The organism is Variovorax sp. Varisp41 (assembly GCF_047325085.1).
In the GTDB taxonomy this organism is placed as follows: domain Bacteria; phylum Pseudomonadota; class Gammaproteobacteria; order Burkholderiales; family Burkholderiaceae_C; genus Variovorax.
Genome location: NZ_CP168540.1, coordinates 3,286,056 through 3,736,346, shown reverse-complemented (window position 1 = coordinate 3,736,346; position 450,291 = coordinate 3,286,056). Strand labels below are relative to the sequence as shown.

Sequence of the window (450,291 nt, the reverse complement as noted above, 5' to 3'; positions counted from 1 at the left end):
CGCGTGAAGGCGCGCCACCAGGCGCGCACGCGCTCGCGCAGCTCGGGCCGCGCCTCGATGGCGTCGAGCAGCAGCAGCACGCGGCCCATGGCCGCCTGCGGCGAGGCACGGTCGCCGCGCAGCCAGTCGAACAGGTCGATGAGCCAGATGTGGCGCCGAGCCACGTCGGCGGAAGGATCGAGGCCGGCGAGCAGCCCCTGCAGGTCGCGCGAAGCGGCAGCCATGGGAAGAGGGATCGAAAAGGGAGAAGAGGAGGGCGATGCCGCAGCGGGAAGGTGTCCGTGCGGGTGCCCGGGCGGGGGCTAGTGCAGCACGCGCGAGACCGGCGCGCCGCCGACGTCGGCCTCGAGCACGAACATCGGGATCGGCACGTCGAAGCGCTCGCCGTCCTCGGTCACCACGAGGTAGCTGCCATGCATGGTGCCGCTCGCGGCCTGCAGCCGGCAGCCGCTGGTGTAGCGGAAGCTCTCGCCCGGCGCCAGCAGCGGCTGCTGGCCGATCACGCCCAGGCCCTTGACCTCCTGCGCATGCCCCGAGGCGTCGTTGATCAGCCAGTGCCGCGCGATCACCTGGGCACCGGTGGAGCCGGTGTTGGTGATCGTGATGGTGTAGGCGAAGGTGTAGATGCCTTCCTTCGGCGAGGACTGGTCGGCGAGGTAGCGCGGCTCGACCTCGATGGAAAGGGGGCTGTGTGACATGCGCGCGATGGTAACTGCTGGTTTTTGGCGCGGGGGGAGCTTCCCGGTGCCGGGCCGGCTTTCTTGCGGAAATGGCGAAGAAGGGATAATCTGGTCGGTATGACCAGAATTTCTCTTCCAGGCCATTGGCCGCTGCAGGACGCCAAGGCGCGCTTCAGCGAACTGGTGCGCCGCGTCCACAGCGAGGGGCCGCAGCACGTCACGGTCCACGGGCGCGACGAGGTCGTGGTGATCGCGGCCGAGGAGTTCCAGCGCCTGCAGGGCGCGCGCACGGGCCAGGCCCTGGTCGACATGCTGCAGGCGTCGCCCCATCGGGACATCGAGCTGTCGGTCGGCGCCTCCGAAGCCTCGCCGGTGCGCAGCGTCGAGCTGTGATGCCGTGAGCGGCTTCCTGCTCGACACCAACGTGCTGTCCGAGCTGCGGCGCCCGCGCCCCGAGCCCCGGGTGGTCGCCTTCGTCGCGGCACAGCCGCTGGAAAGCCTGTTCGTCAGCGCCGTCACCTTCGCCGAAATCCGCTTCGGCATCGAACTGGTGGCCGACATCCACAAGCGCGCCCAGCTCAACGACTGGCTGCAACTGCAGCTGCGGCCGCTGTTCGGCTACCGCGTGCTGCCGGTCAGCGAGGACGTGATGTTCAAGTGGCGGCTGATGGTCGAGCAGGGCCGCAAGGCCGGGCGCACCTTCTCGCAGCCCGACCTGATCATCGCCGCCACCGCCGCGCAGCACGGCCTCGCGGTGGTCTCGCGCGACGCGGCTGGTTATGCCGGCACCGGCGTCGCGCTCGTCGATCCCTGGCAGGCGTAGAAGTCCGGGAGCTCCGCTGCGCCTTTGGCCGGCTGCGACAATCGCCGCCCATGACCTTCCGCATCGCCCCCTCCATCCTTTCCGCCGACTTCGCCCAGCTCGGCCAAGAGCTCTCGGACGTGATCGCCGCGGGCGCGGACTGGATCCATTTCGACGTGATGGACAACCACTACGTGCCGAACCTGACCTTCGGTCCGATGATCTGCCAGGCGCTCAAGCCGCATGCCAAGACGGCCGACGGCACGCCGGTGCCGATCGACGTGCACCTGATGGTGCAGCCGGTCGACGCGCTCGCGGCCTCGTTCGCGCAGGCCGGGGCCGACTACATCAGCTTTCATCCCGACGCCACGCCGCACGTGCACCGCAGCATCCAGGCGATCCGCGCGGCCGGCTGCAAGCCGGGGGTGGTGTTCAACCCGGCGCGCGGGCTCGAGGTGCTCGACTGGGTCATCGACGACATCGACCTGATCCTGATCATGAGCGTCAACCCCGGCTTCGGCGGCCAGAGCTTCATCGACTCGGCGCTGCGCAAGATCGAGCAGGCGCGCAAGCGCATCGAGCAGAGCGGGCGCGACATCCGCCTCGAGGTCGACGGCGGCATCAAGGCCGACAACATCGCGCGCGTGGCCTCGGCCGGCGCCGACACCTTCGTGGCCGGCAGCGCGATCTTCAACGCCAAGGACTACGGCGCCGTGATCTCGCAGATGCGCACGCAGCTCGCGGGCGTGGCCGCCGCCTGAGCGGCCGCGGGCCTTCGACTCAGCGCCTGGACTGCTCGCCGACCTTGTCGGCGCGCAGCCCCTGGTCGGTGTCGACCAGGCCGCGTTCCACGTCGTCATGCGCGCGGCGGCCACGTTCGGTCGGCTTGCCGTCGCGGGTCTGCTGGCTGTCCGAGGACTGGTCGTGCTCGTGCGGCAGCCGCGGCGACGACTCGCCGCCCTGTTCGACCTTGGTCTTGCCACCGCCCGCATCCTGCTGCGGATCGGCGGGCTGCTTGCGGGGCGCGGTGTTGTCCTTGGCCATGGAGAATCCCTTCGGTCGTTGATCGACATCCAGCTTGCGCGGCCACCCGCGGGCACCTGGTAGGACAGTCCAGGGGGCCGCTGTAGGCTTCTGCTTTCCACGTTGCCGCGAGGATCGACGCTATGAAAAGAGGAGCATCTTTGCGCCCGTCATGGCGCCTCCCCATAATCCCCGCATGGCTTCCTCTCCCTTCGACGCCGTCGCGCACGACAGCATCCGTCTCCACGCCTTCGCCTCCCTGAACCCCGGTCCCCGGCTGCTCGTGATGGGCGGCGTGCATGGCGACGAGACCAGCGGCACCGCCGGCATCGAGCGGGTGCTGGCCGAATTCGCGGCGGGCGAGCTCGCGCTCTTGCGCGGCGAGCCCACGCTGGTGCCGGTGGCCAATCCGCTGGCGCGCCGGCGGTTGCAGCGCGAGGGCGAGCGCAACCTCAACCGGCTGTTCAAGCCCGCGGCCGAGCCGGCCGACTACGAGGCCCGCGTGACCAACGTGCTGGCGCCCGTGATCGCGCGCCACGAGGTGCTGCTCGACCTGCATTCGTTCCAGAGCGCGGGCGAGGCCTTCGCGATGATCGGCCCGCGCGACAACACCGGCACCCTCGAGCCCTTCGCGCGCGCCGCCGAGGAAGGCCGGCTGGCGCTGCACCTGGGCACGCCGATCGTGGTCGAGGGCTGGCTCGACATCTATGCCGCCGGCCTCGCGCAGCGCGGCGCCGCGGTCGACGAGGCCGCCATCGACTTCGGCCGCGGCACCAACGAATACATCCGCGGCTGCGGCGGCTACGGCGTCACGCTCGAATGCGGCCAGCACCAGGATCCGCAGGCGCCCGAGGTGGCCTGGCGCGCGATCCGCCGCACCTTGGCGCTGCTGGGCATGGCGGCGCTGCCGCCGGGCCTGTCGGCCGGGCCCGACGTGCCGCCGCGCCTGCTGCGCCTGGCCAGCGTGACCGACCGGCTGCATGCCGACGACCGCTTCGCGCGCGACTGGGCCACCTTCGATCCCGTGCGCCGCGGCGAGCTCATCGGCACGCGGCACGACGGCACGCCCGTGACCGCGCCCGACGACGGCTGCATCGTGTTCCCCAATGCGCTCGCGCTGCCGGACACCGAGTGGTTCTATTTCGCGCGGCCCAGCGAACGGCGGCTCGACGGCACGGCCTGAGCGCGAGGAATACACGGCGCGCCGTCGCGTTCCTACATCCGCGGCCCCGGGCGAGCACGAACATGGCGGACCAAGGAAACGAACCATGGCCGCCGACCGCCAGCCATCCACGCCGCGCATCACCCATGCCGACCGCCTCGTCGACGCGAAGAGCGGCATCGTCAAGGGCGAGCTCGCCGCCTACTACGCGCGCGTCGCGCCGCTGATGCTGCCCCACCTGCGCGGCCGGCCGGTGGCGCTGGTGCGCGCGCCCGACGGCATCGCGGGCGAGCTGTTCTTCCAGAAGCATGCGCAGCACGGCGAGATGGCCGGCGTGGGTCTGCTCGACCCGGCGCTCGATCCCGGCCACGCGCCGCTGCTGCAGATCGACACGGCCGAGGGACTGCTCGGCGCGGCGCAGTTCAACGTGGTGGAGTTCCACACCTGGAATGCGCTCTCGCGCGCCTTCGCCCAGCCCGATCGCATGACCTTCGACCTCGACCCCGGCGAGGGCGTCGAATGGCCGCGCATGCAGGAGGCCGCGCTGCTGGTGCGCACCCTGCTCGACGAGCTCGGGCTGCCGTCCTTCCTCAAGACCAGCGGCGGCAAGGGCCTGCACGTGGTGGTGCCGATCCGGCGCGCGCACGGCTGGGACGAGGTCAAGGGCTTCTCGCAGGCCATCGTGCAGCAGCTCGCGCGCAGCGTGCCCGAGCGCATCGTCGCCAAGAGCGGGCCGCGCAACCGCGTCGGAAAAATCTTCGCCGATTACCTGCGCAACGGCTTCGGCGCCACCACCATCAGCGCCTGGTCGGCGCGCGCGCGGCCGGGCCTGGGCGTGTCGGTGCCGCTGGACTGGGACGAGCTGTTCGAGGTCGACAGCGCCGACCACTGGACCGTGGCGACCATCGCTGAGCGGCTCGACATCGGCAACGCGCCCTGGGCCGCGATGGAGCGCAGCCGCAAGGGGCTCGGCGACGCGATGCGCAGGCTCGGTTACCTGGTGAACTGAACGCTCTCGTCCTGCGCGGACGGCTGGCCGCGATCGCGCTACATCACATCGAATTCATCGATGTGTAACTCCCATTCCATCGATTGGGCAAATAAGCGGGTACTCCTAAAGTCTCCGTCCACGAGCCACCCACGATGAAATGCGGCGCTTCCCGCGGCGCCGGCCGGAGACAAAGAACACCATGGAGCGATCCTTCGCCGAAGAAGTCAAGCGCCTCTCGCTGGGCGCGAACGAGGAATTCCACGGCGAGGGCATCCTGGCCGTCACCAAGGCCCTGCTGCAATCGGGCGTGAGCTACATCGGCGGCTACCAGGGCGCGCCGGTCTCGCACCTGATCGACGTGCTCGGCGATGCGCGCGAGCTACTCGACGAGCTCGGCATCTACTTCGAGAACAGCGCCTCCGAGGCCGGCGCGGCCGCGATGCTCGGCGCCTCCATCAACTACCCGGTGCGCGGCGCCGTCACGTGGAAGTCCACGGTCGGCACCAACGTCGCGTCCGATGCGCTGTCCAACCTCGCCTCGGCCGGCGTGCAGGGCGGCGCGCTGGTGATCCTCGGCGAGGATTACGGCGAGGGCTCGAGCATCATCCAGGAGCGCACCCATGCCTTCGCGATGAAGTCGCAGATGTGGCTGCTCGATCCGCGGCCCAACCTGGGCTCGATCGTCGACGCGGTGGAGCAGGGCTTCGAGCTGTCCGAGGCGAGCCAGACGCCCGTCATGCTGCAGCTGCGCATCCGCGCCTGCCACGTGCACGGCAGCTTCGTCTGCAAGGACAACCGCGCGCCGGCCATCTCCACGCGCGAGGCCATTTCGCAGCCGCGCTTCGACTTCGCCAACATCAACCTGCCGCCCTCGATCTACGCGCAGGAGCGCATGAAGATCGAATCGCGCTGGCCGGCCGCGCTGGCCTACATCCGCGACGCGCGGCTCAACGAGCGCTTCGACGGCGACTGCGCCGACGTCGGCCTGGTGCTGCCGGGCGGCCTCTACAACGGCACCCTGCGCGCGCTGCAGCAGCTCGGCCTGGCCGATGCCTTCGGCAACAGCCGCATTCCGCTGCAGGTGCTCAACGTGGTCTACCCGATGGTGCCCGACGAGCTCGTCGATTTCTGCCGCGGCAAGCGTGCGGTGCTGATGGTGGAAGAGGGCCAGCCCAACTACATGGAGGACGCGCTGCACGCGATGCTGCGCAAGGCCGGCTGCGACACGCGGCTGCACGGCAAGGACATCTTCCCGATGGCCGGCGAGTACACCGGCGAGGTGCTGGTGCGCGGCCTGGCCGAGTTCATCCGCCAGGCGCGGCCCGAAGCGCTCGGCGACCAGGGCGCCATGCGGGTGGCCGACAGCGCCGCGCCGCTGGCCGCGCTCAAGCCGCGCGCGGTCGAGGCGCTGGGCGTGCCCGTGCCGAGCCGGCCGCCGGGCTTCTGCATCGGCTGTCCCGAGCGCCCGGTGTTCGCCGCCATCAAGCTGATGCAGAAGGAACTCGGCAGCGTGCACGTCAGCGCCGACATCGGCTGCCACACCTTCGGCACCCTGCCGCCGTTCAACACCGGCAGCACGGTGCTCGGCTACGGCCTGGGCCTCGCGAGCTCCTCGGGCATCGCACCGCTGATGGGCAACCGGGTCGTCAGCATCATGGGCGACGGCGGCTTCTGGCACAACGGCTTCACCAGCGGCGTGGTCAACGCGGTCTATAACGGCCAGGACTCGGTGCTCGTGATCCTGAAGAACGGCTACACCTCGGCCACCGGCACGCAGGCCATTCCCTCCTCGCCCACGCAGCCCGCGGCCAAGCCGCTGACCTTGGACATCGAGGCCGCGCTCAAGGGCGTGGGCGTGGGCTGGGTGCGCAAGGTGCGCAGCTACAGCGTGGCCGAGATGCGCGACACGCTGCAGGAGGCGATGACCACCGAGGAGGGCGGCCTCAAGGTCATCATCGCCGACGGCGAATGCCAGCTCGAGCGCCAGCGCCGCATCAAGCCCGTCACGGCCGCGAAGCTCAAGCGCGGCGAGCGCGTGGTGCGCACGCGCTTCGGCATCGACGACGACGTCTGCACCGGCGACCACTCGTGCATCCGGCTGTCGGGCTGCCCCTCGCTCACCATCAAGCCCAACCCGAGCGCGCTGCGCACCGATCCCGTGGCCACCGTCAACCAGGGCTGCGTGGGCTGCGGCCTGTGCGGCGAGAACGCGCACGCCGCCATCCTCTGCCCCTCGTTCTACAAGGCCGAGATCGTGCAGAACGCCGGCACCTGGGAGCGCCTGCTGCACCGGCTGCGCAGCGGCGTCATCGGCCTCATGGCCGGCAAGGCGCGCGACCGCGCGGAGGCACTGGCGGCATGAACGACACCCCCTTCGAAGACGCACCGCGCATCGTGACCGTGCTGGTCGCCGCCATGGGCGGCGAGGGCGGCGGCGTGCTGGCCGACTGGCTGATCGCCGCGGCCACGGCCCAGGGCTTCCCGGTGCAGAGCACCTCGGTGCCCGGCGTGGCGCAGCGCACCGGCGCCACCAACTACTACATCGAGATCTACCCGGCCGAGGCCGCGCGGCTCGGCGGCGCGCGCCCGGTGTTCTCGCTCACGCCGAGCCCGGGCGACGTCGACATCGTCGCCGCCTCCGAGCTGATGGAGGCGGGGCGCGTGCTGCAGGGCGGCTTCGTGCATCCGCGGCGCACCACGCTCGTGGCCTCGACGCACCGCGAGTTCGCGGTGGCCGAGAAGTCCGCCATGGGCGACGGCCGCTACGACGGCCGGCGCGTGAGCGAGGCCGCGCGCGAGCTCGCGCGGCACAGCCACCTGTTCGACATGCGCGCGCTGGCCTGGCGCCACGGCACGGTGATCAACACCGTGATGTTCGGCGCCATGGCCGGCAGCGGCGCGCTGCCGTTCTCGCGCGAGGCCTGCGAGCAGGCGATCCGCGCCTCGGGCAAGGCGGTGGAGGCCAGCCTCAAGGGCTTCGCGGCGGGCTTCGAGCAGGTGACGCGTCCCGCGCCGGATGCCGCCGCCAGTGCCGCCGCGGCGGCGCCGCGCGCGCCCGTCGACCCGCGCATCGCCGCCATGCCCGAGCCGCTGCACGAACTGCTGGGCCACGGCCTGCAGCAGGTGCTCGACTACCAGGACGCGCGCTACGGCGCGCTCTACCTGCAGCGCGTCGACGCGGTGCTCGCGCTCGAGCGGAACTTCGGCGGCGAGCTGCCCGTGACGCGCGAGACCGCGCGTTATCTCGCGCTGTGGATGAGCTACGAGGACGTGATCCGCGTGGCCGACCTCAAGACGCGCGGCGAGCGGCTGCAACGCGTGCGCGAGGAAGTGGGCGCGCGCCAGGGCGAGCCGCTGCGGCTGACCGAATACCTGAAGCCGGGCCTCGACGAAGTCTGTTCGCTGCTGCCGCCGCGCGCCTCGGCCTGGCTGCGCCGGCGGCTGGCCCACAAGGCGCACCGGCTCAACGTGGGCCTGCACATGCGCACCGACACCGTGCTGGGATTCGCCATGCTGTGCAGCCTGCGCTCGCTGCGCGTGCTGCGCCGCGCCGGCGCGCGCTACGCGATCGAGCAGGCCATGATCGCGCGCTGGCTCGACACCGTGCGCGCCGCGCTCGCGCTGAGTCCGCGCCTGGCCTACGAGATCGCGCTGTGCGGCAACCTGGTCAAGGGCTACGGCGAGACCAGCGAGCGCGGCCACCGCAACCTCGGCGCGGTGCTCGACGACATGCAGGCCCGGTTCGCCGCGCCCCCCGGCGATGCCGCCGCGCTCGCCCTGGCGGCCGAGCGCGTGCGCGCCGCGCGCGAAGCCGCGCTGGCCGACCCCGAGGGCCGCACCCTGGCGCGCGCGCTGGGCCTGCCGCCGCCCGCGCCGCGCGTCCACCCCATCCACATCGTGCGGCGAAAGCCGGCGCGCTGAGGGCCCGCATCCCTTCCCCCCAGAGAACGACGACAGGAGACAAGACGATGAGAAACAGCAAGACTTCCACCTCCCTCGGCCGCCGCGCCGTCAACGCGCTGCTGGCCGGCGCCCTGCTGCTGCCGCTGGCCGCGCAGGTCCATGCGGCCGGGCCGATCAAGATCGGCGCCGTGGTCTCGGCCACTGGTCCGGCCTCCTTCCTCGGCGATCCGCAGCAGAAGACGCTCGAGATGTACGTGCGCAAGATCAACGCGGCCGGCGGCGTGCTCGGCCGCAAGCTCGAGCTGGTGCTCTACGACGACGCCAGCGACGCGAACAAGGCCAATGCCTTCACGCGCCGCCTGATCATGCAGGACGAGGTCGACGCGATCCTCGGCGCCTCCACCACCGGCTCGACCATGGCGATGGTGCCGCAGGCCGAGGCCGCGAAGATGCCGCTGATCTCGCTGGCCGCCGCCTCGGTCATCGTCGAGCCGGTCAAGCCCTACGTCTTCAAGATGCCGCACTCCGACCGCATGGCGGCCGAGAAGGTGCTCGGCGAGATGAAGAAGCGCGGCTTCACGCAGTTCGCGCTGCTGTCGGACACCGGCGGCTTCGGCAAGTCGGGCCGCACCGAGACGCTCAAGCTCGCCGAGACGCTGGGCCTGAAGGTGGTGGAGGACCAGACCTACGGCGAGAAGGACACCGACGTCACGCCGCAGCTCACGCGCATCAAGTCCTCGGGCGCGCAGGCCGTGTTCGTGTTCGGCACCGGCCAGGCGCCGGCCATCATCGCGCGCAACCACCAGCAGCTCGCGATGAAGCAGCCGCTGTACACCTCGCACGGCCAGGCCTCGACCGAGTTCATCCGCATCGCGGGCAAGTCCTCCGAAGGCATCCGCATGCCTTCGCCCGCGCTGCTGATCGCCCAGGCGCTGCCCGATGCCGATCCGCAGAAGAAGGTCAGCGTGTCGTATGCCAAGGACTACGAGTCGACCGCGAAGATGGACGTGTCGACCTTCGGCGGCTACGCGCACGACGCGCTGTACCTGCTGATCGACGCGATCCAGCGCGCCGGCGGCACCGACAAGCAGAAGCTGCGCGACGCCATCGAGGCCACCAAGGACTTCGTCGGCGTGAGCGGCATCTACCGCATGTCGGCCACCGACCACATGGGCCTGGACGTGTCCGCGTTCCGCATGGTGGAGATCAAGGACGGCAAGTTCGTGGAAGTCCGTTGAGTTCGCGCGCATCGACGGAGAGCGCATGAATCTCAATGCGAACGATCGCCGCCGGCAGGCGCGCCGGCGGTTGCCGCGCTTCGTCTTCGACTACGTCGACGGCGGCGCGGAGACCGAGGACTGCCTGCGGCGCAACGAGGCCGACCTGGCCGCGCTGCACCTGGTGCCGACCGCGCTGCGCGACACCCGCCATGCCGACCCCGGCATCACGGTGTTCGGCCGGCGCTGGGCCGCACCGCTGGGCGTGGCGCCCGTGGGCTTCTCGGGCCTGGTGCGCCCGCATGGCGACACCCTGCTGGCCTGCGCGGCCGCGGCCACCGGCGTGCCGCACGTGCTGTCGACGCCATCGAACGACCGGCTCGAGGCGGTGCGCGAGGCCGCGCTGCGGCGCGACCCCGAGGCGCTGCAATGGATGCAGCTCTACGTGATGGGCGATCGCGCCATCGCCGAGCAGCTGGTGCGCCGCGCGCGCGCCGCCGGCTATTCGGCGCTGGTGCTGACGGTCGACGCGGCCGTGAGCGGCTTGCGCGAGCGCGACGTGCGCAACGGCTTTCGGCTGCCGTTCCGCTTCACGCCCTCGACCCTGCTCGACCTCGCGCTGCATCCGCGCTGGTCGCTCGCGATGGCGATGCAGGGCCGCTCGCCCTCGTTCGTCAACCTGGCCGAGGCCGACGACGGCGCCACCTCGCCTCAGCTGCAGGCCGCGCTGCTGTCGCGCACCATGGACCGCACCCTGGCCTGGGAGCACCTGGCCTGGCTGCGCCGGCTGTGGGACGGCCCGCTGCTGGTCAAGGGCCTGCTGCATCCGGGCGATGCCGCGCTGGCCGTGCGCCACGGCGCCGACGGCATCGTGGTGTCGAACCACGGCGGCCGCCAGCTCGACGCGGCGCCCTCGACCATCTCGGTGCTGCCGCGCATGGTCGATGCCGTGGCCGGGCGCATCCCGGTGTTCGTCGACGGTGGTTTCCGCCGCGGCAGCGACGTGGTCAAGGCGCTGGCCGCCGGCGCCACCGCGGCCTTCGTCGGCCGCGCCGCGGTCTGGGGCATGGCCTGCGACGGCGAGGCGGGCGCGCGCGGCGTGCTGGCCGGCCTGGTCGACGACATCGCCCGCACCCTGGTGCTGCTGGGCGCCGACCGCGTGGACGAGGTCGCGCCCCATCACCTGCTCGCCAACCTTCCCTTTCCCGGCAGCGCCGGGCTTTCCCACGCCGGAGCACGCCATGGCTGACTTCATGCAATTCGTCTTCTCGGGACTCACCACCGGCGCGATCTACGCGCTGGCCGCGCTGGGCTTCTCGCTGATCTACAACGCCAGCGGCGTCATCAACTTCGCGCAGGGCGACTTCCTCATGCTCGGCGCCATGATCACGGCCGCGCTGCTCGGCGCCAGCCTGCCTTACGGCGTGGCGGTGGCCGGCGGCGTGCTCGCCACGGTGGTGGCGGGCCTGCTGCTGTACCGGCTGGCGATCAAGCCCGCGGGCGAGGCCAGCGTGGTGTCGCTGATCATCATCACCATCGGCGCCTCGATCTTCATCCAGGGCGTGGTGCAGATCGTGCTCGGCAAGAACCAGCAGACCCTGCCGGCCTTCAGCGGCGACGCGGCGCTGTCGATCCTCGGCGCCTACGTGCTGCCGCAGAGCCTGTGGGTGCTGGGCACGGCCGCGCTGCTGGTGGCGCTGTGCTTCGCCTTCTTCCGCTTCACCATGGTGGGCAAGGCGATGCTCGCGGTGGCGGCCAATGCGCTGGCCGCGCGCGCGGTCGGCATCCCGACCTCGCGCGTGCTGCAGCTCTCGTTCGGCCTCTCGGCGCTGCTGGGCGCCGTGGCCGGCGTGGTGGCCGCGCCGATCACCACCACGGTCTACGACATCGGCCTGATGCTGGGCATGAAGGGCTTCGTCGCGGCCACGCTGGGCGGGCTCGGCAGCGCGGGCGGCGCGGTGGTCGGCGGCCTCATCGTCGGCCTGCTCGAGGCGCTGATGGCGGGCTATGTCTCCTCGGCCTACAAGGACGCCGTGCCCTTCGTGCTGATCGTGTTCATCCTGCTGGTCATGCCGCACGGCCTGTTCGGCAGCAAGGCAGCGGAGCGCGTATGAAGGCGTCCTCGCGGGCGCTGCTGCGTCCCTCCCTGCTGCTGCTGGCCCTGGTGTTGGCGCTGCTGCCGCTGGCCATGCCCAACAACTACGTGATCGACGTCGCGGTGCGCATCGCGCTGGCGGCCATCGCCGCCATCGGGCTCAACCTGCTGATGGGCTTCGCGGGCCAGATCAGCATCGGCCACGCGGCCTTCGTCGCCATCGGCGCCTACGGCAGCGGCATCGTGACGGCGCGCTTCGGCTGGCCCGCGCTGCCGGCCATCTGCGCCGCGGCCGTGGGCGCGGCGCTGGTGGCCTGGCTGATCGCCAAGCCGATCCTGCGCCTCAAGGGCCATTCGCTGACCATGGCCACGCTCGGGCTGGGGGTGATCGTCAACATCGTGCTGATCAACGAGGTCGACTGGACCGGCGGCCCCGACGGCATGCCGGTGCCGCCGCTGGCGGTGGCCGGCTTCGCCTTCGCCAAGGTGCTGCACTGGTACGCGCTGGCGGCGGTGCTGCTGTGGCTCGCGGTGCTGCTGTCGCTCAACCTCTACGAATCGCCGGCCGGGCGCGCGCTGCGCGGCCTCAACGGCTCCGAGGTGGCGGCGCGCGTGATGGGCGTGGACGTGGCGCGCTTCAAGGTGCGCGCCTTCGTGGTGTCGGCCGTGTTCGCCGCGGTCTCGGGCAGCCTCACGGCGCACTACCTGGGCTTCATCAGCCCCTCGCTGGCGGCCTTCACGCATTCGGTGGAGCTCGCGACCATGGTGGTGTTGGGCGGCATGGCCTCGACCTTCGGCGCGCTGCTCGGCGCCGCGCTGCTGACCGCGCTGCCGCAGCTGCTGGGCGGCCTGCACGGCTACGAGATGGTGTTCTTCGGCCTGGTGCTGATGCTCACCATGATGTTCCTGCCCAAGGGGCTGGTGCCCACGCTCGCGCTGCGGCTGCGCAGGAAGGGCTGAGCCATGCTCGAAGTGAAGAACCTCAGCAAGTCCTTCGGCGGCGTGCACGCCATGCAGGACGTGAGCTTCAGCGTGCGCGCCGGCTCGGTGCATTCGGTGATCGGGCCCAACGGCGCCGGCAAGACCACGCTGTTCAACCTGATCAGCGGCGTCTACGAGCCCACGCGCGGCGAGATCCTGCTCGACGGCGAGAACGTGGCGGGCATGGCGCCCGACCGGCTCGCGCGGCGCGGCATGAGCCGCACCTTCCAGAACCTGCAGGTGTGCATGAACATGACCGCCTGCGAGAACGTGATGCTCGGCGCGCACCTGCACACGCGCAGCTCGCTGCTGGGCGGAATGACCGGCGCCACGCGCCGTGCCGACGCCGCGCTGCGCGAGGAGGCGCTGCGGCTGATCGACTACGTGGGCGTGGGCCGCCATGCGCATGCCCATGCCACGCAGCTCTCGTTCGGCCTGCTCAAGCGGCTGGAGATCGCGCGCGCTCTCGCGAGCCGGCCGCGCCTGCTGCTGCTCGACGAGCCGGCCGCGGGCCTCAACGACACCGAGACCCACGAGATCACCGAACTGATCCGCAGCATCGCCGCCTCGGGCGTGACGGTGCTGCTGGTGGAACACGACATGAAGCTGGTGATGAACATCTCCGACCACCTGCTGGTGCTCGACTACGGCCGCAAGCTCGCCGAGGGCACCGCCACCGAGGTGCGCGCCAACCCGCAGGTGATCGCGGCCTACCTCGGCACCGAGGCGGAGGCGTCGGCATGAGCGATGTCGCACTGGAAGTCAGCGGCCTGCGCGCCGGCTACGGCCGCATCGAGGCGCTGCACGGCATCGACCTGCGGGTCGGCGCGGGTGAACTGGTGGCGCTGGTCGGCGCCAATGGCGCGGGCAAGACCACGCTGTTGCGCGCGGTCTCGGGCCTGATCCGCGGCAGCGTCGGCAGCGTGCGCCTGTTCGGCCGCGAGATCGCGCGCGACAGCGCCGACGCGCGCGTGCGCGCCGGCCTGGCGCAGGTGCTCGAGGGCCGGCAGGTGTTCGGCCCGCTGTCGGTGCAGGACAACCTGCTGCTGGGCGGCTACACGCGCGCCGAGCGCCGCGCGCAGCGGCTGGACGAGATGTACGCGCTGTTCCCGGTGCTCGGCGAGAAGCGCCTGCTGGCGGCCGGCACGCTGTCGGGCGGCCAGCAGCAGATGCTGGCGATCGCGCGCGCGCTGATGTGCGAGCCGCGCATGCTGCTGCTCGACGAGCCCTCGATGGGGCTGGCGCCGCTGCTGGTGAAGGAGATCTTCGGCGTCATCGCGCGGCTGAAGTCGCGCGGCATCCCGATCCTGCTGGTGGAGCAGAACGCGCATGCCGCCCTCTCGGTGGCCGATCGCGGCTACGTGCTCGAGACCGGCGCCATCGCGCTCGGCGGACCGGCCGCGCAACTGCTCGGCGACGAGCGCGTGAAGGCCGCCTACCTGGGCCTGTGAGGAACGACGCACGCATGAACTCCATCCCCGATACCGGCCTGCGCGTGGCCGACGTGCAGGCGCGCTGCGTCAACGTGCCGCTCGAGCATCCGGTGCGCACCAGCGTGGGCGTGGTGGCGACCGCGCCGCTGGTGCTGGTCGACCTGCACGCCGACGACGGCACCGTCGGCCATGCCTACCTGTTCACCTACACGCCGCTCGCGTTGCGCGCCACCCGGCGCATGGTGCTGACCCTGGGCAGCGTGCTCAAGGACCAGCCGCTCGCGCCCTTCGACCTCGACCGGCTGCTGGCGCAGCGGCTGCGCCTTTTGGGCCGCACCGGCATTGCGCTGATGGCCGGCGCCGGGCTGGACATGGCGGCCTGGGACGCGCTGGCCAGGGCGCGCGGCGTGCCGCTGGTCGAGCTCTTGGGCGGCACGCGCCGCGCCATCGCCGCCTACGACAGCCACAGCATGGACGGCCTCGCGCTCGGCACGAAGCGCGCCGCGCTCGCGGCGGCGCAGGGCTTTCGCGCCATCAAGACCAAGATCGGCCATGCCACGCTGGCGGAGGATCTCGAGGTGGTGCGCGCGCTGCGCGCCGTCGTCGGCGACCGTGTCGAGCTGCTGGTGGACTACAACCAGGGCCTGAGCGTGCCCGAGGCGGTGCGCCGCATCCGCGCGCTCGAGGACGAGGGCGTCGGCTGGGTCGAAGAGCCCACCTTGCAGGAGGACTACGCGGGCCATGCTCGCATCCGCGAGCGCGTGGCGCTGCCGCTGCAGATGGGCGAGAACTGGTGCGGCCCCGAGGAGATGGCCAAGGCGCTGCAGGCCGGTGCTTGCGACCTCGCGATGCCCGACGCGATGAAGATCGGCGGCGTGACCGGCTGGCTGCGCGCCGCCGCGCTGGCGCAGGCGCACGGCGTGCCGATGTCGAGCCACATCTTCCAGGAGGTCAGCGTGCACCTGATGGCGGTGACGCCGACGGCCCACCTGCTCGAGCGCATGGACCTGGCGGCGCCGGTGCTGGCGCGGCCGCTGGCCTTCGAGGACGGCATGGCGACCGCGCCGGCCGAGCCCGGCACCGGCATCGCGTGGAACGAGGAGGCCGTCAGGCGCTGCCTCGTGTGAGGTTCAGAGCTTGCCGAGCGTGCGCACGATCTCGTCGACCAGCCAGCGGTGCGCCGCGCTGTACTCGTGGCGCGCATGCCAGTGCGCCTGCACCTGGAAGTCGGGCAGCGCCAGCGGCAGCGGCAGCGCCTTGAGCCCGCCCTGGCGCACGTAGAGGTCGGCCACGCGCGAGGGCAGCAGCACCAGCAGGTCGCTCTGCGACAGCAGCTGCGGCAGCACGGTGAACTGCGGCACGCGCGCCACGATGTTGCGGTTGATGCCGCGCTCGGCCAGCATGTCCTCGATCAGGAAGTGGCCCGAGCGCGGCGACGACACCATCACGTGGCGCGCCGCCGAGAAGGCCGCGAGGCTCATGCGCTCGCCGATGCTCGGATGGCTGGCCGACATCAGGCACACGTAGTGCTCGCGGAACAGCAGCGCGCCGTGCATCGGCGAACCCAGCGCGGGGATGTTGCCGACCGCCATGTCCAGGCGCCCGGTCGACAGCTCCTCGCCCAGCGTGTCGGAGATCTGCGCGATCTCGATCTCGATGCGCGGCGCCACCTCCTGGAAGCGGCGCAGCAGCGGCGGCACGAAGTACAAAACGCCGATGTCCGACATCGCGAGCCGGAAGCGCCGCGTCGAGCGCAGCGGATCGAAGCTGGCGTTCTGCTCGAGCGTGCCCTCGACCATGGTCAGCGCCTCGCGAAAGCGCTGGAACAACTGCTCGGCCATGCCCGTGGGCACCAGGCCGTCGCTGCCGCGCGAGAACAGCCGGTCGAGGTAGACCTTGCGCAGTTTCGCGAGCGCGTAGCTCACGGTCGACTGCGTGACGTCGAGCCGCTCGGCCGCATGGGTCACGCTGCGGGTTTCGTAGATCGCGACGAACACGCGGACGAGGTTGAGGTCGAGGTGGCTCATGCGCGGCTTGCGGTTCGTGGGGCGGCGCCTGAATGTGCCACAAGGCGGGCCCCGCGGGCCGCCGGCGCTAGCGCTCTTCTTCCGTCGTCACGTCGAAGCGCGCCAGCGTGTGCGCGCCGAACATCATCGTGATCGGCACGTCGGCCGCGTCGCGCCCGCGCGCCACCGTCACGCGGCCGATGCGGCGCTGGTTGTGGCGCGCGTCGAAGGTGTGCCAGCGGTCGCCGAGGTAGACCTCGAACCAGGCGCTGAAGTCCATCGGCGAGCGCACCGGCGGCACGCCGATGTCGCCGAGGTAGCCGGTGACGTAGCGCGCCGGGATGTTCATGCAGCGGCACAGCGTGATCGCCAGGTGCGCGAAGTCGCGGCACACGCCGGTGCCCTCGCGCAGGCCCTGCGCGGCGGTGCGCGTGGCGCGTGCGCTCGCGTAGTCGAAGCGCAGGTGGCCGTGCACGAAGTCCGAGATCGCCTGCACGCGCGACCAGCCCGGCGCCACGCCGCCGAAGCGGTCCCAGGCGAACTGCAGCAGCTCGCTGTCGACCTCGCAGTAGCGGCTGGGCAGCAGGAAGGCCAGCGTCTCCACCGGCAGCGCGGCGGGGGCGTGCTCGACGGCGTCGCGCTCCACCGGGTCGGGCGTGCCGGGGTCGGCGATCACGGCCTGGTTGCGCAGCCGCACGTTCGTCACGCCCGCGGGGATCTGCACGCGCGCGCAGGCGTTGCCGAAAGCGTCGAAGTAGTGGTCGGTGAACAGCGGCGGCTCGAGCGTGAGCTGCTCGCCGCCGCCGCGCAGGTCCGCCACGCGCGAGGGATGGACCTGCAGCATGTAGACCAGCGCGGTGGGCGCGATGGGGGCCGTGGCGAGCGCGAGCTCGATGTCGAAGCCGATCCGGATGAGCATGGGTTCTTTCGCGGGGGAGATTCCCCGACACCCATCTTGGGGTCGAAGACATGCGCGCGCGCGGGGCCAACGCGCGCATCGCTCGTAGTCCGTCGCGCTGTCGGCGTCTTCCTACCGCAGCGGCGTCCGCTCTCCCACAGACGGGGGCGGGGCGCCACTACGGGTTTCGCGCGGTGCGACCCCTACGCTCGGTCTCCGCCCGTATCGAAGCCAGGCAGGGAGAGGTCGCAAGTCCTGGCCAGAGCGATCCATATCGCACGGGCGCGTTCAACCGGTCCGCTGGAGGGAATCATGGAGTTTTCGTCGCTGTTCGACTCGTTCGCCACCCATTGGGGCGACGAGATCCTGATCTGGTCCGTTGCCGCCGTCGCCGGCTGCATCTGCCTGGTCGCATTGGTGAATGTGCTGGACATGCTTCTCGACAACGGCGGCGCCGGATGAGCCTGAGCTCCTTCCAAGACACCCAGAAAGCCCCTCGATGACGCCACAGAACAAGGCCGCCGCCCGGCGCGCCAAGCCCGCCAAGACTTCCAGAGCGGGGGACGCCAGCGATGCCAAGCAGCAGCAGCTCGAGGGCTTCACGCTCGACCACGGGGCCGAGCTGACGACCAATCAGGGCCTGCGGATTCCCGACAACCACAACTCGCTGAAGGCCGGACGGCGCGGACCCACGCTGCTCGAGGACTTCATCCTGCGCGAGAAGATCACGCACTTCGACCACGAGCGCATCCCCGAGCGCGTGGTGCATGCGCGCGGCGAGGCGGCCCACGGCTACTTCCAGGTCTACAAGTCGATGTCGCAGTTCACCAGCGCCGACTTCCTGCAGGACCCCGATGCGAAGACGCCTGTGTTCGTGCGCTTCTCCACCGTGGCCGGTTCGCGCGGCTCGGCCGACACCGTGCGCGACGTGCGCGGCTTCGCCGTCAAGTTCTACACCCGCGAGGGCAACTACGACCTCGTGGGCAACAACGTGCCGGTGTTCTTCATCCAGGACGCGATGAAGTTCCCCGACCTGATCCATGCCGTGAAGCCCGAGCCGCACCACGAGATGCCGCAGGCCGCGAGCGCGCACGACACCTTCTGGGACTTCGCCTCGCTGATGCCCGAGACCACCCACATGCTGATGTGGGCCATGAGCGACCGCGCGATCCCGCGCAGCCTGCGCATGATGGAAGGCTTCGGCGTCCACACCTTCCGCCTCGTCAACGCACGCGGCGAGAGCCACTTCGTGAAGTTCCACTGGAAGCCCAAGCTCGGCATCCACGGCCTGGCCTGGGACGAGGCGCAGAAGATCGCGGGCAAGGACCCCGACTTCCACCGCCGCGACCTCTGGGAGGCGATCGAGAACGGCGACTTCCCCGAATGGGAGCTCGGCGTGCAGATGATTCCCGAGGGCAAGGAGGGCACGCTGGGCTTCGACCTGCTCGACCCCACCAAGCTGATCCCCGAGGAGATGGTGCCGGTGCAGAAGATCGGCCGCATGGTGCTCAACCGCAACCCCGACAACTTCTTCGCCGAGACCGAGCAGGTGGCGTTCCACCCGGGCCACCTGGTGCCGGGCATCGACTTCACCAACGACCCGCTGCTGCAGGGGCGGCTGTTCTCGTACACCGACACGCAGATCTCGCGGCTGGGCGGCGCCAACTTCCACGAGCTGCCGATCAACAAGGGCGTGTGCCCGTTCCACAACTTCCAGCGCGACGGCATGCACCGCCAGACCATCGCGCGCGGCCAGGTCGCCTACGAGCCCAACACGCTGGGCTCGGGCGCCGAGTTCCGCGTGGACGGCGACAGCGCCGGCTTCCAGAGCTATCCCGACGCCGACTACGAGGCGCCCAAGCTGCGCCGCCGCAGCCACACCTTCGACGACCACTTCACGCAGGCGCGCCTGTTCTTCGAGAGCCAGAGCGCGCCCGAGAAGGAGCACATCGTCGCGGCCTTCCGCTTCGAGCTGTCGAAGGTGGAGGTGCCGGCGATCCGCCAGCGCATGGTCGACAACCTCGCGCACGTCGACGAGAAGCTGGCGCGCCGCGTGGCCGAGCCGCTGGGCATCGGCGAGCCCGATGCGCGCGCGGCCGCCGGGCGCGCGGGCTTCCGCGAGCACCGCATCCACCTGCCGATCGAGGAATCGCCCGCGCTCAGCATGGCGGGCACCGGCGACGGCTCGATCCGCACGCGCAAGGTCGCGATCCTGGTGGCCGACGGCATCGACTCGGCCTCGCTCAAGCCGATCCGCGAGGCGCTCGAACAGGCCGGCGCCCAATGCAAGGTCGTGGGCCCGCGCCTGGGTTCGGTGGTCAGCGGCTCCAAGCGCCAGGTCGACACCGACGCCACCTTCGCCAACATGCCCTCGGTGATGTTCGACGCGGTGCTGGTGCCCGCGGGCGCCGAGGGTGCGCGCGCCCTGGCCGCCAGCGGCGACGCGGTGCACTTCGTGCTCGAGGCCTTCAAGCACTGCAAGGCCGTGTGCACGGTGGGCGAGGGCGTGCAACTGCTGTCCACCCTGGGCATCGCCGCCGACACGCCGGCCGACAGCCTGCCGCCGGGCGTGGTGGTGGCGGCCACGCCGGTCACCAACCTCGGCGACACCAGCGCCGCGCAGCAGATCGCGCAGGACTTCGTCGCCGCGATCGCGAAGCACCGGCACTGGGACCGGCCGAACATCGACGCCGTGCCGGCCTGAGCCCGCTCAGACCCGTGCCGAACGCCGCAGCTGCTTGAGCAGCAGGCCCAGGTACGGGTTCGGGTCGGCCTCGCGGTAGCCCAGGTGCAGCGCCGACACGGCGCTCTTCTCGCGCAGCCGCTGGTAGACCACGCCCTCGAGCCGGATCGACTCGGTGCCGCTGGGCACGATCGCGAGGCCCACGCCGGCCGACACCAGGCCGACGATGGTCGAGGCGTCGCGCGCCTCCTGCACCATGCGCGGGCGGAAGCCCGCCTTCGAACACAGCTCCTGCACCTTCCAGTACAGCCCGATGCCCGAATGGCGCGGGTAGAGGATCAGCGGCTCGTCGCGCAGGTCGGCGATGCGCACCGGCGCCCGGCTCAGCGGGTGCGTGGCCGGCACCGCCACCATCAGCGGCGCCTGGTACCAGGCCTCGATCGCGATGCCCGCGGGGATCGGCACGTTGGGATGGCGCAGGATGCCGAGGTCGAGCTCGTGGCCGTGCACCGCGTCGAGCTGGTCGAGCGAGGTCATCTCGTGCAGCGCCAGCGCGATGCGCGGATGCGCGGCCTGGAACTCGCGGATCGCGGCCGGCAGCGTGGCCGACAGCATCGACGAGGCGGTGTAGCCCAGCGCGATCTTGCCGATGCCGCCCGTCGCCGCGTCGCGCGCCTCGCCCTTGGCCGATTCCACCGAGGCGAGGATCGCCTGCGCGCGCTCGAGGAAGTGGCGCCCGGCCTGCGTGAGGTGCACGCGGCGCTTGTCGCGGTCGAGCAGGCGCACCTGCAGCTCCTCCTCGAGCAGGCGGATCTGCGTGCTCAGCGGTGGCTGCGCCATGTGCAGCCGCTGTGCCGCGCGCGTGAAGTTCAGCTCCTCCGCCACCGCCACGAAATAGCGCAGATGCCGTAGTTCCATCGATATCTCCTGCGTATGGGAATCTGTGAGCAATCAGTATTTCCAAATATAAGGCCGACTGCCTACAGTCGCCGCCATGGAGACAAGAGACACCCCTTCGCCGGCCTCCGCCGGCAGCACCAGCCCCGTGATGCAGCGGCTCGCGCGCCGCCAGTGGGTGGCCGCGCTCGGCGTGCGCCATGCGCGCGGCGCCGAGATCGCGCGGCTGGCCAAGGCCAGCGGCCACCATGCGATCTGGGTCGACCTCGAGCACAGCGCGATGCCGATCGACGCGGCCGGCGCCATCTGCGCCACCGCGCTCGACATCGGCCTGGTGCCCTTCGTGCGCGTGCCCGAACGCGAATACGGCGTGATCGGCCGGCTGCTCGACGCGGGCGCGGCCGGCATCATCGTGCCGCGCGTGGAAACGGCCGAACAGGCGGCCGACGCGGTCGCGGCCTGCCGCTTTCCGCCCGAGGGCCATCGCTCGGCCATCGCCGCGCTGCCCGCCTTCGGCTATCGCCGGCTGCCCGCCGCCGAACTGCGCGAACGCGCCAACCGCTCGACCGTGGTCAAGCTGCTGATCGAGAGCCCGCGCGGCATCGAGAACATCGAAGCCATCGCGCGCGTGCCGGGCGTGGACCTGCTGGCGATCGGCAGCAACGACCTCGGCGCCGAGATGAACCTCGCGGGCGGCCCCGCCGTGCATCCGCGGCTGCGCGAGGCGCACGACGCGGCCCTCGCGGCCTGCGCGCGCGCCGGCAAGCCGCTGGCCATCGGCGGCGTGGCCGACATCGCCTACGTGGCCGACTGCATCCGCCGCGGCGCCGCGCCCTTCCTCATGACCGGCATCGACACCGACCTGCTGCTCGCCGTGCTGCACGAGCGCGTGGCGCAGGCGCTCGATTCGGTGCGGCCGCTCGACGGCGCCGTGCTGCTCGACTGAGCTTCTTCACATATTCGATCCGACCTTTTCCATGACCGACCAGATCCTCGTTTCCAAGCCGATGCGCGACGCGCAGACCCTGACCCGTGCCGCCTTCGAGGTGCCCGCCGGTGCCTGCGACGCGCACGTGCACGTGTTCGGCCCCGAGGCGCGCTACCCGCGCGTGCCCGCGCCGCACTACACGCTGCCCGACGGCGACCTGCCGCAGCTGCGCGCCGCGCTCGGCGTGCTCGGCCTCGAGCGCTTCGTGATCGTGCAGCCCAGCTTCTACGGCACCGACAACCGCTGCATGCTCGATGCGCTCGACGTCGCGGGCGATGCCGCGCGCGGCGTCGCGATGGTCGAGGACGGCACCTCGGCGGAGGAACTCGCCGCCATGCATGCGCGCGGCGTGCGCGCGCTGCGGCTCGACCTGTTCCTGCGCTCGGGCCTGCCCACGGCCGAGCTGCGGCGCTTCATCGCGCGCAGCGTGGAACGCACGCGCGCGCTCGGCTGGCATGTCCAGTTCTACACGCCGGGCTGGGTGGTGCGCGACCTGATCCCGTTCCTGCCCGAGATCGAGAGCGACTTCGTGATCGACCACATGGGCTACATGCTCGAGAGCGACGGCCTCACGCGCGCCGACTTCGACCGCCTGCTGCGCGCGGTGCACGACGGCCGCGGCTGGTTCAAGCTCTCGGGCCCGTACCGGCTCGCCAAGGACGGCAACTACGAACGGCTGCGCCCGCTCGCGCAGGCCATCGTCGAGGCGGTGCCCGAGCGCGTGATCTGGGGCAGCGACTGGCCGCACATTCCCGAGGGCGGGCGCGACACCGGCGAGCTGCTGAACCTGCTGGGCGACTGGATCCCCGATGCCGCCGCGCGCCGGCGCATCCTGGCCGACAACCCGGCGCGGCTGTTCGGGTTCTGAGACCATGGATGCCTCCACGATCGAAAGCGCGGCCATGCAACTGAACTGCATCCAGGAACTCGCCACCACCGGCGCGCGCGCGGTGGCCGGCTTCGTCCACGGCGGCACGCGCTACCTCGCGGTGCCGCAGCTGGCGCGCGACGCCGAGGGCCAGCCCGCGAAGATGACGCTGGGCGACAGCGACCTCGAGATGCCCGTGTACCGCTGGGAGGGCGGGCGCTTCGTGCCGCATGCCAGCCTGCCGGTGCCCGGCGGCGAGGACGCCGAGTTCTTCCGCATCGGCGAACGCGCCTTCCTCGCCACCGCGAGCCTGCGCAGCGGGCGCGATCCCTACACGCTGGCCGTGCCGTCGACGATCTTCGAGCTGGTCGACGGCCGCTTCGAGCCCTTCCAGCGCATCGACGGCTTCGCGGCCAAGCAGTGGCACCACTTCGCGATCGGCGAACGGCACTTCCTCGCGCTCGCGCAGGGCGTGACCCTGCCGGGCGAGCAGCCCGCGCGGCCGGTGTCGTCGTGCCTCCTCGAATGGGACGGCGCGCGCTTCGTGCCGTTCCAGGACGTGCCCTCGGCCTGGGGCTACAACTGGGCCTTCTTCGAGGTCGGCGGCGAGCGGCTGCTGGCCCATGCCGACCATGCCGTGCCCTCGCTGCTGCTGCGCTGGAACGGCGAGCGCTTCGAACCGTTCCAGCAGCTCGACGGCCAGAGTGGCCGCGCCTTCTGCTTCTTCGAGACCCAGGGCCAGGCCTGGCTGGCCTTCGCCAACCTGCATGGCGACACGCTGCTCTACCGCTGGCAGGACGGCGGCTTCGCGGTCCACCAGGTGCTCGCGGGCCCGGGCGGGCGCGAGTTCGCCTGGCGCGGCGATGCCGAGGGCGGGCACCTGGTGCTCGTCAACTTCCTGCACGGCACGCGCGAGGCGCCGATCCCCGAGCTCGAGTCGGTCGTGTTCCGCATGGACGACGGCCGGCTGGTCGAGGCCGCGCGCTTCGCGACCTCGGGCGGCACCGACGCCGCCTTCTTCGAGGCCGACGGCGCGCTGCATCTCGCGGTGGCCAACAGCCTGAGCGCCGCGGTGCGCTTCGCGACGCCCAGCCGCATCTACCGCGTCGACGGCCTCGGCGCCTCCATCACGGGCTGACCCGCCATGGCCACCTACGCACCCCACGAAAGCCCCGAGCTGGTCCGCCTGTTCGAGACCTACACGGCCGGGCCCACGAGCATCGGCGCCACGCTGACGGCGCGCACCGCGGCCGCCAGCGCGCACGATCCGCTGATCGTCGCGACCAGCACCGACATCGTGCTGTTCCCCGGCGGCGGCCGGCCGCCCGAGATCGAGGGCTTCCGCATGTCCACGCGCGGCTTCAAGGAGCTCGCGGGCATCTCGCACCACGGGCCCGCGGTGGCCTCGCTGCTGCGGCTGCGCGAGCTCGATCCCGAGGGCGAACTCTGGCGCGCGGAGACCCGACGCCTGATCGACAGCACGCGCGCCGCGCGCGCCGCCAACTCCGAGGCGCTGTGGCGCGACACCGTCGCGGTGCCCGCCTACCGCGGCCGCGAGGCGCGCATCGCGCAGCTGGTCGACTATTCGTGCGCGCTGACCGAGCGCTACCTCGAGCGCGCGCTGCGCGAGCCCGAGAGCTTCACCGCCGCCGACATGCGCGAGCACTACATCGAGGCGCGCGGCGATGCCGTGGGCGCCACGGTGCCGATGAACGCCGTGATGATCGCCACCTTCTTCCTGGTCGGCATGGACACCGGCCACCGCGTGATCGGCTGGTTCGACCGCCATGCGATCGACTGGTCGCGCGCCATGGTGCTGATCGTCGGCCGCCAGGGCCGGCCCACGGCCGGCGTGACCTGGACCACCAATTCGGTCGCCGCCATGATCCTCGCGGCTTCGGGCCAGCGGCTCGCGCTCGACCGGCTCTACATCGCGCCGCACGGCCCGAGCTTCAAGGTGGCCGAGCTGCCCGACCTCGCGGCGGTGCGTGCCTTCGAGGAGCCGCTGCGCCAGATCTGGGCCCACACGCGCACGGTGAGCGAACTCGGGCCGCTGATGTACGAGGGCTATCCGCGCTTCGAGCCCGGCGCCGCGGGGCGGCCCCGCATCGACGCGCGGACGGAGTCGGTCGGCGAGATGCCGGCGATCGCGAGTCCCGACGACTGGTTCGCGCTCAATACGCGGCTGCGCGTGGTGCTCGAGGATCCGCGGCAGCTGCTCTCGGGCTGCGTGGTCGACTACGCGGTCGACCAGCTGCGTGCCAACGGCAACGACCCCGCGCGGCTGGTGGTGCCGGGGCTGGACAACGTGAGCTATCCACCGTTGGTGCCGCGCACCGGCGGTTGAGTGGACTGCGGCGGGCCGATCGGGCTCGCGGAGGCGGGACAACCAAAGAAGAAGAGCAGGACGGCAGGCACGCCGGCGGCGACGTCGCGCGCATTCGATTCATAGAAAAGAGAACGGAGACAAGACCATGAGAAAACTCGCAACCCTGTGGGGCGCCGCCCTCGCGCTGACGCTGGCCAGCGCCGGCGCGCAGGCGCAGTCCGGCGCCTGGCCCCAGCGCCCGATCCGGATCGTCACGCCCACGCCGGCCGGCGTGGGCTCGGACGTGTTCGCGCGCGCCTATGCCGAGCGGCTCGGCCAGATGCTCAAGACGCCGGTGGTGGTCGAGAACCGCCCCGGCGCGCTCGCGGCGATCGGTACCGATGCGGTCGCCAAGGCCGCGCCCGACGGCTACACCATCCTGTTCTCGACCAGCAACCCGTTCACCATGACGCCGTTCCTGCTGTCGAAGCTGCCCTACAACCCGCAGACCGACCTGGTGCCGGTCACGCAGGCGCTCAAGGGCGGCTCGTTCATCGTCGCCAACCCCTCGGTGCCCGCGAAGAACCTGGTGGAACTGGTGGCGCTCGCGAAGAAGGACCCGGGCCGCGTGAGCTTCGCCTCCTACGGCTCGGGCAGCACCGCGCACCTGGGCTTCGAACTGCTGCAGGATGCCGCGGGCATCGAGCTGCTGCACGTGCCCTACAAGCAGAGTGCCATGCCCGACGTGATCGCGGGCCAGGTGATGCTGGGCTTCGAGCCGCCGATCTCCGCGTTGCCCAACATCCGCGCTGGGCGCATCAAGCCCATCGCCTACACCGGCAGCCAGCGCAGCGCCGCGCTGCCCGACGTGCCCACGCTGGCCGAGCGCTATCCGGGCCTGGAGGTGTTCACCTGGCTCGGCTTCTGGCTGCCCGCGAAGACGCCGCCCGAGATCGTCGACCGCTTCAACCGCGAGATCCGCGCGGCCACGCAGTCGCCCGAGATGCAGAAGCTGATCGCCGAGGCCGGGCTCGAGCCGATGGGCACCACGCCCGAGGAGACGCGCGCCATCGTGCGGCGCGAGGCCGAGGCGATGGGCAAGCTCATCAAGGCCAAGAACATCCGCATCGACTGAGTGCCGGGGCCGGGCTTCGCCCCGCGCCACCTCGCAAGCCTTTTCCATTTCGACCGCGCCGCGCCGGCCCGAGGGCCGCAGCGCCGGCTTTCGCTCGCCCATTTCTCGGAGACACCCATGCGCAACATCCCCTTCGCGTTCCGCGCCGTCCTGGCCGCCCTGTTCCTTTCGTCCCTGCCGCTGCTCTCGCAGGCCCAGTCGAGCGTGCAGGTGTTCGGCACCGTCGACCTCAACTTCACCTACAGCAAGGCCGGCGGCAAGAGCGTGCGTGCCATGGACCAGGGCGGCAACATCTTCCCGAGCCGGCTGGGCTTTCGCGGCAGCGAGGACCTGGGCGGCGGGCTGGTCGCGAGCTTCTGGCTCGAGTCGGCGCTGCTGCCCGACACCGGCGAGTACCAGGGCGTCTACTGGCACCGGCGCTCCACGCTGAGCCTGTCGAGCCGGACCTGGGGCGAGCTGCGGCTGGGCCGCGACTACGTGCCCACCTTCTGGAACGTCTCGCAGTTCTCGCCCTTCGGCACGGTGGGCGTGGGCGGCTCGGCCGCGATGGTCGAGGGCTGGCCGTTCGGCCTGGGTGGCGCGCGCACGCTGGTGCGGGTCGACAACTCGGTCGGCTACTTCCTGCCGCGCGACCTCGGCGGCTTCTACGGCCAGGCGATGTACGCGATGCCCGAGGGCGCGGAAGGCATGCGCTATGCGGGCGCGCGCCTGGGCTATGCCAGCGGCCCGCTCGACATCGCGGCCGCCTATGGCCGCACGCCGGTGGCCAACGGGCAGGTCTACCGCACCGCGACCGTGGGCGGCACCTACGACTTCGGGCCGGTGAAGCTCTACGCCAACTACCACCGCCACCAGACGACCAACGACCGCCAGGTGCACCTGATGGTGGGGGCGAGCATGCCGGTGGGCCCGGGTGTCATCAAGGTGTCGGCCGCGCGTGCCAATCGCAGCGGCCCCGGCCTCGATGCCGACGACGCGACCCAGTTCGCGGTCGGCTACGTGCACTGGCTCAGCAAGCGCACCGCGGTCTACACGGCCTATTCGCGCATCCGCAACCGCGGCAACGCGGCCTACGTGGTCGCCGATTCCTCGCCGGCCGGCTCGCCCGGCATGCCCTCGAGCGGGCTGCAGTTCGGCATCTCGCACAACTTCTGAGGCCGTGGCCCTAGTCCATTTGCGCTAGACCGTATTGCGAATAGGCGGGGGTAGGGGCCGTCCCTAGACTTTCCCCACGAGGCCAGAACGGCGCGCACTTCCGCGGCGTCGATGCCCGCCAAGGCGGGCATGCCGGCCGCGCGCGGGGGTCCAATGGCGAGGTTTTCGAGAATGGGATGGGCGCTGGGATGGGCCGGCGTGGTGCTGCTGACGCAGCTGTCGCCGGCGCAGGCGCAGGAAGGCCCGAGCGCCGAGGCCGCGGCCAGCAAGATGGAGCAGGCCCGGCTCGCCGACACCGACACGCTGCTGGCGCTGACCAGCGAAGGCGCGGTGCTCTACGGCCAGGACAACGTCAAGCTCTCGGGCTACCAGTACTGCAGCCAGGCGGTGGCGCTGGCCGAGTCGGGCGAGTTCCGCCAGAGCGTGCGCGCCGCGAGCAAGGCGCTGCACCTGGCCAACACCACCAACGACCCGAACCTGCGCGCCATGGCCAACCGCGACCTGGCCATCGTCTACAGCTACTCGGGCCAGCTCGAGAAGGCCGAGCAGTTCGCCCGCGAGGCGCTCAAGAGCGAGGCGCGCGACCCCAAGCTGGTGGTGGGCCCGGTGCAGAAGGTGATCGGCGACGTGCGCACGCGCCGCGCCGACTACGAGGGCGCGATCCTCAGCTACGACGAGGCGCTCGCCAACAGCTCGCCGCGCTATGCGCCGCTGGTGCAGGCCTCGCTGGTCAATGCGCTGATCGAATCGGGCACGCCGGCCAACACGCAGCGCGCGCGCGAGCTGATCGGCACGCTGCCGCAGCCGAAGGACGCACCGCTGGCCGCGCAGCTCGACCGCACGCGCGCACGGCTGCTGCTGGCCGAGAACAAGCCGGCCGAGGCACGCGACCTCTACCGCACGCTGGCCACGCGCCAGGTCGGCGCGGACAGCGGTTACTACCAGCTCTGGGCCTGGGACGGCGTGGCGCGCAGCGAGGTGGCGCTGGGCCAGAAGCAGGCCGCGGCCGAGGCCGTGGGCCGCGCGCTCGATGGCGTGGACAAGGTGCGCGCGAAGTTCCGCAGCGAAGAATTCAAGATGGGGTTGTTCTCCGACCTGCAGTCGGTGTTCGAGCGCGGCGTGGCGATCTACAGCGACGCGGGCGACAGCGCCCGCGCCTTCGAGGTCAGCGAGCACAGCCGCTCGCGCGCGCTGCTCGACGCGGTGCGCGGGCGCGCCAAGCTCAGCGAGCAGGCCGCCGCCACGGTGGACCTGGCGACGCTGCAGCGCACGCTGGCCGCCGACGAGCGCGTGGTGCAGTTCCATTCGCTGCCCGACCGGCTGATGGTGTGGGTGGTGAGCCCCGCGGGCATCGAGAGCAAGACGATCCCGGTCAGGCGCGAGGAACTCAACGAACTGGTCGAGACCTTCCGCAACACCATCGTGCGCGGCCGCCGCACCGCGATCACCAACGCCGACAAGCTCGGCGCCGCGCTGCTCGGCCCGCTGAACCTGCAGCCCGGCCAGCGGCTGGTGATCGTGCCCCACGGTCCGCTGCACTACCTGCCGTTCCAGGCATTGCGCCTGAACGGCCGCTACGTGATCGAGACGCACCCGGTGGCGGTGGCGCCGTCGATCAGCATCGCGGTGCAGCTCGCGCAGCGCACGCCGCGCGTGAACGCCACGCTCACGGCCTTCGGCAATCCGCGCATCGAGGACAAATACGACCTGCCGGGCGCGGAGAGCGAGGTCAAGCAGCTCGCTCAGTACTTCCCGAGCAACAGCGTCTACATGGGCGCGGCCGCCACCAAGACGCAGTTCCGCGACGTGGCCGCGCGCTCGCCGCTGATGCACGTGGCGGCGCATGCGGAAGCCGACGAGGTCGATCCGCTGTACTCGCGCATCCTGCTGGCCAACGAGGGCGGCAAGCAGAATTTCCTCGAGGCGCACGAGATCCTCGAGCTGCCGATGCAGGGCACGGCCCTGGTGACGCTGTCGGCCTGCGAGTCGGGCCTGGGCCGCATCGCGCAGGGCGACGAGGTGCTGGGCTTCACGCGCTCCTTCCTCTCCGCGGGCAGCTCGAGCCTGATCGCCTCGCTGTGGCCGGTGTCGGACGACGCGACGGCGGTGCTGATGAGCACGCTCTACGGCGAACTCGCGAAGGGCCGAGACCTGCAGAAGGCGATGCAGGCGGGGCAGCTGGCGGTGCTCAAGGATCCCAAGATGTCGCATCCCTTCTTCTGGGCGCCGTTCAATCTGATCGGCAACTGGCGTCTGACGGTGGGAGGCTGAAATGAAACACCAACAGCCGGACGCAGAGGACGCGAAGATTTCGCAAAGGGCGCGAAAGAGAAATTCAAAAATTTTCTTGCCTTCCTTTTGCGTCCTTCGCGCAACCTTCGCGTCCTCTGCGTCCGGAAGTCCGCTTTCGTTTTCGACCCCGTCCGTCGCTTCATGCGATGCGGGTGGAACGCAGCGCAATGGATAACTGAGATGCGAAACGAAAACCTCTCGAAAAGCCCGCGCCCCGATGCGCGGCGGAGCATCCCCATGCGCGTCCTGCAACGCTCCACGCCGATCGCCCTCGCCGTCTCCGCCCTGTTCGGCGCCGCCTTGCTCGTGGCCGCCCAGCGTGCCCATGCCACCGAAGCCGAGGAGACCGCCTTGCTGCCCACGCAGGACCCCTGCGGCAGCTGCAACCGGCCCATCGCCCAGGCCACCGGCGGTGTCGCGCCGCAGACCCTGCCCGCGCCGTCGCGCAACACCTCCGCCACCGGTGCCTTCAAGCTCAACGACCTGCGCCTCAATGGCGTGAAGGCGCTGAGCAACGAGGAACTGCAGTCGATCACCACGCCCTACATCGGCCGCGACGTCACGCTGGCCGACCTCGAGGAGCTCGCGAAGGCGATCACCGCGCGCTACAAGGAGCGCGGCTACTTCCTCGCGCAGGCCGTGGTGCCCGTGCAGACCGTGCGCGACGGCATCGTCGAGATCAGCGTGATCGAGGGCCGGCTGGGCCGCGTCGACGTGCTGGTGGCACCCGAGGCACCGATCGCCGAGGCGCGCGTGCGCGGCTTTCTCGCGCCGCTGCAGCCGGGCGAGGCCGTCAACGCACCCGCCTACGAACGCGCGATGCTGCTGCTGTCGGACCAGCCCGGCGTCAAGGTGTCGTCGGCGTTGCAGGAGGGCACGCAGCCCGGCACCACCGATCTGTCGGTCGAGGTCGCGGCCGCGCCGCGCTGGGCCTTCACCGCCGAGGGCGACAACCACGGCACCAAGGAGTCCGGCCGCTACCGGCTCGGCGGCACCGTGCGCTGGCTCAGCCCCTTCGGCATCGGCGACAACCTCGATGCGCGCGTCATGGTGTCCGACAGCAATGCGCTGCAGTACGGCCGCATCGCCTACGAGGCGCCGATCGGCACCAGCGGCCTGCGCGCCGGCATGGGCCTGGCGCGCGTGAGCTACGACCTCGGTGGCCAGTTCTCCGACCTCGACGCGCAGGGCCGCGCCGACGTGCTCGATTTTTCGCTCAACTATCCGCTGATCCGCCAACGCCAGCAGAACCTGTTCCTGCGGCTGACCGCCGACTTCAAGGACCTGCGCGACGAGATCCGCGCCGTCGACTACGACGTCAAGAAGCGCGTGCGCGGCATCGGCCTGGGCTGGACCTGGGAGCGGCGCGACGAGGTCCTCGGCGGCGGCTACTGGGCCAGCACCGGCACTCTTTACCACGGCTCGCTGTCGATCCGCGACCCGCAGACCCTCGCGGCCGACCAGGCCTTCGGCGGACGCCAGACCGAGGGCGGCTTCACCAAGATGAGCTTCCAGCTCTCGCGGCTGCAGTCGATCGTGCCGCGCCACTCGCTCTATCTCTCGATCGGCGGCCAGTGGGCCAGCAAGAACCTCGATGCTTCCGAGAAGCTCGCGCTCGGCGGCGCGCGCGCGGTGCGCGCCTACCCCTCGGGCGAACTGCTGGCCGACCAGGGCGTGATCGGCACCGTCGAATGGCGCTGGTCGGTCAACGAGGAGCTCACGCCCTTCGTGTTCTACGACGCGGCGCGCGGCAAGCTCGCGCGCCATCCCTCGCCCTTCGACGGCGAGAACTCGCGCAGCCTGCGCGGCTACGGCATCGGCCTGAGCTGGTCGCGCCCGGGCAATTTCTCGATCAACGCGACGCTGGCCTGGCGTGACGGCACACCGCGGGCACAGACCGACGGCGGCGGCCACAACCCGCGGCTGTACGTCCAGGTTCAAAAGGCGTTCTGACCATGAAGCAACGCACGTCTCCTCTTCTTCGCGCCACCGCGCGCCGCCTGCGGCTGCGGCCGGTCGCGTTCTCGCTGATCTGCGCGGGCGCCGTGCCCGCGATGGCGCAGGTGCTGCCCACGGGCTTCCTGCCCTCGGCGCTGCCGGGCAACATGGTCTCGATGACCCAGGCCGGCAACATCATGAGCATCGTGCAGGGCAGCCAGCGCGGCATCGTCAACTGGACCACGTTCTCGATCGGCGCCAAGAACATCGTCAACATCCAGCAGCCCAACGCCTCGGCGATCCTGCTCAACCGCGTCACCGGCAACGAGCTCTCGACCATCGCGGGACAGCTCAACGCCAACGGCCGCGTGTTCCTGATCAATCCCAACGGCGTGCTGTTCGGTTCGGGTGCCAGCGTCAACGTGGGCGGGCTCGTGGCCTCGACGCTGGGCCTGACCACCAGCGACGCGAACTTCCTCGGCGGCACGACCAACTTCAGCTTCGAGCGGCTGAACGCCAACGCCAAGACGGTGGTGAACGACGGCGGCATCACGGCCACCGGCGGCCCCGTGGTGCTGATGGGCGCGGGCGTGAGCAACACCGGCACCATCACGGCCGACGGCCAGACCGTGGCGCTGGTCTCGGGTCGCAAGATCACCTTCGACCTCGCGGGCGACGGCCTCACCAACATCGCGATCGCATCCGACTCGATGGCGACCAACGCCTCGGTCGGCAACACCGGCACCGTGCAGGCCGACGGCGGCAAGGTCGTGATGGTGGGCCAGTCGACCACCCTCGGCGAACTGGTCGTGAACCAGGCCGGCGTGGTGCGCGCGCGCTCGCTCGGCACGAAGAACGGCGAGATCGTGCTCGGCGGCGGCGCCGACAACGAGGTGCATGCGGGCGGCACGCTCGATGCCACCTCCACCGGCACGGCGGTGGGTGGCCGCATCTCGGTGGCGGCGGGCAGCGTGCGCGTGATGGATGGCGCGCTGCTCGACGCGAGCGGCGACGCGGGCGGCGGCTCGGTGCAGCTCAAGGCGCTGAACGGGCTGTCGATCGCGTCGGCCCCGCCCGCCGCGCTGCTGGCGTCGGGGGCCGTGGTGCGTGCCGATGGCCGCGCCGGCAATGCCGCGGGCGGCGAGATCCGCATCGAGGAGGCGAGCTACGGCGCGCTGCCCGGCACCGGCAGCGAGGCGCCGCCGGCCACCCGGCTCGGCATGCACCTGTCGGGCACGCTGTCGGCCAAGGGCGCCGGCTCGGGCGCGGGCGGCAGCATCACCACCAGCGCCGATGCGATCCAGGTCGGCAGCGACCTCGCGCTGTCGGCCGCGGGCGGCGCGAACGGCGGCGCCAACGGCAAGTGGACGCTCAACTCGAACAAGCAGATCGTGGTCACGTCCGAGGCGCCGAACTACGACCCCGGCAGCTATCCCAGCGCCGGCGGCATGGCTTCCAGCCCGATCAGTTCGCAGGCGCTGGGCCGCGCGCTCGGCCAGGGCACCGACGTCACGCTCGCGAGCGGCGCGGCCAATGCCGAGGGCGGGCAGGAGATCTTCGGCGTGGTGTTCGACACCGCGGCCCAGGTGGTCAAGAACGAGGGCGGCAATGCCTCGCTGCGCGTGGATTCGGCCACCGGCATCGCGATGCTCGAGCGCTCGACCATCCAGTCGAAGACCGGCGCGCTCCACGTCGACTTCAACGCCGATGCCAACGGCCCCGCGCTGCCGGCCGGCGACGCGCCGATCGTCGGCGAGGGCGCGGCGCGCATCGCGCCGATCCAGATGACCGACGCCGTCATCGAGACCAATGGCGGCAACGTGCGCTTCTATGGCCAGGGCGACGCGCAGAACGGCCGCGCGCTCGGCTATGCCAACGTCAGCTTCTCCAGCCTGCCCTTCTCCAGTGCCGGCGTGCAGGTGACCGGCGGGCGCATCTCGACCTGCGCCATGGGCGCCGCGAGCTGCGCGCAGGGCGGCGAGATCAGCCTGCGCGGCGCGGGCCAGACCGTGCTCTCGAGCTCCTACCTGGTCGGCAGCACCGGCGTGCTGCTCGCGAGCACCGAGCTGATCAGCGGCAGCGGCGCCATCACCGTCGATGGCACGGGCGGCCTGGCCGCCACCGGCGTGGCGATGGGCCAGTCCTCCTCCGGCGGCACGCCGGGGCCGCGCAACCGCATCGCCTCGGCCAGCGGCGACGTGACGGTGCGCGGCAGCACGCGCGGCTGGACCGCGGGCGAGGACGTGGAGCGGTTGCAGTTCGGCGCCAGCGGCGCGGGCGTGCGCCTCGCGGGCACCGACATCGTCACCGGCGGCAATGCGCGCGTGGAAGGCAAGGGCGCCGACCTCGGCGCGCTGCTGGCCGATCCCGGCTTCGCCAAGCTCTCGGCCTCGTCCACCATCAATGCCTCGCACGGCGTGCTGATCGGCGACACCGGCATCGCGGCCGGGCAGGGCCGGCGCATCGACATCGTCGGCACCGCCGGCAGCGCGGGCCTGACCTACGACTTCAACGGCGTGCCGACGCCACCGCCGGCGGGCATCAACGAAGGCTTCACGCCCACGGCGGTGTGGATCCGCGCCAGCGGCGCCGGCCAGGGCCTGCGCGCCGAAGGCGGCCAGATCAACATCGTCGGCGGCAATGGCGACGTGCTGCTGCAGCGCGGCGCGCAGGCCGATGCGCTGCTGAGCACCGCGAGCAACAACGTCGCCGGCGGCGCCATCGCCGTCACCGGCCGCAACATCTACGGCGGCGGCCTCGCGGGCGCCACCGGCACGCTGGCCGATGCGAGCGGCGCGGGCACGGGCGGCAGCATCCGCTTCGAATCGACGGTCAGCGACAAGACCGGCGGCATGCTCGCGCTGGCCACGGGCATGACCCTGCGTGCCGACAGCACCTCGGCCAGCGGCAACGGCGGCGACATCCGGCTGCTCGCGGGCGACAGCCTGCGCGCGCACGGCACGCTGTCGGCGCGCGGCGGCAGCGCGGGCGGCAACGGCGGCTTCGTCGAGACCTCGGGTACGCAGTTCGACCTGACCGGCATCCGCGTCAACGCGGGCGCGCCGGCCGGCACCGCGGGCCAGTGGCTGATCGACCCCTATGCGGTCACCATCGTCAATGGCGCGGCGGCCGGCACGCTGCCGACCAACCCCTTCGATGCCGTCACCAACTCCACGATCCAGGACGGCGACATCAATGCCGCGCTCAATGGCGGCGCGAGCGTGAAGATCACCACCGGCACCGGCGGGCCGGGCGCGGGCAGCATCACGCTCGCGAACAACGCGCTGATCGACTACACCGCCGCCTTCGGCCCGCTGAGCTTCGAGCTGGCCTCGGGCAACAGCATCCAGGGCGGGCTGGGCACGGTGATCCGCTCGTCGGGCAAGGGCGGGCCGCTCAACGTGCTGTTCAACGCGGGCGTCAATCCCGACGGCACGCCCTCGGCCACGCCCGGCTCGATCAGCTACAACGGCACCATCGCCACGCGCGGCGGCAGCGTCACGATGAATGCGCGTGGCGATGGCGGCCCCACCAGCGGCTTCATCCAGATGAATGGCGCCTCGGTGCAGACCGATGGCGGCGCGGTCACGCTCTACAGCGGCCAGCCCGGCGCGCCCACCGGCTACGTCACGCTGGTCGACAGCCAGATCGACACCCGCGTGGGCCAGACCGATGCCGGCGCGGGCGGCGCGGTGCAGATCGCCGGCGGCAACGTGACGCTGGCGGGCGCGCAGATCGCGACGTCGACCGGCAACGTCGACATTCGCGGCAGCTCGGCCGACTGGAACAGCGGCGTGGTCATCTCCGACGGCCGCACGCCCTCGACCATCTCGACCACCAGCGGCAACGTCACGGTGCAGGGCGTGGCGCGGCGCCAGGCCTCGTCGACCTTCGCGGCGGCGCACGGCGTGCTGGTCAACGGCGGCAGCAGCATCACCACCGGCAGCGGCAGCATCGCGCTGCGCGGCTACAACTTCAAAAACGACACCACCGTGCCCGCGGCCGCGCCCGATTCGGGCGTGCGGCTGGAAAACGGTGCGCGCATCGTCACCACCGGCGGCGGCGACATCGAGATCACGGGCCGCTCGCAGAACGGCGGCAGCGGCGTCTCGATCGAGGCCGGCGGCTCGCCCAGCGTGCCCGGCGCGGCGCCGGTGGTGCAGAGCAGCCGCAACCTGGTGCTGCGCGCGGTCAACGACGGCAGCACCGACGCGATCGTCATCGGCACGCCGGTGAGCGCGGCCACCGCGATCAACCTGCGGCCCGGCGGCATGGACGCCAGCTTCGCGGTGTCGGACAGCACCAATGCGCCGATCGTGCTGGGCGGCGCGGGCACCGGCGGCTACTCGGTCTCGAGCGCGGAGTTCGCGCGCCTCGCCGCACCCACCATCGTGGCGGGCAGCGCCACCCATGCGGCCGACATCACGGTGGCCGGCGCCATCGCCACGCCGGGCGCGCTCACCCTGCAGAACGACGCGGGCGGCAACATCGCGCTCAACGGCACGGTCGGCGCCTCGCAACTGGGCCTGCTGTCCGACGGCAACATCACGCAGTCGGCCGCGGGCGCGATCACCGCCACCGGGCTGCTCGCGCGCTCGAGCGGCGCGGGTGTCGACCTGCGCAATCCCGCGAACAACGTGGCGACCGTGAGCGGCGGTGCCGAGGGCGGCTTCGCCTACGTCGACGCGAACGCCGTGACCGTCGGCGCGCTGAGCGTCAACGGCTTCGACGCCGCGACCAACCAGCTCGCGCCGACGGCCACCACCTCGATGTCGGCCGGCACGGTGTTCGTGCGCACGCTCGCGGGCGACCTCACGCTGGGCACCAGCGTCAACGCGAGCACCAGCGCCGACCTGGTGGCGGCGGCGCGCTTCCAGAATCCGGGCAGCTTCACCATCGGCGCCGGCACCTGGCGCGTCTGGGCCGACACCTGGATCGGCGAGACGCGCGGCGGCCTCGCGGGCTCGGGCCCCTTGCCCAACCTCTACCACTGTGCCTACCTGGGCCTGTGCACGGTGACGGTGCCGGCCACCGACAACCACTTCATCTACGCGCAGCAGCCGACCGCGATCGTGACCGTGGGCAATGCCTCGCGCCAGGAAGGCGCGCCCAACCCCAGCTTCACCTACAGCGTCAGCGGGCTGATCCTCGGCGACAACGCCTCGAGCTTCAGCGGCACGCCGGGCACCGGCGCGAACGCCTCGAGCCCGCCGGGCAACTATCCGATCGACGGCGCCTTCGCCTCGGCGGCCGGCTATGCGATCCAGGTGGTGCCGGGCAACCTGCGCGTCGATCCGGGGCCGCCGCCGCCGCCCGCGCCCCCACCGCCGCCGGTGGCGCCGCCGCCACCGCCCTTCGTCTTCCTCGAGCGGCCCGAGCTGCCCTCGGTGGACGTGGTGCGCGACCAGCCCTCGACCTACCTCTACGACCGCAACATCGGCCAGGCGCCGATCTGCGTGGCGACCGGGCCGCTGGATGGCGACCGCGCGGCGCAGGGCGGCGACGTGCTGGCGCGCGAATGGTCGCGCGTGCGTTCGCGGCCGAACCTGCTGAGCTGCGTGAACACCGAGCGGCGCAACGGCTGCGCCGATTTCTAGGCGTCTCGCGCCGTGATGACGAACAGCTGCGCCATCAGGTCGGCCAGCAGGCGCAGCTGCGGATCGTCGGTCAGCGCCGCGTGGCGGTAGCCGGCCACATGGGCCTCGAGCCCGTCGATGGGGCCGGCGAAGAACAGCCGCCGCAGCGCGCCGCCGAGCGCGTCGTTCTCCGCGGCGCGCGGCCGGTCGTCGATGGTGCTGTGCGCATGGCTCTCGAGCCGCGGCGTGGCGAGGAAGGGGGCGAGCACCGCCGCGCGCAGGCGGCCCTCGGCCACCCAGCGGTTCAAGGCCATGTCGAAGGCCTGCGCGGGGCCTTCGGCCAGCGCCTCGCGCAGCAGCGGCGGCAGGGCGCGCAGTCCCTTCGGCGTGACAAGGTAGGCGACCGCGCCCCAGTTGTAGAGGCCGCGCGCGTCGAGCACCTCGATGCCGGCGATCGCATCGCGCGGCGCGGCCGGGTCGGCGGGCAGCTGCTTCTTCAGCGCCCGCCACAGCGCGAGCAGGCTGTGGGCCGAGGTGTAGGGCAGGCATTCGAGGAACACCAGGTCCCGGTCGGCGAGCTGCGCGAGCGCCTCGGGCCGCAGCAGCGGCGGCAGCGCGCGGCTCAGCAGGGCGTCGTCCTCGAGCACCAGGAAGAAGTCATCGGGCGGCGCGCCCTCGAGCGCGCGTGCGTGCGAGAGGAAGCAGGCGCGTTCGCCGGCGCTGGTGGCGGCATCGGGGCCCACCGCGGGCAGGGTGGCTGCGTCGATCGCCTCGAAGCGCGCCACGCCCTCGATGCCGAGCGCGCGCAGCTGCGCTTCCATGGCCGTGCGGCGATCGCCACTGCGTTGCAGATTGATGAAGCAACCGTTCATGATGCGGGGATGAAGCAGGTCCTGCCATTGTCTCCCTTGTCTTGCGCCATCGCGCCGATCGCCGAGAGGCGGACCGCATGATGCTCAGCGTGGTGCTGCCGTTCTATCGCAAGCTCGCGGAGTTCGAGCGCGTGGCCGCGCTCAACGCGCCGCACTGGTCGCGTCCCGGCATCGAGGTGGTGATCGCGCTCGACGAACCGGCCGAGGAACAGGGCCTGCTGCAACTGCTCGCGCGCTTCGAGACGGTGTGCTGGCGCGTGGTCGTCAACGACCGGCCGCATGGCTGGCGCCCGCCCTGCCGGGCCATCAACGTCGGCGTGCGCCATGCGCGCGGCCGCTTCGTGCTCGTGCATTCGCCCGAGTCGGCCTATGTGGACGACGCACCCGCGCTGGCGCTGCAGGCTGCGCTGGCGGTCGAGCGCGGCGTGGTGCTGGGCCGCGTGGGTTTCGCGCGCTTCGACGCGATCGACGGGCCGCTGCCCGTCCTGTTCGCGCGCCAGGTGCCCGAGGCGCTGTTCCTGCGCACCTTCTATGGCTCGTTGTGCGGCCCGCGCGAGGCCTTCGAGGCGGTTGGCGGCTACGACGAGTCCTTCGCCGGCTGGGGCGGCGACGACGATGACTTCCGCGTGCGGCTCGAGATGGCGGGCTGGCGGCTTTTGGCCTGCGCCGAACTGAAGCTGCTGCACCTGTCGTTCGAGACGCGCGACGGTGCCGAGCAGTTCGATCCCGACAACGACTGGCGCAAGTGCACGCCCGCGCAGGCGCGCGCGAACGGCGAGGACTGGGGGCGCGATTTCGCGCGCATCGCCCGCGACGATCCGGCACCGGCCGATGCCGGGGCCGTGCCCGCATGGCCGCAACCCGCGCCCGTGTTCGCGATGGGCTCGCGCCGCCAGTGCGAACTCTGCGCGCGCATGCTGCACCACGAGCCGGCGCCGCACTACTTCTGCCCGCGCTGCAGCGCCGAGCCGCCGAAGCCGCTGGCAGCGCGGCCGCGCATCGTCTGCGTGCTGCAGCTGCGCGACGAGGCGCGGCTGCTCGAGGGCTGCCTCGACCACCTGCGCGAGCATGTCGACGGCTTCATCGCGCTCGACGACGGCTCGACCGACGACACCGCGCGCATCCTGCAACGCGAACCCAAGCTGCTCGAGCTGCTGTCGAATCCGCCCGGCGGCGACTGGAACGAGCCGGACAACAGGCGCCGGCTGCTCGAGGGCGCGCGGCGCCATGGCGCGGGCTGGGTGCTGGTCTGCGATGCCGACGAGCGCTACGAGCGCCTGTTTCTCCAGCACCTCGGCGCCATCGTCGATTCGCTGTCCGACACGCCACTCGGTTGCCTCTCGCTCGCGGTGCGCGAACTCTGGAATGCGCCCGACCGCTTTCGCGACGACGGCCCCTGGGGCGCCAAGTCGCGCGTGTGCCTGTTCCGGCTGCCGCGCGAGATCGCCTACGACGCGGCACCCGCGCTGCACGGGCCCTGGTATCCCGACGCGGTCGCGCAGCATGGCCGGATGTTCCGCAGCTACTTCCGGCTCTACCACCTGCGCATGATCCGGCGCGAGGACCGCATCGCGCGGCGCGACCGTTATCGGCAACTCGATCCCGGGCACCGCTGGCAGGCCATCGGCTACGACTACCTCGCCGAGGAGGGGCCGGGACTGCGGCTCGAGAAGATCGCGCCCGATCGCGGCTACGACCTGGAGACCTTGCCGGCCGGTCTGCGTCAGGCCGACGGCCCGGCGCTGGCCGCGAGCGAGCGCGCGTAGTCGCCGCGGTAGACGCGCGTGCCGGTGTGCGTGAGGCGCGAGCGCGTGTCGACGAAGACCTGGCCGCCGATCGATTGCCAGCGGCGGCAGAAGGCGAAGTCCTCGCTGAGGTAGCGGCCGTTGCCGGGCTCGGCCCAGACGTCGAAGAAGCGGTGGTGCGGCCAGGCCGCGGCCGCCTCGTCCTCCATGCGGTCGGGCGTGTAGCGCAGCTCGGGCAGGGCCTGCGCGAGCCGCTCGAACACGGAACGCTCGATCAGCATGAAGCCGGTGGGCGCGTCGAGCACCTCGACGAAGCCGTCGGCGTCGACGCGCGCCGCCACCTCGGGTCCCGTGAGGTTGACCGGGAACACCGCGTGCCGCGCCTCGAAGTCCTCGCGCGTGCTGCCCGCGGGCAGCGGCTGCGCGAGCCCGGCGCGCGGCCAGCCGTCGTTCTTGTGCGGATAGGCGCCGGCCACCACCGCGTGGCCGGCCAGCAGCAGGCGCAGCGCGGCCTCGGGCTCGAAGCCGATGTCGGCATCGATCCAGAACAGGTGGGTCCAGCGGCTGTCGGCCATGAACTCGGCCACCAGCCGGTTGCGCGCGCGCGGGATCAGGCTGTCGCCGTCGAGGAAGCGCGTCTGCATCGGGAAGCCGTGGCGCCACGCGAGGTTGACCAGCCCGAGCAGGCTGCGCACGTAGTCGCTGGTCATCGCGCCGCTGTAGCTGGGCGTGGCGATGAAGGGGCGGATGTCTTTCAGGGCGTCGATGGACAGCATCGTGGTGGAGCAATGACGGTGTTCATGCGGGCTGCGCATGCCGCCGCGTCGACAGCAGCGCCCGCAGCTTCGCCGGTGCCACCGGCTTCGTCAACAGCGTCGCGCCGCTGTGGCGCAGCCGTTGCAGCGCATCGGGCCCGGTGGCGCCCGAGACCAGCACCGCGAGCGCCTCGGGCTGCAGCCGCTTGGCGGCGTCGATCACGTCCATGCCGTCGGTGTCGCCGGGCAGCTGCAGGTCGCACAGCACGGCGTCGTAGGGGATGTCGCCGGTGCCCAGCCGCGCGATCGCCTCGGCGCCGGTGGCCACGCATTCGACCTGGCAGCCCCACTGCTCGAGCAGCGCGCGGCTGCCGTCGAGGATGGCGGGGTCGTCGTCCACCACCAGGCAGCGCAGGCCCGCGAGCGGCGCGGGCGCGGGCGGCGCCGGCTGCGGCGGCGCGATGTCGGCGGCATTGGCCGCGGGCAGGGTCAGCGCGAAGGTGCTGCCGGCGCCGAGCGCCGAGCGCAGCGCGATGCGCGTGCCCAGCAGGGTGGCGATGCGCGCGCAGATCGCGAGGCCGAGGCCGAAGCCGCGGCGGCGGTCGCGTTCGGTGTTCGCCACCTGGTAGAACTCCTCGAAGATGCGCTGCTGGTGGATCGGCGCGATGCCCACGCCGTTGTCGCGCACCTCGATGCGCACGCCGCGCCCGCCGTCGGGGCCGCTGCGCGCGCGGCGCGCGGCCACCAGCACGGTGCCGCCCGCGGGCGCGTGGCGCAGCGCATTGCTCACGAGGTTGCCGACGATGCGCTTGAGCAGCGCCGCGTCGCTGCGCACCGCGAGGCCGCGGTCGCTCCAGCGCAGCCGCACGCGCAGCTCGCCGGCGCTGGCCGCGTGCTGGGCGTCGAGCTGGTCGAACAGCGCGGCCAGCGAGACCTTGGCGATGGCCGGCGTGAGCACCTGCGCGTCGAGCCGCGAGATCTCGAGCAGGTCGTCGAGCAGCACGCCCATGAACTCGGTGCTCTCCTGCAGCCGCAGCACGGCCGGGCGCTGTGCCTCGCTCGCGCCGGGCAGCAGGCCGTCGATGAACAGGCCCATGGCATGCAGCGGCTGGCGCAGGTCGTGGCTGGCGGCGGCCAGGAAACGCGCGCGCGACAGCGCGGCCTGCTCGGCCTCGGCCATGCGCTGCAGCGCGACCGCGGTGGCCTCGCGCACGCGCTCCTCGCTGACCTGGCGGTTGTGCTGCAGCCGCTCGGCGAGGCGGTCGATGTCGTGCGCCAGCATGGCCAGCTCGTGCGTGCCGCGCGAGCCGCCCTCGACCACGCCGCAGCGCATCTCGAAATGGCCGGCCTCGAGCGCCGCCACGGTGCGCGACACGCGGCGCAGCGGCCGCGCCACCGTGCGCGCCATGTGGCGCACCGAGGCCCAGGCCGCGAGCAGCGCCACCATCGCGATGCCGATGCCCGCGAGCAGCGAGCGCGTGCGCTCGCGCGAATAGGCGGTGGTGTCGCGGAAGGTCTGCACCAGGCCGACCGGCGTCTCGCCCGCGGCGGTCGAGCCCGCGGGCGCGAAGGCGCTGGCGCGCGAGGCCTCGCGCAGCGTGACCGGCGCGGTGAACATGCGCAGCTGCGCGAGCGAGCCGGCCTTGGGCCCGGCCGTCACGTAGACACCGGCGCTGTTGCTGATCTCCACGCGCATCACCTGGCCGCCGCGCAGCGCGGCATTGGCCACGTTCTGCAGCGCGGGCAGGTCGCCGGCATAGAGGCTCAGGTCGGACATGGCCGCCACCTGGCGCGCCACCGCCTGGCCCTCGGCGTCGAAGGCGGCCTCCAGCGTCTGCAGCCGGTTGTGGGTGAACCAGGCGGTGAGCGCGAGCGCCACCGCCACGCAGGGCACCACGCCGAGGCGGAACAGGTCGCGCTGCAGGTTGCCGCGCACCACCAGGGCACCGGCGATGGGGGGCACGGCCGAACTGGAATCCGCGCCCTCGGGCGGCCGGGTGGCGCTCATCGCGTGGCGGTCAGGCGCTCGGTCAGTTCGCGTTCCTCGGGCAGCCGCAGCCCGAGTCCGCGCGCGACGGTGGGATTGATGCGCACGGTGGCGGGCGTCGCGGCCTCCACCAGTGGATTGCCGCCACCGCCCGCACCGGTGCCGCCCGCGACCTTCTGCGCCAGCAGCCGCGCCTGCTGCGCGAGCTGCGCCGGCGTGGAGACCGCGGCCGCGAGGCCGCCCGAGCGCACCAGGCCCTCGCTGGCGCCGAACACCGGCAGGCCGGCGCCCGCGCCCGCGCGCAGCACCGACAGCGTGGCGGCCTGGTTGTCGCCGATCAGGTCGGGCAGCACCATCAGCGCATCGCTGCGCGGCACCACGGCGCGCAGCGCGGTGGCGAGCGAGCGCGCGTCGGGCGTGTACTCCACCTGCAGGTCCCAGCCGCCGCCGGGCTGTGCCTGCGCGGCGCGCTGCAGGTCGCGCACCAGCGGTTCGGATTCGGGCGTCGCGACCACGCCGAGGCGATGGCGCTGCGCCGGCAGCACCGCGCCCACCAGCGTGAGCTGGTCGGCCATGGCCGGGTCGCGCAGCAGCACGCCGACGCGGCGATCGGCGCGGCGCAGCGCGGGGCTGGCGCGCAGGCCCTCGTAGTCGAGCCGGCTCAGCATCGCGAGCACCAGCGGTTCCTGGCCCGGGCGCTCGATGGCGGCGCGTGCGGCCGTTGCACCCACCGCCATGGTCAGCGAGCCGCCGTCGGCGCTCGAGATCGAGGGCCGCATGCTGCGCGTGCGCACGCTCACGTTGACGTCGCCGGGCTCGGCGGCCGCGCTGTCGGAGGCATTGGGCGCGCCTGGAGAAAGCCGCACCAGCTCGAAGCGGCTCGCGGGGTCCAGCCCCTGGCGCAACTGCTGCACGAATTCGGCATGCGCGGCGAGGTCGTCGCCCATCAGGACCGTGAAGCCGCCGGCCGACGACAGCGCGGCGCCCAGCAGCGCGGCGCAGGCCAGCAGCGCACGCATGGCGCCGCGCAGCAACCGGGTCGTGCAGGGGAGGATGGGAGAGGGGTTCGCGGCGACGGACATGAAGGCTTCTGCCACTGGGGGGCGATGGTTCAATGTACGGAAGCGCCCCCCTTCGCGCGATAAGGCGGAGGGCTTATGCCCGCGGCGCGCACCCTGCCGGGCTGTGAGGAAGTTCACGCGGCAACGGCCGCTTGGCCTATCTCCGATGGCGTATCGCCACCGAAGCCCGTTGCCCGGCGCGTTCTCAGGCCTGCACGGCCCGCGCCGCGGCCGCGCGCTGCGCGAGGATCGCCTGGCGCAGCACGCGCGGCGACACCGGCTTGTAGAGCACCGTGATGCCCGCGCTCTGCACCTCGCGCAGGCGGTCGGGCTTGGTCTCGCCGGTGACCAGCAGCCGCGCGGTGCCGATGCCGATGCCGCGCGGATGGCGTTCGAGCGCGGCGATCACGTCCAGGCCGTTGTCGCCGCCCTGCAGCAGCAGGTCGCTGACCACCACGTCGGGCGGCACGGGCCAGGTGTCGGCCATCGCGAGCGCCTCGGCACGGGTCTGCGCGGCCAGCACCTCGGCGCCCCAGTTCGACAGCACCACCGTCAGGCCTTCGAGGATGGTGCGCTCGTCGTCGATCACCAGGATGCGCAGGCCGGCGAGGCAGTGCGCGTCGTTCTCGAGCACGGGCTGCGCGGCCGCGGCCGGCGCGGGCAGCCCCGCGGGCGCCGAGCGCACCAGCACGCGCACGCAGGTGCCCCTGTTGACGCGCGAACTGAGCTCCACGCGCGTGTTGAGCAGCTCGGCCAGCCGCTGCACCGTGGCCAGTCCCAGGCCCATGCCGCGCGTGCCGCGCGAGGCCTGGCGGCCCGAGGGCTCGACCTGGTAGAACTCCTCGAACACCCGCGCCTGGTGCTGCTGCGCGATGCCCACGCCGGTGTCGACCACGTCGATGCGCACGCCGCGCCCGCGCTGGCGCGCGCCGATCAGCACGCCGCCCTCGAGCGTGTGGCGCAGCGAGTTCGACACCAGGTTGTTGAGGATGCGCGACAGCATCACGTAGTCGCAGCGCACCCACAGGTCGGTCTTGCGCGCCACCAGCCGCAGGCCCTGCTGTTCGGCCACCGGGCGGAAGTTGCGGCTGATCTCGTCGAACAGCCGGTCGAGCGGGAAGTCGACCCACTGCGGCTGCAGCACGCCGGCGTCGAGCTGCGAGAGGTTCAGCAGCTCGGAGAACAGCCGGTCGAGCGAGTCCACGCATTCGCGGATGTGGCCGATGCGCTGCAGCCGCAGCGGATCGGTCTCGCCGTTGGCCAGGCCGTCGGAGAACAGCGTGAGCGCGTGCAGCGGCTGGCGCAGGTCATGGCTGGCGGCGGCCAGCAGGCGGGTCTTGGCCTGGCTCGCGACCTCGAGCTGCTGGTTCTTGCGCGCCAGTTCGGCCGTGGCCTCGGTGATGCGGCTCTGCAGCAGCCGGTGGCTCTCGGCGAGCGCGCGCGCGGCCTCGTTGAAGCCGCGCTGCAGGTGCTGCACTTCGGAGGTGCCCTCGATCGTCACGCTCGCGGCCTCGCCGGCGCCGAGCCGGTCGACCGCCTTGCCGAGCGCGCGGATCGGCTCGCTGATGCGGCGCGCCGCCCACCAGCCGGCCAGGCCCACGCCCACCAGGCTGGCGCCGAGCACCAGCACCACGTTGAGCCAGACCGAGCGGCGCGCGTTCTGCACCGCGCCGAGGCTGATCTCGACCATCACCTTGCCGCTGGCGCGGCCGTCGTCGCCGACGATCGGCACCACCACCTGCAGGCCCTCGCCGCGCGCGCGGTCCATGGTCTCGGAATTGGCCACGATCTCGCCGTCCTCCGACCAGATCTGCACCTGCTGCACATGCGGCTGGTAGGTGCCCGACTGCGCGGTGCGCTGCAGCGCGCGCCGGTCCATGCGCACGATCGGCGCCTGCGCCACCGTGGCCACCTGCAGCGCCACCGTCTGCGCATTGGCGCGCATCAGTTCGGTGAGGTTGTCCAGGTGCTGGCGCGTGAGCACCGTGATCGCGACCAGCGTCGCCACCATGGCCGGCAGCATCGCCAGCAGGATCAGCTGCTGCGCGAAAGTGAGCCGCGCCAGGCCGCGGACGACGGCGAAGTTCCAGTTCATGGACGCGGGAAGGGCATGGCGACCGAGCCTACGGAGGCCGTGCGAGGCAGGGAAGACGGGAAAAACATCACGAAAACTGCTTCTGGTTGATATCTAATGGCGTCCGCTTCGCCATGTTAGACCGGCCGGTTCGCTGCGGCCGTCCTCGCCCGTCCAAATATGCCGGCTTTCCTGCGCTGTTCCCCAGGCCCCTCCGAGCCCACCGGTATCCGTCGCCCCGCCTGGCGGCGCTGGCTGGCGGCGGTACTGCTGGGCGCCTCGCTGCCTTGGGCCGCGATGGCGCAGGGCCCGGCGGCGCCCTCGCTGCCCTCGGTCTCGAACATCCCGCCCTCGGCCCAGTCCACGCCGGCCCAGACCGTCAAAGGCGGCTTCACGGCCCCGGGCGGCCATGGCGCCGAGGCCGCGCCGATGCGCTTCGGCATCCTGCCGCTGGGCGGCGCCTTCGAATCGCGCAGCGACTGGGATCCGCTGCTGGCCGAGCTCAGCCGCGCGCTCGGCCGGCCGGTGGCGGTGCTCTCGGTCAATTCGTACGAGGCGCTCGAGCAGGCGATCCAGCGCGACGACGTGGACATGGCCTTCCTGTCGGGAAAGATGGCGCTCGACGCCGTGAGCCAGCGCCGCATGAAGGTGGTGGCGCAGGTGGTGCGGCACGACGGCCTGCCCGGCTACCGCGCGCTGCTGCTGGCGCGCAAGGCGCCGCCCTTCAACACGCTGGCGGGCCTGCTGGCCGACCCCGACCGCTGGCGCCTCGCGCGCGGCGAGAAGCAGTCGGTGTCGGGCTTCATCGTGCCGCAGCTGCAGTTCTTCCTGCCCAACCACATCGCCATGGAGACCCGCTTCGCGAGCGAGGTGGTGGGCACGCACCAGGTCACGGCGCTGGCCGTGGCCAACAACGAGGCCGACGTCGCCACCAACAACACGGCCGACTTCGAGCGCTTCAAGCTGCGCTTCCCGGCCGAGGCCGGCCGGCTGCAGGTGCTGTGGGAGTCGGAGCTGATCCCGCATGCGCAGATCGTGATGCGGCGCGACTATCCGCCCGAGCTGCGCCAGCGGGTGCAGGCCTTCCTCGTGGCCTACGGCCGCGCCAAGGGGCCGCGCGGCGATGCCGAGCGCGTGGTGCTGAAGTCGCTGCACGACCTCGCGGGCTTCGTGCCGGCCGACAACAGCTCGCTGCTGCCCGCCGCCAAGCTGGCCTACCAGCTCGCCACGCAGAACGCGAAGACCGCGCAATGGGTCAACGACGCCGCGCGCCAGGCCCGCCTGCAGCGGCTGGACAGCGGCTATGCCGAGCAGGTCGGCGTGCTGAAGGACGTCTCGCCTTGATCGCCTGGCTGCGCGCCGCGTGGCTGGCGGTGTTCGCCGTGCTGGCCTGCGCCGTGGCGCCCGCCGCGCTGGCCACGCAGCCGGCGCCCGTCAAGGGGATCCGCTTCGGCGTGCTGCCGCTGGGCGGCGCGGTCGAGTCGCGCGCGCTGTGGACGCCGCTCTTGGCCGACCTCGGCCGCGCCATCGGCGTGCCCGTGAGCGCCTACTCGGTCTCCTCGTACGAGGAGCTCGACCGCGCCATCGGCCGCGACGAGATCGACATGGCCTTCCTGTCGGCCAAGATGGCGCTCGATGCCGTGACCCAGGGCCGCATGAAGGTGATCGCGCAGATCGCGCGCCGCCCCGGCATGCCCGAGCACCGCGCCGTGCTGCTGATGCGCAAGGCGCCGCCCTTCAACAGCCTCGAGGCGCTGCTCGCCAAACCCGAGCAGTGGCGGCTCGCGCGCGGCGACAGCCGTTCGGTGACCGGCTTCCAGGTGCCGCAGAGCGAGCTGTTCCTGCCGAACCACATCGCGATGGAAACGCGCTTTCGCAGCGAGATCGTCGACACCCACCAGGCCACCGCGCTGGCGGTGGCCAACGGCGATGCCGACGTGGCGACCAACAACACGACCGACTTCGAGCGCTTCCGCGAGCAGTTCCCGGTCGAGGCCGAGCGGCTGCAGGTGGTGTGGGAGTCGCAGCCGCCGCCGGGCGCGCCGATGGTGGTGCGGCGCGACTGGCCGCCCGAGTTCCAGGCCCGGCTGCAGTCCTTCCTGACCAGCTACGGCCAGGGCAAGGGCGCGCGCGCCGATGCCGAGCGCGAGGTGCTCAAGACCTTGCGCGCCGGCTTCGGCTATGCGGCGGCCGACGACGGCGCGCTGCTGCCGCAGGCCCGGCTCGACCGCCAGCTCGGCCGCCAGCGCGCGATGGCCGCGCAGTGGGTCAACGAGGCCGCGCGCGAACAGCGGCTGCAGCGCATCGAGAAGGTCTACGCGGACCAGGTGCGGCAGCTGGGCGGTACGGCCGCGCGCTGAGGCCCGCCGGGCGGCGCCGGCGCAACCATTGTTCGCAGTGCAAACGCGATGGCGCTTGCACACTGCGCGACCTCGTTTCTCTGGAGGTCACGCCGATGTCGAATCTGCCGCGCACGCTGTCGGTCTCCGGACCGGCGCTTCCCCTTGTCGATGGCCAGCCCGCGCTGCGGGCCGTGCGGCTGTCGGGCCGCGAGGGGCTCGATGCGCTGTTCTGTTATGAGCTGCTGCTCGAGTCGCCCGATGACACCGACCTCGACCTCGATGCCTTCGTCGGCCGCGAGATCCATTGCCGCATCGCACTCGACGATGGTGCGGACGGCGTGCGCGAGATCAACGCGCTCGTCACCGAGGCGGCCTTTCTCGGCGAGGCGGGCCGCCACGCCCAGTACCTGCTAACACTGCGGCCTTGGCTGCACCTGGCCGAACTGCGCACCGACTGCAGGATCTTCCAGGACCTGACGGTCGTGCAGATCCTCGAGGCCCTGCTCGCGCGCTATACCTTTCCCGTGCGCTGGCGCCTGGCCGAGCACTATCCGCCGCGCGACTACCAGACCCAGTTCAACGAGAGCGACTTCGCCTTCTTCGAGCGCCTGTGCCAGGAATGGGGCATCGGCTATCACTTCGAGCATGCGGACGGGGCGCACCGGCTGGTGCTCGGCGATGGGACCGGGGCTTTTGCGCCCGCCGCCGGGCGTTACCGCGACCTGGACTTCCATCCGCCGGGCTGGAAGCTCGATGCGGAGTACGTCCACGGCTTCGTGCCCATGCACCGGATCGCCAGCGGGCGGTATGCGAGCCGGGAGTACGACTACATGCGGCCGCGGGCCGACCTTTCCGTCGGCCAGGGCGATTCACAGGCCGAGGTCTACAGCTGGCACGACCCGGTCGGCGGCAGCCACTGGGCGCAGCCTCGGGCCGGGCGCGGGGGCTTCGAGGAAGCCGCGAACGATCCTTTCGCCGAGGGCCGCCAGCTGGCGCTGCTTCGCCTGCAGGCCCTGCGCGCCGAGGCAGTCCGCGCGCGGGGCTGCGGACCTCTGCGGGGCCTGGCCCCTGGACACACCTTCCGCCTGCACGGCCATCCGCGCCAGGAGGTCGGGGCCACCGAGTACCTCGCGCTCGACACCCGCTTGCTGATCGAGGAGGTCGGCGCCGACAGCAACCGCCGCGCGCACTGGCGCGTGAATCTCGACTTCACCGCCCACCCGCTGGCCGAACCGCTGCGCCCCGCGCTCGTGCGGCCCAAGCCCGTGGCCGTCGGCCCGCAGGTCGCAAGAGTCGTCGGCCCCGCAGGCCGGAACCTCTGGACCGATGCCCTGGGCCGCATCAAGGTGCAGTTCCCCTGGGACCGCGAGGGCGCGCACGACGCCCACGGCAGTTGCTGGCTGCGCGTGAGCGCGCCCTGGGCGGGCAACCAGCTCGGCGGCGCCTGGCTGCCGCGCATCGGCCAGGAAGTGATCGTGAGCTTCATCGGCGGCGATGCCGACCTGCCGATCTGCACGGGGCGGGTGCATGACCGGGACAACCTGCCGCCGTGGGCCTTGCCGCAACAGGCCGCGCTCAGCGGGTTCAGGAGCCGGGAGCTGACCGAGGGCGGCGGCAATGCGGCGGCGGGGCGCAGCAACCACCTGGTGCTCGACGACACGGCCGATCGGATCCAGGCGCAGCTCAGGAGCGACCACCAGTGCAGCGTGCTGAGCCTGGGGCGCTTCGCGCGCATCGAGGACCATGCGGGACGCAAGGAGGAGCGCGGCGAGGGCTTCGAGCTGCGCACCGACGGGCACGGGGTGCTGAGGGCGGCACGGGGGATGCTGATCACCACCGAGGCCCGGCCGAACGCGGCGAACCATGCGCTCGACATGGGCGAGACCACCGCGCGGCTCGCGAATGCGCGGGCGCTGCACCGCGGGCTGGCCGAAGCCGCCCTGGCCGCGAAGGCTCAGGATGCCGGCGACGACCAGTCGCGGGTGGCGCAGGTGTTGGCAGCCCAGAACGATGCGATCCGTGGCGGCCCCGGCGATCCGGCCGCTGGCCGTTGCCCCGAATTGCAGGCGGCGCAGCTGCTGCTCGCCAGCGCGGCCGGCATCGCCGCCACCACGCCGGGCAGCCTGCACCTGCAGGCCGGCGGTCCCTTCGCGCTCACGAGCGAAGGTCCCGCGAGCTTCAGCGCGCTGCGCCGGCTGCTGGTCGCCGCGCGCGAGGGCGTGCGCCTGTTCGCGCTGCGCCACGGCATGCGGTGGATCGCGGCCAGCGGCGCGGTCCGCGTCGAGGCGCGCGCCGGCGCGATCGGCCTCGAGGCTCGCGGCGCCGTGCGCATCACCAGCAGCACCGCGGACATCCGCATCGCGGCGCCGAAGCGCATCGTCGTCAACGGCGGCGGCAGCTTCAGCGAATGGAGCAACGAGGGCATCGTGCACGGCACGCCGGGCCGCTGGGTCGAGCACGCGGCCAGCCACGTCAAGACCGGGCCGGTCGGTCCTCCCTTCTGAGCCCGCGTCTACTCCCTTCGCCGTACGTCCTCGAGCGCCGCCTATGCCGTTAGCTAGGCCTTAAGGCGGATTTGCCCATGACTTCTCGCGCCGGAAACTCACCGCTTCTTACAGGCAGCCCTTGCCGTTGACGGAGTGCGAGCGGATGAGTTGGCGAACAAAAGTGGTCTGGAGCGAGGGGATGCTGCTGCAGCCCCAGCACCTGCAGCAGAGCGAACGACATGCCGATCACGCGCGGCACGTGCTGCTGCGCTCCACCACGCCCTATGCCTGGGGCTTCGCCGAACTGGAGATCGACCAGGCCGCGCTGACGCTGGGCAAGCTGGCGCTGGTGCGCGCGGTGGGCGTGTTCGGCGACGGCACGGTGTTCGACATGCCGGCGGTCGATCCGCTGCCCGAACCGATCGACATCCCCCAGACCATGCGCGACGAGGCCGTGGTGCTGGCGCTGCCGCTGCGCCGCGCCGGGGCGCGCGAGGCCGATGCCGAGGAGTACGAGGAGCTGGTGCGCCACCGCGTGCTCGAGTCCGACGTGCCCGACTCCAACACCGCGGGCGAGCGCACCGCGATGCTGCAGCTGGGCCAGCTCCACACGCGGCTGATGCGCGCGAGCGAGGCGACCGATGCCTGGACCACGCTGGGCGTGGCGCGCGTGGTCGAGCGCCGCGTCGACAACCAGGTGCAGCTCGAGCGCGCGATGCTGCCGCCGCTGCTCGACGTGGCGGGCCATGCGGTGATCCGCGCCTGGCTCGACGAGCTGCTGGGCCTGCTGCGCCAGCGCGGCGAGGCGCTGGCCGGGCGCATGACGCAGGGCGGCACCGGCGGCGTGGCCGAGATCGCCGACTTCATGCTGCTGCAGACCGTGAACCGCAACGAGGCGGTGTTCGCGCATCTCGCGAAGAGCGCGATGCTGCATCCGCAGCGCTTCTTCGAGCAGGCGCTGGGCCTGGCCGGCGACCTCGCGAGCTTTCGCGACTCGCGCCGCGTGGCGCGCTTCGGCCCCTACATCCACGACGACCTCGCGATGAGCTTCCGGCCGCTGATGGACGACCTGCGCCGCAGCCTGTCGATGGTGCTCGAGCAGTCGGCGATCCGCATCGACCTGCACGACCGCAAGCACGGCGTGCGCGTGGCGGTGGTCAGCGACGTCGAGCTGCAGCGCAACGCCACCTTCGTGCTGGCCGTCAACGCGCACATGCCCAGCGAGGCGCTGCGCGCGCGCTTCCCGACGCAGGTCAAGATCGGCCCGGTCGAGCGCATCCGCGACCTCGTCAACCTCGCGCTGCCGGGCGTCACGCTGACGCCGATGCCGGTGGCGCCGCGCCAGATCCCGTTCCACGCGGGCGCGAACTACTTCGAGCTCGAGACCCGCAACAGCGACCTCTGGCGCCAGCTCGAGCAGTCGGGCGGCGTGGCGATGCACATCGCGGGCGACTTCCCGGGCCTCGACCTCGCGTTCTGGGCGATCCGTGGCTAGCCACCGGCAAAGGACGGACACACCATGACCACACCCGACCCCTTCGCCGCCTTCGAGTCCGAACGCACGGTCATCAAGCCCAAGCCGCGCACGCCGGCCAATGCGCCGGCGGCCTCGGCCGCGCCGGCGCCCTTCTTCCCCGCCACCGATCCCACGCCGGTGGCCGACCTCGGCGAGCTCGGCCTGCTCAATCCGCTGGTGTCGGCGGCCGGCAAGCTGCTGGTGCTGATCGGCAAGCTGCGCAACCTGGTGCAGCCGCCCAACGTGCCGGCGCTGCGCGCCTCCACCGCCGAGGCCGTCAACCAGTTCGACCAGAACGCGCGCCGCGCGGGCGTGGGCAACGAATCGGTGCTGGCCGCGCGCTACGTGCTGTGCACCGCGCTCGACGAGGCGGTGGCCAACACGCCCTGGGGCGTGCAGGCCGGCTGGAACAAGCAGAGCCTGCTGGTGCAGTTCCACAACGAGACCTGGGGCGGCGAGAAGGTGTTCCAGCTGCTGGCCAAGCTCGCGCAGGACGTGCCCACGCACCGCCAACTGCTCGAGCTGATCTACAGCGTGCTGGCGCTCGGCTTCGAGGGCCGCTACCGCGTGGTCGACAACGGCCGCGCGCAGCTCGACTCGGTGCGCCAGCGGCTGGCCGACCTGATCGCCAAGGACCGTCCCGCGGTCGAGCCCGAGCTCTCGCCGCACTGGCGCGGGCAGGGCGCGGGCACGGTGCGGCTGCGCGAGTCGCTGCCGCTGTGGGTGTTCGCGGCCGGCTTCGCGCTGCTGCTCGCGCTGGCCTGGTTCGGGCTGCGGCTCACGCTCAACTACCGCTCCGACACCACTTACTCGGCGCTGTCGAGCCTGCGCGTGCCCAACATCCAGATCGCGCCGCCGGCCGCGCCGGCCAAGACGCCGCGGCTCGCGCGCTTCCTCGAGCCCGAGATCAAGCAGGGCCTGGTCACCGTGACCGACGAGGCCGACCGCAGCGTGGTGCGGCTGCGCGGCGACTCCTTCTTCGGCTCGGGCAGCGCCGACCCGATGGCGCAGTCGCTGCCGGTGCTGCGCCGCATCGGCCAGGCGCTGGCCGAGGTCAAGGGCGAGGTGCTGATCACCGGCCACTCCGACAACCAGCCGATCCGCTCGCTGCGCTATCCGTCGAACTGGCACCTGTCGGCCGCGCGCGCCGACGCGGTCAAGGGCGCGCTGTCGACGCTGGTCGATCCGGCGCGCATGCGTTCCGACGGCAAGGCCGATGCCGAGCCGGTCGCGCCCAACGACTCGCCCGCCAACCGCGCGCGCAACCGCCGCGTCGAGGTGGTGCTGCTGACCGAGCCCGAGCGCCTGGCGTCGGCGCCCGCCGCCGCCGCGCCGCCTGCGCCGTCGCCCGCCACGGGAGCGAGCAAATGATCAAGAAAATCTTCGGCTTCCTGTTCAGCCCGCTGCTGCTGACGCTGCTCGCGCTGATCGTCGTCGCGCTGCTGATCTGGTGGATCGGCCCGCTGGTGAAGATCGGCGCGCTGGCGCCGCTCGAGAGCGAGACCGTGCGCGCCATCGTCATCGGCGTGATCGTGCTGCTGGTGCTGCTGCGCGCCCTCTACCGCCGCTGGCGCGCGCGCCGCGCCAGCCAGCACCTGACCGACGGCCTGATGAAGGCGCCCGCGGCCAAGGCCGGCACGCCGGTGGCCGGCGAGCAGCAGATCCTCGACACGCGCTTCAACGAGGCGGTGGCCACGCTCAAGCAGATGAAGCTGCACGCGGCCGGCAAGAAGCCCGGCTGGCGCGACTGGCTCTCGATCTCGGGCGGCAGCTATCTCTACGACCTGCCCTGGTACGTGTTCATCGGCGCGCCGGGCGCGGGCAAGACCACCGCGCTGGTCAACTCGGGCCTGTCGTTCCCGCTGGCCGAGAAGTTCGGCCCCGGCGCCATCCGCGGCGTGGGCGGCACGCGCAACTGCGACTGGTGGTTCACCGACGAGGCCGTGCTGATCGACACCGCGGGCCGCTACACCACGCAGGACAGCCACCAGTCGGAGGACAAGAGCGCCTGGGAAGGCTTCCTCGGCCTGCTCAAGAAGGTGCGCCCGCGCCGGCCGCTCAACGGCGTGTTCCTCACGGTCAGCGTCGGCGACCTGCTGAGCCAGGGGCCCGAGGCGCGCTCGCAGCTCGCGGCCTCGATCCGCGCGCGCCTGCTCGAGCTCGACGGCAAGCTCACGACGCGGCTGCCGGTCTACGTGCTGGTCACCAAGAGCGACCTGCTGTACGGCTTCACCGACTACTTCGACGACCTCGGCAAGGAGCAGCGCGCGCAGGTGTTCGGCTTCACGCTGCCGCCCGAGGAGAACCAGCAGGTCGACGAGAAGGGCCTGTCGCTGGCCTTCCAGCGCGAGTTCGCGCTGCTGCACCAGCGCGTCAACGACGGCCTGATCGCGCGCATGCAGCGCGAGACCGACGGCACGCGCCGTGCCGCGATCTTCGGCTTCCCGGCGCAGTTCGGCGCCATCGGCCCGCTGCTGTCGGACCTGCTCGACCAGGTCTTCACCGGCTCGCGCTTCACCCAGCCGCCGTGGGTGCGCGGCGTGTACTTCACCAGCGGCACGCAGGAAGGCAGCCCGATCGATCGCGTGATGGGCAGCCTGGCGCGCAGCTTCGGCATCGAGCGCGCGATGCTCGCGCCGCAGAAGTCGAGCGGGCGCAGCTACTTCCTCACCACGCTGCTGCGCGAGGTGGTGTTCCCCGAGCAGCGCCTGGCCGGCGCCGACGTCAAGCTCGAGCGCCGCCGCCACACGCTGCGCTTCGCGGCCGTGGCCGCGATGACGCTGCTCACGGTGGGCTTGCTCGCGGCCTGGGGCTACAGCACGCTGCGCAACATGGACTACCTGAAGTCGGTCGAGGCGCGCGTCGATCCGGCCAAACAGAACCTGGCCGCGCTGCCGGCGCGGGTGCAGAACCTGGTCGAGGTGGCGCCGGTGCTGCAGAACCTGCGCGACATCTGGCGCACGCCCGAGAACCGCCTGGGCGACGAGCCGCTGGCCATGACCCTGGGCCTCTACCAGGGCGACAAGCTCGATGCCGCCGCCATGCTGGTGCACCAGCGTGCGCTCAACGAGGCCTTCCTGCCGCAGATCGCCAAGCGGCTCGAGGACCAGTTGCGCACCGCGCAGAAGGACAACCTCGAGTACACCTACGAGGCGCTCAAGAGCTACCTGATGCTCTATCAGCCCGAGCACTTCGATGCCGAGGCGCTCAAGGCCTGGATCACGCTCGACTGGTCGCGCAGCCTGGACCGCGGCATTCCCGAGGAGCAGCGCAAGCAGCTCGAGGACCAGCTCGACGTGCTGATCGCGCAGGGCCCGCCGCGCTCGCCGCTGAAGATGGACGAGAACCTGGTGCGCAGCGTGCGCGCGGTGCTCGCGAGCTATCCGCTCGAGCAGCGCGTGTTCAGCCGCCTCAAGCGCCAGCGCGCCTCCCGCGACATCCCGGCCTTCAGCGTGGCGCAGGCCACCGGTCCCTCGGGCCCGCTGGTGTTCGAGCGCATCAGCGGCAAGCCGCTGACCGAGGGCGTGCCCGGCATGTTCACCTACGACGGCTACCACAAGCGCTTCCAGAACGAGGTGGTGGTGCTGACCGGCCTGCTCGCGCAGGAGGACCCGTGGGTGCTGGGCCAGGACCGCAACACCGCCGACCGGCTGCGCGACGTGGCCGCGCTCGGCGAGCTCACCGACCGCGTGCGCCGGCTCTACCTGGCCGAGTACGTCAAGCAGTGGGAAGCGCTGCTGGCCGACGTGCGGCTGATCCGCGTCACCGGCCTCGACAAGAACATCGAGACCGCGCGCATCCTCTCGGGCGTGGATTCGCCGCTCGCGAACTTCCTGCGCGCGGTGGTCAAGCAGACCACGCTGATCCCCGCCGCCGATGCCAACAAGGACGTGGTGAGCAAGGCGACCGAGACCGTGCGCAACACGCGCAAGGGCCTGGAGGACCTGTTCGGCGGCGACCCCGGCCGCCAGGTCGCGCCGGGCAAGCGCATCGAGAGCATCGTCGACGACCGCTTCGAATCGCTGCGCCGCCTCGTCACCGCCGGCGGCCCGAACCAGCCGGCGCCGATCGACGACGCGCTCAAGCTGTTCAACGAGGTCTACGTCTACCTCAACGCGGTCGACACCGCGGTCAAGGGCCGCACCTCGCCGCCGCCCGGCGACGTGGCCGGCAAGCTCAAGTCCGACGCCGGCCGCCTGCCCGAGCCGGTGCGCAGCATGATCGAGAACCTGAGCCAGACCGGCGCTACGCAGGCCCAGGTGGCCGAGCGCGGCAACCTGAGCCAGGACCTGCGCCCCGTGGCCGAGTTCTGCGCGCGCGCCATCGCGGGCCGCTATCCCTTCGTGCAGAACAGCAAGCGCGACGTGCTGCCCGAGGACTTCGGCCAGATGTTCGGCGCCGGCGGCCTGATGGACGACTTCTTCCAGAAGCGGCTGGCCGCGCTGGTCGACACCAGCACGCGGCCGTGGCGCTACAAGCCCGTGGCCGAGCGCGGCGCCATCACCACGCAGGCGCTGGCGCAGTTCGAGCGCGCGGCGCGCATCAAGGAGATCTTCTTCCGCGGCGGCGGGCGCGGTCCGTCGATGCGGCTCGATTTCAAGCCGGTGGAGATGGACGCGAGCATCACGCAGTTCATCCTCGACGTCGACGGCCAGCTCGTGAAGTACGCGCACGGCCCGGTGGTGCCGATGGCGGTGCAGTGGCCCGGACCGAAGGGCAGCAACCAGGTGCGCGTGCAGGTGAGCCCGCCCTCGGCGACGGGCAGCTCGGGTTCGGCGGTGGATGGGCCGTGGGCGCTGTTCCGCACGCTCGACGACGGCCAGCTCGAGGCCGGCGACGCGCCCGAGAAGTTCTTCATCACCTTCCAGGTCGGCAACCGGCGCACCCGCTTCGAGGTGACGACCAACAGCGTGCAGCACCCGATCCGGCTGAAGGAACTGCGCGAGTTCTCGTGCCCGGAGGGCTTGTGAACCTTGCCTCGTCCCCGTTGTTCGCTTCCACGCAATTGCCGGGATGGTTCGGCAAGTTGCCGGGGATGGGGGACTTCGCGCATCGCCGGCTGCCGGAGTCGTTCCGGGGCGTTTGGGATGCGTGGCTGCAGCGCGGGCTGGCCCGGTTGCGGGATCGGCATGCGGACTGGACTTCGCACTACCTCGAGGCGCCGGTGTGGTGCTTCGTGCTGGGGCCTCGGGTGGCGGGGGAGCGGGGGTGGATCGGGGTGTTGATGCCTTCGGTCGATGGGGTGGGGCGGTACTTTCCTTTCACCGTGGCGGTGGAGCTGGAAGACCCGTTGCTCTCTGAGCTCGAGGGGGCTGCGTTGGTGGCTGCCTTGCGGTGGTGGGGGGTGGCTACTCAGGCTGCTCTGGAAGGGCTGGAGCTGGATCTGGATGCGGCGCGGTTCGATGCGGCGCTGGCTCGGTTGTTCGGTGCTTCTGGTTCGGATGCTTCGTCCTCTGAAGGTGCGTTGGCTTTGCCTTTGGAAGGGGCCTCCTTGTGGATCGGGGATCCTGCCGTTGAAAGCGGGCTGCGGATGGTTTGCGTCGGGCTTCCGATGGATCTGCAGTTCGAGGCGCTGTTTCTTGGGGGAGGGGAGTGAGCTTTGTCTTCCTCTGATTGTTTTGTTGAGGCTGTCGGCCGGGAATTCGCCCCGGCGGGCGAGTCACTTTCTTTTGTCTCGCCAAAAGAAAGTAACCAAAGAAAAGGCGACCCCACTGTCTGTGTCCCTTCGCTTCGCTACGGGCAACCTGCGGTGCTCGGAGAAAGCGGGGGGCCGCAGAACTCGCTCCACTTCGTTGCGCTCAGACAGCTGCGGCCCTTATCCCGCTTTCCCCTGCGCTCCTCGGCACAGCCAGAGGGGAGTGGTTCGGGCCATCGCTGCGCTCGGCCCAGCATGCCGAACAGGCCTTCGCTTCGCTCGGCCGGAGTGAAAGGCCCAGGGCCTGCCCATCCCTACACCCCATACAAGTACGCGCCATGGCGCGTTGACTCTCATCCCCTCTGGCTGCGCCGAGGAGCGCAGCGTTTCGCGGATAAGGGCTCGCAGCTGTTTGAGCGAAGCGAGTTCTGCGAGACCCCGCGAAACGCGAGCACCGCAGGTTGCCCCGGAGCGCAGCGAAGGGGTCGCAGACAGTGGGGTCGCCTTTTCTTTGCCTACTTTCTTTTGGCGAAGCAAAAGAAAGTAGGTCGCCCGCCGGGGCGAGACCCGGCCGACAGCCTCCCGCCAGGAGCAAGCCCCGAAGAGGCCCGGAGGACCCGATGACCGAAGAAACCAAACCCGAAGGCAGCGACGACCGCACAAGAGTCGTCCCCCGAACCACGCCCCTGGACGACAGCGCCACGGTCATCACGTCCGGCCAACCCACGCGCACCAGCAGCCCGCTGTTTGCGCCAACGAACCCACCGACGAACCCCACCACAGGCCCGTCGCAAGCAGGAACGCACGAAGCCGGCCTCCTCCCCGTAGGCAGCCGCCTCGCGGAATTCGAGATCACCCGAGTCATAGGCCAGGGCGGCTTCGGCGTCGTCTACGAAGCCTGGGACCACACCCTCGAACGCGTCGTAGCGATCAAGGAATACCTCCCCTCGTCCCTCTCCACCCGCCAGAACGACGGCAGCGTCGTCCCCCTCTCCGAACGCCACCGCGAAACTTTCGACCTCGGCATGCGCAGCTTCATCAACGAAGCCCGCCTGCTCGCCCAGTTCGACCACCCCTCGCTGCTCAAGGTCTACCGCTTCTGGCAGGAGCGCGGCACCACCTACATGGTGATGCCCTTCTACCGCGGCGACACCCTGCGCCAGGCACTGGTGTCGATCCCCGCGGGCGTCGACGAGGCCTGGCTCATCCGCATCATGGACGGCGTCACGCAGGCGCTGGGCGTGATGCACGGCGCCAACTGCTACCACCGCGACATCGCGCCCGACAACATCATCCTGCTCGAAGGCTCGGGCCGGCCGGTGGTGCTCGACTTCGGCGCGGCACGGCGCGTGATCACCGACAAGACGCAGGCGATCACGGTGATCCTCAAGCCGGGCTATGCGCCCATCGAGCAGTACGCCGAGATGCCCGACATGTCGCAGGGCGCATGGACCGACGTCTACGCGCTCGCGGCCGTGATGCACGTGGCCGTGTGCGGCCGCGCGCCGCCGCCGTCGGTGGCGCGCCTCCTGTCCGACAGCTACGTGCCGCTCGCGGGCAACGAGATCCTGCGCCAGCGCTACAGCCCGCAGCTGCTCGAGGCGATCGACGCCGGGCTCGGCGTGCGGCCCGAGGCGCGGCCGCAGTCGATGGCCGAGCTGCGCGCGGCGCTCGGGCTCGAGACCAGCCAGAGCATCGCGCCGCCCGCGCATCCCTCGCAGCACGCGCGCGGCACGTCGGCGGCGCCGGGGCCCAACAGCCGCAGCGGCGGTGGCGGCAAGACGGTGGTGCTGCCGCCCGCGCCGGCACCCTCGGCGGGTGCGCGAGCGGGCGGAAACAACACGGCCGTGGCGCTGGTCTCGGTGGCGCTGCTCGCGGCCGCGGCCGGCGGCGGCTGGTGGTGGTTCCAGGGGCGCGGGCATGGCGACACGCCGCCGATCGCGAGCACGCCGCCGCCATCCGGTGGCGACACGCAGCAGGTCGCGCAGACACCGCCGCCTCCGCCACCCCCTCCGCCCGCGCCGCCCCCGGCACCGCGCACGGCGCTCGAATCGCTGCAGTCGCTGGCCGGCGGCGCCGCGGCCGGCTTCGATGTCACGGCCTCGGCGAAGAAGCCCGAGGTCGCGATCGGCAAGGACAAGCTGGCCTTCGAAGTGCGCAGCAAGCGCGACGGCTACGTCTACGTGTTCCTGCTGTCCAGCGGCGGCGAGATGTTCCTGCTGTTCCCGAACCTGCTCGACAAGTACAACAAGATCACCGCCGGCAGCCCCCTCGCGCTGCCGCGTGCCTCGTGGCCGATGGAGGCCGGCGGGCCCGCCGGGACCAACCAGTTCGCGGTGCTCGTCAGCGAGCACGAGCGCGACTTCGGCGCCTCGGGCGTGCAGAACGAGGGCGTGTTCCCGCAGTTCCCGCTGCCGGTGCTCGCGGCCCTCGAAGCCACCCGCGGCAGCGGGCCTTCACCGCTGCTGGGCAAGCCTGTGTGCGCGCCCGGCACGCCCTGCGACGACGTCTATGGCGTCGCCAATTTCAAAATCGTCGAGAAGTAATCGTCTGTAGAGCGTGACCCGACGGGCCACCTTTCCACGAAGGAGATCTTCACCATGAACAAGCACCTTCCGGCCCTCGCGCCGACGCCCGCGCCGGTCCTGCACCGCGCCGCCGTGGCCGCCGCGACCGCCGCCGCCGCCTTCCTCGCGGGCTGCGCCGTGCCGCCGCCCGCCGCCGCCCCGGCCCCCGCCCCCAGCACCGACACGGCCGCCGCGGCGCCCGCGCCCCCGCCGGCACCGCGCCCGCCCGCCAGCGGCAGCGTGGCCGGCCAGGCGCGCACCTTCTCGACCCAGCTCGCGACCTACACCGCGGTCGGCTTCGACGCGGTGCCGGGCTGGACCCGCGACGACTTCGCCGAGACCTGGCCCGCCTTCCTCGGCAGCTGCAAGGTGCTCAACGGCCGCGGCACCGAATGGAAGTCGGTCTGCGACCGCGCGACCAAGGTCGACGGCAAGAGCAATCCCTCGATCCGCAACTTCTTCGAGACCGAGTTCTCGGTCTACCAGATCCGCGACGACGACCGCCGCCCCGACGGCGTGGTCACCGGCTACTTCGAGCCCGAGATCCAGGGCAGCCGCAGCTACGCGCCGCCGTTCATCTACCCGGTGTACGGCCAGCCCGAGGACATGCTGTTCGCTGACGCGCGCAAGCTGCCCGCGGGCGACGGCACCGTGGCCGCGCGCGTGCAGGGCCGCAACGTGGTGGTGCAGACCGGCCTGAGCACGCGCGACATGGGCGCGCCGGGCCTCTACGCGCTCGACCTCTCGGGCATCGTGCGCGACACGCTCGACCGCAAGGTGCGCCTGCGCATCGAGGGCAAGCAGCTGCTGCCGTACTACACGCGCGAGGAGATCGAGACCAAGGGCGCGCCCAACGCCAAGGTGCTGGCCTTCGTCTCGAGCGCCACCGCGCTCTACGAGATGCAGATCCAGGGCTCGGGCCGCATCCGCCTGGCCAGCGGCGAGATGATCCGCGTCGCCTACGCCGAGCAGAACGGCCAGCCGTTCCGGCCCACGCTGGCGCAGGCCGCCAACGGCAAGCCGCGCAGCCCGGTCAAGGTGCGCGGCTCGTCGATCGAGCTCGACCTCGACGACGGCGACGACGACGATTCGGGCAACGTCTCGACCACCATCCGCACGCGCGGCTTCACGCTGGCGCGGCCCGCCGCGAGCGGCGCGGTGGTGGTGCCCGGGCGGCGCGCGGCCGGCCCGGTGGCCGGCACCGGCATCAAGGACCCGAGCTACGTGTTCTTCAAGGAGGCGGCCACGCCCGGCGGCCCGGTGGGCGCCTTCGGCGTGCCGCTGTCGGCCGGCCGCTCGATCGCGGTCGATCCGCGCAGCACGCCGCTGGGCTATCCGGTGTTCGTCTCGACGCGCACGCCCGGCAGCGGCGCGCCGATGCAGCGCCTGACCATCGCCCAGGACACCGGCGGCGCGATCCGCGGCGCGGTGCGGGCCGACTATTTCTTCGGCAACGGCCAGCAGGCCGCGACCAACGCGCGCCGCATGAAGGAACGCGGCCAGCTCTGGATCCTGCTGCCGCGCGGCCTGGCGGTGGCGAGCGCCGCGGCGTCCTCGGCGATCCGCACGCGCGGTGGGCCGGTGGGCGCCGGCCTCGCGCAATGCCTGGTGCCGACCGAGGGCGTCTGCGAGGACGACTGAGGAGACGACAGCGTGAATGCCGCCACGAGGCCCGGCCCCGGCCGTTGAATCCATGCAGGAAACGCTGTCGTCCGAGGAAAGCGGCGAACTCGTGCGCCTGTGGCGCCGGCGCCAGACGCTCACGTCGAACGACATGGGCCGCATGTACCGCATCGTCGGCGACGCGCTGGTGGCCTGCAATCCGCCCGAGCTGCAGGTGCTCGGCGAAGGGCGCCAGGAACTGGTGGCGCAGTTCATCTACGTCAAGGTGCTGCGGCTCGATGCCGATCCCGACGAGGCCGAGGAGCGCGCGGGCCACAGCGCCCCCTCGACCGCCTTCGCGCTGTGCGCGTACTTCCGCCGCTACCTGATCGACTGCACGCGCTCGGCCGCCTTCAAGCGCAAGCTGTCGATCGGCGACCAGATCACCGAGGCCCAGCTCGAGGACGAACTGGGCGCCGACGAGGACCTCGAGGGCTGCCTGGCCGAGCATGGCCTCAGCAGCCTCGCGGTGCAGCAGGCGGCGCGCGCCTTCATCGCCGAGCTGCCCGAGCCCGAGCGCATCCTGCTGTGCGAGGGCTTCGGCAAGGAGGCCGAGGGCGGCCTGTCGGGCATCGCCTCGCGCCATGCCATCGCCTCCTACCACTACCGCGCGGGCCGGCTCGGCCTGGTGCACAAGCGCGAGGGCCTGACCGCCGACTACGCCAGGACCCGGCTCGGCGGCTGGATCCAGGGCACCCTGGGCATCGCCATCGAGGCCGACAACATGGCGGCGATCCTGCAGGTTTTCAAAATCCTGGGCGCTGAAGCGTCTTATGCCTGAAGACATAGCCATTCAGGAACAGACGCCATGACCACCCATCTCTGGCCACCGCTCAGCGCGATCCGCAGCGCCTTCGAAACCGGGCCCGGCGCGGCCGCGGCCTTCGCGCCCGAGACGCCCGGGCTCGCGACCGTCGCCATGCCCGGCACGCGCGCCGCGGCACCCGAAGCGGCCGCGCCGCCGCCGGTGGACCTGCTGCTGCCGCTGGCCGAGCTCGCGCGCCGCCGCGAGGCCGTGGCGCAGCGCAGCTTCGGCGCGCGCTGGGCGCCGGGCCGGCTGGTCAGCGTGGTGCACGAGGGCCGGCTGCTCGGCGTGCTGCTCGACCGTTGCATCCACGGCGAACTCTGGCAGGGCTGGATGGCGGCCGGCGAGGCCGACTGGGCCTCGGCCTTCGACGTGCTGCTCGAGCCCGACGACGAACCCTTCGAGCCGGCCTTCGGACTGATCCAGGCCTGGAACGTGCTGACGCTCGAGCCGAGTCCGCAACTCGCCGCGCGCGTGCTCGGCGAGGTCTCGGCCACGCGGCTCGCCGCCATCCGCGCGGTGCACGACGAGTGGGCCGCGCAGGCCGCGCCCGCCATCGCGCCCGAGCCCGGCCGCATCGCGCTGCGCACCGTGGGCGGCGTGTTCGCCGTGCTGTCGGGCACGCCGCTCGGCCCGAAGGATCCGCGCGTCGACTACCAGTCGCTGTACCGCGACGCGGCGTCGCAGCTCGGTGCGGCCTGGCTGCCGGCCGCGCGCAACGCATCGGGCCCGGCCGCCGCGCCGCGCGCGCGGCCCCAGCCCGGCCCCGAGGGCGGCTGGTGGGGCAGCGTACGGCGCTGGCTCGGCGCCGACGGCTGGATGCGGCCCGCGTTCGCGGTGCTGGCCCTGTGCGTGGTGGTGCAGAACGTGGGCCTGTTCGGCGGCCACGAGGCGCAGGACGAGGTGCGCTTCCGCTCGGTGCCCACGGCCCCGGTCGCGGCCGCTGCCGATCTCACGGTGCGCTGGAAGGATGGCGTGCGCGTGGACGAGGCCGACCGGCTGCTGCAGGCGATCTCGGCCGACGTGGTCGGCGGCCCCGGCAGCAACGGCGTGTGGCGGCTGCGCGTGCCCGACGTGGAGAAGAGCCTGCAGGTGCTGGCGGCCTCGCCGCTGGTCGAGGCGGCGGGACGGGCGTCGGAGCGGCCATGAGCCCTGTCGCGCGGCGGTCGATGGCGACGCGGGAGGCCTGGCTTTCGTGGCTCCTGCTGCTCGCGCTCGCCTGCCTCGCGCCGCGCGCCTTCGCCACCCAGCGCGCGCTGCTGGTGGGTGTCTCCGAACTCGTCAACCAGCCGCAGTCGCTGTGGCTGCAGGCGCCGCGCAACGACGTGGCGCTGATGCGCGACGCACTGCTCCGGCAGGGCTTCGGCGCGGGCGACATCACGACGCTGGCCGACGGCGTGAGCGGCGCCGCGCTGCCCGAGTCGCAGGCCATCCATGACGCGCTGTCGCGGCTGCTCGCGCAGTCGCGCAGCGGCGACTTCGTGCTGCTCTATTTCTCGGGCCACGGCACGCGCTGGCGCGATGCCACCAAGCGCTACCAGGAGCCCGACGGGCTGGCCGAGAACTTCCTCGCGCGCGACGTGCGCGGCGCCGTCGGCGTCGACAGCGCGCTCGCGGGCGGCGTGCGCGACGTCGACTTCGACGCCTGGGTGCAGGCCTTCCTCGCGCGCGGCGTGTTCGTCTGGTCGGTGTTCGACACCTGCGCCGCCACCTCGATGACGCGCAACGCCGGCGCCGCCGTGCCCGCGGTCGCCGAAGGCCCGGCCGACGACGAGGTGCGCTGGCGCGGCCTGCGCGCGGGCCAGCTGCGCGCCGCGCCGGCGGCCGTGCCGCCTGCCGCCCCGGCCGCGCCGCCCATGGCCGAGCGTGTGGCGCGCGCGCGCTACGTCGCCTTCTTCGCGTCCGAGAGCCACCAGATCACGCCCGAGCTGCGGCTGCCGCGCCAGGGCCGCAACGCGCGGCCGCAGGGCCTGCTGACCTGGGCCGTGGCCGGCGCGCTCGAACGCCGGCCCGCCACCTGGCGCGAGCTGTTCGACGGCGTGCTCGCGCTCTACCCGCCGGTGATCGACGAACTGGCGCAGCGCTTCCCGACCCGCGAGCTGCCCTCGCCGGTGGCCGAGGGCAACCTCGACGCGCCGCTGTTCGCCAACAGCGCCGGTGCCGTCTCCACCTTGCCGGCCTGGCGCGCGCAGCGCAGCGGCGACAGCCTGGTGCTGCAGGCCGGCCTGGTCGACGGCCTGCAGCCGCAGCAGGAACTGCGCATCAACGCCACGCTCGAGGACGGCACCGTGCGCAGCGCACCGGCACGGGTGCCGCAGGTCGATAGTGACGGCGCGCGCCTTCCCGTGCCCGCGGCGCTGCGCGAACTCTCGGGCGGCGCGCTGTGGAGCGCCTCGCCGCTGGCCGCGCCGGCCGCGTTCGCGTTGCGCGTGCGCGGCAACGAGCGTGGCCTGCCGCAGCGGCTGAGCCTCGACTATCCGGCCTCCGTGCTCGCGCTCGGCGCGGGCGACACCGCCGCGGCCGATGTGCGCTGGACCGACCTCGGCGCCGCCGGCCAGCGCATCGAGGTGCTGTCGGGCGCGCTCGGTGCCGGCACCCAGCTGCTCGCCGACGTGGCCGCCGCGCGGCGCCGCATCGAGACGCTGGCGCGCCTGAAGTGGTGGAACCAGCTGCTGGCGATGAGCCAGGCCAGTGCCTCGCCGATCGAGGGCTTCGAGGCCGTGTTCGAGGTCTGGCGCGGCGACCGCCTGCTGCGCAGCGAACCCGCGCAGCGCGCCGCCGCCGGCCAACTGCTGCCGTTGCGCGAAGGCGAGCGCGCGGCGCTGCAGGTGCGCAATGCCAGCGGGGCCTCGGTCGACATGGTGGTGGTGGGCATCGATGGCCAGGGCGGCCTGCGTCCCGTCTATCCGGACGACCCCGGCGAGACCAACCGCTTCGAGCGCGGCACGCGCGAAGCGCCCGCGGCCAAGCGCTTCGAGCTGCCGTGGCTGGAGGCGCCCGGCGGCCGGTTGCTGGTGCTCGCCACCGTGGCCAGCCCCTACACCACGCCGCGGCTGTTCGGTGCCGCGCCGCTCGAAGCCGCGCTGCCCGAGGTGCGGGTGCGCGGCCAACTGGCCCCCGACAAGGCGCGGCAGACCTATGCCGCGATGGTGCGCTGGACGGGCGAGGGCCCGTCCGCGCGATGACTGTTTCTGTTCTCAGGAGATCGACATGAGCTGGACATACGACGGAAGACTGGACCCCGATGAGGCGCTGCGCCTGCTCGATCACCTCTCGGGCGAATCGGGCAACGACTTCGCAATGATGATCGAGAGCAAGGGCTCGCCCATCGAGGGCGAATCCCAGCGCACCTACGAGGACGGCAAGCAGCGCATGGAGATCGGCGGCTACTCGTACAAGACCGACGTGATCGTTCCGCCGGGCTCGAGCAAGGGCAAGCTGCGCAACTATCCCTTCATCGTCATCCGCGACTGCGATGCCGCCACCGCGTCGATCGCGAGCCTGCTGAAGAACCAGGACGCGGACCTCAAGGTCACGGTGTCGGTCTTCAAGGCCGGCGGCGACAGCTCGAAGGACCAGCAGTCGCACCTGGAGTTCGTGATGGAGGGCGCGCGCGTGCATTGCCACGCCATCGTCACCGGCGGCATGCCCAAGCGGCCCTGCGACATCATCTTCTTCAGCTACCGCAAGCTCGAGATCCGCTCGGCGCCGCAGCAAAAGAGCGGCGCGCGCGGCGCGGTGCGCACCTGCACCTTCGTCGAGGCGGCAGCATGAGCGCCGCCGCCGAACTCCTCAAGGGGGCCGATCCGGCCGCCGCCCTCAAGGCGCTCAGCGACGACGTGCGCGCCAGGCCCGCCGACAGCAAGCCGCGCGTCTTCATGGCCCAGCTGCTGTGCGTGCTGGGCCAGTGGGAGCGCGCGCTCAACCAGCTGACGGTCGCGGCCGAGCTCGATGCGCTCGCCGTTCCGATGAAGCAGGTGTACGGCGAGGCCGTGCGCTGCGAAGGCCTGCGCGCCGAGGTGTTCGCCGGCACGCGCACGCCCATGATCTTCGGCCAGCCCGACGAATGGCTGGCGCTGCTCATCGAGTCGCTGCTGCGGCAGGGACGCGGCGAGTTCGAGCTGGCCGAAGACCTGCGCCGGCGCGCCTTCGAGGCGGCGCCGGCCATCGGCGGCAGCATCGACGGCGTGCCCTTCGAGTGGCTGGCCGACGCCGACATGCGGCTGGGCCCGGTGCTCGAGGCCTTCGTCAACGGCAAGTACTACTGGATTCCCTATGCACGGCTCGCGCGCGTGAAGATCGAGCCACCCGAGGACCTGCGCGACTGCGTGTGGATGCCCGCGCACCTGGACTTCGAGAACGGCGGCCAGACGCTGGCGCTGATCCCCACGCGCTACGAGGGCAGCGAGAAGTGCGAGGACGGCGAGCTGCAGCTCGCGCGCAAGACGGCGTGGCGGGAACTGCGTCCCGAGGTCTGGGCCGGTCACGGCCAGCGCGTGCTCGGCAGCGACCAGGGCGAATACGCGATCATGGACGTGCGCGAGATCGTCTTCGCGTCGCGGCCCGCCGAGGCCGAGGCCGAGGCCGGGGACGAGACGGACGACGGCGCGGCGACGGCGCAGGGCCGCGACGGTGGCTGAGCTCGGCGCGCAGGAGCGGCTGCAGCCCTCGCTGCTCGACCGGCTCGTCGACAACGCGCCCGACGAGAAGCGCGAGGGCGACGAGAAGCGCACGCTGACCAAGCAGGCGTTGCGCGCGGCCGTGCTGCGCGACCTGAGCTGGCTGTTCAACGCGACCGGCTACGGGCTCGCGATGGACGATCGCCAGTACCCGAACGCCGCGCGCTCCGTCATCAACTACGGATTGCCTATGCTGTCTGGCCAGTTCACCTCGTCGGTTCAGCGTGTCAGCATGGAACAGGCTTTGAAGAACGCAATCCTGCAGTTCGAGCCTCGCATCTTGTCACGCACCCTCGAAGTGGAACTGGTCATGGAAGGCCCCGCCCTGGACTCGCACAACAGCATCGGCCTGCAGATCCGCGGCATGCTGTGGGCGCAGCCCGTGCCGCTGGAGTTCCTCATGCGCAGCCGGGTCGACCTGGAGGAAGGACGCATCGAGATCGAGGACATGGCGCACCCGCAAAAGTAGTCATGGATCCACGGCTGTTGAACCTGTACGAGCAGGAACTGCGCTACTTCCGCGAAAGCTCGTCCGAGTTCGCCCGTGCCTTCCCGAAGATCGCGCACCGCCTCGGCATCGAGGGCCAGGAGGTCGCCGATCCCTACGTCGAGCGCCTGATCGAGGCCACGGCCTTCCTCTCGGCGCGCGTCAACCTCAAGCTCGATGCCGAATACCCGCGCTTCACCGGGCATCTGCTCGACATCGTCTATCCGCAATTCCTCGCGCCCACGCCGGCCATGGCGGTGGTCGCGTTCTCGCACGATCCCGACGATGCCAACCTCGCCACCGGTCCGACGCTGCCGCGCGGCGCGGGCCTGCGCGCTCGCCATGCGGTGGGCCAGAACACCTATTGCGAGTTCCGCACCGCCGGCGCGATGCGCCTGTGGCCGCTCGAGGTGCAGCGAGCCCAGTACTTCACCTACGCGCCCGACCTGCCGCTGACGACGCATGCGCAGGCGCGCGCGATCCGCGGCGGCCTGCGCCTGGTGCTGCGCACCACCGCGGGCCTGAACTTCAGCCAGATCGCGCTCGACGAGCTGGTGCTGCACCTGGGCGGCGCCGAGGACGTGGCCTGGCAGTTGCAGGAATGCGCGCTGGGCCAGCCCATCGGCGTGATGGTGCGGCCGCTGGGCGCCGGCGGCGCGCTGCAGGGCGAGGCGCGCAGCCTGCCGCCGAGCGCCATCGGCATGGTCGGCTTCGAGGACGACGAGGCGCTGCTGCCGGTCACGGCCACGGGCTTCTCGGGCTTCCGGCTGCTGCAGGAGTACTTCGCCTTTCCGCAGCGCTTCCAGTTCCTCAAGATCGCGGGCCTGCAGTCGGTGCTGCCCTCGATGCCGGTGACGCAGGTCGAGATCGTGCTGCTGTTCTCGCGCGGCGATGCCGCGCTCGAGAAGCTGGTGAGCGCCGAGAACCTGCAGCTGCACTGCGTGCCGGCCATCAACCTGTTTCACAAGCGGCTCGACCGCGTGCCGCTCGGCGAGGGCGTGAGCCAGTTCCACCTGGTGCCCGACCGCACGCGACCGCAGGACTTCGAGGTGCATACCGTGACCGAGGTGATCGGCCACGGCGCGCCGGGCGCCGACCGGGGCGCGGCCACCGAGCAGCCGTTCCGCCCCTTCTATTCGGCCTTCCACGGCACGCGCCACAGCCATCCGGCCTACTACACGACCACGCGCGAGCCGCGCATGCTGTCGGTGCGCCAGCGCACCGAGGGCAATCGCAGCAGCCACATCGGCTCCGAGGTCTACATGCAGATCGTCGATCCGCAGCAGGCGCCGTACGCGGCCAGCCTGCGCCAGCTCGCGGTGTCGGCGCTGTGCACCAACCGCGACCTGCCGCTGCTGCTGCCGATGGGCCGCGACAACGACTTCGACTGCGTCGACTCCTTCCCCGCGCAGCGCGTGCGCATGGTGCGCGGGCCCTCGCGGCCGGTGTCGCCGGTGGTGAGCCAGGGGCTGGGCTGGCGCGTGCTCGACCACCTCGCGCTCAACTACCTGTCGATCTCCGACAGCACGCCGCAGCAGGGCGCGGCCGCCCTGCGCGAGACGCTGATGCTCTATGCCTCGCATGCCGACGAGATGCGCCAGGGCCAGGTGCGCGGGCTGCTGTCGGTCACGAGCAAGCCGGTGGCGCGCCGCCTGCCGATGAAGGGACCGATCGCCTTCGGGCGCGGTCTCGAGGTCACGCTCGAGGTCGACAAGGACGCCTTCCACGGCCACAGCGTGTTCCTGTTCGGCGCCGTGCTCGCGCGCTACCTGGCGCGCCACGTCGAGGTCAACCATTTCGTCGAGACCGTGGTGCGCATCGCGGGCAAGGGCGAGAACATGCGCTGGAGGCCGCTGTGCGGGACGCGCCAGATCCTCTAGCCGCGCCCGCGGCGCCCGAGGGAACGGTGGCCGCGCGCGTGGATGCCGCGCTGCGCCAGTGGTCCGACCAGCCCTGGGCCTACGACTACTTCGCGGTACTGCGCCGGCTCGAGTCGGCCGCCGCGACCACGCCGCGCTGGGGCCGCGCGCTGCTGCCGAGCGCCGAGCCGGTGCGCGTGGGCCAGGAGCCCTCGCTGTCGTTCGCGCCCGCCGCCTTCAGCCGCTTCGAGCCGGCCGGCGCGCATTCGCCGCCGCGGCTGCGCCAGCATTTCTTCGCCTACATCGGCCCCAACGGGCCGCTGCCGGTGCACCTGAGCGACTTCATCCGCGAGCGCAGCCTGAACCATGGCGACCCGACCTGGCTCGCCTTCCTCGACAGCTTCCTGCACCGCTTCTCGCTGCATTTCTACCGCGCCTGGGCGCAGGCGCGGCCCGCGGTCGCGCTCGACCGGCCGGGCGAGGACCGCTTCCGGCTGCAGATCGGCGCGCTGGTGGGCATCGGCACGCCGGGGCGCATCGGGCGCGACGAGATCCACGACGACGCGCGGCTGCACTTCTCGGGCTGGCTCGCGCGCCGCGTGCACAGCGCCGAGGGCGTGGAGTCGGTGCTGTGCAGCTACTTCGGCGTGCCGGTGAAGCTCGAGCGCTGGGTCGGCCACTGGATGAGCCTGCCTGATGCCGAACTCACGCGGCTGGGCCGCGGCGAGAGCTCGCGCGCGATGGGCCTGGGCGCGATGCTCGGCACCCGCGCCTGGGACCGCCAGCACCGCGTGCGCCTGCATGTCGGGCCGCTCGACCTCGCGCGCTACCGCATGTTCCTGCCGATCGGCGATGCGCAGCCGGTGCTGCAGCGCTGGATGCTGCAGCTGCTGGGCGGCGAGCTCGAGTGGGACGCCGAACTGGTGCTGCGCAAGGAGCAGGTGCCGCCCACGCGGCTCGGCCAGCAGCGCGGCAACGCGCCGCGGCTGGGCTGGATCTCGTGGCTCGGCGAGCGGCCGCGCTCGCGCGACGCGAGCGACGTGCGCATCGCGAGCCGGCCCGGCGGCGAGGCGCATCCGCGCGCGCCGGCTTTTCAATAAAAAACCCTTTCGTTCGTCTTGAAGAGATACGGAGTCCTCCATGAGTGAAATCAGCCGCACCGCCCTGTTCGGGAAACTCAATTCGCTGGCCTACAAGGCCATCGAAGGCGCGACCGTGTTCTGCAAGATGCGGGGCAATCCGTACGTCGAGCTCGAGCACTGGTTCGCCCAGCTGCTGCAGGCGCAGGACTCCGACCTGCACCGCGTGATCCAGCACTACGGCCTCGACGTCTCGGTGATCGCCAAGGACATGACGGCCGCGCTCGACCGCCTGCCGCGCGGCGCCACCGCCATCAGCGACTTCTCGCCGCACATCGAGAACGCGATCGAGCGCGCCTGGACCTACGCCACCCTGCAGTTCGGTGAGGCGCAGGTGCGCACCGGCTACCTGCTGGTGGGCATGCTCAAGACGCAGAGCCTGCGCAACCCGCTGTTCGGCCTGTCGAAGCAGTTCGAGAAGGTCAAGGTCGAGGACCTGGCCGAGAACTTCGTGAAGATCTGCGATGCCTCGCCCGAGGCCCAGATGCGCGCGCAGGACGGCACCGGCATGGGCAGCGGCGCGCCCGGCGAGGACGCGGGCGCGATGGCGCCGGCCGCCATGGGCAAGGGCGATGCGCTCAAGAAGTTCGCGGTCGACCTGACCGAGAAGGCGAAGAAGGGCGAGATGGACCCGGTGACGGGCCGCGACGAGGAGATCCGCCAGATCGTCGACATCCTGATGCGCCGGCGCCAGAACAATCCGCTGCTGACCGGCGAGGCCGGCGTCGGCAAGACCGCCGTGGTCGAGGGCTTCGCGCAGCGCCTCGCGCGCGGCGACGTGCCGCCGCAGCTCAAGGACGTGAAGCTGCTCACGCTGGACATCGGCCTCTTGCAGGCCGGCGCGAGCATGAAGGGCGAGTTCGAGCAGCGGCTGCGCCAGGTGATCGACGAGGTGCAGAGCTCGCCCACGCCGATCATTCTCTTCATCGACGAGATCCACACCCTGGTGGGCGCGGGCGGCGCGGCCGGCACCGGCGACGCGGCCAACCTGCTCAAGCCCGCGCTGGCGCGCGGCAACCTGCGCACCATCGGCGCCACCACCTGGGCCGAGTACAAGAAGTACATCGAGAAGGACCCCGCGCTGACGCGCCGCTTCCAGGTCGTGCAGGTGCCCGAGCCTGACGAGACCAAGGCCATCCTGATGCTGCGCGGCGTGGCCAGCGTGCTCGAGAAGCACCACCGCGTGCAGCTGCTCGACGAGGCCATCGAGGCCGCCGTGAAGCTGTCGCACCGCTACATTCCCGCGCGCCAGCTGCCCGACAAGGCCGTGAGCCTGCTCGACACCGCCTGCGCGCGCGTGGCCGTGAGCCAGCACGCGACGCCGCCCGAGGTCGAGGACTGCATGCGCCGCATCGAGGGCCTGACGGTCGAGCAGGAGATCATCGGCCGCGAGGAGGCGATCGGCATCGACGTCACCAGGCGCGCGGCGCAGGTGTCGGCGCTGCTGGCCGAGTCGAAGGCGCAGCTGGAAGTGCTCAATGCACGCTGGCAGGAAGAGAAGGGCCTGGTCGACCGGCTGCTGGAGCTGCGCGCGAAGCTGCGCACGGGGAACAAGCCGGTGGATGCGCCGGCCGGCACCGAAGCCGCGCCCGCCGAGGCCGCGCCCGACCGCGCCGCATTGCTCGCCGAACTGCACGAGCTGCAGGCGAAGATCCACGCGGTGCAGGGCGAGTCGCCGCTGATCCTGCCCTCGGTCGACGAGCAGGCCGTGGCCTCGGTGGTCGCCGACTGGACTGGCATTCCGGTCGGGCGCATGGTCAAGAACGAGGTCGAGGCGGTGCTCAAGCTCGCCGACACGCTGAACCAGCGCGTGATCGGCCAGAAGCACGGCCTCGAGATGATCGCGCGCCGCATCCAGACCTCGCGCGCGCGGCTGGACAACCCGCAGAAGCCGATCGGCGTGTTCATGCTGTGCGGCACCTCGGGCGTCGGCAAGACCGAGACCGCGCTCGCGCTGGCCGAGGCCCTGTACGGCGGCGAGCAGAACATCATCACCATCAACATGAGCGAGTTCCAGGAGGCGCACACCGTCTCCACGCTCAAGGGCGCGCCTCCGGGCTACGTGGGCTACGGCGAGGGCGGCATCCTGACCGAGGCGGTGCGCCGCCGGCCCTACAGCGTGGTGCTGCTCGACGAGGTCGAGAAGGCGCACCCCGACGTGCACGAGATCTTCTTCCAGGTCTTCGACAAGGGCTGGATGGAGGACGGCGAGGGCCGCATGATCGATTTCAAGAACACGATCATCCTGCTGACCACCAACGCCGGCAGCGAGCTCGTCATGAGCATGTGCCGCGATCCCGAGCTGCTGCCCGATCCGAACGCGCTGGCCGATGCGCTGAAGGCGCCGCTGATGAAGGTGTTCCCGCCCGCGCTGCTGGGCCGCATCGTCACCATTCCCTACTACCCGCTGTCGCCCGAGATGATGAAGAAGATCGTGCGGCTGCAGCTGGGCCGCATCAAGAAGCGCGTCGAGACCAACCACGGCGTGCCCTTCGAGTACAGCGACGCGGTGGTCGACCAGGTGGTCGCGCGCTGCCAGGACCCGGAATCGGGCGGCCGCGTGATCGACGCCATCCTGACCAACACCGTGCTGCCCACGATCTCGGTCGAGTACCTGCAGCGCCTGGCCGCCGGCGGCGAGATCCGCCGCGTCGCGCTCGACGTCAAGGACGCCGATTTCACCTACGCCTTCGATTGAGGCTCCCCGAAGAGATCCACCCATGGCCGACCACGAGTTCCGCATCGAAACCGATTCGCCCGCCAAGGACGACCTGATGTTCTGGCGCATCGTGGGTCACGAGGCGCTGGCGCGCCCTTCGACCTACGAACTCACGGTGCTGTCGGAGAACAGGGCCATCGATGCCACGGACATCCTCGGGCGCGCCTTCGACCTGGTCGTCGAGTTCGAGGACAAGGATGGCGGCAAGCACGAGCGGCACTGCCAGGGCCATGCGGTGCGCTTCGTGCGCGCGGGCCACGTGGGGCGCCACTTCGAGTACCGCATCACGCTGCGATCGTGGTTCTGGCTGCTGAACAAGCGCATCAACTCGCGCATCCTGCAGGACAAGAAGGTGCTCGAGGTGCTCGACGCGGTGTTCGAGGACAGCCCGATCAAGCGCTTCAAGAAGACCAAGACCGGCAACGTCATCGGCACCCACAACCCCCGCCGCTACTGCGTGCAGCACCAGGAGAGCGACTACCAGTTCCTTTCGCGCCTGATCGAGGACGAGGGCATCTACTACTGGTTCGACGCGCACGATGCGCCGGGCACCATGCACCTGTCGGACGCGAGCGATCTCGCGCACGAGAAGCTGCCCGTGGCGGCGACGCTGCGCTACGTGCTCGGGGGCGCGAGCGAGGCGCGCCACGAGGAGATCTGGCACTGGACCCACGCGCGCCAGTTCGACACCGGCAAGCAGGCCTCGCGCGACAGCGACTTCAAGGCGATCCGCAAGAAGCTGGGCGCCGCCATCGATGCCTCCGACAGCCACGAGCTGGCCGATTTCGAGGCCTTCGAGTTTCCCGGCGGCTACTTCAAGGGCGACGAGGCCGAGAACCGCACCAAGCTGCGCGGCGAGGAGCTCAACGCGCGCCGCGACCGCCACTGGGCGCTGACCGGATGGCCCGACGTGGCGGCGGGCCGCAGCTTCAAGTTCGAAGGCGATCCCGACGGCACCCGCGACGGGGACTACCTGATCGCGGCCTGCACCTTCATGCTCAGCCACCCCGGCTACGAGAGCGCGAGCGCCGACGCCACCGCGCCGCGCAAGCTCTACACGGCGCTGGCCGAGGCACTGAAAGACGATGCGGTGAACGCCGACACGCTGCAGGAACTCGAGAACCTGATCGCCGAGACGCCGATGCTCGAGGGCTCGCAGCCCGGGACCAGCGTGTTCCTGATCACCGCGATTCCGCTGGAGCGCAGCTACCGGCCGCCGCGCCTGACGCCCCGCGTGACCATGCCGGGGCCACAGACGGCCATCGTGGTCGGCCCGGCGGGCGACGAGCTGCACGTGGACGACCATGGCCGCGTGAAGGTGCATTTCCACTGGGACCGCTACGACGAGAGCAACGAGAAATCCACCTGCTGGGTGCGCGTGTCGCAGCCCTGGGGCGGCAAGGGCTGGGGCGGCTACTTCATCCCGCGGATCGGCCAGGAGGTGATCGTCGACTTCCTCAACGGCGACCCCGACCGGCCGGTGATCGTGGGCCGCGTCTACAACGACGACCAGCCCATCCCCTACAAGTCGCCCACGCAGAGCGGCTTCCGCACCCGGTCCACGCCCGGCGGCGGCGCGAACAACTACAACGAGATCATGTTCGAGGACAAGAAGGGCGAGGAGAACATCACCATCCACGCCGAGCGCAACATGAGCCGCAGCGTGGAGCTCGACGATTCGACCTCGGTGGACCGCGACCAGACGGTGACGGTGAAGCGCGACCAGACCTCCACCGTCGTGCGCGACCGCAAGACCACCGTGGAGAACAACGACACCACGATCATCCAGCAGTTCCAGAAGCTGACCGTCGGCAAGAACCAGGACAACCACGTGGTCGGCTACCAGACCACGAACGTCGACATCGACCACGCGCTGCTGGTGAAGGGCCACCACAAGATCCACGCGGACGGCAACCGGACCGATTCCACCGGCGGCAACGAAACGCGCTCGGTCACGGGCACGCAGACCATCACGGTCAAGGGCGGCGTGAAGTACAAGGCGCCGACCATGCTGTTCGAGGCCGGGCACATCGAGTTCAAGGTGACCGGCGGCAACTCGATGAAGATCGATGCCAACGCCGCGCCTTACGCGGCGGCGTTCCAGAAGTACACGCTGGTGAGCAACACCGAGCTCAACATGGTGGCGATCGGGAACATCAATACCGTGTCGGTGGGCTCGAACACCACGGTGCTCGGCCCGAACACCAGCGGCTACATCGGCAACAACACCGACTTCAACCTCGGCGTCGCCCGCTCGACCTTCATGGGGCTGAGCATGGAGAACGCGCTGGGCGTGGCGATGTCGAACTTCCTCGGATTGAAGATCGAGAACACGCTGGCCGTCACCATGGAGTCGACCGCGGGCCTGAAGATCGAGCGCGACGGCACTTCGGTGCGCCAGGCGCCGCTGCATTCGATCATGCCCGGTGCGGGCGCCGGCGCCGGCACCGACGCCACGGCCGCGATGGCGAACGCCGGCACGGTGGGCGCCGTCGCGGGCCTGGGCTACGGCATCGTCTCCATGCTCAGCGGTGCCGCGTCCCTGGGCTCCCAGTACGGCGATGCGCGCAAGATGCTCAACGAGATCCTGTCGAGCCCGGACGTCGACAAGATCCCCGGCATGCGCGGGCGGCTCGAGCGCATGCGCAATCTGGTGGGCACCAATGTCAGCGACGGCCTCGCGCTGATCCTGACGGGCGGTGCCGCCGGGCCGGTCCTGGGCCTGCTGGGCATGGTGCCTGGCGTGGACGCGGTCGGCAGCGAGCGTGGCGCCAACGAGCTGCTGGAGCGGGACGACAGCGGCAATCCCAAGAACTGAACGGGCAGGCAGCCGCGCGAGCCACCATGCAAGTCGTCAAACCCCAGGCGCTGTGCCTGAGCACCCGACCGATCGAGTACCGCAAGCGCTTCGGCCTGTGCGTCACGGCCATGCTGCACGTGCCGTTCGCGCAGGCCGAGGGCGGCACGGTCTGGGGCGAGCAGTCGGCCTGGAACTTCATCGGCCGCGAGATGCCGGTACCGCTGGTCGACGAGGGCGTGGCCAAGCTCACGTCCGAGTTCCTGGTGCATGGCAAGGCCTTCGCACCGGCCGCGAACCCGCAGGCCTGCGCCGTGCGCGCCCGGCTCGGCGACCGCAGCAAGACCCTGCTGGTGTTCGGCGACCGCCGATGGGACGGCGCCCAGGCGACCCGGCCATCGGCCTTCGAGGCGATGCCCATCGACTGGGCACACGCCTATGGCGGTCCTTCGGTGCCGGCCAATCCCGAGGGCATCGGCGCGGCGGCCGAGAACGGCGTGCACCGGCTGCCCAACGTGGAGCGGCCCGACCAGCCGCTGCGCGATCCGGCGCAGGCCGTGGCGCCCGCGGGCTTCGGCCTGCGCGGGCCGATGCATCCGGAGCGCGCGCGCTTTCGCGGCACCTACGATGCGGACTACCTCAAGGAGCACGCGCCGGGCTTCGCCCCCGATCTCGACTGGCGCTACTTCAATCTCGCGCCCGAGGACCAGTGGTTCGACGCGCCGCTGCGGGGCGACGAGACCTTCCAGTTCGACCACATGCACCCGGACAAGCCCTCGATCGAGGGCCGGCTGCCCGGCCTGCGCGCGCGCGTGTTCGCCGACTACCGTGCCGCGGGGGCGGCCGAGCCGCGCCTGCGCGAAGTGCCGCTGCGGCTGACGACGGTCTGGTTCTTTCCGCATGCGGAGCGGGCGTTGCTGCTGTTCCAGGGACTGGCGGAGGTCGCCACCGACGACGGCTCCGACGTGCATGGGCTGCTCGGTGCGATCGAGCGGCTCGATGCAGCGCGCTCCGATGCCCACTACCTCGATGCGCTCGCGCGCCGCGCCGATCCGCGCTGGGGCGGGGTCGAGAGCCTGGACGACGGCGACCTGCTGCCCGAGGGCATCGACGCCAGCGACCCCGAGGCCGAACGCGCCGCCGAGGCCTTCGCGAGCCAGGGCCTGCAGGCGCAGGCGCAGTACCGCCGGGCCGAGATCGACGTGGCGCTGGCGCGCGAGGAACTGCGTGCCAGCGGCCGCGATCCCGACGCGCTGGGCGTCGTCATGCCCCCGCGCGAGCAGCCGCCCGCGCCCGCGCAGCGCGTGGCCTACCTCAAGAAGAAGACGCTCGAGGCCGAGCAGCAGAAGCTGGCGGCCATCGACGACGCGCTCGATGCGCTCGAGAAGGCCGTGGCCACGCACAAGGCGAACAAGGCGATGAAGCCGCTGGAACACCGCGGCCCGCCGGTCTTCAATGCCGACGTGGCGCTGGAGCGCCTGAAGGCCGCGAACGCCGGCGCCACCGGCGGCTTCGACCTCGCGGCCACGCATGCCCAGTTGCTGCGACAGGAGGCGATGGAGCGGATCGGTTACCTGCAGGGCGCGCACGAACAGCTGGCCGCGCCCGCGATGCAGGCCGCGCAGGCCGCGACCTTGAAGGAGGGCATGCGGCAGGCGCTGGCCGGCGGCTTGCGCTTCTTCGTCGGCATGGACTTCACGGGCGCCGATTTCTCTGGACTCGACCTGCGCGACGTCAACTTCACCGGCGCCTGGCTCGAGGCCGTGGACTTCAGGCAGGCCAATGTCTCGGGCGCGAACTTCTCGGCCGCCGTGTTGGCCCATGCCTGCCTCGAGGGCGCGATCGGCATCAAGGCCACGCTGCGCACCGCGAACCTGGGGCGCTCGCGCTGGAAGGGGGCGGTGTTCGACGAAGCCGACTTCACCGACGCCCAGCTCTCGCATGCCGACCTCGGCGGGGCGTCCCTGCGCCGCGCGCGGATCCAGGGCGCGATGCTGATCGGCACCCGCTGGGAGGGCGCCGATGCGCATGGGCTGCAGGCGACCGAGCAGCTGTTCTACCGGCTGTCGCTCAAGGGCCTGTCGTTCGCCGAGGCCGCGCTCGCGGCCTGCCAGTTCGTCGAATGCGAGCTCGCGGGGGCCGACTTTCGCGAGGCCGACCTGACCCAGGCCAACCTCGTGTCCTGCGCGCTGGACGGCGCCAGGTTCGGCGGCGCGCAGGGCAAGGGCATGGTGTTCGCCCGGAACTGCAGCCTGGTCGAGGCCGATTTCTCGGGGGCCCGGATGCAGGGGGTCAATTTCGGCGCGGCCGACATGTCGCGCGCGCGCCTGGTGGGCAGCGTGCTGGACGGCGCCAACCTGTGCGAGGCCGGCCTGTCCGACAGCGATTGGCGGCTGGCCAGCGCCAAGGGCGCGCTGCTGCGCCGTACCGTGCTGCGGCGCGCCCGGCTGGCCGGCGTGAACTTCAGCGAGGCGATCCTGCAGCATGCCGACCTGCGCGGCTGCGACCTGCGCAACAGCAACCTGTTCGCGGCGGACCTGTCGCGCGCGCGGCTCGATGGCGACGTGCGCCTCGAAGGTGCGCTGCTCAAGCGCGCGCGCACCTGGCCGCGGCTCACGCCCGAGCAACAGGCGGCCGCATGAGGAGCGCGATGCCATGAATGCCACCACGCTCGCGCTGGCCGTGCTGCTCGGCGAATCGATCCCCGGCCTGGACCTGTCGGGCGGGCACTACGCGCAGGCGCAACTGGCCGGGGGCCTGTTCGACCGCGTCGATTTCTCCAAGGCCGACCTGCGCGGCGCCGACCTGCGCGAGGCGGTGTTCAACCAGTGCGACCTGCGCGGCGCGCTGCTGGGCGGCGCGCGGCTGCAGCGCGCCGTGTTCAGCCAGTGCCGCATGGACCACGTCGACCTGAGCGCGGCCGCGCTGCACGCGGCCGTGCTGAGCGAATGCCAGGCGCCGCATGCCGATCTGCGCGAGGCCGACCTCAGCATGCTCGCCTGCACCAAGACCCGGCTCGACCATGCCACGCTGCGCGGCGCGCTGCTCGATGCCTGCGTGCTGAGCGACAGCAGCCTGCTCGACCTCGGTGCGGAGTCGACGCGCTGGGTGCATGCGACCGTGGCCGGCTGCGACCTGCGCCACGCGGCATGGCGCGGCGCCAGCATGTTGCGCGTGGCCTTCTCGACCACCCGGCTCGCGGGGCTGTCCTTCGACGGCGTGACGCTCGAGGGCTGCCAGTTCGCGGGCGCCGACCTGCGCGGCGCGCAGTTCAGCGGGGCGCCGCTGCGCCAGTGCAATTTCCAGGGTGCCAAGCTCGACGAGGCCCGCTTCGACCGCATCGACGCGCCGCTGGCCCTGTTCTGCGAGGCCGAGGGCGCCGGCGTCGATTTCTCCGATGCGATCTTGACGCAGGCGCTGTTCACCGGCGCCAGGCTGCCGCAGGCGAAGTTCGGCGGCGCGCGCCTGCATCAGGCCCATTTCGCCGGCGCCGTGCTCGATGGCGCGCACTTCGCGGGCGCCGACCTCGGCTATGCCGACCTGCGCCACGCGCGCCTGCACCGCGCCGACCTGCGCGGCGCGACCCTCGTGCGCGCCTGCCTGCACCGCGCCATGACCGAGGAGGCGCAGATCGACGATCGCGCCCGCGCGCTCGAGACCGACCCCCAGCTGGCGCAGTCCGAGGACTGGCGCCCGGTGCCGGTCTGACCGACGGCCGGCACCGGCTTCCTCCCTTTCCACCGATTTCCCCGCAACGGAACTCCCGCCATGAAGACCACCGCCCACCACTCCGCGCGCCGCCGCACGGCCGCCGCGCGCGGCACCCGACCGACCGAGACCGAGACGCCGTCGCCGGCCGCGCTCCCCGAGCGCTGCTGGACCGCGTTGCTGGAGGCCGGGCCCGATGGCACGCCGTGCATCCGCGAGGGCGGAACGCTCCGGCCGGTGCGCGCCGCCGCGGGCTGCCTGCTGGTGCCGATGGCCGGCGACACCGTGCTGTGCTTCGGTGCGGCCACCGGCGAGCGCTGGGTGCTCTCGGTGCTCGAGCGCGGCGCGGGCGCGCGGGAGCGGGTGCTGCGCTGCGAGGGCGACACTCGGCTCGTGGTCGAAGGTGGCCGGCTCGCCCTGGAGGCCGAGCGGCTGCAACTGGGCGCGGACCACCTGGCGCTGCGCGCGAAGACCGCCGCGGTTTCGCTCGACACGACGGAGTTCGTCGGCGAGCGCGTGCGCATGGTGGCGAGCACCTTCAAGCTCGTGGGCAGCGTGCTGAGCACGGTGATGGACCGTGTCAACCACTTCAGCCAGCACTACCTGCGCACGACCAAGGGGCTGGACCGCGTGCACGCGGCCCACATCGAGCGCGATGCGTCCGAGCTGCTGCACCTGCGCGGCGAGCACGCGCTGATCAACGGTGCCAAGCTCGTGAAGACGCGCGGCGCGCAGATCCACTTCGGCTGAAGCGCCATGTTCGCCAACTGCCAGCTGATGGGCATGGACATGGGCTTCCCCGATGTCTGCATCACGCCCGCCGCGCCGTCGCCGATCCCGGTGCCGTATCCCAACATCGCGATGGGCCCGATGGCCATTCCGAACTGCCCGACGATCCTGTTCATGGGCATGCCGGCCCACAACCTCGGAACCACCATTCCCATGACCAACGGCGACAACGCGGGCGTGCTGCTGGGCGTGGCGTCGGGCACGGTCATGGGGCCCAGCCGCCATCTGACGGGGGCCTTCACGGTGCTCCTCAACAGCATGCCGGCCACGCGGCTGACCAGCAGCTCGCTGCAGAACAGCACCAACTGCCCGGGCGTGCGCACGGTGCCGAGCCAGACGCTGGTGCTGCTGCTGGCGCCCTGAGCGCCGCGGCGGGAACGGCCTATCTCTTAAGGCGAGATTGCCAAGGCGTCTTGCGGAATGAATACTCCTCGCGAGATTCTTCGCGTGCTCGTGCGCAGTTGTATGGGCGTCGCCCTGGGGGCCGGTTCATGATCCAGATCACTGTTGTCACCCGTCAAGGCGTCCCGGCGGGACCGTCGCTGTCGGCGGACTTCGGCCCCAATGGCGGCACCATCGGCCGCGCCGACACCAACACGCTGGTGCTCGACGATCCCGACCGCACGGTTTCGCGCGTGCACGCGCAGGTGCTGTGCCGCGACGGCCGGTACTTCGTGATCGACCGCGGCAGCAACCCCATGCAGTGCAACGGCGTGTCGCTGGGCGCGGGCAAGGAGGCGGCGCTCGCCGATGGCGCGCGGCTGGTGGTCGGCAGCTTCGAGCTCGTGGTGCGCGCGCAGGCGGCCGCGAGCGCGCCGGTACCGGCCGCGGCGCCGCTCGCGATTCCCGAGACGATCATGGGCCTGTCGGGCGCGAAACCCGCGGCGGCCGCGAGCGACGATCCCTTCGCCGACCTGCTCGCTGGCCTCGCGCCGCCGGCGGCACCGGCCGCGTCGCCCGCGCCTTCCCCGGCCGCGCCGGCCGCCGCGGATCCGCTGCTCTTTCCCGATCCGATGGCCACCGGTTCGCGCAACGCGCAGGCCGCGCAGATCGATCCCTTCGCCAACCTGCTCGGCCCCGACCCGTCGTCGGCGCCCGCGGCCGGCCGCGGCGCGCTCGACGACTTCTCCGACCTGGGCCGGCCGCCCGCGCACGGCAAGGCCGCGAGCATCGACGACCTGTTCGGTGGTGCGCCGGGCACCGGAGGCATCGGCGGCGATCCGCTGGCGCTGTCGCCGCTGGCCGACCCGCTGTTGCAGCCCAACACCGCCGCCGATGCCGATCCGCTCGCCGCGCTGCAGCGCGCGGCGCCGTCCACGCCGCTGCCGCGGCCGGACCACCTGCCGATCGAGCAGTTCGGCTTCACGCCGCCGCGGGCCGTCACGGCGCCGCCCGCGCCCGCGCTGGCACCGCCGCCGCCGGCCGCGCCGCCACGCCCGGTGCCGCTGGCCGAGCTGCCGGCCTTCGACGACATGACCGGCCTGCCGATCCGCATCAGCGGACCCGACACGCCGGCGCGCGAAGCGCCGCCGCTGCCGCCGCCGCCCGCGCCGGCCTTCGCGTCCCAGGCCGCGGCGCCGGCCGCGCGCAGCGCGAGCGACGACGAGCTGCTGGCCGCGTTCCTGCGCGGCCTCGGCGGCACGCACCAGCCGCCCGAGATGCTCACGCCGGGGCTGATGGAGCGCATCGGCGCGATGCTGCGCAGCGCCACCGAGGGCACGCTGCAGCTGCTGCTCACGCGCCAGGAGTTCAAGCGCGAGGTGCGCGCCGAGGTCACGATGATCGCGGCGCAGGCCAACAACCCGCTGAAGTTCTCGCCCACGGTCGAGGTCGCGCTCGCGCACCTGCTGGGGCCGGGCGTGCGCGGCTTCATGCCGGCCGAGGCCGCGATGCGCGATGCCTTCGACGACCTGCGCGCGCACCAGTTCGGCGTGATGGTCGGCATGCGCGCGGCGCTGGCGCACGTCATCGCGCGCTTCGAGCCCGACGAGCTCGAGAAGAAGATCAGTTCGAAGTCGGCGCTCGACGCGCTGTTCTCGGCCAACCGCAAGGCCAAGCTCTGGGACCAGTTCGTGGCGCTGTACGGCGGCATCGCGACCGAGGCCGAGGACGACTTCCACAACCTGTTCGGCAAGGCCTTCCTCGAGGCCTACGAGGCCCAGATGGCGCGCCTGAAGTCCGACGCCTGAGGCGCGCCTTCGCACCCGACAACACCCGATCCCACGACAAGAACGCCCGACGCGAGGAGCCCGCTTGGAAATCGAAATCGTCACGCTGTCCCGCCAGGGCGGCCGCAGCTACAACGAAGACGTTCATGGCCACTGGCACGACGATCGCCACGTCGCCTGCCTGGTGGCCGACGGCGCCGGCGGCCATGGCGGCGGCGACGTGGCGGCGGCCACGGTCCGCGCGAGCGTGCTCGGTGCCTTCTCGGCCGGGCCCAGCCTCGACGAGGGCGCGCTGCGCGGCCTGATCGAACAGGCCAACCGCGACGTGGTGGCGCGCCAGGCCGAGGGCGGCACGCTCGCGGGCATGCGCTCCACCGTGGTGTTCGCGGCCATCGACCTCGAGGCCCATGCACTGGCCTGGGTGCACAGCGGCGACAGCCGGGCCTACCTGTTCCGCGGCGGCGCGATCGTCGCGCGCACCACCGACCACAGCCTGGTGCAGCAGATGGTGGCCGGCGGCATGCTCGACGAAGAGGGCGCGCGGCTGCATCCGCAGCGCAACATGCTGTTGTCGGCGCTGGGCTCGCTCGAGGAAGCGCCCGACATCGCGGTGTCGGACCGCATGCGGCTCCTGCCGGGCGACGTGCTGCTGCTGTGCAGCGACGGCGTGTGGGAACCGCTGGGCGACGAGTGCCTGGTCGAGACCCTGCATGCCTCGCGCACGCCGAGCCAGTGGACCGAGCAGCTCGACGGCCAGATCAAGGCGCGCGCCAAGCCCGGCCACGACAACTACACGGCGCTCACGCTGTGGGTCATCGCCGATCCCGAGGACGACGAGGCCACGCGTCTGATGCCCGAACTGCTGCCGGCGCAGGGGCCGGCAGCGGGTTCCCGGGACGACGGCTAGAAGCCGTAGTCGAACCAGCTCTGCGGCAGGATGAATTCCCAGTACTCCTTGAACAGGGTCTCGGGAATGCCGTTCTTCTTGGGGCTGTTGCTGCGCGCGTAGTTGAGGGCGCGGATGTAGGCCGCGCGGTCGTTGGCGTCGAAGGCGTCCTCGAGCATCGAGGCGCCGGTCATGAACAGCGGCTTGTACTGCACGTGCCGCCCGACCTGCGCCGACAGGCAGCCGTCGAGCCGCAGGCCCTTGACCTCGGTGAGGTACTGGAAGTACTGGCAGTGCACGCCGAGCGAGAACTCGCGGTCGCCGAGCATTTCCTTGGCGAGCCGGTGGTAGTCGGTCTCGACGCCGGCCCACTCGTAGAAGTCCTTCTTCTCGGGATTCTTCACCTCGAGCTGGCCGAAGCCAACGCCCAGGCCGCTCGGCGTCTCGGCCTGCTGGATGTTGCAAAAGCCCGTCTCCTCGAAGCAGATCACGGCGATCATGAAGTAGGAGACCGGGTGTTCCCCGGGATGCACGCGCTGCAGCGTGCTCCAGAACGTGGGGAAGTCGTAGGCCGCGACCTGGTTCCAGGCGAACGGCGTCTTGCTGACGTGCATGGGGTACTCGCTTTCCTGAAATGAAAAACGGCGGCCGGGAAACGAATCCGCGGCCGCCGCCTGGGGAGAGGAGGAGAGGAGCTTGCGCTCAGACCTTCTTGTTGGCGGCGATGTCCCAGCCGGTTTCCTTGGTGCCGTCGCCCGAGCCGTCGGCCTTCTGCGGCGTGTACTCGTACTTGAACTTCGAGAAGTTCAGCGTGATGGTCTCGGTCAGGCGGTCCTCGCCGCCGCTGCCGCCGGTGCTGATGTGGGTCACCAGGATGTCGTCCATCGACAGCTTGATGTACTCGAGCGGCGTGGCGCCGGCCTTGCGCACCGTGAGCACGCCCTTCTTGATGTGGGCGCCGTTGCAGCAATCGAGAAGCAGCAGGTGCGAGGACGAGTCGACGTACTTGGTGATCGACAGATCCTGCACGCTGACCTTGCCGGCGCCCGAGCCGCCACCGACGTGGCCGGTGCCCGACTGTGCGGCACCCCAGCTCCACGACAGCACGTCGATTTCCTTCTTGTGCGAATCGTCCTTGGATTCGCCGTCGACGCCTTCGAGCTTCAAAAACATGTCTGCAGCCATGATGCTTACCTTTCAGTTGTGTGAGAGTCGGAAAAAAGGGCTTCCGTGCGGTGCCTAAGCGTTGGTGCCCGGGAGCTGTCTTGAGAACGAGCGAGCGGCGTTTTTTTCAAAAGGCCGCGCACCCGTTTTTTTCTTACTTGCCGCCCTTGGCGGACGGCAGCTTCGACACCAGCCGCAGCGAGACCGTGAGGCCCTCGAGCTGGTAGTGCGGGCGCAGGAAGAACTTCGAGCTGTAGTAGCCCGGGTTGCCCTCGACTTCCTCGACGACCACCTCGGCGGCCGCCAGCGGCTTGCGCGCCTTGGTCTCCTCGGAGGAGTTGACCGGGTCGCCGTCGACGTAGTTCATGATCCATTTGTTGAGCCAGCGCTCCATGTCGCTCTTCTCCTTGAAGCTGCCGACCTTGTCGCGCACGATGCACTTGAGGTAGTGCGCGAAGCGGTTGCAGGCGAACAGGTAGGGCAGGCGCGCGGCCAGGTTGGCGTTGGCGGTGGCGTCGGGGTCGTCGTATTCGGCCGGCTTGTGCAGCGACTGGGCGCCGATGAAGGCCGCGAAGTCGGAGTTCTTGCGGTGGATCAGCGACAGCAGGCCGGCCTTCGAGAGCTCGGCCTCGCGCCGGTCGCTGATCGCGATCTCGGTCGGGCATTTCTGGTCCACGCCGCCGTCGTCGCTCGGGAAGGTGTGCAGCGGCAGGTTCTCGACCGCGCCGCCCGACTCGATGCCGCGGATGCGCGAACCCCAGCCGTAGAGCTTGTACGAGCGGTTGATGTTGGTGGCCATCGCATAGGCCGCGTTGGCCCAGGCGTACTTGCCGTGATCGGCACCGGCGGTGTCTTCCTCGAAGTCGAACTCCTCCACCGGGTTGGTGTTGGCGCCGTAGGGCGTGCGCGCCAGGAAGCGCGGCATGCACAGGCCCAGGTACTTCGCGTCGTCCGAGTCGCGCAGCGAGCGCCAGCCGGCGTATTCGGGCGTGAGGAAGATCTTGGTGAGGTCGCGTGGATTGGCGAGCTCCTGCCACGACTCCATCTGCATCAGGTTCGGGCTCGCGCCCGTGATGAAGGGCGCGTGGGCCGAAGCGGCGATCTTGGCCATCTCGCCGAGCAGCTCGACGTCGGGCGGGCTCTGGTCGAAGTGGTAGTCGCCCACCAGCGCGCCGAAGGGCTCGCCGCCGAACTGGCCGTACTCCTGCTCGTAGATCTTCTTGAACATCGGGCTCTGGTCCCAGGCCGCGCCCTTGAACTTCTTCAGCGTCTTGGCCAGCTCCTGCTTGGAGATGTCCATCACGCGGATCTTCAGGTGCTCGTCGGTCTCGGTGTTGTTCACCATGTAGTGCAGGCCGCGCCATGCACTCTCGAGCTTCTGGTAGTCGGGGTGGTGGATGATCTTGTTGACCTGCTCGGTGAGCTTGGCGTCGATCGCCGCGATCATCGACTGGATCGACTTGGTCACGTCCTTGCCGATGACCTCGGTGTTGGCCAGCGCCTGCTGGGCCAGGGTGAGCACGGCGGCTTCGACCGCGCTCTTGGCTTCGTCGCTGCGCGGCTTGAATTCCTTCTGCAGCAGCGACGAAAAGTCGCTGCCCGCGTACGCGACGTCTTTCAACGCGCTCTGTTCGAGTGCTTCGGCCATGGTGGGTTACTCCTCGTGAACCGGATGTGGATGGCGGGGTGTGGAAGGGGTCAGGCGGCCGGCGGGGTGGCGCCGTCCTCGGGCTTCTTGGTCGCGGCCAGCGACTGCAGCAGCGCCGGGTCCTCGAGCACCTTGGCCAGCAGCTCCTCGGCGCCGTTCTTGCCGTCCATGTAGGTGACGAGGTTCGACAGCTGGGTGCGCGCCTCGAGCAGCTTGTTGAGCGCGCCGACCTTGCGCGCCACGGCGGCGGGCGAGAAGTCCTCCATGTTCTCGAAGGTCAGCTCGACCTTGAGCTCGCCCTCGCCGGTCAGCGAGTTGTCGACCGCGAAGGCCGCGCGCGGCTTCATGGCCTTCATGCGCGAGTCGAAGTTGTCGACATCGAACTCGAGGAACTTGCGGTCGGCCACGGGCGCCAGCGGGTCGGCGGGCTTGCCCGACAGGTCGGCCAGCACGCCCATCACGAAGGGCAGCTGGATCTTCTTCTCGGCGCCGTAGAGTTCGACGTCGTATTCGATCTGCACCCGGGGCGCCCGGTTGCGGGCGATGAATTTCTGACTGCTCTTGGCCATGGCGATGCTCCTTGCGGGGGTGAAACGGGGTGGGTCGATCCAGGGATGGAAAGGGGAGGGGACGAGGAAGAAGAGGCGCGGCCTTATTCCGAAGCGCGGCGGCCGGTCACGTTCTCGATCGTGTCGAGCGCGTTCGGCGCGAGGTTGGCCATGATCTCGAGGAAGCTCACGCCGATCAGCTTCTTGGCGCGCTCGATCAAAAGCGGAGCGGGATTGCCGGGCTCGGTGGTCTCGAGGAAGCGGATCACGCGGTCGAGCATCTGCAGCGCGTCCTGGCGGGTCTGGATCTCGCCGCGCGCCGCCGCGGGACGCGCCCCGCCGCCGCCCGCGGCGCCGTCGACGCCTTCCTCGGTGCCTGCCTCGCCGGCCTCCTCGGGCGCGCCGAGGGCGGCGCTGCAGGCTTTCTGCAGCGTGCGGGCGATGCCGCGCAACGCGGCCAGGTCGATGGCGTCGGCGCGGCCGGTGCGTTCCACCAGCAACGCCTGCAATTGGTCGATCAGTGCCGGCGCGCCGATCGCGGCTTCGATGCGCTCGGGCTGCTCGGCCTGCAGCGCCTCGAGACCGCCCTGGATCTGCGCCGTGGAGTAGGCGGGATCGCCGCTGGCGGCGAGCGCGCCGGTGGCCACCGCGATATCGCGCACGCGGATCGGGCCGACGCCCGGCGCCATGCCGACCTGGGCGTCGTAGAGGTCGCGCAGCACCATGCTTTCGTCGCTCAACGGCGCGAGCGCGTTCAGGCGCATCGTCGGGTCGTTGTCGTCGTCGGCATCGAGCATTGGATGTATGCCGTCCCAGAAGCGGTCGAGCAATCCGGTCAGCAGGCGCAGGCCGGCGACGAAGCCCGTCACGCCCTGCAAGCGCGTGGAGGCGCGCAGCAGCAGCACCGCCGCGCGCACGTCCTTGCTGCGGCGCAGGATCGCGTCGGACTGCTCGGCCACCTCCCGCCATTCCGGCTCCACCGCGGGAATGACGGTGTCGCCGAACTGCTGTTCGGGCTTGCCCTGCGACGCGGTCACGAGCGCGGTGAAGTCCGCGTCGTACTCGAGGTCGGCTCCGCTCGGCGCGCTGTCGCCGATCGGTGTGAGCAGTGCATCTGCGAGTTCGTTGGTGAGCATGTTGCCTGTTGAATGTGGCTGGTGATAATCAAAGATGCCTCTCAACCGGTCAATGCAACGAAGGGAATAGCATGCGAGCGCTCGGTACACACCATTCGTCCTATGGAGGCCTGCTGGCCACGGCTTCGCGCCGGCACGTGGCGGCCTTCGGCCTCGCTGCCGCGGGGCTCTTTCTCGCGGGCTGCGCGAGCAAGCCGCCACCCGAGGTGAAGACGCCGGTGTCCCTGACGCTGGTGGCGGGGCCCGATGCCAATCCCGACGCGCGCGGCCGCGCATCGCCGCTCACGGTGCGGGCCTACATCCTCAAGACGCCAGGCGCCTTCGAGGGCGCCGACTTCTTCTCGCTGTTCGAGAAGGACCAGGCCACGCTCGGCGCCGAGATGGTGCAGCGCGAGGAAGCGCTGCTGCGCCCCGGCGAGAGCCGCAAGTTCGATTTCGTGCTGCAGCCCGACGCCAAGACGATCGGCGTGATGGGCGCGTTCCGCGACCTCGACCGCGCGCGCTGGCGCGAGGTGCGGCCGCTCGAGGTCGGCAAGATCAACACCATCACCGTGACCTACGGCGCGCGCCAGATCCGCATCGACCAGAAGGCGGAGCCGATCAAGAAGGAATAGCCGTCGCGCACCGTGCGCGCGGGCGGCGTTCACATCGCTTCCAGTCCCGCGTCGCGGTCCTCCGGCGGCAGCCGCCCCGGCCGCGCGAGCGACTGGTCCGCCGGCAGGAAGCGATCGAACAGATCTGCGACGAAGGCCCCGTTGCCGCCCGACGTGCCGGCCGCCGCGCTCAGGTAGAGGCCGCGCCAGCGCAATCCCCTCGCTTCGCGCGCCTTGCGGCCATGGCTTTCGAACAGGGCCTCGGCCGCGAGCCGCAGGCCCGGCCGCAGCGAGCGCACCCCCTCCACGAATGCATGCACCGCGAGCCGGCCCGCCGCGCCGGGCTGCTCGCGCTGCAATCCCATGCGCAGCGCATGCAACCGGGTGGCGATCGGCTCGAACACCGCATCGAGCCTGGCGCCGCCGTCGGCCTCGGGTGCCGCGTTTTCCAGCGGCAGCCGGTGGCCCAATGCCTGCGCCAGCACCTCGGGCGGCAGCGCGCCGCGCAGCGCGCCATAGCCTTCGAGTCCTTCGAGGCCCGTGACCACGAGGTAGAACGGCAACTGCAGCCGCAGCGTGCGGCCGATCTCCTCGACCAGCCGGCGCAGCCGCGCGATGCGCATGCGGAAGGCGACCGCGTCGGTCGGGGCCTCGCGCAGCGCCTGCGCGCCGATGCAGGCCACGATGCCGTGCAGTGGAATGCGTTCGCGGCGCTCGGCCAGCGCGAGCAGCGACGCGAGCCACAGCGCGCGGGCCTGCGGCGCGTCGGCCACGTCCTCGAGCACGCGTGCGTCGATCTCGATGGCGGCCATCGCGCCGCCGGTCCACCAGCGCCAGCCGTCGCGCACCGGGCCGGCCGGTGCGTCGTCCGACGGGTCCGCATCGAGCGGCGATGCCGCGAGCAGCCCCGGCAGCCCGGCGGCCGCATCGCCGAGGAACAGCAGCCACGGCGCTCTCGGCGCCGCGCCGCCGCCGAAGTCCCCGTCGTCGGCGTTCTCGCCGGCGGCACGTGGGCGCGGCGCCAGCCGCAGCCGCTGCTGCGCGCGCGCCATCGCCTCGTGCAGGCGCTCGACGGCCTGCGCATCGGCCGCGCGCGCGGGCGGCCGCAAGGTGGCGATGCGCTGCTTCAGCGCACGCTGCCGCGCGCCGCGCCCGGCGTCGCGCACCACGGCGCAGAGCACCGCGAAGCCGAGCGCGCACAGCGCGAGCAGCGGCCAGAAGAGGTGGGCGGGCGGCAGGGTGTGCATGGCGGCGGCGCGGTCCTCAGCGCGCCTCGGTCTCGAGGAACACGAAGTCGGCGATCAGCCGCTCGCCGCCCTTGTTGGCCGCGAGCGCCTCGCGCAGCTGCAGCAGGTAGGCCGAGGCCAGTTCGAACGGGGGCCGGTCGGCGGTCTCGTGGAAAGGCATCGGCGAGGAGATCACGGTCACCAGCACGCTGCCGAAGGGCGGGCTCACGAGCCAGCTCGAGGGGATGTCGCGCCCGAGCTCCAGCTTCTCGCCGGCGCGCAGCCGGGTCGGCGCCTGGCCCGCGTTGAGGTGCATCACCGAGCCGTCGGCGGTGTAGTAGTCGACCCACAGCACGCTGTCGTGGCGCGGCGCCGTCACCTCCACGCGCACGGCGTCGCCCTCGCGCAGGCGGCCCTGCCGCGCGGAGGGCAGGGCCAGCCCGAGGCCGTAGGCCTTGTCGGCATTGCGCGCCTGGTAGGGCTTGAGGATCGCGAACACCTCGCAATGCGGCCACACGCGCACGCCGAGCTCGAAGCGCGGCGCCTTCACGCCCGGCAGCCGGCCCACGTCGTGCTGCACGTTGGCGACGTCGGCCGGCAGCGAGACGAAGCCGCTGACCTTGAGCGCGCCCTCGGCATCGACCGTCACCGCGAGGTCGGCGCAGGCGTAGCTCTGGAGCTGCTGCTCGACGCGCTGCGCGAGGTCGGCCTCGGGCCGCGGCGCGCCGGCCAGCCAGGCCCACAGCAGGTAGAGCAGCGGCACCAGCAGCGCCAGCGCCGCGCTCGCGCGCAGCAGCGAGCGGTCGCGCCGCCGCATGTCGATCGGGGCGGGCGGATCGGGCTCGGCATAGGGCTGCGGCGTGATGCGCTGCTGCGCGAGGCTGCCGAGCGCGAGCGGCGCAAGCCGCAGCTGGCGCCCGTGCAGCTCCTTGAGCTTGCCGAGCTCGCCGCGGTCGCCGTGCTCGAAGTAGTACTGGCCCTTGAAGCCCAGCGCCAGCGCATGCCAGTAGACCTCGCGCACCTCGTCGTCGCGCGCGCCCAGCGCCGACAGGTGGTGGAAGAACTCGCTGTGGGCGTTGTTCGAGGCGAACAGCTGCACCTGCAGCGGCGCCGCGCCCCGGGCCGCGCCCGGGTGGCGCGCGAGGATCTCGTCGATCCAGGCGACCATCGCGAAGGCGGCCGATTCGAGTTGCGCGGGCGACAGCGGTGTCGCGTTCGCCCGCGCGCATGCGCGCGCCTCGTCGAGCAGAAGGCGGGCCTGGCGCTGCGCGGCGTCGTGGTCGAGCGTGGGGCGGTTCGCGGCGATCGCGGCATCGAGCGCGAGCCCGAACGAGACGAAGGCCGAATGGCAGTCGATCAGGCGGGCCATGAAGACACGCGCGCCGGCTCAGGCCGCGGCGAGCCGCCGCGCGAGAGCTGCCCTGCACCGGCGCCTGCTTCGTTGGCACATGCCCATGTCTCGCTTCCTTCGGGTTGGCGATCATTCTTCTCAGCGGCCCCGGGGCGCGCCATATCGCTTGGGGCCTATGCCGTTCGGGCAGCGCACCAGCCTTGCTGCGCGGGGCATTCGCCGGTATCGTCGGCGGTCGCTGAGTCAATGCACGCTGGGGTTAAGCCATGAAAATTCTGATCGCCGACGACCACCGGCTCGTCATCGAGGCGGTCAAGGCCAAGTTGTCCGAGCTGGAGCCCGGCATCGAGTTCGTGCTGGTCATGAGCGTGGACGAGCTGCTGGCCGGTGCCACCGACGACCTCGACCTGGCATTGATCGACCTCAACATGCCCGGCGCCGACGGGCAGGCCCACATCGACGAGATCCGCCGCCGCCACCCGGCCGTGCCGGTGATCGTGCTGTCGGGCTACGAGGATCCGGCCATCATGCGCGCCGCCCTCGAGCGCGGCGTGCTCGGCTTCATTCCCAAGGCCTATTCGCCCGAGGTCATGCTGTCGGCCGTGCGGCTGGTGCTGGCCGGCGGCGTCTACGTGCCGCCGATGATGCTGACCGCGCTGCCGCCCGGCATCGTGGCCGGCGTGGCGCCGCAGCCCGGCGCCGACGCCGCGCGCGCGCCCGGTGCCCCGGCCGCCTCGCAGACGCTCGAGCACCTGCGCAACGTGCTGACCGAACGGCAGGTGGAGGTGCTGCAACTGCTGTCGCAGGGCAAGCCCAACAAGCTGATCGGCCGCAGCCTCGGCATCAGCGAGGGCACGGTCAAGATCCACCTCGCGGCGATCTTCCGCGCGCTCAACGTGCGCAACCGCACCGAGGCGGTGGTGGCGGCGCAGGCCTTGACCGAAGCGCAGGCCTGACCCAGACCCGAGACCGTTCGGGCCGCCCCTCTCGTTTCAGCGCCGTTGCGCCGCCTGCGCCACCGCGCGCGGCACCTTCACCCGCATGTCGAGCAGCATCTGCCCCATGCCCTTGCCCAGCGGGTCCATGCGCATCGACGAGGGTCCGCCGCCGTCGAGCGCCCCGTGCAGCAGCAGGTTCATCGCCGCGATGCCCGGCAGGTGGAAGCGCTCGACCTTGCCGTGCACCAGGTGCGCGAAGTAGGCGCCCACCGCCTCGGGCGTGACGCGCGACCACAGCAGCGGCAGCCAGTCGGGCCGGCGCGCCACCAGGCCGATGTTCGAGAGGTCGCCCTTGTCGCCGCTGCGGGCCCAGGCCAGGTCGATGAGCCGCAGTTCGACCTGTTCGCCGCCGTCGTCGGCCAGGGGCGGTGGTTCCGCCATCGGCGGCGCGGTGCCATCGCCCTCGCCGGACGGGATCGCCACCGCCCGCCGCTCGCCGTCGATCTCGAACCACACCGGCACCTGCGCCTTGTCGAGCAGGAAGGCGAAGGGCTTGACCAGCGGCGACACCGAGGGCCGGCCGCCGCCGGGCCCGGTGGTGCCCGGCGACCACGAGGTGCCCGCGGGCGCGATCTCGCGCGCGAAGATCTCGAGCGCGGCCTTCTGCGGATGGTCGACCGCCACGCGCATCATCGCCTCGCGCACGCCATGGGTGCGCGCATGCGGGCCGTAGAGCGTCTCGGCGCCGATCGCCTCGATGTGGCTGCGCGTGAAGGGCGCGAGGCCCAGGCGCGCGAGGATGCCGCCGGTGCGCTCGAGGATCGCCTCGGCCGTGCGCCGTGCCTTGCGCTCGGCATCGATGCCCACGATCACCAGGCTGCCCGCGCAGCGGAAGCCGTCGAGCTGGGTGGCCGAGACCTTGTAGGCCGGCGTCGGCGCGCGGCCGCGCGCGGGGCTCACGCGCACGCGGTCGGGGCCCTCCTGCTCGATCGTCACGGCGCGGAAGTCGCAGCTCACGTCGGGCAGCAGGTAGGCGCCCGGGTCGCCGATCTCGTAGAGCAGCTGCTCGGCCACCGCGGCACGGATCACCTTGCCGCCCGTGCCCTCGGGCTTGGTCACGACGAAGCTGCCGTCGGCCTGGCATTCGACGATCGGGTAGCCGATGTTCGCCCAGTCGGGGATCTCTTCCCAGTCGGTGTGCAGGCCGCCCGTGGCCTGGCAGCCGCATTCGATGATGTGGCCCGCGAGGCTGCCCGAGGCCAGCCGGTCGAAGTCGCCGGGCTGCCAGCCGAACTCGTGCATCAGCGGGCCGAGCGTGACCGCGCTGTCGACGCAGCGACCCGTGATCACCACGTCGGCGCCCGCGGCCAGCGCGGCGGCGATGGGCAGCGCGCCCAGGTAGGCGTTGGCGCTCAGCACCTTCTCGGGCAGGGCCTCGCCCGTGAACATGTCGCGCGTGCCGGCGGCACGCAGTTCGGCCATGCGCGCGCCGAGGTCGTCGCCCTCGACCACCGCGATGCGCAGCGGCACGCCCTGGGCCTCGGCCAGCGCGCGCAGCGCGGCGGCGCAGCCCTGCGGATGGATGCCGCCCGCGTTGCTCACCACCTTGATGCCCTGGCGCTTGATCTCGGCGAGCACCGGCTTCATCGCGATCTCGACGAAGTCGGTGGCGTAGCCGAGCTCGGGCTTCTTCGCGCGCGCCGCGGCCAGGATCGCCATCGTGGTCTCGGCCAGGTAGTCGAACACCAGGTAGTCGAGCCGGCCGTGCTGCACGAGCTGCGGCGCGGCCACCATGCTGTCGCCCCAGAAGCCCGAGGCGCCGCCGATGCGGACGGTCTTGGTCGGTGCGGCGGTGGATGAAGGCATGGCGGTCCTCGGGTGGCGGATGGAAGGGCCAGCTTAGCGAGGCGGCCGCGGCGCGGCTTGCGTCGAGTCGCTGCGCCTCGCGTCGCCGGGCGCAGCCTGTTGGCGCAAGACCCGACCGGCGCCCGCCGCTAGCCTCGTGCGCCAAGGAGACACCATGGAATTCCTGGACGCCCCACCGCTGCCCTTCTACTTCTCCGCCGAGCACGAAGCCTTCCGTGCCGGCCTGCGCGCCTTCGTGGCACGCGAGATCGCGCCCTTCGTGAGCGAATGGGACGAGGCCGAGACCTTCCCGCGCGAGCTCTACCGGCGCGCGGCCGGGCTCGGCGTGCTGGGCCTGGGTTATCCCGAGGCGCTCGGCGGCACGCCGGCCGACCTGTTCTATCAATTGATCGTGGCTGAGGAATTCGCGCGCTGCGGCGCGGGCGGCGTGCAGGCCTCGCTGAACTCGCACAGCATCGCGCTGCCGCCGATCCTCAAGGCCGGCAGCGAGGAACTCAAGCAGCGCGTGATCCCGCCGGTGCTGGCCGGCGAGAAGATCGCCGCGCTCGCGATCACCGAGCCCGCGGGCGGCTCCGACGTCGCGGCGCTTCGGACCACCGCGGTGCGCGATGGCGACCACTACGTGGTCAACGGCGAGAAGACCTTCATCACCTCGGGCGTGCGTGCCGACTTCATCACCACCGCCGTGCGCACCGATCCCGCGAACAAGGGGGCGGGCGGCATCTCGCTGCTGGTGATCGAGGGCGACACGCCGGGGCTCGCGCGCACCTCGCTCAAGAAGATGGGCTGGTGGAGCTCCGACACCGCGCACCTGCGCTTCGAGAACTGCCGCGTGCCCGCGCGCAACCTCGTGGGCACGGAGAACCAGGGCTTCAAGCTCGTGATGAACAACTTCAACGGCGAGCGCCTGCTGATGTCGGCGCTGGCCTGCGGCTTCGCCGAGGTCTGCCTCGAGGAAGCGGTGGACTGGGCGCGGCAGCGCGTCACCTTCGGCGTGCCGCTGGCCGAGCGCCAGGTGGTGCGCCACAAGCTCATGGACATGACCCTGCGCGTCGATGCCGCGCGCACCCTGGTCTACGACCTGGCCTACCGCATCGAGCACGGGCTGGCCGATCCGGCGAAACTCGTGGCGCGCGTGTGCCTCGCGAAGGTGCAGGCCACCCAGGCCATGCAGTTCTGCGCCGACCAGGCGGTGCAGTTGCTGGGCGGCATGGGCTTCATGCGCGGCACGCGCAGCGAACGCATCTACCGCGAGGTCAAGGTGATGATGATCGGCGGCGGATCGGAAGAGATCATGAAGGACCTGGCGGCCCGGCAGCTCGGGCTCTGAAGAACGAGAAGGACGACACCCACGATGAACGATTCGACGAACGGCCCCAACGCGGAGACCGCGCGCGACCTGCGCGACGAGTACGCCGAGCTCGCCGCGCTGTGCGCCACGCTCACGCCCGAGCAGTGGCGCGCGCCCAGCGTGTTCTACGGCTGGTCGCCCTGGGACGAGATCGCCCACCTGTGCTTCTTCGACGAGACCTCGATGCTCGCGCTGAACGATCCCGAGGCCTTCGTGCGCGATGCCGCGGCGCTCAACGCGCAGTTCGCGCAGGGCCGCGAGATCAGCTCGCTGGCGCGCGAGAAGTACGGTGCGCTCGACGGCCCCGCGATGCTCGCGCTGTGGCAGCCGATCTCGATGCAGCTGGCCGACGCGCTCGCGGCGCTCGACCCGAAGGCGCGGCTTCCCTGGTACGGGCCGATGATGAGCGCGCGTTCGTTCGCGACCGCGCGGCTGATGGAGACCTGGGCCCATGGCCAGGACATCTGGGACCTGATGCGCCGGCGCCGGCCGGCCAGCGCGCGGCTGCGCCACATCGCCCACATCGGCGCCACCACCTTCGGCTGGACCTTCGTCAACCGCCAGCTGCCGGTGCCCGAGCCCGCGCCCTTCATCGAGCTCGACGCGCCCGACGGCCAGACCTGGCGCTGGGGCGATCCGGCCTCGGCGGAATCGGTGCGCGGCAATGCGCTCGACTTCTGCCTGGTCGTGACCCAGCGCCGCCACCTCGCCGACACCGCGCTGCGCTGCACGCCGGGCAGCGCCACGCAGTGGCTGTCGATCGCCCAGTGCTTCGCGGGGCCGCCGGCCGATCCGCCGGCGCCGGGCGTGCGCGCGGTGGTCTACGACGCGGAATGAGCGCCGGGCAGCCGCTGTCGCTGGCGCTGCGCGAGGCGATCGAACCGGCGCTCGCGCGGCTGCGCGCGGGCAGCGCCGAGGGTTGCCTGTCGGACCTGACGTTCTCGAACCTCTGGCTGTTCCGCGAGGCCCACGACTACCGCTACATCGGGCCCGAAGACGACGGCTGGCCGCGCATTTCGGGCCGTACCTACGACGGCACGCGTCACCTGGTCCCGCTGTTCGCGCTGCCGCAGGCGCCGCCCGAGGCGCTGGCCACGATGCTCGAGGACCACGACTGCTTCTACCCGCTGTCGCGGCGCGACATCGAAGGTCTGAGCGCCGGCCGCTTCGCGCTGAGCGCCTCGCCCGACGACGCCGACTACCTCTACGACGCCAGCCGCTTCGCCGACTACGCCGGCCGCGCGCTGGCCTGGAAGCGCAGCCAGGTGCGGCAGCTGCTCGCGCAATGCACGCCGCGCGCCGAGGCCTTCGGTCCCGCCTCGGCCGGCGCCGCGCTGCGCGTGCTCGAGGCCTGGATGGCGCAGAAGGGCAAGGCCGCGGGCGAAGCCGACGAGGCGCCATGCCGCGCAGCCATCGCCGATGCGGCGGCGCTCGGGCTCGAGGGCTTCGTGCACTTCGCGCACGACGAGCCGCTGGGCTTCGTGCTCGCGCAGGAACTGCAGCCCGGCGTGTTCGCGATGCGCTTCGCCAAGGGGCTCGACAGCCACGCGGGCATCTACCCGCACATGTTCCAGCACTTCTGCCGGCAGTTCGAGGCCCGGTTCGGCCGGCCGGTGCGCTGGCTCAACTTCGAGCAGGACATGGGCATCGCGGGCTTCCGGCGCAGCAAGCGCTCGTACGCGCCGGCGGCGATGGTGCAGAAGTTCAGGGCACGGTTATTGCGCTGAGCCGGCGTGGCGGCGGGTATTCTTCCGCCGCCCACCGTACCGACCGCATCCGCCGCGAGGAGCCCGCATGACCCGGACCACCGATTCCCTTCATCGACGCTGGACGCGCGCCGCGCTGGTCGCTGTCGCCGCCGGCTTCGCATTCGCGGCCCAGGCCGCCGACTACACCGGCCCGCTGTTCGACACCCACCTGCACTACAACGAGGAGGCCTGGAACGGCAGCAGCGGCCCGTTCCCGCCGGCCGAGGCGCTCGCGCGCATGCAGCGCAACGGCGTGCGTGCCATCGTCGGCAACTCGCGGCCCAACGACGGCACGCGCACGCTCGCGGCGCTGCGCGAGACCCGCGAGGCCGGCGTCACCGTGGTGCCCTTCGTGCGGCTGTACCGCAACCGCGCCGACTACAGCAACTGGTTTCGCGACGAGAGCATCCACGAGATGGTGCTGGCCGAACTCGAGCGCGGCACCGCGAGCGGGCCCTACCGCGGCATCGGCGAGTTCCATCTCTACGAGAGCGCCAATGCCAACGGCCCGGTCGCGAAGAAGCTGATGGCGCTGGCCGAGCGCAGGCAGCTCGCCGTGCTCGCGCACGTGGACGACGAGGCGGTCGACCTGCTGATGGCCAACACGCCGAGCCAGGGCCGCGACACGCGGCTGATCTGGGCCCACACCGGCATCGGCGGCACGCCGGTGGCGCGCGTGCGCCAGATGCTCGAGCGCTATCCGAAGCTGATGGGCGAGCTGTCGTACCGCCCGGGCCTGGTCTGCGAGGGCGGCACGCTGTGCGCGCCGTGGCGCGAGCTGATCCTGGCCTTTCCCGACCGCTTCCTGATCGGCTCCGACACCTGGGTCAACCAGCGCTGGAGCGCCTACGACGAGCTGATGCGCGGCTACCGCGGCTGGCTCGGCGAGCTTCCGCCCGCGGTGGCGCAGCGCGTGGCCTGGGACAACGCGGCCGGGCTGTTCGGCGTGCGCTGATCCCCAGCCACTGGGCACAAGACGCCCCGGGGGGTGCTGCCTAAGCTGCCATGGACTCTTCCGCAGACCCATGGCCACCATCGAATCGACCCTCTCCCCCCACGGCGAAGCCTTCCAGGCCAATCGCGCCCACATGCTCGCGCTGCTCGAGCGCGTACGCGGCTGCGAGCAGCGCGCCGCCGCCACCTCGGAGCGCTCGCGCGAACGCTTCGAGAAGCGCGGCCAGCTGCTGCCGCGCGAGCGGCTGTCGCTGCTGCTCGACCCCGGCACGCCCTTCCTCGAGCTCTGCTCGCTCGCCGGGCTGGGCCTGGACAACCCCGACCTCGACAAGAGCGTGCCCGGCGGCGGCGTGATCGCGGGCATCGGCCAGGTCTCGGGCCTGCGCGTGATGGTCAATGCCTCCGACTCGGGCATCGACGCCGGCGCGCTGCAGCCCATGGGCATTCCGAAGCAGTTGCGCATCCAGGAGCTCGCGCTCGAGAACCGGCTGCCCTACGTGCAGCTGGTCGAGAGCGCGGGCGCCAACCTCATGACCTACAAGGTCGAGGAATTCGTGACCGGCGGCAGCCTGTTCCGCAACCTCGCGCGGCTGTCGGCCGCCGGCCTGCCGGTGCTGACGGTCACGCACGGTTCCTCGACCGCGGGCGGCGCCTACCAGACCGGCTTGTCGGACTACATCGTGATGGTGCGCGACCGCTCGCGCGCCTTCCTCGCGGGGCCGCCGCTGCTGAAGGCCGCCACGGGCGAGATCGCGACCGAGGAGGAACTGGGCGGCGCGCTGATGCACAGCTCGGTGTCGGGGCTCGGCGACTACCTGGCCGAGGACGACCGCGACGCGATCCGCATCGCGCGCGAGATCCTCGCCCACATCGACTGGAACCGCGAGCTGCCGGCGCCGGCGCCGCGGCGCTTCAAGCCGCCGCGCTTCGATGCCGAGGAACTGCTGGGCATCATGCCGGCCGACCTCAAGCGACCGGTCGACATGAAGCAGGTGATCGCGCGCATCGCCGACGACTCCGAGTTCCTCGAGTTCGGCGCCGGCTACGGCAGCGCCACCGTGGTCGGCCACTTCAAGATCGAAGGGCTGCCCGTGGGCGTGGTCACCAACAACGGCCCGATCGACAACGCGGGCGCCACCAAGGCCGCGCACTTCATCCAGGCCTGCTGCCAGTCGCGCACGCCGATCCTCTACCTGCAGAACACCACCGGCTTCATGGTCGGGCGCGCGCACGAGGAGGGCGGGATGATCAAGCACGGCTCGAAGATGATCCAGGCCGTGACCAACGCGACCGTGCCGCAGATCACGATTTACTGCGGCGCATCGTTCGGCGCCGGCAACTACGGCATGTGCGGGCGCGGCTTCCATCCGCGCTTCTGCTTCTCGTGGCCCAACGCGCGCACCGCGGTGATGGGCGGCGAGCAGGCGGCGCAGACCATGGTCAACGTGACCGAGGCCGCGATGCGGCGCAAGGGCGGCGAGGTCGACCGCGCGAAGCTCGCGGAGATGGAGCGCCGCATCGTCGAGCGCTTCGACAGCCAGATGAGCGTGTTCACCACCAGCGCGCACGTGCTCGACGACGGCGTGATCGATCCGCGCGACACGCGCGCCGTGCTCGCGAAGCTGCTGGCGGTGTGCCGCGAGGCCGAGCTGCGCGAGCCGCAGCCGATGCAGTTCTCGGTGGCGCGGCCATGAGCGAGGGGACGCAGTCCATGACCTTCCACAAGATCCTGATCGCCAACCGCGGCGAGATCGCGCTGCGCGTGATGCGCAGCGCGCGCGCCCTCGGCTACCGCACGGTGGCGGTGTATTCGAGCGCCGATGCCGGCGCGCGCCACGTGCGCGAGGCCGACCAGGCCGTGTGCATCGGCGAGGCGCTGCCCGCGCAGTCCTACCTGCGCATCGAGGCCATCGTCGAGGCCGCGCGCCGCACCGGCGCCGACGCGGTGCACCCGGGCTATGGCTTCCTGGCCGAGAACGCCGCCTTCGCGCGCGCCTGCGAGGAGGCCGGGCTGGTCTTCATCGGCCCCTCGGCCGAGGCCATCGAGGCCATGGGCCACAAGGCCGGTGCCAAGGCGCTGATGCAGGCCGCGGGCGTGCCCTGCATTCCGGGCTACCAGGGCGAGGATCAAGGCGAGGAGCGGCTCGCGCGGGAAGCCGCGCGCATCGGCTTCCCGGTGATGATCAAGGCCACGGCCGGCGGCGGCGGGCGCGGCATGCGGCTGGTGCCGTCGGCCGAGGAGTTCGCACCCCTGCTGCGCAGCGCGCGTTCGGAGGCACAGAGCGCCTTCGGCGATCCCGAGGTGATCCTCGAGCGCGCGATCGCGCAGCCGCGGCACATCGAGATCCAGGTCTTCGCCGACCGCCACGGCCATGCCATCCACCTCGGCGAGCGCGACTGCTCGGTGCAGCGGCGGCACCAGAAGCTGATCGAGGAGGCGCCTTCGCCGGCGGTGGACGCCGCGCTGCGCGAGCGCATGGGCGCGGCCGCGGTGGCGGCCGTGAAGGCGATCCGCTACGAGGGCGCGGGCACGCTCGAGTTCCTGCTCGACGGCGGCGGCAACTTCTACTTCATGGAGATGAACACGCGGCTGCAGGTCGAGCATCCCGTGACCGAGGCCGTGACCGGCCTCGACCTGGTGGAACTGCAGCTGCGCGTGGCCGCGGGCGAGCCGCTGCCTCTCGCGCAGCAGGACGTGCGCTTCGAGGGCCATGCGATCGAGGTGCGGCTGTGCGCGGAAGATGCGGCGCAGGGCTTCGTGCCGCAGAGCGGCACGCTCGCGCTGTGGCGGATGCCGCCGCGACTGCGCGCCGAGCATGCGCTGTATTCGGGCGCCGAGGTGCCGCCGTATTACGACTCGATGATCGCCAAGCTCGTGGCCCATGGCCGCACGCGCGAGGAGGCGCGGCGCAAGCTGGCCACGGGGCTCGAGGATGCGGTGGCGCTGGGCGTGACGACCAACCAGGCCTTCCTGCGCGCCTGCCTCGTGCATCCGGTGTTCGCGGCGGGCGGTGCCACCACGGCCTTCATCGGCGAGCATCAGGCGGCGCTGCTGCAGGCCGACGAGGCCGCGGCCGCACGCGCGGCGGCGCTCGCGGCGGTGCTGCTCTACGAACGCGCCGACGACACGCAGGCGCGGCGGCTGCCGCACAAGCTGCCGATCTCGCTGCGCTTCGAGCTCGCGGGGCAGACGCGGCATGCGAGCGTGGTGCTTACCGGGTCGCGCCAGTTCCAGGTCACGCTCGATGCGCAGCCCTTTGCGATCGAACTGATCGAGCACGGCGACGACGGCGTGCGCTTCGCCTGCGATGGCGTGCACGAGAGTGCCGCGTACTGGCGCGACGGCACGCTGCTGTGGCTGCAGTACCGCGACCGCGCGCTGCGCATCGAGGACACCACGCGCGCGGCCTCCGCGCGCCAGGGCGGCGCGGGCGGCGGCGACGGCAAGCTGCGCGCCTCGATGAACGGCCGCGTGGTCGCGGTGCTGGCCGAGCCCGGCCAGGTCGTGCGCGCGGGGCAGCCGCTGCTCACGCTCGAGGCGATGAAGATGGAGCACGTGCATGCCGCGCCGGTGAGCGGCCGGCTGGCCGCGCTGCATGTGCGCATCGGCGACCAGGTCGAGGCACGCCGTGTCGTGGCCGAGATCGAGGTCGATGCCCCCGTTGCCGAAGGAGTCGCGCCATGAGCACCGCCGCCGTATTGCACGAGAAGCGCGACCGCGCCTTCTGGATCACCATCAACCGTCCCGACAAGCGCAATGCGCTCAACGCCGAGGTAGTGGCCGGCCTGCGCGAAGGCTGGCGCCTCGCGCATGCCGATCCCGAGGTGCGCGCCATCGTGCTGACCGGCGCGGGCGAGAAGGCCTTCTGCGCCGGCGGCGACCTGCAGCCCGGCGCGGGTTTCGCGTTCGACCTCGCGCGGCCCACGCTCGACTACGCCGACCTGCTGCGCGAGACGCAGGCCGGCACCCTGCCGAGCATCGCGCGCATCAACGGCACCTGCATGGCCGGCGGCATCGGCCTCCTGTGCATGACCGACCTCGCGGTGGCCGCGGACACGGTGCAGTTCGGCCTGCCCGAAGTGAAGATCGGCCTGTTCCCGATGCAGGTGCTGAGCCTGCTGCAGCGCATCGTGCCGCGCCGCACCCTGCGCGAGTGGTGCCTGAGCGGCGAGCCCTTCGGCGCGGCCGAGGCGAAGGATGCCGGTCTGCTGAACCACGTGGTGCCGGCCGACGCACTCGATGCGAAGACGCAATGGCTGCTCGAGCGCCTGACCGACAAGTCGCCGACCGCGATCCGCCGCGGCAAGTACGCGATGCGCGCGCTCGAGGCCATGTCCTTCGACGAAGGTATCGCCTTCACCGAGGGGCAGATCGCGCTGCTCGCGGGCACGCAGGATGCGAAGGAAGGGTTGGCCTCGTTCAACGAGAAGCGCCGGCCGGTCTGGACCGGGCGCTGAGCGCGGCGGGCAGGCTCACACCTTGTCAGGCGAAGGGCGCGCTGGCGACCTCGTCCATGAGCCACTGCGTGAACGACTGCAACGCCGCGCTCGGCGCGCGGTCCGCGGGACGCACGAGGTAGTAGGCGCTTCCCGGATCGACGGTGTGCGCGAACGGCGCCACCAGCAGTCCGGCATCGAGGTCCTCGCGCACCAGGGCCGTGAAGAACAGCGCGAAGCCATGGCCGTCGAGCGCGGTGCGGCGCAGCGCGTGGGAGTCGTCGATGCGGGTGGTGTCGAGCGGGCCAGCCTCCACTCCCGCCGTTGCGAACCAGGCGCTCCAGTGCGCGGCATCGAACTCGTGGAACAGGCGGCGGCCGCGCAGGTCGCGCGGCCTGGGCTTGCGCGGCAGCGTGGCCAGGAGGGCAGGGCTGCACACGGGCGCGAGCGTGCCCGGCACGACCAGCCGGGCCTCGACGCCGGGCCAGCGCCCGTCGCCCCAGCCGATGCCGGCATCGACCGGATCGCGCAGGAAATCGGCGGGCTGGTAGGCATGGTGCAACTGCAGATGCAGCCGCGGATGCCGCGCCCAGAGCCGCCCGAGGCGCGGCGTGAGCCAGCGCGCCGAGAAGTACGGGGCGACGCTCAAGGTCAGCGTGTCGGGCCGCGCGGCGCGGCGCAGCCGGTCGATCGCGGCCTCGAGGCCCTGGAAGCCCTGGGCGCAATCGGCGCAGAGCTGGCGTCCCTCGGCCGTGAGCTCGATGCGACGGTGCGAGCGCAGCACCAGCGGCATGCCGAGCTCGGTCTCGAGATGGCGCACGTGGTGGCTCAGGGCCGACTGCGTGACGTGCAGCTCCTCGGCCGCGCGCTTGAAACTGCCGTGGCGGGCCACCGACTCGAAGGCGCGCAGCTTCGTGAGCAGGAACAGGGGCAGCGGCATGCCGGCGATCCTAGAAGTGAGTTTGCTTCACGTCAACGCAGAACGAATCAATTGAACGAAGCAAGGCGGCTTCGCAGAATTCCCCTTCACATCAATGAAGGAGATTCACATGAGCAACCAGCCTGCGGCGTTCGAGATCGCGAAGGGACCGCGCCGCGTCATGACGCTGAGCGAAGCCGAGGTGGCGCGCCTTCTCGATCCGCGCGCACTGCTCGACGGCCTGGAGGACGGCTTTGGCGCGCTCGCGCGCGGCGAGGTGCAGTCGCCGGCGCGGCCCGAGCTCACGGTGCCGGGCCGGGGTTTCTCGCTCGCGATGCCGGCGTGGCGCCCGGGCATGCAGATGGCGATCAAGGTGGTCAACGTCTTCGACGGCAACCTCGCGCTCGGGCTGCCGAACCACCTCGCGATGATCCTGCTGTTCGAGCCCGAGACGGGCATGGCCTCGTGCGTGATGGACGGCACCTTCATCACCGGCATCCGTACGGCCGCTTCGGCGGTGCTGTCGGCGCGGCTCTTGGCGCGCCCGGACGCGCGCGTCGCGACCATCGTGGGCGCGGGCGTGCAGGCGCGCGAGCACCTGCGGCTGCTGCCGCTGGTGCGCGACCTCGAGCGCATCCATGTCTGCGCGCTGCATCCCGAGGAGGCGCGGCGGCTCGCGGCGCGGCATCCGCTCGCGCAGGCCGGCGAGGACATCGAGGCGGCCGTGCGCGGCTCGGACATCGTCTGCCTCGCGAGCCACAGCGCCCAGCCGGTGATCCGGCCCGAGTGGCTCAAGCCCGGCGCCCACGTGTCCTCGGTCGGCTACCACCCGCCGGCGGGCGAACTGCCGGTGGCGCTCGCGGGCGAGGCGCGCCTGTTCGTGGAGACGCTCGATGCCTTCGAGCCGGTGCCCGTGGGTTGCGCCGAGCTCGCGGGCTGCGACCGCCGGCGCGCGACCACGCTCGGCGAGGTCGTGCTCGGCACTTCGCCGGGGCGGCGCGATGCGCGAGAGATCACGGTCTACAAGGCCATGGGCATCGCGATGGAGGACATGGTGGCAGCCAACCTGGCCCATGCGGCCGCGCTGCGCGAAGGCGGCGGTGCGGCGATGGCGTGGTGAGGAAGGTCGTCCGACAGCGGGGCTCTGTAAAGTCGCGGGCAGTCTTCGCAACGCCATGAGCCTTTCTTCCTTGAACTCCATCGATTTCGACCCCGCCCGCTTCGACGCCGCCATCGTCGACCTCGACGGCACCACCATCGACACGCTCGGCGATTTCGCCGTGGCCCTGAACCGCATGCTCGAGGACCTCGGCCTCGCCACGCTGCCGCGCGAGCGCATCGAACTGATGATCGGCAAGGGTTCGGAGCACCTGATCCTGTCGGCGCTGCAGTACGTGGCCGCGGCGGACGGTGCCGACGCACCCGCCGCCCTGGCACGCGCGCAGGCGCAGTTCGAGCGCGGCTGGGAGCGCTACCAGCATCACTACCTCGCGATCAACGGCCAGCATGCGGCGGTGTATCCGGGCGTGGTCGAGGGGCTGCGGGCGCTGCGCGACCGGGGGTTGAAGCTGGTCTGCCTCACGAACAAGCCGACGGCCTTCGCGAAGCCGCTGCTGGCCCAGAAGGGGCTCGATGGCTTCTTCGAACTCGTGTTCGGCGGCGATGCCTTCGAGCGCAAGAAGCCCGATCCGCTGCCGCTGTTGAAGACCTGCGAGGCGCTGGGCACGCAGCCCGCGCGCACGCTGATGATCGGCGACTCGAGCAACGATGCGCGTGCCGCGCGCGCGGCCGGCTGCCCGGTGGTACTGGTCACCTACGGCTACAACCACGGCGAGCCGGTGCGCGCGGTCGATGCCGACGGCTTCGTCGATTCGCTGGCCGAACTGGCGGCGCCGCGCGACTGAGGCTTGGCCGCCGCTCAGGACGGCTTGCCGAGCAATGCGTCCTTGAGCTTCCAGTCGGCCGGGCTCGGGCCGAGCCAGATGCGCAGCAGCGCGTTGAAGAAGGCGGGCTCCTTCACGGGATCGGGCTGCGGCACGCCGCGCACCGTGATCAGCGTGCCGGTGCCGGGCAGCCAGTCGATGGTGAAGGTGTCGCCGGCCTTGAGCTGCTTCTGGTCGGCGAACATCTGGCCCATGCGCAAGAGGCCTGGGATCAATTGGCCCATCTCGCTCTTGGGCGAGTTGTCCTCCACGCCCTTGATGAAGAGCTTGCCGAGCTCGTTGGCGTCGATGTCGCGCAGCATGGTGATCGCCACGCGCTTCGGGCCGGGCACGGCCAGCGCTTCCTCGGGGGTCGAGGCCTTGCGGCCCATGTAGAGGCCGGCCGTGTAGACCTTGAGGATGGCCTTGTAGCGCACGCCGGCGCCATTGAGCTGCAGCGGCGTGCCGCGCAGATCGAGGCTGTCCTCGAGCTTGACGCCCGCGACATCGACCGGGGCGGCGCGCGCCGGAGAGGCGATGGCCAGCGCCGCGGCGAGACCGGCCAGCAGGCACAGGCGCGCGAGCGGTCGTGACACGAGCGGAAGTGCGGTCGAGCGTGCGGACAAGGCGGCCTCCTCTGGAATTTGCGAACGGTCGTGCGAATGTATCTTTTCGTTTTATCGCTTCGGCTCCGGGGGAACCCTGAAGCCCGGCCTTGCGCGTGCTGTCGTTTTCGTGGGCTAAACTCCGGCCCTCATGTTCGTTCATCACATCCATCAAACAGGTGAAGGCAGCCGGGGAGCCTGGCCCTGGCGTACGCCATCGACGCTGCCTGTTTGATTGCACGGCGCACGCCGTGCGCCCGCGGTTCCGGACGCATCGACGCCGAACCACCTCCTCTGTTTGTGAATGAGACCGCTCCCGGCCGATGAAAGCGCGCCGGGCCGGCTTTCCGGAGAACGACACGTGATCACCGAACTCGAATTCAAGAGCCTCAGCGCCCAGGGCTACAACCGCATCCCGCTGATGGCCGAGGCCTTTGCCGACCTCGAAACCCCCCTGTCCCTGTATCTCAAGCTGGCCCATTCGCAGGGCGGCGGCAAGCACAGCTTCCTGCTCGAATCGGTCGTGGGCGGCGAGCGCTTCGGCCGCTACAGCTTCATCGGCCTGCCGGCGCGTACCCTGCTGCGTGCCAGCGGCTTCGGTGCCGAGGCCGTCACCGAAGTCGTGACCGACGGCCAGGTGGTCGAGACCGCCGCGGGCAATCCGCTGGACTTCGTGGCGCAGTACCAGAAGCGCTTCAAGGTCGCGCTGCGGCCCGGGCTGCCGCGCTTCTGCGGCGGCCTGGCGGGCTATTTCGGCTACGACACCGTGCGCCACATCGAGCGCAAGCTCGAGCAGAGCTGCCCGCCCGACACGCTGGGCTGCCCCGACATCCTGCTGCTGCAGTGCGAGGAACTGGCGGTCATCGACAACCTCTCGGGCAAGCTCTACCTGATCGTCTATGCCGATCCCAAGCAGCCCGAGGCCTATGCCAACGCCAAGCGCCGGCTGCGCGAGCTCAAGGAGAAGCTCAAGTACTCGGTGAGCGCGCCGATCGTGAAGCCCACGCAGCCGCATCCGGCCGAGCGCAGCTTCGCCAAGGCCGACTACCTCGCGGCGGTGGAACGCGCCAAGGAGATGATCGCCGCCGGCGACTTCATGCAGGTGCAGGTGGGCCAGCGCATCAGCAAGCGCTACACCGAGTCGCCACTGTCGCTGTACCGCGCGCTGCGCTCGCTCAATCCCTCGCCCTACATGTACTACTACCACCTGGGCGACTTCCACGTGGTGGGCGCGTCGCCCGAGATCCTGGTGCGCCAGGAGCACACCGGCGAGGGCGAGCAGAAGATCACCATCCGCCCGCTGGCCGGCACGCGCCCGCGCGGTGCCTCGATCGAGCTCGACAAGGCGGCCGAGGTCGAACTGATCAACGACCCGAAGGAACGCGCCGAGCACGTGATGCTGATCGACCTCGCGCGCAACGACATCGGCCGCATCGCCAAGACCGGCACGGTGAAGGTGACGGAAGCCTTCGCGGTGGAGCGCTACAGCCACGTGATGCACATCGTGAGCAACGTCGAGGGCACGCTGAAGGACGGCATGACCGCCATCGACGTGCTCAAGGCCACCTTCCCGGCCGGCACGCTGACTGGCGCGCCCAAGGTGCATGCGATGGAGCTGATCGACCAGCTCGAGCCCACCAAGCGCGGCCTGTACGGCGGCGCCTGCGGCTACATCAGCTACGCGGGCGACATGGACGTCGCGATCGCGATCCGCACCGGCATCGTGAAGGACCAGGTGCTGCACGTGCAGGCCGCGGCCGGCGTGGTGGCCGATTCGGTGCCCGAGCTCGAGTGGAAGGAGACCGAGGCCAAGGCGCGCGCGCTGCTGCGGGCGGCGGAGCTGGTGGAGGAGGGGCTGGAATGAGCAACGCACCCGATATCCAGAACGATTTCTCGCACGAGATCATCGGCGCCGCCGTCGAGGTGCAGCGCGTGCTCGGCACGGGGCTCGACGAACGCGCCTATGCCGCGGCGCTGGCCATCGAGCTCGCCGAGCGCGAGATCGGCTTCGCGCGCGATGTGCCGCTGTCGGCGAGCTACAAGGGCCGTTCGCTCGGCGAGGTCTATCGCGCGGGCTTCGTGATCGAGCAATCGGTCATCGTCGAACTCAAGGCGGTCGACACGCTGACCGACCTGCATCGCGCGCAGGTGCTCGCCGCGCTGCGCCTGTCGGGCCTCAAGCTGGGCCTCCTGATCAACTTCAACGTGTTCCCCGTCGTCAAGGGCGTGCACCGGATTGTGAGCAAGCCATGAAACTGCTGATGATCGACAACTACGATTCGTTCACCTACAACATCGTCCAGTACTTCGGCGAGCTGGGTGCCGACGTGCAGGTGCATCGCAACGACGAGATCACGGTCGCGCAGATCGGCGAGCTGATCGCCTCGGGCGTGACGCGGCTGGTGGTGTCGCCCGGGCCGTGTTCGCCGGCGGAAGCGGGCGTGTCGGTGGCGGCCATCGAGGCCTTCGCGGGCAAGCTGCCCATTCTCGGCGTGTGCCTCGGCCACCAGGCCATCGGCGCGGCCTTCGGCGGCAGGATCGTGCGCGCGCAGCAGCTCATGCACGGCAAGACCAGCGAGATCACGACCACGCAGGAGGGCGTGTTCGCGGGGCTGCCGAAGACCTTCGTCGTCAACCGCTACCACTCGCTGTCGATCGAGCGCGCGAGCTGCCCCGAGGCGCTGGCCGTCACGGCCTGGACCGACGACGGCGAGATCATGGGCGTGCGGCACACCGGGTACGCGCACGACGTGCGCATCGAAGGCGTGCAGTTCCACCCCGAATCGATACTCACCGAGCACGGCCACGCCATGCTCAAGAACTTCCTGGACTGAAGCCATGACCGACCGCAGCGCCATCGTCGACCTTCGCAGCGACACCGTCACCCAACCCACGCCGGCGATGCGCGACGCCATGATGGCGGCGCCGCTGGGCGACGACGTCTTCGGCACCGATCCGAGCGTGAATGCGCTGCAGGAGAGGATCGCGGCGCTGCTGGGCTTCGAGGCGGCGCTGTTCGTGCCGACCGGCACGCAGAGCAATCTCAGCGCGATCCTCGCGCACTGCGGGCGCGGCGACGAGTACATCGTCGGTCAGATGGCGCACTGCTACCGCTGGGAAGGCGGCGGCGCGGCGGTGTTCGGCAGCGTGCAGCCGCAGCCGCTGGACCACGCGGCCGACGGCACGCTGCCGCTCGCGCAGATCGAGGCGGCGATCAAGCCCGACGACGCGCACTTCGCGCGCACCCGGCTGCTGGCGCTCGAGAACACGCTGGGCGGCAAGCTGCTGCCCTTCGACTACGTGCAGGCGGCGACCGAACTCGCCGCGCGCCACGGGCTGCAGCGACACCTGGACGGCGCGCGGCTCTTCAATGCGGCGACCGCGCAGGTGGCGAAGAACGGAAGCACCGACGTGCGCGCCGAGGCGCGCCGCATCGCGCAATGCTTCGACAGCGTGTCGGTGTGCTTCAGCAAGGGCCTGGGCGCGCCGATCGGCTCGGCGCTGGTCGGTTCGCGCGACTTCATCGCACGCGCCCACCGCATCCGCAAGATGGCGGGCGGCGGCATGCGCCAGGCCGGGCTGCTCGCGGCCGCGGCCGCGCACGCGCTCGAGCACCACGTCGACCGGCTGGCCGACGACCATGCGCTGGCGCTGCGCCTCGCGCAGGGGCTCGCGGGCATCGAGGGGCTGAAGCTCGAGATGCCGCACACCAACATCGTCTTCGTCGACCTCGAGGGCGAGGCCAGGGCGCGCTCGGCGGGGCTGATCGAGAGCCTCGAGCGCCAGGGCATCCTGGCCACGGGCCTGTACCGGCTGCGCTTCGTGACGCACCTCGATGTCGATGCCGCCGGTGTCGACCGTGCGGTGGCCGCGATCCGGGCCTACTTCGCCGCCTGATCCGTCGTTCGAGGAGAGGAGAACGCCATGCCCGATCTTCCCCATCTGCTGGCCTTCATCGCCGCCGGCTGGCTGCTGAACCTGACGCCGGGGCCCGACGTGCTCTACGTGGTCACCAACTCGCTGCGCTCGGGCGTGCGAGCCGGCATCGTCGCCGGGCTCGGCATCACCGCCGGCTGCTTCGTCCACATCTTCGCGGCGGCCATTGGCGTCGGCACGCTGATGGCGACCTCGGCCGCGGCCTTCGCGGTGCTCAAGTACATCGGCGCGGCCTACCTGCTGTACCTGGGCGTGCGCATGCTGCTGTCGCGCGCCGCGCCGCCGACCGACCTGGCGCAGGCCGCGGCGGCCACCGGGGCGCACAGCCTGAAGGCGATCTTCCTCGGCGGCTTCTGGACCAACGTGCTCAACCCCAAGGTGGCGCTGTTCTTCCTGGCCTTCGTGCCGCAGTTCATCGCGCCCGGGGCGGAAAACAAGGCGCTGTATTTCGTGCTGCTCGGCGTGCTGTTCAACCTCAACGCGATCCCCGTCAACGTGGGCTGGGCACTGGCGGCGGGCTGGATGGCGCGCCGCGGTGCCGTGCAGAAGGGCATGCACTGGCTCGACCGCGCCGCCGGCGTTCTTTTCATCGGCTTCGGCCTCAAGCTCGCGTTCACCGACGCCCCCGCGGCGCGCATCGGCCGCTGATTCATCCCGAGGAGACTTTCCATGATCACCCCCCAGGAAGCGCTGCAGCGCACCATCGAGCACCGCGAGGTCTTCCACGACGAGATGCTGCACATCGTGCGGCTGATCATGAGCGGCGAGTGTTCGCCCGTGATGATGGCCGCGCTGATCACCGGGCTGCGCGTGAAGAAGGAGACCATCGGCGAGATCACGGCCGCCGCGCAGGTGATGCGCGAGGTGTCGACCAAGGTGCCGGTGTCCGACAGCAAGAACCTGGTCGACATCGTGGGCACCGGCGGCGACGGTTCGCACACCTTCAACATCTCGACCTGCTCGATGTTCGTCGCGGCCGCGGCCGGCGCCAAGGTCAGCAAGCATGGCGGGCGCAGCGTGTCGAGCAAGTCGGGCAGCGCCGACGTGCTGGAGTCGCTGGGCGTGAACATCAACCTCAAGCCCGAGCAGATCGCGCGCTCGATCGAGCAGTCGGGCATCGGTTTCATGTTCGCGCCGAACCATCATCCGGCCATGAAGAACGTGGCGCCGGTGCGCAAGGAACTCGGCATCAAGACCATCTTCAACATCCTGGGCCCGCTGACCAACCCGGCCGGCGCGCCCAACATCCTGATGGGCGTGTTCCATCCCGACCTGGTGGGCATCCAGGTGCGCGCGCTGCAGCGCCTGGGCACCGAGCATGCGATGGTGGTCTACGGCCGCGACGGCATGGACGAGATCTCGCTGGGCGCTGCCACGATGGTGGGCGAGCTCAAGAACGGCGAGATCAGCGAGTACGAGCTGCATCCCGAGGACTTCGGCTTCCAGATGTCGAGCAACCGTGCGCTGCGCGTGGAGACGCCCGAGCAGTCGAAGGCGATGCTGCTCGGCGTGCTCGACAATCAGGCCGGCCCGGCGCTCGACATCGTGCTGCTCAACGCTGGCGCGGCGCTGTACGCGGCCAACGTGGTCGACTCGGTGGCCGCGGGCGTGACGCGTTCGCGCGAGGCCATCGCCTCGGGCGCGGCCAAGGCGAAGCTCGCCGAACTGGTGCGGGTCACCACCTCGGTCTGAGCCAGGAATCCAGCAGGAGCAAGAGAGAAGCCATGTCCGACATCCTCGACAAGATCGTCGCCGTCAAGCATCAGGAGGTGGCCGCCGCGAAGCAGCGCAGCCCGCTGGAGGCGGTTCGCTTCGACGCCGAAAGCCGCGTGCTGACGCGCGATTTCGAAGGCGCGCTGCGCGCCAGGATCGCAGCCGGCCAGGCCGCCGTGATCGCCGAAGTCAAGAAGGCCAGCCCGAGCAAGGGCGTGCTGCGCGCCGATTTCATTCCGGCCGACATCGCGCAGAGCTATGCCGAAGGCGACGGCAAGATCAGCGCGGCCTGCCTCTCGGTGCTGACCGACAAGCAGTTCTTCCAGGGCGGCATCGACTACCTGAAGCAGGCGCGCGCCTCGTGCGAGCTGCCGGTGCTGCGCAAGGACTTCATCGTCGATGCCTACCAGGTGTACGAATCGCGCGCGATCGGCGCCGATGCGATCCTGCTGATCGCCGCCTGCCTCGACGACGCGCAGATGAAGGATTTCGAGGCCATCGCGCACGGGCTGGGCATGGCTGTGCTGGTCGAGGTGCACGACGCGGCCGAGCTCGAGCGCGCGCTGCGCCTCAAGACGCCGCTGGTGGGCGTCAACAACCGCAACCTGCGCAATTTCGAGGTCTCGATCCAGGCCACCATCGGCCTGCTGCCGGGCCTGCCGAAGGAGCGCCTCGCGGTGACCGAATCGGGCATCGCGACGCGCGAGGACGTCGCCACGCTGCGCGCCGCGGGCGTGCATGCCTTCCTGGTCGGCGAGGCCTTCATGCGCGCCGAGGAGCCTGGCGAAGCCCTCGCGGCGTTGTTCAAATGAGCCGCGCGGATCAGCTGTCGAGCAGCGATCCCGCCGACTGGCCGGTGGCGCCGGGCTGGCAGCCGCTGGTCGATGGCTTCTTCGGCGGTGCCGTGGGGCAGAAGCTGCAGGCCTTCCTGCGCGAGCGTCTCGACGCGGGCACGGTGATCTTCCCGCCGCAGCCGCTGCGCGCGCTGGAGCTCACGCCGCCCGAGGACGTGCGTGTCGTGATCCTGGGGCAGGACCCGTACCACGGGCGCGGCCAGGCCGAGGGGCTGGCCTTCTCCGTGGCGCCCGGCGTGGCGCTGCCACCCTCGTTGCGCAACATCTTCAAGGAGCTTCAGCGCGACCTCGGCACGCCGCCGCCGCCGTTCCCGAACCCGGGCGGCAGCCTGGTGAAGTGGGCGACGCATGGCGTGCTGCTGCTCAACACCTGCCTCACGGTCGAGGAGGCCCAGCCGGCCAGCCATTCGGGGCGCGGCTGGGAGGTGCTGACGGACGCCGTGATCCGCCATGTCTCCGACGGCCCGAAGCCTGTTGTTTTCATGCTATGGGGCTCTCACGCGCAGAGTAAGCGTGCGTTGATCGACGTTGGCCGCCATAAGGTGCTGATGTCGAATCATCCGTCGCCGCTCTCGGCCTTGCGCCCGCCCGTTCCGTTCATCGGATGCGGACATTTCGGCGAAGCGCGCGCCTGGCGCGAGGCGCACCAGAAGGGGGCCTGAAAATTCGCGGATAATCGCCCGCAGTTCATTCCTCGAACGGTTTCCTTCGCTCCTTTCGGTGCTCGGGTTTCTGCATAGTCACAAAACCGTGCTATATTTCGAGGTTCGCCGGAGAGGTGGCCGAGTGGTTAATGGCAGCAGACTGTAAATCTGCCCTCTAACGAGTACGCTGGTTCGAATCCAGCCCTCTCCACCAGCGATGAATTTGGTTTCTAAGAGCGATTGGATCTAGCGCTTTGGGTGCCTTGAAGTGCCCCCGATGCGGGAGTAGTTCAATGGTAGAACCCCAGCCTTCCAAGCTGATGACGCGGGTTCGATTCCCGTCTCCCGCTCCAGAGGCCGAGTTTGATGCAGGTTATGGCAAATGCCCTTTTGGCTCAGTGGTAGAGCACTCCCTTGGTAAGGGAGAGGTCGCGGGTCCGATTCCCGCAAAGGGCACCAGTTTTTCCCAGGGGTTGCAAGAGCAGCGTTGCGACCTTATCTGCGTACGTTGATATCGTTTTTTTTCGGAGTCGAAAAATGGCAAAAGGTAAATTCACCCGCACGAAGCCGCACGTGAACGTGGGCACGATCGGTCACGTTGACCATGGCAAGACGACGCTGACGGCCGCGATCGCGACGGTGCTGTCGTCGAAGTTCGGCGGCGAAGCGAAGGCCTACGACCAGATCGACGCTGCGCCCGAAGAAAAGGCCCGCGGCATCACGATCAACACCGCGCACGTCGAGTACGAAACGGCCAACCGCCACTACGCACACGTCGACTGCCCCGGCCACGCCGACTACGTGAAGAACATGATCACCGGCGCCGCCCAGATGGACGGCGCGATCCTGGTGTGCTCGGCCGCCGACGGCCCGATGCCCCAGACGCGTGAGCACATCCTGCTGGCTCGCCAGGTGGGCGTGGGCTACATCATCGTGTTCCTGAACAAGTGCGACATGGTCGACGACAAGGAACTGCTCGAGCTGGTCGAAATGGAAGTTCGCGAACTCCTCGACAAGTACGAATTCCCCGGCGACGACACCCCGATCATCCATGGCTCGGCGAAGCTGGCCCTGGAAGGCGACAAGGGCGAGCTCGGCGAAGGCGCGATCATGAAGCTGGCCGAAGCGCTGGACACGTACATCCCGACGCCCGAGCGCGCCGTGGACGGCACGTTCCTGATGCCCGTGGAAGACGTGTTCTCGATCTCGGGTCGCGGCACGGTGGTGACCGGCGCCGTCGAGCGCGGCGTGATCAAGGTCGGTGAAGAAATCGAAATCGTGGGCATCCGCCCGACGGTCAAGACCACCTGCACCGGCGTGGAAATGTTCCGCAAGCTGCTGGACCAGGGTCAAGCTGGCGACAACGTGGGCGTGCTGCTGCGCGGCACGAAGCGCGAAGAAGTCGAGCGCGGCCAGGTGCTGTGCAAGCCCGGTTCGATCAAGCCGCACACGCACTTCACCGCCGAGGTGTACGTGCTGTCGAAGGACGAAGGCGGCCGTCACACGCCGTTCTTCAACAACTACCGTCCGCAGTTCTACTTCCGCACGACGGACGTGACCGGCGCGATCGAGCTGCCGAAGGACAAGGAAATGGTCATGCCTGGCGACAACGTCAGCATCACCGTGAAGCTGATCAACCCGATCGCGATGGAAGAAGGCCTGCGCTTCGCCATCCGCGAAGGCGGCCGTACCGTGGGTTCGGGCGTCGTGGCCAAGATCCTCGACATCTAAGTCGGGCAAGAGTAGCGGAGGGGTATAGCTCAATTGGCAGAGCGTCGGTCTCCAAAACCGAAGGTTGTAGGTTCGATTCCTACTGCCCCTGCCACCTAGGGTGGCCTCCGAAAACGACCCGCCGGCCTCCGGCGGGAAGGCAAAAAAGCCCGTCGAGACCCGACGGGCTTCGCCGTCTCAACGCGGCGACATGAATTGAGGCCGAAGGGCCGCAGGAAATCAGCCGAACATGGCCACTTCTCAAATCGAAACCGTGAGCACCGGTGCCGACAAGGCCAAGCTGGCCGTGGCGGCGCTGCTGGCCGTGGGCGCCATCGTGGCGTTCTACCTGCTGGCGCGCCAGGGCTCGCTGGTGCAGTGGGCCGCGCTGCTCGTGGGCCTGGCCGCCGCCGTGGCGACCTTCGGCAGTTCCGAGAACGGCCGTCAGCTCTGGGCCTTCGGCCGCGATTCGTGGCGCGAGGTCAAGAAGGTCGTCTGGCCGACCCGCAAGGAAGCGATGCAGATGACGGCTTATGTGTTCGCCTTCGTGGCGATCATGTCCGTCTTCCTCTGGCTCACCGACAAAACGCTCGAATGGGTGTTTTTTGACCTCATCCTGGGCTGGAAAAAGTAAGAACCAATGACCGACGACGCTGTTGAAACCACGCCGCCGGAGGAAAACGCCTCCGTCCTTGCGCCTGCTGCCAATCCCGATCTGCGTTGGTATGTGGTGCATGCCTATTCGGGCATGGAGAAGGCCGTCGAGCGGAACATCACCGAGCGCATCAACCGCGCCGGCATGCAGGACAAGTTCGGCCGCATCCTGGTTCCGACCGAGGAAGTGGTCGAGATCAAGAACGGCCAGAAGCGCACCACCGAGCGCCGCTTCTTCCCGGGCTACGTGCTGGTCGAAATGATCATGGACGACGAGAGCTGGCACCTGGTGAAGCACACCAACAAGGTGACGGGCTTTGTGGGCGGCGCCAAGAACCGTCCGGCCCCGATCTCGCAGAAAGAGGTCGAGGACATCGTCAGCCAGATGCAGCAGGGCACCGAGAAGCCGCGCCACAAGGTCGAGTTCACCGTGGGCGAACTCGTGCGCGTCAAGGAAGGTCCGTTCACCGACTTCAACGGCTCGGTCGAGGAAGTCAACTACGAGAAGAGCAAGGTGCGCGTCTCGGTCATGATCTTCGGCCGCGCCACCCCGGTGGAACTCGAATTCAGCCAGGTCGAAAAGACCTGATGCCCGCCCGGTCTTCGGATCGGGCCATATTCCGGCAGCGCGCTATCCGACTCGGCGCGCGGCCTTGATCGAAGAGTCGTTCACCCCGGGGAGCCCAGGCCACAGGCCTCGGCGATATCACCCGCAAGGAGCAAAGCATGGCGAAAAAAATCGTCGGCTTCATCAAGCTGCAAGTGCCAGCTGGTAAGGCCAACCCGTCCCCGCCGATCGGTCCCGCACTCGGTCAGCGCGGTCTGAACATCATGGAGTTCTGCAAGGCGTTCAACGCCCAGACGCAGAGCTACGAGCCGGGTCTGGCGCTGCCGGTGGTCATCACCGCCTTCGCCGACAAGAGCTTCACCTTCATCATCAAGTCGCCGCCCGCTGGCGTGCTGATCAAGAAGGCCATCAAGCTCGACAAGGGCTCCGCGCGTCCGCACACCGACAAGGTCGGCAAGATCACGCGCGCCCAGCTCGAAGAGATCGCAAAGACCAAGATGAAGGACCTGACCGCTGCCGACATGGACGCCGCGGTTCGCACCATCGCTGGTACGGCCCGTTCCATGGGCGTGAATGTGGAGGGCGTGTAAATGGCCAAGATCACCAAGAAGCAGAAGTCGCTCGAAGGCAAGGTCGACAGCACCAAGCTGTACCCGCTGACTGACGCGATCACCATCGTCAAGGAAGCCGCCACCGCCAAGTTCGACGAATCGATCGACGTGGCCGTGCAGCTCGGCATCGACGCGAAGAAGTCGGACCAGGTCGTGCGTGGCGCCGTCGTGCTGCCCAACGGCACCGGCAAGACCAAGCGCGTGGCCGTGTTCGCCCAAGGCGCCAAGGCTGAAGAAGCCAAGGCCGCCGGCGCCGACATCGTCGGCATGGACGACCTGGCTGCCATGGTCAAGGCGGGCGACATGCCCTTCGACGTCGTGATCGCCGCTCCCGACGCGATGCGCGTGGTCGGTACGCTCGGCCAGATCCTCGGCCCGCGCGGCCTGATGCCGAACCCGAAGGTCGGCACCGTGACGCCCGACGTCGCGACCGCCGTGAAGAACGCCAAGGCCGGCCAGGTGCAGTTCCGCGTCGACAAGGCCGGTATCGTGCACGGCACGATCGGTCGCCGTTCGTTCGACAGCGACAAGCTGCAAGGCAACCTCGCCGCGCTGATCGATGCCCTGGTCAAGGCCAAGCCGGCCTCGAGCAAGGGTGTCTACCTGCGCAAGGTCGCCGTGTCGTCGACGATGGGCGTGGGTGTCCGCGTGGACACGCAGACCATCGCCGCTGCCTGATCCCAGGCAGGAGCGAAGGCAAAAGTAGATTGGCCCGGCTCCGGTTCCGCAAGGAACGGGGCAGGGCGAATGTGGTGGGTCGCGGCGGCTTCGGTTGCCGCGAGCCATCCAAGACCGCTGGTGTGCAGGTCGCCTGCACTTAATCGCCCGGCCCCCGCCGGGCAGCCAGCGCAGATGGCGATCCCGCTGCAAGGAATTCGAGTTTTCCGACGAATGGGTTCCGAACAGTTGGTCGCTGCATGAGGCGCGGTCCGAGGTTCATGAAACAGCCGAAGACCGCATTGAAAAGGAGTAGACCTTGAGTCTGAATCGCAGTGAGAAAGAAGCGGTCATCAATGAAGTGACCAGCCTCGCCGCAAAAGCTCAAACGCTCGTGATGGCGGAATACCGTGGCATCACGGTGGCCGACATGACCAAACTGCGCAGCGAAGCTCGCAGCAAGGGTGTGAGCCTGAGTGTTCTGAAGAACACCCTGGCCCGCCGTGCTGTGGCTGGCAGCGCGTTTGAGATCGTCGGCGACCAGATGACCGGTCCGCTGATCTATGGCTTCTCCGAAGACGCCGTGGCCGCCGCGAAGGTGGTGGCCGATTTCGCGAAAACCAACGACAAGCTGGTGATTCGCGGTGGCGCATTCGGTGGCAAGGCCCTGGACGTCGACGGCGTGAAGCAACTGGCCAACATCCCTTCCAAGGAAGTGCTGCTGGCGCAACTGCTGGGCTTGATGCAATCGCCGATCTCTCGTACCGCCCGCGTGCTCGCGGCGCTGGCCGAGAAGCGCGGTGGTGGCGAAGCTGCACCCGCCGATGCACCGGCAGAAGCGCAAGCGGCTTGATCGCCAAGCCTTGCGTTTGAAAAATTCAACCCAATTGTTAGGAAACCAAAATGGCATTCGATAAAGACGCATTTCTGACCGCGCTGGACAGCATGACGGTCCTCGAGCTCAACGACCTGGTCAAGGCCATCGAAGAGAAGTTCGGCGTGAGCGCCGCTGCAATGGCTGCTCCGGCTGCCGGTGGTGGCGGTGCCGCCGCTGCCGCGGTCGAAGAGAAGACCGAATTCAACGTCGTGCTGGCTGACGTCGGCGCGAACAAGGTGTCGGTCATCAAGGCCGTGCGCGAAATCACCGGCCTGGGCCTCAAGGAAGCCAAGGACCTGGTGGAAGCCGCTCCCAAGGCCGTCAAGGAAGGCCTGTCGAAGGCTGACGCCGACGCTGCCAAGAAGAAGCTGGAAGAAGCCGGCGCCAAGGTGGAACTGAAGTAATTCGGTCCCCCTCGAGGGCTGGAGGTGCCTGAAAAGGCCCTCCAGCCTTTGCCGCTTTCAGAGCGCACTCAAAAGTCGGCTCGATGCCGGCTTTCCCGAAGACCAGGAGGTCGAGGGAAATGCCAGATCAAGACGTTTTTTGAGTGTCTTCTGACCCCGACTGCAGAAGACCCCTTGGTTCGGGCGATGTGCAACGCATCGCTGTCCGCCAACGGCTGGTAGTGGCCAGCCGCCAAGCAGTGGTGCCGTTCGTCCCGGCATTGCTGACAAGTCGCTGAAGATCTCAAGCACCGGAGCTCTCATGGCCCAATCGTCCGCGTACAGTTACACCGAACGCAAGCGCATCCGAAAAAGTTTCGGCAGCCGCGACAGCGTCGTCGAAATTCCCTACCTGCTGCAGATGCAGAAGGACGCGTACACCGCGTTCCTGCAAGCGGGCATCGCTCCGCAAAAACGCACCGTCGAAGGCCTGCAGGCCGCGTTCGACGCCGCCTTCCCGATCGTCTCGCACAACGGTTTCGTCGAGATGAAGTTCCTCGAGTACAACCTGGCGAAGCCGGCGTTCGACGTGCGCGAGTGCCAGACCCGTGGTCTGACCTTCGCCTCGGCGGTGCGCGCCAAGGTCCAGCTCATCATCTATGACCGCGAGTCGTCGACCTCGCAGTCGAAGGTGGTCAAGGAAGTGAAGGAGCAAGAGGTCTACATGGGCGAAGTGCCGCTCATGACCGAGAAGGGCTCGTTCATCATCAACGGCACGGAACGCGTGATCGTTTCGCAGCTGCACCGTTCGCCGGGCGTGTTCTTCGAACACGACAAGGGCAAGACGCACAGCTCGGGCAAGCTGCTGTTCTCGGCCCGCGTGATTCCCTACCGCGGTTCGTGGCTCGACTTCGAGTTCGACCCGAAGGACATGCTGTACTTCCGCGTCGACCGTCGCCGCAAGATGCCGGTCACGATCCTGCTGAAGGCCATCGGCCTGAACCCGGAATCGATCCTCGCGAACTTCTTCGTCAACGACAACTTCCGCCTCATGGACAGCGGCGCGCAGATGGAGTTCGTCTCCGAGCGCCTGCGCGGCGAAGTCGCGCGCTTCGACATCACCGACAAGTCGGGCAAGGTCGTGGTCGCCAAGGACAAGCGGGTCACCGCGCGCCACACGCGCGAACTCGAGCAGGGCGGCACCACGCACATCAGCGTGCCGGAAGACTTCCTGATCGGCCGCGTGATCGCGCGCAACATCGTCGACCCCGACTCGGGCGAGATCCTGTCGAAGGCCAACGACGAGCTGACCGAATCGCTGCTGAAGAAGCTGCGCGGCGCCGGCGTGCAGGACATCCAGGTCATCTACACCAACGAACTCGACCAGGGCGCGTACATCTCGCAGACCCTGCGCATCGACGAGACGGTGGACGAGTTCGCCGCGCGCGTGGCGATCTACCGCATGATGCGCCCCGGCGAGCCGCCGACGGAAGACGCGGTGCAGGCCCTGTTCCAGCGCCTGTTCTACAACCCGGACACGTACGACCTGTCGCGCGTCGGCCGCATGAAGTTCAACGCCAAGGTCGGCCGCGACGAGTCGACCGGCCCGATGGTGCTGACCAACGAGGACATCCTGGCGGTCGTCAAGATCCTGGTGGACCTGCGCAACGGCAACGGCGAAGTCGACGACATCGACCACCTCGGCAACCGCCGCGTGCGTTGCGTCGGCGAACTGGCCGAGAACCAGTACCGCACCGGCCTGGCACGTATCGAGAAGGCCGTGAAGGAGCGTCTGGGCCAGGCGGAGCAAGAGCCGCTGATGCCGCACGACCTGATCAACAGCAAGCCGATCTCGGCCGCGCTGAAGGAGTTCTTCGGCGCCTCGCAGCTGTCGCAGTTCATGGACCAGACGAACCCGCTGTCCGAGATCACCCACAAGCGCCGCGTGTCGGCCCTTGGCCCGGGCGGTCTGACGCGCGAGCGTGCCGGCTTCGAAGTGCGCGACGTGCACGTGACCCATTACGGCCGCGTGTGCCCGATCGAAACGCCCGAAGGCCCGAACATCGGCCTGATCAACTCGCTGGCCCTGTATGCCCGCCTGAACGAATACGGCTTCATCGAGACGCCGTACCGCCGCGTGGTCGACAGCAAGGTCACGAACGAGATCGACTACCTGTCGGCCATCGAGGAAGGCAAGTACGTCATCGCCCAGGCCAACGCGGCCCTGGACAAGGATGGCAAGCTGACCGGCGACCTGGTGTCGGCGCGTGAAGCCGGCGAATCGATCCTGGTCGGCGCCGAGCGCATCCAGTACATGGACGTGTCGCCCGCGCAGATCGTGTCGGTGGCCGCTTCGCTGGTTCCGTTCCTCGAGCACGACGACGCGAACCGCGCGCTCATGGGCGCCAACATGCAGCGCCAGGCCGTGCCCGTGCTGCGTCCCGAGAAGCCGATGGTCGGCACCGGCATCGAGCGCGTCTCCGCGGTCGACTCCGGCACCGTGGTCACGGCCACCCGCGGCGGTATCGTCGACTACGTCGACGCGACCCGTGTCGTGGTGCGCGTGAACGACGACGAGGCCGCGGCCGGCGAAGTCGGCGTGGACATCTACAACCTGATCAAGTATCAGCGTTCGAACCAGAACACCAACATCCACCAGCGTCCGATCGTCAAGCGCGGCGACAAGATCGCCAAGGGCGACGTGGTGGCCGACGGTGCATCGACCGACCTCGGCGAACTGGCCCTGGGCCAGAACATGCTGATCGCGTTCATGCCCTGGAACGGCTACAACTTCGAAGACTCGATCCTGATCTCCGAACGCATCGTGGCCGACGACCGCTACACCTCGATCCACATCGAGGAACTGGTGGTGATGGCCCGCGACACCAAGCTCGGCGCCGAGGAAATCACGCGCGACATCCCGAACCTGGCCGAACAGCAGCTCAACCGCCTCGACGAGTCCGGCATCATCTACGTGGGTGCCGAAGTCATGCCCGGCGACACGCTGGTGGGCAAGGTCACGCCGAAGGGCGAGACCACGCTGACGCCGGAAGAGAAGCTGCTGCGCGCCATCTTCGGCGAGAAGGCTTCGGACGTGAAGGACACCTCGCTGCGCGTGGACCAGGGCTCGCAAGGCACCGTGATCGACGTGCAGGTGTTCACCCGCGAAGGCATCCAGCGCGACAAGCGCGCCCAGCAGATCATCGACGACGAGCTCAAGCGCTTCCGCCTCGACCTGAACGACCAGCTTCGCATCGTCGAGGCCGATGCCTTCGACCGGATCGAGAAGCTGCTGACCGGCAAGGTCGCCAACGGCGGCCCGAACAAGCTCGCCAAGGGCACCAAGCTCGACAAGGCCTACCTGTCGTCGGTCGAGAAGTTCCACTGGTTCGACATCCGCCCGGCCGACGAGGAAGTGGCCTCGCAGCTGGAGTCGATCAAGAACTCGCTCGAGCAGACGCGCCACAGCTTCGACCTCGCGTTCGAAGAAAAGCGCAAGAAGCTCACGCAGGGCGACGAGCTGCCCGCGGGCGTGCTCAAGATGGTCAAGGTCTACCTGGCCGTCAAGCGCCGCCTGCAACCCGGCGACAAGATGGCCGGCCGCCACGGCAACAAGGGCGTGGTGTCGAAGATCGTTCCGATCGAGGACATGCCGCACATGGCCGACGGCACGCCGTGCGACATCTGCCTGAACCCGCTGGGCGTGCCCTCGCGGATGAACGTGGGTCAGGTGCTCGAGGTGCATCTGGGCTGGGCCGGCAAGGGCATCGGCCAGCGCATCGGCGACCTGCTGCAGCAGGAGGCCAAGGCGGCCGAGCTGCGCCAGTTCATGGAGCAGCTGTACAACGGCTCGGGCCGCGAGGAGAACATCGCCTCGCTGAGCGACGCCGACGTGCTCGAGATGGCGGCGAACCTGCAGAACGGCGCGACCTTCGCGACGCCCGTGTTCGACGGGGCCTCGGAAGAGGAAATCCGCGGCATGCTGAAGCTCGCCTACCCGGACGACATCGCCAAGGCCAAGGGCCTGACCGAGAGCCGCACGCAGGCCTACCTGTTCGACGGCCGCACCGGCGACCAGTTCGAGCGTCCCGTCACCGTCGGCTACATGCACTTCCTGAAGCTGCATCACCTGGTGGACGACAAGATGCACGCGCGCTCGACCGGCCCGTACTCGCTGGTCACGCAGCAGCCGCTGGGCGGCAAGGCGCAATTCGGCGGCCAGCGTTTCGGGGAAATGGAAGTGTGGGCACTGGAAGCCTACGGCGCTGCCTACGTCCTGCAGGAAATGCTGACCGTGAAGTCCGACGACGTGCAGGGCCGGACCAAGGTCTACGAAAGCATCGTCAAGGGCGAGCACTCGATCGAAGCCGGCATGCCGGAATCGTTCAACGTGCTGGTCAAGGAAATCCGTTCGCTGGGTCTCGACATCGAGCTCGAGCGTTCGTAAACGAAGGGGATAGAGTCTTATGAAATCGCTACTCGACCTGTTCAAGCAGTTCACCCCGGATGAGCATTTCGATGCCATCAAGATCGGCATGGCTTCGCCCGAAAAGATCCGCTCGTGGTCTTTCGGCGAGGTGAAGAAGCCCGAGACGATCAACTACCGCACGTTCAAGCCCGAACGCGACGGCCTGTTCTGCGCCAAGATCTTCGGCCCGATCAAGGACTACGAGTGCCTGTGCGGCAAGTACAAGCGCCTCAAGCACCGCGGCGTGATCTGCGAGAAGTGCGGCGTCGAAGTCACGCAGACCAAGGTCCGCCGCGAGCGCATGGGTCACATCGACCTGGCCGCTCCCTGCGCGCACATCTGGTTCCTGAAGTCGCTGCCGTCGCGCCTGGGCCTGGTGCTCGACATGACGCTGCGCGACATCGAGCGCGTGCTGTACTTCGAAGCCTACGTGGTGACCGACCCCGGCATGACCCCGCTGAAGAAGTTCAGCATCATGTCCGAGGACGACTACGACACGAAGCGCAAGGAATACGGTGACGAGTTCATCGCCAAGATGGGCGCCGAAGGCATCAAGGACCTGCTGGAGGGCATCGAGCTCGACAGCGAGATCGAGAAGCTGCGCGGCGACCTGACCGGTTCCGAAGTCAAGGTCAAGAAGAACTCCAAGCGCCTGAAGGTGCTCGAGGCTTTCCGCAAGTCGGGCATCAAGCCCAACTGGATGGTGCTCGACGTGCTGCCCGTGCTGCCGCCGGACCTGCGTCCGCTGGTGCCGCTGGACGGCGGCCGCTTCGCGACCTCCGACCTGAACGACCTGTACCGCCGCGTCATCAACCGCAACTCGCGTCTGCGCCGCCTGCTGGAGCTCAAGGCCCCGGAAATCATCGCGCGCAACGAAAAGCGGATGCTGCAGGAAGCCGTCGACTCGCTGCTGGACAACGGCCGCCGCGGCAAGGCCATGACGGGCGCCAACAAGCGCGCGCTCAAGTCGCTGGCCGACATGATCAAGGGCAAGAGCGGTCGCTTCCGCCAGAACCTGCTGGGCAAGCGCGTCGACTACTCGGGCCGTTCGGTCATCGTGGTGGGCCCGACGCTCAAGCTGCACCAGTGCGGCCTGCCGAAGCTGATGGCGCTCGAGCTGTTCAAGCCCTTCATCTTCTCGCGCCTCGAAGCCATGGGCATCGCGACCACGATCAAGGCTGCCAAGAAGGAAGTCGAATCGGGCACGCCGGTGGTCTGGGACATCCTGGAAGAGGTGATCAAGGAGCACCCGGTGATGCTGAACCGCGCACCGACGCTGCACCGCCTGGGCATCCAGGCCTTCGAGCCGATCCTGATCGAAGGCAAGGCGATCCAGCTGCACCCGCTGGTCTGCGCGGCCTTCAACGCCGACTTCGACGGCGACCAGATGGCCGTCCACGTGCCGCTGTCGGTGGAAGCGCAGATGGAAGCCCGCACGCTGATGCTGGCCTCCAACAACGTGCTGTTCCCCGCTTCGGGCGAACCCTCGATCGTTCCCTCGCAGGACGTGGTGCTGGGTCTGTACTACACGACCCGCGACCGCATCAACGGCAAGGGCGAAGGCCTGATGTTCTCGGACATCGGTGAAGTGCAGCGCGCGCTCGACGCCAACGTGGTCGAGCTGACCGCCAAGGTCGCCGTGCGCATCACGGAGTACACCAAGAACAAGGAAACCGGCGAATTCGTGCCGTCGACCTCGCTCGTGGACACCACCGTGGGCCGTGCCCTGCTGTCCGAGATCCTGCCGAAGGGCCTGCCGTTCTCGAACATCAACAAGGCGCTGAAGAAGAAGGAAATCTCCAAGCTCATCAACGTGAGCTTCCGCAAGTGCGGCCTGAAGGAGACCGTGGTCTTCGCCGACAAGCTGCTGCAGAACGGTTTCCGCCTCGCGACCAAGGCCGGCATCTCGATCGCCATCGACGACATGCTGGTGCCGGCCGAGAAGCACGGCATCATCGACCGCTCGGCCAAGGAAGTGAAGGAGATCGAGCAGCAGTACGTCTCCGGTCTCGTGACCTCCGGCGAGCGCTACAACAAGGTGGTGGACATCTGGGGCAAGGCCGGCGACGAAGTGTCGAAGGTGATGATGGCCAAGCTGTCGAAGCAGAAGGTCATCGACCGCCACGGCAAGGAAGTCGAGCAGGAGTCCTTCAACTCGATCTACATGATGGCCGACTCGGGTGCCCGCGGTTCCGCGGCCCAGATCCGCCAGGTGGCCGGCATGCGCGGCCTGATGGCCAAGCCGGACGGCTCGATCATCGAGACGCCCATCACCGCGAACTTCCGCGAAGGCCTGAACGTGCTGGAGTACTTCATCTCCACCCACGGTGCCCGAAAGGGTCTGGCCGACACGGCGCTGAAGACGGCGAACTCGGGCTACCTGACCCGCCGTCTGGTCGACGTGACGCAGGATCTGGTCGTGATCGAGCAGGACTGCGGCACGCACGACGGCGCGCTGATGCGCGCGATCGTCGAGGGCGGTGAAGTCATCGAATCGCTGCGCGACCGTATCCTCGGCCGTACCGCGGCCGAAGACGTGGTGCACCCCGAGACGCGCGCCGTGCTGGTCAAGGCCGGCGACATGCTCGACGAGGACACGATCGAGGCCATCGAGGCCGACGGCGTGGACGAAGTCAAGGTCCGCACCGCGCTGACCTGCGCCACGCGCTTCGGCATTTGCGCCAAGTGCTACGGCCGCGACCTCGGCCGCGGCGGCCTGGTGAACAACGGCGAAGCGGTCGGCGTGATCGCGGCGCAGTCGATCGGCGAACCGGGCACGCAGCTCACGATGCGTACCTTCCACATCGGTGGTGCGGCTTCGCGCGCGGCTGTCGCTTCGAGCGTCGAGGCCAAGTCCAACGGCGTGATCGGCTTCAACGCCACGATGCGCTACGTGACCAACAGCAAGAACGAGCTGGTGGTGATCGCACGTTCGGGCGAGATCGTCATCCATGACGAGCACGGCCGCGAGCGCGAGCGCCACAAGGTGCCGTACGGTGCGACGCTGACGGTCAAGGCCGACCAGCAGATCAAGGCCGGCCACGTGCTCGCCAACTGGGACCCGCTGACGCGTCCGATCATCACGGAATTCGCCGGCAAGACCCAGTTCGAGAACGTCGAGGAAGGCCTCACGGTCGCCAAGCAGGTGGACGACGTGACCGGTCTGTCGACCCTGGTCGTGATCGACCCGAAGCGCCGCGGCGCCGCCAAGGTCGTGCGTCCGCAGGTCAAGCTGATCGACGCCTCGGGCGCCGAGGTGAAGATCCCCGGCACCGACCACTCGGTGACGATCGGCTTCCCGATCGGCGCGCTGATCCAGGTGCGCGACGGCCAGGACGTGGGCCCCGGCGAAGTGCTGGCGCGTATTCCGGTCGAAGGCCAGAAGACCCGCGACATCACCGGCGGTCTGCCGCGCGTGGCCGAGCTGTTCGAAGCCCGTTCGCCGAAGGACAAGGGCATGCTGGCCGAGATGACCGGCACCGTGTCGTTCGGCAAGGAGACGAAGGGCAAGATCCGCCTGCAGATCACCGACCCGGAAGGCAAGGTCTGGGAAGAGCTCGTGCCGAAGGAAAAGAACATCCTGGTGCACGAAGGCCAGGTGGTGAACAAGGGCGAGAGCGTGGTCGACGGTCCGGCGGACCCGCAGGACATCCTGCGCCTGCTGGGTTCGGAAGAACTCGCGCGCTACATCGTGGACGAGGTGCAGGACGTGTACCGCCTGCAGGGCGTGAAGATCAACGACAAGCACATCGAGGTGATCGTTCGCCAGATGCTGCGCCGCGTCGTGGTCGACAACGTCGGCGACACCAACTACATCTCGGGCGAACAGGTCGAACGCAGCGAAATGCTCAACACCAACGACGCCCTGCGCGCCGACGGCAAGATCCCCGCGACGTACACCAACCTGCTGCTCGGTATCACGAAGGCCTCGCTGTCGACCGACTCGTTCATCTCCGCCGCTTCGTTCCAGGAAACGACGCGCGTGCTGACCGAGGCCGCGATCATGGGCAAGCGCGACGAGCTGCGCGGCCTGAAGGAAAACGTCATCGTCGGCCGCCTGATCCCCGCGGGCACCGGCATGGCGTACCACCAGGCACGCAAGGCCAAGGACGAGATGGACGAGGCCGAGCGCCGCGCCATCGCCGAGTCCGAAGCCGCCGAACTGGCTGGTTCGTCCAGCGATGCCACCACCACGGCCGACGCCAGCGAAGGCGCCGCGACCGAATAACTGGTTAGCATCGCCCGGCCATGACCGGTCGTGAACGCCTCCCGGCCCTCGCGGTCGGGAGGCGTTTTTTCATGGGGGCGCCGGTTTTCCGCCGGCCCTCCCGTCCTTCGTTTCCGCTTTTCCTGGAGTGCCGTCGATGAGCGTGTTGCCCGATTCGCTGGCCGGCTGGGTCGTCGTGGCCGTGCTGCTGTTCTGGTTTGTCGGCGCTTACAACCGGCTGGTGCGGCTGCGGGCCGCGGTCCTGCAGGCCTATGCCACGCTGGACGCCGCGCTGGCGCGCCAGCTCGACTTCGTGCAGACCAGCCTGAGCGCGCCGTCGGCCGCCGAGGAATCGACCGATGCCGCGGCGGGCGCCTCATCGCTGCAGGCCGCGACCACGCAGATGGCCACCCTGCTCGGCGCGACCCGGCAGCGCCCGCTCGAGGCCGGCAGCATGTCGGCGCTCGCGACCGCGCTGCAGGTGCTGCTGACCGCCTGGCAGCGCCGGCATCCGGATGCGGTGACCTCCTTCCATCCCGACGGCACGCTGTCGCGTCCCGCGGGGCAGGCCTCGACGGCGAACGCGCTGGTGCCGGTGGCGGCCGCGGGCGCGATCGCGGTCGAGCCGATGGCCTGGCCCGAGCCGTCGGCCGCCGCCGAGATCGCGCGCACCCAGTTCAACCTCGCGGTCGCCAGCTACAACGCGGCGATCGCCCAGTTCCCGGCGCTGCTGGTGGCATGGGCCGTGCGTCTGAGGCCCGCGGCGCCGCTGCACTGAACTTCGGCCGCCCGTTTCGTTCTTCATATTGCCCGGGTGGCGGACATCCGGGCCCTTTAACATCGCCCGCATTGCCTGCTCTTCCTTCTGACCCCTCGCACGGCGGCGCTTCGCCGCTGCAACCGCCGCTCTGGCGCCAACTGCAATTGACCGCGGGGGCGCTGGCGTCGATCCGCGCCGGCACCTCGGGCTCGGTCGCTTTCGAGGCCGTCGAGCCGGCGTTGCGTCCCGGCGTCCAGGCGCTGGGCTTCCAGGTGCTGCGCTGGCTCGGCCGCGCCGAAGCCCTGCGCCGCCATCTCGCCAAGCGCACGCCGCCGCCGCTGCCCGATGCGCTGCTGTGCACCGCGCTCGGCCTGGCCTGGGACGCGGCGCAGTCGCCCTACGAGCCTTTCACGCTGGTCGACCAGACCGTGGAGGCCGCCAAGCGCAACCCGGCCACGCGCGCGCAGGCCAGCTTCATCAATGCCTGCCTGCGGCGCTTCCTGCGCGAGCGCGACGAGCTCGTGGCCGCCACCGACGCCGAACCGGTGGCGCACTGGAACCATCCGCGCTGGTGGATCGAGAAGCTCAAGCGCGACCATCCGCGCGACTGGCAGCGCGTGCTGCAGGCCGACAACGCCCAGGCGCCGATGACCCTGCGCGTGAACGTGCGCAAGACCGCCGCCGGCCCCTATCGCAACGAGCTTGCGGCGCTCGACATGCCGGCCACGCCGGTCGCCCTCAACGGGCTGCAGCTCGCGCGCGCGCGGCCGGTGCAGCAACTGCCCGGTTTCGCCGATGGCGCCTGCTCGGTGCAGGACGCCGCCGCCCAGCTCGCCGCGCCGCTGCTGCTCGACGGGCTCGCGGCGCCGTCCGGCCGGCGGCTGCGCGTGCTCGACGCCTGCGCCGCGCCCGGCGGCAAGACCGCCCACCTGCTCGAGTTCGCGGGCCCCGATGCCCTCGAGCTGACCGCGCTCGAGGTCGACGCCGTGCGCAGCCGCCGCATCGACGAGACCCTGGCGCGCCTCGACCTGCAAGCCAAGGTGCTGGTGGCCGACGCGGCGCGGCCCGCCGACTGGTGGGACCGGACGCCGTTCGACGCCATCCTGCTCGATGCCCCCTGCACCGCCTCGGGCATCGTGCGCCGCCATCCGGACGTGCGCTGGCTGCGCCGCGAGAGCGACACCGCCCAGCTGGCGCTGCAGCAGGCCGCGCTGCTGGCGGCGCTCTGGCCCCTGGTGCAGCCCGGCGGACGGCTGCTTTACTGCACCTGTTCGGTGTTTCGGGAAGAGGGTTCGCAACAGATCGATGCGTTTCTTGCACACAACACCGACGCCCGATTGCGGCCATCGCCGGGGCATTTGCTGCCTCAAAGCGGGGCGAATGCCCGTGCCGTCCAGGACAATCCCCTGGGTGACCACGACGGCTTTTTCTACGCCCTGCTTGAAAAGCACCCGGGTTGAACCGCGCAAGCCCCGGTGGCTGGTGCTGCTGGCGCTGGTGGTCGTGCTGCTCGTCACGGTGCTGGCGCCGCCCGTGCTGGCCCAGACGCGCAATGCCGCCGCCGTCACCCAGATGCGGCTCGAGCAGTCCGACGATGCCGTCTACCTCAATGCCGCCGTGCAGTTCGAGCTGCCCGCGCTGGTCGAGGACGTGCTCGACAAGGGCATCGCGATCTACTTCGTGGCCGAGGCCGAGATGTTCCAGGAGCGCTGGTACTGGACCGACCGCAAGGTCGCGCAGGCCACGCGCCACATGCGGCTGGCCTACCAGCCGCTGACCCGCCGCTGGCGGCTCAACGTCTCGCCCCTGCCGCTGTCGGGCTCGGCCAGCTTCAGCCTGTCGCTGAACCAGAACTTCGACAGCCTCGCCGATGCGCTCGAGGCCGTGCGGCGCGTGGGCCGGCTGCGCATGGGCGACTCGGCCGAGATCGGCGACGACCCGCTGCACCAGGTCACCTTCCGCTTCCGGCTCGACACCTCGCAGCTGCCGCGGCCGTTCCAGATCGGCGTGGCCGGCCAGGCCGACTGGAACATCTCCGCCGAGCGCAGCGCGCGCCTGGCGGTGGAGAAGCAGCGGTGAGTTCCAAGCCGCGCAGCGGTGCCGCGGCCACGCCCGCCGCGCGCCGCTCGCGCGCGATGCGCTGGGCCGTGGGCGTCGGCGCCGCGCTGGTCACCGCGATCGGCCTGGTGCTGATGTTCCTGCTGGCCCAGGCCACCAACAACCGCGAGCTCTACGAGCGCTACTACGTGCGCCTCTTCGGCATCAACGTCGTGGTGGCGGTGGTGCTGGTGCTGGTGATCGGCTGGGTCGCGTTCCGGCTGCTGCGCCGGCTGCGGCAGGGCAAGTTCGGCAGCCGCCTGCTGATCAAGCTCGCCGCCATCTTCGCGCTGGTGGGCGTGGTGCCGGGCGCGCTGGTCTACGTCGTGTCCTACCAGTTCGTCGAGCGCTCGATCGAGAGCTGGTTCGACGTCAAGGTCGAGGGCGCGCTGAACTCGGGCCTGAACCTCGGGCGCGCCACGCTCGACGCGCTGTCCGACGATCTCGCGGCCAAGACGCGCGCGGCCGGTGGCCAGCTCGCGCAGGTGTCCGATGCGAGCGCGGGCCTCGCGCTCGAACGCATCCGCGACCAGCTCGAGGCGACCGACGTGGTGCTGTGGACCAACGCGGGCCAGCTCATCGCCACCGCGGGCGCGTCGCGCTTCCAGCTCAATCCCGAGCGGCCGACGCCGCAGCAGTTGCGCCAGGTGCGCGCCGACCGCGCCATCGCCCATGTCGAGGGACTCGACGAGCCGCCACCGGGCATCCTGCTGCCGCCGGCCACCGTGCGCGCGCTCGCGATGGTGCAGCGCCCGGGTTTCGACCTCGATGCCGCGCCGCGCTTCCTGCAGGTCACGCGGCCGCTGCCGCCCAACGTGGTGGCCAACGCGCTCGCGGTCGACAAGGCCAACCGCGAGTACCAGGAGCGCGCGCTCGGGCGCGTGGGCCTGCGCCGCATGTACATCGGCACGCTCACGCTGAGCCTGTTCCTCGCCGTGTTCGGTGCCGTGCTGCTCGCGGTGCTGTTCGGCAACCAGCTCGCGCGGCCGCTGCTGGTGCTGGCCGACGGCGTGCGCCAGGTGGCCGCGGGCGACCTGCGGCCCACGGCCGTGTCGCAGGGCAAGGACGAGCTCGGCGGCCTCACGCGCTCGTTCGCCGTCATGACGCAGCAGCTGGCCGAGGCGCGCACCGCGGTCGAGAAGACCATGGGCCAGCTCGATGCCGCGCGCGCCAACCTGCAGACCATCCTCGACAACCTGACCTCGGGCGTGATCGTGCTCGATGCGGCCGGCACCGTGCTGTCGACCAACCCCGGCGCCACGCGCGTGCTGCGCGCGCCGCTGGCCGCCTACGAAGGCCAGCCGCTCGCCGAGGTCCCGGGCCTGGCCGACTTCGGCGCGGCCGTGCAGCAGCAGTTCGAGGACTTCCTCGTCGAGCGCATGCAGCATGGCCTCGACCACTGGCAGCATGCCTTCGAGCTGCATGCCACCGGCACCGACCTGCCACAGCAGGAAGGCGCCATCAACATCGTGGCACGCGGCGCCGAGCTGCCCGGGGCCGCGCGGCTGCTGGTGTTCGACGACATCTCCGAGATCGTCTCGGCGCAGCGCGCGCAGGCCTGGGGCGAGGTCGCGCGGCGCCTCGCGCACGAGATCAAGAACCCGCTCACGCCGATCCAGCTCTCGGCCGAGCGGCTCGAGATGAAGCTCTCGGGCAAGGTCGCCGCGCCCGAGCAGGCGGTGTTGGTCAAGTCGGTGAAGACCATCGTCGACCAGGTCGATGCGATGAAGCGGCTGGTCAACGAATTCCGCGACTACGCGCGACTGCCGGCCGCCGACCTCAAGCCCGTCGATCTCAATGCGCTGCTGGTTGACGTGCTTCATCTCTACAACGCCGAGACCATGCCGATCGCGCTGCGCTTCGAGCCCGACGAGCGCTGCCGTCCGATCCGTGGCGACGCGCAGCAGCTGCGCCAGGTCATCCACAACCTGCTGCAGAACGCGCAGGATGCCGCCGAGGCCGCGGCCGGCGCCACCGGACGGCGCGGCGAGGTCGTGATCCGCACGCGGCTCGGCGATTCGGGACAGCGCGTGCGGCTCACCGTGCAGGACAGCGGACCGGGCTTCGCCGAGAACATTCTCAAGCGCGCGTTCGAGCCCTACGTCACGACGAAAACAAAAGGTACAGGTTTGGGCCTCGCGGTCGTCAAGAAGATCGCCGACGAGCATGGCGCGCGCATCGAGCTGTCCAACCGCGTCGTCGACGGGGCTATAGCGGGGGCGCAAGTCTCGCTATCATTCGCGCTGGCAGGCGAGCCGCAGGCAGCGGCCGCTCACACCGAAGATTCCAAGTAAGTCTTCCGCCGCGCGGCGCGACCGAAAGAGGCCGTCGCACCAACACACCAGCGCACACAACAAGCAGCACTCATGGCAAACATTCTCGTGGTCGATGACGAGCTGGGCATCAGGGACCTGCTCTTCGAAATTCTCAATGACGAAGGCCACAACGTCGAACTCGCGGAGAACGCGGCCGAGGCACGCGCCGCGCGCCAGCGTGCGCGTCCCGACCTCGTGCTGCTCGACATCTGGATGCCCGACACCGATGGCGTGACCCTGCTCAAGGAGTGGTCCACCGCGGGCCTGCTCACGATGCCCGTCATCATGATGAGCGGCCACGCCACCATCGACACCGCCGTCGATGCCACGCGCATCGGTGCCTTCGCCTTCCTCGAGAAGCCGATCACCCTGCAGAAGCTGCTGAAGGCCGTCGAGCAGGGCCTCGCGCGCGAGAGCGCACGCCGCGCCGCGGCCGGTGTCGTGCCCACGCCCACCGGCCATGGCCAGCCCAGCGCCATCACCACCACGGGCGACAGCCTGCTGATGGCCTCGCTCGCGTCGGTGCCCGTGCCCGACCAGGGCCCGCAGTCCACGCAGAGCTTCGATCTCGATCGTCCGCTGCGCGATGCGCGCGACGGTTTCGAGAAGGCCTACTTCGAGTTCCACCTCGCGATGGAGAACGGTTCGATGACGCGCGTGGCCGAGAAGACCGGCCTCGAACGCACCCATCTGTATCGAAAGCTCAAACAACTTGGCGTGGATCTTTCGCGGGGCCGCAGAAGCGCTGTATAATCGCAGGCTCCACACTGCAACACAGTGGTTGAACAGGCCTTCAAGGCCAGGTTCTTCCGGTGAATCGGTGAGGTGCCATCCCAGGCCCGGTAGCTCAGTTGGTAGAGCAGCGGATTGAAAATCCGCGTGTCGGTGGTTCGATTCCGCCCCAGGCCACCAAATTGCAAGGCGCTGCAACTTTCCAGGTTGCAGCGCCTTTTGCTTTGGGCCGTCGCCCGAGGTGGTTCAGCGATAGGCCACGAGCAGCAGCAGAACCAGCGTCAGCCCCGCGGCGAGCATGCCGGCCTTCAGCAGTCGGGCGCCCAGCCCCTGGTGCGGCAGAAACTGCCGGTCCGCCAGCGAACGCAGGTCCAGGGCTTCGGGATCGAAACGCGCCAGGCCGACGCGGCGCCGGGCCTCGGTCTCGAGCAGATGGGCCGTGCCCCTGGCGTGCAGCTCGCCCTCCAGCGCGCGCTTGCGCCAGACACGGGCCAGCTCCTCGAGCTCGCGGTCGGACAGTCCCTCTACGTTTCGCATGCCCCGGATTTTGCCTACGGAATTCCGTCGGCGTTGTCGCGCGCGCTTTCAGGCCCCGGGGCGGCAGGGGCGCGCGGGCCGAAAAAAAAGCCCGCACGAGGCGGGCCGAAGGGTCCGTACTCGCATCGGACCGGGAGGAAAGCCCACCCCGAGGGAGGAGGAGAGAGAGGTGGGCAGGCGGATTCTGGCGGGCGATCTGGGAGACATCTTGTCGTTGCGAGACGCGTCGAACTTGCACGGCCGTGACCGATACTGCCGCGCCGCCATGAACGCCCAGCAGCCACCCGACCCCGACCTTCGCGCCGACGAAGGCCACGACACCGCCCGCGCACGCGGCTCGGTGCTCGAGGTCTTCCTCGCCTTCCTCCAGCTCGGCCTCACGTCCTTCGGCGGTCCGGTGGCCCATCTCGGCTACTTCCGCGCGGCCTTCGTCGAGCGCCGCGGCTGGCTCGACGACCGGAGCTATTCGGACCTGGTGGCGCTGTGCCAGTTCCTGCCCGGGCCCGCGAGCAGCCAGGTGGGCATCGCGCTCGGGCTGGGGCGCGCGGGCTGGGGCGGGGCGATCGCGGCGTGGATCGGGTTCACGCTGCCTTCGGCCGTCGCGCTCGTGCTGTTCGCGGCCGGTGTCGCGCAGTGGTCCGAGCTCTCGCAGTCGGGCGCCGTGCATGGGCTCAAGGTGGTCGCGGTGGCCGTGGTCGCGCAGGCGGTCTGGGGCATGGCCAGGACCTTGTGTCCCGATCGCTTGCGCGCGGGCGTGGCGATCGTCGCGGCGCTGCTGGTGCTCGCGGTGCCCTCGGCATGGGGGCAGATCGCGGCCATCGTCGCGGGTGGCGTGGTGGGTCGATGGGCGCTGAAGCTGGTCCCTCCGCCCGCGGCCCGGCATCGCGACTACGGCGTGGGCAAGACGACCGGCGCCGTGCTGCTCGGGCTGTTCGTCGTGCTGCTCGTGGCGCTGCCCTTGGTGGCCGCCGCATGGCCATCGCCAGGGCTTGCCGTCGTTGCCGACTTCTACCGGGCCGGTGCTCTGGTGTTCGGCGGTGGGCACGTCGTGCTCCCTCTGCTGCAGGCCGGGGTGGTGCCAAGCGGGCTGGTCTCGAACGATGTCTTCCTCGCGGGCTACGGCGCCGCGCAGGCGGTGCCGGGGCCCTTGTTCACCTTCGCCGCATTCCTCGGCGCCGTCATGCCCGCCCCCTTCGGCGGCTGGCTCGGCGGACTGGCCTTGTTGCTCGCGATCTTCCTGCCCGCGTTCCTGCTGGTGGCGGGCGCGCTGCCGTTCTGGGAGACGCTGCGCCAGCGCGAGGGCGTGCAGCGCGCGATGGCCGGTGTCAATGCGGCCGTGGTCGGCGTGCTGCTGGCCGCGCTCTACGATCCGGTGTGGACCAGCGCCATCCACGCGCGCGCCGATTTCGGATTGGCGCTCGCGGCCTTCGGGTTGCTGGTCTGGGCGCGCATGTCGCCGGTGCTGGTGGTCGTGCTGGCGGCTGTCGCCGGCGGGTTGATGGCGCTCTGAGTCAGGCGCCGAGCAGCGCGAGCGTCGCTTCGTCGCGCACCCCGCCGTAGTAGCGCGCCAGCACCTCGCCGAAGACCGGCTTGTCCTGCGCGGCGATCTCGAACAGCGTCATGCACGAACACAGCTTCAGATCGTCGGGCGAGCCGAAGATCTGGTGCGCGCTCTTGCCTTGCACGTCGAGCACGAGCTGCGTGCACTGTCGCAACCGTTGCGAGAGCACCGGATGCGCCCAATAGGCCGCCGCCTCATCGATGCCCTCGAGCCCGAAGAAGCGCGCCGTCGAACTGCGGCCCAGCGCCGCGAGCTGCGGGAACACGAACCAGATCCAGTGGCTGCGCTTGCGCCCCGCGGCGAGTTCGGCGCAGACCTCGGCGTACACCGGGTCCTGCGCGCTCACGAAGCGTTCGAGGTCCCAGGGGGTCGATGTCATCTCGAGGTCCTTGGTGGATGCGGCGTGTGCATGCCCGCATCAGACGCAAGCCCGACGCGCGCGTCAACCCCGCGCGCCGGCTGTCCCGCTCAGGACTTGATGAACGCGAGCAGGTCCGCGTTGAAGCGATCCTTGTGCGTGTCGGTCAGGCCGTGCGGCGCGCCGGGATAGACGATCAGCTTGTTGTTCTTCACGAGCCTGGCCGAGGCCAGGCCGGCGGCGCCGATCGGCACGATCTGGTCGTCGTCGCCGTGCACGATCAACGTGGGCACGTCGAACTTCTTCAGGTCCTCGGTGAAGTCGGTTTCCGAGAAGGCCTTGATCGAGTCGTAGGTGTTCTTGTGGCCCCCTTGCATGCCCTGCGCCCACCACGAATCGATCAGGCCCTGCGAGGGCTTGGCACCGGGCCGGTTGAAGCCGAAGAAGGGACCCGAGGGCACGTCCTTGTAGAACTGCGAGCGGTTCGCGAGCTGCGCCGCGCGCAGGCCGTCGAACACCTCGATCGGCAGGCCACCGGGGTTGGCGGCCGTCTTGAGCATCAGCGGCGGCACGGCCGAGATCAGCGCGGCCTTGGCCACGCGCTTCGTGCCATGGCGGCCGATGTAGCGCGCGACTTCGCCGCCGCCGGTCGAGAAGCCGACCAGCACCACGTTCTTCAGGTCCAGCGTCTCGATGACGGTGGCGAGGTCGTCGGCATAGGTGTCCATGTCGTTGCCGTTCCACGGCTGGCTCGAGCGGCCATGGCCGCGGCGGTCGTGCGCCACGGCGCGGAAGCCCTGCGAGGCGAGGAACAGCATCTGCGATTCCCAGCTGTCGGAATTCAGCGGCCAGCCATGGCTGAAGACCACGGGCTGCCCGCTGCCCCAGTCCTTGAAGTAGAGCTGCGTGCCGTCCTTGGTGACGATGGTGTTGCCCGAGCCGCGCTGGCCCTTGGCCGCGCGCGCGGGCGCGGCCTCGGCGTTGCGCGCGAGGCCCGCGCCGGCGAGGGCCCCGGTCGCGAGCGTGGCGGCGCTGCCGGTCAGCAGGCCGCGGCGCGTGGTGGAAGAAGAGGGGGTCTGGTTCGAGGACATGGTGATTTCCTTTGGCTGGAGGGGAGGGAACGGGTGGACGGGAGAACTAGCGTATGAATGAATATCGCATGCGATATAAATGCCTTGAAAAAAGGCAGCCGGCAACGACTGCCTCGCGAGAGACGGTGGAGGTCATGCGTTCCTGTCGAGGCTGGCACGCAGCGTCTGCAGTTGTTCGCGCAGGCCGTCTATCTCGTCGCCCGACAGCTCCATCGCCTGCGCGACGCAGGCCGGGATGGCCTTGGCCTTGGTGCGCAGCGCGCGCCCTTCGGCCGTGAGCGACACGATGACCTGGCGCTCGTCGAGGGCCGAGCGTGCACGCGCGATGAGCCCGCGGGCCTCGAGCCGCTTGAGCAGCGGCGTGAGCGTGGTGGTCTCGAGCGAGAGGCGGGTGCAGATCTCGGACACGTTGAGGCCGTCGCGCTCCCACAGCACCAGCATCACGAGGTACTGCAGGTAGGTGAGATCGAGATCGCGCAGCAGGCCGCGGTAGACCTTGTTGAGGCTCAGCATGGTCGAGTAGACGGAGAAGCACAGCTGCTCGTCCAGCGTGAGCCGGTCGGCACTGGGGGCGACGGCTCGGGCGGAGGTGCTTCTCTTGGCTGGCATGGGCCGAATATTAGATCGCATGCGATTAAATTGCAAGCGCTTTATTTGCCGGGGTGCGACGCGGGCCCGCCTGCGACGGCGCCGCGCGCCTTTCTCCTACGGCATCGCGCCGCTCGGCCGCTATCTTGAAGCTTCGCGGCGCAGGCCTTCGGCCCTTCGAGCCAGGCGGATCCTCGATCCGCCCGCCGGCGCCATTCCCCGATCCCAGCCCTTGCATCCATCATGAAGACTTCCCGCACCCTCTGGCCCCTGGGCCTCGCCGCCGCGCTCGCGCTCGGCGCCTGTTCCACCGGCACGCCCAAGGTCTCTGCAGTCGACAACCAGGCCGAGCCCACCGTGCTGCTCGTGCCGCTGCGCGTCGAGGACCCGGCGCACGGCTCCGGCTGCTGGGCCCAGTTCTATTCGAAGCGCGACTTCCAGGGCGACGTCGTGACGCTGGTCGGCCCCGCCACCCTGCAGAGCCTCGACAAGGGCACGGCGCGCCAGCTGCAGCGCGACATCGACAGCGTGACCGTGGGCCCGCGCGCCACGCTCGAGGTCTACCAGCACGCGATGTTCCGCGACCGCACCGTGAGCTTCCCGGCCAACAGCCGCGAAGGCGGGCTGATCAGCCGGCTCGGCTTCGGCGGCCGCATCGAGGCGATGAAGCTCAACTGCAAGTAGCCGCCACGCGGCCGCAAAAAAAGAGCCCGGCATGCCGGGCTCTTCGTCGTTCAGGGCACCGCGATCAACGCGCCGCGCGCTCCGCGTTGCGCAGGTCGCGGATCTGGTCATGGTTGCGCTGCGCCCCGCGCGCCTGCGCCTCGACGATCTCGCGCACGCCGGCCGGCAGCATCTGCTTGAGCGCCTTGCGGTAGCGCGCCACGGCCGTGTCCTCGCCGCGCTCGCTCTCCTCGAGGATCGAGAGCCGGCTGTTGGCGCCGACCGCGCCCTTCACATGCACCCAGCCGCGATGCATCGCACCGCTGGCCGTGCCGCCCGCGGCCGGTTGCCCGCCATAGGACTCGACGATGCGCACCAGTTGCGCCGCCGCGCTGGCGCACTCGGCGGAGCGCGCCGCGAACATCCGCTGGAGCTGCGCATCCTCGATCTCCTCGGCGCAGACACGGAAGCCGTATTCGCCGTCGCGGCTGGTCTCGAGCAGGTCGTTGATCACGTCGACCACGTCGTCGTTGGCCAGCGGCGGGCCGTCCACCGCGGGAATCGCGCTGTCCTCGTCGCTGTAGTAGAGGCGGTCGGCGCGTTCCCAGGCAGCCTGCGACGCGGGCCGGGCACGCGTCCAGTCGAGCGTCGAAGCACCGCGGCGCGCTTCCCATTCGCGTGCGAGCGTGGGCTCGACGGACGCGAACTCGTCGTGGCCCGCGGCACGCCCGCTCCAGCCCAGCTCGTAGGCCGGCGCATAGTCGTCGTAGCTGCGGCCCGCCTCGTAGTAGGGCTCGCGCTCATAGGCCGATGCCCAGTGCGCGCGCTCGACGCTCGGGTTCACGCGTTCCGCGACGGCCTTGCCGCCCATGCCGCCGAGCACGGCGCCGGCGATCAGGCCGGCCGCCGCGCCCGCGGGGCCACCGACCGCACCGACCGCCGCGCCGGCCAGCGCGCCACCGGTGGCACCGACGCCGGTGCCCACCGGGTGTGAGCCGGGCTCGCCGGTGATCGGGTCGCGGTGCAGGTTGTTGTTCGTGTCGAGCAGATGCTTTTCCTTGGCCATGTCTGACTCCTTTCGGTGAGTGAGGTGTGTGGATGAGGTGGGAAAGAAACTTCATCCTGGGACCGCACCGGGCGCGCATCGTCGGTGCGCCACCTGCATCGCTGTAGGCGATGGCGCGCGCCGCTCAGGCGCGTTTGGCCGCGGGCAGCGCCGCGGGCGAGCCCATCGATGCGTTCTCGCAGAAGCTCAGGAACTCGTTGATCTCTTCTGACTTGTCGAACACCGCGTCGGCGCCGAGCTGCAGGCATTGCGCGCGGTTCGCGCGCGTGGCCGCGTTGGTCAGCGCGATCACCGTGCGGCCGTTCTTCAGCGGCGCGAGCCACGACAGCACGCCCAGTCCGGTGCCTTGTTGCAGGAACAGGTCCACCACGGCGAGCCGCCAGGCATCGTCGTGCGCCTGCAGCCACGAGATCGCCTCGGCCTCGCTGTTCGCCGACCCCACCACCTCGGCGCCAAGGAAACCGCCGAGCACCACGCGCAGGCTGTCCTGCACCAGCGGCTCGTCCTCCACCATGAAGATGGAGATCGGGCCGCGCGGCGGGCGCGCGCGGCGAGTCGTATCGGGTGCGGTGGGCATGGCGAAGGGCGTGGAGCGGTGTGATGGCACTGTGCGGCCGCGCCCCCGCGCAACGACAAGCCCTTCGTCGCGACAGCACGTAGGACCGCGCCGCCGCGCGCGCCTCAGTCGCCCGGTGCGCCGCGCCACAGCGCGGCCCATGGCAGGCGCGCGAACAGCAGCGCGAGGTCGACCTCGCTGTCCGAGTCGAACGGCGCATCGGTCAGCAGCTCGGTGAAGCCCGCGCCCGCATCGACCGCGCCTTCATCGGACAGCCACACCCGCGTGCCGCGCCAGGCCTCGCCCACCGGCAGCTCCGGCGCGGCCCCGTCGGCCATGCCGCCGCACAGCCCCGCGAAGAAGCGCGCGGCCACCACCACCAGCGTGCGTCCCTCGTGGCGCCGCTCGAACGCGACCACGTGGCGCGCGAGCGGTCCTTCCACGCGCAGCCCGCGATAGCCGGCATCGCGGAAGAACGCGTCCTGCGCGCGGCGCAGCGCCAGCAGCCGCCAGGCGAACCAGAGCTTGGCGCGGCCGTCGTGCGGTGCGCGCGCGAACGCGTCCACGCTCTCGGCGGACCGCGCGCCCGCCGCGCGCTGCTCGAAGTCCTCGAGCAGGTCTTCGCGGCACCCATAGTCCACGGGCCGCCGGTTGTCGGGGTCCACCAGCGTCAGCGGCATCAACTCGGTGCCCTGGTAGACATCGGGCACGCCCGGCGAGGCGAACTTCAGCAAGGTCAGCGAGAGGCTGTTCCAGGCCCCGAACAGCGCGATGCGCGACGCGAAGGCCCGCAGGTCCGCCCACCAGGCGGCCGGCTGCGCCGCATCGAGCGTCAGCGCCACGAAGCGCCGCAGCGCGTCCTCGTAGCCCGCGTCGGGCCGGGTCCACGCGGTGCGCAGCTTGGCCTCGCGCGCGGCCTTGTGCATGTACTGCACGATGCGCTCGCCGTAGTCGGCCAGCGCTTCGCCTTCGAGCCCTTCGGCGGGCAGCGTGCCGACCAGCGTCTGGCACAGCAGGTAGAGATCGGCGCCCGAGGGCGCGGCGGCCGGCGCGCCCTCGGCGGCCATGCGCTCGCGCAGCGGCTGCTGCAGCCGGCGCCAGCGCATCAGCGCGGCGCGCCATTCGCGAGGAATCTCCGACAGCACGTCGATGCGCGTGCGCACGTCCTCCGAGCGCTTGTTGTCGTGCGTCGAGGTCGCGAGCATGGTGTGTGGCCAGCGCGCGGCGCGGTCGGCGCTCGCCGCGTGGAAGTCCTCCACGTCGACGCCGAACACGTCGGGATCGCCGCCCACCTCGTTGAGCGCGGCGAGCGGGAAGTAGCGGTAGAAGGCCGTGTCCTCCACGCCCTTGGCGGCCACCGGCGCGCTGAACTGCTGGAAGCGCACCGCGAAGCGCCGCACCCGGTCGCGCAGCGCGGGGCCGGCCGTGGGCACGGCCTCGCCGCTCAGGGTCTGGCGCAGGAATTCGTAGACCGAGGTGTCGCCGTCGCCGTAGTGCCGCTCGGCCTCGGCCACCGCCTGGTCGATGAAGCGGCGGTCCTGCGCCGAGGGCACGTCGACGATGTAGCTGCGGTAGACCGGCAAGCAGGCCACCACCGCCGCGAGCGCGCGGCGCAGCGTGTTGAGCGTGTGGTCGCGCGTGTCGCGGTCGGCGCGCGCGATGCGCAGCAGCGCGTTCGAGAGCACCGAGAGCTCCGAGGCCAGCGCATGGCGCATCACGGCCGCCTTGCCGTCGCGCACATGGGCCTCGAAGTGCGCGGGCGATCCGGTGAAGCGATGCCACAGCACCGCGAAGCGCCCGGCCGCGGCGGTGTCGATCAGCACGCCGTTGGCCACGTTCGCGAAGCGGTAGCCGGTGGTGCCGTGCACATGCCAGTCCTCGGGCACCTCCTCGCCGCGCGCCACGATCTTCTCGGCCACCACGTACAGCGGCCGCGCCGGACGGCCTCGCGCATCGTCGCCGGCCAGCGGCAGGCCGGCGCGGCGCGCATAGCCCTCCTGCAGTTGCAGGAAGTAGCGCGCCGGGTCGTGCAGGCCGTCGGGATGGTCGATGCGCAGCCCGTCGACGATGCCCCGCGCCGCGAGGTCCAGCGCCATCGACTGCGTGGCCTCGAACACCTCGTCGCGCTCCACGCGCAGTGCCGCGAGGTCGTTGATGTCGAAGAAGCGCCGGTAGTTGATCTCGTCGGCCGCCACGCGCCAGTAGGTCAGGCGCCAGTGCTGGGCCTCGATCAGCGCATGCAGCGCATCGCGCGCGGCGCCGTCGTTGAAGGCGGCCGTGGCCTGCGCCAGTGCCCGCGCCACCTCGGCATGCGTGTCGGCGAGTTCGCCCAGGCGTGCCTTCAGCAGCGAATGTTCGCGCGCGCGCGCCTCGCGCTCTGCGGAATCGGTCGCCTCGTCGGTGCCGGCATCGTCGGCCGGCCACGGCGCCCAGGCCTCGGCCAGCGCCTGCAGCCGCGCGCGCGGCCCGGCGTCCGACACCGCCTCGACGGCGCGCGCCAGCACGCTGGCATGGCTGCGCGGCGCGATCGGGAAACGGTGCTCGTAGTAGCGCAGCGCGAAGCCGGCCTCGCCGCGCGCCGTGCCTTCGCCGCGCTCGAAGTGCAGCACCAGTTCGCCCTTCGAGAGCGCCTCGCCGTAGGGCACGCCGAGCACCGGCAGCAGCACCTTGCCGCGCAGCTCCGGGTTCAGCGGCTCCCAGTCGATGTCGAAGTGCTGCGCGTACACCGAGGCCGGCCCATGCTCGAGCACGTCCATCCACCAGCCGTTGTCGGCGCCGAACACGCCCATGTGGTTGGGCACCATGTCGAGCAGCAGCCCCAGGCCCTGCGCGCGCAGGGTGCGCGTGAAGCGCTCGAAGCCCTCGGCCCCGCCGAGCTCGGGATTGATCTGGTCGTGCGCGACCACGTCGTAGCCGTGCATGCTGCCGGCGCGCGCGCGCTGGATCGGCGAGCAGTAGACGTGGCTGATGCCCAGCCGCGCGAGGTAGGGCACGATCGCCGCCGCGGCATCGAAGCCGAAGTCGCGGTGCAGCTGCAGCCGGTAGGTGGCGCGCGGAATGCGCGCCTCGGGCACGCGCTGCCCGACGTCCTGCGCGGGGTTCGCGCGCGGCCGTTCGGCGGCCAGCCGCGCCGCCACCGCGCGCACCGTCTCGCGCGTGGCCAGGGTCTCGAGCTCGGCCTCGAGCTTGCGCCGCCAGTTCGGTTGCAGCTCGTCGGTGGTGCCCGGCAGGTTCGCCTGGTCGAGCGTGCCCAGGAGGTCCTCGGGCTGCACCATCGCCAGCGCGCAGGGCGTGGCGCCGATGTAGGCATGCACGGCGGCCGTCAGCGCGGCATCGGGCTGCGTGGCCGTGGCGGCCGCGGCCATCTGCTCGGTCGACAGCAGGCCCTGCCGGTGCAGCGCGCGCAACAGGCCCACGCGCTGCGCCGCGCGGTCGGCCTGCTGCTTCTCGAACAGCTCCTGCGAGGGAAACAGCCCGAGCTGCGCGCGCAGCCGCAGGTCGTGGCCCGACCACCAGCCGGCCAGGGTCGCGAGGTCGTGCGTGCCGAAGGTCGCGAGCGCCGCGCCCGGGTAGTCGCCGGGCGGCAGGAACTCGCTGCCGCGCGTCTCGAAGACCAGCACGCGGTACGACAGCACGTCGGCCTGCGCCAGTGCCTCGCGCACGCGCGGCGCCACCGTGCCCAGGTCCTCGCCGATCACCATGCAGCGGTGGCGGTGGCTCTCGAGCGTGAGGATCGCGAGCATCTCCTCGAGCGGGTACTGCACGTAGGCGCCGTCGCGCGGCGAGCTGCCCTCGGGAATCCAGAACAGCCGCATCAGCCCCATCACGTGGTCGATGCGCAGCGCGCCGCCGTGGCGCATGTTGGCGCGCAGCGTGTCGGCGAACAGCCGGTAGCCGCTCGTGCGCAGCCGGTCGGCGCGCAGCGGCGGCAGGCCCCAGCCCTGGCCCTGGGGATTGAACTCGTCGGGCGGCGCGCCCACGCTCGCGCCGAGCGCGAACACCGACTGACCGCCCCAGGCGTCCGAGCCCGCGCGGTCGACCGAGATCGCGAGGTCGAGGTACAGGCCCACGCGCATGCCGAGCGCACGGCAGCGCGCGCCGGCCTCCGCCAGCTGCATCGAGGCCAGCCACTGCAGGTACTGATGGAAGTGCAGCTCGCTCGCATGCGTGCGCTCGAACTGCGCCACCGCCTCCGAGGCCGGATCGCGCCAGGCCTCGGGCCAGCCGGTCCAGCCATGCACCGAGGCGTCGGCGGCATGAAAATGCGCCTGCAGCGCCTCGAACAGCGCATGGCGGTGCAGCGCCTCGCCGCGGTCGGCCACGAAGGAACGGAAGATGCGCGCGCGGTCGCTGCCGGGCTCGGTGTCGGGGCCCAGGTGCGCGCGCTCGAAGTGCGCGAACAGGCAGCGCAGCACCTCGTGCTTGGCCCGGGCCACGCCCGCGCGGTCGACCAGCGGCGCGGCGCGCAGCGCCTTCAGCCGGGTCTGGAACGCGGGTTCGGCGACCATGCGCCGCGCCTCCTCGCATTCGGCGAAGTCGGGCACCGCTTCCACCGCGATGTAGAGCGCGTCGATCTGCTGCCGCGTCGACGGGCTGTAGGGGCTCGCATGCAGCGGGTTGTGGGCGAACAGCGCATGCAGCGGATTGAGGCCGATCGCATCCACGCCCAGCGGCGCCATGCGCGCGGCCAGCTCCGAGAGATCGCCGAAGTCGCCGATGCCCCAGTTGCGCCGCGAGCGCAGCGCGGGCAGCTGCACCGCGAGGCCCCAGGCGCGGCCGCCGCCTTCGGGCGCGAGCGAGGGCGGCCGGTAGCAGCGCCCCGGTGTCGCGATCAGCAGCGTCTCGCCTTCGGCGCCCTCGATCGAGAGCCGGTGGTAGCCCGGTTGCAGCTCGACGTCGAAGGCCAGCGAGCCATCGGTATCGACCCGCGCATCGCCCGTGCTCGGCTCGCCGTATTCGTCGCGCAGGTGCCAGCGGTGGTGGCCGTCGGCCGCGGGCGGCAGGATCGTCGGATCGAGCGCCAGCGACCACGGGGCCTGCTCGGCGCGCACCACGTGCACCGCGGGCAGCACGGCGCCGGTCTCGGGCGGCACCGTGGCCGGGGTGTCGTCGTCCTCGCCGTGCCAGGCCACGCCGAAGGCGGCCAGCAGCGCGCGCAAGGTGGCGCGCGGCACCTGGTGCTCGTGGCCGAAGACGTCGTGGTAGCGGGTGTCGATGCCGAAGCGCGCACACAGCGCATCGATCGTGGGGTGCTCGCGGGATTCACTCGACATCGGACACCTGCAGGCTCAGATGCACCGCGCCGCGCGCGAGGCGCAGCCGTTGCGGATGTTCGTCGGGTGCGCTCGCGGCATCGACCGCCTCGCCGAGCGCGCCGACCGAATGCAGCGTCTCGCCCGGTGGTGCATCGACCGCATGTCGATGCTCGCCGAAGCAGGCCAGCAGATGCAGCACCGCGCCGTCCGACAGCGTCCAGCGCACGCGCAGCAGGTCGTCCTCGACGTCGTATTCGCCGCCGTGCTGGCGGCCGCCGAAATGCGGCACCAGCCGCTCGCGGCGCAACTGCAGCAGCTGCCGCACGCCCTCGAGGGTCTCGCGGTGCGGCGAGCGCTCGCGCTCGCTCCAGTCGAGCTTGGCGAGCGCGAAGCTCTCGGGCGCGTTGCAGTCGGGGATCGCCGCGCGCGCGGCCTCGTCGGCGAAGGCGGCGAAGCGGCCGAACTCGTCGCGGCGGCCCTGCGACACCGCGGCCGCGAGCTCGGGCCCGAAGTCGCAGAAGTAGGGGAAGGGCGTGGCGGCCGCGTACTCCTCGCCCATGAACAGCATCGGCGTGTGCGGCGACAGCAGCAGGCAGGCGCGCGCGGCGCGCACCAGCACCGGGTCGGCCAGCGCGTCGATGCGCTCGCCGAAGGCGCGGTTGCCGACCTGGTCGTGCGTCTGCAGGTAGGACACGAAGGCGCCCGAGGGCAGCGCCGCGCTCGGCTCGCCGCGCGTCTCGCCCTCGCGGAACACCGAGGCCTGGCCCTGGTAGACGAAGCCCTCGGCCAGCGCGCGCGCGAACAGCTCGAGCGGCCGCTGCGCATAGTCGGCGTAGTAGCCGTCGCGCTCGCCGGTCAAGAGCACGTGCGCCGCATGGTGCAGGTCGTCGTTCCACTGCGCGGTGGCGATGCGTGGCCGGCCTTCCTTGTCGCGCTCGAGCAGGTGCGCGAGGTTGCGGTCCTCTTCCAGCACCACGTGCACCTCGCGCGTGCGGCCCGGGCCTTCGCGCAGCGCATCGCAGATGGCCTGCACGATGCCCACGGGCGAGTCGTCGCGGATCGCGTGCACCGCGTCCATGCGCAGGCCGTCGGCATGGAACTCCTCGACCCAGTAGAGCGCGTTGTGGATGAAGAAGTCGCGTACCGTCGCGCTGCCGGGGCCGTCGTAGTTGATCGCGGCGCCCCAGGGCGTGCGGTGCGCGTCGTTGAAGAACTGCGGGCAGCAGGCATGCAGGTAGTTGCCTTCGGGCCCGAAGTGGTTGTAGACCACGTCGACCAGCACCATCATGCCCAGGCCGTGGGCCTCGTCGATCAGCGCCTTGAGCGCCTCGGGCCGGCCGTAGGCGGCATCGGGCGCGAAGGGCAGCACGCCGTCGTAGCCCCAGCCGCGCCGGCCCGGGAAGTCCGCCAGCGGCATCAGCTCGATGGCCGTGATGCCCAGCGCCGCGAGCTCGGGCAGCCGCGCGCGCGTGGCGTCGAACGTGCCCTCGGGCGTGAAGCTGCCCACGTGCAGCTCGTAGATCACCGCCTCGGACCACGGTCGGCCGCGCCAGCCGCCGTCGCGCCAGGCGTAGGCGGCCGGGTCGATCACCTCGCTCGGGCCGTGCACGTCCGCGGGGTTGAAGCGCGAGGCCGGGTCGGGCACCTGCAGCCCGTCGGGCATGCGGAAGCGGTAACGGTCGCCGGCGCGCGCCTGCGCGAGCCGCAGCCGGTGCCAGCCCTCGGCATCGCGCACCATCGGATGCGCCTGCGTGCCGAGCTCGAGCAGCACCTGCGGCGCATCGGGCGCCCAGAAGCGGAAGTCCACGCCGCCGGCGGGATTCGGCAAGGCGCCGAAGGGCATCGCGTGCGTGCGTGGCAGCGTGAGGATCGCGTCGTTCATGCAGTGGCTCCCGTGTTGTCGCGGCCCAGCAGCACCAGCGAGCGGCTCGGCAGCGCATAGGCCGGGCCCTCCAGCTTGCCCGCCTCGCCGGCGCCATCGTCCTTCGTGGTGTCGAGCAGCACGCGCCAGGGCGCGGCGCTCGGCGGCAACCGGAACGGGATCGCGTCGTGGTGCGCGTTGAGCAGCAGCAGGAAGTCGTCGTCGCGCAGCGTCTCGCCGCGCGGCCCGCGGTCGGGCAGGGCGCTGCCCGAGACCAGTGCCGCGAGGCAGCGCACGTGGTCGGTGTTCCAGTCCTCGGAGCTCATCTCGTCGCCGTCGGGGCGCAGCCAGCAGATGTCCTTGGCCGACTGCCCCTCGGGCACGCGGCCCTCGAAGAAGCTGCGGCGGCGGAACGCCGGGTGCCGGCGCCGCAGCGCGATGGCGCGCTGCACGAAGCGCGTGAGCGCGGTGCGCTCGGGCGTGTCGCTCCAGTCGATCCAGCTCAGCGCGTTGTCCTGGCAGTAGGCGTTGTTGTTGCCGTTCTGGCTGTGGCCGCGTTCGTCGCCCGCCAGCAGCATCGGCACGCCCTGCGACAGCAGCAGGGTGGCCAGCAGGTTGCGCTTCTGCCGCGCGCGCAGCGCGTTCACCTCGGCATCGTCGGTCGGGCCCTCGGCGCCGCAGTTCCACGACACGTTGTGGTTGCTGCCGTCGCGGTTCTCCTCGCCGTTGGCCTCGTTGTGCTTGTCGTTGTAGGAGACCAGGTCCTCGAGGCAGAAGCCGTCGTGCGCGGTCACGAAGTTGATGCTCGCGAACGGCCGCTTGCCCGACCAGCCGTAGAGGTCCTGCGAGCCCGTGAGCCGCTGCGCCATCTCGCCGGTGACGCCCGCGTCGCCCTTCCAGAAACCGCGCATGCCGTCGCGGTAGCGGTCGTTCCACTCGGCCCAGCCGAGCGGGAAGTTGCCGACCTGGTAGCCGCCGTGGCCCAGGTCCCAGGGCTCGGCGATCAGCTTCACGCGGGCGAGGGTCGGGTCCTGGCGGATCGCGTCGAAGAAGCCGCCGAGGTTCTCGACCCGGCCCGACTCGCGCGCCAGCGCCGAGGCCAGGTCGAAGCGGAAGCCGTCGACGTGCATCTCCTCGACCCAGTAGCGCAGCGAGTCCATCACCAGCTGCAGCGCGCGCGGGTGCTCGAGGTTGACGGTGTTGCCGCAGCCCGTGAAGTCGTCGTAGTAGCGGCGCTGCTCGGCGTTGAGGATGTAGTAGGAGGCGTTGTCCACGCCGCGCATCGACAGCGTGGGCCCGAGCTGGTTGCCCTCGCAGCTGTGGTTGTAGACCACGTCGAGGATCACCTCGATGCCGGCCGAGTGCAGCGTCTTCACCAGCGTCTTGAACTCCTTCACCTTGCCCGAGGCGCTGTAGCGCATCTCGGGCGCGAAATAGGTCAGCGTGTTGTAGCCCCAGTAGTTCTGCAGGCCGCGCTCGGCCAGGTGGCGGTCGTTGAGGAAGCCGTGCACCGGCAGCAGCTCGACCGTGGTCACGCCCAGGCGGCGCAGGTGGTCGATCACCGGCGCGCAGCCCAGGCCCGCGTAGGTGCCGCGCAGCTGCGGCGGCACCTCGGGATGCTGCATCGTGAAGCCGCGCACGTTCAGCTCGTAGATCACCATGTCCTGCCAGGGGATCGACGGCCGGCGGTCCTCGCCCCAGGTGAAGGCGGTCTCGAGCACGCGGCTCTTGGGCATCAGCGGCGCGCTGTCGCGGCGGTCGAAGGACAGGTCCTCGCGCCGGCCGCCCACCGTGTAGCCGTAGAGCGCGTCGCCCCAGCGCAGCGAGCCCACGAGGTCCTTGGCATAGGGGTCGACCAGCAGCTTGTGCGGATTGAAGCGGTGGCCCTCCTCGGGCTTGTAGGGGCCGTGCACGCGGTAGCCGTAGGCCAGGCCGGGGCGCGCCTCGGGCAGGTAGCAGTGCCACACGTCGTCGGTGCGATCGCGCAGCTCGATGCGCTGCAGCTCGCGCCGGCCGCTCTCGTCGAACAGGCACAGCTCGACCTTGTGCGCATGCTGCGTGAACAGCGCGAAGTTCACGCCCTGGCCGTCCCAGGTCGCGCCGCGCGGATAGGGCTGGCCGGGCCAGACGGCCGAGATGGGGCTGTAGGTGGCCTTCTTCATGAATGGGTCAATGCGAGGAATCGGTCGGGGTCGGGAAACACGAAAAAGGTCGAAGTGCCGATGGCGGCGTTCAGCGCGGCGGCGGCCAGCGCTCGCCGCTGTCGTACGGGCCCGGCGCGTGGTCGCTGCGCGGCGCCACGGGCTGGCGCACGGCGGGCGCGGGGGCGCTCTCGGTGCCGGCGGCGGGCGTCGTCGGCGTGACCGGCGCCGGCGTCACCGGCGTGCGCGCCGGCGCCACCGCGGGCCCGCGCGGGCGCTCGCGCGGCCACCAGTGCTCGATGCGCTCGGCGGCCCAGTCCTTGCCCGCGAGGCCGAAGGCCAGTGCAAGGGCGAGGACGATGCCGGCCAGCATCACGAGGAAGGTCTCGCGCACGATGTCGCCGCCCACCTTCACCTGGTCGAGCGCGATCAGCACCACGAACACCATCACCGCGTACTGCGCGGCCTTGCCCAGCAGCTGGCCGTCCTGCATGCCGGCGTTGCGGCAGTAGGTCTGCACCGCGCCGCCGACGAAGCGCGCGAAGTAGGCGCCGAAGGCCAGCACCAGCAGCGCGATGAAGATGTTGGGCACGAACCAGACCGCGCGCCCCAGCAGGTCGGCGATGTAGCTCAGTCCCAGCCCGTTGAAGGCGATCAGCAGCGCGGCCAGGATCACCACCCAGTAGAACAGCGCGCCCACGATCGCCGAGGTGTCGCTCATGAGCCCGCCCTGGCGCCAGAAGTTGTCCAGCCCCGAGCGCTCGGTCAGCACGTTGAAGTTGAACGCGCGCAGCGCCTTGATGACCGCGAAGCGCACCACCTTGGCGATCAGCCAGCCCGCGAACACGACCACCAGCGCCACCAGCAGCCGCGGCAGGAAGGCGCCGATCTGGTAGAGGATCGCGCGCAGGGGTTCCAGGTGGAAGCCGAAGTTGTCCATGATGAGTTCCTCCTTCTGTGGACCGTCGCGTCAGCGCGCGGTGGGATGGTTCGGCGCAACGAGGGCGAGCAGGCCGTGCAGCGGCACCTCGACCCAGTCGTTGCGGTTGTTGAGCTCGTAGCGCAGTTCGTAGAGCGCCTTCTCGATCTCGAACAGGCGCAGCAGCCCGGCATCGGCCGGCACCGCCTCGGCCGCGCCGGCCAGCGTGCCGGTGTAGGCCGAGAGGAAGGCATCGCGCGTCACGCGCTCCCATTCGCGCACCGCGGCGTCGAGGCGCACCGCCTCCTCGGCGTTCTGCGCCACGCGCCGCAGCGCGGTCCAGCGCGCGTAGTTGAACGAGCGCAGCATGCCCGCCACGTCGCGCAGCGGCGAGGCCTTGGCGCGGCGCTCCTCGAAGTCGCGCGCAGGCTCGCCCTCGAAGTCGATGATCACGAAGTCGTTGCCGCTCACCAGCACCTGGCCCAGGTGGTAGTCGCCGTGGTAGCGGGTCTTGCGGCCGCCGCCCTGCGCGGGCACGCTGGCGGCCACCGCCGCGTGCAGCGCCTCGCGCAGGCCCAGCAGCTGCTGCGCCTGCTCGCGCACCGGGTCGCTCAGCTGGCCCAGCCGCTGCTGCAGCAGCGCCAGCGTGGTGTCGACCTCGGCCTGCGCATGCGTCTGCAGCGCCGTGGCGTCGGCCGCGCTGGTGGGCTCGGGATCGAAGGCCGGGTCGCCGGTGGGGCGCGCCAGCGCGAGGTGCAGCTCGGCGGTGCGCTGGCCCAGGGTCGCGGCCAGCGCCATGAAGCCGCCGTGTGCATCGGCCGGCGCCGGGGCGTCGGGCAGGTCGGCCGGCGCGGTGCGCAGCTCCTCGAGGTAGCGCTCGACGTAGTCGCGCGTGAAGGTCCAGCCGTCGCCCTGGTTCGTCACGTACGACTGCACCATCGCGAGCGCCATCACCTGGCCGTCGTTGCCCACGTACTCGAGCGCGCCGAGCACCGGCACGCAGTTCGCGTACTGCACCACGTCGGTCAGGAAGCGGCCCATCTCGAGCTCGGGATTGATGCCCTTGCGCGCGCGGCGGTAGCCCTTGAGGAACAGCGTGTCGTTGAGCGTCACCACCGTGTTGCTGCTCTGCGCGCTCGGACGGCCCACGGGCATGGCTTCGATGTCCAGGCCCAGCTTCGCGAACGCGGCCGTGGGCCGGAACTGCAGCCGGCCCGCGGCCGTCGGCAGCTCCATGCCCTGCTGGATGGCGCGCACCAGCGCGCGGCAGAAGGGCTCGTCGTAGAAAGCATCGCCCATCAGTCCCACCTGGGCCTGCTGGCGCACCTTCGCGAGGCCCGCCTGCGCGAGCCGGTTCATGCGTTCCTCCTCGCGCTCCTCCCAGGCCAGCGTCAGCGGCATGAAGTAGGTGGCGCTCTCGCGCGGGCCCTCGAGATCGAACAGCGGCAGCAGGTAGCGGTCGGCGCCGTCCTCCCACACCGCATGGTCGGCCAGCCGCGCGCGCGCGATGGTCTCGCCCTTGGAGGCGTACCAGCGCTGGATCTCGATGTGGCGCGGCAGCGTGTCGGTCTCGAACTGCGTGCGCATGCGCTCGGCCATGCCGATGCGCCACGGCATCACGCGTTCGCGGAAGAAGCTGTCCCAGCCGTCGAACAGCACCAGCGTGGGCTGCTCCTGCAGCGACACGCCCTCCTGGTGCCACACCGGCATCTCGGCATCGAGCGTGAGCTTGAACCAGTAGAAGCCGTACGAGGCCAGGGTGAGCAGGTAGGGCAGCTCGCCGATCGGCGGGAAGGGCGCGCGCCCGAGCATCTCCACCGGCACCCGGCCCTTGAAGGCCGAGAGGTCGAGCTCGACCGGCTGCGCCGCGCGCGAGAGGTTGAACACCGTCAGGATGATGTCGTCGTCGTACTCGCTGACGTAGGCCAGGATCTTGCGGTTGCCGGGCTTGAGGAAGCGGCGCCGGCCGCGCCCGAAGGCATGGCTGGTCTTGCGCACCGCGAGCATGCGGCGGGTCCAGTTCAGCAGGGAGCTGGCGTCGCGCGCCTGCGCCTCCACGTTGAGCGCCTCGTAGCCGAACATGGCGTCCATGATCGGCTGCAGGTACAGGCGCTGCGGGTCGGCGCGCGAGAAGCCGGCGTTGCGGTCGGGGCTCCACTGCATCGGCGTGCGCACGCCGTTGCGGTCGCCCACGAACACGTTGTCGCCCATGCCGATCTCGTCGCCGTAGTAAATGATCGGCGAGCCCGGCATCGACAGCAGCATGCCGTTCATGAGCTTCACGCGGTCGAGGTCGTTCTCCATCAGCGGCGCCAGGCGCCGGCGGATGCCGAGGTTGATGCGCGCGCGCTGGTCGGCCGCGTACATGTTGTACATGTAGTCGCGCTCCTTGCTGGTCACCATCTCGAGCGTGAGCTCGTCGTGGTTGCGCAGGAAGATCGCCCACTGGCAGCCCTCGGGGATGTCGGGCGTCTGCTGCAGGATCTCGACCACCGGATGCCGGTCCTCCTGCGCGATCGCCATGTACATGCGCGGCATCAGCGGGAAGTGGTAGGCCATATGGCACTCGTCGCCGTCGCCGAAGTACTCGCGCACGTCCTCGGGCCACATGTTGGCCTCGGCCAGCAGGAAGCGGTTCCTGTACTCGGCGTCGATCGCCGCGCGCAGCTTCTTGATCACCGCGTGCGTCTCGGGCAGGTTCTCGTTGCTGGTGCCGTCGCGCTCCACCAGGTAGGGGATCGCGTCGAGCCGGAAGCCGTCCACGCCCATGTCGAGCCAGAAGCGCATGACCTTGAGCACCGCCTCGAGCACCGCCGGGTTGTCGAAGTTCAGGTCGGGCTGGTGGCTGAAGAAGCGGTGCCAGTAGTAGGCCTTGGCCACCGGGTCCCACGACCAGTTCGAGGTCTCGGTGTCGGTGAAGATGATGCGCGTGCCCTGGTAGAGCTGGTCGGTGTCGCTCCAGACGTAGAAGTCGCGCTCGGGCGAGCCCGGCGGCGCCTTGCGCGCGGCCTGGAACCACGGGTGCTCGCTCGAGGTGTGGTTGATGACCAGCTCGGTGATCACGCGCAGCCCGCGCTTGTGGGCCTCGTCGAGCATCTCGCGGAAGTCCTCGAGCGTGCCGTACTGCGGGTTCACGTCCTCGTAGGCCGAGATGTCGTAGCCGTCGTCGCGCAGCGGCGAGGGATAGAAGGGCATCAGCCAGATCGTGTTGACGCCCAGCTCCTTCACGTAGTCGAGCTTCGCGGTCACGCCCTTGAAGTCGCCGACGCCGTCGTTGTTGGTGTCGAAGAAGGCCTTGACGTTGAGCTGGTAGATCACCGCATCGCGGTACCACAGCGGATCGTCGCTGTTGTCGATCTCGACGGTTTCCAGCGCGATGCGCGAGACGGGTGCATTCATCGCTCTCTCCCTCAGAGGAAGTAATCGAAATCGCGCTCGCTGCGCACGCGCCGGCGCACCACGAGGATGTGGGCGGGCACGCTGTGCGGATCGAGCTTCACGTAGTGGTGGTGGCCGCGCCAGGTGAAGCGCTGGTTGGTCAGCAGATCGTGCACCTGGAACTCCTCGTCGGGGCCGACGCCGATGCTGGCCGGGTCGAGGTGGATCCAGCCCCACTGCGCGTGGTGCGGATCGAGGTTGACCGCGACGATCACCACGTTGGCCTCGAGCGCGTCGTTCTCGGGCGCCGACTCGCGCGCATAGGCCAGCAGCATGTCGTTCTCGACCGGCAGGAAGCGCACGCCGCGGTGCGTCTGCAGCGCGGGGTTGTCGTGGCGGATGCGGTTCACGCGCGCGATGAACGGCGCGAGGCTCTCGGGGTCGTCGTGGTTCCAGTGCCGCAGCTGGTACTTCTCGGAGTCGAGGTACTCCTCGCTGCCGTGCTCGCGCGGCCGGTGCTCGCGCAGCTCGTAGGCCGGTCCGTAGATGCCGTAGCTGCCCGAGAGCGTGGCCGCGAGCACCAGCCGCGCCATGTAGGTCGGCGCATCGCCGGCCTGCAGCTGCTCGTGCAGGATGTCGGGCGTGTTGGGCCAGGCGTTGGGGCGGAAGTAGTCGGCGCCCGGGCCGCTCGACAGCTCGGTGAAGTACTCGACCAGCTCGGCCTTGCCGGTGCGCCAGGTGAAGTAGGTGTAGGACTGCGTGAAGCCCAGCTTCGCGAGCCGGTGCATCACCTTCGGCCGCGTGAAGGCCTCGGCCAGGAAGATCACCTCGGGATGCTCGCGGTTGACCTCGCCGATCGCCCACTGCCAGAACGCGAAGGACTTGGTGTGCGGGTTGTCGACGCGGAAGATGCGCACGCCCTCGCCGATCCAGTGGTCGAGCACGCTCTTGAGCTCGGCCCACAGCGCGCGCCAGTCATCGCTCTCGAAGTGGAAGGGATAGATGTCCTGGTACTTCTTCGGCGGGTTCTCCGCGTACTGCACGCTGCCGTCGGGCCGGCGGCGGAACCACTCGGGGTGTTCCTTCACGTAGGGATGGTCGGGCGCGCACTGGAAGGCGATGTCGAGCGCGATCTCGATGCCCTGCGCGTTCGCGGCCTGCACCAGGTGGCGGAAGTCCTCGGGCGTGCCGAGCGCGGGAAGGATCGACTTGTGGCCGCCTTCCTTCGCGCCGATGGCCCAGGGACTGCCGACGTCGTCGGGCCCGGCCACCAGCGTGTTGTTCGGGCCCTTGCGCTGCTCGCGGCCGATCGGATGGATCGGCGGCATGTAGAGCACGTCGAAGCCCATCGCGGCGATCGCGGGCAGCCGCGTCTCGACGTCGCGGAAGGTGCCGTGTCGGCCCGGCTCGGGCGAAGCCGAACGCGGGAACAGTTCGTACCAGGTGCTGAAGCCCGCGCGCGTGCGCTGCGCCCACAGCGGCAGCTCCGCCGAGGTCACGGCGAGACTGCGGTCGGGATGGCGGCGCGCCACCTCGGCCAGCGTCGCGTCGAGCGCCAGCGCCTGCACCGCGCGCAGCTCGGTCGCGCCATCGGCCGCGGCGCGTGCCAGTTCCTCGCCCCAGCGCGCGAGCGCCTCGCGGTCGGTGCCGTCGGCGCGACCCGCGGCCGCCACGATGTCCTTGGCCGCGGCCAGCGCGGCGATGCGGATGTCCTCGCCCACGCGGCGCGCCATCTCGTGGCGCCACGACTCGAAGGAATCGACCCAGGTGCTGACGCTGTAGAGGTAGCGCCCGATCGCGGGCGGTGCGAACGCGGCCTCCCAGACGTCGTTGCCCAGCGCGCGCATCGGCAGCTCGCGCACTTCGTCGCGTGCCCCGTTGCTCGCTTCGGGGCGCCAGCGCAGCATCACCCGCAGCACGTCGTGCCCGTCGGTGAAGCAGTGCGCCGTGATCGTCGTGCGCTGGCCCACGATGGCCTTGACCGGGAAGCGGCCCTCGTCGACCGAGGGCAGCACCGCGCCGATCACCGCGCGGATGCGGCCGTCGGAGCCGTCGGCGGGCGCGGGGGCATCGGGTGCCGGCGCGAAGCTCAATGGCGGCTCGGGCGGCGGCAGCGAGCGCTTGCGCGCTGGGGCCTTGGTCTCGCTGCGGGGGATGGGGGTGCTTTCGCTCGCGGTCTGGGTCTTGCCCTTGGGCGCCTTGGCGCCGATCGGGGTGGTTTCACGCTTCATCGTTGGCCCTCGGATTGCAGGATCACGGTGGACAGCGGCGGCAGCGTGAGGCTCAGCGAGTGGCGCCGGCCGTGCGAACGCACGGGCGATGCCTCGACCCCGCCGAAGTTGCCCCAGCCCGCGCCGCCGAATTCGGTGGCGTCGGTGTTGAGCACCTCGCGCCAGGTGCCGCCGCACGGCACGCCCACCAGCAGGTTGGTGCGCGGCACCGGTGTCATGTTCACGGCCACCAGCACGGGCGGGCCGTCGTGCGCGGGCTTGCGCAGGAACAGGAACACGCTGCGCTCGGCATCGTCGGCATCGATCCATTCGAAGCCTGCGGGCGTGAAGTCCTGGCTGTGCAGCGCCGGCTGCTCGCGGTAGACGCGGTTGAGCTGGCGCACCATGCGCTGCAGCCCGGCATGGGCCGGCAGGCCGCAGACCCACCATTCGAGCTCGCCGTCGTGGGTCCATTCGCGGCGCTGGCCGAACTCGGCGCCCATGAACAGCAGCTTCTTGCCCGGATGCGCCCACATGAAGGCCAGCAGCGCGCGCAGGTTGGCGAACTGCTGCCAGTCGTCGCCCGGCATCTTGTTGATCAGCGAGCCCTTGCCGTGCACCACCTCGTCGTGCGAGAGCGGCAGCACGAAGTTCTCGTGGAAGGCATAGACCAGCGAGAAAGTCAGCGCATGGTGGTGGTGGCTGCGATGCACCGGGTCGTGGCGCATGTAGTCCAGCGTGTCGTGCATCCAGCCCATGTTCCACTTGAGGCCGAAGCCCAGGCCGTCCATCTCGGTCGGGCGCGACACGCGCGGCCAGGCGGTCGATTCCTCGGCCACGGTGAAGGTGTCGGGATGGTCGCGGTAGACCGCGCGGTTGAGCGTCTGCAGGAACTCGATGGCCTCGAGGTTCTCGCGCCCGCCGTGGCGGTTGGGCACCCAGCCACCGGGGCCGCGCGCGTAGTCGAGGTAGAGCATCGAGGCCACCGCGTCCACGCGCAGGCCGTCGATGTGGTACTTGTCGAGCCAGAACAGCGCCGACGAGACCAGGAAGCTGCGCACCTCGGGCCGGCCGTAGTTGAAGATCGCCGAGTTCCATTCGGGATGGAAGCCCTGGCGCGGATCGGCATGCTCGAACAGGTGCGTGCCGTCGAAGAAGGCGAGGCCGTGCGCGTCGGTCGGGAAGTGCGAGGGCACCCAGTCGAGCACCACGCCGATGCCGCGCTGGTGCAGGTGGTCGACGAAGTACATGAAGTCCTCGGGCGTGCCGTAGCGCGCCGTGGGCGCGAAGTAGCCCGTGGTCTGGTAGCCCCAGGAGCCGTAGAACGGATGCTCGGTCACGGGCATCAGCTCCACGTGCGTGAAGCCCATGTCGCTCACGTAGTCGGCCAGCGCATGGGCCAGCGCGCGGTAGCCCATGAACTGGCCGTCCTCGCGCCGCCACGAGCCCAGGTGCACCTCGTACATCGCCATCGGCGCATCGAGCGCGTTGCGCGCATGGCGCGTGGCCATCCAGTTGCCGTCCTCCCAGTCGTGGCCCTCGCCGAGGCGGTGCACGCGCGAGGCGGTGGCCGGCGCGAGCTCCGACGAGAAGGCGAAGGGATCGGCCTTGTCCTCGACATGGCCGCGCAGGCGCGAGCGGATGCGGTACTTGTAGGTCTGGCCCGGCCGCACGTCGTCGACGTGGCCGTGCCATACGCCGCTGTCGCCGGGCACGGGGCTCAGGGCATCGGCATCGCCGTTCCAGCCGTTCCAGTCGCCCACCACCGAGACCGACTCGGCATTGGGCGCCCAGACCGCGAAATCGGCGCCGCCGTCCTCATGCGGATGGCAGCCGAGCTTGTCGAACAGGCGGGCGTGGGTTCCTTCGCGAAAAAGATAGGCGTCGGTGTCGTCGAAGACGGCGAGGGGGTGGACAGCAAGCACGGTATTTCCTTGGAGCGGTGTCCAGGGCGCGGACCTTCTTTGCGAGGCCATGGCCGAAGACCGTTAAGGCGGGGAGAAATGCATTTCCCCCGATGCGCGCGGGCTTGCGTCGAAGCGTTCACCGCTTCGATTTGTCGGAGAAGAAGCCGTCCGAAAAAATGGAACACCGGTGCGGCGCGCGGGCGCCGCGAAGCAGAGGCCGCGCTCGCGCGACGGCGAGCGGGAAGGAGGAAAGAGGAAGCGCGCCGCGCGGGCTCGCTCGACCGATCAGGCCGCGTCGCGCACCGGGCCCGAGCAGGCGCGCGCCAACGCGCGGTCGAGATCCTCGAGCGCATAGGGCTTGCGCAGCCACACGCTGCCGGCCGGCGGCTGCGCGGGCTCGGGTTCGCCCGAGGCGAAGATCACCGGGATGCGCTCGATCGCCATCAGCTTGGCCGCGAGGTCCTTGCCCGAGAGGCCCGGCAGGCCCACGTCGAGCATCAGCAGGTCGAAGGCGCCGCGCATGTAGCGCGTGATCGCCGACTCCGCGCTGCGCACGCCGGTGGCCCAGTGGCCGAGTGCGCGCAGGGCCTCGAGCGAGGTGGCCATCGCGTCCGCGTCGTCCTCGACCACGAGGATGCGCAATCGGTTCGGGTCGGCGGACGGGGGTGTATCGGAGGACAAGGAGGAAGGGCGGTCGACGAAGCTCGGTGCGTTCGCGGAGGGTGCCGAAGGTGCGGAGGGCGTGCTGGCGTTGGGGTTCATGTCGGGATGACGGAAGTACCGTGAGCCCGGGGCTTCGGCGCGGGACGTCGATGCGACAGGCGGCAGGGCTGTGCCGAATGAATGTGTGTGGTGGATGAAGGGATTGCATCCCAAGCTAACCAGCGTAAGTAGATGCGTCTGTCGGACGGCACCGCGTGCCCGCGCGGGGAATGCGCCGCGCGTCCGAAGGCCGGGCACAGGCGAGAGGCCGTGTCGAAAGCCAAGGAATTCCGCCTTTCCCACCCTTTTCGCAGCCGCGGGCGGTGCCGTGTCGGCGCAGTCCGTCGATCGCGCAAGACGCCGTTCCATTCCCGTGCAGGACAAGGGCCCGTGTTGGGTGCGGGGCCTGCCGGACCGGCCTTCGCTATGGCATCGTTGCGCCCTGCCCGAATTCCGGGCGCCTTATGTGAATGGACCAGGAGAAACGCATCATGATCAAGATCGGAATAGTGGATGACCATGCCGTGGTTCGCGAGGGCCTCAAGGCGCTGTTCTCGGGCTTCGTCGAATTCCGCGTCGCCGGCGAGGCCTCGTCGGGCCGCGAGGCGATCGACCTCGTGCGCACCACCGAACTCGACGTGCTGCTGATGGACCTCTCGATGCCCGGCCAGAGCGGCATCGACGCGCTGGGCATGATCCGCGCGAAGGCCCCCGACCTCGGCATCCTCGTGCTCAGCGCCTACCCCGAGGAGCACTACGCGGTGAACCTGATCCGCCAGGGCGCCTCGGGCTACCTCAACAAGGACTGCGAGCCCGAGGAGATCGCCAACGCGATCCGCACCGTGGCGCTGGGCCGGCGCTACATCACGCCCTCGGTGGCCGAGATCCTCGCCAACCAGCTCGACCGCAAGGACGACGCACCGCCGCACAAGCACCTGTCGGAGCGCGAGTTCCAGGTGTTCCTCAAGCTGGCCAAGGGCGAGTCGGTGGGCAGCATCGGCGACGCGCTGTCGCTGTCGGTCAAGACCGTGAGCACCTACCGCACGCGGCTGCTCGAGAAGCTGCATCTCAACACCAACAGCGATCTCACCTATTACGCGATGAAGGCGCAGCTGATCGACTGAAGCGCGGGCTTCAGAACCAGATGCGCGCCGCGTAGTAGGCGCTCATGAAGAGGCCGGCCGCGATCACCGCGCGCCGCACCGCCCGCGCTGGCAGCACCCGCACCAGGTGACCGCCGGCCCAGCCGCCCGGCAGCGCGCCGGCCAGCATCGCGAGCGTGGCGCCCCAGTGCACCGCGCCCTGCACCACGAAGATGACGATGGCCGCCAGGCTCACGGCGGTGGCCAGCAGGTTCTTCATCACCTTCACGCGCCGGATGTCGTCGGGATCCTCGATCGCCAGCAGCGCGCTGAGCATCACGCCGAGTCCCGCGCCGAAGAAGCCGCCATAGACCGAGACGGCGGCCAGCGCGGCCGTGCCCGCGAGCGCGTTCGGCGCCGCGCCCGCGCGCCGCCGCGCGGCCCGGGCCTGGATCCGCGGCGCGAACGCGAACAGCGCGGTCGCGAGGCCGATCAGCAGCGGCACCGGCTGCAGGAACGCGGCCGCGGGCAGCGCGAGCAGCAGCAGCGCGCCCGCGATGCCGCCCAGCGTGGCGGCCGCCAGCGAGAGCGCGAGCCGGCGGTCGGCCGCTGGCAGCCTCTCGCGGTCGGCCACCGCGGCGAGCAGATGGCCCGGCGAGATCGCGACCGCGTTCGATGCATTGGCCACCACCGGCGGCAGGCCGGCCGCGAGCATGGCCGGAAAGGTGATCAGCGTGGCGCCGCCCGCGATCGCGTTGACCGCGCCGCCCACCGCGCCGGCCGCGAACAGCAGCGCCATGACCCTCGGTTCCATCGCCCACCTCCCGTGCGAAAAGACGGGATGCTAGGAACGCGCGCGGCGCCGATCTAGGACGTTTGTGCGCGGGGCCGCATGCCGCGCCGGTAGCGGCCCGGCGACACGCCGAACACGCGGCGGAAGTGGCGGCCCAGGTGGCTCTGGTCGGTGAAGCCCAGCTCGAGCGCGAGATCCGCCAGATCGGCATCGCCGCGCAGCCGCTCGCGCGCGACGTTGAGCCGGTCGACCAGCCGCCAGGCATGCGGCGGCAGCCCGGTCTGCGCGGCGAAGCGGCGCGTGAAGGCCTCGCGGCTCAGCCCGAGCCGGCGCGCGATCCCCGACACCGGCCCGTGCCACTCGAGCACGCCGGCCGTGCCCGCGCTCGCGTTTTCGGCCGGCATGTAGACGTTGAGGCAGACCGTGCCCTCGTGCGCATGCGCGAGCCCGCGGTGCGCCACGCCCGCCGGGATCGCGAGGCAGTCGCCCGCGCGCAGTTCGAAGCGCTGGCCGCCGGCCTCGACGACGCGGCTGCCGCGCAGCACGAAGCTCAGCTGCGTCTCGCGATGGAAGTGCGCCTGCAGCAGCGGCACCTGCGTGCCCCGCCAGCGGGCAAGCTCGACGCCGCCGTGCGGCGCCGGCGCGTAGTGCCAGCAGGGCGGGGCGGCATCGGGCCTGGTCATGGCCCGATTATTGGCTCGACTCTCGGCGCGGCTCAGGCGCCCGGCGCGCTCGCCGCGGCCGGATCGTGCTGCAGCTGGGGCGGCAGACGCTCGTCGAGCCAGTCCATGCGCCAGGCCAGCACCGCCACCGCGCCGACGATGCAGGCGGCGGCCACCGCGCCCGTGAGCCCGTGCCGCTCGCGGTAGGGATCGGGCGCGATCCGCCGTGCGCCCGGCGGCACGTGCGCGGTCTGCGACAGCATGCCGCCGAGCCGCACGTTGACCTTCATGCGGCCATTGATGGCCCAGCCGCTGGCGTCGAGGATCGGGCCCAGGCTGCGCTGGCGCAGCTTGAGCCAGGCGATCAGCATGCTCGGGCCCGAGATCGCGATCACGATGCCGACCAGCGCCACCGGGATCCACTGCCCCAGGTCGATGAACTTGCCGAAGATGCCGACCAGCACCGCGCTGATGCTGCCGAGCGCCACGCCGATCGCGGCCACCGTGCCGACGTCGACGCGGCTGGTGGCGGGCAGCGGCGGCTTGGCCGGCGCCTTCGCGGGATCGGCGCCCGCGGCCTGGTCGGCGGTCGCGACCTTGCCGGCCAGCGACTGCAGCGCGGTCTGCGAACCGGCCTCGCTCGCGGCCGCGCGCTTGGCCACCTGTTCCTCGATCATGCGGACGAACTTCTTGTAGGGCGCGAAGAAGGCCTGCGCCACGCTGGTCGGGTTCTCGATCAGCTTGGTGATGGTGGCGTCCCAGTCGCGGCCCTGGCGGTCGTAGAACACGCCGTTGCGCCCGACGAACAGGAAGTCCACGTCGCCCGCGGTGAAGGCCGCGACGATGCTCATCTTCTGCCCCTGGCGCGTGCAGTCGCAGTAGGCCAGGCAGGTCTTCGCGAGGCCCGCGAGCACCGCGTGCTTGGCCGTGTCCTGCACCTGCACCGTGAGCTCGCAGCTGCGCCCGTCGAGGTACAGCGTGCCGGCCTGGAAGATCGCGCCCTCGCGCCGGTAGAAGGCCTTGAACGAGACGAAGTTGTCGAGCAGCAGCTTGAGGTCGCGCTGCAGCCGCAGCAGCTTCTCGAGGTCGACCAGCAGCTTGTTGTGGGTCTCGGCCGCCTCGTCCTCGGCGATCAGCGCGAGCAGCGCCTCGCGCGTGGCGAGCAGCGCCTCGATGCGCTCGCGCGGCAGGGCCGCGAGCGCATTGGCCGGCCGCGACGCGATCCAGCCCTCGCAGGCGCCGAGCTGCTGGCGCAGCGCCTGCCATTGCTCGTCCTCGAGGCTGTCGCGCTCGCCCAGCAGCGGCGCGACCGCATCGCGCGCGAAGGCCGCGATGGCCTCGGCCCAGGCCGGATTGAGGCTGGTGCCGCGCAGCGGCAGCGAGCGGTGCGGTGTGATCGGCGCCAGCGGCAGCTCGGCGATCGGGTGTGCGTTGGCATCGAGCGTGTGGCCCGCGAGCGCGTCGTAGGCCTCGGGCGAGGGGTTGAGCGCCGTCACGGCCTGCACGTCGTAGGCCGCCACGCGGCAGCGCGCGAAGAAGTCGTCGACCTTGGCCGCCACCTTGCGCATGGCCTCGGCCGCGGCCAGGGTGCGGTCGCCCAGCGCCAGCAGCGCGGCATCGCTGCCCTTGGCGTACCAGTCGCGCATCGCGGCCGCGTCGGCCATGAAGGCCTCGGCGCGCGCGCGGTCGATGCCGGCGGTCTGCTTGTGGCGATCGGGCGTGCTGCCGTGGCTGCGCATCGCCTCGGCGATGGTCGCGCGCAGCGCCTCGTCCTCGGGGGTCTCGGGCGTCACCACGCCGTCGCCGTTGAAGCGCATCGAGGCCAGCCATTCGCCGCGGTCGGAGATGTCGGCCAGCGTGAGGGTGTTGGTGCCCTCCTTGCCGAGCAGGTCGAGGATGCGCCGGCCCTCCTTCGCGAGCTCGGCGCCGGGCGCCTTCGCGCCATCGAGGTCGTCGAGCGACAGCGTGCCGCCGCCCGAGAGCAGCACGTCGGCGCTGCGCAACCGCTCGCAGGCCCACTGGCAGGCCGCGATCACCTCGGGCGGGCGCACGCGGCCGTCATGGTCGGTGTCGATCAGGTCCAGCGTGCGCGGATCGAAATCGATGCCGCGCGTGGGGCAGGCCAGCGCGACCCAGAGCTTCTGGTCGAGCTCGGCGATGCGCGCGATGTCCTCGCCGTTGCGGAACACCACCTGGTCGACGCCGCCGGCGCGCATGAACTGCCAGCGATGCGGCGCTGGCGCGGGGGCCGTGGCGCCGGGCGTGCCGGCGGCTTGTGCGGTCGTTGCCTCCGTCATCGTTCCGGCTGCCCTCAGACCGCGACCTTCTTGTGCTCGCCGAGGTTCTTCGGCGGTTCGCCGGTGAGGGCGGCCTTGGCCATCTTGTAGAGCTGGACCATCTTGCTGTCGTCCACGTCCCAGTACTCGGCCTCGACCACGTTCACGGCCAGCAGGCCGAGGTTGGGATCGTCCACGCCCTTCGGGAACCAGGCCTCGACCATCTTGCTGAAGAGGGCGCGCTTCTTGGCCGCGTCCTCGCGCAGCTCGGCGCGGCCCGACACCGACACGTAGCTGTCGCTGTCGGTGTTGGCATAGGCGATGTTCACGACCGGGTCGCTCGCGACGTGGCGCGCGATGTCGCCGTTCTTCGGCACGAAGAAATACAGCGTGCCGGCCTCGTCGCCGTCCTTGTTCTGCGTGGTCAGCGGATGGCTGTGCAGCTGGCCGTCGCCATGGCGGTGCGTGAGCATGCCGAAGCGCGTGTCCTTGATCAGGTCCCAGAGCTTGCTTTGGTCGCTGGTGGTGGCGGTCATGGGGTCTCCTTCAAGACGAAAGGGATGGAAGAAAAAAGCGGGGCTCGATCGGCGGAATGCCGAGGCCTGTGGAGCACCGTAAGGTGCGGGCCGGCACGGTCGCGCGGTCACACGGCGCACGGCCGTGTCATCCGATGCCGACAGCGGGCAGGGTGCGATGGAGAACCGGCGCGGGACAGCGGCGCTCAGGCCGCGGTGGCCGTGCGCTGGCGTATCTCGCTGTGCAGCGCGCGTTCGCCGCTGGCGAGCGCCACTTCGTAGCTGTCGGCAGGGTCGAAGGCGCTGCGCAGCACGCGGGGATGACCCCCGCTGTCGTCGGTCTCCAGCAGGCGCCAGACAAAGGATCCGGGTGCCGGCTCGTCCACGATGAGTTCGATCGGATGTGTCATGCGAAGACCTTGATCCGATCCGCCTGCCCTGTCTGTAGGCCGTGGGCGACGAATGTCCTGCTCAGCCGCGCGCCGCGGCGCGGAACTCGCCCGGCGTCATGCCCTTGATGCGCCGGAAGTGCCGGTTGAAGTTCGAGATGTTGTTGAAGCCCACCTCGTAGCAGATGCTGCTCACGTGCTGGCGCGTGGAGGCCAGCAGGCGGCAGGCGCGCGCCACGCGCAGGCCGATCACGAAGTCGGTGAAGGTCTGGCCGGTGGCGCGGCGAAAGCTGCGCGAGAAGGCGTTCTCGCGCATGCCGACGATGGCGCCCACCTCGGCCAGCGACAGCCCTTCGGCATAGTTGTCGCGGATGTGGTCGAGCGCCTTGTGGATGCGCAGCGCGGCGCCATGCTCGCCGAGCGAATCGTCGGTGAAGGCGGCGTCGGCCAGCAGCCGGTACTCGGACCATTGCGAGAGCTCGTTGAGCAGCACCGTGAACTCGGCGAAGCGCGCCAGGCCCTGCAGCATCTCGATGCGCCGCAGCCGCGAGACGATGCCTTCGCCCAGGCCCACGAAATGCACGCCCTGCCGCGCGCGCGCCAGCAGCGGCGCGGCGTCGCGCAGTTCGGGAAAGAGCTCCATGCCGCGGCGCAGCGGCTCGTCGCCGAAGCGCAGCACCAGGCCGCCGGCATTGCCGCCGCCGTGCAGCGGATGGTGCTCGAAGGCGAGGCTGTGCGGCAGCCGCGGCCCCAGCAGCACCAGGCTGCCGGGCGCGAAGCGATGGGTTTCCTCGTCGATGCCCTGGCCCACGCGCAGGCGCGCGGGCGCGGCGCCGATCAGGTGCAGCTCGTGCTCGTGCAGGCAGTTCGTTTCCTGGCCGCGCGCCGACGAGGTGGGCGAGCTTTCGCAGTGGAGGGTGACGCGCGTGTCGGCCGGCTCGGGCGTGGCGGCGGCCGCGTTGCGCCGCGCATCGAGCGCGCGGGCGCGCGCGCCGCCGCGCGGGCGCGGTGCCACCGCGGGCAGCGGCAGCTTGGGGCGCGGCGCGCTGGGCGTGTGGGGCCGGGAGGCGGAGGCCGGGGGGATCGTGTTCAGCAAGACCGAATCTCCAACGGACGAATGGGAATGGCGCCTCAGCTGCGGCGCGGCGGCGGCGGCGCGGCCGTCTGCTGCTGGAACGCGGCCAGCAGCCGGTATTCCTCGCCGAGCTTGCGCGGCAGCGAGAGGTACACCGGCAGCAGCTGCCGGTAGAGCGCGGCGTTGCGCGCGTTGGGCGTATGGCGGTGCGTGGCGCCGACCATGCCCGCCACCACGTCGAGCGAATCGACATGGCCCAGCGCGTAGAGCCCGAGCACCGCGGCGCCGAGGCAGGAGCTCTCGAAGCTCTCGGGCACGACCACCTCGCGGTCGAACACGTCGGCCATCATCTGGCGCCACATGCCAGAGCGCGCGAAGCCGCCCGTGGCCTTGATGTGTGCGCTGCGGCCCGCGATCGCCTCGACCGCCGGCAGGATGCTGTGCAGGTTGAAGATCACGCCCTCGAGCACCGCGCGGATCATGTGCTCCTTGCGGTGGTGGATGCCCAGGCCGAAGAAGGAGCCGCGCAGGTTGGCGTTCCAGTAGGGCGCGCGCTCGCCGGTGAGGAAGGGATGGAACACCAGTCCCTCGCTGCCGGCCGACACGCGCTCGGCGATGCGCGTGAGCACCTCGTAGGTGTCGATGCCCAGGCGCTTGGCGGTCTCGGCCTCGGCCGCGGCGAACTCGTCGCGCACCCAGCGCAGGATGATGCCGCCGTTGTTCACCGGACCGCCCACCACCCAGCGCCGCTCGGCCAGCGCATAGCAGAAGGTTCGGCCCTCGGGGTCGGTCATCGGATGGTCGACCACGGTGCGCATCGCGCCGCTGGTGCCGATGGTCACGGCGACCTCGCCGGGCGACACCGCGTTGACGCCGAGGTTCGACAGCACGCCGTCGTTGGCGCCGATCACGAAGGGCGTGTGCTCGGCCAGGCCGAGCTTGCCCGCGACGTCGGCCGCCAGGCCCTCGACGTGCCAGGTGGTGGGCACCGGCCGCGAGAGCTGCTCGGCGCGCACGCCGGCCAGCGCGAGCGCGCCCTCGTCCCAGGCCAGCCGCTCGATGTTGAACAGACCCGTGGCCGAGGCGATCGAGTGGTCGACCTGCCACTGGCCGAACAGCCGGAAGAACACGTACTCCTTGATGCCGACGAAGCGCTCGGCGCGCGCGAACAGCTCGGCGCGCTCGTGGCGCAGCCAGACCAGCTTGGCCAGTGGCGACATCGGGTGGATCGGCGTGCCGGTGCGGCGGTAGATCGCCAGGCCGTCCCATTCGTCGCGGATGCGCTCGGCCCAGGGCGCGGCGCGCTGGTCGGCCCAGGTGATGCTGGGCGTGAGCGGCGCGCCCGCGCCGTCGACCAGGATCAGGCTGTGCATGGCCGCGCTGAAGGACACGGCGAGCACGTCGGCGGGCGCGGCCTTGCTCTCCTGCACGCAGCCCGCGATGGCCGCGAGCACGGCCTGGAAGATCTGCTCGGGATCCTGCTCGGCGGCGCCGGCCTCGGGCGCGAGCAGCGGGTAGCCGACCGCGTGATGGGCCAGCACGCGCCCGGCGGGGGTGAAGGCCACGGCCTTGGTGCTGGTGGTTCCGATGTCGACGCCGATGACGGTGCGGCCCATGGGTCCTTCCTCCTCAGACCACCATGCTCAGCAGCATGATGAAGACGATGCCGACGACCGAGATCAGCGTTTCCATCACGGTCCAGGTCTTGAAGGTCTCGGCCACCGTCATGTTGAAGTACTGCTTGACCAGCCAGAAGCCCGCGTCGTTGACGTGCGACAGGATCAGCGAACCCGCGCCCGTGGCCAGCACCAGCAGCTCGCGGTTCACGCCCGGCACCATGGTGGCCAGCGGCGCGACGATGCCCGCGCCCGTGATGGTGGCGACCGTGGCCGAGCCGGTGGCGATGCGGATCAGGCCCGCGACCAGCCAGGCCAGCAGGATCGGCGAGACCTGCGCGTTCAGCGCCATGTGGCCGATCGCGTTGCCCACGCCGCTGGCCACCAGCATCTGCTTGAAGCCGCCGCCCGCGCCGATGATCAGCACGATGGCCGCCGTGGGCGCCAGGCTGTCGTCGACGAACTTCATGATCTGCTTGCTCGTGAAGCCGCGCGCATAGCCGAAGGTGTAGAGCGACAGCAGGAGCGCCGCGAGCAGCGCGGTGATCGGATGGCCGATGAAGTCCATCCACTGGCGCACGATGTTCTTCTCGTCGAGCGCCACGTCGGCGAAGGTCTTCAAAAGCATCAGCCCCACGGGCAGCAGCACCGTCAGCAGCGTGACGCCGAAGCCCGGCAGCTCGCGCGCCTCGGGCTCGCGCGCCAGTTGCTCGAGCAGCTCGGGCGAGGCCTCGCCGGGCACGTACTTCGAGATGAACTTGCCGAAGATCGGGCCCGCGATCATCGCGGTGGGCAGGCCGACGATCAGGCCGTAGAAGATGGTCTTGCCGATGTCGGCGCCGAACACGCCGATGGCCAGCAGCGGCCCCGGATGCGGCGGCACCAGGCCGTGCACCACCGACAGGCCCGCCAGGAGCGGAATGCCGATGCGGATCAGCGACACGCCGGTGCGCCGCGCCACGATGAACACCAGCGGGATCAGCAGCACGAAGCCGATCTCGAAGAACAGCGGGATGCCGACCAGGAAGGCCGCGAACATCATCGCCCAGTGCACGCGCTCCTTGCCGAAGGCGTCGATCAGCGTGCGCGCGATGCGGTCGGCGCCGCCCGACTCGGCCATCATCTTGCCGAGCATGGTCCCCAGGCCGAGCACGATGCCCACGAAGCCCAGCACGCCGCCGAAGCCGTCCTGGAAGGACTTCATCACCAGGTCCACCGGCATGCCCGAGGTCAGGCCGAGGAAGCCCGCGGCCAGGGTCAGCGCGATGAAGGGGTGCACGCGCCAGCGCGTGATCAGAAGGATGAGCCCGAGGATCGCCACCAGGGCGTCGACGAGCAGGAACACCTCTTTGCTCATTCCGAACATGTCTGTCTCCTGAAGCCGGGCGCTGCAAAGGCGGCCGGCGGGGTCGGGATAGCGCTATCCTGCACAACCCAAAAAAACCAGCCTCTGAAGCATCCTCGGGTTTTTCCGAGGCGGCAAGGGCCGGGACAGCGCTATCCTAGGACAGCGCTGTCCAATCCCGGATCGGTAGTAACCCTAGATTTCGCCATGGCCGATGTCCCCGAGCGCCCGCGCTCCCGTTCTTCCAGCCGCGTGACCCTCGACGACGTGGCGCGCGTCTCGGGCGTGAGCCCGATCACCGTCTCGCGCGCGCTGCGCGGCGCGCGCAACGTGGCGCCCGAGCTGAAGGCGCGGGTGCAGGCCGCGGTCGACGAGCTCGGCTACGTGCCCAACGTGGCGGCGCGCGCGCTGGCCTCGGCGCGCAGCTCGCACGTGGCGGTGCTGATTCCTTCGCTGACCAACCAGCTGTTCGTGGAGCTGCTCGAGGCGGTGCAGGACACGCTGGCGCCGCACGGCTTCCAGTCGCTGATCGGCGTGACCCACTACGACCCCGCGCAGGAGGAGGCGCTGCTGCGCAGCTACCTCTCGCAGCGGCCAGCGGGCCTCTTGCTGACCGGCTTCGACCGCAGCGCGGGCGCCACGCGATTGCTCGAGGCCAGCGACGCGCCCTGCGTGCACCTGATGGAGACCTCGGAAGCGCCCGGCATCCACAGCGTGGGCTTCTCGCAGCAGGACGCGGGCCGCGCCATCGTCGAGCACCTGCTCGCGCGCGGCCGCCGCCGCATCGCCTATGCCGCGGGCCAGCTCGATCCGCGCGTGCTGCAGCGCCTGGCCGGCTACCGCGAGGCGCTGCGCGCGGCCGGCTGCCACGATCCGGCGCTCGAGTTGCTGACGCCCGGGCCCACCTCGCTCGCGCTCGGCGGGCGCCAGTTCGAGGAACTGCTCGCGCGCCATCCCGACCTCGACGCGATCTTCTATTGCAACGACGACCTCGCCCAGGGCGGGCTGCTGGCCGCGCTGCGCACCGGCGTGCCGGTGCCCGAGCGCGTGGCGATCGCGGGCTTCAACGACCTCGGCGGCAGCGACCAGATGCTGCCGCCGCTGACCACCGTGCGCACGCCGCGCCGCGAGATCGGCGAACGCGCGGCCGGCATGCTGCTCGCGCTGATGCGCGACGAGCCCGTGGCGGACGCGCGGCGCACCGTGGACCTGGGCTTCGAACTGGTGGTGCGGCAGAGCAGCTGAGCCGCGCCCCGTTGCTCACTGCCCGTAGAGGCCCACCACGCTCTGTCCCATCAGCGTGCGGCCCTTGAGCGCCGCCAGCAGTTCCTCGCGCGTGAGGCCCTCGGGCAGCGAGCCCGGCTCGACCTCGGTGGCGATCACCGTCAGCACATAGTGGTGCGGCAGGTCGCCGGCCGGCGGGCACATGCCGCGGTAGGCGGTGGCGCCGGCCACGTTCTTGCCGACGCTGAACTCGGCGTTCGCCGCCTGGCCCTCGCCCTGTCGCAGTTGCCCCTTGGCGGCCGGGATGTTGTAGGCCACCCAGTGCGAGACGCCGAGGCCCTTGCCGCCATCGGGATCGCTCATCAGCACCGCGACCGAGCGCGTGCCCGCGGGCAGGTCGCTCCAGGCCACGGGCGGCGACACGCCCTGGCCGCCGCAGCCCGGCGCGTCGCCCGCATGGATCTTCGGCATGGTCGCGCCGTCGGCGAAGGCGCTCGACCTGACCTTCATGCCCGCGGCCTGGGCGCCGAGCGCGAGGCCGGCCAGCAGGGCCGTGCAGAGGATGCGTGTCGTGTTCCTCATGGCCTCAGACCACCTTGACCGACAGGTTCGGCAGCCCGTCGATGTGGATCTCGATCAGGTCGCCGCGCACCACCGGGCCCACGTTCTCGGGCGTGCCCGCGTAGATGATGTCGCCGGGCTGCAGCTCGAAGGCCTGCGACAGCCGGCTGATCTGCTCGGCCACCGACCAGATCATGTGCTTGAGCGTGGCGCTCTGCTTCGTCTCGCCGTTGACCTTGAGCCAGATCGCGCCGTCGCTGAAGTGGCCGACCTGCGCCACCGGATGGATCGGGCCCACGGGTGCCGAATGGTCGAAGCTCTTGCCGATCTCCCAGGGCTTCTTCTGATCGCCCATGCCGCGCTGCAGGTCGCGCCGCGTCATGTCCAGGCCCAGCGAGTAGCCGTAGACCAGGCCCAGCGCATCGTCGATCGACACGTCGCGCCCGCCCTTGCCGAGCGCCACCACGAGCTCGGCCTCGTAGTGGTAGTTCTTCGTCAGCGTGGGATAGGGGTGGTCGGCCACGGTGCCGGGCAGCACCACCTGCACCGCGTCGGCCGGCTTCTGGAAGAAGAAGGGCGGTTCGCGCGTCGGGTCGGAGCCCATCTCGCGCGCATGCGCGGCGTAGTTGCGGCCGATGCAGTAGATGCGGCGCACCGGGAACACCTGGTCGCTGCCGGCGATCGGGATGGTCGCGGCGGGCACGTCGAACGGCGTCTTCGCGTTGCGCGCGGCGCCCGCGGGCAGCGCGCAGCCGGCGATGGCGCCGGTGGCCATGGCGGCGCCGGCCAGCAGGCCGCGGCGGGAGGAATTGCTCATACGGTGGTCTCCTTCGGTAGTAGCCGGACGATTCTGGGAGCCCGGGTGCGCGCGCTTGCGCACGCATCTACGCAAAAGCAGGACGCAGGCAACACCCGGGGCCCGGGCGTACCATCGCGCGATGCCCGCTTCGAGCTCGAGCCATCGCCTCTACGGCATGCAGGAGCGCGCCGACCACCTCGATTTCGACATCCGCTTCGAGGGCGCGCGCGACGTGCTCGCGCGCCCGCACCGCCACGAGTACTTCCAGATCCAGGTCGGCATCGAGGGCGAGTCGCGGCAATTGATCGGCGGCGCCGCGCGGCCCTTCGGCGCGGGCCACCTGAGCTTCGTGCTGCCGTACCGGCTGCACGTGGTGCCGCATCCGCCGGGCGCGCGCTACGCCATCGTCAACTTCGACCAGTCCTTCCTCTGGCCCGAGCTCGCGGTCGAGCCGCTCGATCTCGAGGAGGTGCCGATCGCGCGCCATCCCGAGCTCGCGCCTTTCCTGTTCCAGGAGTACGTGGACTTCCGCTTCGAGGCCGAGGACTTCGCGCGCATCCTCGGCTGGCTCGAGGAGCTGTCGGCGCTCAACCGCGAAGGGCGCTTCGCGGCCGGCGGCGCGATCCGCGGCATCCTGCTGCAGCTGGTCGCGCTGGCCTGCCGCCGCCACGAGGCGGCGCTGCGCGAACAGGCGGCGCGCCACCGCGGCCACAGCTCGCGGCGCGATGCGCTGCAGCGCGTGCTGCACTACGTGCGCGAGCACCTGGGCGAGGAGATGTCGCTCAACGACGCGGCCGCGGCCGCGATGCTGTCGCCGAACTACCTCGCGCACCTGCTGAAGAAGCAGACCCAGCGCACCTTCACCGAACTCGTGACCGAGCGGCGGCTGGAACGCGCGCGCGAGCTGCTGCTGGCCTCGGACGGCCGCATCGCCGACATCGCGCGGCAATGCGGCTTCGCCGACGCGGTCTATTTCAGCCGGCGCTTCCGGCAGCACATGGGGCTGACGCCGCGCGAGTTCCGCGCGCAGTCGGTGGCGCGGCCCGGCGGGCCGCCGTAGCTCAGGCCGCCGGCGGCTCGACCGGCAGCGCGCGCTTGTGCGCGCTCTTGCGGTGCGTCGCGAGGATGATCTCGCGCGCCGCGGCCGATACCGGCTTGCCCTCGAGGAAGTCGTCGATCTGCTCGTAGGTCACGCCGAAGGCGTCCTCGTCGGGCTTGCCCGGCACCAGCGACTCGAGATCGGCCGTGGGCACCTTGTAGACCAGCGCATCGGGCGCGCCGAGTAGCTGCGCCACCGCGCGCACGCGGCGCTTGTTGAGGCCGGTCAGCGGCGTGATGTCGGCCGCGCCGTCGCCGAACTTGGTGAAGAAGCCCATCAGCGCCTCGGCCGCGTGGTCGGTGCCGATCACGATGCCGTTGTGCGCGCCCGCCACCGCGAACTGCGCGATCATGCGCTGGCGCGCCTTGATGTTGCCGAGCACGAAGTCCTCGTGCGCCGCGTCGCGGAAGGCGAGGTCGCCGGCCTTGAGCGCCGCGAGCATCGCGTCGGCCGCGGGCCGCACGTCCACCGTCAGCAGGCGGTCGGGGCGGATCACGGCCAGCGAGGCCTGCGCCTCGGCCTCGTCCTTCTGCACGCCGTAGGGCAGCCGCATCGCGATGAAGGTGGCCTCGCGGCCCTCGGCGCGCAGCCGCTCGACCGCGCGCTGCGCGAGGCAGCCGGCGGTCAGCGAATCCACGCCGCCGCTGATGCCCAGCACGTAGGTCGACAGGCCCGTGCGGCGCAGGTAGGCGGCGAGGAACTCGACGCGCCGCTCGAGCTCGGCGGCGGCGTCGAACACGGGCGCGACGGACAGCGCCGCGATGATCTCGCGCTGCGTGGCGTCGACGGGGGACAGTTCGGTGCTCATGGAAAAGGTCTCCGTGGGTTCGCGGACATCAGAAGTCGACCAGGCTCAGGCCGATGCTCAACACCGTGCGCTTGCGGTTGTAGTCCACCAGCGTGTCGCCGTAGCCGTGGAACAGCTGCGTGTGGAAGCGCAGGTTGCTCTTGGTCGGGTCGCCGATCGCCTTCATCCACTCGAGCCGCACCGAGCCGCGCCCGCTGTCGCGCAGGTTGTTGCGCACCGTGATGCCCAGCGTGTTGTTGCGGTCGAGGTTCCAGCGGCCGGTGATCTCGGCGCGGCCGATGTAGTCGGCGATGTCGGGGTTGTCGTCCTTCTCCGGGTTCTCCGACAGGCGTTTCCAGATCCGGCCCGTGATGCTGAAGCGGTCGTCGAGCTCGGCGCCGCCCATCAGGTAGACGCGGTTCCAGCTGCGCGACAGCGGCAGGCTCTGGCCGTTGGACTGGTGCACGATGCCCAGCCCGGTGTAGCGCCAGCGCCAGCCGCCCGGCAGCTTGAAGTCGGTCGGGTAGACATACATCAGCTCGGGTTCGTGGTCGGTGGTGCGGAAGGGCCGCGAGATCGCGCCGTTGAACAGCTGCCAGGTCGACTGCTGCGTGTAGGCGAACCACAGCGAGTCCTTCCTGATCGGGTCGTTCTGCGTCAGCAGGCCCTGCGCGAGCTTGGTGCGCACCGACAGGCCGATGCGCATCTCGTTGGCCTGGTAGGCCACCGGGTCGGCGGTGTGGCCGGCCGAGGGCGAAGTGGGCGTGTCGGGCTTGTGGGTCGCGGCCGAGACCGAGACGTTGAGCGGCCGGTAGCCGCGGAAGCCGAAGGTGCCGCAGTCGGTGGCGGTCTCGAGTTCCCAGAAGCGCGACAGCGCCGAGTACTGCCGGTCGCGGCAGCCCTCGGTGGTGGCGACCGAGACCACGCGCGTGGCCGGGATCGAGCCGTCGACCGGCGGCGCGGGCTGGGTGTTGGCGAGCACCGGCGGCGCGACCGGCACCGACACCGAGGGCAGCGTCTGCTGCTGGGCCCAGCGGTCGTAGCAGGCCAGCCGCGCGGCGTTGTCGGCGCCGAGCGCGGCGCAGCTCTGCCAGGTGAGCTGGTTGTCGGCCAGCGGGCTCTTGGGCTGATCGACGGCCTGCGCCTGCGCGGCGCCGGCCAGCAGCAGCGCCGCGGTGGCCAGGACCGCGCGCAGGCGGCCTTGCATGGTGGTGTTCATTTCCCCGACCCTTCCTTTTTCGTCAGCACGAAGGGATGCGTGCTCTCATCGGTGGCATCGCGCCAGGTGCCGCGGAATTCGCGGCCGCAGCCGCCGGGCGCCATCGCGCCGACCCAGACGCCGCTGATGCTGCGCCCGTCGAGCGATTCGTCGATGGCCAGCGTGCCGTCGTCGCCGATGTCGCCCGCCAGTTGCGCTACCGCGGCCGGCCGGCCGGTGGCGGCGGGGCGCGCGACGGTGCCGCGCACGCCGGCGTATTCGGGATGGCGGCCCAGCTGCACGACGGCCACGGCCGGCAGGCCGTCGAAGCGCGCCTCCCAGCGGCCGTAGAGCGCCTCGGGCGGCAGGTCCTGCACGCTCTCGGGGCAGGCGCTGGCTTGGGCGAGCGCGCCGGCCGAAGCCGCAAGGGCGAGGGCCGCGAGGGCCAGTCCTCGAACGGGCCGCTTCATGGCGCGGTCGACGAGGCCGCGGCGGCGGCCGCGCCTTCCTGTGCCTTGCGCGCGAACTCCGCGCGCAGCGCCTTGAGCTTCTCGCGCGGGTCCTCGCGCGTGGTGCTCTTGTCGAGCGCCATCTCGGCGATGAAGCGGCTGGGCTGCGCGAGCACCATCTCGCGGCCCTTCTTGCGGCGCTTGGTCCAGCTCACCGCGAGGCTGCGCTGCGCGCGCGTGATGCCCACGTACATCAGCCGGCGCTCTTCCTGCAGCCGCTCGAGCGTGCTCTCGCTGACCTGCTGCTGGCGGCCGTCGTCGTCGTCGAGCTTGAAGGGCAGCAGGCCCTCGTTGCAGCCGATCAGCATCACGTGCGGCCACTCGAGGCCCTTGGAGGCGTGCAGCGTGGACAGCGTGACCACGTTCTGGTCCTGCTCGCGCTCGCTGATGGTGGACAGCAGCGAGATCGTCTGCGCCACCTCGAGCAGGCTCTTGGGCTCGCTGGTGTTGTTGACGCCGGCCGCGTCGTCGAGCTCGCCGCCGCAGCGCTGCGCCATCCAGTCGCAGAACTCCATCACGTTGGTCCAGCGCGTGGCCGCGGCCTGCTCGCTGTCCTCGCCGTCGTAGAGGTGCTTCTCGTACTCGATCTCCTTGAGCCAGGTGTCGAGGAAGGCACGCGCGTTCTCGGCGCCCAGGGTCTGGCGCGCGCGGTATTCGAGGTCGTTGATGTAGCGGCCGAACTCGTGCAGGCTTTCGAGCGCGCGCTTGGGCATCACGCTGGGCAGCGAGGACGAGAACAGCGCCTCGAACAGGCTCAGCTTGTACTGGCTGCCGAAGGTGCCCAGCGCCGCCAGCGTGGTGTGGCCAATGCCGCGCTTGGGCGTGGTGATGGCGCGCAGGAACGCGGGATCGTCGTCGTTGTTGACCCACAGGCGGAACCAGCCGCAGAGGTCCTTGATCTCGGCACGGTCGAAGAAGCTCTGGCCGCCCGAGACCTTGTAGGGCACCTGCGCGCGCCGCAGCGCCTGCTCGAACACGCGCGCCTGGTGGTTGGCGCGGTAGAGGATCGCGAAGTCGCGGAACTCCTTGTGGGTCGAAGTCTCGCGCAGGCTCACGAGGCGCGCCACCGTGCGCTCGGCCTCGTGCATCTCGCTGTCGCAGTCGACCACGCGCACCGGCTCGCCCTCGCCGAGCTCGGAGAACAGCGTCTTCGGGAACAGCTTGGGGTTGGGCCCGATCACGTTGTTGGCCGCGCGCAGGATGGCGCTGGTCGAGCGGTAGTTCTGCTCGAGCTTGATGACCTTGAGCGTGGGGTAGTCGACCGGCAGCTTGCGCAGGTTGTCGAGCGTGGCGCCACGCCAGCCGTAGATCGACTGGTCGTCGTCGCCCACCGCCGTGAAGTGGCCGCGCGTGCCCGACAGCGCCTTGAGCACCTCGTACTGGGTGGCGTTGGTGTCCTGGTATTCGTCCACCAGGATGTGGCCCAGCGTGGCCTGCCACTTGTTGCGCACTTCCTCGAAGTCGCGCAGCAGCTTGAGCGGCATGCCGATCAGGTCGTCGAAGTCCACGCTCTGGTAGGCGGCCAGGCGCTCCTCGTAGCGCGCCATGATGGTGGCCGTGATGCGCTCGTTGTCGTCGGCCGCGATGGCCTCGGCCTGGGCCGCGTTCAGGCCCATGTTCTTCCACTTGCTGATGGTCCACTGCCAGATGCGCGCGGTGGCGAGGTCGCTGGTGCCGCCCGCGTCCTTGAGGATCTTGGTCACGTCGTCGGCATCGAGGATGCTGAACTGCGACTTCAGGCCCAGCACCGCGCCGTCCTCGCGCATCATGCGCACGCCCAGCGCGTGGAAGGTGCAGATCACCACCTTCTTGGCATCGCGCCCGATCAGCCCCTTGGCGCGCTCGCGCATCTCGGCGGCCGCCTTGTTGGTGAAGGTGATGGCCGCGATCCGCTGGGGCTCGAGCCCAGCCTGGATCAGGCGCGCGATCTTGTGCGTGATCACCCGCGTCTTGCCCGAGCCCGCGCCCGCGAGCACGAGGCAGGGGCCGTGCATGTAGTTGACCGCTTCTTGTTGCGCGAGATTGAGACCGTGGGACATGGAAAGGGGGAGGGGGAGCCGGCAGGGGCCGCGGGGCGCGGCGGGCGCGAAAGCGCGCAATGATACGGGCGCTGCAGGGGCCGCGGCGTCGGCCGATACCGCGATGTGGGAAGCGCGGTAAACGCACCGTAAAGGGGCATCGGCGGCCTTCGGCGAGGGCCGGGGCCGGCGGCGACAATCGCGCCGTGCTGCCCGTATTTCTCGTTACCTTTCCCTTCTTCGCGTTGATCGCCGCCGGCTACGGCGCCGCCCGTGCCCGCATCCTTCCGCTCGATGCGATCCCCGGCCTCAACACCTTCGTCCTCTACTTCGCGCTGCCCTGCATGCTGCTGCGCTTCGGCGCCGGCACGCCGATCGGCCAGCTGCTCGACGGCAGCGTCGCGCTGGTCTGGGGCCTGAGCGCGCTCCTGGTGGTGGGCTGCGTGGTGGCGTTCACGCGCAACGCGCGCATCGGCTGGAACGACGCCGCCTTCGGCGCGCTGGTGGCGGCCTTCCCGAACACCGGCTTCATGGGCGTGCCGCTGCTGGTGGCCATCCTCGGCGCGCAGGCGGCCGGGCCGATGATCATCACCATCGCCTTCGACCTCGTGGTCACCTCCTCGCTGTGCATCGCGCTGTCGCGGCTCGACGGCGCCAGCGGGAGCGGGACGCACCACGGGCCGCGGCAGGCCGCGCGCCAGGCGCTGCGCGGCATCCTGGTCAATCCGATGCCGTGGTCGATCCTGCTCGGCGTGCTGCTGTCGGCCGCGCGCTGGAAGTTGCCGGGCCCGGTGGAGCGCACGGTGGCGATGCTGGCCGACGCGGCCTCGCCGGTGGCCCTGTTCACCATCGGCGCGGTGCTCGCGCGCTCGGCGCTGGTGGCGCGCGAGCATGGCGCGAGCGCGGCCGTGGCCCAGGCCATGGGCAGCGGCGCGCGGCCCCTGCCGAAGGCGCCGCTGGCCGATGTGCTGCCGGTGGTGCTGGTGAAGCTGCTCGCGCACCCGCTGCTGGTGTGGGGACTGGGGCTCGCGGCGATCGCGCTGGGCCTGCCGCTGTCGTGGCCGGCGCTGGTGGCGATCGTGCTGGTGGCGGCGCTGCCGAGCGCGAGCAACGTGTCGATGCTGGCCGAGCGCTTCGGCGCCGACAACGGGCGCATCGCGCGCATCATCCTGTGGACGACGGTGGCGGCCTTTTTCAGCTTTCCGCTGGCGGTCGGCTTGCTGAAGTGAAGCGTCTTACGGGCTCAGCACACCGAGCTTGAAAGGATCGGCATCGGGCAGGCGCTCGCACTTCGAGAAATCGCGGCCCTGCGTGCCGTCGCAATAGAAGGCGTTGTAGATGCGGCCGAACAGCGAGGGGCTGGCGGTGAACAGCACGCCGTGCTCGGGCTGCCAGTTGTCGTGCGCGCCACGGCCGTCGGCCGAGGCCTCGATCACCTTGGGCGCATTGGCGCCCGCCGTGAAGTCGGCCGGTGTCCTGTGCGCGTCGTCGCGCCAGCGCACCGCGAGTTCGGCGGCCGTGGGCCGCGCCGCCACCGGCAGCATCAGGCCGTTGACCTGGAAGCCGTCGCTGAAGCGGTGCGTCTTGCCCGCGAGGAAGGCGTAGGCGCAGGCCGCCATGCACTGGCCGCGCACCTCGGTCTCGACGCCGCTCGCGCGGATCGCGTCGGCATAGGCGCCGGCCGCCTCGGCGGTGCCGCCGAAGGAGTCTTCCAGCACCACGGTGCGCACCGTGCCGCTGTTGAGGTGGTCGATGAAGCTCGCGAGCTCGCTGCCGTCGAGCATGCCCGAGACCAGCAGCAGCCGGCCCTGGCGCTCGATCTCGGCGGCGTGCGCGGCCACGGGTGCGAGCATGAGGAAGCAGGCCCAAGCGGAGGCCGCGACAGACAGAATCCCACTTGCGAAATGGAGAGGTTTCACGAGCGACCTTTGCCTTCCGGAGAGCGGGCTCGATGGGCGCCCAGGGCCCGGAGGAGCGCCGCGTCGCGGACTCCTCCACGGAGTCTTTTGCAGCGCCGCTCGCACGGCGTCAACTCTTTTTTCAGAATTTTTCCCGCGCCCATGCCGGCCGTAAGACATAGCTACCCGATACCACTTCGGATGAATGCTTGAGTTCGCATCCGCGCTGCTAAAGTGGGCCGCAGACCGGAAGATGGCATGGGAGCTCGCACGATGATGGCAACACTGTTCCGAATTCTTTTATGGCTGGCGTGGCTCGCCGGCGCGGGCTGGCTCTGGCAGGCCGGCAAGCTCGGCACGGCGTCGGCGCTCGCGCTCGGCGCGCTGAGCCTGGTGGTGTTCGCCTGGCCCGGCAGCGTCGCGCGGCGGCGCCATGCGGACCGCGAACTGCGCTATGTCGAGATGGGCAAGGAGCCGATGAGCCTGCACTGAGCGCGGGCCCATGGCGACGAGGTTCAGATCCCCTGCGGATCGACGTCGATCAGCCAGCGGATCACGCCCTTGCCCTCGGGCGTGCGCCGCAACGCATGCAGCTGCGGTTGCCACAGCGCGAGCATGCGCTGCAGCGCGGCGCGCGACGCGCTCTCCAGCAGCATCTGCGCGCGCTCCACGTTGGCCACGCGCTGGATCGCCAGCGGCACGGCCGGATAGCGCATCACCTGCGCCGCTCCCTCCAGTCCATCGGCCGCGGCGCTCGCCGCATTGAGAAAGGCCTGCGCCGCCTCCTGCGTGCACGCATCGGCGCGCACCAGCGCCTGGTAGGCGAAGGGCGGCATCGCTGCGGCCTGCCGCTCCTCGAGCTGCTGCGCCGCGAAGGCCGGGTAGTCGTGCCGGCGCAGCGCCTGGAACAGCGGATGCTGCGCATGGTGCGTCTGGATCCACATCTCGGCCGTGCTGCCCTGCGTGGCCAGGTAGGCGGCATCGCGGCCCGCGCGGCCGGCCGACTGCATCAGCAGGCTGAACAGCCGCTCGGGCGCGCGGAAGTCGCTCGAGAACAGCGCGCCGTCGGGGTTCACCGCGGCCACCAGCGTGATGCGGCGGAAGTCGTGGCCCTTGGCGATCATCTGCGTGCCGACCAGCACGTCGACCTCGCCCGCATGCACCGCCGCGAGCTGCGATTCGAGCGCGCCCTGCTTCTTGGTGCTGTCGGCGTCGATGCGCGCGATGCTCACCGCGCTGCCGTCGGGCCGCTTCACGGCCGAGAACAGCTCGGCCAGGTGCTCCTCGAGCCGCTCGGTGCCGCGGCCCACGGGAGCGATGTCGAGGTTGCCGCAGACCGGGCAGGCGCGCGGCACGCGCTCGGTGTAGCCGCAGTGGTGGCAGCGCAGCGTGCGGTCGATCTTGTGGAACACGCGGTAGGCGCTGCAGTGCGGGCACTCGCTCTTCCAGCCGCAGTCGCCGCAGGCCAGCACCGGCGCATAGCCGCGCCGGTTGAGGAAGATCATGCTCTGCTCGCCGCGCGCGATGCGCTGGCCGATGGCATCGAGCAGCGTGGCCGAGAGCACGGTCTTCGCGGGCTGCAGCGTCATGTCGACCAGCCGCACCGTGGGCAGCTCGCCCGCGCCGATGCGCGAGGGCATGGCCAGCCGCACGTAGCGCCCGCCGGGGTCGCCGTCGGCGGCCGGGCGGCTCTGGTGCCAGCTTTCGAGCGAGGGCGTGGCCGAGCCCAGGATCACCTTGACCTTCTCGCGGTGGCCGCGCCACACGGCGAGGTCGCGCGCTGAATAGCGCGCGCCTTCCTGCTGCTTGTAGCTCGGGTCGTGTTCCTCGTCGACCACGATCAGCGCCAGCTTCGGCATCGAGGCGAACACCGCCATGCGCGTGCCCAGCACGATGCGCGCGGCGCCCGCGTGCGCGGCCAGCCAGCTCGCGAGGCGCTGCGGGTTCGTCATGCCGCTGTGCAGCGACACCACCGCCTGCGCGCCGAAGCGCGCCTTGAAGCGGGCCTCGAGCTGCGGCGTGAGGTTGATCTCGGGCACCATCACCAGCGCCTGTGCCTCGGGCGAGCGCGCCAGCAGCGCGGCCACGCAGCGCAGGTAGACCTCGGTCTTGCCGCTGCCGGTGCTGCCGGCCAGCAGGAACGGGCCTTCCTCGGCTTCTATGCGCGCGAGCGCGGCGGCCTGCTCGGGGCTGGGCTCGACCGGGGAGGGCGTGCCGGTGTCGGCCGCGGCCTCGTCGTCGGCCCCCTTGCGCTTGAGCCGGCGCGCGAGCTGCACCGTGCTCAGGTCGCGCAGCTGCGGCGGCAGCGCGGCCAGCGCGATCTCGCCGATCGAGCGCTGGTAGTAGCGCCCGGCGAAGGCCACCAGGTCGCGCCAGGCCGGGCCCAGCGGCGCGAGCGCGTCGAGCGCGGCGCCCACCGGCTTGAGCGCCAGGTCGGGCGCGGCCAGTTCCTCGGCCGTCCGCGCCTCGGCATGCCAGACCACCCCGAGCACCTCGCGCCGGCCCAGCGGCACCCGCACCAGCGTGCCGGCCGGCAGCGGCGCGTCGCCGCCATAGCTCAGCACGTCGCCCAGCGCGCTGTGCGCGGGCGTCTGCACCGCCACGTCGATGCGCCAGGGCAAGGCGGCGCCGGACGTGCCGGGGCCGCCGTTCGTCGGCTCGCCGAGCAGGTCTTCGCTGGGAATGGGGCGGCTTGGGATGGTGTCCTCGTTGGCGGGGTTTGTTAAAGCAGTGTTGAGCAAAGTCACTTAAGTCGTTGATTTTTCAGTGCTTTGCGGCCCGTCCAGAGTTTCTGTGGATAACTTTGTTGAAAACCGGGCTGGACTCGTCGCCAGGCCTTGAAAATCAAGGCTCTGGCTGGATTGCCCGCAAAAAGGGCAAAGTTCAAACTCCATATAAATCAACAACTTAGCTTCGCTATTGCTTTGGTAGCGGCGCCAGGACCGCCTAACGCAATCTTGCGCACTGCAACACGCGTTTTGTGCATAAGTCGGTCGCCGAAGCCCGTTTTGGGCCTTGACAAAGCCGCTGCGCCGCATTCTGGCCATCTTCTTTTCCACATCCGCCGCGCTGGCGGGTGGCTGCGGCCGGCGGCTGGCGGGCCGTGTCAGGCGGGCTGCCGCAGCCGGCGCGATTGCGCGTGCACCGCCTGCACCAGCGCCGACACGTGTTCGGGCGGCGTGAACTGGCTGATGCCGTGGCCCAGGTTGAAGATGTGGGTCGGCCCGGCGGTCGCGCGGTCGGTGTGCGGCGCGCCGAAGGCTTGCAGCACCTTCGCCACCTCGGCCTCGATGCGCGCGGGCGGCGCGAACAGCACGTTGGGGTCGATGTTGCCCTGCAACGCCTTGGCCTGGCCGTCGCTGCCCTCGGCCACGCGGCGGCGCGCGGCGCCGAGGTTCACGGTCCAGTCCACGCCGAGCACCTGGCAGTCGAGCGCGCGCATGTCCTCGAGCCAGAGCCCGCCGCCCTTGGTGAAGACGATGCGCGGCACCGGCTGGCCGTCGGGGCCGTGGCGCTTGAGGCCGGCGAGCACGCGCGCGGTGTAGGCCAGGCTGAATTCCTGGAACGCGCCGTCGGCCAGCACGCCGCCCCAGCTGTCGAACACCATCACGGCCTGCGCGCCGGCGTCGATCTGGGCGTTGAGGTAGGCGGCCACGGCATCGGCGTTGATCGCGAGCACGCGGTGCATCAGGTCGGGGCGGCCGTAGAGCATGCTCTTCACGAGCCGGTAGTCGCTCGAGCCCGCGCCCTCGACCATGTAGCAGGCCAGCGTCCACGGGCTGCCCGAGAAGCCGATCAGCGGCACGCGGCCGTCGAGCGCCTTGCGGATCGAGGCCACGGCGTCGAAGACGTAGCGCAGCTTGTCCATGTCGGGCACTTCGAGCGCGGCCACGGCGGCTTCGTCGCGCAGCGGGCGCGCGAAGCGCGGGCCCTCGCCGGCCTCGAACGAGAGGCCCAGGCCCATCGCGTCGGGCACGGTGAGGATGTCGGAGAACAGGATCGCCGCGTCGAGCGGATAGCGCGCCAGCGGCTGCAGCGTGACCTCGGTCGCGTGGTCGACGTTGGTGGCCAGTCCCATGAAGCTGCCGGCCCGCGCGCGGGTGGCGACGTACTCGGGCAGGTAGCGGCCGGCCTGGCGCATCAGCCAGACGGGCGTGTGGTCGGTGGCCTGGCGCCAGCAGGCTCGCAGGAAGGTGTCGTTTTGCAGGGGGGCGAAGGGCATCGGGCGATTGTCGCAGGGCCCCCGCCGCGCGCCCGTCAGACCGCCGGCACGCGCCGCGCGTCGGCCGGGCTCACGTTGCGCCGGTAGAGCACCAGTGTCGCGACCAGCCCGCAGATCGCGGCCGCCGTCATCCACAGGCCCGGCGCGGCCTTGTCGCCGGTCATCTCGATCAGGCCGGTGGCCACGGCCGGCGTGAAGCCGCCGAACAGCGCGGTCGCGAGGCTGTAGGCCAGCGAGAAGCCGGCGGTGCGCACGCTGACCGGCATCACCTCGGTCAGCGCCACCACCATCGCGCCGTTGTAGCTCGCGTAGAGGAACGAGAGCCACAGCTCGACCTCGAGCATGCGCGCGAAGCTCGGCGCGCCGACCAGCCACTTGAGCGACGGATAGGCCGTGAGGATGGTCAGCACGGTGAACGCGATCAACAGGGGCTTGCGGCCCACGCGGTCCGACAGCGCGCCCATGATCGGCAGCCAGATGAAGTTGGAGATGGCCACGCACAGCGTGACGACCAGCGCGTCGGTGGTGCTCAGGTGCAGCACGGCCTTGCCGAAGGTGGGCGTGTAGACCGTGATCAGGTAGAAGGACACGGTGGTCATCGACACCAGCATCATCCCGGCGATCACCAGGCCCCAGTTGGCGACCATCGAGCGGAAGATCTCGCGCGCGTCGGGGCGGTGCTTGCGCGCCATGAACTCCTCGGTCTCCTGCAGCGAGCGGCGGATCACGAACAGCACCGGCACGATCAGGCAGCCGACGAAGAAGGGCACGCGCCAGTAGAAGTCGCCGATCTCCTGCGCGCTGAAGGTGACGTTGAGCCAGTAGCCGAGCGCGGCCGCCACCACGATGGCGACCTGCTGGCTGGCCGATTGCCAGCTCACGTAGAAGCCCTTGCGGCCCGGCGTGGCCATCTCCGACAGGTAGACCGACACGCCGCCGAGCTCCACGCCGGCCGAGAAGCCCTGCAGCAGCCGCCCGATCAGCACCAGGAGCGGCGCGGCGAAGCCGATGGTGGCGTAGGACGGCACGCAGGCGATCAGCAGCGTGCCCAGCGCCATCAGCGCGAGCGTGACGATCAGGCCCTTGCGGCGGCCCACGCGGTCGACGTAGGCGCCGAGGAAGATCGCGCCCAGCGGCCGCATCAGGAAGCCGGCGCCGAAGGTCATGAAGGTCAGCATCAGCGAGGCGAACTCGTCGCCGGCCGGGAAGAAGGCCTTCGAGATCTGCGTGGCGTAGAAGCCGAACAGGAAGAAGTCGAACATCTCCATGAAGTTGCCGCCGGTCACGCGCAGAACGGTGGCGAACTTGGAGCTGGAGGCAGTCGCGCCTTTGGACGCTGTGGTCATGTGTGGGGTCCCCTGGATGCGCGTGCGAGATGCATGCACCCCAAGGGTAGGAAGGGCTCCCCGACCGCAAGCTGACGCGCGCGGTCAGGTACCTGTCAAAGCCGGCGCCAAAGAAAAAGAGGCGCCGCGGCGCCTCCTGCTGAGTGACGGGCCCGGGGTCGGGCTCAGGTCTTGTACTTGATCGAGCAGCCGTAGGGTCGCGTGCTCGCCGCCGTGATCGGCTTGCTGCCGAAGGCCTCGCCGAGCGCCTGGTTCACGTAGTTGACGGCGGTCTTGATGTCGTCCACGCGCGCCGAGGCGATGGAGTCGATGCCGCCCGCGTACACCAGCGTGCCCTTGGGATCGATGATGAAGATGTGCGGCGTGGTGCGCGCGCCGTAGGCCTGGCCGATCATGCCGTCCTCGTCCATCAGCACCGCGGTGGGCGCGGCCGACTGCGACTTCATCCAGTCGGCCAGCGCGGCCGGCTTCAGGTAGTCGCTGGCGGCGCGCTCGGTGGAGTTGATGGCCAGCCAGACCACGCCCTTGTCGGTGGCGGCCTTCTGGGTGGCGGGCATGTTGCCGCTGCCGTAGTGCTTGCGCACGAAGGGGCAGCCGGGGTTGGTCCATTCGAGCACCACGAACTTGCCCGCGAAGTCGGACAGCTTGTGCTTGGCACCGCTGGTGTCGACGGCGACGAAGTCGGGCGCCTGCTGGCCCACGGCGGGCGCGGCGAAGGCGTTGTTGCTCACGAGGAAGGTGGCGCCCAGCGCGACGGCGGCGGCCATGACGGCGCGGCGCGAGGCACGGCTGAGGGCGGCGCGGGCTCGGCGCGCGGCGCGCACCGAGCGCGAGTCGGGGCGCAGCTCGGTAGACGGGGGGAGGGACATGGGCTGATCGAACTCCATGGAGATATTTCCGAATGACGGCGACAGCTTAGAGCGGTTTTTTCATGTGCCTGTGACAACCCATGTCACAGCCGTGGTCAAAGCGCGGCGAGGGCCGCGCGGACCTCGTCCTTGCCCAGGATCTCGGTCAGCACCACGGGCGGCTTGCCCGGGGCCTGCAGCACGTAGACCGGCACGCCGCTGCGGCCGAGCGCGGTCAGCGCGGCGGTGATCGCGGGGTCGCGGCGGGTCCAGTCGGCGCGCAGCATCGCGACCTTCTTGGCGTCGAAGGCGGCCAGCAGCTCGGTGTCGGACAGCGTGGTCTTCTTGTTGTATTGGCAGGTCACGCACCAGGCGGCGGTGAAATCGATGAACACCGGGCGGCCGTCGCCGGCCAGCTCGGCCACGCGCTCGGCCGACCAGGGCTGCCAGCGCGCTTCCTTCGAGCCCGTGGCGCTCGCGAGCTTCGCGGGCTCGACGGTGGTCAGCACGTTGCGGCCGATGGCGCTGGTGAGCACCGCGGTGAAGCCGATCAGCACGGTGGCGATCACCAGCCGCGAGCGGCCGCGCAGCGTGAGCGCCCAGACGATCGCCGACAGGCACACCAGCAGCGCCAGCAGGGTGCCGGCGCCGTCGATGCCGGTCTGCTGGCCCAGCACCCAGACCAGCCAGGCGACGGTGGCGAACATCGGGAAGGCCAGCAGCTTGCGCAGCGTGCTCATCCAAGGGCCGGGCTTGGGCAGCAGCCAGGCGATGGCCGGCACGAAGCCCGCCACCAGGTAGGGCAGCGCGAGGCCGAAGCCCAGCGCGGCGAACAGCAGCAGCGCCTGGCCGGCCGGCAGGCCGATCGCGAAGCCCAGCGAGGCGCCCATGAACGGCGCGGTGCAGGGCGAGGCGATGACCACCGCGAGCACGCCCGAGAGGAAGTCGTTGGCGATCGGGTGCTTGGCCTGCGCGCTGCACACCGACGAGGGCACGGTGCGCATGAACTCGAACACGCCCACCAGGTTCAGGCCGATCAGCGTGAACAGCGCGGCCAGCACCGCCACCACCGCGGGCGACTGCAGCTGGAAGCCCCAGCCCAGGCCGGCGCCGGCCGCGCGCAGCGCGAGCATGGCGCCGCCGAGCGCGAGGAAGGACAGCATCACGCCGGCCGTGTAGGCCAGCCCGGCCTGCCGGTGCGCGCTGCGGTTGCCGGCCTGGCGCGCGAAGCCCAGCACCTTGATCGCGAGGATCGGAAACACGCAGGGCATGAGGTTGAGAAGCAGGCCGCCGAGGAAGGCGCCGAGCAGCGCGGCCAGCAGCGTGCCCATGGGCTGGGGCGCGATCTCGTTCGAGGCCGCGGCGGTCTTGACGGCATCGGCCGCGTTGGCCGCCAGCGCCGCCTGCAGCGCGGGCGAGACCTGGGCCGCGGGCGCGGCGGCCGCCGCGGGCCAGCTGCCGCTCACGGGCGGTTCGGCGCGCCAGGCGATCGGCTGGCCGGGCTGGCGGTCGGCCTCGGCCAGCGCCACCACCACCGGCATCGCCGTGGGGCTCGCGCTGCGCTGGTCGGCCAGCGGCAGCGTGGCGGTCCAGGTGCCGCCCTGCCAGGATTGGGTCCAGTCCTTGCCGGAGACGGCCGCGGTGCGGATCACCTCGGGGGTCTCGGGGAAGAAGGCCAGCGTCTTTCCCTGGGCGGCCGCCGGCAGGCCCTCGAGGCGCACCTGCAGGTTGTTGCCCTGCACCTCGATCGCGCCCGGCGCGGCGAGCTGTGCCGGCTGGGCGGCCTGGGCGGCGTCGAACTCGGCCTTGTGCAGCGCGGTCGAGCCTTGCACCGGCAGCGCCAGCGAGAACTCGCCTTCCTCGGGAATGCATTCCTTGCGGCAGACCAGCCACGAGGCCTTGAGCCGCACCTGGAGTTCGGCCGGCCCGCCCGCGCCCGTGAGGGCCAGCGGCGGCTTGAAGGTGCTCGCCACCTCGAGCGGCACCGGCAGCAGCACCGTGTCCTCGTAGCCGTAGTTGGCGAGGTTGCCGACCGGGATCTTCTTCGGCACCGGCCAGGCGATGTCGCCGGCCGCCACGCCGGGCGGCAGCGTCCAGCTCAGCTCGGTGGGCAGGCCGGAGTCGCCGGCGTTCTTCCAGTAGGTGTGCCACTCGGGCTGGTGCGCGATCTGCAGGCCGACCCAGACCGGCGCGCCGGGCGTCACGCCATCGGGCGCGTGCGCCACCAGTTCGGCGCGCACATGCGGCGTGGTCACGACCGCGCTCGTCTTCGCTGGAGTCAATTGGGCCAGAGCCGGCATCCAGGCTGCGGATGCTGCTATCAGGAGCGTAGCGAATCGAAGGCGCGGGAAGGTCATGCCGTCAGTCGGAGCGTTCAGGGGAGGCGAAGTTCCGGGCCGGCCTCAGGCCGCGGCCCAGCCCAGCACCACGCGCCGGCTGTTGGCGCTCTTCTTCTCGATCTTGGTGACCACCACGGCGCCGATCTCGGCGGTGTTGGCCACGTGCGTGCCGCCGCAGGGCTGGAAGTCGATCTGGGCCTCGCCCTCGCCGCCGATGCGGATGGTGCGCACCGTGCCCGTGCCGCGCGGCGGCTGCACGCTCATGCTCTTGACCAGCGCCGGGTTGGCGTCGAGCTCGGCATCGGTGATGGCGCCGACGGTCAGCGGATGGGCCGCGCCCACCAGCGCCGCGAGGCCGTGGGTCAGCGCTTCCTTGTCGAGCGGGTCGGTCATGTGGAAGTCGAGCCGCGCGTAGTCGGGCGTGATCGAGCAGCCGTTGACCGGCTGCGGCACCAGGTAGCAGAGCAGGTGGGTGGCGGTGTGGAAGCGCATCAGCCGGTGGCGGCGCTCCCAGTCGATGGTCGCGGTGACGCTGTCGCCGGGCTTCAGCGCGGCCAGCAGGGCCTCCTGGCCCGGCGCGGGCACGTGCACGATCTCGTCGGTGGCGCGGCCCTCGGCGTCCTTGCCCTTGCGCGTGTCGGCGATCGCGATCCCGCCGCCGCCGGCCGGCGCCAGCACGCCGCTGTCTCCGGCCTGTCCGCCGCCCAGCGGGTAGAACACGGTACGGTCCAGCACGATGCCGGCCTCGTCGATGCGCTCGACGCGCGCTTCGCAGGAGCGCAGATAGGCGTCGGCGCGGAACAGGTCGTGGGTCATCCCGGCGATGGTAGCGGCGATGCGCGAACGGGGTGCGCCCACGCCGGAAAGCGCCCACGACCGACAGCCCCCGGGCCGCCGCCCGCCCGAAGATCGCCCGACGCGCGGCGTCCGGCCGCGCCGCAACGCATGAAGGACGGCGCATGAAGACACGGCAGCAAGCACCCACCCCCAAGACGGCCGCGGCCCTGCTGGTGGCGGTCCTGGTCCCGCTGGTGCTGGCGGGCTGCGGCGAGGCGGCCAAGCTCATGCCCGAACTGACCACCGGCCCGCGGCCGCAGCTGGTGGAGCCCAACAAGACCCTGATCCCCACCGTCAACGTCGCGCCCGTGGTCGGCTGGAACGACACCGCCGCGCCCACGCCGGCCGACGGCCTCAAGGTGGCGGCGCTGGCGCGCGGGCTCGACCATCCGCGCTGGGTCTACACCCTGCCCAACGGCGACGTGTTGGTGGCCGAGAGCAACAAGCCGCCCAAGCCCGAGGGCACGACCGACGGCGGCAGCGGCCTGATGGCCAAGGCGCGCAACTTCGTGATGAACAAGCTCATGGCGCGCGCCGGCGCCGGCGTGCCCAGCGCCAACCGCATCACCCTGCTGCGCGATGCCGACGGCGACGGCGCGGCCGAGGTCAAGCAGGTGTTCCTCTCCAACCTCACCTCGCCCTACGGCATGGCGCTGGTGGGCAACGAGCTCTTCATCGCCAACGCCGACGCGCTCGTGAAGGTGCCCTACACCGAGGGCCAGACCTCCATCGATGCCAAGCCCACCGTGGTGACGCCGCTGCCCGCGGGCATCAACCACCACTGGACCAAGAACGTGATCGCCAACGCCGATGGCAGCAAGCTCTACGTGACCGTGGGCTCGAACAGCAACATCGGCGAGAACGGCCTGGCCGCCGAGGAGGGCCGCGCGGCCATCTGGGAGGTCGACACAAAGAGCGGCGAGAAGCGCCTGTTCGCGAGCGGCCTGCGCAATCCCAACGGCCTGGGCTGGGACCCCGACACCCAGGCGCTGTGGACCGTGGTCAACGAGCGCGACGAGATCGGCAGCGATCTCGTGCCCGACTACCTGACCTCGGTGAAGGACGGCGCCTTCTACGGCTGGCCCTGGAGCTACTACGGCGGCGTGGTCGACGTGCGCGTGCAGCCGCAGAACCCCGAGATGGTGGCCAAGTCGATCGCGCCCGACTATGCGCTGGGCTCGCACGTCGCGCCGCTGGGCCTGGCGTTCTCGCGCCCGGGCGGCATGCCCGAGCAGTTCGCCAGCGGTGTCTTCATCGGCGAGCACGGCTCGTGGAACCGCAAGCCCAAGTCGGGCTACAAGGTAGTGTTCGTGCCCTTCATCGGCGGCAAGCCCAGCGGCCCGCCGGTCGACGTGCTCACGGGCTTCCTCGATGCCCAGGAGAAGGCCCAGGGCCGGCCGGTGGGCGTGGCGCTCGACAAGAGCGGCGCGCTGCTGGTGGCCGACGACGTGGGCAACGTCGTGTGGCGGGTATCGCGCGCGAAGCAGAACTAAGGACGCTCAGCCGCCGCGCACCGACGAGGGCCGCGCCACCAGTTGCGCGGCCGGGCCCTCGACCCGATGCCGCGAGACATCGCCGCGCAGGTGGTCGAACAGCAGCGCGATCGCCTGCTGCGCCACCTCCTCCAGGTGCAGGTCGACCGCGGTGAGCGGCGGCACGCTGGTGCGTGCGCGCAGGCCGTCGTAGCGGGTCGCGACCATCACGTCGTCGGGCACGCGGCGCCCGCTCTGCACGATCGCGGCCAGCGCGCCGGTGGCGAAGGCGTCGACCGGTACGCAGAAGGCGTCGATGCCGGGATGGGCCGCGAGCAGCGCCCGCGCCGCCTCGTGGCCGCCGGCCTCGCCGCGCACCTCCTCGATCAGCGACAGCAGCGGCGGCTGGCCGCGCGCGGCCATCGCTTCTTCATAGGCCGTGCGCGCCTCGAGGTAGGAGTTGCGCTGCGCCGCGCCCAGGATCATCGCGACCTGGCGCGCGCCCTGGCCGTGCAGGTGCTCGAGCAGCAGCCGCGTGGTGCGGCCCGAATGGATGTCGACATAGGGCGGCATCACCGGCCCTTCGGCCGGCTTGCCGATGGCCACCACCGGCAGGCCGCGGCGCAGCAGGTTCGCGAGGTTGGGGTCGCCGGCCGAGGGCTCGATGACCAGCGCGCCGTCGACGTCGAGCAGCTCCATCGGCACCAGGCCGTTCTCCATCGCGGGCGCCAGCACCAGCGCGAGCCCGCGGTCGAGCGCCGCCGCCGCGGCCACCGCCGCCACCTCCATCAGGAAGCCCAGCCGCGAGGGCCCGCCCGCCACCGCGAGCGGCATCGAGGACAGCAGGGCGATCATGTGCGCCTGCCCGGTGCGCAGCCGCTGCGCATTGCGGTTCGGCCGGTAGCCGAGCCTGGCGGCCGCGCGCTCGACGCGCGCGCGGGTCTCGGCATCGACCTGCCCGCGCGCGTTGAGGGCGTGCGACACGGTGGTCGGCGAGACGCCGGCCTCGCGCGCCACGTCCTTGATGTTCGCCCGTGGCGTTCGCTCGGTGTTCATCCCGTATTGACCTTCCACGAAAGCGGTGCTTCAATTCCCAAATCGTTTTGGGCGCCTGCCCGGAATGTACTTCACCCGCTGCGGCGGATTTTTTTGCCAGTGCGCCCAAATCGATTTGGGCGCGGACCGATCCAAGGAAAAACGATCATGTCCCGTGCGAACGAGCCAGCGCCCGTCGATGCCGTGCTGCCCTTTTCCCAATTGCTGCTGTTCGGCCTGCAGCACGTGCTGGTGATGGCCGCGGTGCCGATCACCTCGGTGTTCCTGGTGGCCAAGGCGCTGGGCCTGTCGGCCGCGCTCACGGTCAACCTGATCAGCGCCACCTTCCTGCTGTGCGGGCTGGGCACCCTGCTGCAGTCCTTCGGGCCCTGGAAGTTCGGCGCGCGGCTGCCCTTCGTGATGGTGCCGGGCGGCGCGCCGATCGTGATGTTCGTGACCATCGCCCAGCAGCGCGACCTGCAGACCGCCTCGGGCGCGGTGATCCTCACGGCGCTGTTCTATTTCCTGATCCTGCCGGTGTTCGCGCGCTGCCTGCGCTTCTTCCCGAAGATCGTCATCGGCACCCTGCTGCTGCTGGTGTCGATCAACCTGGTGAAGGTCTACGGCGGCATCATCGCCGGCAAGGCCGGCACGCCCACCTTCGGCGACCCGGTGAACATCGGCCTGGCGCTCGCCACCATCGGCTTCACGGTGCTGTTCGCGCGCCTGTTCAAGGGCATGCTGGGCCAGCTCGCGGTGCTGCTGGGCCTCTTGGCCGGCACGCTCTTGGCGGCCGCCTTCGGGCTGATGGACTTCTCGCCCGTGGCCGCCGGCCCGGTGTGGAGCAGCCCGACCCTGCTGCCCTTCGGCCTGCCGCATTTCGACCTCGTGGCCGCGGTGCCGCTGTTGATCTTCAGCGTGATCTCGATGGTCGAGGCCACCGGCCAGACGGTGGCCGTGGCCGAGGTGGTGGGCCGGCCCATCGACCCGCGCGACGCGGTGCCGCGCACCGTGCGCGGCGACGCGCTGGTGTCGCTGCTCGGCGGCCTGTTCGGCACCTCGATGATCATCACCAGCGGCGAGAACATCGGCATCGTGCGTGCCACCAACGTGCGCTCGCGCTACGTGACAGCGATGGCCGGCGCGATCCTGGTGCTGATCGCGCTGTCGGCGCCGCTGGGCCGGCTCGCGAGCGCGATCCCGGCCGCCGTGGTGGGCGGCACCGCGATGGTGGTGTTCGCGATCATCGGCACCATGGGCATCGACATGCTGCGCCGCACCGACCTGCACGAGCGCGGCAACATGTTCGTGCTGGCGGGCGCGCTGACCATGGGCCTGCTGCCGATCCTGGTGCCGGGGCTCTACAGCCGCTTTCCCGACACCCTGCAGCTGGTGCTGGGCAACGGCCTCGCGATGGGCTCGATCACCGCGGTGGTGCTCAACCTGCTGTTCAACCGGCCACCGGCCGAACGCGCGGCGCCCCTGCCGTCGGCGGTGCCGCCGCCGGTCTCGCCGCAGTGAGCTTCTTCTCTTTCCTCTTCTTTCCCGGATCCAGACATGTCCCCTGACCACGAGGCCGCGCCCTTCGCGGCCCCCGAGCTGCTGCTCGTGCCCGACCACCTGATGCTGCGCGACGGCCCGGCCACCGGCCACGCCGTGCACATCGCCGACGGCCGCTTCGCCGACATCGGCCTCGCCGAGCTGCTGGCCGCGCGCCATCCTCGACTGGTGCCGCAACGCCTGCCGGGCCGGCTGCTGATGCCCGGCATGATCGACGCGCACCACCATCTCACGCAGTCCTTCGGCAAGTCGCTGGCCTACGGCGAGCCGTCCGAGATCTTCCGGCGCGTGTGGGTGCCGCTCGAATCCAGCCTCGACGACGAGTTCGTCTACCTCGCGACCAAGCTCGCGGCGCTCGAGTCGCTGCGCGGCGGCTTCACCACCGTGTGCGACGCCGGCACCCGCGCGCCGGGCGACATCGGCGCGATGGCGCGCGCGCTGCACGAGACCGGCCTGCGCTGCGTGCTCGGGCTGATCTGCAACGACGGCGGCAACGAGAGCAGCGATGCCGAGCGCCGCGCGCTGAAGGCGCAGGCCGAGCGCTTCCTCGCGCGCTGGCAGGGCGATGCGCTGGTGCATCCCTCGCTCGCGATCTCGGTGCCCGAGGCGGCCTCCGACGAGATGCTGACGACCGTTTCCGCGCTGTGCGCCGAGGCCGGCACCGTGTTCCAGACCCACGTCAACGAGCACCTGGCCTCGGTCGAGCGCTCGGTGGTCGCGCGCGGCCGGCGCCCGCTGGAACTGCTCGCGCAGCTGGGCGCGCTCGGCCCGCAGGTGCTGATCGCGCACGGCACGCTGGTGACGCCGCCGGAGCTCATGCTGCTGCGCGACACCGACACCGCCGTCAGCTACAACCCGGTCGCGAGCCAGTGGAAGGGCAACGCGGTGGCGCCGGCCCATCTCATGGCCGCGCTCGGCATCCGCTTCGGCCTGGGCACCGATGCCACGCGCAGCGACGGCTTTCGCCTGATGGATGCGGCCGAGGCCGCGCAGAAGATCGCCTTCGGCCTGGCGGTGGGCGATGCCTCCAGCGGCGGCGGCTGGACCTGGTTCGACCATGCGACGCACGAGGGCGCGCGCGCCGCGGGCCTGGGCGCGCGCACCGGCGAGATCGCCGTGGGCAAGGCCGCCGACTTCCTGCTCGTGGACGTCGACACGCCCGAGATGTGCACCTCGGTCGACCTGACCTGGGACCTGGTGCGCCTGGGCAATCGCGACCAGATCGAGGCGGTGTTCGTCGATGGCCGGCTGCGGCTGTGGAAGGGCTGGCCCACCGACTGGGACGCGCGCGCGCTGCAACGGCAGCTCGCGCGCACCGCCCAGGCCGCGATTGCGCGCGCGCCGATCGTGCGGCTGCATCCCACGGCCGCCGAGCACCGGCGGCAGGTCGCCCGATGAGCGCGCAGCACCTCGTGCTGATGTCGCTGGCAGTGCTGGTCGCCGCCTTCGTGCAGGGCGCGACCGGCGTCGGCTTCGCGCTCATCGCCGCGCCGGTGATCGGCCTCGTGCGCCCCGAGCTGCTGCCGGTGTGCGTGCTGGTGCTGATGCTGCCGCTGAACCTCTACGTGGCCTGGCGCGAGCGCGGCGCGATCGACGGCACCGGCGCGCGCTGGATCACCGGCGGGCGCGTCGCGGGCACCGCGGGCGGCCTGTGGGTGCTGGCGGCGCTCAGCGCGGGCCAGCTCTCGCTGTTCGTCGGCGCCTCGACCGTCGCGGCCGCGCTGGTCACCCTGCTGATGCCGGCCTTCTCGCCGGGGCGCGGCGCCTTCGTCGGCGCCGGGTTGGTCACGGGCATCACCGAGACCGCCACCGGCATCGGCGGCCCGCCGCTGGCGCTGGTCTACCAGCACCAGCCGGCGCCCACCATGCGCTCGACCATCGCGCTGTGCTTCCTGCTCGGCGAACTGGTCTCGCTGGCCGTGCTGCTGGCCACCGGCCGCGTCGGCCTGCCGCAGCTGCAGGCCGCGGCGCTGCTGCTGCCGGCGCTGGTCGTGGGCGCGGTGCTCAGCCGCCTCGTGCATCGCCGCGTGAACGGGCGGCTGCTGCGCATCTTCGTGCAGGTGTTCGCGATCGTCTCGGGGCTGGTGCTGCTGGTGAAGGCCTTCTGATTTCAGGCGCCTTGTTGCGCCTGCCAGGCCGCGCGGTCGAGCCGGTAGAGGCAATGGCGGCGCAGCGGATGGCCCTCGGCCAGCAGCGGGTGGTCGAATTCGCCGGCCGGGTCCTCGCGCATGCCCAGGCGCTGCATCACCGCGCTCGAGCGCCGGTTGGGCAGCGCGGTGAAGGACACGATCTCGTCCAGCCCGAGCCGCTCGAAGCCCGTGGCCAACGAGGCGCGCGCCGCCTCGCTCGCGAGGCCCTGGCCCCACCATTGGCGCGCGAGCCGCCAGCCGATCTCCACGCAGGGCGAGAAGGGCAGGGCATAGGCCGGCGCATTGAGGCCGGTGAAGCCGATCAGCTCGCCCGAGTCCCTGTGCTCGGCGGCCCAGAAACCCCAGCCGTTCTGCGCGATGCGTTCGACGAAGCGCGCGACCAGCGCGTCGCTCTCCGCGCGCGACAGCGTGGCGGGAAAGAACTCCATCACCTTTGGATCGGCGACCAGCGCGGCGAAGGGCGCGAGGTCGCTCTCGCGCCACTGGCGCAGTCGAAGGCGGGGCGTTTCGGGTTCGATGAGCGTGCGGTCCATCGGGAGATTCTGGCGCAGACAGACGGCGGCGCCGATCGCCCATTTATGTCATGAGGTGATATATTTGCGCGCTTTCGCGCCACCGGCTTCCGGCCCCTCCATGTCCACCTTCACCCATCGCCGCGGCGACTTCGCGCTCGATGCGCGCCTGCTGCGCATCGCCACCCTGGCGGCCGTCATCGGCGCCGCGAGCACCGCGGCCGCGCGCGTGCTGCTCGACCTGATCCGCTTCTTCACCAACCTGTTCTTCTTCCAGGACTTCTCGCTGGCCGACCGCTCGCCGGCCGGCCACACGATGGGTGCCTGGGTGATCGCGGTGCCGGTGCTCGGCGGGCTGGTGATCGGGCTGATCGCGCGCTACGGCTCCGAGAAGATCCGCGGCCACGGCATTCCCGAGGCCATCGAGGCGATCCTGTTCGGCCGCAGCAAGATGTCGCCGAAGGTGGCGGTGCTCAAGCCGCTGTCCTCGGGCATCGCGATCGGCAGCGGCGGGCCCTTCGGCGCCGAGGGGCCGATCATCATGACCGGCGGCGCCATCGGGTCCCTGATCGCGCAGCACTTCCACCTGTCGGCGGCCGAGCGCAAGGCGCTGCTGGTGGCCGGCGCCACCGCGGGCATGACGGCGGTGTTCGGCACGCCGGTGGCCGCGGTGCTGCTGGCGGTCGAACTGCTGCTGTTCGAGCTGCGCCCGCGCAGCCTGCTGCCGGTGGCGATCGCCTGCGCGGTCGCGGGCTTCACGCGGCCGCTGCTGATGGAGGCCGGGCCGTTGTTCCCGCTGCAGACCGCGGCGCCGGGCCCGCTCGCGCTGCTGTCGTGCGTGGTGGCCGGACTGCTGTGCGGCGCGCTCTCGGCCAGCCTCTCGCTGTCGCTCTACAAGGTCGAGGACCTGTTCGGCAAGCTGCCGCTGCACTGGATGTGGTGGCCGGCGCTCGGTGGCCTCGCGGTGGGCATCGGCGGTTATTTCGAGCCGCGCGCGCTCGGCGTGGGCTACGACGTGATCGGCGACCTGCTGCACAACCAGCTGGCCTGGCAGGCGGTGTTGGCGCTGATCGCGGTCAAGGCGATCATCTGGGTGATCGCACTCGGCTCGGGCACCTCGGGCGGCGTGCTGGCGCCGCTCCTGATGATGGGCGCGGCGCTCGGCGCGGTGCTCTCGCACCTGCTGCCGGGCGGCGACCCGATGCTGTGGCCGCTGGTCTGCATGGCCGCCACGCTCGGCGGCACCATGCGCGCGCCGCTGATGGCCACCGTGTTCGCCTTCGGTCTCACGCACGACAGCAATGCGCTGCTGCCGCTGCTTGCCACCTCGGCCACCGCCTACGGTTTCACCGTGCTCACCATGCGCCGTTCGATCCTCACCGAGAAGATCGCGCGCCGCGGCCACCACATCTACCGCGAGTACGGCATCGATCCGCTCGAGCGCCAGTTCGTGGAAGAGGTGATGACGCGCGAGGTGCGCACCATCGACGCCGCCCTGCCGGTGGCCGAGGCGCTGGCCATGTACTTCGGCGAAGGCCAGGCGCACCGCGCGTTCCCGGTGCTGCGCGGGCGCGAGCTGATCGGCGTGGCCGACCGCGCCGTGCTCGCCGCCTGGAGCAACGGCACCGTCGGCGATGCCGTGGCCGGCACGCCGCCGGTGGTCGCGCTGCCCGGCGAGAACTGCCGTGCGGTCGCCACGCGGCTCGCGCGTCACGGCCTCGAGCGGCTGCCGGTGGTGCGCGATGCCGATTCGCGCCTGCTGGTCGGCATCGTGGCGCGCAGCGACCTCATCAAGCCCTCGCTCGCGCACTTCCACGAGGAGGAGCTGCGCGAGCGGGTGCGCAGCCTGCGCTGGAGACGCTGAGCTTCGTTTTCAGAACCCGGCCAGCACCACCTTGCCCTGGGCCTTGCCGCTTTCGATCAGCGCATGGGCGCGGCGCAGGTTGGCGGCGTTGATGGTGCCGAAGCTCGCGTTCGCGGTGGTGCGCACGCGGCCGGCGTCGACCAGCGCGGCCACCTCGGCCAGCAGCGCGCCCTGCTCGGCGATGTCGGGCGTCTCGAAGCGCGAGCGCGCGAACATCATTTCCCAGTGCAGCGACAGGCTCTTGGTCTTCAGCGGCATCGCGTCGAGCACCTTCATGTCGTCGATCACCGCGAGCTGGCCCTGGGGCTTGAGGCTCTCGATGATCTGCGCGTAGTGCTGCTCGGTCTGCGTGAGGCTCGCGACCATGTCGACCTCGGCGATGCCCGCCGCCTTGAGTTCGGCCGCGAGCGGCTTCGAATGGTCGATGACGAGGTGCGCGCCCAGTTCCAGGCACCAGGCGCGGGTCTCGGCGCGCGAGGCGGTGGCGACCACGCGCAGTTGCGTGAGCTGGCGCGCGAGCTGGATCAGGATCGAGCCCACGCCGCCGGCACCGCCGGTGATCAGCAGGGTCTGGCCCGCGCCGCCGCCCTTGGGCACGCGCAGGCGGTCGAACAGCAGCTCGTAGGCGGTGATGGTGGTCAGCGGCAGCGCGGCGGCCTGGGCATCGTCGAGCGTGCCCGGCGCGATCGCGGCGATGCGCTCGTCGACCGCGTGCAGTTCCGAATTGGCGCCGGGGCGCACGATCGATCCCGCGTAGTAGACGCGGTCGCCGACCTTGAAGCCTTTCACGCCCGCGCCGATGGCCTCGACCGTGCCGACCGCGTCCCAGCCCAGCACCTTGGCCTGGCCGGCCTCGGGCGCGGCGTTCCTGCGCACCTTGGTGTCGACCGGATTGACCGACACCGCCTTCACGCGCACCAGCAGGTCGCGCGCGCCGGGCTGGGGCGCGGGCAGCTCGATGTCCTGCAGCGCTTCGGGGTGGTCGATGGGGAGGGGCTGGTAGTAGCCGACGGCTTTCATGGCGGTTCCTTTGTGGCGGATCTGGAGATGGATCGAATGTAGGGGGACAATCCTGATTTGATAAGACTGGCTAGGCGAGCAACACTTTCAAATGAAGATTGAAAATACCTCGGACCTGCGGGTGCTGGTGCAGACCGCGCGCGCCGGCACGCTGACGGCCGCGGCCCATGCGCTGGGCATCACGCCCGCGGCTGCCAGCGCGACGCTCAAGCGGCTCGAGACGCAGCTCGGCGCGCGCCTGTTCGAGCGCTCCACGCGCGCCATGCGCCTCACGCCGCAGGGCCAGACCCTGCTCGACTACGCGGTGCGCGCCTTCGAGCTGCTGGCCGAGGGCGAATCGCTGGTCACGGCCGACCGCGGCGAGCTGGTCGGCACGCTGCGCGTGGCCGCGCCCTCGGACCTCACGCGCAGCACCCTCTTGCCCTGGTTCGACGAGTTCCTCGCGCTGCACACGGGCGTGCAGCTGTCGCTGTCGGTCGGCGACCGGCCGCTGGACGTGATGCGCGACGAGGTCGACGTGGCGCTGCGCTACGGCGCGCTGGCCGATTCGCGGCTGGTGGCGCGGCCGTTCGCGATGACCAACCCCTTGTTGACCGCCTCGCCCGACTACCTGCGGCGGCATCCGGCGCCGAAGGTGCCGCAGGACCTGGTGCATCACAACTGCCTGATCTTCAACCGCGGGGGGCGGCTGCATCGGGTCTGGCGATTTGCGCAGAACGGGCAGTGGACGGAGGTGCGGGTCGATGGGAACCGCAGCGTGGACGATGCTTCGCTGGCGCGCGAATGGGCGGTGGCGGGGTATGGGGTGACCTTGAAGTCGGCGCTCGATGTGCGTGGCGATATCGAGGCGGGGCGGCTTGTGCATCTGATGACGGATTGGGAGACGGAGCCTTATCCGTTGCATGCGTTGTTGCCTAGTGGGCGGTTTGTTGCGGCTCGGGTTCGGGCCTTGGTCGATTTTTTGGCGCTGAAGTTCGAGGGGTTGGGGCGGGATGTGTTCTCTGCTTAGGCTGTTGGCCGGGACTCGCCCCGGCGGGCGACTCACTTTTCTTGTCTCGCCAAGAAAAGTAAGGGCGGTCTCAAATATCAAGTGCAACACTCTTCAACCCTCAGGAGAGTGATGTATGCCAAGCGGTTACGAGCATTTGAGAGCAGAAGAGCGAGGGGTGATCATGGCGATGAGCCTGCAAGGCGGTAGTGCCAGGTCGATTGGCCGGATGCTGAACCGGGCGCCAAGCACCATCACCCGAGAGTTGCGGCGCAACGGCCACCATGCCGAGGGTGAAGTGGTGTGGGGGCGTCCGCGACGTGTTCCTGGCTATGACGCGGCATCTGCTGGCAAGCGAGCACTGCGAATGAGACGACGTGCCCGCCGCGCGCGCAAGCTTCGCCCGCACACTGCGTTGTGGTCACGCACGATCGAGCTATTGGGAAGGCGCTGGTCGCCCCAACAGATCGCCACTATCCTCAAGCGCGAACAGCCCGCACGCGCCGATATGCAAGCCTCGCACGAAACGATCTACACCGCCATTTACGCTCGCCCCAAGGGGGAACTGCGCAAGGAGTTGACGTCGCTGCTGCGTCAGGCGCGTGGGGCGCGCCGGCCTCACAGCCGCAATGCAGAGCAACGCGGCAAGTTGGCGGACATGCTCAGCATCCACGTACGTCCGCCCGAAGTGACCGACCGGCTGGTGCCAGGGCATTGGGAAGGTGACCTGATCAAAGGGGCACGCAATCAGTCATGCGTGGGCACCTTGGTGTGCCGAAGAACCTGCTTCGTGATGATCGTGAAGGTCGATGGTGCGACGGCGCTGGATGTCTTCAGAGGCTTCGAAACAGCATTTGGCCCGCTGGACGAAGCGCTTCGCAAGAGCCTGACGTACGACCAAGGCAAGGAGATGGCGCTGCACAAGCGGCTGGCCGAGAGCACGGGGCTGACCATTTACTTTGCCGATCCCCACAGCCCGTGGCAGCGGGGGCGCAACGAGAACATCAATGGCCTGATCAGGCAGTACCTGCCTAAAGGCACCGACCTGAGCGTCTACAGCCAGCGCCAGCTCGATGCCATTGCCTGGGAGCTCAACACCCGCCCGCGCAACACGCTCGATTGGAGGACGCCCGCGGAGGCCTTCTTCCAGGACTGCCTCGACCACAATGCGCAGTTTCCAGACGGTGTTGCACTTGGAGTTTGAGACCGCCAAGCAAAAGAAGGCGACCCCACTGTCTGCGACCCTCCGCTTCGCTCCGGGCAACCTGCGGTGCTCGCGTTTCGCGGGGTCTCGCAGAACTCGCTTCGCTCAAACAGCTGCGAGCCCTGATCCGCGAAACGCTGCGCTCCTCGGCGCAGCCAGAGGGGAGTGGCTCGGGCCATCGCTGCGCTCGGCCACAAAGACCCAACGGGCCTTCGCTTTGCTCGGCCCCGGTGGAAGAAGACCCCGGACCTTTGCATTCCCCCACCCCACACAAGGACGCGCCACGGCGCGTTGACCCTAGTCCCCTCTGGCTGTGCCGAGGAGCGCAGGAGAAAGCGGGATCAGGGCCGCAGCTGTTTGAGCGAAGCGAGTTCTGCGGACCCCCGCTTTCTCCGAGCACCGCAGGTTGCCCGTAGCGAAGCGGAGGGACACAGACAGTGGGGTCGCCTTCTCTTTGGTTACTTTCTCTTGGCGAGACAAGAGAAAGTGACTCGCCCGCCGGGGCGAGACCCGGCCAACAGCCTCAACAAAAAAGACACCAGCCCGCCAACCGCAATTCAAATCATCGGCGTAACCGCCCCATCCATCGCCACGATCGCCCCCGTCACATAACTGGCCTTCCCCGAAGCCAGAAACAGCACCGTATTCGCGACTTCTTCCGGCGTAGCAATGCGCCCCAGCGGCAGCCGAGCGGTGGCCCGCTTCAGCGCCTCGTCGGTATCGATGCCCTGCAGCTTCGCATCAGCCTTCATCCCTTCGGCCAGCCGCGCAGTCAGCGTGAGTCCAGGATTCACCGCATTCACGCGCACCCCCTTGGCGGCATAAGCCGCAGCCATCCCGGCACTGACCAGCATCAGCGCCGCATTGGCGGCACCACCGGCCATGTGCACGGGACTCGCGACCTTGCCGCCCTGCCCGATGACATTGACGATGGCCCCTCTGCCGCGCTGCCCCATGCGCTTGACCACCGGGTCGATCATGTGGATGTAGCTGAAGTACTTCGCGTCCATCGCGTCGTGCCAGGCGGTGGGCGTGAGGTCGTCGGGCGGGGTGCGGCGCGCGGCGCCGGCCGAGTTGACGAGCACGTCGACGGGGCCGAAGGCCTGCTCGGCGGCGTCGAGGGCGGCCAGGGCGGCCGTCGGGTCCTTGAGGTCGGCGGCATGCAGCGAGACACGGCCCTCGGCCTGCGCGTGGGCCGCGAGCAGCTCCTTGCGGCCCTGCTCCAGGTTGGCCGGATCGCGCGACACCAGGCTCACCTTCGCGCCTTCGCGCAGGAAACCGAGCGCGCAGGCCAGGCCGATGCCCTTGCTGCCGCCGGTGATGAGTACGTGGCGGTCCTGGAGTTCGAGATCCATGAAGGTGTCCTTGGGTTGGTTGGCGAAGTCGCGTGGATTGAATCACCGCTCTAAGATCGCCGGATGAACGCTCCCACGGTATCCCTGCCCCGCTTCTGGTCACAGCTGTCCACGCGCGACTTCGCCGCGCTCGATGTGGCAGCCACGGTGGCGGTGCTGCCGCTGGGCGCCACCGAGCAGCATGGGCCGCACCTGCCGCTCGGGGTCGACACGGTGCTGGCCGACGGCATCGTCGCGGCGGCGCTGCCGCTGCTGCCGGCCGAGCTGCCGGTGCTGTTCCTGCCGACCCAGCAGATCGGACTGAGCCCCGAGCACGCGCGCTTCGCGGGCACGCTCACGCTGTCGTCCGAGACGCTGATCCGCATGTGGAGCGAGATCGGCGCCGGGGTGGCGCGCGCCGGGGTGAAGAAGCTGGTGCTGTTCAACGCGCATGGCGGCCACGTGGGCGCGATGGACATCGTGGCGCGCGAGCTGCGCGCCGCGCACGGGCTGATCGTCTATTCCGCGAGCTGGTTCAACCTGCCGCTGGGCGAGGCGGGCGCCCGATTCAGCGCGCACGAACACCGCTTCGGCGTGCATGCGGGCGAGATCGAGACCTCGATGATGCTGGCGCTCGCGCCGCAGCTGGTGCGCATGGACGCGGCACAGGATTTCCGCTCCAGCTCCGAGCAGCGCGCGGCCGATTACGCGATCCTCGGCAACGGCAGGAGCGCGAAGCTCGGCTGGGCGATCGAGGACTACAACGCGCAGGGCGCGGCGGGCAATGCGGCGGCGGCCACGGCGTCGGCGGGCCAGGCGGTCGTCGATGCCGCGGCGGCGCAGCTCGCGCTGCTGCTGGCCGAGGTGTCGCGCCTGCCGCTGAGCACCGCGAACACCGGCCCGCTGCCCTGAAAAAGAGCGAGAGAAGAGCGGGGGCCGCTCAGGCCTTCGCCAGCACCTCGGCGAACATGCCCGAGTCGACGTTGCCGCCCGTCAGGCTGATGCCCACCGTCTTGCCGCGCCAGCGTTCGCGCTGCTGAAGCGCGCCCGCGAGCGCGGCGGCGCCCGCGCCCTCGGCCACGTTGTGGGTGTCGCTGAAGAGGATGCGCATCGCCTCGCCGACCTCCTCGTCGCTGACCGCGATCACGTCGTCGGCCTCGCGCAGCAGCACCTCGAGCGACTCGGGCACGGGCACGCGGCAGGCCATGCCGTCGGCCAGGCGCGTGCTCACCGGCGACTCGACAGGACTGCGCGCGCGGAGCGAATCGAGGTAGGCGGTGGCATGGGCCGACACCACGCCGACGATCTTGGTGGCGACGCCGCAGTGCGCGCGCGCCGCTGCCGCGCCCGCGAAGCCCGAGCCCAGGCCGATGGGCACGAACAGCACGTCGGGCGGCGCGTGCTTCAGCGCCTCGAAGAACTCGACGTAGGCGGTCGACACGCCGCGCACCAGCTCGCGGTGGAACGAGGGCACGCGGTGCAAGCCGTCGCGCTCGGCCAGCACGGCCGCATGCTCGGACGCGGCCTGGAAGTCCTCGCCGTGCTCGACCAGTTCGACGCCGAGCGCGCGCATCGCGGCGTTTTTCTCGACCGAGTTGCCGTGCGGCACCACGATGGTCGCGGCCAGGCCGTGCCGGCGCGCCGCGAAGCCGAGCGACTGGCCGTGGTTGCCGCGCGTGGCGCTGATCACGTGGCGCGCCTCGGGCCGCTCGCGTGCCAGCGTCTCGAAGTAGGTCAGGCCGCCGCGGATCTTGAAGGCGCCGACCGGCGTGTGGTTCTCGTGCTTGGCCCAGAGCTTCGCGCCCAGGCGCCGTTCGAGCAGCGGCCAGGCGTACTGCGGCGTGGGCGGCATCGCCGCGTGCACGGTGGCGAGCGCGGCTTCCATTTCTTCGCGGGTGAATCGCATGGGGGTCACTTTCTTTCGGTCAATGCGACACGCACCGCCAGCGCGGCGAGCACGCTGCCCATCACGTAGCGCTGCGCGCGCAGCCAGCCTTCGCTCTTCGACAGCACGGCCGTGATGCTCGCGGCGCCGACGATCATCGCCGTGTTGACCACGGCGCTGCTGGCCATCTGCGCGGCGCCGAGCTGCAGGCTCTGCAGCAGCACCGAGCCGCGCTCGGGATGGATGAACTGCGGAAAGAACGAGAGGTAGAACATCGCCACCTTCGGGTTCAGCAGGTTGGTGAGGAAGCCCATGCGGAACAGCTTGCCCGGCGGGTCGGCCGGCAGCGCGCGGGCCTCGAAGGGCGCCGCGCCGCCGGGGCGCACCGCCTGCCATGCGAGCCACAGCAGGTAGGCCGCGCCCGCGAAGCGGATCGCGTCGAAGGCCAGCGGCACCGCGAGCAGCAGCGCCGTGAGCCCGAGCGCGGCGGCGCACAGGTGCACCAGGAAGGCCATCAGCACGCCGCCCAGCGAGATCAGCCCGGCGCGGCGGCCCTGGATCAGGGTGCGCGAGACGCAATAGATCATGTTCGGCCCGGGCGTGAGCGCGAGCAGCAGCGAGGCGAGCGCGAACCAGGCGATTTCGGTCAGGGTCAGCATGTCAGAGTCCTCGGGATTCCAGGGTGACGGGGCCGCGCGGCGTGTCGAGCACGGCCACGAGGTTCGGTGGGCCGGCCTCGACCTGCAGCGCGCGCAGGCCGATGGCCGAGAGCGCGGCCGACAGCGCCGGCGCGCGCGGATGCGTGGCATGCAGCGAGCGCAATGCGAGGCCCGAGGCCGGCATGGCATCGACCGGATGCACCGGGCCCCACTGGATCAGCGTGGGCAGCGCGCCGTAGAACAGCCGCTGGCCGTCGTCGCGCACCGCGATCTGCCATTCGAGCCGGCCGGCCGCGGTGTCGCGCGAGGCCTCGAGCAGGTGGCCGCGGTCGATGTGCGCATGCTCCTCGCGCGCCAGGGCCTGGATGGCGGCGCGCGCATCGGGCACGCGCGCCACGAAGTGGATCAGCCGCGGGCCGTGCCGAGCGAGCCCGGCCTGCAGCTCGGCATCGTCGAGATCGAACCAGCGGCGCGTGTTCGGGCGCGATGGCGTCTTGCCCGGCTCGATCGCGATGATCTCGGCATAGGCGCGCGGAAAGGTCTCGCTCGCGACCTTCAGCAGCCGGTTGTGGGTGCCCATCAGCGGATGCGCGCCGCCGGGCGCGGGCACCACGCCCAGCGTGGCCTCGCACCAGGCCACGCCCTCGGCCAGCGAGGCGGCGGCGATCACGAGGTGGTCGACTTCGGCGTGCATGGCGCGGTCTTCCGGGTTCAGAGCGTGACGTTGCCGTCGATGCAGGTCACGGCATCGCCGCCGACCCAGATCCGGCCTTCGGCGTCGCGCTCGATGTGGACGCGGCCCGCGCGGCCCAGGCACTGGCCCTGCGCGGCCAGGTAGCGCGCGGGCATGTGGCCGTCGGCGATCAGCCATTCGGCCAGGCTGGCGTTGAGGCTGCCGGTGACCGGGTCTTCCTGCACGCCGACCGGCTCGGCGAAGGCGCGCACCTCAAGGTCGATCTTCGCGCCGTCGTCCAGCGGCACGGCGGGGCGGTTGCCGAAGGCGCGCGCCTCGCGGTTCGAGCGGCCGATCAAGAGCGAGGTGTCGTGCACCGTGGGCACGCCGGCCACGCCGGCCTTCACGCCCAGTTCCTTCAGCGCGCGATGGTCGGGCGCGAGCGCGAGCACGGCGTCGGCATCCTCGAGCAGCAGGCCGAACCAGACCGGGCCGTTGTCGAGCACCTGCGCGGCGATCACCTGCTGCGCCTTCAGGCCCAGCGCGCCGGCCACCTTGGCCAGCAGCGCGGGGCTCGGCGCGCTGCGCTTAAGCGGCGGCGCCGCTAAGGCCAGCCGCGTGCCTTCGCGGCGCAGCGGCACCAGGCCCGCGCCGCATTGCTGCACCACCTGGCCGGAGGCCTTGGGTTGGCCGCCGGCCTGCAGCCAGGCATGGCAGCTGCCGATGGTGGGATGGCCCGCGAACGGCAGCTCGCCGCCAGGCGTGAAGATGCGCACCCGGTAATCGGCCGCGGGATCGGTGGGCGGCAGCAGGAAGGTGGTCTCGGACAGGTTGGTCCACTGCGCGAAGCGCTGCATGGCCGCATCGTCGAGCTCGCTGCCATCGATCACCACGGCCAGCGGATTGCCGAAGTAGGGATGGGCGGTGAAGACGTCGACTTGCTTGAACGGGCGGGATTTCATTTCTTACTCGAGAGGGAGATCGAGCACGCCGCGCGCGCCCGGACGGAGGAGCAGGTCGTTGAACCAGCGCTCGACATTCGGCCAGCCGGGCCGGCGGTACTCGGCGGCCGGCAGGTTGAACCAGCGGTGCGCCTCGCAGCCGATCGGGATGTCGGCCATGGTGAAGCGCTCGCCGGCGATGTAGGGGTGGCGCGCGAGGTGGGCGTCGAGCAGGCCGAACAGCGCCTCGCTCTCGCGCACCGAGGCCTCGATCAGCGCCGGCTGGCGTTCGGCCGGCGGCGTGCGCACCCATTGCACGAAGGCATCGCGGCTCGCGCGGTTGAGGGTGGTCTGCTGCCAGTCCATCCAGCGCTCGGCGTCGAAGCGCGCGGGCAGGTCGGCCGGGTAGAAGGCACCGTGCGAGTACTTGGCGCAGAGGTAGCGCACGATCACGTTCGATTCCCAGAGCACCACGCGCTCCGCGCCCTCGCCGTCGTCGATGGTGGGCACCATGGCGTTGGGATTCAGTGCCAGGTATTCCTCGGTCTGCACCACGCCGAAGCGGCCGCCGGCCTCGGTGCGCTGGAAGTCCAGCCCGAGTTCCTGCGCGCACCACACCACCTTGCGCACGTTGATCGAGCTGATGCGGCCCCAGATGTTGAGCATGTCGTCGTCTTTCCTTGATGTTTGGGGGTTCGTGTTCGGGTCAGTCCCGCATGATGCGCGCGGTGCCCGAGACGCGGATCGAGCTGCCGGGCGCGGCCGGGATGCCGGCGTGCAGGCGCGACAGCATGCCCATGTCCTCGCCCTGCACCACGTCGATCGCGCCGCCGTGCGGCCAGCCGAGATCGCGCAGGTAGCCCGCCAGCGCTGCGGTGGCGGCGCCGGTCGCGGGGTCTTCGTAGACGCCGCCCGAAGCGAAGGGATTGCGCGTGTGGAAGCGCTGCGCGCTCTCGGCATGCAGCAGCACGATGGTCGTGAGATCGAAGCGGGCCATCAGCGCGCGGCCGGCCTCGAGCTCGTAGCGCATCGCCGCCAGCGCCGCGCGGCTCCCGAGCGCCAGCACCAGGTGATCGGCGCCCGCATGGGCGACGGCCGGCGGAATGCGCGCATCGAGCGCGGCCGCGTCGAGGCCGAACAACGCCAGCGCGGCCGACAGCAGGGCCGGCACGGCGGCGGCGCTGCGCGTGGGCGGCGATTGCAGCGCGGCCTCGACGGTGGCGCCGTTGCGGCGGCCCTCGACCGTGATCCGCGCCTGGTTCAGCGTGAGCGGAAACACGCCGTCGCCGTGCTGCAGCGCGAGCGCCGCGCCGAGCGCGATCGTCGCGTGGCCGCAGAACGGCACTTCGGACTGCGGCGCGAAGTAGCGCACGCGCCAGCCGTCGCCGGTGCGCGCGGCGAAGGCGGTCTCGGAGAAGCCCACGTCGGCGGCGATGCGCTGCATCTGCGCCTCGGGTGGCAGGGCCTCGGCGATGACGACGCCGGCGGGATTGCCGCCTTGCTCGCCATCCGAGAAGGCCGCGATCTTCAGGACATTCATGGGGACCTCTTCAGCGCGGCACGGGCCGGTCGAGGAACAGCAGGCGCACCGCGAGCGCCAGCATCACGCTGGCGAGCAGGCCGCGCTGGAACTTCTCGGCGCCGGGGCGGCGTTGCAGCCAGCGGCCGACCTGTCCGCTGCAGGCGCCCAGCAGGGTGTTGAAGCCCAGCGCCGCCAGCGACAGCACGATGCCGAGCTGCACCAGTTGCAGCGGCACGCTGCCGCGCGCGGGATCGACGAACTGCGGCAGGAACACCATGAAGAACAGCAGCGCCTTCGGATTGACCAGGTTGTTCAGCAGGGCCATGCGCACGATGCGGCCGAAGCCGGCCGGCCGCGCCTGCACGCCCGGGCGCAGGCCGCCGCCGCTGCGCAGCGCCTGCGCGGCGAGCCACAGCAGGTACAGCGCGCCCGCGTAGCGAAGCAGGTCGAAGGACGGCGGCCAGGCGGCCACCAGCGCGGTCACGCCGGTGGCGGCGAACAGCGTGTGCACCAGGTCGGCGGCCGAGATTCCGAGCGCCGCCGCGAAGCCGCCGCGCGGGCCATGGGCCACGCCGTGCGAGAGCACGAAGGCCATGTTCGGGCCCGGCGACAGGAACAGCGCCAGCACCGCGAGCAGGAACAGCGAGAGGGTGGCGAGGCCGATCAAGACAGGCTCCGGTGGCTGCGCGCGCTCAGATCTGCGCGGCCGCGAGCTGCTTGTCGCCGGCCAGCGCGAGCTCCTCGCGCACGGTCTGCGCCAGCGCGGCGATCGCGGTGTCGATCTCCTCGACGCTCGCGGTCACGAACGACAGCCGCAGCGTGCGCGCGTCGCCTTCGCCGGCATAGAAGGGGGCGCCCGGCACGAAGGCCACGTTGCGCTCGACCGCCTTGGGCAGCAGGGTCACGGTGTCGATGCCCTCGGGCAGGCGTGCCCACAGGAACATGCCGCCCTTGGGCGCGTTGAACTTCACGTCCAGGCCGGCCATCTCGCGCCTGAGCGCGGCGCTCATCGCATCGCGCTGGCGCTTGTAGAGCGCGCGGATGGTGGGCACGTGGCGCTCGAGGAAGTTGTCCTTCATCACGGCCGACACCATGCGCTGCGTGAAGATCGGCGTGTGCAGGTCGACCGCCTGCTTGGCCTGCAGCAGCTTCGGGTAGATGGACTTGGGCGCCACCAGGAAGCCCAGGCGCAGGCCCGGTGCCAGCACCTTGGAGAACGAGCCCAGGTAGATCACGCCCTCGGGGTTGCGCGCGGCCAGCGGCAGCGGCGGGGCTTCGTCGAACCAGAGCTCGCCGTAGGGGTTGTCCTCGACGATCGGCAGGCCGGCCGCGGCGGCGGCGGCCGACACGGCGGCGCGCCGTTCCTCGGTCATGGTGCGGCCGGTGGGGTTCTGGAAGTTGGGCAGCAGGTAGATGAAGCGTGCATCCTTGGCCTTGGCGACCAGGTCCTCGACGATCACGCCGTCGTCGTCGCTGGCCACGCCCACGGGGTTGGGCTCCATCGGGCCGAAGGCCTGCAGCGCGCCGAGGTAGGTCGGGGTCTCGACCAGCACCTTGCTGCCCGGATCGATCAGCACCTTGGCGACCAGGTCGAGGCCCTGCTGCGAGCCCGTGGTGATCAGCACCTGCGAGGGATCGACGTTCCACGGCAGCATGTCGGCCACGGCCTGGCGCAGCGGCGCGAAGCCCTCGCTGGCGGCGTACTGCAGCGCGGCCTGGCCGTCGTTGTGCAGCACCTCGGCGCAGGCGTCGGCGAAGGCCTGGATCGGGAAGGTCTTGGGCGAGGGCAGGCCGCCGGCCAGGCTGATGATGCCGGGGCGCTCGGTGACCTTGAGGATTTCACGCAGCACCGACGGGTTCATCTTGGCGGCGCGGGCGGCGAGTTTCCAGTTCATGGGAGTCTTCTTTCTGACGGTGAGGGGCGATGCGAACGAACGGGGTGCGGATGCGAGGGTAAGACGGCGGGCGCGATCAGTCCACGGCGCCGACGGGCCCGCGAATGGCGGGGGCGGCGGGCGCCGGCGGCTGCGACAGCCGCTTGCCGACCACCACCGTGGCCACCACCGCGGCCGCGAAGCCCAGCGTGACCACGTCGAGCGGCTCGCCCAGGAGCGGGATCGACACCAGGATCGAGAGGAAGGGCTGCAGCAGCTGCGTCTGGCTCACGCGCAGCGCGCCGCCGAGGGCCAGGCCGCGGTACCAGGCGAAGAAGCCGATCCACATCGAGAACATGCCGACGTAGACGAAGCCCAGCCAGGAGGCGGTGGCGATCGGCTGCACGGGCCACAGCACGAGCGTGGCCGGCAGGGTGACCGGCAGCGCCATCACGCAGACCCAGCAGATCACGCGCTCGGCGCCGAGCGCGGGCGTGACCTGCGCGCCGTAGATGTAGCCGAAGGAGGCGGCGATCACGGCGCCGACCAGCAGCAGGTCGGCCCATTCGAAGCCGAAGCCGTGGCCGTTCTGGCTTGCGCGCACCAGCGAGAACACCACCACCAGCAGGCTGCCCGCGATGGCGCAGAGCCAGAAGCCGAGCCGCGCGCGCTGGTGCAGCACCCAGGCCGCGACCGCGGCCGTGACCAGCGGCAGCAGCGCCGTCACCACCGCCGCATGGCTGGCCGTGACCACGCGCAGCGCATAGGCCAGCAGCAGCGGAAAGCCGATGCAGTTGCCGAGCACCGCGATGCCCAGCGGCCTCCACTGGTGGGGCGCCGGCCGCGGCGAGCGCGTGACCAGCAGGAACACGGCCGACAGCAGGCCCGCGAGCGCGGCCCGGCCGAGCGTGACGAACCACGGCGAGAGCTGCGGCTGCGCCTGCGTGCCGGTGGCCAGCCGCGTCATCGGCAGCGTGACCGCGAACAGCGCGACGCCGATCACGCCGAGCCACATGCCGAGGGTTTCGTCCTTGATCTTCATGGCGGACCTAGACGCGCAGCATCCACCAGGCGGTGAGCACCAGCACGGCGGCCATCGCACGGTTGAACCAGGCGAGGCGCTGGCCCTTCGACAGCCATTCGCGCAGCAGCGCGCCGGCCAGCGCATAGGTGAAGTTGCTCGCGAAGGCGTAGACCAGCATCACGGGCGCGACGATCGCGAAGCGGTGCAGCGGCTCGGCCTGGCCCGCGATCCAGCCGGCGACCAGCGTGAGCGCCAGCAACCAGGCCTTGATGTTGAGGAACTGCAGCGCCACGCCCTGCACGAAGCCGACCGACAGATTGGCATCGTCGGCGCGGCCCAGCGTGGTGCTGGTGGCGAGCTTGAACGCGAGGTACAGCAGGTAGGCGATGCCCAGCGCCTTGATGGCCCAGCGCAGCGCGGGCGCCGCCATCACCAGCGCGCCCAGGCCGGCCGCGCACAGCGCGAGCAGCAGGGTCCAGCCCACGGGCACCGCGACCACGAAGCGCATCGCGCGCGGCAGGCCGCCGTTGGCCGCGAGGGTGGTCGACAGCGTGGTGTTGGGGCCGGGCGAGAAGCTCATCGCCGTGGCCAGCACCAGCAGGGCGGTGAATTCTTGCCAGTTCATGACACACACTCTAAACTTTGGACCATTACAGTTCCAGTACAGATGGTCGTACACACAGTCAATCTGTATCGGGCTTGCGTACAACACAGATCGAACGCCGATGCTGACACGAACCTCGTCCCAGTCGCTGACCGCCCAGCTGGCCGATCGCCTGGCCGAACGCATCCGCAACCGGCTGCTGCTGCCGGGCGCGCGGCTGCCCTCGGTGCGCGAGTGCGCGCGCCAGCAGGGCGTGAGCCCCTACACCGTGGTGGCCGCCTACGACCAGCTCTTGGCGCTCGGGCTGGTGGAGGCGCGGCGCCAGCGCGGCTTCTTCGTGCGCGATTCGGGCCGCGATCCCGGCCGCGACCCGGCCCAGCCGCCCGGCGACCCGCTGCAGGTCAGCGCGCTGTCGATGGTCACGCAGATGATGGCCTCGCGCACGCCGGCCGACGCCAGCTCGCTGATCCGCAGCATGTTCCACCGCCCGAGCGACAAGCCGCAGCCCGGCATGGGCGTGTTCCCGCCCGACTGGCTCGATTCCTCGTTCATGCCGACGGCGGTGCGGCGCATGACCAGCACCGCGATGCTGCAGGAGCTGTCGCTGCAGTACGGCGAGCCCGCGGGCGACGCGGCGCTGCGGCGCAGCCTGTCGCAGAAGCTGGTGGGCATCAACGTGCCGGCCGCGCCCGACCAGATCGTGACCACCATCGGCGCCACCCATGCGCTGGACATCGTGAGCCGCACCATGCTGCGCGCCGGCGATCCGGTGATGGTCGAGGAGCCCGGCTGGGCGCTCGAGTTCGCGCGGCTCGAGGCGCTGGGCATGCGCATCCTGCCGGTGCCGCGCCGCGCCGACGGGCCCGACCTCGACGTGATGGCGCAGTACTGCGCGCTGCACAGCCCGAAGCTGTTCGTCAGCGTGAGCGTGCTGCACAACCCGACCGGCTACAGCCTGTCGCCCAACAGCGCGCACCGCGTGCTCAAGCTGGCCAACGAGCACGACTTCCACATCGTCGAGGACGACACCTACAGCCACCTCGCGCCCGAGCACGCGACCCGGCTCAGCGCGCTCGACGGGCTGCAGCGCACCATCTACGTCAGCGGCTTCGCGAAGATCCTCGCGCCCAACTGGCGCATCGGCTTCCTGGCCGCCTCGCCCGCGCTCAAGGAGCGGCTGCTCGAGACCAAGCTGCTGGCCACCCTGACCTCGCCCGCGCTGTTCGAGCGGGCGCTCTCGTGGTGCATCGACCAGGGCCAGCTGCGGCGCCATTCGGAGCGCGTGCGCATCCGGCTGGAGGGCGCGCGCGCGCGCGCCGCCAAGCTGGTGCTGGCGCACGGCTGCACCTTCGCGTCCGAGCCCGCGGGGCTGTTCGGCTGGGTCGACACCGGCGTCGACACCGACGTGCTGACCCAGCGCATGCTCGACCAGGGCTACCTGCTGGCGCCGGGCTCGCTGTTCCATGCCCGCCGGCCGCCCACCACGCTGATGCGCATCAACTTCGCGAGCTCGCAGGACGCGAGCTTCTGGAAGGTCTTCGCCAGGACGCGCGACGAGCTTTGAGCCGGGCGGGGCGGGCCCTGCCTTGGAGTAAGCTGGCAGCACAACACCCGCCAGACCGGAGACCTGCCGCATGAACAAAGCCAGCCAACCCTTCGATTTCAGCCAGTTCGTACCCGGCTTCGACTTCCTCAAGAACCTCGCGGCCGGCGCGAGCGGCGCCGGTTCCGTGCCCGGCATCCCGAGCATGGCGAGCTGGGTGGCGCCCACCATGAGCGTCGAGGAGGTCGACAAGCGCATCCAGGAACTCAAGACGGTGCAGTACTGGCTCGAGCAGAACGGCCATGCGCTCAAGGCCACGATTCAGGCGCTGGAGGTGCAGAAGATGACGCTGTCCACCCTGCGCGGCATGAACGTGCGCATGGAGGACCTCGCGGGCGCGTTCACGCGGCAGGCGAATGCGGCGGCCGCGGCGGTCAGCCCGGCGCCGGCAGCCGCGGCGCCCGAACCCGAGGTCGAGCTCGAGGACGAAGAGGAACTCGACGCGGAGGAGGAAGAAGAGGAGGAAGAGGCACCGCCGCCGCGCCGCAAGGCCAGGCCGGCCGCCAAGGCCTCGGCCAAGTCCGCCGCGGGCGATGCCGCCGGCGGCGCGGTCGACCCGCTCAAGTGGTGGGGTTCGCTGACCGAGCAGTTCCAGCAGATCGCGAGCACCGCGCTGCAGGACGCGGCCCAGCTCAAGATGCCGGCCGTGACCCAGCCGCTGGCCGACGCCGTCGGCAAGGCCATGGGAACCGCGAGCGCCTCGCGCAAGTCCACCCCCCGCAAGGCCTCGACGGCCGCCAAGCGACCGGCGGCGAAGAAGCCGGCCGCGGCGCCCGCGGCCCGCAAGCGAACGGGCGGCCGACGCTGAGCCGCCTTGTCCTGAACATCGAACGAAGCAGGTTGGCACGATGAAGTTGTTTCCCTCCGGTCACGCCACCCATCCGCAATGGCGCATGGCGGCCGGCCTCGTGCTGGCCCAGCTGCGTGCGCAGATGGCGCTGCCCGACTACGCCTCGGCACCCACCCTCGGGCTGCTCTACATCACCGACCACTATGCGGTCGACGCGCAGGAGATCCTCGACCACCTGAGCGCCGAGCTGCCCGAGGTGACCGACTGGGCCGGCACCGTCGGCGTCGGCGTGTCGGCCAACAATGCCGAGTACTTCGACGAGCCCGGCCTGAGCCTGATGCTCTGCGCGCTGCCGAGCGACCAGTACCGCGTGTTCTCGGGCGTGGCGCCGCTCGCCAGCTCCGAGATGAGCGGCTTCGAGGCCCACACGGCGCTGGTGCATGCCGATCCCGCCACCCCCGACCTGACCGAGCTCATCGGCGAGATGGCCGGGCGCACCGACACCGGCTACCTGTTCGGCGGCCTTTCGTCGGGCCGCGGCGGCGCGTTGCAGTTCGCGGTCGGCGGCAACGGCAACATCCGCGGCCAGGGCGCGGCCGGCGGCGTGTTCTCGGGCGGCCTGTCGGGCGTGGTGTTCGGCGAGGGCGTGCGGCTGGTGTCGCGCGTCACGCAGGGCTGCCAGCCGCTGCGCTCGGGCAGCGCGCGCGAGCGCGAGATCACCGAGGCCGACGGCAACCTGGTGCTGCAGCTCGACGGCGAACCCGCGCTCGACGTGCTGCTGGCCGACCTGCAGGTCTCGCTCGAGCGGCCGCAGGAAGCCATCGAGGCCGTGCGTGCCACCCTGGTGGGCCTGGTCGATGCCGGCAGCGACGGCATCCGCCGCACCGGCGACCTCGGCGCCGACGTGCTGGTGCGCCACATCATCGGCCTCGACCCCACGCGCCGCGGCATCGCGATCGCCGACGTGGCCGAGGCCGGCATGCGCCTGAGCTTCTGCCGCCGCAACGCCCAGGCCGCGCGCGCCGACCTGATGCGCATCTGCGCCGAGATCCGCGAGGAGCTCGAGCCCGAGGAACAGACCCTGGCCACCGCGCGCGCCGTCGCCGCCGGCGAGGCCGAGGCGGCACCGCATCCCGCGCGGCGCATCGCCGGCGCCGTCTACGTGAGCTGCTCGGGCCGCGGCGGCCCGCACTTCGGCGCGCCCGGCGCCGAGCTGCAGATCGTGCGCCATGCGCTGGGCGACGTGCCGCTGGTCGGCTTCTTTGCCGCGGGCGAGATCGCGCGGCACCACGTGTATGGCTACACGGGGGTGCTGACGGTGTTCACGGCGGACGACTGAGCGTCCGCCTTGCTTCGGAGGCTCAGCCCAGCGCGGGCTGGGCAACGCCCGCAACGCCCCTGGGCATCCCCGCGAACGCGAAATCCACCTCCGGCGCCAGCCCGCTCACGATGCGCGCGATCGACTTGCCCGAGCCGCAGGCGTGGGTCCAGCCGAGCGTGCCGTGGCCGGTGTTGAGGTAGAGGTTCGCGAGCTTGGTGCGGCCGATCAGCGGCACGTTGCTCGGCGTGGCCGGGCGCAGGCCGGTCCAGAACTGGGCTTGCGCGGTGTCGCCGGCGCCGGGGAACAGCTGCTCGACGCGGCGCACGATGGCTTCGCAGCGCACGCGGTTGAGGTCGCGGTCGTAGCCGTTGAGCTCGGCCGTGCCGGCGATGCGCATGCGGTCGCCCGACTCCGAGGTGTAGCGCGAGAACACCAGCTTGTATTCGTCGTCGGTCAGCGAGACCTGGTAGGCCTTGCTCGCGTCCTTGACCGGCAGCGTGACCGAATAGCCCTTGGCCGGATAGATCGGCAGCCGGATGCCCAGCGGTGCCGCCAGCAGCGGGCTCAGCGAACCCATGGCCATCACGAAGGCATCGCCGCGGATGCGCTGGAAGCGGCCCTCGGCATCGGTGACCTCGACGTGGTCGATCGCGCCGCCCACCTCGCGCAGCGCGGTGATGGTGTGGCTCATCAGGAACTTCACGCCCGCCTCGGCCGCGAGCCGCGCGAGTTCGCGCGCGAAGCGGTTGGCGTCGCCCGATTCGTCCTCGGCCGTGTAGGTGGCGCCGGCGAGCTGCGGCCGGATATGGGCCAGCGCGGGCTCGAGCTTCACGGCCTCGTCGGCCGAGATCACCTGGCGCTCGCAGCCCAGCGCGCGCATCTGCTCGGCGGGCGCGAGGGCGCCGTCGAACTCCTTTTGCGTCGTGTAGAAGTGCAGGATGCCCTGCGTGCGCTCGTCGTAGCGGATGCCGGTGTCGCGGCGCAGCTGCTGCAGCGTGTCGCGGCTGTAGGTGCCCAGGCGCACGATCTGCTCGATGTTGTGGCGCGTGCGCGCGGGCGTGCATTCGCGCAGGAACTGCAGGCCCCAGAGCCACTGGCGCATGTCGGCGCGGATGCGAAACAGCAGCGGGGCGTCTTCCTTGCCCAGCCACTGCAGCACCTTGAGCGGCGCGCTGGGATTGGCCCAGGGCTCGGCATGGCTCACCGAGATCTGGCCGCCGTTGGCGAAGCTGGTCTCGGCGGCCGGCGTGGCCTGCCGGTCGATCACGGTCACGTCGTGGCCGAGTTGCTGGAGGTAGTAGGCCGAGGTCACGCCGAGCAGGCCGGCGCCCAATACGATCACGCGCATTTCAAGTACCTTTCGAGGTCGAAGCGCTTGAACGGCGTGAAGGTTGTGCTACTGAATAGATAGCGCGCAACCGGACGGCCGTCCAATTGCCGCTCCCCCTGTCCTCGGTACCTGAGAGTTTCATCCGCTGCACCTCGCAGCGGACTTGCTCCTTCGGCGCAGCACGGCCGCGATGGGCGATGTGCTGGCTCTCCAGACGGCGTTTCAGTGGTTGCAGTACAGGCCCCGCGCGAAGCGTGGAGCCGACCTGAGCGTTTATGGGAGTTTGCGCCTTCGGTGGGGCTGCCTGCGCGATGCATGCGGCCCGCTCTCCTGCAATGGGTGGCGATTGTAGGCGGGCCCTGCGCACCGGCCAACCCCGGGATTCGGCCTTGCGCACGGGTGGGATAATCCATGCCCGGCCGCGCCCGCGCGGCTGCGGGCTTCGACCACGCGACTCAGCAATCACACAGCACAGGGGACTCCATGATCCTGGTTACCGGCGGCGCCGGCTTCATCGGCGCCAATTTCGTCCTCGACTGGATCGCGCAAGGCGACGAACCGGTCGTGAACCTCGACAAGCTCACCTACGCCGGCAATCTCGAGACCCTGGCCTCGCTCAAGGACGATCCGCGCCATGTCTTCGTGCAGGGCGACATCGGCGACAGCGCGCTGCTCGACCGCCTGCTGGCCGAGCACAAGCCGCGCGCGGTGGTCAATTTCGCGGCCGAGTCGCACGTGGACCGCTCGATTCACGGCCCCGAGGATTTCGTGCAGACCAACGTGCTCGGCACCTTCCGCCTGCTCGAGTCGGTGCGGGGTTACTGGAACGCGCTGCCGGCCGACCCGAAGGCGGCCTTCCGCTTCCTGCACGTGTCGACCGACGAGGTCTACGGCTCGCTCTCGAAGACCGACCCGGCCTTCACCGAGGAGAACAAGTACGAGCCCAACAGCCCCTACTCGGCCAGCAAGGCCGCGAGCGACCACCTCGTGCGCGCCTGGCACCACACCTACGGCCTGCCGGTGCTCACCACCAACTGCTCGAACAACTACGGCCCCTTCCATTTCCCCGAGAAGCTGATCCCGCTGATGATCGTCAACGCGCTGGCCGGCAAGCCGCTGCCCGTGTATGGCGACGGCATGCAGGTGCGCGATTGGCTCTACGTCAAGGACCACTGCAGCGCGATCCGCCGCGTGCTCGAGGCCGGCCGGCTCGGCGAGACCTACAACGTGGGCGGCTGGAACGAGAAGCCGAACATCGAGATCGTGCAGACCGTGTGCGCGCTGCTCGACGAGTTGCGTCCGCGTGCCGACGGCAAGGGCTATGCCGAGCAGATCAGCTACGTCACCGACCGCCCCGGCCATGACCGCCGCTACGCCATCGACGCGCGCAAGCTCGAGCGCGAGCTCGGCTGGAAGCCGGCCGAGACCTTCGACACCGGCATCCGCAAGACGGTCGAGTGGTACCTCGCCAACGGCGACTGGGTGCGCAACGTGCAAAGCGGCGCCTACCGCGCCTGGGTCGAGAAGCAGTACGACGCGAAGGCCTCCGCATGAAGCTGCTGCTGCTGGGCAAGGGCGGACAGGTCGGCTGGGAACTGCAGCGCAGCCTCGCGCCGCTGGGCGAACTGGTCGCGCTCGATTTCGACAGCACCGACTTCCACGCCGACTTCAGCCGGCCCGAACGGCTGGCCGACACCGTGCGGCAGGTGCGCCCCGACGTGATCGTCAATGCCGCCGCCCACACCGCCGTCGACAAGGCCGAGAGCGAACCGGAGTTCGCGCGCAAGCTCAACGCCACCTCGCCCGGCGTGGTGGCGCAGGCCGCGCAGGAGATCGGCGCGCTGATGGTCCACTACTCGACCGACTATGTCTTCGACGGCAGCGGCACCGCGCCCTGGAAGGAAACCGACGCGACCGGCCCGCTGAGCGTCTACGGCCGCACCAAGCTCGAGGGCGAGCAACTGGTGGCGCGGCACTGCGCGAAGCACCTGATCTTTCGCACCAGCTGGGTCTATGCGGCGCGCGGCGGCAACTTCGCCAAGACCATGCTGCGGCTGGCCAGGGAACGCGACAAGCTGACCGTCATCGACGACCAGTTCGGCGCCCCCACCGGTGCCGAGCTGCTGGCCGACATCACGGCCCATGCCATTCGCGCCACCTTGCAGGACCCGTCCAAGGCCGGGCTCTATCACGCGATCGCGGGCGGCGAGACCACCTGGTACGGTTATGCGCGCTACGTGCTCGAACTCGCGCAGCAGGCCGGTGTCGAGCTCAAGGCCGGGCCGCAGCAGGTCGAGGCCGTGCCGACCAGCGCCTTTCCCACGCCGGCCACCCGGCCGCACAACTCGCGCCTCGACACCTCGAAGCTGCAGGCCGCCTTCGGGCTGGTGCTGCCGCCGTGGCAGAACGGCGTCGCGCGCATGCTGCGCGAGATCCTCTGAGCGCGCATCGCGCGCCGGACCCGAACCCCTGAAGAGAAGACACCAACGATGACCATCCAGACGACGCAGCGCAAGGGCATCATCCTGGCCGGCGGCTCGGGCACGCGGTTGCATCCGGCCACGCTTGCGATCAGCAAGCAGCTGCTGCCGGTGTACGACAAGCCCATGATCTATTACCCGCTGAGCACGCTGATGCTCGGCGGCATGCGCGACATCCTCGTCATCAGCACGCCGCAGGACACGCCGCGCTTCCAGCAACTGCTGGGCGACGGCAGCCAGTGGGGCCTGAACCTGCAGTACGCCGTGCAGCCCAGTCCCGACGGGCTGGCGCAGGCCTTCATCATCGGCGACAGGTTCGTCGGCAATTCGCCGAGCGCGCTGGTGCTCGGCGACAACATCTACTACGGCCACGACTTCGTGCACCTGCTGTCCGACGCCGATGCGCAGGCCAAGGGCGCGACCGTCTTCGCCTACCACGTGCACGACCCCGAGCGCTACGGCGTGGTGGCCTTCGACGCGCAGGGCAAGGCCAGCAGCATCGAGGAGAAGCCGCTCGAACCCAAGAGCAGCTACGCCGTGACGGGCCTCTACTTCTACGACAACCAGGTCGTCGACATCGCCAAGGCCGTCAAGCCCAGCGCGCGCGGCGAGCTCGAGATCACCGCGGTCAACCAGGCCTACCTCGACCTCGGCCAGCTCAACGTGCAGATCATGCAGCGCGGCTATGCCTGGCTCGACACCGGCACGCACGAGAGCCTGCTCGAGGCGGGCCAGTTCATCGCCACGCTCGAGCATCGCCAGGGCCTGAAGATCGCCTGCCCCGAGGAGATCGCCTGGCGCAACGGCTTCATCGATGCCGCGCAGCTCGAGAAGCTCGCCGCGCCGCTCGCCAAGAGCGGCTATGGCAAGTACCTGCAACGCCTGCTGAAGGACGAGGTGCGTTCGTGAAAGTCACCCCTACCGCGATTCCCGACGTTCTCGTCATCGAGCCGAAGGTGTTCGGCGACGCGCGCGGCTTCTTCTTCGAGAGCTTCAACGGCAAGGCCTTCGACGAGGCCGTGGGGCGCCACGTCGAGTTCGTGCAGGACAACCATTCGCGCTCGGCCCAGGGCGTGCTGCGCGGCCTGCACTACCAGATCCAGCAGCCGCAGGGCAAGCTGGTGCGCTGCGTGCGCGGCGCGGTGTTCGACGTGGCGGTGGACATCCGCCGCTCGTCGCCGACCTTCGGCCGGTGGGTGGGCGAGGAGCTCAGCGAGCACAACCACAAGCAGCTGTGGGTGCCCGCGGGGTTCGCGCACGGCTTCCTGGTGCTGACGGAGACGGCGGAGTTTCTGTACAAGACGACCGACTATTACGCGCCGGTGCATGAGCGGGCGATTGCCTGGAACGATGCCGCACTCGGCATCGCCTGGCCGGATGTCGGCATGGCGCCGCAGCTTTCAGCGAAGGACATGGCTGCCCTCTCGCTCGATCAGGCGGAAGTCTTCGCCTGATCCGCGGCTGCGGCGAGCATGCGCCGCAGCGTGTCCTCGAGCGCCGGCTCGGCCAGCGTACGGCCGTGGCGAGCCAGGAGTCCATGCAGCTTGGCGGGATCGCCGCACAGCCGATGGACTTCGTTGGCTCTCACGAAAGCCGGATTGACCTCGATGCGAGGGTTGTGCGAAGTCATTTTCGCCAGCATCTCGATCACCGATCGAAGCGCATGGGGGCGGCCTGAGCAGATGTTGTAGGTTTCGCCGGCCTCGCCGACGCTCAGCAACTCGAGGTAGGCATCGCACACCATCTGCACGTCGTTGAACTCCCTCTCGACGTCCAGGTTCCCGAGGGAGATCGACTCCGAGCGGCGGGCGAAGTGCAGGGCCAGCTTGGGGATCAGGAAGTTGGCGTCTTGCCCGGGGCCGGTGTAATTGAAGGGCCTCGTGATCAGCAGGTTGAGCCTGTCACCGTAGGTGCGGGCCATGTATTCCATGGCCAGCTTGCTCATGCCGTAATGGTTGACCGGCGCCGGCGGCTGGGCTTCCGAGATGGGTGAAGTGGCCGTGTTGCCGTAGATGTTCGCGCTGCTCGCCAGCAGGACCCGGCGTGGCGGAACGGCAAGCCGCGTGAGTGCATTCAGCAGATTCGTCGTTCCGACCACGTTGACCGCATAGAACGCACCATCGTTGGCATGTCCCACGAAGCTGATCGCCGCGAGATGGACGACGGCATCCGGTGCCGCGTTGCCGACCTCGGCGCTCACCGCATCCGGATTCGTGAGATCGGCGTGCAGCGGGATCACCTCGTGGCCCGCCGACTCGGCGTGGCGAACGAACGGGCGGCCGGTGAATCCATCCGCGCCGGTCAGCAGGATTCTCAAAACGAAAATCCCTGCTCGTTGCGGCGCAGGTCGGCCTCCACCATCATCTGGCAGAGTTGCTCGAGCGTGGTGGCAGGTTCCCAGCCGAGCTTGGCCTTGGCCTTGGCCGGGTTCCCGATCAGCAGGTCGACTTCCGCGGGGCGGTGGAACTTGGGATTCACGCGCATCACCGTCTTGCCGGTCGCGGTGTCCACGGCCGTTTCGGCCTCGTTGGGGCCCTTGAAGTCCACGTCGATGCCGGCGCCCTTGAATGCCATCCGCACGAAATCGCGGACGGTTTCCGTCCGGTTGGTTGCCAGCACATAGGTATCGGGTTCGTCGACCTGCAGCATCCGCCACATGCCCTCGACGTATTCCTTGGCGAAGCCCCAGTCGCGCTTGGCATCGAGGTTGCCCAACTCGAGCACGTCGAGCTTGCCGAGCTTGATCTTTGCCACGCTGTCCGTGATCTTGCGGGTGACGAACTCACGGCCGCGCAGCGGGCTCTCGTGGTTGAACAGGATGCCGCTGCAGCCGAAGATGTCGTAGCTCTCGCGGTAGTTGATGGTCATCCAGTGCGCGTACAGCTTCGCAACGCCGTAGGGGCTGCGCGGATAGAACGGGGTTTCCTCGATCTGCGGAATGGCCTGGACCTTGCCGAACATCTCGGAGGTGGAGGCCTGGTAGAAGCGGATCTTGGGATTCATCAGGCGGATCGCTTCGAGCAGGTGCAATGCACCAACACCGGTGATCTGGGCCGTGGCCGCCGGCTGATTGAAACTCACGCCGACGAAACTCTGTGCGGCAAGGTTGTAGATCTCGTCGGGATTCGAGCTTTTGACGAGCGCGATCGAGCTTCCCAGGTCGGTCAGGTCGTATTCCACCAGGTGCAGGTCGGGGTTCTTGTCGATCCCCAGCTCTTCGATGCGCCAGAAATTGACAGAGCTGGTGCGGCGATACGTGCCATAGACCACATAGCCCTTGGCCAGAAGCAGCTCAGCCAGGTAGGCGCCATCCTGGCCCGTGATGCCGGTAACGACGGCGCGTTTCTTTTCCATGGTCATTCTTCAATCACTTTCTCTGTCTAGGGGGCTAGGTAGCTCTCTCGGATACTTTGGATGGCCTCAGGCGCATGCGGAAAATTCGAGCAGCGCAGCCTTGAACTGCTCCGCGCTTTGGCTCCAGGTCAGGTAGGGCATTGTCTCAGAATGGGGGTGGGTTCCCTTCTGGAACTGCTCCAGCCAGCCTCGGATCGAGGCCGCGAGATCCTTGCCGGTGGTTGCATCGAAATAGCTGGCATGGTTCGACGCCACCTCCCTGAAGACGGGCAGATCCCTTGCAAGGATCGGCAGCCCGTGCTGTGCGGCTTCGATCAGCGGAAGGCCGAAGCCCTCCCCCTCCGATGCGAGCAGCAGGCATGAGCAGGACCGGTAGAGGCGTTCCAGGTACTCGTCGCTGATGCCTTCCAGCAAGAAGAGCCGGCGATCGTGCTGTGGATGCTTCTTCAGCCGCTGCACCAGGGCTTCGACCATCCATCCCGTCTTGCCAGCGATCACCAGGTTGGCCTCGACGCCCTCGCGCCAGAGCTGCTCGAATGCGTCGAGCACCTGCTCGTGCCGCTTGCGCGGCTCGATCGTGCCGACCATCAGGAAGCTGGGCCTGGACGAAATGGTCTTGAGCAGCGGCGCGGCATCCTCCGGCATGCCGGAAGTCGGCGAGGAGGAGCCGATGTCGGCGCCCAGGTGAAATGCTCGGACCTGCAGGCCTGCTTCCAGACGCCCGGGCGCATTGGCCGATGCCCAGGCGATGAACTCGTCGGCTACCGACTGCGAGATGGCAAGAACGCCATCGCTTTCGGCAACGACCTTCAGCCAGCGCTCGTGCAGTGCCTTGGCCCCGTCGTAGAACCTGTCGCGCAGCAGGACTGGCAGCAGGTCATACACGACGAAATACGCGCGCGCCCCCAGATCGCGCAATTCCCGATAGAACGCGGTCTGCGTGGGTACGACATGAGGCTGCAGATCCAGCCCGACGAAGATGTCTCCCCCCCTGATGTCGACAGGAGCATCCTCGAGGCCACTGGTGGGGCAGTCGAGGAAGCGCAAGGCGAATTTCCGGGCGTAGAAGTAGCCAACCTTTTCCTTGCGAGCGTAGACCGGTTCGATCCGGAAGCCAGTCGGGGGATTCTTCAAAAGCGCACCGAGAAGGGATTTCACGAGTCGTTGGATGCCGCTTTGCCAATCGTTCTGTACCAACTCGGAGACATCGATGAAAAGCTGGTGCCCTGGGCCTGGCAGCGGTAACGCGCGCGCGATTCCCCGCGCCAAGTTGATCAAGTCTTCTTCGGACTTCGGGGCGTCGCCAGCGATCGAACGAACCAGCCCCGTTCGGCTTTGCGCCCCGGCGCGGGCGAAGTCCTCGATGGCATCGGCATAGCTTTGCGCGCACGCCGCCGGCGCATGCGCCATTTCGATCTGCTGCCTGCCCCGGGCCCCCAGAGCCCTAGCGAAGTCAGGTGATGCTCGAAGCTTTTCCAGGATTTCAATCAATGCTTCATCGGTGAAGGCGTCCGGAAGCATCGCGACCGCGTCGCTCGGGATGAAAGCCATGGAACCGTTTGCATTCACCACCGTCGGAACGCTCTTGCTCATGGCATCCAGCACCGTTCCCGATGTCTCTCCACGGGACAGCGAGCGCAGCTGGACAGCGACGTCCGATGCGTGGAGGTAACGCTGGAAGGTTTCGGAGTCGGTCCATCCAGTGATGCTGACATTCGACCTGCCCTGGTCGCTCTCGATGGCCGTTTCCAACTGCCGGCCATACGGCGTCTTGTCGTTGTCGCCCACGAAAACCAGCCTGCACTTTGGATCTCTTGCCAGGGAGGACCGAAGCCAAGCTTGGAGTAACCGATGGTTCAGCTTGGTCGGACCCAGCAAGCCGAAAGCGCAGACCATGAATTCGTCGGGGTCCAGATTCAATTCGCCGCGAGCGCGAACGCGCTCGCTTTCCACTCCCTCGGATACCACGCGAAGATGAGGAATGAGTGCCCATTTCCGCGCGAGATCGGGTCCATACCATTCGCTGGCAAGTTCCTTTGAATAGGGCGAGTGAACGATGACGCCCGCGGCAAGGCGCAGCACGTCGAAATTGCATGGGTAGCCGAAGACGACCGTTGCAGTGTCCTCCGCGCCGTAGCGCTCGGCCACTGCGGAGTAGCCGTGAGACTCATAAAGGGACTTGATCCATTGGTGCGGCTCGCCCACCGCGAACTCTCGGTGCGCCTGGATACCGCTCAGGTAGAAGTCGTGCAAAACCACGACGCCGGGCACCTCTTCCAGCAAGCTGAACATGTGCTTGTGGAACTCGGAGTTGCCGAAATGGTAGACGACGCGGTCGAATGACCGTGCGTTCCGGCGAAACCAGTCCACAGACCGCAGGGGGAGCGACATACCGATCTCGCGCTCGTCGAGCGCATGCAGATCAGTGATCAACTCTATGTCGTAGAACTTGGAGAGTTCGGGCAACAGTTCGGCGCTGTAGGTCGCGATACCGCTGCGCTCCGGAGGGAGAGGCGAAACGTATGCCAGCTTCGGTTTGTGCGATGCCGTCGTGGACGACCTCGGTGCGGGCCTGGTCTCGGTGGGCCGCGATGCGTGCAGTTGTTCGAAGGCCGCCAGGGCACGTCGAGCCGATTCATCCCAGGAAAACTTCTTCGACTGCCGGGCGCCATGCTCGATCAGCACGTTCCTGAAGTCGCGATCGCTCAGCACCTGTGCGATCTTGGCGGCGATCGCGTTGGCGTCGCGTGGGTCGAACATCGCGTCAGCTCGGCCGATCACCTCGGGAAGGCTGGACGTATTTGCCCCGATCACGGGGGCGCCGCACAGCATCGCTTCGAGGGCCGGCAGCCCGAAGCCTTCGTGCCATGACGGAAACACGAACAAGGCGCAAAGGTTGTAGAGATCGACCAGATCTTCCTCGGGCACGAACCCGGTGATCGCGACTGCGCCGTCGTCGAGCCCCTGTTGGCGGGCCAGCGCCAGCAGTTCGTCCCGGTCCTCGGTTCTAGCGGAGCAGACGATCGCCAACTGGTGTTCCGAGCGCATGGTCGGAGGCAGCAATGCGAATGCCTTGATCAGGCCATCGATGTTCTTTCGCAGGTCAATGCCGCCGGTGTACATCACGAATGGCTTGCGCAGCCGGTAGCGGGCGCGCAGTTCGTCGGCTCGGGCCGGGGACAGCTCACGCTTGCTGAAATGGTCGCCGGCCGCCGTCGAGATATTGACGCAGCGGGCAGGATCCAATCCCAGATGATCGAGCCCTTCCTGCCTCGACGACTCGGAGATGGCGAGCCAGAGATGGGCTTGGCGCAGTGCCTCCACCTTGCCCATGTACCAGCTGCGCATGGTTGGATTGTCGAGATAGGGGCCTGAATGGATCAGTGGAATGAGGTCGTAGAGGGTGATGGCGGTCGGTGTCGTGGCGAAGCGGCCCGCGCTGGTGACGGCGGGATCGCCCAGGCCCTCGAAGAGGCTCGATACGTGAACGGCATCGGAATTCAACCGGGCCAGGAACGCCTCTCGAAGCTTCTCGTCGGCGCGCACGCTTTCAGGGGAGCGCGATGCGGAGCCGGTCTCGGCGGCCGGATACCAGATCTTGATGTTCGCTGGATCGACCAAGCCGTCGAATGCTGTCTTGATGGCATCCACGGCGTCGGGGAAGCGGCCGTTCAATGCGAGCACGAGTTCGTGCTGGCCGGCCCGGCGGGCCATGGCTTGCGCGAGGGACTGCGAGTAGCGTCCGATACCGCGGAATCTGCTGCCGGTGGATTGAGCTCCCTGAAGATCTATCACTATTCTCATTGATGCGTTTCCGAAGGGGGCTGCCCCTGTTTTAGCTGCCTGAAGGTCAAGGCTGTGTCGGGAGACATCGGCGATGGGCCGCCGCCCGGATCGGCGGGGCGCTGGATATCGGGCGGAGCCAGTGTCGCCCTCAAGCGTCGCCTCAGCGGGGGGACGCAGGCGAGAACCCATCCCGCCGCGCGCTTGAGACCAGGACTTCGATTCGTGGCGATGGCCGCGATGCGCAACGCCGTCTTGATCCGTCGCTTGATGCCGCTGAGGATGCGGCCCTCTGCCACCGCGTTCGCCAGCCGCCGCAATGGTCGGTCGCCCGCGAGCTGCGCTCGCGCTTCCGCCTGTATCGCCCGGTCGAGCGCATGCTTGAGGAGCATCTCGGCGTTGCTCGCCCGCGCCTCGACGGCCTGAAGGCGGATCAGCGCGTGGTTGCTGCGGTCGCGCTCCGCAGCCAATCTTTCACCCGCTTCCCTTGCGTCCGCACGCGCCGCTTCGAGTTCGCCGGCATGGGCGGCATTCACGCCCGCGCACCAAGCACTCGAAGACAGGCCGCTGAGGCGAGCGCCGTCGAAGACATTGGGAGGCGCTTCAAACGCTGCACGGAGCTCCTTGTGCTCGGATGCGACGTAGAAGCGGTTGAGCCCGTCGAAATAGACGAATTCGTAGCCCGCTTTCACCAGGATCGCATCGGCTCCGTCGAATCGAAGCTCGGTGGACATGGGCACCGTCGCCTCGATCACCACGATCCACGGCCGCAAGGTTTCGCTGTTCCAGCCTTCGAGGACCTTTTCCTCGAATCCCTCGACGTCGACCTTCAGCCAGTGCACCTCCTTCCCCTCGAGCGAGGCCAGCGCCGTGCGCATGGGAAGCGTCGGAACCCGGACGATCTCGTTCGAGAAGCCATGCCGGGTCTGGAGGTTCTCCGCGTAGGACGGTACGCCTGTGCTCAGGCCCGTCCCGGCAATCACGTGCAGTTCCAGTATCCCGGCGCTGTCCGACAGCGCCAGCTGCAGCACGACTTCGTCGGGCCTGTCCTGCCTCAACAGCTCGGCGTAGTAGGGGACGGGCTCGACATGGACGCCCCGCCATCCTTGTTCGTGGAACGCCTTGCTGACCGAATCCACGGTCGGATGCTGCGCGCCGATGTCCACGTAGGTGCCGACCGGAACATGCTTCAGTGCGCGCCAAAGCATGACATCCTCGAAATTCTGCGCGTAGGACGTAAAAGCCGGGGGATTGTTTTTCTGGTTCATGGAATGCGGCTTGTGGCTGGGGAATACGGCCTTGTTTCTGCAAAAGGAGCGCCGGGGCCTTGATCCGCATTTTACGAAGTGGAACTGTCATTTCTTGGCATGATGACGCTCCCGCACGGAGAAGCCTTCGGCGATGACGTTACGTTTGTTAGTGAAAGTGCCCTCTCCTGATGGGAAACCTTGATTCGACGCTACGGGCTGCGCGCCGGCTCGCCAAAGGCGCCTATTGGCTCATGACGCCGTGGCGCACCTCCGAGCGCTGGCGTTTCCTGCGGGACCGGGCACTGATGGAGAAGAAGGCGCGAGATCTCGCCGTCCTGTTCGAGCAGGAGCGCGCCCGGCTCGTTTCGCCTCGGCGCGACGAGCCTCCGGCCCCCCCCTTCGATCCGTACGACGACGCGGACGTCCTGGATTCAGCGGGATCGGACTTCGGAGATGTCTTCTGGCCGCCGTTCGATGCCGCTTCCGTCGTGGATGCCGGCAGTGCGGCGCGCTTCATCATCGATGTGTTGCGATCGCGCAAAGACCTGCGCCTGCGTTTTCCCGATGCGTTCTCGGCCCTGGATGGCGGTGATTTCGGCCGATGGATCGCCAGCGATGCGGGGCGGACCGAGCTGGGTGTCTCGGCAGAGGGCGCTCGGCATCTGGTTGCACTTCTTGCGAGCGATCCTGCGGCCAGGGCGCGGCAGTTCTTCCTGTCGAGCACTGAAGTGCGTGCCGCATTGCCGCATGGACTGATGCCCGCCGGTCGACGCAGTCTCTTCAAATGGTTCGTCCGGCATGCAAGGGATGGGGCTTCGTTGTCGATCGAGGAGATCTGGTGGTTGTTCCTCCAGGCGACGGAAGACCCGCAGGGCGAGCTGTGCAGGGCCTACTTGTTCACGGCGGAATGGCAGCGTCTTTTTCCCGATGGATTGACGGTTTTCGGCTGGCCCGCCTTCGCCGGGTGGGTGCGCGCGACCTATGGCCCGGAGAACTTGACCGGGGCATCGCCATCGGCTCCCGGCCACCTGCGGCCGGAGATCCAGCTCCGGGCGGCTTATTGGGCACGTCCCGCCTGGCGGGCGGCGCATCCGGATGCCCTGGCCGATGCGGGGAGCGCGAGGGTCTTCCTCGACTGGCTGGTGTCCGGGGGCGACGTGGAATCGGGACCGCAGGCGCGGACCTGGTGCAGCGGCCTGGATGCCGAACAGGTGAGTTCCGAACTCCCGAGCGGCCCGGTCAACGTCATCGGCCATTTCTGCTATCCCTCCGGCCTCAGGGTTTCGGTGGAAGCTCTCGTGGAAGCCATGGCGTGCCAGGGAATCCGTGCCTCGCTGAGAGATGTACGAACCGACCCTCGCGACGATCCTCGGCACGTGCGGTTCGATGGTCTCGAGACGGGCGGCGTCACCATCATCCACGTGCAGCCCGAGCCTTTCTTTGCGGAGGTCTATGCAAGAGCGGACCTGGCCGAGCGTGTGCCGCGCACGTATCGCATCGCTTACTGGTACTGGGAGTTCGATTCGATTCCGCAGTCGTGGTGCGATCATGCCGCCCATGTCGACGAGGTATGGGTCGCGACGGAGTTCATTGCGCGTGGGCTGCGAGAGCGGTTGACCATACCCGTGCGGACGCTGTTCCCGGGCGTGGCGCTGGCACCTTTCCAGGCCAGGAGCCGGTCCTATTTCGGCTTGCCATCCGAGCGCTACATCTTCCTGTTTACCTTTCACATGATGAGTGTCATGGAACGGAAGAATCCTCTGGGCCTGATCCGCGCGTTTCAGAAGGCATTCCGCCCCGACGAGCCGGTCACGCTGGTGCTCAAGACCTCGTTCGGGGATCGACATCCCGAGCAGTTCGAGGAGTTGCGCGATGCGGCCGCCGGCATTCCCGCGATCAAGATCATCGACGAGGTCTATACCTCGGACGAAGTGCTCTCTCTGATGAACACCTGCGATGCTTATGTGTCGCTGCATCGCAGCGAGGGGCTCGGACTCACGATGGCGGAGGCCATGCTGATGGGCAAGCCGGTCGTGGCCACCGGCTTTTCCGGAAACATGGATTTCATGGACGAAGACAACAGCCTGCTGGTGCCATACGAGTCCGTCACGGTCGGGCGTGCCATTCCTCCGTATGAGGCCGACCTCGAATGGGCGGAGCCCTCGGTGGAGCATGCAGCGCTGGCGCTGCGCCGACTCTACGACGATCAACAGTGGGCTCGCGAACTGGGTGCTCGCGGTCAACGCAGCGCGATGAAGTTTCTGTCGCTCGAGGAGGCGGGCAGGCGGATCGCGGGTCGCCTGACCGAAATCGAAAGCCTGCGGCGCGATCTCGGCCTGAGGGCGTAGAGGCCGAACGGGCGCCTGGCTATTGCTCCTGGACGATGCGCCCGTGCTCCAGGTGGATCACGCGATTGCATTCCTTGGCAATCAATTCGGGCGAGTGCGAGGCGAGTACCAGAATGCCCGACTTGGAAACCACCTCGCGCATGCGCCGCTCTGCCTTCTCGGTGAACTCGGCATCGCCCACGGACAGCCATTCGTCCATCAGCAGGATGTCGGCCTGAATACTCGTGGAAATAGAGAATGCCAAGCGCATCAGCATGCCGGTGGAGTAGGTGCGCACCGGCATGTTGACGTACTCGCCGAGGCCGCTGAACTCGCAGATGTCCTGCGTCAGCTGGTCGACCTGCTTGCGGCTCATTCCCATGACGAGTCCGCGCAGCATGATGTTCTCGATGCCGGTAGCGTCGACCTCGATGCCTAGCACCGGATCGATCAGGCTGGAGACGGTGCCCTGGCGCGTGAACGAACCCGCGGAGGGCTCGTAGACGCCGGCCAGGGTTCGCAGCAGGGTCGACTTGCCCGCACCGTTGTGACCGACCAGCCCGAGCCGGTCGCCGCTGCGCAGTTCGAAGCTGATGTCGCGCAGTGCCTGCACGACCGTCACACCCGTCTCCTTGCCGAGACGGCCACCCGTCACCGAGGCGGCGAGCGTGCTGCGAAGTGAACTTGCACCGGCGCCATAGATCGGGAAGCTGACGGATACGTTCTGGAGGGAAATCAGGGCCATGGGCGATCAGAGCCAATAGACGACGCGGCGTCGGTACTTCATGAATAACAGGCTCGCGCCCAGGATGCTGGCAATCGTCCAGCCGATGATGCCCAGCCAGTCGTGCAGGCTGGCCGTTCCACCCATCAATGGCGTGCGAAGCAGATCGAGCATCTGCGCCAGCGGATTCCACAGCACATAGCGCGCGCGGCCCGGCAGGTTCTCGGGCAACCAGAACACCGGTGTCAGGAACATCAGCATCTGCATCAGGCTGGTGACGATCTGGGTGATGTCGCGAAAGCGCGTACAGATCAATCCCAGCACCAGTCCGATGGCGTGCGCGTTCACGAGCAGCAGCAGGAAGGCGGGAAAGAAAAGCAGTGCCTGCCACGACAGCGAGATGCCCGCCCACAGCGCCACCGGCACGTACAGCACGATCTGGTGGGCGAACTGGATGATGTTGCGCCCCAGGCTGCGCCACACGAACAGTGTGATCGGGAAGTAGCCCTGTTTGAGGTAGTGCGAGGAATTGACGAAAGTATGGCAGGCGTCGGTGACGATGCTGGAGAACAGCCCCCAGAAGATCACGCCGAGCGCGAGGTGGGGGAAGAAGCGCGACAGCTCGGTGCCGAACAGCGCGCTGTACAGCGGGCCCATGCCCGCGATCATCACGCCCATGCTCAGCGTGAGCCAGATCGGTCCTAGCAGCGAGCGGCGATAGCGCAGGACGATGTCGAACCAGGCCAGGGTCCACCAGATGTCGACGCGGCGGGAGCCTTCCCACCAGTCGGTCCACGCGTTGCGATGAAGATTCGAATGTGCTGTTGCGCTCATGCTCGCCCATAGGTGTCCGCGAGGCGGACGATGTCGTCTTCTCCCAGGTAGCTCCCGCACTGCACTTCGATCAGCACCAGTTCTTCGTGGCCGGTGTTCGTCAGGCGATGTTTTTCCTGAAGTGGAATGTAGCGGTATTGGCCGCGCACGGTCTCGTGCTCGACCTCCCCGATCTGCACGATGCCTTTGCCCTGGACCACGACCCAGTGCTCGGCGCGCTGGTGGTGGTATTGCAGCGAAAGCGACTGGCCCGGCTTGACCGTGATGCGCTTGACCTTGTAGCCGTCTTCTTCCTTGAGCGACGCATAGGTGCCCCAGGGACGATGGACGGTGGCCGGCAGTTGAACGGTCTCGTGCGTGCGCGATTTCAGCAGGTCCACGACCTTCTTGACCTGCTGCGCGCTGTTCTTGTGCGCCACCAGCAGCGCGTCAGGCGTGTCGACGATCACGAGATCGTGGACGCCGAGCGTGGCCACCACCTTGGCGCCATGGCTCTCGACCTGGACGTGCGTGCCGGTGGTGTCCACGGCCACGACGTCATCCGGCAGCGTGTTGCCGTTGGCATCCGCCGGATGCGCGCTCGCCACGGCAGGCCAGGAGCCCACGTCGTTCCAGGAGAACTTGGCCGGCACCACTTGGACGTTGTCCGCGCGCTCCATGACGGCATAGTCGATGCTGATGTCGGGTTGCAGGCCGAAGCTGTGGAGGTCGAAATCCACGGCCTGCCCGTTACGCTTGGCGTTGGCCATCGCGTGACGGGCGGCGCGCAGCACGTCGGGGGCCTGCTTCTCAAGTGCCCCAAGGATGCCTGCGGCGGTGAAGCAGAACATGCCGCTGTTCCAGTAGTAGCGACCGGTCGCCAAGTATTCCTGGGCCGTGGCGAGATCAGGCTTCTCGACGAAGCGCTTGACCGGCTGACTCTGGCGCGAGACGCGTTCGACCTCGACATAGCCGAAGCCGGTTTCGGGTGCGGTGGGCGCGATGCCGAACAGTACCAGGGCGCCTTCGCTGGCGAGACGGAAGGCCTCGCTGGCGCTCGCGACGAAAGCCTCGACGTCGGGGACGAGGTGGTCGGCCGACAGCACCAGCATCACCGTGTCGCTGCCGAACTGCTGTTCGCATTGCAGTGCAGCCAGCGCGATCGCCGGCGCGGTGTTGCGTCCCTTCGGCTCGAGCAGATAGGTGGTGTCCGGCGGATCGCTCATGCCGCCGAGCACGTCCTTCGTCAGGAAGAAGTGGTCCTTGTTGGTCACGATCATCAGGTCGCCCGTGCCGCACGCCTGACCCCGCTCGATCGCCTGCTGCAGCAGCGTCGTGCCCCCGAGCTTCATGAAAGGCTTCGGGAAGGCTTGCCGCGAGACGGGCCATAGTCTGGAACCGGCGCCTCCCGATAGCACCACTGAAAGCACCTGCATCTTTTGAACCTTGTTTCTTTATGGAGGAGCGATAATTTTACCGACCCCTGCCGGGGCGAGCCGTGAGCAGGCGTTCGTTGCGACGCCCCGCGCTGAAAGTGCGCACCACCGGCCTTTTCTTCGCGCGGCCATGGCCTCGGCGCGAGTTTTCGGAATGATCGACCGTATTTTATGAGGCCCACGCTGCCCGCCGCATCCACAGGGAGACGCCGACCCGCACGCCCCGCCGAGCTGACCAAGGCCCAATTGCAGGCCCGGGTGCATGCGCTCGAGCAGCAGGTGGCCGCCATGGAGCGCTCGACCAGCTGGCGGCTCACGGCCCCGGTGCGCTGGGCCAGCCGGGTGGTGCAGCGCCTGCGCGGCGGGCCGCCACTGCCGGCGGGCATCGCGGGCGGCAACTACGCGGAATGGATCGCGCGGTCGGCGGCGCTGCAGGCGGGGCCGCTGGCGGCACTCGCGGCCGAGACGCGGGGCTGGTCCGAACGCCCGCTGATCTCGGTGCTGATGCCCACCTACAACCCCCAGCCGGCCTGGCTGCGCGAAGCCATTGCCTCGGTGCGCGCGCAGACCTACGACCGCTGGGAGCTCTGCATCGCCGACGATGCCTCGACCGATCCGCAGGTGGCGGCCCTCCTCGAGGCCGCGGCCGCCGAGGACAGCCGCATCCGCTGGGTCCGCCGGCCGGTCAACGGCCACATCTCCGAAGCCTCGAACAGCGCGCTGGCGCTGGCCGGTGGCGACTGGGTGGCGCTGATGGACCACGACGACCTGCTCGCGCCCGATGCGCTGCTGCGCGTCGCGCACGAGCTGCGCGCCCATCCCCAGGCGCGCATGGTCTATTCGGACGAGGACAAGATCGACGCCGCCGGCCGACGCTACAACCCCTATTTCAAGCCCGACTGGAACCTCGAGCTGTTCCGCTCGCAGAACATGTTCTCGCACCTCGGGGTCTACCAGCGCGCGCTGTTGCTCGAGGTCGGCGGCTTCCGCAAGGGCTTCGAGGGTGCGCAGGACTACGACCTCGCGCTGCGCTGCATCGAGCGCATCGACCCGTTGCGGCAGGTGCGGCACATCCCGCACGTGCTCTACCACTGGCGCGCGCATGCCGAGAGCACGGCCCAGTCGGCCGGCGCCAAGCCCTATGCCGAGATCGCGGGCGAACGGGCCCTCGACGAGCATTTCGAGCGCATCGGCCTGGCCGCGCGCACCGAGAGCACGCCGCATGGCTACCGCACCCGGCTGGCGTCACCCGCGCGCTGGCCGAAGGTGTCGCTGGTGATCCCCACGCGCGATGCGCTGGGCCTGGTGCGCCAGTGCATCGAGAGCATCGTGGCGCTCTCGACCTACCCCGACTACGAGATCCTGCTGGTCGACAACGGCTCCACCGATCCCGAGGCGCTGCGCTACTTCGCCGAGCTGCGCGAGCAGCCGGGCTTCCAGGTGCTGCGCGACGACGGGCCGTTCGACTACGCGGCGCTCAACAACGCCGCGGTGGCACGGGCCCGGGGCGAACTGGTGGCGCTGATCAACAACGACATCGAGGTCATCACCCCCGACTGGCTCGAGGAGATGGTGGCGCTCGCGCTGCAGCCCGACGTCGGCGCGGTGGGCGCGAAGCTGCTCTACCCCGACGGCACGGTGCAGCACGCGGGCGTGGTGCTGGGCATCGGCGGCATCGCCGGCCATGCCCACAAGCACCTGCCGCGCGCGGAGGGCGGTTACTTCAACCGCGCGCAGCTGATCCAGTCCTTCGAGGCCGTGACCGCGGCCTGCCTGGTGGTGCGCAAGGCCGTCTACCAGCAGGTGGGCGGGCTTGATGCCGACCACCTCAAGATCTCGTACAACGACATCGACTTCTGCCTGCGCCTGCGCGAGGCCGGCTACCGCAACGTCTGGACGCCGCATGCGGAGCTCTACCACCATGAATCGGCCACCCGGCCGCGCGACCTGGATCCGGCCCAGCGCGAGCGCGCGGCGCGAGAAGAGAACCACATGAAGACCCGCTGGGCCGCCGTGCTCGACCGAGATCCCGCCTACAACCCGAACCTGAGCCTGGCCTCGGAAGACTTCGCGCTGGCCTGGCCGCCGAGGCCCGTGCCGGAGGTGCGGCCATGAACCGCCTCCTGCGTGCCTTGAGCTTCATCCCGAACGCTCTCTACAAGGGCGGCGGCCTCGGCGGCACCGCGCGCCGCGCCGTGAAGATCCTGCGCCAATCGGGCCTGCGCGGCGTGGTGCGCTCGGTCGGTGTGCTGCTGCGCAACGACGGCCCGCCGCTGATGGCCGATGCCTCTCGGCCCGACCGCTTCCAGTACCGCGAATGGGTCAAGCGCCACGACGCGCCACTCGCGCCGGCGCAGCGCCAGGCGCTCGAGGCGCAGGCCGCCGGCTGGCCGCGCCGGCCCGGCTTCGTGCTGGCGATGGCGCTCGATGGCGCCGATGCGCAGCAGGCGGAGCGCGCCGTGGCTTCGGTGCGCGACCAGGTCTTCGCGCACTGGCGGCTGGTGCTCGCGGCCGGCCCGGGCACGGCGCAGGAGGTCAAGGCGCTGGCCGGCCGGCTGGCCGCGGCCGAGCCGCGCATCGAGTTCGCCGAAGCGACGCTCGCGCAGGCCTTCAACGCCGCCGACCCCGGTGCCGACGGCTGGCTCGCCGCCTGCGACGCGCGCGATGCGCTGGCCGCCGATGCGCTGTGGCGCGTGGCCGAGGCCGCCGTGGCCCATCCCGAGGCCGCGCTGATCTACACCGACGAGGATCGGATCGCGGCCGACGGCCAGCGCTCGGCGCCGTACTTCAAGCCCGACTGGAACCTCGACCTGCTGCGCTCGCAGGACTTCGTCTCGCGGCTGGCCTTCTTCGCGGCGCCGCTGCTGCGCGAGGTGGGGCGGCTCGACGAGCGCTTCGGCGATGCGGCGCGCTACGACCTGGTGCTGCGCGCGGCCGAACGCCTCGATGCGGCGCGCATCGTCCATGTGCCGAAGGCGCTGTACCACCGCCATGTGGCTTCCGAAGAGGCGGTGCATGCGATGGACCCGGCCGAGTACGCGCCCGAGGGCGGCGAGCGCGCGCTGCAGGCGCACCTGGCGCGCGGCGGCATCGAGGCCACGGCCGAGCGCGCGGGCGCCGGCTTCCGCGTGCGCCATGCGCTGCCGGCCGAGCTGCCGCTGGTGTCGCTGTTCATTCCCACGCGCAACGGCCTGAAGCTGGTGCGCCAGTGCATCGAGAGCATCCTCGAGAAGACCCTCTACCCGCGCTACGAGATCATCCTGATCGACAACGGCTCGGACGACCCCGAGGCGCTGCGCTACTTCGAGGAGATCTCGGCGCGCGCGGCCGTGCGCGTGCTGCGCGACGACAGCCCCTTCAACTACTCGGCGCTCAACAACCAGGCCGCGGCGGTCGCCAGGGGCGAGGTCTTCGGCCTGATCAACAACGACATCGAGGTGATCTCGCCCGACTGGCTCGGCGAGATGGTCTCGATCGCGCTGCAGCCCGGCGTGGGCGCCGTGGGCGCGCGGCTGTGGTATCCCGAGAACACGCTGCAGCATGCGGGCGTGGTGCTGGGCTACCGCGGCGGCGTGGCCGACCATGCGCACCGCCGGCTCGGCCAGGGCGACGCCGGCTACTTCGGGCGCGCGGCGCTGCTGCAGGGCTTCTCGGCCGTGACGGCCGCCTGCCTGATCGTGCGGCGCGCGCTCTACGAACAGGTGGGCGGGCTCGACGAGAAGAACCTCAAGGTCGCCTACAACGACGTCGACTTCTGCCTGCGGCTGCGCGAAGCCGGCTATCGCAACGTCTGGACGCCCCATGCCGAGCTCTACCACCACGAGTCGGCCACGCGGCCCTCGGACCTGTCGGAGGCGCAGATCCAGCGTTTCCTCGGCGAGGAGGGCTACATGAAGCAGCGCTGGGGCGAGTTGCTGTTCAACGACCCGGCCTACAACCCGAACCTGAGCCTCGCGATCGAGGACTTCAGCTATGCCTGGCCGCCGCGCGCGCCGAAGGGGCTGGCGCCATGAGCGAGGTGGCGGCTTCTTCCGCCGGGGCACTGACCGTTTCGGTCGCCCTGTGCACCTACAACGGCGAGCGCTTCGTGCGCGAGCAGGTCCGCAGCATCTGCCTGCAGACCCGGCCGCCGATGGAGATCGTGCTGTCCGACGACGCCTCGCGCGACGCCTGCGTCGAGGTGGCGCGCGCCGCCGTCGAGGAATGCCTGCGCGAGCGTCCTGGCCTCGCGATCGCGCTGCGCGTCATCGTCAATCCCGTCGGCCTGCGCGTGGTCAAGAACTTCGAGCAGGCGGTGCGCGCCTGCGGCGGCACGCTGATCGCGCTGTCGGACCAGGACGATGCCTGGGTGCCCGAGCGGCTCGAGCGGCTGGTGGCCGAGTTCGAGCGCCGGCCCGAGCTGCGGCTGCTGCACTCGGACGCGCGCCTCGTCGACGCCCAGGGCGCGCCCCTGGGCGGCACGCTGTTCCATGCGATCGAGGTCACGGCCGGCGAGCTCGAGCGCATGCATGCGGGCCAGGCCTTCGACGTGCTCCTGCGCCGCAACATCGTCACCGGCGCGACCACGGTGTTCCATCGCGAGCTGCTCGACGCGGTGCTGCCGTTCCCGGTCGAATGGGTGCACGACGAGTGGATCGCCACGGTGGCCTCGGCCTTCGCGCGCATCGACACCGTCGAGGCGCAACTGATCGACTACCGCCAACATGGCGGCAACCAGATCGGCGCGCGGCGCGACACCTTCATGGAGAAGGTGCGCAAGGCCCTGGCCTCGCGCGGCACCACCCACGTCGAGCGCGCGCGCAAGGCCGAGCTGCTGCTCGAGCGCCTCGAGCAGGTGGCGCGCGCGGGCCGCCCGGTGACCGCCGACACCCTCGACAAGCTGCGCGGCAAGATCGTGCACCAGCGCTTCCGCACGCAGCTGCCGGCCTCGCGCTGGGCGCGCGTGCTGCCGATCCTGCGCGAGGCCCGAACGGGTCGCTACGACCGGTTCGGCCGCGGTTTTCGCGGCGTGGTGCGCGATCTGTTCGAATCCGTCTGATCCATTCCCGAGCCCTCCGTGAGCCACATCCCCCAGACCCCCGCCTCCGCGCCGCCCACCGTGGTGGTCGTGATCCCGTTCTACAACGGCTCGGCCTTCATCGAGCGCTCGGTGGCGAGCGTGTTCGCGCAGTCGATGCCGGCCAGCGAGGTCATCGTGGTCAACGACGGCTCGCGTCCCGAGGAGCGTGCCAGCCTCGACGCGCTGGCCGCGCGCTTCCCGTTCCGCATCCTCGACAAGGAGAACGGCGGCCAGGGCTCGGCGCGCAACGCCGGTGTGGCGGCCTCGACGGCCGAGTACATCTGCTTCCTCGACCAGGACGACTTCTACCTGTCGAACCACATCGAGATCCTGGTCAAGGGCATCCCGGCCGACGACCCGCGCCTGGGCTTCGTCTACGCCGACCTGGCCGAGGCCGATGGCGAGGGCAACATCATCCGCGCGGCGATGGTCAAGGACCACACGCTGCATCACCCGAAGACCAACATCTTCGAGATGCTGCGCCACGACATCTTCGTGCTGCCCTCGGCCGCGATCGTGACGCGCAAGGCCTTCGACGCGGTGGGCGGCTTCGACACCCAGTTCATGGGCTTCGAGGACGACGACCTGTTCCTGCGCATCTTCCGCAAGGGCTTCACGAACCACTTCATCGACAAGGTGGTCACGGTCTGGTGCATCCACACCGGCAGCACCTCGTTCGACATGCGCATGATCCGCAGCCGCTTCAAGTACTTCAAGAAGCTGGTCGGCATGTTCCCCGACGAACCCCGGCGCAACCGCTACGTGCTGCGCGACTGCCTGATGCCGCGCTTCGGCCGCTTCTTCATGGACCACGTGATCGAGGCGGTGAAGGCCAACGACCCGAACCGCGCCGAGATGAGCGCGGTGCTCGCCGAATACGCGGCGATCGTCTATGCGAGCCCGGCGGTCAGCGGCCGCAAGAAGCTCGAGCTGCGCGCCACCGTCTTCATGGCCGAGCACAGCCCGCCGGGGCTGATCCGCGCCATCGGCAAGCTGACGCGGCTGCCCGGGGTGCGCTCGCTGCGCCGATTGCTGGGCTGAGGGGCGGGGCCGATCAGGCCGCCTGGCGGCGCAGTCGGCGATAGCGCCAGAACGCGCCCGAAGCCCAGATCTTCAGCAGGCTGGTGACATGCCAGTAGAGGTACTTGCCGCTGCGGTGGCTCGCGCGCTGGGCGTCGTGTTGCGCGCGCAGCTGCTCGCCGACCTGCAGCCGCCAGCCAGCCAGCTGCACCCGCGCGCAGATGTCGAAGTCCTCGCCGTACATGAAGAAGCGTTCGTCGAAACCGCGCACGGCGGCATAGGCCTCGGCGCGGAACAGCATGAACAGGCCCGGCACCCAGGCCGGAACCGTGGGGCGTGCATAGCCGGGCTTCTTGCGCGTGAGGATTTCCAGCGGCGTCAGGATGTCGCGGTGCTGCTCGGGCTCGCGCTTGCCGGGCTCCATGATGCGCGGCGTGAGCAGCCCCGCGTCGGGCGCGGCCAGGGCGATCAACGGCGCCAGCACATCGGCATCGAAACGGATATCGGGGTTGAGCACCAGGAACCATGGCGTGGCGCAGCGCTCGAAGGCCTGGTTGTGGTTGGCGCCGAAGCCCTTGGGCTGCGCGTTCTCGATGCGTTCGAGCGCGAAGCCCCAGGCGGCGCCGGCCAGCGGCGCGTCGGACTCGGGGATGTTCAGCGTCAGCACCACCTTGGCCACCTGTTCGCGGCTGAAGCGGTCGATCTGGTCGAGCAGGGGGCGCACGAGTTCGAGCTGCCCGTGGCTCACGATCGAAATCGTGACGGCGGGGGAGGTCGTAGCGGGGATGGCCATGGTCTAATTTCGCCCGGGGATTCTAGGGGCCCCGCTACCACCCATGATTGCCCTGATCGTCATCAGCTTCTTCGTCTCCGCCTTCGCGGTCCAGATCTTCATGCGCCGCGCGCGCCGCCATGCGCGGCTGTACGGCGCCGACATGCCGCAGCGCTTCCACAAGGGCCATGTGCCGCGGCTGGGGGGCGCGGGCATCATCCTCGGCATGGGCGTGGCCTGGCTCGCGGCCGGCATCACCGGCACCGATCCGTTCAACGTCTCGTGGCCCGTGTCGGCCTCGATGCTGATGCTGGTCTGCATCCTGCCGGCCGTGCTCGGCGGCATCGTCGAGGACGTCACGCAGCGCGTGCAGGTGCGCTGGCGGCTGATGCTCACCCTGGGCGCGGCGCTGCTGGTGTGCTGGGTGCATGGCCTGAGCCTCGCGCGCACCGGCATCCCGCTGGTCGACGGCTGGCTCGCGGCCGTGCCCTATGCCTCGGTGCTGTTCGCCGCGCTCGCCATCGGCGGCCTGCCGCATGCCTTCAACATCATCGACGGCTACAACGGCCTCGCGGGCACGGTGGCGGTGCTGGTCTGCCTCGCGATCTCGCACGTGGCGCTGCAGCTCGGCGACCGCCAGCTCGCGGCCATGATGGTCTGCCTGGTCGGCGCGACCTTCGGCTTCCTGATCTGGAACTACCCGCGCGGCAAGATCTTCGCGGGCGACGGCGGCGCCTACGTCTGGGGCATGGTGATCGCCGTGGCCTGCGTGACGCTGGTGCAGCGCCACCGCGTGGTCTCGCCCTGGTTCCCGATGCTGCTCTTGATCTACCCGGTATGGGAGACCCTGTTCTCCATCTACCGCAAGCTCGCGCGCGGCCAGTCGCCGGGCACGGCCGATGCGCTGCACTTCCACCAGCTGATCTTCCGCCGCATCGTGCGCGTGGCCTTCGCCGACGACGAGGCGCGCCAGCTGCTCGCGCGCAACAACCGCACCTCGCCCTACCTGTGGATCTTCGCCGCGATGTCGGTGGTGCCCGCGGTGCTGTTCTGGAACAACACCCTGGTGCTGATGTTCTTCTGTCTTCTGTTCGTCACGACCTACGTCGGCGCCTACCTCATGATCGTGCGCTTCAAGGTGCCGCGCTGGCTGCGGCCCTGACCGTTCGTCTTTGCGAGAATCCCGTCCCATCGTCCACCGTCCCGGAGCCTGACCGCCCATGACCGACCCCGTCCTCAACATTCCCCCGCGCGACAAGGCCGAGATCCTGGCCCAGGCGCTGCCGTACATCCGCAAGTTCCACGGCAAGACCATCGTCATCAAGTACGGCGGCAACGCCATGACCGACCCGGCGCTGCAGGCCGACTTCGCGGAAGACGTGGTGCTGCTCAAGCTGGTCGGCATGAACCCGGTGGTGGTGCACGGCGGCGGCCCGCAGATCGAGGCCGCGCTCAACCGCCTGGGCAAGAAGGGCAGCTTCATCCAGGGCATGCGCGTGACCGACGCCGAGACCATGGAAGTCGTCGAATGGGTGCTGGCCGGCGAGGTGCAGCAGGACATCGTGGGCCTGATCAACCAGGCCGGCGGCAAGGCCGTGGGCCTGACCGGTCGCGACGGCGGCCTGATCCGCGCGCAGAAGCTCAAGCTGGCCGACCGCGCCGATCCCAACGTGCAGCACGACGTGGGCCAGGTCGGCGACATCGTCTCGATCGACCCGAGCGTGGTCAAGGCGCTGCAGGACGATGCCTTCATCCCCGTCGTGAGCCCGATCGGCTTCGGCGAGGAGAACGAGAGCTACAACATCAACGCCGACGTGGTGGCCGGCAAGCTGGCCACTGTGCTCAAGGCCGAGAAGCTGATGCTCTTGACCAACACGCCCGGCGTGCTCGACAAGGACGGCAAGCTGCTCACCAACCTGAGCGCGCGCGAGATCGACGACCTGTTCGCCGACGGCACGATCTCGGGCGGCATGCTGCCGAAGATCGAGGGCGCGCTCGATGCGGCCAAGAGCGGCGTCAATGCCGTGCACATCATCGACGGCCGTGTGCCGCACGCGATGCTGCTCGAGATCCTGACCGACCAGGCCTACGGCACGATGATCCGCGCGCGCTGAAGCCGCGCGAAGGCCGGCCCCGGGACGGGCTGGCAGCCAGCGGGCGCGCGGGGAGGCGCGCGCTCACTGCTGTGCGAGAATCAATTGTTTACATCTTCCGCACGCGCCTCCCATGCAAAACGAAGAGACAGTCGTCCCCGGTGCAGAGACCCAGGCCGAAACCGCGCCGGCCGCCCCGGCGCGCAAGCGTCCCAAGCCCGGCGAGCGGCGCGTGCAGATCCTGCAGGCCCTGGCCGCGATGCTCGAGCAGCCCGGCGCCGAGCGCGTGACCACCGCTGCGCTGGCCGCCCGCCTCGAGGTCAGCGAGGCCGCGCTCTACCGCCACTTCGCGAGCAAGGCGCAGATGTTCGAGGGCCTGATCGACTTCATCGAGCAGAGCGTGTTCACCCTGGTCAACCAGATCCTCGAGCGCGAGGCCACGGGCAAGGAACAGGCGGCCCGCATCATCGCGATGCTGGTGCAGTTCGCCGAACGCAACCCCGGCATGACGCGCGTCATGGTCGGCGACGCGCTGGTCTACGAGAACGAGCGGCTGCAGCAACGCATGAACCAGTTCTTCGACAAGATCGAAGCCAGCATCCGCCAGGCGCTGCGCGAGGACCGCGCCGCCGAGGGCTCGGCCACGCCGAGCGTCGACGCGCAGGTGCGCGCCTCGGCGCTGACCTCGCTGGCGGTCGGCCGCCTGCAGCGCTTCGCGCGCTCGGGCTTCCGCCGCGAACCCTCCGAACATCTCGACGCACTGCTCGCGCTGGTGCTCTGAACCGCTGAGAACAGGGCCGCACAGCGGCCGCGGCTTATCGCCGGCATAGGCAATCGCAATCGAAACTGGTCATTCAATTGTTGAAAATAAATGGGCTCCCACAACCGATAGGAAAAGCCCAATGACCGAATCCCGCAAGCTCACCACCGAGAACGGCGCGCCCGTCGAGAACAACCAGCAGTCGCAGACCGCGGGCGTGAACGGCCCCGTGCTGATGCAGGACCATCACCTGATCGAGAAGCTCGCGCGCTTCGACCGCGAGCGCATCCCCGAGCGCGTGGTGCATGCGCGCGGCTCGGGTGCCTTCGGTACCTTCGAGGTGACGGCCGACGTCACGAAGTGGACCAAGGCGAAATTCCTCGGCCAGGTCGGCAAGAAGACCGAGGTGCTGGCGCGCTTCTCGACCGTGGCGCTCGAGCTCGGCTCGGCCGACACGGTGCGCGATCCGCGCGGCTTCGCGCTCAAGTTCTACACCGAGGAAGGCAACTACGACCTGGTGGGCAACAACACGCCGATCTTCTTCATCCGCGATCCGCTCAAGTTCCCCGACTTCATCCATTCGCAGAAGCGCGACCCCTACAGCCACGTGCAGGAGCCCGACAACGCCTGGGACTTCTTCTCGCACTCGCCCGAGGCCACGCACCAGTTCACCTGGCTGTTCGGCGACCGCGGCATTCCGAGGAGCTACCGCCACATGGACGGCTTCGGCTCGCACACCTTCCAGTGGGTCAATGCGCAGGGCGAGGCCTTCTGGGTCAAGTACCACTTCAAGACCAACCAGGGCATCGAGACCTTCGTCGCGGAAGAAGCACAGCGCGTGGGCGGCGAAAACCCGAACCACCACCACCTCGACCTGCTGCACTCGATCGAGCGCGGCGAGTTCCCGAGCTGGCGCGTGCAGGTGCAGATCATGCCGGTGGCCGAGGCGCAGAGCTACCGCTTCAATCCCTTCGATCTGACCAAGGTCTGGTCGCACAAGGACTACCCGAAGATCGACATCGGCATCCTCACGCTGAACCGCAACCCCGACAACTACTTCGCCGAGATCGAGCAGGCCGCGTTCAACCCGGCCAACTTCGTGCCTGGCATCGGCCCCTCGCCCGACAAGATGCTGCAGGGCCGCCTGTTCAGCTACGGCGACACGCAGCGCTACCGCCTGGGCATCAACCACACGCAGCTGCCCGTGAACCGGCCGCACGCGACCACGGCGCAGAACTACGGCCGCGATGGCGCGATGCGTGGCGACGGCAACGGCGGCCGCGGCCCGAACTACGAGCCCAACAGCTTCAGCGATGCGCCGAAGCAGAGCAACGAGCCGGTGTGCGCGCCGCTGCAGATCCACGGCTGGACCGGCAGCCACCAGTGGCAGCAGCACCCCGAGGACACCGATTTCGTGCAGGCCGGCGACCTCTACCGCCTGATGGACGAAGCCGCGAAGCAGCGCCTGGTGAACAACATCGCGGGCGGACTGGGCGCGGTCCGGCGGCAGGACATCATCGACCGTTCGCTGAGCTACTTCCGTCAGGCCGATGCCGACTATGGCGCGCGGCTCGAGAAAGCGATCCGGGCCGTGCAGGCCAGGATCAAGGGCGACGACACCAGCGTGCAGGTCGGCAAGCCCGCGCACGACGCCAGCAAGAGCTAGCGATCTCAGGCGGCGACCGCGACCCCCACCTTCGCGCCCGCCGCCACGATCTCCCCCCAGGTCGCATCGTCGACCCAGATCCCGTCGCGCCGGCGCGCCGCGCGCGCCTCGCGCTCGGGCTCGCCCGCGATCCGTACCGCGTCGAAGCCCTGGCCCGGCGGGCTGCGGCGCAGCCATTCGACGAACTCGCGCGCCTCCTGGTCGAAGCTGGCCTGGGTGCCCAGGCGCTCGGGATCGATCAGCACGGTGAGCATGCCGTTGAGCACGCTGCGGCTGGTGTCGGCCGGCCGGTGCCAGGTGCCGCCGCCGGTCAGCGCGCCGCCTAGCAGCTCGCAGGCCAGCGCCATGCCGTAGCCCTTGTGCTCGCCGAAGGTCATGAGCGCGCCGAACAGGCCGTTGCCCTGCGGCACCACCACCACGCCGGGGTCGTCGGTGGGCGCGCCCTTCTCGTCGATGAGGTAGCCCGGGGGCACGCGCTCGCCTTTGTTGTGGGCCACGCGCATCTTGCCCTGCGCCACGCGGCTGGTGGCGTAGTCGAGCACGAAGGGCTCGGCGCCCGCGAACGGGATGCCGATGCAGCAGGGGTTGGTGCCGAAGCGCCCGTCGCCGCCGCCCCAGGGCGCGACCACCGGGCGCGAGAGCACGTTGACGAAGTGCATCGACACCAGCCCGTGCGAGGTCGCCATCTCGGCGAAGTGGCCGATGCGGCCCAGGTGGTGCGCATGCGCGAGCGTGAGGATGCAGCTGCCGTGGCGGCGCGCGCGCTCGATGCCGAGCTCCATCGCCTGCACGCCCACCACCTGCCCGTAGCCGTGCTGGCCATCGAGCGAGAGCATCGTGCCGATGTCGAGGTTGATGCGCACCGCCGCGTTGGGATGCAGGCCGCCTTCGGCCACGGCGTCGATGTAGCGCGGCAGCATGCCCACGCCGTGCGAGTCGTGGCCGCTGAGGTTGGCCATCACGAGGTTGGCCGCGACCTGTTCGGCCTCGGCCTGCTGGCTGCCCGCGGCGCGCAGGATGCTCGCGACGGTGGATTGCAGGCTGTCGGCCTGCAGTGTTCTCGGCATGGTTCAGATTCCTTTGGCGTTCACGGTGATGGCGTAGAGCGAGGTGGTGGCGCAGACGAACAGGCGGTTGCGCTTGGGCCCGCCGAAGCAGACATTGGCCACGCGCTCGGGTACGCGCAGCTTGCCCAGCAGCGTGCCGTCGGGGTGGTAGACATGCACGCCGTCGGCGGCGCTGGTCCAGATCCGGCCCTCGGTGTCGAGCCGGAAGCCGTCGAACAGGCCCGCGCTGCATTCGGCGAACACCTCGCCGCCGCGCAGGCTCTTGTTGTCGGGGTTGACGAAGAAACGGCGGATGTGCCGCGGCCCGTTGGGGTCATGGCTCGCACCGGTGTCGGCGATGTAGAGCAGGGATTCGTCGGGCGAGAAGGCCAGCCCGTTGGGCTTCACGAAATCGTCGGCCACGCGCTCGACCGCGCCGCTGGCCGGGTCGATGCGATAGACATGGCAGGCCCCGATCTCGCTGTCGGCGCGCAGGCCCTCGTAGTCCGACAGGATGCCGTAGCTCGGGTCGGTGAACCACACGCCGCCGTCCGAATGCACCACCACGTCGTTCGGCGAGTTGAGCCGCCGGCCCTGCCAGTGCGAGGCCAGCACGGTGATCGAGCCGTCGTGCTCGGTGCGCACCACGCGACGCGCCAGGTGCTCGCAGCTCACGAGGCGGCCCTGGCGGTCGACGGTGTTGCCGTTGGTGTTGTTCGCGGGTTCGCGCAGCACCGCGGCCTGGCCGTTGCGCTCGTCCCAGCGCAGCATGCGGTCGTTCGGAATGTCGGACCACACCAGCGTGCGCAGCGCGCCGAACCAGGCCGGGCCCTCGCACCAACGCCCGCCGGTCCACAGCCGCTCGAGCCGCTCGGGCTTGGGCACCAGGCCCGTGAAGCGCGGGTCCAGCGTCTCGAAGCCGGTGCCTTCCAGCGCACCGAAGGGAAGCGTCGTCATCGGCCGTGCGCTCCTACATCACAGCGCCGACCTGCCAGGGCACGAACTCGTTCTGCCCGTAGCCGTGCTGCTCGCTCTTCGAGGGCGCGCCCGAGGCCGTGGCCAGCACCAGCTCGAAGATGCGCTGGCCCATCTCCTGGATCGAGGCCGTGCCGTCGACGATCTCGCCGCAGTTGATGTCCATGTCCTCCTCCTGCCGCTTCCACAGCGCCGAGTTGGTCGCGAGCTTGAGCGAAGGCGAGGGCGCGCAGCCGTAGGCCGAGCCGCGGCCGGTGGTGAAGCAGATCAGGTTGGCGCCGCCGGCCACCTGGCCCGTGGCGCTGACCGGGTCGTAGCCCGGCGTGTCCATGTAGACGAAGCCGTGCGCCGTCACCGGCTCGGCGTATTCGTAGACCGCCTCGAGGTTGCTGGTGCCGCCCTTGGCCACCGCGCCCAGCGACTTCTCGAGGATGGTGGTGAGGCCGCCCGCCTTGTTGCCCGGCGAGGGGTTGTTGTTCATCTCGCCCTCGTTGATGGCCGTGTAGTGCTCCCACCACTTGATGCGGTCCACCAGCTTCTGGCCCACCTCGCGCCGCACCGCGCGCCGCGTCAGCAGGTGCTCGGCGCCGTAGACCTCGGGCGTCTCGCTCAAGATCGCGGTGCCGCCATGCGCCACCAGCAGGTCGACCGCCACGCCCAGCGCGGGGTTGGCGCTGATGCCCGAGTAGCCGTCGGAGCCGCCGCACTGCAGCCCGATCGTGATGTGGGCCGCGCTGCAGGGTTCGCGCGTCACGGCATTGGCGCGCGGCAGCATCTCCTCGATCAGCGCCACGCCCTTGTCGACGGTCTTGCGCGTGCCGCCCGTGTCCTGGATATTGAAGACGCGCAGGTTCTCGCCCTCGGCGAGGTTGCCGGTCGCGAGCCAGGCGTTGATCTGGTTGGCCTCGCAGCCCAGGCCCACCACCAGCACGGCCGCGAAGTTGGCGTGCGTGGCATAGCCGGTCAGCGTGCGCTCGAGGATCTGCATGCCCGTGCCCTGCGTGTCCATGCCACAGCCGGTGCCGTGCGTCAGCGCGATCACGCCGTCGACGTTGGGATAGGCCGCGAGCGCCGCCGGGTTGGTCTTGCGCGAGAAGTGGTCGGCGATCGCGCGCGCGGCCGTGGCCGAGCAGTTCACGCTGGTCAGCACGCCGATGTAGTTGCGCGTGGCCACGCGGCCGTCGGCGCGCCGGATGCCCATGAAGGTCGCCTCGCGCTTCGCGGGCGCGGGCTTCACGTCGGCGCCGAAGGCGTAGTCGCGCGCGAAGTCGCCCTTGTCAGGGCCCATGTCGAGGTTGTGCACGTGCACGTGCTCGCCGGGCGCTATCGCCTTGCTCGCGAAGCCGATGATCTGGTTGTAGCGGCGCACCGGTTCGCCGGCCGCGATGGCGCGCATCGCGACCTTGTGGCCCGGCGGTATCAGGCCGTGGACCTTGACCTCCTCGACGACGGTGCCGCCGAGCAGTTGCGAGCGCGCGATGACGACGTCGTCGGCGGGATGGAGTCTTATGTAGGGATTCATCGTCAGTAGAACATCTTCGGCAGCCACAGCACGAGCTTGGGCATGTAGGTGATCAGGCCCAGGCTCAGCAGCAGCGGCACCAGCCAGGGCAGGATGGCCATGGTCGTGCGCTCGAAGCTCAGGCCGGCCACGCGTGCCAGCACGAACAGCACCATGCCCATCGGCGGGTGCAGCAGGCCGATCATCAGGTTGAGCACCATCACGAGCCCGAAGTGGATCGGGTCGATGCCCAGCTGGGTGGCGATGGGCAGCAGGATCGGGACGAGGATGGTGATCGCGGCGGTCGGCTCCAGGAAGCATCCCACGAACAGCATCAGCAGGTTGGCGAGCAGCAGGAAGACCCAGGCCTCCTTGGTGAATCCCAGCACCCAGCTGGCGATGTCGGTGGTGACGCCGGTGGCCGTCAGCATCCAGCCGAAGATCGAGGCGGCCGCCACGATGAACAGCACCGTGCTCGTGGTCTCGATGGTGTCGAGGCAGACCTTGACGAACATCTTCCACGACAGCGTGCGGTACCAGGCGAAGCCCAGGATCATCGCCCACACGCAGGCCGCGATCGCGCCCTCGGTGGGCGTGAACAGGCCGGTCGTCATGCCGCCGATCAGCAGCACCGGCGTCATGATCGGCAGCAGCGCCTCGAAGCGGAAGAGCTTGTCGAGCACGAACAGCGAGGCCAGCCCGACGAACACCGAAAGCTGCGCCGGCGCGTCGAACTTCGCCACCACCACCCACAGCAGCAGCGGCCAGCCGATCACCACGGCCAGCTCCACCAGGGCCTTGAACAGCCGCGTGCTCGAGAACTTGATGTCCGCGCCCCACTTGTTCTTGTGCGCGTAGTAGGCCACCGTCAGCATCATCAGGATCGCCAGCAGGATGCCCGGCAGGATGCCCGCGAGGAACAGCGCGCCCACCGAGACGTTGGCCATCATTCCGTAGATCACGAAGGGCAGGCTCGGCGGGATGATCGGCCCGAGCGTGGCCGAGGCGGCGGTCACGCCCACCGCGAACTCGGTGGAGTAGCCGTGCTCCTTCATGGCCTTGATCTCGATGGTGCCCAGGCCGGCCGCGTCGGCGATGGCCGTGCCGCTCATGCCCGCGAAGATCACCGAGCCCAGCACGTTCACGTGGCCCAGGCCGCCCTTGAGCCAGCCCACCAGCGCGAGTGCGAAGTTGTAGATGCGCGTGGTGATGCCGGCGTTGTTCATCAGGTTGCCGGCGAGGATGAAGAAGGGCACCGCCAGCAGCGGAAAGCTGTCGATGCCGCCGACCATCCGGTGGATCACCACGAAGGGCGGCAGCGTGCTGTCGCTCACCAGGATGTAGACCAGCGAGGCGCCGGCCATGGCGATGGCCACCGGGATGCCGCCGGCCATGAAGACGAGGAAGATGATTTTCAGCATGGTGTGGGAACCGGGTCTGCCGTGGCCTCAGCGGTCGGCGAGGGTGGATTCGGGACGCTCGAGCACGCTGTAGCCGCGCCGCCAGTGGATGCGCAGCACCTGCAGCGAGCGCCAGGCCATCGCGGCGAAGCCGGCCAGGCACAGGCCGTAGACGATGTTCATCGGCGCATCGACGATGGTCATGCGCGTCTGGTTGCCGATCTTCATCATCATCTGCACCGTCATCACGATGGCCGCGAGGAAGAAGGCCACGCGCAGCAGGTCGACCAGCCGCGACAGCCACAGCCCGGGCGCGCCGCGCAGGTAGCGGTAGAAGAAGTCGACCTGGATCTGGTTGTTCTTGGCCACGCCGATCGCCGCGCCGATGAACACCACGCCGATCAGCATGTAGCGCGCGACCTCCTCGGTCCAGGCGGCCGAGTCGTTCATCACGTAGCGCGTGACGAACTGGTAGAACACGGTGAGCCCGAGCAGCCAGAACAGCGCGAGGGAGATCCAGCCCTCGGCGATGGTGTCGGAAAGGTCCACGGCCTCGTCCTGCGCATGGAAGTGGCCTTCTTCGTCGATGATTTTCTCGTCGCTCAAAACGATCTCCTCGTGGGTGGTCGGCGCTCGCGGCACGGCCCTCCTTGCGCGCGAAAGGAGGCCGGCCGCGCGAAGCGGAAGGGAAGGGCGGGCCTACTTGATCGCCAGGATGCGGTCGTAGTCCTGCTGGCGGTAACCGTTGTCGGTGGGCTTGGTCGCCTTGAGCACGGCCTCGCGGAACACGTTCTTGTCGACCGTGATCACGTTGTTGCCCTTCTTCTTGAACTCGTCGACCAGCCGCGCCTCCGAGGCGATGATCTCGCGGCCCGTGCGCTCGGCCGCTTCCTCCATCACCTCGCTGAAGATCTTCTTCTCGTCGGCCGACAGCCGGCCCCAGAGCTGGCCCGAGCAGATGGTGAGCAGCGAGTCGACGATGTGACCGGTCAGCGAGATGTTCTTCTGCACCTCGTAGAACTTCTTGGCCTCGATGGTCGGCAACGGGTTCTCCTGCGCGTCGACCGTGCCGTTCTGCAGCGCGAGGTAGACCTCGGCGAAGGCGATCGGCGTCGGATTCGCGCCCAGCGACTTGGGGAAGGCGAGGTAGGCCGGCGCGTCGGGCACGCGGATCTTCAGGCCCTTCATGTCTTCCGGCTTGGCCACCGGCCGCGCGGCGCTCGAGGTGACGTGGCGCGCGCCGTAGTAGCTCAGCGCCGTGATGTGGTTGCCGCTCTTGTCGTCGTAGCCCTTGGCGAGTTCCCTGAACACGTCGCTCTTCGCATACTTGAGCTGGTGCTCGGCGTCGCGGAAGATGAACGGGAAGTAGGAGATGGCGAGCGGCGTGTAGGTCCGCCCCGCGAAGCTCGCGCCCGACAGGATGATGTCGACCGTGCCCAGCGTCAGGCCCTGGTTGATGTCGGCTTCCTTGCCGAGGCTGGAGGCCGGGAACACCTGGATGTCGTACTTGCCGTTGGTGCGCTTCTTGATCTCCTCGGCGGCCCACAGCGAGTACTTGTGAAAGGGCTCCGAGGTCTCGTAGACGTGGGCCCACTTGAGCTTGGTCTGGGCCGAGGCGAGGCCCGGCGCGCCGAGCGCGCCGGCCGCGAGGGCGCAGGCGGCGAGGGCCTTGAGGGTGGTGCGTTTGCTGTTTCCGCTGCTGCTGATCATGTGGCTTGTCTCCGTTATCGTCGTGGCAGGAAGAAGAAGGAACGCTGGCGAGAAGTCAGGAAGGCTTCGCGCGTCGCCAGCTCGCGCTGAATCGCTGGTGGGACTTGTCCATGTGCTCGTGCATCGCGGCGCGCGCGGCCTCGGCGTCGCGCGCGGCCACCGCGTCGCGGATCGCCTCGTGCTCGGCGATGGCCGAGCGCCACGAGGACACCGTCTCGAAGTAGCCGCCCAGGCGCGTGAAGATCGGGCCCTTGCGCGAGTCCCAGAAGTTCTGCACCGTCTCGATCAGCACCGCGTTGCCGCTGGCGCCGACGATCGCGAGGTGGAAGGCGCGGTCGCCCTCGAGCGGCATCACCGTGCGATCGGCCAGTTCGCGCATGACCTCGATGGCGCGCGTCATCGCGTCGACGTCCTTGCGCTTGCCCATCTGCGCCGCGATGGCCGCGGTCTCGCCCTCGATCACGCGGCGCGCGCGGATCAGCTCGAGCGGTCCCCACTCGGTGGGCGCCACCGGCGCGCTGGCGCGGTGCGAGCGGTCGAGCACGTACACGCCCGAGCCGGTGCGCACCTCGACCCAGCCCTCGACCTCGAGCGCGATCAGCGCCTCGCGCACCGAGGGACGGCTCACGCCGAGCTGCTTGGCCAGGTCGCGCTCGGCCGGCAGGCGCGCGCCCACGGCGAACTCGCCCTGGCCGATCAGCGCACGCAGCTGGTCGGCGATCTGGCGATAGAGGCGTTGGGGTTCGACGGTCTGCAGCGGCACGGGTAAGAGAAGAAGGCGAGCGGGTTTAAGGGTTGTCCTGAATTGGACAAGTGGTAAGGCCAATTCAGAATACGATGCGCGGCCCGTGCCACCCATCGGGCCAAACCCGAATCGGAGACACCATGAGATTGAAGGGAAAGACCGCGCTCGTCACCGCGGCCGGCCAGGGCATCGGCCATGCGAGCGTGCTCGCGCTCGCGGCCGAGGGCGCGCAGGTCTGGGCCACCGACGTCAATGCGCAATTGCTCGAGCGCTACGCCGGCGTGCCGAACGTCACCGCCGCCAAGCTCGACGTGCTCGACAAGGCCGCCATCGGCGCGCTGGTATCGACCCTGCCGCCGCTCGACGTGCTGTTCAACTGCGCGGGCGTGGTGCACAACGGCACCATCGAGCAGGCCAGCGACGACGACCTCGCCTTCGCCTTCGCGCTCAACGTGCGCGCCCAGATGTGGACCATCCAGGCGGTGCTGCCCGGCATGCTCGCGGCGGGCCGCGGCAGCATCATCAACATGGCGAGCGTGTGCTCGAGCATGAAGGGCCTGCCCAACCGCTTCGTCTACGGCACGACCAAGGCCGCGGTGCTGGGCCTCACCAAGAGCGTGGCGGCCGACTACGTCACGCGCGGCATCCGCTGCAATGCGGTGTGCCCCGGCACGGTCGACACGCCTTCGCTGGGCGAGCGCATCAACGCCAACGCCGACCCCGAGGCCGCGCGCAAGGCCTTCGTCGCGCGCCAGCCCATGGGCCGGCTCGCGCGCGCCGAGGAGATCGCGCCCGTGGTCGTGTTCCTCGCCAGCGACGAATCCATCTTCGCCACCGGCCAGGCCTTCACGGTCGACGGCGGCATCACCATATGAACCAGCTCGACTTCGCCGGCCGCCACGCGGTGGTCACAGGCGGTGCCACCGGGCTGGGCTTCGGCATCGCGCAGCGGCTGGTCGCCTCGGGCGGCACGGTCACGCTGTGGGACCGCGACGAGGCCGCGGCCGCGCGCGCCGCCGAGTCGCTGGGCCCGGGCAAGGCGCGCGCCCTCAAGGTCGACGTCTCGCAGCAGCCCTCGGTGGCCAAGGCGGTGGCGGCCACGCTCGCGCATGCGCCGCGCATCGATGCGCTCGTCAACAGCGCCGGCATCACCGGCCCCAACGCCAAGCTCTGGGACTACCCGGTGGACGACTGGCGCCAGGTGATGGAGGTCAACGTCAATGGCGTGTTCCTGTGCTGCCGCGAGGTGGTGGCGCAGATGCGTACTCAGGGCGGGCAGGGCCGCATCGTCAACATCGCCTCGGTGGCCGGCAAGGACGGCAATCCCAACGCCAGCGCCTACAGCGCCAGCAAAGCCGCGGTGATCGGCCTCACCAAGTCGCTCGGCAAGGAACTCGCCGACACCGGCATCCGCGTCAACTGCGTGACGCCGGCCGCGGTCAAGACCGCGATCTTCGACCAGATGACGCCCGACCACATCGCCTTCATGCTGTCGAAGATCCCGCAGGGCCGCTTCGGCACCGTCGAGGAGGTCGCGGCGCTGGTAGGCTGGCTGTGCACCGACGACTGCTCGTTCTCGACCGGCGCGGTGTTCGACCTCTCGGGCGGCCGCTCGACCTACTGATCGCCCCTTCCCACAGAACCATCCAACCACCCAAGGAAAAGCAAGCATGAAACTCGTCCGCTACGGCAACCCCGGCAAGGAGAAGCCGGGCCTCGTCGACGCCAACGGCCAGCTGCGCGACCTGAGCGCCGTCGTCAAGGACATCGGTCCCGAGCAACTCGGCGATGCCGCCATCGCCAAGCTGCGCAAGATCAAGACCGACAAGCTGCCGCTGGTCAAGGGCAAGCCGCGCTACGGCAGCCCCGTGGCCCGCGTCGGCAAGTTCATCGCCATCGGCCTCAACTACGCCGACCATGCGGCCGAGTCGGGCCTGCCGGTGCCCAAGGAACCCGTGGTCTTCATGAAGGCCACGAGCTGCATCCAGGGCCCGAACGATCCCGTGATGCTGCCCAAGGGCTCGGTCAAGAGCGACTGGGAAGTCGAGCTCGGCGTCGTCATCGGCACGCGCGCGCGCTACGTTTCGCAGAAGAGCGCGCTCGACCACGTGGCCGGCTACTGCGTCATCAACGACGTCAGCGAACGCGAGTTCCAGATCGAGCGCGGCGGCACCTGGGACAAGGGCAAGGGCTGCGACACCTTCGGCCCCATCGGCCCCTGGCTGGTGACGCGCGACGAGGTCGAGAACCCGCAGAAGCTCGCGATGTGGCTCGACCTCAACGGCCAGCGCGTGCAGACCGGCAGCACCAAGACCATGATCTTCAGCGTGGCGAAGATCGTGAGCTACGTGAGCCAGTTCATGACGCTGGAACCCGGCGACGTGATCACCACCGGCACCCCGCCCGGCGTGGGCATGGGCATGAAGCCGCCGCTGTTCCTCAAGAAGGGCGACGTGATGGCGCTCGGCATCGAGGGCCTGGGCGAGCAGCGCCAGGAAGTGGTGCCCTTCAAGCTCTGAGTCCGGCGGCAGCCGAGCTTCTCGTTTCCTGCCATCGACGGCCCCCTCGGGGGCCGTTTTTCGTTTCCGTGCGCCTTTAAATGTCCCATTGACAGAACATTGAAACTGCAAAAACATCGCCTGCATGTCGCAGATGCCCTTGCCCAAGTACCACCAGATCTACCTGGTGCTGCGGGAGCAGTTGCATGAGGGCCGCTTCGCCGCCGACGGGCTGCCGGGCGAGCTCGCGCTCATGCAGCAGTTCGGCGTGGCGCGCGTCACCGTGCGGCGCGCGCTCGAGCAGCTCGCCGCCGAAGGGCTGATCTCGCGCACGCCGGGCCGCCGCACGCGGCCCATCGGCCCGGTCGCGGGCGAGGCGCCGAGTGCGCCGGCCAGCGAGCGCGCCAACCTGCGCGGCCTGCTCGAGAACCTCGTCACCATGGGCCTGCACACCTCGGTCAAGGTGCTCGAGGTCGCGACCATCACGGCCTCCTCGCAGGTGGCCGAGGCGCTGCAGCTGCAGCTCGGCGACCCGGTGCAGAAGGCGGTGCGCGTGCGGTCCACGCGCGAAGGCCCGCTCTCGCACATCACGACCTACGTGCCCGACACGATCGCGCGCCGCTTCGGCCGCCGCGAGCTCTCGAAGAAGCCGATCCTGGTGCTGCTCGAGGAGTCGGGCGTGAAGGTGGGCCGGGCCCACCAGACCATCTCCGCGCGCCTGGCCGACAACGTGCTCGCGCAGCACCTCGACGTCTCGGTCGGCTCGGCCCTGCTCGCGGTGCGCCGCCTGATCTACGACGAAGACGAGCGCCCGGTGCAGTGGCTGCACGGCTTCTACCGTCCCGACCGCTACACCTACGAGATGCAACTGTCCCGCGTCGGCAGCATCGACGCCAAGGTCTGGGTCAGCCGGGACGTGTCGGCCAAGTTCAACTGAAGACAAAGAAAAGGAAACGCCCCATGCAGACCCGCCGCCGCTTCGTTTCGCAGTCCGCCACCCTGGCCTCCGCGCTCGCCTTCCCGCTGATCGGCGGGGCCCAACCCAAGCCGCTGAAGGTGGGCGTGCTGCACCCGGTGACGGGCGCGCTCGCCTACTCGGGCCAGCAGTGCCGGCTCGGCGCGCAGCTCGCGATCGAGGACATCAATGCCGCGGGCGGCATCAAGTCGCTCGGCGGCGCGAAGCTCGAGGCCCTGCTGGGCGACGCGCAGTCGCAGCCGCAGGCTGGCGCGGCCGAGGTCGAGAAGATGAACGAGGCCGGCGTCAGCGCTATCGTCGGCGCCTACGCCTCGGCGATCTGCCTGGCCACCACGCAGGCCGCGGCCAAGTACAACCTGCCGCACGTGGTCGACGTGGGCGTGGCCGACCAGATCGTCGAACGCGGCCTGAAGAACACCTTCCGCTTCGGCCCCGGCTACCGCAAGTCGACCGAGGTCGCGATGGCCAACCTGCTGGTGCTCAACAAGGCCGCGGGCAACCCGGCCAAGACCGTGATGGTGATCCACGAGGAGTCGCTGTTCGGCGCCGGCACCGCGCAGCTGCTGGCGCGCGAGCTGCCGGGCTACGGCTTCGAGGTGAAGGAGGTGGTGAAGCACGCCAACCCCACGCGCGACTTCAACAACATCGTGCTGCGCATGAAGTCGATCAACCCCGACATCGTGATCCCGGCCAACTACTACAACGAGTACGCGCTGCTGGTGCGCACCATGCAGCAGCAGAAGGTGGTGCCCAAGGCGATCTTCTCGGTGCTCGGCGGCGCGGCCTCGAGCTACAAGTTCGTGAAGGAGTTTCCCGACGCGGCCAACGGCATCATCGACTGCAACCACTGGTTCAATCCCAGGGACAAGCGCGCGCAGGAGCTGCGCAAGCGCGTCGAGGCCAAGGGCCAGTTCTTCAGCTACGAGGTCTTCATGACCTATGCCGCGATGTGGCTGCTGGCCGACGCACTGGAGCGCGCCAAATCGGGCGAGCGCGCCGCGATCGTCGATGCGCTCGAGAAGAGCACCTTCTCGAATCACTTCATGCCCTATGGCCCCACGAAGTTCGTCAACGGCCAGAACGAGGGCGCGCAGCCGCTGATGACGCAGGTGGTGAAGAACGACATCAAGGTCATCATCCCGCGCGACTACCGCGAGGTGGAGCCGCTGTTCCCGCTGAAGGCATGAGCGTGCGACGAACCATGTCACGGTATTCAGGCAGCCGTCGATCAGGCGCGGAGCCCGGCATGCGGTGCGGGGCCGGCGCAGTGGGGTCGCTCGACCCGCACCGCATGCCGGGCGGTCTCCACAACGAGCGTACGTTCCCAAAATGCTAGACCCCAGCATCCTCTTCCCCTCGGTGCTCAACGGCCTCACGACAGGCGCCGTCTACGCACTGATCGCGCTGGGCCTCACGCTGATCTACGGCGTGCTGCACATCATCAACTTCGCGCACGGCGCCTGCCTGATGGTGGCGCTGTACGCGGTGTACTTCCTCAAGGAGCGGCTGGGCATCGATCCCTACCTCGCGCTGCCCGTGGCGGTGCTGGGCATGTTCGCGCTCGGCTATGCGCTGCAGCGCGTGGTGATCAACCGCGCGGGCCACGGCAAGGACGAGAACATCCTGCTCGCCACGCTCGGCATCGCGATCGTGATGGAGAACCTCGCGCTGCTGTTCTTCAAGTCCGACACGCGCAACATCGACACCGCCTATTCGCTGAGCACCGTGGCCATCGGTCCCGCGATGATCGCCGTGCCCAAGCTGGTGGCCTTCGCGGGCGCGCTCGTGGTCTCGGGCATCCTGTTCTGGATCATGGGCCGCACCGACCTCGGCCGCGCCATCCGCGCCGTCGCCAAGGAGAAAGAGGGCGCCAAGCTCATGGGCATCGACGTCGACCATGTCTACGCCATGAGCTTCGGCATCGGCCTGGCCTGCCTCGGCGCGGCCGCCTGCTTCCTGCTGCCGGCCTACTACGTCAACCCGCAGGTCGGCGGCGGCTTCGTGCTCGTGGCCTTCACCATCGTCGTGCTCGGCGGCATGGGCAGCTTCGTCGGCGCGCTGATCGGCGGCTTCCTGGTCGGCGTGGTGGAGTCGCTCGGCGGCCTCTACCTCGGCGAATCGCTGGGCCAGATCGGCATCTTCGCGATCTTCATCGGCGTGGTGCTGTTCCGGCCGCAGGGCATGTTCGGAGCCAAGGCATGAGCGCCGCGAAGCAACTCGCTGGCATCGCGATGTTCGCGGCATTGGTGGCATGCGTGCCGCTGGTCACGACCTCGGGCGTCACGCTCAACTTCGTGATGATGGCGCTCTACGCCACGCTGATCGCGCAGGCCTGGAACATCCTCGGCGGCTTCGGCGGCCAGTTCTCGTTCGGCCATGCGCTGTTCTTCGGCACCGGTGCCTACATCCAGGCCATCGCGCAGCTGCAGGGCGGCATCAATGCCTGGGTCGCGCTGCCGCTGGCCATCGCCGGTGCCGCGCTGGTGGGGCTCTTCATCGGCGCGCTGAGCTTCCGCTACGGCCTCAAGGGCTCGTACTTCGCGCTGGTCACGCTGGCCTTCGCCGAGGTGTTCCGCATCCTCGCGCTGTCGGTCGACTTCACGGGCGGTGGCGTCGGCCTGATGGTGCCGCTGCGCGAGTCGGTCGCCAACCTGCAGTTCGCCACGCGCGCCGGCTACCTGTGGGTGGTGCTCGCGATGGTCGTGGTGGCGCTGCTCGTCACCTGCTGGCTGCGCAACGGCCGCTTCGGCGCCTACCTGCAGGCGGTGCGCGACAACGAGGACGCGGCGCGCGCCGTCGGCGTCGACCCCTTCCGCGTCAAGCTCGCGGCCATCGGCCTGTCGGCCGCCTTCATGGGCGCAGCCGGTGCCTTCTACGTGCAGGTGTTCCAGTACATCGATGCCGGCATCGCCTACGGTCCGGCCGTGTCGGTCGAGGCGCTGGTGGCGGCCATCGTCGGCGGCATGGGCACGGTGTGGGGCCCGGTGCTCGGCGCGGTGGTGCTGCACCTGTTGTCGGACTTCACGCGCAACCTGTTCGGCGAGCTGCCGGGCATCAACATGGTGATCTACGGCACTGTGCTCGTGCTGATCGTGATCTTCGTGCCGCGCGGCATCGCGGGCATCGGCCAGTCGGTGCGGCAGCTCTGGAACGCGAAGGGAGGCCGCGATGAGTGAATCTTCCCTGCTGGTGCTCGAGGGCGTCTCGCGCTCCTTCGGCGGGCTCAAGGCGGTGCAGAACGTCAGCCTCGCCGTGCGCGAGGGCAGCCTCAGCGCGCTGATCGGGCCGAACGGCGCGGGGAAGACCACGCTGTTCGCGCTGATGTCGGGCTTCCTCAAGCCCGACGCCGGCAGCGTGCGCTTCGCGGGTCAGGACATCACCGGCCGCGAGCCGCACCGCAATGCCGCGCTCGGCATGACCCGCACCTTCCAGATCGTGAAGCCCTTCGCCGCGCAGACCGTGCGCGAGAACATCGCGGTCGGCGCCCACCTGCACCTGCGCGGCCGCACCGAGGCCCTGCGCGAGGCCGAGGCCGTGGCACAGCGCGTGGGCCTCGCGCCGCAGCTCGACAAGCCCGCCTCCGACCTCACCGTGGCCGGCCGCAAGCGCCTCGAACTCGCGCGCGCGCTCGCCACCCGGCCGCGCCTGCTGCTGCTCGACGAGGTGCTGGCCGGCCTCAACCCGCAGGAGATCGCCGAGATGATGCCGGTGGTGCGCGGCATCGCCGCGAGCGGCGTGACCGTGCTGATGATCGAACACGTGATGCAGGCCGTGATGAACCTCGCCGAGCATGTCTGGGTGCTGGCGCAGGGCCAGCTGATCGCCGAGGGCAGCCCGGCGCAGGTGACCTCCGACGACCGGGTGGTCGAGGCCTACCTGGGCCACGGCACCGCGGCGCGGCTGCGCAAGGCCGCAACGGGAGCCGCAGCATGAGCGCACTGCTGGACATCGAAGGGCTGCGCGGCGGCTATGGCCGCGTCGAGGTGCTGCGCGGCGTCGACCTGAAGGTGAACGCCGGTGAGATGGTCGCGCTGCTCGGCAGCAACGGCGCGGGCAAGTCCACGCTCAACAAGATGGTCTGCGGCCTCACCCCGGCCTGGGGCGGCACGGTGCGCTTCGACGGCAAGGACCTGAGCGGCGCGCACTACCGCGACGTCGTCAAGGCCGGTCTGATCCAGGTGCCCGAGGGCCGCAAGGTGTTTCCCAACCTCAGCGTGCGCGAGAACCTCGAGCTCGGCTCGTTCACGCGGGCGCGCGAGCGCCGGGCACGGAACCTCGAGAAGTCGTTCGCGCTGTTCCCGCGCCTGCGCGAGCGCATGGACCAGCATGCCGGCACCATGAGCGGCGGCGAGCAGCAGATGCTGGCCATCGCGCGCGGGCTGATGGCCGAGCCGGTGTTGCTGATCCTCGACGAGCCTTCGCTGGGCCTCTCGCCGCTGCTGGTCGAGGAGATGTTCACGCTGATCCGCGAGCTGCGCGATGGCGGCCTGGCCGTGCTGCTGGTCGAGCAAAACGTCGGCCAGTCGCTCGAGATCGCCGACCGCGCCTACGTGCTCGAGAACGGCAGCGTGCGCTTCTCGGGCCTGCCCGGCGAACTGCTCGTGAGCGACGAATTGCGGCGCGCCTACCTGGGACTCTGAGGCGCTTCCCTCCACGATCTCTTCCGGAGAACAACACATGAAAAGACGCGACATCCTCCTCTCGTCGCTGGCCGCGGCATGGGCCGGCCACAGCCTGGCGCAGATCGGCGGCGCGCCGGTGCGCATCCTGGTCGGCGCGCCCGCGGGCGGCTCCACCGACACGCTGGCGCGCTCGCTGGCCGTGAGCATGGGCCCGGCGCTGGGCCGCAACGTCATCGTCGAGAACAAGCCCGGCGCGGGCGGCAACATCGCGGCCGATGCCGTGGCCAAGGCCGCGCCCGACGGCAACACGCTGCTGATGAGCTTCACCAGCCACGCGATCAACGCCACGCTCTATCCGAGCCTGCCCTTCGATCCGGTGAAGGACTTCACCGCGCTGACCTGCGTCGCGACCTCGCCTTCGATCCTGGTCGCCCATCCCTCGGTGCCCGCGAAGGACGTGCGCGAGCTGATCGCGCTCGCCAAGGCGAAGCCGGGCCAGCTCAACTTCGCGATCGGCGCCGTGGGCTCCTCGCTGCACATGGCGGGCGAGGCCTTCAAGATGCAGTCGGGCGTGGACATCGTGAACATCCCCTACAAGGGCACCTCGCCAGCGGTACAGGACGTGCTCGCGGGCCAGGTGCAGCTGATGTTCGCGGCCGTGGGCAACGTCAAGGCCCACGTCCAGGCCGGCAAGCTCAAGGCGCTGGGCGTGACCACGGCGAAGCGGCTGCCGGCCTTCCCCGAGGTGCCGGCCATCGCCGAGGCGCTGCCCGGCTACGAATCGAGCGCCTGGTTCGGCCTGTTCGGCCCCGCGCGCATGCCCGCCGAGCGCATCAAACAGATCGGCGATGCCGCGCGCCATGCGCTGCAGCAGGCCGACATGCGCCAGCGCCTCGAGATCGAGGGCGCGATCCCCGTCGGCAATTCGAGCGAGCAGTTCTCGGCCTTCGTGCAGAGCGAGATCGTGCGCTGGGCCAAGGTGGTCAAGTTCTCGGGAGCCAAGCCCGAATGACCTCGACGGCTTCAGCACAGACCCTGGCGCAGAAGCTCATCGCGCGCGCCAGCGGCCGCGAGCGGGTGGCGGTGGGCGAGATCGTGACCTGCGGCGTCGACCTCGCGATGTTCCACGACTCCTCGGGACCGCGCCGCCTGCAGCCGATGCTCGAGGAACTGGGCGCGCAGATCTGGGACCGCTCGCGCGTGGTGCTCGTGATGGACCACTACGTGCCCGAGCGCGACGACGACTCGCGCCGCATCGTGCGCATCGCGCGCGACTGGGCGCGCGACCAGCAGCTGCCGCACGTCTACGACAGCCAGGGCATCTGCCACGTGGTGGTGCCGCAGCACGGCCACATCCGCCCCGGCATGCTGTGCGTGGGCGGCGACTCGCACTCGCCCACGGGCGGTGCCTTCGGCGCCTACATGTTCGGCGTCGGCAGCACCGAGATGCTCGGCGTGGTGGTCACGGGCGAGATCTGGCTGCGCGTGCCCGAGACCCTGCGCATGTGGTGGGACGGCGCGCTGCCCGCGGGCGTGACCGCCAAGGACATGATGCTGCACATGATCGGCCGCTTCGGCATGAACGGCGGCCGCTACCAGGCCGTGGAGTTCGCGGGCCCGGCGGTGGTCGCGCTGTCGATGCAGGAGCGCATGACGCTCTCGAACATGAGCGCCGAGCTCGGCGCGCAGGCCGGGCTGATCGCGCCCGATGCCACCACGGCCGCGTTCCTGGCCGGTGCCGGTGCGCCGCCGGTCGACATGGCGCCGTGGTTCACCGACGCCGATGCCGCGCTCACCGACCACCGCTTCGATGCCGCCACGCTCGAACCCCATGTGGCGGCGCCGCACAGCCCGGCCAATGCGCATGGCGTGAGCCGCTTCGTCGGCACGCCGGTCGACGTGGCCTACATCGGCGCTTGTACCGGCGCCAAGCTCGACGACCTGCGCGCCGCCGCGCAGGTGCTGCGCGGCCACAAGGTCGCGAACGGCATCCGCCTGATCGTGGCGCCCGCGAGCCTGCGCGACCAGGAGCAGGCGCGCGAGGAGGGCGTGCTGCAGGTGCTGATGGAGGCCGGCGCCGAGCTGTTCCCCACCGCCTGCGGCGCCTGCTCTGGCTATGGCGATCCGATGGGCGACGACATCACCGTCATCTCGACCACCGCGCGCAACTTCAAGGGCCGCATGGGCTCGCCGACCGCGCAGGTCTACCTGGGCTCGCCTTACACGGTGGCGGCCGCCGCGCTGCGCGGCTGCGTGACCGATCCGCGCGAGGTGCTGGCATGAGTGACCGGGACCTGCACCGTCTGCACCGGGTATGGCGCCTGGGCGCCGACATCGACACCGACGCGCTCGCGCCCGGCCATGCGATGAAGCATGGCATCGACCGCATCGCGCGGCACTGCCTCGAAGCCATCCGCCCCGAGTTCGCGCGCGAGGTCCGAGCGGGAGACGTGATCGTGGCCGGCCCCAACTTCGGCATCGGCTCCTCGCGCGAGCAGGCCGCGGCCGTGCTGGTGCAGCTGGGCGTGGCCGCGGTGATCGCGCCCTCGTACAGCGGGCTCTATTTCCGCAATGCCTTCAACGTCGGCCTGCTGCTGTTGACCTGCGCCGAGGCCGAGTCGCTGCACGACGGCGAGCGCATCGCGCTCGACATCCGCACGCCCGCGCTGCGCGGCGCCGACGGGCGCACGCTGGCCTGCGAGCCCGTGCCGGGATTCCTGACCGAGATGGTCGAGGCCGGCGGCCTGCTGCCGCTGCTGCGCCGCCGCATGGCGGCGAAGAAGGAGGCCGATGCCGCCTGACATCGATCCGCAACGCGCGGTGCTGCAGGCCGTGGTGGCGCTGCACGCGGCGCGGCCGGCCGATGCCGAGGCCGCCTCGCAGGCGCGCCGGCTGCTCGTCGACACCGTGGGCTGCGCGCTCGCGGGCCGGCAGGCGGACGAGGTGTGCCGGCTCGAGGTCGCGCTCGCCGCCTGCGAACCGGGCGGCTTTGCGTTCCCCACCGGGCAGTCGTTGTCGGTGCAGGCGGCCGCGCAGGTGCTCGCGATGGCCGCGACCTGGGACGAGGCCTGCGAAGGCCACGCGCTCGCGCACGGCCGGCCCGGCGTGCCGCTGGTGGCGGCGCTGCTGCCGCTCGCGCTGCGGCGCGATGCCAGCATCGGCGACTTCGTCGATGCCTTCGTGCTCGGCTACGAGGTCGGCGCGCGCTGCGGCGCCTGGCTGCGCATCCGCCCCGGCATGCACGTCGATGCCAACTGGCCCGCGCTCGGTGTGGCGGCGGGTGCGGCGCGGCTGCTGGGCCTGGCGCCCGAGGCCATCGTGCAGGCCATCGACATCGCGGCCTGCCAGCTCGCCACCAGCCTCTACCTGCCGGTGGCGCAGGGGCGCACGGCCCGCAACACCTACCTGGGCCACAGCGCCTCGCTGGGGCTGCAGGCGGCCTTCGCGAGCGCGGCCGGCATCGACGCGCCCGAGGGCGCGCTGGCCCACTACGCGGCGAACCATGCGGCGGCCACCGCGCAGCCCTTGCCCGATGCATCGACGCTGCTGCTGCGCGACGCCTACCTCAAGCCCTTCGCGGCCGTGCGCCACGTGCACTACGGCGCGACCGCCGCGCGCGCCATCCGCGAACGGCTGGGCGGCGACACCGCGGGCATCCGCCGCATCGTGCTCACGGTCTACGAGGAGGCGATCGTCTATTGCGGCAACCGCGCGCCGCGCACGCCGATCCAGGCGCAGTTCAGCCTGAGCTTCGGCCTCGCGGCGATGCTGCGCTTCGGCGATGTCGATCCCTCGGTCTATGCCGTGCCGCGCTTCGACGACGCCGAGCTGCGCCGGCTCGAGGCGCTGGTCGAGCTCGAGGTCGATGCCGACCTCACGGCGCGCCGCGAGCGTGGCGCCACGCTCGCGCTGACGCGCGACGGCGTCATGCACGAAGAGACCGTGACCACCATCGCGGGCGACGCCGGCCATCCGCTCGACCGCGCGACCCTGGTCTCCAAGTTCAAGCACTACGCAGCACAGTCCGTCGCGCCCGCGCGCTCCCAGGCCTTCTGCGACGGCGTGCTCGACGCGCCCGCCGACACCGCGCTCGGCGCGCTGTGGCAACGGCTCTGACCCGATTCCTCTTCACCACCTTCACGCCCCACCCACCATGAAACTCCTGCGCTACCTCGCCAGCACGCTGCTCGTGTGCCTGCCGCTCGTCGCCGCCGCCCAGGCCGGCGGCTTTCCCGACAAGGCGATCCGCATCGTCGTGCCCTTCCCGCCGGGCGGCGCCACCGATGCCGCGGCGCGGCTGGTCGCGGTGAAGATGAGCGAGCACTGGGGCCAGCCCGTGGTGGTCGACAACCGCGCGGGCGCGGGCGGCAACGTGGGCTCGGACCTCGTGGCCAAGGCGCCGGCCGACGGCTACACGCTGGTGATGGGCGTGACCGGCTCGCATGCCATCAACACCTCGCTCTACAGCCGGATGCCCTACGACCCGGTGGCCGACTTCGTCGCCATCAGCCAGGTGGCCGTGGTGCCCAACGTGCTGGTGGTGCATCCCTCGGTGCCCGCGAAGAACCTGGCCGAGCTGGTCGCGCTCGCGAAGAAGGAGCCCGGCAAGCTCAACTACGCCTCGCTGGGCAACGGCACGGCCGCGCACCTGGGCATGGAGATGCTCAAGGCCGAGGCCGGCGTCGACATCACGCACGTGCCCTACAAGGGCAGCGCGCCCGCGGTGTCCGACCTGCTGGCCGGCCAGGTGCAGATGATGGTCGACGGGCTGCCCTCGGCGCTGCCGCACGTCAAGGCCGGCAAGTTGCGCGCGATCGCGCTCACCAGCCTGCGCCGCTCGCCCTCGCTGCCCGATCTGCCGACCATCGCCGAGAGCTACCCGGGCTTCTATGCCGATGCCTGGTCGGGCCTGTTCGCGCCCAAGGGCACGCCGCAGCCGGTGGTCGACAAGCTCTCGGCCGAGGTGCAACGCATCCTCAAGTTGCCCGAGGTGCGCGAGAAGCTGGCCGCGCTCGGCGCCGAGCCGGTGGGTTCCACGCAGGCGGAATTCGCTGCCCACGTGAAGAAGGAAATCGACAAGTGGGCCAAGGTCGTGAAGACCAGCGGAGCGAAGGTGGATTGAAATGAAATACGAACAGCCGGACGCAGAGGACGCGAAGGTTTCGCGAAGACCGCAAAAAGGATCCAGGAAAACTTTCGAGGTTTTCTTTCGCGACCTTTGCGGAACCTTCGCGTCCTCTGCGTCCGGAAGTCCGATCCCGTTTTCGTGCTCCTCCGCGGCCCCTTGCGATGCGAGTGGCACTCAGTGCAATGGACAACTGACATGAACGACACACTCGACCCCGTCACGCTCGCCGTGCTGCGCGGCCGCCTCGAGCAGGTGGCCGACGAGATGGACGCCACGCTCTACCGCAGCGCGTTCAATCCCATCATCGCCGAGGCGCACGACGCCTGCCACGGCCTGTACGACGCGACCAGCGGCGACACGCTGGTGCAGGGCAAGTCGGGCCTGCCGGTGTTCGTGGGCGCGATGGCCTTCGCGGTGCGCGCCACCCTCGCCGCGGCCGCGCCGCGCGGCGGCATGAAGGACGGCGACATCTGGATCAGCAACGATGCCTACGACGGCGGCACGCACGCCAACGACTTCAAGCTGGTCAAGCCCTTCTTCCGCCACGGCAAGCTCTACTGCCACATGGCCTCGGCCGCGCACTGGCACGACGTGGGCGGCGCGGTGCCCGGCAACTACAACCCCGCGGCCACCGAGTGCTGGCAGGAGGCGGTGCAGATCCCGCCGGTGCGCATCGTGCGCGACGGCAAGCTCGATGCCGACGTGCTCGCGATCCTGCAGGCCAACACGCGCCTGCCCGACAGCCTCTGGGGCGACCTCAACGGCCAGCTCGCGGCGCTCGAGCTCGGCGCCAAGCGGCTGCACGGCCTGCTCGACGAGTACGGCGACGACCTGGTGCTGGCCGCGCTCGGCGAGTTGCGCGGCCGCGCGCTGCGGCTGATGCGCTCGCACATCGCCTCGCTGCCCGACGGCCGCTACAGCTTCGAGGACCTGCTCGACAACGACGGCATCGCGAACGAGCCGCTGACCATCGCGCTCGACATGACGGTGGCCGGCGACCGGCTGCTGCTCGACTTCTCGCGCACCTCGGCGCAATGCGCGGGGCCGGTCAACATCTCGCGCGCCACCGCCGTGGCGGCCTGCTACGTCGCGCTCAAGCACCTGTTCCCCGACGTGCCCGCCAATGCCGGCGTGCTCGACGCGGTGGACTTCGATATCCCCGACCGGCTGGTGATCAGCGCCGAACGCCCGCGTCCGGTCGGCGGCTACACCGAGACCATCCTGCGCATGATCGACGTGATCTTCAGCGCCGCCGCGCAGGCCGATCCCACGCGCGCCGTCGCGCAGGCCTACGGCACCATCAACGCGCTGTCGATCGCGGGCCACCGCAGCGACAAGGGCCGCGAGGGCCAGCGCTGGGTGATGTTCAGCTTCTTCGGCGGCGGCCATGGCGGCCACTCGGGCGGCGACGGGCTCTCGCATGGCAACGCGCCGATCTCGACCGCGACCATTCCGCCGCTGGAGATCCTCGAGGCCGCCTATCCGGTGCGCTTCACCGAATGGTCGCTGCGCGCCGATTCGGGCGGCGACGGCCGGCACCGCGGCGGCCTCGGCGCCGTCTACGAGATCGAGCTGCTCGAGAAGGACGCCGAAGTCTTCGTGTTCGGCGAGCGCGGCACCTCGCCGCCCAAGGGCATCGCGGGCGGCGGCGCAGGCGCGGTCAACGTGTTCCGCTACGAGAACGCGGGCGAATGGCACGTGCCGCCGATGGTCTCGAAGATGCGCGGCATCCGGCTCGAGCGCGGCGAGCGCGTGCGGCTCGAGACGCCGGGCGGCGGTGGCTGGGGCGAGGCCGCCGAGCGGCCCGCGGCGCAGCGCGCGGCCGACCGCGCGATGGGCTATGTGACGACCGGCAACGACAAGAACGACAAGGACGAGGCATCCGAATGAGCTCCCCTGGCAACCCCCGCAATTCCCTGGTCGTCGGCGTCGACGTCGGCGGCACCTTCACCGACCTGTTCGTGCTCGACGAGGCGAACGGCACGGCGCGCATCGTCAAGGTGCCGTCCACGCGCGGCGAGGAAGCGCGCGGCTTCATGAACGGCGTGGCACGCGTGGCCGATTCGGCCGCGGCCATCGCCACCATCGTGCACGGCACCACGGTCGGCACCAATGCGCTGCTCGAGCGCAAGGTGGCGCGCACCGGCATCATCACCACGCGCGGCTTCCGCGACGTGCTCGAGATGCGCCGCCGCGACCGGCCCCAGACCTGGGGCCTGCGCGGCAGCTTCCTGCCCGTGGTGCCGCGCGACCTGCGCCGCGAGGTCGACGAGCGCGTGCTGGCCGACGGCACCCTGCACACCGCGGTCGATCTCGACCAGGTGCGCGCCGAGGCGCGCGCGCTGCTCGAGGCCGGCTGCGAGGCGGTCTGCGTGTTCTTCATCAACACCTATGCCAACCCGGCGAACGAGCGGCTCGCGGTCGCGGCGGTGCGCGAGCTCTGGCCGAATCCGCATGTCACCTCGGCCAGCGAGGTGCTGCCCGAGATCCGCGAGTTCGAGCGCTGCTCGACCGCCACGCTCAACGCCGCGCTGCAGCCGGTGGTGGGCAGCTACCTCGGCCGGCTCGAGTCGGACCTGCGCGCGCAGGGCTTCGCGGGCGAGCTGCTGGTGGTGCAGAGCAACGGCGGCGTGATGTCGCGCCAGACCGCGAGCGACCTGCCGGTGCGCACCGCGCTCTCGGGCCCGGCCGCCGGCGTGATCGCCTGCGCGGCCATCGCGCGCGCGGCCGGCTTCCCGAACGCGATCACCGGCGACATGGGCGGCACCTCGTTCGACGTCTCGCTGGTGGCCAACGGCGAGGCCGCGCTGGCCGCACAGACCGCGATCGAGTTCGGCATGGTGATCCGCTCGCCGATGATCCAGATCGAGACCATCGGCGCGGGCGGCGGCTCCATCGCCTCGGTGGATGCGAGCGGCATGCTGCAGGTGGGACCCGAGTCGGCCGGCAGCGTGCCGGGCCCGGCCTGCTACGGGCGCGGCAACATGCGCCCCACGGTGACCGACGCCAACGTGCTGCTGGGCCGTATCGCGGCGGACCGGCCGCTGGGCGGCGGGTTGCTCGCGGCGCTCGACGGCGAGAAGTCGCGCCAGGCCATCGAGGAACACGTCGCGCGCCCGCTGGGCCTGGACGTGCATGCGGCCGCCGAGGCCATCCTCACGGTTGCCAACGCACGCATGGCCGGCGCCATTCGCCTGGTGTCGATCGAGCGCGGCCACGATCCGCGCCGCTTCGCCTACATGCCCTTCGGCGGCGGCGGCGCGCTGCACGTGTGCGCGATGATGCGCGAGGTCGGCGTGGCCACCGGCATCGTGCCGCGCTATCCCGGCGTGACCTCGGCGCTGGGCTGCGTGATCGCCGACATGCGCCACGACGCGGTGCAGACCCTCAACAAGCCGCTGGCCGAACTCGACGTGGCGGACGTCCAGCGCCGCATCGACGAGCTGGCCGCGAGCTGCCAGCAGCGCCTCGATTCCTCGGGCGTGCGCTTCGAGGAGGTGCGCGAGGTGATCGCGCTCGACATGCTCTACGCGGGCCAGACGCACACGCTGCCCGTGGTGCTCGGCAGCGCGCCGCTCACGGCCGCCGCCATCCGCGCCGCCTTCGAGGCCAGCTACACGGCTGCCTTCGGCCGCGTGCTCGAGGGCATCGCGATCCGCGTGATGAACCTGCGCTATGCGCGCATCGGCGTGCGGCCCAAGTTCGACCTCAAGGTGCTCGCGCCCGAGGGGAAGGGCAGCACCGCGCCGCTGGGCACGCAGCGCGTGTTCCACGACGGCCGCTGGCACGAGGCGCAACGCTATGCGCGCCTGGAACTGCCGGTGGCCGCGCGCATCGAGGGGCCCGCGATCCTCGAGCAGGCCGACACCACCGTGTGGCTCGAACCCGGCTTCCATGCCGAGGTCGATGCGCACGGCAACCTTCTGGTGAGGCTGTCATGAGCGAAACCAGGCAACCGATCGCGGCACGCACCGCGCTGGTCGTAATCGACCTGCAGAACGACTTCCTCGATGCCCGGGGCGCCTATGCGCGCGGCGGCGACACCAACCCGCCGGCGCTGCTGCTGCCGGCGCGCGTGGCCGCGGTGGCGCGCGCGCTCAAGGCCGCGGGCGGCATGGTGGTGGCGAGCCAGTTCACGCTGTGGCCCGATGCCGCGGGCGAGCCGATGGTGTCGCCGCACCTGAAGGCGCTGCGCCCCTACCTCGCCAGGGGCGACTTCGCGCCCGGCAGCTGGGGCCAGGCCAACGTCGATGCGCTGGCCGGCCTGGTCGACGTGAACGTGAGCAAGGTCGCGTACTCGGCCTTCTTCAACACCCAGCTCGACTGGGTGCTGCGCCGCGCGGGCATCGACACCGTGGCGGTCTGCGGCATCGTCACCAACGGCGGTGTCGCGAGCACGGTGCGCGATGCGCACATGCGCGACTACCGCACGCTGGTGCTGGCCGACGGCTGCGCGGCCTTCGGCGAGGAGCGCCACCAGACCTCGCTGGCCGACATGCGCAACGTGGCCGAGGTGACGGACTGCGCGGCCTTCGCCGCGTCGCTCGCATGAGTTCGAACCCGTCGCGACCGGTGCGCCGCGCGGCCTCGGTCGAGGCCGAGGTGCGCGTGCCGGTGGCGATCGTCGGCGGCGGCGCCTGCGGGCTCACTGCCGCGCTGATGCTGGCCGATGCGGGCGTGGACTGCGTGGTGCTCGAGCGCGATGCGCTGCCCAGCGGATCGAGCGCGCTGTCCTCGGGCTTCATCCCCGCGCCCGGCACGCTCGCGCAGCGCGCGCACGGCGTGCTCGACGACAGCGCCGAGCGCTTCGCCGCCGACATCCAGGCCAAGGCCCATGGCCGCGCGGCACCGGCGCTGGTCGCGGCCTATGCGGGGGCCATCGGCCCGGCGCTCGATGCGCTGCAGGCACGGCACGGGCTGCGGTGGCTGCTGCTCGATGGCTTCCTCTACCCGGGCCATGGCGTGCACCGCATGCATGCGCTCGAACAGAAGACCGGCGCCGCGCTGATGGCGGCGCTGCAGTCGGTCGCCTCGGCGGCCGGCGTTCCGGTGCTGACGCAGGCGCTGGTCGACACGCTGGTGCTCGATGATGGCGACCGCGTGGTCGGCGTCGAGTACGCGCGCCCCGACGGCAGCCGCGAGACGCTGGGCTGTGATGCGCTGCTGCTGGCCTGCAACGGTTTCGGCGGCAATGCGCCGATGGTGCGCGCGCTGCTGCCCGAGATGGCCGAGGCCGCGTTCGGCGGCCACGTGGGCAACGACGGCAGCGCGATCCTCTGGGGCGAGGCGCTGGGCGCGCGGTTGCGCGACCTCGGCGGCTACCAGGGCCATGGCTCCTGGGTCACGCCGCAGGGCGCGCTGATGTCCTGGGCCGTGATGATGGAAGGCGGCGTGCAGCTCAACCGCGAGGGCCGGCGCTTCCATGACGAGACCCAGGGCTACTCCGAAGCCGCGGTGCATGTGCTCGCGCAGCCGGGCGGCATCGCCTGGAACGTGTTCGACGCGCCACTGCTCGCGCTGGCGCGCGGCTTTCCCGATTTCCGCGAAGCCGAGGCGGCAGGCGCCGTGCGGCGCTGCGAATCGGTGGCCGCACTGGCCGACTGCATCGGCTGCGAGGCCGCGGTGCTGCAGGCCACGCTCGACGCGATGCGCACCGGCACGCCCGCGCCCGATGGCCGCGTGTTCGCGCGCGGGCTCGACGCACCGTACCTCGCGGTCAAGGTCACGGGCGCGCTGTTCCACACCCAGGGCGGCCTCGACATCGCACCCGACATGCGCGTGCTGCGCCACGACGGCACGCCTTTCGACAACCTGCTGGCCGCGGGCGGCGCGGCGGGTGGCGTGTCGGGCGACGCGGTCTGGGGCTATCTCTCCGGCAACGGCCTCTTGAGCGCCGTGGCCGGCGGCTACATCGCGGCGCGCACGCTCGCCGCATCCATCCCAACCAGGACGAACTCCGCATGACGAATCCCTCTTTCAAGACCCGGCTCGCGCGCAACGACATCGTGCTCGCGCCCGGCGTGTACGACGCGCTCAGCGCGCTGGTGGCCGAGCAGGCCGGCTTCGAGGCGCTGTACCTCTCGGGCGCCTCCATCGCCTACACGCGGCTCGGCCGGTCCGACGTCGGCCTCACGACCTTCACCGAGGTGGCCGACACGCTGGCGCGCATCACCGAGCGCGTGCGCGTGCCGGTGATCGTCGATGCCGACACCGGCTTCGGCAATGCGCTCAACACCCAGCGCACCGTGCGCGGCTTCGAGCGCGCGGGCGCGGCCATGGTGCAGATCGAGGACCAGACCTTTCCCAAGCGTTGCGGCCACCTCGACGGCAAGGCCGTGGTGTCCGAGCGCGAGATGGTCGGCAAGCTCAAGGCCGCGCTCGATGCGCGCAGCTCGAGCGAGACCCTGATCCTCGCGCGCACCGACGCGGTGGCGGTCGAGGGCATGGAGGCCGCGCTCGACCGCGCCGAGGCTTATCTCGCCTGCGGCGTGGACGCGCTCTTCATCGAGGCGCTGCGCTCGCCCGAGCAGATGGACGCGGCCTGCCGGCGCTTCGGCGACCGCGTGCCGCTGCTGGCGAACATGGTCGAAGGCGGCAAGACGCCGATCGAGGATGCCGACGCGCTGCAGCGGCACGGCTTTCGCATCGCGATCTTCCCGGGCGGCACGGCGCGCGCCGTGACGCACACGCTGCAGGGCTACTACGCGAGCCTGCACCGCCACCGCACCACGCAGCCGTGGCGGCCGCAGATGCTGGACTTCGATGCGCTCAACGCGGTGATCGGCACGCCCGAGCTGATGCTCGAAGGACAGAAGTACGAGTAGGTCTCAGCGCAGCGCGCGCACGAGTTCGTCGTAGACCAGCCGCACGCGCGCCGGCACCGGCGCGCGCTGCGAGCGGTAGACATGGATCGGCCAGGACTCGGGCGCTTCGGCCTCGAGCACCTCGACCAGCTCGCCCGATGCGATCAGCGGCTCGGCCAGCGGCCCCGCGAGCTGGCCGAAACCCAGGCCAGCGCGCACGGCGGTGCACTCGGCCTCCACGTCGTCGCTGATGAAGGCCGGCGCCGCCACCGGCATCTGCCGCCCCTTGCTGAAGAACCAGGACCAGGGCCGGCCCACGCTGCGGTCGAGCAGCGCGGTGAGCGGAAAGCCCGGCAGCGCCTCGATGTTCTCGGGGATACCGGTGCGCGCGATCAGCGCCGGCGCCGCCACCACGCGCAGCTGCATGCGCCCGACCGTGCGCGCGACGAAGCGCGCATCGCGGATCGGGCCGGCGCGCACGCCGATGTCGATCTGCTCGTCGACCACGTCGGCATGTTCCTCCGACAGCCGCAGGTCGAGCACCAGCCCCGGATGCGCCGCCAGCATCGGCGCCAGCGCCTCGGGAATCAGCCGCCGGCCGTAGACGTTGGGCGCGGTGACGCGCACCGTGCCCGCGTGCTGCGACAGCGCGCGCCGGTCGGTGCGGTGGAACAGCGCATCGACGCCGCCGACCGCGGTGCGCGCGCGCTGCGCGAGCTGGCGTCCGAAGTCGGTGAGCTGCACGCCGCGCGTGCTGCGGTGGAACAGCGGCTCGCCCAGTTCCTCCTCGAGTTCGCGCACGGCGCGCGTGACCACCTGCGGCGAGACCGCCAGGCGCACCGCGGCATCGCGGAAGTTGGCCGCATCGGCGGCGGCGCAGAACACGCGCAGGGCTTCGAGCCGGTTCGACATGGGGGTGGGTTGAGTGTTCCTGAATCAGGAATTCTGAAGTCGCGAGAGTTTCATTTACGGGAACGCCCGGATTTTCCACACTGCATGCACTTCTTCAAGTTCTTCAACGCCCACCCAAGGAAAACACCATGACTTCCGTCCAAGACAACATCCGCGGCAAGGTTGCCATCGTCACCGGCGCCAGCAGCGGCCTCGGCGAAACCACCGCCCGCCACCTGGCCGCCCGCGGCGCGAAGGTGGTGCTGGCCGCGCGCCGCACCGACCGGCTCGAGAAGGTGGTCGCCGAGATCCGCGAAGCCGGCGGCGAGGCCATCGCGGTCGCCACCGACGTGGCGAAGCGCGAGGACCTCGAGCGGCTCGCCGCCGCCACCGTCGAGGCCTTCGGCCGCATCGACGTGCTGGTCAACAACGCGGGCGTGATGCCGCTGTCGCCGATCGAGAAGCTCAAGGTCGACGAATGGGACCGCACCATCGACGTCAACATCAAGGGCGTGCTCTACGGCATCGCCGCCGTGCTGCCGCGCATGCAGGCGCAGGGCAGCGGCCATATCGTCAACGTGGCCTCGATCGCCGGCATCAAGGTGTTCACGCCGATCGGCACCGTCTACAGCGCCACCAAGTACGCGGTGCGCGCCATCTCGGAAGGCCTGCGCGTGGAGGTCGGCAACACCGGCATCCGCGTGACCATCGTCTCGCCCGGCGCGGTCGAGTCCGAACTGAAGTTCGGCACCACCGATGCCGAGACCGCCGCCGGCGTGCAGGCCTTCTACGAGGCCAGCCAGATCCCCTCGGACTCGGTGGCGCGCGCGGTGGTGTACGCGGTGGAGCAGCCCGCGAACGTGGACATCAACGAGGTGGTGCTGCGGCCGGTGGCGCAGGACTTCTGATCCTCGCACCGGATGGCGCGGATGCCGCTCAGAACGGCATCTGCGCCGAGAAGGCCACGCTGCGCGGCGCGCCCACGTAGTAGCTGTTGAGCCAGTAGCTCTTGTTGGCGACGTTGTTCACGTTCAGCCGCAGGGTCAGCGGACGGCCCGAGAGCTTCATGGCGTAGCGCAGGCCGAGGTCGGCGGTGGTGACGGCGGGCAGGCGGTCGGTGTTGTCGGCATTGGCCCATTGGCGGCCCGTGTAGTAGAGGCCGCCGGTCAGCACCAGGCCGGGCACCGGCAGCTCGTATTCGGCATAGACCTTGGCGATGAGCTTCGCCACGTTCTGCGGCGCCTTGCCGTCGAACTCGGAGCCCCTGACCTTGGCATCGAGCGCGGTCAGGCCGCCCACCACCGTCCATTTGTCGGCCGGCTTGCCCGAGACGTTGAACTCGAAGCCCCGGTGCTTCTGCCGGCCGTTCTGCGTGTAGGTGTTGGCCGTGTCGATGTATTCGTAGGCCTTCTCGATGTCGAACAGCGCGCCGGTCAGCAGCAGTTCGCCGACCGTCGCCTTCAGGCCGATCTCCTTCTGGCGGCTGACCATCGGCGGCAGCACGGCGCCGAAGTTGGCGGCGGTGTCGGGCGCGGTGCCGCCGGCTTCCAGGCCCTCGATGTAGCTCGCATAGGCGGTCAGCCAGGGCACGGGCTTGTACATCAGCGAGACCGAGGGCGAGCTGCGGCTCTTGTCGTAGTCGGGCTGCGATTTCGCGCCCTCGCCGTCGAGCGCGACGGTGCGGATGTTGCTGCGCGTCACGCCCAGCAGCATCGACCACTGCTCGCCGAACTGCAGATGGTCGCCGATCACCTGGTTGCGGTTCATCACGCGGCCCGCGTAATAGGGCGTGTAGATGTTCGGCGTGAAGTAGGGCTCGGGCACGTAGGTCGGCTGCGAGAAGGGGTAGGGCCCCTGCCAGCCGGTGTTGGGGCTGCTGCGCGTGGCCCAGGACTTGTCGGAATACATGTAGGCGCCCACCGTGAGCTTGTGCGACACGGGGCCGGTCTCGAAGCGGATGTCGGCCAGCGCCGAGCCGGCCTCGAAGGTGTCCTCGGTGCGGCCCGAGCGGATGCGGATCTGGCTGAAGCCCTCGGCCGAGCTCACGCTGTTCATCGTGTGATCCTGCACCGGGCGGTCGATGCCGTCGCGCATGTAGGCGGCGCGCAGCGTGATGCGCTCGTCGAGCCGGTAGGTGGCCTTGGCCATCAGCTTGGTGTTCTCGAATTCGTCGCGCACCCAGGGCTGGCTCCAGTTCCTGCGCGCGTCGGGCGCGCGGCCGCGCGGGATGTCGTAGAACCAGTAGGCCGAGGTGCCCGCGCTGCGGTACTTGTTGTAGACCGCGTTCATCTCGACCAGCAGGCGGTCGGTGAGCTGCCAGTCGACGGCCGCGCTGACCAGCGTGCGGTCGATCTTCTGGTCGTCGATGGCGGTGTTGCCGTCCTGGCGGACCACGTTGAGCCGGTAGCCGACGCGGCCGGCCTCGTCGAAGCGGCCGCCGAAGTCGCCGTGCACGTAGGCCTGGCTGCCGCCGTAGTTGCCGACGGTGAGGCTGTTGAGGCGCTCGACGGTCGGGCGCTTGTAGACGCTGTTGATCATGCCCCCGGGCTGGGCCGCGCCGAACAGGAAGCCCGAGAGGCCGTTCAGGATCTCGATGCGTTCCTTGTCCTCGACCACGGCCGCATGGTTGTAGAGGCGCCGCAGGCCGTCTTCCGCCGTGTTGTAGCCGTTGAAGCCGCGGATGTTGACGAGCGGCGACCAGCCCGTGATCTGCGGGGTGGCGGTACGGGTCGAGGGGTTGAGCTTGTAGATGTCGTCGAGCGACTGCGCCTGGATGTTCTGGACCAGCTCGCGCGGCACCACGCTGATCGAGAACGGCGTGTCCTGCAGCGCCATGCCGCCGAGCGCGCCAACCGAGGAGACGGTCTTGGCGCGGTAGCCGTCGGCGGCGGTGCCGTCCTGCTGCAGGGCCGGCGTGGCGTCGGGCGCGGCGGCGTTCACCACCACCGGCGGCAGCGTCGCGCCGCTCGTTGCCGCGGGCAGGGCGCGGATCACGGCCGCGTTGCCGTCGAGGCTCGCGCCCAGGCCGCTGCCCGCGAGCACGCGCTCCAGCGCCTGGCTCGCGGTGAACTGGCCCGACACCGCCGGCGCCTGCTTGCCGGCGACGAGGTCGGGATGGACCATCAGCTGCAGCCGGGCCTGGCGCGCGAGTTCGTTGAGCGCCGCGCCGAGCGGCTGGGCGGGCAGCGCGATCGGGTAGACGGCCGCGGCCTGCACGGCGGGCACGGGCTGGGCGTTGACGGATGAGGTGCCCCAGGCGGCGAGGACAAGGGCCGCCGCGAAGGCGGTGGCGGCGGGGCGGAAGCGCGGGTGCGGCATGAAGGCGGACTCCGGAAGGTCGATGGGTAGAGGAAAAGAACTACCCATGCAGACGCATCAGTTCCGGCGCAGTGGAGGTCCGTCTCGAACTTTTTTGAAAAAACTTCGCCCGGGGCCCGGCGGGCCTCAGCGCGGCGCGATCTCGGTCGTGCCCTCGCGCGGCTGCAGCCGCACCGGCAGCACCTGCGGCAGCGCCTTGGCGAAGGCGCCGAACTGCCGCAGGTCGAAGCTGCCGTTGATGCGCATCGCGGCCACCGCGGGGTCGCGCACCGTGAGGCCGGTCGGGCCGTAGCGCTCGAACTCGGCCAGCGCCTGCGCCAGCGGCGTGTTCTCGAAATTGGCGCGGCCTTCGCGCCAGAGCAGGGCGCCCGCGGCGGGTGCGGCGGACGTGCCGCGCAGGCGGCCGCCCGCATCGGCGGCGACGGCCTCGCCCGGGCCCAGCAGCCGCGGCTCGGCCCCGGCCGCCGGCTCGGCCGAGGCCACGCGCACGCGCACGCGGCCTTCCTCCACGGTCACGCGCACGCCACCGGCATCGAGCCCGGCCTGCGTGTGGCGCACCGAGAAGCGCGTGCCGACCACCGTGATGCGCAGCGGGCCGGCGAGCACATCGAAGGGACGGGCGGCATCGGCCTGCACACTGAAATGGGCCTGGCCCTCGGGCAGGCGCACCTCGCGCCGCTGGCGATAGAGCGTGACTTCGGCGCGCGTGGCGGTGTCGAGCTGGAGCACGCTGCCGTCGGGCAATTGCACGTCGAGCTGCTGGCCGCGCGCGGTGGCGAAGGTCTTGGCATAGACCGGCTGCTGCTGCCACAGCGCCCAGCCGCCCGCCACCACGAACAGCGCGCAGGCCGAGGCGGCCAGCGGCATCCAGCGGCGCGTGCCCTGCCAGCCGCGGCGCGGCGGGGTGGCGGCCTGCGTGCGCGCGCGCAGCGCGGCCAGTTCGGCGGCGGGCAGCGTGTCGAGCCGCCGCCAGGTGCCTTCGAGCCGCTCGAGCGCGGCGCGGTGCGCGGGCGTGGCCGCGAGCCAGGCCTCGAATTCGGCCGCCTCGTCCGGCGCCAGCCCGTCCTGCCGGCGCACCAGCCAGCGCGCGGCGGCCTGTTCGGCGTCCGGCGCGGGATCGGTGGGCGGGGTGGCTGTCATGCGGGGAATTTCTCTGTTCTGGATGTAGACGCGCGGGCGGCCTCGAAGTGGAGGTCGGTGCGGCGCCGCGCTATCGATTGTGGTCGCTGGTCCCGGTGCCGAAGGCGTCCTCGCAGGCCTGGCAGGCCAGCACGCCGCGGATCACGTGCTGCGCCACCATGTTCTTCGAGATGCCCATGCGCTCGGCCACCTCCTGGTGCGACAGGCCCTCGAAGCGGTTGAGCACGAAGGCCTCGCGGCAGCGCGGCGGCAGGGCCTCGATCGCCGCCAGGATCGCCCGCGCATGCTGCGCCGAGGCGTAGGCCTCCTCGGGCTGCGCGTGGGCGGGCGCCATCGCATGCGCGGCGTCGGCCAGCGCGTCGATGTCCTCGTGGTCGCGCAGCACGGCGCGGCGATGGCGGTCGATCACCAGGTTGCGCGCGGTGCGATAGAGCAGCGCGCGCACGTTGGAGATGGCCTCGCCCGATTGCCGCAGCGCGAGCACGCGCGCATAGCTCTCCTGCGCGAGGTCGGCCGCGGCGTCGCGGTCGTTCACCGAGCGGAAGAGGAAGTTCAGCAGTTCGCGGTAATAGCGCTCGAGCAAGATCGACCCATGCCATGGAGGGGATGCGTTCCGACGACCGGCTGGCGTGGGGATGTGGCGGCGGCTGATCTCGCGCGCGTCGTGGATGGGAACTCTTCTCATTATCAGCGAGCCAAGGCGCGGCAGCCCGGCTTGTCATCCGCCGGTTGCTTTTCGTTGATAACCTTTTCCGGCTCAAGGTCTTTGCCGGCCAAGAATCGAAAGCCCCTGCAAAATAGAACGACCGTTCGTTTTTGTCTGGAAGTCCCACGATGTCCGTCAATGCCGTTTCCGCCAAGCCGGCCCGCGCCGCCCAGAAGGGCCAGCAGACCAAGGCCGTGATCGTCGATGCCGCACTGGCGCTGGCCGCGCAGATCGGGCTCGAGGGCCTGTCGATCGGCGCCGTGGCCGAGATCACCAAGATGAGCAAGTCGGGCGTGTTCGCCCACTTCGGCTCGCGCGAGGAGCTGCAGATCTCGGTGGTGCGCGAGTACCACGCGCGCTTCGAGCAGGAAGTGTTCTTCCCCGCCATCGAGGCCGACCGCGGCCTGCCGCGGCTGCGTGCGATGTTCGCCAACTGGATGAAGCGCACCTCGACCGAGATCGACTCGGGCTGCATCTACATCAGCGGCGCTTCCGAATTCGACGACCGCCCGGGCCCGGTGCGCGACGCGCTGGTGGAGTCGGTCTCGATCTGGCAGGCCGCCGTGCTGCGCGCGATCGTGCAGTCGAAGGAGGAGGGCCACCTCAACGCCGATGCCGACGAGCGCCAGGTCGCGTTCGAGATCCACGGCCTGATCCTCGCGCTGCACTACGAGGCCCGCTTCCTGCGGGTGCCCGGCTCCATCGGCCGTGCCAACACCGGCTTCGACAACATCCTCGGCCGCTATGCGGCGGCCGGGACGCCCGCGCCGACCGCTGCCGCCGCGCCCTCGCGCGTGCGCCGCCTCAAGACCGTGCGCTGAGCGCGCGGCACCGTTTTTTTCTTCCCTTTCATCTTTCAGTTCGACCAGGAGAGTTCCGGATGCCCAGCTACAACCCGCCCGTGCGCGACATGCAATTCGTGCTGCACGAAGTGCTCAACGTCGCCGAGGAACTCAAGGCGCTGCCCGCGCACGCCGAGACCGACGCCGACACCATCAACGCGGTGATCGAGGAGGCCGGCAAGTTCGCGGCCGAGGTCACCTTCCCGCTCAACATCAGCGGCGACGAGGAAGGCTGCGTGCTCGACAAGGCCACGCACGAAGTCAAGACGCCCACGGGCTTCAAGGAGGCCTACGCCAAGTACGTCGAGGGCGGCTGGCCCGCGCTGTCGTGCGACCCGGCCTTCGGCGGCCAGGGCCTGCCCTTCGTGGTCAACCAGTGCCTGTTCGAGATGCTCAACAGCGCGAACCAGGCCTGGACCATGTACCCGGGCCTCTCGCACGGCGCCTACGAGGCGCTGGTGGCGCACGGCACCGACGAGCAGAAGAAGACCTACCTGCCCAAGCTGGTGAGCGGCGAATGGACCGGCACCATGTGCCTGACCGAACCCCACTGCGGCACCGACCTCGGCCTGCTGCGCACCAAGGCAGAACCGCAGGCCGACGGCACGTACCGCATCACCGGCAACAAGATCTTCATCTCGGCCGGCGAGCACGACATGGCCGGCAACATCATCCACCTGGTGCTGGCCCGGCTGCCCGACGCGCCCAAGGGCAGCAAGGGCATCAGCCTGTTCGTGGTGCCGAAGTTCCACGTCAAGGCCGACGGTTCGCTCGGCGAGCGCAACCCGATCTTCTGCGCCGGCCTCGAGCACAAGATGGGCATCCACGGCAACGCCACCGCGCAGATCGTGATCGAGGGCGCCACCGGTACGCTGGTGGGCGAGCCCAACAAGGGCCTGGCCGCGATGTTCGTGATGATGAACGCCGCGCGCCTGGGCGTGGGCAACCAGTCGCTGGGCCTGACCGAGGTGGCGTTCCAGAACGCGCTGGCCTATGCCAAGGACCGCCTGCAGATGCGCTCGCTGTCGGGCGTGAAGGCCAAGGACAAGGAAGCCGATCCGATCATCGTGCACCCCGACGTGCGCAAGATGCTGCTGACCGCCAAGGCCTATGCCGAGGGCGGCCGCGCGCTGCAGGTGTTCTGCACCCTGCTGCTCGACAAGGAGCACCACCATCCCGACGAGAAGGTGCGCAAGGACAGCGGCGAACTCGTCGCGCTGCTCACGCCGATCGTGAAGGCCTTCATCACCGACAACGGCCACATCGCGACCAATGCCTGCATGCAGGTCTTCGGCGGCCATGGCTTCATCAAGGAATGGGGCATGGAGCAGTACGTGCGCGACAACCGCATCAACATGATCTACGAAGGCACGAACACCGTGCAGTCGCTCGACCTGCTGGGCCGCAAGGTGCTGGGCAACAACGGCGCCTCGCTGAAGAAGTTCGGCAAGCTGGTCGCGAAGCTGGTGGAAGAAGAGGGCGTGAACGAGAAGATGGCCGAGTTCATCAATCCGATCGCGGGCCTGGGCGACCAGCTCACCAAGTTCACGACCGAGATCGGCTTCAAGGGCTTCCAGAACCCCGATGAAGTCGGCGCCGCCGCGGTGGACTACCTGCGCGTGGCCGGCCACTTCGTGTTCGGCTACCTGTTCGCCCGCATGGCGCAGGTCGCGCTGCGCGAGATCGCGGCCGGCAACAGCGATCCGTTCTACGTCGCCAAGCTGCAGACCGCGCGCTTCTACTTCGCCAAGCTGTTCCCCGAGACCGCGACGCTGATGCGCACGGCCCGTGCCGGCAGCAAGGTGCTGATGGACACCGACGCCGCGCTGGCCTGAGTCCACGCGTCCCCTCTTCGATCACTTCCCGGAGCCGACCATGAAAGCAACGCTTGCAGCCCTCGTCCTCGTCGCGACCTCGGTCACGGCCCTGGCCCAGACCACCCCGGTGGGCCTGTGGCGCAACGTCGACGACAAGACCGGCGAGGCCAAGGCCGAGATCCGCATCGGCGAGACCGGCGGCGCGCTCGTCGGCCGCATCGAGAAGTCGCTGAAGAAGGACGGCAAGCCCGACGCGGTCTGCGACGAATGCTCGGACGACCGCAAGGGCCAGCCGATCGCGGGCCTGGAGATCATCCGCGGCGGCAAGAAGGCCGACGGCAAGGACGTCTGGGAGGGCGGGAAGATCCTCGACCCCGAGAACGGCAAGGAATACCGCGCGAGCTTCACGCCGATCGACGGCGGCAAGAAGCTCGAAGTGCGCGGCTATCTCGGCCCCTTTTGGCGCACCCAAACCTGGAACCGCGTGCAGTAAGCAAGCCTGCGCGCAACCTATCCAAGAAATACCAAACATGTCCCGATTTCAAGTGAAGAAGGTCGCCGTGCTCGGCGCCGGCGTGATGGGCGCGCAGATCGCGGCCCACCTCGTCAACGTGCGCGTGCCGGTGGTGCTGTTCGACCTGGCGGCCAAGGAAGGCCCGAAGAACGGCATCGTCACGCGCGCCATCGACAACCTCAAGAAGCTCAAGCCCGCGCCGCTGGGCGACGTGGCCGATGCGGGCCTGATCCAACAGGCCAACTACGACGACAACCTCGACCTGCTCGGCGAGTGCGACCTGGTGATCGAGGCGATCGCCGAGCGCATGGACTGGAAGCTCGATCTCTACAAGAAGATCGCGCCGCACGTCGCCAAGCACGCGATCCTGGCCTCGAACACCTCGGGCCTGTCGATCACCAAGCTCAGCGAGGCATTGCCCGAAGCGCTGAAGCCGCGCTTCTGCGGCATCCACTTCTTCAATCCGCCGCGCTACATGTTCCTGGTGGAGCTGATCAACACGCCCACCACGCAGCCGCAGGTGCTCGACGACCTCGAGGCCTTCGTCACCAGCACGCTCGGCAAGGGCGTGGTGCGCGCGCACGACACGCCCAACTTCATCGCCAACCGCGTCGGCATCGCCGGCATGCTGGCCACGCTCAAGGAAGTCGAGAAGTTCGGCCTCACGCCCGACGTGGTGGACGACCTCACGGGCAAGAAGCTGGGCCGCGCGAGCTCGGGCACCTTCCGCACCGCCGACGTGGTGGGCCTGGACACCATGGCCCACGTGGTGAAGACGTTGCAGGACAACCTGAACGCCGAGACCGATCCCTTCTACGCCAACTTCGCGACGCCGCCGGTGCTCGCCAAGCTGCTGGAACTGAAGAACCTGGGCCAGAAGACCAAGGCCGGTTTCTTCAAGAAGGTGGGCCGCGACATCCTGCGCTTCGACCTCCAGAGCGGCGACTACGTGCCCGCCGGCGCCAAGGCCGACGAGGTCTACGGCCGCATGCTCAAGAAGCCCGCGGGCGAGCGCCTGAAGCTGCTGCGCGAGAGCGAAGGGCCGCAGGGCCAGTTCCTCTGGGCGATCCTGCGCGACGGCTTCCATTACGCCGCCGTGCACCTGGGCGACATCGCCGAGAGCGCGCGCGACATCGACTTCGCGATGCGCTGGGGCTTCGGCATGAAGCAGGGCCCGTTCGAGCTCTGGCAGGAAGCCGGCTGGGCGCAGGTCGCGAAGTGGGTGCAGGAGGACATCGACGCCGGCAAGGCGCTGAGCAGCGCGCCGCTGCCGAAGTGGGTGTTCGAAGGCCCGGTGGCCGAGGCCGGCGGCGTGCACACCCCCGAAGGCTCGTGGAGCGCCTCGCAGAACAAGTTCGTGCCGCAGCGCAAGCTGCCGGTGCACGACCGCCAGCTGTTCCCCGAGAGCGTGCTCGGCGCGAACGCAGCCGATGCCAACACGGCCGGCACCACGATCAGCGACGAAGGCGACGTGCGCGTGTGGACGCTCGATGGCGAGGTGCTGATCGCCAGCATCCATTCGAAGATGCACGCCATCAGCCCCGACGTGGCCGAGGCGCTGGGCGCCGCGGTCGACCTCGCCGAGGCCGAATACAAGGGCCTGGTGATCTGGTCGCCCGACGAGATGTTCTCGGTCGGCGCCGACCTGCAGGCGATGCTGCCGGCCTTCGTGGTCGCGGGCATCGGCGCGGTCGAGGGCGCGGAGGAAGAGCTGCAGAACGTGATGCTCAAGATCCGCTATGCCAACGTGCCGGTGGTTTCGGCCGTGCGCGGCCTGGCGCTGGGCGGCGGCTGCGAACTGGCCGTGTACTCGTCGAAGCGCGTGGCGGCGATGGAAAGCTACATCGGCCTGGTCGAGGTCGGCGTGGGCCTGATCCCCGGCGCCGGCGGCCTGACCTACATCGCGCGCCGCGCGGCCGAGAACGCCTCGGCCTCGACCGGCACCGACCTGCTGCCCTTCCTCACCGAAGGCTTCACGGCCGCGGCGATGGCCAAGGTGGGCACCGGCGCGCTCGATTCGAGGAAGCTCGGCTACCTGCTCGACAGCGACGTGATCGTGCCGAACAAGGACGAGCTGCTCTACGTGGCGCTGCAGCAGGCCAAGGCCATGGCCGACGCCGGCTACCGCCCGCCGCTGCGCCGCACCTTCCGCGTGGCGGGCCGCAGCGGCGCCGCGACGATCAAGGGCCAGCTCGTGAACATGCGCGACGGCGGCTTCATCAGCGCGCACGACTTCCACATCGCGAGCCTGATCGCGAACGTGGTCACCGGCGGCGACGTGGACGCGGGCTCGCTCGTGACCGAGGAATACCTGATGGCGCTGGAACGCAAGGCGTTCTGCTCGCTCATCGTGCACCCCAAGACGCAGGAGCGGATCATGGGGATGCTGAGCACGGGGAAGCCGGTGCGGAATTGATGCCGCGAAGGCCATGAGCGAAAACTTCGACACGTCCGGTCCCCTCTCCCGCTTGCGGGAGAGGGCTAGGGTGAGGGCACGCAGCCTTCGCGCCGAGCCGACCGCTGCCGAGGCGCTGCTCTGGTCTCATTTGCGCGACCGCCGCATGGCGGACCGCAAGTTTCGCCGCCAACGTCCGATCGGGCCCTACTTCGCGGATTTCGTCTGCATCGAGGCGATGCTGGTCATCGAAATCGATGGCGGCCAGCATGCCGATGCGGTTGCGTACGACGAGAGCCGCACGCGTTTCCTTGAAAGCCAGGGCTATCGCGTCCTGCGGTTCTGGAACAACGAAGTGCTGACGCAGACGGACGCGGTGCGCGAGCGCATCCTGCAGGCGCTGCGCGAAGACAGCCCTCACCCCAGCCCTCTCCCGCAAGCGGGAGAGGGAGCAAGACAGGAAGCCACGGTCCCTAAGGACGAGTGCGCAAGACAAGACACCAGGAATCACAAGCCATGAAACAAGTCCAAGACGCCTACATCGTCGCGGCCACCCGCACCCCCATCGGCAAGTCGCACCGCGGCTACTTCCGCAACCACCGTCCCGACGACCTGCTCGCGACCACGCTGAAGGCCGCGCTGGCTGCAGTGCCAGGTCTCGATCCGAAGGCCATCGAGGACATCATCTGCGGCTGCGCGATCCCCGAGGCGCAGCAGGGCCTGAACGTCGCGCGCATCGGCGCGGTGCTCGCGGGCCTGCCGACCAGCGTCGGCGGCATCACGGTCAACCGCTTCTGCGCCTCGGGCCTGTCGGCGGTGCAGATGGCGGCCGACCGCATCCGCGTCGGCGAGGCCGACGTGATGATCGCGGCCGGCGTCGAGAGCATGAGCATGGTGCCGATGATGGGCAACTCGCCCTCGCTGTCGCCCTCCATCTTCGAGCGCGACGGCGACGTGGGCATCGCCTACGGCATGGGCCTGACGGCCGAGAAGGTCGCGCAGCAGTGGAAGGTGAGCCGCCAGGCCCAGGACGAATTCGCGCTGGCCTCGCACCAGAAGGCGCTGGCCGCGCAGAAGGCCGGCAAGTTCGCGGACGAGATCACGCCGATCGAGGTGACCGACCGCGCGCCCGATCTCGAGAGCGGCGAAGCGATCGCGACCACGCGCACCGTGAACCTCGACGAAGGCGCTCGCCCCGACACCTCGATCGAAGGCCTCGCCAGGCTGCGCACCGTGTTCGCCGCGCGCGGCACGGTCACGGCCGGCAACAGCTCGCAGACCTCCGACGGCGCGGGCGCGCTGATCCTGGCCAGCGAGAAGGCGGTCAAGCAGTTCGGCCTGACGCCGCTGGCGCGCTTCGTGAGCTTCGCGAGCAAGGGCGTGCCGCCGCACATCATGGGCATCGGTCCGATCGAGGCGATTCCCGCGGCGCTGCGCTATGCCGGCCTGAGCCAGCAGGACATCGACTGGATCGAGCTCAACGAAGCCTTCGCGGCCCAGTCGCTCGCGGTCATCAACACGCTGGGGCTCGACCCGTCGAAGGTCAACCCGATGGGCGGCGCGATCGCGCTGGGCCATCCGCTGGGCGCCACTGGCGCGATCCGCTCGGCCACGGTGGTGCACGCACTGCAGCGCGAGAAGCTCAAGTACGGCATGGTCACGATGTGCGTGGGCATGGGGCAGGGCGCCGCAGGCATCTTCGAGCGCGTCTGATCGATCACGCACCAGGCAACGCGACGAGTGCCGGTGCAACCAGGAGACAGGACAGTGATGGAACAGACGCAGCAGCAGCTTCCGGTCGACGGTGGCGCGCAGCAACTGGCGGTGCGCCGCTACGAACCCGCGGGCGCGCCGCGCGCCAGCATCGTGATCGGCGGCGCCATGGGCGTGCGCCAGTCCTTCTACGAAGCCTTCGCGCGCTGGCTCGCGGGCCAGGGGCTGCGCGTCTGGACCTTCGACTACCGCGGCTCGGGCGACTCGCGCGGCGCCGCCTCGCTGCGCGGCTTCGAGGCCGACCTGTTCGACTGGGCGCGCGACTACGAGGCGGTCATCGACGCCGCCCGGGCCGCGCTGCCCGCGCAGCCGCTCTACCTGCTGGGCCACAGCCTCGGCGCGCAGCTGCCGGGCTTCCTGCAGCGTCCCGAGCAGGTCGACGGCCTGGTGAGCATCGCGGCCGGCAGCGGCTACTGGCGCGAGAACGCGCCGCGGCTCAAGCGCGGCATCCTCTACTTCTGGTTCGTGCTGGTGCCGCTGGTCACGCGGCTGTGCGGCTACTTCCCGGGTCGCAAGCTCAGGAAGGTGGGCGACCTGCCGCGCGGCGTGATCCTGCAATGGCGGCGCTGGTGCCTGAACCCGCGCTACAGCGTGGGTGCCGAGGGCGAGCTGGCGCAAAGGAGCTACAGCCGCGTGCGCTTCCCGGTGCTCGCGCTGTCGATGACCGACGACGAGCTGATGACGCTGGCCGGCACGCACAGCCTGGTGAGCTTCTACGACCAGGCGCCGCGCGCCATCGAACGCATCGCGCCGGCCGACGTGCAGGCGCGGCGCATCGGCCACTTCGGCTTCTTCCGCGAGCAGTTCAGCCAGAGCCTGTGGCCCGCCACGGTCGACAAGCTGCATCGGCTGGGCGCGTTGACGACCGCGCCCGGCGTCCCGCACACGACTGCCTGAGGCCGCGCGCCGGAGCACACTGCGGCCATGAGCACGAGCACTCCCCACCCCTTCGACAAGGCCATCGCGCTGCAGCACAGCGACCTGCGCGCGGGCCACTTCACCGGCACCACCAGCCCCGACTACTGGAACATGGTCGGTCCCTTCGGCGGCACCACCGCGGCGGTCGCGTTGCAGTCCGTGCTGCAGCATCCGGACCTGCTGGGCACGCCGATCGCGCTGACCGTGAATTACGCGGCCGCGCTCGAGGCCGGTGCCTTCGACGTGCAGGCGACCGCGGTGCGCACCAACCGTTCGACCCAGCACTGGACCGTGCAGATCACGCAGCCCGGCGCGGGCGGCGCGCCGAACATGACGACCACCGCCACCGTGGTGACGGCCGCGCGCCGCGAGACCTGGGGCCGGAGCGACCTCGCCATGCCCGAGGTGCCGAAGCCCGAGGCGGTCGAGCCGATCCGCATCGGCCCGGCTGGCGTGGCCTGGGTGCAGCAGTACGAGATGCGCCCGTTCAGCGGCGGCATTCCCGCGCAGTGGGACGGCAGCCTGCAGCACAGCCAGACCCGCATCTGGGTGCGCGACGCGCAGCCGCGGCCGCTCGACCTGCCCTCGCTCGCGGCCATGAGCGACGTGTTCTATCCACGCATCTGGCTGCGCCGCGCCAAGCACGTGCCGGCCGGCACGGTGTCGATCACCACCTACTTCCACGCCGACGCGGCGCAACTGGCCGAGGTCGGCACCGGCTTCCTGCTCGGGCAGGCGACGGGGCAGCAGTTCTTCAACGGCTTCTTCGACCAGACCGCGCAGCTGTGGAGCGAGGCGGGCGTGCTGCTCGCGACCTCGAACCAGATCGTGTACTACAAGGAATAGCCTCCGGTTTCGCAAGGCCCGCGGCCGCCCGGAGAGAATCCAGCCCACCCAGGAGACAACGCCGCATGACGAAGACCGTCGAGTTCTATTTCGATTTCGGCAGCCCCGCCGCCTACCTCGCCGCGACCCAGCTGCCCCATGTGTGCGCCGACACCGGCGCCGAGCTGGTCTGGAAACCGATGCTGCTGGGCGGCGTGTTCCAGGCCACGGGCAACCACTCGCCGGCCGAGATCGCGCCCAAGGGGTCGTACATGACGACCGACCTGCAGCGCTTCGCGAAGCGCTACGGCGTGCCCTTCGTGCACAACCCGCACTTCCCGATCAACACGCTGCTCTTGATGCGCGGCGCCACCGGCGTGCAGATGGAACAGCCCGCGCGCTTCGCGGCCTATGTCGACGCGATCTACCACGCGATGTGGGTCGAGCCGCGCAACCTCAACGATCCGGCCGAAGTCGGCGCGGTGCTGCAGGCCGCGGGCTTCGACCCGGCCGCGCTGCTCGCGCTCGCGGGCCGGCAGGACGTGAAGGACCGCCTGAAGGCCGTCACGCAGGAGGCCGTGGCGCGCGGCGTGTTCGGCGCGCCCACCATGTTCGTGGGCAGCGACATGTTCTGGGGCCAGGACCGGCTCGACTTCGTGCGCGAGGCGCTGGCCGCCTGATCCCTTCCCTCTTTCTTCTTTCCACAGGACACAAGCCATGAGCGACATCCTCGTCCACGCCGAAGCCGGCGTGATGACCATCACCTTCAACCGCGTCGACAAGAAGAACTCGATCACCAGCGCCATGTATGCCGAGCTGGCCGATGCGCTGGCCAAGGCCGAGGGCGACGCGGCCGTGCGCTGCGTGCTGATCCAGGGCGACCCGACCATCTTCAGCGCCGGCAACGACATCGGCGACTTCCTCAACGCGCCGCCCGCGGGCAAGGACTCGCCGGTGTTCCGCTTCCTGCGCGGCATCGCGACCTTCCCGAAGCCGATCGTCGCGGCTGTCTGCGGCCCGGCCGTGGGCATCGGCACCACGATGCTGTTCCATTGCGATCTGGTCTACGCGGGCGACAACGCGGCCTTCTCGATGCCCTTCGTCAACCTCGGCCTGTGCCCCGAGGCGGCCTCGAGCCTGCTGGTGCCGCAGATGCTCGGCTACCACCGCGCGGCCGAGGCGCTGCTGCTGGGCGAACCCTTCATGGCCGAGGCCGCGCTCGAGGTCGGCCTGGTCAACCGCGTGGTGCCGCCGACCGAGGCCAACGCCATCGCCCAGACCCAGGCGCGCAAGCTCGCGGCCAAGCCGCTGAGCGCGCTGGTCGAGACCAAGCGGCTGCTCAAGAAGGCGCAGCTGCCCGCGGTCATTGAGCGCATGGACGAGGAGGGCGCGAGCTTCGGCCGCATGCTGCGCGAGCCCGCGGCGCGCGAGGCCTTCGGCGCCTTCATGGAGAAGCGCAAGCCGGATTTCTCGAAGCTCTGAGCGCGCTGCGGGTCGGTACCTACAACCTGCGTTCTACGGGCTTTCCACAAGCCGCCGGGGCCCCTTCGGCGGGGTCGCACGCGTACACTGATTCGCGTGCCAGTCCTCCAGTTACACACGCCAGCAGCCCGCACGCAGCGGTCGTTCGATGCTACTGAAAAGGTAGCAATTCGACCGACCCGCAGGCAAGCCCTGGGCCTGCTCGGCGCCACATTGGCGGCGCCCTCGGTGGTGCTCGCGCGCGTGCGGCCGCTGCGCATCGGCGTCATCGGCCCCTGGTCGGGCGCCTACATCGGTGGCGGGCGGCAGTTCGACGCCGGCATGGCGATCTGGCTCGGTGCGCACAACCAGCAGATCGCGGGCCGCCCGGTCGAACTGCTGCGGCGAGACGTGCCCGTGAGCGCACCCGACATGGCGCGCCGGCTCGCGCTCGACCTGGTGGAGAACGAGCGCGTCGACCTGCTGACCGGCCTGCACTTCAGCTCCAACGCCTATGCCGTGGCGGCCGTCGCCACGCAGGCCAAGGTGCCCACGGTGGTCATGAACGCCGCCTCCTCGGGCATCACCGCGCGCTCGCCCTACACGGTGCGCGTGTCCTTCACCATCGCGCAGGTCACGCTGCCGCTGGCGCGCTGGGCGCTCAAGGAGGGGCTGCGCGAGGTCTGCACCGTGACGGCCGACTACGCCTCGGGCGTCGATGCCGAGACCGCCTTCGTCTCGGGCATCACGGCCGGCGGCGGCAATGTCGGCGCGATGCTGCGCGTGCCGCTCGCCACGCAGGACTACACGGCCTACATGCTGCGGCTGCGCGAGCTCAAGCCGCAGGCGGTGTTCTTCTTCCTGCCCTCGGGCCAGATGCCGGCGGGCTTCCTGCGCGCCTGGCGCGACCGCGGCATGGCCGACACGGGCATCCGGCTGCTGTCGACCGGCGAGGCCACCGACGACCACTACCTGCAGAACATCGGCGAGCTGGCCGAGGGGCTGGTCACCAGCCACCACTACTCGTACGCGCACGAGTCGCCCGAGAACCGCCGCTTCGCCGCGGCCTTCGAGACCGAGTACGGCTCGCACCTGCGGCCCGGCTATTTCGCGGTGGCCGCGCACGATGCCTTCGCGGCGCTCGATCTCGCGATGGCCTCGCCGCTGATGCGCGGCGGCGGCAGCCCCGAGAAGCTGATCGACGCCTTCCGCGGCCTCAGGCTCGAGAGCCCGCGCGGCCCGATCGAGATCGACGCCTACACGCGCGACATCGTGCAGACGGTCTACATCCGCCGCACCGAGCGCCGCGACGGGCGCTGGATCAACCGGGAGTTCGAGCGCTTCGAGAAGGTGCGCGATCCGGCGCTGTGAGGCTGCCCGGGCCGATCAGGCCGCCGGCTGCTCGATCGCCCGCGGCCGCCCGCTGTCGTCGATCGCCACGTAGGTGAAGGTGGCCTGCGTCACCTTGATGTACTCGCCCTGCGCCCGGAAGCGCTCGGCGAAGACCTCCACGGTCACGGTGATCGAGGTGCGGCCGATGCGCACCAGCTTCGAATAGAAGGACAGGATGTCGCCGATGCGCACCGGCTGCTTGAAGATGAACTCGTTGACCGCCACCGTGGCCTGGCGCCCCTTGGCGTAGCGCGCCGGGATCACCGAGCCGGCCAGGTCGCACTGGGCCATGACCCAGCCGCCGAAGATGTCGCCGTTGGCATTGCAGTCCGCCGGCATCGGGATCACCTTGAGCACCAGCTCCATGTCGGTGGGCAGGCTCTTCAGGGTGGCGGCGGCGTCGGCAATGGGGGAATCGGACATGGGCAACAATCAGGGCAGAAAAACGACCACGATTGTCCCTCATGCGCCGCGCCGGCGAAGCCGTTTCCACCCCCACCTCCTCCCCACCGCACGCCGGCGGCCATGCGCCCGCGCGCGCCGACCGCTCCGACTGGGCCACGCTGCGGCGCCTCTTTCCCTACCTGTGGGACTACAAGTGGCGCGTGCTGTTCGCGCTGGGCTTCATGGTGGCGGCCAAGGTGGCCAACGTCGGCGTGCCGCTGCTGCTGAAGAACCTGGTCGACGCCATGACGCCCAAGCCCGACATGGCGCAGGCGCTGCTCGTGGTGCCGATCGCGCTGCTGGTGGCCTATGGGCTGCTGCGCTTCAGCACCTCGCTCTTCAACGAGCTGCGCGAGCTGATCTTCGCCAAGGCCACCGAGGGCGCGGCGCGCCGCATCGCGCTCGAGGTGTTCGGCCACCTGCATTCGCTGAGCCTGCGCTTCCACCTCGAGCGCCAGACCGGCGGCATGACGCGCGACATCGAGCGCGGCACGCGCGGCGTGCATTCGCTGATCTCGATGTCGCTCTACAGCATCGTGCCGACCATCATCGAGCTGGTGCTGGTGCTCGCCATCCTCGGCGTGAAATTCGATGCGCTGTTCGTCTGGATCACGCTGGCGGCGCTGGTGCTCTACATCGGCTTCACGGTCACCGTGACCGAGTGGCGCACCCAGTTCCGCAAGACCATGAACGAGCTCGACTCGCTGGCGCAGAGCCGCGCGGTCGATTCGCTCCTGAACTACGAGACCGTCAAGTACTTCAACAACGAGGCCTTCGAGGCGAAGCGCTACGACGCCAGCCTCGACCGCTACCGCAAGGCCGCGATCACCAGCCAGCGCACGCTGAGCATGCTCAACGCGGGCCAGCAGGCGCTGATCGCGATCAGCCTGGTGCTGATGCTGTGGCGCGCCACCTCGGGCGTGGTCGACGGCCGCATGACCCTGGGCGACCTGGTGATGGTCAACGCCTTCATGATCCAGCTCTACATCCCGCTCAACTTCCTGGGCGTGATCTACCGCGAGATCAAGCAGAGCCTGACCGACCTCGACAAGATGTTCGTGCTGATGGAGAAGGAGCGCGAGGTGCGCGACGCGCCCGGCGCGCAGCCGCTGGCCGGCGCCGACGCCACGGTGCGCTTCGAGGACGTGAGCTTCGCCTACGAGGCCGCGCGGCCGATCCTCAAGCACGTGAGCTTCGAGATCCCCGCGGGCAAGACGGTGGCGGTGGTGGGCCCCTCGGGCTCGGGCAAGTCCACGCTGGCGCGGCTGCTCTACCGCTTCTACGACGTGCAGCAGGGCCGCATCACCATCGGCGGCGAGGACATCCGCGCGGTGCAGCAGTCCAGCGTGCGCCGCGCGATCGGCATCGTGCCGCAGGACACGGTGCTGTTCAACGACACGATCGAATACAACATCGCCTACGGTCGCCCGGGCGCCACGCGCGCGGAGGTCGAGGAGGCGGCCCGCGCGGCGCGCATCCACGACTTCATCGCCGCCACGCCGCAGGGCTATGCCACCACGGTGGGCGAGCGCGGCCTGAAGCTGTCGGGCGGCGAGAAGCAGCGCGTGGCGATCGCGCGCACGCTGCTGAAGAACCCGCCGATCGTGATCTTCGACGAGGCCACCTCGGCGCTCGACTCGGCCAACGAGCGCGCGATCCAGGCCGAGCTCAAGAGCGCGGCGCAGGACAAGACCACGCTGGTGATCGCGCACCGCCTGTCGACCGTGGTCGACGCGCACGAGATCCTGGTGCTCGAGGCCGGCGTGATCGTCGAGCGCGGCACCCATGGCGAGCTGCTCGCGAAGCAGGGCCGCTATGCGCAGATGTGGGCTTTGCAGAAGAGCGAGGCGGCGCCCTTGCTCTAGCCCGATCATTCTTTTTTTGACGATTCCAGGAGTTCAGACGTGTCGACCAAGATTCCCCTGCTGGTGCTCAACAGCCTCTCGAGCGCCCACCAGGCCCAGATTGCCGAGGTCTACGACATGACCTATGCCTTCGGCGACGAAGCCCGCGCGGCCGCGATCGCCGCGCGCGGCCATGAATTCCGCGCCGTGCTGACGATCGGCGTGATCGGCATCACGCCGGCCGAGATCGAGGCCATGCCCAAGGTCGAGCTGATCTGCTGCCTGGGCGCGGGCTTCGAGGGCGTGCCGCTCGAGGTGACCCGCGCGCGCGGCATCGTCACCGCCAACGGCGCCGGCACCAACGACGACTGCGTGGCCGACCATGCCTTCGGCCTGCTGATCGCCATCGTGCGCGGCTTCCGCACCCTCGACCGCCAGTGCCGCGAAGGCGTGTGGCGCGAGTCGATCCCGCAGCCGCCGAACGTGTCGGGCAAGAAGCTCGGCATTCTCGGCCTGGGCACCATCGGCCAGAAGATCGCCAAGCGCGCGGCGGGCTTCGACATGGAGATCGGCTATCACAACCGTTCGCTGCGCGAGGGCTCGCCGCACCGCTACTTCGGCGACCTGAAGTCGCTGGCCGCCTGGGCCGACGTGCTGATGCTGGCCGCGCCCGGCGGCGCCGCCACGCGCCACCTGGTGAATGCCGAGGTGCTCGACGCGATCGGCCCCCGGGGCTACCTGGTGAACATCGGCCGCGGCAGCGTGGTCGACACCGAGGCGCTGGCCGCGGCGCTGCGCGAGAACCGCATCGCGGGAGCGGCGCTCGACGTCTACGAGAGCGAGCCGAAGCCGCCGCAACAGCTGATCGGCCTCGACAACGTGCTGCTGACGCCGCACCTGGCGGGCTGGTCGCCCGAGGCGACGCAGAAGTCGGTGGACCATTTCATCGCGAATGCCGAGGGGCACTTCGAGGGACGCGGCGTGCTCACGCCGGTCTGAGCGAACTCAGCCCAGCACGGGCGGCTTGCGGTCGCCCCACCCGCAGGCCTCGTCGTACGCATGCCCGAGCCGCAGCACCTCGAGGTCCGCATGGATCGGCCCCGCGAGCTGCAGCCCCATCGGCAGGCCCGCCTCGCCGAAGCCCGCGCGCACGTTGAGCGTGGGCAGTCCCGCCAGCGTGAACGGCGTGACGATCTCCATCCAGCGGTGGTAGGTGTCGCTCGGCACGCCGGCCACCTGCGCGGGCCAGTGCAGCTCGGCGTCGAAGGGGAAGACCTGCGCGGTCGGCGCCAGCACGAAGTCGAAGCGCTCGAACAGCGCGAGGAAGGCGCGGTAGACGTTCGAGCGCCACACCGAGGCCTGGAACAGCGAGGCGGCATCGAGGTGCCGGCTCTGTTCGATCTCCCAGCGCGCCTCGGGCTTGAGCTGCTCGACCAGCGCGGGCGTGTTCATGTAGGCACCGAGCTTGCCGCCCACCAGCAGCTGGCGCAGCCGCAGCCAGGCGCTCCAGTTGTGGGCGCGCGGCACGTCGAGGGTGCAGGGCTCGACCTCGCAGCCCAGCGCGCGGAAGGTGGCGAGCGCCTGCTCGCCGAGCGCGAGCACGCCGGGCTCGAGCGGCAGGTCGCTCCAGATGCTGCCGAGCCAGCCGATGCGCAGGCCGCGCACCTCGCCCTCGATCCGCAAGTCGTCGGGCGCGGGCAGGGCGTGCGGCGAGGACAGCGGCACGCGGCCGTCGAAGCCGGCCTGCACCGAGAGCAGCCGCGCGGTGTCCTCCACCGTGCGCGCCATCGGGCCTTCGCAACCGAGCTGCTGGAAGAACAGCTCCTCGTCGGGGTCGTCGGGCACGCGCCCGCGCGAGGGCCGCATGCCGATCACGTTGTTGAAGGCGGCCGGGTTGCGCAGCGAACCCATCATGTCGCTGCCGTCGGCCACCGGCAGCATGCCGAGCGCCAGGGCCACGGCCGCGCCACCGCTGCTGCCACCCGCGCTGCGCTCGGGCGCGTAGGCGTTGCGCGTGGTGCCGAACACCGTGTTGTAGGTGTGGGAGCCGAGGCCGAACTCGGGCGTGTTGGTCTTGCCGATGACGACCGCGCCGGCCGCGCGCATGCGCGCCACGTGCAGGCTGTCGGTGCGCGCGGGCGTGCGCGGCGGCAAGGGCGAGCCCTTCGAGGTCGGCAGGCCGGCCGCGTGGCTCAGGTCCTTCACCGCGAGCGGGAAGCCGTGCATCCAGCCGCGGCGCTCGCCGCGCGCCAGCTCGGCGTCGCGCTGGTCGGCCTCGGCCAGCAGCGCGCCGGGGTCCCGCAGCGAGACGATCGCGTTGAAGCGCGGGTTCAGGGCGTCGATGCGCGCCAGCGTGGCTCGCATGAGCTCGCGGCACGAGAGGCCGCGATCGGCGATGCGGCGGGAAAGCTCGGTGGCGCTGAGGTCGAGGAAGTCGTCGGTGGGCATGGCGTGGAGGGAGGAAAGGGCGAGCCGCCAGTATGTGGCAGTCGGGCGCGGGTTGTCCCCGAGCGCCGCCGGCCGCGGCTTCGCGCGCGGCGGCAGATAATCGCCCGCCATGGAAACCAAGTGGCTCGAAGACTTCATCAGCCTGGCCGAAACGCGCAGCTTCAGCCGCTCCGCCCAGTTGCGGCACGTGACCCAGCCGGCGTTCTCGCGCCGCATCCAGGCGCTGGAGGGCTGGGCCGGCACCGACCTCGTCGACCGCAGCTCCTATCCCACGCGGCTCACGCCCGCGGGCCAGACGCTCTACAGCCAGGCCATCGAGATGCTGCAGGCGCTGCAGAGCACGCGCGCCATGCTGCGCGGCCATTCGGCCGCCGGACAGGACGTGATCGAGTTCGCCGTGCCGCACACGCTGGCCTTCACCTTCTTCCCCTCGTGGGTCACCAGCCTGCGCGAGCACTTCGGCCCGATCAAGAGCCGGCTGATCGCGCTCAACGTGCACGACGCCGTGCTGCGGCTGGTCGAGGGCAGCTGCGACCTGCTGATCGCCTACCACCATCCCTCGCAGCCGCTGCAGCTCGACGCCAACAAGTACGAGATGGTGAGCCTGGGCGAGGAGACCGTCGCGCCCTGGGTCAAGGCCGACGCCGAGGGCGCGCCGCGCTACCGGCTGCCGGGCCGCGCCGGCCAGCCGCTGCCCTACCTGGGCTATGCGCCGGGCGCCTACCTGGGCCGCGTGGTCGACCAGCTGCTCAAGGAATCGGGCACCGCGATCCACCTCGACCGGGTGTACGAGACCGACATGGCCGAGGGCCTGAAGGTGATGGCGCTCGAAGGCCACGGCATCGCCTTCCTGCCCCAGAGCGCGGTGCGCAAGGAGGTGCGCATGCGCAAGCTGGTGAGTGCGCTGCCGCCCGAGATCGACCGGCTCGAGGCCACGATGGAGATCCGCGCCTACCGCGAGCGCCCGCAGGCGCCGCTGCAGCCGCGCACGGGCGGCCGGGCCGCCGCCAAGTCCGCCGGGCTCGAGTCGCTGCAGCCCAAGAGCTCGGCCGACGCGCTGTGGTCGTACCTCGTCGGGACCCAGCCGCCGCGCTGATTCCGGGAACCCGTAGGGGGAGCGCCGCTGGTCGGGCCGGGCGTTTGGGTATAGCCTTTGGCAACGGGTTTGTGCACTGCACAATCTATAAAAGTCAGGCATAAGTGTTCCCGTAAACAGCATTGGCGTCCGTGCCATGACGCCCCTACAGTCCGGGCAGTTTTTCGGCCGCGGGTCGAACGACCGCAAATCCATGGCACGCGTTCTCGCGTGCTTTTTTTCAGCCGAGAGGTGGGATATGGGCTCCAACTTCAGAACCGAACACGACTTCCTCGGCGAGAAGCAGATTCCCGTTGCCGCCTACTGGGGCGTGCACACGGCCCGGGCGGTCGAGAACTTCGCGATCTCCGGCACCCGCGTGTCGGCCATGCCCGACCTGGTGCGCGCGCTGGCCTTCGTGAAGAAGGCCGCCACGCGCGCCAATGCCGACCTCGGCGCGATCGACCGCGACCGCGCGGCCGCGATCATCCTGGCCTGCGACGACCTGATCGAGGGCAAGCTGCTCGACGAGTTCGTGGTCGACGTGATCCAGGGCGGCGCCGGCACCTCGACCAACATGAACGCCAACGAGGTCATCTGCAACCTCGCGCTCGAGAAGCTGGGCCACGAGAAGGCACGCTACGACGTGCTGCACCCCAACGACCACGTCAACGCCTCGCAGAGCACCAACGACGTCTACCCGACGGCCGTGCGGCTGGCGCTGTGGTTCGCGATCGGCAAGCTGCTCGAGGCCATGGCGGCGCTGCGCCGCAGCTTCGAGGCCAAGGCGCTCGAGTTCAAGGACGTGCTGAAGATCGGCCGCACCCAGCTGCAGGACGCGGTGCCGATGACCCTGGGCCAGGAGTTCCTGACCTACGCCATCATGATCGGCGAGGACGAGGCCCGCCTGGGCGAGGCGCGCGCGCTGATCGAGGAGATCAACCTCGGTGCCACCGCCATCGGCACCGGCATCAACGCGCCGCACGGCTATGCCAACCTGGCCTGCCAGTACCTGGCCGAGCAGACCGGCGTGCCGCTCAAGCAGGCCGCCAACCTGATCGAGGCCACGCAGGACACCGGCGCCTTCGTGCAGCTGTCGGGCGTGCTCAAGCGCGTGGCCACCAAGCTCAGCAAGACCTGCAACGACCTGCGCCTGCTCTCGAGCGGCCCGCAGGCCGGCTTCGGCGAGATCCGGCTGCCCGCGCGGCAGGCCGGCTCGTCGATCATGCCGGGCAAGGTCAACCCGGTGATCCCGGAGGTGATGAACCAGGTGGCCTTCGAGGTGATCGGCAACGACATCACCGTGACCCTGGCGTCCGAAGCCGGCCAGCTGCAGCTCAACGCCTTCGAGCCGATCATGGGCTGGAGCCTGTTCAAGAGCATCAAGCACCTGGGCAACGCCTGCAGGACGCTGCAGCTGAACTGCGTCGACGGCATCGAGGCCAACCGCGAGTTCCTGGCGAAGCGGGTGCGCGAGTCGGTCACGCTGGTCACCGCGCTCAATCCGCTGATCGGCTACGAGAAGGCCGCGCTGATCGCCAAGACCGCGCTGGCCACGGGCGGGCCGATCGACCTGGTCGCCGAGTCGCTGGGCATCATGACGCGCGCCGAGATGGATGCGCTGCTGGTGCCCGAGAACCTGACCCAGCCCGTGCGCCTGTCCGTGCCGGTGCCGCCGGCCGCGGAACCGTCGGGCACAAAGGCTGCTTTGTGAAAGCCCGACAATGCCGAATCCCGTGTCCGCACCAGTGCAGCGCCTTATGCGCCCGCCCGGTGCGTGGCTCGGGGAAAATGCACCGGGTTGGTCCGGGTATTCCCCCGAGACATCATGTCTAGAATTTCGTTGTATCTCTCATTTCCGTCACCCTCAGGAGTTTTCCGTATGAAAAAGCAAGTACTGGCATTGGCAATCGCGGCGCTCGCCGCCGGCGGCGCGATGGCGCAGGCCAATGACACGCTGGCCAAGATCAAGGCATCGGGCGTCATCACCGAAGGTGTGCGCGAATCCTCGGGTCTGTCGTACACGCTGGGCAACGGCCAGTACACCGGCTTCCACTACGACGTCTGCGCCAACATCATCAAGGACCTCGAGAAGGCCGCCGGCAAGAAGCTCGAAGTCAAGTACCAGCCCGTGACCTCGCAGAACCGCATCCCGCTGGTGCAGAACGGCACCGTCGACATCGAGTGCGGCTCCACCACCAACAACGCCACGCGCCAGAAGGACGTGGCCTTCGGCGTGACCACCTACGTCGAGGAAACCAAGATCGTCGTGAAGGCGAACTCGGGCATCAACTCGCTGGCCGACCTGAAGGACAAGACCGTCGCCACGACCACCGGCACCACGCCGCTGCAGACCGTGCGCAAGCAGAAGCGCGCCGAGAATCTGACCTTCAAGGAGGTCTACGGCAAGGACCACTCCGACAGCTTCCTGCTGCTCGAGACCGGCCGTGCCGACGCCTTCGTGATGGACGGCTCGATCCTGGCCGCGCTGGCCGCCAAGTCGAAGTCGCCGAAGGACTACAAGATCCTGCCGGACGTGCTGGCCGTCGAGCCCATCGCCATCATGATCCGCAAGGACGACCCCGCCTTCAAGAAGGCCGTGGACGACAGCATCAAGGCCCAGGCCAAGTCGGGCGAGCTCGCCAAGCTCTACGACAAGTGGTTCCTGAAGCCGATCCCCCCGGCGAACGTCACCATCAACCTGCCGCTGGGCGAAGCCACCAAGAACGCGTGGGCCAACCCGAACGACAAGCCTGCTGAAGAGTACGTCACCAAGGAATAAGCGTCGCGTCGCTGCGTGAATGACGCCCACCTTTCGCGGTGGGCGTTTCTTTTCAGGGACTGATTTTCGGAAGAAGGCGAAGGAGTAAGAAAATGGGCAACTGGGATTGGCAGGTCTTCCTGCAGGACCCCGGGGGGGAATATCCGACCTACCTGCAATGGATGCTGTCGGCCTGGGGCTGGACGGTGTCCGTGGCACTGTTGGCGTTGATCGTCGCGTTGGTGTTGGGCTCGCTGGTCGGCATCGTCCGCACCTTGCCCGACAACCCGTGGCTGGTGCGCCTGGGCAATGCCTGGGTCGAGCTGTTTCGCAACATTCCGCTGCTGGTGCAGATCTTCCTCTGGTACCACGTCATCCCGGCGCTGATTCCGGTCATGAAGGGCGTGCCCAGCTTCATCCTGGTGGTGCTGGCGCTGGGCTTCTTCACCTCGGCGCGTATCGCCGAGCAGGTGCGCTCGGGCATCCAGGCGCTGCCCAAGGGCCAGCGCTACGCGGGCATGGCGGTGGGCTTCACCACGACGCAGTACTACCGCTACGTGATCCTGCCGATGGCCTACCGCATCATCATCCCGCCGCTCACGAGCGAGACGATGAACATCTTCAAGAACTCGTCCGTCGCGTTCGCCGTGTCGGTCACCGAACTCACCATGTTCGCCATGCAGGCGCAGGAAGAAACCTCGCGCGGCATCGAGGTCTACCTCGCGGTGACGGCGTGCTACGTGGTGTCGGCCCTGGCCATCAACCGGCTCATGGCATTCATCGAGAAGAAGACCCGCGTGCCGGGCTTCATCGTCTCGGCCAGCGGCGGCGGAGGACACTGACATGATGAATCTCGACCTGTCCTTCTACAACTGGGACGTCATCAGCAACTTCGTCATCAAGGGCTTCTACTTCAGCATCATGCTGACGGTGGTGGCCACGATCGGCGGCGTGATCTTCGGCACGATCCTCGCGCTCATGCGCCTGTCGGGCAAGAAGTGGCTCGATGCGCCCGCGGCGCTCTACGTCAACGGCATGCGCAGCATCCCGCTGGTGATGGTGATCCTGTGGTTCTTCCTGCTGGTGCCGGCCTCGTTCTATTCGCTGTTCGGCTCGGTGGGTTCCAACTACCGCTCCGAGATCTCGGCCGTGATCACCTTCGTCGCGTTCGAGGCCGCCTACTTCAGCGAGATCATGCGCGCGGGCATCCAGTCGATCCCGCGCGGCCAGGTGAACGCGGGCCAGGCGGTGGGCATGACCTACGGCCAGAACATGCGCCTCGTGGTGCTGCCGCAGGCCTTCCGCAACATGCTGCCGGTGCTGCTCACGCAGACCATCATCCTGTTCCAGGACACCTCGCTGGTCTACGCCATCGGCGCCTACGACATGCTCAAGGGCTTCGAGACCGCGGGCAAGAACTTCGGCCGCCCGATCGAGGCCTACCTGCTCGCCGCGGTCGTGTACTTCGTCATGTGCTATGCGCTGTCGTACCTGGTGAAGCGCCTGCACAAGAAAATCGCCATCATCCGCTGACAGAGCACTGAACCGGAGAGAAAGAAATGTCCGAAAAAATGATCGAAATCAAGAACGTCTCCAAGTGGTACGGCCCCGTGCAGGTGCTCAACGACTGCTCGGTCAGCATCGCCAAGGGCGACGTTGTCGTGGTCTGCGGTCCCTCGGGCTCGGGCAAGTCCACGCTCATCAAGACCGTGAACGCGCTCGAACCCTTCCAGAAGGGCGAGATCACCGTCAACGGCATCCCGCTGCACGACCCCAAGACCAACCTGCCGAAGCTGCGCTCCAAGGTAGGCATGGTGTTCCAGCACTTCGAGCTGTTCCCGCACCTGTCGGTGACCGAGAACCTCACGATCGCGCAGATCAAGGTGCTGGGCCGCACGCCCGACGAGGCCAAGACCCGCGGCCTCAAGATGCTCGACCGCGTGGGCCTGATGGCGCACAAGGACAAGTTCCCGGGTCAGCTGTCGGGCGGCCAGCAGCAGCGCGTGGCGATCGCCCGCGCGCTGAGCATGGACCCGATCGTGATGCTGTTCGACGAACCCACCTCGGCTCTCGACCCCGAGATGGTCGGCGAAGTGCTCGACGTGATGGTGAGCCTGGCCAAGGAAGGCATGACCATGATGGTGGTCACGCACGAAATGGGCTTCGCCCGCAAGGTCGCGAGCCGCGTGATCTTCATCGACGTCGGCGGCCGCATCCTCGAGGACTGCACGAAGGACGAGTTCTTCGGCCAGCCCGAGAACCGCCAGCCGCGCACCAAGGACTTCCTCAACAAGATCCTGCAGCACTGAGCGCTGCGCCTTGCGACGAACGACGAGGGCCATGCCGGCGACGGCGTGGCCCTTTTTTCATGGCACCAGGGACTTCGGCAGTGCCTCGTCGAAGAAGGCCGGAACCTCCCGTCCCAGGCGCGCCAGCAGCGCCTGCCGGTCGAAACCCGGCGGATCGGCGGCGATGTCGCCGTCGGGCGTCTGGATGGGCATGGACGGCGTGTCCATGAACGCGAAGTGCCAAGCATTCGGGATGCGCCGCAGCTCGGCCGTCGGCATGTTGCGCGCGATCCATTCGGCATGGAAGCGCGGCACCAGGAAGCGGTCCTGCTCGGCTTCGTAGATCCGCGTGGGCACGCGCACCTGGGCCAGCGACGCGGCCGTGAAGGGCACGCCGGCCGGGGCCATGGCCACGACGGCGCGCACGCGCGGGTCGCGCAGCGAAGGCAGCAGCGATGCGGACGGGGCGGCCGGGGCGGTGGGGGCGGGGGCGTCGCGGCCGTCCCGCCATCGCGGCCCACGCCGCAGAAGATCGGAGCGGCGGCGCGCTCGCTCGCGCAATGCGCGGCGATGCGCGACAGGTCGGCCTGCGCGCCCGCGAGCGCGAGCACCGTGTAGCCGCCGGCCGAGTGGCCCACGGCGCCGATGCGCGGGCCCCGGTCGTCGCGCGCGATCCGGTCCTTCCACTGCGGGTCCTGCAGCAGGGCGTCGATCACGTGCGAAGCCTGCCGCGGCCGTTCGCCGAAGTAGGCGGCCCCGCCCTGCTTCAGCAGCGAGCCGTCCTGCCAGTTGTCGCCCGGATGGCGCAGTGCCGCCACCAGGTAGCCCGCGCGCGCGAGCGCCTCGGCCAGGCTGTTGTGTCCCAGCTCGGTGCCGGCGAGGCCGTGGCTCAGCAGGATCAAGCCCTTGAACTTCTCGTCGGGCGGTGCCTGGATCGCGGCGCGCACGGTGAACGGCCCCATGGCCGTCGTGCGGGGCGCGGCCTGCGTCGGGTAGTAGAGCGCGACCACGGTCGGTGCGGCATCGGGCGTGGCGCCCGGAATGCGGACCTGCCGCCAGCCGGCCTCGGCGGCCAGCAACTGGCAGGACAGCAACAGGCCCGAGGCGAGCAGCAGGGCGTGGCGAGAGAGGAGGGCAGTGGCGCGCATCGAGGTCTCCATGGCGGGGTCGGTGGAGCGCGCATGGTTGCCGCGGGAGGGCGCGGCGGCCAGGCGAATGCGATGAAGTGCGCGAAAGGCGGCGCCAAGCGACGGGAGCGGTCGCGGTCTTCGCATCGCGGGTTTCGTGCGACCATCTTCCGCTGTCGTATTGGCACGGAGGTGAAAAGAATGGGCTTCCATCCATCCAGGTATTGCGCGGCGGCGGTTTGCACGGCGCTCGCGCTGATGACGCTGATGCCGGCGCAAGCCGCCGAGGACTGGACCGAGATCGCGTCCACCGCGCGCAAGAAGGTGCTGCTGCAGCGCGATTCGATCCGTCCGCACGGCGACGCCGTCGAGGCCTGGACGCTCTACCGCTACGACGAACTGCAGACCGATGTCGGCAAGACCCCGTACCGCACTTCGCGCTACCTCTACGACTACGACTGCAAGGGCGCCCGCGAGAAGATGCGCCGCGTCGTGAGCCACAACGGGCCGCTGGAGGCGCACGACATCGACCTGAGCCGGCGCAGCGAGTGGAAGGCGGTGGGTGGGCCGACGACGGTGAGCGGGATCGTGTTCAAGAACGTGTGTGCCAAGGGGCGTTGACCGGTGCGTGACGACGCCACGATGGCGCCGTCCTACCTGAGCCCTTCGGTATCGAGCGCCTTGCGGACCGCGGGCCGTGCCCGCACGCGTTGATACCAGGCCCGCAGGTTGTCCAGCCCATCGAAATGGATGTCGGCCCTGTAGACGGACGCAAGCCACGCGGCCTGGCCCCATTGGGTCAACGCATAGAGGTACGCGTCGGCGGCCGTGAAGCCATCGCCCATCAGGTAGTCGCGGCCGGCAAGCTGCGCGTCGATCCAGGCATAGCGCTGCTCGAGCTTGGGCTTCGCGGTCTCGACGCCGTACTTTCCGGCGAGCACGGCATAGAGCAGGGGAATGAAGCCCTTGTGGATTTCCGAGGTCAGGAAGCTCAGCCATTCCTGCAGGCGATAACGCTCCAGGGTGCCGTTCTCCGGCGCCAGGCGCGATGCCGGCTTCAGGTCGGCCAGGTACTGGACGATGGCGGGGCCTTCGCGCAGCATCGTGCCGTCGTCGAGCTCGAGCAGCGGGACATAGCCGAAGGGGCTGAGTTCGCGGAAGTCGCGGCCGTCCTGCGTCCTGTGCGTCTTGTGGTCGACCTTGACGAGGTCGAAGTCGAGGCCCAGTTCGTTGAGCACGATGTGGGGCGAGAGCGAGCAGGCGCCGGGGATGTAGTAGAGCTTCATGGGTTCTTCGATGGGCGGGAGGTACGGCGCTGGAGAGCACCTCGGGCCATGTTAGGAACCGGGCGGGGATTTGGAAGAAGGCACATAAACTGCCTCTAGGTTAAAAAAATATACCTGCGGCCCTCTTCTCCATCGCGTGCTATGAAATCGAACGTCTCGGGTTGTTCCGTCGAGGAAGCCATGCGCCTCCTGGGCGGCCGCTGGCGGCTGCTGCTGGTGTCCTATCTCGTCGACGGACCCAAGCGATTCAACGAGTTGCGCCGCGACGTGCCCGGCATCTCCCAGCGCTCGCTGACCCTGGACCTGCGCGCGCTCGAAGAGGCTGGGCTCGTGCAGCGAACCGTTCATGCAACGGTGCCGGTCAAGGTCGTGTATCAGCTCACGCCCGACGGGGAACGGCTGAAGCCCGTCGTCAGCGTGATGATGGAATTCGGCCTGTGGCTGAAGGCCAGGGCCGCGGTCTGAGCCGCGCGTTCGAGCGCTGACCCGGCCCTCTCAACGCAAGCGCGATATCCCCTGCGTCAGCAAGTCGAAGAACCCCTGCGCATCCCCGTCCGCGATCCAGCGCACGTTCACCGGCTTCTTCAGCCCCCCATACCAGTCCACCACCGTCTGCCCGAAGCCCAGCCCTTCGCGGCTGTCGATCGCCACGTTGACCCATCGGCCGCTGAACAGCGAGGGCTGCAGCAGGTAGCCGATCACGGTGGCGTCGTGCACCGGCCCGCCGGGCAGGCCGTAGTACTGCATGTCGTGCCGCACATAGGCATCGAGGATGTCGGCCACGATCCGGCCCGCCTCGTTGCCGAGGCCGCGCAGCCGCGCGATGCGCTCGGGTGTGGCCAGCACCTTGTGCGTGAGGTCCAGCGGCAGCATGGTGATCGGCACGCCGCTTCCGAGCACGATCTCGGCCGCATGCGGATCGGCGAAGACGTTGAACTCGGCCGTCGGCGTGATGTTGCCCCCGTTGAAGTGCGCGCCGGCCATGAGCACCAGCTCGCGCAGGCCGCGCACGATGTCGGGCGCCTGCGCGAGCGCCAGCGCGAGGTTGGTCTGCGGGCCGAGCATCGCGAGCGTCACGCTCTGCGCGGGCGCGGCGCGCAGGGTGTCGATCAGGTAGTCGACCGCATGCCCCTCGGCCAGCGGCTGCGCGGGCTCGTGCACCTGCACGCCGGTGATGCCCTCGTTGCCGTGGATGTCGGCCGCGTAGATCGGCGTGCGCAGCAGGGGACGCTGCGCGCCGTCGTGGACCGGAATGTCGGGCCGCTGCCCCCACTCGCGCGCCAGCCGCGCGTTGCGCGAGGTCTTGGCGAGCGGCACGTTGCCGGCCACTGTGGTCAGTGCCTGGATCTTCAGGCGCTCGGGCGAGGCCATGGCGAGCAGCAGCGCGATCACGTCGTCGGCACCGGGGTCGGTGTCGATGATCAGCGTGTGGACGGTGGTGTCGTCGGAAAGCGGGGGCGTGTTCGTCGGCATGCGGGCTCCATGCAGGCACGACGGAGCGCGCGCCTGCGGGCAGCCAGTCTGCCAGAGCTTCAGCCCAGGAGCCGCCTGGCGAAGAAGGCCAGGATCTCGTCGCGCGCCTCGATGGTCGGCTGCCCGGCCTCGTCGATCAGGTGCGCGGTGACCACGCTGTGCGGGCTCGCGACCACCCGCGCGAAGAAGGGCGGCGTATCGGGGTTGGCCGCGCTGTCGGGCAGCACGCGCGCCACGAAGCGGTCGCCGAGCGCCTGCGAGAAGGCGGCGAAGCGCTCGGCCTTGCAGAACCTGTCGCCGTCGAAGCGATAGGCCATCACCGTCAGGTCCTCGCGTTCCAGCCGCTCGCGCACGGCGGCCAGCTCGTCGGCCGCCACGTTGGTGCCGGCCGGGTCGTCGAGCGGCAGCGAGGGCTGGCACACCACGGGCGCGAGCACGGCGCGCTCGAGCATCATCGACAGCGCGAAGTTGCCGGTGAAGCACATGCCGATCGCGCCCACGCCGGGGCCGCCGCATTCCGCGTGCGCGAGCCGCGCGAGCGCGCGCAGCCATTGCGTGACAGGGCTCGAGGCATTCGACGCGAAGGCGCGGAACTCGGCGCTCACGCAGGCGCGCTTGAACACCGCCGCGCCTTCCTCGGCCTGCGGCACGGCCCCGTCGCGGCCGAACAGCGAGGGCATGTAGACGGTGAAGCCCGCGTCGCGCACCCAGCGCGCGAAGCGCGCCACCTGGGGGCTGATGCCGGGCATCTCGGTCATCACGATCACGGCCGGGCCGTGGCCCATGAGGTAGACCTTCTTGGCGACGCCGTCGAGTTCGATCTCGCGTGAGGAGAAGTCGTCGAGCGGGTCGTCGCGGTCGAGCGGGCGGGTTGCGGGTGCGTGGGACATGGCGTGGGCAGCGGGGTGGATGAAGCTTGTATTGGGCCCACCGGCCGTTCAGAATGGCAGTGTCCTGTTTGACTGTTTCAGGGCCAAATCGGACAACACCTCCCCCATGCACGACTTCACGATCCTGGTGCTGCCCGGCGCCTTCGCCTCCAGCGTCGCCGCCACGGCCGACATCCTCGGCGCCGCGCGCTCGGTGGCCGCGCGCGCCGGCGTGGCGCCGCCGCGCTGGCGGCTGTGCTCGCCGGCCGGCGGCATGGTGGCGCTGCGCTCGGGCATGCACATCGACACCGTGCGCCTGCCGACTCGCGCGCGCGACGACCGCTCGACCTGGGTGGTGCCGGGGCTCGGCCTCGACACGCCCGAGCAGATCCGCCGCTGCCTCGAGAGCGAGGACGCCGCACGCGCCATCGACGGGCTCGCGCGCCATGCGCGCGCCGGCGGCCAGGTCGCGGCCTCGTGCTCGGCGGTGTTCCTGCTCAATGCGGCGGGCCTGTTGCAGGGCCGCCGCGCGACCACCTCGTGGTGGTATGCCGCGCTGCTCAAGCGCATGGCACCCGATTGCACGGTCGACGTCGACCGCATGGTCTGCGCCGACGGCCCGGTGGTCACGGCCGGCGCGGCCTTCGCGCAGACCGACCTGATGCTGCACCTGCTGCGCGAACGCTGCGGCAGCGCGCTCACCGATCTGGTGTCGCGGCTGTTGCTGATCGACGGACGCCAGGCGCAGGCGCCGTTCATCGTTCCCGAGCTGCTGGCCAATGGCAACAATCTGGTGGCGCGGCTCGCGGCACGCGTGGAAGCGGCGTTGCCCGCGCCGCCCTCGGTGAGCGAGCTGGCGCGCGAGTTCTGCATGTCGGAGCGCACGCTCGCGCGCCACGTGATGAAGGCCACCGGCAAGAGCACGCAGGCGCTGTTGCAGGGCGTGCGGCTGCGGCGCGCGCGGGCGCTGCTCGAGTCCAGCCGCATGACGGTCGACCAGGTGGCCGGCGCCGTCGGGTATCAGGACGCCACCGCGTTGCGGCGCCTGATGAAGAAGGTGGCGGGCGCGAACCCCAGCCGCTATCGCAACTGAGGCGCGCTGGCCCGCGCGGCGCTTGGCTCTTACTTCTTGCGCGCCGCGATCGCCTTCTCGGCGCGCGCCACGAGGTCGGCACCCACCGTCGGCTTCCACTTCTCGTACACCGGGCGCGTGGCCTTCACGAAGGCCTCGCGCTCCTCTGGCGTGAGGCTGGTGACGGTCACGCCCATGCCCGCGATGTCCTTGAGCACGGGCTTGTCGGCTTCCACCAGGCCCTTGCGCGCGATGACGATTTCTTCCTTGCCGGCGTCGATCGCGGCCTGGCGCACGATGGCCTGGTCGGCCGGCGTCCACGAGGCCCAGATCTCCTTGTTGACCACGAACACCAGCGGGTCGGCCACATAACCCCAGGTGGTCACGAACTTCTGGCCCACGGTGTGCATCTTGAGCACGGTGAACAGGAACAGCGGGTTCTCCTGGCCGTCGACGGCGCCACTCGCGAGCGCGGGCTGCGCATCGGCCCAGCTCATCTGCGTGGGATTGGCGCCCAGCGCGGTGAACATGTCGGAGTAGATCGGCGAGCCGACGACGCGGATCTTCATGCCCTTGACGTCGGCCGGCGACTTGATCGGCCGCTTCGAGTTGGTGATCTCGCGGAAGCCGTTCTCGCCCCAGGCCAGCGGCACCACGCCGGCCTTGTCGAGGGTCTTGAAGATCTCCTGGCCGACCTCGCCCTGCGTGAGGGCGTCGATGGCCGCGTAGTCGGGCATCAGGAAGGGCATCGAGAACAGGTTGAGCTGCTTGACCTGCGGCGACCAGTTGATGGTCGAGCCCACGGCCATGTCGATCACGCCCTGGCGCAGCGCGCTGAACTCGCGCGTCTGGTCGCCTTGAATGAGCGACACGCCCGGGTACAGCTTGATGTTGATGCGGCCCTGGGTGCGTTCCTTCACGAGGTCGGCCCAGATCTTCCCGGCCTGGCCCCAGGGCGTGGGCGGGCCCAGCACCAGCGACATCTTGTACTCGGTCTTGTAGGTGGCCTGCGCCATGGCGCCCGACGAGAACATGCCCAGGGCGGTCGCGACGGCGGCGAGGCCGAGCAGGGTGCGGCGGAATTTCATCTGATCTATCTCCTCGTTGAAAAAAGTCGGGCGGCCGCGAGCACGTGCGTCAGTAGCCGAGCTTGCGCGGCAGCCACAGCGCGAGTTCGGGGAAGGCGATCACCAGCACCATCACCACGAACATCGAGAACAGCATCCAGCCGACCCAGCGCACGGTCTCCTCCATGCGCACCTTGGCGATGCGGCACGACACCATCAGGTTGACGGCCAGCGGCGGCGTGAACTGGCCGAGCGCGACCTTGAGCGTGAGGATCACGCCGAACCAGACCGGGTCCCACTTGTAGTACTGAACGATCGGCAGCAGCAGCGGCACGAAGATCAGGAAGATCGAGACACCGTCGAGGAACATGCCGACGGTGATGAGCAGCAGGATCAGCAGCGCGAGCACGCCGTATTCGCCGAGGCCCGAATTGACGATGGCGCGCGTCACCGGATCGATCACGCCGAGCGTCGACAGCGAGTAGGCGAAGATGCCCGCGAGCGAGACCACCAGCAGGATCACCGCCGACAGCTCGCCCGATTCGCGCAGGATGACGAACAGGTCGCGGACCTTGATGGTGCGGTGGATGCACATGCCGACGAAGAGGCCATAGAACACGGCGACCACGGCGGCCTCGGTGGGCGTGAACCAGCCCGCGCGCATGCCGCCGAGGATCAGCACCGGCGCCGCCAGGCCCCAGGTGGCTTCGCGGAAGCTCTTCCAGAACGGCGGGCGCGGCAGGGTGGATTCGAGCGCGCCCATCTTGTGCTTGCGCGCCAGCCACACGGCCGGAATCATCAGCGCCAGGCCGGCCAGCACGCCGGGCACCATGCCGGCGGCGAACAGCGCGGGCACCGAGGCGCCGGGCACCAGCACCGAATAGACGATGAAGGCCACCGATGGCGGGATCAGGATGTCGGTGGCCGCGGCGGCGCCGACCACGCTGGCCGAGTAGGCGGCCGGATAACCGGCGCGCGACATCGCGGCGATCATCACCGCGCCCACCGCGGCGGCATTGGCCGGGCCCGAGCCCGAGATGCCGCCGAGGAACATCGCGACCGCGATCGCCACCAGCGGCAGCATGCCGGAGCCGCGGCCCACGATGGCGATGGCGAAGTTCACGAGGCGCAGCGCCACGCCCGAGCGGTCGAAGATCGAGCCCACCAGCACGAACATCGGAATGGCGAGCAGCGGGTACTTGCCCAGGCCGGCATAGAAGTTCTGTGGCACGGCGAGCAGGCCGAACCACTGGGCGTCGGTGTTGGCGAGCGCGATGCAGGCCGCGCCGGCCAGGCCGAGCGCCGCGCCGATGGGCACGCCCACCAGCATCATCAGCAGGAAGGCGACGAACAGGAGCGTGGCGATCATTCGGCGGCGTCCTGCTGGTCGTTGTTCTTGTGCTTGCGGCCGCGCCGCACGAACAGCCCGATGGCGCGCAGCGCGATGGCCAGCGACACGATCGGCAGCCAGATCGAATACCACCAGGCCGGCACGCCGATGCCCGGCGAGGTCTCCTCGAAGCGGTAGTCGTCCCAGACCATGCGCACGCTGAGCGCGGCGATCAGGCCGAACAGCGCGGCGATCATCAGCGCGCCGAACTGGGCCAGCCGGCGGCGCCGGGCCATCGAGCCGCTCTCGGCGAAGTACTCGATGCGGATGTGGCGGTCGCGCGCGCCCGCGGCCGAGCCGGCGACCAGCGCCAGCATGATCATCAGGAACACGGAGAACTCCTCGGTCCAGGCGAAGGAGGAGTCGGTGAAGTAGCGCACCAGGACGTTGGCGAAGGTGATGAGCGCGAGCGCGCCCATGATGAGCACGGTGAGCCAGTCCTCGATGCCCAGGGGCACCTTGGTGGGCTCGTCGGCAGCTTCGATGTCGGGGGGGAGGGGGCTGGCGGCGTCCAGCGTGGGGCCGGACTCAGGAGGAGTGGTCATCGGAGAAAACGGGCAGCTGGGGCAGGCGCCATGTCACCGGGCGGTCGCCGGGACGCGATCCGTACACCTCGACAGGGGAGCTGGCGTCGATTCTGGGGCGTCAATGTCCACTGATATATCGGGGGTTTCCTTTAGCTGTTGTTTGTGCTTTGGGGGCGCTGGAAGGGGAGGTTTTCTGCTTTTTGGCGGCTATGGGCGGGGGCCTGGGGGCGTCCGGGGGCGTGCACAGGACACCGGGTGCTTCCCTCCGCGAATGTCCCTCGGCCTTCGGCCTCCTCCTTGATTTCGCTGCGGGAAGCACCCGGTGCCCTGTGCATGGTGGGTGCTGCGGCAGATTGCAGACGGGCATGCGGGGCGTACCGCTGAGCTTCGTGAGGCGGCGGGCACTGGACAATCAGAAGTCCGAAGGGCTGGTATCGGCTGTGGTCGACTTTGCTATGGCTGCGTTCAATCCGGCAGCGCTCGATCCGCCTCACCGCCGCATCAAGGAGAACGGTTCTGCGCCGTTCAATCGGCGCTCGCTCAGACTTACGTCGATTCCGTGATGGCCTTCTATCGAGTTGTTGGTCTCCACTTCGCTTCCGGAGCAACTCTCCCCCTGAGATGCCGGTCCCACAATGGGACTTCGCATCCAAGCTTGATGCACTTAGGTATAGAGACTATGACCTGATTGCAATCCGACCGAAGGCAACACAGAACGTATTGCAGTTCAATCCACATGGCTATCCGTACGGCGACACCGAAATTCTTGTCGCCTTGGTCGAGTGCTTCGGCCATGGAGTCATTGGCGTTCATGAAGGGCCGGGATATGAGAAGTACGTGTCGCGGACCAACATCTGGAAGCCGTCCGATTGTCATAAAGGTTGACCTCGCAGTGCATCCGAATGAATGACTGCTCTGACGCATTCCAAGTGACAGTTTGGGACGCAAAGCGGCGCCTCGACTATCACGATTTTCTGCCATACGGCAGTCACTTGCGCATTCGTTGCGTAAGCCTTGCAGGACCGTCTTCGCAGCAGCCGTGTGCCAATCTATGCTTCTTGCAAGATAGTTGGCCGGTCTAGATCAAGATGCGGTGTTAAAAAGGACGCTTGGTAGCCCGTATAGATCGAATTTCTCGATCGAGGAGGAAATCACAAAATTTCACCTTTAAAAGAGAGCCTGGCTGAAGTATCCATTGAGCTTCGAACTCTGTGATTCTTAGCTTCTATAGACTCTATCTGAGCGTAGGCAAATGCTCATCGCAACGCCCAACAACCAAGAACCCATCAAAATGCCAAAAGATATAACGATCGACAAGGATAGCGTTGCCCGCGCAGTTCGTGCGCCTCTTGAGGCTTACTACAAGGAGGTCAAGGCAACTGGGTACGATGGTTCCACTGAACGGCCGGGCAACTGGGAGGAGGACGAAGCGCTTGGCAAGGCGCTGAGCAAATCGAAGTACGTCGCTCGGCATTTGGACTGGCTCTACGTGGTTCAACTCATGTATTCCGTGCTCGACAACAACCAACCCTTAAAGGCGGTTGATTTTGCCGAAAAGCTAGAGAAGCTTATCGTCGCGACGGCGAGCCAGCGCGATTACCTCGCGATCTTTCCGCTGAGCTTTAAGCCAACGATAACCTTCGGAATCTCAAAACTTCGAAAGTCTGTGGTTAGGCGCAAGGCCATTGGGAAGTTCACCATCTCACCCTCGGCGCCAACAACTAAGGCGCTCAACGTGATCACTACAAAACACGGGTTTCCCAAGCTCGACGAGTGGGATTTCCAGCACGCCATGAGGACCTCGAACAAGGCGTTCTCCCGCGACATGGTGGTGACGTTCGATGTTCATGGGGCAGAGGATCAACTGCGCTGGAATGCAGATTTTGAGTTCACCCACTTTCGACGTCTCGTTGAACTGTTCGGGGTTCTCTTTGGGGATGCGCGCTCCGGCTTCGTTCCAAGCACATCAGTCAACCATTTTTTCTTGCTTAACAAGACCACCGGTGAGCTCAGGAGATTTCCAACCAGGGCGCCGTCGCTTGTCGACCTTCCGCTAGACAAGGCCCTGTTTCAGGCCATTGGACGCCACGGCTTCAATGACTTCTTGTCGGGGCTGTCTACCTCGACCCAGACGATGTATGGACGGATAAGGAATGCAATCAAGTTTTTTTCTATGGCGTTGAATGCCGACGATAGGATGTCGAGCTTTCTGTTCTATGTAATCTCGATGGAGGCCATCTTCTCGCGGGACAAAAATAATCCGATCAAGGTGACGCTGGCCGACCTGGGTGCCATGCTGTGCTTCCCACCGGCGCAACGACTCAAAGCCCATCAGAGAATCCGCGACGCCTACGACCTCAGGTCGGCCATCGTTCACAACGGGGCCTCAAACGTCCCTCGTGAAAGCGCCGAAGTGGCCAGATTGTTGGCGGCTCGCGCGATCTACGCTAGCCTGTTCTTGTGTCATAAGTTGAAAAAGGACGAACAAGGGAAGCTAGAGGATCACTTCTTTAACTATCTGCGAGACCAGAAGCTGGGGCTGGTTAAGGCAATAGTGCCGCGTGAGCTTTGGGCCCTCCCGGAGATCGTCGATTCTGAGGATGAGTAAGCACCCGACAAAAAATGAGACAGGCAACTATCCCCGCGAACATGCATATCGCTCGTGCGTCATGAAGGCAGTGGCAGAGGCATGACAAGCCAAGAGGTGGCAGACTGCACGTCAAACTCGTTGGTGTGATCTCCGGCATTCGGCTGTGCACTCTCACATCAAAGCAGATCGTCCCAAGACGTGCTTCCGTCGCCGTCATCGAAATCAATAGACTCACTTGTCAGTGGCATGGGGTCGGCGAGGACGGCAGAAACGTCTGGTAAATCCTTCGACTTGAGTTTTGGAAGCCCTAGATCCTTCGCCTTCAGCATCGACAAGATGTCTGGCTTCGATAAGAGGTGTTGGCAAGCATCGACGGCCATCTCCATCGCAAAGAGCTGGGCGCTGTCATCCTTATCTCCGTCGGCCCAATCACAAATGCCTTTGACGAGGATGATTTCAACTTTTCCGAGCTGGGCGGCGGCGTATGTTGCGTGCCCTTCCATCTCCCCGCCGACGGGCTTGAGATCTTTGAACTGCTTGAGGAGACGATCACGAAACGGCTTGCTATTCACAAGTTTTGCGCCGGCAAGTACCGTCCCCTGGTGCAGCTTGACGCGAGTGATCGCTCGGTACTTTTCCCAATCACCCATTCGGCTGTGAAACCTCTCCGAGAGTATCGCTCCGCACTGCATGGATGCGCCTCGGCTCACTTGGACCTCAGCTTTCCCCTCCACTTTCGCGTGTTCGTAGGGTTGCACCTGCTCTGCGATCAAGACGTCCCCGAGCCGTTGGGTCTTCCGATCGAAGCCAAACGCGATGCCGATGACAAGGCACGCCTTGAACTTCGTTCCAGTGATAGCTTGTGCAGCTGTTAGCGTCGCTCCACGTCGGCCGTCAGGGCCTTGCGTTGTATGCACGTGAGCTGCCGAGTACCGGCCGAACTGACCGCAGCGGAAGGTGACATTGTTGTGGCTGCCAACAAGAATTTTCTCTTCGCTTTCAAGCGGGACGAGTCGAGCAAGTACCGCGCGTTTTTCGATCTCTGCGCTGGTCACGATCAGGATGTCGGTGCTTTTCAGGATTTTTTTCAGCTTCTTGTCACTGGCGTCTGACTCGGCTTGGGACGCAACAGTGACATCTGGCAGTTTTTCAAAAAGGCATTGATCGTCGGAAAGTACGATCTGAACAACATCTGATGCCCGTCCATTGCCATCCAGTTTCCCTCCCCTTGCGTCGTTCAGCAGACGAGGCAAGTCGATGCCGCTTAGCGTGACAGTCTTGGGGCTGGTAGATTTGACGGTGCCACCGTAGAAATCAAGCAGCGAATTCGGTAGGGTGCTTTCAGAGAACGTCAGCGTCACGTCCAACTTCACAGCGGCGCGAAGAACTTCTGGCGCGAGAAGGGCTTCATTGGATCCGCTCTTCGTCCAGGACGCAGGATCGGTTAGCAACCATGTGGGGCTTAATATTTTCTTCGCCCAAGCCTTGAAAGTACGGCGATCATCATCGGTTAGGCACTTCGCGGCTTCGACAAGCGCACGCAACAGCCATGGATCGGCGGTATTGGCCTTCTCCCCAGATGCCTTGATCCAGGCACGCCGACCAAGCTTGCCGGCCAGCAATATGATCTCTCGCTGGGCTGCGGGTAGCACTTTTCCCCAAAACGACTGCACCGTCTTGAAATCGGCATCCTTGGAGAACTGAACGCACATTGCAAGGAGGAGAGTCTGCATATGTTCAGACTTTTCTACGATCGGTAGCTTCAGCGATTCAATCAAGACGCTCAGCACATACGATCGTTCGCCTTGGTAGCGAGGCAATGCGCTGTGGAGGTATTCGATCGCTTGAGGTAGCGTCGGTAGCATGGCAGGCAAATTCTCTATCACCCAGTCCACACCGCCAGGCGCACGTAAGTGCGTCAGCCCCCGCAGGTATTTACGCAGCTTGATTTGTGCGTCTCCATCTAGGAGTTCATCGAGGACAACAGTGACGTTTTCAGCACTCAGCGATTCCTGCGACTCCTCATCAAGGACCGAGATATCAATGTCCTCATCGTCTCCTGCTGACGTGTGCTCCTCGACTATCTCCGCGAATTTCCTTCGGCGATCGTCATCGGAAGCACCCTCCGCGGTACCTAGTGCCGTGCGCGCATAGGCACGTATCTGCTGCCCGTTCAGAACCTGAGTCTTGTGTCGCGAGAGGGAGAGTTGCAAGTGACGATGCATGTAGTCTGCGATTTCATACAGCACCTCCCGAGCTTCATGCTCGGATTCGCAAGCAACATGAATGTCGTCGACGAAGCGCAGAAATCGAGGGGTACGATCAAGCATGTATTCGTCGAAAGGCGCAAGAACCAATTCCGCCAACAGATGAGCTGAATGAGGACCGACCGGAACTCCAATTTCATTATTTCCCTGCACCGCGCGAAGCGCATTCATCAGTGCGACGGATTTCTCTTCGGATACTGCGGTGTCGAGTTCGCTCTTGATGGAGGAATGACGAATCTGGTTGTAGAAATCGGCAATGTCTGTCGTTAGCAGCCATACCCTATCGTCTTTGCAAGCATCCGCAGTGTGAGTCCAGAAAGCTTGTTTAGCCTTGCCGGGAGCAAAAAGCTGTCCCGAGGATGAGGCTTCGAACCTATAGCTGAATACGGCGTTTATCGCTCGGGCTGGACGCCGCGCTTCAATCTCTGGAGCGACGGTCCAGATCAGCGCACCAAACAAAATCGAGTCCACTGGATCGAATTGGGTGGCGCGGCGGAAGGAAACCTGGTCCTTCATGAACAGCATCGAGCGGCCTGCCTGCCATTCATACGTTGTGAGATCTAGAGCGATGAGCATCTTGCGGAACTCCAGCCAACGCGCCTCGATGATCTCGAACTCGAATGCACGCGGAAAAAGGTCTGTGTCCCCATACCGGCGGTGGTGTCGCAAGCTCCAGTCCAGTGCGTCGATCGTCAGGTGCATCGCCATCTTCTTCCTAACCCAATACATGAGGATGCGCGATTTTGGGGGAAATTCTGGCGCTGGGCATTGACTGCCAGCCGATTGATGCGAATCGAATCAAATCTACGGCCATGGCTTCGCATCTAAAGACGGGCTACATGAGATATGACCCGACTTGCTGTTTCAGCCTTTCGGCAGCCGCATGCGCTCTGCTCGACGAGCGCAGCATCCTGCCGGGTCTCTTGTCCATGTGAATCACATACGAGAGATGCTTGAGGGTAGTTAGAGCTGCTGGCCCAACTTGAACACCAGCGTTTCGAACTCAGTATCTTTGGTGATCGATACACGCAAGCGCTGCATGAGCAACTTTTGGCGAGAGCAGAACCTGACGCCTCAACTGAACAGCACCCTCCACCACGAAGGCTCCAGCATCGCGCCCAAAGAACCTATTCCTCAAGCGGGCCGCGACCTCGCAGCCCACAGACCAGCCCCTACCCGCCAGCCTCAGGGGGCCCATGCCGCGCCATCTCGCTCATCTGAAACAACTCCCCAGCCTCGCGAGCAAGTTCCGCCGCAAGCCAGATCAGGTTGTCCAGTTGTCGAGGTCCATCACCGCTGCACCAATCGATGTCTTTCCCGTGGCAGACCCACAGAAGCGCTTCGAGTTGGGAGAGGGTGTTTTCGAGGAGATCCGCCGGGCCTTGGGCGTTGTCTCCGGGAGATACCGGCGTGCGACGCCGGGCTATAGTCTTGGTAGCCATTTTTGTGCGGTCCTTTTGAGGTGTTGCACGAACTTGGTTAGACGGTCAGGGTGCTCACTACACCCTGGCCGTCGCCTTTTGATACCTCGCATCCGCATCGCTGCTTTCGCACCGACGACCTGCCGCGAGGCAAGCAGCCTTCGAACATCTCAGTGGATTGGTGTGTTGCGCCTTTCTGCTCCCACGGTTGGGGTAGCGAGTGACAGGGGCATCAACTCTAGGGAAGAAGTGGGCGGGTTGCCGTGCCGCTCGGCACGAAGTCGCGGCAACCGCCAATAAATGCAGCTTCCGCAATGCACGGCGCACGGGCCTCGAAGAGACCGTGGCGTGCAGGTCCCGGTCGGCGTGATCGCCGCCGGGATGCGGGCAGGAAAAGACTCAGTCCATCCAGGACCGCGCCCGGTCCAGATGCTCGCGGCACTCGCGCACCATGCGTTCCAGCAGTTCCGCGCAAGTCGGGATGTCGTCGATCAGCCCGATGCATTGGCCGGCCGAGACCACGCCGTCCTGCACCGCGCCCGACTCCAGCGCCGCGCGGCCGCGCGCGCCTGCCACCAGCGGGCGGATCTCCTCGAACTCGCAGCCGCCCGGACGGTTCTCCGTGGCCACCACCTCTTCGGAGATCGCGTTGCGAAACACGCGCGCGGTGTTGCGCATGGTGCGGAACATCAGCTTGGTGTCGCGCTCGCTCGCATCCACCAGCGCCTGCTTGATGTTGTGGTGGATCGGCGCTTCCTGGGTCACGCAGAAGCGCGTGCCCATGTTCACGCCCTCGGCGCCCAGCGCGAGCGCGGCGGCCATGCCGCGGCCGTCGGCGATGCCGCCCGAGGCAATGATGGGGATGCGCAGCTTGCGCGCCGCGATCGGCAGCAGGATCAGGCCCGGCACGTCGTCCTCGCCCGGATGGCCCGCGCACTCGAAGCCGTCGACCGACACGGCGTCGACGCCATTGCGCTCGGCGGACAGCGCGTGGCGCACCGAGGTGCACTTGTGGACGATCTTCACGTCGTGGCGCTTGAGCGCCTCGATGAAGTCCTTCGGGCTGTTGCCCGCGGTCTCCACGATCTTCACGCCGCTGTCGATGATCGCCTGCACGTACTCGGCATAGGGCGGCGGCTTCACGGCCGGCAGGATGGTGAGGTTCACGCCGAAGGGCTTGTCGGTGAGCGCGCGGGTGCGCTCGACCTCGCGGCGCAGGTCGTCGGGCGTGGGCTGCGTGAGCGCGGTCACGATGCCCAGGCCGCCGGCGTTGGAGACGGCCGCGGCCAGTTCGGCGCGGCCCACCCACTGCATGCCGCCCTGCACGATCGGGTAGCGGATGCCGAGCAGCTCGGTGATGCGGGTCTTCATGCGGGCGCTTCCTCTTACAGCGCCTTCACCAGCTCGGGCACGGCCGTGAACAGGTCGGCCACGAGGCCGTAGTCGGCCACCGAGAAGATCGGCGCTTCCTCGTCCTTGTTGATCGCCACGATCACCTTGGAGTCCTTCATGCCGGCCAGATGCTGGATCGCACCCGAGATGCCCGCGGCGATGTACAGCTGCGGCGCGACGATCTTGCCGGTCTGGCCGACTTGCCAGTCGTTCGGCGCGTAGCCCGCGTCGACGGCGGCGCGGCTGGCGCCGAGGCCCGCGTTGAGCTTGTCGGCCAGCGGGGCCATCACTTCGGTGAACTTCTCGGCGCTGCCCAGCGCGCGGCCGCCCGAGACGATGATCTTGGCGGCCGTCAGTTCGGGGCGTTCGCTCTTCGTGACCTCGCGGCCCACGAAGCTGCTCTTGCCGCTGTCGGCCACGCCTTCGGCGGTTTCGATCGCTGCGCTGCCACCGGTGGCGGCCGCGGCATCGAAGCCGGTGGTGCGAACGGTGATCACCTTGATGGCATCGCTGCTCTGCACGGTGGCGATCGCATTGCCCGCGTAGATCGGACGCTCGAAAGTGTCGGGGCTGTCGACCTTGGTGATGTCGCTGATCTGCGCGACGTCGAGCTTGGCGGCCACGCGCGGCGCGACGTTCTTGCCGTTCGCGGTCGAGGGGAACAGGATGTGGCTGTAGTTGGAAGCGATCGCGAGGACTTGCGCGGCGACGTTTTCAGCCAGGTTCTCGGCGAGGCTCGGGCTGTCGGCCGCGATGACCTTGGTCACGCCAGCGATCTGCGCGGCGGCCTTGGCGGCTTCTGCCGCATTGGCGCCGGCCACGAGCACATGCACTTCGCCGCCGCAGGCGAGAGCCGCGGTGACGGTGTTCAAGGTCGCCGGCTTGATGCTGGCGTGGTCGTGTTCGGCAATGACAAGTGCGCTCATGTTCAGATCACCTTCGCTTCGTTCTTCAGTTTGTCGACCAGCGTTGCAACATCGGGCACCTTGATGCCGGCGCCGCGCTTCGGCGGTTCCGAGACCTTCAGCGTCTTCAGCCGCGGCTTGACGTCCACGCCCAGGTCCTCGGGCTTGAAGGTGTCGAGCTGCTTCTTCTTGGCCTTCATGATGTTGGGCAGCGTGACGTAGCGCGGCTCGTTGAGGCGCAGGTCGGTCGTGATGACGGCCGGCAGCGTGAGCGAGACGGTCTCGAGGCCGCCATCGACTTCACGCTTGACGTTGGCCTTGTCACCGGCGACTTCGACCTTGCTCGCGAAGGTGGCTTGCGGCAGGTCCGCCAAGGCAGCCAGCATCTGTCCGGTCTGGTTGGCATCGTCGTCGATGGCCTGCTTGCCGAGGATGATCAGCTGCGGCTGTTCCTTGTCGACCAGCGCCTTGAGCAGCTTGGCCACGGCCAGCGGCTGCAGCTCTTCCGAGGTCTCGACCAGGATGCCGCGATCGGCGCCGATGGCCATCGCGGTGCGCAGGGTTTCCTGCGACTTGGCGTCGCCGCACGAGACGGCGATGACCTCGGTCACCACGCCCTTCTCCTTCAGGCGCACGGCCTCTTCGACGGCGATCTCGTCGAAGGGGTTCATGCTCATCTTGACGTTGGCGATGTCCACGCCCGTGCCGTCGCTCTTGACGCGCACCTTCACGTTGTAGTCGACGACCCGTTTGACGGGCACGAGAATCTTCATGGCTGGTCCTTCAATGAAAACGGAGGGGTTCACTCGAGCTTCGCGCCCGACTGCTTGATGAGGCGCTCCCAGATCGGCCGCTCGGCCTTCCAGGCGGCGGCGAAGAGTTCGGGCGAGCTGTCCTTGATCTCGAAGCCCATGGCCGCGATGCGCTCGCGCACGTCGGGCTGCTGCGTGGCCTTGCGCACTTCCTCGGCGATGCGGTCCACGATGGGCTTGGGCGTCTTGGCGGGCACGGCGATGGCGAGCCAGCCGGTGACACGGTAGGCCTCGTCCTTGAGGCCCTGCTCGGCCAGGGTGGGCACGTTGGGCAGCGTGCTCATGCGGCGTTCGCCGCTCACGCCGATGGCGCGGATCTTCCCGGAGTCGATGTGCGGCTTGGCGACCAGCGCGCTGGCATAGGCCATCTGGATCTGGCCGCCGATCAGGTCCTGCATCATCGGCGCCTCGCCCTTGTAGGCGACGTGGCTCATGTCGGATTGCGTGGCAAGGCTCATGTGCGCGCCGGCCAGGTGCGGATAGGCGCCGATGCCGTACGAGCCATAGGCGACCTTGCCCTTGTTGACGACGACGTACTTCAGCAACTCGGGCCCGGTCTTGGCGGGCACGCTGGGATGCACCACCAGCACCAGCGGCGCGGCCGCGATCTGGTAGACCAGCGTGAGATCGCGCGCCGTGTCGTAGGGCAGCTTCTCGTAGAGGAATTCGTTGGTCATCAGCGAATTGCTCAGCCCCAGCACGATGGTGTAGCCGTCGGGCGCCGACTTGGCGACCGCGTCGGTGCCGATGATGCCGGCCGCGCCGGGCTTGTTGTCGACGACGATGGGCTGGCCCAGGCCGGCCGCCATCTTCTGGCCCAGCACGCGCGCGAGCACGTCGGTGGCGCCGCCGGCCTGGAAGGGCACGACCATGCGGATCGGCTTGTTCGGATAGGGGGCCTGGGCCTGGGCCGGTGCGTGGGCCAGCGCGAGCAGCGCGGCGGCGGTTGCGGTGGTGGCGCGCAGCAGCGCGCGACGGGTCGAGTGTCGGGTGATGGTCATGGTGTCCCTGATGGTTCTTGGGGTCGGAGAAACGAAAGGCGGCGGGCCGTGCGCTGCGGCCCACCGTGCGGCGGCTTCAGGCCGTCGCCACGCGGGTCTTGAAAGGCAGCGGCTCGAGCGCCTGCTGCAGCCGCTCGGCGAGCGCCGCGGCCTGCGCGCCGGCGGCGGAGTCGATCGTCACGCGCACCAGGCTCTCGCCCTCGTGCGTCACGCTCGGGCGCGCTGCTTCGGGCAGGCCGAGTTCGGTGCACAGCTCGGCCACGGTGGCGGCCACCACGCGGCTCGCGGCCATGGCGCGCAGCTCGGGCTTGTAGATCTTGCCGACGTTGGTCATCGGCAGCGCATCGACCAGCGCCACCCACTTGGGCTTGGCCGGTGCCTCGTCGACGCGCGCGGCGGTGAAGGCCAGCAGTTCCTCCTCGGTGGCCACGCCGCCGGGCACCAGCGTCGCGAACACCACGGGCAGTTCGCCCGCGTAGGCATCGGGCGCGCCGACCGCGGCGCAGACCTGCACCGCCGGGTGGGCGCTCAGTGCGTCCTCGATCACCTTGGGATCGATGTTGTGGCCGCTGCGTATGATCAGGTCCTTCGAGCGGCCCGTGAGGTTGAGCCGCTCCTCGCTGTCGATCCAGCCGAGGTCGCCGGTCGCGAGCCAGCCGTCGGCTGTGAAGGCCTTGGCGTTGTCGGCCGGATCGACGAAGCCCGAGAACACGTTGGGCGACTTGAACAGCACCATGCCGGTCTCGCCGCGCGCCACCTCGCGATCGCTCGCGTTGCCGTGCTCGTCGAGCGCCACCACGCGCATCTGCATGTAGGGCAGCCGAAAGCCGACGCAGCCCGCGGGACCGTCGACGCCGGGCGGCGTGATGGTCGAGATGCCGGCCATCTCGGTCATGCCCAGGCTTTCGTGCACGTGCAGGCCGAACAGGCGCTCGAAGCGCGCCGCGAGTTCGGGCGAGAGCACGGCTGCGCCGGTGCGGCAGTAGGTGATCGAGGAGATGTCGGCGCCGTCGAGCGGCACGTTGGCCAGCGCCGCGAGCACCGTGGGCACGGCCGACAGCGAGGTCGGGCGGTACTTGGCGACCAGCTTCCAGTAGTTGGCCAGCACCTGCTTGTTGCGCAGCAGCGAGGGCGTGGGAATCACCACCTCCACGCCGGCCGACAGCGAAGCCAGCGAGGCCGGCAGCACGCCCGCGACGTGGAACAGCGGATAGCCGTTGATCGAGATGCCGTGCTCGTTCATGCCCGCGACCTGCACGCTGGCCCAGGCGGTGAACACCTGCGCGCCGTGGCTGTGGCGCGCGAGCTTGGGCGCGCCGGTGGTGCCGCCGGTGTGGAAGTAGGCGGCGATGTCGCTCGAGGCGATGTCGCGGCCGCTCACGAGGCGGTCATCGGGTTGCGCGGTGCGCAGCGCCTCGAAGTCGGCCACGCCCTCGGGCAGCGCACCCGCCGCGCCCGGTGCCTCGTCGTGCGGCGCCACGCGCAGCAGGGTGGTCAGGCCCGGCACCTGGCCGCGCAGCCGCAGCGCCTTCGACCACATGCCCGACTCGGCGTCCGAGCCATAGGCGATCAGCACCTTGGCGCGGGCCGCGGTCATCAGCGCGACCAGCTTCTCGTCGGTCAACAGCGGATTGAGCGGCTGCACGATGCCGGCCGCCTCGCCGCCCCAGAGCGCGAGGTGGTATTCGAGGCAGCCGGGCAGCAGCACCGCCACCGCGTCGTTCGGGCCCACGCCCAGGCCATGCAGCAGGTTCGCGGTCTGGTGGATGCGCGCGAGCAGCTCGGCATACGACCAGCGGATCGGCGCATCGTCCGGGTTGCCGGTGCGCAGGAAGGTCAGCGCGGTCTTGTCGCCGAAGGCATGGCCCGCGTTGCGGAAGATCTCGTAGGTGCTGCGCACCGTGAGCGCCTGCGCGAGCGGCGTCTGCTCGAGCGCCTGGATGTCGGCGAGGCTGCGCACGGGGCGCGCGGGCCGGAACGGCGCGCCCACGGGCGTCGCGTAGTCGTTGTCGTGCCGGTCGTTCCTGTCGGTCATGGCCTGTCTCCTTGTTCCCTTGAAATCGTCGCCGTGTCGGCCCGGCTGTTTTACTGGTTCGTGATGTGGTTGTCGCGGATGACCTTGCCCCAGCGCTCGAAGTCCTGGCGCATGCGCTCGGCGGTCTGGTCGGCGGTACGGTAGGCCGCGAACGAGCCCACGCCCTGCAGTTTGTCCTGCACTTCCTTGTCGGCCAGCGCCTTCTTGAGTTCGGCGCTCATGCGCTCGACCACGTCCTTGGGCGTGCCGGCCGGTGCCAGCAGGCCGCCCCACGAGGTGGCGTCGAAGCCCGGGAAGCCCTGTTCGGCCACCGTCTTCACGTCGGGCAGGAGGCTCACGCGCTGGCCCGAGCCGACCGCGATGGCGCGCAGCTTGCCCGCGCGGATGTGCGGGATCACGGCCACCAGGTCCGAGAACATCGCGGGCACCTGGCCGCCGATCAGGTCGGTCACGGCCGGCGCGCTGCCGCGGTAGGGCACGTGCTGCATCTCGAACTTTCCGATGTTCTTGAGCTGCTCGGTCGTCAGGTGGCCGAAGCTGCCGGCGCCCGCGGTCGTGTAGTTGAGCTTGCCGTTCTCGGCCTTGGCCTTGGCGATCAGGCCCTGCAGGCCGGTCACCTCGGGCAGCGCCTTGGGATTGACCACCAGCACGATCGGCAGGTCGTAGACGCTGCCCACGGGCGTGAAGTTCTTGAAGATGTCGTAGCCGGTCGGGCCGTAGAGGTGCGAGGCCAGCAGCGTGGGCGTGGCCAGCATCACGAAGGTGTAGCCGTCGGCCGGCGCGCGCGCGGCGGCGGCCGCGCCCACGGTGCCCGAGGCGCCACTGCGGTTGTCGATCACGATGTTCTGGCCGAGCGCGGCCGACATCTTCTGCGCCACGATGCGCGAGGCCACGTCGGTGGGACCGCCGGGCGGGAAGGGCACGATCAGCGTGATCGGCTTGGCCGGCCAGGCCTGCGCGAAGGCGGCACCGGCGGCGAGGGGAAGGGCGAGCGCGAGGAGTGCACGGCGAAGGGGACTGCGGAGGGTACGGAGAGAGAGGGAGGCCATGGACTTCTGCTTCAGGGGAACACGAGATGGCGCCGTCAGACGACGCCGCTGCTTTTCAGCGCTGCCAGCTTTTCATCCGACAGGCCGAGCAAGGACTGGAGCACGTCGTGCGTGCCTTCGCCCAGGGTGGGCGGCGCGCTGCGCACCGGCAGGCGCTCGCCATCGAAACGGTAAGGAGGCGCGAGCACGTCGACCGTGCCCGCGACCGGATGCGGCTGGCGCGTGACCAGGCCGGCGTCGGTGGCGCGCTTCGATTGCAGCGCTTCGAGCAGGCCCAGCACCTCGCCGCAGGGAATGCCGGCGGCACTCAGCTTTTCGAGCAGCGCGGCGCGCGGGCGCTTCGCGAGTTCGGCATGCAGTTGCGGCAGCAGCACCGCGCGGTTGGCCGAACGCAGGATGTTGGTCTTGAAGCGCTCGTCGGCCGCGAGGTCGGGCCGCTCGATCACCTCGGTGCAGAAGCGCGCGAACTGCGCGTTGTTGCCCACGGTGATGACCAGCGGGCCGTCGGCCGCGTCGAACACGCCGTAGGGCACGATCGAGGGATGCGAGTTGCCGTAGCGCGGCGGGTCCTCGCCCAGCAGCAGCGCCTCGAGGCCGTAGTAGGCGGTGATCATCAGGCCGCAGTCGAACAGCGCCATCTCCACGTGCCGGCCCTTGCCGGTCTTCTCGCGCTGGTAGAGCGCGGCGAGGATGGCCTGCGCCGAGTACATGCCGGTGAACAGGTCGACGGCCGCCACGCCGAACTTCAGCGGCGGCTGGCTGGCCTCGCCATTGAGCGCCATCAGGCCGGCCTCGCCCTGCACCACGAGGTCGTAGCCGGGGCGCGCGGCCTCGGGGCCGGTGCGGTCGTAGCCCGAGATCGAGCAGTAGACGAGGCGCGGGTTCTCCTTGCTCAGCTGCTCGTAGCCCAGGCCCAGCTTGTCGATGCCGCCGAACTTGAAGTTCTGGATCAGCACGTCGCACTGCTTCGCGAGATCGCGCGCGAGCTGCTGGCCCTCGGGCGTCTGCAGGTCGAGCGTGACCGAGCGCTTGTTGCGGTTCACGCTGTTGAAGTAGGCGGTCTCGGTCTTGCCCACGCGCAGGCCCCAGTCGCGCGTGTCGTCGCCGCGGCCCGGATGCTCGACCTTGATGACCTCGGCGCCCATGTCGGCCAGCACCATGCCGCACCAGGGGCCGGCGAGGATGCGGGAGAGGTCGAGGACGCGCACGCCGGCGAGCGGCAGCGAGGAATTCAGCGAGGGCATGGTGGCTCCGGAAAGACGTGAGACCTCGGCGCGGGTCCGCGCGAGGCCGGGGAAGAAGCGGTGGCGGCCAGCGTCAGGACTTGTCCTGCCGCCGCAGCGCGGCGAAGTCGGCCTTGCGCTTGCCGAGGAAGGCACCAATGCCTTCGGCGGCTTCGGCATCGGCCTGCGACTCCACCATGTAGACGGCCTCGGCCTCGAGTTGTTCCTCGAGCGTGGCGCGGTGCGCCTGGCGGCACAGCGACTTGATGCGCGCGCTCGCGCGCTGCGGGCCGTTCGCGACCTTGGCCGCGAGCGCGATCGCCTCGGCCAGTGCCGCGCCCTTGTCGGTCAGGCGGTTGACCGCGCCCAGCGCATGCAGGCGCTCGGCCGGCAGGCGGTCGCCGGTCAGGCACAGCTCGGTCAGCAGCTGGCGCGAGACGAACTCGGACAGGAAGGCGGTGGCGCCGCCATCGGGCGTGAGGCCGACCTTGACGTAGGCCACGGTGTAGAAGGCATCGCGCGCCGACACGAGCATGTCGCAGGCCAGCGCCATCGACAGGCCCGCGCCCGCGGCGCCGCCCTCGACGGCCGCGATCACGGGCTTGCCGCAGTCGCGCAGCGCGCGGATCAGGTTGTTCAGGCCTTCGAGTTTTTCCCGGCGTTCCGATGCGGGCAGCTCGCGGCGCTTGGCCAGCAGGTTGAGGTCGCCGCCCGAGCAGAAGAAATCGCCGGCGCCGGTGAAGACGATGGCACCGACCTCGGGGTCGTCCTGCGCATCGGCCAGCGCGGCCGCGAGTTCGGCATACAGCGTGGGCGTGATCGCGTTGCGCGCGGCCGGGTTGCTGTTGGTCAGGATGCGGACGGCACCCTCTTGCGAGATCAAAACGGTCTTGTTGTCGCTCATGCCGCAAGCTCCTTGCCGAGCGCGATGTAGCGCTGCAGATGGTGGTCCTCGTCGCCCAGTTGGTGGTCGATCATCACGAGGCGCTTGGCATAGTGGGGCAGAGGCAGCTCCCAGGTCATGCCGATGCCGCCGTGCATCTGGATGCTTTCCTCGGCCACCAGCGCGCCGATGCGGCCGATGCTGAACTTGGCCGCCGACAGCGCGCGCTCGCGCGCGAGGCGGTCGCTGCCGTCGATGGCGGCCGCGGCATTGATGACCGCCGAGCGCGCCTGCTCGATCTCGAGCAGCAGGTCGGCCATGCGGTGCTGCAGCGCCTGGAAGCTGCCGATCAGCGTGCCGAACTGCTTGCGCGTGCGCAGGTAGTCGAGCGTGGCGGTCTTGGCCGCTTCCATCGCGCCCACGGCCTCGGCGCACAGCGCGAGCACGCCGCGGCCGATGGCGCGCTCGAGCGTCGCGGCGCCCTGGCCCTCGGCGCCCAGCAGCGCATCGGCGGACAGCTTCAGGCCGTCGAACGAGAGTTCGGCGACACGGCCGCCGTCGATCGACGGACAGCCGCGCACCGTGAGGCCTGCGGTCTTCGCGGGCACGAGGAACAGCGAGATGCCGGCTTCGTCGTCCACGTTGCCCGAGGTGCGGGCCGAGACCAGGAACAGGTCGGCCTGCTCGCCCTGCGGCACCACGGCCTTGGCGCCGTTGAGCACCCAGCCGTCGCCACTGCGCTCGGCCTTCGTCCGCACGCGCGTGCGTTCGTAATGCGTGTCGGCCTCGTCGTGCGCGAAGGCCGCGACGGTCACGCCGTTGATGATGTCGACGAGCTTCTCTTTCTGCGCATCCGTGCCGGCCGCGCCGAGCGCCTCGCCGACCATCACCGCGCCCAGCAGCGGCTCGACCACCAGGCCGCGGCCCAGGGCCTCGAAGACCACGGCGATGTCGAAGCCGCCGCCGCCGAAGCCGCCATCGGCCTCGCCGAACAGCGCGCCGATCACGCCGAGTTCGGCGAACTGCTGGAAGATCTCCTTGCTGAAACCGTGTTCCGACTTCGCGATGCGGTCGCGCGCATCGAAGGCGTACTGCTCGCTGATGAAGCGGTTCAGGCTGTCGGCGAGCATGCGCCGGTCTTCGCTGTGTTCGAAGTTCATTGCATCTCTCCTTTACAGGCCCAGGATCATCTTGCTGATGATGTTCTTCTGGATCTCGTTCGAGCCGCCGAAGATCGACAGCTTGCGGTTGTTGAAGTAGCGCGAGGCGGCGGCCGAGGCGTAGGCCGGGCCGAAGGTCTCGCCGGTGAAGCCGTCCTTCAGCGCCTCGGCGATGAAGGGGCGGCCGTACACGCCCATCGCGCGGCGGGCCAGCGACGAGATTTCCTGGCGGATCTCGGTGCCGCGAATCTTCAGCATCGAGCTTTCGGCGCCCGGCACGCCGCCGCCGGCCACCGCCGCGATCACGCGCAGGTTGGTGGTCTTCATGTTCTCCAGGTCGATCTCGACGCGCGCCATGCGTGCGGCGAAGGCCGGGTCGTCGGCCAGCGGCTTGCCGTTCTTGGTCTGCGTGGCCGCGATGCCCTTCAACTGTTCGAGCGCGGCCACCGAGAAGCCCACGCCTGCGATGTTGGTGCGCTCGTAGGTCAGCAGGTACTTGGCGCAGGTCCAGCCCTTGTTCTCCTCGCCCACGAGGTTTTCGGCGGGCACGCGCACGTCGGAGAAGAACACCTCGTTCACTTCATGCTCGCCGTCGAGCGTGATGATCGGGCGCACTTCGACGCCGGGCGACTCCATGTCGATCAGCAGGAAGCTGATGCCCTCCTGCTTCTTCGCCTCGCGGTTGGTGCGCACCAGGCAGAAGATCATGTTGGCGTGCTGGCCCAGCGTGGTCCAGGTCTTCTGGCCGTTCACGATGAAGTGGTCGCCCTGCGCGTCGATGCCGCGCACGGCGGTGGTCTTCACCGCGGCCAGGTCGGAGCCCGCGCCGGGTTCCGAGTAGCCCTGGCACCACCAGTCGGCCCCGTTCAGGATGCGCGGCAGCCAGTAGCTCTTCTGCGCCTCGTTGCCGTACTTGATGAGCACCGGGCCGAGCATGTTCACGCCGAAGGGCACGATGCGCGGCGCGAAGGCCAGCGCGCATTCGTTCTCGAAGATGAACTTCTCCACCGCCGTCCAGCCCGGTCCGCCGTACTGCTCGGGCCAGTGGTTGGCGAGCCAGCCGCGCTCGTTGAGGATGGCGTGCCATTCCTGCATGTCGGCCTTCTCGAGGATCTTGCCGCCGCGCACCTTGTCCGACAGCCGCGCGGGCAGCTTGTCGGCCAGGAAGGCGCGCACCTCGCCGCGGAAGGCTTCTTCTTCAGGAGTGAAGTTCAGGTCCATCGCGCGCTCCTCAATAGATTTCGAACAGGCCCGCGGCGCCCATGCCGCCGGCGATGCACATCGTGACCACGGCGTACTTGGCGCCGCGGCGCTTGCCTTCGATGAGCACATGGCCCGCGAGGCGCGCGCCGGTCATGCCGAAGGGGTGGCCGATCGAGATCGCGCCGCCGTCGACGTTGAGGCGTTCCGAGGGAATGCCCAGCCGGTCCTGGCAGTAGATCGACTGCGAGGCGAAGGCTTCGTTGAGTTCCCACAGGTCGATGTCATCGACCTTGAGGCCGTGGCGCGCGAGCAGCTTGGGCACGGCGAACACCGGGCCGATGCCCATCTCGTCGGGCTCGCAGCCCGCGACCGCGAGGCCGCGGAAGGCGCCCAGGGGCTTGATGTTGGCGCGTTCGGCGTCCTTGGCTTCCATCAGCACGCAGGCCGAGGCGCCGTCGGAGAGCTGCGAGGCATTGCCCGCGGTGATGAACTTGTCGTCGCCCATCACGGGCTTGAGCTTGGCCAGCGCCTCGTAGGTGGTGCCGCGGCGGTTGCAGTTGTCCTCTGTGGCCGTGACCTCGCGGTGCGTGACCACCTTGGTCTCCTTGTCGGTCACCGCCATGGTGGTGGTGCAGGCGACGATCTCGTCCTTGTAGCGGCCGGCGAGCTGTGCTTCCTCGGTGCGGCGCTGGCTCTCGGCCGAGAAGCGGTCCTGCGCCTCGCGGCTGATGTTGTAGCGCTGGGCCACGATGTCGGCGGTCTCGATCATCGCCATGTAGAGCGCGGGCTTGTGCTCGACGATCCACGGGTCCATGCCGTTGTCGCCGCTGTCGGTGGCGCTGCGGCTGCGGATCTGCGAGATGCTTTCCACGCCGCCCGCGATCATGGCCGGCGCGCCGTCCACCACGATGCGGCCCGCGGCCATCGCGATCGCCTGCAGGCCCGAGGCGCAGAAGCGGTTGACGGTGGTGCCGGCGATCGAGATCGGCAGGCCCGCGCGCACGATGGCCTGGCGCGCGATGTTGCGACCGGTGGTGCCCTCGGGATAGCCGCAGCCGAGGATGGCGTCCTCGATCAAGGCCGGGTCGAGGCCCGAGCGCTCGACCGCGGCCTTGACCGCGAAGGCCGCCAGCGTGGGGCCGGGGGTGATGTTGAATTCGCCGCGGTGCGCCTTGGTGAGCGGGGTGCGGGCGGTGGAAACGATGACGGCTTCACGCATGGGGATGTCTCCTGGACGGCTGGCTCTGTGTGATTACTCGGATTGGTTGAGGCTCGCGAAGTCGGCGCCGCGCTCGACCAGCTGCACCAGCAGCGGCGACGGCTTCCAGAAGATCGGGTCTTCCTTCGCGAACTCCTGGATGTCGGCCAGCACCTTGGGCAGGCCCACCATGTCGGCGTACTTCATCGGGCCGCCGCGGTGGCGCGGGAAGCCGTAGCCGTAGAGGAAGGTCACGTCGACGTCGAGCGGGCGCAGCGCGATGCGCTGCAGCACGACGTTGGCGCCCTCGTTGATCATCGCGGCCATGTAGCGGCGCATGATTTCCTCCTCGGTGAAGGCGCGCGGCTTGACGCCCGCGCGTTCGCGCTCGGCATCGATGATCGCGAGCACCTCGGGGTCGGGCTGGCCGGTGCGCGCGCCTTCGGGATAGAGGTAGTAGCCGCGCTGCGTCTTCTGGCCGAACCAGCCGCGCTCGCAGATGCGGTCGGCCACCTGCACGTAGCGCGCCTTCGGGTCGCGCGTGGCGGCCTTGCGCTTGCGCGTGGCCCAGCCGATGTCGCCGCCCGCGAGGTCCGAGACCTGGAACGGGCCCATCGGGTAGCCGAAGTTGCGCACGGCGGCGTCGATCTCGTAGGGCGAGGCGCCGTCCTCCATCATGTGGTCGGCCGCCTGGCGGTACACGGCCAGGATGCGGTTGCCGATGAAGCCGTCGCACACGCCCGCGCGCACCGGCACCTTCTTGAGCTTTTTCGCGAGCTCGAAGCCGGTGGCGACCACGTCGGCGCGCACCTTGGCGGGCACCACGATCTCGAGCAGCTTCATGATGTTGGCCGGCGAGAAGAAGTGCAGGCCCACCACGTCCTGCGGCCGCGAGATGCTGGCGGCGATCTCGTCGATGTCGAGGTAGGAGGTGTTGGTGGCCAGCACCGCGCCCTGCTTGCAGACGCGGTCGAGCTCGGCGAACACGGCCTTCTTCACGCCCATGTCCTCGAACACGGCCTCGACCACGATGTCGACGCCGGCGAGCGCGTCGTACGAGGTCGAGCCCGAGAAGCGCGCCATCACGGCGGCCTTGGCCTCGGGCGTGATGCGGCCCTTGGCGATCAGGCCGTCGTAGACCTTCTCGACGTTGGCGCGGCCGCGCGCGAGCTGGGTGTCGTCGCGCTCGATCATGGTCACGGGCAGGCCGGCGTCGAGCATCGCCACCGCGATGCCCGCGCCCATGGTGCCGCCGCCGACGATGCCGGCCGATTCCAGCGGCCGCGGGCTGGCGGAGCGGGTCTCGGGTGCCTTGAGCACTTCGCGCTCGGCGAAGAAGGCGTGGATCAGGCCGGCGCGCTGCGGGCTGTCGATGCACTGCAGGAACAGCTTGCGCTCGAGCGCCATGCCTTCGTCGAAGGGCAGCGTGAGCGCGCCCTCGACCGCCTCGACGATCTTCATCGGCGAGAACAGGCCGCGGCTCTTCTTGGCGGTGTCGGCGCGCGCGGCCTCGAGGGCGGCAAGGCTGGCTTCCTGGTCGGCCAGCGCGCCGGACTCGCGCGTGCGGCGCACCGGGGCGTTGGCGGCGATCAGTTCCCTGGCATACGCCAGGCCTTCGGCGCGCGCGTCGGCGTCGCTGCCGAGGCGGTCGACCAGGCCCAGTGACAGCGCTTCCTTCGCGAGCGCGTGGCGGCCGCTGAGCATCAGTTCGATGGCGGGCTTCACGCCGATCAGGCGCGGCGTGCGCTGCGTGCCGCCCGAGCCGGGCAACAGGCCCAGCGCGACTTCGGGCAGGCCCAGCTTGGCGGTGGGCGAGGCCAGGCGGTAGTGGGCCGACAGCGCCACCTCGAGGCCGCCGCCGAGCGCGGCGCCATGGATGGCGGCGATCACGGGCTTGCTGCAGTTCTCGATCTTCAGGCAGGCCTCGGGCAGCGAGGGCGGCTGCGGCGCCTGGCCGAACTCGCGGATGTCGGCGCCGGCGATGAAGTTGCGGCCCGCGCCGACGATCAGCACGGCCTTGGCCGCGGCGTCGGCCTCGGCCGCGTCGATGGCGGCCACCAGGCCGCGGCGCACGTCCACGCCCAGGGCGTTGACGGGCGGGTTGTCGATGGTCACGACGAAGACGTCGCCCTGGCGCTCGAAGGCGACGGGACCGGAGGACGTGGAGGGGCTGGAGGTCGGGGTGGCCATGTGCGTGTCGCTTGTCTCGGTGACGCGCCGGAGCGGCGCGAGGCTCTGGAGGGGTGAACCCCGCATTCTTTGCACCCATCCCCGTTTTGACAATTGCATAGCCGGTTGACAGACTGTCAAAGGATTTTTGACAAAATCCGGTCATGGACCTCCAATCGCTGACCCTGCTGGTCGAAATCATCGATGCCGGCAACCTGAGCGCGGCCGCGCGCCGGCTCAAGATGACCCGGGCCAACGTCAGCTACCACCTGAACCAGCTCGAGCGCTCGGTCGGCGCGCTGCTGGTGCGGCGCACCACCCGGCGCGCCGAGCCCACCGAGATCGGCCTGCGCCTGTACCAGCACGGCACCGCGATCCAGGGCGAGCTGCGCGCGGCGCGCGAATCGGTCACCACGCTGGGCGAGGGGCTGCAGGGCCAGGTGCGGCTGAGCGTGCCCAGCGGCTACGGGCAGCTGGTCATGGCCGACTGGCTGATCGACTTCAAGCGCCGCTACCCGGGCATCGTGCTCGACGTGGTGTTCGAGAACCGCATCGAGGACCTGCTGCGCGACGAGGTCGACATCGCGATCCGCGTGATCCCCGAGCCGCCGCAGAACCTGGTGGCGCGCGCGATGGGCCCGGTGCGCTACGTGGCCTGCGCCTCGCGCGACTACGCGGCGCGGCATCCGCTGCCCGAGCAGCTCGACGGGCTGCATGGCGCGCCGGTGGTCACGGCGGCGGTCATCGGGCGGCAGCTGCGGGTGTCGGCCTACCAGGGCGAGATCCGGCGCGAGGTGGTGCTCGAGCCGACCCTGATCTCGGAGAACTTCCTGTTCCTGCGCCAGGCCATCCTCGCGGGCCTGGGCATCGGGCTGGTGCCCGACTACGTGGTGGCCGAGGACGTGCGCCGCGGCGAGGTGCTGACCACGCTCGACGACTGGCGGCTGTCGATCTTCGGCACCCAGATGTTCATGCTCTACATGCCGAACCGCCAGCACACGCGCGCGATCCGTACCTTCATCGACTACACGCTGGAGCGCGTGCGCGAGGTCAGCCCCGGATCGTGACGTGCGAGTGGAAGCGGTCCGACGGGCCGCGCAGGCGCTGGAACTCGAAGGGCCGGTCGGCCTCGTCGTGGCCGATGCGCAGCACGTCGACCAGCGCCGAGGCCATCGGCACGCCGAGCAGCGCGGCCAGCGGCGCGTCGGCCAGCGTGGCGCGCGTGAGCATCTCGATGCGGCCGTAGCGGATGCCCTGGCCCTGCAGCAGCTCGGTCAACGACAGCCGCGAGAAATCGGCCCGCGCGAAGCGCCGGCCCACGTCCTCGACGAGATGGACGATGCTGTGCAGGATCGGCAGCCGCCCGGTGCTGCGCAGCCGCACCACCTGGAGCACCGGCGTGCCTTCCTCCAGCCGCAGCGCGGTGGCCACATCGGCGGGCGCGGGCACGAAGCCGAACTCCTTCACCGACGGCTTGCTGCGCGAGCGGCGCTCGGCCATGGTCGCGAGGAAGGACTCCATCGGCATCGGCAGCGGCGCCGAGCGCAACGGCGCCGACACGTAGGTGCCGCGGCCGCGCTGGCGCTTGAGCAGGCCGCGTTCCTCCAGCGACTGCAACGCGCGCCGCACCGTGACGCGAGAGACGCCGTACTTCTCGCGCAGCTCCTCCTCGGTGGGGAGCTGGTCGCCGTCGCGCAGCCGCCCGCTGGCGACCATGTCCTCGATCAGGGTCGAGATCTGGTGATGCAGTGCCACGCCGGGCTGCCTGTTGAGGTCCATGTCCAAATCTTAGCGGTCGATGACGGGGCGGACCGGGGCGTTGGCTAAAAGTATTGATGTCAATACAATAGGACCAACAACGCTCCACGACGGCTCACGCCGACCGACCCCGCATGCCCGGCCGCACGCTCTTCGAGAAGATATGGGACGCCCACGTGGTGTCCGACCTGGGCGGCGGCTTCTCGCTGCTGCACGTCGACCGCCACCTGGTCAGCGATCCCGGCAGCAAGGCGCTCGCGGCGCTGCGCCGGCGCGGGCTGCCGGTGCGCCATCCCGAGCTGACCTTCGCGATGCCCGACCACACGGTGTCGACCGCGCCGGGCCGCGAGGGCCACACGCCGAACGCCATCCGCTACCTGGCCGATCTGCGCCACGAGACCCGGCTGCAGGGCATCCGCCTGTTCGACGTCGGCCAGCCGGGGCAGGGCATCGTGCACGTGGTCGGGCCCGAGCTCGGACTCACGCTGCCGGGCGCCTCGGTGGTCTGCAGCGACAGCCACACCTGCACCCACGGCGCGCTCGGCGCGCTGGCCTTCGGCATCGGCGCCACCGAGTTCCAGCACGTGGCCGCGACCCAGACCATCGTGCTGCAGCGTCCGCGCCAGATGCGCATCCGCTTCGAGGGCACGCTGCCCGCGGGCACCGGCGCGAAGGACCTGATCCTGCATGCCATCGGCCGGCTCGGCGCCACCGGGGCCTCGGGCTGCGCGGTCGAGTACGCGGGCGCGGCCATCGACGCGCTCGACATCGAGGCGCGCATGACGGTGTGCAACCTGTCGGTGGAGATGGGCGGGCGCTTCGGCATCGTCGCGCCCGACGCGCGCACGCTGGCCTACGTGCGCGGCCGGCCGTTCGCGCCCGGCGGCGCGCAGTGGGACCAGGCCGCGGCGCACTGGGCCACCCTGCGCAGCGACGACGACGCGGTGTTCGACCGCGAGGTGAGCATCGACGTCTCGGAGGTCGTGCCGCAGGTCACCTGGGGCACGAGCCCGCAGGACACCATCGGCATCGACGCGCGCATTCCCGACCCGGCGGCCGCCGGCGATCCGGCGCAGCGCGCCGCGCGGCAGGCCGCGCTCGACTACATGGGCCTGCGCGCCGGCGACGCGATCGCGGGCACGCCGGTGGACTGGGTGTTCATCGGCTCGTGCACCAACGCACGCATCTCCGACCTGCGGCTCGCGGCCGAGACCGTGCGCGGCCGGCGCGTGGCGAGCGGCGTGCGCGCCTGGATCGTGCCGGGCTCGGAGCTGGTCAAGCGCGAGGCCGAGGCCGAAGGGCTGGCGCAGGTGTTCCTCGACGCCGGCTTCGAATGGCGCGAGTCGGGCTGCTCGCTGTGCGTGGCGGCCAACGGCGAGGCCGTGCCGCCGGGCCTGCGCGTGGTGTCGACCTCGAACCGCAACTTCGTCGGCCGCCAGGGGCCGGGCGCGCGCACCCATCTCGCGAGCCCGCAGCTCGCGGCCGCCTCCGCCATCGCGGGCTGCCTGGTCGACCCGCGCGCCATGGAGGCCCGGCCATGAGCCCGTTCGGCGTGCTCACGGCCACCGCCGCGCCGCTCGTGCGCGACAACATCGACACCGACCTGATCGTGCGCGTCGAGCCGCTGTTCGGCGGCGTGCCGCGCGAGGAGCTCGGCCCCCATGCGCTGGCCGCGCTGCGCTTTCGCGCCGACGGCAGCGAGGACCCGGCCTGCGTGCTGAACCAGCCGCGCTACCGCGGCGCGGGCATCCTGCTGGCGGGCGACAACTTCGGCTGCGGCAGTTCGCGCGAAGGCGCGGTGTGGGCGCTGATGGCGCTGGGCATCCGCTGCATCGTCGCGCCGAGCTTCGGCGACATCTTCCAGGGCAACTGCTTCCAGAACGGCCTGCTGCCGGTGCGCCTGCCGCGCGCGCAGGTGGAGGTGCTCGCGCGCGCCGTGGCCGAGGGCGCCGATGCCGTGCTCACGGTCGACCTGCAGGCCTGCACCGTGCGGCGCGAGGGCCTGCCGACGCTGCCCTTCGCCCTGCCGCCGCGGCGCCGCGAGGGGCTGCTGCGCGGCCTCGACGACCTCGAGCTCACGCTCGCGCGCAGCACCGAGATCGACGCCTTCCAGCGCCGCGACCGGGCGCTGCATCCCTGGCTGCACCTCGACGGCGCCCGGCGCCCGAGCCTTGCCGCCGACCCCGCCCCCCATACCGATAAGGAGACACCATGACACCCGAACAACCCCCGCGCCTGCCACCGGCAGCCGCCACCCGCCGCGGCCTGCTGCGCGCCGGCGCCGCCCTCGCCGCGAGCGGCGCGCTGCCGCTGCGCGCGCTGGCGCAGGAGCCCGCTTCCGCCTTCCCCTCGCATCCCGTGCGGATGGTGATCCCGCTGCCGCCGGGCGGTGCCACCGACGTCATCGGCCGCCTGCTCGGGCAGAAGCTCGGCGAGCTCTGGCGACAGAGCGTGATCGTCGACAACAAGCCCGGCGCCGGCACCATCGTCGGCACCCAGGCCATCGCGCGGGCGCCGGCCGACGGCTACACCTTCGGCATCGTCATCAGCGCCTTCACCATCAATCCCTCGCTGCGAAACGACCTGCCGTACGACGCCACGAAGGACTTCACGCCGCTGAGCCTGCTGGGCTTCCCGGTGATCGCGCTGGTCGCCATTCCCTCGTTCCCCGCCAACGACGTGGCCGGGCTGATCGCGAAGGCGCGCGCCAGGCCGGGCTCGGTCAGCTATGCCTCGCTGGGCATCGGCACCGCCACCCACCTGGCGGGCGAGATGATGAACGTGCGCGCCGAGACCGGCATGGTCCACATCCCCTACAACGGCAGCGCGCCCGCGTACAACGACCTGCTCAGCGGCCGCGTGCAGGTGGGCTTCGTGCTGCTCGACTCGGCGCTGCCGCACGTGAAGGCCGGCAAGCTCAAGGTGCTGGCCGTGACCAATGCGAAGCGCAGCCGCATCTATCCCGACTACCCGACCGTCGGCGAGACCATCCCCGGCTATTCGCTCGAGAGCCTGTTCGGCTTCGTCGCGCCGCGCGGCCTCCCCGCACCGATCGCGGCCAAGCTGTCGGGCGACCTCGTCAAGGTGATCCAGCTGCCCGAGGTGCGCCAGCGCCTGGCCGAGCTCAGCGTCGAGCCCGTGGGTTCGAGCGCGTCCGAGTTCGAGGCGACGATCCGCAGCGAGATCGTGAAGTGGGCGCCGGTGGTGAAGGCCGCGGGCGTGAAGGTCGACTAGTTAAGGGTGCCACTGGCTGCGCGCACGGCCTTCGAGCGGCTCGTAGCGCGTGGCCGCGAGCGCATCCGACAACCTGCGTGCCGCCTCCATCAGCGTGGCCGCATGGCGCGCGAGCTCGCCGGCCGCGGCCGCATCGGCCGGCACCGCCACGCTGAGCGCGCCCAGCACCGTGCCGCGCGCGGCGAACACCGGCGCGGCCACGCTCGCGGCGGCCGCGTCGGCTTCGCCCACGGTCAGGTGATGGCCACGCTGGCGGATCGCGTCGAGCGCGGCGCCCGGTGCGCCCGAGAACGCGAGGATCACCTGGCCGGCCGCGCCGCGCTCGAGCGGCAGCGGCTCGCCGACGCGGCTCGGGCTCACGAAGCCGTCGGCGCCGCGCACGCGCAGCAGGCGCACGCGCTGGCCTTCCTCGAGCGCGAAGAAGGAAGCGCTGTGGCCGGTCCGCTCGGCCAGTTGCTGCAGGGCCGGCTCGATCACGTTGCGCAGGTCGAAGGCGCGCTGGTAGCGCGCGCCCAGCCGCGCGGCCGCCGGGCCCAGGCGCCAGGCACCGCCCTCGAGCGCCACGAGGTAGCCGGCCGTGGCCAGCGTGCGCGCGAGCCGCAGCGCGGTGGGCTTGGCGAGCGCGGTGCGGCGCGCGATCTCGGCCAGCGCGAGCTGCGCGTCGGCGGTGCCGAAGGCATCGAGGATGGCGAGCGAACGCGCCACCGCGGTCACGCCCTCGGCGCGCGGCACGGGCTTGGCGGTGCGGGTGGGAGCGCGTGCGGAGGAGGCCATCGTTTCGCGGAGTGGAACGGCATTGTGCGGCCGCGTTGCGAATCCTAGGCTCGCGGCTTTCCCGGGGCACTGGGCCCCATCGCTTCGAACATCCGCAGGAGACCCGCTCATGACACCCATCGCCCCGCTGCGCCGCCGCCTTGGCGCGCTCTTCCTGGCCTGCCTCGCCGCGCCCTCGCTGGCGCTCGCGCAGGCGCCGTATCCGAGCAAGCCGATCCGCCTGGTCGTGCCCTTCGCGGCCGGCGGCGCGGTCGACACCGTGGGCCGCGTGGTCGGCGAGCGGCTGTCGACGCAGATGGGCCAGCCGGTGATCGTCGACAACCGGCCCGGCGCCAACGCCAACATCGGCACCGAGAACGTCGCGCGCTCGGCGCCCGACGGCTACTCGCTGCTGGTGGCGGCCAACGGCGTGGTGACCAACAACACGCTCTATCCCAAGCTGTCGTTCAACGGCCTGCGCGACTTCGTCGCCGTGGCGCGCCTGGGCTATGCGCCGCTGGTGCTGGTGGTGCCGGCCAGCGCGCCCTACAAGAGCGTGCCCGAGCTGCTCGCGGCCGCGCGCGCCAAGCCCGGCGACATGAGCTACGGCTCGGCCGGCAACGGCAGCTCGGGCCACCTGGCCGGCGCGCTGCTGGCCTCGGTCGGCAAGTTCGATGCGCTGCACGTGGCCTACAAGGGCGGCTCGCCCGCGCTGGTCGACCTGATCGCCGGGCGCACCTCGTTCATGCTGCTGAACCCGCTCGAGGTGCTGCCGCACATCCAGTCGGGCCGGTTGCGCGCGCTGGCGGTCAGCGGCGCCCAGCGCGCGCCGATGCTGCCGAACGTGCCCACCATGGCCGAGGCCGGCCTGCCGAACTTCGACGCCAGCGTCTGGTGGACGCTGCTCGCGCCGGCCGGCACCGCGCCCGAGGTGGTCGCGAAGCTCAATGCCGAAACGCGCAAGGCGCTGGCCGATGCCGGCACGCGCGAGAAGCTGGGCGCGCTCGGCGCCGTCATCACGCCCTCGAGCCCGCAGGAGGCCGCGGCCTTCCTCAAGAGCGAATCGGCCAAGTGGGAGCAGGTGATCCGCGCGGCCGACATCAAGGCCGACTGAGCACGGCGTCGACCTCATGATCATCGACTGCCACGGCCACTACACCACCGCGCCGGCCGCGCTCGAGGCCTGGCGCCGGCGCCAGGTCGAGGCCTTCGGCGCGGGGCGGCCCGCGCCGGCCGCGTCCGAGCTGCGCATCGGCGACGACGAGCTGCGCGAATCCATCGAGGGCAACCAGCTGCGGCTGATGGACGAGCGCGGCATCGACCTCACCGTCTTCAGCCCGCGCGCGAGCTTCATGGCGCACCACGTCGGCGACTTCGCGGTGTCGTCCGCATGGGCCGCGATCTGCAACGAGCTGTGCCACCGCGTGAGCACGCTGTTCCCCGAGCGCTTCGCGGGCGCGGCGATGCTGCCGCAGTCGCCGGGCGTGCCGGTCGCCTCGTGCGTCGCCGAGCTCGAGCGCTGCGTGCGCGACTACGGCTTCGTCGGCGTCAACCTCAACCCCGATCCCTCGGGCGGCTTCTGGAACAGCCCGCCGCTGACCGACCGCCACTGGTATCCGCTCTACGAGAAGATGGTCGAGCTCGACGTGCCGGCCATGATCCACGTGAGCACCAGCTGCAACGCCTGCTTCCACACCACGGGCGCGCACTACCTCAATGCCGACACCACGGCCGTGATGCAGTGCATCGAGGGCGACCTGTTCGCGGATTTCCCGACCCTGCGCTTCGTGATCCCGCACGGCGGCGGTGCCGCGCCCTACCACTGGGGGCGCTTTCGCGGCCTGGCGCAGGCGATGAAGAAGCCGCCGCTCGCGCAGCACCTGCTGCAGAACCTGTTCTTCGACACCTGCGTCTACCACCAGCCGGGCATCGACCTGCTCGCGCGCGTGATCCCGGTCGAGAACATCCTGTTCGCCTCCGAGATGATCGGCGCCGTGCGCGGCATCGATCCCGAGACCGGCCACGCCTACGACGACACGCGGCGCTACATCGAGGCCGCCGCGTTGAGCGCCGGCGAGCGCGCGCAGGTCTACGAAGGCAATGCGCGCCGCGTCTTTCCGCGGCTCGATGCGCAGCTGAACGCGCGCGGCCGGCTGTTCGATCCCCAATCTCATTCCTCGCAAGGAGCCCGCCATGCATGAACTCGGCGTCGTCCATCGCCACATCGAACGCGCCGACGCGAAGGTCGTCGACGCCCTCGCGGCCCTGGGCTCGGCCACGGTGCACGAGGCCATGGGCCGGGTCGGCCTGCTCGCGCCGTACATGCGGCCGATCTATCCGGGGGCGCAGGTCAGCGGCAGTGCCGTCACCGTGCTGCTGCATCCGGGCGACAACTGGATGCTGCACGTCGCGGCCGAGCAGATCCGCCCCGGCGACATCGTGGTGGCGGCCGTCACCGCGCCGAGCAGCGACGGCTTCTTCGGCGACCTGCTGGCCACCAGCTTCCAGGCCCGCGGCGCGCGCGCGCTGGTGATCGACGGCGGCGTGCGCGACGTGCGCACCTTGCAGCAGATGGACTTTCCGGTCTGGAGCAAGGCCATCAGCAGCAAGGGCTGCGTGAAGGCCACGCTGGGCTCGGTCAACATCCCCGTGGTCTGCGCCGGCATGTCGGTGCAGCCCGGCGATGCGATCGTGGCCGACGACGACGGCGTGGTCTGCGTGCCGCGCGCGATGGCCGCGGCCACGCTCGAGAAGGCGCGCCAGCGCGAGGCGCTGGAGACGTCGAAGCGCGAGAAGCTCGCGAGCGGCGTGCTCGGGCTCGACATGTACGACATGCGGCCGGCGCTGGCGGCGGCGGGGCTGCGCTACATCGACTGAAAGGGCGCGGCGGGCAATGCCCGACCCGCGCGCATGGCCGGAGGGCCGATGGGGCGGCGAGACGGTTAACATCTGTATAAAAATACAGTGTTTCCAGCCCGCCTGCCCATCTCATGGACCTCCAGCGCAAGCTCGCCATCCTGGCCGATGCCGCCAAGTACGACGCCTCGTGCGCGTCGAGCGGCTCGCAGCCGCGCGACTCGGTGGGCGGGCGCGGCATCGGCTCGACCGAGGGCATGGGCATCTGCCACAGCTATGCGCCCGACGGCCGCTGCATCTCGCTGCTCAAGGTGCTGCTGACCAACCACTGCCAGTACGACTGCCTCTATTGCGTGAACCGCGCCTCGAGCAACGTGCCGCGCGCGCGTTTCCGCGCCGACGAGGTGGTGCAGCTCACGCTCGACTTCTACCGCCGCAACTGCATCGAGGGGCTGTTCCTCTCGAGCGGCATCGTCAAGTCGCCCGACCACACGATGGAGCAGGTGGTCGAGGTCGCGCGCTCGCTGCGCGAGGACCACGACTTCCGCGGCTACATCCATCTCAAGACCATTCCCGATGCCAGCGACGAGCTGATCGCGCGCGCCGGCCGCTATGCCGACCGGCTCAGCATCAACGTCGAGATGCCGACCACCGAGGGCCTGCGCTCGCTGGCGCCCGAGAAGGACGAGAGCGCGATCCGCCGCTCGATGGCGCGGCTGCGCTTGCAGATCGACGACACGCGCGAGGAGGCGCGCCGCGTGGTGCCGATCCGCGCGCTGCCGGGCGCGGCGCCCGTGGCCGCCAAGCCGCCGCCGTTCGCGCCCGCGGGCCAGAGCACGCAGATGATCGTGGGCGCCGACGCCACCGACGACCGCGCCATCCTCGCGACCAGCGCCACGCTCTACGGCGCCTACCGGCTGCGCCGCGTCTACTACTCGGCCTTCAGCCCGATCCCCGACGCGGCGCGCGCGCTGCCGCTGGCCGCGCCGCCGCTGCTGCGCGAGCACCGGCTCTACCAGGCCGACTGGCTGATGCGCTTCTACGGCTTCGAGCACGGCGAGATCGTGGCCGAGCGCGACGGCCTGCTGCGGCTCGACGTCGATCCCAAGATGGCCTGGGCGCTCGCGCATGCGGAGCGCTTCCCGGTCGACCTCAACCATGCGCCGCGCGAGCTGCTGCTGCGCGTGCCGGGCCTGGGCGTGAAGGCGGTCGATCGGCTGCTGCAGGCCAGGCGCGTGCGCCGCGTGCGCGCCGACGACCTGCGCCGGCTGCACGTGCCCGCGCGCAAGGTGCTGCCCTTCGTGGTGGCCGATGGGCACCGGCCCGCGGCCGGGGCGATGGCGGCGTCGGCGCGCGCCGAGCCCGCGCGGCAGGCCTCGCTGTTCTGAGCGCCATCGCGATGCAGGTGCGGCTCGACGACGCGGTCGACCTCGACGGTTTCCGGCGCCGCGCGCGGCAACTGCTGGCCGACGGCGTGCCGCCCGAGCGGGTCGAGTGGGGCGTGGCGCGGTCCGATGGCGGAGAGGGCCTGTTCGGCGATGCGCCCGAGCAGGCGATCGCACCGCCGACCGCGGCGTTGCAGCCCGTGCCCGCGGCTTTCGTCGCGCTGTGCGCCGACGTGATCCTGCACCGCGATCCCCAGCGCTTCGCGCTGCTCTACCGCCTGCTCTGGCGCCTCGCGCACGAACCCGCGCTGCGCCACGATCCGCTCGACGCCGACATGATGCGGGCGCAGCGCATGGCCAAGGCGGTGCACCGCGACATCCACAAGATGCGCGCCTTCGTGCGCTTCACGCAGGTGACGGACGACGACGGGCTCGAGCGCCATGTCGCGTGGTTCGAGCCCGAGCACCGCATCGTCGAGGCCAATGCCGACTTCTTCGCGCGCCGCTTCGCGCAGATGCGCTGGGCCATCCTCACGCCCGAGCGCTGCGTCGAATGGGACGGCCATGCGCTGTCGTTCCGCGCGGGCGCCGACCGCCGCGAGAAGCCGCCGCCCGATGCGGGCGAGCAACTCTGGCTCACCTACTACGCCCACATCTTCAATCCCGCGCGGCTCAAGTTCGCGACCATGCAGCGCGAGATGCCGCGCCGCTACTGGCACAACCTGCCCGAGGCCGCGCTGATCCAGCCGCTGGCCGACGCGGCCGACGCGCGCAGCCAGTCGATGATCGAAGCGCCGGCCACGCCCGCGCGGCGCATCCGCGCGCCGATGGCGCTGCACCCGCTTCCGGCCGAGGGCGCGATGCCGGCCGACCTCGGCGAACTGCGCGCGGCCGCCCATGCCTGTCGCGCCTGCCCGATCGGCGCGCACGCCACCCAGGCCGTGTGCGGCGAAGGGCCGCTCGCGCCGCGCCACATGCTGGTCGGCGAGCAGCCCGGCGACCAGGAGGACCTCGCGGGCCGGCCCTTCGTCGGCCCGGCCGGCCAGCTGCTCGAGCGCGCGATGGCGCAGCTCGGCTGGGCGCGCGAGGGCGTCTACCTCGCCAATGCCGTGAAGCATTTCAAGTACGAGCTGCGCGGCAAGCGGCGCATCCACAAGACGCCGGGGCAGCGCGAAGCCGAGGCCTGCGCCCATTGGCTCGATGCCGAGATCGCGCTGGTGCGGCCGCAGTCGCTGGTCGCGCTCGGTGCCACGGCGGCGCGCGCGCTGCTGGGCCGGCCGGTGGCGGTGCAGGCCGAGCGCGGCGCCTGGCTGCACGAGCGCGCGGACGGGCGGCCGGTGTTCGTCACGCTGCATCCGTCGGCGCTGCTGCGGCTGCCCGACGCGGAGCGCGAGGCGGCCCAGGCGCGCTGGCGCGAGGAGCTGGCCCGCGCGCGCGACACGGCGCCCGTGGCCTAAGGGGATCAGGTGCCGGGATCTTCCGCGCGGCGTTCGGCCGGCACCAGCTCGGCCATGGCCTGCATCAGCATGGCCGCGGTCACCGGCTTGAACAGCACCGGCACGCCCGAGGCGCGCACGCGCTGCAGCCGCTCGGGCGCGGTCTCGCCGGTGATCAGCAGCATCGGCGCGTCGAGCCGGAAGCGCTCGCGCAGCCGCAGGCCGAGCTCCAGCCCGTCGACGCCGCTCGACAGCCGGTAGTCGCACAGCAGCAGCGCGACCGGCGGGTCCTGCGCCGCGGGCCCGGTCAGCAGGGCCACCGCCTCGGCCTCGTCGGCCACCGCCGCGACCTCGATGCCGTAGGCGCTCATGAGCTCGGTCATGGCCTTGCGGATCTCCTCCTCGTCGTCGATCAGCAGCACGCGGCCGCGCAGCGCCGGCACCTCGAAGCGCTGGCGCACCGGCAGCTCGAGGTCCTGCGGACTGAAGGCGCCCGCCGAGCCTTCCGAGGCTTCGGCCAGGGGCAGCACGACCCGAAAGCGCGTGCCGCGCCCGATGTGGGAGCGCAGCTCGATGCGGTGGCCGAGCAGGCGCGAGAGCCGCTGCACGATCGACAGGCCGATGCCCAGGCCGCGCGAGCGGTCGCGCCCGAGGTTGTCGACCTGGTAGAACTCCTCGAAGATGCGGTCGCGCTGCTCGGGCGCGATGCCGATGCCGGTGTCGCGCACCTCGATCCACGCCTGGTCGCCGCGCGGGCGCGCGATCACCGTGACGCCGCCCTGCGTCGTGTACTTGAGCGCGTTGTCGACCAGGTTCGACAGCATGCGGTAGAGCAGTTGCGGATCGCTGTGGATCCACAGGCCGCTGGCGCGCACGCGCAGCTGCAGCCGCTTGCGCTCGGCCTGTGCCGAGAAGGTGTGGTGCAGCGGGATCAGCAGGGCATCGAGCGACAGCGCGCGCGGTGCCGCCTGGACCACGCCCGCGTCGAGGCGCGAGATGTCGAGCATGGTGTCGAGCGAGGCGCCCAGCGCATCGACCGCGCGCATCAGCCGCTCCACGTTCTGGATCTCGGGCCGCCGCCGCAGCGTGCTGCCCAGCGCCGCGCCGAACAGCGCGATCGCATGCATGGGCTGGCGCAGGTCGTGGCTGGCGGCGGCCAGGAAGCGGGTCTTCTCGGCGCTCGCGCGCTCGGTGGCCGCGACCTGCTCGCGCAGCTGGGCGGCCAGCGCCTCGTTCTCGAACTGCAGGATCAGCGAGGCCGTCAGGCGCTCGTTCTGCTTCACGCCCTCGCGCAGCGTGAGCACCAGGTTGAGCAGCGCGAAGCCGGCCAGGAACCAGTTCAGCATGTGGCCGTACCAGACCAGCGCGGCGATCAGCCCGCTCATCATCGGGATGCCGTAGCCGAACATCGCGCCCTTGAGCGGCCAGCGCGCCTGCACCGCGCGGGTCCAGCTGCCCATGATCACGACCGTCACGAAGGTGGTCATGGCGGGGCTCTGCAGCGCCACCAGGAACAGGCTGGCCGGCGCGGTCACCGTGCTGACCAGCGTGACGTGGACGGTGTAGCGGCGCGCCCAGCGCGGGCTGTCGGCCAGCGGCACCTCGGGCGTCCAGCGCTTCGACAGCAGCACGTACAGGTCCATCAGCACGATGGCCGAGACGATGCCCAGCACCAGCGCGCGGTGCTCGGGCAGCACGTTGAAGTAGCCGAAGACGCCGATCGCGAGCGCGAAGACGCCGTGCGCCGCGATCGCGGTCGTGTGGCCGGCATAGACCGAGGCCAGGTGCTCGCGCAGCACGCGCAGCTCGAGCGTGGCGTCCCGTGCCAGGCGTCCCGGCATCGTGTCTTTCATCAAGCAGTCTCCCCGCGGGGTGGTTCCCCCGTCTCGCGTTCGCGGCCCGGCCGGGCCCATGGCCGGCTGCCGATGGTGCCCGCCGGCATGGTCATCGGCGCATCCTAGGCGGCCCCCTCGCCCCATGGTAAGTGCCCAAAGTCATGCCCGGCCCGGGCGTCCACACGGTGCGTGAGGGCGGGTGCGACAATCGCCGCGCCATGACTGACACCCTCACGATCACCCGCCCCGACGACTGGCACCTGCACGTGCGCGATGGCGCCGCCCTCGAAGCCGTCGTGCCCCACAGCGCGCGCCAGTTCGGCCGCGCGCTGATCATGCCGAACCTGCGTCCCCCCGTGACCACCGCGGCCCAGGCCGTGGCCTACCGCGACCGCATCCGCGCCGCCGTGCCCGAGGGCAGCGGCTTCGAGCCCGTGATGTCGCTCTACCTGACCGACAAGCTGCCGCCCGAGGAGATCGCGCTGGCCGCCGAGGCCGGCGTGCGCGCGCTCAAGCTCTATCCGGCCGGCGCCACCACCAACAGCGATGCCGGCGTGACCGACATCCGCAAGACCTACAAGACGCTCGAGGCGATGCAGAAGCACGGCCTGCTGCTGCTGGTGCACGGCGAGGTCACCGATCCCGCGATCGACCTGTTCGACCGCGAGGCCGAGTTCGTCGATCGCGTGATGATTCCGCTGCGGCGCGACTTCCCCGAGCTCAAGGTGGTGTTCGAGCACCTGACCACGAAGGAGGGCGCCCACTACGTGCGCGACGCCGGCCGCTTCACGGCCGCCACCATCACCGCGCACCACCTGCTGTACAACCGCAACGCCATCTTCACCGGCGGCATCCGCCCGCATTACTACTGCCTGCCGGTGCTCAAGCGCGAGACCCATCGCGTGGCGCTGGTCGAGGCCGCCACCAGCGGCAGCGACCGCTTCTTCCTCGGCACCGACAGCGCCCCGCACCCGGCGCACCTGAAGGAACACGCGCTGGGCTGCGCCGGCTGCTACACCGCGCTGACCGCCATCGAGCTCTATGCCGAGGCCTTCGACAACGCCGGCGCGCTCGACAAGCTCGAGGGCTTCGCGAGCTTCCACGGCCCCGACTTCTACGGCCTGCCGCGCCATGCCGACAGCGTCACGTTGAAGCGCGAGAGCTGGACCGTGCCCGAGACCGTGCCTTACGGCGATGCCACGCTCAAGCCGCTGCGCGGCGGCGAAACCATCCACTGGAGACTCGCATGACCCCCACGCTGTGCGTGATGCTGCTGATCGACGCCGACAACGTCTCGGCCGATGTGATCGAGCAGGCCGTGCAGCGCACGATGGACGAGTACGGCGCCATCCACGTGCGCCGCGCCTACTGCAATGCCGAGATGGCCGTGAACCGGCAGGCGCTGTTCAAGCGGCTGTCGGTGCGGCCGATGGTCAATCTCTCGGCCGGCAAGAACAGCACCGACATCGCGCTGTCGGTCGACGCCATCGACCTCGCGATCGCCGAGCGGCCCGACGTGGTGGTGCTGGTGTCCTCCGATTCCGACTTCGCGCCGCTGGTGATCCGGCTGCGCGAGAAGGGCTGCCGCGTCTGCGGCATCGGCCAGCAGGGCAAGACGGGCGAGGAGACGGTCGGCATCTACGACAGCTTCATGGACCTCGCGCACCACGGCGTGGCGCCGGCCGCGCGCACCGTGCCCGCCAGGAAGACGGCGGCGAAGAAGGCCGCCGCGAAGACCGCGCCGGCCAAGAAGGCGCCGGCGAAGAAGGCGGCCGCCAAGACCGCGAAGAAGACGGCGGCCAAAAAGGTGGCGAAGGCCGCGGCGCCGGCACCCGTGGCCGCCGTGCCGGTGCCGCCGCCCGCGCCCGAGATCTCCGAGGCCGCCGAATTCGTGCTGCGCGCCGTGCCCGCCCTGCGCGCCGGCACCGACGTGCCGCTCAACGAGGTGGCGAAGGCGCTGCGCGAGGCGGGCCTGCTCGGCAAGAACGGCAGCTCGCTCAAGCTGTTCGACAAGCTCACGGCCGAGTTCAGGCACACGCAGCATCCCGACCGCATCCGCTGGACGGGCGCGGACGCCGCCTGATCCTGCCGGCGATGGCGGGCACGGCCGCGATCGACTGGACCCGGCCCTGGCTCGCGCCCTACCGCGCGCAGGGCGAAGCGGCGGCCAGTGCCATCGCGCAAGGCCTGCCGGTGGCGCGGGCGCTGCAAGGCGCGGGGCCGCCGGGCTTCGTGCCGCAGCATGCGCTGCCCGCGGGCCGGGCCTACGAGGCCCACGTCTTCGCGACCGGCACCGTGCCCACGCGCGACAACCTGCACGACTTCTTCAACGGCCTCGTGTGGCGCGCCTTTCCGCGGGCCAAGCGCCGTCTCAACGAACTGCAGGCCGCGGAGATCGAACGCGCCGGCGTCGGTGCCACGCGCGGGCCGCTGCGCGACGCGCTCACGCTGTTCGACGAGAACGGCGCGCTGCTCGAGGCGCCGCCCGAACTGTGGCGCGCGCTGGCGGCGCGCGACTGGCCGGCGCTGTTCGTCGCGCGGCGCGGGCTGTGGGAGCAGGCGCGGCTGCGCGTGTTCGGCCATGCGCTGCTCGAGAAGCTGGTGGCGCCGCGCAAGGCCGCCACGGCGCACGTGCTGCTGACCGAAGGCATCGATGGGCTGGACGACGAGGCGCTCGCGCGTCGCCTCGACCCTGCCTGGCTCGCCGCCAAGCCCTTCGTGCCGCTGCCGGTGCTCGGCGTGCCGGGCTGGTGGGCCGGCAACGAGGCGCCCGATTTCTATGCCGACGCCCAGGTCTTCCGCCCCGCGCGGCCGGCCGCCGAATCCCCCGCGCCAGGCCCCGGATAGCGGGCTGCTAGAACTTTTGCTCCTATCATCTGTCTACCCGCCTGCCGCCGCACGGCCGCGCGCGACGCCTTCCTCCAGAACCAACAACAACCCAGGCAGGGAGGCGAACGCGGCAGGAACGGCTTGAAGCGGGCCGCAAGGCCCTCATCTGGTCGGCAGCGTTCCCCCACGGAGAATTCAACTTGAAACGTATCCTTCTGTTCGTCCTGACCAATGTGATGGTCGTCGCGGTGCTCGGCGTGGTCGCCAGCCTGCTCGGCGTCAATCGCTTCCTCACGGCCAACGGGCTGAACCTCACGGCCCTGCTCGGCTTCGCGCTGATCATGGGCTTCGGCGGCGCGATCATCTCGCTGCTGATCAGCAAGCCCATGGCCAAGTGGACCGCCGGGCTGCAGATGATCGACAACCCCCAGACGCCCGACGAGGCCTGGATCGTCGGCACGGTGCGCAAGTTCGCCGACAAGGCCGGCATCGGCATGCCCGAGGTCGGCATCTTCGAGGGCGAGCCCAATGCCTTCGCGACCGGCGCGTTCAAGAATTCCTCGCTGGTGGCGGTGTCCACCGGCCTGCTGCAGAACATGACGCGCGAAGAGGTCGAGGCCGTGATCGGCCACGAGGTGGCCCACATCGCCAACGGCGACATGGTCACGATGACGCTGATCCAGGGCGTGATGAACACCTTCGTCGTGTTCCTCTCGCGCGTGATCGGCTACGCGGTCGACAGCTTCCTGCGCCGCGGCGACGACCGCTCCTCGGGCCCCGGCATCGGTTACTACGTGAGCACCATCGTGCTCGACATCGTGCTGGGCTTCGCCGCCGCGATCGTCGTGGCCTGGTTCTCGCGCCAGCGCGAGTTCCGCGCCGATGCCGGCGCCGCCGCGCTGATGGGCAACCGCCAGCCGATGGTCAACGCGCTCGCGCGCCTGGGCGGCCTGCCGGCCGGCGAACTGCCGAAGGCGGTCGAGGCGATGGGCATCACCGGCGCCATGGGCAAGCTGTTCGCCACCCACCCGCCGATCGAGGAGCGCATCGCGGCGCTGCAGAACGCGCGCTGAGAGCGACCTCGGAACATGCCTCGAGGCATACGGCCGCCACCTTCGGGTGGCGGCTTTTTTCATGGTGCTTCTACACTGCGGCCCCCTCGATTCTCAGGAGTGCCGCACCATGTCCAAGTCGCCCAGCCAGCAGATGTCCGCCGCGCTCAAGGCCGTCCTGGTGCCCGTGTTGAACGAGAGCGGGTTCGACGGCCGCTTTCCGCGCTATCGGCGCGACCGTGCCGAGGTGCTGCATTTCATCAGCATGCAGTACGACAAGGCCGGTACTTCCTTCTTCCTCGAAGCCGCGTGGCAGCCGCCGGGCGACAAGATGACGAGCTGGGGCGAACTGGTGCCGCAGCGCGACCTGCTGCTCGAGCACGCACCGCTCGAGAACCGCGCGCGGCTGCAGCAGGTCGGCGGCCTCAGCAGCCAGCCGTCCGACTGGTTCTCGTACGCGGGGCGGGGCGACGATGCCGCGGGTTACCGGGCGGTCGCCGCCACGGTCGCCGAGTTGCTGCCGCAGGTCGAGGCCTGGCTGGCGCGCGGCGAGGTGGGGCCGAATCTCTCGCCCTACGGCGCGATGCCGTAGGGCCGGGCGCTCAATCCGCGGAGGGCGCGGCTTCCGGAGCGGGCGCCGCCGCCTCGGGCGCAGCCACGGTTTCTGCTTGCGCCACCACCGCCGCAGCGGGCGCCGGTGCCTCGCGTTCCTTGCGCGCGCGCTGCAGCGTGCGCGTCACCTCGCCGGGCTTCATGCCGTACATGTCGGCGAACTCCTGCTCGCCGCGGCCGCTGGCCTCGAAGGCGCGCAGCAGGGCTTCGCGCTTGGCGGCCTGCGCCGCCAGTTCGGCCAGCGCCTCGTCGACCACGGCATTGGCCTTCTCGTCGCGCGAGCGCACGAGCACGGCGTAGGCCTCGCGGTCCAGGCCCGAGCTCTCGATGGCGCGCGCGATGCGCGCCACCAGTTGCGGGCGCAGGTCGCCCTCGGTGCGCTGCGAGCGGCGGCGGTGCAGCTCGAGGATGGCGTGGTGCACGTGCTCGGGCGCGACCGGATCGAGCGCGTTGCCGTCGAGGTCGTGGCGCGGATGGCCGGCGGCCACGCTCTCGAGGTAGCGCGTGGAACGCGCATGCTGGCCCATCGCGACCTTGAGGTCCTCGGCCTTGAAGTCCTCGGGATGGCGCGCGAGCAGGTCCTCGTAGACGCCGAGCTTCAGCGGCACGAAACGCGCGCCGAACAGCTGCGGATAGAGCTCGAACAGGCGCTCGAGCACCGGGTTGACCTTGCGCGCCGGGCGCTCGGGCTGTTGGGGCTGCGCCTGGGCCTGCGGCTGGCGCTGCGGCGCGGCGCCCTGCGGGCCGCGCGGGCCCTGGCCGCGCTGCGGCCGCTGGGGCTTGCGGCGCGGGTTGTTGTCGCGCTGCGCCTGGCCCTCGGGGCGAGCGCCGGCCGCGGGCGCGGCTTCGGTGCCGGGCTCCTGCGCGGCATCGGCACCGCCGCGCAGTTGCTGCAGCTGGGAGGCCAGGTCCGGGCGAGGGCCACGCGGCTTGTTGCGCGGATTCGTCTTCGGGGCGGTGGTGGGGGCGTCGGTCATGCTCGGGATTCGGCGCGGGGCGCGAAGTCGGAATTAGGGGTTGGAAGTCGGTGGGCGGCGCGCGGTGCGCGTCAGCGGGGCCGGAACATCTTGAACAGATTGTCGTGCCGAATCTCGAAATAGTCGGCCGGGCCGCCGCCGCGCAGGATCGGCTGCGCCGCGGCGGTGTCGTAGATGCCTTCGCGCAGCAGTTCGCGCGCGATGTGCACGCCCACCACTTCGCCGAGCACCAGCCAGGTCTCGATGGCGCGGCCGTCGGCGGCCTGCAGCTGCACGATCTGCGTCAGTCGGCATTCGAAGGACACCGGGCTCTCGGCCACGCGCGGCACCGCGATGCGGCGCGAGGGCGCGGGCGTGAGCCCGGCGAGCGCGAACTCGTCGACCTCGGGCGGCACAGCGGCGCAGCTCTGGTTCATCGGCTCGGCCAGCGGGCGCGTGGCGAGGTTCCAGCCGAACTCGCCGGTCTCGCGGATGTTGCGCAGGCTGTCCTTGGCCGTGATGCTCGCGAAGCCGACGATCGGCGGCGTGTAGTTGAAGCCGTTGAAGAAGCTGTAGGGCGCGAGGTTGAGCACGCCCCGCGCATCGCGCGAGGAGATCCAGCCGATGGGCCGCGGGCCGACGATCGCGTTGAACGGATCGTGCGGCAGGCCGTGGCCCAGCGCGGGCTCGTAGAAATGGAAGCGGTCGTCGTCCTGCATGGAAGGGATCCCGGGTTCTTCGGTCAGCGCAGGGCCGGGCGCATCGCCTGGCGGCCGATCAGCAGGCGGAACGGCAGCAGCATGAACACGCCGACCGCGAGTTTCACGCCGAGGTCGCCGAGCGCCCAGGTGAGCCAGGGGCCCTCGGTGCCCGCGAAGGCGATGCCCCAGAACACGATGCTGTCGAGCACCGCCGCGACCACGGTAGCCACCAGCGGCGCGTGCCACCAGAGGCCGCGGCGCAGGCGGTCGAAGACGCGGATGTCGAGCAGCTGCGAGGCGATGAAGGCGCTGCCCGAGGCCAGCGCGATGCGTGCCGGCGCGAGCAGCAGCGACACCGCCACCGCCACCGCGAAGCCGATCCAGGCCACGCGGCGCGCCATGCCGGGGCCGAAGCGCCGGTTGACGAGGTCGCTCACGAGGTAGGCGACCGGGTAGGTGAAGGCGCCCCAGGTCAGCCAGTCGTTGATCGCGAACTGCACCAGGATGTTGGAGGCGAGCACCACCAGCGCCATCGCGCCGATGGCGAGCGCGAAGGCGCCGGTGCCCGGTCGTGCGAAGGCGAGGGGAGCGCGGTCGTGCGTCGTCGGCATGGCGTTCTCAGACGGCGGCGGTGCGCTGCCGTTCGGCCTCGGCCCGCAGTCCGCGCGCCACGGCCTCCGCGACCTTGATGCCGTCCACGCCGGCCGACAGGATGCCGCCCGCGTAGCTCGCGCCCTCGCCGGCCGGATAGAGGCCGCGCACGTTGAGGCTCTGGAAGTCCTCGCCGCGCGTGATCTTGATCGGCGAGGAGGTGCGCGTCTCGACGCCGGTGAGCACCGCGTCGTGCAGGTCGAAGCCCTTGATCTTGCGGCCGAAGGCCGGGAAGGCCTCGCGCATCGCCTCGATCGCGAAGTCGGGCAGCGCGCGGTGCAGGTCGGTCGGCGTCACGCCGGGCTTGTACGAGGGCATCACCTCGCCGAGCTGGGTGGAGGGCTTGCCGGCGATGAAGTCGCCCACCAGTTGGCCCGGCGCGCGGTAGTCGCCGCCGCCGAGCACGAAGGCGTTGGACTCGAGCGCGCGCTGCAGCGCGATGCCGGCCAGCGGACCCTCGGGGTAGTCGCGCGGGTCGATGCCCACCACGATGCCCGCGTTGGCGTTGCGCTCGGCGCGCGAGTACTGGCTCATGCCGTTGGTGACCACGCGGCCCGGCTCGCTGGTGGCCGCGACCACCGTGCCGCCCGGGCACATGCAGAAGCTGTAGACCGAGCGGCCGTTGCTCGCGTGGTGCACCAGCTTGTAGTCGGCCGCGCCCAGCATCGGGTGGCCCGCATGGCGGCCCCAGCGCGCGCGGTCGATCAGGCCCTGCGGATGCTCGACGCGAAAGCCGATCGAGAAGGGCTTGGCCTCGATGTGCACGCCGCGCTCGTGCAGCATCGCGAAGGTGTCGCGCGAGCTGTGGCCGAGCGCCATCACGACGTGGTCGGCGCGCAGCTCGTGGCTCCGGCCGGTGGCCTGGTCGAGCACGGTGAGGCCGCGCAGCTGCCCATCCTCGATGCGCACGTCGGTCACGCGCTGCTCGAAGCGGATCTCGCCGCCGAGCGCCACGATCTGCTCGCGGATGTTCTCCACCACCTTCACCAGCTTGAAGGTGCCGATGTGCGGATGCGCGACGTAGAGGATCTCGGGCGGCGCGCCGGCCTTCACGAACTCCTCCATCACCTTGCGGCCGAGGAAGCGCGGGTCCTTGATCTGGCTGTAGAGCTTGCCGTCGGAGAAGGTGCCGGCGCCGCCCTCGCCGAACTGCACGTTCGACTCGGGGTCGAGCACGCTCTTGCGCCACAGGCCCCAGGTGTCCTTGGTGCGCTGGCGCACGGTCTTGCCGCGCTCCAGCACGATCGGGCGCAGGCCCATCTGCGCCAGCATCAGCGCCGCGAAGATGCCGCAGGGGCCGAAGCCGATCACCACCGGGCGGCTCGCGCCCGCGGGTACGTCCGCCGGCAGCGTGTGGCGCATGTCGGGCGCGTTCTGGATGTGCGGATGGCCGGCGTGCTTGGCGAGCAGCGCGGCCTCGCGTTTCGCGTCGGCGAGCGCCACGTCGCAGATGTAGACCGTCAGCAGTTCGGCCTTGCGGGCATCGAAGCTGCGCTTGTAGACGGTGTGGGAGGCGATCGCCTCGGGCGGCACCTCGAGGGTGCGGGCGATCAGCGCGGCCAGCGCCTCGGGCGCATGGTCGAGCGGAAGTTTGAGTTCGGAGATTCTCAGCATGTCGTGGGGCTTGTGGTTATCAAGCAGGCCGACGATTTTACGCGTTGGGCCGCTATCAAAGGGATAGCTGGCCGCAACGCGGGGAAGCGAGGGGATCAGGCGGGCAGGAAGCCTTCGACCGACAGGTAGCGCTCGCCGGTGTCGTAGTTGAAGCCCAGCACCACCGCGTTCTCGGGCAGCGAGGGCAGCTTCTGCGCGATGGCCGCCAGCGTGGCGCCCGAGGAGATGCCCACCAGCATGCCTTCCTCGGTGGCGCAGCGGCGCGCCATCTCGCGCGCGGGCTCGGCATCGACCTGCAGCACGCCGTCGAGCAGCGCGGTGTCGAGGTTCTTCGGGATGAAGCCGGCGCCGATGCCCTGGATCGGGTGCGGCGCGGGCTGGCCGCCCGAGATCACGGGCGAGGCCACGGGCTCGACCGCGAACACCTGCAGCTTCGGCCACTTCTTCTTGAGCACGCGCGCCACGCCGGTGATGTGGCCGCCGGTGCCCACGCCCGTGATCAGCACGTCGATGCCCTCGGGGAAGTCGGCCGCGATCTCCTCGGCCGTGGTGCGCACGTGCACCTCGACGTTGGCCGGGTTGTTGAACTGCTGCGGCATCCAGGCGCCGGGCGTGCCCGCCACGATCTCCTCGGCGCGCGCGATCGAGGCCTTCATGCCGCCCGCGCGCGGCGTCAGGTCGAAGGTGGCGCCGTAGGCCAGCATCAGCCGGCGGCGCTCCACCGACATGCTGTCGGGCATCACCAGGATCAGCTTGTAGCCCTTGACGGCCGCGACCATCGCCAGGCCGATGCCGGTGTTGCCCGAGGTGGGCTCGACGATGGTGCCGCCGGGCTTGAGCGCGCCGCTCTTCTCGGCGTCCTCCACCATCGCGAGCGCGATGCGGTCCTTGATCGAGCCGCCGGGGTTGGCGCGCTCGGCCTTGATCCAGACCTGCTGCTTCGCGTTGCCGAACAGGCGCTGGATGCGCACGTGCGGCGTGTTGCCGATGGTCTGGAGGATGTTCTGGGCCTTCATGGATGGAATCTCCTTGGATGCGTTCGGTTCGATGGGTGTCGCGACGACAGAACGCATTGTGAGGACCTTTCAGCGCGAAGGTGTTGCAACCGGCACGCCCGGCAGCAGCCGGCCGCGCACCAGCAGCGCCAGGGTGCGCGCCACGAGCAGTCCGATGATCGCGTTGGCGGCCACGAACAGCAGCGGCGCGAGCCAGCGCACCGGCCCCGTGGCGCCGGCCGCCACCAGCCGCATCGCGAGCGTCGGCAGCGCGCCCACGCCGAAGCTGAAGGCCCAGTAGCCGGGCGTGAACGACTGGCGCGAGATCCACGGCAGCAGGCGCAGCAGCAACAGGGCCTGGTAGAGGCCGTAGCCCAGCAGGATCTGCGCGAACAGGTCGGGCACGCCGCCATTCACCGCGAGCCAGGTGCCGCCGCCGACCACGGCCGGCGCGAGCTGGATGCCCAGCAGCGGGCGCTGCGCCTCGGGCAGCGGCTCCTGCGTGGCCGCGCGGTGCAGGATCAGCGATTCGAGCGCGAGCCACGAGAACAGCCCCGCGCCGAAGAACAGCAGGCCCAGCTGCGGCCAGCCGAAGGCCGCGGCCGCGGTGCCGGCAACGAAGTTCTGCGCCACGGCCGGCAGGTAGATCGCGGGCGTGACCGAGGCCGGCGCGCGGCCGCCCTGCCAGGTGCGGCCATAGAGCCGCAGGCCGAGCGCGAGCTGCGCCGTGACCGCGAGCGCGAACACGGCCAGCGCCACCGGGCGTGCGTAGGGCAGCAGCGCGACCGCCGCCAGCATGCTGGCCACCGGGCCCAGCGCCGCGAACGACGACTGCACCGGGTGCTCGAGCTCGGCGCGCGCCTCGTCGGGGTGGCGCAGCCACTTGGCGGCGTAGAGCGCCAGCAGCACCAGCCAGACAGCGATGCCGGCCCAGGTCAGGGCCTGCGCGGCCTCGGGTGGCAGCTGCCACAGCGGCGTCGCCACGCGCCAGGCCGCGGCCAGCGCGAGCAGGCCGACGGCGATGCTGAAGAAGGAGACGGGAATCGGGCCGCGGGCCGATGCGGCGGCCGGTGCGGCGGTGGGGGCGAGATCGGAAGTCATTCGGTTCACCTCGTGGAAGTCGGTGAATGAACTGTAGGCCTGCGTGCTAGGATTTTGAATGCCGATCCGGCTGAAAAAATTGCTCCAACGTCTCACACCATGGATGCCCTGAGCGAACTCGTAGCCTGGCTGGCCCCGCGCGGCCGCATGGACCTGCGCTGCCTGTTCGGCCAGGACTGGGCCGCGCCGCACGAGGCCATCGGCCCGTGGCGCGCGCCCTTCCACATCCTGATGCGCGGGCGCTGCGAGCTGTGGCTGCCGGCCAGCGGCACGCTGCTGCCGCTGGAGGAGGGCAGCCTCGTGATCCTGCCGCACGGCCAGGCGCACGTGCTGCGCACCGCGGGGCTCGGGCCGGAGCCGAGAGAGCCGCAAGAGGACATGCGCCCGATCCGCCTGCGCAAGGGCGAGCTGGTCGACCTCAAGACCAACCTGCCGCGCCCCGCGAAGGCCGACACCGACATCCTCTGCGGCGAGTTCGAGTTCCCGGGCCGGCGCCGCAGCACCTTGCTCGACGCGCTGCCCGATCCGCTGGTGATCCCCTTCGGCCAGCGGCCCGAGTACGGCTGGCTGCAGGGCCTGGTGCGGCTGATGGCGCACGAGATCGAGCAGCAGAACGCCGGCGCGCAGGCCATCGTGGCGCAGCTCTCGGGCACGCTGTTCACGCTGGCGGTGCGCGCCTGCCTCGACACCCGGCCCGAGCTCTCGGGCGTGCTGGGTCTCATGGCCAGCCCGCGGCTGGCGGGCGCGCTCAAGGCCATGCTCGATGCGCCGCAGCACGACTGGACCGTGGCCTCGCTGGCCGAGCGCTGCCACCTCTCGCGCGCCACCTTCGCGCGCGAGTTCGCGCGCCGCACGGGAACCGGCCCGCTCGAGCTGCTGACCAGCCTGCGCATGGAGCTCGCGTCGCGCCTGCTCGCGCAGGGCGGGCAGGACACGGCCTCGGTCGGCGAGGCCGTCGGCTACCGCTCCGAGGCCGCGTTCAACCGTGCCTTCGCGCGCCATGCGGGCCTCACGCCGGGGCGCTTCCGGCGCGCCGCGGCGGCCGGCTGAAGCGGCTCAGGACCCGGCCAGCACCGGGCGCCGCAGTGGCGCCTTCCACAGCTCGGCCAGCAGCACGCCGGCCACCGTCAGCACGCCGCCGACCGCGTGATAGGCCGCGAGCGATTCGCCGATCACCGCCGCCGCGATCAGCGCGGTGAACAGCGGGATCAGGTTGAAGAACATGCTCGCGCGGCTCGGACCGATGTGGGCCACCGTGTGCATCCACACCAGCGGCGCGAGCATCGAGGCGCCGAGGCCCGCGAAGCCGATCAGCGGCAGGTTGGCGGCCGACAGGCCCATGCGCGGCGTCAGCAGGTACAGCGGCAGCAGCACGATCACCGCGCACACGATCTGCAGGTAGAGCAGCTGCAGCGCGGGCACTTCCTTCATGCCCCAGCGCTTGAGCAGGATCACGTAGACCGCATAGGCCAGCATCGCCAGCAGCATCAGGCCGTCGCCCAGGTTGGCGCCGCTCTCGAGCAGCGTGCCGAGGTTGCCCGAGGACACCACCACCGCCACGCCCGCGATCGACACCAGCGAGCCCGCCACCGCGCCGGCCGTGAGCCGCTGGCCCAGCAGCAGGATCGACAGCGCCAGCACCATCATCGGCGTGAGCGAGCCGATGATCCCCATGTGCGTGGCCGTGGTCATGTAGGCCGCGTAGTAGGCGAGGCTCTGGTAGACCACCATGCCCAGCAGGCCGAGCACCGCGATGCGGCCCAGCTGCGGGCGAATCGCGCGCCAGTTGCGCAGCACCGGGCGCAGCGCCAGCGGCGTGAACAGCAGGGCCGCGAGCAGCCAGCGGTAGAAGCTGATCTCGGCCGGCGCGATGGTGCCGGCCGCCATCTTGCTGACGACGGTGTTGCCCGACCAGATGACGACGGCGAGCAGGGGGAAGGCATAGGGCCACATGGGACAGGACTTTCAGGAGGAGGCGGGGCTATCATCGGTGCGTCCGTCCTGCGGCATATAGCTCGATCAGGACAACCGGTCCGGAATTCCGGACGCTCTTTCGAGGAACCGACCCGCCATGGCCGATCGCGCGCGCTACCTGTCGATCCAGGACGTGGAGCACAAGGCCGGCCCGTTCTATTTCAACTGGGACGAATTCGGCGCCGACACCCTGGCCGCGCCGCACAGCCACAGCTGGGGCCATCTCAACTACACCGCGCACGGCACCATGCAGATGGAGGCCGAGGGCCTGCGCTTCCTCTCGCCGCCGCAGTACGCGGTGTGGATCCCGCCGCGGGTGGTGCACAGCTGCACGCTGCGCCATGCGGTCGTCTACCGCACCGTCTACATCGTGCCCGCGCTGTGCGCCGAGCTGCCCGCGCAGCCCTGCACCGTGCGCATCAGCCCGATCGTCCGCAGCGTGCTGGCCGACTTCGCCGCGCGCGATGTGAACGAGCCCGTCACGCCGGCCGACCTGCGGCTCGCGCAGGTGGTGGTCGACCAGCTCGCGCGCGCCGAGGTGCTGCGCTGCTACCTGCCCGCGGCCGCCTCGCCCGCGCTGGTCGGCGTGCTCGAGGCGCTGCAGGCCGACCCCGGCGACCACCGCTCGCTGGCCGAGTGGGCCGCGAGCGTGCACATGACCGAGCGCACGCTCGCGCGCCAGTGCCAGCGCGAACTCGGCATGTCCTTCGGCGACTGGCGCCAGCGGCTGCGCTTCCTGCGCGCCATCGATGCGCTGGAGGCCGGCCGCACGGTGCAGGAGATCGCCTTCGACCTCGGCTACAGCACGGCCTCGGCCTTCATCGCGATGTTCCAGCGCGAGGCGGGCACGACGCCGGAGCAGTACCGGCGCGAGTTCTGCGGCATCGCTTGAAGGCAAACAGCCGGACGCAGAGGACGCGAAGATTCCGCTTTCGATCGCGGTCGCTTCCTGCGGCGATAATCCGTTCCGTGAAGCGTGCCAGACCGCCGCTGGTGCAAGTGCCGAAAGGCCGCACTGGAGGAACGTCCGGACTGCACAGGACAGCGCAGGAGCTAACGGCTCTCCACCGTGAGGTGAGGATCAGAGCAACAGAGACGAGCCGATTCAGTTCGGGTGAAACGGGCAATCTCTGCGCGCAGCAACACCAAGTAGGCCAGTATCGAGGTGGTTCCGCTGAGCTGGCGGGTAGGTGGCATCGAGCCGTCTGGCGACAGACGGCCCAGAGTAATGGCGGTCACGCCGGGCATTTCGCAAGAGATGTCCGGTGCACAGAATCCGGCTTATCGGCGCGCTTCACACTTTTCTTTCTTCCCCCAACGTTCTTCGTCGGGTCATGCCGCTCGGCGCATGACCCGCCCGTCGGCATGGCCGGCACGATCTGGGGTAAACCCGTATAATCGATAGCAAGCTAACTAATTGGGAGCCTTGCCATGGCCGAACCGGTCACGCCGCCCGCCGGCCGGAAGAAGAAAAAGGAAGCGCGCGAAGCCGCGCTGATGAAGCTCGGCATGCAGTTCTCGACCCTGCAGCGCGGCTACCGCGCCGCCGCCGACAGGGCGGTCGCGCACGTGGGCCTGTCGCAGACCCTGGCCTGGCCGGTGGTGATGATCGGCCGCATGGAGCAGGGCGTGCGCCAGGGCGTGCTGGCCGAGGCACTGGGCATCGAGGGACCTTCGCTGGTGCGTTCGCTCGACCAGCTCGTCGAGGCCGGCTATGTCGAGCGCCGCGAGGACCCGGCCGACCGCCGCGCCAAGACGCTGCATCTCACGCCCGCGGGCGAGGCCGCCTGCGAACCCATCGAGGCCGCGCTGAGCTTGATGCGCGTCGCGCTGTTCGAGGGCGTGTCCGACGAGGACCTCGCGGCCTGCCTGCGCGTGTTCGCGGTGCTCGAGGAACGGCTGGGCCGCGGCGCACCGGCCGAGGGGCGACGCTAGATGCCCTCGTTGAGCCTGCCGCGCTTCAGCCGCGCCGAGATCGTCTTCTCCACCAAGAGCTTCGCCGCCGCGATGCTCGCGATGTACCTCGCCAGCCGCGCCGGCCTGCCGCGTCCGTTCTGGGCCCTGATGACCACCTACGTCGTCGCCCATCCGCTGGCCGGCGCGGTGCGCTCCAAGGCGGTCTACCGCTTCTGCGGCACGCTGATCGGCAGCACCGCCACCGTGCTGCTGGTGCCCGCGCTGTCGAACGCGCCCGAGCTGCTGACGCTGGTGCTCGCGCTGTGGGTCGGCCTGTGCCTGTGCATCTCGCTGTTCGACCGCACGCCGCGCTCCTACGTCTTCATGCTCGCGGGCTACACCGCCGCGCTGATCGGCTTCCCCTCGGTGCAGGCGCCCGAGGCGCTGTTCGACACCGCCGTCGCGCGTGTCGAGGAGATCGGCCTGGGCATCTTCTGCGCCACGCTGCTGCACAGCCTGGTGCTGCCGGCCGGCATGGGCCCCACGGTGCTGGGCCTGCTCGACCGCACCCTGCAGGACGCGCGCAAGTGGCTCGGCGACCTGCTGCAGCCGCCTGCCAGCGCCACGGGCACGCCCGCGCGCCGCGCCGATGCCGACCCCAAGCGCCTGGCCGACGACCGGCGCCGCCTCGCGGGCGACATCACGCAGTTGCGCATCCTGTCGACCCACGTGCCCTTCGACACCACGCACCTGCGCTGGACCGCCGGCGCGATCCGCGCGATGCAGGACCGCGTGGCCGCGCTCACGCCCGCGCTGTCGGCGGTCGAAGACCGGCTGCTCGCGCTCGAGCAGGCCGAGGGCGCCATCGCGCCCGACGTGGCCGCGCTGCTCGCGCAGACCGGGCAGTGGCTGCGCGAGGAGGGCGCCGGCACTTCGGACGATGCGCGCCTGCAGGCCCTGCGCGCGACCCTTGCCGCGCTCGCCGCGACCGGGCCCGATCGCGCGGTCTCGCCTTGGGGCCGCGCGCTGCGCATCGCGCTCGCGGGCCGGCTCGAGGAACTGGTCGAGGGCTGGCGCGCCTGCGCGCGGCTGCGCGCCGACATCGACGACGGCCTGAAGGGCGCGGTGCCGCCGCGCCGCGTCGCCGCGCTCGGCAACCGCGTGCTGCACCTCGACCGCGGCATGGCGCTGCTGTCGGCGCTCGCGGCCGTGCTCGCCATCTGCCTGTGCGGCGCGTTCTGGATCCTCACCGGCTGGTCGATGGGCTCGGCCGCCACCATGATGGCCGCGGTCTTCTGCTGCTTCTTCGCCACCATGGACGACCCGGTGCCCGCGATCCAGGGCTTCCTCAAGTGGACGCTGTGGTCGATCCCGATCTCCGCGCTCTACGTGCTGGTGCTGCTGCCGCTGGTGCACGACTTCGGCATGCTGGTCGCGGTCTGCGCGCCGGTGTTCCTGGCACTGGGCCTGTACATGGCGCGGCCGGCCTATTTCATGGCCGCGATGGCGCTGCTGTTCGGCGTCGCGGGCACGCTGGCGATGCACGACACCGCCACCGCCGACATCGTGAGCTTCATCAACAGCATGCTGGGCCAGGTCTTCGGCGTGGTGGCCGCGGCCTTCGTCACGCGGCTGGTGCGCTCGGTGGGCGCCGACTGGAGCGCGCGCCCCAACCAGCGCGCCACCTGGCGCGAGCTCGGCGAGATGGCCGGCGCGGCCGCGGCCACGCCCGTGAGCCTGTCGCCGTCGGCCCAGCGCCGTGGCGTGCCCGGCGACGCCTACGCGGTGCGCATGCTCGACCGCATCGGCCTGCTGGCACCGCGCATCGCGCAGGCCGGCGGCCGCATCGAGGGCGTGGCCGCCGACGACGCGCTGCGCGACCTGCGCATGGGTGCCGACATCGATGCGCTGCAGCGCGTGCGTGCGCAGCTGCCGCTGGCCTCGGCGAGCGCGCTGCTCGGCGACATCGCGCGCTTCTTCCGCCAGCGCGCCGGTGGCCGCGTGGCCGCGCGGCCCGCGAGCCTGCTGGCGCGCATCGACGAGGCGCTGGCCTCGATGCTCGGCACCGCGGGTGCGTCGAGTGCCGACGCGCGCTCGGCCGTCACCGCGCTGGTGGGGCTGCGCCGCAATCTCTTTCCGGAGGCGCCGCCGATGCGCGCGGCTTCCGCTGTTCCAGTTCCCGCGCAAGGAGTGTCCCGATGATCGGCGAAGCGAGTTTCTACGGCCTCTACGTGCCCTGGCTGATGCTGCTGGCCGGCGCCGCGCTGCTGGCCCTGTGGGGCGTGCGCCGGCTGCTGGCCGCCACCGGCCTCTATCGCTGGGTCTGGCACCCGGCCCTGTTCGACATGGCGCTCTACCTGCTGCTGCTCTATGCGCTGAGCCGCGCCACGTCCTCTCTGCAATGACCACACCATGACCGCCAACACATCCAACGACAACAACAAGGCCGGCGCCCGCACCTGGCCCGCCGGCGCGCTGCGCATCCTCGTCACCGCGGCCGTGGTGGCCGCCGCCGTCTGGGCGGGTTTCCGCCTCTGGGACCACTACGAGCTCGCGCCCTGGACGCGCGACGGCCGCGTGCGGGCCAACGTGGTCCAGATCGCGCCCGACGTCTCGGGCCTGGTCACCGCCGTGCCGGTGCAGGACAACCAGTCGGTGGCCGCCGGCACCCTGCTGTTCGAGGTCGACCGCGCGCGCTACGACCTGGCCGTGCGCCAGGCCCAGGCCGCGCTCGCCGCGCAACGCGCCATGAGCGCGCAGGCCCAGCGCGAGAACGCGCGCAACGCGGGGCTCGAGGCGCTGGTCTCGCAGGAGGCGCGCGAACAGACCCGTGCGCGTGTCGAGCAGGCGCGCGCCGCCGTCGCGCAGGCCGAGGTCGCGCTCGATTCGGCGCGGCTGAACCTGCAGCGCGCCGAGGTGCGCGCGCCGGCCGACGGCCTGGTCACCAACCTCGACCTGCGCCAGGGCAGCTACGCGGCCGCGGGCCGGCCGGTGCTCGCGCTGGTCGATGCGCGCTCCTTCTACGTCGAGGGCTACTTCGAGGAAACCAAGCTGCCGCGCATCCACCTTGGCGACCGCGTGCACGTCATGCCGATGGGCGGCGGCGCGGTGCTCGGCGGCACGGTCGAGAGCGTGGCCGCCGGCATCGCCGACCGCGACCGCTCGACCAGCGCCAACCTGCTGCCGAGCGTGAATCCCACCTTCAACTGGGTGCGGCTCGCGCAGCGCATCCCGGTGCGCGTGAAGCTCGATCCGCTGCCCGCGGGCGCGCGGCTGGTGGCGGGGCAGACGGTGACGGTGCAGGTGCTCGAGCAGGCCCAGGCGCAGCGCGAGAAGACCCCCGCCGACGCCGAGGCCAAGGCCGGCGCCAGGAAGGAAGGATGATGACCAACGCATCCCGCGCCGTGCTGCGCATCGCCGCGCTGGCCGCCGCCGCGGCGCTCGCGGCCTGCGGCAGCGTCGGCCCCGACTACCGCCAGCCCGACGAGGCCATCGCGAGCCAGCCCGCGGCCGGCCGGCCCTTCGCCGAAGCCGATCCCGCCGCCGGCCTGCAGGCCGTGCCGCTGCCGCCGCACTGGTGGCGGCTGTACCGCGACCCGCGGCTCGACCGGCTGGTGGAGCAGGCGCTCGCGCACAACACCGACCTGCGCCAGGCGGTCGCCAACCTCGAGCGCGAGCGCGCCATCGAGGCCGAGGTGGCCGGTGGCAAGCGCCCCGTCATCGGCGTGAACGGTGGCCCTTCGTTCGGCCATGTCTCGGGCCTGCAGCTGCTGCAGAAGGACTACGAGCCGCCGGACCGCTTCAACTACAGCAGCGGCCTGTCGCTGTCCTACCAGGTCGACCTGTTCGGCCAGATCCGCCGCGCCGCCGAGGCCGCCGAGGCCGGCACCGCGTCGGCCGCGGCCGCGCTCGACCTGGTGCGCGTGAACGTCGCGGCCGGCACCGCGCGTGCCTATGCCGAGGCCTGCTCCACCGGCCTGCGCTTGTCGATCGCGCAGAAATCGGTGCGGCTGCAGCAGGAGGCGGTCGACGTCACCGCGAAGCTGCACGAGGCCGGCCGTGCCGGCGCGCTCGACACCGGCCGTGCCCGCGCGCAGCTGCAGCAGCTCACGGCCGCGCTGCCGCCGCTCGTGGCCGAGCGCCAGAACGCGCTCTACCGCCTCGCCACGCTCACGGGCGAATTGCCGCAGGACTTCCCGCGCGAGCTCGCCGACTGTGCCGTGCCGCCGCGCGTGGCCGGCACCGTGCCGGTGGGCGACGGCGTCGCGCTGCTGCGCCGCCGGCCCGACATCCGCCAGGCCGAGCGCAGCCTGGCCCAGGCCACCGCGCGCATCGGCGTCGCCACGGCCGACCTCTATCCGAAGATCACCCTGGGCCTGTCGGCCTCGTCGGCCGGCCCGGCCGAGGACTTCGGCCGCAAGGGCACCTTCGGCTGGAGCCTCGGGCCGCTGATCTCGTGGACCGTGCCCAACACCGGCATCGCGCAGGCCCGCATCGCGCAGGCCGAGGCCGGCACGCGCGCGGCGCTCGCGAAGTTCGACGGCACCGTGCTCACCGCGCTGCGCGAGACCGAGTCGGCGCTCGGCAACTACGCGCGCGAGCTCGACCGCCGCGCCGCGCTGCAGGCCGCGCGCGACGAGAGCGCCACCGTCGCCGCGCAGGCGCGCCAGCTCTACCGCAACGGCCGCACCGCCTACCTCGACGCGCTCGATGCCGAGCGCGCGCTGGCCGCGAGCGATGCCGCGCTGGCGGCCAGCGAGGCGCAGCTGTCGGACGACCAGATCGTGCTGTTCATGGCGCTGGGCGGCGGCTGGGAGACGGACGACGGCGACCGGCTCGCCGCCACCGGCAGCGAGGCACGCAAGCAGTGAGCACGAACGCCATTCCCGTGTCGCGCGCCGCGCACGCGCCGCTGTGGCTGCTCGCGCTGGTCACGTTCAGCGGCACCCTGGCCATGCACATCTTCGTGCCCGCGTTGCCGATCGCCGCGCGCAGCCTCGGTGCCGGCATCGGCGAGATGCAGATGACGGTGAGCCTCTACATCTTCGGCCTGGCCGTCGGGCAGCTGGTGTACGGCCCGCTGGCCGACCGCTTCGGCCGCCGGCCGGTGCTGCTCGCGGGCCTCTCCCTCTACACCGCCGCCGGCCTGGCCGCCGCGCTCGCGCCCGAGGTGCATGCGCTGATCACGGCGCGGCTGTTCCAGGCCATGGGCGGCTGCGCGGGCCTGGTGCTCGGGCGCAGCATCGTGCGCGACACCGCCGAGCCGCAGGAGGCCACGCGCCGCCTCGCGCTGATGAACCTGATGGTGACCGTGGGCCCGAGCATCGCGCCGCTGGTCGGCGGCGCGCTCGCCACCGCCCTGGGCTGGCGCTCGATCTTCTACGGCCTGTTCGCGCTCGGCATCGTCGGCCTGCTGTTCACCTGGCGCCTGCTGCCCGAGACCGGCCGGCCCGGCGCCGCCGTCAGCGCGCCCGCGCTCGCGCGCAACTACGCGCGCCTGCTGCGCTCGCCGGCCTTCCTCGGCTTCTCCGTCGGCGGCGGCTGCGCCACCACCTCGATGTATGCCTTCGTCGCCTCGGCGCCGTTCATCTTCGTCGACCAGCTGCACCGGCCCGCGCACGAGGCCGGCATCTACCTCGCCATCCTGGTCTCGGGCGTGTGGCTCGGCAGCTTCCTCACCAGCCACCTGATCGCGCGCGTGCGCGTCGACCGGCTGATGATCCGCTCCAACGCGCTCAGCGTGCTCGCGGCCTTCGTGCTGCTGGGCGCCGCGCTCACCGACCGGCTGTCGGTGCCGCTGATCGTGGCCAGCATGTTCCTGTTCACCGTCGGCGTCGGCATGGCCTCGCCGGCCGCGCTCACGCAGGCCATCGGCGTCAACCCGCAGATCATCGGCTCGGCCTCGGGCCTCTACGGCTTCACGCAGATGGCCGTGGGCGCGCTGTGCACCGCGCTCGCGGGCATGGGGCACCGCAATCCCGCGCTGGCCTCGGCGCTGGTGCTCGCGGGGGCGGGGATCGTGGCGCAGCTGTCGTTCGCGGTGGCGCTGCGTGCGCAGCGCAAGGTGGTGCCCGTTTCAGCTCATTCGGGCTGAGCCATCCCACCCGTTCGGGCTGAGCCTGTCGAAGCCTCGCGCAAGGCTTCGACAGGCTCAGCCTGAACGGTGACGGGCTCACTTCGCGAACAACCACCCGCCCTTCGGCTGCCGCACCAGCTCGTGCCGCTTCACCGAACGCTCCTCCCCGTCGTCGCCCACGTAGACCACGTCGAAGCGCAGCAGCTTCGGCGACACCATCTTCCAGTTCTGGATCCGCTTGACGGTCACGCAGGCGGTCTTGTCGTGGTACTGCATCTGCGCCATCGGCCCGCCCTGGAAGCCCTGGGCGTCGAACAGCCGGCCCGGCGCCGCGAAGGGATTGAGCACCGCGCCGTTGCGCGCGGTGATGCAACCCTCGGTGCGCAGGAAGGACTCGATGGTCGGGGAGGCGCTGCGCACCACGCGGCCCACGGCCGGGGTCGGCGGCTTGGCGGCGATCTGCTCGCGGATGCGCTCGACCTGGTCCTCGGTGATCGGCGCCAGGCCGTCCCTCGACACGATGGGCGGTGGCGCGGGTGCCGGGGGCGGCGGGGGCGCGGGCATCAGCGGCTCGAACACCGAGCAGCCGCCGAGCGAGGCGAGGGCGAGGGCCGCCACCGTGGCGGGCAGGCGGCGCGGGAAGGGCGCGGCCTCGGTGGCGGGAATCGATCCGGACTTCATGGCTTGGGGTCTCCTGTCGGCGGCGCGAAGCCGCTGGCTGAAAAAGCAGGCCGCGAACATGCGGTGCGAGGGTGGAAGCGCGCCGGCTTCCCGTTCTTCTTTCTTCTTCTTCGGGGGCGTCAAAAGCGTTCCTGCGGCGCGAGGTAGCGCCACTGGCCGGGCGCGAGGCCGGCCAGCGGCACGCGTCCGATGCGGATGCGGCGCATCGCGAGGATGCGCAGCTCCATGCGGTCGCACAGGTGCGCGACCTGGCCCGGCTGCGCGCCCTTGAGCGCGAAGCGCAGCCCGGTCTGCTCGGGCGTCTGGCGGCCGATGCTCACACGCGCGGGCGTGCGCTCGAAGCGCGCGAGCTGCTCGGGCGACACGGCACCGGCCACGTCGACCATGATCTCGTGCTCGATGACGGCGGCGTCCTCGTGCAGCTTGCGCTCGATGCGGAATTCCTGCGTGAAGGCCACCAGGCCGCTGGCGCCGGTCTCCAGCGGCGTCATGCAGTGCTGGCCGCGCGCATGCGCGGGCAGGAAGCGCGGCGTTCCGTGCGCGGCGGCGAGGTTGGCGGCCACCAGCAGCGTGTGCGCCTGCTCGATGCGCAGGCCGGCCGGCTTGTGCAGCAGCAGCGTCACCGGCAGCACCGGCTCGGGCCGCGCGCCCGCCTCGATCTCCACCTGCTGGTGCGGCTGCACGCGCGACTGCGGCAGCAGCGCCGGCTGGCCGTCGACGCGCACCGCGCCGTTCTCGATCAGCAGCTCGGCCTCGCGCCGCGAACAGCCCGCGAGCGCGGCCACGCGCTTGGCCAGACGGATGCCCTCGGCGTCCTGCCTTTCTGGAGCACTCATGAACCGACGGCCGCCTGCTGCCGGATGCGCGCCACGTGCGCCGCCAGCGAGCGCGCGGCCACCGGCCACAGCCGCTCGGGCACGTCGTCGTAGGCCAGCGGCAGCCATTGCTCGGGCGTGCCCTCGGGCAGCTTCTGCATGGCGGCCGCGATCTTGGCCTCGCGCTTGAGGCGGTGCGCCTTCAGGTAGGCGATGGCCGTGCGCGCGAAGCCGATCACGTGGCCGTGCGCGGGCAGAATGAATTCGACGCCGCCGGCCTCGCAGTTCGCGTCGAGCTTGTCGAGCGAATCGAGGTAGGCCGTCATGTCGCCGTCGGGCGGGTCGACCACCGTGGTGCTGCCGTTGAGGATGTGGTCGCCCGAGAACAGCAGCCCGTCCTCCTCGAGCACCAGGCACAGGTGGTTGGCCGCGTGGCCCGGCGTGTGGATCACGCGCAGCGTGTGCGTGAGCGGCTGGCCCTCGGCACCGGTGCCCGCGAGCACCAGCCGCTCGCCGTCGGCCAGCTCGCGCTCGGCCGAGAAGCGCGCGCGCGCGCGCGCCGTGGGCGCCGACGACAGCCCCAGGATCGGCGGCTTCGCGGCGCCGGCCAGCGCCTGCAGCGGCGCCGCGCCCGGCGAATGGTCGGCATGCGAATGCGTGCAGACGATCATGCGGATGTCGCCCCTGGCGGCCTGCCACAGCCGCTCGATGTGGGCGGGGTCGTTCGGGCCCGGGTCGATCACGATGTGGCCGGTGGCGGCGTCGCCCACGATGTAGCTGTTGGTGCCCGGGCCGGTCATCGCGCCCGGGTTGGGCGCGGTCAGGCGCTGCACGTTCTTCAGCAGCGCCACCGGCGCATCGCTCTTCCAGTCGAGCGAGTGCAGCATCTGGCCGTCGGGGCAGACCAGCGCGAGTTCGCCGAAGGGCGGGTCGTTCTCCATGAAGCGCTCGTCGCGGCCGTTGACGAAGCCGCCGCGCGGGCAGCTGGTCCACAGCGGCTGCTCGCTCGCGCAGGCCGCCAGCACCGCGTCGACGCTCGCATACGAGGCCATGCGCTGCAGCGTGCGCACGGTCGGGAAGATCATGAAGAAGCTGCCGGCCGCGTGGCGCGCCAGCGCATCGGCCGGGCGCACCCAGCTCGGCTCGAACTGCTCGCTCTCGTCGGCCGAGGGCTCCTGCCCCTCGGGCATGCGCGCCACCAGGAAGGGCACGTCGAAGCGCTTGGGCAGGTCGCGGTCGGTGATCCAGTGCGCGAAGGTGAACACGCGGTCGGCCTCGAGCACCAGCCCACGCGCCGCGCACTGCTCGGCGAAGGGCACGGCCGCATGGCCGTCGCGGTCCATCGCGGCGATGTCCGCGGCGCCGGCCGGGCGGCCGTCGGCATGGTGCGCGAGCAGCACGCCGAGCTCCTCGAAGCATTCGCGGATCGCGGCCACCGCCTGCGTGGCCTGCAGCGGGCTCTGCGTGGGGCGGCGCGCCGCCGTGCGCGCGGCGACCTCGTCGGCCGCGTCGATGTGGCCGCCGGGGAAGACGTAGGCGCCGGGCGCGAAGCTGGCCTTGGCCGAGCGGCGCGTCATCAGCACCTCGATGCCGGACGCGGTATCGCGCAGAAGCAGCACGGTGGCCGCGGCGCGCACCGCCACCGGTTCGCGCTGGGGATGGATGAGTTGTGTGGGACGAACCATGGGGCGATTATGGAGAGGCGGCGCGCCGGAGGTGTGTCGCGCATAAGCACATGCCGAAGCGGGTATGAGCATCGCGCCAGAATCCGGGCCTGCACCGCCCGAACCGAGGACCACCGCCATGCCCCCTTTCCACTTCCCGAGCCGGCACCTGCGCGCGCTGCTGACGGCCGCTGCATTGTGCGCGTCGATCGCGCCCGCGGCGCATGCGCAGGCCGATTGGCCGCAACAGCCCGTAACGCTGATCATGGGTTTTCCCGCCGGCTCCGGTGTCGACGTGGTGGCCCGCACCATCCAGGACCCGCTGACGCGCCAGCTCGGCAAGCCCGTGATCATCGACTACCGCTCCGGCGCGGCCGGCAACATCGCGAGCGAGTACGTGGCCCATGCGAAGCCCGACGGCTACACGCTCTCGTTCGGCACCGCCGCGACGCACGGCAGCAATGCCGCGCTCTACAAGAAGCTGCCCTTCGACGTCGAGGCCGACTTCGTGCCGGTGGCGCCGGTGCTCGACGTGTCGAACGTGCTCACGATCAATCCCGACGTGATCAACGTGAAGACGCTCAAGGAGTTCGTCGCGCTCGTCAAGGCCAACCCCGGCAAGTACAACTACGCCTCCACCGGCAACGGCGCCGGCACTCACATGGCCTTCGCCGAGTTCAATGCGCGGCTCGGGCTCGACATGGTCCACGTGCCCTACAAGGGCGGCCCCGAGGCCATCACCTCGGTGGTGCGCGGCGAGACCTGCTGCATCATGAACCAGGTCCAGACCATCCTGCCGCACTACAAGGCCGGCAAGGTGCGGCTGCTCGGCGTGACCACCGCCACGCCGGTGGCCGCGGTGAAGGAAGTGCCCACCATCGCATCGAGCGGCCTGCCGGGCACCCAGGGCTTCGACAGCTCGATCTGGTTCGGCATCTTCGCGCCCAAGGGCACCGACGCGCGCATCGTCGAGAAGCTCAACGCCGCCGTGAAGACGGTGCTCGAGCAGCCCGAGATCCGCGAGAAGTTCGAGAGCCAGGGCAACACCATCCGCATCGAGACGCCCGCGCAGTTCAGGAAGACGGTGCACGACAACCGCGTGAAGTGGGCGGAGGTCGCGAAGACGGCGAACATCAGCATCGATTGATGCCGCCGGCCGCCGGCGTCTTCGTCAGAGCGCCTTGGCCAGCGTGAGGATGAAGCGCGGCTTGTTCGGCGAGTAGAACTGCTGCACGGTGTAGAAGCCGAAGTCGTACAGCGGGCCGGCCGCGGCGTTGAAGGCGTTCTTCTGGTTCGCGCCCTGCACCGAGCCGGCGAGCGTGAGACCGCCGCCGAAGTCGTAGCTGGCGCCCACGTTGTAGTCGACATAGCTCTTGTAGGGCGTGTTCCTGCGGATGTCGCTCGACAGGGCCGTGTAGCCCACCGCGGCCTTGAGCGTCACCTTGGGCAGGATCTCCTTGCTGTACGACAGGTTCAGGTAGCCGGTGTTGCGGCCCTCGAGGCCCGAGCCCAGCTTGTTGCCGGCGAAGCCGAAGTAGTCCTTCGACACCGTGTGCGAGTACTTCAGCGTGAAGGAACCGAGGCTCTCGTCGGCATAGGTGGCCGCGCCATAGAGCTCGGTGGTGTTGCCGACCGAGTTGCCCGGATAGATGTAGGTCAGCGCACCGACGTCCATGTCCAGCGGGCCGGCCTTGAACTTGTAGCCGCCGTACAGGTCGACCTCGACGCTGTTGCCCTTGAGCCAGTTGACGCTGGAGTTCCAGTTGCCGACGTAGAAGCCGCTGTCGCCGAAGGCGTAGTCGAAGCCGCCCTGGATGGCGGGCTTGGCGCCGCGGGTCTTGGCGTAGTCGTTCCTGCCGAGCATGTCCTGGTCCTGGCCGCGGAACTTGTAGTTCGTGGTCAGCGCGATGTTGGCCGTGACCGGCGAGGCGGCCGGTGCCGGCGCATCGCCGGCCGCTTGCGCGAAGGCCGCGCCGGGCAGCGCGAAGGCGGCGGCGATCAGGGTGGGGAGGGCGAGTGCCGAGGAGGCGGCGCGGATCGATCGTTGCATCGAGAGAGCTCGGGGATGAAGGAAGAGCGACAGCGTAGGAGGGGGCGTATCAAAGCCGTGTAAAGACTTCGGGCCGCGGCGCAAAAATCGCGCATGCGGCGGGCGGGCAGAATCGCTGGCCCGCAGACGTTCCATTCCTCTTCGATCCGAACACCATGTCCCTGCCCGACACCGGCGAGCATGACCGCCGACTGGACGAATCGCTGCTGCGCTCGCTCCACGTGCTGCTGAGCGAGGCCAGCGTGTCGCAGGCCGCGGCCAAGCTCGGCGTGGCGCAGTCCGCGCTGAGCCGCCACCTCAAGGTGCTGCGCCAGCTCACCGGCGACGAGTTGCTGGTGCGCGTGGGCAACCGCATGGTGCTGACCGAGCGCGCGCAGGCGCTGGCCGCGCCCACGCGGCGCATCCTGGCCGACATGTCGCTGCTGACCGCCGAGGCCGGCCCCGTCGAGCCGCGCGAGCTGCGCCAGAGCTTCCGCATCGCGACCTACGACTTCCTGCCGCGCCAGTTCTTCGCCGACGTCGCCGAGCGCGTGGCGCGCCAGGCGCCCGAGTGCGACGTGGTGATCCGCGGCCTGGGCTCGCGCTTCGAGCACTACCGCCAGCTCGCCGACGGCGAGGTCGACATGGTCATCACCATCTGGCCCGAGCTGCCCGGCCACCTGCGCGCCGCCAGCCTGCTGACCGAGCCCATGGTCTGCCTGGTGCGCGAGGGCCATCCGCTGGCCAGGGCGCCGATGACGCTCGACGACTACCGGCGCGCGCGCCACCTGTCCTCGCTCGAGCACGTGCCGGGGCAGGGCACCATCATCGACGCGCAGCTGGCCGAGCTCGGCGTGTCGGTCCACACGGCGATGCACACCCAGTTCCTCGGCATGGCGCCGGCCATCCTCGCGCGCACCGACCTCGTGTTCACCACCGGCCGCCTGCTGGCCGAGGACTTCGCGCGCCAGTACCCGCTCGCGATCGTGCCCTTTCCCGCGAAGATCAAGCCGCACCGCTACCGCCTCGTGTGGCACGAGCGCACGCACAAGAACCAGGCCATGCGCTGGCTGCGCGGCGAGCTGACGGCGGCCGCGCGCGAGCTGGCGCACCGGCCCAGGTCATGACGGCGCTGTCATAACCTGCTGCACAGCGCTGTGCTGGGCGCGGGCGGTGGGCGTGGCTATCGTCGCCGTCCATGTCCACCCCTTCCTCTCCCGCGCCGGTCCGTGCGGACCTGCTCGCCCGGCTGCCCAAGACCGACCTGCATTTCCACCTGGCCGGCACCCTGCGCCCGGCCACGCTGGTCGCGCTCGCGCGCCAGTACGAATTGCCGCTGCCGCGCCCGGTCGACACGCTCTACAGCTACCGCGACTTCTACGACTTCATCGACGTGCTGCGCATCGCGGCGCAGGCGGTGCGCAGCAGCGCCGATTTCGAGCGCGTGGCCTACGAGGCCGTGGAGGACGCCGCGCGCAGCAGCAACGCGCGCCATGTCGAGCTGTCGTTCAACCCGCAGTACTTCATGCCCACGGGCGTGCCGTACCGCGTGCAGGTCGAGGGGCTGGTGGCCGGCCTGCGCGCCGCGCGGCAGGACTTCGGCTGCTCGGGCCTGCTGATCGCCTCCTTCGACCGCGGCCTGCCGCTCGACAGCGCCGAGCGCGCGATGGACGACATCCTCGGCCTGCGCTCCGACCTCGTCGTCGGCGTGGGCCTCGACGGCCCCGAGCGCGCGGGCCCGCCCGCCAGCTTCGCGGCCCTGTTCGAGCGCGCGGGCCGCGCCGGCCTGAAACGCACCGCCCATGTCTGCGAGGACAACCAGACGCTCGAGGAGGCGCCGCCTTCCAACGTCGACGACTGCATCCACCTGCTGGGCTGCGACCGGCTCGACCATGGCTACAACCTGCTCGCCAGCGACGACGGCCTGCGGCGCGCGCGCGACCGCGGCGTGCATTTCTGCGTCTGCGGCATCACGAGCGTGGTGCGCAACCAGCGGCGGCGGCTCGACAGCGTGAAGCGCATGGTCGACGCGGGCCTGCCGGTCAGCCTCAACACCGACGACCCCGCGATGTTCCACACCGACCTCAGCCACACCTACGCCACCGTGCTCGAGGGCGGCGGCTGGGGCTGGGAGCAGGCGCGCGCCTTCAGCCTCGCGGGCGTCGACGCCTGCTGGCTCGACGACGACGCGAAGCGCAACCTGCGCGCCGACTTCGAACGCGAGATCGCCGCGCTCGAGCGCGAGCAGGCTGCTCCCCTGGAAACGAACCGCGACTGAAGGATCCCACGATGCACCTCGACACCGCACGCCGCCGCGCACTGCTCGCGGCCCTGGCCTTCGCTGCCTGCACCACCGCTGCCATCGCGGAGCCCGCCTGGCCCGCGCGCCCCATCACCCTGATCGTGCCCTACGGTGCCGGCGGCAACGTCGACGTCATGGCGCGCTGGATCGCGCCCGAGCTCGCCACGCGGCTCGGGCAGCCGGTGGTGATCGAGAACGTGTCGGGCGCCGGCGGCGTCATCGGCACCGAGAAGGCCGTGCGCGCCAGGCCCGATGGCTACACCCTGCTGCTGTCGGTCGAGAGCACTGTCGTCATCGCCAAGATGGTGACGCCTTCCACCGTGCGCTACGACGGCCTCGCCGACCTCGTGCCCGTCACGCTGCTCGGCGCCCAGCCGCTGGCGCTGGTGGGCAAGCCCGCGCTGCAGCCGAAGACCAGCGAGGCGCTCTATGCCGACCTCAAGGCCGCGCCCGGCAAGTACAGCTATGCGAGCTCGGGTGTCGGCACCTCGCTGCACCTGGGCGGCGAGCTGCTCAAGCAGCGCGGCGGCGTCGACATGGTCCATGTGCCGTACCGCACCGGCGTGCAGATCGTGAGCGACCTCAGCGGCAACCAGCTCGACCTCGCCGTGCTGCCGCTGTCGATGGTCATCCAGCAGGCACGCGCGGGCAAGCTGCGCGTGTACGGCGTGATGGCGGAGAGCGCTTCGGCCGCCATGCCCGAAGCCTTGCCGTTGGCCAGCGTGCCCGCATGGCGCGGCGCCGACGTGTCGGTCTGGCAGGGCATCTTCGCGCCCAAGGCAACGCCGCCGCAGATCGTTTCGCAGCTGCATGCCGCGCTGGCGCAGGTGCTCGCGAACCCGGGCGTGCGCAGGAATTTCGAGGAGGGCGGCGTCACGCCGCTGGGCGCGGGGCCGAAGGAGTTCGCGGCCTTCCTGAAGGGCGAGGATGCGAAGTTCGGCGCGATCGTCGCGAAGGGGAACATCAAGGCCGAGTAGCGCGATGCCTCAGAATGCCGCAGCGCCCCAGGCGCTCCTCGTTCCTTCGCATTGATTCCCTTCGTTCATCTCATCGGCCCCGGCGGCGCCGGCAAGACCACCGTCGGCCCGCTGCTCGCGCAACGGCTGGCCTGGCGCTTCGTCGATCTCGACCAGGTCTTCATCGCGCAACAGGGTGATGTCGCGGCCTTCATGGCGCGCCATGGGTACGCGGGCTATGCGGCACGCAACATCGAAACCTACGAACAGCTTCGCGCCGCGGCGACCGCGCCGACCGTGCTCGCGATGTCCTCGGGTTTCATGACTTATCCGGCCGACGCGAGCGAGCGCTACCCGGCCTTGCGCGACGCGATCGAAGCCGATCCGCTCACCGCGCTGCTGCTGCCATCCTTCGAGTTCGAACGCTGCGTCGAACTCGTGGTCGAGCGCCAGCTGCGCAGGCCCTATCTCCGTGGTGATCGGGCGAGCGAAACGCGGCGCATCCGGGAGCGGCATCCGGTCTTCATGGCGCTGCGGTGCGAGCGCTTCATCAGCGAGGGTGAGCCTGCCGCAATCGCTTGCGAGGTCGAGCACTTCGTGCGCAGCCGCCTGTCGAGCTAGCGTTCGGCCGGCGGAATCCGCCGCACCTTCTCGATGAAGGCCTCCAGCTCCGCCCCGCGCTCCCACTTCAGATGCTTGCGCTGCACCGACGCCGGCTGCTTGCCCAGGAACACCCCGGGCCGCCTTTCGGTCGCCGGCCGGATCGGCCGCGGCGCGAAGCCGCCGCCGCAGTTGGGGCAGACGTCGTGCAGCACGTGCTGCGCGCAGTCGGCGCAGTAGGTGCATTCGTAGCTGCAGATGCGCGCGTCGGTCGCGTTCGGCGGCAGGTCCTTGTCGCAGTATTCGCAGTTGGGCCTGAGTTCGAGCATGGGTTCATCTCCGGAGAAAGGGCAGGGGGATGGCGCCGCGCGCGGGCAGCGTCATCGCGATCACGCCGGCCATGATGCATGCAAGCCCGGCCCACGCGGTGGGCGCGAGCCGCTCGCCGAGGAGCAGCACGCCGATGGCCACGCCGATCGGCACGCGCAGGTAGGCCTGGGCGGAGGTCGACATCGGGCCCAGGGTGCGGATCAGCCGGAAGTAGATCGTGAAGGCCAGCGCGGTCGAGACCACGGCGAGCGCGAGCACGGCGGCAAGCGACGCGGCCGAGGGCGCGAGGGTCCAGGGGCGGTCGATCAGCAGGCTCGCGGGCAGCAGCAGCGCGGCGCCGCTCACGAGCGAGCCCGCGGCCGGCAGCATCGGGTCCAGGCCCTTGAACACGCGGCCGAACATCGCGGCGCAGCCGTAGCAGACCGCGGCCGCGACCAGCGCGAGCTGGGACCACAGCGACCGGCCGAGGCCGCCGAGCGCCTCCACACCGACGATCAGGCAGATGCCGACCAGCCCGGCCGCCACGCCGAACAGCCGCCGCAGCGTGGGCCGCTCGGCGCCGGCCAGGCCCAGGCTCAGCAGGAAGATGAAGATCGGCGAGGTCGAGTTGAGGATGGTCGCGAGGCCGGCGTCGACGCTGCGTTCGGCCCAGGCGATCAAGGTGAAGGGCAGCACGCTGTTGAGGCCGGCCTGCAGCGCGAAGCGGCGCCAGCTGGCCGCGTCGCGCGGCAGCCGCAGGCCGCGCAGCCGCAGCACGGCCAGCAGCAGCAGGCCCGCGACCAGCGTGCGCGCGGCGATCAGCGTGACCGGCGGAAGGGTCGCGACGCCGATCTTGATGAAGGTGTAGGAGGCGCCCCAGCAGGTGGCGAGCAGCACGAGCAGCGCCCATTCGAGGGCGGGGGCCCGGGGTTTGGCTGAAGCGGCGAGGGTGGTGGCGGTCGGCATGGCGCGCCGATCATCGCGAAGGCCGCGCGCGGACACTTCGGCCGCGGCCGAAACGTGCCTGCCTCAGTGGCCGTGCCCGTGGTGCGGGTCGTCGGCGCCGCCGTTGAGCAGCGTCGCGAGGTCGGTCTCCTGCTCGGCCGTCGCGCCCGCGATCACGCGCCGCTCGAGCTCGTCGAGGTGCTCGAGCGCCACGGCCAGCGCCTTGTCGAGCGACTTGCCGGCGGTCAGCGCATCGATGATCTGCTCGTGTTCGCGCGGCGCGCAGCTCGCGGCCTCGGCCGAGTCGTAGAGCGCCTTGTAGAGCTCGGTGTTCGCGATCAGCCGCCCGATGTAGGACAGCAGTTCCTCGCTGCCCGCCATCTGCGCGAGCAGCAGGTGGAAGTCGCCGGCCAGGCGCACGGCGTCTTCGCGCCGGCCTTCCTTGAAGGCCTTCTGCTCGGCCTGCACGTGCTTGCGCAGGGTGGCCACCTGCTCGCGCGCGAGCTGGCCGAACAGCGTGGTCACGAGCCCGGCCTCGACGATGCGGCGCGCGCGGTAGGTGCCGCGCATGTCCTCGATCGAGGGGTTGGGCACGAAGGCGCCGCGGTTGTGCTCGAGCACCAGCCGCTTCTCGGAACCCAGCCGCGCCAGCACCTTGCGCACCGCGCCGCGCGTGCAGCCCAGCGCCTCGGCCAGCGCGCGCTCGCGCAGCGGCGTGCCGGGCCGCAGCTTGCCGCTGAGCAGCGCCTTGGAGACGGCGGCATAGACGCGTTCGTCCACGTTGGCGCCGTCGGCGTCGGTGGACTCGGGGGAGGGGGCGGGGGCGGAAGACTTGCGGGTGGCGGGCATAGGCAGGCGGATTTTGCCTGCGTCGCGCCACCCCGGGGAAAGCCCCCGGATTGACGCGGCCCCGTCCGCTTCGTACCATTCGCGGAAATTTGGTTAACCAAAATAAAATGATATGGTTGACCAAAATACCAGGTATCCACAACCACACACGACAACGGAGACACACATGAAATCCGCCAAATGGCTGGCCGCGCTGCCGGTCGCCGCCTTCTTCAGCGGGGGCTGGCTGTCCTCCGTCGCGCCCACCTTCGTGCTCGGCATGCCCTTCCTGATGGTGTGGAACGTGCTCTGGCTGGTGCTGACCTCGCTGATCATGGTGGTCATCGACCGCGCCGAAGGCGACCTCGACGCGCCGGCAACGCAGGGAGACGCGCGATGAACGCCGCGCTCGGCGTGATCGCGCTGTTCGTGGTCGGCGCGCTGGCCCTCGCGGTGCTGGCGCGGCGCGGCCGCACCATGAGCCTGGAGCAATGGGCGCTCGGCGGGCGCGGGCTCGGCGCGATCATGGTGTTCCTGCTGATGGCGGGCGAATCGTTCTCCACCTTCACCTTCCTGGGCGCCAGCGGCTGGTCGTACAGCAAGGGCTCGCCGGCCTTCTACATCCTGGCCTATGGCGGGCTGGCCTACCTCATGGCCTTCTGGATGCTGCCGGCCGTGTGGCGCTACGCGACCGCGCACAAGCTGGTGTCGTTCTCCGACTTCTTCGCCCACAAGTACGACAGCCGCCCGCTCGGCGTGCTGGTGTCGGTGGTCGCGCTCGGCGGCATGGTCGCGCTGCTGACCATCCAGCTGCGCGGGCTCGGCATCATCGTCTCGGAGGCCTCGTACGGCTCGATCGCGCCGCCGGTGGCGATCTGGATCGGCACGCTGGTGATGGTCAGCTACATCCTGTTCTCGGGCATCCACGGCTCGGCCAGCATCGCCATCGTGAAGGACGTGCTCATCCTCGCGCTGGCCGTGTTCCTCGGCCTCTACCTGCCCTGGCACTACTACGGCGGCGTGGCGCCGATGTTCACGGCCATCCACGCGGCCAACCCGGGCTTCTTCGAATTCCCGAAGGAGGGCCTCAACCTCAGCTGGTACAACTCGACCATCCTGCTGACGGCGCTGGGCTACTACCTCTATCCGTTCAACCTCACCTCGGTGTATGCCGCGCGCAGCGCGAGCGCGGTACGCCGCAACACCATCCTGATGCCGCTGTACCAGGTGGTCATCGCCTTCCTGTTCCTGGTCGGCTTCGCGGCCATCCTGCAGGTGCCGGGGCTCAAGGGCTCCGACGTCGACCTGGCCCTGTTCGGCCTCGTCAAGCACAGCTTCGACCCCTGGTTCGTCGGCGTGATCGGCGGCACCGGCGTGCTCACGGCGCTGGTGCCGGGCTCGATGATCCTGCTCACGGCCTCCACCGTGATCGGCAAGAACGTCTACAAGGAAGGCTTCGCGCCGCACGCCACCGACCGCCAGGTGTCGCGCGTGGCGCGCGGCGTGCTGCCGCTGTTCGCGCTGGTGGCGGTGTACTTCGTGCTGCGCGGCGGCACCACCATCGTGGCGGTGGCGATCTTCGCCTCCAGCCTGCTCACGCAGCTGCTGCCCTCGCTGCTGTTCAGCCTCATGAAGAAGCCCTTCGGCAACAAGCACGCGGCCTTCGCGGGCATCGTCGCGGGCGGCGCGGTGCTCGGCTTCCTGATGACCACCGGCGCGAACCTCGCTACGCTGTTTCCCGCAGCGCCGCTGGCCTTCAAGTCGCTCAACACCGGGCTGGTGGCGCTCGCGACCAATGCGCTGGTGTTCGTGATCGTGGCGCTGGTCACGCCGGGTCCGGCGCCGCGCGCGGCCGCAGCACAGCCCGCCTGATGCTTCATACGACAAGGAACAAAGGAATCCCCATGCCATCGCTCATGATCCGCAACGTTCGCCCGCTGGGTGCCGCGCCGGTCGACGTGCGGGTGCAGGACGGCCGCATCGCCGAGCTCGGCGCCGCGCTCGCCGCGCCGGCCGATGCCGCCGTCGAGGACGGCCGCGGCGCGCTGTTGCTGCCCGGCCTCGTCGAGGGCCACACCCACCTCGACAAGACGATGTGGGGCCTGGACTGGTACCGCAACGAGGTCGGCACGAACCTGATCGACAAGATCGAGAACGAGCGCGCCTTCCGCCATGCCAGCGGCCATGACGCGGCCGCGCAGTCGCTGGTGCTGGCCAAGGCCTTCCTCGCGCTCGGCACCACGCGGCTGCGCACGCACGTCGACGTCGACACGCAGGCCGGCCTGCGCCACCTCGAGGGCACGCTGCGCACGCGCGAGACCCTGCGCGATCTGCAGCAGATCCAGATCGTCGCCTTCCCGCAGTCGGGTCTGCTCGCGCGGCCCGGCACGGCCGAGCTGCTCGACCGGTCGCTGGCCGCGGGCGCCGACGTGCTCGGCGGGCTCGACCCCTGCGCCATCGACGGCGATCCCGTGAAATCGCTCGACCTGCTGTTCGACATCGCCCACCGGCACCAGCGCGCTATCGACATCCACCTGCACGAGCCCGGCGCCATGGGCGCCTTCTCGCTCGACCTGATCCTGCAGCGCACCGAGGCGCTGGGCATGCGAGGCCGGGTGGCGATCAGCCATGGCTTCTGCCTCGGCGACGTGAGCGAGCGCGAACGCGATGCCCTGCTCGCGCGCATGGCGAAGCTCGGCGTGGTGCTGATCACCAGCGCGCCGCCCTCGCGCAACGTGCCGCCGCTGCTGGCCTGCCGCCAGGCCGGCGTGACCGTGCTCGGCGGCAACGACGGCATCCGCGACACCTGGTCGCCCTATGGCCGGCCCGACATGCTCGAGCGCGCGATGATCATCGGCCTGCGCTACAACCTGCGCCGCGACGACGAGATCGAGGTCGCGCTCGACACCGTGACGCACGCGGGTGCGCGCGGCTGCGGCTTCGAGGCCTACGGCCTGGGCGTCGGCGACCGCGCCGACCTGGTGCTGGTCGATGCGCAGACCGTGGCGCATGCCGTGGCGGAGCGCCCCGTGCGCCGGCTCGTGGTGGCCGGCGGCCGCATCGTGGCGCGCGACGGCGTGCTGCAGGACGACGTGGCCGCCTTGTGAAGGCGGAGGTCCGCCGCGATGCCGGCACCGCCTTCGCGGCCGTGATCGTGCTGGTGGCGCTGAACCTGCGCGCCTTCCTCACCTCGAGCAGCCCGCTGCTCGGCGCCATTCGCCTCGACACCGGCATCGGCTTCCATGCCGTGGCGCTGCTCACGGTGCTGCCGATGTTCGCGATGGGCGCCACCTCGCTGTGCGGCGCGGCCGTGGGTCAGCGCATCGGCGCGCGCGCCGGTGTCGCGCTGGGCCTCGCGGCCATCGCGCTCGCCTGCGCGAGCCGCTACGGCGCGAACGGCGCGGCGCCGCTGCTCGCCAGCGCGGCGCTCGCGGGCGCCGGTGTCGGACTGGTGCAGGCGCTGATGCCGGGCGTGGTCAAGCAGGCCTATCCGGCGCGCATCGGCGTGATGACCGGCCTCTATTCGGCCGCGATCATGGGTGGCGGCGGCTTCGGTGCGATCGCCAGCCCCTGGGTCGCGCAGGCGCTCGGCGGCGCGCATCCCGACTGGCATGCGGGGCTCGCGATCTGGGCGCTGCCCGCGGTCTTCGCGCTGCTGTACTGGCTCAACATGCGGCGCATGGAATTCACGGCCGATGCGCCGCGCCGCGGCCTCTCGTGGCTGCGCTGTTTCGCGAGCCCGCGCGCGTGGCTGCTGGCGATCTGCTTCGGCCTCATCAATGGCGGCTACACCAGCCTCGTGGCCTGGCTGCCGCACTTCTATGCCCAGCAGGGCTGGAGCGCGCAGCAGGGCGGTTCGGTGCTCGCGCTGATGACGCTGGCGCAGGTGGTGGGCGCGCTCGCCATGCCCGCCATCGCGCGCGGCCGCGGGCGCGACCTGCGGCCCTGGCTCGCGCTCACGCTGGCCGCGCAACTCGCTGGCTTCTGCGCGCTCGCACTGCATGCGCCCGTGCCGGCGCCGGCCATCGCGCTCGCGCTGGGCTTCGGCCTCGGCGGCGCGTTCTCGCTGTGCATGGTGCTCGCGCTCGACCACCTGCCCGACCCCGCCCAGGCCGGTGCGCTCGCGGGCTTCATGCAGGGCCTGGGCTTCATGATCGCGGCGCTCGCGCCCTTCGTCACCGGCTGGGTGCGCGAGCACACGGGCGGCTTCGCGCTCGCCTGGGCCTACCTCGGCGCCGTGGTGCTCGTGCTGTTGCCGCTGCTGCTGCGCTTCGATCCACGCCGCTATGGCGCCGCCACCGCGGGGCTGTTCGCGCCGCGCGCCGTGCCATCCTCTTGCCTCGCGCCCGAGGGCGCAGCCACCCGAAAGGTCTGAACACCATGTACCAGGAACGCTTCATGCAACGCGCGCTCGCCCTGTCCGCGCAGGCGCTGCACGAACCCGGCACCGAGCCCTTCGGCGCCGTGGTCGTGAAGAACGGCGCCATCGTCGGCGAGGGCTTCAACCACTCGGTCGCGCACCACGACCCCACCTCGCACGGCGAGGTCGAGGCCATCCGCGACGCCTGCCGCAGGCTCGGCAGCGTCGACCTCTCGGGCTGCGAGCTCTACACCTCGTGCGAGCCCTGCGCCATGTGCGTGGCGGCGATGCACATCGCGGGCATCGCGCAGCTCTACTACGCGGCCTCGCTCGCGCAGTCGGGCGAGGCCTTCGACGGCGTGACCGTGGCCGCGCGCCATCCCATCGACGTGGAGGCGCTGCGCATCGAGTCGGGCGCGACGCTCGCGCAGCGCAGGCTGCCGGCCGAGCAGAGGATGGATGGGGAGGCGGTGCGGATTCTGGCCGAGTGGGCCGCGACGCGGCGATAGCGTCGCGCCGGCCGACGGCGAAGAAAGTACCAGCCGCCGGACAAGAGCGGCACGACAGGATGCGCCCGATGCAAACGGCCATGCCGCATCCGCATGGGAACTCCAGGTAAGCCTCGATTCCTGGCACATGTATTGCGCCCGACAGTGAGAGCCGCCAACGCAACACGGTGGCGATTTCCTGCCTCCAGGCAGTTCACTTTTGGGAGATATGTAATGCATAAATGCAAAAACGGTCGACGGGATGCGCACTCCAGTTTTAAAAAGCACAGCATCCATGCCGCCGTGGTGCTCGCGTTCGGTCCGGCCCTGTCCCTGCAGGCCGGCGCGCAGAGCTACCTGAACTACGACGGTTCCAGGAGCAGCGACCTCGGCGCTGCCGCCGCCACCTGGGCCAATGCCGCGGAGTTCAGGTCCGACTGGGGCCTCGGCGCCCTGAATGCGCAGTTCGCCTATGCGCTGGGCTTCAGCGGCGCGGGCGTGAAGACCGGCGCGGTGGACTCCGGCTACCTGCCCACGCACCAGGAGTTCGCGAGCCGCGGCATCACGGGTGTGGTGGTGTCGGGCACCTACGCCAACGACGGCCGGCAGCTCGAGAGCGGCGGCGACACCTGGAAGGCCGGCGATCCCTTCCTGCGCAACCCGGTGCCCGGCAGCTACATCCCCGGCGTGAACGACAACCACGGCAACCACGTCTCGGGCACCATCGCCGCCGCGAAGAACGGCCTGGGCATGATGGGCGTGGCTTTCGCAAGCCAGTACTACATCAGCAATTCCAACGGCACCGACGGTTCGATCTACGGATCGAACATGGACTACAACTACTTCCACGCCGCCTACGGCAACCTGGCCGCGGCCGGCGTGCGCGTCATCAACAGCAGCTGGGGTTCGCCGCCGGGCGCCGACGACTACGGCAGCGTGGCCGGCCTGGTGCAGGCCTATGCGCGCATCAACGGCGCGGGCAAGAAGTCCTGGCTGGAAGCGGCCGCCGACGTGACGCGGCAGTCCGGCGTGATGCAGGTGTTCGCGGCCGGCAATGCCGGCAAGGCCAACGTCAACATCCGCTCCGCGCTGCCCTACTTCCAGCCCGAGCTCGAGAAGAGCTGGGTCACGGCCGCGGCGCTGAACCAGAACCTCACGCTCGCGAGCTTCAGCAACCGCTGCGGCATCGCCAAGTACTGGTGCGTGTCCGCGCCGGGCGTGGACATCAACAGCGCCTCGGTGGCCGGCGACGACAAATACACCAAGTCCTCGGGCACCTCGATGGCCGCGCCGCACGTCACGGGCGCGGTCGGCGTGCTGATGGAGCGCTATCCCTACCTCGGCAACGAGGAGATCCGCACCATCCTGCTGACCACCTCGAAGCACCTGGGCAGCGGTCCGGCGGACCAGCCCGACACCGACTTCGGCTGGGGCATTCCCGACCTGCAGAAGGGCATGGACGGCCCGGGCCAGTTGCTCGGCACCTTCACGGCGAAGCTGTCGGCCGGCAGCGCCGACACCTGGCGCAACGGCATCTCCGACGCCGCATGGCGCCAGCGCAAGACCGAGGAGGCGGCCGAGATCGCCGCCTGGGCCGGCGACAAGGCCGCGCTGCAGGCCAGGGTGCAGGCCGTGCCGGAAGCCGGCGCGCCCACGCCCGACCTGATCGCCGGCATGGCCCGCGGCCGCGCGCTGCTGCAGGAGGCGATCAAGTCGAACACGCGCGAGTTCTACACCGCCGCGCGGCTCGATGCCGCGCTCGCGGCCGCGCGCTCCGACCCCTACGGTGCCGTGCTGCTCGGCATGTACGAGGCGGCCCATCCCAACTGGACGGGTCCCTACAGCACCGCGACCGACTACGCCAACTTCATCGCGGGCCGCAGCGACACCGAGCTCGCGACGGCCAGCGTGAACGCGCAGCGCGACGCGATCCTGGCCGCCAACGCGGCGGCCCGCAGCGAGATCGAGATCCGCGGCGCGCGCATCGCCGCGCTGCAGACCAAGACCGATGCCGACTACGTGGGCCGCCTCGTGAAGGCCGGCGCCGGCACGCTGATCCTCACGGGCGACAACAGCTACACCGGCGGCACGCAGCTGCAGGGCGGCACGCTCGGCGTCGGCAGTTCGACCGCGCTGGGCACCGGCACGCTCGCCATGGCCGATGCCACCACCCTGCAGGCCGCGGCCGACGGGCTGGCGCTGGCCAATGCCATCACGGTGTCCGGCATCGGCAACATCGACACCCAGGCCTTCGGCCTCACCTTGGCGGGCGACATCGCCGACGGGGCCAGCCCGGGCGGCCTCGCCAAGCTCGGCACGGGCACGCTCACGCTGTCGGGCCGCAGCAGCTACTCCGGGCCCACCGGCGTGGTCGAAGGCGGCCTGCGTGCCGGCGCCGCGGGCAGCTTCTCGCCGCGCAGCGCCTTCTACCTGGCGAGCGCGGGCCGGCTCGAGCTGGCCGGCTTCGACCAGACCATCGGCTCGCTCGCGGGCGCGGGCGAGGTCGCGCTCGGCACGGGCACGCTCACCACGGGCGGCGACGGCACGTCGAGCGCCTATGCGGGGCGCATCGGCGGCAGCGGCGGGCTGGTGAAGACCGGCGCGGGCGCGTTCGAACTCGCGGGTGCCAACAGCTACAGCGGCGACACGGTCGTCGCGGCGGGTGCGCTGCGCGCGGGTGCCGCCAACGCGTTCAGCGCCGCGAGCGCGATGCGCGTGCAGTCCGGCGCGGTGCTGGACCTCGCGGGCCACGGCCAGCGCATCGCGGGCATGACCAACGCCGGCCTCGTGTCGCTGCAGGGGGCCGTGCCCGGCACCACGCTCACCGTGGCCGGTCCGTGGGTGGGCCAGAACGGCCTGCTCGGCCTCGGCACGGCCGGCGCCGACCGGCTGCTGCTCAGCGGTTCCACCGCCATCGCCAGCGGCCTCACCACGGTGCGAATCGCCAGCGTGGCGGGCCTGGGCGCACCGACCCTGGGCCAGGGCGTGACGCTGGTGGGCACCGAAGGCGGAGCCAGCGTGCAGGGCAATGCCTTCGTGCTGGCCGGCGAGCATGTCGATGCGGGCGCCTTCCAGTACCGGCTCCACAACGACACCAGCGGCAGCTACCTGAGTTCGTCCACGCCGCTCGGCCTCACGACCTACCGTGTCGAGGCACCGCTGTTCGCGGCGCTGCCCGCGCAGTTGCGCCAGGGTAACCTCGCGATGCTCGGCAACATGCGCCTGCGTGTCGGCGACGACCTGCGCGCCACGGGCGATGCAGCGTCACCCGGTGGCGATCGGCGCGCCTGGGGCCGCGTGATCTCGGCCGACCTCGACATCCGCCAGCGCGGCCCGGTCTCGCCCGAGAGCGAAGGGCGCCTCAACGGCTTCCAGGCCGGCACCGACCTGCTGGCCACGCCGAACTGGCGTGCCGGCCTCTACGTGGGCCAGCTCGAGGGCAATGTCGCGGTGCGCGGTTTCGCGGGCGGCGTCGCGGGACTGGGCGCGGGCTCCAACGACCTGCGCAGCCAGTACTTCGGCCTCTACGGCACCTACACCGCCGAGAGCGGCTTCTACGCCGATGCCGCGCTGCAGGCCGGCCGTCACCGCTACACGCTGCAGCCGCTGCTGAACGCCGGCATCGCGGGCAAGGGCCGCAGCCTGCTGGCCTCGCTCGAGATCGGCCAGTCGGTGGCCCTCGGCGAGGGCGGCTGGAAGATCGAGCCACAGCTGCAGCTGATCCACCAGCGCCAGAGCCTCGACGACGCGAACATCGCCGGCGCGCTGGTGCAGCAGCGCCCCGACAGCGGCTGGATCGTGCGCACCGGCGTGCGCGTCAGCGGCACGGTGGCCACCGGCGCGGGCAGCCTGCAGCCCTATGGCCGGCTGAATGTCTACAAGGCCCTCGACGGCAGCGATGTCGCGCGCTACCTCACGCCGAGCGCCGGCGCGGGCATCGCCACGCCCACCGGCGGCACGAGCACCGAGCTCGCGGCCGGCTTCACGCTGGCGCTGAGCCAGACCACCAGCCTCTATGGCGAGCTCGGCAAGCTCTGGGCTTCGGGCGGCGCGGTGCGTGCGCAGAGTGGTATCAACGGGTCGCTGGGTGTGCGCATGCGCTGGTAGCACGGGTCGGGAAGGGGCGAGGCTGTAGGGCAGCCCGCCCAGCGATGCGCGGCTGTCGCCGACAGTCCGCGCATGCCGATGGCATCACCATGGGTTCATCGACAACCTTTGGAGGACGCTTCCCATGATCAACAAGACCCTGCTCGCACTCGCCACCTCGCTGACCCTGCTGGCCGCCGGCACCGCCAATGCACAGATCGGCAAGGCCGCCTCCGAGGCGACCGACGCGGCCCAGCACAAGATCGACGAGAAGCAGGCCGACAGCAAAGCCAAGAAGAGCGGCCCGGTCGGCAAGGCCGTGAACAACGTGAAGTCGGGCTATCACAAGAACCGCTCGAAGGCTTCGGCAGAGAAGGCCAAGCAGTCGCTGAAGAACGCGGGTTGATCCGCGTCCTTCGATACCGCGCGGCGGCGGCTCAGGCCTGACGGGCCTGCCCCGCCGCTTCCTTCGCTTGCGCCGCCTCCCGCGCGCGCACGACCGTCGTCGTCTCGCCCGCATAGCCCCAGTCGTCGGTGTCGATCTCGTCGATCACGATGTGGGTCAGGTGCGGGTCCTTGCCGAGCACGCGCTGCAGCGTGTCGGTGATCTCCGCGATCACGGTGGCCTTCTGTGCGCGCGTGACGCCGTCGCGCGTGATGCGTACGTTGACGTAGGGCATGGCGTTCTCCTTCAGGCGACGTAGTTGCCAGCGCTGCCCGCGCCGTCCACCGGCAGCACCGCGCCGCTCGTGAAGCCCGCGTTCACCAGGTAGAGCACCGCATCGGCGATCTCGTCGACCGTGCCCAGTCGGCCGGCCGGCTGCAGGGTCTTGAGGAAGCCGTGTGTCTCGGGCGCATGCATCGGGCTGTCGATGATGCCGGGCGCCACCGCGTTCACGCGCACGCCATGCGGCGCGAGCTCGAGCGCCAGCGCGCGCGTGGCCGCGTTCAACCCGCCCTTGAGCAGCACCGCCATGAAGGCCGGCACGTTGCCGCGCGGCTGCATCGCGATCGAGGCCGTGATGTTGACGATCGCGCCCGCGCCGCGGCCGATCATGTGGCGCGCCGCGGCCTGCGAGGCGTAGATCGTGCCCTTCACGTTGGTGGCGATCTGCTGCTCGACCTCCTCGGGCGTGAAGTCCACGAAGGGCTTGGCCAGGAAGATGCCCGCGTTGTTGACCAGCGCATCGACGCCGCCGAAGCGCGTGACCGCATGCTCGATCAGCGCGGTGGCGATGCGCGGATCGGCGATGTCGCCGGCCACGCCGGCAAAGCGGTCGCCGGCGCCGAACTGGCGCGCGGCCTCGACCAGCCGCGCGTCGCTGCGCGCGTTGCCGACCACGTTCCAGCCTTCGGCCAGCAGGCGGCGCGCGATCGCGAAGCCGATGCCGCTGCTGGCGCCGGTGACGACGGCGGTGCGGGCCTTGCCGCCTTGGGAATGGTGGGTGCTCATGGTGAAAGTCCTTCCGGTATTGCGCCGTGCGAGATGCGGCGGCGTCGTGGAAGGAAGTGTGGAGTCGCTCGATCGAGGAGTGAATGGCCGCGATTCGGCACTCACTCTTCCGTCGAACGAGCGAATCAGCCGGTGCGGCGCCTGGGGCGTGGGGTTTCGGCCTTGGGCGTGCAGACCCTGCACCAGTCCGCGAAACCCGCGCGCAGCTTGGGCAGCGCGAAGTCGACGAAGGCCCGCACCTTCGGCACCGACAGCCGGCCGTGCGGCACCACCAGGTGCACCGGCAGCGGCGGCGGCTCGTCCTGCGCGAGGATGATGCGCAGCCGCCCGTCGGCCACCTCGTCGGCCACGTGGTACGAGAAGGAGCGCAGCACGCCGCGTCCCTCGGCCGCCGAGGCCACCGCCGCGCGCAGGCTGTTGACCACGAAGCGCGGCGCGAACTGCACCGTGCGCGGCAGGGTGCCGGCACCGCTGTTGCCGCCCGCGGGCGGAAAACTCCACGAGTCGATGCCGAAGTGCGTCATCGCCACCACCTGGTGTTCGGCGAGGTCGGCCGGCACCGCGATGCGCGGATGCTTCGCGAGGTAGCGCGGCGAGGCCGTCGTGACGCGGCGCACCTCGCCCACCGGCAGCGCCACCAGCGTCGAGTCGGCCAGGTGCGCGATGCGCAGCGCCACGTCGATGCCCTCGTCGATCAGGTTGGCCGGGCGGTCCAGCAGGTGCAGCCGCACCGACACCGTGGGGTGCGCGTTCATGAAGGCGTCGAGGATCGGTCGCAGCAGCGCCTCGCCCACCGCGACCGCGGCCGTCACCGTGAGCCGGCCGCGCGGCGCCGAGCGTTCGCCGGCGGCCGCGATGTCCGCTTCCTCGAGGTCGGTGAGGATGCGCCGGCAGGCCACCGCATAGCGCTCGCCGGCATCGCTGAGCCGGATCGAGCGCGTCGTGCGGTGCAGCAGCTCGGCGCCCACATGGGCCTCGAGGAAGGCGATCGCGCGGCTCACGGCGGCGGGCGACTTGCCGAGCTTGCGGCCGGCACCGGCGAGGCTGCCTTCGGCCAGCGCCGCCACGAACACCTTCATGGCGTCGATGCGGTCCATGATTCTTCCTTCTCGCGAAATACTGAATGCCCGAGGATAGGGATTCATTCGCGCACCGGCAATCCGTAGCATCGAATCCATCGATTCGCCGGAGCACATCATGGCCACCCCCCGCAGTGCGGACGCGCGCACTGCCACCGCATCGCAACCGCGCGCCGCCTCCAACTGGCCCGCCATCCTCGCCGGCTTCTGCGCCACGCTCGTGGGCCTGGGCCTCGCGCGCTTCGCCTACACGCCGCTGCTGCCGGCCATCATCGACGCCCACTGGTTCGACGCCTCGGCCGCCACCTACCTCGGTGCCGCCAACCTCGTGGGCTACCTCGCGGGTGCGCTGCTGGGCGGCCCGATGTCGGCGCGCTGGCCGGTGCGCGGCGTGCTGCGCGCGATGATGCTCGCCACCGTCGCCTCGCTCGCGGCCTGCGCCTGGCCGCTCGACTTCGCATGGTTCTTCGGCTGGCGCATCGTCTCGGGCATCTCGGGCGGCGCGCTCATGGTGCTGGCCGCGCCCACCGTGCTCGCGCACATTCCGCCGCGCCAGCGCGGCCTCGCGAGCGGCCTGGTGTTCGCGGGCATCGGCCTGGGCATCGCGGCCTCGGGCACGCTGGTGCCGTTGCTGCTGCGCCAGGGGCTGGGCGCGACCTGGCTCGGCCTCGCGCTGCTGGCCCTGCTGCTCACCGCGCTCGCATGGAACGGCTGGCCCGCCGCCGCGCCGGCACCCGTGGCCACCGCGCACGCCGCCGTCGCGCGCAAGCCGGCCACCGGCGCGCTGCGCGCGCTCACCGTCTCCTATTCGCTCAATGCGGTGGGCCTCGTGCCGCACATGATCTTTCTCGTCGACTTCGTCGCACGTGGCCTCGGGCAGGGCCTCGCGGTGGGTGCGCAGTACTGGGTGGTGTTCGGCCTCGGCGCGCTCGTGGGGCCGGTGCTCAGTGGCTGGCTCGCCGACCGCGTCGGTTTCGCCACCGCGTTGCGCATCGCCTTCGTGCTGCAGGCCGCGGCGCTCGCCTTGCCGGCGTTCGGCCTCATCGGCCATGGCGGGTTGATCGTGTCGAGCGCCGTGGTCGGCGCCTTCACGCCGGGCATCGTGCCGCTGGTGCTGGGCCGCGTGCAGGAGCTGCTCGCGCATCACCCCGCGATGCAGAAGCCCGCGTGGAGCCGCGCCACCACCGGCTTCGCGGTGCTGCAGGCCAGCGGTGCCTACGGAATGTCGTGGCTGCTCGCGCATGCGGGCGGCGGGGCGCTGCTGTTTGCCGTGGGCGGCGTGGCGATCGTGCTGGCGCTCGTCACCGACATCGTCGCGCGGAGGCTGCACCCCGCCGCCTGAGCTGGTTTCCCGCGGCGCATCGCTCTTACACTGGGGCGATGAAGCGAGCCCTGGAAGTCGAGCGCACCCTTCAGCCCGTGGTCGAGCTGAAGGAGCAGGGCGCTGCCTACGGCTACTCGGTGCGCGCGCCGCGCTCCAAGGGCGTGATCCCGCCGAGCTCCTACCGCGACAGCGGTTTCGCCACGCTGCCCGACTGCCTGCGCGACGTGGCCAAGGCACTGGGCGGCGACTTCAAGCGCATCTACATCCGGCTCGAAGGGCATTGCGTGGGCGAGCGCGACATCGTCGAGCTGCGCGATGCGCCCGATGCGGTGGCCGAGGCGTTGAAGGCGGCTTGCCTCGAGGCCGATGCGGCGGTGAAGCCCGTGGGCGGTGCCGGCGGCCAGGGCTGACGGCCTTCAGCTTCCCCGCAGGTTCGTCGCCGCATAATCGCGCCCCTTTCCTTCGGGGGCTCCATGCAGATCGATATCGCGCAATCGACGCCGACCGCCGCCAGCATCGCGAGGCTCGTGCAGGCCTTCTACGACCTGGGCCAAGTCGTCGCGAGCGAATTCCTGATTGGGCGCTTCAACCAGAGCTACCGCCTGGACTTCGCCGACGGCCGGCGCGTGGTGGCGCGGCTGAGTCCCGAGCGCTTTCGTGGCGGGCCCAATATCGCCTTCGAGGCGGCCGCGCTCGCGCACTGGGCCGATGCCGGTTGCGCTGTCGCGCGCTGCCTGCCCGCGGCCAATGGCGAGGCGGCGATCCGGGCGCAACTGCCCGAAGGACCGCGCGCGCTGATGCTCTTCGAGCACCTCGAAGGCGAGGCCACCGGCGACAGCGTCGAGCACATCGCGCTGCTCGCGCATGGGCTGGCCGCCTTGCATGCCGCGGGCGAAAGCTACGGCGGTCCGCCCAGCGCCTACACCCTCGATCTCGATCACCTGTTGCACCGTCCGCTCGAAGCCCTGCTGCGCGGATCGACCATGACGGCCGAGCTGCGTCCGCAGTACGAGGAGATAGGCCGTCGCCTCGCCGACGACATCCTGGCCTTCGGCGAACTCTCGCGCGTGCTGTGCCATGGCGACACGCATGGCTACAACAACTTCATCGCGGCCGATGCGAAGGGGCAGCGCCGGGCGCTGTTCTTCGACTTCGACGAAGCGGGCCCCGGCTACCTGGCCTACGAGATCGCGGTGTATCCGTGGAGCCTGTATCCGCGCATGCCCGATGGCGTGATGAGCGAGAAGGCCAGGTCCCAATGGCTGGCCTTCATCGGCGCCTATCGCGAAGTGCGGCCGGTCGCCGATGTCGACCTCGCCGCGATCCCGCGTTTCATGGCCGTGCGGCAGCTCTGGCTGCTGGGCGAATATGCGGCGCGCATTCCCGACTGGGGATCGCAGTCGATACCGACCGACTACCTGCACAAGCAGACCGCCATGCTGCGCGCATGGCAAACGCTCGAGCTGCCGCTATGACCGGACGTCGCGCGCCACCGCGACGCACTTGATCTCCACCAGCAGCCCCGCGTGCGCGAGCGAGTGCACGCCGATGCAGGTCCAGGCGCACTGGCCGCGCGGAAAGAGGCGGTCCTTCACCGCGCGAAACACCGGCATGTGCGTGGCCATGTCGACGTGGTAGGTGGTCATCTCGACCACGTCCTCGAAAGTGCAGCCGGCTTCGGCCAGCACCGTGCGCAGGTTGTCCCAGGCCGCGACGAACTGCGCCTCGGGGTCGGCGATGACCTCGAGTTCGGGCGTGCGGCCGACCTGGCCCGCGCAGTAGACCGTGGCGCCGACCTTGACGGCGGGCGCGTAGCCCGCGCGTTCGGCGAGGCGCTGCATCGAGGCGGGGATGATGAGTTGTCGTTCCGTCATGGAGAGGCGTGGGGGAAAGGATCGAAGCGGCGAGGGGCCCATGGGCCGATCTCTCGCCGCTATCTGGGTCGCAGCGTGACCGTCAGTTTCGGCAATGTCTTCTCGTTGCCATCCAGCGGCAGCTTGTCGATGCGCTGAAGCGCGCCGAGCGCGATCTCGTCCCAGGCGCGGATGCCGCTGCTCCTGGCCAATTGCACCGCGGTGACGGTGCCATCGGCGGCCACGGTCAGTTCGAACTCGGCCGCGGGGTTGCCGGGAATGGCGCGCACGTCCACACCGGCCAGCCGGGCCGCGATCGTTGCGCGCAACCGGCTGGCGAAGTCTTGCCGGTCGCGCTGCCGTTCGCCGTGCGAGTTCCTGAGGTTCGGTATGGCGTTGATCCGCCACGGCGACACGAACACCAGCGCCTGGGGAGGAACCCGGCCGTCGAGCTCGGGGTAGGGCTGCAGCAATCGCAGCGCCACCGCGGCCGCGCGATCCCAGTCCTGGCTGCCGCTGGAAGAGAACATGGACACATCGAGCGCGGTGCCCTGCGGGGAGAGCGTGACGGTGAAGTCGGCCGAGTGGGTGGGCATCATGCTTCCCGGCGGAAACTGGATCAGGGGACACAGCATGGCGGCTGTCTGCGTGCCCCATGGCGCGGCCGCCGGCATGGGCGGACACGGGGCGGGTGCCGGTGAGCCCACGGGGGGCGCCGCGCAGCCGACGAGCAGGCCGGCGGCCAGCAGCAGGGCCGATGCCATCGCGCCGCGCTGGCGGCTGGAGACTCCCTCAGGGTGCATGGTGTTGTAGTGGTTCTGGCCCGGGGCTGCATGGGGCCGCCGGTGCGTGCCGCATTCTGCCCAAGCCAGGGGGCAGGGCGCGGCGCCTCGGCATGGCGATGCAATTTACTGTGAGCGTTCGCCCCCACGGATACACAGGCATACGCAACCGCGTTCGCGAGGGGCGTGCCGCTCAAACAATCACTTCCGTCAGCAGCAACAACCCTCTCCTTCCGCCACTGACGACTGTCCGTCTCCTTCTTTTTCTTCAACCTTCGAGAAAGTCCATCATGAAGTCTTCCGTCCTCCTCTCCGTCGCCGTCCTCGCTTCCGTGTTCTCGCTCGGCGCCAGCGCCGAGCAATACCAGGGCGTGCTGCAGTTCCAGTCGACCGCGAGCCGCGCCGATGTGCGTGCCCAGGCCGTGGTCGCCGCCCACAGCGAAGACCCGTACAGCGAAGCCGCCCAGGCCGGCGTGCCGCCGGTGTTCCAGAGCCAGGTCGCCCGTTCGGACGCCCGCTCGCAGGCCGTGGCCGCCGCACGTGCCGGCAACCTCTATGGCGACGTGAGCGGCGATGGCGTGGCCCGTGTCGTGGCCGGCAACGTCGACCGCCAGGCCGTGCGTGCCGAGGCGCGCGCCACGGCGGCGCGTGGCGTCAGCGAAGGTTCTTGATGCGGGCAGCATGCCGCGCCTCGGGCGCAGCAGCTCCAGCGTGCGGGCCGGCCTTCATGGTGCGGCCCGCCGCGCTTTCTCTTTCTTGTTCCCTCAATCCCACGCCGGCGACAGCCCGGCCGGATCCGTCAGCCGCTCGCCACGGTCGAGCGCCGCGATCTGCGCCATCTCCGCGTCGCTGAGCCGAAGCTGCTGTGCCTTGAGGTTGCTCTCGAGGTTCGCGCGCTTGGTCGACGACGGAATCACCGCATAGCCCAGCTGCATCGCCCAGGCCAGCACCACCTGCGCGGTGGTCGCGCCATGCACCTTGGCAATCGCCTCGATCGCGGGGTCGTTGATGACCTTGCCGTAGGCCAGTGTCATGTACGAGGTGATGTGGATGCCCTGGCTCTTCGCGAACTCGGCCACCTTGCGGTTCTGCAGGTAGGGGTGCAGCTCGACCTGGTTGGTGGCGATCTGCGCCGCGCCCACGGCCGCGATGGCTTCCTTCATCAGCGCGATGTTGAAGTTCGACACGCCGATGCGTTTGGTGAGCCCCTGCGCCTTGGCCTCGGCCAGCGCGCCCATGAACTCGGCCACCGGCACCGCGTTGCCGGGCGAGGGCCAGTGGATCAGCGTCAGGTCGACGTGATCGGTGCGCAGCTTCGCGAGGCTGTCCTTGAGGCTGGGCACCAGCTTGTCCTTGGCGTAGTTGTCGGTCCAGATCTTGGTGGTGACGAACAGCTCGCCGCGCGCCACGCCGCTTTCGGCGATGGCCTGGCCCACCTCGGCTTCGTTGCCATAGATCTGGGCCGTGTCGATGGTGCGGTAGCCGAGCTCGAGGCCGGTCTTCACCGAGTCGATGACCACCTGACCCTTGAGGCGGAAGGTGCCGAGGCCGAAGGCGGGGATGGGGGAGGGGGTGTTGTCGTTGCTCATGGTGGGGTCCTTGGTTGAGAAGTACGTGGGTCGAATCGATCGACCGGTGAATGGATGGATGAATGAAGACGAAAGAAGAGAGAAGACGCCGCGCCCTCGTCGCGCGGCGAAGGCGCGCACCGCGCCTCAGTGTCCGACCGGCACCGGCCCCGAGGCGCGCACCGGGATGCCGCCGCGGCGGTCGAGCACGCCGCTCCACTGCGTGAGCGCCAGCGACACCAGCACCACCAGCGCCCCGATCCAGGGCGTGTGCATCAGGCCGAGGTGCGTGACGATCAGGCCGCCGGCCCAGGCCGCGCCGGCAATGCCGAGGTTGAAGGCCGCGATGTTCAGGCCCGAGGCCACGTCGACCGCCTGCGGCGTGAAGCGTTCGGCCTGCTTCACCACGTAGACCTGCAGGCCCGGCACGTTGCCGAAGGCCACCGCGCCCCACAGCAGCACCGCCACCACGGCAAACCACTTGTGCGGCGCCGCGAAGTTGAACAGCAGCAGCACCGCGGCCAGCAGCGCGAAGATGATCTTCAGCGCCGGGATCGGGCCCAGCCGGTCGGCCAGCTTGCCGCCCCAGATGTTGCCCACCGCCACCGACACGCCGTAGACCAGCATCACCCAGCCCACCGCGCCCGCGCTGAAGCCGGCCACGTCGGTCAGGATCGGCGCGAGAAAGGTGAAGGGAATGAACGAGCCGCCGTAGCCGATGGCCGTCTTGGCATACACGAGCAGCAGGCGCGGCTCGGCCAGCACCTTGGCCTGCTGCGCCAGCGAGGCCGGCGCCGTGTGGCGGATGTCGCTGGGCACGAAGATCCAGCTGCCCACGAAGGCGATCACGCCGAGCGCCGACACCGCGAGGAAGGTTTCACGCCAGCCGAAGTGCTGTCCGATGAAGGTGCCCAGCGGCACGCCCGTGACCAGCGCCACCGTGAGGCCCGTGAACATGATCGCGATCGCGCTGGCCGCCTTTTCCTTGGGCACCAGGCCGGTGGCGATGGTCGAGCCGATCGAGAAGAACACCCCGTGTGCCAGCCCCGTGAGGATGCGCGCGGCCACCAGCGTTTCGTAGCTCGGCGCCTTCCAGGCCAGCAGGTTGCCGACCGTGAACAGCGCCATCAGGCCCAGCAGCAGCGCCTTGCGCGGCAGCTTGCCCGTGAGCGCGGTGAGCACCGGCGCGCCGATGGCCACGCCCAGTGCATAGAGGCTGACCAGCAGGCCGGCGGAGGGAAGGCCGATGCCTAAATCGGCGGCGACCGTGGGGATGAGGCCAACGATGACGAACTCTGTGGTTCCGATGGCGAAGGCGCTGAGGGTTAGCGCTAGTAGGGCGATGGGCATGGGGCACTCCTTCTGGGATGTGAAGGAGTGTCTTGCGAATACCTTTGCAAATTAAGAGGGATGAAGGCAGAAGATACTTGCTCTGGATTCAAATATCGAGAGCGGCTCACACAAAAGAGTCTGATTTCCCCGTGCTAGTGAGAGCTTAAGAGATTGGCTCTAAGTGATCAGGCTCCAAATTGTTGGTCACCCTTTCAATAAGCGCAGGATAGTCTTCTTTTGAATTAATAGAGAATACGAGGCGTACCTGCGACGGGGGGCATTTCAATAATTGAGATTTCTTGCCTTCATCTGTGCCGCAGAGTATTTCATTTGCTGAGCATTTGGGCTCAAGATTCGTTGAGTCAAGCCGTGTTGGTTTTGGTACGGCTAAAACTCGACCATACTCAATCGCAGCTCTCGATGCATGCAAACTTCCCCCGGTTACGTCTGATTGAATCATCACCACTCCTCGGCTCAATCCAGCTTGAATCCGATCTCGTTTGACATACTGATAAGGCATTGGAAATATGCCAAAGCCATATTCGGTAACTAAGGCCCCACCTTCATCAACGATTTGGCTAGCAAGTTTCGAATGCTGTTTGGGAGCAACGGTCTGAAGGCCATGCGCTAAAACTGCGACTGTATGTCCTCCCGCTGCGAGTGCCGTTCGATGTGCCAACGCATCGCAACCTAAAGCAAGACCGCTTACGACGCTCCAGCCGTTTCGGGAAAAAACTTCTGTGATCCGCTCACCGACGATTACCCCGTGTTGTGTAGGCTGGCGGGTTCCAATAATTGAAATTGATTTTTCAGGCTTGCTATGGAATTTGCCGATGACATAAATAATTAGCGGCGCATCAAACGTATTTTTCAATAATTTTGGGAAATCAAAATCTAAGATGGAAAGTATTTTGGCGCTCGATTTTTCGGCCGCTAGTATTTGTTTTTCTGCAAACTCTCTCGCCGACAAAATGTTAGCCATCAATTCCGAGGCTGGCTTCTTCAAGATTAGCTCGGCCAACTGCTGGACCGTTGCGTCCCGAAAGGAGGGAGTAAAAGCAAGTTTCCCTAGCTTTGCTGGGCCAACTCCTCTTAGGTGAAGGAGTTGCAATAGTTTGAATGTGTTTTCAGAGGCCGTGCTCATGGACTGATTGCTTGCGCGAAGGCGATCGAAGTAACGCTTAACGCACCGGCTTCCATTAGAAGTTTTTGTGCGAAGTAGATGGTGGCACCGGTCGTGAGTACGTCGTCAAGCAAAATGACGTGTTTGCCATCGATGGATTCACTATCTGTAAGTTCCAAGTGGTCGCGAACATTTTTAAATCTGGCAGCCAATTTTAAGTGATCGCCATGATGAGATTGAACGCCCGCAGAAAACAAAAAACAGTCAGGTGCAAAACTAACGTTGGCTCGCTTAAGAAGAGGTTTGTCTGAATGGGCTTCTCTTAATTGATCGAGAAAGCCTTCCATTCTTCTAGGGCGGCCAGGCTTGCGAGGTATACAGGTTACTACGACAGATGGCGCACGGGGAGTAAACAAAATTAGGGCATTATTATTGTTTTGTACAAATGCTTCTTTTATTGCCACGACTGTTGCGGCGACAACTTCGTCAGGAAATTCTACTTGTTCTTTGAGGTTGTCAATGACCTCCGTGAGCGGATGCCAATAACGGCGATCATCAAAAATTTCATATTTTGTGAAGATGCGCCCGCATACATATACGACGCACCTTCCTTCGGAGCCTTCCAAATTACAAAATTTCCAGACTTTGTGAATCTTGTCTAACTCTGTGTTTGGTGAGTCTTCTTCTTGGTTTATGTGCGCTTCTAGGTTCCAAAGATGGTCTTCTGGGTTTTTTAAAACCTCTAGCAATTTTTTTGGATCTTTCGCCTCTAGGTCAGGCATTTGATTTTTCGCTGCCCAATGAGAGGGATTCCAATTGCGAGGCCAGCCGTTTGTAAAAAGGACTGCCCAGACTCCAGCTTGGTACGCTGCCTTAATATCCTTTTCTCCATCTCCAATCATAGCGATGTATTCGCCATCAGTTCGATCTAATTCAACGCTCTCCATGATGTCGTGTATGCCCTGAGGGTCTGGCTTTGTTTGTCGAACATCTTCGAAGCCCACGATTTTTGTCCATTTAATATTTGGATAGGCGAAATCAAGTATTGTTTTTGCGTAAAATCTTGGGGCCGTTGTAAAAACAGCGAACTCTGCGTCGGGAAATTCTTCTTGTAAATTCGAAATGGATTCTTCGTCAATGAGAATTTCAAGATCGTCCTCTAAGGCGGAGAGGAGTGTCTTCTTATATTCTTTTGAATTGTCGTGCAGATTTTCTCTGCCACGAAATTTTTCAAGATGGTCGCTATGGACTAGAGTATTGTCCAGATCAAAGATAAAAAGTTTCCACATGGTTCTACCTCCTGTGTCGGAAGGTAACATGGGAGCAAACGGCTAACAATCGTCATTTCGTACGAATCCATTAGTATTAATACCTAGGGTTGCCGTTGTGTCGTTGGAAGCGGCGCGAGCGCAATAATGTTTTGGATCTTGTTTCTTGTTTGTAAGTGTGTCGAGAGCTTTTTTTATCTTGTTTCGATGATTGATGGTTGAGGCGATCGGTTTTGAATTGTTGCTGATTTGTGATTTTGGAGTTTGCAAATCTTTGAAATTGTGCTGCGATGGGAGGGTTTAGTATTGCAGCCTTTGCGAAGGCTGGTCAAAAGCGGTGATATGGATTTTGTTGTTGTTTGTCGGCGCCAGTTTGCGAAGTGGATCGTCCTTTAATTAAATTGGAGGTTTGAATGGCCAAGCGAACAACTTCATTTCGAAAGATGAATAAGTTATCTATTCGATTTACCCTTGATGCGGCGGGGTTAGCTCTCCAAACCTGCGACGACGCCGACCACCTCAACGAAGTCCTCCGCGCCTACACCGCGCTGGAAAAGCTGGTCGAACCCGCCAGCCTCCACGACTGCGAAACCCTCACCCCATCTCGCACCGAACTCAGCGCCTTGCTGCGCCTGCTCAACCAGGCCCTGATGTTCCGCATCGACACGATCCACGCCGCGGCCCTCACGCTGCGCGAATCGATCGAAGACGCGAGCCAGCCCCCGACCCCGGCCACCGCCGCGCCATGAAAAAAGCCGCCGGCAAAACCGGCGGCTTTCACGCATCGATCAGTCGCCAGGCGCCGACTCAAGCCGCCATCGGCTCCGGCAACACCGACGTCAACGCGAAGTCGATCAGCCGCAGCCAGGTTTCCTCCAACCCCATGATGTTGTGGTGGTCGGAGTTCGCCACGGTCTTCACGCTCACGGGCGTGGGCCAGGCGTCGATGAGCTTCTGCGAGCGCTCGTGCAGCACCACGTCGTCGCGCTCGGCCAGCAGCACCTGGGTCTTGGCGGCGACCTCCTTGCTGTGCTCGATCGAATTGAAGCGATGGCGCAGCAGCAGCGACAGCGGCACGAGCGGAAAGCGCTTCTTCGCGACTTCGAGCATGGAGTCGTAGGGCGTCACGAGCTGCAGGCTCTCGAAGGGCTGGCGCGCCGACAGCTGGATGGCGACGCCGGTGCCGAGGCTGCGGCCGACGACGTGCAGGCGCGCCTGCGGGAAGGCGCGGCGCAGGTGGCGCGCGAACTGCTCGGCGTCGGCCACGGAGGCGACCTCCGACGGGCTGCCCTGCGAGTCGGCCACGCCGCGGTAGTTGATGGCGGCCATGCCGAAGCCCTCGGGCAGCCAGTGCAGGGCCTGGGCGGTCACGCGCACGTCCTCGCCGCGGCCGGCCAGGTAGAGGAAGAGGTCCTGCACGGCGGCCTCGCCCTGCGGGTGGTAGACGTAGCCGCGCACCATGCCGCCGGGCACGGGGTGCGAGTAGGTGGAGAAGTCTTCCGACAGATGCACCACGGGCCGCTTGCGGGCATTGAAGAGGATGTGGCCCTGGCGCGTGGCCAGCAGGGTCCAGTAGGCGGCGAGGCTGCCGATGACGGCGGCCGAGGTCGACAGGGCGAAGCGGGCGATTCTTGCGTTGGTGTTGTATGAGGGCAAAGGGGCTCCCGAGAAAAAGGCCGGCATGTGTGATGCGGGCGGGAAGGCGATAGTTTCGCCGCGTTGGGAAGACAGCGCGTAGCGCGGTGTATGACGGTGTTCGCCGATGTACGGCGAGGTTGGCTGCGCGATGTGGAACGCGGCGCCGCGCGACGCCGGTTTTTTTGTCGGCTTGCGCTGACGCCGGGCGCCAGGGCGCTGCAGATAATCCGGCCCCATGACGACCCTTGCCCTCGACTGCTTCTACAGCCTCTCCTCGCCCTGGGCCTACCTCGGTGGCCCGCAGTTGCAGGACATCGTGCGCCGCCACCACGTGCGGCTGGCGCTCAAGCCCTACGACTTCCAGGCAGTGGTGCCGCAGACCGGCGGCATTCCGCTGAAGACGCGGCCCGAGCCGCGCCGCACGTACCACGCGCTCGAGCTGGCGCGCTGGCGCGACTACCTCGGCATGCCGCTGAACCTGGAGCCGGCGCACTATCCGAAGGGCGCGCCGAGCGACCCGAACTGGAACAAGTACGCGGGCTGGATGGTGATCGCGGCGCAGGTGCAGGGGCTCGATGCGCTGCCGCTCTCGCATGCGCTGCTGCGCGCGCTGTGGGCCGAGGAGCGCAACACGGCCGAGGCGGCGGTGCGCATCGCGGTGGCCGACGAGAACGGCTACGACGGCGCGACCCTGCAGGCGATGGAGCAGTCGGCCGAGGTGCTGGCCGTGTACCGCGCCAACAGCGCGGAGGCGGTGGAGCTCGGCGTGTTCGGGGCGCCGACCTTCATCCTCGGCGACGAGCGCTTCTGGGGGCAGGACCGGCTGGGGTTTCTCGACCGGGCGCTCGACAAGCTGCGCGCGGCGGACTGAGGCCCCCGGCAAGGCGGGCAGGGCTCAGGCCGCGAGCCGCAGCCAGATCCACGCCTCGGGCGCCTCGTCGAGCAGGCGGCTGGCCTTCCAGATGTTGCGCCCGCGCAGGTTGGAACCGCACTCGAGGCCGAGCTGGCCGCCCTCGGGCGCGAAGAACTCCAGCAGGTTCGAGCTGCACCAGTCGATGCGCAACTGCAGGGTGTGCGAGCCGGCCTCGACCTCGGTCTCGAAGCGGCCGCCGTTGCCGATGGTGCCAGCCTCCTCGCCGTCGATCAGCACCTTGTACTTGCGCGTGAAATCCATGAAGCCGCTGTCGCGGCGCAGCACGATCCGTGTCCTCATGGTGCCGATCCTCGCTTGAAACCGTTCGCGCGCGAAGGCCGCTCATGCCGCATGCATGTCGGCCATCGGCTCATTGCACCCACATCGAGCGCGGCAGCAGCGCCGGCACCAGCGCCCGGTTGAGCCGCTCACGCCACCAGCGCAGCGCCTGGCCCTTCGCGCCGGTCTTCCACGCGAGCCAGAAGGCCTCGGGCGGGCGCGGCTCCTCGGTGGGCAGTTCGACCAGGGTGCCGCGCGCGAGCTCGAGCGCGATGCAGGCGCGCGGCAGGTAGCCGTGGCCCAGGCCCTCGAGCTGGCAGGCGATCTTGGCGACCATCGAGGGCACGGTGATGCGCGGCTGCCCGGCCAGGAGGCCGACGGTGCGGTCCGACAGGGTGCGCGCGCTCTCGCCCACCACGATGGCGTTGTGCTCGAGCAGGTCGCCGCGCTGCAGCGGGCGGCCGATGCGCGTGAGCGGATGGGTGGGCGCGACGCAGAAGGCGAACTCGAGGCTGCCGACCTGCGTGGCCTGGTAGCCGCCGCCGGCCGGGCCTTCGCCCGCGGCGATGACGATGTCGGCGCGGCCCTCGCGCAGCGCCTCCCAGGTGCCGGTGAGGGCCTCGCAGCCGATGCGCAGCCGGGTGCCGCAGCGCAGGTCCTCGAAGGCGCGCACGTCGCCGATCAGGGCCTGGGTGGGAATCAGCGAGTCGTGCACCAGCCGCAACTCGGACTCGAAGCCGGTGGCGATCTGGCGCATGCGCGATTCGAGGTCGCTCGCGGCGCTCAGCAGCCAGCGGCCTTCCTTGAGCATTTCCTCGCCCGCGGCGGTGAGGGTGACGCGCGGGCCGTTGCGCTCGAACAGCAGCATGCCGAGCTGCTCCTCGAGCTTGCCCACGGCGTACGAGATGGTCGAGGGCACCTTGTTCAGGCGCGTGGCGGCGGCCGCGAAGGAGCCGTGGTGCGCGATGGCGTCGACGACCTCGATGGCTTCCAGGCTGAGCTTGAGCACGGGGCGGTTTCCTGTGGATGAGTACGAAGGTTGAACGATCGAAATAGATGATCGAAAACTTCGATCATAGAAGCTGAAAAGTTTCGCCGATGACCGGGTTTCGGCCCGCGATGATTGATCCATGCCTAGGGGATGAGCCCCGAAGGCGATTGTGAATCACATCGATCAAAAACGTCATCGAAAGGTCATCAACCATGTTGGAACTTCGCGCCGCCACCGACCGTGGAACCGCCAATTTCGGCTGGCTCCAGTCGCGCCACACCTTCTCCTTCGGCCACTACCACGACGCGCAGCAGCAGGGCTTCTCCGACCTGCTGGTGATCAACGACGACCGCGTGACGCCGGGCCGCGGCTTCGGCACCCATCCGCACCGCGACATGGAGATCTTTTCGTACGTGCTCGAAGGCGCGCTCGAACACAAGGACTCGATGGGCACGGGCTCGGTGATCCATCCGGGCGACGTGCAGATGATGAGCGCCGGCACGGGCGTGCGGCACAGCGAGTTCAACGCCTCGGCCGTGGACCCGGTGCATTTCCTGCAAATCTGGATCGTGCCCGGTGCGCGCGGCGTGGCGCCGCGCTACCAGCAGGTGCACTTCGGCGCCGAGCAAAAGCGCGGCCGGCTGCGGCTGATCATTTCGCCCGACGGCGACCAGGGCTCGCTCGCGGTGCACCAGGACGCCCGCGTCTACGCCGGCCTGTTCGACGGCGCCGAGACCGCTTCGCTGCAACTGGCCGCCGACCGCTATGCCTATGTGCACGTGGCCCGCGGCAGCGTGGAAGTCAACGGCCAGCGCATGGCCGAGGGCGACGGCGCCCGCATCCGCCTTGCGCAGCAGCTCGACTTTGCCAACGGCGACGACGCCGAGGTGCTGGTGTTCGACCTGCGGCCGAACGAGCTGCCGGCGCTCTGATTTCTTTTTTCCCCCTCTTTGTTTTCCCAACCTCGTTTTTTCAGGAGTCTTCCCATGTCCATCAAAGCCACCCCCACCGCCGGCGCCACCCTGCTGACCCCCACCGACCACGCGCTGGTGATGATCGACTTCCAGTCGCAGATGGCCTTCGCCACGCACTCGATCGACGCGGTGAACCTGCGCAACAACGCCGCGCTGGTGGCGCAGGCGGCGGCAGGATTCGGCGTGTCGACCATCCTCACGACCGTGGCCGAGAAGAGCTTCTCGGGCCCGATGTTCGACGAGATCACGGCGGCCTTCCCCGGGCAGAAGATGCTGGACCGCACCTCGATGAACACCTGGGAGGACGCGGCCGTGATCGAGCGCGTGAACCAGATCGGCAAGCCGCGCATCGTGCTCGCGGGCCTGTGGACCAGCGTGTGCATCGTGGGCCCGGCGCTGTCGGCGCTGGACCAGGGCTTCGAGGTCTACGTGATCGCCGATGCCTGCGGCGACGTGTCGGCCGAGGCGCACGAGCGCGCGATGCAGCGCATGGTGCAGGCCGGCGCGCGGCCGATGACTTCGCTGCAGTACCTGCTCGAGCTGCAGCGCGACTGGGCACGCGGCGACACCTACGAGCTCACGACCGGCATCGCGAAGAAGGTGGGCGGCGCCTACGGCATCGGCATCCACTACGCCAAGAGCATGTTCGGCGCCCACGAAGGCTGAGCCTCCGGCAACGAACGCAACAACGAACAGAGAGCGCCGGCCATGAAGCCCTATGTCGTCTCCCTTGCGCTGGGCCTGCTGGTCGGCGTGATCTACGCGCTGTTCCAGGTGCGCTCGCCGGCGCCGCCGGTGATCGCGCTGGTCGGCCTGCTCGGCATCCTGCTCGGCGAGCAGCTCCCGCCGCTGGTGCGGCAGGTGTTCGAGCGGCCCGCGGCCACCTCGTGGCTGCATCACCAGGTCAAGCCGCACGTGTTCGGCGAACTGCCGAAGTGCGTGCAGCCCGAAGCGGCGAAGACCGCCGCCCACTCGTCCGACAGGAGCGATGCATGAGCACCCCCGACCCGCAACGCCGCCAGCTCCTGGGCGCCCTCGGCGCCTTCGCCGCCACCTCCCTCGCATCCACCCCGACCATGGCCAACACACAGACCCCCGACCTCATCCTGCGCAACGGCCGCTTCACCACGCTGGACCGCGCCAACCCCACGGCCGATGCCGTGGCCATCAAGGACGGCCGCTACACCCGCGTGGGCCGCGCCGAAGACGTGCTGCCGCTGGCCGGCCCGAACACCCGCGTGATCGACCTGCAAGGCCAGCGCGTGCTGCCGGGGCTGATCGACAACCACCTGCACATCATCCGCGGTGGCCTCAACTACAACATGGAGCTGCGCTGGGACGGCGTGAGGAGCCTGGCCGACGCGATGGGCATGCTCAAGCGCCAGGTGGCGATCACGCCGGCGCCGCAGTGGGTGCGCGTGGTGGGCGGCTTCACCGAGCACCAGTTCGTGGAGAAGCGGCTGCCGACCATCGCCGAACTCAACGCGGTGGCGCCCGACACGCCGGTGTTCATCCTGCACCTGTACGACCGCGCGCTGCTCAACGGCGCCGCGCTGCGCGCCGTGGGCTACACCAAGGACACGCCGGCGCCGCACGGCGGCGAGATCGTGCGCGATGCCGCGGGCAACCCGACCGGCCTGCTGCTGGCCAAGCCCAATGCCGCGATCCTCTACGCCACCCTGGCCAAGGGGCCGAAGCTGCCCTTCGACTACCAGCTCAATTCCACGCGCCACTTCATGCGCGAGCTCAACCGCCTGGGCGTGACCGGCGCGCTCGACGCGGGCGGCGGCTTCCAGAACTATCCCGACGACTACGCCGTGATCCAGAAGCTGGCCGACGACGGGCAGCTCACGATCCGCCTGGCCTACAACCTGTTCACGCAGAAGGCCAAGGAGGAGAAGGCCGACTTCCTGAACTGGACCCGCACCTCGAAATACAAGCAGGGCGACGACTATTTCCGCCACAACGGCGCGGGCGAGATGCTGGTGTTCTCGGCCGCCGACTTCGAGGACTTCCGCGAGCCGCGGCCCGAGATGGGCCCCGAGATGGAAGGCGAGCTCGAGGAGGTGGTGCGCATCCTGGCGCAGAACCGCTGGCCCTGGCGCATGCACGCGACCTACGACGAGACCATCAGCCGTTCGCTCGACGTGTTCGAGAAGGTCAACAAGGACACGCCGCTGGCCGGCCTGAACTGGTTCTTCGACCATGCCGAGACGATCTCCGAGGAGTCGATGGACCGCATCGCCGCGCTCGGCGGCGGGGTGGCGGTGCAGCACCGCATGGCCTACCAGGGCGAGTACTTCGTCGAGCGCTACGGCGCGGGCGCGGCCGAGGCCACGCCGCCGGTCAAGAAGATGCTGGAGCGCGGGCTCAAGGTCTCGGCCGGCACCGACGCGACGCGCGTGGCTTCGTACAACCCGTGGGTGTCGCTGTCGTGGCTGGTCACGGGCAAGACGGTGGGCGGCATGCAGCTCTATCCGCAGCGCAACTGCCTCGACCGCGAGGGGGCGCTGCGCATGTGGACCGAGAACGTCACCTGGTTCTCGAACGAGGAGGGCAAGAAGGGCCGCATCCAGGCCGGCCAGCTCGCCGACCTGGTGGTGCCCGACCGCGACTACTTCGGCTGCGCCGAATCGGAGATCGCCGACATCACGGCGCTGCTGACGATGGTGGGCGGCAAGGTGGTCTATGGCGCGGGCCGCTTCGCGTCGCTCGACGAGGGCGCGCCGCCGCCCGCGATGCCGGACTGGTCGCCGGCGCGCACCTTCGGCGGCTATGCGGGCTGGGCCGACACCCAGGGCGTGCACGGTGCCGAGGGCGCGCCGATGCAGAAGGTCATGCGCAACGCGGCCGCGTCGTGCGGCTGCGCGAACAACTGCAACGTGCATGGCCACAGCCACGCGACGGCCTGGAGCAGCAAGCTGCCGATCGCCGACCTCAAGAGCTTCTGGGGCGCGCTGGGCTGCGCCTGCTGGGCGGTGTGATGGCGATGCGCTGGACCACCTCTTCGGCTGTGCGCTGGATCGCCTTGCTGCTGCTGTGCGCGGCCTACCTGCAGGGCGGGCTCAACAAGGCGATGGACTTCGACGCGGCGATCGCCGAGATGAACCACTTCGGCCTGTCGCCGGCCGGCCCGCTGGCCGCGGCGGTGATCGTGCTCGAGCTCGGCGCCGCGGCGCTGATCCTCGCGGGCTTCTGGCGCTGGCTCGGCGCGCTCGCGCTGGCGGGCTTCACGCTGATGGCGACCTTCGTCGCGTTGCGTTTCTGGGAGATGCCGCCGGGGCATGAGCGCTTCATGGCCGCCAACTCCTTCTTCGAACACCTGGGACTGGTCGGCGGCTTCGTGCTCGTGGCCTGGCTCGACCTCAAGGAACGCCGCGATGACTGAAGCCCTCAAGACCGCCAAGCCCGGCGCCTTCGCCCCGCTGCGCCAGCCGGTGTTCGCGGTGCTGTGGGCCGCCACGGTGCTCGGCAACATCGGCAGCTTCATGCGCGACGTGGCGAGCTCGTGGCTGGTGACCGACCTGTCGGCCAGCCCGACCGCGGTGGCGCTGATCCAGACCGCGGCAACGCTGCCGGTGTTCCTGCTGGCGATCCCGGCCGGCGTGCTGTCGGACATCCTCGACCGGCGCCGCTTCCTGATCTTCGTGCAGCTGGTGCTGGCGGCGGTCAGCGGCAGCCTGCTGGTGCTCTCGCACACCGGCGCGCTGACGGTCGAGTACCTGATCGCGCTGACCTTCGTGGGCGGCATCGGCGCGGCGCTGATGGGGCCGACCTGGCAGTCGATCGTGCCCGAGCTGGTGCCGCGTTCGGACCTCAAGGGCGCGGTGGCGCTGAACTCGCTGGGCATCAACATCGCGCGCTCGATCGGCCCGGCCGCGGGCGGGCTGATCCTCGCGAGCTTCGGCGCGGCCGTGACCTACGGCGTGGACGTGCTGAGCTATGTGTTCGTGATCGCGGCGCTGCTGTGGTGGAAGCGGCCGGCGGCCGTCGACAGCGGGCTGTCGGAGAACTTCCTCGGTGCCTTCCGCGCCGGCCTGCGCTACACGCGCTCGAGCAAGGAGCTGCACGTGGTGCTGCTGCGCGCGGCGGTGTTCTTCCTGTTCGCGAGCTCGGTGTGGGCGTTGCTGCCGCTGGTGGCGCGCCAGATGCTCGGCGGCAGCGCCGGCTTCTACGGCGTGCTGCTGGGCGCGGTGGGCGCGGGCGCCATCGGCGGCGCGCTGCTGATGCCGCGGATGCGCGAGCGGCTCGATGCCGACGGCATGCTGCTGCTGGCCTCGGCGCTGACGGCGGCGGTGATGGGCGCGCTGGTGCTGGCGCCGCCCCAGTGGCTGGCCGTGGCGCTGCTGCTGGTGCTGGGCCTGGGCTGGATCGTGGCGCTGACCACGCTCAACAGCGTGGCGCAGTCGATCCTGCCGAACTGGGTGCGCGGACGCGGCCTGGCGGTCTACCTCACGGTGTTCAACGGCGCGATGGCCGCGGGCAGCCTGGGCTGGGGCCTGGTGGCGCAGCAGATCGGCGTGCCGTTCACGCTGGTGGCGGGCGCGGTGGGGCTGGTGGTGGCGGGATTGATCTTCCACCGCGTGAAGCTGCCCGCGGGCGAGGCCGACCTGCAGGCCTCGAACCACTGGCCCGAACCGCTGGTGGCCGAGCCCGTGGCGCACGACCGCGGGCCCGTGATGATCCAGGTCGAGTACCGCATCCGCAAGGACGACCGGCCCGCCTTCATGGCCGCGATGAAGCGCCTGTCGCTCGAACGCCGCCGCGACGGCGCCTATGCCTGGGGCCTGCACGAGCACACGGCCGACCCGGAACGGATCATGGAATGGTTCCTCGTCGAGTCGTGGGCCGAGCACCTGCGCCAGCACCACCGCGTGTCGCAGGCCGATGCGGGCCTGCAGGGCGAGGCGCTGCGCTTCCATGTCGGGCCGGGCAAGCCGGAGGTGCATCACTTCCTGTCGCTCTGAGCTTTCTCCATCTCCCTCCCGTTTCTTTCAACCCCTCACCAAGGAAAAACCATGACCACACTGACCCTTCGCGACGGCACCGAGCTCTACTACAAGGACTGGGGCAGCGGCCAGCCGATCCTGTTCAGCCACGGCTGGCCCCTGAGCGCCGACATGTGGGACAGCCAGATGCAGTTCTTCGCCGAGCGCGGCTACCGCGCCATCGCCTTCGACCGCCGCGGCTTCGGCCGCTCGAGCCAGCCCTGGACCGGCTTCGACTACGACACCTTCGCCGACGACATCGCCGAGCTGATCGAGAAGCTCGACCTGAAGAACGTGGTGCTCGCGGGCTTCTCGATGGGCGGTGGCGACGTCACGCGCTACATCGCGCGCCATGGCTCGGCGCGGGTGGCAAAGCTGGCGCTGATCAGCGCGGTCACGCCGCTGTTCATGAAGACGGCCGACCATCCGGTGGGCCCCGAGAAGTCGGTGTTCGACGGCATCCGCGCCGGCCTCGCGGCCGACCGGGCGCAGTTTCTCGACGACTTCAGCACCATCTTCTACGGCACCAACCGGCCGGGCGCGGCGGTGTCGCAGGGCGTGTTCAAGCAGACGCTGCAGATCGCGCTGCAGGCCTCGCTGAAGGCGACGATCGACTGCGTGACCGCGTTCTCCGAGACCGACTTCCGCCCCGACATGGCGAAGATCGACGTGCCCACGCTGGTGATCCACGGCGACGACGACCAGGTCGTTCCCTTCGAGGCCACGGGCAAGCTGGCGCACGAGCTGATCGCGGGCAGCCGGCTCGAGGTGTACGCGGGCGCGCCGCATGCGACCTGCACCACGCACCGCGACCGTGTGAACGCGGACCTGCTGGGCTTCGTGCAGGGCTGAGCGGGGGGCGGCCGGGCGCGGCGGCGGCGCCCGGCCGTTTTTCCTTTGGGCCCGCTGGCGCCAGGGCCGGTGCCGCTGGCGATAATCCGTCGATGCGAATCCGCTTTACCAAGATGCAGGGGGCCGGCAACGATTTCGTCGTGCTCGACGAAACGCGCGGCACGCTGGGCCTCACGGCCGCGCAGTACCGCTTCCTGGCCGACCGCCACTTCGGCGTCGGCGCCGACCAGATCCTCACGGTGCGGCCCGCGCGCGCCGCGGGCACCGACTTCCAGTACGTGATCCACAACGCCGACGGCGGCGAGGTCGAGCAGTGCGGCAACGGTGCGCGCTGCTTCATGCGCTTCGTGCGCGAGCACGGCCTGACCGACAAGGACACCGTGCGCGTCGAAACCCTGGCCGGCGTGATCGAGCCGCGCATGGGCGACGACGGCCGCGTGACGGTCGACATGGGCGCGCCGATCTTCGAACCCGAGCGCGTGCCCTTCGACACCGCCGGGCTCGATCCGCAGCCCGAGGGCGGCTGGCATACCTGGCACCTGGCGCTGGGCACGCAGGCCGAGAGCGCTATCGTTTCGGTAGCGGTGCTGTCGATGGGCAACCCGCACGCGGTGCAGCTCGTCGACGACGTCGAGACCGCGCCCGTGGCCGAGCAGGGGCCGCAGATCGAGCACCATCCGCGCTTTCCGCAGCGCGTGAACGCCGGTTTCCTGCAGGTGGTCGACCGCACGCACGTGAAGCTGCGCGTGTTCGAGCGCGGCGCGGGCGAAACCCTGGCCTGCGGCACCGGCGCCTGCGCGGCGGTGGTGGCGGGCATCCGGCTCGGGCTGCTGGACCGCCGGGTCGACGTGCAGACGCACGGCGGCATTCTCACGATCGAATGGCAGGGCGAGGGCCGGCCGGTGCTGATGACGGGCCCGGCCACCACGGTGTTCGAGGGCGACATCGAGGTGCCGGACCTGCCATGACCTCCTTCACGAACAACCAAGACGCGAACGCCATGAACCCGATCACCGAAGACGACATCGCGAACTACCTGGCGAACACGCCCGACTTCTTCGAGCGCCATGCCCAGCTGCTGGCGCAGGTGCAGCTCACCAGCCCGCACGGCAACCGCGCCGTGAGCCTGCAGGAACGCCAGGCCGAGATGCTGCGCGAGAAGATCAAGGCGCTCGAGCACCGCGTGATGGACATGGTGCGCCACGGCACCGAGAACGTGGTGATCGCCGACCGGCTGCAGCGCTGGACCGCGGGCCTCCTGACCACGCGCGACCCGCGCAGCCTGCCCTACCGCATCGCGGTCGACCTGCAGTCGCTGTTCCTGGTGCCGCAGACGGCCATCAAGGTCTGGGACTGCGGCACCGAATACCTCAACGAGGCCTATGCGCAGTGGGTCAGCGACGACGTGAAGGCGCTCGCGACCTCGCTGACCGCGCCGTACTGCGGCCTCAACGCGGGCTTCGAGGCGGCCAACTGGCTGCCCGAGCCCAATGCCGCGGCCTCGATCTCGCTGATTCCGCTGCGCGCCGAGCCCAATGCCCCGGCCTTCGGCCTGCTGGTGCTGGCCTCGCCCGACGCGCAGCGCTTCAACGCCGAGATGGGCACCGACTTCCTCGAGCGCATCGCCGAACTGGCCTCGGGCGCGCTGTCGCGGCTGCGGCCTTGATCCGTCCCGTCGCGGCGCTGGGGCGCCTGTGGCGTCGGGTGCCGCGCGTGCTGCGGATCGCGGCCTGGACGGTGTTCGGCGTCGGCATGGTCGTTTACGCGACCGCCTGGACCGTGGTGTGGCAGGGCGCGCGCGAGGCGCTCGCCAACCCGCCGCAGCGCGCGGCCGACGCCGCGCTGGTGCTCGGCAATCGCGCCTACCTGCGCGGCAAGCCCAATCCCTGCCTGACCGGGCGCGTCGACGAAGGCGTGGCCCTGGCGCGCGCCGGGCTGGCGCGCGAGCTGCTGTTCTCGGGCGGCGTCGACAGCGAGGACGGCCGCATCGAGGCCGAGGTGATGGAGCAGCATGCGCGCGCCGTGGGCCACAACGGGCCGATGCGGCAGGAGCGCGTGTCGAGCTCGACGCGGCTGAACCTCGCGCTGTCGACGCCGATGCTGCAGGCGGCCGGCGTGCGCAGCGTGATCGTGGTGTCGGAGCCCTACCACCTGTGGCGCGTGAAGCGGCTGGCGCGCAACAGCGGCTTCGACCGCGCCTTCGACGTGCAGTACGCGGCCGCGCCCTCGAGCTGCTGGCGACGCTGGGGCATGGTCTTCAAGGGCGCATTGCGCGAGCCGCTCGCGGTCGTGAACAATGCCGCGCATGGCTACCTCTTCTAGCGCGGCCGGGGCCGAGGCCCCGCCCGCCGACTCGGGCTGGATCGAGAAATACCTGGAGTACGTGCGCGTGGAGCGCCGGCTGTCGGCGCGCACGCTCGAGCTCTACAGCTACCACCTGAAGGAACTGGCGGCGAACGCGGCCGAGGCGAAGCTGCCGCTGGATCGCGTGCAGACCGCGCACGTGCGCCGCTGGATGGCGCAGCTGCATGGCTCGGGCCGCGAGCCGCGCGGCATCGCGCTGGTGCTGTCGTGCTGGCGCAGCTTCTACCGCTGGCTCGGGCACGAGAAGCTGATCGGCTTCAATCCGGTGCAGGACGTGCACGCGCCCAAGGCCGACCGTCCGCTGCCCAAGGCGCTGGGCGTGGACGACGCGGTGCGGCTGGCCGAGCTGCACGACACCGAGGCCGATCCCTGGACCGAGACCCGCGACCGCGCGATCGTCGAGGTGCTCTACGGCTGCGGCCTGCGCGTGAGCGAGCTCACGGGGCTCGACGCGCGCGCGAGCCAGACCGCGCGCGGCTGGATCGACATGGACGCCCACGAGGCCAGCGTGCTCGGCAAGGGCAGCAAGCGCCGCATGGTGCCGGTGGGCTCGAAGGCCATCGAGGCCCTGGCGGCCTGGCTCGCGGTGCGCGGCGACTGCGCGGCGCTCACGGCCGCCACCCTGCGCGAGCCGGCCGAGGCGGCGGCGCTCTTCATCAGCGCCAAGGGCGTGCGCATGTCGTCGCAGGCGGTGTGGAAGCTGCTGCGCGGGCGCAGCCTCAAGGCCGGCCTCGCGACGCCGGTGCATCCGCACATGCTGCGCCATTCCTTCGCGAGCCACGTGCTGCAGTCGAGCAGCGACCTGCGCGCGGTGCAGGACCTGCTGGGGCACGCGAACATCGCGACCACGCAGGTCTACACGCGGCTCGATTTCCAGCATCTGGCGCGCGCCTACGATGCGGCGCATCCGCGCGCGCGGGCCCGCGACGACGATGGCGGCAGTGGCAGCAGCCGTGGCGTCAAGAAAACTCCCGACAAGAAAACATGAAAACCCTCCGACTCAAGCCCGGCAAGGAGCGCTCGCTGCAGCGCCGCCATCCCTGGGTGTTCGAATCCGCCATCGCGCGCGGCGGCGCCGATGCCGGCGAGACCGTGCGCATCGAATCGCACGACGGTGCCTTCCTCGCCTGGGCGGCCTTCAGCCCCGATTCCAAGATCCGCGCGCGTGCCTGGAGCTTCGTCGAGACGCAGCGCATCGACGCGGCCTTCCTCGCGTCGGTGGTGGCGCGCGCGGTCGCGGCGCGCGGCCTGTTCGAGCTTCAGAGCGACGGCGTGCGGCTGGTGCATGGCGAGGCCGACGGCCTGCCGGGCCTGATCGTGGACCGCTACGGCGACACGCTGGTGGCGCAGTTCCTGTCGGCCGGCGTGGAGCGCTGGAAGGCCGTGCTGGCCGATGCGCTGCTGAAGGCGACGGGCCTGTCGAAGCTCTACGAGCGCTCGGACGCCAGCGGGCGCGAGCGCGAGGGGCTCAAGCCCGTGACGGGCTGGCTGCGCGGACAGGACGAGGCGACCGAGATCGTGATCCGCGAGCACGACTGGAAGCTGTCGCTGGACATCGCCACCGGCCACAAGACCGGCTTCTACCTCGACCAGCGCGACAGCCGCCGGCGCTTTGCCGAGATGGCGCGGCACCGGCGCTTCCGGCGCGTGCTCAACTGCTTCTGCTACACGGGCGGCTTCACGGTGGCGGCGCTCGCGGGCCTGAAGGCGGCGGACGCGGTGAAGGGCGCCTCGCTGGTGTCGGTCGATTCCTCGCTGCCGGCGCTGGAGCGCGCGCGCGGCCACCTGGCGCTCAACGGCTTCGACGCGGCGGCCGACGGCTTCGAGGCCGAGTTCCTCGACGCCAACGTCAACACCGTGCTGCGCGAGTTCCTCGACCAGGGGCGCAGCTTCGACGCCATCGTGCTCGATCCGCCGAAGTTCGCGCCCACGGTGGCGCATGCCGAGCGCGCCGCGCGCGCCTACAAGGACATCAACCGGCTCGCGCTCAAGCTGCTCGAGCCGGGCGGGGTGCTCCTGACCTTCTCGTGCTCGGGTGGCGTGGGCGCCGACCTGTTCCACAAGATCGTGGCCTCGGCCGGGCTCGATGCCGGCGTGGACGGCTACATCACCGAGCGCCTGGGCGCGGCGCCCGACCATCCGATGACCATCGAATTCCCCGAGGGCGAGTACCTCAAGGGGCTGGCGGTGGTACGAAAACCCGCTTGACCGTGCCGGCCGAAGGGGGCTTGGCCCCCGCGGCAACGCAACTCAGTGGCACTGGCTACACTGCCCGCCAGTTTCCCGCTTTCCGATCCATTCCATCCGTTTTCCGCTTCCGGAGCACCCCATGGCCCTGATTCCCGCCACCATCCTCACCGGCTTCCTCGGCTCGGGCAAGACGACCTTGCTCAAGCGCATCCTGACCGAGGCCCACGGCCAGAAGATCGCGGTCATCGAGAACGAGTTCGGCGAGGAGAACATCGACAGCGACATCCTCGTGACCGAATCGAAGGAGCAGATCGTGCAGATGAGCAACGGCTGCGTCTGCTGCACCATCCGCGAAGACCTGCGCGAGGCGCTGCAGCTGCTGGCCGCCAAGAAGCGCCAGGGCCTGCTGGAGTTCGACCGCGTGGTGATCGAGACCACGGGCCTGGCCGATCCCGGCCCGGTGGCGCAGACCTTCTTCATGGACGACGAGATCGCCGAGAGCTATCTGCTCGACTCGATCCTGACGCTGGTCGACGCCAAGCACGCGCCGCAGCAGCTCAACGACCGCCAGGAGGCGCGCCGCCAGGTGGGCTTCGCCGACCAGATCTTCATCAGCAAGAGCGAGCTGGTGTCGGCCGAGGAGACCGAGGCGCTGATCCATCGCCTCAAGCACATGAACCCGCGCGCGCCGCAGCAGAAGGCGCATTTCGGCGACGTGCCGCTCAAGGACATCTTCGACCTGCGCGGCTTCAACCTGAACGCCAAGCTCGACATCGACCCCGACTTCCTGAAGGAAGACGACCACGACCATCACGACCATGACCACGCGCATGGCGAGCACTGCGACCATCCCTCGCACAAGCACGAGGGCCATGGCCACCATCACCACACGGACGACGACGTCAAGAGCTTCGTCTACAAGGCCGACCGCGCCTTCGACCCGGCCAAGCTGGAAGACTTCCTGGGCGCGATCGTCAACATCTACGGCCCGCGCATGCTGCGCTACAAGGGCGTGCTGAACATGAAGGGTACCGAACGCAAGGTGATCTTCCAGGGCGTGCACCAGCTGATGGGCAGCGACCTCGGTCCCGAATGGGGCAAGGACGAGCAGCGCGAGAGCCGCATGGTGTTCATCGGCATCGAGCTGCCGCGCGAGATTCTCGAGCAGGGGCTCGAGCAGTGCCTGGTATGACAAGGTATGAATAAACCTACTGCGCGCCCCGATCTCGCACCTGCGGTCCTCACCGTACAAGGTACGGCTCCGGTCCTCGGCGCGACCTCGGGGCGCTCGCTACGGTTTCTTCACACCTTGTGAGCTGAAGGTCCCGAATGAAGAAAAGGCGCCGGCCGCGAGGCCCGGCGCCTTTTTACTTGGCGGGCAGCTCGACGGGCTTGCCGATCAGCTTGAGCTGGCCGCCGCTGAATTCGACCTGGCTCGTCACGTCGTCGCCCGCGCGCTTGAGGTAGCCCTGTTGCTCGAACTGTTCGATCATCAGCGCGGCCATTTCGGGGGACGCGGCCTGGTCGCCGCTCGCGGTCCCGGCGATCTTCTCGATCCATTTCACCGGCAGCCGCGCGTCGGCCTTGAGCACGCCGCGCTTGAGCATCAGCGCGCTACCGGGCAGCTGCAGGTCCTCCTCGGTCACGCCGGCCATGGCGGCCGAATAGCTGAACTCGGCGCGCTGGCCATCGATCTCGAGCCGCAGCCGGTCGAGGCCGATCTCGGGGCCGTGGCTGGCCATGGTCTTGAGGTCGGGCGCGACCCGGTCGAGCAGCGCACGCAGCGCGGCCTGCGAGGCCTTGCCGCCGCGGATGCAGCCGTTGGCGGCGGCCGAGCGGGTCCAGATCTCGGCCAGCTTGCGGTAGGCGCCGACGTCGATGCGGCGCATGCTGCTGACCATCTCGAAGTCGTCGATGCGCGTCGCGCCGACCGAGCCCGTGCCCTTGAAGGTGGCGGTGCCGGCGTAGAGGCCGTTCTCGATGGTGGCGTCGCTGGCGGCGTCGAGGCCCTGCAGCACGATGGCGGGGAAGGGCCTGGCGGGGGCGGCGTCGGGATCGGCCTTCCTGCCGGTCGCCGTGAATTCCAGCGCCTCGAGCCGGCCCGTGCTCTTGCCGGTGGCCAGCATCCAGCCGTGACGGATGTCGAGGTCGGCCCGGGCGCCGAGCTTGCCCATCTTGAGGTTGACGCCGTTGCGCAGGTCCGCGGCCTCGAAGCCGGGCAGGGCGAGTTCGTAGTGCGCCTCGGTGCGCGCGCCGTCGACCCGTACGCGCAGTTGCGCGCCCTGCCAGGAGACGCGGGTCCTGTCCTCGTCGACGAACTGGCCGGGCGCGAGCGCGATCTCGCTGGCGTAGCCGCCGTCGAAGCCGACCCGGGTACGGGCGCTGAACGGCCGGGCGTCGCCGAACACCTTCCTGGCCTCGGCCTGGCCCTTGACGTCGAGCCGCAGTTCGCTGTCGATGGTGGCCGCGGCCAGGCTGCCGCCGGCCAGCGGGCCGTGGCGGACGGTGTCGCGAAAGCTCAGGCGCAGCGGCTTGGCCGGGGCTGGCGCGGCGTCCTCGCCGTCGTCGTCTTCCGAGGCTTCGGGCCGCGCGGCATCGGCCGGGCAGCCCAGTTCCAGCGTCACGGTGCTGACCGCGCCGAGGAAACCGCGCTCGTAGCCGCGCTCGACCACGCGCACCAGCGCGGTCTGCTCCGGCAGTTCCGCGAAGGCGTTGTCATAGACGGATTTCACCTTGTTGCCGGCCCACCAGGTGCTGCCGGCATAGGCCAGCGCGATCGCGGCGGCCAGGACTCCCAGGACGGTCTTCTTGCTCAAGTTCGGCTTTCTTGTAGGGGTATCCGGGGCCATGAGACCCCTGGCGCCGGCCCTCCGCCGGCGCGGCGCGATGCTACCGGAGCGCCGTGGGGGTCAAACGCATCGCCCGCGCATTCGAGTTCTCTATACAATCGCGCGCCTGTTGAAAACGCCAGGTCCCCCCGCAAGGGGGCGGCAGGGGTCGACGACAGGAGGGCGCCGCATGTTTGCGGCGGGCTTTCGGGGGTATAACCCCGGGGTTCGCCGACCGGCGGATGCCCTCGACAACGTGGAGCCCGCGCGGCCGACCAGGTCCGCAGTGGCTCCCATGGGAGGAGACACCAGTGAAAGCGCGTTCCAGTTCGTCCAAGGAGCCAGTCACCGTGAAGAAGCCCGCCGCCAAGGCCACGCCAGCATCCAGGACCGACGCCACCAAGGCGACGGCCGCGAAGCCGGCTGTACCGGCGGCCAAGAAAGCATCTTCCGCGACGGCGACCGTGGCGAAGAAGGAAGGCGCCGCAGCGAAGAGCGTCAAGACAGAGAAGACCGCAACGCCCACGGCCAAGGCCGCGAGCGCAACGGCGAAGAAAGCAGTTCATCCCGCCACCAAGCCTGCCAGCGAGCCGGCGGCAAGCGTCCCGGCCAAGAGCGCGAGCAAGACAGCCAAAGCGGGTCCATCGTCCACCAAACCCGTCGGCCCGCGTGCCGTTTCACCTGTTCCCTCGATCCCCATGAAAAAAACGGCTGCCGCCTCTTCCCCCGCCCCGGCGACACCTTCGACCCCCGAGCCCGAAGTCGCCACGGCAACGGCCGCGCCCGCTCCCGCCCGCGGCGGCCGGGTGTCCCGCCTGTCGCAACTCACGGTGCCCTCGATGCCGCAATCGGTGGCATCGACCGCCGCCAAGTCCAGCTTTATCCAGACCGCCTCGCAGGCGCTGGTGCCGCCTCCCCCCGTGAATGTGAAGAAAGATCCGAAGTTGGCCAACAACTGGAAGACCAAGTCCGTCGAAGAACTCAGCGATGCCGAAGTCATCGCGATGCCTGATTCCGAGTACATGAACGAAAAGCAGATGGCGTTCTTCCGCCTGAAGCTCGTCGAACTCAAGCGCGGCATTCTCGAGAATGCCGGCGAAACCACCGAGCACCTGCGTGAAGACACGGTGGTCGTGCCCGATCCGGCCGACCGCGCCACCATCGAGGAAGAGCATGCCCTCGAACTGCGCACCCGCGACCGCGAACGCAAGCTGCTGAAGAAGATCGAGCAGTCGATCCAGCGCATCGACGCCGGCGACTACGGCTACTGCGACGAAACCGGCGAGCCGATCGGCGTCGGCCGCCTGCTGGCCCGCCCGACCGCCACGCTGTCGCTCGAAGCGCAGCAGCGCCGCGAGCTCAAGCAGAAGATGTTCGGGGACTGAGCGCCGGTTCTCCGGCCCGGCCCCGACCGTCGTCCATCGCCCGCGAATGCCAAAGGAAGAAACGGGCCGCCTGCTCTCCAAGGTGGCGAAGTTCGTCCGCAATCCGCTCAAGGATTGGTCGGAGCTGGACAACCCCCCCTCGAATTCGAACGCTTCCGACTCCTCGCTGCCCGACCCGGCCTACAGCCGGGAAATGCTCAAGGAGATGATCGAGCGGCGCCAGCGCAACGATTTCGTGCGCCGGCGCGAGTTCGACATGCTGCGCAAGCTGCGCCAGCGCGAGGCCGCCGCCCACGCCTTCGACGCGACGGTCACGCCGTCGTCGTTCAACATCAACAGTACCTCGGAGAAATCCGAGGGCCGCGCGCTCACGCTCAAGAAGATCGACGAGATCGAGGAGCAGATGTCGCAGCAGTGGTGGAAGGGGCGCGGGCCGAACGGCGAGACGCTGGTCAAGTCGCCGCCCGACGCGGGCGCCGAGACGCTGGCGCCGGCGGACACCGACGCGCTGCTCGAGCCGCCCTCCCGGCCGGTGCCCGCACCGGTGGCGCCCGCGGCCGTGGCCACGGCCTCGCCGAGCGGCAGCCACATGGCGAGCCGGCTCGCGCAGGACGGCGCGCTCGAGGAGGCGGTGATCCGCTTCGCGCACGGCGATGACGTCGGTGCCGAGGCGATCCTGCTGCAGGCGCTGGCCTCCGAGGGCGCAAGCGGCACCGATGAGACCCATGCCGCGACGGTCGAGCGCGACGACGCCCGCTGGCGCGCGCTGTTCGACCTCTACCGCGCCACCGGCGACGCCGCCAAGTTCGCGGCCGCGCGCATGCGCTATGCCCAGCGCATGCGGCGCATGGGCCCCGACTGGGTGGCCCTCGACGAACTGGCGCGCAGCGTGAAAGCGGTGGCGGCCAGCGAGGAGGGCGACAGCGCCCCCGCCGAAGGCGCCGCCGACTGGGCCGCGCCGGCGAAGCTGGGGCGCGATGGCCTGGTGGCGCTCACCCGGGCGCTGTCGCAGGCCGGCTCGGTCTGGACGCTCGACTGGCGCGCGCTGGGCGCGATCGGCTCCGATGCCGCGGCGCCGCTGCGCGTGCTGTTCGCGCACTGGGCCGATTCGCCGGTCAAGCTGCGCTTCATCGGCGCGGCGCAGTTGCTGGCGGTGCTGGCCGAGTCCGCGCCCAACAACGAGCGCGGCATCGACGACGTCTGGTGGCAGCTGCACATGGCCGCGCTGCGCCTGATGCACCTGCCCGACGACTTCGAGCTGGTGGCGCTCAACTACTGCATCACCTACGAGGTGTCGCCGCCGTCCTGGCAGGACCCGCGCGGCGAATACAGTGCCGTGGCCGCGCCGGTGTCCACGCCGTCGCGCATGGGCTCGGTCTGGTCGCTGCTGTCGGTGGGCGGCGAGTCCGAGAGCTTCCCCTCGGCCGGCAGCGGCTTCGCCGCGCTCGCGGGCGACCTGCGCGGCGAGGCGCCCTCGAACCTGCAGCGGCTCGACGCCGACCTGCGCGGGGGCACCGCGCCCGTGATCTCCTGCGCCGCGCTGCTGCGCATGGACCTGGCCGCGGCCGGCGCGCTGCTGGGCTGGGTGCGCGAGCGCGACGCCAAGGGCGAGCGGGTGCAGTTCGTCGATGCGCACCGGCTGATCGCGACCCTGTTCGGCCTGGTGGGCATCGCCGACCACGCGACGGTCGCGGTGCGCAAGAACTAGGCTTCCAAGCCGCCCTGCGCGGACTTGCATTGCCCCGTCCAGGCCCCAGATGGCTGCGATGGAACAATTTCACGGCACCACCATCGTGAGCGTGCGCCGCAAGACCCCCCAGGGCGACCAGGTCGCCATCGGCGGGGACGGGCAGGTCACACTCGGAAACATCGTCATCAAGGGCACGGCGCGCAAGGTGCGGCGGCTCTATCACGGCAAGGTGCTGGCCGGCTTCGCCGGCGCCACGGCCGACGCCTTCACCCTGTTCGAGCGCTTCGAGGCCAAGCTCGAGAAGCACCAGGGCCACCTGTCGCGTGCCGCGGTCGAACTGACCAAGGACTGGCGCACCGACCGCGTGCTGCGCCGCCTCGAGGCCATGCTGGCGGTGGCCGATGCCACCACCTCGCTGATCATCACCGGCAACGGCGACGTGCTGGAGCCCGAGAACGGCGTCATCGCCATCGGTTCGGGCGGTGCCTACGCCCAGTCGGCGGCCAAGGCGCTGCTCGACAACACCGAGCTCACGGCCGAGCAGATCGTGAAGAAATCGCTGGAGATAGCGGGCGAACTCTGCATTTACACGAACATGAACCACACCGTCGAGACGCTCTGAGGCCCGCCACCATGTCCATGACCCCCCAGGAAATCGTCTCCGAGCTCGACAACCACATCGTCGGCCAGCCGCAGGCCAAGCGCGCCGTGGCCATCGCCCTGCGCAACCGCTGGCGCCGCCAGCAGGTCGACGACAAGCTGCGCGCCGAGATCACGCCCAAGAACATCCTCATGATCGGCCCCACGGGCGTGGGCAAGACCGAGATCGCGCGCCGCCTCGCGCGGCTGGCCGACGCGCCCTTCATCAAGGTCGAGGCCACCAAGTTCACCGAGGTGGGCTACGTCGGCAAGGACGTCGACTCGATCATCCGCGACCTGGCCGAGATCGCCGTCAAGCAGACCCGCGAGGCCGAGAGCGCCAAGGTGCGCGCGCGCGCCGAGGACGCGGCCGAGGAGCGCATCCTCGACGTGCTGCTGCCGCCCGCGCGGCTGGCCGACGGTACCGCGCCCGACAGCGGCAACGCCACGCGCCAGGCCTTCCGCAAGAAGCTGCGCGAGCACCAGCTCGACGACAAGGAGATCGAGATCGACCTGGTCGAGACGCGCGCGCCGCTCGAGATCATGGGCCCCGCCGGCATGGAGGAGATGGCCGAGCAGCTCAAGGGCATGTTCGGCCAGATGGGCCAGGGCAAGCGCAAGACGCGCAAGCTCAAGATCGCCGAGGCGATGCGTTTCCTGATCGACGAGGAGGCGGCCAAGCTGGTGAACGAGGACGAGATCCGCACCCAGGCGATCGCCAACGCCGAGCAGAACGGCATCGTGTTCATCGACGAGATCGACAAGGTCGCCACGCGCAGCGAGGCGCAGGGTACCGACGTCTCGCGCCAGGGCGTGCAGCGCGACCTGCTGCCGCTGGTCGAGGGCACGGCCGTGAGCACCAAGTACGGCGTGGTGCGCACCGACCACATGCTGTTCATCGCGAGCGGCGCCTTCCACCTGAGCAAGCCCAGCGATCTGATTCCCGAGCTGCAGGGGCGCTTCCCGATCCGCGTCGAGCTGCAGTCGCTCTCGGTGGCGGACTTCGAGAGCATCCTCACGCAGACCCGCGCCTCGCTCGTGAAGCAGTACCAGGCGCTGCTGGCCACCGAGGGCGTCACGCTCGACTTCACGCCCGAGGGCGTGACCCGTCTCGCGAGCATCGCCTTCGAGGTCAACGAGCGCACCGAGAACATCGGCGCGCGCCGCCTGTCGACGGTGATGGAGCGTCTTCTCGATGAAGTAAGCTTCGACGCGGCCCGTCTCGAGGGCCAGACGATCCGCATCGATGCCGCCTACGTGGACCAGCGCCTGGCGGCACTAAGTCACGACGAAGACCTGTCGCGCTTCATCCTCTGAAGTCGCCGCCCTTGCCCCTGTTACAGGGGCAATGCTTCACGCATCACATTCACTGCGTGAGCTAAGTCCTTCTTCCTCAACGAAATTCGCCGATTCCAAAATCTTGGAATCGGCGCTAAGTCGTTGATTCCATTACAAAAAATACCCCGCACGCCTGGTTGCGCCGGAAGTGTTTCCTGCTACAGTGCAAAAAAGTGCAGTTAAGTGGGAAAAAGTGCGAGTAGTGTGCCCTTCGGGCGCTGCGGCCTTCCCACCACAGGGGTTTCTCGGTCGTGTTTCAAGGCGCGTCATCGCTCAGTCTGGATGCCAAGGGGCGGCTTTCGGTGCCGACCCGGCATCGCGACGTCCTGAGCGCCACGGCGGGCGGCCAGCTCACGATCACCAAGCACCCCCATGGCTGCCTGATGGTGTTCCCGCGCCCGGAATGGGAGAAGTTCCGCGAGCGGATCGCCGCGCTGCCGATGTCGGCGCAGTGGTGGAAGCGGGTGTTCCTCGGCAACGCGATGGACGTCGAGATGGACGGCACCGGCCGCATCCTCGTGTCGCCCGAACTGCGTGCGGCCACGGGCATCACGCGCGACACCCTGCTGCTGGGCATGGGCAACCATTTCGAACTCTGGGACAAGGCCACCTACGAGGCCAAGGAGGCCGAGGCCACCCAGGGCGAAATGCCGGATGTGTTTCAGGACTTCGCGTTCTGAGGGGCATCGTGAATACCGCATGGACCCACACGACCGTTCTTCTGGACGAAGCGGTCGAAGCCCTTCTCGCAGGTCAGACGGCCGCGCCCGGCACCTTCGTGGACGCGACCTTCGGCCGGGGCGGGCATTCGCGCGCGATCCTCGCGCGGCTGGCGCCGGAAGGCAGGTTGATTGCCTTCGACAAGGATGCGGAAGCGGTGACCGAAGCAGCGCGCATCTCGGATGCGCGTTTTTCCATCCGGCACCAGGGATTTCGTTCGCTGGGCGAGCTGCCCGGCGCGAGCGTGGCGGGTGTGCTGCTGGACCTGGGCGTGAGCTCGCCGCAGATCGACAACCCGGCGCGCGGTTTCAGTTTTCGTTTCGACGGCCCGCTCGACATGCGCATGGACACCACGCGCGGCGAGAGCGTGGCCGAGTGGCTGGCAACGGCAGAACTCCAACAAATTGCAGAGGTGATCCGTGACTATGGCGAAGAACGGTTTGCTGTTCAGATTGCAAAGGCGATTGTTGCTCGCAGACAAGAACGGGGCGCAATTTCAACCACCACCGAACTGGCCGAGCTCGTGGCTGGCACGGTCAAAACCCGCGAGCCGGGCCAGAACCCTGCAACGCGCACATTTCAGGCTCTTCGGATTTTCATCAACGCCGAGCTTGAAGAGCTGCAACAGGCGCTAGAGGCGAGCCTGTCGGTGCTGCAACCCGGCGGCCGGCTCGCGGTGATCAGTTTCCATTCGCTCGAAGACCGGATCGTGAAGCAGTTCATCGCGAAGCACTCGAAGGAGGTCTACGACCGCCGCGCGCCGTTCGCGGCGCCGAAGGCGATGCGGCTGCGCGCGCTCGAGCGCATCAAGCCCTCCGAGGCCGAGGTCGACGGCAATCCGCGCTCGCGCAGCGCGATCCTGCGCGTGGCCGAACGAACGGAGACGCCATGACACGGCTCCGCGTCCACGGCCTCGGCCGCCCGATTTCCAGCCGCCGCATCCCGGGCGGCTTCGTGCCTTCTGCGCCCGCCATGCGCGGCGAACGGGGAGGCCGCTGAGATGGCACGCCTGAACCTGCTGCTGCTGCTGTCCGTGATCGCCACGGCGCTCTACCTCGTGCACACGCAATACCTCTCGCGCCAGCTCTACACCGAGCTCGACCGCACGATGCAGGAGACGCGCCGGCTCGAGCTCGACCACGACCGGCTGCAGGTCGAGAAGCGCGCGCAGGCCACGCCGCTGCGCGTGGAGAAGCTCGCGAAAGAGCAGCTGCAGATGCGCACCACCTCGCCGGCCATCACGCAGTACGTGCGTCCCGACGGCAGCGTGATCCCGGCCGTGGTCGCACCGCCGCCCGCACCACCCGTCAACAAGCCGGCCGCCAACAAGCCGGCCGCCGCCGCAGCCGCAAGGGGGCAGCGATGAGCCGCCGCAGCGTGCGCTACACCACCAGCCCCCTGCTGGCGAGCAAGACGCCGGTGTGGCGCAGCAAGTTCATCGTCGGCGGCATCGCGCTGGGCTTCGTCGTGCTCGCGGGCCGCGCGGCCTACGTGCAGGTGTTCGGCAACAGCTTCTTCCAGCGCCAGGGCGAGGTGCGCTTCGCGCGCACGCTCGAGCTGCCGGCCAACCGCGGCCGCATCCTCGACCGCAACGGCCTGATCCTCGCGTCGAGCGTGGTGGCGCCCAGCATCTGGGCCATTCCCGAGGACGTGGAACGCGACGATCCCGAGGTGCGCGCCAAGCTCAAGCAGGTGGCCAAGCTGCTCGAGATGCCGCAGAAGGACTTCGACAAGAAGCTCGAGGACGAGGACAAGACCTTCGTCTGGATCAAGCGCCAGGTCGACGAGCCGATCGCCAAGCAGATCGCCGCGATGAACCTCAAGGGCATCTACCAGCGCAAGGAATACAAGCGCCAGTACCCCGAGGGCGAGGCCGCCGCGCACGTGGTGGGCTTCACCAACGTCGAGGACAGCGGCCAGGAAGGCATCGAGCTCGCGTTCGACAAGGACCTGGCCGGCAAGGCCGGCTCGCGCCGCGTGATCAAGGACCGCCTGGGTCGCGTGGTCGAGGGCGTGGGCGAGCAGGTGCCGCCGCTCGACGGCAAGGACATCCAGCTCAGCGTCGACAGCAAGGTGCAGTTCTTCGCCTACCAGAAGCTGCGCGACGCCGTGACCGCGCGCAAGGCCAAGGCCGGCAGCGTGGTGGTGCTCGACGCCGTCACCGGCGAGGTGCTGGCGCTGGCCAACTACCCGAGCTACGTGCCCGACAAGCGCCAGAACCTCACGGGCGAGCAGCTGCGCAACCGCGCGATGACCGACACCTTCGAGCCCGGCTCGACCATGAAGCCGATCACCGTGGCGATGGCGCTGGAGGCCGGCCGGGTCAAGCCCACGACGCCGATCGAGACCGCGCCGGGGCGCTACCAGCTCGGCGGCTTCACCATCAGCGATACCCACAACTACGGCACGCTGACGGTCGAGGGCGTGATCCAGAAGTCGAGCAACGTCGGCGCGCTCAAGATCGCGCAGAAGATGACCCCGCACGAGATGTGGGACACCTACACGGCGCTCGGCTACGGACAGAAGCCGCAGATCCAGTTCCCCGGCGCGGTCACCGGCCGGCTGCGGCCCTGGAAGACCTGGAAGCCGGTCGAGCAGGCCACCATGGCCTACGGCTACGGCCTGTCGGCCTCGCTGTTTCAAATGGCACATTCGTACACCGCGTTCGCGCACGATGGCGCGATCATTCCGGCGACGATCCTCAAGAACACCGAGCCGCCGGCCGGCGTGCGCGTCTTCTCGCCGTCGAACGCGCTCGCGGTGCGCAAGATGCTGCAGATGGCCGCGGGCCCGGGCGGCACCGGCACGCGCGCGCAGACGGTCGGCTACTCGGTCGGCGGCAAGTCGGGCACGGCCCACAAGCAGGTCGGCAAGGGCTACGCGAGCAACAAGTACCGCGCCTGGTTCACCGGCATGGCGCCGATCGAGAAGCCGCGCATCATCGTCGCGGTGATGATCGACGAGCCGACCGACGGCCAGTACTTCGGCGGCCTGGCCGCGGCGCCCGTGTTCAGCGAGGTCGTGCAGCAGACGCTGCGCATGATGAACGTGCCGCCCGACCTGGCGGTCAAGCCCCTGGTGATGACCCAGGGCGTGGACGAGAGCTTCTGAGCATGCTGACCTTCACCTCCCCCCCACTGGCCGCGGCCTGGCTCAAGGAGCGGGTGCCGCAGGGCGCGCTGCATGCCGACAGCCGCTCGGTCGGCGCGGGCGACGTGTTCGTCGCCTGGCCCGGCGCCGCGACCGACGGCCGCAAGCACGTGGCGGCGGCGCTGGCGCGGGGCGCGGCGGCCTGCCTGGTCGAGCACGAGGGCGTCGAGGCCTTCGGCTTCGACGGCGACGAGCGCATCGTCAGCTATCCCGGCCTCAAGGCCGCCACCGGCCCGATCGCCGCGGCCTTCTACGACCATCCCTCGGCCCGGCTCGACCTGCTGGCCGTGACCGGCACCAACGGCAAGACCTCCACTGCCTGGTGGCTGGCCGAATCGCTGTCGACCCTGCGGCCGGCCGGCGGCGTGCGCCCGATGCGGCCCGACGGCACCGTGCAGCGCGATGCGCCCTCGCCGTGCGCCGTGATGGGCACGCTGGGCATCGGCGTGCCGCCCGAGCTGACCTACACCGGCCTCACCACGCCCGATCCCGTGATGATGCAGCGCGAGCTGCGCGCGCTGGTCGAGCGCGGCTTCGGCGCCTGCGCCATCGAGGCCTCGTCGATCGGCATCGCCGAGCGCCGGCTCGACGGTGCCCGGATCGCGGTGGCCGTGTTCACCAATTTCACGCAGGACCACCTCGACTACCACGGCAGCATGGATGCCTACTGGCAGGCCAAGGCCGAGCTGTTCCGCTGGCCCGGCCTGCGCGCCGCGGTGATCAACATCGACGACACCCATGGCGCCAGCCTGTGCGCGAACCTGATCGATGCCGGCGTCGGCGCGCTCGACGTCTGGACCGTGTCGGCCGACGGCAACCCGGCGCGCCTGATGGCGCGCGACATCGGCTACGACGCCCAGGGCCTGCAGTTCTCGGTCGCCGAGCACGGCACCGCGGCCGTCGAGCGCGTGGCGACCGGCCTGATCGGCCAGTACAACGTGGCCAACCTGCTCGGCGTGCTCGGCACGCTGCGCGCGCTGGGCCTGACGCTCGCGCAGGCCGTGGCGGCGTGCGCGAACCTGAGCAGCGTGCCGGGCCGCATGGAGCGCGTGGGCACCGGGGCCGGCGTGCCGCTCGCGGTGGTCGACTACGCCCACACGCCCGACGCCATCGACAAGGCGCTGGCCGGCCTGCGCCCGCTCGCGCAGCAGCGCGGCGGCAAGCTGTGGTGCGTGTTCGGCTGCGGCGGCGACCGCGATCCGATCAAGCGTCCGATGATGGCCGCCGTGGCCGAACGCCAGGCCGACCACGTCGTGGTGACCAGCGACAACCCGCGCGGCGAGAAGCCCGACGCGATCATCGCGCAGGTGCTGCGCGGCTTCGCGCGGCCCGAGCATGCGCGCGTGCAGGTCGACCGCGCCCTCGCCATCGCCGACACGATCGCGCAGGCCGCGCCCGAGGACGTGGTGCTGATCGCCGGCAAGGGCCACGAGGCCTGGCAGGAGATCGCGGGCCAGCGCCTGCCCTTCTCCGATCGCAGCCATGCGCACGACGCGCTCGAGAAGCGGAGGGGTGCATGAGCGACACCACCTCCCTCGCGCTGACGCTGGCGCAACTGCAGCAGTGGATTCCGGCCGCGCGCCTCGTCGGCGATCCCGCGACCGTGATCGCGCGCGTGCACACCGACACCCGCACCCTGGCCGCGGGCGACCTGTTCGTCGCCCTCAAGGGCGAGCGCTTCGATGCCAACGACTTCCTGCCGCAGGCGCGTGCCAGCGGCGCAATGGCCGCGGTCGCGCACGGCGGCCTCGAGGCCGCGGGCCTGGCCGGCCTCGAGGTGCCCGACACCCTGGTGGCGCTCGGCGCCATCGGCGCGCACTGGCGCGCGCAGTTCTCGCTGCCGCTGATCGCGGTGACGGGCAGCAACGGCAAGACCACCGTCACCCAGATGATCGCGGCCATCCTGATGGCCTCGAAGCCCGAGCGCGCGCTCGCGACCGCCGGCAACTTCAACAACGAGATCGGCGTGCCGCTGACCCTGCTGCGCCTGCGCGCGCAGCACCAGCGCGCGGTGGTCGAGCTCGGCATGAACCACCCGGGCGAGATCGCGCGGCTGGCCGCTATCTCGCGCCCGACCATCGCGCTGGTGAACAACGCCCAGCGCGAGCACCAGGAGTTCATGGTCAGCGTCGAGGCCGTGGCGGTCGAGAACGCCGCCGTGTTCGCGGCGCTGCCCGACGACGGCACGGCCGTGTTCCCGCACGGCGACGAGTTCACCACGCTGTGGAGCGACATGGCGCGCGACGGCGCCGCGCGCCGCTGCCTCACCTTCGGCGAGCACGACGATGCCGACATCGGGCTCGAGCACGCCGAATGGACGCAGGGCGCCTGGCAGGTGCGCGTGCGCACGCCGCTCGGCGGCTTCGCCACGCGGCTGCGCATCGCGGGCCGCCACAACGTGATCAATGCGCTCGCGGCCACCGCCTGCGCGCTGGCCGCGGGCGTGTCGCTCGACACCATCGCGGCCGGCCTCGATGCCTTCGAGCCGGTCAAGGGCCGTTCCAAGGCCAGCGCGCTCGCGCTGGCCGGCGGCCGCGCCATCACGCTGGTCGACGACAGCTACAACGCCAACCCCGACTCGGTGCGCGCCGCGATCGACGTGCTCGCCGCGCTGCCGGGCCCGCGCCTGCTGGTGCTGGGCGACATGGCCGAGGTCGGCGAGCGTTCGGACGAATTCCATGCCGAGGTCGGCGACTGGGCGCGCCAGCGCGGCATCGAGACCGTCTACACGCTCGGCAGCGCCTCCGAGCACAGCATCGCCGCCTTCCAGCGGGGCGATGCGGCCACGGTCGGCGGCGGACGCCATTTCGAGGACATCGACACCCTGAACGCCGCGGTGCTCGCGCGGCTGCCGCTGGTCGGCAGCGTGCTGGTCAAGGGCTCGCGCTCCATGAAGATGGAACGCGTGGTCCAGGCCATCGCGGCGCAGGGTGCGACCCCGCAGACACAACCACAACAAGAAGGAGGCCGTCCCTGATGCGGGGGCGGTGCGCAATTTCATGTTCATGAGCCTGGCCCAATGGCTGCAGACCCTCTCGCCGGAACTCGGGTTCCTGCGGGTGTTCCAGTACCTGACCTTCCGCGCGCTGATGGCGGCGCTGACCGCGCTCGTGGTCGGCCTCGTGGCCGGTCCGTACGTGATCCGGCGCCTGACCGCGCTGAAGATCGGCCAGCCGGTGCGCGGCTACGCGATGGAGACCCACCTGAGCAAGAGCGGCACGCCCACCATGGGCGGCGTGCTGGTGCTGTTCGCGATCGCCTTCGCCACCATCCTGTGGTTCGACCTCTCGAACCGCTTCGTCTGGATCGTGCTGTGGGTCACGCTGGGCTTCGGAGCGATCGGCTGGGTCGACGACTGGCGCAAGGTGGTGCACAAGGACCCCGAGGGCATGCGCTCGCGCGAGAAGTACTTCTGGCAATCGGTGGTGGGGCTGCTCGCGGCCTTCTACCTGCTGTTCAGCATCTCGGAGAGCTCGAACTGGCGCGTGCTGCAGCTGTTCTTCGCCTGGGTGCAGTCGGGCTTCGACCTCGACTTCCCGCCCAAGATCAACCTGCTGGTGCCCTTCTTCAAGGAAGTCAGCTATCCGCTGGGCGGCATCGGCTTCGTGATCCTGACCTACCTGGTGATCGTGGGCGCGAGCAACGCGGTGAACCTCACCGACGGCCTCGACGGCCTGGCGATCATGCCGGTGGTGATGGTGGGCTCGGCGCTGGGCGTGTTCGCCTACGTGACCGGCAGCGCGGTCTACTCGAAGTACCTGCTGTTCCCGAACATCCCGGGTTCGGGCGAGCTGCTGGTGTTCTGCTCGGCGATGGCCGGCGCGGGCCTGGCCTTCCTCTGGTTCAACACCCATCCGGCGCAGGTCTTCATGGGCGACGTGGGCGCGCTCGCGCTCGGCGGCGCGCTGGGCACCATCGCGGTCATCGTGCGCCAGGAGATCGTGTTCTTCATCATGGGCGGTATCTTCGTGGTCGAGGCGATCTCGGTGATGGCCCAGGTCACCTACTTCAAGTACACGAAGAAGCGCTTCGGCGAGGGCCGCCGCGTGCTCAAGATGGCGCCGCTGCACCACCACTTCGAGAAGAGCGGCTGGCGCGAGACGCAGGTCGTGGTGCGCTTCTGGATCATCACGATGCTGCTGTGCCTCGTGGGCCTGTCGACGCTGAAGCTGCGCTGAGAGACAACGCATGCGGCACCTGAAAGACCTCCCCGTCCTCATCCTCGGCCTCGGCGCGTCCGGGCTGGCGATGGCGCGCTGGTGCGCGCGCTACGGCGCGCAGGTGACGGTGGCCGACACGCGCGAGGCGCCGGCCTTGCTCGACACGCTGCGTGCCGAGTGGCCCGAGGCGGTGTTCGTCGGCGGGCCGTTCACGGCCGCGCTGATCGAGGGCACGCCGATCCGCGCCGTCTACCGCTCGCCGGGCCTGAGCCCCGAGACCATCGCGCCGGTGGCCGATGCGGCGCGCGCGGTCGGACTGCCGGTCGGCGGCGAGCTCGACCTGTTCGCACGCGCGCTGGCGGACCTCGCGATCGTCGAGACGCCGGCGGTGGTCGAGGTTGAAGAAGAAAGCGCGGCGCAAGGCGAGCTGGCGCTGGAGGCGGCGGTGCCGGCCGAGAGCGAGCCGGTGCCCGAGGCGCAGGCGCCTGCCGTGCTGCCCGAAGTCCAGGCGCCGGTGGCGGAAGAAGCTCCCGCAGCGGCAGAAGAGGCCGTGGTCGAGACGACGGCAGTGGCCGAAGCCGTCGAAGCCGTGGCGCCCGCGATCGAGGCGCAGCCCGCCGAACCCGAAGCCCTCGAGGAAACCTCCGAAGCACCGCGCGCTCCCGCCGCCTTGCTCGAATCGATGCCGCGCGATCCCTCGCTGAGCGTCCCCGTGCTGCAGCCGCCGGAACCCGAGGCGCCGGTCGCCGATGCGCCCGTGGTTCAGGAAGGCGTCGAGGCAGGCGCCGAGCCCGCCGAGCCCGTCGCGGCCGAAACGCCGGATGCCGCCGAAGGCACCCAACCCGAGGCCGCCGAGCCCGCGCCCGTCGCCGCACCGGCCCCCAAGCCCGCGTCGAACCTGCCGGCCTTCACGGTCGGCAAGCCCTACGTTCCCACGGCCGCGAAGGAAGCGGCCGACTTCGTCGCGAAGATCGCCGAGTTCGCCGCCACCAATCCCGCCTCGGCCGTGGCCGAGGAGGAGCCGGCGCCGCAGGCCGAGGCCCAGCCCGAGCCGGAACCCGCGCCCGAGCCCGCCAAGGGCTACACGCCGGTCGTGCTCGCGATCACCGGCACCAACGGCAAGACCACGGTCACGGCGCTGACCGGCCAGCTCATCGAGCGCGGCGGCAAGAGCGTGGCGGTGGCCGGCAACATCGGCCCGACCCTGCTCGACACGCTGAGCGCGCACCTCGATGCCGGCACGCTGCCCGAGGCCTGGGTGATCGAGCTCTCGAGCTTCCAGCTCGACGGCGTGCAGGGCTTCGAGCCCGCGGCCGCGACGGTGCTCAACCTCACGCAGGACCACCTCGATTGGCACGGCGACATGCCGGCCTATGCGCAGGCCAAGTCGCGCATCTTCGGCAAGACCGCGCTGATGGTGCTCAACCGCGACGACCCGGCCGTGATGGCGATGCTCGCCACCGCGGGCCAGGAGCCGGTCAAGCCCGTCGAGGAGGTGGTGAACGCCCGCGGCGCGCGGCGCGCGCCGGCCAGGCCCAAGGCGCAGCGCGTGCAGGTGCGCCCGCACGTCACCTTCGGCGCGAGCATGCCGCAGCGCCCCGGCGATTACGGCATCGAGCGCGTCAACGGCATGAGCTGGCTGGTGCGCGCGCACGAGGCCGACGAGACGCAGAAGCGCAAGCGCGGCCAGGTGCTCGAGGAGGAGATCTTCGTGCAGCGCCTGATGCCGGCCGACGCGCTGCGCATCCGCGGCCGCCACAACGCGATGAACGCGCTCGCCGCGCTGGCGCTCGCGAACGCGGCCGACTGCCCGCTCGGCCCGATGCTCTACGGCCTGCGCGAGTACCGCGGCGAGCCGCACCGCGTCGAGCCGGTGGCGCTGATCGACGACGTCGAGTACTTCGACGACAGCAAGGGCACCAACGTGGGCGCCACCGTGGCGGCGCTCGGTGGCCTCGGCGAGGACCGCCGCGTGGTCGTGATCCTCGGCGGCGAGGGCAAGGGCCAGGACTTCGAGCCGCTCGCGCTGCCGGTGCGCCAGTACGCGCGCGCCGTGGTGCTGATCGGCCGCGACGCGCCGCTGATCGAGGCCGCGCTGGCTGCCACCGGCGTCACGCTGATGCATGCGGGCTCGATGCACGAGGCCGTGCAGCTGGCCGCGCGCCGCGCCCACCCCGGCGATGCCGTGCTGCTGTCACCGGCCTGTGCGAGCTTCGACATGTTCAAGAACTACCCGCACCGCGCGGCGGTGTTCCGCGAGGCCGTGCAGGCGCTCGAGGACGAGCCGCGCGACTTCGGGGAACCCGATTCGACGGAAGGACCGGCATCGTGAACTCCGCCGCCGCGGGCGCCACGCCCAACACCCGGCCCGGCCGCTTCAGCGGCTGGTTCCGGCGCGCGCGCAGCGGCATCGATGCGCTGCCGGTGCACCTGCCGGTGCGCCTCGGCGGCGCCGGCTTCACCCAGACCAAGGCCGCGCCGATCCGCGTGCTGGGCTTCGACCAGGCGCTGGTGTGGGTCACGGTCGCGCTGCTGACCTGGGGCCTGATCATGGTCTATTCGGCCTCGATCGCGCTGCCCGACAACCCGCGCTTCGCGCGCGCCGGCTACAGCGCCTCGTACTTCCTCACGCGCCATGCGGCCTCGGTGGTGTTCGCCTTCATCGCCGCGCTGCTGGCCTTCCAGATCCCGATGAAGACCTGGGAGCGCGCCGCGCCCTGGCTGTTCGTGGCCTCGCTGCTGCTGCTGGTGGCGGTGCTGATCCCGCACATCGGCATCAGCGTGAACGGCGCGCGGCGCTGGCTGCCGATGGGCTTCATGCGCTTCCAGCCCTCCGAGCTCGCGAAGGTCGCGATGGTGCTCTATGCGGCCAGCTACATGGTGCGCAAGATGGAGATCAAGGAGCGCTTCTTCCGCGCCGTGCTGCCGATGGGCATCGCGGTGGTGGTGGTCGGCATGCTGGTGATGGCCGAGCCCGACATGGGCGCCTTCATGGTGATCGCGGTGATCGCGATGGGCATCCTGTTCCTGGGCGGCGTGAACGCGCGCATGTTCTTCGTGATCGCCGCGCTGGTGGTGGTGGCCTTCGGCACCATCGTCGCCACCAGCCCGTGGCGGCGCGAGCGGATCTTCGCCTACCTCGACCCGTGGAGCGAGGAGCACGCGCTCGGCAAGGGCTACCAGCTGTCGCACTCGCTGATCGCCATCGGCCGCGGCGAGATCTTCGGCGTCGGCCTCGGCGGCAGCGTCGAGAAGCTGCACTGGCTGCCCGAGGCCCACACCGACTTCCTGCTGGCCGTGATCGGCGAGGAGTTCGGCCTGGTCGGCGTGCTGCTGATCATCGGCCTGTTCCTCTGGCTCACGCGCCGCGTGATGCACATCGGCCGCCAGGCGATCGCGCTCGACCGCGTGTTCTCGGGCCTCGTGGCCCAGGGCGTGGGCGTGTGGATCGGCTTCCAGGCGTTCATCAACATGGGCGTGAACCTCGGCGCGCTGCCGACCAAGGGCCTCACGCTGCCGCTGATGAGCTTCGGCGGCTCGGCGATCCTGATGAACATGGTGGCGCTGGCGATCGTGCTGCGCATCGACTACGAGAACCGTGTCCTCATGAGAGGGGGCCGCGTATGACGGGTCGTACCGCACTCGTGATGGCCGGCGGCACCGGCGGCCACATCTTCCCGGGCCTCGCCGTGGCCGAGGCACTGCGCGAGCGCGGCTGGCGCGTGCACTGGCTGGGCGCGCCCGGCGGCATGGAAGAGAAGCTGGTGCCGCCGCGCGGCTTCGCCTTCGAGCCGGTGCAGTTCGGCGGCGTGCGCGGCAAGGGCCCGCTCACGCTGTTCCTGCTGCCGCTGCGCCTGCTGCGCGCCTTCTGGCAGAGCCTGCGCGTGGTGCGCCGCGTGAAGCCCGACGTCCTCGTGGGCCTGGGCGGCTACATCACCTTTCCGGGCGGGATGATGGGCGTGCTGCTCAACAAGCCGCTGGTGCTGCACGAGCAGAACTCGGTCGCGGGCCTCGCCAACAAGGTGCTGGCGGGCGTGGCCGACCGCGTCTTCACGGCCTTCCCCGACGTGCTCAAGAAGGCGCAGTGGATCGGCAACCCGCTGCGCGCGGCCTTCACCTCGCAGCCTGCGCCGGCCGAGCGCTTCGCGGGCCGCAGCGGTCCGCTCAAGCTGCTGGTGGTCGGCGGCAGCCTCGGCGCCAAGGCGCTCAACGCGGTGGTGCCGCAGGCGCTCGCGCGCATCGAGCCGGGCACGCGCCCGCAGGTGCTGCACCAGAGCGGCGCCAAGCAGATCGACGAGCTGCGCGCCAACTACGCGGCCGCCGGCGTCGAGGGCGAGCTCACGCCCTTCATCGAGGACACGGCCCTGGCCTATGCCGAGGCCGACCTCATCGTCGCGCGCGCCGGTGCCAGCACCGTGACCGAAATCGCGGCCGTCGGCGCCGCGGCGCTGTTCGTGCCTTTTCCTTCCGCGGTCGACGACCACCAGACCACCAACGCGCGCTTCCTCGTCGATGCCGGCGGCGGCTGGCTGGTGCAACAGACCGATCTCACCCCTGAATTGCTGGCCGATTTGCTACAGAAGACACAACGAACCGAATTGATCGAACGCGCCGAACGCGCCAGGACGATGCAGAAAACCGAGGCCGTCGAGGCGATGGTGCGCGCTTGCGAGGAGCTGGCACGATGAAGCACGCGATCCATCACATCCACTTCGTGGGCATCGGCGGCTCCGGCATGAGCGGCATCGCCGAGGTGCTGCTGAACCTCGGCTACCGCATCACCGGCTCCGACCTGTCCGACAGCGCCACGCTGCGCCGGCTCGCGGGCCTGGGCATCGGCACCTTCGTGGGCCATGCGGCCGCGAACGTGGAGGGCGCTGACGCGGTCGTGACCTCGACCGCGGTGCAGGCCGACAACCCCGAGGTGCTGACCGCGCGCGAGAAGCGCATCCCGGTCGTGCCGCGCGCCGTCATGCTGGCCGAGCTGATGCGCCTGAAGCAGGGCATCGCCATCGCCGGCACGCACGGCAAGACCACCACCACCAGCCTGGTGGCGAGCGTGCTCGCGGCCGCGGGGCTCGATCCCACCTTCGTGATCGGCGGCCGGCTCAACAGCGCGGGCGCCAATGCGCAGCTCGGCAGCGGCGACTACATCGTGGTCGAGGCCGACGAATCCGACGCCTCGTTCCTGAACCTGCTGCCCGTGATGGCGGTGGTCACGAACATCGACGCCGACCACATGGAGACCTACGGGCACGACTTCGGCAAGCTGAAGAAGGCCTTCGTCGACTTCCTGCACCGCATGCCCTTCTACGGCACGGCGATCCTGTGCACCGACGATCCGGCGGTGCGCGAGATCGTGGCCGACGTGACCTGCCCGGTCACCAGCTACGGCTTCGGCGAGGACGCCCAGGTGCGCGCGGTCGACGTGCGCGCCGTCGGCGGCCAGATGCACTTCACCGCGCAGCGCCGCAACGGCGTGACCCTGCCCGACCTGCCGGTGGTGCTGAACCTGCCGGGCGAGCACAACGTGCGCAACGCGCTGTCGGTGATCGCGGTGGCGGTCGAGCTCGGCATCGCCGACGAGGCGGTGCAGCGCGGGCTGGCCGGCTTCAAGGGCGTGGGCCGGCGCTTCCAGAGCTATGGCGAGGTCGCGGCCAAGGCCGGCGACGGCAGCTTCACCGTGATCGACGACTACGGCCACCACCCGGTGGAAATGGCCGCCACGCTCGCGGCCGCGCGCGGCGCCTTCCCGGGCCGGCGCCTGGTGCTTGCCTTCCAGCCGCACCGCTACACCCGCACGCGCGACTGCTTCGAGGACTTCGTCAAGGTCATCGGCACCGCCGACGCGGTGCTGCTCGGCGAGGTCTACGCGGCCGGCGAGCAGCCCATCGTGGCGGCCGACGGCCGCACGCTGGCGCGCGCGCTGCGCGTGGCCGGCAAGGTCGAGCCGGTGTTCGTCGACGACATCGCCGCGATGCCGCGGGCCATCCTCGACAACGCGCGTGCCGGCGACGTGGTGCTGTGCATGGGCGCGGGCTCCATCGGCGCGGTGCCGGGCAAGGTGGTCGAGCTCGGCGCGGTGCCGGTGGTGGCCGCTTCTTCTTCATCCACGACATCGCAGCACGCTGCGCACAAGGGGGAGGCGTCGTGAGCCTTCAGGATCCCACACTCTTCGGCAAGGTCGCCGTGCTGTTCGGCGGCAGCTCGGCCGAGCGCGAGGTCTCGCTGATGTCGGGCACCGGCGTGCTCGAGGCGCTGCTCTCGCGCGGCGTCGACGCCCATGCCTTCGACCCGTCGCAGCGCGACCTGTCCGAGCTCCGGCGCGAAGGCTTCGCGCGCTGCTTCGTGGCGCTGCATGGCCGCCACGGCGAGGACGGCACGGTGCAGGGCGCGCTCGAGATGCTCGGCATTCCCTACACCGGCTCGGGCGTGATGGCCTCGAGCGTGGCGATGGACAAGGTCATGACCAAGCGAATCTGGCAGGCCGACGGCCTGCCCACGCCCAAGTACGTGCGCCTGGCCTTCGACCAGCAGAGCCGCGAACAGGTGATGGCCGTGCCCGACGTGCTGGGCCTGCCGCTGATCGTGAAGCCGCCGCGCGAGGGGTCCTCGATCGGCGTGACCAAGGTCGAGGGCTACTCGCAGATGCAGGACGCGGTGACGCTGTCGGTCAAGTACGACGCCGACGTGCTCTGCGAGGAGTTCATCGAGGGCGAGGAAGTCACCTGCGCCGTGCTCGGCAGCGGCCTCGACGCGCATGCGCTGCCGGTGGTGCGCATCGCCGCGCCCGAGGGTGCCTACGACTACCAGAACAAGTACTTCACCGACGACGTGAAATACCACTGCCCGAGCGGCCTGCCCGAGGCGGAGGAGCGCGAGATCCAGCGCATCGCGCTGGCGGCCTATCGCACGCTCGGCTGCCGCGGCTGGGGCCGCGCCGACGTGATGATCCGCGCCAGCGACCGCAAGCCCTTCCTGCTCGAGATGAACACCTCGCCGGGCATGACCAGCCATTCGCTGGTGCCGATGTCGGCACGCGCGGCGGGCATCGCCTACGAGGAACTCTGCCTGCGCGTGCTGGCCACGGCCACGCTCGACGCCACGGGAGGCGCGCACTGAAGATGGCCGACAGCATCCCCACGCCCTTCGACGTCAAGCTCATGAACATCGTCGCGAACCTCGCATTCGTGGCGGTGGGCCTGATGCTGCTCGCCGCGGGCGCCTGGTGGGTGCTGCGCCAGCCCTTCTTCCCGATCGCGGGCATCAAGGTCGACGGCGAGGTGACGCACAACAACGCCGTCACCCTGCGCGCCAACGTGGCGCCGCAGCTCAAGGGCAACTTCTTCACCGTCGACCTCGCGCGCGCGCGCACCGCCTTCGAGTCGGTGCCGTGGGTGCGCAGCGCGGTGGTGCGGCGCGAGTTCCCGAACAAGCTGCGCGTGACGCTGACCGAGCAGGTGCCGGTGGCCAACTGGGGCGACGAGTCGAGCTCGAAGCTGATCAACGGCTTCGGCGACGTGTTCGAGGCCAACGTGGCGGAGGTCGACGACAAGCTGCCGCGGCTCGATGGACCGATCGAGCAGGCCGGGCAGGTGCTGGGCATGTACCGCGTGCTGCAGCCGATGTTCGAGCCCTACGACCTCGGCCTCGACGCGCTCACGCTGTCGAGCCGGGGCAGCTGGCGCGCGCAGCTCGACAGCGGCGCGACGATCGAACTGGGCCGGGGCCAGAGCGAGGAGGTGGCGGCGCGGCTGCAGCGCTTCCTGAAGACCGTGACGCAGGTCGCGGGGCAGTACCGCCGCACCATGGACGACGTCGAGGGCGCCGATCTGCGCCACAACGACGCCTATGCGTTGCGCTTGCGCGGCGTCACCACCGTGGTGGCCGACCCCAAGACGCCCAAGAAGAAATAGACGAATACCGAGGACATATCGATGCCCAAAGAATACAAGGACCTGGTTGTCGGCCTCGACATCGGCACCGCGAAGGTGATGGTGGTCGTGGCCGAGGTGCTGCAAGGCGGCGAGCTCAAGCTCGCGGGCCTGGGCATCGCGCCCAGCAACGGCCTCAAGCGCGGCGTGGTGGTGAACATCGACGCCACCGTGCAGAGCATCCAGCAGGCGCTCAAGGAAGCCGAGCTGATGGCCGACTGCAAGATCGGCCGCGTCTACACCGGCATCACCGGCAGCCACATCCGCGGCATCAACTCCAGCGGCATGGTGGCGGTGAAGGACAAGGAAGTGACGCCGGCCGACGTGGCGCGCGTGGTCGAGACCGCGCGTGCCATCAACATCTCGAGCGACCAGCGCCTGCTGCTGGTGGAGCCGCAGGAGTTCGTGATCGACGGCCAGGACGTGAAGGAGCCGATCGGCATGAGCGGCATGCGTCTCGAGGCCAAGGTGCACATCGTGACCGGCGCGCAGAGCGCGGCCGAGAACATCATCAAGTGCGTGCGCCGCTGCGGCCTCGAGGTCGACCAGCTGATGCTGAACCCGCTGGCCTCGAGCCAGGCGGTGCTGACCGAGGACGAGCGCGAGCTCGGCGTGGTGCTGGTGGACATCGGCGCGGGCACCACCGACGTCGCGATCTTCACCAACGGCGCGATCCGCCACACGGCGGTGATCCCGATCGCGGGCGACCTGATCACCAGCGACATCGCGATGGCGCTGCGCACGCCGACCAAGGACGCGGAAGACATCAAGGTCGAGAACGGCTTCGCCAAGCAGCTGCTGGCCGATCCCGACACGCAGGTCGAGGTGCCCGGCCTCGGCGACCGCGGTCCGCGCATGCTGAGCAAGCAGGCGCTGGCCGGCGTGATCGAGCCGCGCATCGAGGAGATCTTCTCGCTGGTGCAGCAGGTGGTGCGCGAGTCGGGCTACGAGGAGGTGCTCTCCTCGGGCGTGGTGCTCACCGGCGGCAGCGCGGTGATGCCCGGCATGGTCGAGCTCGGCGAGGACATCTTCCTCAAGCCCGTGCGCCGCGGCATCCCGAAGTATTCGAGCGCGCTCTCGGACATGGTCGCGCAGCCGCGCGCGGCCACCGTGATGGGCCTGCTCGAGGAGGCCCGCTTCGCGCGCATGCGCGGCTTCAAGGTGGCGCAAAAGAACGGGTCGGTAAAAACCGCGTTCGGACGTTTCAAGGACTTCATCGTGGGGAACTTCTGACCATGAACCATTCCCCACTCTGGCTCGCGCGCGGCAGCCCTCCCTTGCATTTCAACGAGCGATGGCGACGAACAGGTCCACCATCGCGACGATGAATTCGTTCTCGTCGGGTACCCCCAAAAAGATTCATTCATAGACAACGGCAACTGCAAGATTCAAGGAGTAGAAGATGACCATCGAAATGATCGAAGTCGAAGAGTTCAACCAGGGCACGCAGATCAAGGTGATCGGTGTCGGCGGTGGCGGCGGCAACGCGGTCGCGCACATGATGGAACGCGGCGTGCAGGGCGTGCAGTTCGTCTGCGCGAACACCGACGCGCAGGCCCTGCAGCGCAGCAGCGCGCAGCGCAACATCCAGCTCGGCCTGAGCGGCCTGGGTGCCGGCAGCAAGCCCGAGAAGGGCCGTGAAGCGGCCGAAGCCGCCGTGGACGAGATCCGCGCGGCCATCGACGGCGCCCACATGCTGTTCATCACCGCCGGCATGGGCGGCGGCACCGGCACCGGCGCCGCGCCGGTGATCGCGCGCGTGGCGAAGGAGATGGGCATCCTCACCGTGGGCGTGGTGACCAAGCCCTTCGACTGGGAAGGCGGCCGCCGCATGACCAACGCCGAAGCCGGCCTGGCCGAGCTCGAGGCCAACGTCGACTCGCTGATCGTGGTGCTCAACGAGAAGCTGCTCGACGTGCTGGGCGAGGACATCACCCAGGAAGAAGCCTTCGCGCAGGCCAACGACGTGCTGAAGAACGCCGTGGGCGGGATCTCGGAAATCATCAACGAGTACGGCGGCGTGAACGTCGACTTCGAGGACGTGCGCACCGTGATGGGCGAGCCGGGCAAGGCGATGATGGGCACGGCCGTGTCCTCGGGGCCCGACCGCGCGCGCATCGCGGCCGAGCAGGCCGTGGCCTGCCCGCTGCTCGAAGGCATCGACCTCTCGGGCGCCAAGGGCGTGCTGGTGCTGGTGACCGCATCGAAGAATTCGCTGAAGCTCAACGAGTCGAAGCTCGCGATGAACACCATCCGCGCCTACGCCTCGCCCGATGCGCACGTGATCTACGGTGCGGCCTACGACGACGCCCTCGGCGACGAGATGCGCGTGACCGTGGTCGCCACCGGCCTGTCGCGCGCCGACGCGCGCCGCCAGGCACCGACGCTTGAGGTGATCCGCACCGGCACCGACAACATCCCGTTCAACGTGCCCTCGATGGGCACCGGCCACGGCGGTGGCGGCAACCAGCCCAACTACGAAGGCATGGCCGTGCCCAGCGTGTGGCGCACCAACCGCACGATGGCCGCGGCCAAGGTCGATGCGCTGTCCTCGGGCGGCATGGACGACTTCGAGATCCCGGCCTTCCTGCGCCGCCAGGCCGACTGAGAACCGGACCAGGGCCCGTCGCGGGCATCTCGAAAGAGATGCCGCGCGGCGGCCCGACCGGACGCAGAGGGTTTGAAGAACTCGCAAGAGGCGCAGGAGGAGGCCCAGATAAAGCCTTCCCGCCTGTATCAGGCGCGTTTTCTTCATCCCTTTGCGTCCATTTCGGGGCTATGCCATACGAACGATGCCTATGGGTGTAATAGCCAGGGGATTGGCGCGCCACGCACGCCGCGCGCCTAAAATCGCAGGCGTGCTGCAACAACGAACCCTCAAGTCGATCAGCCGCGCCGTGGGCGTGGGGCTCCACAGCGGGCAGCGCGTGGAGCTCACGCTGCGTCCCGCCCCGGCCGACACGGGCATCGTGTTCCGCCGCGTCGACCTGCCCGAGCCCGCCGAGATCCGCATGACCGCCGAGGCGGTCACCGACACCCGGCTGGCCTCGACCGTCTCCACCGGCGGCGCCAAGGTCCAGACCGTCGAGCACCTGATGTCGGCCTGCGCCGGCCTGGGCATCGACAACCTCTACATCGACATCACGGCCGACGAGGTACCGATCCTCGACGGCTCGGCCTCGTCCTTCGTATTCCTGCTGCAAAGCGCGGGCATCGAGTTCCAGAAGGCGCCGCGGCGCTTCATCCGCGTGCTGCGCAAGGTCGAGGTGCGCGAGGGCGACGGCGCCAACGAGAAGTGGGCGGCGCTCGAGCCGTACCACGGCTACAAGCTCAGCTTCGAGATCGACTTCGATCACCGCGTCGTCAACTCCACGGGCCAGCGCGTCGAGTTCGATCTCGGCAGCGGCTCGTACAGCCGCGACATCGCGCGCGCGCGCACCTTCGGCTTCACGAAGGAAGTGGAGTACATGCGCAGCAAGGGCCTCGCGCTCGGCGGCGGACTCGACAACGCCATCGTGATGGACGACACCAAGGTGCTCAATGCCGGCGGCCTGCGCTACGACGACGAGTTCGTGAAGCACAAGATCCTCGACGCGATGGGCGACCTCTACATCATCGGCAAGCCGCTGCTCGCGGCCTACACCGCCTTCCGCTCGGGCCATGCGCTCAACAACAAGCTGCTGCGCGAACTGCTTTCGCACAGCGACGCCTACGAGATCGTGACCTTCGCCGACGAGAAGCGCGCGCCGCGCGGCTTCAACGAAGTCGCTCGCGCCTGGTAGGCGAGCCGCGGCCGATCCACCACGCATGCTCCTCTTTCGCTGGGCCCTGCTGTTCCTCCTGCTGATGGCCGGCGTCTCGTTCGCGTTCTATGCGGGCACCGGCCAGCCCAAGTACCGGCGCTTCGGCTGGATCGTGCTCAAGTGGACCCTGCTCGCGGCCTGCGGCTTCTTCGCGGTGCTGATCGCCGAACGCGTGGCCTGATCCGGACCGGCACCGCCGGTCTCCCGTCGCCGGGTGAGCGGCGGTCCACACTCCTCCGTCCGGAGGAGATTTCATTAAGAATTCCTTTTGTAATATCCGCCCCGAAAATTTGATCGGGGGGGACGGATGACTCCATCGCAACAGGGTGGCGTTGGCGGCGTGGCCGGGACGGAGGCAGAAAAACGGGGCGGGGGACGGGTCTTCGGGCTGGATCTGCTGCGGGCACTGGCCATCGGCGGCGTGCTCGTCAGTCATCTGCAGCTGGTGTTCTGGGGCGGCGGCTCGTCACTTGCGGGCATCTCGGGCAGCCTGGGCGTGGAGCTCTTCTTCGTGCTCAGCGGCTTCCTCATCGGCGGCCTGCTGCTCGACATCCTCGAGCAGGGCGCCGGCCCGCGGGCCTTGTGGACCTTCCTGGTGCGGCGCTGGATGCGCACGATCCCGCTGTACTACCTGTGGCTCGGCGTGCTGCTGCTGTGCGGAACCTGGGCCGGTGCCACGCGGTGGCCCTGGTTCTTCCTGAGCTTCACGCAGAACCTGGCCTGGCCCATGACCAGCGCCTGGTTCGACGTCTCGTGGTCGCTGATGGTCGAGGAGTGGTTCTACCTGCTGTTCGCCACCCTGCTGATCGCCCTGGCCGGCGTCATGCGCGCCCCGCGGGCCCTGGCGATCTGCTGCGGGCTCTTCATCGTGCTGCCCTTGCTGGCGCGCTGGATCGCCGACGACGCGGTCGCCGCCGACTGGGACGCACGGATTCGCAAGGTCGTGCTGCTGCGCCTCGACGCGATCGCCTATGGCGTGGCCATGGCCTGGCTGATGCGCAGTCGGCGCCGGGCCTGCGATGCGCTCGCGCAGCCGATGCTGGCGCTGGGCCTCGCGCTGGTCGGGGCCTCGGTGCTGAGCAGCCTGGAGCCGGCCTCCTACCAGAGCGCGTCGTGGCGCGCGGGCTTCTTCAGCCTGACCTCGACGGGCTTCGCGCTGTGCTTCCCGGCCGTCGCGCGGATGCGGCAGCCGGGCCGGGGCACGGAGGCGCTGGTGCGCTGGGCCAGCCAGCGTTCGTACGGCATGTACGTCGTCCACCTGTCGGTGATGGAGTTCGCGCGCCGGCTCGTGCTCGACGGCGTGCTGCAGCCACGCGAGGGCGTGCTGCTGGCCGGCCTGGCGACCGCCGTGCTGGCCGAGTTGTCGTACCGGCTGGTGGAGGTGCCGCTGCTGGTCCGGCGTCCGCCGCAACATGCGCGCGCCGATCGCGGCCATCGAAACCGCCGCGGCATGCGGGTCATCGCTTTCTGAGCGTGCCGGCGGCTCAGCGCGAGCGGCCCTGCCGGTAGCGCCCGGTCGTCGAGTGCGACAGCGTGGCGGCTTCCGCCAGCCGCGCCAGCGTGCGCCCGACCTGCGCATGCGTGATCGCGATGCCCAGCGCGTCGGCCGCGTCGCTGCCGGGCAGGCCCGGCAGGTCGAGCAGGCGCTTCACCATCTCCTGGATTTGCGCCTTGGCCGCCTGGCCGTGGCCCGCGACGGCCTTCTTCATCTGCAGCGCGGTGTACTCGGCCACCGGCAGGTCGTTGCTGACCAGCGCGGTCACGCAGGCACCGCGCGCCTGACCCAGCAGCAAGGTGGACTGCGGATTGACGTTGACGAACACGATCTCGACCGCCGAGGCATCGGGCCGGTAGCGCTCGGTGATCTCGGCGATGCCGTCGAACAGCACCTTGAGCCGCTGCGGCAGGCTGCCGCTGGTGACGCTGCGCGTGCTGATGGTGCCGCTGGCCACGTAGCGCAGCGCGTGGCCATCGACGTCGATGATGCCGAAGCCGGTGGTGTTGAGGCCGGGGTCGATGCCCAAGATGCGCATGTGTTCCCTAGGCCCCGAAATACCAGCGCACGGAATGGAAGAAGATCGGCGCCGCGAAGCACAGCGCATCGACGCGGTCGAGCAGGCCGTTGGCACCCGTGACGCCCACGCCCTTCTGGCCCCAGTTGGGAATACCGCGGTCGCGCTTGAGCGCCTTCATCACGAGGTGGCCCATGGAGCCCGCGATGCAGGCGATGACCGAGACCGCGAGCGCCTGGCCGAACTTGAAGGGCGTGATGAAGGAGAACAGCGCGCCCACCAGGCTGGCCACCGCGATGCCGATGCCCCAGCTGGTCCAGTTGAAGCTGCGGCTCACGTTGGGCGCGAAGGGCGTGCGCTGGCTGCGGCGCGAGATCAGGTGCTGCACCAGCACCGAGGTCTGGACCACGAAGACCAGGAAGAACACCAGGAAGGCGCTCTTGCCCTCGTAGCCCGGAAAGCTCAGCAGCAGCAGCGCCGGCACGTGGCTCATGCCGTAGACGCAGACCATGATGCCCCACTGCAGCTTGGCGTTGCGCTCGAGGAAGTGGCTCGGGTCGTCGGCCAGCGCGCTGGCCACCGGGATCGCGAGGAACACGTAGACCGGGATGAACACGGTGAACAAGTCGAAGCGCGCGGTGGCCACGAGCCAGAACTGCACCGGCAGCACCACGAAGAAGGCGAGGATCAGGCTGCGGTGGTCGCCGCGCCGCGTGGGAGAGAGGGTGATGAACTCGCGCAGCGCGAAGAAGGCGATCAGCGCGAACAGCACCGTGGCCACGGTCTCGCCGAGCGCCCAGCCGATCCAGAAGATCACGGCCATGAACCAGGTGGTGCCCAGCAGCTTGCGGAAGTGCGCGAGCTCGGCCTGCCAGGCGGCGTCGTGCACCGGGTTGCGCCGCTCCCTGAAGCTCAGGAAGAAGGCGGCGGTGCTCACGACCACGAGCACGCCGAAGACGATCAGGAACAGCGCCGCGACCTGCTGCGTGGGGCTGAGGCTGCGGAGAAATTGATTCATTCAGACGTCGCGCAAGGCGATCACTGCGGCACGCGCGCGGTCGAGGAAGGGACGCCGCTCCTCGCCGGCCTCGACGCGGATCGGCGCGCCGAAGGTGACGGAGCAGAGGATCGGCACCGGCACGATCTCGCCCTTGGGCATCACGCGCTGCACGTTGTCGATCCAGGCCGGCACCAGCACCACCTCGGGGAACTGGGTGGCGAGCGCATAGAGGCCCGACTTGAATTTCTGCGGCTCGCCGGTGTGGCCGCGCGTGCCCTCGGGGAAGATGATGATCGAGTCGCCGCTGCGCAGCGCCTCGACCAGCGGGGCGAGCGGGTCGACGGCACGGGCTTCCTCGGGCGCCGCGGCGGAGGGCTCGGGCGCGGCCGCCTGCCGTTCGACGTACACCGCGTTGAACACCTCGGTCGTGATCCAGCGCTTGACCGGCGTGTTGGCCCAGTAGTCGCGCGCCGCGATCGGGCGCGTGATGCTGCGCAGCTCCTCGGGCAGCGCGGCCCAGATCATCACCAGGTCGGCATGGCTCTGGTGGTTGGCGAAATAGATGCGCTGCTCGGCCTTCGGCGGGCAACCGTACCAGCGCGCCTGGGCACCGGTGAGCAATCGCACCACGCCCAACAGCAACCATCCCACGAGCTTCGCCAACATGGAGGCGATGATACGGGCCATGCGATGGCGTCTTGCTCCTCTTCCCCTGGCCGGGGCACTGGCCCTGTTCGTGCTGCTGGCACTGCTCGCGACCGTGGGCGCGCGCTGGGGCTGGGTGCGCAGCTTCCTCGGCGACGTGCTGGCCGTGGTCTGGGTCTACCTGGTGTTCAAGGCCTTCATCGAGGCGCGCGTGCTGCCGCTGGCGCTCGCGGCCTTCGGCGTGGGGCTGCTGGTGGAGCTGGGCCAGTACCTGGCGGCCACCTGGCAGCTGCATATTCCCAACCGCGCGCTGCGCATCGTGCTCGGCAGCACGGCCGACTGGTGGGACGTGCTGGCCTATGCGATCGGCTTCGCGGCGGTGCTGGCGGGCGAGGCCCTGTTCAGGGCAGGTCGGCCGAAGGCATCCGCGCCACGATCGTCGACGCCCGCCCGTTGAGGTAGGGCGAGTTGGGCCGGCGCTCGTAGAACTTCGGGCTCGGCAGCATCACCGCGAGGCGCGCGGCCTCGTACGAGCTCAGGCGCGCGGCCGGCTTCCTGAAGTAGTACTGCGCGGCCGCCTCGGCACCGAACACGCCTTCGCCCCATTCGACGCTGTTGAGGTAGATCTCGAGGATGCGCCGCTTGTCGAGCAGCGTCTCGAGCAGCACGGCGAGCACCAGTTCCTGGCCCTTGCGCAGCATGGTGCGCTCGCCCGACAGCAGCAGGTTTTTCGCGAGCTGCTGCGTGATGGTGGAGCCGCCGCGCAATGGTGCCGCCTGCGCCGTCTTGCCGCGCGCCGCGGCGCGTGCCATGCGCTTGGCGGCCAGTTCCTCGGCGCGCGCATTGCGCTGGCGCGCGCGCTCGATGGCTTCCCATTCCACGCCGTCATGGTCGATGAAGCTGGCATCCTCGCTCGCGATCACCGCGCGCTTGAGGCTGTCGTTGATCTGCGCATAGGGCACCCACTCCTGGCGCCAGGCACCCTCGCTGCCCTTGTGGGTGGCGATCTGCCAGGCCTCGGAGCGCTGGAAGGCGGTGCTCTGCGGGTCGATCGCCGCCATGGCCGCGATGCGCACGACGAAGAACAGCTCGAGCGCGAGGCCGGCCAGCAGCAGGCAGGCGATCCAGCGCAGCGCGGCCTTCATGAGGTGCTTCAGGCGGCGGCGAGCCGCGCGCGCAGCTCGTCGAGCACCTGGGCCGAAGGCGGTCGCACGCCGCGCCAGATCTCGAAGGATTCGGCCGCCTGCTCGACCAGCATGCCGAGGCCGTCGCGCGCCACGGCGCCGTGGGCCTGCGCCCATTGCAGGAAGCCCGCGGCCGCGGGGCCGTACATCATGTCGACCGCCAGCGCGCCCGCGCGCAGCACCTGCGCGCCGACCGGCACCGCGTCGCCCGCGAGGCTGGAGGCGGTCGCATTGATCACGACATCGAAGTCGCCCGGCACCGCATCGAGCGCCCAGGCCTCGAGCGAGGCGCCGTGGGCCAGCGCGAGCGCCGCATGCCGGCGCACCAGCGCCACCGCCTTGTCGACCGTGCGATTGGCCACCACCACGCGCGCCGCGCCCGCGTCGAGCAGCGGCCCGAGCACGCCGGCCGCGGCGCCGCCGGCACCGATCAGCAGCAGCGACCTGCCGGCCAGCGGCACGCGCGCATTGCGCTCGATGTCGTTGACCAGGCCGATGCCGTCGGTGTTGTCGGCATGGATGTCGCCATCGGCCGCGAAGCGCAAGGTGTTGACCGCGCCCGCGAGCGTGGCGCGCTCGCTGGTGTGCTGCGCGATGGCGGCGGCGTCGAACTTGAAGGGCACGGTGACGTTGCAGCCGCCCGCGTGGTCGCCGCGTTCGGCGGCCTCGCGCCGGAAGGCGGCGATGCCCTCGGCGAAGGCGCCGAGCGCGACCAGCCGGCGCTCGTAGGCGATCGGCTGGTTGCAGAGTTCGGCGAAGCGGGCATGGATCCACGGCGAGCGGCTGTGCTCGACCGGGTTGCCCATCACGCAGTACAGGTCCATGGCGCGGGTCTCCTGGCTTCTTCTTCTCTTCGGGCCGTCGCCGCTACTGCGACGACAGCTCGATGGTCTCGTCGCGCGTGAAGCGGAAGCGCGACTGGATCACGATCTGGTCGGTCTGGCGGCGCATCGCGTCGGTGAACTTGCCGAAGCTGCCGATGCTGCGCACGATGGCCTGGGCACGGCGGTCGAGCGTGGTGTTGCCCGAGCTCTCGTCGATCACGGTGTCGAGCAGGCTGCCGTCGTGGTTGATGGTGATCGTCATCTTGAGTTCGCCGTAGAGCTTCTTGCCGGCCGCGGTCGGGAAATTCTCGGTGCCGCGCACCTCGATGCGCCGGCGCAGCGAATCGACGTACAGCGCATAGGCGGCCTCGCGCGTCGACGGGCTCAGGTAGCGCTTCTTGGGGCGCGCGTTCTCCTCGTTCACGCGGCGCTCGATCTCGGCCAGCAGCTCGACCATCTGGCGGCGCTTCTCCTCGCGCGCGGTGGCTTCCTTGGGGTCGCCGCTCACGCGCGGGTCGGGCGGCGGCATGGCCGCGAGGTCGCGCTTGAGCTGGGTCAGCAGCTGCATCTGCTGCTGCTGCATCAGGTCGACCTGGCGCTGCGCCTCCTCGGCGGAATCGCCGACCGCGCTGAAGGAGGAGGGCGGCAGCGGACTGGTGGCGCGGCCGCGCTCGAGGTCGCCACCGCCGGCGAGCGAGGTCTGGGCCATCACACGGGTCTTGGGATCCGGCGCTTCGTGGGTCTTCGAGTTGACGAGGATCACTTCGAGCGGCGTTTCGGTGAACGCGCGGTTGAAGGCCTCGGGGTCGACGAAACGCACCGCCAGCAGCGCGGCATGCGCGATGACGGACACACCCAGCGCAATCTGCAGGGTGCTCAGATCCTTGAGGTTCATGCGGGCGCGTTCTCCGCGGCCGCTCCCGCGTCGGGGGCGGCGTCGCCATCGGCCAGGTCGACCGCGATCGCGATCGGGCCGGCGACTTCCTCTTCCTCGTCCTCGGCGTCGTCCACCGCGCCGGCCGCGGGCGCATCGAGGCGCTCAAGCACGGTGCCGCTGACGTCGAGCGCGATCTCGTCGATCTCGCCGAGCTTCACGCGCAGGCGCGCGCCGCGTTCCTGCTGGCCGGCCACCGGGAACACCAGCGGCAGCGCGTCGGCGCGCACCAGCGCGCCGTTGGGCAGGTCCTTGATGACGGTGGCCTCGAGCTCGGTGATGCCCTGCTGCTCGAGGTACTTCAGCGTCCAGAAGCGTTCCATGCCGCCCTGGTAGCCGTTGTAGGCCGCATAGGCCGCGTCGAAGCCCGAGAGGATCGAGAACAGGTCGGCGTCCTTGGGCTTGAACGGCGCGGCCAGCGCGGCGGTCTTGCCGTGGCGCGCGGCCGCGATGATCTGCCACTGGTTCACCAGGTCGGTGTAGCGGCGCAGCGGCGAGGTGCTCCAGGCATAGCTCTTCACGCCCAGGCCCGCGTGCGGCAGCGCGCGCGTGCCCATGCGCACCTTGATGCCGGGCGCGAGGCTGGCCTGGCTGCGGTAGAGCCCGGGCACGCCGAGCTCGCCGAGCCAGCCGCCCCAACTGCTGTTGGCCAGGATCATGGCCTCGGACACGATCAGGTCGAGCGGCGCGCCGCGCTGGCGCGTCGTGATCTGCACCTGCTCGGCGCCCGTGGGTTCGGCGCCGTCGTTGCCGACCAGGCGGAAGTTGTAGTCGGGCCGGTTGAAGTTCTCGGGCTTGCCGCGCACGACCTCGCGCTGGGCCTTCAGCTGGCGCGCGAGGCGGTGCAGGAACGAGAGCTGGGGACGGAAGCGCGCGGCGGCGGCCGGCGTGTCCTCGTGCGTGATCGAGCCGTCCTCGAGCCAGGGCTGCGTCACCACGCTATCGAGCTGGTCATGCCGCAGGTTGGCGGCGATCGGCACGCGCTCGAGCTTCGTCTCGGTCGACTGCAGTTCGAGCGTGGCTTCGTCGAAGCGCGCATAGAGCGACACGGCCGGGCGGTCGGCGCCCTCGAGCAGCGTGTAGGTGTCGACCACCTCGTCGGGCAGCATCGTGATCTTGTAGCCCGGCATGTAGACCGTGGACATGCGCGCGCGCGCCACCTGGTCGATCGCGCTGCCGGGCGCGAGCGCGAGGCCCGGCGCGGCGATGTGGATGCCGACCGTGACCGTGCCGCTGCCCAGGCCCTGCACCGAGAGCGCGTCGTCGATCTCGGTGGTCTGCGAGTCGTCGATCGAGAAGGCCTCGACGCCCTCGGCCAGCGGCAGTTCGTCGGCGATGGCGGGCGCCACGAGCGCGGGGAAGCCCGTGCCCTTGGGGAAGTTCTCGAACAGGAAGCGGCGCCAGTGGAACTGGTAGGGCGAGTCGATCGCGCCCGCGCGCTCGAGCAGTTCGAGCGGCGCGCGCTGCGAGGCGCGCGAGGCTTCCACCACCGCCTTGTATTCGGGCGCGTTCTTGTCGGGCTTGAACAGGATGCGGTAGAGCTGCTCGCGCACCGGCGCGGGGCACACGCCCTCGGCGAGCTGGCCGGCCCATTCCACGATCTGCGCCTGGATCGCCTTCTTCTTCTCGATCGCGGCCAGCGCCTGCTGCACGATCTCGGCCGGCGCCTTCTTGAAGCGCCCCTTGCCCGCCCGGCGGAAGTAGTGCGGCGCCTCGAACAGCGCGAACAGCGCCGCGGCCTGCTGCGCCAGCGAGGGCTTGTCGCTGAAATAGTCGGCCGCCAGGTCGGCGAAGCCGAACTCGCCCTCGGCCGCGAATTCCCAGGCCAGGTCGAGGTCCATGGAGGCCGCGAGCGCGCGTCCCTCGGCGATCAATTCGGCGGGCGAGGGCTTCTCGAACCGCAGCACGATGTTGGCGCCCTTGACCTTGACGCGCTTGCCGGTCTCGAGCTCGACCTGCGCCGAGGCTTCCGCCTCCGACAGCACGCGCCCGCCGAGGTATTTGCCGGCTTCTTCAAACAATACAAACATGGGCCGGATTCTCCCATGCAGGCGGGGCGGGCCTGTGGCGCGGGAGCCGCAGGCCGCCGGTTGGCGCGTTATGGAACTGGGTTGATGAAGGCCATCACGTCGTCCAGATGGCTCTTCTTGAAGTCCGAAAGGGCGTGATCGCCGCCCTCTATCAACTTGACGCGGCTGTCGGCGTAGCGCGCCGACATCTCGTGCCAGTCGAGCACCTCGTCGCCCTTGGCGATGACCGCGAACACACGCTCGGGGCGGGTCAGCGAGCCGACCTCCATGGCGCGCAGCTCGTGGATGTACTCGGGGCGGAAATAGAAATGCTCGGCCGGATCGTGCCAGGCGCTCTGGTCGCCGATGTAGAGCGTGAGGTCGCGCGCGGGATGGACGGCCGGGTTCAGCAGCACGGCGCGGCAGCGCGTCATGCCCGCGACGTAGGTGGCGTAGAAGCCGCCGAGCGAGGAGCCCACCACCGCCATCGACTTGCGCGGCCAGTCGGCGATGCCCTTCATCACCATGTCGATCGCATCCTTGGGCGAGGGCGGCAATTGCGGGCACCACCAGTGCAGGTTCGGATGCCGCTGGGCCACCCGATCCGCCACCGCGCGCGCCTTGGTGGAGCGGGGCGAGGAACGAAAGCCGTGCAGGTACAGCAGATGGGTGGTTTGTGGTTCCATGCGGGGGGGCGACGGAAAGCGCGTCGATGGCGCGCTGCTTGCGAAGTCCAGGTAATTTTGCATGAGGTCCGTGCCCATCAGATGGCGTCGAGGCGACAAAAACCCCGCGGTGCGGGCTTCCCGGAACGGGAGAGGGTCCTCGATGTCAGCGTGGCGCGGCAGGGGCACAACGCGAAAGTATTCATCGCGTGTTCCTCCCATCGTGCAAAGTTCGAAGACGATTCGAGTGTGTGTGCAAGCCTCCCGATGCACATCCCATGAAAGGGTGAGGATTCGCGGACCTGCGAAAGCGTGCGCCGGCTTATGCTTCGGCCCCATGACTACCGAGGACCCCCATGACGCTACGCCCCGCCGCTGGGGCGTGCTCGTGGTCGAGGACGACAGCCGCGCCCGTGCCTTCTTCGAGACCAGCGTGCAGCGCAGCCCGCAGCTGTTCTGGCTCGGCAGCGCCGGCACGGTGAGCGAGGCGCTGGGCTGGCTCGCGCGCACCGCCACCATTCCCGACGTGCTGCTGGTCGACCTCGGCATGCCCGACGGCACCGGCCTGGACGTGATCCGCGATGCCGTCGCGCGTTTCCCGGGCTGCGAGCCGCTGGTGGTGTCGGTGTTCGGCGACGAGGAGAACGTGCTCGCGAGCATCGAGGCCGGCGCCGTCGGCTACATCCACAAGGACGCGGCGCCCGAGGACATCGCCCAGACCATCGTCGAGATGAAGGCCGGCGCCTCGCCGATCTCGCCCATGATCGCGCGCCGCGTGCTGGCCAAGTACCGCAGCCTGCAGTCGGCCAGCGTGCCGGGCACGGCCGAACCCGAAGCCGCGCCCGACGCGGGCGAGCGCGCGCTGCTGTCGGCGCGCGAGCACGAGGTGCTGACGCTGATCGCGCGCGGCTTCTCGTACGCCGAGATCGCGCGCCTCAAGGGCCTGAGCGTGCACACGGTGCAGACCCACATCAAGAACCTCTACGGCAAGCTCGCGGTGCATTCCAAGAGCGAAGCCGTGTTCGAAGCCACGCGACTGGGGCTGCTGTCGCGTTCCGGCTGAGACGGGACATCCGTGCTCCGGACCCTGCGCGGGCGGCTGCCCGCGATGCCGATCGCGCCGTGGCTGCTGCTGCTCGTGCTGGCCCTGTGGACCGGGTGGGCCATGGGAGCCGGCGCCGCCGACCGTCCGCTCGAACTGCGCCGCGGCACGGTCACCGCCGAGGTCGACGGCGCGGTGCGCAGCGAGCCGGTCGAGCTGTCCTACCACTGGGACCGGCTGCACCGCGGCCGGCCCGGGCTCGCGAGCTTCGACCTGCCCTTCGTGCTGCCCACCGCCCCCGACAGCCCCTGGGGCATCTTCATTCCACGCACCGGCAACGTGTTCGAGGTGCAGCTCAACGGCGCGCTGCTGCAGGTCTACGGCGACCTCTCGCGGGGCAACGGCGCCGATTACGCCAAGGCGCCGATCTACGTGCCGGTGCCCGGCGAGCTGCTGCGGGCCGGCGAGAACCACCTGCAGATCCGCATCCGCGCCGACAGCGCGCGCCGCGCCGGGCTGTCGCGCGTGTTCATCGGCCCGGCCGACGCGGTGCGCAACGGGCTGTTCGAGCCGGCCTATGCCTGGCGCTTCACCGCCTCGGTGCTGCTGACCGCCTTCAGCCTGATCGTCGGCGCCATCGCGCTGGCGCTGTGGCTCACGCAGGTCGATGCGACCGCGACCGGGCAGCCGCGCCGCGACGGCATCTACCTGTGGGCGGCGCTGGCCGAGTTCTGCTGGGCGATCCGGGTGGCCGACGGCGTGATCGCCGAACCGCCGCTGCCGTGGGTACCCTGGGGCGTGCTGATGGCGACCTGCTATGCCGGCTGGGCCGCCTCGGCCATGATGTTCTGCTACCACCTCGCCGACTGGGGCCGCACGGCCCACACGCGCTGGCTGCGCTGGCCGCTGCTGGCCGTGGTGCTGGGCACCGTGGTCTCGACCGCGCTCGCGCTGCAGCGCGAGCAGCCGATCTGGCTCACCGGCTGGCTCGCGATCGAGATCGTGGTGATCGCGGTCTTCGTCGGTGCCTTCGTCGGCTCCACCGCGCGGCGTCCCAGCGCCGAGCGGCTGCTGGTGGCCGCCGCGGCCCTGCTCACGCTGGCCTTCGGCGTGCGCGACTGGCTGGTGATCCGCCTGAGCGACGCCTACGGGGAGACCACCTGGGTGCGCTACTCGTCGGTGTTCTTCGGCATCGCGCTGCTCCTGATCGTGCTGCGGCGTTTCCGCGCGGCCAGCGTCGCGGCGCGCGGCGCGGTCCGCACTCTGGCCGAGCGGGTGGCGCAGCGCGAGCGCGAGCTGGCTTCGACCTATGCCGAGCTCGAGCGGGCGGCGCGCGACCAGGCGCGCACCCACGAGCGCGAGCGCATCCTGCGCGACATGCACGACGGCGTGGGCTCGCACATCAGCTCGGCGATCCGCCAGCTGCAGTCGGGCCAGACCAGCTCCGAGGAGCTGCTGCGCACGCTGCGCGACTCGATGGACCAGCTCAAGCTGTCGATCGACTCGATCCACCTGCCGCCGGGCGACGTCGGCGCGCTGCTGGCGGCGTTCCGCTACCGGCTCGAGCCGCGCCTGGCCACGGCCGAGGTCGCGCTCGACTGGGCCGTGGACGAGGTCGCGCCGGTGGCGCACCTCGACGCGCACGGCATGCGGCAGCTGCAGTTCCTGTTGTTCGAGGCGATCTCGAACGTGCTGCAGCACGCGCAGGCGCGGGTGCTGCGGCTGGAGGCGCGCATGGAAGGCACGGCGCTGGCGCTGCGCGTGATCGACGACGGGCGCGGCTTCGACGCCACCCGGCCGCCGCGCTCGCTGGCCGAGCGGGCGGGCGCCATCGGCGCGCGGCTGGCGCTCGAAAGCCGACCGGGCCGCACGGTCGTTCAGCTGGTTTTCGACTGAGCGGGCCCGGCGGGCGCGGATAATCCGCGCCCATGTCCGCCGTGTTCAATCAGCCCTCCCTGGCGCGCCGGGTCGCGCCCATCTTCCAGGGCTTCGACGGCTTTCTGGCCTTCGCCGTGCTGCTGCTGGCCTTCGCGGGCCTGCTGACGATGTATTCCTCGGGCTACGACCACGGCACCCGTTTCGTCGACCATGGCCGCAACATGCTGCTGGCCGGCTTCATCATGTTCGTGGTGGCGCAGGTGCCGCCGCAGAAGCTCATGCTCGCCGCCGTGCCGCTCTATGCGGCGGGGGTGGCGCTGCTGGTGGCGGTGGCGCTGTTCGGCATCACCAAGAAGGGCGCCACGCGCTGGATCAACGTGGGCATGGTGATCCAGCCCAGCGAGATCCTGAAGATCGCCATGCCGCTGATGCTGGCCTGGTGGTTCCAGCGCCGCGAGGGGCAGCTGCGGCCGCTCGACTTCGTGGTGGCGACCGTCCTGCTGGCGGTGCCGGTCGGCCTGATCATGAAGCAGCCCGACCTCGGTACCTCGCTGCTGGTGCTGGCGGCCGGCCTGGCGGTGATCTTCTTCGCGGGGCTGCCCTGGAAGCTGATCGTGCCGCCGGTGCTGCTGGGCGCCGTGGCGATCACGCTGATCGTGAGCTTCGAATCGCAGCTGTGCACCGACGGCGTCGACTGGCGCGTGCTGCACGACTACCAGAAGCAGCGCGTGTGCACGCTGCTCGACCCGAGCAAGGACCCGCTGGGCAAGGGCTTCCACATCATCCAGGGGATGATCGCCATCGGCTCGGGCGGCGTCGGCGGCAAGGGCTTCA

Annotated in this window: 387 protein-coding genes, 5 tRNA genes, 1 other RNA gene and 1 riboswitch (2 of these 394 running past the window's edge); of the genes, 243 read left to right on the top strand and 150 right to left on the bottom strand. The window is 69.9% G+C overall.

The genetic code is table 11. The features are described from left to right. Positions 1–224 carry the beginning of a site-specific recombinase gene (locus ACEN9J_RS17195; protein ID WP_413761611.1) on the bottom strand. The gene continues 1,753 nt to the left of window position 1, outside the view, so 224 of the gene's 1,977 nt are visible here — the first part of the coding sequence; its start codon is at positions 222–224; its stop codon lies beyond the left edge, outside the window. A gap of 78 nt (positions 225–302) precedes the next feature. Beyond that, on the bottom strand, positions 303–698 hold the full coding sequence (gene apaG / locus ACEN9J_RS17190; RefSeq protein ID WP_261209182.1) for a Co2+/Mg2+ efflux protein ApaG: 396 nt from the start codon (positions 696–698) through the stop codon (positions 303–305). Positions 699–797: 99 nt separating this feature from the next. Here apaG and ACEN9J_RS17185 point away from each other — a divergent pair, with 99 nt between their 5' ends. From ACEN9J_RS17185 to rpe, 3 genes are read left to right on the top strand one after another with little or no spacing between them, the layout of a single operon-like run. Further along, positions 798–1,073, top strand: a complete 276-nt coding sequence (locus tag ACEN9J_RS17185) for a type II toxin-antitoxin system Phd/YefM family antitoxin (RefSeq protein ID WP_057593318.1) — start codon at positions 798–800, stop codon at positions 1,071–1,073. 4 nt (positions 1,074–1,077) lie between these two features. Beyond that, the gene (locus ACEN9J_RS17180) at positions 1,078–1,503 is read left to right on the top strand and encodes a type II toxin-antitoxin system VapC family toxin (protein ID WP_413761610.1); all 426 of its coding nucleotides are present in this window, start codon (positions 1,078–1,080) and stop codon (positions 1,501–1,503) included. Between the two features lie 50 nt (positions 1,504–1,553). Further along, on the top strand, positions 1,554–2,243 hold the full coding sequence (gene rpe / locus ACEN9J_RS17175) for a ribulose-phosphate 3-epimerase (RefSeq protein ID WP_057593315.1): 690 nt from the start codon (positions 1,554–1,556) through the stop codon (positions 2,241–2,243). Positions 2,244–2,262: 19 nt separating this feature from the next. Here rpe and ACEN9J_RS17170 read toward each other — a convergent pair whose 3' ends face one another. Further along, complete coding sequence (locus ACEN9J_RS17170; protein WP_261209155.1) at positions 2,263–2,526, bottom strand: hypothetical protein; 264 nt, start codon at positions 2,524–2,526, stop codon at positions 2,263–2,265. A gap of 175 nt (positions 2,527–2,701) precedes the next feature. Between ACEN9J_RS17170 and ACEN9J_RS17165 the strand changes: the two genes are divergently transcribed. The 11 genes from ACEN9J_RS17165 to ACEN9J_RS17115 all read left to right on the top strand — a co-directional run bounded on the left by ACEN9J_RS17165 (position 2,702) and on the right by ACEN9J_RS17115 (position 15,414). After that, positions 2,702–3,688, top strand: coding sequence for a succinylglutamate desuccinylase/aspartoacylase family protein (locus ACEN9J_RS17165; protein ID WP_413761609.1), 987 nt, complete (start codon positions 2,702–2,704; stop codon positions 3,686–3,688). Positions 3,689–3,773: 85 nt separating this feature from the next. Then, positions 3,774–4,676, top strand: a complete 903-nt coding sequence (gene ligD / locus ACEN9J_RS17160) for a non-homologous end-joining DNA ligase (protein WP_413761608.1) — start codon at positions 3,774–3,776, stop codon at positions 4,674–4,676. Positions 4,677–4,857: 181 nt separating this feature from the next. Next, entirely contained in the window at positions 4,858–7,020 is a 2,163-nt protein-coding gene (locus tag ACEN9J_RS17155; RefSeq protein WP_413761607.1) for a thiamine pyrophosphate-dependent enzyme, read from the top strand. Further along, complete coding sequence (locus tag ACEN9J_RS17150; RefSeq protein WP_413761606.1) at positions 7,017–8,579, top strand: indolepyruvate oxidoreductase subunit beta family protein; 1,563 nt, start codon at positions 7,017–7,019, stop codon at positions 8,577–8,579. Before ACEN9J_RS17155 ends, ACEN9J_RS17150 begins: the two co-directional genes overlap by 4 nt. A gap of 47 nt (positions 8,580–8,626) precedes the next feature. Next, positions 8,627–9,799 (top strand): ABC transporter substrate-binding protein, encoded by a 1,173-nt coding sequence (locus tag ACEN9J_RS17145; protein WP_261209135.1) that lies wholly within the window; start codon positions 8,627–8,629, stop codon positions 9,797–9,799. A gap of 25 nt (positions 9,800–9,824) precedes the next feature. Then, entirely contained in the window at positions 9,825–11,027 is a 1,203-nt protein-coding gene (locus ACEN9J_RS17140; RefSeq protein WP_413761605.1) for an alpha-hydroxy acid oxidase, read from the top strand. Further along, positions 11,020–11,892 (top strand): branched-chain amino acid ABC transporter permease, encoded by an 873-nt coding sequence (locus tag ACEN9J_RS17135; RefSeq protein ID WP_398498213.1) that lies wholly within the window; start codon positions 11,020–11,022, stop codon positions 11,890–11,892. The genes ACEN9J_RS17140 and ACEN9J_RS17135 overlap by 8 nt, the downstream gene beginning before the upstream one ends. Further along, positions 11,889–12,833: a branched-chain amino acid ABC transporter permease gene (locus tag ACEN9J_RS17130; RefSeq protein WP_057593306.1), complete on the top strand. Its 945-nt coding sequence runs from the start codon at positions 11,889–11,891 to the stop codon at positions 12,831–12,833. Before ACEN9J_RS17135 ends, ACEN9J_RS17130 begins: the two co-directional genes overlap by 4 nt. 3 nt (positions 12,834–12,836) lie before the next feature. Continuing rightward, complete coding sequence (locus tag ACEN9J_RS17125) at positions 12,837–13,598, top strand: ABC transporter ATP-binding protein (protein ID WP_413761604.1); 762 nt, start codon at positions 12,837–12,839, stop codon at positions 13,596–13,598. After that, complete coding sequence (locus ACEN9J_RS17120; RefSeq protein ID WP_261209128.1) at positions 13,595–14,305, top strand: ABC transporter ATP-binding protein; 711 nt, start codon at positions 13,595–13,597, stop codon at positions 14,303–14,305. Before ACEN9J_RS17125 ends, ACEN9J_RS17120 begins: the two co-directional genes overlap by 4 nt. Positions 14,306–14,319: 14 nt before the next feature. Then, a complete protein-coding gene (locus ACEN9J_RS17115; protein ID WP_057593303.1) occupies positions 14,320–15,414 on the top strand; it encodes an enolase C-terminal domain-like protein in 1,095 nt (364 codons plus the stop codon). A gap of 3 nt (positions 15,415–15,417) precedes the next feature. On the opposite strand, the gene ACEN9J_RS17110 is transcribed toward ACEN9J_RS17115, so the two are convergent. Beyond that, positions 15,418–16,314: a LysR family transcriptional regulator gene (locus ACEN9J_RS17110; RefSeq protein WP_057593302.1), complete on the bottom strand. Its 897-nt coding sequence runs from the start codon at positions 16,312–16,314 to the stop codon at positions 15,418–15,420. Positions 16,315–16,381: 67 nt separating this feature from the next. After that, positions 16,382–17,212, bottom strand: coding sequence for a transglutaminase-like domain-containing protein (locus ACEN9J_RS17105; protein WP_413761603.1), 831 nt, complete (start codon positions 17,210–17,212; stop codon positions 16,382–16,384). A 291-nt stretch (positions 17,213–17,503) separates the two neighbouring features. Here ACEN9J_RS17105 and ACEN9J_RS17100 point away from each other — a divergent pair, with 291 nt between their 5' ends. Next, the gene (locus tag ACEN9J_RS17100) at positions 17,504–17,653 is read left to right on the top strand and encodes a hypothetical protein (protein ID WP_172705381.1); all 150 of its coding nucleotides are present in this window, start codon (positions 17,504–17,506) and stop codon (positions 17,651–17,653) included. Between the two features lie 37 nt (positions 17,654–17,690). Next, positions 17,691–19,895 (top strand): catalase HPII, encoded by a 2,205-nt coding sequence (gene katE, locus ACEN9J_RS17095; protein WP_057593300.1) that lies wholly within the window; start codon positions 17,691–17,693, stop codon positions 19,893–19,895. 6 nt (positions 19,896–19,901) lie between these two features. On the opposite strand, the gene ACEN9J_RS17090 is transcribed toward katE, so the two are convergent. Continuing rightward, positions 19,902–20,792 carry a LysR family transcriptional regulator gene (locus ACEN9J_RS17090; protein WP_057593299.1) on the bottom strand — a complete coding sequence of 297 codons (891 nt, stop codon included), beginning with the start codon at positions 20,790–20,792 and terminating at the stop codon, positions 19,902–19,904. 76 nt (positions 20,793–20,868) lie between these two features. Here ACEN9J_RS17090 and ACEN9J_RS17085 point away from each other — a divergent pair, with 76 nt between their 5' ends. The 9 genes from ACEN9J_RS17085 to ACEN9J_RS17045 all read left to right on the top strand — a co-directional run bounded on the left by ACEN9J_RS17085 (position 20,869) and on the right by ACEN9J_RS17045 (position 37,052). After that, a complete protein-coding gene (locus tag ACEN9J_RS17085) occupies positions 20,869–21,717 on the top strand; it encodes an HpcH/HpaI aldolase family protein (RefSeq protein WP_261209098.1) in 849 nt (282 codons plus the stop codon). Between the two features lie 31 nt (positions 21,718–21,748). Further along, positions 21,749–22,627, top strand: a complete 879-nt coding sequence (locus tag ACEN9J_RS17080) for an amidohydrolase family protein (protein ID WP_413761602.1) — start codon at positions 21,749–21,751, stop codon at positions 22,625–22,627. 4 nt (positions 22,628–22,631) lie between these two features. Then, positions 22,632–23,765 (top strand): hypothetical protein, encoded by a 1,134-nt coding sequence (locus ACEN9J_RS17075; protein ID WP_413761601.1) that lies wholly within the window; start codon positions 22,632–22,634, stop codon positions 23,763–23,765. 6 nt (positions 23,766–23,771) lie between these two features. Beyond that, a complete protein-coding gene (locus ACEN9J_RS17070) occupies positions 23,772–24,974 on the top strand; it encodes a DUF5624 domain-containing protein (RefSeq protein ID WP_057593296.1) in 1,203 nt (400 codons plus the stop codon). Between the two features lie 127 nt (positions 24,975–25,101). Beyond that, positions 25,102–26,070 (top strand): Bug family tripartite tricarboxylate transporter substrate binding protein, encoded by a 969-nt coding sequence (locus ACEN9J_RS17065; RefSeq protein ID WP_413761600.1) that lies wholly within the window; start codon positions 25,102–25,104, stop codon positions 26,068–26,070. Positions 26,071–26,187: 117 nt separating this feature from the next. Next, on the top strand, positions 26,188–27,225 hold the full coding sequence (locus ACEN9J_RS17060; protein ID WP_413761599.1) for a porin: 1,038 nt from the start codon (positions 26,188–26,190) through the stop codon (positions 27,223–27,225). A 171-nt stretch (positions 27,226–27,396) separates the two neighbouring features. After that, the gene (locus tag ACEN9J_RS17055) at positions 27,397–29,496 is read left to right on the top strand and encodes a CHAT domain-containing protein (RefSeq protein WP_412179418.1); all 2,100 of its coding nucleotides are present in this window, start codon (positions 27,397–27,399) and stop codon (positions 29,494–29,496) included. A gap of 258 nt (positions 29,497–29,754) precedes the next feature. Continuing rightward, on the top strand, positions 29,755–31,470 hold the full coding sequence (locus tag ACEN9J_RS17050) for a ShlB/FhaC/HecB family hemolysin secretion/activation protein (RefSeq protein WP_413761598.1): 1,716 nt from the start codon (positions 29,755–29,757) through the stop codon (positions 31,468–31,470). Between the two features lie 2 nt (positions 31,471–31,472). Further along, positions 31,473–37,052 carry a filamentous hemagglutinin N-terminal domain-containing protein gene (locus ACEN9J_RS17045; RefSeq protein ID WP_413761597.1) on the top strand — a complete coding sequence of 1,860 codons (5,580 nt, stop codon included), beginning with the start codon at positions 31,473–31,475 and terminating at the stop codon, positions 37,050–37,052. Here the strand turns inward: ACEN9J_RS17045 and ACEN9J_RS17040 are convergent. After that, positions 37,049–37,903: a glycosyltransferase family 25 protein gene (locus ACEN9J_RS17040; protein ID WP_413761596.1), complete on the bottom strand. Its 855-nt coding sequence runs from the start codon at positions 37,901–37,903 to the stop codon at positions 37,049–37,051. The two genes, ACEN9J_RS17045 and ACEN9J_RS17040, sit on opposite strands and share 4 nt — an antisense overlap. Before the next feature lie 77 nt (positions 37,904–37,980). Between ACEN9J_RS17040 and ACEN9J_RS17035 the strand changes: the two genes are divergently transcribed. After that, on the top strand, positions 37,981–39,669 hold the full coding sequence (locus tag ACEN9J_RS17035) for a glycosyltransferase family 2 protein (protein WP_413761595.1): 1,689 nt from the start codon (positions 37,981–37,983) through the stop codon (positions 39,667–39,669). On the opposite strand, the gene ACEN9J_RS17030 is transcribed toward ACEN9J_RS17035, so the two are convergent. The 4 genes from ACEN9J_RS17030 to ACEN9J_RS17015 all read right to left on the bottom strand — a co-directional run bounded on the left by ACEN9J_RS17030 (position 39,627) and on the right by ACEN9J_RS17015 (position 45,546). Then, on the bottom strand, positions 39,627–40,424 hold the full coding sequence (locus ACEN9J_RS17030; RefSeq protein ID WP_413761594.1) for a hypothetical protein: 798 nt from the start codon (positions 40,422–40,424) through the stop codon (positions 39,627–39,629). The two genes, ACEN9J_RS17035 and ACEN9J_RS17030, sit on opposite strands and share 43 nt — an antisense overlap. A gap of 22 nt (positions 40,425–40,446) precedes the next feature. Beyond that, on the bottom strand, positions 40,447–42,411 hold the full coding sequence (locus ACEN9J_RS17025) for an ATP-binding protein (RefSeq protein WP_261209025.1): 1,965 nt from the start codon (positions 42,409–42,411) through the stop codon (positions 40,447–40,449). Beyond that, positions 42,408–43,472: an ABC transporter substrate binding protein gene (locus ACEN9J_RS17020; RefSeq protein WP_413761593.1), complete on the bottom strand. Its 1,065-nt coding sequence runs from the start codon at positions 43,470–43,472 to the stop codon at positions 42,408–42,410. The genes ACEN9J_RS17025 and ACEN9J_RS17020 overlap by 4 nt, the downstream gene beginning before the upstream one ends. A gap of 184 nt (positions 43,473–43,656) precedes the next feature. Next, a complete protein-coding gene (locus tag ACEN9J_RS17015) occupies positions 43,657–45,546 on the bottom strand; it encodes a hybrid sensor histidine kinase/response regulator (protein WP_057593288.1) in 1,890 nt (629 codons plus the stop codon). Positions 45,547–45,705: 159 nt separating this feature from the next. On the opposite strand from ACEN9J_RS17015, the gene phnD reads away from it, so the two are divergent. The 25 genes from phnD to ACEN9J_RS16890 all read left to right on the top strand — a co-directional run bounded on the left by phnD (position 45,706) and on the right by ACEN9J_RS16890 (position 83,790). Beyond that, the gene (gene phnD, locus ACEN9J_RS17010; protein WP_412179417.1) at positions 45,706–46,869 is read left to right on the top strand and encodes a phosphate/phosphite/phosphonate ABC transporter substrate-binding protein; all 1,164 of its coding nucleotides are present in this window, start codon (positions 45,706–45,708) and stop codon (positions 46,867–46,869) included. Continuing rightward, a complete protein-coding gene (locus ACEN9J_RS17005; protein WP_057593287.1) occupies positions 46,866–47,885 on the top strand; it encodes a phosphate/phosphite/phosphonate ABC transporter substrate-binding protein in 1,020 nt (339 codons plus the stop codon). Before phnD ends, ACEN9J_RS17005 begins: the two co-directional genes overlap by 4 nt. Before the next feature lie 95 nt (positions 47,886–47,980). Next, the gene (locus ACEN9J_RS17000) at positions 47,981–50,371 is read left to right on the top strand and encodes a type VI secretion system Vgr family protein (protein ID WP_413761592.1); all 2,391 of its coding nucleotides are present in this window, start codon (positions 47,981–47,983) and stop codon (positions 50,369–50,371) included. A gap of 145 nt (positions 50,372–50,516) precedes the next feature. Continuing rightward, on the top strand, positions 50,517–51,848 hold the full coding sequence (gene tssK / locus ACEN9J_RS16995; RefSeq protein WP_057597710.1) for a type VI secretion system baseplate subunit TssK: 1,332 nt from the start codon (positions 50,517–50,519) through the stop codon (positions 51,846–51,848). A gap of 24 nt (positions 51,849–51,872) precedes the next feature. Beyond that, positions 51,873–53,240: a DotU family type VI secretion system protein gene (locus ACEN9J_RS16990; RefSeq protein WP_057597709.1), complete on the top strand. Its 1,368-nt coding sequence runs from the start codon at positions 51,873–51,875 to the stop codon at positions 53,238–53,240. Further along, on the top strand, positions 53,237–56,839 hold the full coding sequence (tssM, locus tag ACEN9J_RS16985) for a type VI secretion system membrane subunit TssM (RefSeq protein WP_413761591.1): 3,603 nt from the start codon (positions 53,237–53,239) through the stop codon (positions 56,837–56,839). Before ACEN9J_RS16990 ends, tssM begins: the two co-directional genes overlap by 4 nt. Before the next feature lie 17 nt (positions 56,840–56,856). Beyond that, positions 56,857–57,465 carry a type VI secretion system-associated protein TagF gene (tagF, locus tag ACEN9J_RS16980; RefSeq protein WP_413761590.1) on the top strand — a complete coding sequence of 203 codons (609 nt, stop codon included), beginning with the start codon at positions 56,857–56,859 and terminating at the stop codon, positions 57,463–57,465. 659 nt (positions 57,466–58,124) lie between these two features. After that, positions 58,125–60,050, top strand: a complete 1,926-nt coding sequence (locus ACEN9J_RS16975; protein ID WP_413761589.1) for a protein kinase domain-containing protein — start codon at positions 58,125–58,127, stop codon at positions 60,048–60,050. Between the two features lie 54 nt (positions 60,051–60,104). Beyond that, positions 60,105–61,712 (top strand): murein transglycosylase A, encoded by a 1,608-nt coding sequence (locus tag ACEN9J_RS16970; RefSeq protein ID WP_413761588.1) that lies wholly within the window; start codon positions 60,105–60,107, stop codon positions 61,710–61,712. Positions 61,713–61,764: 52 nt separating this feature from the next. Then, on the top strand, positions 61,765–62,514 hold the full coding sequence (locus ACEN9J_RS16965; protein WP_057596830.1) for a hypothetical protein: 750 nt from the start codon (positions 61,765–61,767) through the stop codon (positions 62,512–62,514). 27 nt (positions 62,515–62,541) lie between these two features. Beyond that, a complete protein-coding gene (locus ACEN9J_RS16960) occupies positions 62,542–63,687 on the top strand; it encodes a hypothetical protein (RefSeq protein ID WP_261217135.1) in 1,146 nt (381 codons plus the stop codon). Continuing rightward, on the top strand, positions 63,684–65,723 hold the full coding sequence (locus tag ACEN9J_RS16955) for a caspase family protein (RefSeq protein ID WP_413761587.1): 2,040 nt from the start codon (positions 63,684–63,686) through the stop codon (positions 65,721–65,723). Before ACEN9J_RS16960 ends, ACEN9J_RS16955 begins: the two co-directional genes overlap by 4 nt. Before the next feature lie 25 nt (positions 65,724–65,748). After that, positions 65,749–66,312: a type VI secretion system tube protein Hcp gene (locus ACEN9J_RS16950; RefSeq protein WP_057596833.1), complete on the top strand. Its 564-nt coding sequence runs from the start codon at positions 65,749–65,751 to the stop codon at positions 66,310–66,312. Continuing rightward, a complete protein-coding gene (locus ACEN9J_RS16945) occupies positions 66,309–67,178 on the top strand; it encodes a type VI secretion system accessory protein TagJ (RefSeq protein WP_413761586.1) in 870 nt (289 codons plus the stop codon). The genes ACEN9J_RS16950 and ACEN9J_RS16945 overlap by 4 nt, the downstream gene beginning before the upstream one ends. Then, positions 67,171–67,686 carry a type VI secretion system baseplate subunit TssE gene (gene tssE / locus ACEN9J_RS16940; protein ID WP_296735959.1) on the top strand — a complete coding sequence of 172 codons (516 nt, stop codon included), beginning with the start codon at positions 67,171–67,173 and terminating at the stop codon, positions 67,684–67,686. Before ACEN9J_RS16945 ends, tssE begins: the two co-directional genes overlap by 8 nt. Before the next feature lie 2 nt (positions 67,687–67,688). Next, positions 67,689–69,584 (top strand): type VI secretion system baseplate subunit TssF, encoded by a 1,896-nt coding sequence (gene tssF / locus ACEN9J_RS16935; RefSeq protein WP_413761585.1) that lies wholly within the window; start codon positions 67,689–67,691, stop codon positions 69,582–69,584. Continuing rightward, positions 69,560–70,663: a type VI secretion system baseplate subunit TssG gene (tssG, locus tag ACEN9J_RS16930; RefSeq protein ID WP_413761584.1), complete on the top strand. Its 1,104-nt coding sequence runs from the start codon at positions 69,560–69,562 to the stop codon at positions 70,661–70,663. Before tssF ends, tssG begins: the two co-directional genes overlap by 25 nt. 40 nt (positions 70,664–70,703) lie before the next feature. Continuing rightward, the gene (gene tssH / locus ACEN9J_RS16925; protein WP_413761583.1) at positions 70,704–73,400 is read left to right on the top strand and encodes a type VI secretion system ATPase TssH; all 2,697 of its coding nucleotides are present in this window, start codon (positions 70,704–70,706) and stop codon (positions 73,398–73,400) included. Positions 73,401–73,422: 22 nt separating this feature from the next. Further along, positions 73,423–76,239, top strand: coding sequence for a type VI secretion system Vgr family protein (locus ACEN9J_RS16920; RefSeq protein WP_082322073.1), 2,817 nt, complete (start codon positions 73,423–73,425; stop codon positions 76,237–76,239). Positions 76,240–76,265: 26 nt separating this feature from the next. Continuing rightward, a complete protein-coding gene (locus ACEN9J_RS16915; protein WP_413761582.1) occupies positions 76,266–78,860 on the top strand; it encodes a DUF2169 domain-containing protein in 2,595 nt (864 codons plus the stop codon). Between the two features lie 13 nt (positions 78,861–78,873). Continuing rightward, entirely contained in the window at positions 78,874–79,926 is a 1,053-nt protein-coding gene (locus ACEN9J_RS16910; RefSeq protein WP_261217096.1) for a pentapeptide repeat-containing protein, read from the top strand. A gap of 60 nt (positions 79,927–79,986) precedes the next feature. Further along, positions 79,987–80,676, top strand: a complete 690-nt coding sequence (locus tag ACEN9J_RS16905; protein WP_296735970.1) for a DUF3540 domain-containing protein — start codon at positions 79,987–79,989, stop codon at positions 80,674–80,676. Positions 80,677–80,682: 6 nt separating this feature from the next. Then, complete coding sequence (locus ACEN9J_RS16900) at positions 80,683–81,078, top strand: DUF4150 domain-containing protein (protein WP_057596841.1); 396 nt, start codon at positions 80,683–80,685, stop codon at positions 81,076–81,078. Between the two features lie 128 nt (positions 81,079–81,206). Continuing rightward, positions 81,207–82,904 (top strand): type VI secretion system-associated FHA domain protein TagH, encoded by a 1,698-nt coding sequence (tagH, locus tag ACEN9J_RS16895; RefSeq protein ID WP_413761581.1) that lies wholly within the window; start codon positions 81,207–81,209, stop codon positions 82,902–82,904. A 64-nt stretch (positions 82,905–82,968) separates the two neighbouring features. Then, positions 82,969–83,790: a PP2C family protein-serine/threonine phosphatase gene (locus ACEN9J_RS16890; protein ID WP_057596786.1), complete on the top strand. Its 822-nt coding sequence runs from the start codon at positions 82,969–82,971 to the stop codon at positions 83,788–83,790. On the opposite strand, the gene ACEN9J_RS16885 is transcribed toward ACEN9J_RS16890, so the two are convergent. From ACEN9J_RS16885 to tssA, 5 genes are all read right to left on the bottom strand, one after another. Beyond that, a complete protein-coding gene (locus ACEN9J_RS16885; protein WP_261217092.1) occupies positions 83,787–84,383 on the bottom strand; it encodes a hypothetical protein in 597 nt (198 codons plus the stop codon). The genes ACEN9J_RS16890 and ACEN9J_RS16885 overlap by 4 nt on opposite strands. Positions 84,384–84,471: 88 nt before the next feature. After that, complete coding sequence (locus ACEN9J_RS16880) at positions 84,472–84,954, bottom strand: Hcp family type VI secretion system effector (protein WP_057596788.1); 483 nt, start codon at positions 84,952–84,954, stop codon at positions 84,472–84,474. Between the two features lie 133 nt (positions 84,955–85,087). Further along, positions 85,088–86,581 carry a type VI secretion system contractile sheath large subunit gene (gene tssC / locus ACEN9J_RS16875; protein ID WP_057596789.1) on the bottom strand — a complete coding sequence of 498 codons (1,494 nt, stop codon included), beginning with the start codon at positions 86,579–86,581 and terminating at the stop codon, positions 85,088–85,090. 50 nt (positions 86,582–86,631) lie between these two features. Further along, on the bottom strand, positions 86,632–87,150 hold the full coding sequence (gene tssB, locus ACEN9J_RS16870; RefSeq protein WP_057596790.1) for a type VI secretion system contractile sheath small subunit: 519 nt from the start codon (positions 87,148–87,150) through the stop codon (positions 86,632–86,634). 83 nt (positions 87,151–87,233) lie between these two features. Further along, positions 87,234–88,265, bottom strand: a complete 1,032-nt coding sequence (gene tssA, locus ACEN9J_RS16865) for a type VI secretion system protein TssA (protein ID WP_296725715.1) — start codon at positions 88,263–88,265, stop codon at positions 87,234–87,236. A 71-nt stretch (positions 88,266–88,336) separates the two neighbouring features. Between tssA and tssJ the strand changes: the two genes are divergently transcribed. Beyond that, complete coding sequence (tssJ, locus tag ACEN9J_RS16860; protein ID WP_057596792.1) at positions 88,337–88,879, top strand: type VI secretion system lipoprotein TssJ; 543 nt, start codon at positions 88,337–88,339, stop codon at positions 88,877–88,879. Between the two features lie 29 nt (positions 88,880–88,908). Here tssJ and ACEN9J_RS16855 read toward each other — a convergent pair whose 3' ends face one another. Together ACEN9J_RS16855 and ACEN9J_RS16850 are read right to left on the bottom strand one after the other, a co-directional pair. After that, positions 88,909–90,105 (bottom strand): type VI secretion protein IcmF/TssM N-terminal domain-containing protein, encoded by a 1,197-nt coding sequence (locus tag ACEN9J_RS16855; RefSeq protein ID WP_413761580.1) that lies wholly within the window; start codon positions 90,103–90,105, stop codon positions 88,909–88,911. A 16-nt stretch (positions 90,106–90,121) separates the two neighbouring features. Beyond that, positions 90,122–91,453 (bottom strand): DotU family type IV/VI secretion system protein, encoded by a 1,332-nt coding sequence (locus tag ACEN9J_RS16850; RefSeq protein ID WP_057596794.1) that lies wholly within the window; start codon positions 91,451–91,453, stop codon positions 90,122–90,124. Between the two features lie 248 nt (positions 91,454–91,701). Here ACEN9J_RS16850 and ACEN9J_RS16845 point away from each other — a divergent pair, with 248 nt between their 5' ends. Beyond that, on the top strand, positions 91,702–92,391 hold the full coding sequence (locus ACEN9J_RS16845) for a response regulator transcription factor (protein WP_057596795.1): 690 nt from the start codon (positions 91,702–91,704) through the stop codon (positions 92,389–92,391). Between the two features lie 36 nt (positions 92,392–92,427). Here ACEN9J_RS16845 and ACEN9J_RS16840 read toward each other — a convergent pair whose 3' ends face one another. Then, a complete protein-coding gene (locus ACEN9J_RS16840) occupies positions 92,428–94,239 on the bottom strand; it encodes an acyclic terpene utilization AtuA family protein (RefSeq protein ID WP_413761579.1) in 1,812 nt (603 codons plus the stop codon). A 154-nt stretch (positions 94,240–94,393) separates the two neighbouring features. On the opposite strand from ACEN9J_RS16840, the gene ACEN9J_RS16835 reads away from it, so the two are divergent. The 7 genes from ACEN9J_RS16835 (at position 94,394) to ACEN9J_RS16805 (ending at position 102,750) form a co-directional block, all read left to right on the top strand. Further along, the gene (locus tag ACEN9J_RS16835; protein ID WP_057596797.1) at positions 94,394–95,569 is read left to right on the top strand and encodes an acyl-CoA dehydrogenase family protein; all 1,176 of its coding nucleotides are present in this window, start codon (positions 94,394–94,396) and stop codon (positions 95,567–95,569) included. A gap of 24 nt (positions 95,570–95,593) precedes the next feature. Beyond that, on the top strand, positions 95,594–96,427 hold the full coding sequence (locus tag ACEN9J_RS16830; RefSeq protein ID WP_296725698.1) for a TIGR03084 family metal-binding protein: 834 nt from the start codon (positions 95,594–95,596) through the stop codon (positions 96,425–96,427). Further along, positions 96,424–97,317 carry a phosphatidylglycerol lysyltransferase domain-containing protein gene (locus ACEN9J_RS16825; protein ID WP_413761578.1) on the top strand — a complete coding sequence of 298 codons (894 nt, stop codon included), beginning with the start codon at positions 96,424–96,426 and terminating at the stop codon, positions 97,315–97,317. Before ACEN9J_RS16830 ends, ACEN9J_RS16825 begins: the two co-directional genes overlap by 4 nt. 67 nt (positions 97,318–97,384) lie before the next feature. After that, a complete protein-coding gene (locus ACEN9J_RS16820; protein ID WP_261217065.1) occupies positions 97,385–98,293 on the top strand; it encodes an amidohydrolase family protein in 909 nt (302 codons plus the stop codon). 70 nt (positions 98,294–98,363) lie between these two features. Further along, positions 98,364–99,986 (top strand): acyl-CoA carboxylase subunit beta, encoded by a 1,623-nt coding sequence (locus ACEN9J_RS16815; protein WP_413761577.1) that lies wholly within the window; start codon positions 98,364–98,366, stop codon positions 99,984–99,986. Between the two features lie 17 nt (positions 99,987–100,003). Continuing rightward, positions 100,004–101,977 (top strand): acetyl-CoA carboxylase biotin carboxylase subunit, encoded by a 1,974-nt coding sequence (locus ACEN9J_RS16810; protein ID WP_413761576.1) that lies wholly within the window; start codon positions 100,004–100,006, stop codon positions 101,975–101,977. Beyond that, the gene (locus ACEN9J_RS16805; RefSeq protein ID WP_413761575.1) at positions 101,974–102,750 is read left to right on the top strand and encodes an enoyl-CoA hydratase/isomerase family protein; all 777 of its coding nucleotides are present in this window, start codon (positions 101,974–101,976) and stop codon (positions 102,748–102,750) included. The genes ACEN9J_RS16810 and ACEN9J_RS16805 overlap by 4 nt, the downstream gene beginning before the upstream one ends. A 25-nt stretch (positions 102,751–102,775) precedes the next feature. Here the strand turns inward: ACEN9J_RS16805 and ACEN9J_RS16800 are convergent, their stop codons facing one another. Next, positions 102,776–103,669, bottom strand: a complete 894-nt coding sequence (locus ACEN9J_RS16800; protein WP_413761574.1) for a LysR substrate-binding domain-containing protein — start codon at positions 103,667–103,669, stop codon at positions 102,776–102,778. 109 nt (positions 103,670–103,778) lie between these two features. On the opposite strand from ACEN9J_RS16800, the gene ACEN9J_RS16795 reads away from it, so the two are divergent. Then, on the top strand, positions 103,779–104,768 hold the full coding sequence (locus ACEN9J_RS16795; protein WP_413761573.1) for an ornithine cyclodeaminase family protein: 990 nt from the start codon (positions 103,779–103,781) through the stop codon (positions 104,766–104,768). A 55-nt stretch (positions 104,769–104,823) separates the two neighbouring features. Then, positions 104,824–105,552, top strand: a complete 729-nt coding sequence (gene gph, locus ACEN9J_RS16790; RefSeq protein ID WP_413761572.1) for a phosphoglycolate phosphatase — start codon at positions 104,824–104,826, stop codon at positions 105,550–105,552. Positions 105,553–105,566: 14 nt separating this feature from the next. Here gph and ACEN9J_RS16785 read toward each other — a convergent pair whose 3' ends face one another. Then, positions 105,567–106,166 carry a chalcone isomerase family protein gene (locus tag ACEN9J_RS16785; RefSeq protein WP_057597589.1) on the bottom strand — a complete coding sequence of 200 codons (600 nt, stop codon included), beginning with the start codon at positions 106,164–106,166 and terminating at the stop codon, positions 105,567–105,569. 370 nt (positions 106,167–106,536) lie between these two features. On the opposite strand from ACEN9J_RS16785, the gene trpE reads away from it, so the two are divergent. From trpE to ACEN9J_RS16650, 27 genes are all read left to right on the top strand, one after another. Further along, the gene (trpE, locus tag ACEN9J_RS16780) at positions 106,537–108,039 is read left to right on the top strand and encodes an anthranilate synthase component I (protein ID WP_057597578.1); all 1,503 of its coding nucleotides are present in this window, start codon (positions 106,537–106,539) and stop codon (positions 108,037–108,039) included. Next, positions 108,036–108,428, top strand: coding sequence for a GxxExxY protein (locus ACEN9J_RS16775; RefSeq protein WP_413761571.1), 393 nt, complete (start codon positions 108,036–108,038; stop codon positions 108,426–108,428). The genes trpE and ACEN9J_RS16775 overlap by 4 nt, the downstream gene beginning before the upstream one ends. Continuing rightward, on the top strand, positions 108,425–109,009 hold the full coding sequence (locus ACEN9J_RS16770; protein ID WP_057597579.1) for an anthranilate synthase component II: 585 nt from the start codon (positions 108,425–108,427) through the stop codon (positions 109,007–109,009). The genes ACEN9J_RS16775 and ACEN9J_RS16770 overlap by 4 nt, the downstream gene beginning before the upstream one ends. A 4-nt stretch (positions 109,010–109,013) precedes the next feature. Next, entirely contained in the window at positions 109,014–110,072 is a 1,059-nt protein-coding gene (ltaE, locus tag ACEN9J_RS16765; protein WP_057597580.1) for a low-specificity L-threonine aldolase, read from the top strand. Between the two features lie 27 nt (positions 110,073–110,099). Beyond that, complete coding sequence (locus tag ACEN9J_RS16760) at positions 110,100–110,759, top strand: LysE family translocator (protein WP_413761570.1); 660 nt, start codon at positions 110,100–110,102, stop codon at positions 110,757–110,759. Between the two features lie 21 nt (positions 110,760–110,780). Further along, positions 110,781–111,803: an anthranilate phosphoribosyltransferase gene (gene trpD / locus ACEN9J_RS16755; protein ID WP_413761569.1), complete on the top strand. Its 1,023-nt coding sequence runs from the start codon at positions 110,781–110,783 to the stop codon at positions 111,801–111,803. 32 nt (positions 111,804–111,835) lie between these two features. Beyond that, entirely contained in the window at positions 111,836–112,636 is an 801-nt protein-coding gene (gene trpC / locus ACEN9J_RS16750; protein WP_057597585.1) for an indole-3-glycerol phosphate synthase TrpC, read from the top strand. After that, positions 112,633–113,340 (top strand): uracil-DNA glycosylase, encoded by a 708-nt coding sequence (locus tag ACEN9J_RS16745; RefSeq protein WP_057597588.1) that lies wholly within the window; start codon positions 112,633–112,635, stop codon positions 113,338–113,340. The genes trpC and ACEN9J_RS16745 overlap by 4 nt, the downstream gene beginning before the upstream one ends. Before the next feature lie 110 nt (positions 113,341–113,450). Further along, a tRNA-Tyr gene (locus ACEN9J_RS16740) sits at positions 113,451–113,536 on the top strand. Between the two features lie 65 nt (positions 113,537–113,601). Further along, positions 113,602–113,675, top strand: a tRNA-Gly gene (locus tag ACEN9J_RS16735). Between the two features lie 31 nt (positions 113,676–113,706). Next, positions 113,707–113,781 (top strand) — tRNA-Thr (locus ACEN9J_RS16730). Positions 113,782–113,859: 78 nt separating this feature from the next. Next, positions 113,860–115,053 (top strand): elongation factor Tu, encoded by a 1,194-nt coding sequence (tuf, locus tag ACEN9J_RS16725; RefSeq protein ID WP_093356177.1) that lies wholly within the window; start codon positions 113,860–113,862, stop codon positions 115,051–115,053. Positions 115,054–115,071: 18 nt separating this feature from the next. Further along, a tRNA-Trp gene (locus tag ACEN9J_RS16720) sits at positions 115,072–115,147 on the top strand. A gap of 135 nt (positions 115,148–115,282) precedes the next feature. Then, positions 115,283–115,666, top strand: a complete 384-nt coding sequence (secE, locus tag ACEN9J_RS16715) for a preprotein translocase subunit SecE (protein WP_057596631.1) — start codon at positions 115,283–115,285, stop codon at positions 115,664–115,666. Positions 115,667–115,672: 6 nt separating this feature from the next. Beyond that, positions 115,673–116,275 (top strand): transcription termination/antitermination protein NusG, encoded by a 603-nt coding sequence (gene nusG / locus ACEN9J_RS16710; RefSeq protein WP_064262260.1) that lies wholly within the window; start codon positions 115,673–115,675, stop codon positions 116,273–116,275. Positions 116,276–116,412: 137 nt separating this feature from the next. Next, positions 116,413–116,844, top strand: a complete 432-nt coding sequence (gene rplK / locus ACEN9J_RS16705; RefSeq protein WP_019658337.1) for a 50S ribosomal protein L11 — start codon at positions 116,413–116,415, stop codon at positions 116,842–116,844. Next, a complete protein-coding gene (gene rplA / locus ACEN9J_RS16700) occupies positions 116,845–117,543 on the top strand; it encodes a 50S ribosomal protein L1 (protein ID WP_057596630.1) in 699 nt (232 codons plus the stop codon). It begins immediately after the preceding gene. Between the two features lie 298 nt (positions 117,544–117,841). Then, positions 117,842–118,375: a 50S ribosomal protein L10 gene (gene rplJ, locus ACEN9J_RS16695; RefSeq protein WP_057596629.1), complete on the top strand. Its 534-nt coding sequence runs from the start codon at positions 117,842–117,844 to the stop codon at positions 118,373–118,375. A 50-nt stretch (positions 118,376–118,425) separates the two neighbouring features. Further along, positions 118,426–118,803 carry a 50S ribosomal protein L7/L12 gene (gene rplL / locus ACEN9J_RS16690; protein ID WP_057596628.1) on the top strand — a complete coding sequence of 126 codons (378 nt, stop codon included), beginning with the start codon at positions 118,426–118,428 and terminating at the stop codon, positions 118,801–118,803. Positions 118,804–119,104: 301 nt separating this feature from the next. Beyond that, complete coding sequence (gene rpoB / locus ACEN9J_RS16685) at positions 119,105–123,229, top strand: DNA-directed RNA polymerase subunit beta (RefSeq protein WP_057596627.1); 4,125 nt, start codon at positions 119,105–119,107, stop codon at positions 123,227–123,229. A gap of 19 nt (positions 123,230–123,248) precedes the next feature. Beyond that, positions 123,249–127,478 (top strand): DNA-directed RNA polymerase subunit beta', encoded by a 4,230-nt coding sequence (gene rpoC / locus ACEN9J_RS16680; protein ID WP_057596626.1) that lies wholly within the window; start codon positions 123,249–123,251, stop codon positions 127,476–127,478. 136 nt (positions 127,479–127,614) lie between these two features. Then, entirely contained in the window at positions 127,615–128,235 is a 621-nt protein-coding gene (locus tag ACEN9J_RS16675; RefSeq protein ID WP_057596625.1) for a LemA family protein, read from the top strand. Positions 128,236–128,306: 71 nt separating this feature from the next. Further along, entirely contained in the window at positions 128,307–129,677 is a 1,371-nt protein-coding gene (gene rsmB / locus ACEN9J_RS16670; protein WP_413761568.1) for a 16S rRNA (cytosine(967)-C(5))-methyltransferase RsmB, read from the top strand. Next, entirely contained in the window at positions 129,658–130,296 is a 639-nt protein-coding gene (locus tag ACEN9J_RS16665) for a DUF4390 domain-containing protein (RefSeq protein ID WP_057596624.1), read from the top strand. The genes rsmB and ACEN9J_RS16665 overlap by 20 nt, the downstream gene beginning before the upstream one ends. Continuing rightward, entirely contained in the window at positions 130,293–132,608 is a 2,316-nt protein-coding gene (locus ACEN9J_RS16660; protein WP_261216426.1) for a sensor histidine kinase, read from the top strand. The genes ACEN9J_RS16665 and ACEN9J_RS16660 overlap by 4 nt, the downstream gene beginning before the upstream one ends. A gap of 72 nt (positions 132,609–132,680) precedes the next feature. After that, complete coding sequence (locus tag ACEN9J_RS16655; protein ID WP_057596622.1) at positions 132,681–133,382, top strand: response regulator; 702 nt, start codon at positions 132,681–132,683, stop codon at positions 133,380–133,382. An 83-nt stretch (positions 133,383–133,465) separates the two neighbouring features. Further along, positions 133,466–133,541 (top strand) — tRNA-Phe (locus ACEN9J_RS16650). A 66-nt stretch (positions 133,542–133,607) separates the two neighbouring features. Here the strand turns inward: ACEN9J_RS16650 and ACEN9J_RS16645 are convergent. Continuing rightward, positions 133,608–133,898 (bottom strand): hypothetical protein, encoded by a 291-nt coding sequence (locus ACEN9J_RS16645; protein ID WP_057593228.1) that lies wholly within the window; start codon positions 133,896–133,898, stop codon positions 133,608–133,610. A gap of 265 nt (positions 133,899–134,163) precedes the next feature. On the opposite strand from ACEN9J_RS16645, the gene chrA reads away from it, so the two are divergent. Continuing rightward, positions 134,164–135,408: a chromate efflux transporter gene (gene chrA / locus ACEN9J_RS16640; RefSeq protein WP_413761567.1), complete on the top strand. Its 1,245-nt coding sequence runs from the start codon at positions 134,164–134,166 to the stop codon at positions 135,406–135,408. 1 nt (position 135,409) lies between these two features. Here the strand turns inward: chrA and ACEN9J_RS16635 are convergent, their stop codons facing one another. The 3 genes from ACEN9J_RS16635 to ACEN9J_RS16625 all read right to left on the bottom strand — a co-directional run bounded on the left by ACEN9J_RS16635 (position 135,410) and on the right by ACEN9J_RS16625 (position 137,517). Further along, the gene (locus ACEN9J_RS16635; RefSeq protein WP_413761566.1) at positions 135,410–135,838 is read right to left on the bottom strand and encodes a DUF1810 domain-containing protein; all 429 of its coding nucleotides are present in this window, start codon (positions 135,836–135,838) and stop codon (positions 135,410–135,412) included. Between the two features lie 89 nt (positions 135,839–135,927). Further along, a complete protein-coding gene (locus ACEN9J_RS16630) occupies positions 135,928–136,908 on the bottom strand; it encodes an alpha/beta fold hydrolase (protein WP_413761565.1) in 981 nt (326 codons plus the stop codon). Positions 136,909–137,040: 132 nt separating this feature from the next. Further along, positions 137,041–137,517 (bottom strand): MarR family winged helix-turn-helix transcriptional regulator, encoded by a 477-nt coding sequence (locus ACEN9J_RS16625; RefSeq protein WP_413761564.1) that lies wholly within the window; start codon positions 137,515–137,517, stop codon positions 137,041–137,043. 222 nt (positions 137,518–137,739) lie between these two features. Between ACEN9J_RS16625 and ACEN9J_RS16620 the strand changes: the two genes are divergently transcribed. Continuing rightward, positions 137,740–138,180 (top strand): hypothetical protein, encoded by a 441-nt coding sequence (locus ACEN9J_RS16620; RefSeq protein WP_057593223.1) that lies wholly within the window; start codon positions 137,740–137,742, stop codon positions 138,178–138,180. A 64-nt stretch (positions 138,181–138,244) separates the two neighbouring features. On the opposite strand, the gene ACEN9J_RS16615 is transcribed toward ACEN9J_RS16620, so the two are convergent. The 10 genes from ACEN9J_RS16615 to ACEN9J_RS16570 all read right to left on the bottom strand — a co-directional run bounded on the left by ACEN9J_RS16615 (position 138,245) and on the right by ACEN9J_RS16570 (position 158,214). Next, positions 138,245–139,225 (bottom strand): PA2169 family four-helix-bundle protein, encoded by a 981-nt coding sequence (locus ACEN9J_RS16615; RefSeq protein WP_057593222.1) that lies wholly within the window; start codon positions 139,223–139,225, stop codon positions 138,245–138,247. 124 nt (positions 139,226–139,349) lie between these two features. Further along, positions 139,350–139,802 (bottom strand): response regulator, encoded by a 453-nt coding sequence (locus ACEN9J_RS16610; RefSeq protein WP_057593221.1) that lies wholly within the window; start codon positions 139,800–139,802, stop codon positions 139,350–139,352. Between the two features lie 104 nt (positions 139,803–139,906). Further along, entirely contained in the window at positions 139,907–145,054 is a 5,148-nt protein-coding gene (locus ACEN9J_RS16605; RefSeq protein WP_413761563.1) for a malto-oligosyltrehalose synthase, read from the bottom strand. Next, positions 145,044–146,918 (bottom strand): malto-oligosyltrehalose trehalohydrolase, encoded by a 1,875-nt coding sequence (gene treZ / locus ACEN9J_RS16600; protein WP_413761562.1) that lies wholly within the window; start codon positions 146,916–146,918, stop codon positions 145,044–145,046. The genes ACEN9J_RS16605 and treZ overlap by 11 nt, the downstream gene beginning before the upstream one ends. After that, complete coding sequence (gene glgX / locus ACEN9J_RS16595) at positions 146,915–149,059, bottom strand: glycogen debranching protein GlgX (RefSeq protein WP_413761561.1); 2,145 nt, start codon at positions 149,057–149,059, stop codon at positions 146,915–146,917. The genes treZ and glgX overlap by 4 nt, the downstream gene beginning before the upstream one ends. A 70-nt stretch (positions 149,060–149,129) precedes the next feature. Continuing rightward, a complete protein-coding gene (locus tag ACEN9J_RS16590) occupies positions 149,130–149,978 on the bottom strand; it encodes a mechanosensitive ion channel family protein (protein WP_082322125.1) in 849 nt (282 codons plus the stop codon). A 30-nt stretch (positions 149,979–150,008) separates the two neighbouring features. Continuing rightward, complete coding sequence (gene treS / locus ACEN9J_RS16585) at positions 150,009–153,356, bottom strand: maltose alpha-D-glucosyltransferase (protein WP_413761560.1); 3,348 nt, start codon at positions 153,354–153,356, stop codon at positions 150,009–150,011. Positions 153,357–153,367: 11 nt separating this feature from the next. After that, positions 153,368–155,566, bottom strand: a complete 2,199-nt coding sequence (locus ACEN9J_RS16580; RefSeq protein ID WP_413761559.1) for an alpha-1,4-glucan--maltose-1-phosphate maltosyltransferase — start codon at positions 155,564–155,566, stop codon at positions 153,368–153,370. Beyond that, positions 155,563–157,521 (bottom strand): 1,4-alpha-glucan branching protein GlgB, encoded by a 1,959-nt coding sequence (gene glgB, locus ACEN9J_RS16575; RefSeq protein ID WP_413761558.1) that lies wholly within the window; start codon positions 157,519–157,521, stop codon positions 155,563–155,565. Before glgB ends, ACEN9J_RS16580 begins: the two co-directional genes overlap by 4 nt. Positions 157,522–157,737: 216 nt before the next feature. Then, positions 157,738–158,214, bottom strand: coding sequence for a response regulator (locus ACEN9J_RS16570; RefSeq protein ID WP_172705410.1), 477 nt, complete (start codon positions 158,212–158,214; stop codon positions 157,738–157,740). Between the two features lie 431 nt (positions 158,215–158,645). Here ACEN9J_RS16570 and ACEN9J_RS16565 point away from each other — a divergent pair, with 431 nt between their 5' ends. Beyond that, positions 158,646–159,278, top strand: coding sequence for a response regulator transcription factor (locus ACEN9J_RS16565; RefSeq protein WP_057593235.1), 633 nt, complete (start codon positions 158,646–158,648; stop codon positions 159,276–159,278). Between the two features lie 10 nt (positions 159,279–159,288). Here the strand turns inward: ACEN9J_RS16565 and ACEN9J_RS16560 are convergent, their stop codons facing one another. The 8 genes from ACEN9J_RS16560 to ACEN9J_RS16525 form a co-directional block, all read right to left on the bottom strand. Then, positions 159,289–160,050: a sulfite exporter TauE/SafE family protein gene (locus ACEN9J_RS16560; RefSeq protein WP_413761557.1), complete on the bottom strand. Its 762-nt coding sequence runs from the start codon at positions 160,048–160,050 to the stop codon at positions 159,289–159,291. A gap of 53 nt (positions 160,051–160,103) precedes the next feature. After that, complete coding sequence (locus tag ACEN9J_RS16555; protein ID WP_261216395.1) at positions 160,104–160,712, bottom strand: AraC family transcriptional regulator; 609 nt, start codon at positions 160,710–160,712, stop codon at positions 160,104–160,106. A 32-nt stretch (positions 160,713–160,744) separates the two neighbouring features. Further along, on the bottom strand, positions 160,745–162,988 hold the full coding sequence (locus ACEN9J_RS16550; RefSeq protein ID WP_413761556.1) for a hypothetical protein: 2,244 nt from the start codon (positions 162,986–162,988) through the stop codon (positions 160,745–160,747). A 14-nt stretch (positions 162,989–163,002) separates the two neighbouring features. After that, on the bottom strand, positions 163,003–163,503 hold the full coding sequence (locus ACEN9J_RS16545) for a pyridoxamine 5'-phosphate oxidase family protein (RefSeq protein WP_261216392.1): 501 nt from the start codon (positions 163,501–163,503) through the stop codon (positions 163,003–163,005). Positions 163,504–163,688: 185 nt separating this feature from the next. Then, a complete protein-coding gene (locus ACEN9J_RS16540) occupies positions 163,689–163,892 on the bottom strand; it encodes a hypothetical protein (RefSeq protein ID WP_413761555.1) in 204 nt (67 codons plus the stop codon). Positions 163,893–163,953: 61 nt separating this feature from the next. Next, positions 163,954–164,967 (bottom strand): helix-turn-helix domain-containing protein, encoded by a 1,014-nt coding sequence (locus ACEN9J_RS16535; protein WP_412179479.1) that lies wholly within the window; start codon positions 164,965–164,967, stop codon positions 163,954–163,956. A gap of 35 nt (positions 164,968–165,002) precedes the next feature. Beyond that, entirely contained in the window at positions 165,003–166,562 is a 1,560-nt protein-coding gene (gene gntK / locus ACEN9J_RS16530; protein ID WP_057593210.1) for a gluconokinase, read from the bottom strand. 13 nt (positions 166,563–166,575) lie between these two features. Continuing rightward, positions 166,576–167,928, bottom strand: a complete 1,353-nt coding sequence (locus ACEN9J_RS16525; RefSeq protein WP_057593209.1) for a GntP family permease — start codon at positions 167,926–167,928, stop codon at positions 166,576–166,578. 186 nt (positions 167,929–168,114) lie between these two features. Here ACEN9J_RS16525 and ACEN9J_RS16520 point away from each other — a divergent pair, with 186 nt between their 5' ends. Further along, positions 168,115–169,152, top strand: coding sequence for a LacI family DNA-binding transcriptional regulator (locus ACEN9J_RS16520; RefSeq protein WP_057593208.1), 1,038 nt, complete (start codon positions 168,115–168,117; stop codon positions 169,150–169,152). 15 nt (positions 169,153–169,167) lie between these two features. Here ACEN9J_RS16520 and ACEN9J_RS16515 read toward each other — a convergent pair whose 3' ends face one another. Next, a complete protein-coding gene (locus tag ACEN9J_RS16515) occupies positions 169,168–169,713 on the bottom strand; it encodes a YbhB/YbcL family Raf kinase inhibitor-like protein (protein WP_261216384.1) in 546 nt (181 codons plus the stop codon). 4 nt (positions 169,714–169,717) lie between these two features. Next, positions 169,718–170,509 carry a fumarylacetoacetate hydrolase family protein gene (locus ACEN9J_RS16510; RefSeq protein ID WP_057593206.1) on the bottom strand — a complete coding sequence of 264 codons (792 nt, stop codon included), beginning with the start codon at positions 170,507–170,509 and terminating at the stop codon, positions 169,718–169,720. Positions 170,510–170,666: 157 nt separating this feature from the next. Between ACEN9J_RS16510 and ACEN9J_RS16505 the strand changes: the two genes are divergently transcribed. Then, positions 170,667–171,551, top strand: a complete 885-nt coding sequence (locus ACEN9J_RS16505; RefSeq protein ID WP_413764575.1) for an AraC family transcriptional regulator — start codon at positions 170,667–170,669, stop codon at positions 171,549–171,551. Between the two features lies 1 nt (position 171,552). On the opposite strand, the gene nadE is transcribed toward ACEN9J_RS16505, so the two are convergent. Genes nadE through ACEN9J_RS16485 form a run of 4 tightly spaced genes read right to left on the bottom strand, consistent with a single transcriptional unit; the run spans position 171,553 to position 176,123 of the window. Continuing rightward, positions 171,553–172,398: an ammonia-dependent NAD(+) synthetase gene (nadE, locus tag ACEN9J_RS16500; protein WP_261216382.1), complete on the bottom strand. Its 846-nt coding sequence runs from the start codon at positions 172,396–172,398 to the stop codon at positions 171,553–171,555. 28 nt (positions 172,399–172,426) lie between these two features. Continuing rightward, entirely contained in the window at positions 172,427–173,596 is a 1,170-nt protein-coding gene (locus ACEN9J_RS16495; RefSeq protein WP_172705409.1) for a phospholipase A, read from the bottom strand. After that, positions 173,593–174,045, bottom strand: coding sequence for a hypothetical protein (locus ACEN9J_RS16490; protein ID WP_057593204.1), 453 nt, complete (start codon positions 174,043–174,045; stop codon positions 173,593–173,595). The genes ACEN9J_RS16495 and ACEN9J_RS16490 overlap by 4 nt, the downstream gene beginning before the upstream one ends. Then, complete coding sequence (locus ACEN9J_RS16485; protein ID WP_057593203.1) at positions 174,042–176,123, bottom strand: ATP-dependent helicase; 2,082 nt, start codon at positions 176,121–176,123, stop codon at positions 174,042–174,044. The genes ACEN9J_RS16490 and ACEN9J_RS16485 overlap by 4 nt, the downstream gene beginning before the upstream one ends. A gap of 185 nt (positions 176,124–176,308) precedes the next feature. Between ACEN9J_RS16485 and ACEN9J_RS16480 the strand changes: the two genes are divergently transcribed. Further along, the gene (locus tag ACEN9J_RS16480) at positions 176,309–177,331 is read left to right on the top strand and encodes an AEC family transporter (RefSeq protein ID WP_413761554.1); all 1,023 of its coding nucleotides are present in this window, start codon (positions 176,309–176,311) and stop codon (positions 177,329–177,331) included. 6 nt (positions 177,332–177,337) lie between these two features. Here ACEN9J_RS16480 and ACEN9J_RS16475 read toward each other — a convergent pair whose 3' ends face one another. Further along, positions 177,338–177,955, bottom strand: coding sequence for a hypothetical protein (locus ACEN9J_RS16475; RefSeq protein WP_413761553.1), 618 nt, complete (start codon positions 177,953–177,955; stop codon positions 177,338–177,340). A 318-nt stretch (positions 177,956–178,273) separates the two neighbouring features. Here ACEN9J_RS16475 and ACEN9J_RS16470 point away from each other — a divergent pair, with 318 nt between their 5' ends. Beyond that, a complete protein-coding gene (locus ACEN9J_RS16470) occupies positions 178,274–178,492 on the top strand; it encodes a hypothetical protein (protein WP_261216378.1) in 219 nt (72 codons plus the stop codon). A 23-nt stretch (positions 178,493–178,515) separates the two neighbouring features. Here the strand turns inward: ACEN9J_RS16470 and ACEN9J_RS16465 are convergent, their stop codons facing one another. The 6 genes from ACEN9J_RS16465 to ACEN9J_RS16440 form a co-directional block, all read right to left on the bottom strand. Beyond that, positions 178,516–180,621 (bottom strand): primosomal protein N', encoded by a 2,106-nt coding sequence (locus tag ACEN9J_RS16465; RefSeq protein ID WP_413764574.1) that lies wholly within the window; start codon positions 180,619–180,621, stop codon positions 178,516–178,518. 485 nt (positions 180,622–181,106) lie between these two features. Continuing rightward, complete coding sequence (gene hemE, locus ACEN9J_RS16460; RefSeq protein ID WP_413761552.1) at positions 181,107–182,222, bottom strand: uroporphyrinogen decarboxylase; 1,116 nt, start codon at positions 182,220–182,222, stop codon at positions 181,107–181,109. A 35-nt stretch (positions 182,223–182,257) separates the two neighbouring features. After that, positions 182,258–183,568 carry an MFS transporter gene (locus ACEN9J_RS16455; protein ID WP_057593199.1) on the bottom strand — a complete coding sequence of 437 codons (1,311 nt, stop codon included), beginning with the start codon at positions 183,566–183,568 and terminating at the stop codon, positions 182,258–182,260. Between the two features lie 164 nt (positions 183,569–183,732). After that, complete coding sequence (locus ACEN9J_RS16450) at positions 183,733–184,437, bottom strand: redoxin domain-containing protein (protein ID WP_261216376.1); 705 nt, start codon at positions 184,435–184,437, stop codon at positions 183,733–183,735. Positions 184,438–184,532: 95 nt separating this feature from the next. After that, a complete protein-coding gene (locus tag ACEN9J_RS16445) occupies positions 184,533–186,773 on the bottom strand; it encodes a protein-disulfide reductase DsbD family protein (RefSeq protein ID WP_413761551.1) in 2,241 nt (746 codons plus the stop codon). A 45-nt stretch (positions 186,774–186,818) separates the two neighbouring features. Continuing rightward, on the bottom strand, positions 186,819–187,571 hold the full coding sequence (locus ACEN9J_RS16440; RefSeq protein WP_413761550.1) for an alanyl-tRNA editing protein: 753 nt from the start codon (positions 187,569–187,571) through the stop codon (positions 186,819–186,821). A gap of 143 nt (positions 187,572–187,714) precedes the next feature. Here ACEN9J_RS16440 and ACEN9J_RS16435 point away from each other — a divergent pair, with 143 nt between their 5' ends. Then, entirely contained in the window at positions 187,715–189,085 is a 1,371-nt protein-coding gene (locus ACEN9J_RS16435) for a PQQ-dependent sugar dehydrogenase (protein ID WP_413761549.1), read from the top strand. A 6-nt stretch (positions 189,086–189,091) separates the two neighbouring features. Here the strand turns inward: ACEN9J_RS16435 and ACEN9J_RS16430 are convergent, their stop codons facing one another. Beyond that, positions 189,092–190,120 carry a substrate-binding domain-containing protein gene (locus ACEN9J_RS16430; protein WP_413761548.1) on the bottom strand — a complete coding sequence of 343 codons (1,029 nt, stop codon included), beginning with the start codon at positions 190,118–190,120 and terminating at the stop codon, positions 189,092–189,094. A 147-nt stretch (positions 190,121–190,267) separates the two neighbouring features. On the opposite strand from ACEN9J_RS16430, the gene ACEN9J_RS16425 reads away from it, so the two are divergent. Genes ACEN9J_RS16425 through ACEN9J_RS16415 form a run of 3 tightly spaced genes read left to right on the top strand, consistent with a single transcriptional unit; the run spans position 190,268 to position 193,767 of the window. After that, positions 190,268–191,620 (top strand): uracil-xanthine permease family protein, encoded by a 1,353-nt coding sequence (locus ACEN9J_RS16425; protein WP_413761547.1) that lies wholly within the window; start codon positions 190,268–190,270, stop codon positions 191,618–191,620. 36 nt (positions 191,621–191,656) lie between these two features. Continuing rightward, complete coding sequence (locus ACEN9J_RS16420; protein ID WP_413761546.1) at positions 191,657–193,057, top strand: amidohydrolase family protein; 1,401 nt, start codon at positions 191,657–191,659, stop codon at positions 193,055–193,057. Further along, positions 193,054–193,767, top strand: coding sequence for a sulfite exporter TauE/SafE family protein (locus ACEN9J_RS16415; protein WP_057599064.1), 714 nt, complete (start codon positions 193,054–193,056; stop codon positions 193,765–193,767). The genes ACEN9J_RS16420 and ACEN9J_RS16415 overlap by 4 nt, the downstream gene beginning before the upstream one ends. A 2-nt stretch (positions 193,768–193,769) precedes the next feature. Here ACEN9J_RS16415 and ACEN9J_RS16410 read toward each other — a convergent pair whose 3' ends face one another. Further along, positions 193,770–194,342 (bottom strand): GNAT family N-acetyltransferase, encoded by a 573-nt coding sequence (locus tag ACEN9J_RS16410; protein WP_413761545.1) that lies wholly within the window; start codon positions 194,340–194,342, stop codon positions 193,770–193,772. A 100-nt stretch (positions 194,343–194,442) separates the two neighbouring features. Here ACEN9J_RS16410 and ACEN9J_RS16405 point away from each other — a divergent pair, with 100 nt between their 5' ends. Further along, positions 194,443–196,185: a chloride channel protein gene (locus ACEN9J_RS16405; protein ID WP_413761544.1), complete on the top strand. Its 1,743-nt coding sequence runs from the start codon at positions 194,443–194,445 to the stop codon at positions 196,183–196,185. A 9-nt stretch (positions 196,186–196,194) separates the two neighbouring features. Here the strand turns inward: ACEN9J_RS16405 and ACEN9J_RS16400 are convergent, their stop codons facing one another. Next, complete coding sequence (locus tag ACEN9J_RS16400) at positions 196,195–197,205, bottom strand: zinc-binding alcohol dehydrogenase family protein (protein ID WP_413761543.1); 1,011 nt, start codon at positions 197,203–197,205, stop codon at positions 196,195–196,197. Positions 197,206–197,296: 91 nt separating this feature from the next. Here ACEN9J_RS16400 and ACEN9J_RS16395 point away from each other — a divergent pair, with 91 nt between their 5' ends. Both ACEN9J_RS16395 and ACEN9J_RS16390 read left to right on the top strand, forming a co-directional pair. After that, positions 197,297–198,214 carry a LysR family transcriptional regulator gene (locus ACEN9J_RS16395; RefSeq protein WP_057597833.1) on the top strand — a complete coding sequence of 306 codons (918 nt, stop codon included), beginning with the start codon at positions 197,297–197,299 and terminating at the stop codon, positions 198,212–198,214. A 115-nt stretch (positions 198,215–198,329) separates the two neighbouring features. After that, positions 198,330–199,397: an IS30 family transposase gene (locus ACEN9J_RS16390; RefSeq protein WP_413761542.1), complete on the top strand. Its 1,068-nt coding sequence runs from the start codon at positions 198,330–198,332 to the stop codon at positions 199,395–199,397. Between the two features lie 557 nt (positions 199,398–199,954). Here ACEN9J_RS16390 and ACEN9J_RS16385 read toward each other — a convergent pair. Next, positions 199,955–200,752: an SDR family oxidoreductase gene (locus tag ACEN9J_RS16385; RefSeq protein ID WP_413761541.1), complete on the bottom strand. Its 798-nt coding sequence runs from the start codon at positions 200,750–200,752 to the stop codon at positions 199,955–199,957. A 63-nt stretch (positions 200,753–200,815) separates the two neighbouring features. Between ACEN9J_RS16385 and ACEN9J_RS16380 the strand changes: the two genes are divergently transcribed. Further along, entirely contained in the window at positions 200,816–201,643 is an 828-nt protein-coding gene (locus ACEN9J_RS16380) for a creatininase family protein (protein WP_057590898.1), read from the top strand. Between the two features lie 28 nt (positions 201,644–201,671). On the opposite strand, the gene ACEN9J_RS16375 is transcribed toward ACEN9J_RS16380, so the two are convergent. The 10 genes from ACEN9J_RS16375 to ACEN9J_RS16330 form a co-directional block, all read right to left on the bottom strand. Then, positions 201,672–202,637, bottom strand: a complete 966-nt coding sequence (locus ACEN9J_RS16375; protein WP_413761540.1) for a threonine dehydratase — start codon at positions 202,635–202,637, stop codon at positions 201,672–201,674. A 5-nt stretch (positions 202,638–202,642) separates the two neighbouring features. Further along, positions 202,643–203,275, bottom strand: coding sequence for a LysE family translocator (locus tag ACEN9J_RS16370; RefSeq protein ID WP_261214929.1), 633 nt, complete (start codon positions 203,273–203,275; stop codon positions 202,643–202,645). Between the two features lies 1 nt (position 203,276). Then, entirely contained in the window at positions 203,277–203,969 is a 693-nt protein-coding gene (locus ACEN9J_RS16365; RefSeq protein ID WP_296736191.1) for a VOC family protein, read from the bottom strand. A 17-nt stretch (positions 203,970–203,986) separates the two neighbouring features. Next, positions 203,987–204,910, bottom strand: coding sequence for a PhzF family phenazine biosynthesis protein (locus ACEN9J_RS16360; RefSeq protein ID WP_413761539.1), 924 nt, complete (start codon positions 204,908–204,910; stop codon positions 203,987–203,989). Positions 204,911–204,913: 3 nt separating this feature from the next. Next, complete coding sequence (locus tag ACEN9J_RS16355) at positions 204,914–205,555, bottom strand: glutathione S-transferase family protein (protein WP_057590903.1); 642 nt, start codon at positions 205,553–205,555, stop codon at positions 204,914–204,916. A 40-nt stretch (positions 205,556–205,595) separates the two neighbouring features. Further along, a complete protein-coding gene (locus ACEN9J_RS16350; RefSeq protein ID WP_413761538.1) occupies positions 205,596–206,429 on the bottom strand; it encodes a PhzF family phenazine biosynthesis protein in 834 nt (277 codons plus the stop codon). A gap of 10 nt (positions 206,430–206,439) precedes the next feature. Continuing rightward, positions 206,440–207,078: a LysE family translocator gene (locus ACEN9J_RS16345; RefSeq protein ID WP_296736204.1), complete on the bottom strand. Its 639-nt coding sequence runs from the start codon at positions 207,076–207,078 to the stop codon at positions 206,440–206,442. Positions 207,079–207,103: 25 nt separating this feature from the next. Further along, positions 207,104–208,306, bottom strand: a complete 1,203-nt coding sequence (locus ACEN9J_RS16340) for a PLP-dependent aminotransferase family protein (RefSeq protein WP_413761537.1) — start codon at positions 208,304–208,306, stop codon at positions 207,104–207,106. 76 nt (positions 208,307–208,382) lie between these two features. Continuing rightward, entirely contained in the window at positions 208,383–209,327 is a 945-nt protein-coding gene (locus ACEN9J_RS16335) for a DMT family transporter (RefSeq protein ID WP_057590907.1), read from the bottom strand. A 7-nt stretch (positions 209,328–209,334) separates the two neighbouring features. Beyond that, positions 209,335–209,934 (bottom strand): LysE family translocator, encoded by a 600-nt coding sequence (locus ACEN9J_RS16330; RefSeq protein ID WP_261214941.1) that lies wholly within the window; start codon positions 209,932–209,934, stop codon positions 209,335–209,337. Positions 209,935–210,034: 100 nt separating this feature from the next. Here ACEN9J_RS16330 and ACEN9J_RS16325 point away from each other — a divergent pair, with 100 nt between their 5' ends. From ACEN9J_RS16325 to ACEN9J_RS16315, 3 genes are all read left to right on the top strand, one after another. Continuing rightward, positions 210,035–211,477, top strand: coding sequence for a PLP-dependent aminotransferase family protein (locus ACEN9J_RS16325; RefSeq protein WP_057590909.1), 1,443 nt, complete (start codon positions 210,035–210,037; stop codon positions 211,475–211,477). A gap of 70 nt (positions 211,478–211,547) precedes the next feature. Further along, positions 211,548–212,324 (top strand): PhaM family polyhydroxyalkanoate granule multifunctional regulatory protein, encoded by a 777-nt coding sequence (locus tag ACEN9J_RS16320; protein WP_057590910.1) that lies wholly within the window; start codon positions 211,548–211,550, stop codon positions 212,322–212,324. 40 nt (positions 212,325–212,364) lie between these two features. Beyond that, a complete protein-coding gene (locus ACEN9J_RS16315) occupies positions 212,365–213,645 on the top strand; it encodes an FIST N-terminal domain-containing protein (RefSeq protein WP_261214948.1) in 1,281 nt (426 codons plus the stop codon). A 22-nt stretch (positions 213,646–213,667) separates the two neighbouring features. On the opposite strand, the gene ACEN9J_RS16310 is transcribed toward ACEN9J_RS16315, so the two are convergent. Then, the gene (locus tag ACEN9J_RS16310; RefSeq protein ID WP_413761536.1) at positions 213,668–214,975 is read right to left on the bottom strand and encodes a D-amino acid dehydrogenase; all 1,308 of its coding nucleotides are present in this window, start codon (positions 214,973–214,975) and stop codon (positions 213,668–213,670) included. Between the two features lie 88 nt (positions 214,976–215,063). Beyond that, positions 215,064–215,181, bottom strand: a riboswitch (glycine riboswitch). Between the two features lie 259 nt (positions 215,182–215,440). Here ACEN9J_RS16310 and rfbB point away from each other — a divergent pair. The 4 genes from rfbB to rfbC are packed head-to-tail and all read left to right on the top strand — an operon-like array spanning position 215,441 to position 218,891. Then, complete coding sequence (rfbB, locus tag ACEN9J_RS16305; protein WP_413761535.1) at positions 215,441–216,511, top strand: dTDP-glucose 4,6-dehydratase; 1,071 nt, start codon at positions 215,441–215,443, stop codon at positions 216,509–216,511. Next, on the top strand, positions 216,508–217,398 hold the full coding sequence (gene rfbD, locus ACEN9J_RS16300; protein ID WP_413761534.1) for a dTDP-4-dehydrorhamnose reductase: 891 nt from the start codon (positions 216,508–216,510) through the stop codon (positions 217,396–217,398). Before rfbB ends, rfbD begins: the two co-directional genes overlap by 4 nt. 48 nt (positions 217,399–217,446) lie before the next feature. After that, complete coding sequence (rfbA, locus tag ACEN9J_RS16295) at positions 217,447–218,346, top strand: glucose-1-phosphate thymidylyltransferase RfbA (RefSeq protein WP_261214956.1); 900 nt, start codon at positions 217,447–217,449, stop codon at positions 218,344–218,346. Continuing rightward, positions 218,343–218,891 carry a dTDP-4-dehydrorhamnose 3,5-epimerase gene (gene rfbC / locus ACEN9J_RS16290; protein WP_413761533.1) on the top strand — a complete coding sequence of 183 codons (549 nt, stop codon included), beginning with the start codon at positions 218,343–218,345 and terminating at the stop codon, positions 218,889–218,891. The genes rfbA and rfbC overlap by 4 nt, the downstream gene beginning before the upstream one ends. On the opposite strand, the gene ACEN9J_RS16285 is transcribed toward rfbC, so the two are convergent. From ACEN9J_RS16285 to ACEN9J_RS16270, 4 genes are all read right to left on the bottom strand, one after another. Continuing rightward, the gene (locus ACEN9J_RS16285; RefSeq protein ID WP_413761532.1) at positions 218,870–219,754 is read right to left on the bottom strand and encodes a GDP-mannose 4,6-dehydratase; all 885 of its coding nucleotides are present in this window, start codon (positions 219,752–219,754) and stop codon (positions 218,870–218,872) included. The genes rfbC and ACEN9J_RS16285 overlap by 22 nt on opposite strands. Next, on the bottom strand, positions 219,751–220,791 hold the full coding sequence (gene gmd, locus ACEN9J_RS16280; protein WP_413761531.1) for a GDP-mannose 4,6-dehydratase: 1,041 nt from the start codon (positions 220,789–220,791) through the stop codon (positions 219,751–219,753). The genes ACEN9J_RS16285 and gmd overlap by 4 nt, the downstream gene beginning before the upstream one ends. Positions 220,792–220,857: 66 nt before the next feature. Beyond that, positions 220,858–224,505, bottom strand: a complete 3,648-nt coding sequence (locus ACEN9J_RS16275; protein ID WP_413761530.1) for a glycosyltransferase — start codon at positions 224,503–224,505, stop codon at positions 220,858–220,860. A gap of 86 nt (positions 224,506–224,591) precedes the next feature. Next, a complete protein-coding gene (locus ACEN9J_RS16270) occupies positions 224,592–225,842 on the bottom strand; it encodes an FkbM family methyltransferase (protein ID WP_413761529.1) in 1,251 nt (416 codons plus the stop codon). 233 nt (positions 225,843–226,075) lie between these two features. Between ACEN9J_RS16270 and ACEN9J_RS16265 the strand changes: the two genes are divergently transcribed. Then, positions 226,076–228,172, top strand: a complete 2,097-nt coding sequence (locus ACEN9J_RS16265; protein WP_413761528.1) for a glycosyltransferase — start codon at positions 226,076–226,078, stop codon at positions 228,170–228,172. A gap of 19 nt (positions 228,173–228,191) precedes the next feature. Here the strand turns inward: ACEN9J_RS16265 and ACEN9J_RS16260 are convergent, their stop codons facing one another. From ACEN9J_RS16260 to ACEN9J_RS16250, 3 genes are read right to left on the bottom strand one after another with little or no spacing between them, the layout of a single operon-like run. Continuing rightward, complete coding sequence (locus ACEN9J_RS16260; RefSeq protein ID WP_413761527.1) at positions 228,192–228,896, bottom strand: ABC transporter ATP-binding protein; 705 nt, start codon at positions 228,894–228,896, stop codon at positions 228,192–228,194. Positions 228,897–228,902: 6 nt separating this feature from the next. Continuing rightward, positions 228,903–229,709 (bottom strand): ABC transporter permease, encoded by an 807-nt coding sequence (locus ACEN9J_RS16255; protein ID WP_413761526.1) that lies wholly within the window; start codon positions 229,707–229,709, stop codon positions 228,903–228,905. Beyond that, complete coding sequence (locus ACEN9J_RS16250; RefSeq protein WP_413761525.1) at positions 229,706–231,124, bottom strand: mannose-1-phosphate guanylyltransferase/mannose-6-phosphate isomerase; 1,419 nt, start codon at positions 231,122–231,124, stop codon at positions 229,706–229,708. Before ACEN9J_RS16250 ends, ACEN9J_RS16255 begins: the two co-directional genes overlap by 4 nt. Positions 231,125–231,295: 171 nt before the next feature. Between ACEN9J_RS16250 and ACEN9J_RS16245 the strand changes: the two genes are divergently transcribed. Genes ACEN9J_RS16245 through ACEN9J_RS16230 form a run of 4 tightly spaced genes read left to right on the top strand, consistent with a single transcriptional unit; the run spans position 231,296 to position 237,224 of the window. Then, the gene (locus ACEN9J_RS16245; protein ID WP_413761524.1) at positions 231,296–233,239 is read left to right on the top strand and encodes a glycosyltransferase family 2 protein; all 1,944 of its coding nucleotides are present in this window, start codon (positions 231,296–231,298) and stop codon (positions 233,237–233,239) included. Beyond that, positions 233,236–235,137, top strand: a complete 1,902-nt coding sequence (locus tag ACEN9J_RS16240) for a glycosyltransferase family 2 protein (RefSeq protein WP_413761523.1) — start codon at positions 233,236–233,238, stop codon at positions 235,135–235,137. Before ACEN9J_RS16245 ends, ACEN9J_RS16240 begins: the two co-directional genes overlap by 4 nt. Then, positions 235,134–236,162 (top strand): glycosyltransferase family 2 protein, encoded by a 1,029-nt coding sequence (locus tag ACEN9J_RS16235; RefSeq protein WP_413761522.1) that lies wholly within the window; start codon positions 235,134–235,136, stop codon positions 236,160–236,162. Before ACEN9J_RS16240 ends, ACEN9J_RS16235 begins: the two co-directional genes overlap by 4 nt. A gap of 18 nt (positions 236,163–236,180) precedes the next feature. Beyond that, the gene (locus ACEN9J_RS16230) at positions 236,181–237,224 is read left to right on the top strand and encodes a glycosyltransferase family 2 protein (RefSeq protein ID WP_412179369.1); all 1,044 of its coding nucleotides are present in this window, start codon (positions 236,181–236,183) and stop codon (positions 237,222–237,224) included. A 13-nt stretch (positions 237,225–237,237) separates the two neighbouring features. Here the strand turns inward: ACEN9J_RS16230 and ACEN9J_RS16225 are convergent, their stop codons facing one another. Next, entirely contained in the window at positions 237,238–237,996 is a 759-nt protein-coding gene (locus ACEN9J_RS16225) for a glycosyltransferase family 2 protein (RefSeq protein WP_413761521.1), read from the bottom strand. 43 nt (positions 237,997–238,039) lie between these two features. Between ACEN9J_RS16225 and ACEN9J_RS16220 the strand changes: the two genes are divergently transcribed. From ACEN9J_RS16220 to ACEN9J_RS16205, 4 genes are all read left to right on the top strand, one after another. Further along, complete coding sequence (locus tag ACEN9J_RS16220) at positions 238,040–239,137, top strand: glycosyltransferase family 4 protein (protein WP_057590930.1); 1,098 nt, start codon at positions 238,040–238,042, stop codon at positions 239,135–239,137. Between the two features lie 58 nt (positions 239,138–239,195). Then, positions 239,196–240,089: an acetylglutamate kinase gene (argB, locus tag ACEN9J_RS16215; RefSeq protein ID WP_057590931.1), complete on the top strand. Its 894-nt coding sequence runs from the start codon at positions 239,196–239,198 to the stop codon at positions 240,087–240,089. A gap of 112 nt (positions 240,090–240,201) precedes the next feature. Then, complete coding sequence (slmA, locus tag ACEN9J_RS16210) at positions 240,202–240,849, top strand: nucleoid occlusion factor SlmA (protein ID WP_093353943.1); 648 nt, start codon at positions 240,202–240,204, stop codon at positions 240,847–240,849. Between the two features lie 121 nt (positions 240,850–240,970). After that, positions 240,971–242,494, top strand: coding sequence for a catalase (locus ACEN9J_RS16205; RefSeq protein ID WP_413761520.1), 1,524 nt, complete (start codon positions 240,971–240,973; stop codon positions 242,492–242,494). A 5-nt stretch (positions 242,495–242,499) separates the two neighbouring features. On the opposite strand, the gene ACEN9J_RS16200 is transcribed toward ACEN9J_RS16205, so the two are convergent. From ACEN9J_RS16200 to ACEN9J_RS16170, 7 genes are all read right to left on the bottom strand, one after another. After that, positions 242,500–243,561, bottom strand: a complete 1,062-nt coding sequence (locus ACEN9J_RS16200; RefSeq protein ID WP_413761519.1) for a malate/lactate/ureidoglycolate dehydrogenase — start codon at positions 243,559–243,561, stop codon at positions 242,500–242,502. A 3-nt stretch (positions 243,562–243,564) separates the two neighbouring features. Continuing rightward, positions 243,565–244,497 (bottom strand): SMP-30/gluconolactonase/LRE family protein, encoded by a 933-nt coding sequence (locus ACEN9J_RS16195; protein WP_057590936.1) that lies wholly within the window; start codon positions 244,495–244,497, stop codon positions 243,565–243,567. A 13-nt stretch (positions 244,498–244,510) separates the two neighbouring features. Continuing rightward, a complete protein-coding gene (locus tag ACEN9J_RS16190) occupies positions 244,511–246,037 on the bottom strand; it encodes a UxaA family hydrolase (RefSeq protein WP_413764573.1) in 1,527 nt (508 codons plus the stop codon). A gap of 2 nt (positions 246,038–246,039) precedes the next feature. Beyond that, positions 246,040–247,437, bottom strand: coding sequence for a TRAP transporter large permease (locus ACEN9J_RS16185; RefSeq protein WP_261214998.1), 1,398 nt, complete (start codon positions 247,435–247,437; stop codon positions 246,040–246,042). 27 nt (positions 247,438–247,464) lie between these two features. Next, positions 247,465–248,022 (bottom strand): TRAP transporter small permease, encoded by a 558-nt coding sequence (locus ACEN9J_RS16180; protein ID WP_261215000.1) that lies wholly within the window; start codon positions 248,020–248,022, stop codon positions 247,465–247,467. Positions 248,023–248,115: 93 nt separating this feature from the next. Further along, the gene (locus tag ACEN9J_RS16175; RefSeq protein WP_057590940.1) at positions 248,116–249,126 is read right to left on the bottom strand and encodes a sialic acid TRAP transporter substrate-binding protein SiaP; all 1,011 of its coding nucleotides are present in this window, start codon (positions 249,124–249,126) and stop codon (positions 248,116–248,118) included. A 55-nt stretch (positions 249,127–249,181) separates the two neighbouring features. Further along, positions 249,182–249,889 (bottom strand): FadR/GntR family transcriptional regulator, encoded by a 708-nt coding sequence (locus tag ACEN9J_RS16170; RefSeq protein WP_093353965.1) that lies wholly within the window; start codon positions 249,887–249,889, stop codon positions 249,182–249,184. 122 nt (positions 249,890–250,011) lie between these two features. Here ACEN9J_RS16170 and ACEN9J_RS16165 point away from each other — a divergent pair, with 122 nt between their 5' ends. The 19 genes from ACEN9J_RS16165 (at position 250,012) to ACEN9J_RS16075 (ending at position 269,919) form a co-directional block, all read left to right on the top strand. Further along, a complete protein-coding gene (locus ACEN9J_RS16165) occupies positions 250,012–250,746 on the top strand; it encodes an SDR family oxidoreductase (protein ID WP_208509329.1) in 735 nt (244 codons plus the stop codon). Continuing rightward, on the top strand, positions 250,743–251,495 hold the full coding sequence (locus ACEN9J_RS16160) for an SDR family NAD(P)-dependent oxidoreductase (RefSeq protein ID WP_413761518.1): 753 nt from the start codon (positions 250,743–250,745) through the stop codon (positions 251,493–251,495). Before ACEN9J_RS16165 ends, ACEN9J_RS16160 begins: the two co-directional genes overlap by 4 nt. Before the next feature lie 46 nt (positions 251,496–251,541). Next, positions 251,542–252,390: a fumarylacetoacetate hydrolase family protein gene (locus ACEN9J_RS16155; RefSeq protein WP_261215008.1), complete on the top strand. Its 849-nt coding sequence runs from the start codon at positions 251,542–251,544 to the stop codon at positions 252,388–252,390. Between the two features lie 133 nt (positions 252,391–252,523). After that, positions 252,524–253,306 carry a GntR family transcriptional regulator gene (locus tag ACEN9J_RS16150; protein WP_296729243.1) on the top strand — a complete coding sequence of 261 codons (783 nt, stop codon included), beginning with the start codon at positions 252,524–252,526 and terminating at the stop codon, positions 253,304–253,306. A 23-nt stretch (positions 253,307–253,329) separates the two neighbouring features. After that, entirely contained in the window at positions 253,330–254,532 is a 1,203-nt protein-coding gene (locus ACEN9J_RS16145) for an ABC transporter substrate-binding protein (RefSeq protein ID WP_413761517.1), read from the top strand. A gap of 142 nt (positions 254,533–254,674) precedes the next feature. Next, positions 254,675–255,547, top strand: coding sequence for a branched-chain amino acid ABC transporter permease (locus ACEN9J_RS16140; protein ID WP_413761516.1), 873 nt, complete (start codon positions 254,675–254,677; stop codon positions 255,545–255,547). Then, positions 255,544–256,521, top strand: coding sequence for a branched-chain amino acid ABC transporter permease (locus ACEN9J_RS16135; RefSeq protein WP_413761515.1), 978 nt, complete (start codon positions 255,544–255,546; stop codon positions 256,519–256,521). Before ACEN9J_RS16140 ends, ACEN9J_RS16135 begins: the two co-directional genes overlap by 4 nt. Further along, positions 256,514–257,278 (top strand): ABC transporter ATP-binding protein, encoded by a 765-nt coding sequence (locus ACEN9J_RS16130; RefSeq protein ID WP_057590948.1) that lies wholly within the window; start codon positions 256,514–256,516, stop codon positions 257,276–257,278. The genes ACEN9J_RS16135 and ACEN9J_RS16130 overlap by 8 nt, the downstream gene beginning before the upstream one ends. Continuing rightward, positions 257,275–257,985, top strand: a complete 711-nt coding sequence (locus ACEN9J_RS16125) for an ABC transporter ATP-binding protein (protein WP_413761514.1) — start codon at positions 257,275–257,277, stop codon at positions 257,983–257,985. The genes ACEN9J_RS16130 and ACEN9J_RS16125 overlap by 4 nt, the downstream gene beginning before the upstream one ends. Before the next feature lie 37 nt (positions 257,986–258,022). After that, complete coding sequence (locus tag ACEN9J_RS16120; RefSeq protein ID WP_413761513.1) at positions 258,023–258,979, top strand: tripartite tricarboxylate transporter substrate binding protein; 957 nt, start codon at positions 258,023–258,025, stop codon at positions 258,977–258,979. Continuing rightward, positions 258,976–260,250, top strand: coding sequence for a 3-isopropylmalate dehydratase large subunit (locus tag ACEN9J_RS16115; protein WP_208509322.1), 1,275 nt, complete (start codon positions 258,976–258,978; stop codon positions 260,248–260,250). Before ACEN9J_RS16120 ends, ACEN9J_RS16115 begins: the two co-directional genes overlap by 4 nt. Further along, complete coding sequence (locus tag ACEN9J_RS16110) at positions 260,247–260,768, top strand: 3-isopropylmalate dehydratase (RefSeq protein WP_057590952.1); 522 nt, start codon at positions 260,247–260,249, stop codon at positions 260,766–260,768. Before ACEN9J_RS16115 ends, ACEN9J_RS16110 begins: the two co-directional genes overlap by 4 nt. Beyond that, positions 260,758–262,083: an MmgE/PrpD family protein gene (locus tag ACEN9J_RS16105; RefSeq protein WP_413761512.1), complete on the top strand. Its 1,326-nt coding sequence runs from the start codon at positions 260,758–260,760 to the stop codon at positions 262,081–262,083. The genes ACEN9J_RS16110 and ACEN9J_RS16105 overlap by 11 nt, the downstream gene beginning before the upstream one ends. Before the next feature lie 37 nt (positions 262,084–262,120). Then, positions 262,121–263,089 carry a Bug family tripartite tricarboxylate transporter substrate binding protein gene (locus ACEN9J_RS16100; RefSeq protein WP_057590954.1) on the top strand — a complete coding sequence of 323 codons (969 nt, stop codon included), beginning with the start codon at positions 262,121–262,123 and terminating at the stop codon, positions 263,087–263,089. A gap of 201 nt (positions 263,090–263,290) precedes the next feature. After that, positions 263,291–264,985 (top strand): hydantoinase B/oxoprolinase family protein, encoded by a 1,695-nt coding sequence (locus tag ACEN9J_RS16095; protein ID WP_413761511.1) that lies wholly within the window; start codon positions 263,291–263,293, stop codon positions 264,983–264,985. After that, positions 264,982–267,036 carry a hydantoinase/oxoprolinase family protein gene (locus ACEN9J_RS16090; protein ID WP_413761510.1) on the top strand — a complete coding sequence of 685 codons (2,055 nt, stop codon included), beginning with the start codon at positions 264,982–264,984 and terminating at the stop codon, positions 267,034–267,036. Before ACEN9J_RS16095 ends, ACEN9J_RS16090 begins: the two co-directional genes overlap by 4 nt. Continuing rightward, entirely contained in the window at positions 267,033–267,647 is a 615-nt protein-coding gene (locus ACEN9J_RS16085; protein ID WP_413761509.1) for a cysteine hydrolase family protein, read from the top strand. Before ACEN9J_RS16090 ends, ACEN9J_RS16085 begins: the two co-directional genes overlap by 4 nt. Continuing rightward, positions 267,644–269,059, top strand: coding sequence for an FAD-dependent oxidoreductase (locus ACEN9J_RS16080; RefSeq protein WP_413761508.1), 1,416 nt, complete (start codon positions 267,644–267,646; stop codon positions 269,057–269,059). The genes ACEN9J_RS16085 and ACEN9J_RS16080 overlap by 4 nt, the downstream gene beginning before the upstream one ends. Continuing rightward, positions 269,056–269,919: an isocitrate lyase/PEP mutase family protein gene (locus tag ACEN9J_RS16075; RefSeq protein ID WP_093354010.1), complete on the top strand. Its 864-nt coding sequence runs from the start codon at positions 269,056–269,058 to the stop codon at positions 269,917–269,919. Before ACEN9J_RS16080 ends, ACEN9J_RS16075 begins: the two co-directional genes overlap by 4 nt. Before the next feature lie 3 nt (positions 269,920–269,922). On the opposite strand, the gene ACEN9J_RS16070 is transcribed toward ACEN9J_RS16075, so the two are convergent. Further along, on the bottom strand, positions 269,923–270,810 hold the full coding sequence (locus ACEN9J_RS16070) for a LysR family transcriptional regulator (protein WP_203204284.1): 888 nt from the start codon (positions 270,808–270,810) through the stop codon (positions 269,923–269,925). A gap of 128 nt (positions 270,811–270,938) precedes the next feature. On the opposite strand from ACEN9J_RS16070, the gene ACEN9J_RS16065 reads away from it, so the two are divergent. After that, positions 270,939–271,697 (top strand): SDR family oxidoreductase, encoded by a 759-nt coding sequence (locus ACEN9J_RS16065; protein WP_413761507.1) that lies wholly within the window; start codon positions 270,939–270,941, stop codon positions 271,695–271,697. Between the two features lie 28 nt (positions 271,698–271,725). Here the strand turns inward: ACEN9J_RS16065 and ACEN9J_RS16060 are convergent, their stop codons facing one another. From ACEN9J_RS16060 to ACEN9J_RS16050, 3 genes are all read right to left on the bottom strand, one after another. After that, complete coding sequence (locus tag ACEN9J_RS16060; protein ID WP_413761506.1) at positions 271,726–274,107, bottom strand: TonB-dependent siderophore receptor; 2,382 nt, start codon at positions 274,105–274,107, stop codon at positions 271,726–271,728. Positions 274,108–274,233: 126 nt separating this feature from the next. Further along, positions 274,234–275,247: a FecR family protein gene (locus tag ACEN9J_RS16055; RefSeq protein WP_261215040.1), complete on the bottom strand. Its 1,014-nt coding sequence runs from the start codon at positions 275,245–275,247 to the stop codon at positions 274,234–274,236. Positions 275,248–275,317: 70 nt separating this feature from the next. After that, positions 275,318–275,830, bottom strand: a complete 513-nt coding sequence (locus ACEN9J_RS16050; RefSeq protein WP_261215042.1) for a sigma-70 family RNA polymerase sigma factor — start codon at positions 275,828–275,830, stop codon at positions 275,318–275,320. 251 nt (positions 275,831–276,081) lie between these two features. Between ACEN9J_RS16050 and ACEN9J_RS16045 the strand changes: the two genes are divergently transcribed. The 11 genes from ACEN9J_RS16045 (at position 276,082) to ACEN9J_RS15995 (ending at position 287,869) form a co-directional block, all read left to right on the top strand. Next, positions 276,082–276,774, top strand: coding sequence for a TetR/AcrR family transcriptional regulator (locus tag ACEN9J_RS16045; protein ID WP_057590965.1), 693 nt, complete (start codon positions 276,082–276,084; stop codon positions 276,772–276,774). Between the two features lie 59 nt (positions 276,775–276,833). Next, positions 276,834–278,630, top strand: a complete 1,797-nt coding sequence (locus ACEN9J_RS16040; protein ID WP_413761505.1) for an acyl-CoA dehydrogenase C-terminal domain-containing protein — start codon at positions 276,834–276,836, stop codon at positions 278,628–278,630. 40 nt (positions 278,631–278,670) lie between these two features. Next, a complete protein-coding gene (locus tag ACEN9J_RS16035; RefSeq protein ID WP_296729136.1) occupies positions 278,671–279,105 on the top strand; it encodes a DUF2147 domain-containing protein in 435 nt (144 codons plus the stop codon). A 37-nt stretch (positions 279,106–279,142) separates the two neighbouring features. Beyond that, positions 279,143–281,542 carry a 3-hydroxyacyl-CoA dehydrogenase/enoyl-CoA hydratase family protein gene (locus ACEN9J_RS16030; protein ID WP_413761504.1) on the top strand — a complete coding sequence of 800 codons (2,400 nt, stop codon included), beginning with the start codon at positions 279,143–279,145 and terminating at the stop codon, positions 281,540–281,542. 13 nt (positions 281,543–281,555) lie between these two features. Then, on the top strand, positions 281,556–282,041 hold the full coding sequence (locus tag ACEN9J_RS16025) for an endonuclease domain-containing protein (RefSeq protein ID WP_064262297.1): 486 nt from the start codon (positions 281,556–281,558) through the stop codon (positions 282,039–282,041). Next, positions 282,038–283,234: an acetyl-CoA C-acyltransferase gene (locus tag ACEN9J_RS16020; RefSeq protein WP_413761503.1), complete on the top strand. Its 1,197-nt coding sequence runs from the start codon at positions 282,038–282,040 to the stop codon at positions 283,232–283,234. Before ACEN9J_RS16025 ends, ACEN9J_RS16020 begins: the two co-directional genes overlap by 4 nt. Before the next feature lie 57 nt (positions 283,235–283,291). After that, complete coding sequence (locus tag ACEN9J_RS16015) at positions 283,292–284,191, top strand: alpha/beta fold hydrolase (RefSeq protein WP_413761502.1); 900 nt, start codon at positions 283,292–283,294, stop codon at positions 284,189–284,191. A gap of 27 nt (positions 284,192–284,218) precedes the next feature. Next, entirely contained in the window at positions 284,219–285,058 is an 840-nt protein-coding gene (locus tag ACEN9J_RS16010; protein WP_413761501.1) for an acyl-CoA thioesterase, read from the top strand. Positions 285,059–285,123: 65 nt separating this feature from the next. Next, on the top strand, positions 285,124–285,717 hold the full coding sequence (locus ACEN9J_RS16005) for a 2-hydroxychromene-2-carboxylate isomerase (RefSeq protein ID WP_057590972.1): 594 nt from the start codon (positions 285,124–285,126) through the stop codon (positions 285,715–285,717). A gap of 37 nt (positions 285,718–285,754) precedes the next feature. Further along, positions 285,755–286,519 carry an enoyl-CoA hydratase gene (locus ACEN9J_RS16000; protein ID WP_208509310.1) on the top strand — a complete coding sequence of 255 codons (765 nt, stop codon included), beginning with the start codon at positions 285,755–285,757 and terminating at the stop codon, positions 286,517–286,519. A 243-nt stretch (positions 286,520–286,762) separates the two neighbouring features. After that, entirely contained in the window at positions 286,763–287,869 is a 1,107-nt protein-coding gene (locus ACEN9J_RS15995) for an ABC transporter substrate-binding protein (protein ID WP_413764572.1), read from the top strand. Positions 287,870–287,884: 15 nt separating this feature from the next. Here the strand turns inward: ACEN9J_RS15995 and ACEN9J_RS15990 are convergent, their stop codons facing one another. Further along, positions 287,885–288,313, bottom strand: a complete 429-nt coding sequence (locus tag ACEN9J_RS15990; protein ID WP_413761500.1) for an acyl-CoA thioesterase — start codon at positions 288,311–288,313, stop codon at positions 287,885–287,887. A gap of 41 nt (positions 288,314–288,354) precedes the next feature. Between ACEN9J_RS15990 and ACEN9J_RS15985 the strand changes: the two genes are divergently transcribed. Further along, positions 288,355–290,199: an ABCB family ABC transporter ATP-binding protein/permease gene (locus ACEN9J_RS15985; protein WP_057590975.1), complete on the top strand. Its 1,845-nt coding sequence runs from the start codon at positions 288,355–288,357 to the stop codon at positions 290,197–290,199. A gap of 39 nt (positions 290,200–290,238) precedes the next feature. Then, positions 290,239–291,177 carry a 2-hydroxyacid dehydrogenase gene (locus tag ACEN9J_RS15980; protein WP_413761499.1) on the top strand — a complete coding sequence of 313 codons (939 nt, stop codon included), beginning with the start codon at positions 290,239–290,241 and terminating at the stop codon, positions 291,175–291,177. A 6-nt stretch (positions 291,178–291,183) separates the two neighbouring features. On the opposite strand, the gene ACEN9J_RS15975 is transcribed toward ACEN9J_RS15980, so the two are convergent. Beyond that, positions 291,184–292,626, bottom strand: a complete 1,443-nt coding sequence (locus tag ACEN9J_RS15975) for an amidase (protein ID WP_413761498.1) — start codon at positions 292,624–292,626, stop codon at positions 291,184–291,186. A 109-nt stretch (positions 292,627–292,735) separates the two neighbouring features. Here ACEN9J_RS15975 and ACEN9J_RS15970 point away from each other — a divergent pair, with 109 nt between their 5' ends. The 6 genes from ACEN9J_RS15970 (at position 292,736) to ACEN9J_RS15945 (ending at position 298,771) form a co-directional block, all read left to right on the top strand. Then, positions 292,736–293,722: a LysR substrate-binding domain-containing protein gene (locus ACEN9J_RS15970; protein ID WP_057590978.1), complete on the top strand. Its 987-nt coding sequence runs from the start codon at positions 292,736–292,738 to the stop codon at positions 293,720–293,722. A 238-nt stretch (positions 293,723–293,960) separates the two neighbouring features. Next, a complete protein-coding gene (locus tag ACEN9J_RS15965) occupies positions 293,961–295,415 on the top strand; it encodes an aspartate ammonia-lyase (protein WP_057590979.1) in 1,455 nt (484 codons plus the stop codon). Positions 295,416–295,583: 168 nt separating this feature from the next. Continuing rightward, positions 295,584–296,483 carry an amino acid ABC transporter substrate-binding protein gene (locus ACEN9J_RS15960; RefSeq protein ID WP_057590980.1) on the top strand — a complete coding sequence of 300 codons (900 nt, stop codon included), beginning with the start codon at positions 295,584–295,586 and terminating at the stop codon, positions 296,481–296,483. A gap of 92 nt (positions 296,484–296,575) precedes the next feature. Next, a complete protein-coding gene (locus ACEN9J_RS15955) occupies positions 296,576–297,304 on the top strand; it encodes an amino acid ABC transporter permease (RefSeq protein WP_057590981.1) in 729 nt (242 codons plus the stop codon). Position 297,305: 1 nt separating this feature from the next. After that, on the top strand, positions 297,306–297,995 hold the full coding sequence (locus ACEN9J_RS15950; protein ID WP_057590982.1) for an amino acid ABC transporter permease: 690 nt from the start codon (positions 297,306–297,308) through the stop codon (positions 297,993–297,995). Positions 297,996–298,033: 38 nt separating this feature from the next. After that, entirely contained in the window at positions 298,034–298,771 is a 738-nt protein-coding gene (locus ACEN9J_RS15945) for an amino acid ABC transporter ATP-binding protein (protein WP_057590997.1), read from the top strand. Positions 298,772–298,828: 57 nt separating this feature from the next. On the opposite strand, the gene ACEN9J_RS15940 is transcribed toward ACEN9J_RS15945, so the two are convergent. Then, entirely contained in the window at positions 298,829–299,176 is a 348-nt protein-coding gene (locus ACEN9J_RS15940) for a hypothetical protein (protein WP_413761497.1), read from the bottom strand. Positions 299,177–299,310: 134 nt separating this feature from the next. Between ACEN9J_RS15940 and ACEN9J_RS15935 the strand changes: the two genes are divergently transcribed. Then, positions 299,311–300,498, top strand: coding sequence for a surface-adhesin E family protein (locus ACEN9J_RS15935; RefSeq protein WP_413761496.1), 1,188 nt, complete (start codon positions 299,311–299,313; stop codon positions 300,496–300,498). A 32-nt stretch (positions 300,499–300,530) separates the two neighbouring features. On the opposite strand, the gene gstA is transcribed toward ACEN9J_RS15935, so the two are convergent. Beyond that, a complete protein-coding gene (gstA, locus tag ACEN9J_RS15930; RefSeq protein WP_413761495.1) occupies positions 300,531–301,163 on the bottom strand; it encodes a glutathione transferase GstA in 633 nt (210 codons plus the stop codon). A 141-nt stretch (positions 301,164–301,304) separates the two neighbouring features. On the opposite strand from gstA, the gene ACEN9J_RS15925 reads away from it, so the two are divergent. Continuing rightward, positions 301,305–301,628, top strand: coding sequence for a winged helix-turn-helix transcriptional regulator (locus tag ACEN9J_RS15925; RefSeq protein ID WP_057590986.1), 324 nt, complete (start codon positions 301,305–301,307; stop codon positions 301,626–301,628). A 30-nt stretch (positions 301,629–301,658) separates the two neighbouring features. Here the strand turns inward: ACEN9J_RS15925 and ACEN9J_RS15920 are convergent, their stop codons facing one another. Both ACEN9J_RS15920 and ACEN9J_RS15915 read right to left on the bottom strand, forming a co-directional pair. After that, positions 301,659–302,636 carry a nucleoside hydrolase gene (locus ACEN9J_RS15920; RefSeq protein WP_413761494.1) on the bottom strand — a complete coding sequence of 326 codons (978 nt, stop codon included), beginning with the start codon at positions 302,634–302,636 and terminating at the stop codon, positions 301,659–301,661. A gap of 59 nt (positions 302,637–302,695) precedes the next feature. Continuing rightward, the gene (locus tag ACEN9J_RS15915; protein ID WP_413761493.1) at positions 302,696–303,526 is read right to left on the bottom strand and encodes a dienelactone hydrolase family protein; all 831 of its coding nucleotides are present in this window, start codon (positions 303,524–303,526) and stop codon (positions 302,696–302,698) included. A 106-nt stretch (positions 303,527–303,632) separates the two neighbouring features. Here ACEN9J_RS15915 and ACEN9J_RS15910 point away from each other — a divergent pair, with 106 nt between their 5' ends. Then, positions 303,633–304,598, top strand: coding sequence for a GlxA family transcriptional regulator (locus ACEN9J_RS15910; RefSeq protein WP_413761492.1), 966 nt, complete (start codon positions 303,633–303,635; stop codon positions 304,596–304,598). Between the two features lie 29 nt (positions 304,599–304,627). Here the strand turns inward: ACEN9J_RS15910 and ACEN9J_RS15905 are convergent, their stop codons facing one another. Genes ACEN9J_RS15905 through ACEN9J_RS15895 form a run of 3 tightly spaced genes read right to left on the bottom strand, consistent with a single transcriptional unit; the run spans position 304,628 to position 307,579 of the window. Continuing rightward, on the bottom strand, positions 304,628–305,665 hold the full coding sequence (locus ACEN9J_RS15905) for a DctP family TRAP transporter solute-binding subunit (protein ID WP_413761491.1): 1,038 nt from the start codon (positions 305,663–305,665) through the stop codon (positions 304,628–304,630). A 49-nt stretch (positions 305,666–305,714) separates the two neighbouring features. Beyond that, entirely contained in the window at positions 305,715–307,013 is a 1,299-nt protein-coding gene (locus ACEN9J_RS15900; RefSeq protein WP_057590991.1) for a TRAP transporter large permease, read from the bottom strand. Then, the gene (locus tag ACEN9J_RS15895) at positions 307,010–307,579 is read right to left on the bottom strand and encodes a TRAP transporter small permease (protein ID WP_413761490.1); all 570 of its coding nucleotides are present in this window, start codon (positions 307,577–307,579) and stop codon (positions 307,010–307,012) included. The genes ACEN9J_RS15900 and ACEN9J_RS15895 overlap by 4 nt, the downstream gene beginning before the upstream one ends. 1,234 nt (positions 307,580–308,813) lie before the next feature. Between ACEN9J_RS15895 and ACEN9J_RS15890 the strand changes: the two genes are divergently transcribed. Continuing rightward, positions 308,814–310,169, top strand: coding sequence for a hypothetical protein (locus ACEN9J_RS15890; protein ID WP_413761489.1), 1,356 nt, complete (start codon positions 308,814–308,816; stop codon positions 310,167–310,169). A gap of 158 nt (positions 310,170–310,327) precedes the next feature. Here the strand turns inward: ACEN9J_RS15890 and ACEN9J_RS15885 are convergent, their stop codons facing one another. The 13 genes from ACEN9J_RS15885 to ACEN9J_RS15825 form a co-directional block, all read right to left on the bottom strand. Further along, positions 310,328–313,120, bottom strand: a complete 2,793-nt coding sequence (locus tag ACEN9J_RS15885; RefSeq protein WP_413761488.1) for a reverse transcriptase domain-containing protein — start codon at positions 313,118–313,120, stop codon at positions 310,328–310,330. Positions 313,121–314,238: 1,118 nt separating this feature from the next. After that, entirely contained in the window at positions 314,239–315,210 is a 972-nt protein-coding gene (locus tag ACEN9J_RS15880) for an NAD(P)H-dependent flavin oxidoreductase (RefSeq protein ID WP_413761487.1), read from the bottom strand. Positions 315,211–315,224: 14 nt separating this feature from the next. Next, positions 315,225–316,157 carry an electron transfer flavoprotein subunit alpha/FixB family protein gene (locus ACEN9J_RS15875; RefSeq protein ID WP_413761486.1) on the bottom strand — a complete coding sequence of 311 codons (933 nt, stop codon included), beginning with the start codon at positions 316,155–316,157 and terminating at the stop codon, positions 315,225–315,227. 2 nt (positions 316,158–316,159) lie between these two features. Beyond that, the gene (locus ACEN9J_RS15870) at positions 316,160–316,909 is read right to left on the bottom strand and encodes an electron transfer flavoprotein subunit beta/FixA family protein (RefSeq protein ID WP_413761485.1); all 750 of its coding nucleotides are present in this window, start codon (positions 316,907–316,909) and stop codon (positions 316,160–316,162) included. A 29-nt stretch (positions 316,910–316,938) separates the two neighbouring features. Beyond that, a complete protein-coding gene (locus ACEN9J_RS15865) occupies positions 316,939–317,949 on the bottom strand; it encodes a Bug family tripartite tricarboxylate transporter substrate binding protein (RefSeq protein ID WP_413761484.1) in 1,011 nt (336 codons plus the stop codon). A 76-nt stretch (positions 317,950–318,025) separates the two neighbouring features. After that, positions 318,026–319,984: an acyl-CoA synthetase gene (locus ACEN9J_RS15860; RefSeq protein WP_413761483.1), complete on the bottom strand. Its 1,959-nt coding sequence runs from the start codon at positions 319,982–319,984 to the stop codon at positions 318,026–318,028. A 50-nt stretch (positions 319,985–320,034) separates the two neighbouring features. Next, positions 320,035–321,033 carry a Bug family tripartite tricarboxylate transporter substrate binding protein gene (locus ACEN9J_RS15855; protein ID WP_057595483.1) on the bottom strand — a complete coding sequence of 333 codons (999 nt, stop codon included), beginning with the start codon at positions 321,031–321,033 and terminating at the stop codon, positions 320,035–320,037. A gap of 35 nt (positions 321,034–321,068) precedes the next feature. Further along, entirely contained in the window at positions 321,069–322,277 is a 1,209-nt protein-coding gene (locus tag ACEN9J_RS15850; RefSeq protein ID WP_296737903.1) for a CaiB/BaiF CoA transferase family protein, read from the bottom strand. A gap of 73 nt (positions 322,278–322,350) precedes the next feature. After that, positions 322,351–323,160: an oxepin-CoA hydrolase, alternative type gene (locus ACEN9J_RS15845; protein WP_296737905.1), complete on the bottom strand. Its 810-nt coding sequence runs from the start codon at positions 323,158–323,160 to the stop codon at positions 322,351–322,353. Then, positions 323,157–324,299, bottom strand: coding sequence for an acyl-CoA dehydrogenase family protein (locus ACEN9J_RS15840; protein WP_413761482.1), 1,143 nt, complete (start codon positions 324,297–324,299; stop codon positions 323,157–323,159). The genes ACEN9J_RS15845 and ACEN9J_RS15840 overlap by 4 nt, the downstream gene beginning before the upstream one ends. Before the next feature lie 12 nt (positions 324,300–324,311). Beyond that, positions 324,312–325,520, bottom strand: coding sequence for an acyl-CoA dehydrogenase family protein (locus ACEN9J_RS15835; RefSeq protein ID WP_413761481.1), 1,209 nt, complete (start codon positions 325,518–325,520; stop codon positions 324,312–324,314). A gap of 10 nt (positions 325,521–325,530) precedes the next feature. Beyond that, complete coding sequence (locus ACEN9J_RS15830) at positions 325,531–326,721, bottom strand: acetyl-CoA C-acyltransferase (RefSeq protein ID WP_413761480.1); 1,191 nt, start codon at positions 326,719–326,721, stop codon at positions 325,531–325,533. A 33-nt stretch (positions 326,722–326,754) separates the two neighbouring features. Then, positions 326,755–328,890, bottom strand: coding sequence for a 3-hydroxyacyl-CoA dehydrogenase NAD-binding domain-containing protein (locus ACEN9J_RS15825; RefSeq protein WP_413761479.1), 2,136 nt, complete (start codon positions 328,888–328,890; stop codon positions 326,755–326,757). A gap of 143 nt (positions 328,891–329,033) precedes the next feature. Here ACEN9J_RS15825 and ACEN9J_RS15820 point away from each other — a divergent pair, with 143 nt between their 5' ends. Next, a complete protein-coding gene (locus ACEN9J_RS15820) occupies positions 329,034–329,936 on the top strand; it encodes a LysR family transcriptional regulator (RefSeq protein ID WP_413761478.1) in 903 nt (300 codons plus the stop codon). Here ACEN9J_RS15820 and ACEN9J_RS15815 read toward each other — a convergent pair. Then, the gene (locus ACEN9J_RS15815; protein ID WP_057595470.1) at positions 329,920–330,648 is read right to left on the bottom strand and encodes a GntR family transcriptional regulator; all 729 of its coding nucleotides are present in this window, start codon (positions 330,646–330,648) and stop codon (positions 329,920–329,922) included. The genes ACEN9J_RS15820 and ACEN9J_RS15815 overlap by 17 nt on opposite strands. Before the next feature lie 113 nt (positions 330,649–330,761). On the opposite strand from ACEN9J_RS15815, the gene leuC reads away from it, so the two are divergent. From leuC to ACEN9J_RS15800, 3 genes are read left to right on the top strand one after another with little or no spacing between them, the layout of a single operon-like run. Beyond that, positions 330,762–332,168, top strand: a complete 1,407-nt coding sequence (leuC, locus tag ACEN9J_RS15810; protein ID WP_413761477.1) for a 3-isopropylmalate dehydratase large subunit — start codon at positions 330,762–330,764, stop codon at positions 332,166–332,168. After that, positions 332,165–332,842 (top strand): 3-isopropylmalate dehydratase small subunit, encoded by a 678-nt coding sequence (leuD, locus tag ACEN9J_RS15805; protein ID WP_057595466.1) that lies wholly within the window; start codon positions 332,165–332,167, stop codon positions 332,840–332,842. Before leuC ends, leuD begins: the two co-directional genes overlap by 4 nt. Further along, complete coding sequence (locus tag ACEN9J_RS15800) at positions 332,839–333,861, top strand: tripartite tricarboxylate transporter substrate binding protein (RefSeq protein ID WP_413761476.1); 1,023 nt, start codon at positions 332,839–332,841, stop codon at positions 333,859–333,861. Before leuD ends, ACEN9J_RS15800 begins: the two co-directional genes overlap by 4 nt. Here ACEN9J_RS15800 and ACEN9J_RS15795 read toward each other — a convergent pair whose 3' ends face one another. Then, positions 333,862–334,635 carry an IclR family transcriptional regulator gene (locus ACEN9J_RS15795; RefSeq protein ID WP_057595462.1) on the bottom strand — a complete coding sequence of 258 codons (774 nt, stop codon included), beginning with the start codon at positions 334,633–334,635 and terminating at the stop codon, positions 333,862–333,864. Positions 334,636–334,744: 109 nt separating this feature from the next. Between ACEN9J_RS15795 and ACEN9J_RS15790 the strand changes: the two genes are divergently transcribed. The 5 genes from ACEN9J_RS15790 to ACEN9J_RS15770 all read left to right on the top strand — a co-directional run bounded on the left by ACEN9J_RS15790 (position 334,745) and on the right by ACEN9J_RS15770 (position 340,312). Continuing rightward, positions 334,745–335,728, top strand: a complete 984-nt coding sequence (locus ACEN9J_RS15790; RefSeq protein WP_057595460.1) for a Bug family tripartite tricarboxylate transporter substrate binding protein — start codon at positions 334,745–334,747, stop codon at positions 335,726–335,728. Between the two features lie 16 nt (positions 335,729–335,744). Beyond that, a complete protein-coding gene (locus tag ACEN9J_RS15785) occupies positions 335,745–336,815 on the top strand; it encodes an amidohydrolase family protein (RefSeq protein WP_413761475.1) in 1,071 nt (356 codons plus the stop codon). Then, positions 336,808–337,491 (top strand): 4-carboxy-4-hydroxy-2-oxoadipate aldolase/oxaloacetate decarboxylase, encoded by a 684-nt coding sequence (gene ligK, locus ACEN9J_RS15780; protein ID WP_413761474.1) that lies wholly within the window; start codon positions 336,808–336,810, stop codon positions 337,489–337,491. The genes ACEN9J_RS15785 and ligK overlap by 8 nt, the downstream gene beginning before the upstream one ends. A gap of 113 nt (positions 337,492–337,604) precedes the next feature. Further along, positions 337,605–338,858: a putative DNA modification/repair radical SAM protein gene (locus ACEN9J_RS15775; RefSeq protein WP_413761473.1), complete on the top strand. Its 1,254-nt coding sequence runs from the start codon at positions 337,605–337,607 to the stop codon at positions 338,856–338,858. A gap of 11 nt (positions 338,859–338,869) precedes the next feature. Beyond that, positions 338,870–340,312: a UdgX family uracil-DNA binding protein gene (locus ACEN9J_RS15770; RefSeq protein WP_413761472.1), complete on the top strand. Its 1,443-nt coding sequence runs from the start codon at positions 338,870–338,872 to the stop codon at positions 340,310–340,312. A gap of 5 nt (positions 340,313–340,317) precedes the next feature. Here ACEN9J_RS15770 and ACEN9J_RS15765 read toward each other — a convergent pair whose 3' ends face one another. After that, positions 340,318–342,144, bottom strand: a complete 1,827-nt coding sequence (locus ACEN9J_RS15765; protein ID WP_057598958.1) for a hybrid sensor histidine kinase/response regulator — start codon at positions 342,142–342,144, stop codon at positions 340,318–340,320. A gap of 200 nt (positions 342,145–342,344) precedes the next feature. Between ACEN9J_RS15765 and pyrC the strand changes: the two genes are divergently transcribed. From pyrC to ACEN9J_RS15740, 5 genes are all read left to right on the top strand, one after another. After that, the gene (gene pyrC / locus ACEN9J_RS15760) at positions 342,345–343,376 is read left to right on the top strand and encodes a dihydroorotase (RefSeq protein WP_413761471.1); all 1,032 of its coding nucleotides are present in this window, start codon (positions 342,345–342,347) and stop codon (positions 343,374–343,376) included. Beyond that, on the top strand, positions 343,373–344,209 hold the full coding sequence (locus ACEN9J_RS15755; RefSeq protein ID WP_413761470.1) for an NYN domain-containing protein: 837 nt from the start codon (positions 343,373–343,375) through the stop codon (positions 344,207–344,209). Before pyrC ends, ACEN9J_RS15755 begins: the two co-directional genes overlap by 4 nt. 11 nt (positions 344,210–344,220) lie before the next feature. Further along, complete coding sequence (locus tag ACEN9J_RS15750; protein WP_413761469.1) at positions 344,221–344,973, top strand: DUF3025 domain-containing protein; 753 nt, start codon at positions 344,221–344,223, stop codon at positions 344,971–344,973. 182 nt (positions 344,974–345,155) lie between these two features. Continuing rightward, the gene (gene htpX / locus ACEN9J_RS15745) at positions 345,156–346,028 is read left to right on the top strand and encodes a protease HtpX (RefSeq protein WP_057593941.1); all 873 of its coding nucleotides are present in this window, start codon (positions 345,156–345,158) and stop codon (positions 346,026–346,028) included. Positions 346,029–346,137: 109 nt separating this feature from the next. Beyond that, entirely contained in the window at positions 346,138–346,599 is a 462-nt protein-coding gene (locus ACEN9J_RS15740) for a DUF4304 domain-containing protein (protein WP_413761468.1), read from the top strand. 10 nt (positions 346,600–346,609) lie between these two features. Here the strand turns inward: ACEN9J_RS15740 and ACEN9J_RS15735 are convergent, their stop codons facing one another. The 6 genes from ACEN9J_RS15735 to tehA all read right to left on the bottom strand — a co-directional run bounded on the left by ACEN9J_RS15735 (position 346,610) and on the right by tehA (position 352,637). Next, positions 346,610–347,596 (bottom strand): ProQ/FinO family protein, encoded by a 987-nt coding sequence (locus ACEN9J_RS15735; protein WP_057593939.1) that lies wholly within the window; start codon positions 347,594–347,596, stop codon positions 346,610–346,612. 71 nt (positions 347,597–347,667) lie between these two features. After that, on the bottom strand, positions 347,668–348,294 hold the full coding sequence (locus ACEN9J_RS15730; protein ID WP_057593938.1) for a flavin reductase family protein: 627 nt from the start codon (positions 348,292–348,294) through the stop codon (positions 347,668–347,670). Positions 348,295–348,317: 23 nt separating this feature from the next. Further along, positions 348,318–348,887 (bottom strand): VUT family protein, encoded by a 570-nt coding sequence (locus tag ACEN9J_RS15725; protein ID WP_413761467.1) that lies wholly within the window; start codon positions 348,885–348,887, stop codon positions 348,318–348,320. A 7-nt stretch (positions 348,888–348,894) separates the two neighbouring features. After that, positions 348,895–350,541: an NAD(P)/FAD-dependent oxidoreductase gene (locus ACEN9J_RS15720; RefSeq protein ID WP_261211417.1), complete on the bottom strand. Its 1,647-nt coding sequence runs from the start codon at positions 350,539–350,541 to the stop codon at positions 348,895–348,897. Between the two features lie 95 nt (positions 350,542–350,636). Next, complete coding sequence (gene cysK, locus ACEN9J_RS15715) at positions 350,637–351,557, bottom strand: cysteine synthase A (protein WP_208508927.1); 921 nt, start codon at positions 351,555–351,557, stop codon at positions 350,637–350,639. A gap of 69 nt (positions 351,558–351,626) precedes the next feature. Next, positions 351,627–352,637 (bottom strand): dicarboxylate transporter/tellurite-resistance protein TehA, encoded by a 1,011-nt coding sequence (tehA, locus tag ACEN9J_RS15710; RefSeq protein WP_413761466.1) that lies wholly within the window; start codon positions 352,635–352,637, stop codon positions 351,627–351,629. A 99-nt stretch (positions 352,638–352,736) separates the two neighbouring features. On the opposite strand from tehA, the gene ACEN9J_RS15705 reads away from it, so the two are divergent. After that, complete coding sequence (locus ACEN9J_RS15705) at positions 352,737–353,687, top strand: cupin domain-containing protein (protein ID WP_413761465.1); 951 nt, start codon at positions 352,737–352,739, stop codon at positions 353,685–353,687. Between the two features lie 6 nt (positions 353,688–353,693). On the opposite strand, the gene ACEN9J_RS15700 is transcribed toward ACEN9J_RS15705, so the two are convergent. Further along, entirely contained in the window at positions 353,694–354,590 is an 897-nt protein-coding gene (locus tag ACEN9J_RS15700; protein ID WP_261211412.1) for a DMT family transporter, read from the bottom strand. Positions 354,591–354,708: 118 nt separating this feature from the next. On the opposite strand from ACEN9J_RS15700, the gene ACEN9J_RS15695 reads away from it, so the two are divergent. The 8 genes from ACEN9J_RS15695 to ACEN9J_RS15660 all read left to right on the top strand — a co-directional run bounded on the left by ACEN9J_RS15695 (position 354,709) and on the right by ACEN9J_RS15660 (position 362,601). Then, positions 354,709–355,503, top strand: a complete 795-nt coding sequence (locus ACEN9J_RS15695) for an AraC family transcriptional regulator (RefSeq protein WP_413761464.1) — start codon at positions 354,709–354,711, stop codon at positions 355,501–355,503. 79 nt (positions 355,504–355,582) lie between these two features. Beyond that, positions 355,583–355,911, top strand: an RNA gene (rnpB, locus tag ACEN9J_RS15690) — RNase P RNA component class A. A 131-nt stretch (positions 355,912–356,042) separates the two neighbouring features. Next, a complete protein-coding gene (locus tag ACEN9J_RS15685; RefSeq protein WP_413761463.1) occupies positions 356,043–356,546 on the top strand; it encodes a MarR family winged helix-turn-helix transcriptional regulator in 504 nt (167 codons plus the stop codon). Next, a complete protein-coding gene (locus ACEN9J_RS15680; RefSeq protein WP_413761462.1) occupies positions 356,547–358,709 on the top strand; it encodes an FUSC family protein in 2,163 nt (720 codons plus the stop codon). It begins immediately after the preceding gene. After that, entirely contained in the window at positions 358,706–358,912 is a 207-nt protein-coding gene (locus ACEN9J_RS15675) for a DUF1656 domain-containing protein (protein WP_209542553.1), read from the top strand. The genes ACEN9J_RS15680 and ACEN9J_RS15675 overlap by 4 nt, the downstream gene beginning before the upstream one ends. A gap of 7 nt (positions 358,913–358,919) precedes the next feature. Further along, the gene (locus ACEN9J_RS15670; protein WP_413761461.1) at positions 358,920–359,891 is read left to right on the top strand and encodes an efflux RND transporter periplasmic adaptor subunit; all 972 of its coding nucleotides are present in this window, start codon (positions 358,920–358,922) and stop codon (positions 359,889–359,891) included. Beyond that, positions 359,891–361,378, top strand: coding sequence for an efflux transporter outer membrane subunit (locus ACEN9J_RS15665; protein WP_413761460.1), 1,488 nt, complete (start codon positions 359,891–359,893; stop codon positions 361,376–361,378). Before ACEN9J_RS15670 ends, ACEN9J_RS15665 begins: the two co-directional genes overlap by 1 nt. Then, positions 361,375–362,601: a multidrug effflux MFS transporter gene (locus ACEN9J_RS15660; protein WP_413761459.1), complete on the top strand. Its 1,227-nt coding sequence runs from the start codon at positions 361,375–361,377 to the stop codon at positions 362,599–362,601. Before ACEN9J_RS15665 ends, ACEN9J_RS15660 begins: the two co-directional genes overlap by 4 nt. Before the next feature lie 78 nt (positions 362,602–362,679). Here ACEN9J_RS15660 and ACEN9J_RS15655 read toward each other — a convergent pair whose 3' ends face one another. The 3 genes from ACEN9J_RS15655 to ACEN9J_RS15645 form a co-directional block, all read right to left on the bottom strand. After that, the gene (locus ACEN9J_RS15655) at positions 362,680–363,264 is read right to left on the bottom strand and encodes a hypothetical protein (RefSeq protein ID WP_057593928.1); all 585 of its coding nucleotides are present in this window, start codon (positions 363,262–363,264) and stop codon (positions 362,680–362,682) included. A 119-nt stretch (positions 363,265–363,383) separates the two neighbouring features. Next, positions 363,384–364,100 (bottom strand): RNA pseudouridine synthase, encoded by a 717-nt coding sequence (locus ACEN9J_RS15650; RefSeq protein ID WP_413761458.1) that lies wholly within the window; start codon positions 364,098–364,100, stop codon positions 363,384–363,386. After that, positions 364,097–365,764 carry an MBL fold metallo-hydrolase gene (locus ACEN9J_RS15645; RefSeq protein WP_413761457.1) on the bottom strand — a complete coding sequence of 556 codons (1,668 nt, stop codon included), beginning with the start codon at positions 365,762–365,764 and terminating at the stop codon, positions 364,097–364,099. Before ACEN9J_RS15645 ends, ACEN9J_RS15650 begins: the two co-directional genes overlap by 4 nt. Positions 365,765–365,882: 118 nt before the next feature. Here ACEN9J_RS15645 and ACEN9J_RS15640 point away from each other — a divergent pair, with 118 nt between their 5' ends. Next, positions 365,883–366,890 (top strand): Bug family tripartite tricarboxylate transporter substrate binding protein, encoded by a 1,008-nt coding sequence (locus ACEN9J_RS15640; protein ID WP_413761456.1) that lies wholly within the window; start codon positions 365,883–365,885, stop codon positions 366,888–366,890. Positions 366,891–366,914: 24 nt separating this feature from the next. On the opposite strand, the gene ACEN9J_RS15635 is transcribed toward ACEN9J_RS15640, so the two are convergent. Continuing rightward, positions 366,915–367,793 (bottom strand): TorF family putative porin, encoded by an 879-nt coding sequence (locus tag ACEN9J_RS15635; RefSeq protein ID WP_413761455.1) that lies wholly within the window; start codon positions 367,791–367,793, stop codon positions 366,915–366,917. A 155-nt stretch (positions 367,794–367,948) separates the two neighbouring features. On the opposite strand from ACEN9J_RS15635, the gene ACEN9J_RS15630 reads away from it, so the two are divergent. From ACEN9J_RS15630 to ACEN9J_RS15615, 4 genes are all read left to right on the top strand, one after another. Then, positions 367,949–368,899: a LysR family transcriptional regulator gene (locus ACEN9J_RS15630; protein WP_261211399.1), complete on the top strand. Its 951-nt coding sequence runs from the start codon at positions 367,949–367,951 to the stop codon at positions 368,897–368,899. Positions 368,900–368,970: 71 nt separating this feature from the next. After that, the gene (gene add / locus ACEN9J_RS15625; RefSeq protein ID WP_413761454.1) at positions 368,971–370,050 is read left to right on the top strand and encodes an adenosine deaminase; all 1,080 of its coding nucleotides are present in this window, start codon (positions 368,971–368,973) and stop codon (positions 370,048–370,050) included. Positions 370,051–370,061: 11 nt separating this feature from the next. After that, the gene (locus ACEN9J_RS15620) at positions 370,062–371,051 is read left to right on the top strand and encodes a Bug family tripartite tricarboxylate transporter substrate binding protein (protein WP_413761453.1); all 990 of its coding nucleotides are present in this window, start codon (positions 370,062–370,064) and stop codon (positions 371,049–371,051) included. Positions 371,052–371,102: 51 nt separating this feature from the next. Further along, entirely contained in the window at positions 371,103–371,651 is a 549-nt protein-coding gene (locus ACEN9J_RS15615; protein WP_413761452.1) for a shikimate kinase, read from the top strand. On the opposite strand, the gene ACEN9J_RS15610 is transcribed toward ACEN9J_RS15615, so the two are convergent. The 3 genes from ACEN9J_RS15610 to ACEN9J_RS15600 all read right to left on the bottom strand — a co-directional run bounded on the left by ACEN9J_RS15610 (position 371,648) and on the right by ACEN9J_RS15600 (position 373,733). Then, positions 371,648–371,959, bottom strand: a complete 312-nt coding sequence (locus ACEN9J_RS15610) for a DUF1272 domain-containing protein (RefSeq protein WP_057593920.1) — start codon at positions 371,957–371,959, stop codon at positions 371,648–371,650. The genes ACEN9J_RS15615 and ACEN9J_RS15610 overlap by 4 nt on opposite strands. Positions 371,960–371,963: 4 nt before the next feature. Beyond that, entirely contained in the window at positions 371,964–372,905 is a 942-nt protein-coding gene (locus ACEN9J_RS15605) for a DMT family transporter (protein ID WP_413761451.1), read from the bottom strand. A 63-nt stretch (positions 372,906–372,968) separates the two neighbouring features. Continuing rightward, positions 372,969–373,733 (bottom strand): GntR family transcriptional regulator, encoded by a 765-nt coding sequence (locus ACEN9J_RS15600; RefSeq protein ID WP_413764528.1) that lies wholly within the window; start codon positions 373,731–373,733, stop codon positions 372,969–372,971. Between the two features lie 166 nt (positions 373,734–373,899). Here ACEN9J_RS15600 and ACEN9J_RS15595 point away from each other — a divergent pair, with 166 nt between their 5' ends. From ACEN9J_RS15595 to ACEN9J_RS15565, 7 genes are all read left to right on the top strand, one after another. After that, positions 373,900–374,112 (top strand): DUF3311 domain-containing protein, encoded by a 213-nt coding sequence (locus ACEN9J_RS15595; protein WP_057593917.1) that lies wholly within the window; start codon positions 373,900–373,902, stop codon positions 374,110–374,112. Further along, entirely contained in the window at positions 374,109–375,584 is a 1,476-nt protein-coding gene (locus ACEN9J_RS15590; protein ID WP_413764527.1) for a sodium:solute symporter family protein, read from the top strand. Before ACEN9J_RS15595 ends, ACEN9J_RS15590 begins: the two co-directional genes overlap by 4 nt. A gap of 32 nt (positions 375,585–375,616) precedes the next feature. Then, positions 375,617–376,819 carry an amidohydrolase family protein gene (locus ACEN9J_RS15585; protein ID WP_413764526.1) on the top strand — a complete coding sequence of 401 codons (1,203 nt, stop codon included), beginning with the start codon at positions 375,617–375,619 and terminating at the stop codon, positions 376,817–376,819. Next, on the top strand, positions 376,816–378,087 hold the full coding sequence (locus ACEN9J_RS15580; protein WP_413764525.1) for a cyanate transporter: 1,272 nt from the start codon (positions 376,816–376,818) through the stop codon (positions 378,085–378,087). Before ACEN9J_RS15585 ends, ACEN9J_RS15580 begins: the two co-directional genes overlap by 4 nt. Before the next feature lie 5 nt (positions 378,088–378,092). Then, on the top strand, positions 378,093–378,581 hold the full coding sequence (locus tag ACEN9J_RS15575; protein ID WP_413764524.1) for a nucleoside deaminase: 489 nt from the start codon (positions 378,093–378,095) through the stop codon (positions 378,579–378,581). A 282-nt stretch (positions 378,582–378,863) separates the two neighbouring features. Next, a complete protein-coding gene (locus ACEN9J_RS15570) occupies positions 378,864–382,667 on the top strand; it encodes an autotransporter outer membrane beta-barrel domain-containing protein (protein ID WP_413764523.1) in 3,804 nt (1,267 codons plus the stop codon). 127 nt (positions 382,668–382,794) lie between these two features. After that, positions 382,795–383,052, top strand: a complete 258-nt coding sequence (locus ACEN9J_RS15565; protein WP_409976535.1) for a hypothetical protein — start codon at positions 382,795–382,797, stop codon at positions 383,050–383,052. Between the two features lie 31 nt (positions 383,053–383,083). On the opposite strand, the gene ACEN9J_RS15560 is transcribed toward ACEN9J_RS15565, so the two are convergent. The 3 genes from ACEN9J_RS15560 to ACEN9J_RS15550 all read right to left on the bottom strand — a co-directional run bounded on the left by ACEN9J_RS15560 (position 383,084) and on the right by ACEN9J_RS15550 (position 385,196). Next, positions 383,084–383,326, bottom strand: a complete 243-nt coding sequence (locus ACEN9J_RS15560; RefSeq protein WP_057593911.1) for a tautomerase family protein — start codon at positions 383,324–383,326, stop codon at positions 383,084–383,086. Positions 383,327–383,337: 11 nt separating this feature from the next. After that, the gene (locus ACEN9J_RS15555) at positions 383,338–384,099 is read right to left on the bottom strand and encodes an SDR family NAD(P)-dependent oxidoreductase (RefSeq protein WP_413764522.1); all 762 of its coding nucleotides are present in this window, start codon (positions 384,097–384,099) and stop codon (positions 383,338–383,340) included. Between the two features lie 125 nt (positions 384,100–384,224). Next, positions 384,225–385,196, bottom strand: a complete 972-nt coding sequence (locus tag ACEN9J_RS15550) for a LysR family transcriptional regulator (protein ID WP_413764521.1) — start codon at positions 385,194–385,196, stop codon at positions 384,225–384,227. 100 nt (positions 385,197–385,296) lie between these two features. On the opposite strand from ACEN9J_RS15550, the gene ACEN9J_RS15545 reads away from it, so the two are divergent. The 3 genes from ACEN9J_RS15545 to ACEN9J_RS15535 all read left to right on the top strand — a co-directional run bounded on the left by ACEN9J_RS15545 (position 385,297) and on the right by ACEN9J_RS15535 (position 387,977). Further along, positions 385,297–386,520 carry a YbfB/YjiJ family MFS transporter gene (locus ACEN9J_RS15545; RefSeq protein WP_413764520.1) on the top strand — a complete coding sequence of 408 codons (1,224 nt, stop codon included), beginning with the start codon at positions 385,297–385,299 and terminating at the stop codon, positions 386,518–386,520. Positions 386,521–386,558: 38 nt separating this feature from the next. Continuing rightward, positions 386,559–386,912 carry a hypothetical protein gene (locus ACEN9J_RS15540; protein ID WP_413764519.1) on the top strand — a complete coding sequence of 118 codons (354 nt, stop codon included), beginning with the start codon at positions 386,559–386,561 and terminating at the stop codon, positions 386,910–386,912. A 63-nt stretch (positions 386,913–386,975) separates the two neighbouring features. Then, positions 386,976–387,977, top strand: coding sequence for a phosphotransferase enzyme family protein (locus ACEN9J_RS15535; protein ID WP_413764518.1), 1,002 nt, complete (start codon positions 386,976–386,978; stop codon positions 387,975–387,977). On the opposite strand, the gene ACEN9J_RS15530 is transcribed toward ACEN9J_RS15535, so the two are convergent. Together ACEN9J_RS15530 and ACEN9J_RS15525 are read right to left on the bottom strand one after the other, a co-directional pair. Further along, positions 387,972–388,376, bottom strand: coding sequence for a RidA family protein (locus tag ACEN9J_RS15530; protein WP_413764517.1), 405 nt, complete (start codon positions 388,374–388,376; stop codon positions 387,972–387,974). The genes ACEN9J_RS15535 and ACEN9J_RS15530 overlap by 6 nt on opposite strands. A gap of 59 nt (positions 388,377–388,435) precedes the next feature. Beyond that, on the bottom strand, positions 388,436–389,119 hold the full coding sequence (locus ACEN9J_RS15525) for a cell envelope integrity protein TolA (protein WP_413764516.1): 684 nt from the start codon (positions 389,117–389,119) through the stop codon (positions 388,436–388,438). A gap of 308 nt (positions 389,120–389,427) precedes the next feature. Here ACEN9J_RS15525 and ACEN9J_RS15520 point away from each other — a divergent pair, with 308 nt between their 5' ends. Further along, positions 389,428–389,808, top strand: a complete 381-nt coding sequence (locus ACEN9J_RS15520; protein WP_057597225.1) for a hypothetical protein — start codon at positions 389,428–389,430, stop codon at positions 389,806–389,808. Between the two features lie 93 nt (positions 389,809–389,901). On the opposite strand, the gene dkgB is transcribed toward ACEN9J_RS15520, so the two are convergent. The 4 genes from dkgB to ACEN9J_RS15500 form a co-directional block, all read right to left on the bottom strand. Next, complete coding sequence (gene dkgB / locus ACEN9J_RS15515; RefSeq protein ID WP_413764515.1) at positions 389,902–390,726, bottom strand: 2,5-didehydrogluconate reductase DkgB; 825 nt, start codon at positions 390,724–390,726, stop codon at positions 389,902–389,904. 126 nt (positions 390,727–390,852) lie between these two features. Then, positions 390,853–392,055, bottom strand: a complete 1,203-nt coding sequence (locus ACEN9J_RS15510; RefSeq protein WP_413764514.1) for an MFS transporter — start codon at positions 392,053–392,055, stop codon at positions 390,853–390,855. 145 nt (positions 392,056–392,200) lie between these two features. Then, on the bottom strand, positions 392,201–393,181 hold the full coding sequence (locus tag ACEN9J_RS15505) for a DNA-processing protein DprA (RefSeq protein WP_413764513.1): 981 nt from the start codon (positions 393,179–393,181) through the stop codon (positions 392,201–392,203). After that, on the bottom strand, positions 393,178–394,449 hold the full coding sequence (locus ACEN9J_RS15500) for an HAD hydrolase-like protein (RefSeq protein ID WP_413764512.1): 1,272 nt from the start codon (positions 394,447–394,449) through the stop codon (positions 393,178–393,180). Before ACEN9J_RS15500 ends, ACEN9J_RS15505 begins: the two co-directional genes overlap by 4 nt. Positions 394,450–394,841: 392 nt before the next feature. On the opposite strand from ACEN9J_RS15500, the gene ACEN9J_RS15495 reads away from it, so the two are divergent. Next, a complete protein-coding gene (locus ACEN9J_RS15495) occupies positions 394,842–395,177 on the top strand; it encodes a hypothetical protein (protein WP_413764511.1) in 336 nt (111 codons plus the stop codon). Between the two features lie 58 nt (positions 395,178–395,235). Here ACEN9J_RS15495 and ACEN9J_RS15490 read toward each other — a convergent pair whose 3' ends face one another. Next, the gene (locus ACEN9J_RS15490; protein WP_412179317.1) at positions 395,236–396,084 is read right to left on the bottom strand and encodes an alpha/beta hydrolase; all 849 of its coding nucleotides are present in this window, start codon (positions 396,082–396,084) and stop codon (positions 395,236–395,238) included. Between the two features lie 217 nt (positions 396,085–396,301). On the opposite strand from ACEN9J_RS15490, the gene ACEN9J_RS15485 reads away from it, so the two are divergent. Continuing rightward, positions 396,302–396,937, top strand: coding sequence for a 2-hydroxychromene-2-carboxylate isomerase (locus ACEN9J_RS15485; RefSeq protein WP_413764510.1), 636 nt, complete (start codon positions 396,302–396,304; stop codon positions 396,935–396,937). Between the two features lie 24 nt (positions 396,938–396,961). Here the strand turns inward: ACEN9J_RS15485 and ACEN9J_RS15480 are convergent, their stop codons facing one another. After that, entirely contained in the window at positions 396,962–397,279 is a 318-nt protein-coding gene (locus tag ACEN9J_RS15480; protein ID WP_261211350.1) for a hypothetical protein, read from the bottom strand. A 70-nt stretch (positions 397,280–397,349) separates the two neighbouring features. Further along, complete coding sequence (locus tag ACEN9J_RS15475) at positions 397,350–398,267, bottom strand: LysR family transcriptional regulator (RefSeq protein ID WP_413764509.1); 918 nt, start codon at positions 398,265–398,267, stop codon at positions 397,350–397,352. A gap of 194 nt (positions 398,268–398,461) precedes the next feature. Between ACEN9J_RS15475 and ACEN9J_RS15470 the strand changes: the two genes are divergently transcribed. The 13 genes from ACEN9J_RS15470 to ACEN9J_RS15410 all read left to right on the top strand — a co-directional run bounded on the left by ACEN9J_RS15470 (position 398,462) and on the right by ACEN9J_RS15410 (position 410,809). After that, complete coding sequence (locus tag ACEN9J_RS15470) at positions 398,462–399,181, top strand: pirin family protein (RefSeq protein ID WP_413764508.1); 720 nt, start codon at positions 398,462–398,464, stop codon at positions 399,179–399,181. A 54-nt stretch (positions 399,182–399,235) separates the two neighbouring features. Further along, the gene (locus ACEN9J_RS15465; protein ID WP_413764507.1) at positions 399,236–399,889 is read left to right on the top strand and encodes a hydrolase; all 654 of its coding nucleotides are present in this window, start codon (positions 399,236–399,238) and stop codon (positions 399,887–399,889) included. Between the two features lie 42 nt (positions 399,890–399,931). Then, positions 399,932–400,219 carry a DUF1427 family protein gene (locus tag ACEN9J_RS15460; RefSeq protein WP_057597235.1) on the top strand — a complete coding sequence of 96 codons (288 nt, stop codon included), beginning with the start codon at positions 399,932–399,934 and terminating at the stop codon, positions 400,217–400,219. Positions 400,220–400,299: 80 nt separating this feature from the next. Then, on the top strand, positions 400,300–402,207 hold the full coding sequence (locus ACEN9J_RS15455) for an amidohydrolase (RefSeq protein ID WP_413764570.1): 1,908 nt from the start codon (positions 400,300–400,302) through the stop codon (positions 402,205–402,207). A gap of 5 nt (positions 402,208–402,212) precedes the next feature. Then, a complete protein-coding gene (locus tag ACEN9J_RS15450; protein ID WP_413764506.1) occupies positions 402,213–402,611 on the top strand; it encodes a DoxX family protein in 399 nt (132 codons plus the stop codon). Beyond that, positions 402,604–404,190, top strand: coding sequence for an MFS transporter (locus ACEN9J_RS15445; protein ID WP_413764505.1), 1,587 nt, complete (start codon positions 402,604–402,606; stop codon positions 404,188–404,190). Before ACEN9J_RS15450 ends, ACEN9J_RS15445 begins: the two co-directional genes overlap by 8 nt. A gap of 51 nt (positions 404,191–404,241) precedes the next feature. Next, complete coding sequence (locus tag ACEN9J_RS15440; RefSeq protein WP_413764504.1) at positions 404,242–405,063, top strand: alpha/beta fold hydrolase; 822 nt, start codon at positions 404,242–404,244, stop codon at positions 405,061–405,063. 92 nt (positions 405,064–405,155) lie between these two features. Further along, complete coding sequence (gene dapF, locus ACEN9J_RS15435) at positions 405,156–406,031, top strand: diaminopimelate epimerase (RefSeq protein WP_261211344.1); 876 nt, start codon at positions 405,156–405,158, stop codon at positions 406,029–406,031. After that, on the top strand, positions 406,028–406,729 hold the full coding sequence (locus ACEN9J_RS15430) for a DUF484 family protein (RefSeq protein WP_261211342.1): 702 nt from the start codon (positions 406,028–406,030) through the stop codon (positions 406,727–406,729). Before dapF ends, ACEN9J_RS15430 begins: the two co-directional genes overlap by 4 nt. Next, positions 406,726–407,385: a YdcF family protein gene (locus ACEN9J_RS15425; protein ID WP_413764503.1), complete on the top strand. Its 660-nt coding sequence runs from the start codon at positions 406,726–406,728 to the stop codon at positions 407,383–407,385. Before ACEN9J_RS15430 ends, ACEN9J_RS15425 begins: the two co-directional genes overlap by 4 nt. Next, a complete protein-coding gene (locus tag ACEN9J_RS15420) occupies positions 407,369–408,415 on the top strand; it encodes a tyrosine recombinase XerC (RefSeq protein ID WP_413764502.1) in 1,047 nt (348 codons plus the stop codon). The genes ACEN9J_RS15425 and ACEN9J_RS15420 overlap by 17 nt, the downstream gene beginning before the upstream one ends. Next, positions 408,412–409,635: a class I SAM-dependent rRNA methyltransferase gene (locus ACEN9J_RS15415; protein ID WP_413764501.1), complete on the top strand. Its 1,224-nt coding sequence runs from the start codon at positions 408,412–408,414 to the stop codon at positions 409,633–409,635. Before ACEN9J_RS15420 ends, ACEN9J_RS15415 begins: the two co-directional genes overlap by 4 nt. 121 nt (positions 409,636–409,756) lie before the next feature. Beyond that, positions 409,757–410,809, top strand: coding sequence for a CobW family GTP-binding protein (locus ACEN9J_RS15410; protein WP_057597015.1), 1,053 nt, complete (start codon positions 409,757–409,759; stop codon positions 410,807–410,809). Between the two features lie 175 nt (positions 410,810–410,984). Here ACEN9J_RS15410 and ACEN9J_RS15405 read toward each other — a convergent pair whose 3' ends face one another. Continuing rightward, positions 410,985–412,433 carry a YdgA family protein gene (locus tag ACEN9J_RS15405; RefSeq protein ID WP_413764500.1) on the bottom strand — a complete coding sequence of 483 codons (1,449 nt, stop codon included), beginning with the start codon at positions 412,431–412,433 and terminating at the stop codon, positions 410,985–410,987. 362 nt (positions 412,434–412,795) lie between these two features. Here ACEN9J_RS15405 and dksA point away from each other — a divergent pair, with 362 nt between their 5' ends. The 22 genes from dksA (at position 412,796) to ACEN9J_RS15295 (ending at position 438,735) form a co-directional block, all read left to right on the top strand. Next, a complete protein-coding gene (gene dksA / locus ACEN9J_RS15400; protein WP_261211337.1) occupies positions 412,796–413,830 on the top strand; it encodes an RNA polymerase-binding protein DksA in 1,035 nt (344 codons plus the stop codon). A 46-nt stretch (positions 413,831–413,876) separates the two neighbouring features. After that, positions 413,877–415,538, top strand: a complete 1,662-nt coding sequence (locus ACEN9J_RS15395) for an STAS domain-containing protein (RefSeq protein ID WP_261211336.1) — start codon at positions 413,877–413,879, stop codon at positions 415,536–415,538. Between the two features lie 58 nt (positions 415,539–415,596). Then, entirely contained in the window at positions 415,597–416,142 is a 546-nt protein-coding gene (hslV, locus tag ACEN9J_RS15390; protein ID WP_057597019.1) for an ATP-dependent protease subunit HslV, read from the top strand. Positions 416,143–416,153: 11 nt separating this feature from the next. Continuing rightward, positions 416,154–417,476 carry an ATP-dependent protease ATPase subunit HslU gene (hslU, locus tag ACEN9J_RS15385; RefSeq protein ID WP_209542595.1) on the top strand — a complete coding sequence of 441 codons (1,323 nt, stop codon included), beginning with the start codon at positions 416,154–416,156 and terminating at the stop codon, positions 417,474–417,476. A 272-nt stretch (positions 417,477–417,748) separates the two neighbouring features. Next, entirely contained in the window at positions 417,749–418,177 is a 429-nt protein-coding gene (gene mraZ, locus ACEN9J_RS15380) for a division/cell wall cluster transcriptional repressor MraZ (protein ID WP_057597021.1), read from the top strand. An 8-nt stretch (positions 418,178–418,185) separates the two neighbouring features. Beyond that, positions 418,186–419,109: a 16S rRNA (cytosine(1402)-N(4))-methyltransferase RsmH gene (rsmH, locus tag ACEN9J_RS15375; RefSeq protein ID WP_261211332.1), complete on the top strand. Its 924-nt coding sequence runs from the start codon at positions 418,186–418,188 to the stop codon at positions 419,107–419,109. A gap of 108 nt (positions 419,110–419,217) precedes the next feature. Next, a complete protein-coding gene (gene ftsL / locus ACEN9J_RS15370) occupies positions 419,218–419,583 on the top strand; it encodes a cell division protein FtsL (RefSeq protein WP_057597023.1) in 366 nt (121 codons plus the stop codon). Further along, the gene (locus tag ACEN9J_RS15365) at positions 419,580–421,328 is read left to right on the top strand and encodes a peptidoglycan D,D-transpeptidase FtsI family protein (protein WP_261211331.1); all 1,749 of its coding nucleotides are present in this window, start codon (positions 419,580–419,582) and stop codon (positions 421,326–421,328) included. Before ftsL ends, ACEN9J_RS15365 begins: the two co-directional genes overlap by 4 nt. A 2-nt stretch (positions 421,329–421,330) precedes the next feature. Continuing rightward, complete coding sequence (locus tag ACEN9J_RS15360) at positions 421,331–422,887, top strand: Mur ligase family protein (RefSeq protein ID WP_413764499.1); 1,557 nt, start codon at positions 421,331–421,333, stop codon at positions 422,885–422,887. After that, the gene (locus ACEN9J_RS15355; protein ID WP_413764497.1) at positions 422,884–424,344 is read left to right on the top strand and encodes a UDP-N-acetylmuramoyl-tripeptide--D-alanyl-D-alanine ligase; all 1,461 of its coding nucleotides are present in this window, start codon (positions 422,884–422,886) and stop codon (positions 424,342–424,344) included. The genes ACEN9J_RS15360 and ACEN9J_RS15355 overlap by 4 nt, the downstream gene beginning before the upstream one ends. A gap of 22 nt (positions 424,345–424,366) precedes the next feature. Further along, positions 424,367–425,545, top strand: a complete 1,179-nt coding sequence (mraY, locus tag ACEN9J_RS15350) for a phospho-N-acetylmuramoyl-pentapeptide-transferase (RefSeq protein WP_057597027.1) — start codon at positions 424,367–424,369, stop codon at positions 425,543–425,545. 10 nt (positions 425,546–425,555) lie between these two features. Then, positions 425,556–427,859, top strand: coding sequence for a Mur ligase family protein (locus tag ACEN9J_RS15345; RefSeq protein WP_413764496.1), 2,304 nt, complete (start codon positions 425,556–425,558; stop codon positions 427,857–427,859). After that, positions 427,856–429,154, top strand: a complete 1,299-nt coding sequence (gene ftsW / locus ACEN9J_RS15340) for a putative lipid II flippase FtsW (protein WP_057591186.1) — start codon at positions 427,856–427,858, stop codon at positions 429,152–429,154. Before ACEN9J_RS15345 ends, ftsW begins: the two co-directional genes overlap by 4 nt. Beyond that, the gene (gene murG / locus ACEN9J_RS15335; protein WP_057591185.1) at positions 429,151–430,215 is read left to right on the top strand and encodes an undecaprenyldiphospho-muramoylpentapeptide beta-N-acetylglucosaminyltransferase; all 1,065 of its coding nucleotides are present in this window, start codon (positions 429,151–429,153) and stop codon (positions 430,213–430,215) included. The genes ftsW and murG overlap by 4 nt, the downstream gene beginning before the upstream one ends. Next, the gene (gene murC / locus ACEN9J_RS15330) at positions 430,212–431,681 is read left to right on the top strand and encodes a UDP-N-acetylmuramate--L-alanine ligase (RefSeq protein WP_413764495.1); all 1,470 of its coding nucleotides are present in this window, start codon (positions 430,212–430,214) and stop codon (positions 431,679–431,681) included. Before murG ends, murC begins: the two co-directional genes overlap by 4 nt. Next, positions 431,678–432,649 carry a D-alanine--D-alanine ligase gene (locus ACEN9J_RS15325; RefSeq protein WP_413764494.1) on the top strand — a complete coding sequence of 324 codons (972 nt, stop codon included), beginning with the start codon at positions 431,678–431,680 and terminating at the stop codon, positions 432,647–432,649. The genes murC and ACEN9J_RS15325 overlap by 4 nt, the downstream gene beginning before the upstream one ends. A 2-nt stretch (positions 432,650–432,651) precedes the next feature. After that, positions 432,652–433,443 carry a cell division protein FtsQ/DivIB gene (locus tag ACEN9J_RS15320; protein WP_057591182.1) on the top strand — a complete coding sequence of 264 codons (792 nt, stop codon included), beginning with the start codon at positions 432,652–432,654 and terminating at the stop codon, positions 433,441–433,443. 21 nt (positions 433,444–433,464) lie between these two features. Beyond that, positions 433,465–434,694: a cell division protein FtsA gene (ftsA, locus tag ACEN9J_RS15315; RefSeq protein ID WP_057591181.1), complete on the top strand. Its 1,230-nt coding sequence runs from the start codon at positions 433,465–433,467 to the stop codon at positions 434,692–434,694. A 169-nt stretch (positions 434,695–434,863) separates the two neighbouring features. Next, positions 434,864–436,069, top strand: coding sequence for a cell division protein FtsZ (ftsZ, locus tag ACEN9J_RS15310; protein ID WP_057591180.1), 1,206 nt, complete (start codon positions 434,864–434,866; stop codon positions 436,067–436,069). A 250-nt stretch (positions 436,070–436,319) separates the two neighbouring features. After that, positions 436,320–437,243 (top strand): UDP-3-O-acyl-N-acetylglucosamine deacetylase, encoded by a 924-nt coding sequence (gene lpxC / locus ACEN9J_RS15305; protein ID WP_057591179.1) that lies wholly within the window; start codon positions 436,320–436,322, stop codon positions 437,241–437,243. A gap of 25 nt (positions 437,244–437,268) precedes the next feature. Next, entirely contained in the window at positions 437,269–437,445 is a 177-nt protein-coding gene (locus ACEN9J_RS15300) for a hypothetical protein (RefSeq protein WP_172705536.1), read from the top strand. Between the two features lie 126 nt (positions 437,446–437,571). After that, positions 437,572–438,735: an acyltransferase family protein gene (locus ACEN9J_RS15295; RefSeq protein ID WP_413764493.1), complete on the top strand. Its 1,164-nt coding sequence runs from the start codon at positions 437,572–437,574 to the stop codon at positions 438,733–438,735. 13 nt (positions 438,736–438,748) lie between these two features. Here ACEN9J_RS15295 and ruvC read toward each other — a convergent pair whose 3' ends face one another. The 3 genes from ruvC to ACEN9J_RS15280 are packed head-to-tail and all read right to left on the bottom strand — an operon-like array spanning position 438,749 to position 440,942. Further along, positions 438,749–439,297 (bottom strand): crossover junction endodeoxyribonuclease RuvC, encoded by a 549-nt coding sequence (ruvC, locus tag ACEN9J_RS15290; RefSeq protein WP_413764492.1) that lies wholly within the window; start codon positions 439,295–439,297, stop codon positions 438,749–438,751. A gap of 7 nt (positions 439,298–439,304) precedes the next feature. After that, a complete protein-coding gene (locus tag ACEN9J_RS15285) occupies positions 439,305–440,294 on the bottom strand; it encodes a phosphatidate cytidylyltransferase (RefSeq protein ID WP_057591174.1) in 990 nt (329 codons plus the stop codon). Beyond that, positions 440,295–440,942: a lysophospholipid acyltransferase family protein gene (locus tag ACEN9J_RS15280; RefSeq protein ID WP_057591172.1), complete on the bottom strand. Its 648-nt coding sequence runs from the start codon at positions 440,940–440,942 to the stop codon at positions 440,295–440,297. A gap of 7 nt (positions 440,943–440,949) precedes the next feature. Between ACEN9J_RS15280 and ACEN9J_RS15275 the strand changes: the two genes are divergently transcribed. Beyond that, the gene (locus tag ACEN9J_RS15275; protein ID WP_057591192.1) at positions 440,950–441,378 is read left to right on the top strand and encodes a DUF2809 domain-containing protein; all 429 of its coding nucleotides are present in this window, start codon (positions 440,950–440,952) and stop codon (positions 441,376–441,378) included. Here the strand turns inward: ACEN9J_RS15275 and ACEN9J_RS15270 are convergent. The 5 genes from ACEN9J_RS15270 to ACEN9J_RS15250 form a co-directional block, all read right to left on the bottom strand. Then, a complete protein-coding gene (locus ACEN9J_RS15270) occupies positions 441,323–442,066 on the bottom strand; it encodes a transglycosylase domain-containing protein (RefSeq protein WP_057591171.1) in 744 nt (247 codons plus the stop codon). The genes ACEN9J_RS15275 and ACEN9J_RS15270 overlap by 56 nt on opposite strands. Positions 442,067–442,074: 8 nt before the next feature. Continuing rightward, positions 442,075–442,929, bottom strand: a complete 855-nt coding sequence (aroE, locus tag ACEN9J_RS15265) for a shikimate dehydrogenase (RefSeq protein WP_057591169.1) — start codon at positions 442,927–442,929, stop codon at positions 442,075–442,077. Positions 442,930–442,972: 43 nt separating this feature from the next. After that, on the bottom strand, positions 442,973–443,824 hold the full coding sequence (locus tag ACEN9J_RS15260; protein WP_057591168.1) for an energy transducer TonB: 852 nt from the start codon (positions 443,822–443,824) through the stop codon (positions 442,973–442,975). Further along, positions 443,821–445,893 carry a ribonuclease catalytic domain-containing protein gene (locus ACEN9J_RS15255; protein ID WP_413764491.1) on the bottom strand — a complete coding sequence of 691 codons (2,073 nt, stop codon included), beginning with the start codon at positions 445,891–445,893 and terminating at the stop codon, positions 443,821–443,823. Before ACEN9J_RS15255 ends, ACEN9J_RS15260 begins: the two co-directional genes overlap by 4 nt. A 68-nt stretch (positions 445,894–445,961) precedes the next feature. Continuing rightward, a complete protein-coding gene (locus tag ACEN9J_RS15250; protein ID WP_057591165.1) occupies positions 445,962–446,558 on the bottom strand; it encodes a YqiA/YcfP family alpha/beta fold hydrolase in 597 nt (198 codons plus the stop codon). Positions 446,559–446,874: 316 nt separating this feature from the next. Between ACEN9J_RS15250 and ACEN9J_RS15245 the strand changes: the two genes are divergently transcribed. The 3 genes in view from ACEN9J_RS15245 to rodA are tightly spaced (at most 32 nt apart) and all read left to right on the top strand, a layout consistent with a single transcriptional unit that may run on beyond the window. Beyond that, positions 446,875–447,600, top strand: coding sequence for a response regulator (locus ACEN9J_RS15245; protein WP_057591164.1), 726 nt, complete (start codon positions 446,875–446,877; stop codon positions 447,598–447,600). Between the two features lie 12 nt (positions 447,601–447,612). Beyond that, positions 447,613–449,475 (top strand): sensor histidine kinase, encoded by a 1,863-nt coding sequence (locus ACEN9J_RS15240; protein ID WP_413764490.1) that lies wholly within the window; start codon positions 447,613–447,615, stop codon positions 449,473–449,475. Between the two features lie 32 nt (positions 449,476–449,507). After that, a protein-coding gene (rodA, locus tag ACEN9J_RS15235) for a rod shape-determining protein RodA (protein WP_261211311.1) crosses the window boundary here: on the top strand, positions 449,508–450,291 show its 5' portion. 371 nt of this gene lie beyond the right edge of the window; only the first 784 of its 1,155 coding nucleotides appear in the window; the start codon lies at positions 449,508–449,510; its stop codon lies off the right edge, out of view.

What these genes read in the sequence shown, in the direction of transcription:
- rplK (WP_019658337.1), top strand. Translation starts at nt 116,413, where the DNA reads ATGGCGAAAAAAATCGTCGGCTTCATCAAGCTGCAAGTGCCAGCTGGT.
- ACEN9J_RS15860 (WP_413761483.1), bottom strand. Translation starts at nt 319,984, where the DNA reads ATGACCGACAGGAACGACCGGCACGACAACGACTACGCGACGCCCGTG.
- ACEN9J_RS16025 (WP_064262297.1), top strand. Translation starts at nt 281,556, where the DNA reads ATGAGCGAAAACTTCGACACGTCCGGTCCCCTCTCCCGCTTGCGGGAG.
- ACEN9J_RS16880 (WP_057596788.1), bottom strand. Translation starts at nt 84,954, where the DNA reads ATGGCTGCAGACATGTTTTTGAAGCTCGAAGGCGTCGACGGCGAATCC.
- ACEN9J_RS16850 (WP_057596794.1), bottom strand. Translation starts at nt 91,453, where the DNA reads ATGGCCCGCCTGATCGACTGCCATTCGGCCTTCGTCTCGTTCGGGCTC.
- ACEN9J_RS15685 (WP_413761463.1), top strand. Translation starts at nt 356,043, where the DNA reads ATGGCCGAACCGGTCACGCCGCCCGCCGGCCGGAAGAAGAAAAAGGAA.
- murG (WP_057591185.1), top strand. Translation starts at nt 429,151, where the DNA reads ATGACGGGTCGTACCGCACTCGTGATGGCCGGCGGCACCGGCGGCCAC.
- ACEN9J_RS15345 (WP_413764496.1), top strand. Translation starts at nt 425,556, where the DNA reads ATGCGGCACCTGAAAGACCTCCCCGTCCTCATCCTCGGCCTCGGCGCG.
- ACEN9J_RS15450 (WP_413764506.1), top strand. Translation starts at nt 402,213, where the DNA reads ATGCGCTGGACCACCTCTTCGGCTGTGCGCTGGATCGCCTTGCTGCTG.
- ACEN9J_RS16510 (WP_057593206.1), bottom strand. Translation starts at nt 170,509, where the DNA reads ATGAGCAATTCCTCCCGCCGCGGCCTGCTGGCCGGCGCCGCCATGGCC.
- tagH (WP_413761581.1), top strand. Translation starts at nt 81,207, where the DNA reads ATGATCCAGATCACTGTTGTCACCCGTCAAGGCGTCCCGGCGGGACCG.
- ACEN9J_RS16320 (WP_057590910.1), top strand. Translation starts at nt 211,548, where the DNA reads ATGAACAAAGCCAGCCAACCCTTCGATTTCAGCCAGTTCGTACCCGGC.
- ACEN9J_RS16035 (WP_296729136.1), top strand. Translation starts at nt 278,671, where the DNA reads ATGAAAGCAACGCTTGCAGCCCTCGTCCTCGTCGCGACCTCGGTCACG.
- ACEN9J_RS16635 (WP_413761566.1), bottom strand. Translation starts at nt 135,838, where the DNA reads ATGACATCGACCCCCTGGGACCTCGAACGCTTCGTGAGCGCGCAGGAC.
- ACEN9J_RS15885 (WP_413761488.1), bottom strand. Translation starts at nt 313,120, where the DNA reads ATGCACCTGACGATCGACGCACTGGACTGGAGCTTGCGACACCACCGC.
- ACEN9J_RS17035 (WP_413761595.1), top strand. Translation starts at nt 37,981, where the DNA reads ATGATGCTCAGCGTGGTGCTGCCGTTCTATCGCAAGCTCGCGGAGTTC.
- add (WP_413761454.1), top strand. Translation starts at nt 368,971, where the DNA reads ATGTCCACCCCTTCCTCTCCCGCGCCGGTCCGTGCGGACCTGCTCGCC.
- ACEN9J_RS16675 (WP_057596625.1), top strand. Translation starts at nt 127,615, where the DNA reads ATGAGCGTGTTGCCCGATTCGCTGGCCGGCTGGGTCGTCGTGGCCGTG.
- ACEN9J_RS16410 (WP_413761545.1), bottom strand. Translation starts at nt 194,342, where the DNA reads ATGGACCGCACGCTCATCGAACCCGAAACGCCCCGCCTTCGACTGCGC.
- ACEN9J_RS16390 (WP_413761542.1), top strand. Translation starts at nt 198,330, where the DNA reads ATGCCAAGCGGTTACGAGCATTTGAGAGCAGAAGAGCGAGGGGTGATC.
- ACEN9J_RS15535 (WP_413764518.1), top strand. Translation starts at nt 386,976, where the DNA reads ATGCAGATCGATATCGCGCAATCGACGCCGACCGCCGCCAGCATCGCG.
- ACEN9J_RS16965 (WP_057596830.1), top strand. Translation starts at nt 61,765, where the DNA reads ATGCAGGAAACGCTGTCGTCCGAGGAAAGCGGCGAACTCGTGCGCCTG.
- ACEN9J_RS16485 (WP_057593203.1), bottom strand. Translation starts at nt 176,123, where the DNA reads ATGTCCCACGGTCTCAATCTCGCGCAACAAGAAGCGGTCAACTACATG.
- ACEN9J_RS17145 (WP_261209135.1), top strand. Translation starts at nt 8,627, where the DNA reads ATGAGAAACAGCAAGACTTCCACCTCCCTCGGCCGCCGCGCCGTCAAC.
- ACEN9J_RS16365 (WP_296736191.1), bottom strand. Translation starts at nt 203,969, where the DNA reads ATGCACGCCGAAGTCGACCACCTCGTGATCGCCGCCGCCTCGCTGGCC.
- ACEN9J_RS16195 (WP_057590936.1), bottom strand. Translation starts at nt 244,497, where the DNA reads ATGACGACGCTTCCCTTCGGTGCGCTGGAAGGCACCGGCTTCGAGACG.
- ACEN9J_RS16445 (WP_413761551.1), bottom strand. Translation starts at nt 186,773, where the DNA reads ATGACCTTCCCGCGCCTTCGATTCGCTACGCTCCTGATAGCAGCATCC.
- ACEN9J_RS16795 (WP_413761573.1), top strand. Translation starts at nt 103,779, where the DNA reads ATGAGCAACCAGCCTGCGGCGTTCGAGATCGCGAAGGGACCGCGCCGC.
- dkgB (WP_413764515.1), bottom strand. Translation starts at nt 390,726, where the DNA reads ATGAGCAACGACAACACCCCCTCCCCCATCCCCGCCTTCGGCCTCGGC.
- ACEN9J_RS16355 (WP_057590903.1), bottom strand. Translation starts at nt 205,555, where the DNA reads ATGCTCAACATCTGGGGCCGCATCAGCTCGATCAACGTGCGCAAGGTG.
- ACEN9J_RS16100 (WP_057590954.1), top strand. Translation starts at nt 262,121, where the DNA reads ATGAAACTCCTGCGCTACCTCGCCAGCACGCTGCTCGTGTGCCTGCCG.
- ACEN9J_RS15500 (WP_413764512.1), bottom strand. Translation starts at nt 394,449, where the DNA reads ATGTGGAAACTTTTTATCTTTGATCTGGACAATACTCTAGTCCATAGC.
- ACEN9J_RS17080 (WP_413761602.1), top strand. Translation starts at nt 21,749, where the DNA reads ATGACCGACCAGATCCTCGTTTCCAAGCCGATGCGCGACGCGCAGACC.
- ACEN9J_RS15415 (WP_413764501.1), top strand. Translation starts at nt 408,412, where the DNA reads ATGAAAACCCTCCGACTCAAGCCCGGCAAGGAGCGCTCGCTGCAGCGC.
- ACEN9J_RS16040 (WP_413761505.1), top strand. Translation starts at nt 276,834, where the DNA reads ATGCCCAGCTACAACCCGCCCGTGCGCGACATGCAATTCGTGCTGCAC.
- ACEN9J_RS16570 (WP_172705410.1), bottom strand. Translation starts at nt 158,214, where the DNA reads ATGAACCCCAACGCCAGCACGCCCTCCGCACCTTCGGCACCCTCCGCG.
- ACEN9J_RS15635 (WP_413761455.1), bottom strand. Translation starts at nt 367,793, where the DNA reads ATGCAACGATCGATCCGCGCCGCCTCCTCGGCACTCGCCCTCCCCACC.
- leuD (WP_057595466.1), top strand. Translation starts at nt 332,165, where the DNA reads ATGAGCCCGTTCGGCGTGCTCACGGCCACCGCCGCGCCGCTCGTGCGC.
- rplL (WP_057596628.1), top strand. Translation starts at nt 118,426, where the DNA reads ATGGCATTCGATAAAGACGCATTTCTGACCGCGCTGGACAGCATGACG.
- ACEN9J_RS16645 (WP_057593228.1), bottom strand. Translation starts at nt 133,898, where the DNA reads ATGCGAAACGTAGAGGGACTGTCCGACCGCGAGCTCGAGGAGCTGGCC.
- ACEN9J_RS15855 (WP_057595483.1), bottom strand. Translation starts at nt 321,033, where the DNA reads ATGGCCTCCCTCTCTCTCCGTACCCTCCGCAGTCCCCTTCGCCGTGCA.
- ACEN9J_RS16845 (WP_057596795.1), top strand. Translation starts at nt 91,702, where the DNA reads ATGAAAATTCTGATCGCCGACGACCACCGGCTCGTCATCGAGGCGGTC.
- ACEN9J_RS16380 (WP_057590898.1), top strand. Translation starts at nt 200,816, where the DNA reads ATGAACGCTCCCACGGTATCCCTGCCCCGCTTCTGGTCACAGCTGTCC.
- ACEN9J_RS16240 (WP_413761523.1), top strand. Translation starts at nt 233,236, where the DNA reads ATGAACCGCCTCCTGCGTGCCTTGAGCTTCATCCCGAACGCTCTCTAC.
- ACEN9J_RS16245 (WP_413761524.1), top strand. Translation starts at nt 231,296, where the DNA reads ATGAGGCCCACGCTGCCCGCCGCATCCACAGGGAGACGCCGACCCGCA.
- murC (WP_413764495.1), top strand. Translation starts at nt 430,212, where the DNA reads ATGAAGCACGCGATCCATCACATCCACTTCGTGGGCATCGGCGGCTCC.
- ACEN9J_RS15770 (WP_413761472.1), top strand. Translation starts at nt 338,870, where the DNA reads ATGCAGGTGCGGCTCGACGACGCGGTCGACCTCGACGGTTTCCGGCGC.
- ACEN9J_RS16515 (WP_261216384.1), bottom strand. Translation starts at nt 169,713, where the DNA reads ATGAGGAACACGACACGCATCCTCTGCACGGCCCTGCTGGCCGGCCTC.
- ACEN9J_RS15465 (WP_413764507.1), top strand. Translation starts at nt 399,236, where the DNA reads ATGTCCATCAAAGCCACCCCCACCGCCGGCGCCACCCTGCTGACCCCC.
- ACEN9J_RS16840 (WP_413761579.1), bottom strand. Translation starts at nt 94,239, where the DNA reads ATGCCTTCATCCACCGCCGCACCGACCAAGACCGTCCGCATCGGCGGC.
- ACEN9J_RS15550 (WP_413764521.1), bottom strand. Translation starts at nt 385,196, where the DNA reads ATGGACCGCATCGACGCCATGAAGGTGTTCGTGGCGGCGCTGGCCGAA.
- ACEN9J_RS15575 (WP_413764524.1), top strand. Translation starts at nt 378,093, where the DNA reads ATGTACCAGGAACGCTTCATGCAACGCGCGCTCGCCCTGTCCGCGCAG.
- ACEN9J_RS16825 (WP_413761578.1), top strand. Translation starts at nt 96,424, where the DNA reads ATGAGCGCCGGGCAGCCGCTGTCGCTGGCGCTGCGCGAGGCGATCGAA.
- ACEN9J_RS16405 (WP_413761544.1), top strand. Translation starts at nt 194,443, where the DNA reads ATGTCCACCTTCACCCATCGCCGCGGCGACTTCGCGCTCGATGCGCGC.
- rfbA (WP_261214956.1), top strand. Translation starts at nt 217,447, where the DNA reads ATGACCATCCAGACGACGCAGCGCAAGGGCATCATCCTGGCCGGCGGC.
- ACEN9J_RS16415 (WP_057599064.1), top strand. Translation starts at nt 193,054, where the DNA reads ATGAGCGCGCAGCACCTCGTGCTGATGTCGCTGGCAGTGCTGGTCGCC.
- tssM (WP_413761591.1), top strand. Translation starts at nt 53,237, where the DNA reads ATGATCAAGAAAATCTTCGGCTTCCTGTTCAGCCCGCTGCTGCTGACG.
- ACEN9J_RS15935 (WP_413761496.1), top strand. Translation starts at nt 299,311, where the DNA reads ATGCGCGGCGATGCGCGACAGGTCGGCCTGCGCGCCCGCGAGCGCGAG.
- ACEN9J_RS16610 (WP_057593221.1), bottom strand. Translation starts at nt 139,802, where the DNA reads ATGCCCACCGCACCCGATACGACTCGCCGCGCGCGCCCGCCGCGCGGC.
- ACEN9J_RS15775 (WP_413761473.1), top strand. Translation starts at nt 337,605, where the DNA reads ATGGACCTCCAGCGCAAGCTCGCCATCCTGGCCGATGCCGCCAAGTAC.
- ACEN9J_RS15820 (WP_413761478.1), top strand. Translation starts at nt 329,034, where the DNA reads ATGGACCTCCAATCGCTGACCCTGCTGGTCGAAATCATCGATGCCGGC.
- ACEN9J_RS15740 (WP_413761468.1), top strand. Translation starts at nt 346,138, where the DNA reads ATGTCCAAGTCGCCCAGCCAGCAGATGTCCGCCGCGCTCAAGGCCGTC.
- ACEN9J_RS15470 (WP_413764508.1), top strand. Translation starts at nt 398,462, where the DNA reads ATGTTGGAACTTCGCGCCGCCACCGACCGTGGAACCGCCAATTTCGGC.
- ACEN9J_RS15585 (WP_413764526.1), top strand. Translation starts at nt 375,617, where the DNA reads ATGCCATCGCTCATGATCCGCAACGTTCGCCCGCTGGGTGCCGCGCCG.
- ACEN9J_RS16235 (WP_413761522.1), top strand. Translation starts at nt 235,134, where the DNA reads ATGAGCGAGGTGGCGGCTTCTTCCGCCGGGGCACTGACCGTTTCGGTC.
- ACEN9J_RS15830 (WP_413761480.1), bottom strand. Translation starts at nt 326,721, where the DNA reads ATGCGTGAAGCCGTCATCGTTTCCACCGCCCGCACCCCGCTCACCAAG.
- ACEN9J_RS16155 (WP_261215008.1), top strand. Translation starts at nt 251,542, where the DNA reads ATGAAACTCGTCCGCTACGGCAACCCCGGCAAGGAGAAGCCGGGCCTC.
- tssJ (WP_057596792.1), top strand. Translation starts at nt 88,337, where the DNA reads ATGCGAGCGCTCGGTACACACCATTCGTCCTATGGAGGCCTGCTGGCC.
- ACEN9J_RS17120 (WP_261209128.1), top strand. Translation starts at nt 13,595, where the DNA reads ATGAGCGATGTCGCACTGGAAGTCAGCGGCCTGCGCGCCGGCTACGGC.
- ACEN9J_RS16175 (WP_057590940.1), bottom strand. Translation starts at nt 249,126, where the DNA reads ATGATCAGCAGCAGCGGAAACAGCAAACGCACCACCCTCAAGGCCCTC.
- ACEN9J_RS15825 (WP_413761479.1), bottom strand. Translation starts at nt 328,890, where the DNA reads ATGGCCACCCCGACCTCCAGCCCCTCCACGTCCTCCGGTCCCGTCGCC.
- ACEN9J_RS15295 (WP_413764493.1), top strand. Translation starts at nt 437,572, where the DNA reads ATGACTCCATCGCAACAGGGTGGCGTTGGCGGCGTGGCCGGGACGGAG.
- ACEN9J_RS16455 (WP_057593199.1), bottom strand. Translation starts at nt 183,568, where the DNA reads ATGACCACAGCGTCCAAAGGCGCGACTGCCTCCAGCTCCAAGTTCGCC.
- ACEN9J_RS15285 (WP_057591174.1), bottom strand. Translation starts at nt 440,294, where the DNA reads ATGAATCAATTTCTCCGCAGCCTCAGCCCCACGCAGCAGGTCGCGGCG.
- ACEN9J_RS15965 (WP_057590979.1), top strand. Translation starts at nt 293,961, where the DNA reads ATGGGCTCCAACTTCAGAACCGAACACGACTTCCTCGGCGAGAAGCAG.
- ACEN9J_RS16505 (WP_413764575.1), top strand. Translation starts at nt 170,667, where the DNA reads ATGCAGGAGCGCGCCGACCACCTCGATTTCGACATCCGCTTCGAGGGC.
- ACEN9J_RS15255 (WP_413764491.1), bottom strand. Translation starts at nt 445,893, where the DNA reads ATGTTTGTATTGTTTGAAGAAGCCGGCAAATACCTCGGCGGGCGCGTG.
- tssC (WP_057596789.1), bottom strand. Translation starts at nt 86,581, where the DNA reads ATGGCCGAAGCACTCGAACAGAGCGCGTTGAAAGACGTCGCGTACGCG.
- ACEN9J_RS16075 (WP_093354010.1), top strand. Translation starts at nt 269,056, where the DNA reads ATGACGAATCCCTCTTTCAAGACCCGGCTCGCGCGCAACGACATCGTG.
- ACEN9J_RS16130 (WP_057590948.1), top strand. Translation starts at nt 256,514, where the DNA reads ATGAGTGAATCTTCCCTGCTGGTGCTCGAGGGCGTCTCGCGCTCCTTC.
- ACEN9J_RS15595 (WP_057593917.1), top strand. Translation starts at nt 373,900, where the DNA reads ATGAAATCCGCCAAATGGCTGGCCGCGCTGCCGGTCGCCGCCTTCTTC.
- ACEN9J_RS15430 (WP_261211342.1), top strand. Translation starts at nt 406,028, where the DNA reads ATGACCTCCTTCACGAACAACCAAGACGCGAACGCCATGAACCCGATC.
- ACEN9J_RS15920 (WP_413761494.1), bottom strand. Translation starts at nt 302,636, where the DNA reads ATGCCGACGAACACGCCCCCGCTTTCCGACGACACCACCGTCCACACG.
- ACEN9J_RS17155 (WP_413761607.1), top strand. Translation starts at nt 4,858, where the DNA reads ATGGAGCGATCCTTCGCCGAAGAAGTCAAGCGCCTCTCGCTGGGCGCG.
- ligK (WP_413761474.1), top strand. Translation starts at nt 336,808, where the DNA reads ATGCATGAACTCGGCGTCGTCCATCGCCACATCGAACGCGCCGACGCG.
- ACEN9J_RS15355 (WP_413764497.1), top strand. Translation starts at nt 422,884, where the DNA reads ATGAGCGACACCACCTCCCTCGCGCTGACGCTGGCGCAACTGCAGCAG.
- ACEN9J_RS17075 (WP_413761601.1), top strand. Translation starts at nt 22,632, where the DNA reads ATGGATGCCTCCACGATCGAAAGCGCGGCCATGCAACTGAACTGCATC.
- ACEN9J_RS15845 (WP_296737905.1), bottom strand. Translation starts at nt 323,160, where the DNA reads ATGAGCGACAACAAGACCGTTTTGATCTCGCAAGAGGGTGCCGTCCGC.
- ACEN9J_RS16045 (WP_057590965.1), top strand. Translation starts at nt 276,082, where the DNA reads ATGTCCGTCAATGCCGTTTCCGCCAAGCCGGCCCGCGCCGCCCAGAAG.
- ACEN9J_RS15440 (WP_413764504.1), top strand. Translation starts at nt 404,242, where the DNA reads ATGACCACACTGACCCTTCGCGACGGCACCGAGCTCTACTACAAGGAC.
- ACEN9J_RS15545 (WP_413764520.1), top strand. Translation starts at nt 385,297, where the DNA reads ATGGCCACCCCCCGCAGTGCGGACGCGCGCACTGCCACCGCATCGCAA.
- ACEN9J_RS16475 (WP_413761553.1), bottom strand. Translation starts at nt 177,955, where the DNA reads ATGCTCGCACCCGTGGCCGCGCACGCCGCCGAGATCGAGCGCCAGGGC.
- ftsL (WP_057597023.1), top strand. Translation starts at nt 419,218, where the DNA reads ATGGCACGCCTGAACCTGCTGCTGCTGCTGTCCGTGATCGCCACGGCG.
- ACEN9J_RS16915 (WP_413761582.1), top strand. Translation starts at nt 76,266, where the DNA reads ATGCAAGTCGTCAAACCCCAGGCGCTGTGCCTGAGCACCCGACCGATC.
- ACEN9J_RS17100 (WP_172705381.1), top strand. Translation starts at nt 17,504, where the DNA reads ATGGAGTTTTCGTCGCTGTTCGACTCGTTCGCCACCCATTGGGGCGAC.
- ACEN9J_RS16905 (WP_296735970.1), top strand. Translation starts at nt 79,987, where the DNA reads ATGAAGACCACCGCCCACCACTCCGCGCGCCGCCGCACGGCCGCCGCG.
- ACEN9J_RS16910 (WP_261217096.1), top strand. Translation starts at nt 78,874, where the DNA reads ATGAATGCCACCACGCTCGCGCTGGCCGTGCTGCTCGGCGAATCGATC.
- ACEN9J_RS15455 (WP_413764570.1), top strand. Translation starts at nt 400,300, where the DNA reads ATGGCCAACACACAGACCCCCGACCTCATCCTGCGCAACGGCCGCTTC.
- ACEN9J_RS17130 (WP_057593306.1), top strand. Translation starts at nt 11,889, where the DNA reads ATGAAGGCGTCCTCGCGGGCGCTGCTGCGTCCCTCCCTGCTGCTGCTG.
- ACEN9J_RS15495 (WP_413764511.1), top strand. Translation starts at nt 394,842, where the DNA reads ATGGCCAAGCGAACAACTTCATTTCGAAAGATGAATAAGTTATCTATT.
- ACEN9J_RS15950 (WP_057590982.1), top strand. Translation starts at nt 297,306, where the DNA reads ATGATGAATCTCGACCTGTCCTTCTACAACTGGGACGTCATCAGCAAC.
- ACEN9J_RS17060 (WP_413761599.1), top strand. Translation starts at nt 26,188, where the DNA reads ATGCGCAACATCCCCTTCGCGTTCCGCGCCGTCCTGGCCGCCCTGTTC.
- ACEN9J_RS16095 (WP_413761511.1), top strand. Translation starts at nt 263,291, where the DNA reads ATGAACGACACACTCGACCCCGTCACGCTCGCCGTGCTGCGCGGCCGC.
- ACEN9J_RS16120 (WP_413761513.1), top strand. Translation starts at nt 258,023, where the DNA reads ATGAAAAGACGCGACATCCTCCTCTCGTCGCTGGCCGCGGCATGGGCC.
- ACEN9J_RS16990 (WP_057597709.1), top strand. Translation starts at nt 51,873, where the DNA reads ATGACCACACCCGACCCCTTCGCCGCCTTCGAGTCCGAACGCACGGTC.
- ruvC (WP_413764492.1), bottom strand. Translation starts at nt 439,297, where the DNA reads ATGCGCATCTTGGGCATCGACCCCGGCCTCAACACCACCGGCTTCGGC.
- ACEN9J_RS16745 (WP_057597588.1), top strand. Translation starts at nt 112,633, where the DNA reads ATGAGCCGCGCGGATCAGCTGTCGAGCAGCGATCCCGCCGACTGGCCG.
- ACEN9J_RS16060 (WP_413761506.1), bottom strand. Translation starts at nt 274,107, where the DNA reads ATGCCGCACCCGCGCTTCCGCCCCGCCGCCACCGCCTTCGCGGCGGCC.
- ACEN9J_RS15720 (WP_261211417.1), bottom strand. Translation starts at nt 350,541, where the DNA reads ATGCTGAGAATCTCCGAACTCAAACTTCCGCTCGACCATGCGCCCGAG.
- rpoB (WP_057596627.1), top strand. Translation starts at nt 119,105, where the DNA reads ATGGCCCAATCGTCCGCGTACAGTTACACCGAACGCAAGCGCATCCGA.
- ACEN9J_RS17025 (WP_261209025.1), bottom strand. Translation starts at nt 42,411, where the DNA reads ATGAGCGCCACCCGGCCGCCCGAGGGCGCGGATTCCAGTTCGGCCGTG.
- ACEN9J_RS17105 (WP_413761603.1), bottom strand. Translation starts at nt 17,212, where the DNA reads ATGCTCATCCGGATCGGCTTCGACATCGAGCTCGCGCTCGCCACGGCC.
- ACEN9J_RS17065 (WP_413761600.1), top strand. Translation starts at nt 25,102, where the DNA reads ATGAGAAAACTCGCAACCCTGTGGGGCGCCGCCCTCGCGCTGACGCTG.
- ACEN9J_RS16855 (WP_413761580.1), bottom strand. Translation starts at nt 90,105, where the DNA reads ATGCACACCCTGCCGCCCGCCCACCTCTTCTGGCCGCTGCTCGCGCTG.
- ACEN9J_RS16080 (WP_413761508.1), top strand. Translation starts at nt 267,644, where the DNA reads ATGAGTTCGAACCCGTCGCGACCGGTGCGCCGCGCGGCCTCGGTCGAG.
- ACEN9J_RS15975 (WP_413761498.1), bottom strand. Translation starts at nt 292,626, where the DNA reads ATGCCCACCGACGACTTCCTCGACCTCAGCGCCACCGAGCTTTCCCGC.
- ACEN9J_RS15785 (WP_413761475.1), top strand. Translation starts at nt 335,745, where the DNA reads ATGATCATCGACTGCCACGGCCACTACACCACCGCGCCGGCCGCGCTC.
- ACEN9J_RS16655 (WP_057596622.1), top strand. Translation starts at nt 132,681, where the DNA reads ATGGCAAACATTCTCGTGGTCGATGACGAGCTGGGCATCAGGGACCTG.
- leuC (WP_413761477.1), top strand. Translation starts at nt 330,762, where the DNA reads ATGCCCGGCCGCACGCTCTTCGAGAAGATATGGGACGCCCACGTGGTG.
- ACEN9J_RS16335 (WP_057590907.1), bottom strand. Translation starts at nt 209,327, where the DNA reads ATGAAGATCAAGGACGAAACCCTCGGCATGTGGCTCGGCGTGATCGGC.
- ACEN9J_RS15925 (WP_057590986.1), top strand. Translation starts at nt 301,305, where the DNA reads ATGAAATCGAACGTCTCGGGTTGTTCCGTCGAGGAAGCCATGCGCCTC.
- ACEN9J_RS15590 (WP_413764527.1), top strand. Translation starts at nt 374,109, where the DNA reads ATGAACGCCGCGCTCGGCGTGATCGCGCTGTTCGTGGTCGGCGCGCTG.
- tssH (WP_413761583.1), top strand. Translation starts at nt 70,704, where the DNA reads ATGAGTGAAATCAGCCGCACCGCCCTGTTCGGGAAACTCAATTCGCTG.
- glgX (WP_413761561.1), bottom strand. Translation starts at nt 149,059, where the DNA reads ATGAAGAAGGCCACCTACAGCCCCATCTCGGCCGTCTGGCCCGGCCAG.
- ACEN9J_RS15730 (WP_057593938.1), bottom strand. Translation starts at nt 348,294, where the DNA reads ATGCAGGACGACGACCGCTTCCATTTCTACGAGCCCGCGCTGGGCCAC.
- katE (WP_057593300.1), top strand. Translation starts at nt 17,691, where the DNA reads ATGACGCCACAGAACAAGGCCGCCGCCCGGCGCGCCAAGCCCGCCAAG.
- tssA (WP_296725715.1), bottom strand. Translation starts at nt 88,265, where the DNA reads ATGCTCACCAACGAACTCGCAGATGCACTGCTCACACCGATCGGCGAC.
- ACEN9J_RS15555 (WP_413764522.1), bottom strand. Translation starts at nt 384,099, where the DNA reads ATGAGCACCCACCATTCCCAAGGCGGCAAGGCCCGCACCGCCGTCGTC.
- ACEN9J_RS16975 (WP_413761589.1), top strand. Translation starts at nt 58,125, where the DNA reads ATGACCGAAGAAACCAAACCCGAAGGCAGCGACGACCGCACAAGAGTC.
- ACEN9J_RS15485 (WP_413764510.1), top strand. Translation starts at nt 396,302, where the DNA reads ATGACGACCCTTGCCCTCGACTGCTTCTACAGCCTCTCCTCGCCCTGG.
- ACEN9J_RS15905 (WP_413761491.1), bottom strand. Translation starts at nt 305,665, where the DNA reads ATGAAATTCCGCCGCACCCTGCTCGGCCTCGCCGCCGTCGCGACCGCC.
- ACEN9J_RS15530 (WP_413764517.1), bottom strand. Translation starts at nt 388,376, where the DNA reads ATGACGGAACGACAACTCATCATCCCCGCCTCGATGCAGCGCCTCGCC.
- ACEN9J_RS16590 (WP_082322125.1), bottom strand. Translation starts at nt 149,978, where the DNA reads ATGGACAACTTCGGCTTCCACCTGGAACCCCTGCGCGCGATCCTCTAC.
- ACEN9J_RS17150 (WP_413761606.1), top strand. Translation starts at nt 7,017, where the DNA reads ATGAACGACACCCCCTTCGAAGACGCACCGCGCATCGTGACCGTGCTG.
- ACEN9J_RS16760 (WP_413761570.1), top strand. Translation starts at nt 110,100, where the DNA reads ATGCCCGATCTTCCCCATCTGCTGGCCTTCATCGCCGCCGGCTGGCTG.
- ACEN9J_RS15675 (WP_209542553.1), top strand. Translation starts at nt 358,706, where the DNA reads ATGATCGGCGAAGCGAGTTTCTACGGCCTCTACGTGCCCTGGCTGATG.
- ACEN9J_RS16560 (WP_413761557.1), bottom strand. Translation starts at nt 160,050, where the DNA reads ATGGAACCGAGGGTCATGGCGCTGCTGTTCGCGGCCGGCGCGGTGGGC.
- ftsZ (WP_057591180.1), top strand. Translation starts at nt 434,864, where the DNA reads ATGACCATCGAAATGATCGAAGTCGAAGAGTTCAACCAGGGCACGCAG.
- ACEN9J_RS15365 (WP_261211331.1), top strand. Translation starts at nt 419,580, where the DNA reads ATGAGCCGCCGCAGCGTGCGCTACACCACCAGCCCCCTGCTGGCGAGC.
- ACEN9J_RS16545 (WP_261216392.1), bottom strand. Translation starts at nt 163,503, where the DNA reads ATGACCGCCACCACCAGCGACCAAAGCAAGCTCTGGGACCTGATCAAG.
- ACEN9J_RS15600 (WP_413764528.1), bottom strand. Translation starts at nt 373,733, where the DNA reads ATGCCCGCCACCCGCAAGTCTTCCGCCCCCGCCCCCTCCCCCGAGTCC.
- ACEN9J_RS15650 (WP_413761458.1), bottom strand. Translation starts at nt 364,100, where the DNA reads ATGAGTGCTCCAGAAAGGCAGGACGCCGAGGGCATCCGTCTGGCCAAG.
- ftsA (WP_057591181.1), top strand. Translation starts at nt 433,465, where the DNA reads ATGCCCAAAGAATACAAGGACCTGGTTGTCGGCCTCGACATCGGCACC.
- mraY (WP_057597027.1), top strand. Translation starts at nt 424,367, where the DNA reads ATGTTCATGAGCCTGGCCCAATGGCTGCAGACCCTCTCGCCGGAACTC.
- ACEN9J_RS15670 (WP_413761461.1), top strand. Translation starts at nt 358,920, where the DNA reads ATGACCGCCAACACATCCAACGACAACAACAAGGCCGGCGCCCGCACC.
- ACEN9J_RS16010 (WP_413761501.1), top strand. Translation starts at nt 284,219, where the DNA reads ATGAGCACGAGCACTCCCCACCCCTTCGACAAGGCCATCGCGCTGCAG.
- ACEN9J_RS16125 (WP_413761514.1), top strand. Translation starts at nt 257,275, where the DNA reads ATGAGCGCACTGCTGGACATCGAAGGGCTGCGCGGCGGCTATGGCCGC.
- ACEN9J_RS16440 (WP_413761550.1), bottom strand. Translation starts at nt 187,571, where the DNA reads ATGACCCACGACCTGTTCCGCGCCGACGCCTATCTGCGCTCCTGCGAA.
- ACEN9J_RS16580 (WP_413761559.1), bottom strand. Translation starts at nt 155,566, where the DNA reads ATGAAGCGTGAAACCACCCCGATCGGCGCCAAGGCGCCCAAGGGCAAG.
- ACEN9J_RS15360 (WP_413764499.1), top strand. Translation starts at nt 421,331, where the DNA reads ATGCTGACCTTCACCTCCCCCCCACTGGCCGCGGCCTGGCTCAAGGAG.
- ACEN9J_RS15420 (WP_413764502.1), top strand. Translation starts at nt 407,369, where the DNA reads ATGGCTACCTCTTCTAGCGCGGCCGGGGCCGAGGCCCCGCCCGCCGAC.
- ACEN9J_RS17045 (WP_413761597.1), top strand. Translation starts at nt 31,473, where the DNA reads ATGAAGCAACGCACGTCTCCTCTTCTTCGCGCCACCGCGCGCCGCCTG.
- ACEN9J_RS17020 (WP_413761593.1), bottom strand. Translation starts at nt 43,472, where the DNA reads ATGTCCGTCGCCGCGAACCCCTCTCCCATCCTCCCCTGCACGACCCGG.
- ACEN9J_RS17090 (WP_057593299.1), bottom strand. Translation starts at nt 20,792, where the DNA reads ATGGAACTACGGCATCTGCGCTATTTCGTGGCGGTGGCGGAGGAGCTG.
- ACEN9J_RS15985 (WP_057590975.1), top strand. Translation starts at nt 288,355, where the DNA reads ATGCGCCGCGCCGGCGAAGCCGTTTCCACCCCCACCTCCTCCCCACCG.
- ACEN9J_RS15260 (WP_057591168.1), bottom strand. Translation starts at nt 443,824, where the DNA reads ATGAACCTCAAGGATCTGAGCACCCTGCAGATTGCGCTGGGTGTGTCC.
- ACEN9J_RS15910 (WP_413761492.1), top strand. Translation starts at nt 303,633, where the DNA reads ATGCACGACTTCACGATCCTGGTGCTGCCCGGCGCCTTCGCCTCCAGC.
- ACEN9J_RS16275 (WP_413761530.1), bottom strand. Translation starts at nt 224,505, where the DNA reads ATGGCCCGCCGGGCCGGCCAGCACGAACTCGTGCTCGCATTGAACGGC.
- ACEN9J_RS16885 (WP_261217092.1), bottom strand. Translation starts at nt 84,383, where the DNA reads ATGCACGTCAGCAAGACGCCGTTCGCCTGGAACCAGGTCGCGGCCTAC.
- chrA (WP_413761567.1), top strand. Translation starts at nt 134,164, where the DNA reads ATGAACGCCCAGCAGCCACCCGACCCCGACCTTCGCGCCGACGAAGGC.
- ACEN9J_RS17030 (WP_413761594.1), bottom strand. Translation starts at nt 40,424, where the DNA reads ATGCTGTCCATCGACGCCCTGAAAGACATCCGCCCCTTCATCGCCACG.
- cysK (WP_208508927.1), bottom strand. Translation starts at nt 351,557, where the DNA reads ATGAAGGCCCAGAACATCCTCCAGACCATCGGCAACACGCCGCACGTG.
- ACEN9J_RS17115 (WP_057593303.1), top strand. Translation starts at nt 14,320, where the DNA reads ATGAACTCCATCCCCGATACCGGCCTGCGCGTGGCCGACGTGCAGGCG.
- ACEN9J_RS16165 (WP_208509329.1), top strand. Translation starts at nt 250,012, where the DNA reads ATGAGATTGAAGGGAAAGACCGCGCTCGTCACCGCGGCCGGCCAGGGC.
- ACEN9J_RS15875 (WP_413761486.1), bottom strand. Translation starts at nt 316,157, where the DNA reads ATGAGCGCACTTGTCATTGCCGAACACGACCACGCCAGCATCAAGCCG.
- ACEN9J_RS15280 (WP_057591172.1), bottom strand. Translation starts at nt 440,942, where the DNA reads ATGTTGGCGAAGCTCGTGGGATGGTTGCTGTTGGGCGTGGTGCGATTG.
- ACEN9J_RS16030 (WP_413761504.1), top strand. Translation starts at nt 279,143, where the DNA reads ATGTCCCGATTTCAAGTGAAGAAGGTCGCCGTGCTCGGCGCCGGCGTG.
- ACEN9J_RS17015 (WP_057593288.1), bottom strand. Translation starts at nt 45,546, where the DNA reads ATGAACTGGAACTTCGCCGTCGTCCGCGGCCTGGCGCGGCTCACTTTC.
- ACEN9J_RS15725 (WP_413761467.1), bottom strand. Translation starts at nt 348,887, where the DNA reads ATGCCGACGACGCACGACCGCGCTCCCCTCGCCTTCGCACGACCGGGC.
- ACEN9J_RS16085 (WP_413761509.1), top strand. Translation starts at nt 267,033, where the DNA reads ATGAGCGAAACCAGGCAACCGATCGCGGCACGCACCGCGCTGGTCGTA.
- ACEN9J_RS15275 (WP_057591192.1), top strand. Translation starts at nt 440,950, where the DNA reads ATGATACGGGCCATGCGATGGCGTCTTGCTCCTCTTCCCCTGGCCGGG.
- ACEN9J_RS15605 (WP_413761451.1), bottom strand. Translation starts at nt 372,905, where the DNA reads ATGCCGACCGCCACCACCCTCGCCGCTTCAGCCAAACCCCGGGCCCCC.
- ACEN9J_RS15520 (WP_057597225.1), top strand. Translation starts at nt 389,428, where the DNA reads ATGAAGTCTTCCGTCCTCCTCTCCGTCGCCGTCCTCGCTTCCGTGTTC.
- ACEN9J_RS16325 (WP_057590909.1), top strand. Translation starts at nt 210,035, where the DNA reads ATGCTGACACGAACCTCGTCCCAGTCGCTGACCGCCCAGCTGGCCGAT.
- ACEN9J_RS17170 (WP_261209155.1), bottom strand. Translation starts at nt 2,526, where the DNA reads ATGGCCAAGGACAACACCGCGCCCCGCAAGCAGCCCGCCGATCCGCAG.
- ACEN9J_RS16540 (WP_413761555.1), bottom strand. Translation starts at nt 163,892, where the DNA reads ATGACACATCCGATCGAACTCATCGTGGACGAGCCGGCACCCGGATCC.
- ACEN9J_RS16185 (WP_261214998.1), bottom strand. Translation starts at nt 247,437, where the DNA reads ATGCTGAAAATCATCTTCCTCGTCTTCATGGCCGGCGGCATCCCGGTG.
- ACEN9J_RS15695 (WP_413761464.1), top strand. Translation starts at nt 354,709, where the DNA reads ATGGCCGATCGCGCGCGCTACCTGTCGATCCAGGACGTGGAGCACAAG.
- ACEN9J_RS16360 (WP_413761539.1), bottom strand. Translation starts at nt 204,910, where the DNA reads ATGAAATCCCGCCCGTTCAAGCAAGTCGACGTCTTCACCGCCCATCCC.
- ACEN9J_RS16105 (WP_413761512.1), top strand. Translation starts at nt 260,758, where the DNA reads ATGCCGCCTGACATCGATCCGCAACGCGCGGTGCTGCAGGCCGTGGTG.
- ACEN9J_RS15870 (WP_413761485.1), bottom strand. Translation starts at nt 316,909, where the DNA reads ATGAAGATTCTCGTGCCCGTCAAACGGGTCGTCGACTACAACGTGAAG.
- ACEN9J_RS17165 (WP_413761609.1), top strand. Translation starts at nt 2,702, where the DNA reads ATGGCTTCCTCTCCCTTCGACGCCGTCGCGCACGACAGCATCCGTCTC.
- ACEN9J_RS16140 (WP_413761516.1), top strand. Translation starts at nt 254,675, where the DNA reads ATGCTAGACCCCAGCATCCTCTTCCCCTCGGTGCTCAACGGCCTCACG.
- ACEN9J_RS16800 (WP_413761574.1), bottom strand. Translation starts at nt 103,669, where the DNA reads ATGCCGCTGCCCCTGTTCCTGCTCACGAAGCTGCGCGCCTTCGAGTCG.
- pyrC (WP_413761471.1), top strand. Translation starts at nt 342,345, where the DNA reads ATGACTGACACCCTCACGATCACCCGCCCCGACGACTGGCACCTGCAC.
- aroE (WP_057591169.1), bottom strand. Translation starts at nt 442,929, where the DNA reads ATGGACCTGTACTGCGTGATGGGCAACCCGGTCGAGCACAGCCGCTCG.
- secE (WP_057596631.1), top strand. Translation starts at nt 115,283, where the DNA reads ATGGCCACTTCTCAAATCGAAACCGTGAGCACCGGTGCCGACAAGGCC.
- ACEN9J_RS15610 (WP_057593920.1), bottom strand. Translation starts at nt 371,959, where the DNA reads ATGCTCGAACTCAGGCCCAACTGCGAATACTGCGACAAGGACCTGCCG.
- ACEN9J_RS16310 (WP_413761536.1), bottom strand. Translation starts at nt 214,975, where the DNA reads ATGCGCGTGATCGTATTGGGCGCCGGCCTGCTCGGCGTGACCTCGGCC.
- ACEN9J_RS16605 (WP_413761563.1), bottom strand. Translation starts at nt 145,054, where the DNA reads ATGTCGAGTGAATCCCGCGAGCACCCCACGATCGATGCGCTGTGTGCG.
- ACEN9J_RS16945 (WP_413761586.1), top strand. Translation starts at nt 66,309, where the DNA reads ATGAGCGCCGCCGCCGAACTCCTCAAGGGGGCCGATCCGGCCGCCGCC.
- ACEN9J_RS16115 (WP_208509322.1), top strand. Translation starts at nt 258,976, where the DNA reads ATGACCTCGACGGCTTCAGCACAGACCCTGGCGCAGAAGCTCATCGCG.
- ACEN9J_RS15525 (WP_413764516.1), bottom strand. Translation starts at nt 389,119, where the DNA reads ATGGCATCGGCCCTGCTGCTGGCCGCCGGCCTGCTCGTCGGCTGCGCG.
- ACEN9J_RS16340 (WP_413761537.1), bottom strand. Translation starts at nt 208,306, where the DNA reads ATGAACTGGAAACTCGCCGCCCGCGCCGCCAAGATGAACCCGTCGGTG.
- ACEN9J_RS16495 (WP_172705409.1), bottom strand. Translation starts at nt 173,596, where the DNA reads ATGAACACCACCATGCAAGGCCGCCTGCGCGCGGTCCTGGCCACCGCG.
- ACEN9J_RS16830 (WP_296725698.1), top strand. Translation starts at nt 95,594, where the DNA reads ATGAACGATTCGACGAACGGCCCCAACGCGGAGACCGCGCGCGACCTG.
- ACEN9J_RS15300 (WP_172705536.1), top strand. Translation starts at nt 437,269, where the DNA reads ATGCTCCTCTTTCGCTGGGCCCTGCTGTTCCTCCTGCTGATGGCCGGC.
- hslU (WP_209542595.1), top strand. Translation starts at nt 416,154, where the DNA reads ATGTCCATGACCCCCCAGGAAATCGTCTCCGAGCTCGACAACCACATC.
- ACEN9J_RS17140 (WP_413761605.1), top strand. Translation starts at nt 9,825, where the DNA reads ATGAATCTCAATGCGAACGATCGCCGCCGGCAGGCGCGCCGGCGGTTG.
- ACEN9J_RS15540 (WP_413764519.1), top strand. Translation starts at nt 386,559, where the DNA reads ATGAAGCGAGCCCTGGAAGTCGAGCGCACCCTTCAGCCCGTGGTCGAG.
- treS (WP_413761560.1), bottom strand. Translation starts at nt 153,356, where the DNA reads ATGAATGCACCCGTCTCGCGCATCGCGCTGGAAACCGTCGAGATCGAC.
- ACEN9J_RS15705 (WP_413761465.1), top strand. Translation starts at nt 352,737, where the DNA reads ATGGATGCCCTGAGCGAACTCGTAGCCTGGCTGGCCCCGCGCGGCCGC.
- ACEN9J_RS16960 (WP_261217135.1), top strand. Translation starts at nt 62,542, where the DNA reads ATGACCACCCATCTCTGGCCACCGCTCAGCGCGATCCGCAGCGCCTTC.
- ACEN9J_RS17055 (WP_412179418.1), top strand. Translation starts at nt 27,397, where the DNA reads ATGGGATGGGCGCTGGGATGGGCCGGCGTGGTGCTGCTGACGCAGCTG.
- ACEN9J_RS16020 (WP_413761503.1), top strand. Translation starts at nt 282,038, where the DNA reads ATGAAACAAGTCCAAGACGCCTACATCGTCGCGGCCACCCGCACCCCC.
- ACEN9J_RS17185 (WP_057593318.1), top strand. Translation starts at nt 798, where the DNA reads ATGACCAGAATTTCTCTTCCAGGCCATTGGCCGCTGCAGGACGCCAAG.
- ltaE (WP_057597580.1), top strand. Translation starts at nt 109,014, where the DNA reads ATGACCGACCGCAGCGCCATCGTCGACCTTCGCAGCGACACCGTCACC.
- ACEN9J_RS15250 (WP_057591165.1), bottom strand. Translation starts at nt 446,558, where the DNA reads ATGGAACCACAAACCACCCATCTGCTGTACCTGCACGGCTTTCGTTCC.
- ACEN9J_RS15835 (WP_413761481.1), bottom strand. Translation starts at nt 325,520, where the DNA reads ATGGACCTGAACTTCACTCCTGAAGAAGAAGCCTTCCGCGGCGAGGTG.
- ACEN9J_RS15815 (WP_057595470.1), bottom strand. Translation starts at nt 330,648, where the DNA reads ATGGACCTCAACAGGCAGCCCGGCGTGGCACTGCATCACCAGATCTCG.
- ACEN9J_RS15970 (WP_057590978.1), top strand. Translation starts at nt 292,736, where the DNA reads ATGGAAACCAAGTGGCTCGAAGACTTCATCAGCCTGGCCGAAACGCGC.
- ACEN9J_RS16190 (WP_413764573.1), bottom strand. Translation starts at nt 246,037, where the DNA reads ATGAATCCCTACATAAGACTCCATCCCGCCGACGACGTCGTCATCGCG.
- ACEN9J_RS16550 (WP_413761556.1), bottom strand. Translation starts at nt 162,988, where the DNA reads ATGACGGAGGCAACGACCGCACAAGCCGCCGGCACGCCCGGCGCCACG.
- ACEN9J_RS15665 (WP_413761460.1), top strand. Translation starts at nt 359,891, where the DNA reads ATGACCAACGCATCCCGCGCCGTGCTGCGCATCGCCGCGCTGGCCGCC.
- nusG (WP_064262260.1), top strand. Translation starts at nt 115,673, where the DNA reads ATGACCGACGACGCTGTTGAAACCACGCCGCCGGAGGAAAACGCCTCC.
- ACEN9J_RS16145 (WP_413761517.1), top strand. Translation starts at nt 253,330, where the DNA reads ATGCAGACCCGCCGCCGCTTCGTTTCGCAGTCCGCCACCCTGGCCTCC.
- ACEN9J_RS16620 (WP_057593223.1), top strand. Translation starts at nt 137,740, where the DNA reads ATGAAGACTTCCCGCACCCTCTGGCCCCTGGGCCTCGCCGCCGCGCTC.
- gmd (WP_413761531.1), bottom strand. Translation starts at nt 220,791, where the DNA reads ATGGAAAAGAAACGCGCCGTCGTTACCGGCATCACGGGCCAGGATGGC.
- hemE (WP_413761552.1), bottom strand. Translation starts at nt 182,222, where the DNA reads ATGCCCTTCGCCCCCCTGCAAAACGACACCTTCCTGCGAGCCTGCTGG.
- ACEN9J_RS16920 (WP_082322073.1), top strand. Translation starts at nt 73,423, where the DNA reads ATGGCCGACCACGAGTTCCGCATCGAAACCGATTCGCCCGCCAAGGAC.
- ACEN9J_RS15505 (WP_413764513.1), bottom strand. Translation starts at nt 393,181, where the DNA reads ATGAGCACGGCCTCTGAAAACACATTCAAACTATTGCAACTCCTTCAC.
- ACEN9J_RS16225 (WP_413761521.1), bottom strand. Translation starts at nt 237,996, where the DNA reads ATGGCCATCCCCGCTACGACCTCCCCCGCCGTCACGATTTCGATCGTG.
- rfbD (WP_413761534.1), top strand. Translation starts at nt 216,508, where the DNA reads ATGAAGCTGCTGCTGCTGGGCAAGGGCGGACAGGTCGGCTGGGAACTG.
- ACEN9J_RS16150 (WP_296729243.1), top strand. Translation starts at nt 252,524, where the DNA reads ATGCCCTTGCCCAAGTACCACCAGATCTACCTGGTGCTGCGGGAGCAG.
- ACEN9J_RS15445 (WP_413764505.1), top strand. Translation starts at nt 402,604, where the DNA reads ATGACTGAAGCCCTCAAGACCGCCAAGCCCGGCGCCTTCGCCCCGCTG.
- ACEN9J_RS15655 (WP_057593928.1), bottom strand. Translation starts at nt 363,264, where the DNA reads ATGAAGTCCGGATCGATTCCCGCCACCGAGGCCGCGCCCTTCCCGCGC.
- ACEN9J_RS15645 (WP_413761457.1), bottom strand. Translation starts at nt 365,764, where the DNA reads ATGGTTCGTCCCACACAACTCATCCATCCCCAGCGCGAACCGGTGGCG.
- ACEN9J_RS16430 (WP_413761548.1), bottom strand. Translation starts at nt 190,120, where the DNA reads ATGAACACCGAGCGAACGCCACGGGCGAACATCAAGGACGTGGCGCGC.
- ACEN9J_RS16420 (WP_413761546.1), top strand. Translation starts at nt 191,657, where the DNA reads ATGTCCCCTGACCACGAGGCCGCGCCCTTCGCGGCCCCCGAGCTGCTG.
- ACEN9J_RS16555 (WP_261216395.1), bottom strand. Translation starts at nt 160,712, where the DNA reads ATGACCAGGCCCGATGCCGCCCCGCCCTGCTGGCACTACGCGCCGGCG.
- treZ (WP_413761562.1), bottom strand. Translation starts at nt 146,918, where the DNA reads ATGAACGACGCGATCCTCACGCTGCCACGCACGCACGCGATGCCCTTC.
- ACEN9J_RS15895 (WP_413761490.1), bottom strand. Translation starts at nt 307,579, where the DNA reads ATGACCACTCCTCCTGAGTCCGGCCCCACGCTGGACGCCGCCAGCCCC.
- ACEN9J_RS16630 (WP_413761565.1), bottom strand. Translation starts at nt 136,908, where the DNA reads ATGTCCTCGAACCAGACCCCCTCTTCTTCCACCACGCGCCGCGGCCTG.
- ACEN9J_RS16450 (WP_261216376.1), bottom strand. Translation starts at nt 184,437, where the DNA reads ATGTCCCTCCCCCCGTCTACCGAGCTGCGCCCCGACTCGCGCTCGGTG.
- ACEN9J_RS16205 (WP_413761520.1), top strand. Translation starts at nt 240,971, where the DNA reads ATGACCGAATCCCGCAAGCTCACCACCGAGAACGGCGCGCCCGTCGAG.
- ACEN9J_RS16815 (WP_413761577.1), top strand. Translation starts at nt 98,364, where the DNA reads ATGGCCACCATCGAATCGACCCTCTCCCCCCACGGCGAAGCCTTCCAG.
- ACEN9J_RS16315 (WP_261214948.1), top strand. Translation starts at nt 212,365, where the DNA reads ATGAAGTTGTTTCCCTCCGGTCACGCCACCCATCCGCAATGGCGCATG.
- ACEN9J_RS16520 (WP_057593208.1), top strand. Translation starts at nt 168,115, where the DNA reads ATGGCCGATGTCCCCGAGCGCCCGCGCTCCCGTTCTTCCAGCCGCGTG.
- ACEN9J_RS16350 (WP_413761538.1), bottom strand. Translation starts at nt 206,429, where the DNA reads ATGAATGTCCTGAAGATCGCGGCCTTCTCGGATGGCGAGCAAGGCGGC.
- ACEN9J_RS16770 (WP_057597579.1), top strand. Translation starts at nt 108,425, where the DNA reads ATGAAACTGCTGATGATCGACAACTACGATTCGTTCACCTACAACATC.
- trpC (WP_057597585.1), top strand. Translation starts at nt 111,836, where the DNA reads ATGTCCGACATCCTCGACAAGATCGTCGCCGTCAAGCATCAGGAGGTG.
- ACEN9J_RS16135 (WP_413761515.1), top strand. Translation starts at nt 255,544, where the DNA reads ATGAGCGCCGCGAAGCAACTCGCTGGCATCGCGATGTTCGCGGCATTG.
- ACEN9J_RS15755 (WP_413761470.1), top strand. Translation starts at nt 343,373, where the DNA reads ATGACCCCCACGCTGTGCGTGATGCTGCTGATCGACGCCGACAACGTC.
- phnD (WP_412179417.1), top strand. Translation starts at nt 45,706, where the DNA reads ATGCCGGCTTTCCTGCGCTGTTCCCCAGGCCCCTCCGAGCCCACCGGT.
- slmA (WP_093353943.1), top strand. Translation starts at nt 240,202, where the DNA reads ATGCAAAACGAAGAGACAGTCGTCCCCGGTGCAGAGACCCAGGCCGAA.
- ACEN9J_RS15460 (WP_057597235.1), top strand. Translation starts at nt 399,932, where the DNA reads ATGAAGCCCTATGTCGTCTCCCTTGCGCTGGGCCTGCTGGTCGGCGTG.
- rplA (WP_057596630.1), top strand. Translation starts at nt 116,845, where the DNA reads ATGGCCAAGATCACCAAGAAGCAGAAGTCGCTCGAAGGCAAGGTCGAC.
- ACEN9J_RS16820 (WP_261217065.1), top strand. Translation starts at nt 97,385, where the DNA reads ATGACCCGGACCACCGATTCCCTTCATCGACGCTGGACGCGCGCCGCG.
- ACEN9J_RS16385 (WP_413761541.1), bottom strand. Translation starts at nt 200,752, where the DNA reads ATGGATCTCGAACTCCAGGACCGCCACGTACTCATCACCGGCGGCAGC.
- ACEN9J_RS16255 (WP_413761526.1), bottom strand. Translation starts at nt 229,709, where the DNA reads ATGAGCGCAACAGCACATTCGAATCTTCATCGCAACGCGTGGACCGAC.
- ACEN9J_RS17050 (WP_413761598.1), top strand. Translation starts at nt 29,755, where the DNA reads ATGCGCGTCCTGCAACGCTCCACGCCGATCGCCCTCGCCGTCTCCGCC.
- ACEN9J_RS16805 (WP_413761575.1), top strand. Translation starts at nt 101,974, where the DNA reads ATGAGCACCGCCGCCGTATTGCACGAGAAGCGCGACCGCGCCTTCTGG.
- ACEN9J_RS15900 (WP_057590991.1), bottom strand. Translation starts at nt 307,013, where the DNA reads ATGATCGCCACGCTCCTGTTCGTCGCCTTCCTGCTGATGATGCTGGTG.
- ACEN9J_RS16970 (WP_413761588.1), top strand. Translation starts at nt 60,105, where the DNA reads ATGAACAAGCACCTTCCGGCCCTCGCGCCGACGCCCGCGCCGGTCCTG.
- ACEN9J_RS16110 (WP_057590952.1), top strand. Translation starts at nt 260,247, where the DNA reads ATGAGTGACCGGGACCTGCACCGTCTGCACCGGGTATGGCGCCTGGGC.
- ACEN9J_RS15765 (WP_057598958.1), bottom strand. Translation starts at nt 342,144, where the DNA reads ATGAAAGACACGATGCCGGGACGCCTGGCACGGGACGCCACGCTCGAG.
- ACEN9J_RS16400 (WP_413761543.1), bottom strand. Translation starts at nt 197,205, where the DNA reads ATGAAAGCCGTCGGCTACTACCAGCCCCTCCCCATCGACCACCCCGAA.
- apaG (WP_261209182.1), bottom strand. Translation starts at nt 698, where the DNA reads ATGTCACACAGCCCCCTTTCCATCGAGGTCGAGCCGCGCTACCTCGCC.
- tehA (WP_413761466.1), bottom strand. Translation starts at nt 352,637, where the DNA reads ATGACTTCCGATCTCGCCCCCACCGCCGCACCGGCCGCCGCATCGGCC.
- tssF (WP_413761585.1), top strand. Translation starts at nt 67,689, where the DNA reads ATGGATCCACGGCTGTTGAACCTGTACGAGCAGGAACTGCGCTACTTC.
- ACEN9J_RS15560 (WP_057593911.1), bottom strand. Translation starts at nt 383,326, where the DNA reads ATGCCCTACGTCAACGTACGCATCACGCGCGACGGCGTCACGCGCGCA.
- dapF (WP_261211344.1), top strand. Translation starts at nt 405,156, where the DNA reads ATGCGAATCCGCTTTACCAAGATGCAGGGGGCCGGCAACGATTTCGTC.
- ACEN9J_RS16955 (WP_413761587.1), top strand. Translation starts at nt 63,684, where the DNA reads ATGAGCCCTGTCGCGCGGCGGTCGATGGCGACGCGGGAGGCCTGGCTT.
- ACEN9J_RS15750 (WP_413761469.1), top strand. Translation starts at nt 344,221, where the DNA reads ATGGCGGGCACGGCCGCGATCGACTGGACCCGGCCCTGGCTCGCGCCC.
- ACEN9J_RS15955 (WP_057590981.1), top strand. Translation starts at nt 296,576, where the DNA reads ATGGGCAACTGGGATTGGCAGGTCTTCCTGCAGGACCCCGGGGGGGAA.
- ACEN9J_RS15735 (WP_057593939.1), bottom strand. Translation starts at nt 347,596, where the DNA reads ATGACCGACGCCCCCACCACCGCCCCGAAGACGAATCCGCGCAACAAG.
- ACEN9J_RS15510 (WP_413764514.1), bottom strand. Translation starts at nt 392,055, where the DNA reads ATGCCCATCGCCCTACTAGCGCTAACCCTCAGCGCCTTCGCCATCGGA.
- ACEN9J_RS16900 (WP_057596841.1), top strand. Translation starts at nt 80,683, where the DNA reads ATGTTCGCCAACTGCCAGCTGATGGGCATGGACATGGGCTTCCCCGAT.
- ACEN9J_RS16470 (WP_261216378.1), top strand. Translation starts at nt 178,274, where the DNA reads ATGATGGCAACACTGTTCCGAATTCTTTTATGGCTGGCGTGGCTCGCC.
- ACEN9J_RS15990 (WP_413761500.1), bottom strand. Translation starts at nt 288,313, where the DNA reads ATGTCCGATTCCCCCATTGCCGACGCCGCCGCCACCCTGAAGAGCCTG.
- ACEN9J_RS15865 (WP_413761484.1), bottom strand. Translation starts at nt 317,949, where the DNA reads ATGACCATCACCCGACACTCGACCCGTCGCGCGCTGCTGCGCGCCACC.
- argB (WP_057590931.1), top strand. Translation starts at nt 239,196, where the DNA reads ATGACCGACCCCGTCCTCAACATTCCCCCGCGCGACAAGGCCGAGATC.
- ACEN9J_RS15320 (WP_057591182.1), top strand. Translation starts at nt 432,652, where the DNA reads ATGGCCGACAGCATCCCCACGCCCTTCGACGTCAAGCTCATGAACATC.
- ACEN9J_RS15245 (WP_057591164.1), top strand. Translation starts at nt 446,875, where the DNA reads ATGACTACCGAGGACCCCCATGACGCTACGCCCCGCCGCTGGGGCGTG.
- ACEN9J_RS16270 (WP_413761529.1), bottom strand. Translation starts at nt 225,842, where the DNA reads ATGAACCAGAAAAACAATCCCCCGGCTTTTACGTCCTACGCGCAGAAT.
- ACEN9J_RS15790 (WP_057595460.1), top strand. Translation starts at nt 334,745, where the DNA reads ATGACACCCATCGCCCCGCTGCGCCGCCGCCTTGGCGCGCTCTTCCTG.
- ACEN9J_RS15945 (WP_057590997.1), top strand. Translation starts at nt 298,034, where the DNA reads ATGATCGAAATCAAGAACGTCTCCAAGTGGTACGGCCCCGTGCAGGTG.
- ACEN9J_RS15410 (WP_057597015.1), top strand. Translation starts at nt 409,757, where the DNA reads ATGGCCCTGATTCCCGCCACCATCCTCACCGGCTTCCTCGGCTCGGGC.
- ACEN9J_RS16330 (WP_261214941.1), bottom strand. Translation starts at nt 209,934, where the DNA reads ATGAACTGGCAAGAATTCACCGCCCTGCTGGTGCTGGCCACGGCGATG.
- hslV (WP_057597019.1), top strand. Translation starts at nt 415,597, where the DNA reads ATGGAACAATTTCACGGCACCACCATCGTGAGCGTGCGCCGCAAGACC.
- tuf (WP_093356177.1), top strand. Translation starts at nt 113,860, where the DNA reads ATGGCAAAAGGTAAATTCACCCGCACGAAGCCGCACGTGAACGTGGGC.
- ACEN9J_RS16250 (WP_413761525.1), bottom strand. Translation starts at nt 231,124, where the DNA reads ATGCAGGTGCTTTCAGTGGTGCTATCGGGAGGCGCCGGTTCCAGACTA.
- ACEN9J_RS15915 (WP_413761493.1), bottom strand. Translation starts at nt 303,526, where the DNA reads ATGTCCCACGCACCCGCAACCCGCCCGCTCGACCGCGACGACCCGCTC.
- ACEN9J_RS16525 (WP_057593209.1), bottom strand. Translation starts at nt 167,928, where the DNA reads ATGTTCGGAATGAGCAAAGAGGTGTTCCTGCTCGTCGACGCCCTGGTG.
- ACEN9J_RS16395 (WP_057597833.1), top strand. Translation starts at nt 197,297, where the DNA reads ATGAAGATTGAAAATACCTCGGACCTGCGGGTGCTGGTGCAGACCGCG.
- rpe (WP_057593315.1), top strand. Translation starts at nt 1,554, where the DNA reads ATGACCTTCCGCATCGCCCCCTCCATCCTTTCCGCCGACTTCGCCCAG.
- ACEN9J_RS15700 (WP_261211412.1), bottom strand. Translation starts at nt 354,590, where the DNA reads ATGTGGCCCTATGCCTTCCCCCTGCTCGCCGTCGTCATCTGGTCGGGC.
- ACEN9J_RS17135 (WP_398498213.1), top strand. Translation starts at nt 11,020, where the DNA reads ATGGCTGACTTCATGCAATTCGTCTTCTCGGGACTCACCACCGGCGCG.
- ACEN9J_RS17070 (WP_057593296.1), top strand. Translation starts at nt 23,772, where the DNA reads ATGGCCACCTACGCACCCCACGAAAGCCCCGAGCTGGTCCGCCTGTTC.
- ACEN9J_RS16200 (WP_413761519.1), bottom strand. Translation starts at nt 243,561, where the DNA reads ATGCCGAGAACACTGCAGGCCGACAGCCTGCAATCCACCGTCGCGAGC.
- gstA (WP_413761495.1), bottom strand. Translation starts at nt 301,163, where the DNA reads ATGAAGCTCTACTACATCCCCGGCGCCTGCTCGCTCTCGCCCCACATC.
- ACEN9J_RS15630 (WP_261211399.1), top strand. Translation starts at nt 367,949, where the DNA reads ATGTCCCTGCCCGACACCGGCGAGCATGACCGCCGACTGGACGAATCG.
- ACEN9J_RS15480 (WP_261211350.1), bottom strand. Translation starts at nt 397,279, where the DNA reads ATGAGGACACGGATCGTGCTGCGCCGCGACAGCGGCTTCATGGATTTC.
- ACEN9J_RS15795 (WP_057595462.1), bottom strand. Translation starts at nt 334,635, where the DNA reads ATGGCCTCCTCCGCACGCGCTCCCACCCGCACCGCCAAGCCCGTGCCG.
- ACEN9J_RS16090 (WP_413761510.1), top strand. Translation starts at nt 264,982, where the DNA reads ATGAGCTCCCCTGGCAACCCCCGCAATTCCCTGGTCGTCGGCGTCGAC.
- ACEN9J_RS16615 (WP_057593222.1), bottom strand. Translation starts at nt 139,225, where the DNA reads ATGGCCAAGGAAAAGCATCTGCTCGACACGAACAACAACCTGCACCGC.
- ligD (WP_413761608.1), top strand. Translation starts at nt 3,774, where the DNA reads ATGGCCGCCGACCGCCAGCCATCCACGCCGCGCATCACCCATGCCGAC.
- ACEN9J_RS16375 (WP_413761540.1), bottom strand. Translation starts at nt 202,637, where the DNA reads ATGCGATTCACCCGCGAAGAAATGGAAGCCGCGCTCGCCACCGTGCAC.
- ACEN9J_RS15270 (WP_057591171.1), bottom strand. Translation starts at nt 442,066, where the DNA reads ATGAAGGCCGCGCTGCGCTGGATCGCCTGCCTGCTGCTGGCCGGCCTC.
- ACEN9J_RS16565 (WP_057593235.1), top strand. Translation starts at nt 158,646, where the DNA reads ATGATCAAGATCGGAATAGTGGATGACCATGCCGTGGTTCGCGAGGGC.
- ACEN9J_RS16015 (WP_413761502.1), top strand. Translation starts at nt 283,292, where the DNA reads ATGGAACAGACGCAGCAGCAGCTTCCGGTCGACGGTGGCGCGCAGCAA.
- ACEN9J_RS15640 (WP_413761456.1), top strand. Translation starts at nt 365,883, where the DNA reads ATGCCCCCTTTCCACTTCCCGAGCCGGCACCTGCGCGCGCTGCTGACG.
- ACEN9J_RS15890 (WP_413761489.1), top strand. Translation starts at nt 308,814, where the DNA reads ATGCTCATCGCAACGCCCAACAACCAAGAACCCATCAAAATGCCAAAA.
- ACEN9J_RS16775 (WP_413761571.1), top strand. Translation starts at nt 108,036, where the DNA reads ATGAGCAACGCACCCGATATCCAGAACGATTTCTCGCACGAGATCATC.
- ACEN9J_RS16490 (WP_057593204.1), bottom strand. Translation starts at nt 174,045, where the DNA reads ATGAAGCGGCCCGTTCGAGGACTGGCCCTCGCGGCCCTCGCCCTTGCG.
- ACEN9J_RS16370 (WP_261214929.1), bottom strand. Translation starts at nt 203,275, where the DNA reads ATGCTGACCCTGACCGAAATCGCCTGGTTCGCGCTCGCCTCGCTGCTG.
- ACEN9J_RS16055 (WP_261215040.1), bottom strand. Translation starts at nt 275,247, where the DNA reads ATGACAGCCACCCCGCCCACCGATCCCGCGCCGGACGCCGAACAGGCC.
- ACEN9J_RS15850 (WP_296737903.1), bottom strand. Translation starts at nt 322,277, where the DNA reads ATGCCCTCGCTGAATTCCTCGCTGCCGCTCGCCGGCGTGCGCGTCCTC.
- ACEN9J_RS16160 (WP_413761518.1), top strand. Translation starts at nt 250,743, where the DNA reads ATGAACCAGCTCGACTTCGCCGGCCGCCACGCGGTGGTCACAGGCGGT.
- gntK (WP_057593210.1), bottom strand. Translation starts at nt 166,562, where the DNA reads ATGGGCCGCACCGTCATCGGCGTCGACATCGGAACCACCAGCACCAAG.
- ACEN9J_RS15880 (WP_413761487.1), bottom strand. Translation starts at nt 315,210, where the DNA reads ATGAAGACCCGCATCACCGAGCTGCTCGGCATCCGCTACCCGATCGTG.
- ACEN9J_RS17110 (WP_057593302.1), bottom strand. Translation starts at nt 16,314, where the DNA reads ATGAGCCACCTCGACCTCAACCTCGTCCGCGTGTTCGTCGCGATCTAC.
- ACEN9J_RS16065 (WP_413761507.1), top strand. Translation starts at nt 270,939, where the DNA reads ATGACTTCCGTCCAAGACAACATCCGCGGCAAGGTTGCCATCGTCACC.
- ACEN9J_RS15395 (WP_261211336.1), top strand. Translation starts at nt 413,877, where the DNA reads ATGCCAAAGGAAGAAACGGGCCGCCTGCTCTCCAAGGTGGCGAAGTTC.
- rfbB (WP_413761535.1), top strand. Translation starts at nt 215,441, where the DNA reads ATGATCCTGGTTACCGGCGGCGCCGGCTTCATCGGCGCCAATTTCGTC.
- ACEN9J_RS16435 (WP_413761549.1), top strand. Translation starts at nt 187,715, where the DNA reads ATGAAGACACGGCAGCAAGCACCCACCCCCAAGACGGCCGCGGCCCTG.
- glgB (WP_413761558.1), bottom strand. Translation starts at nt 157,521, where the DNA reads ATGGCCTCGCAAAGAAGGTCCGCGCCCTGGACACCGCTCCAAGGAAAT.
- ACEN9J_RS17085 (WP_261209098.1), top strand. Translation starts at nt 20,869, where the DNA reads ATGGAGACAAGAGACACCCCTTCGCCGGCCTCCGCCGGCAGCACCAGC.
- ACEN9J_RS17125 (WP_413761604.1), top strand. Translation starts at nt 12,837, where the DNA reads ATGCTCGAAGTGAAGAACCTCAGCAAGTCCTTCGGCGGCGTGCACGCC.
- ACEN9J_RS15840 (WP_413761482.1), bottom strand. Translation starts at nt 324,299, where the DNA reads ATGAACTTCGAACACAGCGAAGACCGGCGCATGCTCGCCGACAGCCTG.
- trpD (WP_413761569.1), top strand. Translation starts at nt 110,781, where the DNA reads ATGATCACCCCCCAGGAAGCGCTGCAGCGCACCATCGAGCACCGCGAG.
- ACEN9J_RS16005 (WP_057590972.1), top strand. Translation starts at nt 285,124, where the DNA reads ATGACGAAGACCGTCGAGTTCTATTTCGATTTCGGCAGCCCCGCCGCC.
- ACEN9J_RS15620 (WP_413761453.1), top strand. Translation starts at nt 370,062, where the DNA reads ATGCACCTCGACACCGCACGCCGCCGCGCACTGCTCGCGGCCCTGGCC.
- rpoC (WP_057596626.1), top strand. Translation starts at nt 123,249, where the DNA reads ATGAAATCGCTACTCGACCTGTTCAAGCAGTTCACCCCGGATGAGCAT.
- ACEN9J_RS16265 (WP_413761528.1), top strand. Translation starts at nt 226,076, where the DNA reads ATGACGCCGTGGCGCACCTCCGAGCGCTGGCGTTTCCTGCGGGACCGG.
- tssK (WP_057597710.1), top strand. Translation starts at nt 50,517, where the DNA reads ATGAGTTGGCGAACAAAAGTGGTCTGGAGCGAGGGGATGCTGCTGCAG.
- ACEN9J_RS16625 (WP_413761564.1), bottom strand. Translation starts at nt 137,517, where the DNA reads ATGCCAGCCAAGAGAAGCACCTCCGCCCGAGCCGTCGCCCCCAGTGCC.
- ACEN9J_RS15960 (WP_057590980.1), top strand. Translation starts at nt 295,584, where the DNA reads ATGAAAAAGCAAGTACTGGCATTGGCAATCGCGGCGCTCGCCGCCGGC.
- ACEN9J_RS15680 (WP_413761462.1), top strand. Translation starts at nt 356,547, where the DNA reads ATGCCCTCGTTGAGCCTGCCGCGCTTCAGCCGCGCCGAGATCGTCTTC.
- ACEN9J_RS16070 (WP_203204284.1), bottom strand. Translation starts at nt 270,810, where the DNA reads ATGTCGAACCGGCTCGAAGCCCTGCGCGTGTTCTGCGCCGCCGCCGAT.
- ACEN9J_RS16810 (WP_413761576.1), top strand. Translation starts at nt 100,004, where the DNA reads ATGACCTTCCACAAGATCCTGATCGCCAACCGCGGCGAGATCGCGCTG.
- ACEN9J_RS16260 (WP_413761527.1), bottom strand. Translation starts at nt 228,896, where the DNA reads ATGGCCCTGATTTCCCTCCAGAACGTATCCGTCAGCTTCCCGATCTAT.
- ACEN9J_RS16950 (WP_057596833.1), top strand. Translation starts at nt 65,749, where the DNA reads ATGAGCTGGACATACGACGGAAGACTGGACCCCGATGAGGCGCTGCGC.
- ACEN9J_RS16220 (WP_057590930.1), top strand. Translation starts at nt 238,040, where the DNA reads ATGATTGCCCTGATCGTCATCAGCTTCTTCGTCTCCGCCTTCGCGGTC.
- ACEN9J_RS16000 (WP_208509310.1), top strand. Translation starts at nt 285,755, where the DNA reads ATGAGCGACATCCTCGTCCACGCCGAAGCCGGCGTGATGACCATCACC.
- ACEN9J_RS17040 (WP_413761596.1), bottom strand. Translation starts at nt 37,903, where the DNA reads ATGAACGGTTGCTTCATCAATCTGCAACGCAGTGGCGATCGCCGCACG.
- nadE (WP_261216382.1), bottom strand. Translation starts at nt 172,398, where the DNA reads ATGAGCACCGAACTGTCCCCCGTCGACGCCACGCAGCGCGAGATCATC.
- tssB (WP_057596790.1), bottom strand. Translation starts at nt 87,150, where the DNA reads ATGGCCAAGAGCAGTCAGAAATTCATCGCCCGCAACCGGGCGCCCCGG.
- ACEN9J_RS16835 (WP_057596797.1), top strand. Translation starts at nt 94,394, where the DNA reads ATGGAATTCCTGGACGCCCCACCGCTGCCCTTCTACTTCTCCGCCGAG.
- ACEN9J_RS16425 (WP_413761547.1), top strand. Translation starts at nt 190,268, where the DNA reads ATGTCCCGTGCGAACGAGCCAGCGCCCGTCGATGCCGTGCTGCCCTTT.
- ACEN9J_RS17000 (WP_413761592.1), top strand. Translation starts at nt 47,981, where the DNA reads ATGTCGAATCTGCCGCGCACGCTGTCGGTCTCCGGACCGGCGCTTCCC.
- ACEN9J_RS15800 (WP_413761476.1), top strand. Translation starts at nt 332,839, where the DNA reads ATGACACCCGAACAACCCCCGCGCCTGCCACCGGCAGCCGCCACCCGC.
- gph (WP_413761572.1), top strand. Translation starts at nt 104,824, where the DNA reads ATGAGCCTTTCTTCCTTGAACTCCATCGATTTCGACCCCGCCCGCTTC.